The following is a 454,423-nucleotide window of genomic DNA, read 5'->3' as shown; positions in this document are numbered from 1 at the left end:
GCGACAAAAAAGCCAAAAGTAAGCCTGGTAGCTCAGCAAAGAATGCCGATCCCGATATGCAGCGTTTAACCCAGGAAATAGCGGATTTGATTGGTTTGAGCACGGAATTTAAGCTCAAAGGCAAAGGTGGAGAGCTCAGAATTCGCTTTAGCCAATTCGACGAGCTAGATTCTTTGTTAAAAAAGTTGGGCGTTGAGTCATAAATAAGGGCAAAAAATGTCCCCAAATCCTTTGACATATTGCAGTGCACACATTAAACTTTCGGGGCTAAATTGATTCCTCAAAAAAATCAATTTTCCGAGGTAAATGAGTGGGGTGAGCCCGAAGAAGAAGTCATTCGGGTCTACAGCAAGGAAGAAATTGTTGCGTTGCAGCAGAATAATGCAGCAAAGTACCGAGCCCTTTCACCTTGGAAGATAGTGTTGGCCCAAATGTTGATTACAGCTATCAGCATGGTGTTTTGGTCAATTTTTGGGGAGCCGGTAGGGGTAAGCCTTTATACTCAGTCGGCGTTTTTAGGTGGTTTAATTAGCGTCTTGCCTGCAACCCTGTTTTTAATAAGGTTAGAGTTGGCAAAAAAATCGCAAATATTGAATCCAGGAAGATTTTTAGCGGCATTAGTTTCAGGCGAATTTATCAAAATCGTCGTGACCTTAATGTTGTTTATTGGGATTGCGTATTTAGTCCCAGGCGTGCTTTGGGTCCCTTTGCTGGTGACTTATTTGCTTGCCTTGAAGTGTGTTTGGCTGGCGTGGTTGTGGCGCTAAGTAGTGACAATTGAGATTGAAACAAAGGACTAGTTAAGAGATGTCTAGCGAAGTAAACCAAGCCCACGGGGCAGCAGAACAAATGACGCCAACAGCGTACATTTCAGAGCACTTACAAAACCTCAACAACTCAGGTGGACCACAGACGTCCATCATTGATTTCAGCATTATCAATTTAGACACCATTTTTTGGGCATCCCTCATGGGCTTGCTCACTGTATTTATTTTGTTGATTGCAGCGCGTCGCGCAACTCCAGGTGTGCCAGGTCGTTTCCAGTGCTTTGTAGAAATGATTGTTGAAATGGCAGAGACACAATCTAAGAGCATTGTTCATGGTGATCGTTCTTACATTGCCCCACTTGCGCTATTTGTATTCTTTTGGATCATCTTGCTCAACACCTTGGACTTAGTGCCGGTGGATTGGGTGTTGGGTGTAAATCATTTCATTGAAAGTTTTGGCGTGCACGTACCACACCATAAAGTTGTTCCGACAACTGACCTCAATGCAACGATGGGCATGTCTATGTCTGTCTTACTCTTAGTTTTCTTTTATAGCTTCAAAGTAAAAGGTTTTGGCGGCTTCTTGCATGAACTCGTTTCTGCCCCGTTTGGCGCGAAATGGTACTTGGCCCCATTTAATCTTGCTTTGAACATCATCGAATATCTTGCTAAAGGTGTTTCATTGGGAATGCGACTTTTCGGCAACATGTATGCCGGCGAGCTGGTTTTCTTATTGATCGCATTGCTAGGTAGTGTGTGGACATTTAATTTAGATTTATCCCTGTTCGGATTGGTGGGCCATGTTATTGCTGGATCAGCTTGGGCCATCTTCCACATTTTGGTTATTTTGTTGCAAGCCTTTATTTTCATGATGTTGACCTTGGTCTACATCGGGCAAGCGCATAGCCATCACTAAGATTTTTATTTTTAACTTATCTCTTTAACTTCAGGAGTCAGCAACATGCAACAATTTCTCGCAAACATTCAAGGTTTCACAGCAATCGCTATCGGCATCATCATCGGCCTCGGCGCGATCGGTGCTTGTTTAGGTATTGCATTGATGGGCGGCAAGTACATCGAAGCTTGTGCACGTCAACCAGAATTGATGGAGCCACTCCAAACTAAGATGTTCCTTTTGGCTGGTTTGATCGACGCTGCGTTCTTGATCGGCGTTGGTGTTGCAATGTTGTTTGCTTTCGCAAACCCACTGCTCGCAGTTATTAAGTAATTGTTTTGGCGTGGATGACCAAAGGGTCATCCAACTGTTCTCAACAATACTGAAAGGAATATCGTGAATCTGAACGCGACCCTATTCGCGCAAATGATCGTTTTCTTCGTCTTATGGTGGGTTGTTGCACGCTTTGTGTGGCCACCACTTGTTAAGGCGTTAGATGAGCGTTCAAGCAAAATTGCTGATGGTTTAGCTGCTGCCGAGCGCGGTAAAGAAGCACTCGCATTAGCCAGCAATGAAGCTGAGCAAGAATTAACTAAAGCACGCCAAGAAGGTGTTCAACGTGTTGCCGAAGCTGAAAAACGTGCACAAATGTCAGCCGATGAAATTCGCGCTAACGCACAAGCTGAAGCGGCTCGAATCATTTCTCAAGCTAAGCAAGACGCAGATCAACAAGTAACGCGCGCTCGTGAAGTGCTGCGTGCCGAAGTTGCTGTTCTCGCTGTTAAAGGCGCTGAGCAAATTTTGCGTCGCGAGATTGATGCAAAAGCCCACGGCCAATTGCTTGATCAACTAAAGGCAGAACTTTGATATGGCTGATTTAGCCACTATTGCACGTCCTTATGCGGAAGCGCTTTTTCAAAGCGCCAAGCCGGCTGAGCTTGCTGGTTGTTTGGAGCAGTTAAACGAATTGGCACAGCTTGCTGCTTTGCCAGAAGTTGCTGCTTTGTCAAACAATCCAAAAGTGTCCGCTGATGATTTAAGTAAGTTACTTTCTGGCATGGTTAAGACCAAGCTGGATGGCAAGGTTGCCAGCTTTTTAAATCTTGTAAATCAAAACCACCGCTTAGCAGCCGTTCCTGAAATTGCACAGCAATTTGAAGCAATGAAGAACAAGAGCGAAGGCGCAGCAGAAGTAAACATTACTAGCGCATTCCCTTTAGAGGGTTCTGCGTTAAATGATTTGTTGTCAAGTTTGAAGAAGCGCTTTGGGGGTAAAGAATTGCGCCCAACTATTCAAGTTGACCCAACATTGATTGGCGGAGTTCGCATTCAGGTTGGCGACGAAGTAATGGATAGTTCAGTTAAGGCCCAGTTAGCTCAAATGCAAGCAAGTCTTGGCGCATAAGTGATCCCTATTAAGAACATACGAAATAAGACCCAGGAGTAAGTAATGCAACTCAACCCTTCCGAGATCAGCGAGCTGATCAAAAGCCGAATTAGCGAATTGGGCGTTGACTCCCAAGTTCGCAACGAAGGCACTGTTATTTCAGTGACCGACGGTATTTGCCGCGTACATGGCTTGTCAGGCGTTATGCAGGGCGAAATGTTGGAGTTCCCTAACAACACTATCGGCCTCGCATTAAACCTCGAGCGTGATTCTGTTGGTGCCGTAGTGTTGGGTGAGTACACCCACATTAAAGAAGGCGACCCTGTTAAATGTACGGGCCGCATTTTGGAAGTTCCAGTTGGCCCAGAGTTGCTCGGTCGCGTTGTAAACGCGCTCGGTCAACCGATTGATGGCAAAGGCCCAATCAACACTAAGTTAACTGACTTTATTGAAAAAGTTGCTCCTGGCGTTATCGCACGTCAATCTGTTAGCCAGCCAGTACAAACTGGTTTGAAGGCGATTGATGCGATGGTTCCAATTGGCCGTGGTCAGCGTGAGTTGATCATTGGCGACCGCCAAACAGGTAAGACAGCTGTTGCGGTTGACGCGATCATTAACCAAAAAGGCAAGGGCGTTTATTGCGTTTACGTGGCGATCGGTCAAAAAGCTTCTACTATTGCTAACGTTGTTCGCAAGCTCACAGAATTGGGCGCGATGGAGTACACCGTGGTTGTTGCAGCGAGTGCTTCTGAGTCTGCAGCGATGCAGTACCTCTCTGCTTACGCAGGTTGCACCATGGGCGAATACTTCCGTGACCGCGGCGAAGACGCTTTGATTGTTTACGATGACTTGACTAAGCAAGCAGTTGCTTATCGTCAAATCTCTTTGTTGCTCCGCCGCCCACCAGGCCGCGAAGCTTATCCTGGCGATGTGTTCTACCTCCACTCACGCTTGCTCGAGCGCGCTGCTCGTGTAAATGCTGAGTATGTTGAGAAATTCACTAACGGCGCAGTAAAAGGTAAAACTGGTTCTTTGACCGCATTGCCAATTATTGAAACTCAAGCTGGCGACGTTTCTGCATTCGTTCCAACCAACGTAATTTCGATTACTGACGGTCAGATCTTCTTGGAAACTGACTTGTTCAACGCCGGCGTACGTCCTGCGATTAACGCTGGTATTTCTGTTTCCCGCGTTGGTGGTGCTGCACAAACTAAAGTTATTAAGAAATTGTCTGGCGGTATTCGTACCGACTTAGCGCAATATCGTGAATTAGCAGCGTTTGCTCAGTTCGCATCTGATCTTGACGAAGCAACCCGCAAGCAGCTCGAGCGCGGTCGTCGCGTTACTGAATTGTGTAAGCAAGCTCAATACAAGCCACTCCAAGTTTGGGAAATGGCTGCTTCACTCTACGCTGTGAATAACGGCTACTTCGATGACCTCGAAGTGAAGAACGTATTGGCCTTCGAAAAAGGTTTGCAAGATCATTTGAAATCTAAATACGCTGACTTAGTTGCACGTATTGAAGAAACCAAAGACTTGAGCAAAGATGACGAAGCTGCTTTGCGCGCTGCTATTGAGGATTACAAGCGTTCTGCCTCTTTCTAAGAGGGCTCGCATAAATCATGGCAAGCACAAAAGAGATACGATCTAAGATCAAGAGCGTGCAAAACACGCGCAAGATCACGAAGGCAATGGAAATGGTCGCCGCATCCAAGATGCGTCGCGCCCAGGAGCGCATGCGTAATGCGCGCCCATATGCTGAAAAAATTCGTGAGATTGTTGCCAATCTTTCTAAAGCAAATCCTGAGTTCCGCCCTGCTTACATGGCAACTCGTGAAGTGAAGAAGGTTGGCACGATTTTGGTTACGACAGACAAAGGCTTGTGCGGCGGTTTAAATACCAACGTCTTGCGTTTGATTGCTAACCAAGTGCGCGATTTGCAAGAAAACAATATTGAGATTGCGTACACCGCAATTGGTTCAAAAGGCCTGCAATTTTTGAATCGCTCAAAAGCAAAACTCATTTCTCAAACAATTCAAATTGGCGATACGCCGCATTTGGATGTTTTGATTGGTGCGATTACCGCCCAATTGGAGGCGTTTGAGCGTGGCGAGATTGATGCTGTTTATTTGGCATACACCCGCTTTGTAAATGCAATGAAACAAGAGCCTGTTTTAGAAAAACTCTTGCCTTTGGAAGCAGAAGCTTTGACTCCAGAAGAGAAAACAGGCAATTCTTGGGATTACATCTACGAACCTGACGCAGAGTCCATTTTGAATGGCCTGCTTAAGCGTTACGTTGAAGCAATGATTTATCAGGCGGTTGCTGAAAACATGGCTTCTGAGCAGTCTGCACGTATGGTCTCAATGAAGGCCGCTTCAGACAATGCGAAGAACGTAATTGGCGAATTGCAATTGGATTACAACAAGACACGACAAGCTGCTATTACCAAAGAGTTGTCAGAAATTGTTGGCGGAGCGGCTGCGGTTTAAGCGGTCAGCGTTTAGGAATACGAAAGAATTCAGGAATTAAAAGCGGAGAAATGCGATGAGTAACGGAAATATCGTGCAGTGTATCGGTCCAGTGGTGGACATTCAGTTCCCACGCGACAAAATGCCAAACATTTATGATGCATTGACATTAGTTGAAAGCGGCGAAAAATCATTTGCTGAAAAAGGTTTGACCTTTGAAGTTCAGCAACAAATCGGCGACGGCGTAGTGCGCGCGATTGCCATGGGTGCGAGCGATGGCTTGCGTCGTGGCATGGAAGTGAAATCTACAGGCAAGCCAATTTCTGTGCCAGTTGGACCAGCAACTTTGGGCCGCATCATGGACGTTTTGGGTCGCCCAATTGACGACGCAGGTCCGATTGCTACTGAAGAGCGTCGCGCTATTCACCAGCCAGCACCGAAGTTTGACGAGCTCTCCCCTTCTGTTGACTTGCTCGAAACCGGCATTAAGGTTATTGACTTAGTTTGCCCGTTCGCTAAAGGCGGTAAGGTTGGCTTGTTCGGTGGCGCGGGTGTTGGTAAGACCGTGAACATGATGGAATTGATTAACAACATCGCTAAGCAACACTCAGGTTTGTCAGTGTTTGCTGGTGTTGGTGAGCGTACTCGTGAAGGTAATGACTTCTACCACGAGATGAAAGAATCTAACGTTATCGACAAAGTGGCGATGGTGTTTGGTCAGATGAACGAACCTCCAGGCAACCGTTTGCGCGTTGCGTTGACTGGTTTGACAATGGCTGAAGCGTTCCGTGACGAAGGCCGTGACATTTTGTTCTTCGTTGATAACATCTACCGTTACACATTGGCCGGTACCGAAGTTTCTGCTTTGCTCGGTCGTATGCCTTCTGCTGTGGGTTACCAGCCTACTTTGGCTGAAGAGATGGGTAAATTGCAAGAGCGTATTACCTCTACTAAGACTGGTTCTGTAACATCTATTCAGGCCGTTTACGTTCCTGCGGATGACTTGACCGACCCGTCACCAGCTACAACCTTCTTGCACTTAGACTCCACAGTTGTGTTGTCACGCGATATCGCTGCATTGGGTATTTACCCAGCGGTTGATCCATTGGATTCAACCAGCCGTCAGCTCGACCCACAAGTGGTTGGTCAAGAGCACTATGAAGTTGCTCGTGATGTACAGATGACATTGCAACGTTACAAAGAGTTGCGCGACATTATTGCGATTTTGGGTATGGACGAACTGTCACCAGAAGACAAATTGGCTGTATCACGTGCACGTAAGATTCAACGTTTCTTGTCCCAGCCTTTCCACGTTGCTGAAGTGTTTACTGGTTCACCAGGCAAATACGTTCCATTGAAAGAAACTATCCGTGGTTTCAAAATGATCTGCAGCGGCGAATTGGATCACTTGCCTGAGCAAGCGTTCTACATGGTGGGTTCAATTGATGAAGCCATCGAGAAAGCCAAGAAGCTTTAATCTAGGGAAATTATGTCAACCATACGCGTCGATGTAGTAAGTGCTGAGCAGTCTATTTTCAGCGGGGAAGCCAAGTTTGTAGCGCTTCCTGGCGAAAGTGGTGAGCTCGGCATTTTGCGCGGTCACACTCCTTTGATTACACGTATTCGTCCAGGCTCAGTTCGTATTGAAAAAGCTGATGGTGACGAAGAGTTTGTTTTCGTAGCAGGTGGCTATTTAGAGGTTCAGCCAGATCACGTTACTGTATTAGCAGACACTGCTATTCGCGGCCATGATCTTGATGAAGCTAAAGCAATTGAAGCTAAGAAACGTGCCGAAGAAGCGATGCAAAATCGTGGCACTGACTTTGATTTGGCCTTAGCCCAGTCTGAGTTTGCAATGGCGGCTGCGCAGTTGGCTGCAATTGCTCGTTTCCGCCGTAAAAAGTAATAGCCGGTCATCTCCTTGCTGTTAAATGATCGGTTTTTAAAGGCCTGCCTGGGCGAAGCGGTTGATCAAACACCGCTTTGGCTCATGCGCCAAGCTGGCCGCTATCTCCCTGAATACAACGCTACACGCGCTAGAGCCGGAAGTTTTCTAGGGCTCGCTAAAAATCCTGCTTATGCTACTGAAGTAACTCTTCAGCCTTTGGATCGCTATCCATTGGATGCGGCCATTCTGTTTTCCGATATTTTGACCATTCCCGATGCAATGGGGTTGGGTCTGAAATTTACGGCTGGCGAAGGCCCAAGCTTTGAGCACCCGCTTCGCACAGAAGAAGAGGTTAAGAAATTACGTGTAGCTGATATGGATCAGCTCAAATATGTTTTTGATGCTGTCTCTGAAATTCGCAAAGCATTGATTCAGGATGGTAAGCAACGTGTCCCATTGATTGGCTTTTCAGGAAGCCCGTGGACATTGGCTTGCTACATGATTGATGGCTCTAGTGCAGATGATTTCCGTCATGCTAAAACCATGATGTTTAGTCGCCCCGATTTGATGCAGCATATCTTGGATATCAATGCACAATCTGTTGCCGCTTATTTAATTGAGCAAGTAAAGGCAGGCGCGCAAGCACTGATGATCTTTGATACCTGGGGCGGCATGCTGCCAGATGGTTGGTATCAAAAGATGTCTTTGGCGTCTATGCAAAAAGTGATTGCTATGTTGCCACGCGAGCATGAGGGCAGAAAAATTCCTGTGATCATGTTTACTAAAGGTGGCGCAATTTGGCTCAATGACATGGCGCAAGTTGGTGCTGACGTGATTGCAGTCGATTGGACAATGTCACTTAGTCGCGCAAGAAAACAATTGCTCGCTCTGAGCAAGCCGCTGGCATTGCAAGGCAATCTAGATCCGCTAATCCTGTTCGCAGAGCCAAAACAAATCGCAGAACAAGCAAACCTTCTTCTTGAAGATTTGGCGAGCGCACCGGCCCTTAAACCCGGTTTACATCCTTTGGATGGCCATGTGTTTAATTTGGGTCACGGCATTTCTCAGTTCACTCCTCCTGAAAGCGTCACTGCACTGGCTGAAGCCGTCATTAATCGCTCCAGGGCTCTCAGGGTAAAGTCGTAATACTGAGTGATCGCTAACTTGCCGCTAAAATTTTTAGCGAAAGTTATGCACAGTTAAGAGCAAAATTCGAAATTCAGTAAGATTGCGATTAAAGATGAAAATTCACTTTCGAATATCATCGTAACTTATTGATATATATAAGAAATAACTAAAAAGCTTTAAATGGGTGCAAAAACGGAAAGCTGATAAATTAGTTTATAAATCAGAATCCTTGGATGATATCCACAGACTTATCCACAAGCAAAATAAGAAATTAAACGTAATTCATGGCCCCTCCAATTGTTGTTCAGGTCGTCGTTGACAAGCCCCTTGCCCAGGGCTTTGACTACTTGTGGAATGAGGGGTTACTAGGAAGCCCTCCGACCATTGGATCGCTGGTAGAGGTTCCCTTTGGTCGCGGCTCACTTGTTGGAATAGTCATTAAAGTGAGCGCTCACTCTGATTATGAGATCAATAAATTAAAAAGTGTTTCTAGGGTTGCCCCGCTACCCCCTTTAGACCCCGCAGTTCTGCGCTTAATGAACTTTGCAAGCCAGTATTACATCCACGCCCTTGGGGAAACAATTATTCCCACCATTCCGCAGATGTGGAAAAAGCCGGATGACTGGGAAAAAATTCCTAAAAAGTTAGTTGCTGCCGAAGAAAAGCAAAAGAAAAAAACCAAACAAGAAGCTGTTGAGGGATATGTTGATGCAGAACATTTAAATGAAGGACAAAAAATCGCACTTGAAAAATTGCGTACCTGCCCTTCGAATACATTCAACGCAATTCTTTTGCAAGGACAAACTGGCAGTGGAAAGACTGCAGTATTTTTGAATTGGCTCAGTGGAATTTTGGATGAGGAACATGCACAAGTATTGCTTCTGGTTCCTGAAATTAATTTAACGCCACAGTTAGAGCGTAGAGTACGAGCATATTTCCCAGATAAAAAAATGGTTGTACTTCACAGTGGCGTTAGTGAAAAGGTCAGAGGAATTGCATGGCATGAGGCAATGACTGGAAAAGCTCAAATAATTTTGGGCACACGATTAGCAGCATTAGCGCCTATGCCCAACTTGCGCGCTATTGTTGTTGATGAGGAGCATGATTCATCCTATAAGCAGCAAGATGGCATACGTTATTCTGCGCGAGACCTTGCAATTTGGCGCGCCCATGATCTTAAAGTACCAATCTTGTTGGCGTCTGCTACACCATCCCTGGAAACCTGGATGGCTGCAAAGGCAGGCCGCTATGAATATATACGTTTAGATCAGCGCGCCCAAGGAGCCAGCTTGCCGAAAGTGCATTTGATCAATACGCGCGATCCGCAAACACAATTTAGCCCGGGCGATATTGAGAAACCAAAATCTAAGAGCTTAATTACTAAAACGCTTGCTAATGCGGTGAGCCAGAATTTAGAAAAACATCAGCAGAGCTTAATTCTGATCAATCGACGTGGTTATGCGCCGGTACTAAGTTGCAGTGCATGCTCATGGCTATCTAAATGTGAGCAATGTAGTTCACATATGGTGCTTCATAAGGCCGGCGCTTTAGCTAGGAAGTCAGTTTTAAGTTGTCATCACTGCGGCCTAGTTAAGGGCATTCCCAATCATTGCCCTGAATGCGGAAATGCTGATCTAAAGACCTTAGGACAGGGCACACAAAAGATTGAAGACTCTATTGAGGAGATGTGGCCAAGCGCTAGAGTATTGCGTGTTGATACAGATTCAAGCAGAAAGAGTAAGGGCGCCGAAGAGCTCTTTCAGGAAATACACCAGGGTAATGTTGATATTGTTGTCGGTACTCAGATGATCGCCAAAGGGCACGATTATCAAAACATTGGTTTAGTTGCCGTATTAGATGCTGATAGTAGATTGTTTTCACAGGACTTTAGGGCTGCAGAAAGATTGTTTGCTCAATTGGTCCAAGTAGCGGGTCGTGCAGGAAGATCCGGTAAAGACTCGGAAGCGGGCGGTGCAATTTATATTGAAACCCAATTTCCGGAGGCTGCAGTTTTTCAGTATCTACTGCGTCATGACGTAGATGGATTTTTATCCTACACGGCAAATGAAAGAAAAGAGGCTGGCTTGCCTCCATTTGCTTATCAGGCATTAGTGCACGCTGAGGCCAAAAGCCTTGATAAGGCGATTCAGTTTTTGAGTGCCCTGAAAGGTTATTTAAAGTCCAGAGGCCATATAGCCAAAGGGCTCAGAGTCTATGACCCCGTTCCTAAGGCGATGATGCGGGTGGCAGGTTCAGAGCGCGCTCAACTGCTAGTGGAGTCTGATGACCGCAAAAACCTACAAGAAATTTTAGAGACAATGGACCGTTATTTGCGGGAGATTTCTCAGGGGCGCATTAGCAAGGAAGGCCGCATTCGCTGGCTAATTGAGCGCGACCCAATTTCTATCTAATTTTTAGGCTCCGGGGCCTGCGTTATATGTTTCTAAAGTTAAGAGCTTGCTTAAGTCGGAGGCAAGAGTGTCCTCGGATGTGGGTTTGATCTTAAAAAGCCATACACCATAAGGTTTTTCATTTACGAGCTCAGGTGATGCATCTACCTCCTCATTGAGCGCAACAACTTCACCGCTCACTGGAGCATGAATATCGCTCGCTGCTTTTACTGACTCAATGACTGCAATTGCTTCGCCCTGCTTTACTTGTTGACCAAGCTTTGGCGCCTGAAAGAACATGACATCACCAAGAGCCTCTTGGGCGTGGTTGCTAATGCCAACCCAGATTAGGCCATCATCTTCCTGGTCCACCCATTCGTGAGTTTCTGCAAATTTAAAAGTATCTTGGCTGTTCATTGTTTTATCCTTTGAGAGCATTTTATGCCCACTCTCATAAAATGTTTATTCATCAAATTATGAATTTAGCCACTGTACATATATGCCAATCAAATTAGGAATTGTTCCTGTCACCCCTTATGAGCAAAATTGCTCCATTTTGGTTTGCCAAGAGACTGGCGATGCTGCGGTGGTGGATCCTGGCGGAGATATTGAGAAGATCCTCGAAGGCGTTAAGCAGATGGGCGGAAGGGTTAAGAAGATCTTGCTAACCCATGGGCATCTTGATCATTGTGCAGCTGCTAAAGACTTGGCTGATCAGCTGTCCGTGCCTATTGAAGGGCCGCAGGAAGACGAGCGATTTTGGATTGATCAATTACCAGAGCAAACAGTGCGTTTTGGTTTTGGACATGCCAAAGTTTTTGAGCCTGACCGTTGGTTAAATGACGGCGATCATGTAAAAGTTGGCAATGTTGATCTGGAAGTGTTTCATTGTCCGGGACATACTCCAGGTCATGTGATATTTTTTGACAAAGAAGATCGCTTGGCAATTGTTGGCGATGTCTTGTTCGCGGGCTCAATTGGAAGGACTGATTTTCCACGTGGCAACCATGCGGATTTAATTAATGCAATTAAAACTAAATTGTGGCCCTTGGGTGATGATGTGCAGTTTGTGCCGGGCCATGGACCAATGTCGACATTTGGTCAGGAGCGAAAAACGAACCCCTATGTTGGAGATCGCGCTTAAAACTTTTTACTACTAGTGATATTAGGTTTTTGCTGAACCGGTACGATGTGTGCGGTTGTATAAACAGCTTGCGCAGATCCAGCGTTGCTTACGATTGCTTGTCGGAATCCATGTGCCACCCTCAAGTCGTTTTTCACGGCTGCAAGAAGAGCAAAATTTGAGGCTCTGGGAGGTTTCTTGGGTAGCTGCTGGAGTCGAGGTAGTCATGGGCAATCCGGGTAAGGCAAATCTATACAGAAGATCTATTTTACCCGTTTTGTCCCGCTGGGGCTGGGCTGAGCACAACTCGGACTGAATCAGCCGTTTTATTGCCGTCAAAATCCAGCCAAGCCTTATTTTCAAAGTCATAAAGCTTGCACTTGCGCGCAGTATCGAAATACCAGCTCCAAGAGAACTTTTGTACAAAAATACGCTCTGGGAGGATGGTTTCTAGGGTCTGTTGAGCTTCCGGCAGGCGATAAAGCGGCACGCTCATATCCACATGGTGGGCTGTGTGCTCCATGATGTGGTGCATCAATTTGCCCCAAATCCAGTTAAAAGTCAGATGCACAGTGGTCGAAACAAATGGCTGAGCACGTAACCACTCAGATTTTTTGTCGTACCAAGAGACCTTTGGATGAGTGTGATGTACGTAGACCACAAAGCCGATCATGCCGTTCCAAAATAAGAATGGGATCGCGAAACCAGTGATTAAAGCAACCCAAATAGATTGACCAGTTGCAATAGCGCCGGCAATTAAACAAGCAATCCAAACAATTGCAAATGCGGTAACGAGCAAATTATCTTTTAGGAAAATTGGGCGATCACCAGGTTTGTTTTTTGCATTTGGGAAGTACTCGCGCCTCCACCAAATTTCAATTAGGTAGTAGAAAACAGGGCCCCAACCGCTTCGGTATAGGCGCTCGAGAGCCTTACGCCATGCGGGAAGCGCGTCGTATTCTGATTTTGATAAAGGCGCCCAAACAAAGTCAAAGCCCTTCAGATTTGTTTGACCGTGATGCACAACGTTATGGCCAACATCCCACAAGCTATATGGTGTGAGTGAAGGCAAGAAAGCAATGCGACCCAATACTTTATTGAGCTCACGATTGGGGGTGTAGCTTTGGTGACACGCATCATGACCCAAAATAAAGATGCGTCCAGTAACAAAGCCCGCAACGAGACCAAATACAACTTTAAGCAGAACGCTTTCAACAAAAATGGTACCTGCAATACAGCCGAGCCATAGGAGGGCATCGACCACTAGGAGCATGATTGCACGCCCAGTTTCGCCTTGCGCCATGGGAATTAACCAGCTTCGAATGATTTTTCGATGCGGTAATGGCGCCTCTGGCGGCAAAGGGTTAGTTAATGAAGGCTCTGAAAGGGCGGAATTTAGATGTGTAGACACGATAAGAATCAATAAGTTAGGTGCAAATGATAGCGGTTTTCACAATTTTCCGCATGATGTAAGTCAAAAACCCCTCTGTTTTTGGCGCGCCCGGCAGGAATCGAACCTGCGACCCTTGGCTTCGGAGGCCAATACTCTATCCACTGAGCTACGGGCGCCAGTGAAATCTGGTTACCCTCCTATTGTAAGTGCCTATAACCCTACTCTCTAGTTATAATCACGGCAAAACAACCCTAAAACCCGTCAAACGATAAATTCTTATGAGCAACGAGCACGGAAGTCTAATTAAGTCCCCAAAACAACTCATCATCATGGTGTTTGCAAGCTTCTTTGTGCCACTCATCATTATTTTGTTGCTAATGGTTTTTGTGAACAACGGCAAGCGCGGCGACTCTTCTGCAAGTGCTGAACAATTGATTAAGCCAGTAGCGCAGTTGAATTTTAAAGACGCTAGCACCCCTAAAGAGCTTCAAACAGGTGAGCAAGTTTATAAAGCAGTTTGTGCTGCATGCCATGCAAGCGGCGCTGCGGGCGCTCCTAAATTTGGCGATGCCGGCGCATGGGCCTCACGCTTAGGTAAGGGCTATGATGGCTTGTTGACATCAGTCGTCAAAGGAAAAGGCGCTATGCCTGCGCGCGGCGGTGCTGCTCCTGCTGATGTGAGTGACTATGAGCTAGGTCGTGCAGTTGTGTATTTGGCAAACTCTGCCGGTGGGAAATTACCTGAGCCAAAAGCACCTGCTGCAAAATAATTTTTGTTGTGCTTATTTAAAAGCTGGCTATATGCCAGCTTTTTTATTTTTGCCTATTCGCTTTTTGCATCTAAGGCAATTTGGTAAGCCTCTTTTTTTGTGATGCCTAAGGTTTGCGAGAGGACTGCAGCAATTTCTTTGCTACCCATATAAGGACTTAACGCATTAGCCCACAGCAAAAGCGCTGCATGTTTCGGAGCCTCATCACCATTGGCTGGGCGCCCTGCAACGACAATCACAAATTCACCCTTAAGGCTCTCTGCGCCCGCAAGCCAGTCAGCAACATTTTTTGCTTCAAGGGAAACAATCTCTTCAAATTTTTTGGTGAGCTCACGGCAAATTAAAAGCAGACGATTCGGCTCTAAATGATTTGCCAACAACACCAAGGTCTCTTTGATGTGATGTGGAGATTCAAAAAAGATGCTGGCTTTTTTACTGCTAGAAATATCTTTCAAAAAGTTTTCACGATCTCTGGTTTTATTGGGCCAAAAACCTAAAAATTGAAAGCGTCCTTCTGAACCATGCATCACAGATCCCGCCGCTGAGATAGCGCTGGATACTGCACTTGCTCCTGGAACGGGTATGACTCGCAGGCCTGCATTTTGAACTTCATTTACCAACCTTGCCCCGGGGTCTGAAACGCCTGGTGTGCCGGCATCGGAAATATAGGCCCAGCGCTCATTATTAGTGAGGTGCTGGATCACCGTTTGAGCACCACTGATTTCGTTGTGTTCATGCAGCGCCAAACATTTTTTATGAATGCCAAATTGCTGGAGTAACGCAGCGCTATGCCTAGTATCTTCACAGGCAATTCCATCAACTGAATTTAAGACATGTAAGGCGCGCAACGTAATATCGCCCAAATTGCCAATAGGGGTGGCCACCATGTAAAGAGCCCCAGCAGGCAAATCCTGCTGCTTTAAAAAATCCAATGAGCTAAGTTCCATGAATCTGCCCGATAAAAGTTAGGTAATTAACAAGAGAATACGTTGCTTTTGAGATCGGGCGCTTGCTGGTGAAATTGGGGCATCTTTGGCGCATAATATTGCTATGGAAAAAGAGATTAACGAACGTTTGCGCAAGCGCGCATCCCAGCACTTTCTGGACAGCATTGCGGTGAAGCAGGAAGCTGAAAAACTTCTGCCTGAATCGGTTGCTAGAGGCGTAATGACAATGGTTGATTGCTTGCGTTCTGGCGGCAAGGTTATGGCCTGTGGCAATGGTGGCTCGGCTGCCGATGCTCAACATTTTGCGGCAGAGCTTGTTGGCCGCTTTGAGAGAGAGCGCCAAGAGTTGGCTGCGATTGCTTTGACAACCGACACTTCCATTTTGACGGCTATTGGAAATGACTACAGCTACGATGAGATTTTCAGCAAGCAGGTTCGTGGACTCGGTAAAAAAGGTGACATTCTGTTGGGAATTTCAACTTCAGGAAATTCAAAGAATGTGATTAAAGCAATAGAGGCCGCAAAAAAACTAGGAATGAGCGTTATCGCATTTACTGGCAATGGTGGCGGAAAGATTGCTGAATTACTCGATAAGGATGACATTCATTTATGCGCGCCATCAACAAGGACTGCACGCATTCAGGAAACGCATTTGGTTTTACTGCACGCCTTGTGTGATGGCGTAGACCATGTCCTGCTCGACTAAAAGTTATTGCCACTTAAACACAGAAAATATCCCCATGAAAATTTCCTCTATCGCCAAGTTATTGGTTGTGTTGTTAATTGCATCTCAGGTGACAGCATGTGGAGTGCTCGCAGTAGGTGGTGTTGCAGCTGGCGCATCGATAGCAGCAGATCGACGCACGCCAGGCGTACAGGCTATCGATAAAGGTATTGAGCTAGAGGCAGAAAACGCGCTGGCAAAGAAATTCGGAGATAACGCACACATTAATGTCACTTCGTTTAATCAAAAGGTTTTGCTGACTGGAGAAGTTAAGGACGCCGACATTAAGGGTCAGGCAGATGCTTATGTAAAAAGCATGAAGAATGCACGCTCGGTGTTTAATGAATTAATTATTGGACCGAACAGTAGTTACACAGCTCGTGCAAATGATTCTTATCTCGAATCAAAACTCAAAACTCAAATGATCTTCACTGATCAGTTGCCATCGAATTCTATGGCGATAGTTGCTGAAGGAAGCAGCGTTTATCTTATGGGCATCTTGACGCAAAACGAAGCGGATATTGCCAAGAAAGTAGCCAGCAATACAAACGGCGTTAAAGATGTTTATGTTTATTTCGACATTATTTCTCAAGAAGAAAAAGTGCGCCTAGAAAAACAAGGCAAGGCCGATCAAACACAGCCTAGCAGCCCACCAAAATTTCAGTAATTTATTGAAGGCTGTTGATGTTTAAAAAGCGAGTGACTGTAAAAATATTTTGTTTGTTTGCAGCACTCGCTTGCATTATGTCTGTCGCACAAGCTAGTGCTGAAGATGAAAAAGCATTTGCAATTGCAAAACAAAATGCATGCTTAGGCTGTCATGCAATCAATAAAAAAATTGTTGGCCCAAGCTTTCAAGCGATTGCAGAAAAATATAAGGGCGATGCGAATGCTCAAACGTTTTTAAAAAATAAAATTGCTAAAGGCGGATCTGGGTCTTGGGGTGTGGTGCCTATGCCGGCGAACACAAAACTGAATGACGCGGATTTGTCTACATTAACTGGTTGGATATTGCGTGGCGCACCCAACAAAAATTAATGCAGAATTAATTAACGCGCGAGACCAGGCCTACCTAAGAACCACCACCATGCTTGATTGGATTGCTTGAGGTTTTTCTTCAGAACGTAATCCATATCAGCCCACTGTTCGTTTGCAGCTTCTTCCACAATGGTTGCAGGACTTGCGGGTGGCAATTTAAGGCAAGCGTCGGCATCGCCATAGGCGTATTCAACTGTCATTCCAGCCTTTTGTGCCAAATGCATCATCGCCTTATTGTTTGCAAGGCAGTGAACATATAGTGTTTCAATGCGGGTATTGCGTGAATGCACGGCAGAACGCTTCAATAGCGCTGTCCCTAGGCCCTGAGAGCGCCCTTCTGGCAGTACTGATACGCCAAATTCAGCAGCTCGTGGTTGCCCCTTATGCTCTGGCAAATAGGCTAAATGGGCCATGCCAATGAGCTTCAGATCCAAATCAAATACGCCGAAAATAGCATCTTTGTTGAAATCTAAGTGCTCTACATAGTGACGAATGACCTCATCAGGGGTTTGAGTCCCAAAGCGTAAGCGTCTATCTTCATCATTTAGCTGTAGTAAATGATTCAATATCTCTTCTCTGTAGCCCGCATGAAGTTCGCGAACGGGTACAGTCTGCCCGGCCGAATATGGGCTCGCAGGTAAGTGACTATTCGCTAATTTATTGTGCATAGCAATATATTAGCAGGAATTAGAATAATTTTCAGGGTTTTCCCTAATGTGTGGCTTATGCGCAATAAGGGATGAAATTGGTGGTCAAAAATCGACTGAATTCATACCTTGAATTCAAAAAAGCCTAAAAAAATAGAAATTTAAGAAAAAAGTTGAAAATTTTTTTCAAAACTAAGTGCTTGTTTTTATTGAGCTTATTTTTTTAATAGGAAAAAACCCTGCCTTTTTTAAGAAAAAGACTACGAAAGGTGTTGACGACCCAAAATAAGTGCGCTATAGTCTCACCTCTCTGCTGAATGTTATTTGAAATACAAAACAAGTCAGCCCTCTTTAAAAATTAGTCAACCGATAATTGTGGGTACTAAGTGAAAGCATCCAGTCCTTCGGGACAGATGTAAATAAATAGTACTCATAGACAGTAAAAAGATTTGGTTTTATTACCAAGTCAATTTCTTGAATGAGTGCGACGATCCGCAAGGATCACAGGAATTGAACTGAAGAGTTTGATCCTGGCTCAGATTGAACGCTGGCGGCATGCCTTACACATGCAAGTCGAACGGCAGCACGGGTGCTTGCACCTGGTGGCGAGTGGCGAACGGGTGAGTAATACATCGGAACGTACCTTATCGTGGGGGATAACGCAGCGAAAGCTGTGCTAATACCGCATACGCCCTGAGGGGGAAAGCGGGGGATCGAAAGACCTCGCGCGATTAGAGCGGCCGATGCCTGATTAGCTTGTTGGTGGGGTAAAAGCCCACCAAGGCGACGATCAGTAGCTGGTCTGAGAGGACGATCAGCCACACTGGGACTGAGACACGGCCCAGACTCCTACGGGAGGCAGCAGTGGGGAATTTTGGACAATGGGGGAAACCCTGATCCAGCAATGCCGCGTGAGTGAAGAAGGCCTTCGGGTTGTAAAGCTCTTTTGTCAGGGAAGAAACACCGGCTCTAACACAGTCCGGGAATGACGGTACCTGAAGAATAAGCACCGGCTAACTACGTGCCAGCAGCCGCGGTAATACGTAGGGTGCGAGCGTTAATCGGAATTACTGGGCGTAAAGCGTGCGCAGGCGGTTATACAAGACAGGCGTGAAATCCCCGGGCTTAACCTGGGAATGGCGCCTGTGACTGTATAGCTAGAGTGTGTCAGAGGGGGGTAGAATTCCACGTGTAGCAGTGAAATGCGTAGATATGTGGAGGAATACCAATGGCGAAGGCAGCCCCCTGGGATAACACTGACGCTCATGCACGAAAGCGTGGGGAGCAAACAGGATTAGATACCCTGGTAGTCCACGCCCTAAACGATGCTGACTAGTTGTTCGGGATTTACATCCTGAGTAACGTAGCTAACGCGTGAAGTCAGCCGCCTGGGGAGTACGGTCGCAAGATTAAAACTCAAAGGAATTGACGGGGACCCGCACAAGCGGTGGATGATGTGGATTAATTCGATGCAACGCGAAAAACCTTACCTACCCTTGACATGTCACTAACGAAGTAGAGATACATTAGGTGCTCGTAAGAGAAAGTGAACACAGGTGCTGCATGGCTGTCGTCAGCTCGTGTCGTGAGATGTTGGGTTAAGTCCCGCAACGAGCGCAACCCTTGTCTTTAGTTGCTACGCAAGAGCACTCTAAAGAGACTGCCGGTGACAAACCGGAGGAAGGTGGGGATGACGTCAAGTCCTCATGGCCCTTATGGGTAGGGCTTCACACGTCATACAATGGTGCATACAGAGGGTTGCCAACCCGCGAGGGGGAGCTAATCTCAGAAAATGCATCGTAGTCCGGATCGTAGTCTGCAACTCGACTACGTGAAGCTGGAATCGCTAGTAATCGCGGATCAGAATGTCGCGGTGAATACGTTCCCGGGTCTTGTACACACCGCCCGTCATACCATGGGAGTGGGTTTTGCCAGAAGCCGTTAGCCTAACCGCAAGGAGGGCGACTGCCACGGCAGGGTTCATGACTGGGGTAAAGTCGTAACAAGGTAGCCGTATCGGAAGGTGCGGCTGGATCACCTCCTTTCTAGAGAAAAGATGCTGGATCTATAGTGCCCACACTTATCGGTTGACAATAAAAGCCACGGGTCTGTAGCTCAGCTGGTTAGAGCACTGTGTTGATAACGCAGGGGTCGTAGGTTCAAGTCCTACCAGACCCACCACCAGCCAGAAACAAGACTTAGTGGGACGTTGGGGGATTAGCTCAGCTGGGAGAGCACCTGCTTTGCAAGCAGGGGGTCGTCGGTTCGATCCCGTCATCCTCCACCATCATCTAAATGTCAAAACTAAGCGAAGACTTAATCGTTTAGTTTTGCCATTTATGGCTGTTCTTTAAAAATTTGAGTAAGCAAAGTGTCAAATGTTTCTTTGAGAGGACATTTGACAATGTAATAAGGGTAAAGATTGAATCATCAATCAGTAATACAAACGAGTTTTACCAAGTTCTTAACAAAGTACTTACAGTTTAGATTACGGCAAACATGTCAGAAGTAGAAGTAAACCTGTAACAGGTACTAGCAATGGTGCTCGTTATAGGATCAAGTGAATAAGTGCACATGATGGATGCCTTGGCGATTACAGGCGACGAAAGACGTTATAACCTGCGATAAGCCCCGGGGAGCTGGTAAATAAGCTTTGATCCGGGGATTTCTGAATGGGGAAACCCACCACTTTTGTGGTATCCATACCTGAATACATAGGGTATGAGAAGCGAACCTCGTGAACTGAAACATCTAAGTAGCGAGAGGAAAAGACATCAACCGAGATTCCCAGAGTAGTGGCGAGCGAAATGGGAAGAGCCTTCTAGTGATAGCTCAGTAATTAACAGAATGGAATGGAAAGTCCAACAATAAAGGGTGATAGTCCCGTATGTGAAAATTATTGGGTGGTACTAGGCTAGAGACAAGTAGGGCGGGACACGTGAAATCCTGTCTGAATATGGGGGGACCATCCTCCAAGGCTAAATACTCGTAATCGACCGATAGTGAACAAGTACCGTGAGGGAAAGGCGAAAAGAACCCCGGGAGGGGAGTGAAATAGATCCTGAAATTGTGTGCATACAAACAGTAGGAGCCTCGTAAGGGGTGACTGCGTACCTTTTGTATAATGGGTCAGCGACTTACATTCAGTAGCAAGCTTAACCGAATAGGGAAGGCGTAGCGAAAGCGAGTCCGAATAGGGCGCTAGTTGCTGGGTGTAGACCCGAAACCAGTTGATCTATCCATGGCCAGGTTGAAGGTGCGGTAACACGTACTGGAGGACCGAACCCACTAACGTTGAAAAGTTAGGGGATGAGCTGTGGATAGGGGTGAAAGGCTAAACAAAACTGGAAATAGCTGGTTCTCTCCGAAAACTATTTAGGTAGTGCCTCGTGTATCACTGTAGGGGGTAGAGCACTGTCATGGTAGTGGGGTCCATTGCGGATTACTGCGCCATAGCAAACTCCGAATACCTACAAGTGCAAGCACGGGAGACAGACATCGGGTGCTAACGTCCGGTGTCAAGAGGGAAACAACCCAGACCGCCAGCTAAGGTCCCTAATATATGCTAAGTGGGAAACGAAGTGGGAAGGCTAAAACAGTCAGGAGGTTGGCTTAGAAGCAGCCATCCTTTAAAGAAAGCGTAATAGCTCACTGATCGAGTCGTCCTGCGCGGAAGATGTAACGGGGCTAAGCATATAACCGAAGCTGCGGATCACAGTAATGTGATGGTAGGAGAGCGTTCTGTAAGCCTGTGAAGGTGTCTTGTAAAGGATGCTGGAGGTATCAGAAGTGCGAATGCTGACATGAGTAGCGATAAAGGGGGTGAAAAGCCCCCTCGCCGTAAGCCCAAGGTTTCCTGTTCAACGTTCATCGGAACAGGGTGAGTCGGCCCCTAAGGCGAGGCAGAGATGCGTAGCTGATGGGAACAAGGTTAATATTCCTTGACCATTGTTAGATGCGATGGGGGGACGGATCGCGGAAAGTTGTCCGGGTGTTGGAAGTCCCGGTTCTTGCGTTGGAGATGGCTATTAGGTAAATCCGGTAGCGTAATTCAAGGGCGTGAGACGAGCGAATTTATTCGCGAAGCAATTGGAAGTGGTTCCAAGAAAAGCCTCTAAGCTTCAGTCTAACAAGACCGTACCGCAAACCGACACAGGTGGGCGAGATGAGTATTCTAAGGCGCTTGAGAGAACTCAGGAGAAGGAACTCGGCAAATTTGCACCGTAACTTCGGGATAAGGTGCGCCCTTGTAGTTTGACCGTGAACAACGGAAGGACGAAAGGGTTGCAATAAAAAGGTGGCTGCGACTGTTTAATAAAAACACAGCACTCTGCAAACACGAAAGTGGACGTATAGGGTGTGACGCCTGCCCGGTGCTGGAAGATTAAATGATGGGGTGCAAGCTCTTGATTGAAGTCCCAGTAAACGGCGGCCGTAACTATAACGGTCCTAAGGTAGCGAAATTCCTTGTCGGGTAAGTTCCGACCTGCACGAATGGCGTAACGATGGCCACACTGTCTCCTCCTGAGACTCAGCGAAGTTGAAATGTTTGTGATGATGCAATCTACCCGTGGCTAGACGGAAAGACCCCATGAACCTTTACTGTAGCTTTGCATTGGACTTTGAATCGGTCTGTGTAGGATAGGTGGGAGGCGTTGATAACAGGATGCTAGTTCTGTTGGAGCCAACCTTGAAATACCACCCTGATTTATTTGAGGTTCTAACCTTGGCCCGTTATCCGGGTCGGGAACAGTGCATGGTAGGCAGTTTGACTGGGGCGGTCTCCTCCCAAAGTGTAACGGAGGAGTACGAAGGTACGCTTGGTACGGTCGGACATCGTACCTAAAGTGCAATGGCAAAAGCGTGCTTAACTGCGAGACCGACAAGTCGAGCAGGTGCGAAAGCAGGTCATAGTGATCCGGTGGTTCTGTATGGAAGGGCCATCGCTCAACGGATAAAAGGTACTCTGGGGATAACAGGCTGATACCGCCCAAGAGTTCATATCGACGGCGGTGTTTGGCACCTCGATGTCGGCTCATCTCATCCTGGGGCTGTAGCCGGTCCCAAGGGTATGGCTGTTCGCCATTTAAAGAGGTACGTGAGCTGGGTTTAAAACGTCGTGAGACAGTTTGGTCCCTATCTGCCATGGGCGTTGGAGATTTGACGGGGGCTGCTCCTAGTACGAGAGGACCGGAGTGGACGTACCGCTGGTGTACCTGTTGTTTCGCCAGAAGCATCGCAGGGTAGCTATGTACGGAAGAGATAACCGCTGAAAGCATCTAAGCGGGAAACTTGCCTGAAGATGAGATCTCCCGTAGGTTTAACCTACATAAAGGGTCGTTGAAGACCACAACGTTGATAGGTCGGGTGTGGAAGTGCAGTAATGCATTAAGCTAACCGATACTAATTGCCCGTTAGGCTTGATCCTATAACCAGCACTATTGTGTTGGATGTTTGCCAGATTTAATCTGCATCCTTATTACATGCTTACTCAAATAGAGTTGTTGATTTAATCAGCAACTCGACCCTCTACGCCCGGTGACCATAGCGAATTGGAACCACTCCTTCCCATCCCGAACAGGACAGTGAAACGATTCTACGCCGATGATAGTGCGGATTACCCGTGTGAAAGTAGGTAACTGCCGGGCACCAATGCGACGCCCAGACCCTTTTAGGTCTGGGCGTTTTTACTTGTGCAAAGCGTTTAGAGTGATTGACAGAAACTCCATTTGGAGTCAGAATATTGGGTTCGCGGAGGGGTGTCCGAGCGGCTAAAGGAGGCAGACTGTAAATCTGTTGGCTACGCCTACGTAGGTTCGAATCCTACCCCCTCCACCAGATGTGCGGGATTAGTTTAATGGTAAAACAGCAGATTTCCAATCTTCGGTCAAGAGTTCGATTCTCTTATCCCGCTCCAGAATTTGTTGCATTAGATTACGCCCATGTGGCTCAGTGGTAGAGCACTCCCTTGGTAAGGGAGAGGTCGGCAGTTCGATCCTGCCCATGGGCACCATGTTAGGTTTTATTAATTGTGTATTTCGTGTTTGGTTTAAGAGTTAACTAAAGGCAGATTAAAAATGGCAAAAGAAAAATTCGAGCGGACAAAACCGCACGTAAACGTAGGCACCATCGGTCACGTTGACCACGGTAAAACCACATTGACAGCAGCAATCGCAACCGTGCTTTCTAAAGCATTCGGTGGCGAAGCTAAAGCATACGATCAGATCGATGCTGCTCCAGAAGAAAAAGCACGCGGTATTACGATTAATACTGCACACGTTGAGTATGAGACTGCAAATCGTCACTACGCTCACGTGGATTGCCCAGGACATGCTGACTACGTTAAGAACATGATTACTGGTGCTGCTCAGATGGACGGCGCAATTTTAGTTTGCTCTGCTGCTGACGGCCCAATGCCACAAACACGTGAGCACATCCTCTTGGCACGCCAAGTTGGTGTTCCTTACATCGTCGTGTTCTTGAACAAGTGCGACATGGTTGATGACGCTGAATTGCTCGAGTTAGTTGAAATGGAAGTTCGTGAGCTTCTATCTAAGTACAACTTCCCTGGCGATGACACACCAATCATCCAAGGTTCTGCTAAGTTAGCCCTTGAAGGCGACGAAGGCAAATTGGGTAAAGAAGCCATCATGAAATTGGCTGAAGCACTTGACTCATACATCCCAACTCCAGAGCGTGCTGTTGACGGCGCGTTCTTGATGCCAGTAGAAGACGTGTTCTCTATCTCCGGTCGCGGTACTGTTGTTACAGGCCGTATCGAGCGCGGTATCGTTAAAGTTGGCGAAGAGATTGAAATCATCGGTATCAAGCCAACACTCAAGACAACATGTACTGGTGTTGAAATGTTCCGCAAATTGCTCGACCAAGGTCAAGCAGGCGATAACGTTGGTATCTTGTTACGCGGTACAAAACGTGAAGAAGTTGAGCGCGGCCAAGTATTGGCTAAGCCAGGTTCAATCACCCCACATACTCACTTTACAGCCGAGGTTTACATCTTGGGTAAAGACGAAGGTGGCCGTCATACTCCATTCTTTAACAACTATCGTCCACAGTTCTACTTCCGTACTACGGACGTAACTGGTTCAATCGAGTTGCCAAAAGACAAAGAAATGGTGATGCCTGGTGATAACGTAACGATTACCGTAAAACTCATCGCTCCTATCGCGATGGAAGAAGGTTTACGTTTTGCGATCCGTGAAGGTGGCCGTACTGTTGGCGCCGGCGTGGTTGCAAAGATTTTGGCTTAAGTAGTTTTTTATAAAGGGGTGTAGCTCAATTGGCAGAGCGTTGGTCTCCAAAACCAAAGGTTGGGGGTTCGATGCCCTCCGCCCCTGCCACGATTTGAACTGAAAGCAATATGTCTCAACAAACAGCAAGTCAATCTGAAGAAAAAAGCAGCTGGGTCTCTGGACTCGCTGCTTTAATCGTTGTCGCCGCGCTAGTGCTTTACTACACGCTGGTTGACCAGTCTATGTTGGTGCGCTTGGCTGTTTTGTTTGGCGGTATTGCAGCAGCAGTTTTAATTGTGGCGATTTCACCGGATGGGCGTCGTTTTATCGCCTATGCAAAAGATTCTTGGTATGAAGTAAAAAAGGTTGTTTGGCCGACTCGTAAAGAGACTACCCAGATGACTCTAGTCGTATTTGGCTTTGTTCTGATCATGTCCTTGTTTTTGTGGATTGCAGACAAATTGATTGAATGGCTAGTTTTTTCAGTCTTTTTGGGCTGGAAGTGAGTAAAAAATGATTGATTCTGAAGTAGCCTCAAACCCACAAGCAACCGGCAATATGCGCTGGTACGTTATTCATGCTTATTCCGGCATGGAAAAAAGCGTGAAAAAAGGTCTTGAAGAGCGCATTGCGCGTTCTGGCATGCCTGAGAAATTCGGCCGCATTTTGGTTCCATCCGAAGAGGTTGTGGAAATCAAATCCGGCACAAAATCAGTTTCTGAGCGTCGTTTCTTCCCAGGATACGTCCTGATTGAGATGGAAATGACCGACGAGAGCTGGCATTTGGTGAAAAACACACCAAAAGTGACTGGTTTCGTAGGTGGTGTTCGTAACCGCCCAAGCCCGATTTCTACAGCAGAAGTCACCAAAATCATGGATCAAATGCAGGCTGGGGTGGATAAACCTAAGCCTAAGACCCTGTTTGAGGTGGGTGAGATGGTGCGCGTTAAGGAAGGTCCGTTTACAGACTTCAACGGAAATGTTGAGGAAGTGAACTACGAGAAGTCAAGATTGCGCGTTTCTGTTACAATTTTTGGCCGCGGTACCCCAGTTGAGCTGGAGTTCGGCCAGGTAGAAAAGATGTAAAAACAAGGACTTAGTCCAGTTTTGCAGTGCAGCAGTAAAAGAAGTTTTAGATGGTTATTTAGATTTTGTATTTAACCGAGGAGCGGAGCTAGAAAGCCAAAAACTAGCGAAGCGTTTACTCAACAGCGGTCTTTCCTTATGAGGTTAGGCGCGCTTTTAGGAGCAACACATGGCAAAGAAGATCATTGGCTTTATTAAGCTGCAGATCCCTGCAGGTAAAGCAAATCCATCACCTCCCGTAGGTCCAGCATTGGGTCAACGTGGCCTCAACATTATGGAATTCTGTAAGGCGTTTAATGCTCAAACTCAGAGCATGGAACCTGGCCTACCAATTCCAGTCGTGATTACAGCGTTTGCTGATAAGAGCTTCACATTCATCATGAAGACTCCTCCAGCAACCATCATGATTAAGAAGGCTGCGAAGATCGAAAAAGGATCACCACGTCCCCACACCGATAAGGTTGGTTCAATTACTCGTGCTCAAGCGGAAGAAATCGCTAAAGCAAAAATGCCAGATTTAACAGCAGCCGATATGGACGCAGCTGTTAGAACTATCGCTGGTAGCGCCCGTTCCATGGGCATCACTGTGGAAGGTCTCTAATCATGACTAAGTTATCTAAACGCGTAAAAGCAATTCAATCTAAAGTTGATCGCAATAAGTTTTATTCATTAGACGACGCATTGAACCTCGTTAAAGAGTGTGCAACTGCTAAGTTTGATGAGTCTATCGACGTTGCAGTTCAGTTGGGTATTGATGCCAAGAAATCTGACCAAGTTGTGCGTGGCGCAGTAGTGCTCCCAGCTGGTACAGGTAAGCATGTTCGTGTTGCTGTTTTTGCACAAGGCGAGAAGGCTGAACAAGCTAAAGCTGCTGGTGCAGAAATCGTTGGCATGGAAGATCTTGCTGAACAAATTAAAGGCGGCAAAATTGATTTCGATATTTTGATCGCATCCCCAGACACAATGAAAATTGTTGGTACTTTAGGTCAAGTATTGGGCCCACGTGGTTTGATGCCAAATCCAAAAGTTGGAACGGTTACTCCTGACGTTGCTACTGCAGTTAAAAATGCAAAAGCTGGTCAAGTTCAGTTCCGTGTGGACAAAGCTGGCATCGTGCATGCAAGCATTGGCCGCCGTTCATTCGAGCCAACTGCATTGAAATCCAACTTGCTCGCATTGCTTGAGGCTTTGAATAAAGCAAAACCTCCTGCATCTAAAGGCATCTATTTAAAGAAGGTTGCCGTAAGCAGCACCATGGGTGCAGGCGTACGCGTAGACCAAGCATCGTTACAGGCTGCAGCTTAATTAGCTTGTAACAAAAAAGAACTTTGGGTCGACTTCCGCTCTTGAGTGGGAGTCGAACATCAAAGACCGTTGGTGAATTAGTTGCTTGTAAAGAGTTAATTCTTAATCGTTACGAAAGTAATAGCCAGCGCAGATGGCGACCCTGAAAAGATTTTCACAAGAGTCTTTGTGAACAAATGATCAGACGCTGGTGTGTAACCCCAACTGGAAACAGTTGGTTTTTATGGAGTTAAACCGTGCCTTTGAATGTACAAGACAAAAAAGCGATTGTTGCTGATGTCGGCGCTCAATTGGCTGGAGCCCAAACTGTCGTGCTCGCTGAATACCGTGGTATTCCAGTAGAGCAGTTGACAAAGCTACGTGCTAGCGCACGTGACCAAGGTGTATATCTTCGCGTTTTGAAGAACACATTGGCACGCCGTGCTGCACAAGGCACACAGTTTGAGCCTCTTGCTGATTCGATGGTTGGCCCCTTGATTTACGGCATTTCTGCTGATCCGATTGCTTCGGCAAAAGTATTGCAGAACTTTGCTAAGACTCAAGACAAGCTAGTCATTACTGCTGGCTTATATAACGGCAAGTTGTTAGACGTTGCAGGCGTAAAAGCCCTCGCAACAATTCCAAGCCGCGACGAGTTGTTATCTCAGTTGTTAGGTGTGATGTTGGCGCCTGTATCTGCGATGGCTCGCGTATTGGGCGCAGTAGCAGCACAAAAGGCAGCTGGAGCACCCGCTCCCGCAGCAGCACCTGCAGAAGCAGCAGCCCCAGCAGCAGTAGCCGCTGAAGCCGCTCCTGAAGCAGCCGCTGAGCCTGCAGCCGCAGCCCCAGAAGCTGGAACAGAAGCAAACGAAACCCCTGCCGCTGAATAAGCGACAGATTAACTATTTAAGTATTAGGAGCTAAAAATGGCGATTACTAAAGAAGAAATCATTGATGCAGTAGGTAGCATGTCCGTTATGGATTTGAACGACTTGGTTAAAGCGTTCGAAGAGAAGTTTGGTGTTTCAGCTGCAGCGATGGCTGTTGCTGGTCCTGCAGGCGGTGGCGCTGCAGCTGGTGGTGGCGAAGAGCAAACAGAATTCACTGTTAACTTGCTCGAAGCTGGCGCAAACAAGGTTTCAGTAATTAAGGCAGTTCGCGAAATTACTGGTCTTGGCTTGAAAGAAGCTAAGGACTTGGTTGACGGTGCACCGAAGCCAATCAAAGAAGGCGTTGACAAGAAAACTGCTGAAGAAGCTAAGAAGAAGCTTGAAGAAGCTGGCGCTAAAGCAGAACTCAAGTAATACACACACTGCTGGCGCCTCTCACAAAGGGGCGTTAGCCATGTTGGGTTTGACCTCTAGAGGTCAAACCCGATTTCATTTCTGATTGAAATCGGGTTTGCCTTCTGATACGACTGCAGAATGCAAGTTTGGTCGGACACTAGATCGAAACGGTTTAGTGTTGTCCGCCAGTGATTGGTAGTGGCCAATCGCCAAATCTTTGTACAGTCGCTGAATTCGGAGATGAAATGAACTATAGCTTCACCGAACGCAAGCGAGTCCGTAAAAGCTTTGCTAAGCGAGTAAACAACCACCAGGTTCCGTACCTGATCGCAACGCAGCTGGAATCCTACGCTAAATTTTTACAGGCTGATAAGCCGGCAATGTCTCGTCTTACTGAGGGACTTCAAGCTGCCTTTACATCAGCGTTCCCAATTGTGTCTAACAACGGCTATGCACGTATGGAATACGTGTCTTACCAGTTATCACAGCCACCGTTTGACGTTAAAGAATGTCAACAGCGTGGTTACACATACCACTCTGCCTTACGCGCAAAAGTTCGCTTGATTATTTATGATCGCGAAGCGCCTACTAAGGTTAAAGAGGTAAAAGAGAGCGAAGTCTATATGGGTGAAATTCCACTCATGACAGAAAACGGCTCTTTTGTGATTAACGGTACTGAGCGCGTGATCGTTTCTCAGTTGCACCGTTCCCCAGGCGTGTTCTTTGAACACGATAAGGGCAAGACACATAGCTCAGGTAAGTTGCTGTTCTCAGCACGCATCATTCCTTACCGTGGTTCATGGCTCGATTTCGAGTTTGATCCAAAAGATATTCTCTATTTCCGCGTTGACCGCCGTCGTAAGATGCCTGTCACCATTTTGCTCAAAGCAATTGGTTTAAACAACGAACAGATTCTTGCTAACTTCTTTAACTTTGACCATTTCTCATTGACTGCTAATGGCGGCTCAATGGAATTTGTGCCAGAGCGTTTGCGTGGTCAGTTGGCTAGCTTTGATGTGCTCGATAAGAATGGCGTTGTGGTCATTCAAAAAGACAAGCGTATCAATGCAAAGCATATCCGCGAACTCGAAGCTGCAAAAACAAAAACAATCGCTGTACCAGATGACTACTTAATTGGTCGTGTAGTTGCACGCAATATTGTTGATCCAGACTCCGGTGAAATCTTGGCTTACGCTAATGATGAAATCACTGAAGAGTTGTTGGCGACATTGCGCGACGCAGGTATCAAGCAATTAGAAACCATCTACACCAACGATTTAGATTCTGGTGCGTACATTTCACAGACATTGCGTACTGATGAAACTGCGGATCAAATGGCTGCTCGTATTGCCATCTACCGCATGATGCGTCCTGGTGAGCCTCCAACAGAAGATGCTGTTGAAGCCTTGTTCCAGCGCTTGTTCTATAGCGAAGATACATACGATTTGTCACGCGTTGGCCGTATGAAGGTCAACAGTCGTTTGAACCGTCCAGAAATGGAAGGTCCAATGGTTCTGTCAAACGAAGATATTCTGGACACCATTAAATCCCTCGTAGATTTGCGTAACGGTAAAGGCGAAGTGGACGATATCGATCACTTAGGTAATCGTCGTGTACGTTGCGTTGGCGAATTGGCTGAAAACCAATTCCGTGCTGGTTTGTCACGTGTTGAGCGTGCGGTTAAAGAGCGTCTCGGCCAAGCCGAAACAGAAAACCTCATGCCGCATGACTTGATTAACAGCAAGCCAATCTCTTCTGCTATTCGTGAGTTCTTCGGTTCTTCACAGTTGTCCCAGTTTATGGACCAAACCAACCCACTCTCAGAGATCACGCACAAGCGTCGTATTTCTGCATTGGGACCTGGTGGTTTGACCCGCGAGCGCGCAGGCTTCGAAGTGCGCGACGTGCACCCAACCCACTACGGACGTGTTTGCCCGATCGAAACTCCAGAAGGACCAAACATTGGTTTGATCAACTCACTCGCGTTGTTTGCGCGCTTGAATGAGCATGGTTTCTTAGAAACACCTTATCGTAAGGTTGCTAATAGCAAGGTAAGCGATGAAGTGATGTATCTCTCTGCTATTGAAGAGGCGAAATACGTTATTGCTCAGGCGAATGCAACGATCGACAAAAACGGTAAATTAGCTGACGAATTGGTTTCTGCTCGTCAAGCTGGTGAAACCATGATGGTTAGCCCAGAGCGTATCGATTTCATCGACGTTGCTCCTAGCCAGATCGTTTCTGCTGCTGCCTCACTCGTTCCATTCTTAGAGCACGATGATGCGAACCGTGCGTTGATGGGTGCGAACATGCAGCGTCAAGCGGTTCCTTGCTTGCGTCCAGATAAGCCATTGGTTGGTACCGGCTTAGAGCGTATTGTTGCGGTTGACTCCGGCACTGTTGTATTAGCAGCGCGTGGCGGTATTGTTGATTACGTTGATGCGAATCGTGTTGTGATTCGTGTAAACGATGATGAGACTGCAGCTGGTGAAGTTGGTGTGGATATTTATAACCTCATCAAGTACACCCGTTCAAACCAAAACACCAACATCAACCAACGTCCAATCGTGAAGGTTGGCGATCGTGTAGCCCGCGGCGACGTAGTTGCTGACGGTGCATCTACCGATTTAGGTGAATTGGCTTTGGGTCAAAACATGACTGTGGCATTTATGCCATGGAACGGTTACAACTTCGAAGATTCAATCTTGATCTCTGAGAAAGTTGTTGCTGACGACCGCTACACCTCTATTCATATTGAAGAGTTGTCAGTGGTTGCACGTGATACCAAGCTTGGTTCAGAAGAAATTACTCGCGATATCTCTAATTTGGCAGAGTCACAACTCTCCCGTTTAGATGAAAGCGGTATTGTTTACATCGGTGCTGAAGTTGAAGCTGGTGACGTATTGGTTGGTAAGGTAACTCCAAAGGGCGAGACAACTCTCACTCCTGAAGAGAAGCTCCTCCGTGCGATCTTCGGTGAAAAAGCATCTGATGTTAAAGATACTTCTTTGCGCGTTCCATCAGGAATGATCGGTACTGTTATCGATGTTCAAGTCTTCACCCGTGAAGGTATTGAGCGCGATGCCCGTGCACAGTCAATCATTCAAGAAGAATTACAACGCTATCGTTTGGACTTAAACGATCAGTTGCGTATTGTTGAAGGCGATGCCTTCATGCGTTTAGAAAAGCTGTTGATTGGCAAAGTTGCTAATGGTGGTCCTCAGAAATTAGCTAAAGGCACTAAGATCGACAAGGAATACCTTGCTAGCTTAGACAAATACCATTGGTTTGATGTTCGTCCAGCGGATGAAGAAATTGCCTCACAAGTTGAAGCGATCAAATCTTCTATCGAAGCGAAACGTAAACAGTTTGATGAGGCATTTGAAGAGAAGCGTACCAAGCTTACCCAGGGCGATGATTTACAGCCTGGCGTAACAAAGATGGTTAAGGTGTACTTGGCTGTTAAGCGTCGCTTGCAGCCTGGTGACAAGATGGCCGGTCGTCACGGTAACAAAGGTGTGGTTTCTAAAATCGCTCCAGCTGAAGACATGCCATTTATGGCTGACGGACGGCCTGTTGACATCGTCTTGAACCCATTGGGTGTTCCTTCCCGTATGAACGTTGGTCAGATCTTGGAAACCCACTTAGGTTGGGCGGCTCAAGGTATTGGTAAGCGTATCGACGAGATGGTTCGTCAACAAGCTAAACAAGCTGAGTTACGTAAGTTCCTCAAACAGCTTTACAACGAAACAGGCCGCATTGAAGACATCGACAACTTCACTGACGAGCAAATCACAGTATTGGCTGAGAATCTCCGCCAAGGCTTGCCATTTGCAACCCCAGTGTTTGACGGTGCTACAGAAGCTGAAATCGGACGCATGCTCGAGTTGGCTTATCCAGAAGAAGTAGCTACTTCTTTGAAGATGACTCCTTCACGTCAGCAAATGATTTTGTGCGACGGCCGTACTGGCGATCAATTCGAGCGTCCAGTAACTGTTGGCGTAATGCACGTCTTGAAGCTCCACCATTTGGTCGATGACAAGATGCATGCTCGTTCAACCGGACCTTACTCTTTAGTAACGCAACAGCCATTGGGCGGTAAAGCTCAGTTCGGTGGTCAGCGCTTTGGTGAGATGGAAGTCTGGGCCCTCGAAGCATACGGTGCTTCATATGTCTTGCAGGAAATGCTGACAGTGAAGTCCGATGACGTCGCAGGCCGTACCAAGGTTTACGAAAACATCGTCAAGGGCGAGCACACGATTGATGCTGGCATGCCCGAATCCTTCAACGTGCTGGTAAAAGAAATCCGTTCGTTGGGTATTGACATTGACATGGAGCGCAACTGATATGAAAGCATTGCTCGATTTATTTAAGCAAACGCAGGGTGATGAGCAGTTTGATGTCATCAAGATTGGCCTCGCATCTCCTGAGAAAATTCGCTCATGGTCTTTTGGTGAAGTACGCAAACCAGAAACCATCAACTACCGGACTTTTAAGCCCGAGCGTGATGGTTTGTTTTGCGCCAAGATTTTTGGACCAACAAAAGACTACGAGTGCTTATGCGGTAAGTACAAGCGCTTAAAGTTCCGTGGCGTTATCTGCGAGAAGTGCGGTGTTGAAGTTACTCTCGCTAAGGTACGTCGTGAGCGCATGGGCCACATTGAGTTGGCAGCCCCTGTAGCGCACATCTGGTTCTTGAAGTCCCTACCATCCCGTTTGGGTATGGTTCTCGATATGACATTGCGTGATATCGAGCGCGTTCTTTACTTTGAAGCATATGTAGTGGTTGATCCTGGCATGACTCCTGAAGGCGCAATGAAGCGCGGTCAGATCATGTCTGAAGATGAATATATTGCTAAGACTGAAGAGTATGGTGACGGTGCGTTCACTGCCATCATGGGCGCGGAAGGTATTCGTGATCTCTTGCGTTCGATTGATATCGATCGTGAAGTTGAGACCATTCGTGCTGACTTGAAAGCTACTGGTAGCGATGCCAAGATCAAGAAATACGCTAAGCGCTTAAAGGTGCTCGAGGCGTTCCAGACTTCAGGTATTAAGCCTGACTGGATGATCATGGAAGTATTGCCAGTATTGCCGCCTGAATTGCGCCCATTGGTGCCGTTGGATGGCGGTCGCTTTGCTACCTCTGATTTGAACGACCTCTATCGTCGCGTGATCAACCGTAACAACCGTTTGAAGCGTTTGTTAGAGTTGCGCGCACCAGAGATCATCGTTCGCAACGAAAAACGTATGTTGCAAGAAGCGGTTGACTCATTGCTCGACAACGGTCGTCGCGGCAAGGCTATGACTGGCGCTAACAAGCGTCCTCTCAAGTCCTTAGCTGAGATGATTAAAGGTAAGAGCGGTCGTTTCCGTCAAAACTTGTTGGGTAAACGTGTTGACTACTCTGGTCGTTCAGTCATCGTGGTTGGTCCTACATTGAAATTGCATCAGTGCGGCTTACCAAAATTGATGGCCTTGGAATTGTTCAAGCCATTCATTTTTAACAAGCTTGAAACTTTGGGAATTGCAACCACTATCAAGGCTGCGAAGAAAGAAGTTGAGAGCCAGACTCCAATCGTTTGGGACATTCTCGAAGAAGTGATTCGTGAACATCCAATCATGTTGAACCGTGCGCCTACATTGCACCGTCTCGGTATCCAGGCTTTCGAGCCAATGCTGATTGAAGGTAAAGCAATCCAATTGCACCCATTAGTCTGCGCGGCATTTAACGCTGACTTTGACGGTGACCAAATGGCGGTTCACGTTCCTTTGTCGCTCGAAGCGCAAATGGAAGCACGTACATTGATGTTGGCTTCGAACAACGTATTGTTCCCAGCTAACGGCGAGCCATCAATCGTTCCTTCACAGGACGTGGTGTTGGGTCTGTACTACGCTACACGTGACAAGATCAACGGTAAGGGCGAAGGCATGGTTTTCGCTAACATTACTGAAGTAGTGCGTGCATACGAAGCAGGTCAGGTTGAATTGGCTTCACGTGTTGCTGTGCGTATTACTGAGTATGAGATCGTGGACAAGAAGGCAGAAGGCGATGCGCGTTTTGCTGAGAAGACCAAGATCTATCAAACATCAGTTGGCCGTGCAATCTTGTCTGAGATTTTGCCTAAAGGCATGTCTTTCGAGGAAATCAACAAGCCTTTAAAGAAAAAAGAAATCTCACGTTTGATCAACACATCATTCCGTAAGTGCGGTTTGCGTGAAACAGTCATTTTTGCTGACCGTCTCTTGCAGTCTGGTTTCCGTTTGGCAACCAATGCTGGTATCTCTGTTGCGATTGACGATATGTTGATCCCAACATCTAAAGAGCGCATCATCACTGAAGCTTCTGCCAAGGTTAAAGAGTATGACAAGCAGTTCATGTCTGGTCTCGTAACCAATCAAGAGCGTTATAACAACGTGGTTGATATTTGGGGTGCCGCAGGCGACCAAGTTGGTAAAGCGATGATGGATGAGTTGTCACACGTTGACGTACTCGACCGCAACGGTAAGACTGTTCGCCAAGAATCTTTTAACTCCATCTACATGATGGCGGATTCCGGCGCGCGTGGATCTGCAGCGCAGATTCGTCAGTTGGCTGGTATGCGTGGTTTGATGGCTAAGCCTGATGGCTCCATCATTGAAACCCCAATTACTGCGAACTTCCGTGAAGGCTTGAACGTGTTGCAGTACTTCATCTCAACCCACGGTGCTCGTAAAGGTCTGGCAGATACAGCATTGAAGACAGCGAACTCTGGTTACTTGACACGTCGTTTGTGCGACGTTACTCAAGATCTCGTGGTGATCGAAGAGGATTGCGGCGCGACTACTGGCGTAACGATGAAGGCGCTTGTTGAAGGCGGCGAGATTATCGAAGCATTGCGTGACCGTATTTTGGGTCGTGTATGTATCGGTGACATCGTTCACCCTGACACACAAGAAGTGATTGTTCCTAACGATACATTGCTCGATGAAGATCATGTTGATCAAATCGTTGCATTGGGCATCGACGAAGTGAAAGTTCGCACAGTATTGTCTTGCTTAACTCGCTTTGGCTTGTGCGCTAAGTGCTACGGACGTGATCTAGGTCGCGGTGGTTTGGTTAACGTTGGTGAGGCAGTTGGTGTTATCGCTGCTCAGTCGATCGGTGAGCCAGGTACACAGTTGACTATGCGTACCTTCCACATCGGTGGTGCAGCGTCACGCGCTTTAGTTGCAAGCAATATTGAAGCTAAATCAAATGGTGCATTGAAGTTCTCCGGCACGATGCGTGTTGTGAAGAACGCGAAGGGTGAGCAGATCGTAATTTCACGTTCTGGCGAAGCCTTGATCGTTGATGAGAATGGTCGCGAGCGCGAGCGTCATAAAGTTCCTTACGGTGCAACTCTCTTGTTGAAAGAAGATGCAGCAGTCAAGGCTGGCGCAAACTTAGCAACCTGGGATCCATTAACACGTCCGATTATTTCTGAGTACGCTGGTATCGCTCGCTTCGACAACGTCGAAGAAGGTGTAACTGTTGCTAAGCAGGTTGACGAAGTTACCGGTCTTTCCACTTTGGTGGTTATTGACGGTAAGCGTCGTTCAGCAGCAAGCAAAGGCGTCCGCCCAATGATCAACTTGGTTGATGAAAAGGGTAATGAAGTCATGATCGCTGGCACTGATCATCCAGTAAACATTGGTCTCCAGGTAGGCGCTTTGATTACTGTTAAGGATGGTCAGAAAGTTGAAGTCGGTGAGGTATTGGCACGTATTCCAATCGAATCACAGAAGACTCGCGACATTACCGGTGGTTTGCCACGCGTTGCAGAATTGTTCGAAGCACGTTCACCAAAAGATGCAGCGGTATTGGCGAAAGTTACTGGAACAGTTTCCTTCGGTAAAGAAACCAAAGGTAAACAACGTTTGGTGATTACCGATATGGATGGTGAAGCCAATGAATTCTTGATTCCTAAAGAGAAGCAAGTTCTTGTTCACGACGGTCAAGTTGTGAACAAGGGCGAGATGATTGTGGAAGGCCCTGCTGATCCACACGACATCTTGACTCTCAAAGGTATCGAAGAGTTGGCAATCTACATCGTTGACGAAGTTCAAGACGTTTATCGTCTCCAGGGTGTGAAGATCAATGACAAGCACATTGAAGTTATCGTGCGTCAGATGTTGCGTCGTGTTCAGGTAACTGATCCAGGCGACACATCATTCATCACCGGTGAGCAAGTTGAGCGTTCTAAGTTGTATGACGCTAACGATGCAGTGATCGCCCAAGGTAAGCACCCAGCTCAGTTCGATAACGTGTTGCTAGGTATTACCAAGGCATCCTTGTCGACCGACAGCTTCATTTCAGCAGCTTCTTTCCAAGAAACCACCCGTGTATTGACCGAAGCCGCAATTATGGGCAAGACCGATACACTCCGTGGCCTCAAGGAAAACGTCATTATTGGTCGTCTGATCCCTGCTGGTACCGGCTTGTCTTATCGCCGTGCACGCAAGGTCAGAGAGCAATTCGAGCGTGACCGCGCTCAAATGATTGCCGCCGAAGAGGAAGCAATGGCCAATATGCCTGTAGAAATCGAGGCTGAAGTCGTTGCTCCTACTGGGGAGGCTGATCCAAGCTAATTTGGTAATTCTGGCCAGAAATGGCCAGTTTTTTCCCCATTTGGTTGACGGAAAAGGCTGGCCAAGCTAGAATGCTGAGTTCTACTGATTCAGAAGAGGGTCTTTTTGACCTAGAAATTCTCTAAGTCATTGATTTTCTTGAAGAAAGCAACAAAGAAGTACTAACCGAGCTATTTTATGCCAACAATTAATCAATTAATACGCAAGCCAAGATCCAGGCTTATCGTTAAAAGCAAGAGCCCTGCACTGGAAAACAGTCCGCAGCGCCGTGGTGTTTGTACACGTGTGTACACCACTACTCCTAAAAAGCCTAACTCTGCGCTTCGTAAAGTAGCCAAAGTTCGCTTAACCAATGGTTTTGAAGTTATTTCATACATTGGTGGTGAAGGCCATAACCTCCAGGAACACTCAGTAGTGTTGATTCGTGGTGGTCGTGTAAAGGATTTGCCAGGTGTTCGTTACCACATCGTTCGTGGCTCACTTGACTTGCAAGGTGTTAAAGACCGTAAGCAATCACGTTCCAAGTACGGTGCTAAGCGCGCTAAGAAAGCTGCTTAATTTTTTGTAATTAAGCAGTTCGAGTTTTTTTGCAGTAAGTCATTGTTTGTCAGACTTAAAAGACAAGTAAGTGGCTGTTCCGTCTAAGAATTTTCTTGGATAGTAGGACAGCCGGAGCGGGTGATTCATGTGAACACCCCTAACTGAACTGAAGGAGTAGTTATGCCACGTCGTCGTGAAGTTCCCAAACGGGAAATTTTGCCGGATCCAAAATTCGGTAATGTAGAAGTAGCTAAATTCATGAACGTCCTCATGTTGGACGGCAAGAAATCGGTTGCAGAGCGTATCGTTTACGGTGCCTTTGATCACATCGAGAAAAAAGCAAATAAAGAACCACTCGAAATTTTTTCAACAGCCATGGGCAACGTTAAGCCAATGGTTGAGGTTAAGAGCCGTCGTGTTGGTGGCGCCAACTATCAAGTTCCTGTTGAAGTTCGTCCATCACGTCGTTCCGCTTTGGCAATGCGCTGGTTGCGTGAAGCCGCTAAGAAGCGTGGCGAAAAATCTATGGCTCAACGTTTAGCCAACGAATTATTAGAAGCTGCTGAAGGTCGTGGCGGCGCAATGAAGAAGCGTGAAGAAGTTCACCGTATGGCAGAAGCTAACAAAGCTTTCTCACATTTCCGCTTCTAATCAAATAGTAAAGAAAAGGCACCAACAGTGGCACGTAAAACCCCTATCGACAAATACCGCAATATCGGTATTTCTGCGCACATTGACGCAGGTAAGACAACAACTACAGAGCGCGTTTTGTTCTACACCGGCGTTAATCACAAAATCGGTGAAGTACATGATGGCGCTGCAACCATGGACTGGATGGAGCAAGAGCAAGAGCGTGGCATCACGATTACTTCTGCTGCTACTACAACATTCTGGAAGGGCATGGCTGGTAATTTCCCAGAGCACCGTATCAATATTATTGATACCCCAGGACACGTAGACTTCACTATTGAAGTTGAGCGTTCAATGCGCGTTCTCGATGGCGCTTGTATGGTTTACTGTGCGGTAGGTGGTGTACAGCCACAATCTGAAACTGTTTGGCGTCAAGCGAACAAGTATCAAGTTCCACGTTTAGCATTCGTAAACAAGATGGACCGTACTGGTGCGAACTTCTTCAAGGTCTACGACCAAATGAGAACTCGCCTCAAAGCAAATCCTATCTTGATTCAAATTCCAATCGGCGCTGAAGAAAACTTCAAGGGCGTTGTGGATTTGGTAAAGATGAAGGCCATCTATTGGGATGAGGCTTCACAAGGAACTAAATTTACGTACGAAGAGATTCCTGCTGAATTGCAAGCTTCTGCTGAAGAGTGGCGCGAAAAGATGCTCGAAGCTGCTGCTGAAAGCTCAGAAGAGTTGATGGAAAAGTATCTCGGCGGCGAAGGCTTGACCGAAGAAGAAATCAAAGCAGCATTGCGTCAACGTACTATTGCCAATGAAATCGTGCCAATGTTGTGCGGAACAGCTTTCAAAAACAAAGGCGTTCAGGCGATGTTGGATGCCGTAGTTGAATTGTTGCCTTCACCATTGGACGTTCCACCAGTTCCATGTGAGTTGGAAGATGGCACACCTACAACACGTGAAGCATCTGATAACGCGAAGTTCTCAGCGTTGGCATTTAAGATCATGACTGACCCATTCGTTGGCCAGCTCATCTTCTTCCGTGTTTATTCAGGTGTAATGAAATCTGGCGACACAATCTACAACCCAATTAAGGGCAAGAAAGAACGTGTTGGTCGTTTGTTGCAGATGCATGCAAATGAACGTGAAGAAATCAAAGAAGTATTTGCTGGTGATATCGCAGCTGCGGTTGGTCTGAAAGACGCAACTACAGGCGAAACATTGTGTGATCCAGATAGCATCGTTATTTTGGAGCGCATGGTATTCCCAGAGCCAGTGATCTCTCAGGCTGTTGAGCCTAAGACTAAAGCTGACCAAGAAAAAATGGGTCTTGCTTTGAATCGCTTGGCACAAGAAGATCCTTCTTTCCGCGTGAAGACTGATGAAGAATCAGGCCAAACAATTATTTCCGGTATGGGCGAGCTCCACTTGGAAATTTTGGTTGACCGTATGAAGCGTGAATTCGGTGTTGAAGCAACTGTTGGTAAGCCACAAGTTGCGTACCGTGAAACGATTCGTAAGGTTTGCGAAGAGATCGAAGGTAAATTCGTTAAGCAGTCTGGTGGTCGTGGTCAATACGGTCACGTGGTCTTGAAGTTAGAGCCACAAGCCCCAGGCAAAGGTTTTGAATTCGTTGACGCTATTAAGGGCGGTGTAGTTCCACGTGAATATATCCCTGCAGTAGAAAAAGGCATTATCGAAACATTGAACTCCGGTATTTTGGCTGGTTATCCAGTTGTAGATATCAAAGCAACATTGTTCTTCGGTTCATACCATGACGTTGACTCCAATGAAAACGCATTTAAGATGGCGGGTTCTATGGCGTTCAAGGACGGTATGCGCAAAGCATCCCCTGTATTGCTTGAGCCGATGATGGCTGTTGAAGTAGAAACACCAGAAGATTTCATGGGTAACGTAATGGGTGATCTCTCATCCCGTCGCGGTATTTTGCAAGGTATGGATGACATTCCAGGCGGCGGTAAGATCGTTCGCGCTGAAGTGCCGTTGGCAGAGATGTTTGGTTACTCAACTGGCTTGCGCTCGTTGACCCAAGGTCGCGCTACCTACACCATGGAATTTAAGCATTATTCCGAAGCACCTAAGAACGTTGCTGAAGCAGTTATGGCTGCTAAGGCGAAGTAATTTATCCACATTAATTTTGAATATTGACTAGCTAAAGAAGGCAGACAAAAATGGCAAAAGAAAAATTCGAGCGGACAAAACCGCACGTAAACGTAGGCACCATCGGTCACGTTGACCACGGTAAAACCACATTGACAGCAGCAATCGCAACCGTGCTTTCTAAAGCATTCGGTGGCGAAGCTAAAGCATACGATCAGATCGATGCTGCTCCAGAAGAAAAAGCACGCGGTATTACGATTAATACTGCACACGTTGAGTATGAGACTGCAAATCGTCACTACGCTCACGTGGATTGCCCAGGACATGCTGACTACGTTAAGAACATGATTACTGGTGCTGCTCAGATGGACGGCGCAATTTTAGTTTGCTCTGCTGCTGACGGCCCAATGCCACAAACACGTGAGCACATCCTCTTGGCACGCCAAGTTGGTGTTCCTTACATCGTCGTGTTCTTGAACAAGTGCGACATGGTTGATGACGCTGAATTGCTCGAGTTAGTTGAAATGGAAGTTCGTGAGCTTCTATCTAAGTACAACTTCCCTGGCGATGACACACCAATCATCCAAGGTTCTGCTAAGTTAGCCCTTGAAGGCGACGAAGGCAAATTGGGTAAAGAAGCCATCATGAAATTGGCTGAAGCACTTGACTCATACATCCCAACTCCAGAGCGTGCTGTTGACGGCGCGTTCTTGATGCCAGTAGAAGACGTGTTCTCTATCTCCGGTCGCGGTACTGTTGTTACAGGCCGTATCGAGCGCGGTATCGTTAAAGTTGGCGAAGAGATTGAAATCATCGGTATCAAGCCAACACTCAAGACAACATGTACTGGTGTTGAAATGTTCCGCAAATTGCTCGACCAAGGTCAAGCAGGCGATAACGTTGGTATCTTGTTACGCGGTACAAAACGTGAAGAAGTTGAGCGCGGCCAAGTATTGGCTAAGCCAGGTTCAATCACCCCACATACTCACTTTACAGCCGAGGTTTACATCTTGGGTAAAGACGAAGGTGGCCGTCATACTCCATTCTTTAACAACTATCGTCCACAGTTCTACTTCCGTACTACGGACGTAACTGGTTCAATCGAGTTGCCAAAAGACAAAGAAATGGTGATGCCTGGTGATAACGTAACGATTACCGTAAAACTCATCGCTCCTATCGCGATGGAAGAAGGTTTACGTTTTGCGATCCGTGAAGGTGGCCGTACTGTTGGCGCCGGCGTGGTTGCAAAGATTTTGGCTTAAGTTTTACTAGTAACAATTATTTAGCGGTTTGCTAACCGGTGACATCAGTGCTGCTGATGTCACCGAGCTCTTTAGATGTATAACGTGGCAGCACCACAACGCTCTTTGGAATTAATATGCAAAACCAAAAAATTCGTATTCGCCTAAAAGCATTTGATTACCGTTTGATCGACCAGTCTGCAGCTGAAATCGTTGATACAGCTAAGCGTACGGGTGCAGTTGTTAAGGGTCCAGTGCCTTTGCCAACTCGTATCGAGCGCTTTGATATCTTGCGTTCACCACACGTGAACAAGACATCCCGTGATCAGTTAGAGATCCGTACCCATCTCCGTTTGATGGATATCGTTGATCCTACAGAGAAAACTGTAGATGCTTTGATGAAATTAGATCTCCCAGCAGGTGTGGACGTCGAAATTAAGTTGCAGTAATTTGTTGTTTCCAGTCTTTTTGCTTGTCAAGACTGGGTTTTCGGGATAGAATCTAAAGCTTCGCTTAATTATTTGGGCGAAAATCTTAGTTTTATCAGCATTAAAAACGTTGTAAGTTATTGATTTAGAAGTACTTTTACTTGTAAATCACTTAAATTAATTTTGCCGACCAATCGAAGTCGGCGTGGAGCATGAATATGAGCTTAGGCTTAATCGGCCGCAAGGTCGGCATGACCCGTCTATTTACGGACGAAGGGGAAGCGATTCCTGTGACCGTAATCGACGTGAGCGACAACAGAGTCGCTCAAATCAAGACCCAGGCAACTGATGGCTATGACGCTATCCAGTTGGCACATGGCACACGTAGAGCTACTCGCGTTACCAAGGCAATGGCTGGTCACTTCGCTAAAGCAGGAGTGATGGCTGGTAACGGTCTCAACGAATTTCATTTAGACGCAGCAAAAATCGCAGAAATGACACCAGGACAAGTAATTCCTGCAGAAGCTGCTTTTGCTGCTGGTCAAAAAGTGGATGTGCAAGGCGTAACAATCGGTAAGGGTTACGCAGGTACCATTAAGCGTTATCACTTCGCTTCTGGTCGCGCATCACACGGTAACTCTAGATCACACAACGTACCGGGCTCTATCGGTATGGCGCAAGATCCAGGTCGTGTTTTCCCAGGTAAGCGCATGACTGGCCACCTTGGTGACGTTACACGTACCGTACAAAATTTAGTCATCGCACGCATTGATGCAGAACGTAATCTCATCATGGTTAAAGGCGCTATTCCAGGTGCCCCAGGCGGTAAAGTTATTGTTACTCCAGCGGTTAAAACACCGTTGAAGAAGAAATAAGGAGAGCGAATATGGAACTTAAGCTTCTCCAGGACAACGGTACTTTAGGTGCAGGCGTACAAGCTTCACCAGAAGTATTCGAACGCGAATATAACGAAGCATTGGTACACCAAGTTGTAGTGGCTTACCAGGCAAATGCACGTAGCGGCAACCGTGCACAAAAAGACCGTGAGCAAGTTAAGCACACAACTAAGAAGCCTTGGCGTCAAAAAGGTACTGGTCGTGCACGTGCTGGTATGAGCTCTTCCCCGCTGTGGCGTGGAGGTGGTCGTATATTCCCGAATTCTCCAGAAGAGAATTTCAGCCAAAAAGTAAACAAGAAAATGTACCGCGCTGGTATGAGATCAATTTTGTCTCAGTTAGCTCGCGAAGGTCGTTTGAATGTTGTTGATCAATTCAGTCTCGACGCTCCAAAGACTAAAGTTTTAGCTGACAAAGTTAAAGCAATGGGCTTGGATTCAGTCTTGATTATTGTTGATCAGGTTAGCGAGAATTTGTACTTGGCATCACGTAACTTGCATAAAGTTGCTGTATGTGAGCCACAGCACGCTGATCCATTAGCTTTGGTTCAATACAAAAAAGTATTGGTAAGCAAAGCTGCGATCGCAAAAATTGAGGAGTTGCTGAAATGAGCCAAGTCCGTAAAAACGATCACAACCTAATGAGAGTCCTACTTGGACCGGTTATCTCTGAAAAAGCCACTATGGTTGCAGAGAAAAACGAACAAGTAGTTTTCCAAGTAGCTCGCGACGCAAACAAGAGCGATGTAAAACAAGCAGTTGAATTGCTCTTCAAAGTGCAAGTTGACTCAGTTCAAATCGTGAATCAAAAAGGTAAGCCTAAGCGCTATGGCCGTTTTGAAGGTCGTCGTGACCACACTAAGAAGGCCTACGTAAGCTTGAAGCCAGGTCAAGAAATTAACTTTGAAGCGGAGGCGAATTAATCATGCCTTTGATGAAAACAAAACCGACCTCACCAGGTCGTCGCTCAATGGTCAAGGTGGTCAATCCTGACCTCCATAAAGGTAAGCCTTTTGCACCATTGTTAGAGCCACAGTTTCAAAAAGCTGGCCGTAACAATAACGGTCACATCACTACCCGTCATAAAGGTGGTGGTCATAAGCATCACTATCGTGTTGTTGACTTCAAACGCAATGACAAAGATGGCATTCCAGCAAAAGTTGAACGCTTGGAATACGATCCAAACCGCAGTGCAAATATTGCATTGATCGTGTTTGCTGATGGTGAGCGTCGTTATATTCTGGCTGCAAAAGGCATGACTGTTGGTCAGGCGTTGATGAGTGGCTCTGAAGCCCCAATCAAGTCTGGTAACAACTTGCCGATTCGCAATATTCCAGTTGGTAGCACTATTCACTGTGTTGAAATCATGCCTGGCAAAGGTGCTCAAGTAGCACGTTCTGCTGGTGGTTCCGCAGTATTGTTAGCTCGTGAAGGCGTATACGCTCAGGTGCGTTTGCGCTCCGGTGAAGTTCGCCGTGTTCTGATTGATTGCCGCGCCACTATTGGTGAAGTTGGTAATGAAGAGCATAGCTTGCGCGTTATCGGTAAAGCTGGTGCAAATCGCTGGCGTGGTATTCGTCCAACCGTTCGCGGTGTGGCAATGAACCCAGTAGATCACCCACACGGTGGTGGTGAAGGTAGAACTGGCGAAGGCCGTGTACCTGTATCCCCATGGGGCACACCAACCAAAGGTTATCGTACACGTCGCAATAAGCGTACAACTTCGATGATCGTTCAACGTCGTCAAAAACGTTAAGCGACAAGGATAAATAGATATGACACGTTCAGCTAAAAAAGGCCCATTTTGCGAAGCCAGCTTAGTAAATAAAGTTGAAGTCGCACAAGCCAACAAAGACAAAAAACCGATCAAAACTTGGTCACGCCGTTCAACAATCCTCCCAGACTTTATTGGTTTGACGATTGCTGTACATAACGGTCGTCAACACGTTCCGGTATATGTATCAGAAAACATGGTGGGTCATAAGTTAGGCGAATTTGCCTTGACCCGTACTTTCAAAGGTCACGCTGCTGACAAGAAAGTAACGAAGAAGTAAGGGGATGATGATGGAAGTTAAAGCTATTCACAAGGGTGCCCGCATTTCTGCGCAAAAGACTCGTTTGGTCGCTGACCAAATTCGTGGTTTGCCGATTGCCCGCGCATTAAACATTTTGAACTTCAGCCCCAAGAAAGCTGCCTTCATTGTGAAGAAAGTTGTTGAGTCCGCAGTGGCCAACGCTGAACACAATAAAGGTGCTGACATTGATGAGCTCAAGGTTTCAGCAATTATTGTTGATAAAGGCACTTCATTGAAGCGCTTTACCGCACGCGCTAAGGGTCGTGGAAATCAAATTGAAAAACAAACTTGTCACATTAGCGTGACCTTGAGTAACTAAGGAAAGATATGGGACAAAAGATAAACCCAACCGGATTCCGACTCGCGGTAACGAAGAATTGGACATCACGTTGGTATGCAAACAATACTGACTTCGCAAAGATGTTGAAAGAGGACGTTGACGTTCGCATCTATCTGAAGAAGAAGTTGAAAAATGCATCCGTAAGTAAAGTAGTTATCGAGCGTCCTGCAAAGAATGCACGTATTACTATCTATAGCTCACGTCCAGGCGTTGTAATCGGTAAAAAGGGCGAAGATATTGAAGTTCTCCGCCGCGAACTACAAAAGCGTATGGGCGTTCCAGTTCACGTGAACATCGAAGAAATTCGTAAGCCTGAAGTTGACGCGCAATTGATCGCTGACTCTATTACTCAACAGTTAGAGAAGCGCATCATGTTCCGCCGTGCAATGAAGCGTGCAATGCAAAACGCAATGCGTTTAGGCGCACAAGGCATCAAGATCATGTCATCTGGTCGTTTGAATGGTGCTGAAATTGCTCGTCGCGAATGGTACCGTGAAGGTCGCGTTCCACTTCATACATTGAAGGCTGATATTGATTACGCAACTTCAGAAGCGGAAACAACATACGGCATCATCGGTGTAAAAGTTTGGGTATACAAAGGCGACACATTAGGTCGTGGTGCAGAAGCTCAAGTTGCTGCACAAGCTGCTGAACCAGCTGCCGAAGAAAAGAAAACTCGTCGTGCTCCAAGCAAGACAGCTGCTCGTAAACCAGCTGCTGGCACAGACAAGCCATTAGTTGCTGCTAAACCAGCAGTAAAGCGTGTGCGTAAGGTTGAAACACCTGCCGCAGATACGCAGAAGTCAGGAGAGTAAGCATGCTACAACCAAAGCGTCGCAAGTATCGTAAGGAACAAAAAGGCCGTAACACTGGCGTGGCAACACGCGGTAGTTCTGTAGCCTTTGGTGACTTTGGATTGAAGGCCGTTGGCCGTGGTCGTTTGACTGCTCGTCAAATTGAGTCAGCACGTCGTGCAATGACTCGTCACATTAAACGTGGTGGCCGTATTTGGATTCGCATTTTCCCAGATAAGCCAATTTCACAAAAACCTGCTGAAGTACGTATGGGTAACGGTAAAGGTAATCCAGAGTACTACGTAGCTGAAATTCAACCAGGCAAAGTGCTCTACGAGATGGACGGTGTTGATGAGCAATTGGCGCGCGAAGCTTTCAAGCTTGCTGCTGCTAAGTTGCCTTTACAGACCACTTTCGTGATTCGCCACTTAGGTTGATCGGGATAGAGATTATGAAAAATACAGAATTAGCTTCAAAAGATCTGAACGCTTTAAATGCAGAGTTAACCGAGTTGCTTAAGACCGGTTTCAAGCTCCGCATGCAAAAAGGCACTCAGCAACTCACAAATACCAGCCAATTGGGTAAAAATAAGCGCGACATCGCTCGTGTGAAGACTTTTATCGCCCAAAAGACTGCACAGAAATAAGGAAAAAGGGATATGACAGAATTATCTAAACCCTTGCGCCGCACCCTTGTGGGCCGCGTCGTTAGCGACAAAATGCAAAAAACTGTGACGGTGTTGGTTGAGCGTCAAGTTAAGCATCCGGTGATTGGTAAGTACGTTGGCCAGTCTAAAAAGTACCACGCTCATGATGAAGCTGGCACATACAAGATGGGTGATACCGTTGAAATTGCTGAATCTAAGCCAATTTCACGCACTAAATCTTGGGTTGTGACCCGTTTAGTTGAGGCTTCAAAGGGTATTTAAAGAAATATTAGGGATTTTGGCGAAGATTCTTCCCAAATCCCTGTTTTACGTAGTAGAATAGAAGGCTTCTCTGGTTTTATTGGAGAAGCAGTGTTTTTCATTAATTCCGGGTTTTAACTTTCGTTAAAGCCCATAGACGGAACCAAGACTGTTTGCCTTTGGCCAATAAGTTGGGGATTAGAAATGATACAAACCGAAAGTAGATTACAGGTTGCCGATAACACAGGCGCCAGTGAAGTATTGTGCATCAAGGTATTGGGCGGCTCTAAGCGTCGTTACGCCAGTATCGGTGATGTCATTAAAGTGACTGTAAAGTCCGCTGCTCCACGTGGCCGTGTAAAAAAAGGTGACATTTATAACGCCGTAGTAGTGAGAACTGCTAAGGGTGTTCGCCGTCCAGATGGTTCATTGATTAAGTTCGATGGCAACGCTGCGGTATTGCTCAACGCTAAGTTAGAGCCAATTGGCACACGTATCTTCGGACCAGTTACACGCGAATTGCGTACTGAGAAGTTCATGAAGATCGTTTCTCTCGCCCCCGAAGTTATTTAAGAGGCTGATATGAAAAAGATTCGTAAAGGTGATTCCGTAGTTCTGTTGACTGGCCGCGATAAGGGCAAGCAAGGAACTGTTACAGCCGTTCTCGAGAACAAGTTAGTAATCGAAGGCGTAAACATTTATAAAAAGAGCGTTAAGCCAAATCCAGCAGCCGGTGTTACTGGCGGCATGATTGACAAGACGATGCCTGTTCACATTTCTAATGTGGCTGTGGTTGACGGTAACGGCAAACCATCACGTGTTGGTATCAAACTCGTGGACGGTAAAAAGCAACGTTTCCTCAAAACCACTGGCGCAACTTTAAGCGCATAAGGGGCACGGAGAAATTATGAGCACACGTTTTCAAGAGCACTATCAAGCTAAAGTTGTTGCTGATTTGATCGCCAAATTTGGTTACAAGTCAGTAATGGAAGTTCCACGTATCACTAAGGTAACCCTGAACATGGGCTTAGGCGATGCAGTGAACGACAAAAAGATTATCGAAAATGCAGTTGGCGATTTAACTAAAGTTGCAGGCCAAAAGCCAGTCGTAACTAAAGCTAAAAAGGCGATTGCAGGTTTCAAAATTCGTCAAGGCTACCCAATCGGTGCCATGGTGACATTGCGTGGTGCACGCATGTACGAATTCTTGGACCGTTTCGTTACTGTTGCATTGCCACGCGTACGTGACTTCCGCGGTATTTCTGGCAAAGCATTTGACGGCCGTGGTAACTACAACATTGGCGTTAAAGAACAGATTATTTTCCCTGAAATCGAATACGACAAAATTGATGCCCTCCGTGGTCTCAATATCAGTATTACGACGACTGCTAAAACCGACGAAGAAGCAAAAGCTTTGTTGGCAGCATTCAAATTCCCTTTCCGCAATTAAGAGGCTAACGTGGCAAAACTATCCCTGATTGAGCGCGAGAATAAGCGCGCAAAAACTGTAGAGAAGTACGCTGCCAAGCGTGCTGAACTCAAAGCGATCATTGCTGATCAATCACGCAGCGATGAAGAGCGCTATGAAGCTCGCTTGAAGCTACAGGCACTTCCACGTAACGCAAGCCCGATTCGTCAAAGAAATCGTTGTTCATTAACCGGTCGCCCACGTGGCACATTCCGTAAATTCGGTTTGGCTCGTAGCAAGATTCGTGAAATCGCCTTCCGTGGCGAAATCCCCGGTTTAACCAAGGCCAGCTGGTAAGCGGCGAAAGAATTAGGAGAACTCATGAGTATCAGCGATCCAATCGCCGACATGTTGACAAGGATCCGCAATGCGCAAGCAGTGCAGAAACCCGTAGTCTTGATGCCGTCGTCAAAAGTTAAAGTAGCCATCGCAAAAGTTTTGCAAGATGAAGGCTATATCGAAAGTTTCGAAATCAAAGGTGAAGCAGCTAAGCCAGTGCTGCACATTGATCTCAAATACTATGCAGGCCGTCCTGTTATCGAGCGTATCGACCGTGTATCTACACCAAGTCTGCGTATCTATAAAGGCCGTCATGACATTCCAGAAGTAATGAATGGCTTGGGCATTGCAATTATTTCAACCCCTCAAGGCGTAATGACAGACCGTAAAGCACGTGCAACAGGCGTGGGCGGCGAAGTTATTTGCTACGTAGCTTAAGGAGCGAAATATGTCCCGCGTAGGTAAATCACCAATTACAGTTCCTAAAGGCGCTGAAATCAGCATCAACGGTGCAAACATTACTGTTAAAGGTCCTTTGGGCACTTTGACACATAACTTGCATCCTTCTGTTGGTTTGAAACAAGAAGATGGCGTATTGACAGTTGTTTTAAATAACGACTCACCAGAAGCTGGTGCACAGTCAGGTACAGCACGTGCTTTAGTTAACAACATGGTTGTTGGCGTAACTGCTGGCTTTGAGCGCAAGCTCAGCTTAGTAGGCGTTGGTTACCGTGCTGCTGCTCAAGGCGAAACATTGAAGTTGCAGTTAGGTTTCTCACACGACATTATTTACAACCTGCCAAAGGGTGTGAAGGCTGAGACTCCAACTCAAACTGAAATCATTATCAAAGGTTCCAACAAGCAGCAAGTTGGCCAGGTCGCAGCTGAAGTTCGCGCATACCGTTCACCAGAGCCATATAAAGGCAAGGGTGTTCGCTACGTGGATGAGGTTGTGCATCTGAAAGAAACTAAGAAGAAGTAAGCGAGATTAGAAAATGAATAAAGACGAATCCAGACAAAGACGCGCTAGGCAGACTCGTATTCGCATTGCCGAGGCATTGGCAAATCGCTTAACAGTTATCCGTAGCAATACTCATATTTCTGCCCAGGTTTACAGCCCATGCGGAACCAAGGTTGTAGCGGCTGCTTCAACAATGGAAAAAGATTTGCGCCAAGCGATCAAAAACGGCGGCAACGCTGAAGCGGCAAAACAAATCGGCAAGTTAGTTGCTGAGCGTGCTGTGAAGGCAGGCGTTGTTGATGTTGCTTTTGATCGTTCCGGTCATCGTTACCACGGCCGTATTAAGGCCTTAGCTGAAGCTGCGCGTGAAGCCGGCCTGAAGTTCTAATAGGGTTTAGGAAAAAACATGGCAAAAATGCAAACTAAGATGCAAAACGAAGAGCGTGATGATGGTCTTCGCGAGAAGATGATCGCTGTTAATCGTGTAACTAAAGTGGTTAAGGGTGGTCGTATTCTCGGCTTCGCTGCACTCACTGTAGTTGGCGATGGCGATGGCCGCATCGGTATGGGCAAAGGCAAGTCAAAAGAAGTTCCAGTTGCTGTTCAAAAAGCAATGGACGAAGCTCGTCGCAAGATGATCAAGGTTACTTTGCGTAAAGGTACCTTGCAGCACACCGTTACTGGCCAACATGGCGCGTCACGCGTTTTGATTTCTCCAGCTAAAGACGGTACTGGAATTATTGCCGGCGGCCCAATGCGCGCAATTTTCGACGTAATGGGTGTAACTAACGTGGTTGCTAAGTCACTCGGCTCTACAAACCCATATAACTTGGTTCGCGCAACCATTGATGGTTTGAGCAAGATGAGTACTCCTGCTGAGATTGCTGCTAAGCGCGGTAAGTCAGTTGAAGAGATTCTCGGCTAAGACCAAAAGATTAGGAATCTATAAATGACAACATCTAACTCCAAAGTCAAACTGCAATTAGTGCGCAGCTTGATCGGTACACGCGAAAGCCACCGTGCAACTGTACGTGGCTTAGGCCTTGGTCGTATCAATTCAGTTTCTGAATTGGAAGACACTCCAGCTGTTCGCGGCATGATTAATAAAGTTTCTTATCTAGTTAAAGTCATTGGCTAATAACTAGCAAGTAAATAGGCGAAGAATATGCAACTCAACACAATTAAACCTGCAGAAGGCTCTAAGAAAAACCGTCGTCGCGTTGGTCGCGGCATTGGTTCTGGTCTTGGTAAAACTGCTGGCCGTGGTCACAAAGGTCAAAAATCCCGTTCTGGTGGTTTCCACAAGGTTGGATTTGAAGGCGGACAGATGCCTATGTATCGTCGTTTGCCAAAGCGCGGTTTCGTGTCTTTGACACGTCGTCACGTTGGTCAAATTACTTTGAACGACTTAGCAAAAATCAACTTGCCAGAAGTGGACCTCTTGGTATTGAAGGCTCATGGCTTTGCTGGTGAGCAGATCAATGCGATTAAGGTTATCAAGACTGGCGAAATCAAGATTGCTGTAACCCTCAAGGGCATCACAGCAACTGCCGGCGCTAAGGCAGCTATTGAAGCAGCTGGCGGCAAATTGGTTGAATTGGCTTAATAGGTCTTTTAGTAGATATGGCATTAGCACCTACCAATAACGCAAGCACCCCAGCAGCAGGTGGCAAGTTTGGCGAATTACGCCAACGCTTAGTCTTCCTGGTGTTGGCTTTGCTCGTGTTCCGTTTGGGTGCACATATTCCAGTTCCTGGAATCGACCCAGACCAATTGGCACAGTTATTTTCTGGCCAAAAAGACGGTATTTTGGGAATGTTCAATCTATTCTCAGGCGGCGCTTTATCTCGCTTCACTGTTTTTGCCTTGGGAATCATGCCGTATATTTCTGCATCGATCATCATGCAGTTAATGACCATCGTTGTGCCTTCTTTAGAAGCTTTGAAGAAAGAAGGTCAAGCTGGTCAACGTAAGATTACTCAGTACACACGCTACGGCACTGTGCTCTTGGCAACATTCCAAGCATTGGGTATTTCCGTTGCTTTGCAGGCTCAGCCAGGTTTGGTTATCAACCCAGGTTTGATGTTTGAGTTGAACACTGTAGTAACTTTGGTTACCGGCACGATGTTCTTAATGTGGCTTGGTGAGCAAATTACCGAGCGTGGTCTTGGTAACGGTATTTCCATCATTATTTTCGGCGGCATTGTTTCTGGTCTGCCGAATGCATTAGCAAGCTTATTAGAGTTAGTTCGTACTGGCTCAATGAATATTATTTCTGCAATGCTCATCGTTGTGATTTGCGTAGCAGTGACTTATTTTGTAGTGTTTGTAGAGCGCGGCCAGCGCCGTATCTTGGTCAACTACGCTAAGCGTCAAGTTGGTAACAAGATCTACGGTGGCCAATCTTCTTACTTCCCGTTGAAGTTGAATATGGCAGGCGTTATTCCTCCAATTTTTGCTTCATCAATTATTTTGTTCCCTGCAACGATTGCTGGCTGGTTTACTTCAGGCGAGCCAACCAATATGTTCAGCAGAATTATTAAAGACTTGGCTGCTACTTTGGCACCAGGACAACCTGTGTACACAATTTTGTACGCAGCTGCGATCATCTTCTTCTGTTTCTTCTATACCGCATTGGTATTTAACAGCCGCGATACGGCTGAGAACCTAAAGAAGAGTGGTGCTTTTGTTCCGGGTATTCGTCCAGGCGATCAAACAGCGCGTTACATCGACAAGATCTTGGTGCGCTTGACTCTAGCTGGTGCAATTTATATGGTTCTGGTTTGCTTGTTGCCAGAATTCTTGGTGTTGAAGTACAACGTACCGTTCTATTTCGGTGGTACTTCATTGTTAATTATTGTTGTTGTTGCAATGGATTTCATGGCTCAAGTTCAGTCATTCGTTATGCAACAGCAATACGGCTCTTTGATGAAAAAAGCCAACTTTAAGATGGGCGCTTAACTGAATGTCTAAAGACGATGTAATTCAGATGGCGGGAGAAGTTGTAGAGAATTTGCCGAACGCGATGTTTCGCGTGAAGCTTGAAAACGGACATGTGGTTCTAGGGCACATTTCTGGAAAGATGCGGATGCACTATATCCGTATTTTGCCGGGAGACAAGGTGACGGTGGAGATGACTCCTTACGACCTGACGCGCGCCAGAATCATTTTCCGTGCGAAGTAAAGATTAGTAGTACCTATTTTTAAGAGGTGAGTTATGAAAGTTTTAGCATCCGTTAAGTGTATTTGCAGAAATTGCAAGATCATTAAGCGCAAACGCGTTGTGCGCGTGATCTGTTCTTCAGACGCACGTCATAAGCAGCGTCAAGGCTGATCTGGTTAATTAAGAGGAAATCTCATGGCACGTATCGCTGGGGTAAACATCCCAAATCATCAACATACTGTTATCGGTTTAACAGCAATTTTTGGCATTGGCACAACTCGTGCACGCAAAATTTGTGAAACTACAGGTGTTGCAATCGACAAAAAAGTTAAAGACCTTACTGACGGTGACTTGGAAAAGTTGCGTGATGAAGTAGGTAAGTTCATTACTGAAGGTGACCTTCGTCGTGAAGTAACTATGAGCATCAAGCGTTTGATGGACTTAGGTTGCTACCGCGGTGTTCGTCATCGTAAGGGCTTGCCTGTACGTGGTCAACGTACTAAGACTAACGCGCGTACCCGTAAGGGCCCACGTAAGTCTGGCGTGCAACTGAAGAAATAATCAAGAAAGTTTATTGACATGGCAAAACAACAATCCGCTTCCGCCGCTTCACAGCGCGCTCGTAAAAAGGTTAAAAAGAACGTTGCTGACGGTATTGCACACGTTCACGCTTCTTTTAATAACACCATTATTACGATCACTGATCGTCAAGGAAACGCGCTTTCATGGGCAACTTCTGGCGGCCAGGGTTTCAAAGGCTCACGTAAATCAACACCTTTTGCTGCTCAGGTAGCTGCAGAAGTTGCTGGTAAGACAGCCATTGAATGCGGTATCAAGAACTTGGAAGTTCAGATCAAAGGCCCAGGCCCAGGTCGTGAATCAGCAGTACGTGCATTGAACTCATTGGGCATCAAGATCACTGAGATTCAAGACGTAACTCCAGTTCCACACAATGGTTGCCGTCCTCCAAAGCGTCGTCGTATTTAAGCTTGGAAGTTGGCAGTACAACAGTTTCAGTAGTTTTTTATTAAAGCCCACTGTTCGCCTGATTTAAAGGGCGAACTCACCGCCGGTCGCAAGACTGCGGCAAAGAAAGGAAAGCATCGTGGCACGTTACTTAGGGCCTAAGGCCAAATTAGCACGTCGGGAAGGTACCGACTTATTTTTAAAGAGCGCACGTCGCGCCCTGTCAGACAAGTGCAAGTTAGATACTAAGCCTGGTCAACATGGCCGTACATCTGGCTCAAGAACATCTGATTACGGTAATCAATTGCGTGAAAAGCAAAAGGTTAAGCGTATCTATGGCGTATTAGAGCGTCAATTCCGTCGTTACTTCGCAGAAGCTGAGCGTCGTAAGGGCAATACTGGTGAGACATTGCTCCAGTTGCTTGAGTCACGTTTAGACAACGTGGTTTATCGCATGGGCTTTGGGTCAACACGCGCTGAAGCACGTCAGTTGGTTTCTCATTGCGCAATTTTGCTCAATGGTAACCCTGTAAATATTCCATCTATTCAGGTTAAGCCTGGTGATGTAGTTGCTATTCGTGAAAAAGCGAAGAAGCAAGCGCGTATTACAGAATCACTCAATTTGGTTGGGCAAATGGCAGCTGTTACTTGGGTTTCAGTTGACGCAGCCAAGCTCGAGGGAACATTTAAGCAAGTGCCTGACCGTGAAGATATTAGCGGTGAAATTAATGAAAGTTTGATCGTCGAATTGTATTCACGCTAATTAGGCACTCTCAAGGAAAAAATATGCAAACAAATTTGCTCAAGCCAAAGATTATTTCTGTTGAAGCGCTTACCGCCAACCAAGCTAAGGTTGTTATGGAGCCGTTCGAGCGTGGCTATGGCCACACACTCGGAAATGCATTACGTCGTGTACTTTTGTCCTCGATGGTTGGTTATGCGCCAACTGAAGTAGCAATTGCTGGTGTTGTTCATGAGTACTCCACATTGGATGGAGTTCAAGAGGACGTAGTTAACCTTTTGTTGAACCTCAAAGGTATCGTATTTAAGTTGCAGTCACGTGACGAAGTTACTATCAATTTGCGTAAAGAAGGTCCAGGCGTTGTTACTGCAAAAGATATCGATTTGCCACATGATGTAGAAATCATGAACCCTGATCATGTGATCGCTCACTTGTCTGCTGGTGGCAAGTTGGATATGCAGATCAAGGTTGAAAAAGGCCGCGGTTATGTTCCAGGTAACGTACGTCAATACAACGACGAAGCTACTAAGATCATTGGCCGTATCGTGTTGGATGCTTCATTCAGCCCGGTAAGCCGTGTTAGCTATGCTGTTGAATCTGCTCGTGTTGAGCAACGTACTGACCTTGATCGTCTCGTAATGACTATCGAAACAAACGGTGTGTTGTCTCCAGAAGAGGCTATTCGTCAAGCAGCTAGCATTTTGGTTGATCAATTAGTTGTATTCGCAGCTCTTGAGAGCAGCGAAGTTTCTGGTGATTTGGCACCAAGCCGCTCTTCAATGGTTGATCCAATGTTGATGCGTCCAGTAGATGACCTCGAATTGACAGTTCGCTCTGCAAACTGCTTGAAGGCTGAGAACATTTACTACATCGGTGACTTGATTCAACGTACAGAGAATGAATTGTTGAAGACGCCTAATCTAGGTCGTAAATCTTTGAATGAAATCAAAGATGTATTAGCGGCTCGTGGCTTAAGTCTTGGCATGAAACTCGAAAGCTGGCCTCCAGCTAACCTCGAGAAATAATTAGAAAGGAAGCATCATGCGTCACGGAAACGGCTTACGCAAACTAAACAGAACATCATCACATCGCTTGGCGATGCTGCGCAACATGTCCAATTCGCTTTTGGAGCACGAAGTCATTAAAACGACTTTGCCAAAAGCTAAAGAATTGCGCATGGTTGTTGAGCCTTTGATTACCTTGGGTAAAAAAGATAACTTAGCAAACCGTCGCTTAGCATTCAATCGCACACGTGATCGCGATATCGTTGCCAAGCTCTTTACAGAACTCGGCCCACGCTACGCAACACGTCCAGGTGGCTACCTTCGTATTTTGAAGTTTGGCTTCCGTCATGGCGACAATGCACCAATGGCTTTGGTTGAGTTGGTAGATCGCCCAGAAGTTGATGAAACAGCAGTAGTAGCTGAAGAAGCTTAAGTCTCACGGTTACAGTAAAAAGCCAGGCTTCGGTCTGGCTTTTTTCATTTATCAGGTTATAAATACAGAATGTCTGAAAACGCTTCATTCAATCCCAGCAAGCTTTTGGTGGTGCTAACCAGCCTGCCAAGTGCCGAGGTCGCCAAGAGCATGGCTTTTGCATTGGTTGAAAAGAATTTAGCTGCCTGCGTGCAGCTGACTGAGGGCATTCAATCGATCTATCGCTGGGAAGGCAAGATTTGCGAAGAGCAAGAAGTTCTGCTTGCTGCAAAAACTACAGCCAGTAAATGGGTGGAAATTTCTAGTTTCATTCAGAGGCAACATCCCTATGACTTGCCGGAAATATTAGCTTTTTCTCCTGAGCAATATGAAGGGCAGTACGGCAAGTGGGTAGAGTCTGAGGTAAATTCGAAGTCATGAAATTACATTCTTTCTTGGTAAAAATTTTTGCACTCTTACTTTTTATCTCGGCACAAGTATTTGCTGCGCAAGATTTCTTGCCCCCAGAAAAAGCGTTTCGAGTAGAGGCCACTTGGCTAGAAAATTCCAATCAAATTGAACTAGAATTTTTACCTGCCAAAGGCTATTACATTTATCAAGAGTCTTTGAAGTTTCAAGCGGGCTCACAGGCTGGGAAGCTAGATAATATAAGGCCTTCACTGCCAACGGGCATAGAGAAGTTTGATGAAACTTTCCAAAAAAAGCTGCAGGTATACAAAGAGCCTTTCTTGGTTTTTCTAGAGATCAAGTCGTCAGCTGGACAGCCCGTTCATTTGGAGGTTGCCCTTCAAGGTTGTGCTGAGGCTGGTATTTGCTATCCACCCATGACCCTCAAATTTTTACTTGCTGGTCCTGGCGTGAAAGCAGCACCAATTCCAGATGTATTGGATGGCGCCCCTTCATCTAACTTAAAGGCGAACGACGAATTTAGTTTGACGGATTTATGGCGTGAGCGTGACGACGTTAATGCCATCAGTCGCTTTTTAGAAAGCACTTCGACCACTTATTTATTTCTAGCTTTCTTTGTATTGGGCTTGGCATTGGCATTTACGCCTTGCGTACTTCCTATGCTGCCGATCTTGTCGAGCGTTATCTTCGGCACTCAGGGTGGCAAAGCCATCTCCAAGGGTCGTGCAAGCGCTTTAGCGCTTGCATACGTCTTAGGTATGGCGTTGGTATATGCCTTGGCTGGCGTACTCATGGCGGCCCTAGGGGGCAGCGTACAACGCGCCCTGCAAAGCCCATTTGCGCTCGCCACTTTTGCCTTATTGCTATTAGTCCTGTCTGGCAGTCTATTTGGCTTATATGACCTGCGTTTACCCCAATCGTGGCATCAGCATGTTGATAGGCTGGCAGGGCGTCAAAAGGGCGGTAGCGTATTTGGCGCCTTTGCATTGGGCGGTATTTCTACCTTGGTAGCCAGCCCGTGTATCACAGCTCCTTTAGCAGGCGTTTTGGCCTTTATTGCCCAAACCGGTTCTATAAGTTTGGGTGCGGGCTTACTCTTTGTGATGGCACTAGGAATGGGGCTACCGCTGCTATTTATCGCTGTTGAAGCCCGCATTTTGATTCCTTCTACTGGGATCTGGATGGTGTGGTTGCAGCGTACTTTGGGCGTATTGCTGGTTGCTACCGCAGCTTGGATTGCGTCACCATTGCTGCAAACGAATGATGTTGCGGGAAGCGCAAAAACAGTCAACGGTCAAAGCATTCATCAGGTTGGAGAATTGGCTTTTGTAGTGATTCGGTCACCGGCACAGCTTGATGCTCAATTGAGCAAAGCCAAAGAAGAAAAGAAATTAGTGCTCCTCGATTTTTATGCAGACTGGTGTATTAGCTGTAAAGAAATGGAAGTGAATACTTTTGCTAATCCAGAGGTTAGCAAGGAGCTAAAGCAGTTTGTTTTATTGCAGGCTGACGTCACTGCAAATAGCCCTGAGAACCAGGCATTACTTAAGCGCTTTGGATTATTTGGCCCCCCAGGTATTTTGATCTTTGATCAAAATTCTCAAGAGCAAAAAGATCAACGTGTCATTGGTTATATGCCGCCGCAGCGTTTTATTGAACGCTTAAGAAACGTATTGAAAAACTAAAGTAGCTATATAGCCAACAATTAACTATTGAATTACTTAGCTGCTTTAATGAGTCGTGCCGCTTCAAGCGCAAAGTAAGTCAGAACGCCATCTGCACCAGCACGTTTAAATGCAAGTAAAGATTCCATCATGACGGCATCATGATCTAACCAGCCGTTTTGTGCAGCTGCCTTGAGCATGGCATATTCGCCACTCACTTGGTAAGCATAAGTCGGGTAATTAAATTCTTCTCTTACGCGACGAACAATATCCAGATAAGGCATGCCTGGTTTGACCATCACCATATCAGCACCTTCGCTAATATCGAGGGCAACCTCCCGCAAGGCCTCATCCCCATTGGCGCAATCCATTTGATAGGTTTTTTTATCGGCTTTACCAAGGTTCTTTGCAGACCCTACGGCATCTCTAAATGGACCATAAAACGCAGATGCATATTTAGCGGAATACGCCATGATGCGAGTGTGAATAAGTTTCTTTTGTTCAAGCGCTTCACGAATTTTTCCAATTCGGCCATCCATCATGTCTGATGGTGCAACGATGTCGACGCCTGCTTCAGCCTGCGCAACTGCTTGCTGCACCAAGATGGCAGTAGTCTCATCATTGAGAATGCGACCTTGCTCATCGAGTACGCCATCTTGACCATGATTTGTGTATGGATCAAGTGCAACATCAGTCATGATGCCCAAATTTGGGAAACGTTTTTTGAGTTCACGAACGGCTGAGGGAATGAGCCCCTTTGGATTAAAGGCTTCCTTGCCATCTGGCGTCTTTAGTGCTGCATCAATCACTGGGAAGAGTGCGAGTACTGGAATGCCTAAATCAACACACTCTTGTGCGATCGGAAAAAGTAGATCTAAAGAAACGCGATTCACGCCCGGCATTGATGCAACGGCTTCAGATTTCCCTTGCCCTTCTAGCAAAAAGACTGGGTAGATCAAATCATTGGTAGAGACGCTGTTTTCTTGCATGAGGCGACGTGACCAATCATCACGGCGCATACGGCGAGGGCGGTGCCCTGGAAAATTTAGCAATGAGTTAGCTGGTGATTTCATCTTCTTTAGTCTCTGCTTCAAATAACCATTTAATAACAATATTGTCGGCCTCTTCAAGCCCAATACGTTTAGTGCTTGAAAATAATTGTGCCGTAAGTTGCTTGGACTCACCATTGCCATCTGGCAAAGCTGGGTCATATTGTTGTAATTGTTTGCGAACAGCCTCTAGCGCATGCTTACACTCACTTTTGTTGAGTTTGTCGCACTTACTCAGCAAAACATGGATTGGCTTACCGGTAGGTACAAACCACTCAATCATTTGCTCGTCCAGGTCGGTGATACCGCGCCTAGAATCCACAATCAGCACCATGCCCACCAGCTGTTCCCGTTCCTGCAAATAGTCGCTTAGGAGGGCATTCCAGTGGTATTTGGTCTCATGGTTGACGGCCGCGTAGCCATAGCCCGGCAAGTCCACTAAATACGCCAGCAGGTCGTCTTTGGCAAAAAGGCCAAAATAGTTGATATGTTGGGTGCGGCCTGGCGTTTTACTGGCAAAAGCCAGTCTTTTTTGGTTGCAAAGGACGTTTATAGCGCTAGATTTCCCCGCATTTGAGCGCCCCGCAAAAGCCACCTCGCGCAGGGGTGTAGCAGGCAGGCAATGGGTGTCATTGACTGTGGTGGCGAATCGGGCTTGAAAGAGTTTAGACATGTCCAGAAGCTATTGTAAAATCACGCAAAATCATGAAATATCTCATGGTGTTGGGTAAAAGGTTGTAAATGCAGGGCCCAAACACTTTTAGGAATTTTTGCCAAGGTAAACATAATGCGTCAAACCTCTCAAATCTCCAAATTAACTAGCTTACGTGCTGGTTTTGCGGCTCTCTCTATTTTCGCCTTGATTGGCTTTTCTGGCACGGTTTTTGCTGCCGATGCAGCTCCTGCTGCTGAAGCCAAGGCTGCCGTTCCTGGCAAGCCAAAGGTCGATGCAGCAGCTGGCGAAGCTTTGTACTCCAATGGCGACCCTTCTCGCGGCGTTACAGCTTGCCTAACTTGCCACGGACCTAAAGGTCAAAGTGCAGTTGGTACATGGCCTAAGTTATCTGCCCAGCACGCAGCTTACACAGCGAAGCAGTTGAAGAACTTTAAAGAAGGTACACGCGCCAATCCTGTGATGATGGGTATGGCAGCAACCTTAACCGAGCAAGATATGCAAAACATTGGAGCTTATTTAGCTAAGCAGCCATTGTCACAAGGTGTTGCGCAAAATAAAAACACGATTGAATTGGGTCAAAGCATCTATCGTGGCGGTATTGCAGCAAAAGGTGTGCCAGCATGTGCGGCTTGTCATAGCCCAACTGGTGCTGGTATTCCTGCTCAGTACCCACTCTTAGGTGGTCAATGGGCCGATTACACAAATGCACAATTGCTAGCATTCCGTGAAGGTGTTCGTAAAAATAGCAGCCAGATGACTACGATTGCTACTAAGCTTTCTGATCAAGAAATGAAAGCAGTTTCTGATTACATCGCTGGTTTGCATTAAGCAAATTTCTTCAAATAAAAAACCCGCTCATGTAGCGGGTTTTTTATTGCCTAAAACTTTTACATTGCTATCGCATTATTAAGGCTAAGCAATTTTTAGTTCGGTAAAGTTTTTTCAGAGGAAAATAAGTCGGCAGTATTTTCACGCGCACGAATGACGTAAGCATTTTTTCCATCAACCATAATCTCTGCAGGTTTAGGCCGCGTATTGTAGTTGGATGCCATCACAAAACCATAAGCACCAGCAGACAGAATAGCAAGAAGATCGCCTTCTTCTACTGCAAGATGACGATCTCTTCCTAGCCAATCACCAGACTCACAAACTGGACCAACAATGTCGTAAGTCAAAGCTGTTGCTGTTTTCTTTTGGACAGGCACAATGCCGTGATGTGCTTCGTATAAGGCTGGGCGCATTAACTCTGTCATGGCGGCATCGACAATACAGAAGTTCTTTTCAGCGCCTGGCTTTAAGTATTCCACGGTGGTTACTAGTACACCAGCATTACCAACCAATGATCTACCTGGCTCAAGGACAACATCTAAATGCCCAAAGCCTCGTTCAGCTACTCGATTTAATAAGGTGTTCGTAAACTCAGTGATATCTGGCGGAGTTTCATCGCTATAAGAAATTCCGAGGCCACCACCTAGATCAAGATGATGAATAACAATACCTTCTTTTTTCAATTGCGCTACAAGATCCAAAACTTTATCGAGCGCATCCAGGTAAGGAGCGGTAGTAGTGATTTGTGAGCCAATATGACAATCAATGCCAACTACATCAATTTGAGAAAGTTGCGAGGCTTCACGATAAGTTTTTAAAACCTCGTGATAGGCGATACCAAATTTATTGCCCTTTAAGCCGGTAGAGATATAAGGATGAGTCTGTGCATCCACATCTGGATTAACACGCAAAGAAATTGGGGCGCGCAGATTGAGCTCTGTGGCAACCTTATTGATCTTGTGTAGTTCTGCGATAGATTCAACGTTGATGCATTTGACGCCAGCCTTTAAGGCTGCGCCGATTTCAGAGGCAGATTTACCTACACCAGCAAATACCAAGCTTTTTGGGTCTGCGCCGATAGCTAATGCGCGAGCTAACTCGCCGCCGCTGACCAAGTCAAAACCAGAGCCTAGTTTTTTAAAGCAATCGAGCACTGCTAAATTGCTATTGGCTTTCATGGCGTAGTGCACACGCGCACGACGTTTGCCGTTGCTATCAATACATGCCTTGTCATAAGCCTGGTAGGCTTCGGTTAATGCCTTTTTGCTATAGACGTAGAGCGGCGTTCCAAACTCTTTCGCCAAGTCTGAAAGGGGAATTTCTTCGGCATACCAGTTGCCGTTGCGTTCGGTAAAACCGGATAACTGAGGGATTGGAAGTGCTTTACTTGTCATTACTTGGCCGTTGAAGAATTGCTTGGGCTGGCAGGTGTTTGGGGTGGGTAGAGTTTGCCTTTTGGTTCTGGCTCTGAAGGGGCAACGGGAGCTGGCGGTACATTTGGCATGTACAGCTGTCCTCTTACCCCACACCCAACAAGGGATATTAAAAGGCTAAGGCAGAGGGTTCTATTAAGAATCGCTATCATGAATGTCTCTAAAACGAATGATTGAATATAGCATGCAGGACTCCAGTATGAATCCAACTAATTCAGGCGCAGAAACCATTGATGACAAGCAGTTTTATCAGTTGGGGAGCCATTTACTGCATTCTATAGAGCTAGCCTTAGAGGCTGCCGATGATGCATTAGATCTGGATTTAGATGTCGAGCGCCAGGGAGGAAATGTCATCAATGTTCGCTTTAAAGATAAAAGCGTCATTGTGGTGAATACCCAGCCACCTTTACATGAAATTTGGGTAGCGGCAAAATCAGGCGGCTACCACTATCGTTGGGCTGGCGCTATGGCCAAGCCTTTGTGGCTGGACACTAAAACCGGCAAAGAGCTTTTAAGTGATTTGTCTGAGTTTGCTAGCGCTCAAGCTGGCAAAGAAATAAAGATTACCCTAATTTAAGCGGCACCCGTGGCGCTCAAGGTTTCAATTACCTGAGCATCAGCTACGCTTTTAATCTGGGCTTTGCCAATCTTTTCTAAAACAACGTAACGGATTTGGCCGCCCTCAGTTTTTTTGTCAACCTGCATGAGTTCCATATAACGTTCGGCGCCAAACTTTGGAGGTGTGATTGGTAGATTCATCGACTGGATGATTTTGGTGAGACGTTGGACATCGGCTTCGCTGATGTAGTTAAGGCGGCGAGATAAGTCCGCACCCAAGACCATGCCGCAACCAACCGCTTCGCCATGTAGCCATTCGCCATAACCCATGCCTGCTTCAATTGCATGTCCAAAGGTATGGCCAAAGTTTAGGGTTGCACGAATACCACCTTCTCTTTCATCTGCGGAAACCACTGCAGATTTAATTTCGCATGAACGTAGCACTGCATGACCCATTGCTTCTGTGTCGCAAGCTAGCAGAGGCGTTGCGTTGGCTTCAATCCAATCCAAAAATGGTGCGTCAGCGATCGCACCATGCTTCACCACTTCAGCAAGACCTGCTGACAGTTCTCTTGGAGGTAGAGTCTTTAATGTATTGAGATCTGCAATCACTGCCGCCGGCTGATGAAAAGCACCGATCATGTTTTTACCGAGAGGATGATTGATCCCAGTCTTGCCGCCCACCGAAGAATCCACCTGAGCAAGTAAAGTGGTTGGCACTTGAATAAAGCGAATGCCCCGCATGAAGCTGGCCGCAGCAAATCCGGTCATGTCGCCAATAACTCCACCGCCTAAGGCAACCAACATCGTTTGGCGGTCGGCACCAAACTTCAAGAGATCATCAAAAATAAGCTGAAGGTTTTTCCAGTCCTTAAATGACTCGCCATCTGGCAAGACGATCGCTCTAACAGGCTTTCCAAAAGTATTGAGAGTCTTGGTCAGACGCTCGGCATAGAGGGGAGCAACCGTAGTGTTGCTGACGATATAAATCGAAGTTGCTTTTTCGCAGGCGCTAAATAAGTTTGGTTGATCAATCAGGTCTGTACCAATATAGATTGGATAGCTGCGATTTCCAAGATCAACTTCAAGTGTTTTCATCATAGTGCCAGTGTATTTAAGCGGAGAGTTCAAGTTGCATGATTAAGGTGTTAACCAACTGATTAACACTTGGTTTACCAGTTTCAATCACATGGTCAGCAATTTCACGATAGAGAGGATCGCGAATAGCGTACAAGTTCTCTAGTATTTTTTTAGCGTCACCATTTTTAAGAAGTGGGCGACCTTCGCCACCCTTAGTGCGATGCCAGAGTTCAATTGGATTGGCGTGTAAGTAGATAACAGTTCCATGCTCACTTAGTGCTTGGCGATTTTCTGGTAAGAGAATAGCGCCTCCGCCAGTTGCCAAAATGATATCTTTTTCAGAGGTGATTTCGCGAATGGCTTGCGCCTCTCGTTTGCGAAATCCTTCCTCGCCTTCCATTTCAAATATGACGGGAATTTTTACGCCGCAGCGCTCTTCGATGACGTGGTCAGCATCCAGAAATCGGCGCCCTAATTTTTTTGCTAAAACTTTTCCGACGGTCGACTTCCCGGCGCCCATGAGGCCGATCAGAAAGATATTGTTTGTCGAAGAGTTCACCCTTCGATTTTATTAGGGTTTGTCGAGAACGGTCGGAGTTAAAAAGACTAACAATTCAGTTTTGTCTTGTAATTTGGATTTATGACGGAAAAAATGGCCAATTAGCGGTATATCCCCTAATAAAGGGATTTTGACTTCATCTTCTCTTTCGGTAGTTTGGAAGATGCCGCCAATGATCGCTGTTCCACCATTCTCAACGGTGACCTCGGAACTAAGGCTTTTGGTATCAATCGCATAACCCTGCTCTGTTTTCATGCCTACCGTATCTTTATTGATCCCCACTAGCATTGAAATCTTTCCATCTGGATGAATTTTAGGAAGAACTTCGAGTCTTAAATTGGCCTTTCTAAATTGCAATTTGCTGCCATTTTGATTGGAAGTTTGATAGGGGAGTTCAGTGCCTTGCTCAATTGTGGCTTTCACTTGGTCGCCTGTCATGATTCGGGGGTTGGAAAGAATTTTTCCTTGGCCCTCAGATTCTAGGGCGGAAAGCTCTGCCTGAAGAATGCGACTCCCATTTCTGGAGACTAAGGTTGCTGCTATGGCTGCTGGATTAAAGCCGCTTAATCCTGCGCCAGCCAAATCCATGCTGCCTTTTATCTGTTGTTCTGCATTGCCACGTATGCCGTTAGCTTGATACCCTAGCTTGACTCCCAGCTCCTTAGCAAAGCGTTCATCCGCTTCCACAATGCGAGCTTCTATCAGAATCTGCCTGGGGCTATTGATGTGATCTCCACCAAAAGGAAGGGCTGCATCCTCGCGACGAAACTTTTGGAAGGCTTGGATTTCTGCGTGGGGCCCAATCCAGTAAATATCACCATTACGTACGAGTCTCAAACCACGACTGGCAAGAATGGAGTGGAGGGCGGTCTGCCAGGGAGTCTTGTTGAGGTCGACCGAAATCTTCCCCTTGATTGACTCGCTTAATAAAAAATTGGTGTTACCTAATTTTGCTAAAACCTGCAAAAGATCTCTTATTTCAATGTCGGTAAATTGCAGACTAATTGGGCTCAGAAAATGATTTTGTGAGGGCAAGTTTCCGTCCGCTAGTTTTGGTGAAAGCAGCATGAATAAAGCCAGCAAAAAGCAGGCTCTATTGAAGTATTTTTGGAGGGGGTGAATGCAGGGGCTCATTCGTTTGAGAAGGCTTTCAACACTAGAAATTTGCCTTCCGGATGAGAGAAGATTGCGCTGTCATTTTCTATGCTGCTAAGACGCCATTCGCCTAAAGCTTGACCTCCTTTTTCAAAAGCAATATTGCTTTTCCCGGTATTGAAAAATGCCTGATGAGAGCCTCCCATTTGGGCTGCACCCAAGTAGCGCCAGCGGCGTAATTCGGCCTCATAGGAGGGCGTCTTAGGTTTGCTAGAAACCCTGCTTTCAGGCTTTTTATTCATTAATGAGTGAATACTTACTTCTATTTCATCTATTGCTGCATATAAATCATCTTGATCTTGATGAAATTCATCGCGCATTAAGGCCATCTCCTTTTTTAGTTCGGAAATGAGCTTTTGAGATTCCTCTTGAGTGCTTTGAGACGCCTGATTAAGGGTATTAAAGGCAATGGAGACTGCAACAGCTGCCGCTATTAAGACCCCAAGAAAAAGGACAATCAACACTCCCATTTTTTGAACAGAATTTGGGATCTGAAGTTTGTGAAGGGAGTCCACGAAACGAGGGTGATCATTCTGTCCTGAAGCTTTGGAGGGGGCGCCTTGCGGGGATGGTGGCTTACGTATTCCATGAGGGTCTGGGATGGCCGGGTCATCGCCGAGATCGCTCAAAATTTCATCAAATGATTGGCTAGAAATGTGGCGTGCAGGCATGACTCCATTCTTGAGTGTTGAGCCCTGAAAAGCCATCAGCCCAGCTTGAACCCAACGTCAGAAATTAGGCTTTTACTATTCATAAAACAGGGGTTTTGGAGCTTTTAGGGAAATTGACTAAGCACCCTATAATTTGGGCATATGGCCTTACCTCCAAAAGACAAGCCGCCGCTCAATCAGCGTCCTATTCGTCCATCTGATAGACGTCCTCGGCAAACACGAGTTCAGCCTGGCTTGCCGCGCAAGAATTCAAGCAATCCTCTGGTCAAGGCTCTGCTGATCATCGGCGTAGTTTTTGCAGTGGTAATTACCTTATTGATGGGTTACGCATTTTTGGTAGCGAAACCTAATCTCCCAAAAATTTCCGCCCTAACTGATTACAACCCAAAGACCCCTCTGCGCATCTACACGGCAGACAAAGTATTGATTGGTGAGTTTGGTGAAGAGCGTCGCAAGGTAATCCCGTTAAATGAAATTCCTCAAAGCATGCGCAATGCTGTTTTAGCAATTGAGGACGATCGCTTCTATTCTCATGGTGGCGTGGACTATGTTGGAATTTTGCGGGCTGCATTAACCAACTTACGTGGACATCTTTCGCAGGGCGCTTCAACCATCACTATGCAGGTGGCACGTAATTTCTTCCTCAGTAATGAGAAGACCTTTAGCCGAAAAATCTATGAAGTTTTATTAGCCTGGGAAATTGAGTCTCAATTAACCAAAGACAAAATTCTGGAGATTTATATGAACCAGATATTCTTAGGACAACGGGCTTATGGTTTTTCTAGTGCAGCACAGATCTATTTTGGTAAAGAGTTAAAAGACATCACCATTGCTGAGTCAGCCATGTTGGCTGGATTGCCAAAGGCGCCATCAGCCTATAACCCGGTAAGCAACTTCCGCCGGGCCAAGATTCGTCAAGAGTACATTCTCCAGCGTATGCGCGATCTGGGCTACATCACCCCAGAGGAGTACCAAAAAGCGATGATTGAGGAATTGCATATTCGTGGTCTTGGCAATGAGTTTGCAGTACGCGCAGATTTCCCTGCAGAGATGGTGCGTCAATTGCTATTCACACAATATGGTGAGGCAATCTACTCCCAAGGAATTGATGTTTACACCACTATCTTGAAAGCGGATCAAGACGCAGCCTATAAGGCAGTGCGCAAAGGAATTTTTGAATACGACTTGCGTCATGCTTATCGTGGCCCCGAGGGATTTATTGAGTTACCGGAAGATTCTGTCAAGCGCCAACGTGCGATTGATGAAGCGTTACTTGCGTATCCACAGTTGGATGATTTGCAGTCTGGTGTTGTGCTTGATGTGAAGCCGAAGGAAATGCAGGTCATGATTGCTACTGGCGATACCATCACCATTAAAGGCGATGGTATGAAGCTGGCGGCCGCATCTATCACTGATAGCACCCAGCCTAAGAAGCGCTTGCGTCCTGGAGCGGTTGTACGCCTGTTATCTGATGGTGGAGTTTGGAAGTTGGCACAACTGCCACAAGTTGAAGCGGCCTTTGTGTCTATGAATGCAGAGACCGGCGCCATTCTCTCTTTGGTGGGCGGCTTTGATTTTCGGCGCAATCAATTCAACCATGTGACACAAGCCTTGCGTCAGCCAGGCTCGTCATTTAAGCCATTTATTTATGCAGCTGCTATTGAAAAAGGCTTTAGTCCTAGCACGATGGTGAATGATGCACCCCTATCAATTGGCAGCATGGAAACAGGTAGTCAGGCCTGGGAGCCAAAAAACTACGATGGCAAATATGATGGGATGATGCGCTTGCGGAATGCTTTAGCAAAATCCAAAAACTTGGTTTCCGTTCGTATCATTCGTGCTATTGGCCCTTCCTATGCACAGGAATATATTCAGCGTTTTGGTTTTGAACCAGAGAAGCATCCACCTTACTTAACAATGGCTTTAGGGGCGGGTTCAGTAACGCCGTTGCAAATGGCATCTGCTTATAGTGTGTTTGCCAACGGCGGGTATCGAGTGGATCCATTCTTGATTGATAAGATGGTGGACTCTAAAGGCACTGTCATGTTTGAAGCAAAGCCAACTCACGCTCGTGAGGATGCTCCTCGTGTATTGGATGCGCGAACTGCTTTCGTAATGGATAGCATGTTGCAAGAGGTAACCAAGACTGGTACCGCAGCTTCTGCACGCGGTAAGTTGGGGCGCAATGATATTGCGGGTAAGACTGGTACTACCAATGATTCTCATGATGCTTGGTTTGCTGGGTATAACCCGAAAGTAGTTGCTGTTGCATGGATTGGTTTTGATAAGCCAGCCAGCTTAGGTGATCGAGAAACTGGTGGCGGTCTTGCATTGCCAATGTGGATCTCTTATATGAGTACAGCATTAAGAGATATTCCACAGCAGGCACGTGAAGTGCCTAGTGGAGTAACTCAAGTTGATGGCGACTGGTTTATTCCAGAATTCTCAAATAGCGGCGGTGCACGCGAACTGCAGTAGTTCGCTTCTAAGATGGCACGGCAAGCTCGCACTGTAATACCCGGCCAAGCAATGCATGTGATGGTCCGCGGTAATAACCGTGAGACACTTTTTTTTACCGATGAAGATCGGCGCACTTACTTAGAGTGGTTGCGTGAGGCGGCAAGGCAATTTGGTTGCGCAGTTCATGCTTTTGCTTTGATGCCCAATCATGTTCACCTGTTGATGACTCCGCAAAACGAAGACTCACTTGCAAAAACTATGCAATCTTTGGGACGTCGTTATGCGCAGTATTTCAATCAACAGCACCGTCGCTCGGGAACAATTTGGGAGGGAAGGTACCGCTCATCCCTAATTGATCCCGATTATTTTTTGCGTTGCCAGCGTTATATAGAACTCAATCCTGTAAGAGCTGGATTTGAATCTAACCCCCAAAGCTCCACTTGGACTAGTTTTGCAACGCATATTGGAGGCAATGCCGAACCCTGGCTAGTGGATCATCAGCATTTTTGGCGTTTAGGCAATACTCCTTTTGAAAGGCAGATGAGTTGGGCGAACTTTGTTAAGGAGGGGGCGCCCCACTGGGAGGATCGACAAATCACCGAATCTTTAGTACGTTCCAAACCCTGGGTAAGTGATATTTATGCGAAAAAGCTCTTCAAAAATGCCCCAGAGATAGCAACAATACGGCATCGCGGCCGTCCTAGAAAAATAAGCTTAGTAAATTCAACGACTTAGAGAAATAAAAACTCCTCTGAAATCAGTTTAGGGCATTGAATATTATGACTCTGTCCCCATATAAGTAATACATGTTGGCGCGGCAGCAAAATAAATGGGACAGACACATTTTATTTCTATTGCATCGGTATGGGTATTCACCTATATTTGATCCTCCAAAAGTAATTAGGCCTTTGTCGCCCCTCGGAAATACTATGACTACACAATTAAATACAGATCTTCGCCCTATCGCTCAAGGTTTATATGACCCAAGTAATGAGCACGACGCTTGCGGCGTAGGATTCGTTGCACACATTAAAGGCAAGAAATCCCATGAGATCGTTTCTCAGGGTTTGCAGATTCTTGAGAACTTAGATCACCGGGGAGCAGTCGGTGCTGATCCTTTGATGGGTGATGGTGCCGGTATCTTGATTCAGATTCCAGATACTTTATATCGCGAAGAAATGGCTAAGCAAGGTGTGACTTTGCCGCCACTAGGCGAGTATGGCGTTGGCATGATTTTCTTGCCAAAAGAACATGCTTCACGTTTGGCGTGTGAACAAGAATTAGAGCGCACTGTTCGTTTAGAGGGTCAGGTTGTTTTGGGTTGGAGAGATGTTCCGGTGGATGTGAAATTGCCGATGTCTCCAACAGTGCAAATGACAGAGCCATTTATTCGTCAAATTTTTATTGGTCGTGGTCGCGACATCATGACAACCGATGCGCTTGAGCGTAAGTTGTATGTAATTCGTAAGACAGCAAGTCATGCGATTCAAGATTTGCATCTCAAGCATGGCAAGGAATATTTCGTTGCCTCAATGTCTGCTCGCACCATTGTTTATAAGGGTTTGCTGTTGGCGAACCAGGTGGGTGCGTATTACCAAGACTTGCAAGATAAGCGCACTGTATCAGCGTTGGCATTAGTACATCAACGCTTCTCTACTAATACATTCCCTGCTTGGGAATTGGCGCATCCGTATCGCATGATTGCGCATAACGGCGAGATCAATACTGTTAAAGGTAACGTCAACTGGGTGAATGCACGTGAAGGTGCAATTAGCTCACCAGTGCTTGGCGATGACTTGCAAAAACTTTGGCCATTAATTTATCCAGGCCAATCAGACACTGCGTGTTTCGATAACTGTTTAGAGTTGTTGGTAATGTCTGGCTACCCATTGGCTCAAGCCATGATGATGATGATTCCAGAAGCATGGGAACAGCATGCATTGATGGATGACAATCGTCGCGCTTTCTATGAATACCATGCAGCAATGATGGAGCCATGGGATGGTCCTGCAGCAATGGCATTTACCGATGGTCGTCAAATCGGCGCAACTTTAGATCGCAATGGTTTGCGTCCAGCACGTTATTACGTTACCGATGATGACCTTGTCATCATGGGATCTGAGGCTGGTGTATTGCCTATTCCAGAGAGCAAGATCGTTCAAAAATGGCGTTTGCAGCCAGGCAAGATGTTCATGATCGACATGGAGCAAGGTCGCATCATTGATGATGTTGAATTGAAGAATGCGGTTTCCAAGGCTAAGCCATATAAGAGCTGGATTGATGCCGTTCGTGTGAAATTGGACGAAGTTGATGCCAGCAAGGTGGATTTGGTTGATGAGAAAACTACCATTCGTCCAGCGGCTAAGTTATTAGATCGCCAGCAAGCATTTGGTTACACCCAGGAAGATATTAAATTCCTCATGGCTCCGATGGCCATGAATGGTGAGGAGGCTATTGGTTCAATGGGTAACGACAGCCCATTAGCGGTTCTCTCTAATAAGAACAAACCTCTCTATAACTACTTCAAACAATTGTTTGCACAAGTTACTAACCCTCCGATTGACCCAATTCGCGAGAACATGGTGATGTCTTTGGTTTCCTTCATCGGACCTAAACCGAACTTGTTAGACACCAACAATATCAATCCACCAATGCGCTTGGAAGTTAGCCAGCCAATTCTGGATTTTGATGACATTACTAAGATTCGTCACATTGGTCATTACACCAATGGTAAGTTCCGCTCTTACGAATTGGATATTTGCTATCCAGCATCATGGGGTAAGGCTGGTATTGAAGCGCGTTTAGCTTCTTTGTGTGCAGAGGCAGCTGATGCAGTGCGTTCTGGTTACAACATTTTGATCGTGAGCGATCGTCAAGTTGACGAGAAGCACGTCGCGATTCCAGCATTGTTAGCAACCTCAGCAATACATCAGCATTTAGTACAAAAAGGTTTGCGTACTAGCGTTGGTTTGGTGGTGGAAACAGGCAGCGCGCGTGAGACCCATCACTTTGCACTCTTGGCTGGATATGGTGCAGAAGCCGTTCATCCATACCTCGCAATGGAAACTTTGGCAGAGATGGCCAAAGGCTTATCTGGTGATTTGTCTGCAGAAAAAGCAGTGAAGAATTTTGTGAAAGCTATCGGTAAAGGCTTGCAAAAAGTAATGTCCAAAATGGGCATTTCAACTTATATGTCTTACACAGGTTCACAGATTTTTGAAGCGATTGGCTTGAATCACGACATCATTGATCAATACTTCAAAGGCACCCCATCAAACGTTGGTGGTATCGGTGTATTTGAAGTGGCTGAAGAAGCATTGCGTATGCATTCCTCCGCATTTGGTAATGACCCAGTTCTGACCAATATGCTTGATGCCGGTGGTGAGTATGCTTTCCGTATTCGTGGCGAGAACCATATGTGGACTCCTGACACGATTGCGAAGTTGCAGCACTCCACACGTATCGGTGCTGAGAAGGGCTATCAGACCTATAAAGAGTACGCCAACATCATCAATGATCAAACTAAGCGTCAAATGACTTTGCGTGGTTTGTTTGAATTCAAGATTGATCCAGCAAAAGCCATACCGTTGGACGAGGTAGAGTCTGCAAAAGAAATCGTTAAACGTTTTGCAACGGGCGCGATGTCTTTGGGTTCGATCTCTACTGAAGCGCACGCTACTTTAGCAATCGCAATGAACCGTATTGGCGGTAAGTCCAATACTGGTGAAGGCGGCGAAGATCCAAACCGTTATGTGAATGAACTCAAAGGCATTCCAATTAAGAAGGGTGAGTCTTTAGCAAGCATCTTGGGTAGCGACGTAGTTGAGGCTAATATTCCATTGCAAGATGGCGACTCCTTGCGCTCTAAGATTAAGCAAGTTGCTTCTGGTCGTTTTGGTGTAACTACAGAATATTTGCGCTCTGCTGATCAGATTCAGATCAAGATGGCACAAGGCGCTAAGCCTGGTGAAGGCGGTCAATTGCCTGGTGGCAAGGTTTCTGACTACATCGGTAAGTTGCGTTTCTCAGTACCAGGCGTGGGTTTGATTTCTCCTCCTCCTCACCACGATATTTATTCGATTGAAGATATCGCCCAGTTGATTCATGACTTGAAGAACGTCAATCCAAAAGCTGACGTTTCTGTGAAGTTGGTTTCTGAAGTGGGTGTTGGAACTGTTGCGGCTGGTGTTGCGAAAGCTAAAGCGGACCACGTTGTGATCGCTGGTCATGATGGCGGTACTGGCGCATCCCCATTGTCTTCAATCAAGCACGCTGGCTCTCCATGGGAACTCGGCTTAGCTGAAACACAGCAGACATTGGTTCTCAACGGCTTGCGTAGTCGTATTCGTGTTCAGGCTGACGGTCAAATGAAGACTGGTCGCGACGTAGTGATCGGTGCTTTATTAGGCGCGGATGAGTTTGGTTTTGCGACAGCACCATTGGTCGTTGAGGGTTGCATCATGATGCGTAAGTGTCATTTGAATACCTGCCCAGTGGGTGTGGCAACACAAGATCCAGAGTTGCGTAAGAAATTCTCTGGCAAGCCAGAGCACGTTGTGAACTTCTTCTTCTTTATTGCTGAAGAGGCTCGCGAGATCATGGCGCAATTGGGTATTCGTAAGTTTGATGACTTAATTGGTCGCGTTGATTTGTTAGATACCCGCAAAGGTATTGAGAACTGGAAAGTGCATGGCTTGGATTTCAGTAAGATTTTTGCTGAACCACAAGTTGCTGCTGAAGTTCCACGTTATCAGGTACTGACACAAGACCATGGCTTAGCTAGTGCACTCGACAATATTTTGATTGAGAAGAGTGAGCCTGCCTTAGAGCGTGGCGAGAAGGTATCTTTCATTGTTCCTGTTAAGAACGTGAACCGTACAGTTGGCGCAATGCTTTCGGGCGAAGTTGCTCAGCGTTATGGTCATGCAGGTTTGCCTGACGATACTATTCATATTCAGTTGAATGGCACGGCTGGTCAAAGCTTCGCAGCTTTCTTGGCTCGCGGTATCACTTTAGACTTAGTTGGTGACGGCAATGACTACGTTGGTAAAGGCTTATCCGGTGGTCGTGTGATTGTTCGTGCTCCGCATGAGTTCCGTGGCGATACAGCGAAAAACATCATTGTTGGTAATACTGTGCTCTATGGTGCAATTGCCGGCGAAGCATTCTTTAATGGTGTAGCCGGTGAGCGTTTCGCGGTTCGTAACTCTGGTGCTACTACTGTTGTTGAAGGTACTGGCGACCATGGTTGTGAGTACATGACTGGTGGCACAGTAGTCGTATTGGGCGCTACAGGCCGTAACTTCGCAGCAGGTATGAGCGGTGGTATTGCTTATGTTTATGACGAAGATGGTTTGTTCGATAAACGTTGCAATACCAGCATGGCGACTTTGGAAAAAGTGCTGCCTTCTGCTGAGCAGATTGCCAAAATGCCGAAGTCTGAGTGGCACGCCCCTGTCGATGTTAAAGATGGCGGTGAGCGTCTAACAGACGAACAGATCTTGAAGGGTTTGATTGAGCGTCACTTCCGCCACACTGGCTCTGAGCGTGCAAAAGCACTTTTAGCTGACTGGGAAAATGCCCGCGGACGTTTTGTGAAGGTTCTCCCAACTGAGTACAAACGTGCGCTCGGTGAGTTGTGGGAAAAGGCTCAGAACAAAACCGTTGCTGCTTAATCAAATAGATAGACATTAAGAAAAGATACTAAGGATTCGATATGGGTAAGGTCACTGGATTTATGGAGTTTGAGCGCGTTGATGAAACGTACGAAGCGCCGGTTAAACGTCTCCATCACTACAAAGAATTTGTTGCTGCTTTAACTGACGAAGAAGCTAAAGTTCAGGGCGCGCGTTGTATGGATTGCGGTATTCCGTTCTGTAATAACGGCTGCCCAGTGAACAACATCATTCCTGACTTCAATGATTTGGTATTCCACAATGATTGGAAGAATGCATTAGACGTTTTGCAATCAACTAATAACTTCCCAGAATTTACTGGACGCATTTGTCCTGCTCCTTGCGAAGCAGCTTGTACCTTAGGCATTAATAGCACTGCAGTTGGTATTAAGTCTATTGAGCACGCCATTATTGATAAGGGTTGGGAAAGTGGTTGGGTTAAGCCTCAGCCATCCAAGACCAAGACTGGTAAAAAAGTAGCGGTAGTTGGCGGTGGCCCTGCAGGTATGGCAGCTGCTCAGCAATTGGCTCGTGTTGGGCATGACGTGACTGTGTTTGAGAAGAATGACCGTGTTGGCGGCTTACTGCGTTACGGTATCCCTGACTTCAAAATGGAAAAGTGGTTGATTGATCGTCGCGTTGAGCAGATGCAAGCGGAAGGCGTGAAGTTTGAAACTGGTGTTTTTGTAGGTAAAGAAGCGATCGGTGCTGAAGTAAAAAATTACTCCAACAAGACAGTTTCACCAGAGCAGTTGATGAAAGATTTTGATGCGGTGGTGATTACTGGTGGCGCAGAGCAGCCACGTGATTTGCCTGTGCCAGGTCGTGAATTAGCTGGTGTTCACTACGCCCTGGAATTTTTGATTCCACAGAACAAAGAAAATGCTGGCGATTTCAAAAATGAAATTCGTGCAACTGATAAGCATGTTGTAGTTATTGGTGGCGGTGATACAGGCTCTGATTGTGTAGGCACTTCAAATCGCCATGGCGCTACCAAGATTACTCAGTTTGAATTGCTCCCGCAGCCTCCAGAAGAGGAAAACAAGCCTTTGGTATGGCCATATTGGCCAACAAAGTTGCGCACATCCTCTTCCCACGAAGAGGGTTGTGATCGTGACTGGTCAGTAGGAACAAAGCGTTTCGAAGGCAAAAACGGCAAAGTAGAGAAATTAATCGGCGTTCGTTTGGAGTGGAAAGACGGCAAGATGTCAGAAGTGCCAAACTCTGAATTTGAAATCAAGGCAGATTTAGTACTTTTGGCAATGGGCTTTGTGTCCCCAGTTCAACAAGTGCTCAATGCTTTTGGTGTTGAAAAAGATGCGCGTGGTAACGCTAAAGCGACTGTAGATGGTCAAAATGCCTATCAAACAAACGTTCCTAAGGTATTTGCCGCTGGTGATATGCGCCGCGGACAGTCTTTAGTAGTTTGGGCGATTCGTGAAGGCCGTCAATGTGCCCGTTCAGTGGATGAGTATTTAATGGGGTCATCTGTTTTACCTCGATAATATCGAGGATATGAACAGTGGCCAGCCAAACTCTTTGGATGTAAGCAAGCAAGCTGCAGGTGAAGTTGTCGTCTCTATTAAAGACGTCAACTTTTCCTATGCTCCAGGTGAGCGGCAAATTTTGTCGGGACTCAATATGGAGTTTCGACGTGGTCAAGTAGTCGCCGTTATGGGCGGTTCTGGTTGCGGCAAGACCACTATTCTTCGCCTAATCGGCGGTCAATACATGGCTCAATCAGGTCAAGTTTTGTTTGAAGGCCAAGATATTGGCAAGATGAGCGGTGCTGAGTTGATGGCAGCTCGTCGACGAATGGGCATGCTATTTCAGTTTGGCGCTTTATTCACCGACCTCAGTGTTTTTGAAAACGTAGCCTTTCCGTTGCGCGAGCATACCGATTTAAGTGAAGAGCTCTTGCACTCATTGGTGTTGATGAAACTCAATGCCGTTGGTTTGCGTGGCGCACGTGATTTAATGCCTTCTCAAATTTCCGGTGGTATGGCGCGACGTGTTGCGCTTGCTAGGGCGATTGCGCTAGATCCACCACTGATCATGTATGACGAGCCCTTTGCTGGTCTTGATCCTATTTCCCTTGGCATTACGGCGCGCCTGATTCGTGATCTGAATAACGCCCTGGGAGCCACGAGTTTATTGGTTACGCATGATGTTGAAGAAACTTTTGCGATTGCCGATTATGTGTACTTTATTGCGAATGGCCGTATTGGTGCAGAGGGCACTCCCGAGGAGTTAAGTCGTTCAACAGATCCTTTTGTAAGACAATTTTTAGATGCAGCTCCAGATGGTCCAGTGCCTTTCCATTACCCAGGAAAAACTTTGGAAGAAGATTTTGGAGTGAAATCTCTATGAACGCGCTACTCAATCTCTTCGGCGATCTCGGATTTTTTGTTCGTCGTAACTTAAGCAGTCTTGGTTTGGCTGCCCGCATGTTTGTAGCGGTGATCGTGCGCTCAGGATTCTTAATCAAAAGACCGCGCTTGGTGATTGATCAAATTTTGTTTGTTGGCAACCACTCATTCATCATCATTGCAGTCTCAGGATTATTCGTAGGTTTTGTATTGGGTTTGCAGGGCTATTACACCTTAAATCGTTACGGTTCAGAGCAAGCACTTGGCCTTTTAGTTGCCCTCTCATTAACTCGTGAATTAGGCCCGGTGATTACCGCTTTATTGTTTGCAGGTAGAGCAGGCACTTCATTGACTGCAGAAATTGGTTTGATGAAAGCTGGTGAGCAACTAACTGCTATGGAGATGATGGCAGTTGATCCTTTGGGGCGTGTGATTGCACCACGACTCTGGGCAGGCATTATTTCGATGCCAATTCTGGCAACTATCTTTACCGCTGTGGGTGTTCTAGGCGGCTATTTGGTTGGTGTTCCGCTCATTGGCGTCGACTCAGGTGCCTTTTGGTCACAGATGCAGGGTGGCGTAGACCTCTTTTCAGACATTGGTAATGGCTTAATTAAAAGTATGGTGTTTGGTGTAGCGGTGACATTTATTGCCCTTTACCAGGGGTATGAATCAAAGCCGACTCCCGAAGGCGTTTCGCAAGCAACTACCCGTACGGTAGTGATCTCTTCTTTATCGGTTCTAGCATTGGATTTCTTGCTAACCGCGATGATGTTCTCAAATTAGAAAGAATAAACTGGGGCTCTTATGAGAAAAAGTGCAATTGATGTCTGGGTGGGAATCTTTGTTGCCATTGGTTTATTGGCAGCGCTATTTCTTGCTCTCAAAGTTGGCAATATGAATGCAGTGTCATTTGCCCCGACATACAAAATCTCCGCACGCTTTGACAACATCGGCGGCTTAAAGCCTCGTGCACCCGTTAAAAGTGCTGGTGTAGTTGTTGGCAGAATTGCCAATATCACTTTTGATGACAAGACCTATCAAGCAACAGTGGTGATGACCATTGAAGACGCTTATAAGTTTCCAAAAGATTCTTCCGCAAAGATTTTGACTTCTGGTCTATTGGGTGAGCAATACATTGGTCTTGAGGCAGGTGGCTCAGATGATATGTTGACCAACGGCGAGAAGATTTCTCAAACTCAATCAGCGATTGTTTTAGAAAATCTCATTAGTCAATTCCTTTATAACAAAGCAGCAGATAGCGGCCAAGACAAGGGCACAGCAAAATAATGTTGTCGCTTTTGCGAAAACTCAAGACAGCAGCACTGCTTTGCTTGACTGCAGCCATGGTTGGCTGCGCCTCAATTCCTGCTGGTGCTGAGCGCTCCCCTCAGGATCCATGGGAGCCATTTAATCGATCTGTATTTGAGTTTAATGAAGGCTTAGATGCTTATCTTCTAAAGCCGGTAGTTGCAGGCTATCGCTTTGTGTTGCCTGAGTTTGTGCGCGATGGAATTTATAACTTCTTTAGCAACTACAACGATATCTACACTGCACTCTTTAACTTGCTACAAGGCAAGCCGGGCTATGCATTTAACGATTTCATGCGGGTAGTAGTAAATACAACCATGGGCTTGGGTGGATTATTAGATCTGGCAACGCCTGGCGGCTTGGAAAAGCACAAAGAAGATTGGGGTCAAACTTTGGGTGTTTGGGGGGTGCCTTCTGGCCCATATGTTGTTTTACCTTTCTTTGGACCAAGCAATGTACGCGATACCTTTGGTACTGTGGCCGATTTAGAGTCAGACTATCTCTTTAGTTATGTGAAGGATATTGGCTTAAGAAATAGTATTACCGGTTTGCGTGTAGTGAATGCGCGCAACACGTATTACGAAGCGGGTGATTTATTGGATGGTGCCGCAATTGATAAGTACAGCTTTATGCGCGATGCTTATATTCAAAGACGGGCATATCAAATTAATGAGGGTCGTGATGATGAAGAGCCTCTCATGCCGGTTTACGAGAATCCATATCAATAAGGGCTGCATCAGCGCGGTTTGAAATGACTAAAATGAGTCTCAATATAGATAAAGATAGTGGGCGGAAAATATGAAAAGTTTTAAAAAAATTGGCAGTTTCATTTTTACAGGCCTCCTGTTTGCAGTCGGTATTGTTTTTGCTCAGACTCCTGACCAATCAACGCCTCCAGACGCTTTAATTAAGATGGTTGTTACAGATGTAATGGCAAGCGTTAAGGCTGATCCCGATATTCAGAAGGGCAACATTCCGAAGATTGTGGATTTGGTAGAAAAGAAAATTGTTCCCTATACCGATATGCGTCGCACAACAGAAATGGCGATGGGTCCTAATTGGAAAAAAGCAACTCCTGAACAACAGGCACAACTGACTTCGGAGTTTAAGAATTTATTGATTCGCACCTACTCTGGAGCTTTGAGTCAGTTGCGCGACCAGACGGTGCAGTTTAAAGCCTTACGCGCAGCGCCAGAGGACAAAGAAGTGGTTGTGAAAACGGTTGTACTTGGCCGTGGTGACCCAGTGCCTTTGGACTATCGTCTTGAGAAAACAGCCAATGGCTGGAAGGTTTATGACATGAACATTATGGGCGTCTGGTTGGTGGAAGCCTACCGTAACCAGTTTTCTAATCAAATCAGCCAAAACGGTATCGAGGGCTTGGTTAAGTTCTTGCAAGACCGCAATAAACAATTAGCTACTGCTAAACCAAGTAATTAATTGCCAAATAAAGACACTATGCCTTTTCTTCTGCCAAAAATCGTTACGCAAGAAAACGCCTTGCAGTTGCAAAAAGAAGGCTTGTTAAATAGCCTCAGTTTGCAATCGATCGATTGCTCTGCACTAAAAGACTTTGACTCCACTGTATTGACTGTTTTGTTGGCGTGGCAAAAAAAGCTTCTGTCTGAAGGTAAGTCTATTTCGATAGAGCATGCACCAGAGAAGTTAAAAGTCCTAGCTGGTGTTTATGGCATTACTGTGTTGCTAGGTTTGTAATGGCAATGCATCCCGCAATATCTATTCAAAATATATCGAAGCAATACGGAGCACTCCAGGCTTTAGATGATGTTTCTTTAGCTATCGAGCCCGGAGAATTTTTTGGCTTACTGGGCCCTAATGGCGCTGGTAAAACTACTCTCATTTCAATTTTGGCTGGCCTGGTAAGACCTAGCCACGGTCATGCAGCCATTATGGGTGCGGATGTTCAAAAAGGTTTTCGTGAGGCGCGCCGTATGCTGGGTGTTGTTCCTCAAGAGTTGGTCTTTGACCCCTTTTTTACTGTTCGAGAAACTTTGCGCTTTCAGTCGGGCTACTTTGGGATACGCAATAACGATGCATGGATTGACGAGATCATGGCTAACCTTGATCTCACCTCTAAAGCCGATAGCAATATGCGTTCTTTGTCTGGTGGAATGAAGCGTCGAGTGCTTGTGGCCCAAGCATTAGTGCATAGACCACCAGTCATTATTTTGGATGAGCCTACTGCCGGGGTAGACGTTGAGTTACGTCAATCACTCTGGCAGTTTATTAGCAGGCTAAATCAAGATGGCCATACGATTGTTTTGACTACCCATTATTTGGAAGAGGCTGAAGCTCTGTGCCAGCGCATTGCCATGCTCAAGCAAGGCAAGATTGTGGCTTTAGACACCACTGCTAATTTATTAAGCCGCTATGGATCAGTTAAAAAAGATGGTGAAGGCAAGACAGATTTAGAAGAGGTCTTTGTCAATATTATGTCCGGAGGTGCTTTATGAAGCACGGCATAAATAGACCGGCTTTGGAATACGGCAGTGGTTTTCCGACTTTGTTGTTTAAGGAAGTAAAGCGTTTCTATAAGGTCGCATTTCAGACGATTGCTGCACCAGTTCTGACGGCTGTGCTATACCTGATGATCTTTGGGCATGTGCTCGAAGGTAAGGAAATTTATGGCCGACTCAGTTACACAGCCTTTCTGATTCCTGGCCTAGTCATGATGAGTGTCTTGCAAAACGCTTTTGCCAACACATCCTCTTCTCTGATCCAATCTAAGGTCACAGGGAATCTAGTGTTTGTTTTGCTGGCCCCTTTGAGTCACCTTGAGTTCTATGCAGCCTATATCTTGGCTGCAGTCTTCCGCGGTATTGTGGTTGGTCTGGGCGTACTCTTAATTACCTCTTGGTTTGCATTCCCCGCACTCGAATATCCATTATGGATTTTGGTGTTCGCATTTTTAGGTGCAGCAATTTTAGGAAGCTTGGGATTGATAGCCGGCATTTGGGCGGACAAGTACGACCAGTTGGCTGCTTTTCAGAATTTCATCATCATGCCAGCTACGATGTTGTCTGGTGTGTTCTATTCCATTCATTCTTTGCCGCCAGCGTGGCAAGTGGTGTCCCACTTCAACCCCTTCTTTTACATGATTGATGGGTTCCGCTATGGATTTTTTGGGGTTTCTGATAACTCCCCTTGGAGCAGTTTGGCAATCGTGTTTTGTTTCTTTGTGGTGGTATCAGCCATTGCATTGCGCTTGCTCCAAAAGGGCTATAAGCTCCGTTACTAATTGTTAATACCCTGGTTCATTAGGAGAAAAAATGCTACCCACCCCCGAACAGATTGAAGGCTACATCAAGCAAGGTATTCAATGTACCCATATACAGGTTGAGGGTGACGGACAACATTTTTTTGCAACTATTGTGAGTCCGGAGTTTGAGGGCAAGCGCTTAGTGCAGCGCCATCAATTGGTTTACGGTGCTATGGGCGATCGTATGAAAGCAGAAGTTCATGCTTTATCAATCAAGGCTTTTACACCCGAAGAATTTGCTCAGAATTCAGCAGCATAAAAATTACATCACTACACATTAATAACTAAGTTTTTACTGGAATCGTTTCATGGATAAATTACGAATGGTTGGCGGAATTCCTCTCAAAGGAGAGGTAGTGATTGCTGGCGCTAAAAATGCCGCGTTGCCAATTCTGTGTGCTTGTCTATTGACTGATCAGCCAGTTGTTTTGCGCAATGTTCCTGACTTGCAGGATGTGCGTACCATGCTCAAGCTTTTACAAGAGATTGGTGTCACGGTAGATTTCCCAAATGCTAGCGATCGCAGTCATATGGTCTTGAATGCGGCAGTCATCAAAAGCTCCGAAGCTACCTATGAGATGGTGAAGACAATGCGCGCTTCCATCCTGGTGCTTGGACCGCTCTTGGCCAGAATGCATAGCGCTAAAGTGTCATTGCCAGGTGGTTGCGCTATTGGCGCACGTCCGGTGGATCAGCACATCAAAGGCCTGAAGGCAATGGGTGCCAACATCAAAATCAAGAGCGGTTACATTCAAGCTGAAACAAAACCTCAATCTGATCGATTGAAGGGCGCTTCGATCTTGACGGACATGATTACTGTGACCGGTACTGAAAATTTATTGATGGCCGCCACTTTGGCATCAGGAACAACAGTATTAGAGAATGCTGCACGTGAGCCTGAGGTTGGAGATTTGGCAGAATTGCTAGTCAAGATGGGCGCCAAAATTTCTGGCATTGGTAGTGACCGACTGGTTATCGAAGGCGTTGAAAAACTTCATGGTGCAGAGCATTCGGTTATTCCGGATCGTATTGAGGCTGGAACATTCTTATGTGCAGTGGCTGCGACAGGTGGTGAGATCATCGTCAAACATTGCCGTCCAGATACCTTAGATGCGGTGATCGTGAAATTAAAAGAAGCTGGTCTGCAGATGGAGGTTGGTCCAGATTGGATTAAAGCATCGATGCAGAGTCGCCCTAAGGCGGTGAATTTCCGTACCTCTGAGTACCCAGCTTTCCCGACAGATATGCAGGCGCAGCTGATGACGGTAAATGCTATTGCAGATGGCAGCTCAATGATTACTGAAACGATTTTTGAAAATCGTTTTATGCATGTACAAGAACTCAATCGTTTGGGTGCTGACATCGCTATTGAAGGAAATACCGCAATTGCTCAGGGAGTGGAAAAGCTCTCCGGCGCAATTGTGATGGCCACCGACCTTCGTGCTTCTGCTAGCTTAGTGATCGCTGGATTAGCAGCTCAAGGCGAAACCCAGGTAGACCGGATTTACCACTTAGATCGTGGCTACGACCGTATGGAGCAGAAGTTAACCCTCTTGGGCGCCAAGATTGAGCGCGTCAAGTAAGGCTGATGGATAATTAGTCCATGAAATTGACTTTAGCCCTCTCCAAAGGGCGCATCTTCGAGGAAACCGCAGAGATCTTATCCAAGGTCGGTATTGTGCCGCTGGAAGATCCTGAGAAGTCTCGTAAACTCATTATTGAGACTACGAATCCGGATGTCCGCTTAATCATCGTCCGTGCTTCCGACGTCCCCACATATGTGCAATTTGGCGGTGCTGATTTTGGTGTTGCTGGCTTAGACGTATTGATGGAAAAAGGCACCGATGGTTTGTATGTGCCCTATGACTTAGGAATTGCGAAGTGCCGAATGTCTGTTGCTGTACGCGAAGGTTTTGATTACGCCGGCGCAGTGAAGCAGGGCTCTCGTTTAAAAGTCGCAACGAAATATGTCAATTGCGCACGAGAACACTTTGCCAATAAAGGTGTGCACATCGATACGATTCATTTGTACGGCTCAATGGAGCTTGCTCCATTAGTAGGGTTGGCTGACGCTATCGTGGATTTGGTTTCTACTGGCAACACCCTAAAAGCAAACGGTTTAGTTGAGGTTGAGCCAATAGCTGATATCAGTGCTCGTTTGGTAGTAAATCAAGCTTCGTATAAGCGTAAGCGTGCTCAGCTTCAGCCTATTTTTGGGCTGTTGAAGTAATCAGCGGCCAACCAGAAGTCTCATCCATGTCTTCAAATATCAACGTCAAGCGCCTTAATAGTAAAGATGCAGGCTTCAGAGAAATTCTGCTGTCGAGCCTTTCTTTGCCTAGCGCTGATGACGAGGCTATAGATTCTGCAGTCGTCAAGATCTTGGCGGCAGTCAAAGATAAGGGTGATGAAGCGGTTCTTGGTTTTACAAAACAATTCGATCGTTTGAATGTTGCAAGCGTTTCCGAATTAGAAATTCCGCGCAAGGATTTAGAGCAGGCCTACCTCTCTTTATCTGCTGAACAAAAAAGTGCCCTAGACATTGCTGCGCAAAGAGTGCGCGCCTATCACGAGCGGCAAAAGATTGAAGCTGGTTGTCATTCTTGGGAATACGAAGAAAAAGATGGCACGCGTTTAGGTCAAAAAGTGACTCCTCTAGATCGAGTGGGAATTTATGTGCCAGGCGGTAAAGCTGCTTATCCATCCTCGGTGTTGATGAATGCCATCCCCGCAAAAGTAGCGGGCGTTGCTGAAGTCATTATGGTGGTGCCTACCCCCGATGGTGCTCGTAACCCTTTGGTTCTGGCGGCAGCCTTTCTGGCTGGCGTTGATCGTGTCTTTACGATTGGCGGTGCTCAGGCTGTAGGGGCTTTGGCTTACGGAACCAAAATCATTCCTTCAGTCGACAAAATTGTTGGCCCTGGCAATGCTTATGTAGCTGCAGCTAAGCGCAGAGTATTCGGTACTGTCGGTATTGATATGATCGCCGGCCCTTCGGAGATTTTGGTTCTGTGTGACGGATCTACTAACCCTGATTGGGTTGCTATGGATTTATTCTCACAGGCTGAGCATGATGAGCAAGCGCAATCGATCTTGCTGTGTCCAGACGCTGCATATATTGAGAAGGTGCAAGCAAGTATTAATAAGCTTTTGCCAGAAATGCCAAGGGCAAAAGTGATTGAAGCTTCGCTCACAAATCGTGCCTTGTTAATTCAGGTTAAAGATATGGCAGAGGCTTGTGAAATTGCTAATGCAATCGCTGCAGAGCATTTGGAAATTTGTGCTGCTGATCCACGCAAGTGGGCAGATCAAATTCGTCATGCAGGTGCTATCTTCATGGGTAACTACACTAGTGAATCGCTAGGTGATTATTGCGCTGGACCCAATCACGTATTACCAACAGCACGTACCGCGCGCTTCTCTTCTCCATTGGGTGTTTATGACTTCATCAAGCGTTCCAGCATGATTGAAGTGAGTGAAGCTGGTGCTCAAACCTTAGGTGCTGTGGCAAGCACATTGGCTCACGGAGAAGGTTTACAGGCCCATGCCCGTGCAGCTGAGATGCGTCTGAAAAAGTAAGCGCGAAATTAATCTACGCTTACTGCTGAATTAAATAACTTAACTTAGTATTTCTTTTAAAGCGGCAACGAGTTCGCCGCTTTGTTCATCTGTGCCAATCGTAATGCGCAAAAATTCTTCTATGCGCGCAGATTTAAAGTGACGTACGATGATGCCGCGATCACGTAAGGCTTGATAGAGTTTTCCCCCTGCGTGTTTCGGATGGCGAGTAAAAATAAAATTAGCAGTTGAAGGCAACGTTTCAAATCCTAAAGCTTTGAGCTGCTCAACTAACTGAGTGCGAGTCTGAATAACCTTGGCTGAGGATTCTTCAAGATGCGCCTGATCCTCAATAGCTGCAATAGCCCCGGCTTGAGCAAGACGCCCTAATGGGTAAGAGTTAAAACTATTTTTTACTCGCTCTAAGCCTTCGATCAAATCAGGGTGACCAACGGCAAAACCAACACGCAGACCAGCTAAGGCACGTGATTTGGAAAGCGTGTGAACAACTAGAAGATTTTCTGGGCAGGTATTGCCACGTAATAATGGAATACAGGATTCAGTGCCGTAATCAACGTAGGCTTCATCAATGACTACTACGGAGTCTTTGTTGCGAGATAACAAAGCTTCGATTTCAGAGCGAGGAATAGATCTACCGGTTGGCGCATTGGGGTTGGGGAAAATAATCCCACCGTTGGGCATTTTGAAGTCAGCAGTATTGACCTCAAAATTTTCCCCTAAGGGGATCGTTTGGTACTCAATTCCAAAAAGCTTGCAGTAGACCGGATAGAAGCTATAGGTAATATCTGGAAAATGTACCGGCTTACTTTGCTTGAGTAGTCCGGCAAAGACGTGCGCTAAAACCTCATCTGAGCCATTGCCCAGAAAAACTTGTTTTGGGTCCAAGCCGTGCAATTTGGCGATCGCCTGTTTTAGGGCTGCACCTTCTGGGTCGGGATAAAGGCGTAAATCCGCAGTATTTTGACTCTCTATGGCAGCCAGAGCTTTTGGAGATGGTTCATAAGGACTTTCGTTGGTGTTGAGTTTGACCAGCCGCTGCATTTGCGGTTGTTCCCCTGGAACGTAAGGGGTTAGGGTTTTAACAACAGGGCTCCAAAAACGGCTCATGAGGGTTCTCAGGTCAAAAATCAGGATGAAAGTGCTGCAATATCGATATTTATATCTTCTCTAGGAATGATATTATGAGGCTTCAATCAACACTTCGCCTCGCGGCGCAATGAAGCATGCGGCAAGCCGACGTTACCCGAAACACTTCGGAAACCAAAATTCAGATTTCCATCAATTTAGATGGTACCGGTAAGGCTGAGCTAGCCTCCGGAGTTCCTTTCCTCGACCATATGTTGGATCAAATTGCCCGTCACGGCATGATTGACCTCAAAGTGGTTGCCAATGGCGATACCCATATTGATGATCACCACACTGTTGAAGATGTGGGAATTACCTTGGGCCAAGCTTTTGCTAAGGCGGTAGGGGATAAGGCAGGCATTACTCGCTATGGCCATTCTTATGTTCCTCTCGATGAGACTCTCTCCCGCGTTGTGATCGATTTCTCTGGACGCCCTGGTTTGGAATTCAACGTTCCATTTACTCGTGCTCGTGTGGGTGACTTTGATGTAGATCTCAGTATTGAGTTCTTCCGTGGTTTTGTGAATCACGCAGGAGTGACTTTGCATATCGATAACTTGCGTGGCATTAATGCACACCATCAGATTGAAACTGTGTTCAAGGCTTTTGGTCGTGCGTTGCGTATGGCCCTGGCGGTGGATCCACGCGCTTCAGGTTCTATTCCTTCAACCAAAGGCAGCCTCTAATCTAGATCTTCTAGTTGCCCGTTAGATAACAGCAAAGATAGGCTAAATTTTGGCGCAAACCATTGCGATCGTTGATTATGGAATGGGCAATCTCCGTTCTGTATATCAGGCATTTCATCATGTCGCACCCAATGACAATGTACTGATTGCTCATCAGCCTGAAGAGATTCGCTCGGCCGATCGTGTGGTGCTGCCTGGTCAAGGCGCTATGCCTGATTGCATGAAGCACTTGGAAGAGTCAGGTTTATTGGAAGCCTTGCTAGAGGCGGTCAAAAGCAAGCCACTCTTAGGTGTTTGCGTTGGCGAGCAAATGCTATTTGATAGAAGCGCAGAGGTTCGTGCCACTGAGCAATGGACACCATGCCTAGGCTTGATTCCTGGGGAAGTGCGCCGTTTTGATTTGGCAGGCAAGATGCAGCCGGATGGATCTGCTTTTAAAGTACCGCATATGGGCTGGAACCAGGTCCGCCAGGATCAAAAACATCCCCTTTGGTCAGGAATCCCAGATTTGACCAGTTTTTATTTTGTGCATAGCTACTATGTTGTGCCGCAGCGCAAGGAAGACATCGCTGGCTCTACTGAATATGGCGATTGGTTTACTTCTGCGGTTGCGCGAGATAATATTTTTGCAACCCAATTTCATCCAGAAAAAAGTGCAGAATACGGATTAAAGCTTTATCAAAATTTTGTTTCTTGGCAACCTTAATATTTATTACTCTTTGCTATGCTGCTGATTCCCGCAATTGATCTAAAAGACGGCCACTGTGTTCGACTCGAACAAGGTGATATGGATAAAGCCACGGTTTTTTCTGAAGATCCAGGTGCGATGGCTGCACATTGGATTAGCAAAGGCGCGCGTCGCTTGCACTTGGTTGATCTCAATGGCGCATTTGCGGGCAAGTTAAAAAACGAGTCTGCCATTAAATCTATTCTCAAGGCTGTAGGTAATGACATCCCCGTGCAACTTGGTGGCGGTATTCGAGACCTAGAAACCATTGAACGCTTGCTAGATGATGGCATCAGCACTGTCATTATTGGCACTGCAGCAGTGAAAAATCCAGGCTTCGTACAAGATGCTTGCACAGCATTCCCTGGGCATGTCATGGTTGGTTTAGATGCGCGTGATGGCAAAGTGGCAACTGATGGCTGGAGCAAGATTACTGGCCATGAAGTGATTGATCTTGCCAAGAAATTTGAAGACTGGGGTGTTGAGGCCATTATCTACACTGATATTGGGCGCGATGGCATGCTCAAAGGCGTGAACATTGATGCCACTGTGAAGTTGGCCCAAGCTATTCGCATTCCGGTTATCGCTAGTGGCGGCTTATCCAACAATCAAGATATCGATGCACTCTGCAAGGCAGAGGAAGAAGGTGTGATGGGTGTGATTGCTGGCCGCTCTATTTATGCTGGCGATCTAGATCTCGCTGCCGCACAAAAATATGCTGATGAGTTAACACTCAAATATAAAAAGAAAATTATCTAGTGTTAACCAAGCGCATTATTCCTTGTCTCGATGTCACTGCAGGGCGTGTAGTTAAAGGAGTGAACTTTGTCGGTCTGCGCGATGCAGGCGATCCTGTTGAAATTGCTAAGCGTTATGACACGCAGGGTGCGGACGAGTTAACCTTCCTAGATATCACTGCTACATCTGATGGGCGCGATCTGATACTGCACATTATTGAAGATGTGGCATCACAGGTATTTATTCCTTTGACGGTTGGCGGCGGTGTACGCGCAGTCGCCGATGTGCGACGCTTACTCAATGCTGGCGCAGATAAAGTGAGTATGAATTCCTCAGCAGTTGCCAATCCAGATTTAGTCTCTGATGCGGCTGCGTATTACGGCTCTCAATGTATTGTGGTGGCGATTGATGCCAAGCAAACAGAAGCCGGTAATTGGGAGGTGTTCACCCATGGTGGTAGAACAGCTACTGGAATGGATGTTGTGGAATGGGCTAAAGAGGTTGCTAAGCGTGGTGCAGGTGAGATCTTATTAACTAGTATGAATCGCGACGGCAGCAAAGACGGTTTTGATTTGGCTCTTACTGCCGCTGTAAGCGATGCAGTTTCAGTGCCGGTGATTGCTTCTGGTGGTGTTGGTAACTTACAGCATCTAGTCGATGGCATTACCAAAGGCCATGCAGATGCAGTCTTGGCTGCCAGCATTTTTCACTACGGTGAGTACACCGTTGGCCAGGCAAAAGAATATATGGCTGCCCAGGGAATCCCGGTTCGGGTTTAAGTCGAATTTTCACTTTTTAATAAGTTTGACCTATTGCCTGTAAAGTTTAGGTATGAGCAAACCTCAAAGCACACAAAGTACCTTTGCCCCAATTCAAAATCTGCAAGCAGGCGCATGGCTTGATGCGGTGACGTGGAATGAGCAAGGCTTAGTTCCGGTAATTACCCAAGAAGTTGGTAGCAAAGACATTTTGATGATGGCTTGGATGAACCGCGATGCTCTTATGGAAACCTTGCGTTTGGGCGAAGCAGTCTACTGGACTCGTTCCAGGCAGAAGTTGTGGCACAAAGGCGAGGAGTCTGGCCACACTCAAAACGTAAAAGAAATTCGATTAGATTGTGACGGCGACACGATTTTGCTATTAGTTGAGCAAAAGGATGGCATTGCCTGCCATACAGGCGAACACAGCTGCTTCTTTTTGCAGTGGGATTCTGCAAAGGCTGCTTGGGTCGATGAGTCTAAGAATAAAAAGTAATAGCGAAGACCTGCCTACAAAAGACATAAAATGATCCTATGACTAGTTCTGCAAACAAATCTTCTAATCTGGACTCGGCCTTAGCCCATTTGGCTGACGTGGTCGATCAACGTCGTGATGCGTTTAAGGCGGGTCAGGCAGATCCTAAAACTTCCTATACCGCTTTGCTCTTTTCAAAGGGTGACGATGGGATTTTGAAGAAGATTGGCGAAGAGGCGACTGAAGCCGTCATGGCCGCCAAGGATGCACGCAACTCCAATTTATCTCCTGACCAGCAAAAGTTACTAGTTGGTGAAATGGCTGATTTATGGTTTCACTGCTTAATTGCCCTGTCGCAATTTAACCTGCGCCCGGAAGATGTAGTTGCCGAGCTCGATCGTCGCCTGGGAACTTCGGGCATCGAAGAAAAGGCCGCCAGAAAAGCAGCCGATAAAGAATAAATTCGGAATAACTGCGTAATAACCACGGAATAAGCATGTCACACGATCCAAATTGCCTGTTTTGCAAGATTTCCCAAGGTTTAATCCCCTCCCAGAAGGTTTATGAGGACGAGGAAATCTATGCTTTTAAAGACATTAATCCAGCGGCGCCTATCCATTTTTTGATGATTCCTAAAAAACATATACCCATGTTGGAGTCCGCAGAAAGCGTAGATACCCCTTTGCTGGGTAGAATGATGGAATTAGCACCCCGTCTTGCCAAAGAGCAAGGTTGTCGTCCTGGTAAGGATGGCGGCTTTAGATTGATGGTAAACAATGGTGCGGATGGTGGGCAGGAGGTTTATCACTTGCACTTACATGTGATGGGCGGTCCCCGCCCCTGGAAAAAATAATCCAAGGAGATTAAAGATGGGTTCATTTAGCATTTGGCATTGGTTAATTGTGTTGGTGATTGTGATGTTGGTATTTGGTACCAAAAAATTACGCAACATTGGTCAAGACTTGGGTGGTGCTGTTAAGGGTTTTAAGGATGGCATGAAGCCAGGCGATGAACCTAAAGAGCAAATTCAACAAAGTTCTGCAGCAACAGAGAAGACTGTTGATGTCCAGGCAAAAGACGTAAACAAATAAAATATCTGAAGCGCGATAGAAACTCATGCGGCTTTTAAACGACTGGTTAAATGATTGATCTCGGTGTTTCAAAGCTTGCGCTAATTGCTGTGGTTGCTTTGGTCGTAGTTGGGCCCGAGCGTTTGCCAAAAGTTGCTCGCATGGCAGGTAATTTATTTGGGCGTGCACAACGCTACATGGCTGACGTCAAATCTGAAGTCAACCGCCAGATGGAAGTGGAAGAATTTAAAAAGTTTCGAGAAGAAACTACTGCCACTCTGAAAGAAGTAGAAAACAGCATTGGCTCTACCGTTCAAGAGGCGGGCGCCAACTTAAGTGATCAAGCAGATATCTTTGAGACTAGCTTCGATAAGCCACCGCTAGATGAAAAAGAAGTCCTTCGCAAAAGCAAGCGCCAAGGCCGCAATAGCTGGGGCGTACGCCGAGCAGCAAGGCCGGTCTGGTTTAAGCGTTCTGCAGGTATTCGTACTCGTGTGCAATCTGGCGCAGCCAGAATGAAGCGCTTTCATCACAGCGCTGGCAAATAATAGTAATAAGCAAAATAATAAAAATACTTACGCATGACTGAAAATAATTCAACTGAAGACTCGGGATTACAAGAAACATTTCTATCCCACTTATTTGAATTACGTGATCGCGTAATTAAATCGGCACTAGCCATCCTTGTTGTCTTTGTTTCTTTGGTCTATTGGGCGCCCGATATTTTTCATTTGTTTGCACAGCCTTTACTAGAGGCTTTGCCTGCTGGCGGCAAGATGATTGTGACTGACGTCACGGGTTCATTTTTTGTGCCAATGAAAGTCACCATGCTTGTGGCGTTTCTCATTGCATTACCAGTGGTGATGTATCAGTTGTGGGCATTCATTGCGCCGGGTCTTTATCTGCATGAAAGAAAACTCATCCTGCCTTTGGTAGTGAGTAGCTATACCTTGTTCATAATTGGCATGGCCTTCGCTTATTTCCTAGTGTTCCCAACGGTATTTAAGTTCATGGCTAGCTATAACGCTCCCTTGGGTGCGGAGATGTCTACAGACATCGATAACTATTTAAGTTTTGCCATGACAACCTTCTTGGCATTTGGTATCACCTTTGAAGTGCCTGTAGTGGTCGTGGTATTGGTGCGCATGGGTATGGTTCCCCTGGCTAAGTTGAGAGAAATTCGTCCCTATGTGATTGTGGGCGCTTTTGTGATCTCAGCCGTTGTGACGCCACCAGACGTTCTCTCTCAATTGCTACTAGCAGTCCCAATGACCCTACTCTATGAATTAGGGCTTTTGATTGCGCGCTTTTATGTGCCCAAGCCGTCAGATGATGAAGCCGAGGCAGAGGGTTCTGCAGCTTAATTAGTCTCGGTATCGACGGCTTGGTTTTCGAAAGTCGTCTTTAACCAGTCAGTAACGCGATCAAAACGATAACGTCTTTGACGAAGGTTGCCTTCGAGATCTATTTCTGAGCCAGCAAAAGCTTTGCCAGCTGCCAAAAGGGCGCGGCGCTGCTGAATCGTTTCAATCTGAATCAATCTCGGCAATATCTTCGGCAGCTCCCAACGAATATCCACCACTACGCAATGCTCATGTTGCAATTGGCCAACTTCGCACAACAATAATTCTGCTTTGCTGAAATTAAATTGATTCGCAATGATGATGCGATGACAGAGCAGTAGCCAGTCTTCATCGAGCTTGTGCTCAGCATGATGATTGAGTGCTTGCTCAGCATATTGCGCCAACTCAAACCATTCATTCTGTTTAGGATTTGCGCAGCTCTCCAAAATCTTGCTGAGTAAATCCTTTGCTTCTGCTACGCCTTGCTGTTGGGCTTGCCATACCCAGTAAGAAGCTTGTAACCCGCGAACTTTTTCCTCAGACTTTTCACGCTTACGCCATAGATTGGCGCCTTTACGAAGTTGTGCTTGCGGATGACCAAGGTCTGCTGCACGATCAAAGCAGCGATCACTTTCTGCAGCGTTATATCCAGAAAATTGTGGGCGGCGATAAATTTCACCAAGTGCGTACCATGCATCTCGGTCACCATCTTTCGCAGCAAGCTCTAACCAATGCGCTGCTTTTTTAAGAGAGGCATTGGATTTAGTTTCAGCAATCTCAACTCGCTCATCCAGCTGCGCAAGTCGTAAACCCAATGTTAGTTTTGCAATTGTTAAGCCAAGCTCTGCAGCTCGAGTTAAGGCATCTTCATTTTGCTCATCGATCCAAACTTTCCATAAAGAAGAAAGCGCTTCATTCTTTGGTTGAAGTTTGATGAGCAATTCTTTTGCATTCGCTGCAAAAGTAGAGTCACTCTCTGCTAATTCAGTTAAATACTGCTTAGCAATTTTTTGAAGACCACCAAGATCTGATCCAGAAATTTTCTCGACAGAAGTAATTCCACTACTCTTTTTTAACCAATCGAATAACTGAGATTGGATTTCTTGATGTTCTGGATTAACTAATAAATTGACTAGTTGCCATTTGGCCGCAGAAGATTGCTCTAAATCTCCAGTGCCTTCAGCAAGCTTCCAAAATGAATCCCATCCAAAACCAAAAGCAGGTGAATTAAAGGTTTCAACCAGCGGAATGCTGGCAACTTGTGTCAGGACCTTGAAAATTTCAGCGCTACTTGAGATTTGATCTTCAAGTGTCTGATTTGTAATGGAAAAATAGGATTTTTCTAGCCAAATCAGGGCGTTAGCAGGCTGAATAGGGGTTTTAAATGCGCCGGTTAAGTAGGCTTGAGCCAGATTTTGTTGCGCAGAAACATCACCTAAACGGGCTGAACTAAGGATTTTTAAGAATTCACGGCTTGCCATATGACAATTTTGGCATCTAGAGCCCATAAAAGACAGAAAAGAGGGGTCTTGTTGCCGAGATACAACGAAGAAAGCCAAAAAACTACCTTTTGACAAGCAAAAAGAGCTCCTAAATACCCTGACCCCCAGTCTAGCGGGGCAAAAGAAGCAAAATTCGTAGGTCCCAGTTTTATTTGGGCATTACTTTTAATTTTTGGAGATTTAAAGAATGAAAAAATCGCTATTAGCAGTTGCAGCTATCGGTGCATTTGCATCTGCTGCTCAAGCTCAGTCCAGCGTAACCGTATACGGTATCTTGGACGTTGGTTACATCGGTTCTAACGCACGTGAAGGCACAGTTGCATCTGCTGCTGGTCAAAACAACCAAGTGCAAAAGATTCAAAAGTCTGCTTTCGGTCAATCAGCTGAGCAAACTTCACGTTTGGGTTTCAAAGGTACTGAAGACTTAGGCGGCGGCGCTTCTGCTTTCTTTACTGTTGAACTCGGTTTGACACCACAAAACTCTAACTTGTCTGGTGGCACTGCAGAAGATCGCATCCAAAAAACAACTAATGCTTCTGGCTCTACTATTGATAACCGTCAATCATTTGTTGGTTTGAAAAAGAACGGTATCGGCCAATTCGCATTCGGTCGTCAATACACTCCAGTATTTAACACTGGTGCTGCTACATCTCCTGGTCAATACAACAACATCATTGGTGACGTTGTATACCTAGGTTCATCATCTGTATACGGTTCTGGAAGCACAGTTAACGGTAACAACAACGGTTTAGGCTTTACAAACCGCGCTTCTAACTCATTGACAGCTCAGTCTGACAACTTTGCAGGCTTTGTAGTTGGTGGTATGTATTCAATGAACAACCAAAACCAAACTGAGATTGCTACTCCAGGCACAACATCTGCTGCAGCTGGTGGTGGTAACACTAACTATGGTGGTTGGGGCTTGAACGGTAGCTTCACATGGCAGAAATTGTATGTTGGCGTTGCTTACCAGTCATTTAAGACTCAGTACAACACTGGCGTAGTTGGTGGAGCTACTATCACTAACGTTGGTTCAGCAGCTTCAACTACTGGTCAAACTATTCCAGCGAGCGCATTGTTCTCAGCAGCTCAAATCTCTGACAAACAGACTTTGGCTGGTGCAACTTATGACTTCGGTATCTTGAAGGCATACGCACAATGGGTTGGTCGTAAAGTACAAAACGACTACGTAACTTCCGCTACTGTTGGTGCAGGCGAGCAATTAAACCGTAATGCACAGCAAATCGGTGTTCGTAGCTACATCACTCCAACAGTTGAGGCTTGGGCTTCAGTTGGTACAGGTAAAGTTAAGGCTACTTACAATGCTGCAACATCTAACTTCTTCGGTTATCAGTTAGGTTCAAACTACTACCTCAGCAAGCGCACAAACTTGTACGCTATCTACGGTCAGCAACAAACATCTAGCACAAGCGCAAACGCTGGTGCTGGCATGGGTGCTAACCAATACGCTGTTGGCGTACGTCACACTTTCTAATTACTGGCTAGCGTAAGCTAGTTAAGAATTAGTTAGGCATTAAATTAACCCGCTGTGGCAACACAGCGGGTTTTTTCTTTATTGGCTCAATATAAAAAGAGCTTAATTAGGGCGATAGATAAAATTGTGTTCTTGACACGTTTACAGTCGTTCTCTTTGATTGAAGCATTTCAATATTCATCTCAGCGGTAAGATTGGATGAATAGAAGCGCTCAATCATTTCTACTGATGTGCGTGCATTACGCGCAAGTGTTAACAAGTCAATCCCCTTGCCGTATAGAAGTCTAAATGTAATGGCTGTATGCCTTAAGCTATAAAGCGTTCTTGTTTGCCCCTCCTGCCCCTTAGATAGCCCGCTTGATGCCAATATTTTTCTGAAGTGATTGGAGATTAATTGAATAGCTCCTTGCCTATCTTTAGCCTCTGGTAAAAAGAGATAATCATTTGGAGATCCATAGCCCCTAGCTAGTTGATAGCGCTTAAGGCGATCATATATATACTTAGCCGATCTCAATGTGACGATTTGGCCAGTATGGCCCTTTGTTTTTGGGAGATTTAGACGAAGGTAAGTGTTATTTCCTACGATAGTCTCGATATGTTTATGTTGAATCAACTTGATATCTACGGGTCTTACAAACGAGTTGACCATAAACTGAATTAACCAAGTCATTTCCCGGGGTACCGTTTCACGCTTAATATAGGCACCACCAGAAGTGCTTCGATGACTAGTTATGATGTATTGATCGCTGGAGGCAATTGCTCGACTCGTGCTCAAAATTTTTCGATATTCAGTGCATGTAAAGCTTCCCCTGGGAATACTTTTTGCTTTGATCTTTGGGAATAGTGGAACCTTGAGGATGATTTCTTTTTCTAGCGCTAGCACCAAAATTCTACGTAATAGACCCAGATACTGTTTGATGGTTACCGGCTTAATGTCATGCTCATAGAGGTAATTAATAAACCCAGCTATATCTTCATAGCGAATCTCTGCAACATTAAATTTGCCAAAATAGGGCAATAACATTGCCCTTAGTCTGCTTCTAAACATTCCTAGAGTTTGCTTGGTAATGTCACCAGCAATATGTTTTTGAATTTCTCTATCAAGAGCCTTCTCAGCTAGAGTAGAAAATGTCTCAAATGTAGATAGGGGGTGTTTAACTTTTGATATTTTGAATGCTGAGTTTGAAGCCTTGTGATCAAAGGGCTTAAATTTCCCATAGGAGTCATGGGCGCAGTCATCGTTGGCTGCGTGAGAGTTATTAGATGATGGTGTGTAAGTAAAAATCATATTTAGTTATAAATATGATGTGTTTTTACAACTAAGTTACAAATACTAGTATGGGTATTTGTAACAATTATCAACATTAACTATAAGATTGATTCTAAAAAATTTTCATAAAAAAACCACCCCGAAGGGTGGTTTTTAGATCTAATCTAAAACTAGCTTACGCTAGCCAGAAATTAGAAAGTGTGACGTACGCCAACAGCGTATTGGTTAGCACCGGCACCAACGTTTCCAGTAATGGAAGAGCTTGATGTTTGTGTCTGACCGTAGATTGCGTACAAGTTTGTGCGCTTGCTGAGGTAGTAGTTTGAACCCAACTGATAACCAAAGAAGTTAGCAGACTGATTTAGGTATGTTGCTTTTACCTTACCTGTACCAACAGAAGCCCATGACTCGATTGTTGGAGTGATGTAGCTACGAACACCGATCTGCTGTGCAGTACGGTTTAACTGCTCACCAGCACCTTGGGCGGCAACAGTTGGTTGACCAGCGTATGTAGGTGTAGCCGCACCAGGGGTATTGTAATCATTTTGAACTTTACGACCAACCCATTGTGCGTATGCCTTCAAGATACCGAAGTCATAAGTTGCGCCAACCAAAGTTTGCTTGTCAGAGATCTGAGCAGCTGGGAAGAGTTGACCGTTGCCAACAACTTGACCAGAAGTAGCAGCAGGTGAACCCACGTTAGCTACGCTGTAACCAGTATATACACCAGTGCTGTACTGAGTCTTAAATGACTGGTAAGCAACACCAACATACAATTTCTGCCATGTGAAGCTACCGTTCAAGCCCCAGCCACCCCAGTTAGTGTTACCACCGTTACCAGAGTAGTTAGCTTGATTTCCGTTTGCGCCAGGAGCAGATAATTCAGTTTGGTTTTGGTTGTTAGCTGCATACAAACCGCCAACTTGGAAGCCAGCAAATGTGTCTGACTGAAGAGTCAATGCGTTAGAGGCACGGTTTGTGAAGCCGATACCGTTGTTAGTGCCGTTGCCAGTAGCAGTGCCAGTAGCGAATGCGCTACCAGATGTGTAAACCAAGTCACCAACTACGTTGTTGTATTGACCAGGAGATGTAGCAGCACCAGTGTTAAACATAGGAGTGTATTGACGACCGAATGCGAATTGACCAACACCATTCTTTTTAACACCAACAAATGATTGACGGTTATCAATAGCAGAGCCAGAAGCGTTAGTTGTACGTTGTGGACGATCTTCAGCAGTACCACCAGACAATTCTGAGTTTTGTGGTGTCAAACCGAGTTCAACAGTAAAGAAAGCAGAAGCGCCGCCGCCTAAGTCTTCAGTACCTTTGAAACCCAAACGTGAAGTTTGCTCAGCAGATTGACCAAAAGCAGACTTTTGAATCTTCAATGCTTGACCAGAAGCCGCATTAACTGAACCTTCACGTGCGTTAGAGCCGATATAACCGGCGTCGATAATACCGTATACAGTCACGCTGGACTGAGCTTGAGCAGCAGATGCAAATGCACCGATAGCTGCAACTGCTAATAGCGATTTTTTCATTCTTTAAATCTCCAAATATTAAGGAATGAAGATTTAAAGCACTATTTAGTTATTTTAAAAATAACCGTCTTAATAGATTAAATAGGGCCTTGAGCCCAAATAGAAAAATTATTGACCCACTTACATTGGCTGCAAATGTAGCGAGAAGTATGCTCGAATCAACATTTTTGTCGATACCTATGAGATAGCTTGATCTAAATACAGCGCTAATAGTGCTGCTGAGCATAATTAAGTAAAAGAGGTCAATAAAGTTGACATTGAGGAAGTCATTCGTTTTCTTGAGGATTATTTTCCATATTTGGTAGGCAATATAAGGGGCAATAGAGGAGAGCCCCCCCAGACAGATTGCATCCTGAATATCAAATCCTCTTAGGAAGTAACCAGAAAGTAGGTAACCTAGAAAAATCCCCAAAACCCCTACCCATCCAAATAAAATAACCGCTAGCAATCTAAAGCCAGCTAGCAAATAGATGGCGTAAAGAAAGTCATGAATTTGAAATAGCTTCAGAAGGTAAATATTGAGGTAGTCACATAGTATCCAAAGTACAACTATAGAGAAAACAATGGATATTTTTTGGAGTATGTTATTCAATATATATAACCTTTATAACTATTATAGAGGTGGTAAGCGAGCATAAATAGAGAGCTAACCCTTACACTTTTTATATATTTGATATAAAGTGAGAGAAAACAATATATGAGACTAAAAAATTGAAACCTGTAATCATTGCAAACGCCTATTTACGGCTTGTGAGACTGCTTGAAGCGCTTGAAGGGGCATCAGATCTCTTTCGCTTAGATGCCACAGAAAAGAAATTACTGGATTTAGTCGCAATTCACTATCTTGATAACAAGCCTTTGCTTGTTTCAGAGGCGATTTATCTCAGCAAGATTGGATCTCCTGCAACACTACACAGGCGTTTAAGTAACCTGCAAAAGCAGGGCTATATTCGTTATGGCGATGATGTTGATGGTCGCAAGAAGTATTTGGAGTTAACCCCTAAAGCAAGAGACTACTTCGCCGGTCTGGGGAAGTGTGTTGTTAAGGCTGCAAAGTTAGATTAAAAGGAATCTTCTGATGAAATCCACTATTTTTAGGGCGTCTGCCTTCACATTTTTGGCTCTGCTATTTACTAATTCGTTTGCAGCCTCACCCACGTTAGACAAAGTTAAATCCTCTGGCGCTATCACTATGGGTGTCCGTGAGTCTTCTATTCCAATGTCCTATACCACTGGGGATAGTCGCTTTGATGGCTACCATGTGGAAATCTGCCGCATGATTTTGGCTGATATTAAGGATAAGTTGGGGATGGGCACTTTGCGCATTAACTATCAACCAGTTACCTCTCAAAACCGCGTTCCCTTGATGCAAAACGGCACTATTGATATTGAGTGCGGAACCACTACTAACAATACGGCACGAGCAAAAGACGTTGGTTTTGCTAATACTTTGTATGTTGAGGAAGTGCGCATTGCAGTGAAGGCCAATTCTGGAATTAATTCTATTTCTCAATTGGCCGGTAAAAAAGTTGCCACTACAACTGGTACAACTTCAGTGCAACTGTTGCGCAAACATGAAAAAGCCAATGGCGTGAACTTTGATGAAGTATTTGGTAAAGACCATGCCGATAGCTTCTTGCTCTTGGAGTCTGGCCGTGCCGACGCCTTTGTGATGGACGGTTCTATCTTGGCCGGCAATATTGCCAACTCTAAGAATCCTAAGGATTACAAGATTGTTGGTGAGGTCTTGAGTACAGAGCCAATCGCCATCATGGTCCGCAAGGATGATCCTGAGTTTAAGGCTGCTGTGAATGATGCGATTGCCAAGATTGTGAAGAATGGCAATATGCCCAAGCTTTGGAATAAATGGTTCTTGTCTCCCATTCCGCCAAAAAATATTGTGGTGGGTCTCGAGCTATCCCCTGCGACCAAAAATGCATGGGCTAACTTGAATGACAAGCCCGCAGAAGATTATCAAAAGAAATAAACCATGGCATTAGATTTAGGTGTTTTTTGTAAAAGCACCTTAGACGGAGATGTAGTTGATCACTGCATCTCCTCGATATTTGGTCTAGGTCAGAATGCAGACCCCAGTTATCTCGATTGGCTACTCAAGGCCTGGGGCTGGACTTTAGCTGTAGCAGGGCTAGGCCTTGCAATTGCACTGGTTCTAGGCGCTCTCATGGGGACCCTGCGCACATTACCTGAAGACAGTGCTCTCAATAGATGGCTGGTACGGCTTTCCACTGCTTGGGTGGAGCTTTTTCGCAATATTCCAATTCTTGTTCAGGTCTTTCTCTGGTATCACGTTATCCCTGCATTTGTTCTGCCATTAAAAGCACTGCCTTCCTATTGGCTAGTGAGTATCGCCTTAGGATTTTTTACTTCTGCACGGATTGCTGAGCAGGTTAGGGCGGGTATTCAGGCTTTACCTAGCGGACAACGTATGGCTGCTACCGCATTAGGTCTCACCACATTCCAAAGCTATCGTTATGTCATCTTGCCAATGGCGCTGCGTATCGTCATACCGCCATTAACTTCCGAGAGCATGAATTTAATCAAAAATTCTTCGGTTGCATTTGCAGTATCAGTGCCAGAGCTCACTTTATTTGCCATGCAGGCACAAGAAGAGACATCTCATGGAGTCGAAATCTATTTAGCAGTGACTTTGCTGTATGCCTCTTCGGCATTTGCAGTGAATCGTGCCATGGCTTTGATTGAGAAAAGAACGCGCATTCCTGGATTTATTGCCCAATCTAGCGAAGTGGGAGGCGCACACTAAATGTTTGGCCTTGATCTAAGCTTCTATAACTGGGAGTTATTCACTAACTATATTTTGAAGGGTTTACTCTTCAGCATTCAGTTAACAGTCATTGCTACGGTTGGCGGAATTATCGTAGGTACTTTCCTGGCACTCATGCGATTATCGGGTAGGCCTGCATTGGTATATCCCGCTACGTTTTACGTCAATACCATGCGCTCTATTCCGTTGGTGATGGTGATTTTGTGGTTCTTCTTACTCATTCCGATGTTGATTGGCAAACCGATTGGCGCCGATCTCTCCGCAACCATTACCTTTATTGCATTTGAGGCAGCCTTTTTTTCGGAAATTGTGCGCGCCGGAATTCAGTCAGTGCCAAAAGGACAGGCTTATGCTGCCGAAGCATTGGGTATGACTTATGGTCAAAACATGCGTTTTATTGTTCTGCCACAAGCCTTTAGAAACATGATTCCAGTATTTATGACACAAACGATTATTTTGTTTCAGGACACATCGCTAGTGTATGCAATTGGAGCATATGACCTGCTTAAGGGTTTTGAGATTGCCGGAAAAAATTATGGTCGGCCTATTGAGACGTACATCTTGGCTGCGTTCACTTACTTCATTATTTGTTTTTCACTTTCAAAAATTGTGCGCAAGATTCATACCAAGATTGCCATCATTCGCTAACTTATTTCTGAGCTACTAAAAATATCATGATCGAACTTCGCAATGTATCTAAGTGGTACGGATCTTTTCAAGTGCTCACCGACTGCAGTACTTCGATCCAAAAAGGTGAGGTAGTAGTCATTTGTGGGCCATCTGGCTCTGGCAAATCTACATTAATTAAAACGATCAATGCATTAGAGCCATTTCAGCAGGGTGAAATTATTGTTGATGGCGTCCACTTGCATGACCCCAAGACGAATCTTCCTCAGTTGCGTGCCAGGGTGGGTATGGTGTTTCAGCATTTTGAGCTCTTCCCACACTTAAACGTACAAGAGAACTTAACACTTGCTCAAATGAAGGTGCTTGGGCGTACTGCAGATGAAGCGAATGCGCATGGACTTAAATACTTGGATCGCGTCGGATTATTGGCTCAGAAAGATAAGTTTCCTGGTCAGCTATCAGGCGGTCAGCAGCAGCGGGTGGCAATTGCAAGGGCGTTAAGTATGGATCCCATCGTGATGTTATTTGATGAGCCAACCTCTGCCCTAGATCCAGAAATGGTTGGTGAAGTTTTAGACGTCATGGTGAAGCTAGCGCAAGAAGGAATGACCATGTGCTGCGTTACCCATGAGATGGGTTTTGCTAGAAAAGTAAGTCACCGTGTGATCTTTATGGATCAAGGTCGCATTGTCGAAGATTGCAGCAAAGCAGAGTTTTTTGATCGCCCTGAGGCGCGTTCGCCTAGAGCTAAAGAATTCTTATCCAAAATTCTCGCTAACTAAAGTCTGAGTAGGCTCTAGTTGGCTTGTTGTTTCGGTTTGGGGCGTTTGCCCGTCTGGGCCGTTAATTCTAGCTCTTTGCCTTTTCGTAGCACGGTGAGTTTTGCTTGATTGCCTGGGCTAATTTGAGCAATCTGATTGAGGAGCCCACGGACATCCTTAATGGGGTTGCCATTAACTGCGACTAATACATCACCGGGCTTGATGCCAGCACGGGCTGCAGGGCCGCCTTCTAACACGCCCGATAGCAGAACGCCCGAGGTATTGCCAGGCAAGCCCAGAGACTCTGAAAGCTCCTTAGAAAGGTTTTGTGGCTCTACGCCAATCCAGCCTCTGGTCACGCTACCGTTGGCCAAGATGGACTCCATCACTTGTTTGGCTAAATTGATCGGGATTGCAAATCCAATACCCATCGAGCCACCATTGTTGGAGTAGATGGCGGTATTAATGCCGATGAGATTGCCGCGTGTATCTATGAGCGCACCACCTGAGTTACCAGGATTAATGGCCGCATCTGTTTGAATAAAGTTTTCAAAAGTATTGATGCCTACATGATCGCGACCCAATGCAGAAACAATTCCGGAAGTGACCGTTTGACCCACACCAAATGGATTGCCAATCGCTAAAACTACATCACCTACGCGAACAGACTCAACCTTACCAAGGGTGATAGGTGTTGGTAACTGTTTGGCTTCAATCTTTAAGACGGCAATATCGGTTTCTGGATCGCTACCAATCACTTGTGCTTTTACCTTGCGCCCATCAGCTAGTGCCACATCAATGTCATTGGCATCGCTAATGACATGATGATTGGTTAGGATATAGCCTTCTGGGCTCACTAAAACTCCGGATCCTAAGCTAGAGCTAGGCTCTTCTTCAGGAGGTTGATCGCCAAAAAAGAATTTAAATAAAGGATCCCCAGAGTTTGGCCCGCCGCCCTTACGTGCTTTGGGTTTTGCAGAAGCTTTATTGGTAAAAATATTGACTACCGCAGGCATCGAACGTTTAACTGCTTCGTGATATGAGCCAGGATTCAGTTGGCCATCATAGTGGCTTTCTTTAAGCGAAACAGTATCAACCAATGAGCCAACTCGAGATTCAGAAAGCCACTCCGGTTTTAGGGTCGCAACGATAAATAAGGCCGCCAACATGACAGTAATTGCTTGTGCAAATAAGAGCCAATATTTTTGAAGAGTGGAGTTCATGAAGAATTGCTTTACTTTCGTGCCTGTTGTATCAGGAATTGTTCTAGCGATCGTATAGGCTCAAGATCATTAAACAAAATCGCTTTGGATTTCGCAATCTTATCTTTGATTGAGTTCAGTAAGCTTCGATTCTGAATCAACTCTACTGCCAAATCAATATAAGCAGTATCAGATTGACAGATTAATTCCGGCAGACCAATGCGATTGAGGATTGCGCTAGCAAGGCGGCCACGCATTTTGGTGCCTGCTACCGTGATGATGGGCAGATCACAGACAAGGGCTTGCATTGCGGTATTGAAGCCAGAAAATCCAATGGTATCTAAGTAGAGATCTGCCTCACGCATTAATCCGTAAAACTCTTGCTTATTTAAAAAAGGAATGAAGCGTAGATATTGGGTGCTATCAAGCTGCTCATGCGCAAATGCGAGTTGTAATCTTTCCCGCAAAATGGCGGTGAGGTTTTCGTCAAAGTTAAAGAAGACAAGCTGGCATGCGCCCAGTTTTTTGGCAATCTGCACAAAGACATGGTCGTGCGCCGGAGAGTACTTTGATGGTGATCCAGCGCAGAGCAGTATTGGGGTATTTGGATTTATTCCCAGGTTTTGTAAATCGGGCTTAAGTGGCTCAATCACCTCTTGTTCAAAGTAGGTTCCCAAGCTCGGAAGGGCAATAAGCTCCTCGCTGTAGTAGTCATTAGAATTAGCTGACTCCATCAATTGAGATGACAGGTAAAAGTCGATTGTTGGCAGTCCAGTAGTTTCTGGGTGGCCCCAGCTCACGATTTGCGTAGGCGCAAGCCGCAGGCAGCCTAAGGACTTGCTAATAGTGTCCATACCGATTTCTGGATAAAGAATGACATCCAGTTTGTGATCTGCAATAGTCTGTGCGGCAACCATGATGTCGGTTCCGCAGTTCATGTAGCTCGCTACTCTGGACTTCGCTTTTTCAGTTTCTTGATCTCCAACACCATTGGTATTAAAGATATGAAGCTCAAATTGGTTGTCATCAAGATGGTTCACCCATCCCTTGGTAATGGCATGCCACACAGGATGGCTGCAAATAAAGCTACTAATAATCCCAATGCGGATCTTTGGGCTTGCATCTGTGAATTCTTTCTTGGTGCCTAACTTGGCCTGTATAGGCTGGGCCAAGCCAGAACAGATCTCCCCAAATTTTGCCATCAGGGGTCGATTATTTTCGTCTTGATAGGCTAGGTAAAAGGGGTGGCGAGCAAGGAGCTTATCGCTTGGAATAGAGTCGCTTTGTTGATCAAGAGCTCTCTGAAAAAATTCAAGTTGTTGAGTAAATTCATTACGAGAGTCTCCGAGTTCTTCAACGCTTTTGAATACTTTTGGCATTTGAGCAATAGCTAGAGCGATTTGTGTCTCTAAATCGGCCGGATAAATCTCTAGAGATTTAGCGTAATAGGTTTTTGCCAGATCACAATCACCAGTGTCGTAGTAAACCTCGCCCAATAAGAAAAAGGTTTTAGCATTTTCGGGATTGATCTTGAGTGCGTGTTGATAACAATCAATTGCGGCAGTGTATTGCTTGCATTTTTTTAGGCTATTGCCAAAGTTCAAACAAGCATCGAGGTAGCCAGGATGAATTTGTAATGCCTGCTCGAAACATTGAAAGGCATCCTCATAATTCTCTAGTTGTGTAAACGCATTTCCAAGATTATTGAATGCAATAGCAAAGTGGGGATTTGCTGCGATAGCTTTTTCAAAGAGGGCAGTCGCTTTTTCAGCCTGTCCAGACTCCAGAAGGAGCACCCCTTGATTGCTAAGGGCTTCAGCGTAATTGGGTCGTAGGGCAATCGCTTTTTCATAAGCACTATTTGCCTCAGTAATTTTCCCCAAGCCTTTTAAGGCGTTACCCCGATTGTTGTGAGTCTCCGGAATATTTGGAGCACATTCAATGGCTAAATTAAAAAAATGCAATGCGTCGGCATATTCAAAAATTGCGTTATGAACTAAACCTAAATTGCTGAGTGTTGGTGCGCAATGGGGTGCAATCTGATTTGCTTGATTTAAAAAATCAATTGCATTTCGATATTCTTGTTTTTGATAGGCACGAATGCCTAAGAGATTTAATACTTCGGCATTTTTTGGGTTAAGTAAGTAGGCTTCTGAAAAAAGTCTATCCGCTTCCTCAGGCTTTCCTTGTTGAAGCAAGCTCAAACCATTTTGAAAAATGACTTGAGCTTGTTCTTGTTTTTCTTGAGAAATATTTGAGGACAAATTATTTTTTTAGGCTGTCACGAATTTCGCGCAACAACACTACGTCTTCCGGAACTGGAGGTGGTGGTGGCGCATCCATGATACGAATCTTGTTTACTACTTTCACCATTTGAAAGATGACAAAGGCCAAGAGTATGAAATTGATCGAAATGGTGATGAAATTGCCATAGGCAAAAATCGGTACGCCGGCCTTTTTCAGGGCATCAAAGGTTCTAGGAACTCCCTCTGGAATATGCCCAAGAACGATAAAAAGGTTCGTAAAGTCGATATGACCCCCTAAAAGGCTTGAAATAACGGGCATAACGATGTCATTGACCAGGGAATCCACGATTTTCCCAAAAGCCCCCCCAATAATGACGCCAACCGCCAAATCAATCACGTTGCCCTTTACGGCAAAGTCCCGAAATTCCTTTAAAACGCTCATAAATGCCTTCCTTTTAACTAAGATCCAGATTAACCCGAGATTAACCCCATAACTTTCTTGCTTACCCCACTTTTTACTTTAAAATCCTACCTTTAAGCAATTTCCACCCATAAATACCCTTTCTAGGAATTTTGTAAATGAGTGACAAGCCCTGTATGGACAAGGATCGCCGCAACTGGCTGATCGCCACGTCGGCAGTTGGAGGCGTAGGCGCAGCTGCAGCCCTTTACCCTTTTGTGGACAGTTTTGAGCCTTCCGAGCGTGCAAAAGCCGCTGGCGCTGCTGTTGAGATCGATATCGCTGGCATGCAGCCAGACGAGATGAGAATGGTTGAATGGCGCGGTAAACCTGTTTGGGTGGTTCGTCGTACCCCTGAGCAAGTTGCTGAGTTGTCCAAGATTGATGGCGAATTAGCGGATCCGGATTCTTTGCGTGATCCAGCTCAATTCACACCCCCTTATGCTCAGAATCAATGGCGCTCCATTAAGCCTGAGTACCTCGTAGTTGTTGGTATTTGCACTCATTTGGGCTGTTCTCCAACGCCTAAATTCGAGTCAGGTGCACAGCCTTCCTTGCCGAATACTTGGCCAGGTGGCTTCCTTTGCCCATGTCACGGTTCCACTTTCGATATGGCAGGCCGCGTATTTAAAAATAAACCAGCCCCAGATAACCTTGAAGTGCCGCCACACATGTACTTGAGCGACACCAAGATTTTGGTTGGCGAAGATAAGAAGGCCTAAGGAGAGATAAATGGCATTTCACGAAAAAGAAGTTCCTGCAGACGCTTCAGCCGCCGTAAAACTAATGGCATGGGTTGACTCGCGTTTGCCTGTTACAGACGCATTTAAGCGTCATATGAGTGAATATTACGCTCCTAAAAATCTGAATTTTTTCTATATTTTTGGTGCGTTAGCGATCGTTGTTTTAGCAATTCAGATCATTACCGGTATTTTCTTGGTAATGAACTACAAGCCAGATGCAGCTAAAGCATTTGAGTCTGTTGAATACATCATGCGCGAAGTACCATGGGGTTGGTTGATTCGCTATATGCACTCCACCGGCGCTTCTATGTTCTTCGTGGTTGTGTATTTGCACATGTTCCGTGGTTTGATCTACGGCTCATATCGCAAGCCACGTGAACTCATTTGGATTTTCGGTTGCGCAATTTTCTTGTGCTTGATGGGTGAGGCGTTCTTCGGTTACTTGCTCCCATGGGGTCAGATGTCCTACTGGGGTGCTCAAGTTATTGTGAACTTGTTCTCAGCAATTCCATTTATTGGCCCAGACCTGTCTTTATGGTTGCGTGGCGACTACGTGGTGGGTGATGCAACTCTTAACCGCTTCTTTGCATTCCACGTCATTGCCATTCCTTTGGTATTAATTGGTTTGGTTGCTGCTCACATTCTTGCATTGCATGAAGTTGGCTCAAACAATCCTGATGGCGTAGAGATTAAAGAGAACTTGGACGCGAATGGTCATCCTGTTGATGGCATTCCATTCCACCCTTACTACAGTGTTCACGACGTAATGTACCTGGGCGGATTCCTGATGGTATTTGCTTGCATCGTATTCTTTGCTCCGGAGATGGGCGGATACTTCTTGGAAGCGAATAACTTCATTCCGGCAAATCCATTCGTAACGCCGACACACATTGCACCAGTTTGGTATTTCACGCCTTTCTACTCTATGTTGCGTGCAACCACCACTAACTTCTTATTGCCGTTGTGGATCTTCTTAGCCATCATTCTTGGAATGTTTGCTAGAAGCTCAAGCGACAAAAAAGTGAAGGGTGCATGTGCTGCTATTGCAGTTATTTTGGCTGCTGGCTTCTACTTGTTTGACGCTAAGTTCTGGGGTGTTGTGATCATGGGCGGTTCAGTTGTGATCATGTTCTTCTTGCCTTGGCTTGATAAGTCACCAGTGAAATCGATTCGCTATCGTCCACAGTTCCATAAATATATTTATGGTGTGTTCGTTGTGAGTTTCATTATCTTGGGTTACTTAGGTATTGAGCCACCATCACCAGTATTTGAAAAGATTTCTCAGATTTGTACGATTTATTATCTGGGCTTTTTCTTGGCAATGCCTTTCTGGAGCAAGCTTGGTACGTTCAAGCCAGTTCCGACTCGCGTTACTTTTGAATCCCATTAATTCAGATACCAAAGAGAAACTAGGAACTAGCATGAAACGAATTCTGCAAACTTTGATGGGCGTCTGCCAAGCAACAGTATTAGTTGCGGCGCTCAGCTTTGGTATTAATGCCAATGCAAATGAAGGTGGCTTTCCATTGGATAAAGCGCCTGATCGTGTAAGTAGCAATGCATCATTGCAAAATGGCGCAAAGATATTTGTGAACTATTGCTTGAACTGCCACGCAGCTTCTAGCATGCGTTACAACCGCTTACGCGATATTGGCTTGACTGATCAACAGATCAAAGACAACCTCATTTTGACTGATGCCAAAGTGGGTGATTTGATGACCATTTCCATGACACCAAAAGAAGGTAAAGCTTTCTTTGGCAAAACTCCACCAGACTTATCGGTTGAGGCTCGCGCGCGTGGCATTGACTGGCTCTACACCTACTTCCGTACTTTCTATAAGGACGACACCACCCAAACTGGTTGGAATAATTTGGTTTATCCAAACGTGGGTATGCCACATGTCCTCTGGCAGTTACAGGGCGAGCGTGCTGCGAAGTTTGAGGAGCGTAAAGACCCTCATGATCCAAGCAGAATGGAGAAGGTATTTGTAGGCTTTGAACAATTAACCCCAGGCACCATGAAGCCACAGGAGTACGACGACAACATCGCCGACTTAGTTGCTTTCATGTCATGGATGGCTGAGCCAGTTCAGTTGGAGCGCAAACGCCTTGGCGTCATCGTACTCTTGTTCTTGGCAGTCTTTACTCTCCTAGCTTGGCGTTTGAACAAAGCGTATTGGAAAGATATTCATTAATTGAATTGATAGACCCTTCGGGGTCTGTTAGCGACAAGATTTAACGCTGTTGTGCGTTTGTTGTATTGAAGTAGAAATTTAAGGAAATAAATTTATGATGGTGTTGTACTCGGGTACTAACTGCCCATTCTCGCAACGCTGCCGTTTGGTGCTTTTTGAAAAAGGCATGGATTTTGAAATCCGCGATGTTGACTTGTTTAATAAGCCAGAAGACATCTCTGTAATGAATCCTTATGGCCAAGTTCCTATCTTGGTTGAACGCGACTTGATTTTGTATGAATCAAACATCATTAATGAATACATTGATGAGCGTTTTCCTCATCCACAATTGATGCCGCCTGATCCAGTAGCACGCGCACGCGCACGCCTTTTCCTCTTTAATTTTGAGAAAGAGTTATTTGTGCATGTGGCTGCTTTGGAAAATGAAAAAGGTAAGGCGGCTGAGAAGGTTCATGAGAAAGCGCGTTTAGCGATTCGTGATCGCTTGACTCAACTTGCACCTATTTTTGTAAAAAACAAGTACATGTTGGGCGATGAGTTCTCAATGCTAGACGTTGCCATTGCGCCATTGTTGTGGCGTCTTGAGCACTATGGTATCGATCTTTCTCGTAATGCTGCCGCTCTCTTGAAGTACGCTGAGCGTATTTTCAGCAGACCTGCATACATTGAAGCTTTGACTCCTTCTGAGAAGGTAATGCGCCGCTAAGCAGTTCCAGCGGTTCATTATTAGTCGGCATGTCTGACGTCCCAAGCAATAAACCCTATCTAATCCGTGCTCTACATCAGTGGTGCACGGATTTTGGCTTTACGCCATTCATTGCCGTCTTTGTAGATGCTAGGGTGGAAGTGCCGATGGAGTTTGTGAAGAATGATGAGATTGTTCTTAATCTCTCCCTGGAGGCCTGCCACCAGCTGCAGATGGAAAACGACTGGATTAGTTTCCAGGCGCGATTTGGTGGGGTCCCACGGAAGATCCTAGTGCCCGTCAGTCATGTATTGGCAATCTACGCTAGGGAGAATGGACAGGGCATGTCTTTCCCATTTGACCCTGCTCAGGCTCGAGACCTGCATATTGCAGATGCCGCAGATGAGGCCCCAGAAAAGCCCAAAACCACAAGACCAGCCTTGAAGATTGTGAAATAGGCTAAAATATATTCCGTTGCCCCTTTAGCTCATCTGGTAGAGCAACTGATTTGTAATCAGTAGGTGGTCTGTTCGAGTCGGACAAGGGGCACCAAAATTTAAAAGCCTCTAAGTTTCTTAGAGGCTTTTTTCATTCAATCTACTAGACACTCAAATCAATCTTTCTAGTTTCTGGCAAATACAGTAGCGCAAGAATTGCTGCGCACGCAAGGAAGGCTGTTGGATACCAAAGTCCCGCAATATCATTTCCCCATTTCTGATTTAACCAAGTCACAATCAATGGCAGTAAGCCACCTATCCAGCCTGCAGCTAGATTGTGTGGAAGGGTTGCCGCACTATTGCGTGTCCTAGCGGGAAATAGTTCTGCAAGCAGTGCGGTCTGTGGCCCCACTACCAAAGCCAGCGCAAGAGATAAACAGGTGAGTAATAGGCCAATCAACAGAACATTTTCTTGATGACTGAGCTGTAGATATTGCGAGCCCAAATACTGAAGTGCATGAAAGATCGGCAGAATAATTAATGCGCCTAGCAGAAGGCCGCTGACCACGATTGGTTTACGACCCACCTTATCTGATAGCCAGCCAGCAAAAACGGTCAAAGGTAAAAGGCAGAGGGTTGCGTAAAGACTCAGTTGATCAACTATTGCCGGCGCTAATTTAACGGATGTCTTTAAAAAGATCGCTGTGTAAACCTGAACGCAGAAAAAAAGAACGGCGCCTCCAGAAGAGATGCAGAAGAAGAGAAGAAACATTCTTTTGCGAGTATGGGGATCGCGAAAATTAGTGAGCAGAGGATTTGTAGCATTCTGATTGTTTTTGGAAAGCTCTAAAAATACTGGGGTTTCCTCAAGAGCCATGCGCGCTTTAAAGGCAATCATCAGTAATAAGATGGAAACCCAGAATGGTACGCGCCAGCCCCAACTTAGAAATTCTTCTGGTGATAAGTAGCTTCTAAGTAGGGCAATTTGTAGTGTTGAAAATAAAATGCCTAATGGCCCCATTAGCTGTAAAAAGCTTGTCTTAAATCCTCTGTGCTCATTGCCTGCATGTTCTGTAAGGTAGACAGCACTCCCACCAATCTCGCCACCCGCAGAAAGCCCTTGGAGTAAGCGCAGGCTAACCAGCAAGATAGGCGCCCAAATTCCCGCTTGTGCATAGGTAGGCAAAAAGCCTACGCTAACGGTTGCAATACCCATTAAAGCGATAGTGATCATAAATACAGGTTTGCGGCCGATACGATCGCCCATGGAGCCAAATAGCGCTGCTCCAACGGGTCTGACTACCATTCCAACCCCAAAGGTCGCTAAGCTCGCTAAAAGGGCTGTGTTGGGGTCTGTGGAGGGGAAGAATAGCGGTGCAAAAATGACAGCTAGAGTGGCAAAAGTCAAAAAGTCATACCACTCTAAAAAGGTGCCAAAGCAGGCTGCAATTGCTACTTTTTTGTAGGAATGAGAATTTTGTTTTTGCATTAAGTTATTGAATTTATTGAGTTTATTACTAAATACCAATTTATTTATTGCAGAGCAGCAAATACTTCTTGATTTGTCATTTTCATTCAGTTACAGTTTCATGGTGCAGTGCAATATTTAAGGCATCTTAAATCTCCTTAAATGCACTTAATTGACAGTTGTACCACTTAATTTCTGGAGAAATACATGAACCAAGATCAAATCACCGCTAAATTGTCCCAAATTAACAGCAAAGGCCTTGAGGCTACATTTTCTTTAAGCGAAGCTGCTTTGGAAAATGCTCAGAAATTGGCTGAGTTGAACTACGCTGCTTCTAAAGACGCATTGGTAAATACACAAGACAGCATTCAGCAAGTATTGACTGCAAAAGATCCAAAGCAAGTTACTGAAATCTTTACTGCCGATTCTTTGCAAGCTGCTGGCAATCAAGCTGTTGCTTACCAAAAGAAAGTAAGCAAAGTATTGCGTGATAGCAATAAAGAGTTCGTAAATGTTGTTGATGCAAGCATCGACCAATTACAAGATGGCTTCCAAGATTGGATCAACACAGTTGCTGCTAATGCACCTGCAGGTTCTGATACTTTCTTGTCTTCATTCAAAACTGTATACGGTAGTGCATTGCAAGGTTTTGAACAGTTCCGTGCTGCTAGCAAAGAAGCTTTTGCTACTGCAGAGAAAACTGCTGATCAAGCAATCGAAACTGTGCAAGGTCAAATTGCTCAAGTTAAAAAATCTGCTACTCCTGCATCACGTAGCCGCAAAGCTGCTTAATTTAGAGCTTATTCAGAACTAAATTTAGTAGTAAGTCTTAAGAAAAAACCCCGCTTAGTGCAAACTAGGCGGGGTTTTTGTTTATCTAGGTCTTTTAAAAATTCACTAAGACAGATAATGGGAATTATTCAAAGTCCGAAGATGATTCAATTAGTGGCGAAGCCAGGCTCTTACTGGGTTTGACGCCTAGTTCACGAACTTTTTCAGCAGAGCGAATGAGATTACCTTTGCCAGTTTTCAATTTATTAAATGCATCGTGATAGCTGGTTTGCGCTTGATCTAATCGTTGCCCAAGCTTTTCTAAATCATCTACAAAGCCAACAAATTTATCGTATAAATTGCCACACTGTTTTGCGATCTCTAATGCATTGCGGTTTTGATGATCTTGCCGCCAAAGGTGAGCAACGGTTCTGAGTGTTGCCATTAAAGTACTTGGGCAGACCAAAACAATATTCTTGGCTAAAGCTTCTTGATATAAGTTTGGGGCAGTTTTTAATGCCAGTAAGAATGCCGGCTCAATTGGCACAAACATTAAAACAAAGTCCACTGAACCCACTCCATAGAGGGAGCTATAGTTCTTTCCAGAAAGGCCTTGAATGTGTTGGCGCAGAGACTGAATGTGCGCAGCTAACTCTTGCTCGGCTGTTACAGGGTCGGTAGTTTCAGCATGTCTGGCATAGGCTGTAATAGATACTTTGCTATCAACCACCAGGCTTCTACCCTCAGGTAGCTTGATGACAACGTCTGGTTGTAGCCGTGAGCCATCGCTTTGCGTATGGCTATCTTGCACTAGGTACTCTTCGCCCTTGCGTAGGCCGGAGGATTCTAGGATTGATTCCAACACCAACTCACCCCAATTGCCTTGAACCTTGGAGTCACCCTTTAATGCTTGAGTTAAAGAGCGTGTTTCATCTGACATGCGCAGATTGAGATTGGCTAAGCGCTCAATTTCATTTTTCAGGGCATGACGCTCGCGAGCTTCATTGCCATAAGAGTTACTGACTTGCTCTTTAAATTCAGTGAGCTTAGTTTGCAAAGGCTTAAGAAGGGCATCTAAGCTTGCTGCATTTTGTTCGGTAAAGCGCTTGGATTTATCTTCCAAGATTTCATTGGCTAAATTTTTAAACTGATTTGTCAGCGCTTCTTTTGCTTCGTTGAGTGACTCAATTCTGCCTAAGCCCTGTTTACGCTCTGAATCTAACTCTGCCTCAAGACGAATTGCATTTTGCAATGCTTGATCACGTTCGATGCGAAGGTTTTGGGTTAGTGCAATCTCAGTCTGGGCCTGGAGCTCAACGCGAGCAAGGGCGGAACGTAGGTTAAGTGCATAAACTAAAAGGCCTGCACATAATCCTAATGGCAGGCCAAACAGTAGAAGAGAGCTTAAATCAAAACTCACAGCGTCAATAGTCTCTACAAAAAGAGTAATTAAGCTTTAACAAGCTTTTGGAGTTCGCCAGACTGAAACATTTCAGTCATGATGTCAGAACCACCAATAAATTCACCATTGATATAGAGCTGAGGAATGGTTGGCCAGTTTGCATATTCTTTGATGCCCTGACGAATGCCTGCGTCTTCTAAGACGTTTACGGTATGGAGTTTTTCAACGCCACTGGCGCGCAAGATATTGACAGCATTTCCGGAAAAGCCACATTGCGGAAACTGAGCAGTCCCCTTCATGAATAAAACAACAGGGTGGCTAGTAACGATTTCTTTTATTTGAGCTTGAGTGTCCATACATTCTTTCTAATAAATTTCTACTGCAGCGGTCTTATTACTATGACAGTTTTAAAAACAAGGTTTAGTTGATTTTAAGACTTAATGTGAAAAAAGGTTATTTGGCTTTATTTTCTGCCCGAGGCAACGCGGTAATGCCCACCCAAATCCACATGGGTTTGAATATCACGCAACCCTGCTAGCTTCATTAGGGATACGACTGCTTCTGATTGGTCAAAACCATGTTCTACCGCAATCAAGCCATTCAGGTTTAGGTATAGCTGGGCCCCGGAAATAATAGATTCTAGGCAAGTAAGTCCTGTGCCGTGATCAGTGAGGGCTGAAAGTGGCTCAAAACGTAAGTCCCCCTGTTTTAGATGTGAATCTTCCGAGGCAATATACGGTGGATTACTTAAGATGATGTCAAAAGAGGCGCCAGCCTCTAGAGCTTCATACCAGCTACCTTGAAAAAATTGCACACGATCGGCAATCTTTAATTGCTTAGCATTGGCTTTGGCTATCTCTAACGCTTCGATAGATTGATCCGTAGCAGTAACAATAGCTTGAGGGGCATCATTTGCAATCGCCAAGGCAATCGCACCAGAACCTGTGCCGAGATCGAGAATGCTTGTTGGCGTATTCAAGCGCTTAATTTCTTGCAGGCCAATTTCAACGAGAAGTTCTGTCTCTGGGCGCGGAATCAGAACGCCGGGGGCAACATAAAGTTCAATGTTGTGAAAACCTCTTTTACCTATAAGGTAGGCAACTGGCTCACCTTGCAGTCTCTTAGACTCAAGCCTTTTCCAGTCTTCAAGCGCTATGTCATGAAGCTCTAACTCATCACGTGATAGTAGGGCGGAGCGTGGAAGTTGGTAATGCTTTTCTAGAACATGCGCCATAAGCACTTTTGCATCAGCAGATGCAAGTGCTGTATCTCTCAATAGAGCGCGTAGGCTTAAATTTGCACTCACAGTTTCAGTGATCACTGATTGATGACTTAGTTATCACCAAGGGCAGCAAGCAATTCGGCTTGATGCTCGGAGGCAAGGGCGTTGCAAAGATCGTCTATATCGCCATCCATCATGGCATCAATCTTATACAGAGTGAGGTTGATGCGATGGTCGGTAATGCGACCTTGGGGGAAGTTATAAGTTCGGATACGATCGCTGCGGTCACCAGAGCCAATGAGAGATTTGCGGGTTTGCGCTTCGAGTTGATGCTTCTCGCGTTCGCGTGCATCCATGATGCGAGAAACCAATACTTTCATGGCTTGTTCACGATTGCGGTGTTGGCTGCGATCGTCTTGGCACTCCACTACTGTGCCAGTAGGTAAATGGGTGATACGTACCGCAGAGTCAGTTTTATTAATATGCTGTCCACCAGCACCTGAGGCGCGGAAAGTATCGATTCTTAATTCGGCTGGGTTGATCTTGACTGCCTCAAGTTCATCTGCCTCTGGCATTACGGCTACAGTACAAGCAGAGGTGTGAATACGACCTTGGGTTTCTGTTTGCGGAACACGTTGCACGCGATGTCCACCAGATTCAAACTTTAGGCGCGAGTAAACAGCTTGACCCACCAGGCGCAAGACTACTTCTTTATAGCCACCCAAATCAGATTCGGCAGCACTGACTACTTCTACTTTCCAGCCTTGACGTTCAGCAAAGCGCGTGTACATACGCAGAAGATCGCCTGCAAATAGCGCACTCTCATCGCCACCAGTGCCTGCCCGAATTTCTAAGAAAACGTTACGTTCATCATTCTCATCTTTAGGGAGCAAGAGCTTTTGGAGTGTGCCCTCAAGCGCTTCCATCGTCGCTAAAGCCTGCTTCTGCTCTTCATCCGCGAAATCTTTCATTTCCGGATCTTTGCGCATATCTTCTGCTGCTTGAGCATCTGCTTCAGCTTGCTTGTAGAGGCCGAATTGCTCAACTACTGTCGCAATATCAGAATGCTCGCGCGTGAGCTTCCGATAAGCATCCATGTCTTTGGTTGCTTCTTCGGAAGTTAAAAGGGAATTGAGTTCGGCTAAGCGCGTGTCTAGGTGGTCTAGCTTAGCCCGCATGCTGGGCTTCATCTAATGGTCTTCTGGCTTGGAATGCGAGGCGAATAATTTAGGTAACAACTTAATCAAGGCGTCACGCTCAGCGCCATTAGAGTGTTGCAGCGCATGGAGTGAGCCATGCAAAAATTTATTTGTGAGGCCTTGCGCCATCGCATTGAGAACTTCTTGTGGGTCATCACCGCGCATCAAGCGCTTCATTGCGCGCTCAAGCTCAAGCTGCCGCAAGCGTTCACCTTGCTGCTGAATATCCTGAATCAGCGGAACAGAATTGCGACCCTGCATCCAATGCATAAAGTTGCCAACACGGTCTTCGATGATCGCCTCGGCTTGACTTACTGCTGCTTGACGTAAATTGGCGCCAGTTTGAATCATGATCCCTAAGTCATCCACCGTGTATAGATAGATGTCATCTAAGCGAGAGATTTCTGGTTCAAAGTCTCTTGGTACTGCCAAATCAATCATCACCATCGGCTTGTGGCGGCGCTGTTTGAGCGCACTTTCTACCATGCCAAGGCCAATAATTGGAAGAGATGAGGCGGTGCTAGAAACAATAATGTCGAACTCGTGAAGGCGCCCAGGTAGCTCGGAGAGCTTGAAAGATTCAGCCTCTACATCTTGCGCAGAAATAGAGTCTGCTAATTCTTGCCCGCGCTCGATAGTGCGATTGGCGATCGCAACATTTTTAGGTTTACGTGCAACGAAATGTGTTGCGCATAAGGTGATCATGTCACCAGCACCAATAAACAAAATCTTTTGATCTGAAATTTTTTCAAAGATGCGTTCAGACAGTCGCACAGATGCTGCGGCCATTGAAATAGAGTGAGCGCCAATTTCAGTTGAGCCGCGCACTTCCTTGGCTACCGCAAATGTTTTCTGAAAGAGTTGATTGAGGTACGTTCCCAAAACACCAGCATCGTTTGCAGTACGTACTGCGTCTTTCATTTGCCCTAAGATTTGAGTCTCACCAATGACCATCGAGTCTAGACCGCATGCCACTCTGAAGGCGTGTCGAACTGCATCGGATTGTGGCAAAGAGTAAATATGAGGCTCAAGACTGCTAGGCGCAAGTTGTTGAGTTTTTGCTAGCCAATCAAAAGTTGCTTCATGCAAGATGCTTGCAGCATTGTCATCATTCGCAGCGCAATACAACTCGGTACGGTTACAGGTCGACAAAATAGTGGCTTCGGGCAGCCCAGCATGATTCGCGCCAACTAAGTGTTGGCGTAGATCGTGCAACGCTTCTTGAAGAAATTCGGGGTCAAAGGCGACCTTTTCCCGAATGGCGACCGGCGCTGTGTGATGATTGATGCCGAGTGTCAACAACTTCATAATGGCGATTATAGATTTGATGGCAGCATTAATGGGGGTATCAATGGGGTTTTTAGCTTTTCTGGTGATTGGGGGTATTTCTGGGGTCTCGGCCTGGATTTTTTATCCCGGACCCTCACAGGGCTTAAGGCCTGGGAAGATCCTTCTAGCCTTCTTGCTTGGCGTTACTGCAGCTGCTGGCAGCTCGTTTTTAGGGCAATACTGGGGATTTTTTCAGTCTGGGCAAATACTGGAGTGGGCCAGCGCTATTTTTGCCTCTTGTGCAGTAGCTTGTTTATTTACCGCTTTAGCTAAATAAGTCATTTTGAACACCTTCCACCCAACGGATGGGTGAGCTTTTGTGTTCCATAAGCCACTGATTAGTTCTGCTGAAGTGATTGCAGCTTGCTTTGGCGCCGGGCTCTAAAAAGGGCTTATCCGTTTTATAAACCCCCAAGCCTGATGGATGTGAGGATTGCAAAACTAATTGGTCTTGGCCGCCTTCGATCAAGGGCAGTTTGGATTGTGCGTGACCACCCCAGAGCATCCAAACTAAATGCGGCTTAGATTTAGAGAGCGCATTGATTAAATGATCAATCAAACTTTTCCACCCTAAATGGGTGTGACTGCCTGCTTCACCCAACTTAACGCTCAAGGCAGTATTGAGGAGAAGAACCCCCTGCTTGGCCCAGCCATACAGATCACCGCTGGGTAACTGACCAAAACCTTCTAGTGCAAGTGCTTTGCTGATGTTGCGAAGCGAACTGGGGAATTCTCGAGAGTTGATTGCAATTTCCGCGGGAATAGAAAATGCAAGTCCCTGGGCTAATCCTGGAGAGTGATAGGGGTCTTGACCCAAAATCACCACCTTAACGGAATCCACTGGAGTGAGTTTGAGGGCTTTAAAAAAGTTTTGTGGTTCTGGTCGAACGGCATCCAGATCTGAATTCAAAACAGTCTGCAAATTCTTTTCTAGCGATTGCCAATCTGCCGACTCAAAATAGTTTCCTAGTAGTGCACGCCAATCGCTAGGAATATCATCTTTTGAAAATAGTGCCTTCAATTTTGATCAGACATCTTTCTTTGGCGATAGTTCATATTGTTGGGGTATTTGGGTAGATTTCAGTGAGACCATACGCTCATGCTCAAGATCATCGCGATAAAAGGTGATGCGTGTTTGAGTGTTTTCAGAAAGACTACCTAAAACTCTATCCCAGCGCGCGCTGGTGACGCGTTGCCCATCAAGGCTAGCCAGGAGATCTCCTGCAGATAAGCCTGCTGCCTGGGCAATGCCGCCATCAAGTACATGAGTCACTTTTAGCCAGCCATTGGAATCTATGTGCCGCATTCCAAATTTCAACTTGAGTTTTTCTAGAGTTGATTGGTGTTTTGGTTTTACGGTAATGAGGTTTGATCCAATCCATTTTTGTAGTGGAATATCTTCAATGCCAAAAATGTAACGTGCTTTTATATCTGCCCAAATTTTGCTGAAACCTTCACCCAGTAATTCCGCTAACAAATTATCCAGCTCATCTTCTGCGAGGCCGTCTAGGGTGATGCCATGCTTACGCCACATGAGACGCATTAAATCATCTAGGGAAAGCTTGTTTTTAGAGAATGCGCGGATTTGCAAATCAAGACCAAGTGCCAGTAATGCGCCTTTACCGTAGTAGCTAACAACTGCATTAGGCGTGTTTTCATCTGCCTGGTAATACTTTGTCCAGGCGTCAAATGAGCTATCAGCAAGGCTTTGCTTTTGACGACCTGGGCCGCGCAAGATGCTATTCCAGTTGTCTGCAACGAGTCTTAGATAGGTTGTTAGGTCAATTCGTTTGCTGCGCAATAGTTGAAGGTCATCGTAATAACTGGTGAATCCCTCAAATATCCAGAGCAAGCGAGTGTGATTTCTCTTTGCGAGGTCGTAAGGTTGAAAAGCCTTTGGTTGAATACGTTTAACTAACCACGCGTGAAAATATTCATGACTGCACAGACCTAGAAATTCTCTGTAAGCAGACTCTTCAAAGGCAATATTTTCCTGGGGGATTTGATCGCGTCGGCAAAGTAATGCAGTGCTATTGCGATGTTCAAGACCGCCATAGCCATTCAGTACGGCATTAACTAAAAAGAGATATTCCCCAAATGGGGCGCGCTTGGTTTTGGGTTCAAATAGCTCAATAGTGCTACTGCAAATTGCTTGCAGATCATCTGCAAGGCGCTTGGAATCAATAATGTGATTGCACCCTTGGATAGCCATGCGATGGGATACGCCATGTGATTTCCAGTGCACTAGTTGAAACTCACCCATAGCAACAGGGTGATCAAGTAAATCATCATAATTTTTTGCGAGATAAAAACCAAATCCACGCTCATCAGTCTTTGCTGCTCTTAAAGTCGTTTGCACTGTCCAATGGTCAGCAAAAGCAGCCTCAGGCGCAGTGACGGCAAGAGAGCAAGGAACATGCTCTTGGCCTTTGACTGCAAGACATAGGCTGGTTGCATTGAAGAAGGCGCGCTCGGTATCGAGATAGGCCGCACGAACTGATGAATCAAATGCGTAAACAGTAGTCAGAATCTCAATAGGACCATCAGCTGGTGGCAAGCGCCAATGGTCATTATCAATCCGCTCTACCGCAAGTTTCTTTCTAGTGCCTGTCCCTGAGAATGCCTCAAGAGACTCTACATGTTTACTGAAATCTCGAATTAAATAACTACCCGGAATCCAAGCGGGCATTTGCAGGATCTGGCCGTTAGCGTCAGGATTGGCAATATGCAGCTTGATGCGAAAGCGATGACCATGGAGATCAGCCGGCCAGACCGTGTATTGGATTGCAGGTAAGTCGGCTTGATTCATCATAGTTATTTCAGTGAATTAAATTTCTTTTCAATGTCGGTAATTTGAACGGCACCAGGGAAGCGGCTTCCATCTGTAAAAAATAAAGTTGGTGTGCCTGTGACCCCATAGGTCTTTGCAAATGCCATATTTTTATCTAATGGTGTGCTGCAATCACTCTTTCCGCTTGGAGCGACGCCGTTAACCATCCAATCCATATAGGCCTTATAGGGATCAGCAGAACACCAAATTTGCTTTGATTTCTGTGCGGAGTCTGGCGATAGTATTGGAATCAGATAGGTATAGATGGTGACGTTGTCTAGTTGCTGTAGTGATTTTTCTAAGCGCTTACAGTAGCCGCAGTTGGGGTCAGAAAAAACAGCAAGCTGACGACTGCCGTTGCCGCGAACATTTTTGATGGCGTTAGCAGGGGTTAAATCACTCCATTTAATGCGATTTAAATCTGCCTGCCTTTGCTCGGTAACATTTTTACCAGTTGCAAGCTCAATGATTTCACCTTGAATCAAATATTTTCCAGAGCTATCCGTATAAAAAATATCATTGCCAACCAATACTTCATAGAGACCTGACACTGGTGCTGGTGAAACACTTTTCACCTTAGCGTTGGCGCCCAACTTCTTTTGAAGCTCAGTTTTTATTTGTTGTTCTGGTTGCGCATGAGCTGCTCCAGCACAAAGCAGTGCTGCACTCATAAAGGCAATCGCAGATAAGAATTTATTCAAAATCAATTTCTCCCAAAGCGCGTTCAATGAGGCGCTGTTTTATAAAATGGCTTTTGTTCACAAGACCTAGACCCCAGTTGCGGAGTTGTCGTTCTGTATTGCTGCTTGCAGAAAATAATTTCTTGAGTTTATCGGTAACCCACAACAGGGCGCTGGTGTCGCCTTGACGTTGTCGCTCATAGCGACGGAGTAATACGATGTCGCTTGGTGAGCGAAAGGATTCACGTTTACCCAAAATATTCAATAAGACAGCAACATCACGCAAGCCTAAATTAAGGCCTTGCCCCGCTAGTGGGTGCATCACGTGGGCTGCATCCCCAATTAGCACAACCTTTGGAGATGTTTCTGGTCCGATAAATCGTTTAGCTCGAATTTTTCGCAAAGGGTAAGCCGCTGGTATGGAGTTCAGACTGAGCTCGCCCAACTGTTTAAGAATGACACCATTCGCAATAGATGCAAATTGATCTAACCATTGCGCTTGATCGAGTTTTAATAACTCAGCTGCATGCTCTGTCGAGGTAGACCAAACCATCGAGACTTGTTTGCCTGGTAAGGGCAACATGGCAACGATATCGCCACCTGGCAAGAACCACTGAAAGGCAGTTTCTAGATGGGGATAGGCGCATAACCAATTAGCTACCACCGCGCTTTGAGAATAACTTTCTTCACTGGCACTGATTCCAAGCTCATTGCGAATAGGGGAGTTAGCACCATCAGCTGCAATCACAAGTTGTGCGCGAATACTGCCGCCATTTTTTAAATGCAAAGTACTTCCATCTGCATCTACATGAATTTTTTCTACAACATCACTGATACGCTCTAGTTTATTTTGAAAGCGAGATGCTTGATCAAGAGTGTGCTCAATTAAGTTGGACTCCCCAATCCAGGCAAGCTGAGGTGTTCCTGCTTCAAATGCCGAAAGGTGGAGTTGGTCATTTTTTTCGCCTCGATCACCATAAATGCGCATATCCCGGACTGGCTGCAGGCGACTGTGATCGATTGCGTCCCAAATTTGTAGATGGGCCAGCAATTTTTGAGTGCTTGGAGAAAAAGCATAGATTCGTTGTCCCCATTGGGTGCCTTGTGGGCTAGCAACGATTTGCCCTAAATCAGGAGCTATTTCAATAGTTTGCAGGCCCAATTGGGCTAGGCCGAGGGCGCAAGCCTTACCAGCAATGCCTCCGCCAACTACAACAACGTCTGCTGTACGCATTTGGGAGGGGTGGCCTGAGGATTTGGACAGGGAATTTAAGTGAACTTCTGACATAACTCGATGATATCGAAACCAGCCCCTTTACAATAACGTCATGTCTTTGAAATGTGGCATCGTCGGCCTGCCTAACGTCGGCAAATCTACCCTCTTTAATGCGCTTACCAAGGCTGGGATCGCAGCGGAAAACTATCCTTTCTGCACGATTGAGCCTAATGTGGGCGTTGTTGAGGTTCCTGACCCCCGTTTAGCCGCTTTGGCTGAGATCGTGAAGCCCGAGCGCATCCTGCCCGCAGCAGTCGAATTTGTCGATATTGCTGGTTTGGTAGCTGGCGCCTCAAAAGGTGAAGGTCTTGGCAATCAGTTTTTGGCCAATATCCGTGAAACAGACGCCATTACCCATGTGGTGCGGTGTTTCGAGGATCCAAACGTGATTCACGTTGCCGGAAAAATTGACCCCATCGCTGATATTGGTGTGATTGATACCGAGTTGGCGCTATCTGATTTGGCAACTGTAGAGAAAACTCTCAATCGTTCAAGTAAGGCAGCAAAGTCAGGTAATGACAAAGAAGCTGCTGCTTTAGTTGCTGTGCTGACTAAAGTTCAAACCCATCTAGATTCTGCTTTACCAGTGCGTAGCCTGAACTTAAGTGACGATGAAAAGTTGCTTATCAAGCCTTTGTGCTTAATTACGGCTAAGCCTGCGATGTATGTTGCGAATGTGAAAGAAGATGGCTTCTCAAACAATCCACACCTCGACGCTGTTAAACAACATGCTGCAAAAGAAAATGCGCCGGTCGTAGCGGTTTGTGCGGCAATTGAAGCAGAAATTGCTGACTTGGATGAAGCTGACAAGATTGAGTTCCTAGCTGATCTGGGGATGGAAGAGCCGGGCTTGGATCGCGTGATTCGTGCAGGTTATTCATTGCTCGGTTTGCAAACCTATTTCACCGCTGGTGTTAAAGAAGTTCGTGCCTGGACTATTCATCAGGGTGATACAGCGCCACAAGCTGCTGGTGTGATTCATACGGATTTTGAGCGCGGGTTTATTCGTGCCCAAACTATTTCTTATGATGACTTTGTTCAGTTCAAAGGTGAGGCGGGTGCCAAGGAAGCAGGCAAGATGCGCGCTGAAGGTAAGGAATACGTTGTGAAGGATGGAGACGTATTGAACTTCTTGTTTAACGTCTAAGAAGTTCTATTCCAGCCAAATAAAAAAGCCCTGAAAAGGGCTTTTTGCTTATGTGGCCGAATAGGCTGAGTTACTGATTAAACAGCTTTAACGGCCTTTTCTAAGCATTTAGAGATTTCTTCATAGCGCTTCAAGGCCATCTTAGTCGGCAAAACCTCTTTTTTACGACCATCCGCATTGGCCGCCATTTTGATGTAACCCATAGCACTCAGATTTTTCAGGCGACCATGTAATGTGGCCTGCGAGCCTAGGTCAGCAATGGAAATTAAATCGCCAACCAAAATAGCTTGCTTGGCATGCGCACAAGCAACAATCTTATCCAGCAGGCTTTCTTCTACGCAGTCCAGTTTCTTCCCTGGATTAATGCGATCAATAGCATCAATCAGATTAAGAAACTTGATGTAGGGCGAAGTTTTGAGAGTTGGCATTTGCGCTTGTGATTATTTGTTATTAGCTTTTGAGCTAACATGAGTGTATTCCCTAATCTTACTTTTAGCAATTGACCGACATCAATTAAAAGAATTAATCCATACTGAGTGCAATGTCTAAATTATTCACAATTTCTTCAGAGTGGTTTATTGGATGCGTCATTAGTGCGATGGCGTACACATTTCTTTTTTATTTCAATGGTTGGTTAACGAATAGCTTGGTATTTGGTTTGGGAGTCAATTGGATTTATCTTCCCGCTGGCTTGCGTTTATTTCTGACTTTGATTTTTGGTTTGCCTGGCGCCCTTGGAATTGCAGTCGCCTCTTTCCTCATTAGCTATTACGGTGACTTCCCGCATGAGTTAACGCTGTGCGTTGGCATCGGACTAATCTCCGGATTTGCTCCGTATTTAGCTCGATTTTTTGTATTTAGTAATCTACGACTTGAATCAGATCTAAGTAATCTCAATTTCCCAAAACTAATTGCCTGTATTTTGATGTATTCCCTGTTTTCAGCAGGCTTGCATCAATGGTGGTTTTCCACTATGACGCTGGAAGACGCTGGTAGCATCAATCACTTTGTCGTGATGTTTATAGGTGATGTATTAGGTTCTTTGCTACTAATCTCTTTGGTCAAATACTGCTTAGACCTCTTGAGAAAAGTTAGGCAAACAGCTCACTAAGAGCGGTGCCTGGGTCGGCGGCACGCATAAAGGCTTCACCCACCAAGAAGGCATTTACTTGATGTTCGCGCATGAGCTCAACATCGGCGCGACCCAATATCCCAGACTCTGTTACCAATGTTTTGCTACTCGGAACCATAGATAGCAGAGAGAGCGTAGTTTGCAGGGTTACCTCAAAAGTCTTGAGGTTTCGATTATTAATTCCAAGTAGCGGAGTTTTAAGTTCTAACGCTTGCTCCAACTCGGGAGCATTGTGTACCTCGACCAATACATCTAAACCTAGCTCATGCGCGCAGGCTTCCAACTCTTTCATTTGATTGAGCTCTAAGCAAGCTACGATTAATAGAATTGCATCTGCACCAATCGCGCGGGCTTCATAAACTTGATATGGATCTATGGTGAAGTCCTTGCGCAAAACGGGAATACTGCAAGCGGCACGAGCTTGCTGGAGGTAGTCGTTGCAGCCTTGAAAATAATCCACATCTGTCAGAACTGACAAACAAGCGGCGCCATGTTTTTCATAGGACTTGGCAATATCTGCTGGCACAAAGTTCTCGCGCAAGATTCCTTTGCTTGGGCTCGCCCTCTTAATTTCAGTGATCACACCAGCTTTACCAGCTGCAATTTTTCTCTCTATAGACTGGATAAAGCCTCTAGGCTTTAGAAATGCATCTAGATTATTCGCTTCAGCTTGCTCACGTTGATTGGCAAGTGACACTTTATTGAGGCAGTTGGCAACTTCAATCTTTTTGGTTGCAACAATTTTGTCGAGGATATCGCTCATGAATAGTGATTTATTTAGATTGTGTTGCTGCTACGAATGCGTCTAGCTTCTGACGTGCAGCACCTGATGCAATAGCGGCTTTAGCAAGTTCAACACCGCTAGCAATGTCTTTTGCCACGCCCGCAACGTAAAGCGTTGCACCTGCATTGAGGCAAACAATATCGCTTGCTGCGCCTGGCTTGCCATCGAGAACCTCAAGAACAATCTTCTTGGACTCTTCGGCATTTCCTACTTTGAAGCCATTGGTTGGGGCTGTATTTAGGCCAAAGTCTTTTGGATGAATTTCATATTCACGCACCACGCCATCTTTGAGCTCTCCAACCAGGGTGGGTCCCTCTAAAGAAATTTCATCAAGACCATCGCGTCCATAAACCACTAGTGCGTGCTCCATTCCTAATGCTTGCAATACGCGTGCCTGAATGCCTACGAGATCCGGGTGAAACACACCCATCAAGATACGCTTGGCATCTGCAGGGTTGGTGAGAGGGCCCAAGATATTAAAAATAGTTCGTACGCCGAGTGGCTTGCGAATAGGAACAACATTCTTCATTGCTGGATGATGGTTTGGGGCAAACATAAAGCCTGCGCCTACCGTTGAGATGCATTTGGCTACTTGATCGGCGGACAGAGCAAGATTAACGCCAAGCGCTTCTAAAACATCAGCGCTACCGGACTTGCTGCTCACACTACGGTTGCCGTGTTTAGCAATCTTTGCTCCTGCACCTGCTGCAACAAACATCGCTGCAGTCGAGATATTGAATGTGTGCGCGCCATCGCCGCCTGTGCCAACTACATCAACTAGGTGATTGCGGTCATCCACTTTTACAGAGGTTGCAAACTCACGCATGACTTGTGCAGCAGCAGCGATTTCACCAACGGTTTCTTTTTTGGTGCGCAGTGCAACCAATAATCCAGCAACCAACTCTGGCGACATCTCACCGCTCATGATGAGGCGCATCATGGCAGTCATCTCATCATGAAATAGTTCGCGGTGTTCAATGCAGCGTTGTAAGGCTTCTTGCGGAGTGATTGGCATAGCGCTGTAATTAAGGTTGCTTATTTGTTTTGTAAAAAATTCTTGAGCAGGGCATGGCCATGCTCAGAAAGAATTGACTCTGGATGAAACTGCACACCTTCAACCGCAAGCTCCTTGTGGCGTACACCCATAATCTCCCCATCGGACGATGTTGCGGTTACTTCTAACATCGCAGGCAGGGAACTTTTCTCGATAGCGAGAGAGTGATAACGAGTCACCTTAAATGGATCGGGTAAATTTTTAAATACACCCACACCAGTGTGATGAATGCTATCGGTCTTACCGTGCATCACCTTTTGGGCGCGAATGACTTTACCGCCAAACGCTTCACCAATCGCTTGATGACCTAAGCAAACTCCAAGAATCGGAATTTCTCCGGCATAGCGCTTGATAGTTTCAACTGAGATGCCTGCTTCAGCTGGGCTACATGGCCCAGGTGAGATGCAGATGCGTGCAGGATTGAGCTTAGCAATATCCTCAACCGTAATTTCATCATTGCGAAATACTTTTACTTCTTCACCCAGTTCCGCAAAATACTGAACAAGGTTATAGGTAAACGAATCATAGTTATCAATCATTAGGAGCATCAAGTCCTCCTTGTACTAAATCTGCTGCAGTCAATACTGCACGTGCTTTTGCTTCCGTTTCTTTCCACTCGGCAGTTGGGTCAGAGTCGGCTACGACACCAGCGCCTGCCTGAGAGTGCAGCATGCCATCGCGGATAACGCCCGTACGAATAGCAATGGCTACATCCATATCTCCGGAGAAGGATAGATAGCCAACCGCACCACCGTATACGCCGCGCTTCACGATTTCCATCTCATCAATGATTTCCATTGCCCGAATTTTTGGTGCCCCTGACAAGGTGCCTGCTGGGAAGGTGGCTCGCAATACATCCATATTGCTCATATTGTCTAAAAGATCGCCTTCTACAGAGCTCACAATATGTTGAACATGTGAGTACTTCTCGATCGACATAGAGTCAGTCACCTTCACTGAACCTGTTTTGGCGATACGTCCCACGTCATTGCGAGCTAAATCAATCAGCATGACGTGTTCTGCGATTTCTTTAGGATCTGCCAAGAGCTCTTTGGCAAGGCGCTCATCTTCCTCGGGGTTTGCTCCGCGAGGGCGTGTGCCAGCCAGCGGACGTATGGTCACAATCTTCTCGGCAGCACGTTTTTCTTGGCGCACCAAGATTTCGGGAGATGATCCAACGATTTGCATATCCCCAAAGTCGTAGAAATACATATATGGGGATGGATTGAGTGAGCGTAGGGCTCTATAGAGTGCTAATGGTGAATCTGTAAAGGGTTTGCTAATACGCTGACCAATGACAACCTGCATGCAATCACCGGCCAAAATATATTCTTTAGTTTTAAGGACTGCATTTTCAAAATCGGCAGCCTTAAATTTACGAATGAGTTCTGTTTTGGTGCTTGGTAAAGATGCTGGCATATTTGCTGGCTTGCCAAGACAAGTCATTAATTCTTTTAAGCGTCCCTGAGCTTTTTCAAAGCTATCAGTAATGCTTGGATCTGCATAAACGATGAAGTAAATTTTTCCAGCAACGTTATCAATCACTGCTAACTCTTCTGTCAACATGAGTTGAATATCAGGCACCCCTAATTCATCCGGAAGTTGATGCTTAGCTAGGCGTGACTCAATGTAACGCACTGTGTCATAACCAAAGTAACCTGCTAAGCCACCACAAAAACGTGGCATATCGGCTTGTAGTGCAACCTTAAAGCGTTTGAAATAAGTATCTACAAAGTCGAGTGGATTGTCGGTATTACTTTCAACAACTTTTCCATCTGTAACCACTTCATTGATCGGCGCAGTAGGCGTGCCAACAGTTCTGACGATTGTCTTGGCAGGCAGGCCAATAAAGGAGAAGCGGCCGAAGCGTTCACCACCTAAAACAGACTCCAATAGGTAGGTATTTTTCTTGCCAAACGCTTGGCTGAGTTTGACGTAAAGCGACAATGGAGTTTCAAGATCTGCCAATACCTCCTTAATGAGAGGAATGCGATTGAAACCCTGTTTTGCTAGGGCATTAAATTCTTCGCGTTGCATTAGGATATTCCTGACTTTCCTAATTCAGTGCGCATTGCATCAATCACTTGTGCATAATTTTCTTTACCGTAAATTGCTGAGCCTGCCACAAATGTATCGGCACCCGCTTTCGCTACTTCGGCAATATTGTCGACCTTAATGCCGCCATCCACCTCAAGACGAATGTGTCGGCCAGTCTCTGCTTGGTAGCGATCGAGGCGCGCACGAACTTGAGAAATTTTATTGAGAGTGCTTGGTATAAATGATTGACCACCGAATCCTGGATTAACTGACATCAGCAATACCAGGTCAATGAGTTCCAATGTGTGATCAAGATGATCTAGTGGGGTTGCTGGATTAAACACAAGACCTGCTTGGCAACCTTGATCACGAATGAGATTCAGTGTGCGATTAACATGCGGACTTGCTTCGGGATGAAAGCTAATGAGATTGGCACCCGCTTTAGCAAAGTCAGGAACAATGCGATCCACTGGTTCAATCATTAAGTGAACATCGATCACAGCTGGCTTGCCATCTTTGGTTACATGCGGACGAATAGCCTCACAAACCAAGGGGCCAATAGTCAGATTAGGCACATAGTGGTTATCCATCACATCAAAGTGAATCCAATCAGCGCCCGCCACTAAAACGTCTTGTACTTCCTTGCCCAGACAGGCGAAGTCAGCAGACAAAATCGATGGGGCAATAACAAATTGACTATTTGAGGATGATTTTTGGCTTTCCATCCCTAGATTCTAGCTTGCAGTTGACCTTAGGATGGAGCAGAATTCGACCATGAATCCCCACGAAATCAGCATTACGGTCAAAGCCCAGTATCTTCCTGAGCAATCTGACCCGGATAACCGCCAATTTGCCTTTGCTTATACCGTCACCATACGAAATACGGGTACGGCCAGCATTCAGCTAATTGCACGCCATTGGTTTATTACTGATGGGGATAACGATGTCCAGGAGGTCCGGGGATTGGGGGTTGTAGGCCAACAGCCACTTTTGCGCTCGGGGGAGCATTTTGAATACACCAGTTGGGCTACTTTGCCCACCCCTGCGGGGACCATGCGTGGGGAGTATTTCTGCGTAACTGAGGAGGCTCAGTTCTTTCAGGCCCCCATTCCTGAGTTCGCCCTAGTCATGCCGCGTACCTTGCACTAGCTTAGGGCAAGGACGCAGAAGGGCTATTTTTTGCCTTTGCCCGTCCAGAGAACAATAAACAACAAAAGTCCTAAGGCAACGGCACCTTCAAAGACAAACAGTAGCATTGGGTATTCATCGAGTAAATTGGCGATCATGATTTCTAAATTTAAATATGTTTCATTAAGTGTATTCGCAATCCTAGTTGCCAGCTTGGTTGCTGGATGTTCCACTCCCCCTACTCGTGGTACGGGATATCGCTCGAGCAGCTCCGGTGCCTCGCCATCAAGCTACAGCTCTTCCATTGCAAGTTTTAGCGCTGTCTCCTGGCAGGCTTTGCCGGGGTGGCAGGAGGATGATCTATCTCAAGCTTGGCCCGCTTGGTTAAAAAGCTGTGATGCTTTACGCAAGAAAAATAGTGAAGTCAATTGGCGTCAAGTGTGTGCTCAAGCAAGCAATGTTTCGGGTCGAGATACGCAAGCAGTTCGAAAATATTTCGAAAGTAATTTTCAAGTTTATGAAATTCGCACTAGCTCTGGAAACGATACAGGCTTAATTACTGGGTATTACGAGCCGGTCATGAATGGCTCACTTACTCGCACTAGTACATACAACGTACCTCTTTATAGCTATCCAAGCGCTTGGCGTAAATCAAAGCCGAATCCAGGTCCAACGCGTGCAGAGCTCATGAGTTCAGGAGTGCTCAATGGATCTGAAATCGCATGGGTGCAAGATCCTGTGGCAGCAGCCTCCATGCAAATCCAAGGCTCTGGAAAAATTCGTCTTGAAGATGGTCGAATCTTACGTCTTGGCTTTGCTGGAACCAACGATCAACCATTTAAGTCATTCGCACAGTGGTTGTTAGATCGCAAAGAAATTACGCGAAGCGAAGCAACGATGCAAGGTATTTCGCAGTGGGCTAAACGTAATCCTGATCGAGTTAATGAAATGCTCAATGCCAACCCACGTTTTGTTTTCTTTAAAGAGTTACCGGGCAATGTGTCAGCAGATCTGGGCCCCAACGGTGCCTTAGGCGTTCCGCTCACTAGTGAGCGTAGCATTGCTGTGGATCTGCAGGCTTTGCCTTTGGGCGCACCTGTCTTTTTGGCCACCACTAAGCCGCTAAGCAATCAACCCTTGCAAAAGCTAGTAATGGCGCAGGATACTGGTAAAGCGATTGTCGGCGGCGTGAGAGCAGACTACTATTGGGGATCAGGAGAATCTGCTGGAGAGATGGCGGGCCGCATGAAACAAAACGGCAGGATGTGGCTGCTGCTTCCACGTTAATTCATTTTTATTGCTGAAAGAAATACATGAGCTACAAAACAATTTTGACTGAAGTGGACGGTAAAGTTGCCACGATCACTTTGAATCGGCCTGAAGTATTAAATGCCTTGAATGACCAATTGATGGAGGAGCTTGGCGCTGCGCTATTGGCTTTTGATGCAGATGACAATATTGGCTGCATGATTGTCACTGGCAGCGAGAAGGCGTTTGCGGCTGGAGCAGATATCGCATCCATGGCGAAGTATGGATTGAAAGATGTTTATCGCGGCGACTTTATTACCCGCAATTGGGAAGAGATTAAAAAAGTCCGTAAACCTGTAATAGCTGCCGTCTCAGGCTATGCGCTGGGCGGTGGTTGTGAGCTCGCCATGATGTGCGACACCATTATGGCTGCGGATAACGCGAAGTTTGCTCAACCAGAAGTGAAGCTAGGCATCATTCCTGGGGCTGGCGGTACACAACGTTTACCGCGTGCAGTATCGAAAGCAAAAGCCATGGATTTAGCTCTGACAGGCCGCATGATGGATGCTGCCGAAGCTGAGCGGTCAGGTTTGGTCGCCAGAATTTTCCCGCAAGCAGAATTATTGAAAGAGGTAAAAGCGATTGCTAAAGGAATTGCTGATATGCCTTTATTAACTGCAATGATGGTGAAAGAAAGCATTAACACTGCCTACGAGACTACATTGTCTGAGGGCATTCATTTTGAGCGCCGTCTCTTTCATGCGTGTTTTGCTACAAATGATCAGAAAGAAGGCATGGCCGCGTTTATGGAAAAACGCCCAGCCAAATTTACTAATTCTTAAGTAAATAAATTCAAAAAAGAATTTAGTTTTTTTCCAGGAAGCGTTGAGCTAGTTTGACCCAATAGCTCACGCCTACTGGGATCAAGGAATCATTAAAGTCGTATGAGGGATTGTGTAGGTGGCAAGGACCCATGCCATGACCTACAGAGCGATGATCGCCATCGCCATTACCAAGGAAAACATAACAACCTGGCTTTTCCAGCAACATAAATGCAAAGTCTTCTGCGCCCATCGTCGGATCGATTGAGGCATTCACATTTTGCTTGCCAACTAATTCACTCATTACCTCGGTGGCAAATTCCACTTCATTGGCATGATTAATGAGGGGTGGGTAATTTCTAGCAAATGTAATTTCTGCTTGGCAATCGAAAGCACTCGCAACACTGTGTGCGATTTCTCGAAGGCGCTGCTCAATGAGGTCCAAGACGTCCAACGTGAATGTACGCACTGTGCCACCAATGAATGCGCTATCCGGAATGACATTGCTTGTTTCACCGGCATGAAATTGCGTAATGGATAAAACCGCGGCATCTACAGGGCGTTTATTGCGAGTAATGATGCTTTGCAATGCAAGAACCACCTGCGCACCCGTAAATACTGGATCTGCGCTGTTATGTGGAAGAGCGGCGTGACCACCTTTTCCTGTAATGGTGATTTCGAAAGTATTGCTAGAGGCCATCATGGGGCCAGGTGTTACGCCAAAATGACCTTCCGCTAGGCCCGGCCAGTTGTGTAAACCAAATACAGCATCACATGGAAACTCTTTGAAGAGTCCATCTTTGATCATTTCATTTGCGCCCGCACCACCTTCTTCCGCAGGCTGGAAAATAAAGATCACCGTACCTTTGAAGTCACGATGATTTGATAGATATTGTGCGGCACCAAGAAGCATGGCAGTGTGACCATCGTGACCACAAGCGTGCATTTTTCCTGGATTTTTTGATGCATGTGCAAAGTTGTTGTGCTCTTGCAATGGCAGCGCATCCATATCAGCACGAAGACCAATCATCTTGCCTGGGCCTAAGTCGCCATCCAAGCGGCCCACTACTCCAGTTTTTCCCATACCACGGTAAACGGTGATTCCCCAGCTAGAAAGTGCCTCTGCAACTAAATTGGCCGTGCGATTTTCTTCGAAACGCAATTCAGGGTGTGCATGAATATTGCGTCGAATTTCTTGAATCGCTTCTGCGGATTCGGTAATTTCTGGAAGTAAATGCATCCCTTCATCTTATCCGAAAGTCATTTAATATGCCGTTAGAAGGTAATTAATACTGATTATTGATTGGGTAATTGCATGTGCTTTGCAGCAAAACGCAAAGCATCAATTGAATAAGGGCTATCAGTAGCTTTTTGTAAGTCTTTTGGCAATGATGGGATCAGGCCTAGAAATGGAGCTGCAATTCTGGCTTGCAAGGTCTGTAGATTTTCTTGCAGAAGCGGCATTTCCTCCGCAAGGGAGTTGGCTATCCATCCTGCAACATTTAAATTACGCGCTTTGATTGCCTCATACGTTAGTAGGCTGTGATTAAGGCAACCTAACTTCATACCCACTACAAAGATGATTGGCAAATCAATCTTCTTTGCAAACCCACTTAAATCTTCATCTTTATTTAAAGGTATTAGTAGGCCGCCAGCACCCTCAACCACAACGCAATCTGCATACTGTTGAATATTCTGAAAAGCATCGGTCATCACGCCTATTTCAAGTTTTAACCCTTGCTGCTCTGCCACTAAGTGAGGAGCTACTGGTTGATCTAGTACATAAGGGCATAAGCTTAATTCGTTATGGCCAAGGTTAGACGCAATGCGTAGCGTTTCTAAATCTTCGTTGAGAGTTATGCCGTTTTCATCTTTGTAGGTGCCGGCGACAACAGGTTTAAAGCCAATGGCGTTTATTTGTTGCTCGCGCAATTTCACAATGAGCGCGCCGCTTACCAAGGTTTTCCCAACTTCGGTATCAGTTCCTGTAACAAAGAATCCAGCAGACTTACTCATGGGGCGCCTTTTGGATTGCTGTCTGCTCAATAGTCTTTAGGGTGGCGATTAGCTGACGTAAATCTGTTTCACTATGATTTGCCGAGAAGGTAATCCTCAATCGCGCACTTCCAATGGGTACGGTCGGTGGACGAATGGCTGGAATCCAATAACCTGCCTCATCTAGTAACTTGGCGGCCAGCAAGGCATTGGCATTACTGCCCAAAATAACAGGCTGAATAGCTGTGCAAGAGGACACCTTTTCCCATTGAGCAAAATGCATTTCATCCTGCCAAATGCGAATAAGTTTGTTCAGTTGGGCACGGCGATTGTTACCTTCATCCCCCTCAATGATGTCTAAGCTCTTGGAGAGTGTGTGCGCTATTGCTGGTGGGGTAGCAGTACTGTAAATAAAGGGGCGACCTTTTTGGATAAGCCATTCAATCAAGGTTGCATGAGCACAAACAAAAGCACCGCTGACGCCAGCGGCCTTTCCAAGGGTGCCGATATACACAATGCGATCTGAGCAGATATTTTCTTGCTCCAATATGCCGTGACCGTGCTTGCCTAAAACCCCAAAGCCATGCGCATCATCGACCAACAGCAATGCATCGTATTGCTCTGCAATTTCTAACAATCGCTTAACGGGAGCAAGATCGCCATCCATGCTAAAGACGCCATCGGTGACGATCATCTTGAGGGTACTCTTATCAGTCTTTAGTAATTCACCTAATGTATTGATGTCTTCATGATCAAACAAGTGAACCTGTGCATTAGTTTGCGCACTTGCTAGTCGAACACCGTCAATTAAAGACGCATGATTTAGCCTTGCTGAATAAATGCTGACGGATCCTTGTGGCGCAAGTCTTGCAAAGGCTGTAATGGCTGTCAAATTAGCAAGGTAGCCGGTACTAAAAAAGAGTGCGCGTGCATCTGGAATATGTTGCCTCTGAAAATCCGCCAACTTCCTTTCAAGAATCTCATGAGCAATGCTATGGCCACTGATGAGATGAGAGGCGCCGCTACCAACGCCATACTGCGCGGCACCTTCAGCAAGGGCTTGAACTAGGTCGGGGTGATTTGCCAGGCCCAGATAGTCATTGCTGCAGAAAGCTTTTAATTCACGTCCATTAACCAGCGCTTTGGTATCGCATGGAGATTCAGTTGCTCTGAGTTTTCGCTTGAGTAGCTGCAAATCCAAATCTGCAATTTGCTCTTGCGCTAAATGAAGGGCATTAAATGCGTTTGTCATGCCAATGTCTTCTCTAGAGCAAGCTGCACTGCTTTACCTAATTGCATCGTTTCTTCGGATGACAAAATATAGGGAGGCATTACATAAATCGTATTGCCAATAGGCCTTATTAATACAGCTGCTTCTAAGCTATTAGCAAACATAGTGCGTGCAAAAGTTTTGGGATCTTTGAGGCAATTGTTTTTTACGTCAAATGCCAAAATCATTCCCTGTTGGCGCCAATGCTCAATTCGGGGATCGGTCTTTGCCCAGGTAAAAGCGTTCGCCAATTCTTGTGAGCGCTCAATATTTTTTTCTAATACGTTTTCTGATTCAAAAATCTCAAGGCAGGCCAAAGCAGCAGCGCATGCTAGCGGATTGCCGGTGTATGAGTGGGAGTGTAAAAACCCTTGCGACGTTTGGTCGCCATAAAACGCTTGGTAAATCTGATCGGTAGCAAGACACAGTGATAGTGGCAAATAGCCGCCGCTAATGCCTTTGGAGAGCGTTAAGAAATCTGGCCAGATGCCAGCATGCTCACAGGCGAAGAATTTACCGCTCCGCCCGCAGCCAACGGCAATCTCATCTGCAATCAGATGTACGTCATAGCGATTGCATAGCTCTCTGACTAGGCGAAGATACTCAGGAGAGTGCATCGCCATTTGTCCGGCGCATTGCACTAAGGGTTCGACAATAAAGGCAGCTATATGTTGATGCTCTTTTATAAATAACTCTTCAAGTTTTTTAGCTGCATGCTTTGCCACCTCTTCCGCGCTCTCACCAACTTTTGCTTTGCGCGCATCGGGAGAGGTGACTGTGTAGACATCTTGCAGCAGTGATCCGTACGCTTCTCTGAAAATGGCTACGTCAGTTACCGCTAAGGCGCCTAGTGTTTCCCCGTGATAACCATTCTCTACACAAACAAACTTTTTCTTTTGCGGTTTGTCATGGAGCTGCCAAAAGTGATGACTCATCTTGAGTGCAATTTCCACAGCAGATGCGCCATCAGATGCATAGAAGACATGACCTAAATGATGTTTGGTGAGTGCCGAAAGTTTTTCGGACAATTCCACCACTGGTAGATGTGTAAATCCAGCGAGCATTACATGCTCAATTTTTTCTAGTTGCTCAGTGATTGCTTGATTAATGCGTGGATTGGAGTGACCAAATAAATTGGTCCACCAAGAACTAATGGCATCGAGTAGGGCATTTCCGTTTTCGTCGTACAGCCAAGCGCCCTTACCTTTGGTAATCGCAACTAACGGAAAGGACTCATGCTGTTTCATCTGGGTGCATGGGTGCCAAACGGCTGCTAGGCTGCGATCAACGAGTGCGGCTTGATTTAAATCAGAAATAACCTTCATGTTTGATATTTGACCACTAGTTTTCCCAATTTCAGGCCTGTATCTGTTATGTTTATGGCTTGAATCTACCTAATTTCTGGAATTTGCCCATGCAGGACACTCAAACTGTTGAAAAACCTCTAACCCAGTTCAAATCGAAGGCTGAATTGCATCATGGTGCAAATGCAGAGATTTCGGCGCCTGGAGAGTGGTCAGTGGCTCAAATTGAGGCTTTATTTGCACTTCCATTTAATGAATTGATGCTGAAGGCCCAAGAGACTCACAAGGCTTATTTCCCTGAGGGTGATGTGGAATTGGCCACCTTGTTGTCAATCAAGACAGGTGGTTGTCCTGAGGACTGCGGCTATTGCCCGCAAGCAGCACGATATGACACCGATGTTAAGGCCGAGAAGTTAATGGGCTTGGAAGAGGTTTTAGAGGCCGCTAAAGCAGCCAAAGCAGCTGGTTCTAACCGTTTCTGTATGGGTGCTGCTTGGCGTGAACCCAAGGATCGCGATATTGAAAAAGTGACCGCCATGATCAAGGGCGTAAAGGCCTTAGGTCTTGAAACCTGCGCCACCTTGGGTATGTTGGAGGCCGATCAAGCTCAGGCTCTCCAAGAGGCTGGCCTGGACTTTTATAACCATAATTTAGATACCAGCGAAGATTTTTACCGCTCCGTGATTTCTACTCGTGGTTACCAGGATCGTTTGGATACGATTTCCAATGTTCGCGCTGCTGGTATGTCAGTTTGCTGCGGCGGAATCGTTGGCATGGGTGAATCTAGGGAGCAGCGAGCAGCTTTTCTGGCACGCTTAGCCAATTTGAGCCCATACCCAGAATCAGTGCCCATCAATCATTTGGTGCCAGTTGCCGGTACGCCATTGGCAGATCAAAAGCCCTTAGATCCGCTTGAGTTTGTGCGAACCATTGCTGTTGCTAGGATCACAATGCCTAAAGCCCGTGTGCGTCTGTCAGCCGGCCGCCAGGAGCTTGGCAGAGCCGTACAGGCAATGTGTTTCTTGGCTGGCGCCAATTCGATTTTCTATGGTGAGCAACTACTTACTACCGGAAATCCTGAGGCCGAACAAGACCGCGCACTCTTGGCAGAGTTGGGTCTGAAGACCAAGCAAAGCAGCAAAGCAGAGGTTTTAATCTAAGTTTTGTCGCGAATGTCCCCGATAGATCGCTTCATCCTCGAGTTTGACACCGCCCTTAGGTCGGTAGTGGGCGGCGCTAATGCTCAAAGACCCACGCCAGGGTCAGATTTTGCAAATCACTCAGTACTGGACGCTGCCGAACGAAAGCATGCTGCTGGTCTCATGCGTGTAAATCATGTTGGTGAGGTTTGTGCGCAAGCGCTGTATCAATCACAAAAATTAGTTGCTCGAAATTCAGATATTCAAGAGATGTTGGATCACTCTGGTCGCGAAGAAATGGATCACCTTGCTTGGTGTGAAACTCGCTTACAAGAGCTTGGATCACATACTAGTTATCTCAATCCACTTTGGTATGCAGGATCCTTTGCGATCGGCTTGGCAGCAGGCTTAGCGGGCGATAAGTGGAGTTTAGGATTTGTTGCTGAAACAGAAAAACAAGTTGAGGATCACTTAGAAAGTCACCTCGAAAAATTGCCAAAAGATGATCAGCGTTCACGTGCAATTGTTGATCAAATGCGCATTGATGAAATTGCACATGGACAAGCTGCAAAAAATGCAGGGGGTGCAAATTTGCCAGAACCTGTTCAGAAAATAATGCAGGCAATGTCTAAGGTAATGACCGCTACTGCTTACAAAATTTAAAACTGAAATACGATTAATTACTAAAAATTAATTTCTGATTAATTTGGATATATTTTTTTAAGATTACTGTTTATAAATACAGTATATTTTGGGATTATCTAGCCCAATAGCTAAGATCTATTCTTAAGTATATTTTCCAAGCCATTGTTTCAAGTAGCTATTTTACTAACACCATTTTCTGAACACACGACGCTAAGTGTTTGTAAACACTAGAGAAATTCCTAAAAAAACTCCTAAAAACACTTGACCCTCTTAGTGCGATCCTCTAAAGTGGGAGGAAGTGTGAAAAAGTGGGGTAAATGGTGTTTCAAGGTGCGTCAGCTCTCAATTTAGATGCAAAAGGCCGCATGTCTGTGCCGGCAAAGCATCGTGACGCCTTGTTGGTGCAGGGCGAGGGCCGAATCACGCTCACAAAACACCCTGATGGCTGCCTACTTCTCTTCCCTAGACCTGAGTGGGAAACCTTTAGAGCAAGAGTTGCACAACTTCCGATGGATGCTCATTGGTGGCGTCGTATCTTCTTGGGTAACGCAGCCGAAATGGATTTGGATAGCGCTGGTCGTGTATTGGTCAGCCCAGAATTACGTTCAGCGGCCGGAATAGAAAAAGAAGTGATTTTGCTTGGCATGGGAAGTCACTTGGAATTGTGGGATGCAGCAACATACGCCGCAAAAGAACAGGCTGCGATTGCGCAAGGCATGCCTGAAGCACTCAAGCAATTTAATTTTTGATGACAGGGTGCTATGAACATATCTCATCGCCCAGTATTACTGGCCGAGGCGGTGACGGCGCTAGTTGGTGGCCCACTGATTCAAAATCAAAATTCGGAAAAGCAGATTCTGGTAATCGATGGAACCTTTGGGCGCGGTGGTCATACTCAAGCGCTTCTCAAAGAATTGAATCCATCGGCACGCATGATTTCTTTCGACAAGGATTTGGATGCGATCGCAGTAGCACAACAAATCAACGATCCGCGCTTGAAAATCGTGCACGACAGTTTTGCGCAGATGGATCAGTACGCGGAAGCAGAGTCGGTCGATGGAATTTTGTTGGACTTGGGTATCAGCTCACCACAGGTGGACGAAGCGCATCGGGGATTTTCTTTTCGACGAGAAGGCCCGCTCGATATGCGCATGAATACCGATCACGGTTTAACAGCAGCAGAGTGGTTGGAGCAAGCATCACCGGAGGAAATCACACACGTGATTAAGATTTACGGAGAAGAGCGCTTTGCATATCAGATCGCTAAAGCCATTGTGGCAAAGCGTGAAGAAGGTTTGCCTCCAAAAACTACAACAGAATTAGCAAGTCTAGTTGCCAGCGTCGTACGCACACGTGAAGCAGGTCAAGATCCGGCAACTAGAACATTTCAAGCTTTGCGTATTTTTATAAATCGCGAGCTGGAAGATTTGGAGCTCGGTTTAAAAGCGGCATTGAAATTGTTGAAGCCTGGCGCAAGACTGGCAGTGATCAGTTTTCACTCCCTTGAAGATCGCATCGTGAAGCAGTTTATGCAAGCGCATGCAAAAGTAGAGATTCCTCGTGGCTTGCCAGTGCGCGAGAAAGATTTACCACAAAGCGCTCTTGAAATTATTGGTCGCATCAAGCCTAGCGATGCAGAGGTGTCTGAAAATCCTCGCGCACGCTCAGCAATTATGCGTGTGGCTGAAAAGCGTATTGGGGCAGCTGCATGAATCGTGCAACATTGACCTTACTCGCTCTGCTATTGATATGCGCTCTATCTCTGGTCGCGGCGCAGCAGCGTGCGCGTAAGTTATTTATTCTGCAGGAACGTGCGCAGATTGAAGAGCGTAAGTTAAATCAAGAATGGTTACGTCTTGAGTATGAGCAACGTAATCTTTCGAAGTCTGCACGTATTCGTGATGTTGCACGCAATCAATTACGCATGTCGCCAATTTCTCCTGAGCGTACTTTGTATCTGAGGGAGGCTAAATGAGGCCGGTCGGTTTTTCTACTACGCCAAATTTAGTGCTGCGTCTGCCAATGTGGCGGTCGCGTTTAATGCTATTCCTCTTGTTCTTTGTTTTCATGATGCTATTACTGCGCGCATTTTGGATTCAGGGCCCAGGCAATGCATTCTATGAGGCAAAAGGTGTGCGAGGCACTCAGCGCGAGCTAGAGTTGCCTGCAAGCCGTGGAAAAATTTTGGATCGCAATGGTCAAGTTATTGCAACTAGTCTGGAGGCAAAATCAGTTATTGCCTATAACGACACAGTGCCAGATGATTTGGCCGCTGATAAGGTGCAAAAGCTAGCAAGTCTTTTGCAAATTAGCGAAGCAGAACTGCGTAAAAAATTAAAAGAAGAGCGCAAGCAAATCTTCTTAAAACGCCAAGTTGATCCAGCAGTTGCGCAGCAAATTAAGCAATTAGAAATTCCGGGTATTGGTTTAAATAATGAATATCGTCGCTTCTATCCAGAGGGCGAGGCGATGGCCCATGTGGTTGGCTTTACCAATGTGAATGACAAGGGTCAGGAGGGTATGGAGCTCTCTCGTGAGAAGGAGCTTGCCGGCCATCCTGGTCAAAGACGTGTGGTGGTTGACCGCTTAGGCCGTGTTGTTGAGGATGTTGCGATTCTGCAGTTGCCACAAAACGGAAAAGATTTAAATCTATCTATTGATAGCAAGATTCAGTTCTTAGCCTATAACGCTGTAAAAGATGCGGTTGAAAAGCATCACGCTAAAGCAGGTGGCGCCGTGGTACTGGATACGCAAACCGGTGAGATTTTGGCTCTAGCAAATTACCCGAGCTACAACCCAAATGATCGACGTGTGTTAACTGGTGAGCAATTACGTAATCGCGTACTAACAGATACCTTTGAGCCTGGCTCAACAATGAAGCCATTAACAATTGCAATTGCATTGGAAAAGGGTGCGGTTAAGCCTGATACCAATATGGTGATTGGCGCTAAATATTTAATTGGACCAAAGCCAATTACCGATACGCATCCTTATGGAAATTTAACAGTCTCTCAAATTATTCAAAAGTCTAGCAATATTGGTACTGCAAAAATTGCAATGAACAATCTTTCCGCTGAAGAAATGTGGGATTTTTATACGGCAGTTGGATTTGGCCAAGTACCAAAAATTGGCTTCCCTGGAGCCGTTGCTGGAACGGTTCACCCATTTAAAAAATGGATGCCTACTGATCAGGCGCGTATTGCATTTGGTTACGGTATCTCAGCTTCGTTATTTCAGGTGGCTCGTGCTTACACAGTTTTTGCCCGTGATGGTGAATTGGTTCCGCTGACAATTGAGCGTAGTCCAGAATTTAAGCCGGGTACAAAAGTTCTCTCTCCCAAAACTGCAATTGAAATGCGCGCCATGATGGAGTCGGTTACTGAGCCTGGAGGCACCGCTATTAAGGCGCAGGCTGAAGGTTTCCGTGTAGGTGGTAAGACAGGAACGGCACATAAGTTAGTTGGCAAAGGGTACGGCAATAAATATCGCGCCTACTTTGCTGGTCTCGCTCCAATTAGTGCGCCACGTATTGTTGTTGCAGTCATGATTGATGAGCCTACCGGCGGAAGTCACTACGGTGGTGATGTCGCAGCACCGGTTTTTTCGACCATTGTGAGTGAAACGCTACATACTCTAAATGTTTTACCGGACAACAAAGTCAAGCAAATGGTATTGCAGGATAAGAGTCCACAAGAGATTCAGTCTGTAAATGCTCAAGCTCAGCATGTGGTTTTGAAACGATGAGGGTGGACTTGAAAATAGACACCAATCACTTGATTGACCACTTACATACACTAGCGAATTCCTCCGCAAAAGTGTGTGCGGATAGTCGCCAGATTCAGTCTGGCGATATCTTTTTTGCTTATCCGGTAGGTCACGGCAATGCATTGCGCGATGGACGTCAATTTATTCATGCCGCCTTAGAAAATGGTGCGGCAGCTGTAGTGTTTGACCCTGCGGGTATGGACAATCAATTTATAGATCACCCTCAATGCTTCGCAGTTGAAAATCTTGCTGCAGAGGTCGGCCAATTGTGCTCTCAGTGGTACGGGAACCCCAGTAAAGAATTGAGCATTATTGGTGTTACTGGCACCAATGGAAAAACAAGTATTACGCAGTGGCTTGCTCAGGCTTTAGATGCTAGCAATCATCGCACTGCGGTTTTGGGAACTTTGGGCACTGGATTCCCTGGCGCTTTGGTTCAAACTGGCTATACAACTCCAGATGCTCCAAAGTTACAAACTCAGTTAGCAGAGCTGCGCGGTGCAGGGGCAAAACAAGTTGCCATGGAGGTCTCTTCACATGCATTGCATCAGGATCGAATCTCTGGCACCGAGTTAAATTGTGCGGTTTTCACTAATCTCACGCAAGATCATTTGGATTACCACGGCAGTATGGCTGAGTACGCTGAGGCGAAAGCGAAGTTATTTAAGCAAACTGGGCTGCAGCATGCAGTGATCAATTTGGATGATGCTTTTGGTCGTGAATTGGCTATGAATTTATTGGCTCAAGCGGACTTAAAAGTATGGGCATATGCGTTGTCGCCATTAGCGTTTGAGGGATTTGAAAAATTTGGCGACCGATTGCAGCATATTTTTGCCAAAGAGACTGTGTTGAGTGGTGCGGGTTACGATTCCACTTTTGTTTATGACAAAGCAGGAAGTGCTCAATTGCACATCCCATTATTGGGTGAATTTAATTTAAGCAATGCGCTTGCAGTGTGGACGGTATTGCTTACACAAGGCATGAGTTGTGAGCTTGCCGCGCAAAAAGTAAGTCAATTAAATCCGGTACTTGGACGCATGGAATTAATCCAGCTTAGTAAGCCACAAAAAATAGAGGGTTTATTGGCAGTTGTTGATTACGCTCATACGCCAGATGCTTTAGAAAAAACTTTGCAGGCTTTACGGCCTATTGCGGACCAGCGTGGCGGAAACATTTGGTGTGTCTTTGGCTGCGGTGGCGACAGGGATGCTGGAAAGCGATCACTGATGGGTGCTGTTGCAGGGCGTTACGCCGATCAAATTTTAATTACTAGCGACAACCCACGCTCTGAAGATCCGCAAGCCATCATGCAGATGATTCGTGCAGGTCTAAAGGCTGATGCAACAAATGTTCAGATGATTGCTGATCGTGCAGCTGCCATTATGGCGGCCGTTCGCCATGCAAATCCTCATGATATTGTTTTGGTCGCTGGCAAGGGTCATGAAACTACACAAGAAATCAATGGCAAGAAATTTGATTTTTCTGATCAGGAACATATTCGCCTAGCTGCCGGAGGTGGAATCTAATGTCCATTATGACAACGCTTGTGCAAGCGCAGGCCATGCTACCTGGAAGCAGGCTAATTAATACTTCCGTAGAAGCTGCTCAGGAATTATCTATTTCTCGAGTAGGTACTGATAGTCGTCAGATAGAGCGTAATGAATTATTTGTAGCGTTGGTTGGTGAACGCTTTGATGCACATGATTTTTTATCCGATGTTGCGAAGGCGGGCGCAGGTGCTGCGCTAATTAGTAGTCAAGATAAATGCCCGGCCGACTTGCCAGCAATTTGCGTTTCGAATACACGCGTTGGTTTGGGAAATTTAGCTAAGGCATGGCGCACCAATCATCCAATTCCTTTGGCTTTAGTTACCGGTAGCAATGGTAAGACCACTGTTAAGGAAATGATTGCTTCCATTTTCAAGGCTGCAGTTGGTGAGCAACATACCTTGGTGACAAAAGGTAACTTGAATAACGATATTGGTTTGCCATTAACACTTTTGAAATTGCGTTCCACCGATCGCCTTGCTGTTATTGAGCTTGGAATGAATCATCCAGGTGAGACGGCACAGTTGGCGGCAATTGCGCAAGCCAATATTGCGTTAATTAATAACGCCCAGCGTGAGCATCAGGAGTTTATGGCGACAGTAGCCGCTGTGGCTGAAGAGCACTCCGATGCCCTTCGCGCTTTACCAAGTGATGGCGTTGCAGTATTCCCAGCAGATTCTGAGTTTTCAAATGTTTGGCACCAGGCCGCCGCTGGTCGCAAAGTCATTGATTTTGTTCTGTTATCTGCACAGACCAAGGTATCGGCTGCAGTGACTGGAAGTCTACTAAGCAATGGGTTGGTAAAGATTGAAACAGAACAAGGCAGCATCGAGGTTCAGTTGAATACCTTGGGTAGCCATAATGTTCGCAATGCTCTAGCAGCAAGTGCGGTAGGAATTGCTGCTGGTGTAAGTCTTGAAAAAATTAAGCAGGGTCTCGAATCCTTTTCGCCAGTCAATGGACGTATGCAAGCTAAGGTGATTGATTCAAACCGAACCCTTATTGATGATAGCTATAACGCTAATCCTGATTCTGTAAGAGCGGCTATTGATGCTTTAAAACAATCGGGTAATTTATCTTGGCTGATTTTGGGTGATATGGGTGAAGTTGGTAATCAAGGTCCAGAGTTTCATCGGGAAGTTGGCGCATATGCTGCTGAACAAGGAGTTGCCAAACTTTTTGCCTTGGGTGAGCAATGCCAATTCGCACTCCAAGGATTTAATGAGGTTGATAAAGGTGTTGCAACTTCAGCTCAGGCAAAACATTTTGCGGATATAGACAGTCTGATTGCGCAATTAAGAGATGCGCTTCATACCCAGTCCAGTGGCAGCAATCAGCATTTAAATATTTTGGTTAAAGGTTCACGGTTTATGCGCATGGAGCGTGTAGTGCAGGCCTTGTTAGAGGAGGCTAAAACATGCTCTTAATGTTGGCACAATGGTTGCAGGATGACTTCGGATTTTTCCGAGTATTTAACTACATCACTTTTAGAGCAGTGATGGCAACAGTGACTGCATTGTTAATCGGTTTGGCTGCGGGACCTTGGGTTATTCGCAAACTAACTGCGTTAAAGATGGGTCAAGCAGTCAGAACAGACGGACCTCAAACACATTTAGTGAAATCAGGAACCCCAACAATGGGTGGCGTCTTGATTTTGATTGGCATCTTTATTTCATGCATGTTGTGGGCAGATCTTAGCAATCGCTTTATTTGGATTGTGATGATTGTTACCTTTGGTTTTGGCTTAGTAGGTTGGGTAGATGATTACCGTAAAGTAGTTTACAAAGACCCTAAAGGCATGGCGTCGAGAGAAAAATTCTTTTGGCAAACCTTAATTGGTTTATTTGCCGCAATCTATCTCGCGTTCTCTGTTTCTGAAGTAAACAACCTCAAGGTATTGCAATTATTTTATGAGTGGCTCAGAAGCGGGTTCGCTTTAGACCTTCCTGCCAAAACGGATTTGCTCATACCTTTTATGAAAGAGGTTAGCTACCCATTAGGAATTATGGGTTTCATTATTTTGAGTTACCTTGTAATAGTTGGCAGCAGCAATGCAGTGAATTTAACGGACGGTCTTGATGGTTTGGTCATCATGCCAGTCATTCTGGTGGGTGCTGCATTGGGTGCTTTTGCTTATGTAATGGGTAATGCGATTTATGCAAAGTATCTACTCTTTCCCTATATTCCTGGCGCTGGTGAGTTGATGATTTTCTGTGGCGCAATGGGCGGTGCTGGATTAGCTTTCCTTTGGTACAACACCCATCCTGCCCAGGTTTTTATGGGTGACGTAGGTGCGCTGGCTTTAGGTGGTGCACTTGGCACCATTGCTGTCATTGTTCGCCAAGAAATTGTCTTATTTGTGATGGGCGGTATTTTTGTTGCTGAAACTGTCTCAGTCATGTTGCAAGTTTTTTGGTTCAAGGTAACCAAAAAACATTTTGGCGAGGGTCGTCGTATTTTCCGAATGGCACCATTGCATCATCATTTTGAATTGGGTGGCTGGAAAGAAACACAAGTAGTTGTTCGATTCTGGATCATCACGATTCTTTTGGTCTTAATTGGCTTATCTAGCTTGAAGTTACGGTGATCCAAAAGTAATCATGTTGATTTTAGAAAATACCTTCGCCAATTCAGCCTTCATGAGTGATGAAGGCTATCAAGCACCAAGCCGATTCCTCATTTTGGGTTTGGGTGAATCTGGTGTCGCCATGGCTAAGTGGTGCTTGCGTAATGGTGCAGAGGTACGCCTCGCTGACACTCGTGAACAATCATCATTTAATGAGCGTCAGAATGCTTGGTTGCAAGAACTTCGCATTGCCGGATTAAAAGACACTTGTTTTGGACCTTTGAGCGACGACTTGCTCAAAGGGATTGATGTGATTGGTATCAGCCCAGGGCTTTCTCCGGTGCAAGATCCAACATATTCTTTCTTGGTAAAAGCTGAAGAAGCTGAAATCGATGTGTGGAGCGAAATAGAATTTTTTGCTCGCGCGATTTCTGCTTTAAGTCGCATGGCGCAGACACAAGAGTCTAGCTATGAGACTGCGGTATTGGCGATCACTGGCACCAATGGCAAAACAACGACCACTGCACTAACAGGTCAACTCTGTGAGCGTGCCGGCAAGAAAGTGGCTGTCGCCGGAAACATTAGCCCAGCTGCCTTGGAAAAATTAATGAGTAGCTTAGACTTGGCAGATCAGATTGTAGATATGCCTGATGTTTGGGTGCTGGAGTTATCCAGTTTCCAACTGGTCTATACCCATACCTTAAATGCAACTGCAGCAACTGTATTGAATATTACCCAAGACCATTTGGATTGGCATGGTGATATGCAGGCTTATGCAGATGCTAAGTCAAGAATATTTGGCGCCGATACAGTGTGCATCCTAAATCGTGATGACTCTCTTGTAATGGGCTTACTTTCAGAAGAACAAAAAGCAGAGAAGTCTATAGTTACTTTTGGCTCTAATCGTCCAGATGAGCAAGGTGCTTTTGGTATTGAGCATGACTTGCGTGCTGGTGGTATTGATTGGCTAGTGTGGGCTGAAGTAGATGAGGATGTGGAGCCTAAGCCAAAACGTCGTCGTAAGGCTACGGTTGTTGAGGATGATGAGCTATTGCGATTGAAGCGCCTCATCCCAGCTGATGCATTAAGAATACGTGGTCGTCACAACGCCCTAAACGCATTGGCTGCGCTTGCTTTAGCACGCGCTGCCAATTTACCAATGAACTTGCTATTGCATGGTTTGCGCGATTACCATGGCGAGCCTCATCGAGTACAAAGCATTGCGATCGTTAAAGACGTTGAGTATGTGGATGATAGTAAAGGCACTAATGTGGGTGCTACTGTTGCCGCATTAAATGGCTTGGGTAATAACGAATTAGGTAAACGTATTTGGCTAATTGCTGGTGGTGATGGTAAGGGGCAAGATTTCAGCCCACTTCGTGAACCAGCTTTGCGCTTCATAAAGGGCGCCTTCGTAATTGGCAAAGATGGTGTTGCTATTGGCGAAGCATTAGGCGCTGGAATACCTGTCACTAATTGTGGTGACTTAGTGTCTGCAGTGCAAGCTGCTGCGGCACAGGCTATATCTGGAGATTTGGTGTTGTTATCGCCTGCTTGCGCTAGCTTGGATCAGTTCCGTGACTATAAAGAACGTGCTCAGGTATTTGCCGCAGAAGTCGAAGAGTTGGGTATGCGCTTTGAAGGAGTCCAGGCATGAACTTAAAAGAGAAATTCTTTCCTGAAAACCGCCTTGGGCTAAATCGTTTTTGGAATTTTTCTAGAGGTGGAATCGATAACTTCCGTACTGGCTTGCGAGATGCTGTATCTGGCGTAGAGCAAACTCGTTCACGCATGATGGAATATGACCAGTTACTTGTTTGGGCAATTTTGTCCCTCATGTTGATTGGTTTAGTGATGGTGTATTCAGCTTCCATTACTTTGGCTGATGGACCTAAGTACGCAAACTACAGTAGTAACTTCTTCTTAATTCGCCACATGATTTCTTTGGTGATAGCTATTGGAGTGGGAATTTGGGCTTTCAAGATTCCTACAAAGGTATGGGATCGTTATTCACCAGTCATTTTTGGATTTACCGTTTTATTGCTTATTGCGGTGCTGATTCCGGGTGTCGGCAAAGGTGTGAATGGCGCTAAGCGTTGGATTCCTCTGGGTTTAATGAACTTCCAGCCTTCTGAGTTAATGAAATTTGCCGCGGTGATCTTTGCGGCTAGCTATACCGTTCAACGCCAAGAGTATCTCCATTCATTTGTTAAGGGCATGCTACCTATGGGGATTGCCGTTGCGCTGGTTGGCGGCTTATTAATGGCTGAGCCGGATATGGGCGCTTTTGTAGTGGTTGCCTTGATTGCATTTGGCATCCTCTTTTTAGGCGGCATTAACGCTAAGTTATTTGGTGGCTTAATTCTGGTCGGTTTGATGAGTGGTGCAACCATGATTGCGCTTTCTCCATTTCGTCGTGGACGTATGTTGGCGTTTATGGATCCATGGCAAGTAGATAACGCTGCTAATAAGGGATATCAATTAACCCATTCACTCATGGCTTTTGGACGTGGTGAGTGGTTTGGTACAGGTCTTGGCGGTAGCGTAGAAAAATTACATTACTTGCCTGAAGCTCATACCGATTTCATCATGGCGGTGATTGGTGAGGAACTAGGATTTGTTGGTGTAGTCGTCATGATCTTCTTGTTCTATTGGATCGTACGCCGCGCATTCTTAATTGGGCGCACCGCGTTGCAACTAGACCGTAGCTTCGCAGGACTTGCTGCTAAGGGTGTGGCCATTTGGATTGGTTGGCAGGCCTTTATTAATATGGGCGTGAACCTTGGATTGTTACCAACCAAAGGCTTGACTTTGCCATTGGTAAGTTATGGTGGCTCCGGTATTTTGATGAATGCTGTTGCGATGGCAATGCTGTTGCGCATTGATTTTGAAAATCGCATTCTGATGCGTGGAGGGAAGCTTTGACAAAACCCTCAATTCTTGTGATGGCTGGTGGTACTGGTGGGCATATTTTCCCAGGCCTGGCTGTCGCTGAATATCTACGGATTTGCGGCTGGAATGTCTCTTGGTTGGGAAATCAAGCGGGCATGGAGTATCGCCTCGTGAAGTCTTGTGACTTTCCATTTGAGGCAGTTGATTTTGGCGGCTTGCGTGGCAAAGGCTTGAAGACCAAGATCATGTTGCCCATTAATCTGATGCGTGCATGCTTTCAGAGTTGGAAGATTATGCGTCGTGTTAAGCCGAATGTTGTTTTAGGTATGGGCGGTTACATCACTTTCCCAGGTGGCTTAGTAACTAAATTATTGAAGCGCCCACTGGTCTTGCATGAAGCAAACTCTGTAGCTGGTAGCGCCAATATTGCACTAAGCAAAATCGCCATGCGAACTTTGACTGGATTCCCTAATACGATGGCAAATGCTGAGTGGGTTGGTAATCCAATTCGTGAAGAATTTGATCATATGCTCGCGCCAGCGGAGCGTTATGAACAGCGTCAAGGACCACTCTCAATCCTTGTGGTGGGTGGTAGCTTGGGGGCTGCAGCCTTGAATGAAAACATCCCAGCTGCTTTGGCATTGATTCCAGTGGAGTCACGTCCAAAGGTGATTCATCAAGCTGGTGATAAACACTTGGGAGATTTGCAAAAACGATACGCTGATTTAGGTGTTGTTGCAGATATTCGCCCTTTTATAGATGACATGCCAGCCGCATATTCGCAGGCGGATTTGGTAATTTGTCGTTCCGGTGCCATGACAGTTTCCGAAATAGCTGCTTGCGGAGTTGCCTCATGCCTTATCCCTTTTCCGTTTGCGATTGACGATCATCAAACTGCTAATGCGCAGTTTCTGTCAAATGCAGATGCGGCAGTTTTATTGCCGCAGCCATTACTGAATCCGCAAGATTTAGCGATGATGATTCAAAACCTAAATCGCAAAGAACTAAAAGAAATGGCGCTGAGAGCACATGCTTTAGCAAAACCACATGCAACTCAGCGAGTGGCTGAAGTGTGTGCAGATTGTGCGGGGGTAGGTAAATGAAGCATATCGTTCAGCAAATTCACTTTATTGGTATCGGTGGCGCTGGTATGAGCGGCATTGCTGAAGTGCTTTTGAACTTGGGCTACCAGGTTTCGGGATCAGATCTTGCTGAGGGTGCTGTTACTAAGCGCCTGAAGGAATTAGGAGCTGTGATTTATATTGGGCATGATCCTAAAAATATTGGCACTGCTGAGGCAGTAGTGATTTCAACAGCAGTTGCTGGAAATAATCCTGAAGTCTTAGCTGCGCGAGCAGCAAAGATCCCGGTTATTCAGCGTGCTGTGATGTTGGGTGAGTTAATGCGCCTAAAGCAGGGCATTGCGATTGCTGGTACCCATGGAAAAACAACGACTACTAGTTTGGTCGCATCAGTATTGGCTGAGGGTGGTCTAGATCCTACGTTTGTGATTGGCGGAAAGCTCAATTCTGCAAACGCCAATGCGCGTTTAGGGCGTGGAGATTTTATTGTTGTAGAAGCTGATGAATCTGATGCTTCTTTCTTGCAATTATTCCCAGCAATGGAAGTCGTCACCAATATCGATGCAGATCACATGGATACCTATCAGCACGATATGGCTCGCTTAAAGCAAGCATTTGTGCAGTTTATTCAGCGTATGCCGTTTTATGGTGTGGCAGTGCTTTGTGTTGATGATGCCAATGTGCGCGACATCATTCCATTTGTATCTCAGCCAATATTGCGATACGGCTTATCCGAAGATGCCGATATCCGTGCGAGCAATGTTCGCGCTGACGGTACTCGCATGCATTTCACGGTTGATCGCCGCACTGTGCGTAGACACGGTAATAAGCCTGGCCCGCTGAATGTCACTCTTAATTTGCCAGGATTACATAACGTACGCAATGCTCTAGCTGCTATTGGTATCGCAACAGAGTTGGGCGTGGGTGATGAAGCAATCACAAAAGCGCTCTCTGAATTTAGTGGTGTAGGTCGTCGTTTCCAGCGTTATGGAGATATTCCGCTAGCATCAGGCGGCAGTTTTACCTTGATTGATGATTATGGTCATCATCCGGTAGAGATGGCAGCAACCTTGGCTGCTGCTCGTGGCGCTTATCCAGATCGCCGTTTAGTGCTGGCATTCCAACCGCATCGCTTTACTAGAACACGTGATTGTTTTGGTGAGTTTGTACAAGTTCTTAGAAACTTTGATGCATTGGTATTGACTGATGTCTACCCAGCAGGTGAGGCCAAAATTCCAGGTGCAGATGGCAAGAGCTTGATGAAGGCCGCTATCGCAGAAGAGAAGAATTCAAAAGCTTTATTAAATTCAGCTGCAGTTGCTTACGCTACAAATATTGCAGAGATGCCAGAAAAATTGAGTCAAGTTTTAAAAGATGGGGATGTATTAATTACGATGGGTGCAGGATCAATTTCTGCTTTGCCGCATACGTTAGCGGAGGCAAAGCATGTCTAAGGTGGGTGCTAACTTGAGCTCCTGGGGTGATCGCGTCAAGGCTAGCTTGGCGGGTATGGACGTTAAGTCATTTGGTCGCGTCGGCATATTGCTTGGGGGCAAATCAGGTGAGAGAGAAATTTCTCTTATGTCAGGTAATGGCGTATTGGAAGCCTTGCGTTCGAAAGGCGTAGATGCGCACGCCTTTGATACTGGTTTGCGTTGCCCCACTGAGCTGGCTCAAGAAAAGTTTGATCGAATCTTTATTTCACTGCATGGTCGCTTTGGCGAGGATGGCACGATTCAAGGTCTACTTGAATTACTAGACTTGCCTTACACCGGCAGCGGGGTTTTAGCATCTGCTTTGGCAATCGACAAGATCGTCACTAAGCAAGTCTGGATTAGCAGTGGACTCGCAACACCTGAGTATGAGGAGTTGACTGCAACAAGTGATTGGAATGCTGTAGTCCAGCACTTGGGCTTGCCGTTAATTGTGAAGCCTGCGCATGAGGGATCTTCCTTGGGTCTAACCAAGGTGAAATCAGTGGATGAGCTGCCAGCCGCTTACAAGCTTGCTGCTGGCTTAGATAAAAAAGTGATTGCAGAGACCTGCATCGTAGGCGATGAATTAACTTGCCCATTGGTTGGCTACGGTAAAACTGCCGAAGCGTTGCCGGTGATCAAAATTATTCCACCGCAAGCTAATTACGATTTTCATAATAAGTATTTCTCTGATGAAACTCAGTATCTATGTCCAACAGGACTTGCACCAGAGGTGAATGCTGCCGTTCAAGAATTAGCCTTGGCGGCATATAAAGCCTTGGGTTGTCGCACCTGGGGTCGTGCGGATGTGATGCTAGATCAAAAAACTGGCAAACCATATTTGCTGGAAATGAATACTTCTCCAGGCATGACTTCTCATTCATTAGTGCCAATGGCTGCTAAGGCTGCAGGGATTGAGTATGCCGATTTAGTGCTTTGGTTATTAAGTCAAACTTTGCAGCAAAAAGAGGGCGCTCATGCATGAGTAACTTCATGGACCGCTTCGGTGAAATTTTCTCTATGTTGATGGCTCCACTTTGGAACCACTCAGATCGCATGGAGAAGCTGAGTCGTCTCTTGATGCGCTGCTTCATAGTGATGCTAGTAATTGGTATTTTAGTTTGGCTTAGTCAGCGTCCAGTATTTGCCTTGAAGCAAATACAAATTGAACCCGTCGCCGGTCAAACCCTAAAGCACATCAAGAAGCCTATTGTGAAACAGCAGGTTCTAGAAACAGTACAGGGTAATTTCTTTAGCGTTCGCCTAGAAGATGTAAAGCGTGGCTTTGAAAGTATGCCTTGGGTTCGACATGCCAATGTGCGTCGAGTCTGGCCAAATGGATTGGTCGTCAGTATTGAAGAGCAGAAACCTTTTGGAACATGGGGTGGTGCTGAAAGTCACACTTTAATGAACACCCATGGGGAACTATTTGCTGGGCGTGTGTCTGAGGTAGGTGACGACATCCGTCTAGTCGACTTCTCTGGCCCTGCAGATTCCGGTAAAGAGGTGATGAGTCTTTATGAAAAAGCAAACAATTGGTTTAAGCCATGGGGTGCAGAAGTAACGAGTCTTGCTTTAACGGAACGCTACGCATGGAACGTCAGACTATCAAATGGCATGAGAGTCGAGTTTGGGCGCGATGAAGAAAGCTCCGATAAAAATTTAACTGAAGAGCGTGTAGCGAGATTATTTAAATATTGGCCCCAAGTACAAGAGAAGTGGGCTAATCGAATTGATGCAATTGATTTGCGATATGCAAATGGTTTTGCGGTTCATCTTGCCTCTGCAAGTTTGAAAAAGAATGATGTAGATGGCAAAAAAAGCGAGCTGAAGCAATGAGGAATGGCAATGAGTAAAGACAATCGTGATGTGTTGGTTGGGTTAGATATTGGTACATCCAAGGTTGTTGCCTTGGTTGCTGAATTAGCTCCCGATGGTCAATTTAATGTAGTTGGTGTTGGTCAAACAGCCTCTAAAGGATTGAAGAAGGGTGTTGTGGTCAATATTGAAGCGACAGTTCAATCAATTCAAAAGGCGCTTGAAGAAGCTGAGGTGATGGCCGATCGCCAGATTGTTCAGGTATTCACGGGCATTGCTGGTAATCATATTGTGAGTTTTAACTCGAGCGGCATGGTGGCAATACGCGACAAAGAAGTTGGCGCTGGTGATGTGGAGCGCGTGCTCGAGACTGCCAAGGCTATCAACATCCCAACCGATCAGCAGATTTTGCACATCCTTGTTCAGGAATTCATTATTGATGGACAGGAAGATGTGCGCGAGCCGATTGGTATGAGCGGTCTTCGTTTAGAGGTGAAGGTACACATTGTTACTGGCGCTGTAAGTGCAGCACAGAATATTGTGAAGTGCGTACGTCGCTGTGGTCTTGAGGTAAACGATTTGATTTTGCAACCTTTGGCCTCAAGTTTGGCGGTGCTCACTGAAGATGAGAAAGAGTTGGGTGTGGTGTTGGTGGATATCGGTGGCGGAACTACTGATATTGCAATTTACTGCCAAGGTTCTATTCGTCATACAGCTGTAATTCCAATTGCAGGTGATCAAATTACTAATGACATTGCAATGGCCTTGCGTACACCAACAATCGATGCGGAAGATTTGAAGATCGCACATGGTATTGCTCGTCAAGATATGGCAGATCCCACTGCGATGATTGATGTTCCTGGTGTGGGCGATCGTGAACCGCGTCCGATGTCTAAGCAAGCTTTAGCGGCAGTGATTGAGCCACGTGTTGAAGAGTTGTTTACGCTCGTGCGAGGTGTAGTTCGTGACTCCGGTTACGAAGACATGGTTTCTTCAGGAATTGTTTTAACAGGTGGAACTGCGCTCATGCCTGGCATGGTGGAGTTGGCTGAACAGGTCTTTTTAAGGCCGGCCCGAATTGGCACGCCTGAGTACCGTGGCCATTTACATGAAGTGTTGCGTAGTCCCAGATATGCCACCAGCATTGGTTTGCTGATGGAAGGTCAAGCGCAGTTATTGCGCGGCCGTCGTGTTTCTCAATCAGGCGCGTTGCAAGGAGTTATCTCGCGCATGAAGGAATGGTTCGCAGGAAATTTTTAAGTTTTTTTCGTCGTCGTCAATGTAGTAAGTTTTTTACCTAGGAGGGTATATGGAATTTGAAATGTTAGATCAAGAAACAGCTGGCAAGACCATTATTAAAGTGGTTGGAGTCGGTGGCGCTGGTGGTAATGCTGTCCAGCACATGATCCGTCGTGGTGTTAACGGCGTAGAGTTCATTTGCATGAACACCGATGCTGGCGCTTTACAGCGTTCCGAGGCATCTGTGAATTTGCAACTGGGCTCTAGCGGATTGGGTGCAGGGGCTAAACCAGAAATCGGTGCAGCATCTGCTGAAGAAGCGCGTGCACGTATTGCAGATACTTTGCAGGGCGCACACATGGTATTTATCACTGCCGGTATGGGTGGCGGTACTGGAACTGGCGCAGCTCCAATCGTTGCTCAAGTGGCTAAAGAAATGGGCATCCTCACTGTTGGCGTGATTAGTAAGCCATTTGATTTCGAGGGTGTAAAGCGTTTGAAGGTTGCCGAGAACGGCGCTGCGGAGCTCGAGTCATATGTAGATTCACTCATTGTTGTACTCAACGAAAAACTCTTTGAGGTGATGGGCGAAGATGCTGAGTTCGATAAAGCATTTGCTTGTGCTGATGACGTGTTGCATAACGCAGTTTCAGGTATTGCAGAGATCATTAATGTTCAAGGTTTGATTAACGTTGACTTTGAAGACGTTAAGACAGTAATGGGTGAGCAGGGCAAAGCCATGATGGGAACAGCAACAGTTTCTGGTATGGATCGTGCGCGCCTAGCTGCCGAAGCTGCGGTTGCATCACCATTGTTAGAGGGTGTAGATCTATCAGGTGCACGTGGCGTATTGGTCAACATCACTGCTAGCCGTTCATTGAAGTTGTCTGAGACTCGTGAAGTTATGGCTGCGATTCGTGGTTACGCTGCAGATGACGCAACGGTTATCTTCGGTACCGTATATGACGAGAGCTTAGGTGATGCCTTACGTGTGACTGTAGTTGCTACTGGCTTGAATAATCCTCAAGCTCGTAAAAATAACCAGCCTGAAGTAGTTTGGAGACAAGCTACTGGTACTCATGATGCAATGCCAACAATGGCTGATCTCAATAGCTTTGCCCCTGCAAGCCCATCCGCTGCAATGAGTAAGGTAAGCATGGATTCCGCATTGGGAACTAGCGCAGGCTTGGCAATGACTGGTGTTGGTAGTGCTCCAGAAATGGCAGCTCAGCCAGCAAGCTCTGGTGTTGATTACAGTCAATATGACTTACCACGCGTTTTTCGTAGCTCTCGTGAAGCGACTCCTGCGCCTACATTAGGTGCAGATAGTTCTCCACAGGCTAAATCCATGTTGGACAAAGGGGCTGATTACTATGAAATCCCAGCCTTTTTGCGTAAGCAAGCAGATTAATTGACTGCTTAATACAATAGGTAATTGCGAAATGCCAGCGCGGCGCCCCTCCGGACGACGAATCCCGCGCTTGCGTTGGCATACTTACTAACAATTATTTATTGGAGATGTCATGATTGCTGTTGGACAAAAATTACCAAACGCTACTCTTTATGAATTTATGAATGAAGAGACTGAAGGCTGCTCCTTAGGGCCAAATGCATTTGAAGTTGAGAAATTAGCGGCTGGTAAAAAGATCGTACTCTTCGCACTGCCAGGCGCTTTTACGCCAACTTGTTCGGCTAAGCATGTGCCCGGATATGTTGAGCACTTTGATGCGATCAAAGCGAAGGGTGTTGATGAGATTTGGTGCGTTTCTGTAAATGATCCATTCGTAATGGGTGCATGGGGGCGTGATCAAAAGGTTGGCAAAAAAATTCGCATGTTAGGTGACGGCAGTGCTGAGTTCACCAAAAAACTTGGTTTGGAATTGGATTTAACTGCTCGCGGATTTGGTGTGCGCTCCGATCGTTATGCCATGATTATTGAAGATGGTGTTGTGAAGTCACTTGATCGCGAAGCGCCTGGCAAGTTTGAAGTAAGCGACGCAGCTTCTATTTTGAAAAAGCTGTAATTAGAATTTACTAACGAAAATCCCCTGAATTTAGATAGCCACATATGATGAAGCAACGCACAATTGCCACTCCGGTAAAAACCGTGGGGATTGGCTTGCATTCTGGCCGCAAGGTGACAATTTCTATTAAGCCTGCGCCAGTAAATTCAGGGGTTCAGTTCGTACGAATAGATACACCAGAACAGTCGGTTGTGCCTGCAACTGCTTTAGCTGTATGCGATACAAGACTGGCCTCTGTTATTCAGAAAGATGGCGTACGTGTTTCAACTGTAGAGCATTTACTGTCCGCTTGTGCCGGACTAGGCTTAGATAACTTATTCATTGAACTTGATGGTGAAGAAGTTCCCATCATGGATGGCAGCGCTGCTTCATTTTTGTTTTTAATTGAATCAGCGGGTATTGCCGAGCAAGAGGCGTCACGTCAATTTGTCGTTATTAAAAAACCAGTCGAAGTTCGTGAAGGTGACAAGCTTGCACGATTAGAACCATTCTTTGGATTTAAGTTGGACTTTACGATTGACTTTAAACATCCAGCCGTAGATAAAACTGGACAACGTTTTGTAGTGGATTTTGCTGAACACGCTTATCGCAGTGAAATTGGTCGCGCACGCACTTTTGGTTTTGCTCACGAAGTGGAAGCATTGCGCGAAATGGGTTTAGCGCGTGGCGGCAGTTTAGATAACGCGATTGTTTTAGATGAGCACCGCATTCTGAATAACGAAGAACTTCGTTACGAAGATGAGTTTGTACGTCACAAAATCTTAGATGCAATTGGTGATCTCTACCTCATTGGTCATCCAATTGTGGGCGCTTATGTTGCTGAGAAGTCAGGTCATGCTCTTAATAACGCACTTTTGCGTAAGCTTTTGGAAGATCCAAGCTCTTACGAAATCAGCTCCTTTGCTGAAAATAAGGCCCCTGAAGCCTATTCCCAAGAAAGCCAACCCCTCTTTTTCTAAGGGAGCTCGAAGCAGTCTTTAAGCTTACTTGGGCTTGTTTTTGAGTAGTTTCTCGATAGAGGAGCGCAGGCCTGAATCTGGCCCTAATTTCTCTAAAAGAGACTCCCACGACTTTTTAGCCACTTCATTTAATCCTTTTGGCTTTTCCCGTTCGGCTGGTCTGGCTTTTACTTCCCAGGCTGGCGGGGCTGGTTTAACCCGAACCATTATTGCGCTACAGACTAAGCCAGAATTAGCTAACTCTTTGATTAGACTGGGTAAAACCTGTTGTAAGCGGCTGGCAATGCTAGCGCTGCTCACTAGTAAAAAAAGCTCATCTTTTGACCCGGAGCGCCATCCAGCTTCAATTTTTGAGCTGAGGTGGCCTAAATCTAGGGTTGTTAGTGCTGAGTGGATCCGCCCCTTCAGTTTTGCCAGATCCTCTGTTTTGGCCAAAATCCCCCCAAGCCCATCGGATTCTCGCAGGTAATCCATCCAGTCATGGGCTGTGTGCTTACGGGACGATTTAGGGGTGAAGTTCATAAAAAATGGGGTTGCGGGTGATAAACTCAAGGACTTAATTTTCTTCAATATCCCATGGTAATCGGTCTTCTTAAAACCCTGGTCGGCAGTCGTAACGACCGCCTCTTAAAACAGTATCGCAAAGTCGTTGCCAAGGTTGGCGCTTTTGAGGCTAGCCTGCAATCTTTGGATGATTCTGCACTGGCCGCAAAAACTGCTGAATTCAAATCTCGCCTAGCTTCCGGTGAGTCATTGGATGATATTGCAGCAGAAGCATTTGCTGTTGTTCGCGAAGCTAGCGCCCGTGTCATGAAGATGCGCCACTTTGATGCTCAGATGCTTGGCGGCTTAGCCTTGCATCACGGCAAAATTGCGGAGATGGGTACTGGTGAAGGAAAAACCTTAACTGCTACTCTGCCAGTCTATTTGAATGCACTAACCGGTAAAGGTGTGCATGTCGTAACAGTCAATGATTATTTGGCGCAGCGTGATGCCGAATGGATGGCCAAGCTTTATAACTTCTTAGGTATGAAGGTGGGTGTGAATTTATCCCAGATGGATCACACTACCAAGCAAGAAGCTTATGCTGCAGATATTACCTACGGCACAAATAACGAATTTGGTTTTGACTACTTGCGTGACAACATGGTTCAGGATTTGGGCCAGCGTGTTCAGCGTGGTTTAGCTTATGCAATTGTTGACGAAGTTGATTCTATTCTGATTGATGAGGCTCGCACGCCGTTAATCATCTCCGGTCAGGCAGAAGATCACACCGATCTTTACATCAAGATTAATGCTCTGCCATCGCATTTAGAGCGTCAAATTGGCGAAGAGAAGGCCGATGGTACTGGCGTTGAGAAGCCAGGCGACTACTGGGTGGATGAGAAATCCCAGCAGGTTTATCTGACGGAGCAAGGGCACGATAAAGCTGAGGCTGTATTAGTTCAGTTGGGCGCGCTCAATGATGGCGATTCTCTCTATGCGCCACAAAATATTACTTTGATGCATCACGTATACGCAGCCCTGCGTGCACATTCTTTGTATCACCGTGATCAACATTATGTTGTTCAAAATGGTGAGGTGATCATTGTTGATGAATTCACGGGTCGCTTGATGCAGGGACGTCGTTGGTCTGATGGATTGCATCAAGCCGTAGAAGCTAAAGAGGGTGTACAGATTCAAAATGAGAATCAAACTTTAGCTACGATCACTTTCCAAAATTATTTCCGCATGTACGGTAAGTTGGCTGGTATGACTGGTACCGCCGATACTGAGGCTTACGAATTTAAAGAAATTTACAACTTAGAAACAGTTGTGATTCCTCCAAACCGTATCAGCCAAAGAAAAGATAAGCAAGACCAAATCTATAAGTCTTCTCGTGAACGCTATGATGCGGTCATTAAGGATATTCAAGATTGTTATGAGCGTGGTCAGCCAGTACTAGTTGGTACTACCTCAATTGAAAACTCTGAGTTGATCGCACAACTGCTAGATCAACGTAAGTTGCCACACCAGGTATTGAACGCAAAGCAACATGCTCGCGAAGCAGAAATTATTGCTCAAGCAGGGCGACCAAAAATGATCACGATTGCCACCAATATGGCTGGTCGTGGTACAGACATTGTGTTGGGTGGCAACGTAGGAAAGCAATCTTCCTTGATCGAGGCAGATAGTTCACTTACCGATGCTGAAAAAGGATCCAAGATTAAGCAATTGCAGGATGAGTGGCAAAGTATTCATGATGCGGTTCTTGCGTCAGGTGGATTGCACATTATCGGTACCGAGCGCCATGAGAGCCGTCGTATTGATAATCAGTTAAGAGGCCGCTCAGGTCGTCAGGGTGATCCAGGCTCCTCCCGTTTCTATCTTTCATTAGATGATGCGCTGCTTCGTATCTTTGCAGGCGATCGTTTACGTGCTGTAATGGATCGACTGAAGATGCCAGACGGCGAGCCGATTGAAGCTGGCATGGTGACTCGTTCCATTGAGTCAGCGCAGCGCAAAGTTGAAGGCCGTAACTTTGATATTCGTAAACAGTTGCTCGAATATGACAACGTTGCCAATGATCAACGTAAAGAAACCTATCGCCTCAGAAACGAAGTGCTTGAAAGCAGTGATATTGGCGAGCTAATTGCGAATTTGCGTGAAGATGTATTGCGTTCAGTTTGTTCAGTTTATGTACCGCTGGAGTCTATGGAAGAGCAGTGGGATCTCACCGGGCTAGAGAATGTGCTGGCTAGCGAGTGGGGGCTTACGATTGATCTTAAGGGCTGGGTTGAGGCTGCCGATAGCGTAGATGATTCCGAAATTGTTGAGCGTGTATTGCAGGCTGCTAAAGAAGCTTACGATGCAAAAGTAGACCTCTCCGGACGAGAATCTTTTGCTAGTTTTGAGCGTTCAGTTCTGTTATATAGCTTGGATAGTCATTGGCGTGAGCACTTGGCTGCTTTAGACCATTTGCGTCAAGGTATTCATTTGCGCGGATACGCCCAAAAAGATCCTAAGCAAGAATATCGTCGTGAGGCTTTTGAGTTGTATGGTGAATTGCTCAACGTGATCAAGAATGATGTTGTTAAAAGCATCATGACAGTTCAGATTCGTAGCGCAAGCGAGTTAGATCAAGCCTCTGAATCGATGAATGATGATTTGGCTAAGCTGTCCGATGTTCAGTATCAGCACGCTGATCCAGAAAAGGAAGTTGCAGGATCAACCGGTGATGGTGGTGCTGCAGTCGACATTCAGCCTGCCCCTATTCGCACCGGACCAAAGGTGGGGCGTAATGATCCTTGTACCTGCGGTAGCGGCAAAAAATACAAGAACTGCTGCGGCGCATTAGCTTAGAGTATTAATCTTCATTTGGAAGTACTAAAAAAGCTCAGATCAATCTGAGCTTTTTTCTTGGTGGAATCCCTAGTGATTGGAGCCCCCTAGAGTCCTATAGATCTGTCATGATTAATGAGTTCTGAATGATCAGCTTTATTTCCATTTTTCAAATTTAAGCAAGGGGGCATCATGGCCGTTTCATTTACTCTCAATGGCAAAGCTATCAGCTTCGATGGTGATCCTGAAACTCCAATTTTGTGGGTCTTGAGAGACCATCTTGATGTTACAAGCCCAAAATATGGCTGTGGTGCGGGGCTTTGTGGCGCATGTACTGTGCATCTTGATGGCGCTGCTATCCGTTCTTGCTCTACCCCGATCTCTGTTGCAGCAGGTAAGACATTGACTACGCTAGAAGGTTTGTCGGCCAAGGTTGGAAAAGCCCTCCAAGATGCTTGGATTGAATTTGATGTGCCTCAGTGTGGTTACTGTCAGACTGGGCAAATGATGTCTGCCGCAGATTTATTAGCAAAGAAAAAACAACCTAGCAGCGATGATATTAAGAATGCGATGAGCGGCAATATATGTCGTTGCGGAACTTATTCTCGTATTGAAAAAGCGGTGAAACGCGCTGCAGATAAATTGGCTTAAAGGATAAAGATCAAATGAAAAATCAATCTTTAAAAAATAGTAGCCGTCGTCAATTTATTCAGCAAAGTTCTGCTTTGACTGGTGCATTAGTCATTGGTATGCACCTCCCCCTAACAAGCCATGCCGCTTCAGGAGATGCTGGTAAACCTGCTTTAGCAAACGCCTGGGTACAAATTACCCCCAATAATCAAATTACTTTAATTTGTGCACGTTCAGAAATGGGGCAGGACGTATATACCTCGTTACCGGCTTTGTTAGCTGAGGAATTAAATTTACCCCTTTCCATGGTTAGGGTTGAGATCGCTGGGGTAGCTCCTGTTTACATTAATGCGATGTTGGGTGGTCAAATAACGGGTGGTTCAACCTCAGTACGCGAAGCTTTTGATAAGTTAAGAACTGCTGGCGCAGCTACTCGTATGGTTTTAGTGCAGGCTGCGGCTCAACGTTGGAATGTTGCGGCCACAGACTGCAAAGCCATGAATGGCAAGGTGACGCATTCAAGTGGAAAGTCGGCTACCTATGGTGAGTTGGCTGCTGATGCAGCTAAGTTAACGCTCCCAGAAAAACCAGCCCTAAAATCACCGGTGAATTTCATGGTGATCGGCAAAGAAACGATGCGTCGTTTGGATACGCCAAGCAAAGTTGCTGGTAAAGCGGTTTATGGAATTGACGTAAAAATTCCAGGAATGGCAATCGCATCTTTAGCTCAGTGCCCTGTTATTGGCGGCACACCAACAGCATTTGATGCATCAGCTGCAATGAAAGTATCTGGAGTAATTAAAGTTGTTCAGATTTCTGATGGCGTTGCAGTATTGGCTAAGGATTTTTATGCGGCTCGTAAGGGTAGGGATGCTCTGAAAATCACGTGGAATGAGGGGGCAAATGCCAATCTGAGTACTGCATTGGTTCGCAAAAGTCTTGAGGCAAGTTTATCTAAAAAAGGCGCGGTGATTAAGACAGCGGGTGACCCCAATGCTGCCGTTGCAAATGGCAAGCCTCTAAGCGCCCAATATTTTTTACCGTATTTAGCACACTCCACAATGGAGCCGGTGAATTGCTCCGCAGATGTATCAAATGGAAAGTGCAGAATCATTGGACCAATTCAGTTTCAACAGGGTGGTCAGGCGGTTGCTGCCGCAGCAGCAGGTGTTAAGCCTGAAGACGTCACTATTGAAACTACTTTCTTGGGTGGTGGATTTGGTCGTAAGCTAGAGCTGGACTTTATTCGTCAGGCCGCAGAGATTTCTAAGGCCGCTGGAATGCCAGTGAAGATGCTTTGGACAAAAGAGGATGACATTACTCATGACTTCTATCGCCCAATGAGTATTCATAAGGTAGATGGTGTCTTGGGTGCCGATGGTCAATTGGCTTCCTTGAAGGCCAAGATGGTGTCCCAGTCAGTAACAGCTCGTGCGTTCCCAGGATTTGTAAAAGATGGTTTTGATCCCTTCATGGTTGAGGGGTCAAATAACTTAACCTATGACATTCCCAATCTTGAGATGACCAACGTGATCGAGGGAACGGGTATTCGGGTTGGTTACTGGCGTTCCGTAAGCAATGCGCTCAACGCTTTTGCTGTTGAGAGTTTTATAGATGAAGCAGCTAAGGCTGCTGGCAAGGATCCCGTTGCTTATCGCATGGCTGCCTTAAACAAGCATCCTCGAGCTAAAGCAGTTCTCGAGATGGCTGTTAAAAAGTCAGGTTATGTAGCGGGCAGCAAGCGCTTTGGTGTTGCCCAGATGGAGTGCTATGACACTTATTCAGCTTGTATTCTTGAGCTTGATTCTGCGACCAAAGATACCAAGGTTAAGAAAATTACCTTTGTATCTGACTGTGGAATTACGGTGCATCCGGACCAAGCTAGAGCTCAGCTCACTGGTGGCGTGATTTACGGTTTAAGTGCGGCCTTGAGCAATGAAATCACCATTGAAAATGGTCGTGTTCAGCAAAATAACTTCAATAACTATCCCAGCTTGCGTCAAAACCAGGTTCCGGTGATTGAGGTCCATTTGGTACCTAGCCAGGAGAAGCCGGGCGGTTTGGGTGAGGTTGGTGTTCCTTTGGTTGCTCCCGCTTTAGTCAATGCGATTGCTGCTGCAACAGGCAAGCGGATACGGGAGCTTCCAGTTAAGGCTTAGTTTGGGTGTTCGTAGGATACAGATCAAAGCGCGCCTAAATCAGGCGCGCTTTGTTTTTAAGCCTCATCTACAATTATCGGACTATGACAGTTAATCTACCCCTCCCCCAAAAAGCCGAGCTCAAGCCTGTTAAAGGTTTTCAGATGGGCATCGCTGAAGCCGGAATTAAGAAGGCAAATCGCAAAGACCTTCTGGTGATGACTTTAGTCCCCGGATCCCAAGTAGCGGGTGTTTTTACCTTAAATCGTTTTTGTGCTGCCCCTGTGCAAGTTTGCCGTGAGCATTTGGCTCAAGAGGGTCGTAATGGCGAGATCAGGGCTTTGGTAGTCAATACTGGCAATGCTAACGCTGGAACAGGTGAGTCGGGCATGAAGCATGCCTTAGAAACCTGCGCAGCCTTGGCAAAAGATCTGAAGATTAATCCTGAGCAAATTTTGCCTTTTTCAACGGGTGTAATTCTTGAGCCCCTGCCGATTGAAAAAATTATCACCGCCTTGCCAAAAGCGGTAGCCAATTTAGGCGAGGACAACTGGCTTGATGCGGCTGAAGCCATCATGACCACCGATACACAACCCAAAGCTACATCAGTCACCGTAGAGACGCCTGTTGGCGCAGTTACCATTACAGGCATCTGCAAGGGTGCAGGAATGATTCATCCTAATATGGCGACGATGCTTGGATTTATTGCAACTGATGCAGGATTTGCACCAGGCCTGCTAGGTAATCTCACGCGTGAAGTTGCAGACCTTTCTTTTAATGCTATTACGATTGATGGTGATACATCGACCAATGACTCATTCATCATTATGGCTACAGGTCAGTCAGCAATACAGATTCAATCTGCGAATGATCCTAGCTACACAATTTTGAAAGATGCGTTAATTTCATTGGCTCGTAAGCTGGCGCAAATGATTGTGCGTGATGGTGAGGGTGCCACTAAATTTATGACTATTGAAGTGGTCGGCGGCAAAACTTCCGAAGAGTGCCGCTTGGTTGCTAAAGCGGTGTCCCATTCACCTTTGGTTAAAACAGCCTTCTTTGCCAGCGATCCTAATTTAGGCCGCATCCTTGCTGCGATTGGCTACGCAGGAATTGCTGACTTAGACGTGAACCGTGTGCAAATGTGGCTTGGCGATGTTTGGGTTGCAAAAGATGGTGGACGCAATCCCGATTACCAAGAGGCGGATGGTCAAAGGGTAATGCAGGCTCCAGAAATTACTGTCAAGATTGATTTGGGTCGTGGCACAGCTACACAAACTATGTGGACATGTGATTTATCTCATGACTACGTATCGATTAATGCAGACTACCGCTCATAAAAGACTACCTGAAATATGAATGAAAAATTAGATCGTCTTTTAGATCACCTCGATACTTTTTTGCCTAAGCCTTTAACTGAAGAGCAGTGGAAATCCTCAACTGCATTTAGATGGCGTCGTCGCGATAGTATTTTTGGCAGCATTGGATTTTTGCAGCCAGTAAAGCATGTATCCGATATCACCTTCGAGGACTTGCAAAATATTGATCGCCAACGCGATTCCATTCGCGATAATACAAAAAACTTTATTCAGAAGAAGCCGGCCAACAATATTCTGTTGACTGGTGCGAGAGGGACTGGAAAGTCTTCTCTCATTAAGGCAAGCTTGCATGAGTTTGCTAGCCAGGGTCTACGCCTCGTTGAGGTTGAAAAAGAGCATTTGGCAGATTTGGCTGACATTACTGAGCTCTTAGCAGAGCGTCCAGAGCGCTTCATTATTTTTTGCGATGACCTTTCTTTTGAGGATGGGGAATCCGGCTACAAGGCCATGAAATCGGCCTTAGATGGCTCTGTTTCTGCCCAGGTCGACAATATTTTGATTTATGCCACCTCTAACCGCCGTCATTTATTGCCAGAATATATGAAGGATAACGAGAGTTATGTTCATAACGATGATGGTGAAATTCATCCTGGTGAAGTCGTAGAAGAAAAGATTTCTTTATCAGAGCGTTTTGGTCTTTGGTTGTCTTTTTATCCACCTAAACAAGATGAGTATTTAGCAATCGTAGCCCATTGGTTGCAGCACTTTGGTTTGAGTGCTAAGGAGATTGAAGCAGCTCGCGCTGAAGCCTTGGTATGGGCGTTAGAACGTGGCTCACGTTCAGGACGCGTTGCTTGGCAATTTGCTAAACACTGGGCTGGCGCAAAAGCTTAGGCGAATTTTTTTCATGACTGAAACCCAGCGTCCCATTACCGAAGTCGCCGCAGGCATATTGCTTGATACAGAAGGTCGCTATCTTCTGGGGCAGAGACCGGAAGGTAAGCCATACGCTGGATATTGGGAAGTACCAGGTGGAAAAATCGAAAAAGGGGAGTCCGTTTTCGAGGCGCTTAAGCGTGAACTTCAGGAAGAGCTTGGTATTGAGATTGAATCAAGTGAAGAGCTTACTGTACTGGAGCATGATTACCCACATGCTTATGTGCGTCTGCATGTCAGCATTATTCGCGATTGGAAAGGTACACCCAAGGGCTGTGAAAACCAATCCTTGTCTTGGGAATTATTATCTGCAGAAAAACCCGGTGTAGAGCCTTTATTACCTGCGGCGTGGCCTATGCTTGAAAGGCTTAGAACCCTTTTATCTTAAAGCTGGCAGAGCGTCAGCTTGAATGGCACATCCGCATTTACGAGCTGCGCTTTTTTATCGCGCTCTGACTTTAAGAAGCGTACAGAAAGTAGATATTTATTCGCGCTGATCTCAGAAAATAAAGCATCATCCTCAACAGCAATGCGCATTAATTGATATACCTTGCCAGACGGAGCTTGCTGAAAAGATCCATTGTGCGCAACTACATCCTTAGCTTCACCTGATTGGCGAAGTAATCGTAAAAATAATTGACATGCTTCTTGCCATGGCAAGAGGGGCCCAATATATTTTTCAAGTAGTTCGCGACGCTCAGTGGTAGGACTATTTTTCCAGGCATGATAGCTAGGCAAATCAATAGGACTTGTGCCGCCCGGAATATTTAGACGAGTACGAATCGCATTTAGCCATTCACTTTCAGTAATAGCTGAATTAGGTCTACCGGCAGATTGATTGATACTAGATGCAACAGCATCAATTTCAGAAAGGGTTTGTGAGAGCGCTTCTTGGTCTACTTTTTGTGAGGACTTCAATCCGTTGAGCGCATATTTTTGGCGCTCAAATTCTTTAAGCAGTAAAGACTTGATATCGCCACGTGCGCCAATATCTCCAAGATCAAACAAAATTGAAATGGCATTGTGGTGCAACTCGGGGTCATCTGAGCGAACAAAGTGATTAAAGCGGGCGAACAAATACTCCAGCCGAAGCATGCTTCGAACTAATTCATTGAAAGGGTATTCGTAGACAATCACAAGCCCATATTCTATGACGAACTGGTGTGATCTTTCTGAATCTGCAAGATTTTTTGGTGCAAGCTCAAGACTTCTGCTTTTAGATGGTCTAAGGTGCCTTGGTTTTTGATCACCATATCAGCGCAGGCAAGTCTTTCTGCTCTGCTTGCTTGGGCTTTAAGGATTTTTTCCACCTCACTTCGGGGTAATTTGCTGCGGTGCATCACCCGTTCAATTTGAGTCTCTTCCGGGCAGTCCACTACCACTAAGTAATCTAGCAGGGGCCTCCAGTTGCCTGACTCAATTAACAGCGGGACTACAAAAACAAGGTAAGGAGCCTTTTCCTGAAGTAATTGCTCGGCCTGTTTAATCGTTTCTTGCCGAATTAAGGGGTGGGTAATATCCTCCAGGGATTTCCTGGCCTGAGGGTCTGCAAAAACTAGGCTGCGCATTTTGCTTCTATCTAGCGCTCCGCTGGGGTCAATAAATTCCGCACCAAACTGCTTTTGAATTAAAGGAATGGCTGCACCGCCTGGGGCGGTAATCTGGTGGGCAATCAGATCAGTGTCCACTATGCCCGCTCCTAACTTGGCCAACTCATCGCTAACTGCCGTTTTGCCTGAGCCAATGCCGCCTGTCAGGCCAATAAGGGGCAATTGTCCTTTTAATGTGCCTAGGCTAGCTTGCTCAGCAGGAGGGTTTGTAGGGTCTGTGGCCATAACAACTCAATGATGCCAGCAATAGCAAGAAAAGGGCCAAATGGAAAAGCGGCGCGATGATTTTGCTGATTCCAAAACAGCCAAATAACGCCGCCAATCAGTCCAGTCAAGGAAGCCATGAGAAGAATGCCGGGTAATGGCTGCCAGCCAAGCCAGGCCCCTAAGGCCGCCAAGAGTTTTGCATCTCCCATGCCTATGCCATTCTGTTTTTTGAGTGCGCGATAGAGTGAATTTAATAGCCAAAGACCTGTATAGCCAAGAGTGGCGCCAATGATTGAATCTTGAAAAGAGGCAAAACCTTGATTTGAAAGGCCATTGAATAATAGGCCCGTGAAGATGAGCGGCAGGGTGATGATGTCGGGCAGCCTGAAGGTGCGTAAATCAAAGTATGCCAAATACAGTAAGACCAATATTAGGAATATTTGGATCCACTCTGAAAAAGCAAGATTACCCATTAAACAATTTGCCCTAGGTTAAAGATGGGGAGATACAAGATGATGACTAGGCTTCCAATGATGAGTCCAACAACAATAATCAATAAAGGCTCCAAACTATGGCTGAGAGTATTTAGGCGATTGCTTAATTGGTTGCTTAATACAGTTGCGCGCCTCTGTAGCATATCAGCGAGCGCGCCACTTTCCGAGGCAATTCTTAAGAGTTGCAGTGTCTCTAGGTCAAATAGTGAATGTCGTGGATCGGCCTTAACTATCGCATCCCCAAGAGACCAGCCGCGAGTCAAGTGCTTGAATATTTCGGCACTGAAATCATGGCTCAGCCAATGGTTAGACGATTGGGCAGTCACTCTAAGTGCATCTGGCAGAGGTAATCCAGAATTCAGTAGGTGGCCTAATGTGCGACACCAATAAGTCAGCGTAGCTAATCTGAGTAGCTGTCCAATCAAGGGTATGCAGAAGCTGAGTCGATCGCATTGCTTTTGTAGTTTTGGAAGTTTGACCCATGCAAAACTAAAGAGGCTAACTAGACTGATTAGTGCTATCGCCATCTCAATATAAAACGCCTCAAACCAGGCGGATAGATCAATCAATGCCTTTGTTGGGGCTGGTAACTCTGCTTGAAAGTGGGCAAAAACATCCTTAAAGACTGGCACGACCCAAATCATCATCACAATTACTAGTAGACAAGAGCTTGTCAGGGTGATGATGGGGTAGCTCATTGCCTGTTGAATTTTTCGACGCAATTCAATTTGGGCATCAAGTTGTGCACAGATTGTTTTAAGTGCTAGATTGAAGTCGCCCGTGCGCTCGCTAACCCGAATCAAATTAATGAACTCCATAGAAAATAGATTTCGTTGGCTGCGTAGACATTGAGAAAAACTTTCTCCATTTTTAAGTTGCGCATAGATGCTACGAATCCAGGGGAGCCACGACTTAGGCGCGGTGGAATAAATGAGCGCAATTGCATTGAGGAGTGGTAGGCCGGACTCCAAGAGCGTTAGGAGTTGGTCAGAGAAATGTAATTGATCTTGCTTGCTTAGTGCCATGCACCAACTTCTAATTCTAGATTTGCTTTAGTAATTAATCCTGCTTGTACATGGACTAATCCAGCCTCCCGCATAGAGGTAAATTGAAGGGATGGATCGAAGAGTTTGGATTGATTGAGTACTTCATGAACTCCGATGCGCCCAAAGTAGCCGCTACCTCCGCAGGTTAAGCATTGGGCTTTTTCGATCGATGTGCAATGAAGGCATTGACGGCAGGCCATCCTGACCAAGCGCTGTGAACTCCCTATTAATAGACAAGACTCAAGAGATTCTTGATCAATTCCGAGGTGTTGAAGTCGTGGGATTGCGCCACGTGCATTACGGGTATGCAAGGTGCTCAAAACAAGATGCCCTGTTTGTGCTGCCTGAATTGCCAATTGTGCTGTGGCGGCATCTCGGATTTCTCCAATCATGATGACATCAGGATCTTGTCGCAGCAATGCGCGAATAATGATTGGAAAGTCTAGCCCCGCCCGCGGGTGATAGGCAACCTGATTGACTCCTGCCAAGCGAATTTCAATCGGATCTTCTATCGAGCAAAGATTGCGATGAGATTGGTTGAGATGTCTTAGACAGCTATACAGAGTGCGAGTCTTGCCGCTCCCCGTTGGTCCTGTCACGATGATTAGCCCATTGGGCTGGGCAAGTGCTTGTTGGAATACGCGCAATTGGTCTGGCAAAAGACCAATTTCCCCAAGATCAAGATCTTCAATGCAGCTTGGCAGTATTCGAATAACACCTTTTTCTCCATGAAGGGTTGGCAGAATGGAGACACGACAATCCCTATCTGGCTTAGAAAAATTATGACCAATACAAAGACGCCCGTCTTGCGGAAGACGTTTCTCTGCAAGATCTAGACGAGCGAGAACTTTAATGCGTGCAATGAGACGTTCATGTAGATCAATGGGGTAGTGAGAGTGAACCCTTAGTAAACCATCCACTCGAAATCGAATGAGAGTCGCTTGAGCTCCAGCCTCAATATGAATATCGCTCGCTCTAGTATCAAGGGCTTGAGCGGTAATTTCATACCAAGTGCGAATGATAAGTGAGTCATCTTTAGTAACACTCAATCTTGCTCTTGGTCTTGGGAGGGGCGATAGAGTTTTACTGTTTTCACGCCATGCTCATCAAACTGTACGATTTCCATGACGATACCGGCAATGCGAATGCTGACATCATGATCCGGGATTGCCTCCAGTTTTTCAAGAATGAGGCCATTTAATGTACGCGGCCCATCCAATGGAAGATTGAGATTCAGCAGGCGATTAAGGTCTCTTAACGAGGCGCTACCACTTGCTAGATAGGTGCCATCAACAAGCCAACGAGGGTCGGTTGAAAGATTGGAGAAGGAGGTAGTGAACTCACCAATGAGCTCTTCGACAATATCCTCAAAGGTCACTAGACCCAGCACTTCACCATACTCATTTACAACCAAGCTTAAGCGCTGTTGATTGTCTTGGAAAAACTGCATTTGTTGCAAGACTGGTGTGCCGCTCGGAATAAAGTAGGGCTCATTTAGTAGAACTCTAAAATCCTCATGCTTTAAATCAGTATCGCCCAACAATGACAAGGCTTTTTTGACTGAGAGGATGCCGACAATTCGCTCAGAGTCTTGATCGCATACCGGTAATTTATTGTGATAGCAAGTTTCTAATTGTTGGACTACCTCATCAATGGGTCTTGATAGGTCTAAAACTTCAATCTTCGATCTAGGTGTCATCACATCATCAACAGTGATGTTTTCTAGATTGAATAAGTTGAGCAAAATATTGCGATGATGGTTGGAAACAAAGCGGTTTGATTCCAAAACAAGACTACGCAGCTCTTCCTTGCTCATGGCTCTGCTATCTGAGGATGATTGCAGGCCAGAGACTTTCATTAGGCCGGAGACAAAGCTATTAATAAACCAAAGCAAAGGTTTGAGTAAATATGTCAGCGGCAAAATAAGCCAGCCAACATTGGATGCAATTTTTTCTGGAAATGCTGCCCCAATAACTTTGGGAGTAATTTCACTAAAAATAATAATAAGTAGCGCAACTACTAAAGTGGCAATTGAGAGTACGAGACCGCTGTCGCCAAAAATATGCAGAGCAATGCCGGTTACTAGGATGGGTAAAACAGTGTTGATGAGATTGTTGGAGATAAGTAGTACGGATAGCAGTGAATCAATCCGCTTTAAGAGTCTTTCGGCCAGCGCTGCCCCTGCATTGCCGCTATTAGCCATTGCACGGAGGCGATGACGATTTGAGGAAAGCATGCTGGTTTCTGCCATCGAGAAGAAGCCAGAAAGTGCCAGTAAAAATAGGACTAGAGCAACTTGGCCGTAAAACGGCCAATCGTCAAAAAAAGTGTCCATGTGGTCTGCCTAAAAAAAGTAAGGATGAGTCAATATAGCAAAGTGGCATATGGCAAGCTATAGCCACAGCGTAAAGAGTGGTCAGCTAACCTGTTTAATTATGTGAGAATGAATCCCTATGACTGCCTGTTCAAACCCATTCGCCGCGAATAGTTCAAGTTACTGTGTGATTGCAGCACCTTTTGGCCGCCTCGGAATTTTGACTGAATTGGTGGAGGGAAGTTTAATGTTGTCGAAAATTGACTACTTGCCAGCTAGCAAAGCATTAATAGCGCCAAAAAATGCACTAGCAAAAGAGGTGGAGCGTCAGTGCAAGGAGTACTTTAAAGACCCTACTTGGCAATTTGATTTACCTATCAAACCTGCGGGTACTGAACATCAAAAAAAGGTATGGGCCAGTATTCAAGATATACCGGCTGGCAGAACAAAAACTTATGGTGAGGTAGCTAAGAAGATTAAGAGTGGGCCACGGGCAGTTGGTACTGCCTGTGGCGCAAATCCTTACCCCTTAATTGCACCTTGCCATAGAGTTGTTTCTGCTCAAGGAATTGGGGGGTTTATGAAAGAGAACTCTCCGGGTTTGTATCGCCAAATTAAGCTCTGGCTTTTAAAGCACGAAGGCGCTTTGTAGGTCTTATTTAATTAAGGCTCTACTGTTGAGGTAGAAAAAAGCCTTCATCAGAATATCGCTTTTAACAGCGATTTTTGTAAATCCATAAAACTGCATTACGGCGCTTTTGGTAAGTTTGACCTCATCTTTGGTATTAAAGTCTGTGCGCTTAGCAATTTTTGTAAGTGTCATTACCGCTAAACCAAAAGCTAAAAAGCAAAAGCGCCTCATGCCTAATTCTTGTTTAGGAATAAGCAGGATGTACTGCAGAGAGTCTTGCAGTTTTTGATAGGCAATGTTTAAAAGCTCTGCCTGACTTACATTGATTGGCTTCCATGAAACTCCGCGCGCCTTATCCTCCGGCGAGTCTTTGAGAATATTCGTCATTTGGAGTGCTTGTCCAAATGCAATGGCTAAACTTTCATGCCCGACGAGCTCTCTTTCAAAAGCGCGAGAGTGATTACTGAATATGGTGGTAAGTAGCTCACCAACTACGCCAGCGACCACATAGCAATATTTCTCAAACTCCGCGAGGTCTTGAAGGCCGGCTTGATTCTGTTTGCCATGAAAGAAGGACATTCCCTCTGACATGATAGAAACGCAGCGACTGACGGCCTGCTGGTCATTGCTAGAACAGGTATGCAGTATTCGTAAAACTGTTGGGGTATTCGCAATCAAATCAAGCTCATCTGAATTGCTGTAATTTTTTAATGCTTCAAGACAGGGCTCAACAAAACTTTCAACAGGTGTCTTTTCAAGTACGGCATCTAAAAAAAGCGCCGAGAGTGACTGTTTGGTCTGGGCGTTTAATTCTGCCGCATCCTCAATAGTGTCAACAATGCGGCAAAGTAGATAAGTATTGCCAACTACCTTTTCGATACTTGGTGGCAGGAGCGGTATGGTGAGGGCAAAAGTGCGCGATACAGAGCTTAGGATGGCTTTTTGGTATGCCAGATCAGCGGAGGGGTTGGATGTTGGGGTTTGCTTTGGCGATCTCACTCTTGAATTATGTCAGACCGGCGTCTTTCGTGGAGCGCTCCAAATGACTACTTTTTGCTAACTATCAAAAGTGACATGGCCATATAATTTCATCAAATTTCAGAAGGAGCATGTAGGCGTGCTAATTTGGTTCGTCATTATTTACTGGGTAGTCTCGGTGGGAATTGGTTTGTGGGCTGCCCTGCGAGTCAAAAATACTGCTGACTTTGCTGCGGCTGGCCATAGCCTTCCTCTGCCGATCGTTACTGCAACGGTATTTGCTACCTGGTTTGGATCTGAAACTGTTCTAGGAATTCCCGCCACTTTTCTGAAAGAGGGTTTGGGAGGTGTGGTTTCTGATCCCTTTGGATCCTCTCTTTGTTTGATTTTGGTTGGTCTCTTTTTTGCGCGACATCTCTATAACCGTCGCATGCTCACCATTGGTGATTTCTTTCGCGAGAAATATGGTCGTACGGTAGAGGTTTTAGTAACTCTCTGTATTGTGGTTTCCTACTTGGGCTGGGTGGCTGCGCAAATTAAAGCGTTGGGCCTCGTATTTAATGTCGTGTCTGAGGGCAGTATTTCTCAGACGGGCGGCATGTTGATTGGGGCTGGTAGTGTGCTGATTTACACCTTGTTCGGTGGAATGTGGTCAGTTGCTATTACTGACTTTATTCAAATGATCATCATTGTGATTGGCATGCTCTATATCGGTGGAGAAATGACCTCACAGACTGGTGGCATTGGCGTAGTCATTGAGCATGCAGCCGCAGCCGGTCAATTTAGCAACTTCTGGCCAGATATGAACTTGGCTTCTATCTTAGGTTTTGTTGCCGCTTTGTGCACCATGATGTTGGGCTCTATACCCCAACAAGACGTATTCCAGCGGATTACCTCATCTAAGAACGTCAATATTGCTGTTCAGGCCGCTTTATTGGGTGGTGTGCTGTATTTTATTTTTGCTTTTGTGCCGATGTACTTGGCTTACTCGGCAATCTTAATTAGCCCGGATTTGGTGAAGCAGTATCTATCTACTGATCCACAAATGATTTTGCCAAAGCTGATTCTGAATCATGCGCCATTAATTGCGCAGGTAATGTTCTTTGGAGCGCTCTTATCAGCCATTAAGAGTTGTGCGAGTGCCACCTTATTGGCTCCATCAGTCACATTTGCTGAAAACATTGTGCGAGGTTTTTTTAAGCATTTATCCGACCAGGACTTGCTGAAAGTCATGCGCATTACCGTGCTTTGTTTTGCGGTAGTAGTGACATTCTTCGCGATTAACTCAAACCTTTCCATCTTCAAGATGGTGGAGAACGCCTATAAGGTGACGTTGGTAGCTGCATTCGTTCCCCTGGCGTTTGGCGTGTATTGGTCAAGAGCGAATTCTTTAGGTGGCCTGTTATCAGTTGTTGCCGGACTAACCGTCTGGATTAGCTGCGAGACTTTAGCGCCTGATGCCATCATGCCCCCTCAATTAGCTGGGCTTGTTGCCAGTATTGCGGGCATGCTTTTGGGTAGCCTAGTGCCAAGAGACCAATTAAAGGCTGTTTAAGCTATAGGTTGCTTAAAAATTAAGCAAATACAATTGCTGCAGCGCAAAAACCCAATTAGAATAAAAGTAATTAAAAATTTTTAGTTCTTATGGAGTTCCTATGAAAATCTGTGTGATCGGTGGGGGTGGCGCTATTGGTGGCTACTTAGCTGTGATGTTGGCGCGAGCGGGTAATGATGTAACCGTTGTTGCTCGTGGCGCAACTTTAGCCGCAATTAAGGAGCGTGGTCTTGCGCTCATTATGGATGACCAACCAGAACCTTTGGTTGCTCAAGTAAAGGCAGTAGAAAAAATTCGTGATGCCGAAACTCCGGATGTAGTCATTCTGGCAGTGAAGGCGCATCAAGTAGAACCAATCATTGATGACTTAGCAGCGATCATGGGCCCAGAAACTATTTTGATTCCAATGCAAAACGGAATTCCTTGGTGGTATTTCCAAAAGTTGGGTGGCGAGTACCAAGATCACTCCGTTGAAACGGTGGATGCTGGTGGCGTTGCTAAGAATGCGATTAACCCAAACAACATTATTGGTTGTGTGGTGTATCCAGCAACCTTTACTCAAGCGCCTGGCGTCATTCGTCACGTGGAAGGCAACCGCTTCCCATTGGGCGAGCTAGACGGGAAGACTACTGAGCGTATTCAGAAGATGTCCGAGATGATGGGTGCAGCTGGATTTAAGTCACCTATCTTGGATGATATTCGTTCAGAGATCTGGCTCAAGCTTTGGGGCAATATGACTTTCAATCCAATCAGCTCACTGACCCATGGTACTTTGGAAGGCATCTGCCAATACCCATTGACCAAAGAGTTGGCGCGTAACATGATGGCCGAAGCCCAGACTATTGCTGAGAAGTTGGGCGTTACTTTCCGTGTTGATATTGAGCGTCGTATTGCGGGCGCTGAAAAAGTTGGTAAGCACAAAACCTCAATGTTGCAAGACCTAGAGGCTGGTCGCAGCTTGGAGATTGATGCTTTATTAGGTTCAGTGATTGAGCTTGGCAAAATCACACAAACTCCAACCCCTTGCTTAAATACCGTATTCGCTTTGACGAAGTACCTGGATGAAAACGTCCAAGCCTCTAAAGGCAGCTTGGCGTTGCCTTCAGTATCAGGCTATTAAAAAGTAAAGTTACTGCAAATAAAAAACCCTTGCTACTCAACATAGCAAGGGTTTTTGCTTTTCGAGACTCTAAATTACTCGAATCGATTATCAAGTTGTCCAACACCATCAATAATGATGCTGACATTGCTGCCGGGCTTCATTGAGCCAACGCCTACGGAAGTGCCGCAAGCAATAATGTCGCCAGCTTCGAGTGGTACGTCTTGAGAGATCAGGCTGACCAATTTTGCAGGCGAGAAAATCATATCTGCAATAGGGTAGTTTTGACGCTCTTGATCATTTAGGATTGTCTTAATGGTGAGTTTGCTTGGATCTACGTCAGTAGCAATGTAAGGGCCAAATACACCAAAGGTATTGAAGCTCTTTGCACGTGTCCATTGCGCATAACCAGGATCGCGATTCAAAATTTCAATTGCAGTTACATCATTAATACAGGTGTAACCAAAAATCGCTTTTGCAGCTTCTGTCTCGTTCACTTCATGACAGCGTTTGCCAATCACAATGCCAAGCTCGCCCTCATAAACTACTTTGCCTGAATAGGATTTAGGTGTGCGAATCACTTGGTTTGCTGCTAAGAATGAGTTATTCCCTTTGAGGAAGTACAAAGGCTCTGCTGGCACCGCATGTTCAAGCTTGGTGACTAAGGCATGGAAGTTATCCACCATGGCAACCATTTTTGAAGGGGTGCATGGGATATCGATAGTGACATCAGCTAATTTGATGGTTTCACCGGTAGCCTTGGGTCCATTGAATAAATCACCTTCGTACCCGGCGATTTGGTCGCCCTGAACCTGTCCTAAACCACTTTTTCCTTGGTATTGAAATCTAAGCCACTGAGCCATAATAAGTTCCTATGAAGTTAAATATTTGATATGCAATATCTTACAGGGATGAATTGATGCCTAAAACTTCTGAGCTTGAATTTGCACCAGAACAGGATCAGCCGGTTCGCTATATGGAGCGAACCCGAAGTTACTACTTGGGTTTGGGTTACGAAAATCCTTATGTTTGGGCTCACTACATTGATGTGCCGTTTCGCCCCCTCAGAAAGCCGCTTGCCCAGTCTGTATTGGGCCTTATTACTACGGCCGTTCCGTATGACTCTGACAAAGGTCCACAAGGTCAGGGCGCCCCTTACAACTCAACAGCTAAGTTTTATCAGCCGTACCAGCAATCTATCGAAGGAGAAATTGATTTACGGATTGCTCATGTTGGCATTGATCGCAAGAACGCCAATATGGAAGATATCAATTGCTGGTTTCCGCTGGAAGCTGCTAACAGGGCGGCCGCAACAGGAAAAGTGGGCGCGCTTTCACCAAATTTTTATGGTTTACCTACTAATCGTAGTCAGCGCCATACATTGGAAATAGATGCTCCACGTATTTTGGAAATGCTTCAGGCGGACGGAGTAGATGTAGCGGTATTGATTCCAAATTGCCCGATCTGTCATCAGAGCCAAAGTTTATTGGCGCGGTATTTAGAGGCCGCAGGAATTTCTACTGTAGTGATGGGTGCTGCAAAAGATATTGTTGAATATTGCGGCGTGCCACGATTGTTGTTTAGTGACTTTCCTTTGGGTAATGCTGCAGCAAAGCCGCATGACATTGCTTCGCAGGATCTCAATTTTCAATTAGCTTTGCGTCTTCTGGAGTCTGCTCCTGCACCACGCACAACCATTCAGTCACCATTGAGATGGTCTGATGATTCGTCTTGGAAAATGGATTACTCCAATCTAGATAGACTATCTTCGCAGGAGATTGCACGATTACGTGAAGAGGCTGAGCAGACACGCATTACAGCGCGCGAACTCAGGGTTAAGACCTTAGGGACTTAGGTTTGTCTTGTGAGTGAGTATGCGCAGAGTGCCTCTAGCGCCTGACTGGCTGGGTTTTCAGGGAAGTCCTTGAGATAAGACAGCGCCAGATCTGCTTCGCGTTTAGCTGCTGCTTGTGTGTAATCTAGGGCCCCAGAGTTTTGTACTGCAGTCAGAATTTGTGCAAAAACATCATCGGGTAAATCTTGGTTTTGCTCAATTGCTGCACGTACTAAAAGTTGCTCTTCATGGCTGCCATTTTCTAGCAAGTAAATGAGTGGCAAAGTTGGCTTTCCTTCGCGCAAATCGTCACCAGCATTTTTTCCCATTTGTGCAGCATTAGCGGTGTAATCAAGAAGATCATCCATTAACTGAAAAGCAGTGCCGATGTGACGTCCAAATGCAGCAGCTTGTTCGCGTTGTGTATCGGCAGCATTGGCAAGAATGGCGCCTAACTCGGTAGAGGCTTCGAATAACTTAGCTGTTTTATAGCGAATAACTTGTAGGTAGCTGGCCTCGTCCACTTCCGGATCATTCATGTTCAGGAGTTGCAGAACTTCGCCTTCAGCAATCGTATTGGTTGCGTCTGACAGGATTTGCATCACCCTTAGATCATTCGGGCCGACCATCATTTGGAATGCTCGGGAATACAAAAAATCACCAACTAAAACACTGGCGGCATTGCCAAAAGCAGCATTAGCAGTCTCGCGCCCCCTCCTGAGGGTGGATTCATCTACTACGTCGTCATGCAGGAGGGTAGCTGTATGGATGAACTCAACAACGGCGGACATCTCCAAAATATGGGGTGTTTCTTTGCCGTTAGCTAGGGATTTGGCCACCAACATCAAAAGCGCGGGCCTTACCCGTTTGCCGCCTGCCTGGATGATATAGGTCGAAATTTGGTCAATTAAGGCCACTTTTGATGCCAAACGCTGACGGATAACCTCATCTAAGGCCTTGAAATCTAAGGCGATTGGGGCCAGGATTTGGCTTAAGTCATTGGTTTTGACAGTGCTAGGCATGCAAGATATAATAATGGGCTTAGCTGGTCCAGGGTGGATTAGCTTAAATGTAGATATTAATTGAGGTTTCAAACCATGTACGCGGTCATAAAAACCGGTGGCAAACAGTATAAAGTTGCTGCAGGCGAAAAATTGAAAATAGAACAGATACCAGCGGAAATCGGCAGCGAAATCACTCTTGACCAAGTCCTCGCCGTTGGCGAAGGCGCTTCACTGAAATTAGGTGATCCATTGGTTAATGGTGCAGCTGTGATGGCCACTGTCGTCTCCCAGGGACGTCACGATAAAGTGACAATCTTTAAGATGCGCCGTCGCAAGCATTATCAAAAGCACCAAGGCCATCGTCAGAATTTCACTGAAATTTTGATCAACACGATTAAAGCCTAATTCAGGTAGGAGAAAGATATGGCACAGAAAAAAGGCGGCGGCTCAACACGAAATGGTCGCGACTCAGAATCGAAACGCTTAGGCGTTAAGGTATTTGGCGGCGAGCACATTAATGCTGGCAGCATCATCATTCGTCAACGTGGCACACGTGTTCATCCAGGTGCAAACGTTGGTATTGGTAAAGATCACACTTTGTTTGCCTTAATTGACGGACAAGTGGAATTCGGCGTTAAGGGTGCTTTGAAGAAGGCCCAAGTTTCAGTCCTGCCTCGTTCATAAGGCGCCTGACTGAGACTCGTTTGATTCAGATTTATTCCGAATTTAACTCTTAGGAACAGGCCTCGCTAAGCGAGGCCTTTTTTATTCATGAAATTTATAGACGAAGCACGTATTGAAGTAATTGCCGGGCAAGGTGGTGCCGGAAGTGCCTCTATGCGCCGTGAAAAGTTCATTGAATTCGGTGGTCCGGATGGTGGCGACGGCGGTAAAGGTGGCAGTGTTTGGGCTACAGCAGATCGCAATATCAATACTTTGATCGATTACCGCTACGCAAAAACACACACTGCAAAAAATGGCGAGCCTGGACGTGGTGCCGATTGTTATGGTCGCGCTGGCGATGACATTGAGCTGCGCATGCCTGTTGGAACCATTATTTCTGACTACGAAACTGGCGAACCAATTGCCGACTTAACTACGCATGGCGAACGTCTTTGCTTAGCACAGGGCGGCGTTGGTGGTTGGGGCAATATTCACTTTAAGAGCAGTACGAATAGAGCGCCGCGCCAAAAGACCAATGGCAAGCCTGGCGAACGTCGTAAGTTAAAACTAGAGCTCAAGGTGTTGGCTGACGTTGGTTTGCTTGGCATGCCTAATGCGGGTAAATCAACATTGATTACTGCTGTTTCAAATGCGCGTCCAAAGATTGCGGATTATCCATTTACGACCCTGCATCCAAATTTGGGTGTGGTGCGTGTGGGTGCTGAGCGAAGTTTTGTGATTGCCGATATTCCTGGTTTGATTGAAGGTGCGGCCGAAGGCGCTGGCTTGGGCCATCGCTTCTTGCGTCACTTGCAACGCACTGGTGTGCTGCTTCACTTGGTCGATATCGCTCCCTTTGATGCGAATGTAGATCCGGTAGCTGATGCCGTAGCGATTGTGAATGAGTTACGTAAGTATGACGAAGCTTTGGTTGAGAAACCACGTTGGCTAGTGCTAAACAAAGTCGATATGATTCCCGAAGAGGATCGCAAAAAGGTTGTTGCTGACTTTGTGAAAAAGTTTAAGTGGAAAGGTCCCGTATTTGAGATTTCTGCTCTGACCGGCATGGGCTGCGACAAGCTTTGCTACTCTTTGCAAGATTATCTAGACTCTGTGCGCCGTGATCGTGATGATGCTGATGAGCGTGCTCAAGATCCTCGCTATAAAGACCAGCTAGAAGATAAAAAACCAGATTAAATATCCCATTGACTCTTTGCTATGAATGCTAAAAAAACTCAACGGATTGTTGTCAAAGTAGGCTCTAGTCTTGTCACCAATAATGGTGAAGGTTTAGATCATGCTGCGATTGCTATGTGGGCCGAGCAAATGGCGGGTCTATTAAAGGCTGGTCATGAAGTATTGATGGTGAGTTCAGGTGCAATTGCTGAGGGTATGCAACGTTTGGGATGGACCAAGCGCCCACAAGAAATCCATCAGCTACAGGCAGCTGCTGCAGTTGGCCAGATGGGTTTAGTGCAGGTCTATGAGAGTTGTTTTGCGCGCTTCAATTTGCGTAGCGCTCAGATTTTATTGACTAATGCGGATTTGGCTGATGCGGAGCGTAATGCTAATGCTAGAGCTACTCTAGATACGCTGTTGAAATTGGGCGTTGTTCCAATCATTAATGAGAATGACACCGTAGTCACCGATGAAATTAAGTTTGGTGACAATGACAGTCTTGCTGCATTAGTAACCAATTTAATTCATGCAGATCTCTTGGTTATTTTGACCGATCAAGGTGGTTTGTTTACTGCAGACCCACGTCAAAATCCTAATGCCACATTGTTAGCAGATGCTATTGCTGGCGATCCTACCTTAGAAAAAATGGCTGGTGGTGCAGCAAGCGAACTAAGTAAGGGTGGAATGCTCACGAAGGTATTAGCCGCCAAGATTGCCGTGAAGACTGGTGCAGCAACAGTAATTGCTTCTGGGCGCGAACCCAATGTCCTTACTCGTCTAATGGCTGGTGAGAAGATTGGCACTCGTCTGAGCGCCAAGTAATCTCTCAAAACTTCTTTTACTGAATTCCGTTTGAATTGGTTGGCTTCTGCCCACCAATAAAACCATTTGGATTGAGCGAACTCTGGATATTCTTAATATTTTTTTCTTGAGAGTTAAAGTTACAAAAAGCACCCTGAGCTAAAGAAGCTTGGTAGCGATTCGGAATGTCGCTCTGGATGTTTTTCCAACTACCAAGAGGATTTTCTTTCCATCCAGTGCTTTCATAGGTGCCATAGAGCCGCCACTGAAATGAATCACAGCGAACACCTTCATATTGAGCCTGTTGCCCACCGCTTGGATTGGTAATCACAACGATGTAGCGTGTGACGCCGTCAGCACCAATCAGGATTGAATCTGTATCTACTGCAAACTTGAAAACTGTGCGTTGAGAGACGTAGAAGGGCACCAATGTTTTTTGGTTTGGTGGATTTAAGGGCATAGCAGTCGTACCCTCTTTAAAGACCATCGGCGCGAATGGATCAAGACCGCTTTGTAGTGGATCTCCAGCGCAGGCTGCCAAGCATGCGGCTAAGACGAGGCAGTTGAGGTAGATAGCAATTCTGGAGAATGTATTTTTCATTTCGGTTTATCTGATTTTTCTGAAGGTTTAGATTCATCTTCGTGTCCAGCATAAAAAGACTGGATCATATCCAGTGGAGTGCCCCAAGCCAGTTGCTGCATACGCATGCCTCTGGAAAGATAGCGTGCTAGTTCTGATAAGGCTAATTGATAGACTTCACGCTTGAAGCCAATAACAGCATCTAATTGAATCCAAAATGGGACCCAGCGCCAAGCATCAAACTCAGGATGCTCAGAGGCACGGAGTTGAATATCGCTATCTAAACCTACTAGACGCAAGAGAAACCAGATCTGTTTTTGTCCGCGATAGGCGGCACGGTGGACGCGGGTGGAGTTTTGGCGGCGCAGGTATTCCTCAGGGACGTCGTAACGAAGCCAATCCCTGGTACGTCCAATAATTTGGACATGCTCCGGCAGTAAGCCAACCTCCTCATGCAATTCGCGGTACATAGCCTGTTCAGGGCTTTCACCATGCTGAATCCCACCCTGTGGGAATTGCCACGAATGCTGCCCAACGCGTTTTCCCCAGAAAACCTCGTTACGGCTGTTGAGGAGGACAATGCCGACATTCGGGCGATACCCTTCACGGTCAAGCATGATCGTGCCTCAAATCCTTTAAAATCAACGATTTGATTATATCCATACATGAAAGCCTCACAATCATTTCTCGCCACGCTAAAAGAAGCCCCCTCTGACGCCGAGGTGGTTTCGCACAAGCTCATGGTGCGCGCAGGATTAATTCGCAAGCTCAGCGCAGGCGTCTACAACTATTTACCGCTGGGTTTGAAGGTGATTCGCAAGGTAGAAAACATCATTCGCGAAGAAATGAATCGTGCTGGCGCCATTGAATTGCTGATGCCAATGATTCAGCCTGCTGAACTGTGGCAAGAGACTGGTCGCTGGGAAAAGATGGGTCCGGAGTTACTCCGCATCAAAGATCGCCACGATCGGGATTTCTTAATCCAGCCAACTTCCGAAGAAGTGATTACGGATTTGGCTCGCAATGAGATTAAGAGTTACAAGCAATTGCCGGTCAACTTTTATCAAATCCAAACGAAGTTCCGCGATGAGCGTCGCCCTCGTTTTGGCATCATGCGTGGTCGAGAGTTCAGCATGAAAGATGCTTACTCATTCGATCGTGATGTTGAGGGCCTCAAGAAGTCTTATCAAATCATGTTTGATGCTTACACTCGGATCTTTAAGCGTATGGGTCTCCAGTTCCGTGCGGTAACTGCTGACAACGGCGCTATTGGTGGCTCTGGCAGTCAAGAGTTCCATGTGATTGCTGATACCGGTGAAGACGCTATTGTTTACTGTCCTGATTCTGATTACGCCGCTAATTTAGAGGCAGCGGAATCGCTGGCTTTGATAGCTAGTCGAGCTGCAGCTTCTGCTGCTATGAGCAAAGTTCCAACGCCTGATAAAACCAATTGCGTTGATGTAGCTAAGTTCTTAAATATTCCGCTTGAGTCCACTGTGAAGTCCTTGCTATTTGCTGCTGATCAAGAAAATGGACCGGCCAAACTATTTATGTTGTTAGTCCGCGGTGATCATGAGCTTAACGAAGTAAAAGCCAGCAAGATTCCCGGAATGGCTGAATCTCGTTTTGCTACAGAAGCAGAAATTAAACAAGCTTGTAATGCGCCTGCGGGCTACTTAGGTCCTATTGGTGTGAGTGCTGATGTGACTGTTGTTGCTGATCGTACTGTTGCCAATATGGCGGATTTTGTTTGCGGCGCTAATGAGGCTGGTCACCATATAACTGGTGTGAACTGGGGCCGTGACTTACCGGAGCCTTTGGTTTTAGATATTCGTAATGCAATTATTGGCGATCCTTCTCCGGATGGCAAAGGTGTTGTTGATATTTGCCGTGGCATTGAAGTGGGCCATGTATTTCAATTGGGTACGCGTTATTCAGAAGCTATGGGTTGCACTTACTTGGATCAACAGGGCAAAGCTCAGCCGATGGTGATGGGTTGTTACGGCATCGGTGTGACGCGTTTGCTTGGCGCTGCGATTGAACAAGGGCATGATGAGAAGGGCATTATTTGGCCAATCTCGATGGCTCCATTTGAAGTGGTGATTTGCCCAATGGGTTACGAAAAGTCAGAAGCAGTAAAAGCTGCGTGCGATCAATTGCATGATGAGTTGTTGGCTGCAGGTATCGATGTGATTTTGGATGATCGTAACGAGCGTCCGGGCGCGATGTTTGCTGACTGGGAGTTAATCGGAGCACCGTTCCGTGTAGTCATTGGCGATCGTGGTTTAGCAGATTCTCAAGTGGAATTCAAAGGTCGCACTGATACCGAATCTCAAAACATCCCGCTGGCTGAAATTAAGGCGAAAGTTATTGCTGCAGTTCAAGCCGCTAAAGAATCAATCGTTTAAGTACTCTAGAGTTGGTTATTTCTTAAAGAGTCCGCCAATACCCTTGGCGGCTCCTTTTGCAGCCATAGCGGCCATGGTGCGCGCCATTTTTCCACCCTTGAATTGCTTCATCATGGTTTGCATTTGCTCGAATTGAGCAAGCAGGCGATTGACCTCTTGCACTTCCACACCAGAGCCTGCAGCAATACGACGCTTGCGACTAGCTTTGAGTAATTCAGGTTTTCTGCGCTCTTGAGGTGTCATGCTGTCAATAATTCCACGCATGCGCGTGGTTTGTTTGTCGGCATTGCTTAAATTAGTTTTGGAAGCAGCTTGCGCCACTTGGCTTGGTAGCTTATCCATCAGGCTAGCCATGCCGCCCATCTTTTGCATCTGCATGAGTTGATCGCGGAAATCCTCAAGATCAAAACCACCCTTAGAAATCTTGCTCGCTAATTTTTCTGCTTTAGCAACATCGACATGTTGCTGAGCTTGTTCAACCAAGGCAAGGATATCTCCCATACCCAGAATACGATTAGCCATGCGCTCAGCATCAAACGCCTCAAGCCCGTCCATCTTCTCGGCAACACCGATAAATTTGAGAGGCACACCGGTTACTTGGCGAACTGAGAGGGCTGCACCACCACGAGAGTCGCCATCTAACTTCGTCAAGATGACGCCGGTTAATGGGAGCGCCTCATGGAAGGCTTTAGCGGTATTCACAGCATCTTGGCCGAGCATCGCATCGACTACGAATAGGGTCTCAATTGGATTGAGGCTGGCATGCAAAGTTTTGATTTCTTGCATGAGTGCTTCATCAATACCCAGGCGACCCGCGGTATCCACCAAAACAACATCAAAGTAGTGGCGACGAGCCCAGTCTAGAGCGGCAAGAGCGATATCATTCGGTTTTTGACTTATATCGCTTGGGAAAAACTCAGCACCCACTTGTTTGGTAACAGTTTCTAATTGCTCAATCGCTGCTGGGCGATATACGTCGCATGAAACTGTTAATACTTTCTTTTTCTTTTTCTCTTGCAACCATTTTGCTAGTTTGCCAACAGAGGTCGTTTTACCTGCACCCTGTAAACCAGCCATCAAGATCACGGCAGGTGGCTGAGTTGCTAAATTGAGTTCACCACTTTGATTGGTATCGCCCATCATCACCTGGGCAAGTTCACGTTGCACTACGCCAACAAGAGCTTGTCCTGGACTTAGGCTTCCAACCACTTCCTCGCCAAGGGCTTTAAATTTAATTTGCTCAAGCAAAGACTTCACTACTGGAAGCGCTACGTCAGCCTCTAAAAGGGCTAAACGGATTTCCCGCAGCATTTCTGCAGTATTGGCTTCAGTGAGGCGGGCTTGACCCCGCATTGTTTTAACAACGCGAGATAGACGGTCGGTGAGGTTTTCTAGCATTTATCGATTAGACTTTCCAGATGGATATTTTAGGTTACTCAAGTTACGGATGGCTTCCTTCCGCACTTTATTTAGTGCTTTTGCTGGTTTTAAGCTTCAAAGCCAAGAGCGGCGTGGAGTCTAGGTTCTCAACAGCCATGGTGCAGACTGCTATTTTTGTAATTTTGGTGATTCACGGGGTGCAGCTTCACGATTCTGTCTTCACTCCGGAAGGCTTTGTATTCGGTTTTGCGCAAGATTTATCCTTAATTGCATGGGTTGGCCTAGCCTTTTATTGGTTCCAATCTTGGTTTTTGCCCATCTCCAGCCTGCGTTGGATGGCTTTAATGTTTGCGCTGATTTGCGCATTCCTTCCTAATTTATTTCCCGGAGTCTTAATTTCACCTAAGGCGGTTTCAGACCCCTGGTTCAAAGGTCACTTTGTTGTGGCGACGGTTGCAGTGGGCTTGTTGAGTTTGGCAGCTATGCACGCCATGCTCATGAGCGTGCAAGATCGTGCCCTGCATCGTCAGTTAGCCATTATTCCCAATGGAAGGCTAGCTCATTGGTTGGAGGATCTTCCGCCCTTAATGACGATGGAAAGTCTCCTATTCAACTTGCTCTACGTTGGTTTTGCACTTCTAAGTTTGACGGTCTTCTCCGGTTTGCTCTTTTCTCAAACTCTGTTTGGTAAACCGTTGGTGTTTGATCACAAAACAATTTTTGCTTTGGTCTCATGGGTTTTGTTTGCAGGATTGCTGTTAGCTCGCTGGCGAGTAGGTTTGCGCGGAAGGGCTGCAATTCGTTGGGTATTAAGTGCTTACACAGCTTTACTGCTTGCTTATGTAGGTAGCCGCTTTGTGCTTGAAGTCATTTTGCAGAGAGCGTAATTCTTGTTTAAGTGGCTTTTATTAATTGCGGGCGCTGGCCTTGTTTATCTTTGGATTAAAGGTAAAAAGCAGGCTAAGCTCAACGCTGAAAATTCTGCCAAACCCAGTAAAGATAAGCCCAAGAAGGCTGTAGATCCTGAGGTCATGGTGCAGTGTCAATATTGCAAAGTGCATCTTCCGCAACCAGAAGCAATTGCTTATGACGATCGTTTCTACTGCTCAAAAGGGCATCTGCATGCCCTTGATTCCGAAGGTTGGATTGGTAATGCACATTGGCATCTTTCGCCTAACCAAGATATCAGGCCTGAGAATATTCAACCCGATCTTGCGGTAATTCATCACATTAGTCTGCCACCTGGCGAATTTAGAAAGCAGGATTCCAGTAGATATATCGTGGATTTTTTTCAAAACAAGCTAGACCCAAATCAGCATCCCTATTTTGAGGAGATTGCTGATCAAAAAGTATCAAGCCATTTCTTGATAACACGCTCTGGATCGTTAATGCAGTTTGTATCTACTCACAAGAAAGCTTGGCATGCTGGAGTCTCTGATTTTCTTGGTAGGGAAAAGTGCAATGACTTTTCTATTGGCATTGAGCTAGAGGGTGATGGCGACACACCATTTGAGTCTGTCCAATACCAAGCCCTAGCAAATCTCATTGAAAAATTGACAAGCACATACCCAGATTTGCAATTTGCTGGACACAGCGATATTGCCCCTGAGCGCAAAACAGATCCTGGAATATATTTTGATTGGAAAAAGTTCCAAAAAGAGACAGGAATTTCTGCCAAAAAACTGCCCTTCGGTTTGGATTCTCGATAAGCAAGTTTTGTATGTGAGCGTACGCTTACTTTTACAGCCTTTGTCTAAAAAGGGCCAAAAAATCCGCACCAAAATGACCCCAAAATAAGTGGAAAACTTAGTAAAAGTACTAGTAAATATTTGTAATAAATAGCTTACCAAATACTAAATATTTCCCTATACTTAGTGCCTAATGCACTTCAAGACACTAGATGTAGTGTTTGAATCCAGCAATACCCCATTGTTTTTTAACGATTTTTTGTCCAAATAACTATATATAGACGCAGGAGCAACATGACATACGCTAATCCACAGACAGCAGACCAATCCGCTGGAGCGAATAACCCAGGAATGAGTCCTGCAGGGGCAATGAATCAAGCCCCTTCCGCCGGCTTTGTGGCTGGTGGTGTTGGTGGCACTCAGGCAACACAATTGTCTGATTACAAAATCATTCGCCGCAACGGTTCCGTTGTTGCTTTTGAACCATCCAAAATTGCCATTGCTGTAACTAAAGCTTTTTTAGCGGTTAATGGCGGCCAAGGCGCTGCATCTGCACGCGTTCGTGAGCAAGTTGAGCAACTGACGCATTCAGTTGTGCGCGCATTATTGCGTAGCCGTCCAAACGGTGGCACTTTCCACATTGAAGATATTCAAGACCAGGTTGAGTTGGCTTTGATGCGCAGTGGCGAGCACAACGTTGCTCGTGCATATGTTCTCTATCGTGAAAAGCGCAACCAAGAACGTGCTGCTCAGCAAGAAGTTTCACAAGAAGCACAAACCGCTAATCAGGCCGGTGAGTCTGGCATCAAAGTTAGCGATAACGGTGTTGAGAAGTGGCTGGATATGGCCGCTTTGCGCACAGTGATTGAAGCTGCTTGTGAGGGCCTGGGAACACATATTGATGCAACCCCAATCATCACTGAAACCATTAAGAATTTGTATGACGGCGTACCAATGGCTCAGGTGTATGACTCCGCGATCTTGGCATCCCGCACATTGATTGAAAAAGATCCTGCATACAGCCAAGTAACTGCGCGCATTTTGATGCACGTGATTCGTAAAGAAATCTTGGGCAAAGAAGTATTGCAAGGTGACATGCAGGCTGAGTACAGCACCTATTTTGCTAAGTACATCAACGAAGGCATTTCTGCTGAATTGTTAGATCCACGCATGCGTGAGTTTGATTTGCCACGCCTGGCTGCAGCCTTGAATGCTAGCCGTGATTTGCAATTTAACTATCTCGGCTTGCAGACTTTGTATGACCGCTATTTCTTGCACATTGAAGACCGTCGCATTGAGATGCCACAGGCTTTCTTCATGCGCGTAGCAATGGGCTTATCCCTTAATGAATTGGACCGTGAGCGCCGTGCGATCGAGTTTTATGAAATCCTCTCTACATTTGATTTCATGTCCAGCACACCAACATTATTCAATTCAGCTACAACACGTCCACAGCTCTCTAGCTGCTACTTGACTACTGTAGATGATGACCTTGATGGCATTTACGAAGCATTGAAAGAAAACGCATTGTTGTCTAAGTTTGCCGGTGGTTTGGGTAACGACTGGACTAACGTTCGTGCGTTGGGAAGTCATATCAAAGGTACTAACGGTAAATCACAAGGTGTTGTGCCATTCTTGAAAGTGGTTAATGACACCGCTGTTGCTGTTAACCAAGGCGGTAAGCGTAAGGGTGCGGTTTGCGCCTACTTGGAAACATGGCACTTAGATATCGAAGAGTTCTTGGAGTTGCGTAAGAACACAGGCGACGATCGTCGTCGTACACATGATATGAATACCTCTAACTGGATTCCTGACTTGTTCATGAAGCGCGTTATGGAAGGTGGCGATTGGACTTTGTTCTCTCCATCCAATACTCCTGATTTGCATGACAAGTTTGGCAAAGCTTTTGAAGAGGCTTATGTTGCTTATGAGCAAAAAGCTGATCGTGGTGATTTGAAGCCATTCCGCCGTATTCCAGCGCAGCAATTGTGGCGCAAGATGCTCGGTATGTTGTTTGAAACTGGTCACCCATGGATCACATTTAAAGATCCTTGCAACATTCGTAGCCCACAGCAGCACATTGGCGTAGTTCACTCATCTAACCTCTGTACTGAGATCACTCTTAATACAAACGAGACTGAGATTGCGGTTTGTAACTTGGGTTCTGTGAACTTAACCGCTCACATGACAACTGATGCTAACGGCAAGATGATTTTGGATCACGAGAAGCTCCAAAGAACAGTTCGCACTGCAATGCGTATGTTGGACAACGTGATTGATATCAACTACTACGCAGTAGCTAAAGCTCGCAACTCCAACTTGAAGCATCGCCCAGTTGGTATGGGCATCATGGGCTTCCAGGATTGCTTGCATATGCAACGTATTCCTTATGCTAGTGATGAGGCTGTGAAGTTTGCTGATTCTTCCATGGAAGCGGTTTGCTACTACGCTTATCAGGCATCCAATGAATTGGCTGAAGAGCGTGGCGTTTACAGTACATACAAAGGTTCATTGTGGGATCGCGGCATCCTCCCACAGGATTCAGTAGCGATGTTGGCAGCTGAGCGTGGTGGCTATGTGGAAGTAGACAGCTCTTCCACTATGGACTGGAGTGGTTTACGTGCACGTATCAAGCAACACGGCATGCGCAACTCAAACTGCGTAGCGATTGCGCCAACAGCAACGATTTCCAACATTATTGGTGTTTCCGCTTGTATCGAGCCTACATTCCAGAACTTGTTCGTGAAATCTAACCTTTCTGGCGAATTCACAGTGGTAAACGAGTACTTGGTGCGTGATTTAAAAGATCGCGGCCTCTGGGATGAAGTCATGATTGCCGATTTGAAGTACTTTGACGGTACTTTATCTAAGATCGATCGCATTCCACAAGATTTGCGTGATTTATACGCAACAGCCTTTGAAGTTGAGCCAACCTGGTTGGTTGAGGCAGCTTCTCGTCGTCAAAAGTGGATTGACCAAGCACAGTCATTGAATATTTACATGGCCGGCGCTTCTGGCAAGAAATTGGATGACACCTACAAGTTGGCTTGGTTGCGCGGCTTGAAGACGACTTATTACCTCCGCACAATGGCTGCTACTCACGTTGAGAAATCAACCGTTGCTAGCGGTCAGTTGAACTCTGTTTCTAGTGGCGGCGGCGTAAATGGTACTGATGCAGCTGCAGCTGCTGCTGGTGGCGGTGTTGAGGCGGACGGTCCGGTTTGCACAATGCGCCCAGGCGACGCTGGTTTCGAAGAATGTGAAGCATGCCAATAAGCCATTCGCTTATTGGTCATAAATAGAAGAATTAGGAGAGAGTTATGTTGAATTGGGAAGAGGAAGTTGCTCCAGCACTAGCGAAAGCTAGTATTGCACCGCAGCCGGTTGCAGTGGAGCCACAACGTCCACAGCCAGATCAAGTGGCAATGGCACCACAAGCTGCAGCACCTGCGCAAGTGGCGGCCGCTAATTTATCTGGCGGCGCAGCTTTGCGTGTAAATGCCGCGGATAAGCGCGTGATTAATGCTAAGACTGACGTAAATCAGCTGGTTCCATTTAAGTACAAATGGGCTTGGGAGAAGTATTTGGCAGGTTGTGCAAACCACTGGATGCCACAAGAGATCAATATGAACCGCGATATCGCGCTTTGGAAAGATCCAAATGGCCTGACAGAAGATGAGCGCCGCATTATTAAACGCAATCTGGGTTTCTTCACAACAGCCGATTCTTTGGCTGCAAACAATATTGTTTTGGGTACTTATCGCCACATTACCGCTCCAGAATGCCGCCAATACCTATTGCGCCAGGCTTTTGAGGAGGCGATTCACACTCATGCGTACCAATATATTGTGGAATCTTTAGGCTTAGATCAGTCTGAAATCTTCAATGCGTACAACGAGATTGAGTCAATTCGCGCTAAAGACCAGTTCTTAATTCCCTTTATCGACGTATTAACAGATCCAAATTTCAAGACTGGCACATTAGAAAACGATCAAAAATTACTTCGTTCGCTGATTGTTTTTGCTTGCGTAATGGAAGGTTTGTTCTTTTATGTTGGTTTTACGCAAATACTTGCGATGGGTCGTCAAAACAAAATGACGGGTGCTGCTGAGCAGTATCAATACATCCTTCGCGACGAGTCAATGCACTGTAATTTCGGTATCGATTTAATTAACCAAATCAAGCTGGAGAACCCGCAGTTATGGACTTCCGCGTTCAAAGACGAGATCAAATCCATCTTCGAAAAAGCGGTCGAATTAGAGTACCGTTATGCCGAAGATACGATGCCTCGCGGAGTGCTCGGATTGAACGCTCCGATGTTCAAAGGGTACCTAAGATACATTTGTAATCGCAGATGTTTGCAAATAGGACTTGACGCGATGTTCCCAAATGAAGAGAATCCATTTCCATGGATGTCAGAAATGATTGATCTGAAAAAAGAACGAAACTTTTTTGAGACACGCGTTATTGAGTATCAAACCGGTGGTGCGCTTAGTTGGGAATAGTAGGACTGAAGTAAAGCGCACAACTGGCTAAATAGGAGATTAGACGGTTGGATAGTTTTAGAAGTCAGCAAAACCAGACTCAAATCCGAAAACCCTTGCTCAAGGGTGCCTGGGCTATTCTCTCTATTTTTTCCAGCACATTTAAGAAGCCGTTGTCCTTCGGGGCCACGGCTTTTTTTCCAAGATTCATTAGCGTGCAGCACTTAGTATCAAGCCGCGCGCCGATGAATGGCTCGCTCGTCAGATCCAAAAGGTTGCAAAACCAGGCGGAAATGAGTGGTCGGGTCTTCTTAATGTAGTTTGTACTAATCCTCACGTGAAGGAGCATTACTATGGCAACTGCCAAGAAAAAACCTGCTGCAAAGAAACCAGCTGCGAAGAAAAAAGTAGCTGCTAAGAAGCCTGCTGCTAAAAAAGTAGCTGCTAAGAAGAAACCAGCTGCGAAGAAAAAAGTAGCTGCTAAGAAGCCTGCTGCTAAAAAAGTAGCTAAAAAGCGTCCTGCTGCTAAAAAAGCTGCTGCTAAAAAGCCAGCTGCTAAAAAAGTAGCTAAAAAGAAGCCTGCTGCTAAGAAAAAAGCTGCTGCTAAGAAGCCTGCTGCTAAAAAAGCTGCAAAAAAGGTTGCTAAAAAGCGCGTAGCAAAAAAAAAGTAAGTAAGCCTGCTGCGAAGAAAGCGGGCTCTGCTGTAAAAAAGCCCGCGGCTAAGAAAGCTGCACCAGCGACTAGTGCGTTGAATCCTGCCGCTGCTTGGCCCTTCCCAACTGGCACACGTCCTTAAACAGACGGGTGTTACTAGAAGGGGTCTCTCACGAGACCCCTTTTTTTATTTCCTCAATCCGGATGACTCAAGCTTGAGTCAAAGAATGCTTAGAAGCTAAAGCCAAACGCCGCTTTAAATTGGCTTGCAATCTGATCTTTGCTCAATTGGTGATTTTGTGGTCCTTGATGGGTAATTTTGATTGAACCCATGAGGCTAGCTAGGCGACCAGTCGTCTCCCAGTCCATACCGTTTTCCAAACCAAAGAGTAGGCCGCCGCGGAATGCATCACCGCAACCAGTTGGGTCAACCACTTTTGCTGCCGGTACAGGCGGAATAGCAATGCATTTGCCATCAACATAGATGTCGGCCCCTTCGGCGCCTTTGGTAACAATCAGCGCCTTGACTCGCTCAGCCACTTTTGCCAAGCTCAATCCTGTTCTTTGCGAAAGCATTTCTCCCTCATAGTCATTAACGGCCAGGTAGCTGGCGATGTCGACTAGTTCAAGCAACTCTGGGCCGTTGAACATCGGCAAGCCTTGGCCTGGATCAAAGATGAATGGAATATTGGCATCGGCCAATTGGTGGCAGTGCTCCCACATGCCTTGGCGACCATCGGGGGCGACAATTCCTAATTTAGCTGCGCCCTTAGCATTTTTGCTGCGCTCGGCAACAACCGCAGAAACTTGGTTTAGGTGTGACTCACCCATTGCGCCCGGGTGGAAGGCGGTAATTTGATTATTCGCCTGATCAGTGGTGATCATGGCTTGGGCGGTAAACGCTTTTTCGATCTGGCGAATATGGCTCGCATCAATCTTGAGTTGCTCAAGGCGGTTCATGTACGGTATCGCATCGCCACCAACGGTAGCCATGATGATGGGGTCGCCACCCAAAAGATTAAGGTTGTAGGCAATATTGCCTGCGCAACCACCAAATTCGCGACGCATGGTTGGAACCAAAAAGGCTACGTTCAGGATATGAATCTGCTCAGGCAGGATTTGATCGGCAAATTTGCCTTCAAAGTTCATGATGGTGTCGTAGGCGATAGAGCCACAGATCAAGCTAGCCATAAATTACTTTCTTTAGAAAAATAAGGGGATAAATGCGTTATTGATGAATGGATTTAGGGGTAGAGCACCCGCACGCGATAACCCGCAGCGTTTGGTGGCAGTGAAATAGCTAATTCAATCTGCAAAAGCTCGCCAGAAGGCACACCCTTTTTTAAAAAATCAGGGTGAGTGTCTTGCCAAGTTTTGGGAAGCCATTCTTGTGGGGTGAATTGCAATGATTTGATTTCAGATTCTTCTGCATCAGTCAAAGTAATTTCTAAATTTGGCGGTAAAACGGTAATAGCAAGACGATTTTGTATCTCAACTTGCAACATAGATTGATTTGTGACGCTTTTAAGCCCTTCTCGCGCGTTTTCTGGTGAAAGTGTGGCTGAAGTTATTTTCCAAGCGGCAAAATCGCTTACAGCGCGATCTAGACATCCCAGTGTGCGACAAAGTTTTGCATCCACACGCTGTAAAACAGAAAATGAATTCACGAAAAAAGAATTTGATGTGCCATCAACGCGTGGTGCAAGTGCTGGGAGCAATGAATTTCTTGAGAGATGCTCTCCAAAAACCAGTAAGAGCAGCAATAAGCCAGCGTAAAGGACTAATTTAAGACTTTTTTTTTGAGCAGGTGTAGCAAAAGCAGTATTGGCAGCACTTTGCTTATCTTGGTTGAGGGTGCCATGCAAGCAAACCCAGCCTTCGCTCTCTTTCCAGACTGAAAGCGTTAACCATTGGCTGTAAGTAGCAATCACTTCCTCTGCTTGGCGGGCAAGTACACCCGATAAAACAATGCGTCCGCCCAATTTCATCTTATTTACCAGAGCAGGAGCAAGCACTTGCAGTGGATTGGCCAAAATATTGGCCATGACAATGTCGTATTTGGTTTCTGCAGCAAGTTCGATTGCGCCTTCGTTTGGCAGAACAAAGCGAATAGTGGTGTGATTGATTTCTGCATTGCTACGTGCGGCAACCATAGCTTGAGGATCGATATCAGTACCAATAACGGGATTGCAGCCTAGTTTGGCTGCGGCAATAGCCAAAATTCCTGATCCACAACCGTAATCCAAAAGGCTCTGGTTCTGAAGATTGTTTTGTTGCTCAAGCCATAGAAGGCATAAATGGGTTGTTGGGTGACTTCCTGTACCAAATGCAAGCCCTGGATCAACAGCTAGACAGATTGCATTTGGATCGGTTGGCGCATCGTGCCATGAAGGTACCACCCAAATGCGCTCACCAATTTGAATGGGTGCAAATTGACTTTGAGTTAGTCGAACCCAGTCTTGTTCTTCAACGGTCTTTTCTTGGGGAGGCGCTAAGTTAAAGCCTGCTTCTTTTAAGGAAGTAAGCAGCTCCGGGATAAATTCCGCGCTGCCAGAAGCATCAATCTCAGGATTAAATAGAGCGGTTACTGCAGATCGATCCCAGGCTTGTACTTCTGGGGAAAGCCCTGGCTCTCCGTAGAGAGGATTTTCGTCGTATCCACCAGCAGCATCATCCTCAACGGTGACTGATAGGGCGCCCAAGTCCAAAAGCGCATCACCTAAAGGCTCTGCGGTTTCGGCAGCTACCGTGAATACCAGCTCACGATAAGACATGGGACGCTCGCATGAATTAGGACTTGCCGCGACTTGCAGCTTGCTCTTCTAAGCGATGCTCCAAGTAGTGAATGCTGGTGCCGCCTTCAATGAAGTTGGGGTCTAACATCAATTCACGATGGAGTGGCACGTTGGTCGTAATGCCATCAATCACCATTTCGGAGAGTGCAATCTGCATACGGCGAATAGCTTGCTCACGGGTATTGCCGTAAGAAATCAATTTACCAATCATAGAGTCGTAATTGGATGGCACTACATAACCGCTGTATGCATGTGAGTCAACGCGAATACCAGGACCACCTGGCATATGGAATGAACCAATCTTGCCTGGACTTGGAGTGAACTTGAATGGATCTTCGGCATTTAAGCGGCACTCAATGGCATGTCCGCGGAAAACAATGTCTTTCTGGCGGTAACTGAGTTTGAGGCCAGCAGCAATGCGAATCTGTTCTTGAACAATATCCACACCAGTAATCATTTCAGTAACTGGATGTTCTACCTGAACACGGGTATTCATCTCGATAAAGAAGAATTCACCGTTTTCATAGAGGAATTCAAATGTACCGGCGCCGCGGTAGCCAATCTTGCGACAAGCTTCTGCACAACGCTCACCAATTTTGGCAATTAAACGACGATCAATGCCAGGGGCTGGAGCTTCTTCAATCACCTTTTGGTGGCGACGCTGCATAGAACAATCACGCTCACCTAACCAAATAGCATTGCCATGGGTGTCGGCCAGAATCTGAATCTCTACGTGACGAGGTTTCTCTAAAAACTTCTCCATATAGACTTCTGGGTTACCAAAAGCGCGTCCAGCTTCTTCACGCGTCATATTGACGGCGTTAATGAGGTGGGCCTCAGTGTGCACTACGCGCATACCGCGACCACCACCACCACCAGCTGCTTTAATGATGACGGGATAACCAACCTTTTTAGCGGTCGCAACAATCTCTTTTGGATTATCAGGAAGAGCGCCTTCAGAGCCAGGAACACAAGGCACGCCTGCTTTAATCATGGCGCGTTTAGCAGAAACCTTGTCACCCATTAAGCGAATGGATGCTGCTGTAGGCCCAATAAATGCAAAACCCGATTTTTCTACGCGCTCTGCGAAGTCAGCATTTTCAGAAAGGAATCCATAGCCAGGATGGATCGCTTCAGCGTCAGTTACTTCTGCTGCAGAAATAATCGCGGGCATATTGAGGTAGCTAAGTGGAGATGGTGCTGGCCCGATGCATACAGCTTCATCGGCGAGCCTCACATATTTCGCCTCTTTATCTGCGGTCGAATACACCACAACAGTTTTAATTCCCAACTCGCGGCATGCGCGTTGGATGCGGAGAGCAATTTCTCCCCGATTGGCAATCAGAATCTTATCGAACATGTCGGCTCTGAGTTAAGTAACGGTGAATTGGAATAGATCTAAGTCGATCTATTAGGCGATGATGAAAAGAGGCTGGTCAAACTCAACACCCTGACCGTTTTCACAGAGGATTTCTTTAACTACACCAGCATGCTCAGATTCAATTTCGTTGAGTAGCTTCATCGCTTCAATGATGCAAAGGGTTTGGCCTACTTTGACGGTATCACCAATGTTGACAAAGTTTGGCGATTCAGGATTTGGTGCGCGGTAGAAAGTACCAACCATTGGAGACTTCGCAACAAAACCAGTTTCAGCAGCAGGCGCCTCAACAGCTGCTGCTGGGGCGGGTGCGCTGGCAGCTGGTGCAGCTTGCATTGCTTGTACGGACGCCGGATTGGCGTAAACCACCTGGCCCGCTGGGGCTGGAGATCCAGCATTGACAATGCGAACGCGATCTTCACCTTCATTTACTTCCAGCTCAGAAATACCTGACTCAGAGACTAAGTCGATCAAGGTTTTTAGTTTTCTCAGATCCATGCGAGTGCTTCCTCTCTTGTAATTCTTTAAATAGATTTACTTCTTTAAACGTGTAATCGCTGCTTGCAACGCTAATTCATAGCCAATGGCGCCAAGCCCACAAATAACCCCCGTCGCAATATCAGACAGGTAGGAGTGCTTGCGGAATTCTTCACGCTGGTGAATATTGGATAAATGAACTTCAGTAAATGGAATGGCTACACCAGCCAATACATCGCGTAGGGCAACGCTGGTGTGAGTAAAGGCGCCTGGATTGATGATGATGAAATCAACACCATCTTGTTTGGCCTTCTGAATGCGGTCGATTAACTCACCTTCATGATTGCTTTGATAGGTGGCGAGATCAACGGATTGCGCTTTAGCCAGTTCGCCCAGCTTTTGGTGAATGTCTTCTAAGGTTGTCTTGCCGTAAACATCGGGTTCACGGGTGCCTAATAGATTTAGGTTTGGGCCTTGAATTACGAGAATTGAAGCTTTTTTCGACATAGATCCCTATTTTTAGAGGCAGTTAAGCGTTAATTGACGATCTGGACTTGAGTCCTACATACAACTTCATGCTTTATTGCTTATGAGGGAAAGTATACCTTTATAAAGGCGGTAAAAGACCAAAAAGTAGACTCAAAACTAGGAGATTTTGAAACTTTTAAGCGCAGTTATTGAAAAATACGGAGTTTATTGCCTAAAATTTAGGCGAATTAGCTTTAAGCTCTTAACTTTAAAAATCACTAAAAATACTTATAAAGCGGATTTAATCGCATTTCTGAGCTCATCTTCGCTTATCTTACCCAATTTGCTATAACTAGATTTTCCTTTGGCATTAATGATGATGGTGTAGGGGAGGGCGCCTTGGGAATTTCCCATTTGCTTAGAAAGATTGCTACCCTGCAATCCACCAATCATGATTGGATAGCTAACCGGGGTTTTTTCGAGGAATTCACGAATATTAGAGGGTGAATCGATGCCGATACCGACAAATAAGACATTTTGTTGCAAAAACTCTTGTTGAAGCTTGTCTAAAGTGGGCATTTCTTCAACGCATGGGGGGCACCAGGAAGCCCAAAAGTTCACTACCAGGACTTTTCCTTGCCATTCTTGGGTGTTGGCTGCTTTTCCGTCTGGGGTTTGCCAAGGATTTTCAAGAAACGCTTTTACGGCTGGGTCGCTAGCCAAGCCAGTTTTGTAAATCCATTGCGAAGTCAGTACGCCTGAAACTAGCGCTAAAAGGCTAATTGCGACGATGATGATCCATTGTCTGCGGTTCATTACAACTCCTTCGCTAAAATTCATTAATGCATATACATATCTTGGGCATTTGCGGTACCTTCATGGGCGGCATTGCCGCAATCGCCAGACAAGCTGGACACCGCGTTACTGGCTGCGATGCCAACGTGTATCCACCAATGAGTACGCAGCTTGAGGCTCAAGGCATCGAACTGATTGAGGGATTTTCGCCCGATCAATTATCTCAGTTTGAGACCATGCCTGATTTATTTGTAATTGGCAATGTGGTTTCTCGTGGCAATCCTTTGATGGAGGCAATTCTTAATCAAGGCTTGCCCTATATTTCTGGTCCGCAATGGTTGGGCGAACAAGTTTTATATGGAAGACATGTTCTAGCGGTTGCTGGCACGCATGGAAAAACCACAACTTCAGCCATGCTGACTTGGATTTTGGAATTCAACGGTTATAAGCCGGGATACCTTATTGGTGGCGTGCCTTTGAATTTCACAGTATCTGCGCGCTTGGGTGAGGGTAAATATTTTGTGATTGAGGCTGATGAATACGACACTGCATTTTTCGACAAACGCAGTAAGTTTGTTCACTATCGACCTCGCACTGCTTTATTAAATAATTTGGAATTTGATCATGCTGATATCTTCGCTGATCTTGCGGCAATTGAAACCCAATTTCATCATTTAGTACGTACCGTTCCGGGTGATGGTTTATTGGTGGTGAATGGCGAAGAGCCAGCACTAGTAAGCGTGATTACTCGTGGTGCTTGGTCTCCTGTAGAGCGCTTTGGTCAAGAGCTTGCAAATGAATGGTCCTTAATCTCACAAGAGAATGATGGCTTTATTGTGCGCAAATCTGGCAAGGAAGTAGCCGCAGTGAAGTGGGCTCTTGATTCGGGTGTCATGGGTCGACACAATCAATTCAATGCTCTTGCTGCGATTGCCTCTGCCAACCACATCGGCATCTCGCCGGCAGACTCTGCGCGCGCCTTGGCAGAGTTCAAGAATGTGAAGCGTCGTTTAGAAACCATTGGCGTTGCAAATGACATTACGGTTTACGACGATTTTGCGCATCACCCAACCGCAATCACTACTACCGTTGATGGTTTGCGTCGTCGCGTTGGTAAAGCGCGCATCTTAGCTGTACTGGAGCCACGTTCAAACACAATGAAGCTTGGCGTGATGAAGGCTCAGCTTCCTGGAAGTCTTGAGGCAGCAGACAAAGTATTTGCATATGGCGCAAACTCAGGAAAAGAATCATTAGGCTGGGATTTAACTGAAGTCTTATCGCCACTAAATCAACAAGAGCAGGGTAAAGCGCATGCTTTTGATGATCTTGAGGTATTGGTGAAAGCGGTTGCCCAAGAAGCAAACCCGGGCGACCATATTTTGGTGATGAGCAATGGTGGATTTGGTGGTGTCCATCAAAAACTATTAAAAGCTATTTCGGCAAAGTAACAAAATACAGAAAGCAAAAAATGGGCGATAGATTAAAAGATAAAGTAGCCATCATCACCGGTGCCGCTAAGGGTATTGGTTTTGCTACAGCCCAGCGTTTTGCGCAAGAGGGTGCCAAGGTCATCATCACCGATATCAACCAAGAGGCTATCAACGGCGCTGCTGCACAAGTGTTGAATGCAGAGGGTTATTCCATGAATGTTACTGACCGCGCCAGCATTCAGGCGGTAGTTGACCAGGTAATGCAAAAACACGGTCGTATTGATATCTTGATTAACAACGCTGGCATCACTCAAGATGCGCGCTTAATTAAGATGACTGAAGCTCAGTTTGATACGGTGATTGATGTCAATTTAAAGGGCGTTTTTAATTGCACTCAACTGATCGTCCCGCATATGCTCGAAGCCGGCTCTGGTGCTGTAGTCAATGCATCTAGCGTTGTAGGTTTATACGGTAATTTTGGTCAAACCAATTATTCGGCGACTAAATTTGGCGTTATTGGCTTTACTAAGACATGGGCACGCGAACTTGGTCCCAAGGGAATCCGAGTGAATGCGGTATGTCCTGGCTTTATTGCAACAGAGATGGTCAAAGCCATGCCAGAAAATATTTTGCAAGATATCGAAAGACGCAGCTGGCTTGGCCGTTTAGGCACTCCTACTGAAATGGCTAACGTTTACTTGTTCTTGGCTAGCGATGAAGCGAGCTATGTCAATGGAGTGGCATTAGAGGCCAGCGGCGGGATCTCGCTCTAAGCATGAATCTTTTATATGAAGAAGGTGGCGATATCAAGGTCGCCACAGTGCAGTCTGCATCAGGCGCTGGGGATGCAGAGTCTTGGCAGGCAACCAGTCTTTCTGGAAAAAAGATTAAGCTCAAAGCTAAAGAGGTTTGGTTGCGCTTTGAAAAGCCAGATGCGCAGGCCGCTATGGATGAGGCCGGCACTCTGACTGCCGATATTGATTTGCAGTTGCTTTGGGATTGCGCGCCAGATGATGAGTTTGGCTTGGTGGATGTTGCACAGGAGTACTTTGGCTCGCAAGTAAGTGTTCCGCAGCAAGTCGCGTTAGCGATTGCTTTACAAGGTGCCCCAGTATTTTTTCGTCGCAAAGGTCGTGGTCGTTTTCAGCGCGCTCCGCTTGAGCAATTGCAGGCAGGCTTAGCGGCTCTAGAGCGTAAGCAGAAAGAACTTGAGCAGCAATCGGTATGGCAACAAGAATTGGTTTCTGGCACCTTTCCTGAAACACTTAAGTCATCTGCCAAACAATTACTCTTCTCTCCGGATAAAAATACATCGGCATACAAAGCTTTAATATCTGCCTGCACAGAGACTGGCGAATCTCCAGCGCAACTCATGATCCGTTGTGGCGCAATTGATTCACCATTGGCTTATCACCAGGGATTGTTTCTGAAGGCGCACTTTCCGAATGGTGCCGATCACAACCCAGCTGTTGGGGTTGATCAAGCGGCATATGCATCCGCTATTGCTGAGCTTCCAATCGCCCAAGTGCACGCATTCTCTATTGACGATTCCGGCACTACGGAGATTGATGATGCTCTATCAGTCACGCCAATTGAGGGCGGGCATCGGATAGGTATTCATATTGCTGCTCCAGGTTTGGCCATTTCAAAAGATGATCCCTTGGATCAAGTTGCGCGTAATCGTATGTCTACGGCGTACTTCCCTGGCGACAAAATTACGATGTTGCCTGATTCAGTCATTGAGCAATTCTCCTTAGATGAAGGCATGCCAAGACCCGCCTTATCGATCTATGTTGATATTGATTCTCAGGGGGTCGTCAATCGAGCGACTTTGCAGATGCGTGCAGAGATGGTGCCTATGGCAGCCAATTTACGCTTGGAAGATATTGAGCATCTTGTGAGCGAAGAAAGTTTGCTTGATGAGGGTGCTAACTATCCTTATCGCAAAGAGTTAGCCATTTTGTGGCAAGCCGCTAAACATCTTCATGCGGGTCGCCAAGAAAAGCGCGTGGCAAATGGCTTACGTGCCGAGCAACTTGGGCTTGTGGATCCCAATGCTCTTGCAAGGGACTTTCACTTCCAGATTCAGGAGGTGGATGGGGTTCAGCGCGTTGATATCTTGCCGCGTCAGCGTGGCTCCATTTTGGACACCATTGTTGCGGAGTGGATGATCTTCTGTAACAGCGCATCTGGTCAGCTTCTTGCCGACCACGGTCTTCCAGGATTATTTAGAACTCAGAAGGGCTGGGGCCCACTGCGCACTCGCATGCAAACCACTCCAGGACCGCATGAAGGCTTAGGCCTGGACTATTACGCTTGGTGTACCTCTCCCTTGCGTCGATATTCCGACCTGGTCAATCAATGGCAATTGATTGCGCTTGCAAAGCATGGCGTGACTGCCAAAATGGTTGCACCGTTTCCGCCACGCGATGCTACGCTGATGGGCATTGCTGCTGACTTTGAGTCTTGCTATCAAGCGTATGGAGAGTTCCAAGACCGCCTAGAAAAATATTGGTGTTTACGTTGGATCACGCAAGATGGTGAATCAAAGACTGTGTATGTCCGTCATTTGAAAGAAGGCATGTCTCGAGTGGAGTTAGTGCCATTGCACTTGCCAATTCCAGAGTTGGCAACCCATCCCCGTATGACTCGTGCAGAAGTAGTGATTGCCGATGTAGATTTATTGCAACTTAGCGCAGGTGTTCGAGTTCTAGAAGTTGAAGCAAAGATGGAGGCTCCTGAAAAGGAATCGGCTGACCAGGCTATAGAGTTGGAGCTAGAGCCAGAGCCATCAGGCAAACCTGAAGAAGATGCTAGCCCAGCTTAAATCTCTTGAGATTCCATGTCCTGAGCAACTGGCCAAGGTCTTGCATTGCCTTGGCCGCACATGGAATCGCTATCCGTTTCGTTTTGCCTTATGTGCCTCCATTCTGATTCATCTTGTGTTCTTATCATTTCGCTGGGGTGTTGGGGAAATTCAGAATCGCAGGCTAAATACGCCCTTAAGTGTTGTTTTAGTTAACGCTAGCAATAAAACACCTCCTCAAAAAGCGAGCAAATTAGCTCAAGCCGATTTACAGGGTGGCGGTAAAACAGAGAATCAAGATGCTACTGCACTGCATCGCGCTAGATTGGGCGCAGAAGCAAGACTTGAGGTTTTAGAGAAGCAGCAAAAGCAAATGCTCGCAAAGCTAGATGAGCAGCGCAATCGCTCTGGTGGTCGTAAAAGCGGCGATGAGCAAAAAATTACACCGCAACTCAATTCTTTAGAAGCTGAGTTAGCAAAGCGGCTCCAGTCTGATGGCAGAGAGCCAAGGCGTAAGGTGCTGACGGGTGCTAATACAAAAGCAGTGAGCTTTGCACACTATTACGATGCCATGCGCCAAAAAATTGAGGCTTATGGCAGCGCATTTTTCCCAAGAGCAAATGGCCGTCCCTTATATGGCAGTTTGGTGATTGTGGTGAGTGTGGATAACCAAGGAAGAATCACCACGAACGCCCAGGGTAAAGATGGGCTTTCTATTGGCCGCAGTTCTGGCAATCCTGAGTTGGATCGTCAGGCCCTTGCCATCGTTAGGGCTTCAGCCCCCTTTGGTCCTTTTCCTTCGGAAATGCGCAATCAAATTGATGTATTGGATTGGATCTCCACTTTCGATTTCGCGCGCGATGGAATAGATCGTCTAGAGCTACGTCATTAAAGCAATTTAACTAACTTTATAAATTCGCTTATTCTGTAGTCATTATGAGTTCCACGAATGCCGCCTCTTTGCACACAGACCCAAGCCTTTTTGCTGGCGTGGATGTTTATGCTGTGTCTGGTAATCCGATTGCGCACAGTAAATCTCCAGCAATTCATCAACGTTTTGCGGAGCAAGCAAAGCAGCGTATGCACTATGGGCGTCTTCAGCCTGAGGTAGGTGCATTTGCGCAAGTAGCTAAAGCATTTTTTGCTGCAGGTGGCAAAGGTATGAATGTCACGGTACCTTTTAAGTTGGATGCTCAAAATCTGGCTGACGTATTAACACCCCGTGCGCAATTGGCGGGCGCCGTTAATACTTTGTGGAAAACTGAGGGCAAAATTTTTGGTGACAACACCGATGGTGCTGGTCTCGTGCGTGATCTTTTGGCGCAAGGTATTGCACTCCATAGTGCTCGTATTTTGCTGATTGGTGCTGGCGGAGCTGCGCGTGGCGTGATTGGCCCGCTATTGGAGCAAGCCCCCAAATCACTCATTATTGCTAATCGCTCGAACGCTAAAGCGGATGAATTGGTCAAACTCTTTGCTGATCTAGCGGCATCTAAAGAAGTTGCACTCGAGTCCAGGACTTTGGCTGGTCTGGAGGATCCTGCAAAAACGCAGTACCCATTTGATTTGGTAATCAATGCCACCGCCGCTGGTCTGACGGATGAATCACCTTTGAGTTCGCAGGCGGTGAGCAATATTTTTGTGCCCAGCTCTTTTGCTTATGACATGGTCTATGGCAAAACTACCGCTTTCATGCAGCAAGCCCTTCAACGGGGTGCACGGGTTAGTGATGGCCTTGGAATGTTGGTTGAGCAAGCGGCTGATGCATTCTTGCTATGGCGTGGTGCGCAGTTGGCAAGTTCTATTGATCCTCGTGCAGTGTTGTCAGAGCTACGTAGCTGATTTTTTCTGATGCGCTGGCTTCTCTATCCAGTGAAATGTTTGCTAGCAGGATTTGTGGCGATGCAAATATTCTTTGCTCTACAGATTGCCTTATGGATAGGCTTGGATCCGAGTAGTACCGCATTCCAGCGGGCTGAGCGTTGGCGCTTATGTTCATGGCATTGGAGTTGCTCCATGCAATCTCAATGGGTGCCATACGACAAGATCTCCAATAATCTCAAGCGTGCAGTTCTGGTCAGTGAAGACGATATCTTCTTTCAGCACAGTGGCGTGCGGATAGAGGATATGCAAAAAGCTTGGCAAAAGAATCAACAGCAAAATCAGCAAAAAACTCAAGCAGGCAATAAATCAAAAACAGCTTTGCGAGGTGGTTCAACCATTACGCAGCAGTTAGCAAAAAATTTATTTCTTTCCTCGGAGCAAAACTATTTGCGCAAAGGGCAAGAGCTCATCATCACTGGGCTTTTGGAGTTAACTCTTTCAAAACAGAGGCTGTATGAGATTTATCTCAATTCGGTGGAGTGGGGTGAGGGCATTTTTGGGGTTGGAGCTGCGTCCCAGCACTATTACGCTACCAGCCCGGCTTCACTGGACCGAGACCAGGCTGCCGCACTAGCCTCGGCGTTACCTGCACCCAAGTGTTTTGATAGACAACAGTACTGCCGTCGAGGAAGTATTAATTACTCCGCTCGCCAAGAATTTATCTTGGAAGGCATGGATCGGGTTGCATTAGCGCCTTACCCAAAAAAGTAAGAGCGCTTAGCAATTTCTTAGTTATTTATTTGCTGCAGCTCTGAGGGCATCACGCGTGCTCAGGGCAACTGCTCTGGCGGCTTCTGCAAAATCACTTCCGGAGCTCGCGTACAGAATAGCTCTGGAGGAGTTAATGATCATCCCAGTTCCCGGCTTGCCTATGATTTTTCCAGCACTGACGGTAGCATCAATGTCACCACCTTGAGCGCCAATACCCGGAATTAGCAAAGGCATCTCGCCAACAATGGCGCGTACTTTGGCGATTTCCTCTGGGAAGGTCGCGCCAACTACCAGGCTAATCTGGCCTGAGCCATTCCACTGTTGGGCGGCAAGTTTGGCTACATGTAGATACAGGGGTTCGCCATTAGGAGCGATATTCAAAAACTGCAAATCCGATCCGCCTGGGTTGGATGTGCGGCACAAAACAATCACCCCTTTGCCTGCATGCTTGAGGTAGGGCTCAATGGTGTCAAAACCCATATAGGGGTTCACAGTTACTGCATCAGCCCCATAGCGATCAAAAGCTTCTAAGGCATAGTGGTCTGCCGTGCTGCCAATATCCCCTCGCTTGGAATCCAGAATTACGGGGATATGGGGGTATTTGTCTTTGAGATGCTTAATAAGTTTTTCTAATTGGGCTTCTGCCCTTTGGGAGGCAAAGTAGGCAAACTGGGGCTTGAAGGCGCAGACCAAATCAGCGGTTGCATCGGCAATCTCACGGCAGAACTCGTAGATCCCCTCGGGTTTCCCTTGCAGGGTTGTGGGTAAGCGCTTTGGGTCCGGGTCAAAACCAACGCACAGCATGCTGCCTTGGAAAGCCCATGCGGACTGGAGTTGCTGGTTAAAGGTATTTGAGCGAGAGTTCATTGGATTTGGCTTATTTTAGTGAAACTGTCATGTTGTATAGGATAAACTAGCGCACATTCCTTAGGAGTTCACCATGATCAACTTGTTCGTCCTGCAAAATGGCCGCCTCTCTCAAGAGCAAGTCGAAGATCGCAATGAATTGTTGCAATATGCCAATCCTATCTGGATTGACGTGGTTGATCCAGAAGAAGAGGAATTAATCTGGATTAAAGAGGCGTTTGGCGTACTCTTGCCCGAGCTAGATGACTTGGGCGACTTGGAAGCTTCTGCACGTTACTTCGAAGCAGATGATGGTCACCTCCACATTCGTACTGATTTCTTATTGGATGAGGAAGAAACTTCTCGTAACGTTCGAGTCGCTTTCGTTCTTACCAAGCAAGTATTGTTCTCGATTCATGATGAAGATTTACCAGTGTTCCGCTTAGTTCGCTTGCGTGCGCGTTTACGTCCTGGATCGGTGAGTAATGCAAAAGACGTATTGCTAGATTTGTATTCAACTGATGCCGAGTACTCTGCGGATGCTTTGGAAGAGGTTTATGAAAACCTCGAACAAGCAGGTAAACGAGTCTTGCAAGACGATATCAATGATGCAGATGCAGAACAAGTTCTCGAGACAATTGCAAAAGAGGAAGATACCAACGGACGTATTCGTCGTAATGTGATGGATACCCGCAGAGCCTTATCTTTCCTTATGCGCAGCAAGTTGCTCTCTGATGAACAGCAAGAGGAGGCGCGTCAAATTTTGCGCGACATTGATTCACTCGAAAATCATACTGCTTTCTTATTCGACAAGATTAACTTCTTGATGGATGCTACCGTCGGTTTCATTAATTTGAACCAATCCAAAATTATCAAGATCTTCTCGGTGGTATCCGTAGCTTTAATGCCGCCAACCTTACTTGCCAGTATCTGGGGCATGAACTACAAACATATGCCGGAATTAGATGCGACTTGGGGTTACCCAATGGCAATTGGTGCGATGTTGGTTTCTGCACTTATCCCACTTTGGTACTTCCATAGCAAAGGCTGGATGAAGTAATCAGCAGTTTGTAGTTTTTTAACTTCTCAGTAAGGCGATTAACTCAGCAAGCGCAAACACGGTTGCTTGCTCTCTCACCTTTTGACGATCGCCGTCAAAGCGCATGGTTTTGGTCAGGATTTGATTTGCGGTAGCCCAGCCAAACCAAACAGTTCCAACCGGTTTTTCTTCTGACCCACCGGTTGGTCCAGCCACCCCAGTTATGGAGATCGCCACATTGCTCCCCGAGTTGATCCTGGCACCCTCGGCCATTGCCTTTGCTACGGCCTCACTGACTGCCCCATGGGTCTCAATGATTCCCGCTGGAACCCCAAGACATTCTGTTTTAGCTTCATTGCTATAGGTAATGTAGCCACGTTCAAACCATTCACTTGATCCTGATAGCTCGGTTAAGGTGGCGCAGACTAGGCCGCCAGTACAAGACTCAGCGAGTGATACCGTCCAATTTCTGGAAAGCAAAATCTCAGCCAATGTTTTAGTGAGGTCCGCTGTTTTCATTGATGATCGTTATTTAATTAGAAACTGCAACAAGGCAATGATGAGGAGTGTGCAAAAGGCAGCCGCAAGATCATCAATCACAATGCCAAAACCGCGCCAAATAATTTGTAATAAAGAAGAGCGCTTGGAATGATCGGTTGCCATATCTTTAAAGTGGCGGTCAATTATTCCAATTGGACCTGGCTTCATCGCATCAAAATAACGGAACAGCCCAAATGCAATTGCTTGCATCCAAATATTGGTTGGCATGATGAAGATCAGAACTAACCAAAAGGCAACAATTTCATCCCAAACAATTCCACCAAAATCTTTTTTACCAAGCTCTTCGCTAACATGGCCACAGATCCAGCAGCCAAGCACTATGCCACCACCAATAGTCCAGAGAAAATCTTCAGTGCTGAGAAAGTATTCACCGACCAGAAAGGCTGCCCAGGCCCAGAGCGTGCCGGCAGTGCCTGGTGCTACGGGGCTGAGACCGCTACCAAAGCCAAATGCAATGGTCCGACTAGCGGTTTGAAATACCCACTTAAAAGTTGGCTTCACTTCAACAGAATTCTGAGGATTCGTCATGATGCAAAGTGATCAAATGATTTTAAAAATGGGGCAGCTTCTGCATCACTCAAAAGAATGCCAGACTCATCTAGTAAATATACTTTTGCTTCAACATCATTTTTAAGAACTGTTTTGCCAATGATGGTGAGAGGCAATCCAATTGATTTGCTAATCGCTTCGATTTTGTCGCGTTGACTTTCTGGGGCAGTAAAGCAAATCTCGTAGTCATCTCCACCGCATGCAGAAAATTGTTTTTGAATTTGCATGCCTTGCTTTTGTAGAGTTGCAGATTTTGGCAGCTTGCCTAACTGAATTTCAGCATCGACTTGTGACTGTTTCAAAATGTGACGTAAGTCGCCAAGAAGACCATCGGATACATCTAGGGCGGAGCTCGCAATATTTCTAAGTTGCACACCCAATTCAGTTCTCGGTGTGGGGTTGTGCATGCGGTGTTCTATTTGTTGCAAATCCTCAGCGGGGAGATTAATTTCATGACGCAGTGCAGCAAGAGTAAGTCTGGCATCACCAACGGTTCCTGAAATCCAAATGTCATCACCCGGCATTGCCCCTGATCTACGAATGGCTTCTCCGGTAGGGATTGCGCCAAAAGCAGTGATTGAAAGCGTCAGTGGTCCTGCTGTGGTGTCGCCTCCTATGAGGGGGCATGAATACTCTGCCGCCATAGCAAAAAGACCCTTTGAAAATGCCTCTAACCATGCGTTATCAACGGTTGGAAGGGCAATTGCCAGTGTAAATCCAATGGGTCTTGCACCCATGGCTGCTAAGTCTGAAAGGTTGACTGCTAGGGCTTTGCGGCCTAATAGCTCGGGATTGGCGCCAGCAAAAAAATGCCTACCTTCAACCAGCATGTCGCTAGTGATGGCAACTTCTTCATCCGCCCCGGGCTTAATTAGGGCGCAATCATCGCCAATTCCAAGGGTAATGGCTTGATCTGCATTGGTACGCAAAGAATTCGCACCCGTTTTAAAAAAACGTTCAATGAGGTCGAATTCCCCAGGGGGTGTGGAATGAGAAGACATGCTTCATTTTATGGCGGTTATGTAGTGAGCGCCCGAGAGGAATAGAATTAAGCTCTTAACTGTCTTAGATAAAACAAAGATAAGACGAAATTTAGCGAGCTAGTGAATGAGCAAAGAAAACAATAAAGAGCAACAAATTGCAGCCTTAAGAGAGGCAGCCCTCCAGTACCACGAGTTTCCTACTCCGGGCAAAATTGAAATTGCCCCCACAAAGCAACTAACCAATCAACGAGATCTAGCCCTGGCGTATACGCCAGGTGTTGCTGCTCCTTGTGAAGAAATTGTTAAAGATCCTGCGAATGCTTTTAAGTACACAGCACGTGGAAATTTAGTTGGCGTCATCACAAACGGTACTGCCGTTTTAGGTTTGGGAAATATTGGGCCATTGGCAAGTAAGCCGGTGATGGAAGGTAAAGCAGTTCTTTTTAAGAAATTTGCTGGCATTGATGTTTTCGATATCGAAGTTAATGAAAACGATCCAGATAAGTTGGTAGAAATTATTGCGGCATTAGAGCCAACATTCGGTGGCATTAATTTAGAAGACATTAAAGCGCCTGATTGTTTTGTAGTTGAGCGCAAGTTGCAAGCGCGTATGAAGATTCCGGTCTTCCATGATGACCAGCACGGTACTGCAATTGTGGTTGCAGCCGCCATCCTCAATGGTTTGAAGGTAGTTGGCAAAAAAGTTGAAGAGGTAAAACTGGTCACTTCTGGAGCGGGCGCCGCAGCATTAGCTTGTTTAGATCTGTTGGTTGATCTTGGTATTCAGCGCAAAAATATTTGGGTAACAGACTTAGCTGGTGTTGCTTACAAAGGTCGTAAAGAGTTGATGGATCCAGAGAAGGAACCATTCTGCCAAGACACAGATTTACGCACACTCGATCAAGCAATTGAAGGCGCGGATATTTTCTTAGGCCTTTCTGCTGGTGGTGTGCTGAAGCAAGATATGGTGAAGAAGATGGCGCCTAAGCCATTGGTTTATGCCTTAGCAAATCCAACCCCAGAAATCTTGCCTGAAGAAGTGAAAGCAGTTCGTCCAGACGCGGTGATGGCAACAGGACGCACTGATTACCCGAACCAAGTTAATAACGTTTTGTGTTTCCCGTTTATCTTCCGTGGCGCATTGGATGTAGGCGCAACCACTATTACTCGTGGCATGGAAGTCGCAGCAGTCAAGGCTGTGGCGGAGTTGGCTCAAGCAGAGCAGAGTGAGGTTGTAGCGTCGGTTTACGGTATTGAAAACCTTTCCTTTGGTCCGGAGTATTTAATTCCTAAGCCATTTGATCCGCGTTTGATTACTGTGATTGCTCCAGCTGTTGCTAAAGCTGCAATGGATGATGGCGTTGCTTCACGTCCGATTAAAGATTTCGATGCATACCGCAATCAGTTGCAACAATTTGTGTACCACTCTGGTACTTTGATGAAGCCGCTCTTTAGCATTGCTAAACGCGTGCCTGCAAATCAAAAACGCATTGTGTTTGCTGAAGGTGAAGATGAGCGTGTATTGCGTGCAGTGCAAATCATCATCGACGAACATTTGGCAACACCAATCCTGATTGGTCGTCCAGCTGTGATTGAGCATCGAATTGTGAAGTTTGGCCTTCGTATGAAGGCGGGCGATGACTTTGAGGTTGTTAATCCAGAGAATGATCCGCGCTACCGTGACTTCTGGCAAACCTACCTTGGCCTTACAGAACGTAAGGGTGTGACAGAATCTTTTGCCAAGTTAGAGATGCGTCGTCGCAATAGCTTGATCGGATCCATCATGATTATCAAAGGCATGGCCGATGGCATGATTTGTGGAACGGTTGGTAATTCCGCAACTCATCTTAAGTATGTGGATGAAGTGGTTGGTCGTGAGGCTGGTGCCAATGTATATGGTGCGATGTCTGGTCTGATCCTGCCCGGTCGCCAAGTATTTTTAGTTGATACCCATATCAACATCGACCCATCTGCCTGCGAATTAGCCGAGCTAACTTTGATGGCTGCAAGTGAGATGCGTAAGTTAGGTCTCGTACCTAAAGTAGCGCTGCTTTCACATTCCAATTTTGGTTCAAGCAACGCACCATCTGCAATCAAAATGCGCGAAGTATTGGCGTTGATTCAGAAAGCAGATCCAACCCTAGAGGTGGACGGTGAAATGCATGGCGATAGTGCTTTGGATGAAACCATTCGTGCGGGCGCGGTAACATCTTCTCCATTAAAGGGTGATGCCAACCTCTTAGTTCTGCCAAATATTGATGCAGCAAACATTTCTTATAACTTGCTAAAAACAGCAGCGGGTAACGGCATTGCAATTGGCCCATTGTTATTAGGTGTTGCTAAGCCAATTCATATTCTGACCCCAGCAGCGACAGTTCGTCGTATTGTGAATGTGACAACTTTGGCAGTTGTTGAGGCCGCAAGCAACGCAAGAGGCATTTCTTAAGACCCTTGAATTATGTAAGTTAGCGATAACTTACATAATTTATTTCTATATAAATCAGTGTGTTACATAAAATGCACTGTATTTGGGCTTGATTTGATGGCGTGTTACGGGTAACCTAGCACCCATCATGAATAATCGCTCTGAAAACAGCAATACAGCCAGCTTCGAAGAACAGAGCCGTGCTGAAAGTTGGGATAGCAATGATCGACTTGAAACCGAATCATCCGCTGCCAACATTTATGCTGAAGGCGGTTTATCTCGTTTACAAACCTATGCAGCAAATCAAGTTTCGGGGAAAAAAGTGACAGCTTCTTGGCGTGCCGCTTTGGCCGTTCGCGATGCCGGACCGCCGGCTATGTTGCGCAGTGTGCGCCCAAATATTGTGCAATCGATTCGTGCTTTCCGTACCCCTGATTTGCAGGAAGCCGCAACAGAATTGGGTCAACACTTCATTTATGCCAATTGCGCCAATGCAATGACTAAGGGCGAGGTTTTGGAATCCATTGCGATTGCTTATTCGTTTACTAAGCAGCAGGCAAAAAACTACGATCCTTTGTTAGATGCTTTGACCACTACGGTTGATAAGTCTGGCCCACAGCCTGGCTTTGTTGTGGTGCTTGAAGGCTTGCCTTGCACTCAGAAGTTTGACAAAGAAGCGCGCGAAACACTTTTAGATGTTTTCCGTGATGCAGTTGATTTCTGGGCTGAGCGCCGCACTCCATACCGCGTTTTCTATTCTTTCGCTTAATAGCAAAAGCCTTAGAAGCTCCATAAATCGCCTCTACTTGAGGCGATTTTGCATTTCAGGATTCCATACGCTGTGGACGGCTGTAATGGCCACCACGCCAGCCGTTTCCGTTCTCAGCACGCGCTCACCCAGGGATACCAGTTGATAGCCTGCAGCCTCTGCCTGAGCCTCTTCTTCGGGGGAGTGACCACCTTCAGGACCAATCATTAAGACAATATCTTGAGGTTCATGTTCTAGAAGTACTGAATACATGCTATTTGTTGCATCAGGACTAAGAAGTAACTTGAGGGCAGGTTTTGGAATTGCCTTTAAGTAAGCCTCAAAAGTTTGAATGGGCTCCAGACTGGCAAAGACAGTGCGATCGCATTGTTCGCAGGCTGCTTGAATGATGCCTTCCCAATGGGCAAGCCGTTTTTGGGCGCGCTCAGCATCACTTGAACGAGTCAGCTTGAGAATAGAGCGCTCACATTGCATCGGAGCAATATTTTGGGCGCCAGTCTCAACCGCTTTTTCAACAATCCAGTCCATTTTGTCGCCACCAGCTAGTCCCTGGGCCAGGGTAATGGCGTAAGGGGTCTCGCGATGGGTATCTTTGCGGATGTCGGTTAGCTGAACTTGACCTGTTTTTCCGCTCAAAGAGAGGAGCTCTCCCTTGGCAACTTGGCCTTTTCCATCAAATACTGGGAAGAATTCCCCGGCCTGAATGCGTCGAACACGCAAATGGTGGGCAACCTCGGGTGTGAGGGTCGTTGGCTTTTGGGATTCCCATGGTCCGGGAAGATAAAATTGAGGCATTACTGAAATATAGCCAATTTATTTTCCTCGAGACCACTTTTACGATGTCAAACCTTCAAATTCGCATGGCCAATGCCATTCGCGCTTTATCCATGGATGCAGTACAGCAGGCAAATTCAGGTCACCCTGGTATGCCGATGGGTATGGCAGATATTGCTGTAGGTCTTTGGAACGAACATTTAAAACACAATCCAACCGATCCGCATTGGATGGATCGCGATCGTTTTGTTTTATCAAATGGTCACGGCTCCATGTTGTTGTATTCACTCTTACATCTTTCTGGTTACGACTTGCCGATTGAAGAGTTGAAAAATTTCCGTCAATTGCATAGCAAGACACCGGGGCATCCTGAATATGGAATCACTCCCGGAGTAGAAACAACTACTGGTCCACTTGGTCAAGGAATTTCGAATGCGGTTGGTATGGCATTGGCCGAGAAATTACTTGCTGAAGAATTTAATCGTCCTGGTCATAACATTGTTGATCACTACACCTATGTATTTTTAGGTGACGGTTGTTTGATGGAAGGTATTAGCCATGAGGTTTGTTCTTTAGCTGGCACACTCAAGCTGAATAAGTTAATTGCATTGTGGGATGACAACGGCATCTCGATCGATGGCAAAGTGGTTTCTTGGTTTAACGAAGATACGCCCAAGCGCTTTGAGGCTTATGGTTGGAATGTCATTCGCGATGTGGATGGGCATGATGCAGAAGCGGTTTCTGCGGCCATTGCTAAGGCTAAAAAGAGCGATAAGCCGACACTCATTTGCTGCAAGACCGCCATTGGTCAAGGCTCACCTAATATGGCTGGTAGCGATAAGGTGCACGGCTCACCATTAGGTGCTGCTGAAATTGCAGCTACTCGCGTTGCTTTGAACTGGCCTTATGCCCCGTTTGAAATTCCGAAAGATATTTATGCTGCATGGGATTTTAAAAAACGTGGTCAAGCAGCTGAGCATGAGTGGAATAAAGAATTCCAGAAATATAAAAATAAATTTCCAGAACTCGCTTCTGAATTACAGCGCCGCATGGAAGGTGAATTGTCAAAAGACTTTTCATCTACATTAAATGCGTATTTAAAAACTTGCCAAACTAAGGCTGAGACTATTGCAACTCGTAAAGCAAGTCAGAATGCAATTGAAGCTCTAGCGCCAGCGTTACCAGAATTTATGGGCGGCTCTGCTGACTTAACAGGTTCTAACTTAACCAATTGGTCTACATGCAAGCCTGTGCGTGGCGATCAGTGGGGTAATCACATTAATTACGGTGTGCGCGAATTTGGTATGAGCGCCATCATGAACGGTATCGCTCTGCATGGTGGCTACATTCCATTTGGTGGCACCTTCTTAACTTTCTCAGATTACAGCCGTAACGCTTTGCGTATGGCTGCCTTGATGAAGTTGCGTAGTATTTTTGTCTTTACGCATGACTCAATCGGTTTGGGCGAGGACGGACCAACTCACCAGTCTGTGGAGCACGTAGCCAGCTTACGCCTCATTCCAAATTTGATGGTTTGGCGTCCTTGTGACACCACTGAGAGTGCGGTAGCCTGGGGTGCAGCAATTGAGCGCAAGAATGGTCCTAGCGCATTGATCTTTAGCCGTCAGAATTGCCCATTTGTCTCCCGCACCCCTGCACAAATCAAAGAAATTTCTCGCGGTGGTTATGTGTTGCGTGATCCATCTGGCAAGATTGATGCAGTGATTATGGCTACTGGCTCTGAAATTGCTCTCGCTTTACAAACAGCGCAACAATTAGAAAAAGAAGGTTTGGGAGTTCGCGTTGTTTCGATACCTTCAACCACCGTGTTTGATCAACAAGATGCCGCGTACAAAGCAAAAGTATTACCAGCCAATATTCCACGTATTGCAGTTGAAGCGGGCGTAAGTGATTTCTGGTGGAAGTATGGTTGTGCAGCGGTGCATGGTGTTGATACCTTTGGTGAGTCTGCGCCTGCCCCGCAACTCTACGAATACTTTGGCCTGACTGCTGATCAGATTGCGAAGACTGTTAAACAATGCATCGCAAAGAAGTAATTTAAATACGCAATAAATTCAATATTAGTAAGGGGAAGTAAATGACAATTCGTGTCGCAATTAATGGTTATGGGCGTATTGGCCGCATGGTATTGCGTGCCTTATATGAAGATCAAGTCAACGGCAAACCACGCCGCGATATCAAGATTGTTGCAATTAATGCGATGGGTGATATTGCCATTAATGCTCATTTGACTCAATACGATTCAGCTCACGGCCGCTTCCCAGCTGAGGTCTCTGTAGATGGTGATTGCATGGTGGTAAATGGCGATCGTATCAAGATGTTCTGTACACGCAATCCTGCAGAAACTCCTTGGGGTGAATTGGGTGTGGATTTAGTTTTAGAGTGCACGGGTAAGTTCACCTCTAAAGAAAAAGCCATGATTCATATTGAGCAGGGCGCGAAGAAAGTATTGATTTCTGCTCCGGGTGAAAAAGATGTTGATGCAACGATTGTCTATGGCGTAAACCAAAACGTACTCAAGCCAAGTGATGTGGTTGTATCGAATGCAAGCTGCACAACAAACTGTTTAGCTCCACTAGTGAAGCCTCTCCTAGAAAAGATTGGCATTGAGTCTGGTTTGATGACAACGATTCATGCATTTACAAATGATCAAGTTTTGACTGATGTGTATCACAAGGATATGCGTCGTGCGCGTTCTGCTGTAACCAGCATGATCCCAACGAAGACTGGTGCTGCTAAGGCAGTAGGTTTGGTTCTGCCAGCTTTGGCAGGTCGCTTTGATGGTTTCGCAATGCGCGTGCCGGTGATTAACGTTTCAGTAGTGGATCTTACTTTCGCTGCAAGTCGCGCTACTAGCGTTGATGAAGTGAACTCTATTCTCAAGGCGGCTAGCGAAGGCGAGCTCAAAGGTATTTTGGGCTTTAATACCTTGCCATTGGTTTCAATCGACTTTAACCATGATCCACGTCCAAGTATTTACGACGCTTCCCAAACTCGCGTTTCTGCAGATGGCAAATTGGTTAAGGTATTGGCTTGGTATGACAACGAGTGGGGTTATTCAGTCCAAATGCTCAATGCCGCTGAAGCATTAATGGCTGTAAAGTAATAAAAACAGCCAAGAGTGGTTAAAAGTAGTTAAAAAACGCTTAAATCTTCTTTTTAAGCTTAATTATGTGAAAAAAGACCTCAAATCGAGGTCTTTTTTGCTTTTGAGGGGCTAAAACAACCTATTTTGCTTGTTTATTGCGGCAATTTTTCTTCTGACATTGGCCATACATGGCTAAGGAGTGCTCTTGGAGCTTAAATCCGAGGTTTTTAGCGATATCACGTTGCCTTTTTTCAATGGCTTCGTCTACAAATTCCTCGACATGGCCACAATCAATGCAGACCAAGTGGTCATGATGCTGCCCTTCATTGAGCTCATAGATAGCCCTGCTATCCCCTTTGCTGGATTCAAAATGGCTGCGCAGGAGTAGGCCGGCTTGTTCAAACTGGGTGAGAACCCGATAAACAGTGGCCAAACCGATCTCTTTGTCTTCTTTGGCTAGGGCCATAAAAACATCTTCAGCGCTAAAGTGGGTACCACCGTTTTGATGGAAAAAATCCAGAATTTTCATCCGCGGCCCAGTTGCTTTCAGGCCAATATCACGTAAATTTTCAGGGGTAGGGATTTGGGTCATATATATGGCATTGGGAGCTAAAATCAATGTCTTAATGATACGGCCAGCCATGCAAAATTGCCTTGAACTTTTTACCCGCTTTTTGAACCCAGTTTTAAAGGGTGTTTATTCCCCTGTTCGATTGGGAGTTGTGGCGCTCACCCTTTTTGGGCTCATGGGGGTGGTTGGCTGCACTTCTGCGGTTGACAATACTCAGCGCGCTTGGATGAACAAGATCTTTAGGCCTTATGTTCCCGATGTCGTGCAAGGTAACTTTATTTCTAGCGAGCAGTATTCAAAGCTACAGCTTGGCATGAGTCGCGAGCAGGTGCGTCAAATTTTAGGTACACCATTGTTAGCAAGTTACTTTCACGCAAACCGTTGGGATTATATTTTTGAATTTAAACGCTCTGGTCAACCTATTGGCAAAGAGCGTCATGTCACCGTGTTTTTTGATGGTGACAAGGTGGTGAAGTTTGAGGGTGATGCATTGCCTACTGAAGTCGAGTTGGTTGCAGAGATCGATAACTACGCCAAAACAAAGCGTTCATTCTGGGATGTGGTTACTGGATCCAATAAGCCTCCAGTTACTCCACCATTACAGAGCCCTGAATTATTGGTTCCAAGTAAGACTGATAACTTGGCTGCTGGAGCGGCAATACCTCCGGCCCCAAAGAGTAGTTCATTTTGGGACTTTTTTGGCTCCTCAAAGAATGATCCAGCTGCACAGTCTCCTCAGTTGGGGCCTGGCACTTTAAATGATGTGCCAAAGGCGGCAGATTCTAAGTAATAGAAATCACTTTTGTACTGATGCCAAGATTACTGTTTTGGCTCACTTGAATAAGAAGCGAAGAAACACATGATGAAGATTGCAATTGCAGGCGCAACAGGCCGTATGGGTAAGATGTTGATTGAGGCTGTCCTCAACACAACAGATGCGCAGTTGGTTGGCGCACTTGAGCATACCGCATGCCCACAACTGGGCGAAGATGCTGGCGCATTCTTGGGTAAAAAGACTGGTGTGCTGATTTCCGCTGATGTGGCTCAGGTATTGGCCGATGCCCAATTCTTGATCGACTTCACTAGGCCGGAAGGCACCATGGCTCATTTGGCTGTGGCTGAAAAGACCGGTACCAAAATGATTATCGGCACTACTGGTCTCACTACCGATCAAATTGCGAACTTGAAAAAAGCTTCGTCAAAACTAGCGATTGTGTTTGCGCCAAATATGAGTGTGGGTGTGAACGCTACATTTAAGCTCCTTGAGATTGCAGCCAAGATGCTCAATCAAGGATATGACATTGAAATTATTGAAGCGCATCATAAGCATAAGGTAGATGCGCCTTCGGGCACAGCACTCAAGATGGGTGAAGTGATTGCGGATGCGTTGGGTGAAAAATTAGATGACGTTGCGGTGTATGCTCGTGAAGGCCATACCGGCGAACGCAAAGAGGGTTCGATTGGTTTTGCAACTATTCGTGGTGGCGATATCGTAGGTGACCACACCGTGCTATTTGCTGGCGACGGTGAGCGTATTGAAATTAGTCACAAGTCTTCAAGCCGTCAGTCTTACGCGCAAGGATCATTGCGCGCTGCCCGTTTCTTACAAGGCCAAAGTAATGGTTTGTTTGATATGCAAGATGTTCTAGGCTTGCGCAAATAATTAGTTAATTAATTAAAGATAGAAGAAAAGAGTTGTCGCAGAATGAGTAAGGATTACGACTACCGCAGTATTGAAGCCGCAGCGCAAGCTGATTGGGAAAGTGCGCAAGTCTATCAAGTAGCAGAGAACGCGGTTGATGCACAAGGCAAAAAAAAGCCCAAGTACTACGCTTGTTCTATGTTGCCTTATCCATCTGGCAAGCTCCACATGGGTCATGTACGCAACTACACCATTAATGATGTGATGGCACGTCAACTCCGCATGCAGGGCTACAACGTCTTGATGCCTATGGGTTGGGATGCGTTTGGTATGCCCGCTGAAAATGCAGCGATTCAGAATAAAGTACCTCCAGCAAAATGGACCTACGACAACATTGCTTATATGAAAAAGCAAATGGCTGCGATGGGTTTAGCAATTGATTGGTCACGTGAAGTTGCAACTTGTAGTCCTGATTACTATCGTTGGAACCAGTGGCTCTTCTTGAAGATGCTGGAAAAAGGTATTGCCTATCGTAAAACTCAGGTAGTCAATTGGGACCCGATTGATCAAACTGTTTTAGCAAATGAACAGGTGATTGATGGGCGCGGTTGGCGTTCTGGCGCTTTAGTTGAGAAGCGTGAAATTCCCGGTTATTACTTCAATATCACCGCATACGCTGAACCTTTGCTCTCTGGCTTAGAGGGTTTGGGTTGGCCAGAGCGCGTGAAGACAATGCAACAAAACTGGATTGGTAAAAGTCGCGGGGTGCGGTTTGCGTTTAAACATGAAATCGCTGATGACCATGGTAACTTTATTCAAGACGGCTTGCTGTATGTATTTACTACGCGTGCAGACACCATCATGGGTGTTACCTTTTGCGCAGTGGCGGCAGAGCACCCACTAGCCACTAAGGCGGCTGCCAATAATCCAGCACTTGCTACATTTATTGAGAAGTGCAAAACGGGCAGCGTGATTGAGGCTGACTTGGCTACTCAAGAAAAAGAAGGAATGTTTACTGGCTTGTATGTCACGCATCCTTTGACGCATGAGCCTGTGCCCGTCTGGGTTGGTAACTACGTTTTGATGTCTTATGGTGATGGCGCAGTCATGGGTGTGCCTGCACATGATGAGCGCGACTTTGCATTTGCACTGAAGTATGAGTTGCCGATTAAGCAAGTGATTGCACTCAAAGGCGAGTCACCGATGTTTAATACTACGCATTGGGAAGACTGGTATGCCCAAAAAGATGACGTGGTTTGTTTTAATAGCGCGCAGTTTGATGGCTTATCCCACGATGAGGCAGTAAGTGCAGTTGCTAAAGAATTAGAAAAGCTCGGCATTGGTGAAATCAAGACGACCTATCGCTTACGTGATTGGGGTATTTCTCGCCAGCGTTATTGGGGTACGCCGATTCCGATTATTCATTGTGGCGATGAGAGCAATCTTGGTTGTGGCGCAGTCCCGGTGCCTGAAGCGGATTTGCCGGTGGTATTGCCTGAAGATTGCGTGCCAGATGGTAGCGGCAATCCTCTCAATAAACGTGCTGACTTTTTGGATGTGAAGTGTCCGAAGTGTGGCAAGCCTGCGCGTCGCGAAACTGACACTATGGATACCTTTGTTGATTCTTCTTGGTATTTCATGCGCTATACCGGTCCCAATGCGAAGACTATGGTTGATGAGCGCAATGAGTATTGGATGCCAATGGATCAATACATTGGTGGTATTGAACATGCAATTTTGCATCTGCTTTATGCGCGCTTCTGGACCAAGGTCATGCGTGATCTCAATCTCATTACCTTTGATGAGCCATTCCAGAATCTCTTAACGCAAGGCATGGTGCTTAATGAGACCTATTACTCTGAAGATGCCTCTGGCAAAAAGACTTGGCTCAATCCACTAGATGTGGAATTGGATCTTGATGAAAAAGGTCGCCCTAAGGGTGCTAAGTTGATTGGCGATACTTCTAATACACCAGTTGTAGTTGGGGGTGTTGAGAAGATGTCTAAGAGCAAGAACAATGGTGTTGACCCACAGGCTTTGATTGATGAATATGGTGCTGATACAGCCCGCTTGTTTGTCATGTTTGCTGCTCCTCCTGAGCAACAGCTGGAATGGTCTGGGGCAGGCGTAGACGGTGCCTCTCGTTTCTTGCGCCGAGTATGGATGTATTCCAGCAGTCAAGCGAGCGCTTTGCGTGACGCGTCTGATTCATTGCCAGGCAACTTAAATGATGCTGAAAAAGAATTGCGTCGCGAAGTGCACACCATTTTGAAGCAGGCTAATTTTGACTATCAACGTCGTCAGTACAACACCGTTGTGTCTGCTGCTATGAAAATGCTCAATGTGCTTGAACCTATTAAGTTGGACCAAGACTCTAAGATCAGCACTCCTGTATTGCGTGAATGTCTGAGTATTTTGTTGCGTGTTCTTTACCCGGTAGTTCCTCATTTGACGCATGTACTCTGGACAGATTTGGGCTATGTAAAAACTTTTGGACCATTGCTAGATGCTCCGTGGCCCTCTGTAGATGAAGCCGCTTTGATTCAAACGGAAATTACTTTGATGTTGCAGATTAATGGCAAGCTGCGTGGCGATATTAAGGTGCCTGCAGATGCCAATAAAGAGCAAATTGAACTTTTGGCTTTACAAAGTGAGTCTGCACAAAAAGCATTAAATGGTGGCGCACCCAAGAAGGTTATTGTGGTCCCAGGCCGCCTTGTGAATATTGTTGCTTAAATAGAAGATAAAGACATGAGCGTAAACTCCCTGCGCCGCACAATGCTAGGTTTGATTGCTACCGCCCCCTTGAGCGGCTTGATTGCTTGTGGCTATCGTTTGCGCGGCATGGTGGATTTACCTTTCAAGGTCATTGCCATTACTGGCAGCCCTTCGCCACCATTGCGGGCAGATTTGCAGACTGCGATTTTGACAGGGACTGATGCCAAGGTGGCTCTCAATCCCAAGGATGCAGACCTTATCTTAGAAATTACCAACGATGTAAATGGGCGTGAGATCTTGGCATATAACTCCAATGGTCAAGTGTCAGCATATCGCCTCAATATTCGTGTTGGCTTTAGAGCATTTGATATGGCAGGTGCTGAAGTGGTTCCAGAGGCAGAGATTTATATGACTCGGGATATGGACTTTAGTGTTTCAACAGTCTTGGCAACCGATGTTCAAATTCAACAATTTTTGTCGCTTATGCGTCGAGATTTAGCAATTCAGATTTTGCGACGTGTAGCTGCCACTGCTAAATCACCGCGAGCAAGAGCGTTTTAATCAGACGTAGCGCGCATGATTAAAGTTGATTCCCTTCACGCGCATCTCAAGTCCTTGAGCTCGGGCGCCGCTATGTTGCCGCTATATGTCTTTAGTGGTGATGAGCCTTTGCTAATGATGGAGGCGATGGACCAACTGAGGTCTGCAGCAAAGAAGCAGAACTTTACTGAGCGTGAGGTGTTGCTGCAGGAGCGTGGATTTGATTGGAGTGCCCTGTTAAGTGCAGGCCAGACCATGTCCTTGTTTGGCGATAAGCGATGGGTAGAGTTACGCATCCCGACTGGCAAGCCTGGGCGCGATGGAGCAGACGCGCTCAAACAGTTTGCGGCTCAAATTGCTACGCAGTCAGTGGGTTCTGAAGGTCCTGATACCGTGGTTTGTATCGTTTTGCCTCGCTTGGATGGCAAGACTAAAACCTCAGCATGGTTCAGCGCTTTGGATGATGCAGGTATGGCAATTCAGATTGATTCATTGGATCGCAGTCACTTGCCGCAGTGGATTGCAGGACGTCTTAAGCGACAAGATCAAGAAGTTGAGGCAGGTCCAGAAGGTCAGCGAGCACTTCAGTTTATTGCTGATCAGGTGGAGGGCAATTTAATTGCCGCCCATCAAGAAATTCTGAAATTAGGTTTGTTGTATCCCACTGGGAAATTGACTGAAGAGCAAATTCGCTCTTCTATTCTGAAGGTGGCACGCTATAACGTCTTTGAGTTAACCGAAGCTATGCTCGCTGGGGATTTGGCAAGGCTGAATCGCATGTTGGATGGTCTCAAAGGCGAGGGCGAGCCGCTGGTATTGATTCTGTGGAGCGTAACCGAAGAGCTTCGGATACTATCTAAACTGAAGGCGGCGAGTGATGCAGGGGAGTCTGTACAGAATCTCATGCGCGCCAACCGCATTTGGGGAAATAAAGAGCGTTTATACCCGGCGGCATTGAGAAGAGTGCAACCTCTAAAGCTGAGAAGAGCGATGCAGGTTGCCGCAGGATTGGATCGTCAGGTAAAAGGTCTGCATGCTGCAGATTTGCCAGCAGACCCTTGGGATGGCTTACGCTTAGTAGGAAATTTATTGCGTTAAGAAGTGAGCAAAGAGTAAGTGAAGAGTAATCAGAGAGCAATCAGAGAATAAAAATGAGTTCAGCAATTCAAAAAATGATGCAAGACATTGGCATGCGAGCACGAGCTGCATCGCGTGCAATGGCGCGTGCATCTAGCGAGCAAAAAAATCAAGCTTTATTGCATATTGCAAAGGCAGTTCGTCAAAAGTCAGCTGAGATTCAGAAGATCAATCAAATTGATGTTGAGCGTGCTAAAGCAAATGGCCAAGACGCTGCTTTTATTGATCGCTTAACCATGACCCCAAAAACTATTGAGACGATGGCCTTGGGTTTAGAGCAAATTGTTTCTTTAGAAGATCCTATTGGGAAAATTACTCCATTAAAGAAGCAGGCATCAGGCATTGAGTTGGGCCAGATGCGTGTGCCGCTTGGAGTGATAGGTATTATTTATGAGTCTCGTCCTAATGTAACCATTGATGCCGCTGCATTGTGCTTAAAGTCAGGCAATGCTGTGATTTTGCGTGGTGGCTCTGAGGCAATTGATTCCAATACTTTGCTGGCTCAGATTATTCAAGAGGGCCTGTCTGCTGCAGGCTTACCTAAAGATGCGGTGCAGGTGGTAACAACGACGGATCGCAGTGCTGTCGGTGAAATGATTACGATGACTCAATACATCGATGTCATAGTGCCACGAGGCGGAAAAAGTTTAATTGCGCGCTTGATGGCTGAGGCACGTGTTCCAATGATCAAGCACTTAGATGGTATTTGCCACACCTATATTGATGCCGATGCTGATGTAGCAATGGCTGTAAAGGTGTGTGATAACGCTAAGACCCAACGCTATGCACCCTGTAATGCAATGGAAACTTTGCTCGTAAATCAAGAGATTGCTAATACAGTATTGCCAACGCTGTGCAAGATTTATCAAGATAAAGGCGTAGAGCTGAGAGTTGATTCATTGACTCGTAAAACACTTGAGGCCAATGGTTTTCAGAATTTAGTCGATGCCAAGGAAGAAGATTGGCAAACCGAATATTTAGCCCCAATTCTGTCAATTAAGACGGTGGCTAATATTGATGAGGCCATGAACCATATTGAGCAATATGGCAGCAAGCACACTGATGCCATTATTACGAACAATAAAGCGCAAGCAGATCGCTTCTTGCGCGAGGTAGACAGTGCCAGCGTAATGGTGAACGCCAGCACTCGTTTTGCCGATGGCTTTGAGTACGGCTTGGGCGCTGAGATCGGCATTTCGAATGACAAGCTGCATGCCCGCGGCCCAGTTGGTCTTGATGGACTGACCTCCTTAAAGTATGTAGTCATGGGCCATGGCGAGATTCGTACCTAATTTAATAGCGCAAAGTAAATACACTACATATGAGTAATTCCTACCTTTGGGTTAAAACTTTTCACATCGTATTTATTACTTCGTGGTTTGCTGGCTTGTTTTATCTGCCCAGAATCTATGTGAATTTGGCTGAAGAGAAAAACGCTGAGGCTTATGCTCGCCTGCTAGGTATGGCTGACCGCCTATTTCGGTTCATGACGATCCTGGCGGTGCCAGCAGTCTTATTGGGTATAACGCTGTGGCTTTATTTCGGTATTGGTCGTGGTGATACATGGATGCACGCTAAATTATTTTTTGTGATTCTGGTGCTTGGATATCACCACGCTTGTTTAAGCTTGCTCAAAAAGTTCCGCATTGGTACGAATAAGCGATCTGGTGTTTGGTTTCGGTGGTTTAACGAAGTGCCAGTAATTTTGCTGATCATTATTGTTGCTTTGGTTTTATTTAAGCCTTAAGTCCAACCAATCAGTATTATTTTATTTTTAATAGCCCCATTTAAAGATTGTTAGCCCCATGAGATTTTTTGTTGTGTGTCCAGGCGGTTTAGAAGTGCCGCTTGCCCAGGAGCTAGCAGAGATTGCTGGACGCCCTGAATGTAAGGCTTTAGGTGCTTGGGTAATTGACCCAACGCCAACCAGCCCAACTGGTGGTGTAGGTCTGGCTGGGCCCCTATCTGCAGCAATGGCCCTGAATTTGCATTCTCGTATTGGGAGTCGAGTTTTATTGCAAATGGCGCAAGCTCCTTACAGGCAAGAAGAAGATTTATATAAGTTGGCCAGTGGTTTAGCTTGGGAAGAATGGTTTACGTCTAAGCAAACATTACGCGTTGATGTCACTGCTCATCGCTCCCCGCTTAAGAGTTTGAATTTTGCTACCCTCAAAATTAAAGATGCAATTGTTGATCGCTTACGTGATGTAACGGGAGATCGGCCGAGCATTGATACTGCCTTTCCGGATGTGCGCGTGCAGGCGCATTTAACAGCAACCCAAGTCACTATTTACTTGGATACTTCTGGTGAGGCGTTATTTAAGCGTGGTTGGCGTGATGAAAAAGGGGATGCACCCCTTAAAGAAAATCTAGCCGCCGGAATCTTGTCGTTCACTGCCTGGAAGCCTGGTCAAACTTTATTTGATCCGATGTGCGGTAGTGGCACATTTTTGATTGAAGCTGCTCAGATGGCCTTATCTATTCCGCCTGGTGCTATACGTGCAGGCATGTATGGCGATGATGCTAAGCCAAGCAGACTGGCTTATCGTCCGTTGGTTACTTCGGCGCATGGTTTTGGTTTTCAGCGACTCAAACCCTTTAAAGAAGCTGCTGAGCAAAAGCGTTGGGTTGATTTAAAGGAAGCTGCTCTTGCGAAAATGCTAGAAATGCGCAAGCACTATTCTAGTGTTGATGCCTTAAAAATTAGTGGCGGTGATATTAATGAAAAGTTAGTTTCCATGTTTAAGGGTAACTGGCAAAGAGCGCAATTGCCGGACCAGCCGGTAGTGCGTCAAATTGATGCTTTAGCTGCTAAGCCGCCAGGAAGTGTTCATGAGGGCGTGATGTTATTGAATCCTCCTTACGGTGAGCGATTGGTAATCAAGGGCGGCCGCGGTCAGGATCGGGTATCTGATCGTGATGCGCAGGATACCTATGCAGATGAACCGGATAACCGTTTTGAGCTGAACCTAGAGACGGGTCGTCAAAGTGCCAAGCGTTCTAGTCGTGAATCATTGAAAAAGCTGCAAGCCCAAGAAGAGCAGGATCCTAAGTTTGTGGAGTTTTTGCGTCAGTTTGGCCAGCATCTAAAAGATGACTTTGGCGGATGGAATATATTTGTGCTGACTGCAGATATGGCGCTTCCAGGCCAGTTGCGTATTAAAGAATCTAAGCGCACCCCCTTGTTTAATGGTCCTCTTGAGTGTCGTTTATTCAAGTTTGAGATGCATGCGAAGCGTCCAGCTTAAGTAGCTATAAAACCTTAAAATAAGACAAGAAGCATAGTAAACAAAAGATAGACCAAAGAACATCAGAGAGCAAAGCAATGGAATTTAAAACATACATGTGTTTAATTTGCGGTTGGGTTTACGACGAAGCCGCTGGTCTGCCGGAGGAAGGTATTGCGCCAGGAACACTATGGAAAGATGTGCCAATGAACTGGACTTGTCCAGAGTGTGGCGCTCGCAAAGAAGACTTTGAAATGATGGCAATTTAATTAGAAATAACCATGGCAAACGTAGATCAAAACGAAGCGCTATTTGAGCGTGCACAAAAAACCATTCCTGGAGGAGTCAATTCCCCAGTGAGGGCTTTCCGTCAAGTTGGCGGAACACCTCGTTTTGTTGCTAAAGCCAAAGGCCCTTACTTTTGGGATGCCAACGATAAGCGTTATATCGATTTAATTATGTCTTGGGGCCCGATGATCGTGGGTCACGCAAATCCCGAAGTGGTAGCTGCAGTTCAGAAAGCTGCTGAAACTAGTTTTAGCTATGGCGCACCTACCGAAGGTGAAATTGAATTAGCTGAACGCATTTGCGCCTTAATGCCAAGCGTTGAGCAGGTGCGCATGGTGTCTAGTGGCACAGAGGCGACGATGAGTGCCCTGCGCCTAGCTCGTGGCTACACTGGCCGTGATTTGATTATCAAGTTTGAAGGTTGCTATCACGGTCATGCTGATAGTCTTTTGGTAAAGGCTGGTTCCGGTCTATTAACTTTTGCTGACTCTACACAAAATGCACCATCTTCTGGTGGTGTGCCACAGGATTTGGTCAAACATACTTTGGTATTGCCGTACAACGATGTTGCTGCGATTGAGGAAGTATTTAAAAAGCAGGGCGATCAAATTGCTGCAGTCATCATCGAGCCAATCGCTGGCAACATGAATTTAATCAAGCCTTCTAAAGAATTTTTAACGGCGATTCGTAGTTTGACTAGCAAGCATGGTGCTGTATTGATTTACGACGAAGTTATGACCGGCTTTAGAGTGGCTCTAGGTGGCGCTCAGTCTTTGCAAGGTGTTACTCCAGATCTCACATGTCTAGGCAAGGTCATGGGTGGCGGTATGCCGATGGCGGCTTTTGGCGGCAAGAAAGAAATCATGTCCAAGCTTGCACCTTTGGGCAATGTGTATCAGGCTGGCACCCTCTCTGGCAACCCGGTTGCTGTAGCTGCAGGCCTAAAGACTCTCGAGATTATTTCGCGAGAAGGTTTCTATGAGTGCTTGACTGGCCAGACAGAAAAATTAATGGCCGGTTTAAAAGCAGCTGCCGATAGAAACAATATCCCCTTTGCTGTAGATAGCGAGGGCGGGATGTTTGGCTTTTACTTTACTAATGAAGTTCCCACCTCATTTGAGGCGGTGACTAAATCTAATATTGATGCCTTTAAGAAATTCTTCCACTTAATGTTGGATGAAGGGGTGTACTTAGCACCATCTGCATACGAGGCAGGTTTCACATCCATTGCACATGACAATGCTGTACTCGATGAAATTATTGCTGCAGCTGAGAATTCTTTTAAAAAGCTTTAAGCCTTTAAAAATTTATCTTTGCAATGATTTACATCCTGAGTGGGTGGTCATAGCCATTCACTTGAATGATGCCTAATTTCTGATTGTCTTTATTGGAGTCTGCAATCTCCAGTGCGGTGAGTTTTCCGCCCCAGACGCAGCCGGTATCTAGACCAATGACATTGTGTTTGCGCATTAAGCCTAGTGTGGACCAGTGTCCAAAGTAAATTAAGGTGTTAGCAGTCTTTCTCTTGGGCGCCATAAACCAAGGTGTGTAGCCTTTTGGCCCATCTTCTAAACCTTCTTTACTTTCAAACTCCATTTGACCGGTGGGGCTACAAAATCGCATGCGGGTTAAGGCATTAGTGATGACTCGCAAGCGTTCATACCCCTTTAGGGAGTTGCTCCATTTGGTGGGGGTGTTGCCGTACATATTGGCTAGAAAAGTTTTGTAAGACTTACTGCGTAATGCCTTCTCTACTTCTTGAGCGCATTCAATAGTTTGTTGTAAGTCCCATTGGGGTAGCACCCCTGCATGAACAGTGAGGACTTTGCCATTACTCAATGCCATGGGGCGATTTCGTATCCAGTCAATAAGCTCTACCCGATCAGGGGCATGCAAAATGGGCTCAACAGTATCTAGCCCTTTCGTTTTGCGAAGGCCAGCATCAATTGCAAGCAGGTGCAAATCATGATTACCCAGGATGCACTCAGCACGACCAGATTCTTGTAAAGTTTTTAAATGTCGTAATGCGCCTAATGAATCAGGCCCGCGATTGACTAAGTCCCCCAGAAAAATCATTTTGGATTTTGGAGGAAGCTTTTTGACTAAGGCTTTTAACGAAGGTGCGCAGCCTTGGACATCACCTACGGCATAGATCTTGCTCATACCTAATCTTAAAGCGGAAATGAAGGCTAATGGATTTTGTTAAGCGATTTTTTTCACAACGCTGTAGCGCACTAAAGTCTTCTTACGCGCTTCATCATGATCTACAACAGGTAATGGGTAATCCCTTCCCAGGCTGATCCCCGCGGCCTCTAGCTCGATATGGCCAGCCTTCCACGGGGCGTGAATTGACTTCTTAGAGAGCTTTTCTAATTGCGGTAGATAGCGTTTGATGAACTTACCCTCTGGATCAAACTTTTCTGATTGGGTAATTGGATTAAAGATTCGGAAATACGGCTGGGCATCGCAGCCTGACGAAGAAGCCCATTGCCAGCCACCATTATTGGAGGAGAGTTCAAAGTCATTGAGATGTTCAGCAAAATAAGCTTCACCCCAGCGCCAATCTATTCCCAAATCTTTAGTTAGAAAGCTTGCTACAACCATACGCAAGCGATTATGCATATAGCCACTTTGGTTAAGTTGATGCATTGCTGCATCTACTAGGGGGTAACCAGTTTTACCTTCACACCAGGCGGCAAATAACTTCTTGGCAGTGGCACCACTCTCCCACGCAATATTATCGTAGTCGGGTTTAAAAGATGCGCCCTTAGCAAGACGAGGATGATTAGCCAGAATCATGAAGTAAAAATCACGCCAGATTAATTCGCTTAACCAAATAGTGGCACCCATGCTTCCCGCTAGCATGCGTCGATGAGCTTCGCGCACTAAACCTCGAATGGATAACATGCCAAAACGTAAGTGGGTGGAGAGATAACTCACACCCTTAATCGCGGGAAAGTCTCTGCCAACTTGGTATTGATCTATGCGATGAAGAAAGTCTTCTAAAAAGGCTTGACCACCTTCAGAGCCAGGCGGTAGGTAGCTTTCAATGCCAGTGGGGCAAAAACCCATAGACTCTAAGGATGGAAATGGTGCGGATAATTTTTTGGGAATTCCTGCAAGCTGCCCTGGTTTCGGGTTGCATTCGTAAGCAGAGAGATCTTTTTCTTGAAGTGTCTTGAGCCAATTATTTTTATAGGGCGTAAAAATAGAAAAGACGGTATTGGAATTGGTCAAAATTTCCTTTTTCTCAAAGATCACCTGATCTTTAAAAGTCTCAAACCCAATACCTTGTTTTTCTAACTGAACCCTGACAGTTTCATCGCGCTCAATTGCTGAAGGCTCATAGTCATGATTGGTAAATACTGTATTTACGCCGAGTTCTTTGGCAATTTCGGGAATGCATTGAGTTGGTTGGCCGAAGCGGACAATCAGTCCTCCACCTTGTTTACGTAGTTCATCATCAATTTGTTTTAAGCCTTGCCAAATGAAATCAACCCTGCGGTCATGTTTAAGGCCATTGGCATCAAGCTCACCTTTCAACAAGGGTTTCAGAATATCGGTGTCAAAAATGAAAGTGAGCCAAACTTGCCCACCCTCTTTGAGTGCGTAATGGAGAGCTGCATTGTCATACAGGCGGAGATCGCGGCGGAGCCAAACTAGTGCTTTTTGCATAGCCCCTATATTAGGGCTTATTCAACTTAAATGCAGACGGCAGGGTAGGGTAGTCGGGTTAAGATCTTAGGCAATGATGGATACGATCTTTTTTATTCTCTCGAAAGTAGTGCAATTTTGCATTGAGCCACTCAATTGGGTGATCGCCTTTGTCTTAATGGGCCTCCTTTTCTTGTCCCTACGCAAACCTCATCTTTGTAAGCGTTTTTTAGTACTGGCGGTCTTCGATCTTCTGCTAGTGGGCTGGTTACCTGCCTCAGAGTTGCCGTTGAGAGCTATTGAAAATCTGATTCCTAAGGCGGCTTTACCAAATGATCTCAATAATGAGATTGGGGGCATCATTATTTTAGGTGGTGCAATCTCTGGCGAACAGATCGCAGTGGATCGGGGGGAGATATCCATTCATTCTTCAGCAGAGCGCGTTACCAAGGGTTTTGAGTTTGTTCGTAAGCATCCCAATCTTCCTTATATCTTTAGCGGTGCCTCTGGGCGTATTACTCCGAGAGGCATATCCGAGGCGGATGCTTTTAAACAGTTGGTTCAGGAACAGGGTCTAAATGAAGCCCAGGCTCATTATGAAAATCAATCTCGTAACACCTATGAGAATGTGCTTTATATGAAGCCGATGATCCAAGAACTCGGGGCAAAGGATAACGCTGGACAATTAAAGCCTTGGCTACTAATCACCTCAGCCAGCCATATGTATCGATCGGTCAAAATCTTTAAAAAACAAGATTTACCTGTATTGCCTTTACCGGTGGATTACCAAACGGCTAATCGCCTGCAGTGGACTGAGTTCAACTTGGTAGATGGCGCACAAAACTGGCATGATGTAGTGCACGAGGCGGTAGGCCTGCTGGCTTACTGGATTACGGGAAAAATCTAGATCTTCGGTAAAATAGTGGCCATGACTTCTGCTAAAAAAGCACCCTCTGCTTCAGATATAGCGCCTTCGCCAGAGTCATCAATTTCTTTTTCTGCCGACCATCTTGCTAATCAGTTTTTAATTGCTATGCCAGGGATGGTTGACCCTAATTTTGCCGGCTCGGTAATTTATCTTTTTGAGCATACTGAGAGAGGTGCTATGGGGCTGGTGGTTAATAGGCCAACTGAGGTTAACTTAAGCACTCTGTTTGACAAAATCGATCTGAAGTTGGAGATTGCTCCTTTATTGGATCAGCCAGTTTATTTTGGTGGACCTGTTCAGGTAGAGCGTGGTTTTGTTTTGCATGAATCCAATCCCAAACTTTCTTACAGCTCCTCATTAATTATTCCAGGCGGTTTAACCATGACTACCTCTAAAGATGTATTGGAGGAGGTGGCCAACGGTAAAGGGCCTGCACAGTTTTTAATGACTCTGGGTTATGCGGGTTGGGGTGCGGGACAGCTCGAAGAAGAGATTACCCTTAATGGTTGGATTAATGTTCCATTGAACCGCGAGCAAATGATGGAAATTATCTTTAATACTCCCTCAAGCCAGCGCTATCAAAAGGCGATGAATCATTTAGGTTTTGATCCCTCTGACCTTTCTGGAGAGGCAGGGCATGCATAAGCCCGCTGCATCTAGTGCACCTATTACGGTGATGGCATTTGACTATGGGACTAGACGTGTAGGTGTTGCAGTTGGCAATTCAGTAACAAAGGCAGGCGAACCTTTGAAGACCATTGCAGCAGTCAATAGCGATGCCTTATTTAAGGATATAGAGATGCTTCTGGCAGATTGGCGGCCTGATCAATTGGTGGTTGGCCGACCAACACATCCAGATGGCAAACCCCATGAGATGACCGCCAAAGCCACGCGTTTTGGCAATCAATTACATGGCCGCTTTCGTTTGCCAGTAGCCTGGGTGGATGAGCGCTACTCCTCCGTGGTTTTAGAGGGCGATCTCCAGATGCGGGACAATCTAGATGCTCACTCGGCAGCCCTTATTTTGGAGCAGTATTTTGCAGAAGTCGGCTCTAGGGCTGCCGAATAAAAATGCAGTTTATATATAGCGGTGATTAAAGAATGAATGCAGAACAGTTATACGAAAAATTACTAGCAAAGCTTCGTGGGTTGAAGCAGGCGGAGTCTTTTGAATTGGTCGGACTTGCAATGGGTGGAGCCTGGATTGCTGAGCGCTTAGCGAAAGACTTAGGTTTGCCGCACTTCGGCGTCATTAATGTGGCTTTTCATCGTGACGACTATGCGGAAAAAGGTATGACTGCACTTCGGACGGCTAGCACCATGACGACCCACCTACCATTTGATGTCAACGGTGCCACAGTGATTTTGATTGATGATGTTCTGTTAACTGGTAGAACTGTTAGAGCCGCCCTAAATGAGTTGTTTGATTTTGGTAGACCAGCACAGGTGGAGTTAATGGTCTTGGCTGATCGTGGTAACCGAGAGCTTCCTGTGTGCGCCAATTTTGTTGGTGAAGAGGTAAGTGTTCCAGATCACCAAATTCTGGTTTTAGAAAAAGATACAGCTGGGAAGTTCAGTTTCGTACTAGAGGAGCGTGAGTGATGAGTTCGATATATCAGCCAGTGAATCAATTTAATGCTGCCGGAGAGCTTACACATCTTTTAACCCTAGAAGGACTTCCTAAAGAACAAATTGTTCATATTCTGGATACGGCCCAGCAGTTTGTCAGCGTTACCGATCCATCACGTGAGGTTAAGAAGGTTCCATTGTTAAGGGGTAAAAGTGTATTTAATCTCTTCTTCGAGAACTCTACTCGCACTAGAACAACTTTTGAGATCGCTGCCAAGCGTTTATCGGCAGACGTCATTAATTTAGATATTTCTACATCATCAACTGCAAAAGGAGAAAGCCTCCTCGATACCATTGATAACTTGGTTGCGATGCAGGCAGATATTTTTGTTGTTCGTCATAGCGTATCTAGAGCGCCAATTGAAATTGCTAACCACGTACCAGCACATGTGCATGTGGTGAATGCTGGCGATGGTAGTCATCAGCATCCTACCCAAGGTTTACTGGATATGTATACGATGCGCCACTTCAAGCAAAGCTTCAAAGGTTTAAAAGTGGCAATTGTGGGTGATATTGTTCACAGTCGTGTAGCAAAGTCGAATATTCATGCTTTAACCACTTTGGGTTGCGAAGACATCCGTGCTATTGGCCCAGAAAGCTTATTACCAAGTGATTTGGATATGTTGGGTGTTAAGGTCTTCCACAGCATGGAAGAGGGTTTAAAAGATGTTGATGTTGTGATGACCCTGCGTATTCAGAAAGAGCGCATGGAGGCTGGTCAAGTTCCCGAGGGAGATGCATTTTTTAAACAGTACGGCTTAACACCGGCTCGCTTAGCTCTCGCCAAGTCTGATGCCATCGTGATGCATCCGGGCCCCATGAATCGTGGTGTAGAGATCGACTCAGCGGTGGCTGATGGCCCGCAATCGGTCATCTTGAATCAAGTGACCTTTGGTATTGCAGTGCGTATGGCAGTGATGTCAATTGTGGCTGGAAATTAATTTAGTAATTTCCGCCGCAATTTGCTCATCAAAATTCACATGACTATCTAGTATTAACTCATCTTGAGCGGCAGCAGCAGAGTGCTCTAGATTGTTGCTAATGACTACATTGAAATCACAGAGCGTTGATAGGCCAAACATTTGAGCCCAAGAATTATTCCGATAAGGGTTTATTTCTAAGACTTTAACGTCGTCGTTTAAAAAAAGCAGGTTAAATACGCCAGCACCTACCATGTAGGTAAAGGTCTGAGCATTTGCCAGCGTCTGAAGATAGTCTTTGAAACTGAGTTTAGATAAGAAGATCTGATCAATATGGTTTGCCTTTAAAAATTCCTGGTCGATATTGAGTAGATTCTTGCGGCTGAGCTCGTTTCTGCCATAGATCAGGTTTTTATTTCGTATCTCAGAAATACCGTGTTTTGCAAAACAGATTGTTTTAATCTCTCGGCAAATTTCTTGAAAGTCGGGATAGATTTTTAAATCTCTACCTTCAGGAGTGACGACTAGCCTGGAAAATGCATAAGCCTTGTCATAATCTAAAAAAACTAAATCTTTAGGGTCAATGATAGATTCTAGAAATTCTCTTTGGAATGAATTGCCTTTAATGGAGACGCAGACCCGTTTTTTATTTTTTCTCCACTCAAGATAAAAGGGGAAGAAAACGTCATGGAAAAAATGGGCAATGTTGTCTGTGTGAATAATTAATAAATAAAATTCTTCACCTTCTAGATTTTCGACCTCTAAATCAATAGGTAATAGTGACCAACGTCTAACATAATGAACGCGATCATTTTTTACTGAAATTGGATTCTTGCTATAGAGCTGATCTTTGAAGAGGATATAGCTCGCGCTCCCGGTAAACTTAAATAGCCATTTCTGAAAGAAGTCTTTAATTTTGTGCATGCACTTTAATATTTAATGTGTAAGGGGAAGCCTACTATAATTCTAGCTACTAATGTGATTTTAAGCGGTGATATAAGGGTGCTGATTGAAGGCTAAATCTATTACGCAACAGAAAAACTGGCTTCTTCTATCTCATGCGTTCAACATGGATGGTAGGGCAGCTAGTTTGACCATTACCGATAAGATCCCTTATTTCTTAGAGGCCGGTGTTAAGCCGATTGTTTTTAGCGCCATTACTGGCTTAAAAGATGAGCGTTTCCCTCATAAGCAGTTTTTAGCCTGGGGCCCAGCAGCCTTTAGGTTTGATTTTCGACATTGGATCGCCAATCAATATGGGCGCGGGTTTATTTACAAGCTCCTGACACGCACCGTTTCTATACTCCTGGCCCCATTTATCGGTATTGAAAAACTCCTCCTGGGGTATTCGAGCCAGTGGTCCTGGGCCTTGCCTGCATTTGTGCGCGGTTACCTCTTGATTCGCAGTGGTAAGGTGGATGTGATCTATTCCATTGGTAGTGCTTGGTCAGCACATTTAGCTGGAGTTTGGTTAAAGCGTGCCACTGGCCTGCCTTTGATTTCGGAGGTACATGATCCCTTGGTGATTCGTAAGAATCCCAACGACCAGGGATTTGAGAAACCCAAAAATCGAGATGCGCGCTTTCGGCACTATTTAGAAAGTCAGCTCTGCAAGTATTCAGACTATGTCTGGTGGTTTACTGATGGAGCGCTCCATTACGCCAAAGTCAGAAATTCGAATTTAAATACTCCTGGTAATGCTAGAGGGTTTGTAGTGATGCCTGGCGCCAATCCTCCGGGTGAAATGCAGGGGACGTCTCAGCATCAATATGGTGAATATTTAAATTTATGTCACTTTGGTTCATTGGCAAATGACAGATCGCTCTCGATTGTTTTGCGGGCAGCGCATACGCTGTTTCAGAAGTATCCTGACGCTAGAAATCATCTACGAGTTCACGCCTATGGCGCACCCTTGGATTCTTTATCTGTGGCGGCTATTAATCAGTATGGTTTTTCTGATGTTTTATTAGCGCACGGTCGCTTAGAGCGTGATCCGGTCAGTGGTAAATCAGGGCGCGAGCGAGTTGCACAAAAGATGCAAGAAGCTGATGCATTGATTTTGCTCCACGGTAATGATGAATGGTGCGCAGAGTACATTCCTTCGAAGTTTTACGACTACCTTTGGTCTGGCAGACCTATTTGGGGCATTACCCACCGCAATCCACAATTAGATCAAATGCTATTGGATCGAAAGTCCTATTTAAGCGCTGATGGGGATGAGGAGGGGATTGCTATGGCCCTCGAAAGAATTTGGTTAGATTGGCAGCAAAAACTGCTTCTGCAGCCTATTTGGCAGCCAATTGGCGTTGATCAGGCAGTTAGCAGTATTCTTTCGCATATTGCTCAAGAAAAGGTTGTCTCTTGAAAGACATTGTTCTTTACTGTAAGTCCTATCGCAAAGATTTCTTGCGACTTAAGCGCCTACTGCAGTCCATATCTCAATATAACTGCGATTGCATTCCGTTTTATATTTCCACCCCTCAAGCTGATCATGATTTATTAGTTCAGCTAATTGGTAGCGAAGGCTATCAATGGGTTTCGGATGAGTCAATTATTCAGGCGAACACAAGCGTACCAGCGGGAATCGAGAAAGATAAATCGGGGAGCTTGACTCAGCAAATTATTAAATCAGAATTCTGGCGTCTGGAATTGTGCGAGAACTATGTTTGTTTGGATTCTGATTGCCTATTTATTAAAAACTTTTATCAGTCTGATTTCTTGGCTGATGATGGCAATCCCTACACGGTCATTTACCAAAACAAAGAATATTTCCAGTTGGCAGTTGATCGCGGCTTTGCCAAGGCACCACTTCAGTTAATCGCTGAGGGCGATAGGGTGAAGCAGTTGTTTGGGCGTCTTGGGCCTAATTACTATTGCCCTTGCCCGCCATTTATTTGGTCGGCCAAAGTATGGAACTCCCTTGATGAGAGTTATCTCAAGCCTAAGGGGCTTACCTTCTGGGATATTTGCACTCCAGAGCATCCGGAGACCTTGCTGTATCTAGAAGCCTTATTAAATTTCAAGGCCATCCCATTGCATCCTATAGAGCAACTCTTTCGGATTTATTACTATGATTGGCACTTTTTCTTGTTGCGCAGAAGCGGTGAGACGCTAGATAAGCTCAAGCAAAATTATTTAGGTGTAATTTATCAGTCAAGCTGGGATCTCAGTTTGGACTACGGTGCGAGCCAAAAATCTCTTGCATCCAGAGCGCTGAAAAAGTTGAAACGATTCGGCCGTTACTTACAAAGCTTTATTTAATGAATCAGCAGCCATTAATTAGCGTACTGATGCCCGCGTATAACTCAGAGTTATACATCGCTGAGGCAATTGAGAGCATCCTCAATCAAAGTCATCAAAATATTGAGCTAATTATTTTTGATGATGGCTCCTCTGACAATACGCGGCAAGTGATCCAGAGTTTTGACGATCCTCGTATTGTGAAGATACTTTCAGATCAGAATTACGGAGTGGTTAGAGCGCGTAATGACATGATTGATAGGGCTAGCGGCCAATATATTGCATTGATGGATGCCGATGATATTGCCGATCGTACCCGTCTTGAAAAGCAATTGCGTAGTTTAGAAGCTGGGGAATGTGATCTTTGCGGTAGTGCGCAATGGGTTCTAGACGAAGCTTCGGGCAAGATTAAGAAATCTAAAGATAAATTTACCGATGCCGATTTACGTTCGCTACTTTCTGTATATTGCGGGCTCTGTAATTCTGCCATGATGGGTAAGGCTGAAATATTTAAGCGTTTTAAATATGACACTACCATTTTGACCTCAGAAGATTACTACCTATGGGTGGTGATGGCTGCTGCTGGCTATCGATTTTTAAATCTCAAAGAGCGTTTGATTACTTACCGCCGCTATCCAGCTCAAACAAGCTCAGTGCATTTGGATAAGTTCCGCATCACCACAATTGAAGTGCAGAAAAAGTACCTGGAGCTATTGGGGATCTCTTTGGATTTTTACCCACGCCAGTTGCCATGGACCAAGAGAGTATCCGTGGGCGCAGGTTTATTGCGAGCCTTGAATCAACGCTTTAAAGGAATTTCTCTGCAAGCAAATTGTGAGATTTATGCCCGCTTTCAGTTTCGAAGAAACGGATTCTGGACTCCGCTAACGCGCCTCGAGCGCTTATTGGTGGGGCTTTGGGCAACCCTCTTGGTGAGGTAGCTTAGAGTAATTGCTCTAAATGTTTGGTAATTTCCTCTTGATTGAGCTCTGATTGCAAGCTCGATACTTCTAGCAGTTGATTGGCTCCTCTATAGGAGTGCCACATCTTCGGCATGATCTTTGTCTGTTTACTCAGCATGCCAGCCAAATGACTCATGCCACTCTTAGAGCCAATGAGGATATCAGCGTTTAATAAGTGATGGAATGTGCCTTTGAAGTCACTATCAATATGTTCATGAACTACATGTGGCGTATTTTCAAAATATGATTTCCAGGAAAACGGTGTACCCCTTTCTGAGTGGTATTTACCGTCATTGCCTTCGCTGAAAATATGAATAGCGATATCTTTTTGGGTATTGCGAATGATCGTATTGAGGATTTCTAAATACCAAGCATCAGGCAGCATTCTGGAAGAAAGATCTGAAAACTGACGGCCTGGTAACAGATCTCCGCGACGTATATGGACGGCAATATTCAGTTTATTTGGATTAAATGTGAGTGATATAGGGTGTTGCTTACGCGCTTCGGAATAGGCATTGAGAAACCAATCTCTAGTAGAGGCGTATTCATAGTCGCCAAAGCGGTTATTACTGATTTTGAAGGCGATATTAGGCTCAGGATGGCTTTGAATGAAATCATCTACCGACTTGTAAATGAGCTCATCATTTTGCTCATTCGATGGGATATGGATTTCAAAAGCAGGTAGCTCTATTAGATTTATTTCTCCACGCCGAATTCTTTGCTCAACGTCTTCACGGCTAGCAAGTAGAGTTTTAGGGTCAAGCATTTCATTGAGGTCGTTCCCAATATTGTGCGTTTCATTGGTGTGTCGTCCTCGCAGTCTTCGTAGACTCTGCTTGAACTTCCATCGTAATGATTGCTCATGAGACTTAGCAAGCTGGGTCTCTGAGTAAGCAAACTGAAGATGATTACGATCAGCGATTTTAAGGGCGCGGTTTAGGATGCCCATCGAGTGACCGATGCCAGCGTCGGGATTGTCGTAATCGAGAATGTAACGGTTACGCATGATTCAGATCTTTGAGAATCTTGCTGATAATTGTTGAGACATAGCTGGTTGTGTCAAACTCTATTGCCTTTGAGCTTGATAGGAAGTCGCGAATACTCTCTTGGTATTTTGTGTATTCAGTCTCATCAATATTCATCAAAAAACGATGAACTTCAGCGGTGTTCTTAAAGTCTCTTCTGTCTATAAAGCAGGTGCTTGGAATATGCTGGCTGATCGTGCTGGCGCCCCAATAGACCGGAACACAGCCACCAAAAAAACAATCAAATATTTTTTCGCTAATGTAATCAGGTAAATTAGCTACGTTCTCATAGCAGTAGGCAAATTTCGTTTGGCGATAGATCAATTCTTTATCGGGCACTTCACCGGCGTAACTCGGAAAAGGTTTGTATGCAAAGAGCTGACTTGCCAGGCGCTTCATTCGCCGAGCTACTTTCTCGACAGGAGTAAAAGCGGGTTCTGGCTTGCCCCAACCTAAACCATATAAGGAAAAATATTCAGGAGCATTGGTTTCATACCATCGGATTACTTCTAGACGTTCGCGATAGAGATCGTTTTCTAGACCCTTCGGAAATGCTTTATTAGCATTAATAATGCAAGAAAAAATGGGTCTCTCGGAAAACGAGGGTGTAGGTAGACTTCTGATCTGATTGGGGATGAAGACGTGGCTGACATTTGGTAGGTTTGCAAAGTCAGTATTCCAGGTAAATACCCCGTTGAACTGGCTTAAATATGACCTATCTTTATTCAGTGGGCAAATATGGGGGTTTTCTGTGGCAATCAGGTATTTTGGCTCGGAAATTTGGTCTAGAGCTTGGCCATCGTGCAAAATACTAAAAGCAATTTCACGACCTTCATTGACGTCTGGATTGTTTAATTCAATACCGTGCTTCAGAAACTCTGATCTCAGTAATCTATTGGTAAAGGTGGGGTTGTAGGTATGATGTCTATCGACTTCCTCAAAAGAGGCATTTTTTACCCTATCAGGTTGATAGTAATTGGCAAATAACATTTTTATATGACTCTAATTAAGTTTCGAAAACCTGCTCGTAAGGCAATTGCCGACTCCAAAATTTTGCTGGCTGGCCCGATTAGGAATGTGGCGCATACGATTCAAAATGAGGTTGAAACCTTAGTTGCAAGTCTTGGTAACTTCAAGGAAATACATTGCTTTGTAGTTGAGAGCGATTCTAGTGATGATACCCCGAAAAAATTAGAAGAACTACAGGGCGTTATTAAAAACTTCTCATTTGTTAGTGTGGGTAATTTAAGCAATCAATATCCAAGGCGTACAGACCGAATTGCCTTGTGTAGAAATCTGATTATTGATGCAGTAGCTTCAAAGTCAGAATATGCTGACATTGATTACATTGCCATGGCCGATTTGGATGGTATGAATGCTCTAGTCACTCCTGCAAAAATTGCCCAATGCTGGGAGGTAGAGGAGCCCTGGGATGTTATTACTGCAAATCAACTAGGTGAGTATTACGACATTTGGGGTTTGAGTCACCCTTATTGGAATCCAATGGATTGCTGGGAGCAAAAGCATCGATTGGAAAATATTCTGGGTAATGACATGGCTCAAAATATTGCGGTGACATGTAAACAGTCGCCCATTGATCCAAGAGCAGATTTGATCGAAGTTGATTCTGCTTTTGGTGGCTTAGGTATCTATACGCGCGAATCATTTTTAGCCGGTAGATACGCGGGTACTGATGATCAAGCGGATGGTATTGATGTCGCTGACCACATTCCATTTCATCGTGATTTGCGTCAAAAGGGCTATCGGATTTTCATTAACCCAGCCTTGATTAATTGCGATAAGACGCCTGGTGGCACGGTGGAGCAGGTTCCTTTGCCGAAGGCGAGGGGCGGATTAAAATTGGTACAGAAACTAGGGATTCTGCTCTTTGGCAAGAAACGCTTTAATAAGTACCTGCAATTAATGCAAACACCTTAGTTGATTTATTGCATAGTTACTTAGTTCAATTCGCACTCACTTATTTAATAGATTAAAAATGATATTAGTTACTGGCGGCGCAGGCTTTATTGGTGGCAACTTTGTTTTGGACTGGCTCAAGAATCCAGCAAGTGAAGGTGTGATTAATTTAGATAAGCTGACTTATGCGGGTAACCTTGCCACGCTAGATTCTTTAAAAAATGATCCTCGCCATATTTTTGTTCATGGCGATATTGGTGATAAAGAGTTAGTCACCAGGCTGTTAAAGGCGCATCAGCCTAGAGCTATTGTGAACTTCGCCGCTGAGAGTCATGTGGATCGGTCTATTCATGGGCCAGCAGAATTCGTAACAACTAATATTGTGGGTACCTTTAATTTATTAGAGTGTGCGCGTGAATATTGGAATGGTCTGGATGCAGCTGGCAAAGAGCATTTCCGCTTCCATCATGTGTCTACTGACGAGGTGTATGGCTCTCTATCTTTGACGGATCCTGCCTTTACAGAAACGAATTCTTACGAGCCTAATAGTCCTTACTCGGCATCTAAAGCGGCTTCTGATCATTTGGTGCGCGCATGGTTCCATACCTATGGATTCCCGGTGGTGACAACCAATTGCTCTAATAACTACGGCCCTTATCACTTTCCCGAGAAATTGATCCCGTTAGTGATATTGAATGCCCTCAATAGCAAGCCATTACCTATCTATGGCGATGGCCAGCAAATTCGTGATTGGTTGTATGTTGGCGATCACTGTTCTGCTATTCGGGAGGTGTTGGCCAAAGGTAAATTAGGTGAGACTTACAACATTGGCGGCTGGAATGAAAAAGCCAATATTGATGTGGTGAAGACGATCTGTCGGATTTTGGATGAACTCAAACCTCGTGCTGATGGCAAGTCTTATGTTGAGCAAATTACATTTGTAAAAGATCGACCAGGTCATGATCGTCGCTATGCGATCGATGCCAGCAAGGTGGAGCGTGAGCTTGGCTGGCGTCCAGCAGAAACCTTTGATACAGGTATACGCAAAACAGTGCAGTGGTATTTAGATAATCCGGTTTGGATTGATGGTGTAGTGAGTGGCTCATATCGTGACTGGCTACAAAAGCAGTACAACTAAATCTGCTAACTCTTTATTTATATAAGCACTCAACACTCAGTGAATATTTTAGTTTTCGGAAAAGATGGGCAGCTCGGAAAGGCTTTCAAAGCACTTTTTGACTCCCAAACTATTCCTAAAAATATAGCCATTCAATACGTAGGTCGTACTGAGTGCGATTTAAGTGATGCAAATGCTCTCAGCACGCTTCTTCTCAAAGATAGGCCTGACCTCATCATCAACGCCTCTGCCTATACGGCGGTAGATAAGGCCGAAAATGATATGGAGATGGCATTTGCCATCAATGCCCGCGCACCAGAGTTGATGGCCCAATACGCTGCTGAACATGGCGCAACTTTTTTGCATTACTCGACTGATTATGTATTTGATGGCAGCAAGAATGGTTGGTATGTCGAGAGTGATGAGCGCAATCCTTTAGGTGTATATGGCAAAAGTAAGGCTGCTGGTGAGATTGCAGTAGAGGAAGCATTTGCAAATACAGCTTCTGGCCAATTTGCTATTTTTCGAACTAGCTGGGTCTATGGTGCTGGCGGTAATTTCATACGCACGATGTTACGTTTAGCAAAAGAACGTGATGAATTAAAAGTCGTTCATGATCAGCAGGGTGTTCCAACGAGTGCGGATTGGCTTGCCAAAATAAGTCTAGCGTTAGTGCTTGACCCTCAATGCCAAATCAAACCATTTGCATCGGGCATCTATCACGCAATACCTGCTGGTGAAACGACATGGCATGGCCTAGCTTGTATAGCGGTTCAGGCAGCCCTAGATGCCGGCATAGCCCTCAAAGCCAAACCCGAGTCCATTAAGCCCATTCTGGCAGCTGAATACCCGCTTCCAGCTCCTAGGCCCTCCAATTCTCGTATGGCTAACACTAAATTACAGTTGGCCCTTGCAGACGGCCTTTCTGACACTTCAAACTCTTATAATCAAACTCAAAATGAGCCAAATTTCCCAGCTTGGGAAGACATGGTTCAGCAATATGTAGCTCAGTTGGCTAAAGAAGGTTTGATTTAAGGCCTTTAGCAGTGCAGCTTGGGTTCGCTCAAATAAGGTGAAGTTCACAATGACAGTAAATCGCAAGGGCATTATTTTGGCTGGTGGATCAGGCACTCGCCTTTATCCAGTGACACAGGCCGTATCTAAGCAATTAATGCCTGTTTATGACAAGCCAATGGTTTACTACCCATTAAGCACTCTGATGCTTGCTGGTATTCGTGACATTCTCTTAATTTCTACGCCGCACGATACGCCGCGCTTCTCAGAGCTTTTGGGCGATGGTTCGCAGTGGGGTCTCAATATTGAATATTGTGTGCAGCCTTCGCCTGATGGTTTGGCGCAAGCATTTACTCTAGGTAAAAACTTTGTTGGTAATAATCCAAGTGCCTTAGTTCTTGGTGACAATATTTTTTACGGTCATGAATTGGTTGATCAGCTCAATAGTGCGCATGATCGTAGTGTTGGTGCAACGGTGTTTGCTTATCACGTCAATGATCCGGAGCGTTATGGTGTAGTGGAGTTTGATAAGGATTACAAAGCGCTCTCTATTGAAGAGAAGCCGTTAAAGCCCAGAAGTAGTTATGCGGTGACGGGTTTGTATTTTTATGACAACCAAGTCTGCGACATTGCTGCTGCAATTAAGCCTAGCGCTCGTGGCGAACTCGAGATTACCGATGTGAATCGCGCTTATCTAGAAAAGAATGAGTTGAATGTTGAAATTATGGGCCGTGGTTTTGCCTGGCTTGATACCGGTACGCATGATTCCTTATTGGATGCTGCCGGCTTTATTGCGACCTTGCAAAAGCGCCAAGGCTTGATGGTAGCCTGTCCGGAGGAGATTGCTTATCGCCAAGGATGGATTACTGCTGAGACGGTGCAAAAGGTTGCTTCTCAGTTGAGTAAGAATAGCTATGGGCAATATCTAACGAAGATTTTGAATGAGCTCAATAGCTCTGCTCAGCCAATTTCTCTTTCCGCTAAAAAGCCAGGAAAGTAAACATGTCATCCAAGTTACAAATTACCTCTACAGCCATTCACGATGTATTGATCGTGGAACCAAAAGTATTTGGTGATGAGCGCGGCTGGTTCACCGAATCATTTAATGCGCTAGATTTTGCTGATGCTACTGGTTTGGATGTGCAGTTTGTTCAAGACAATCATTCTTTCTCACGTCAATGGACATTGCGTGGCCTGCATTATCAGCTTGAACAAACGCAGGGTAAATTAGTGCGAGTAGTAGCCGGTAGCGTATTTGATGTAGTGGTAGATATACGTAAAGATTCGCCAACATATGGCAAATGGGTTGGGGTTGAGTTAAGTGCTCAAAACCACAGGCAGATGTGGATACCAGCAAAGCTTGCGCACGGATTTTTAGTGCTCTCAGAAGCAGCAGAGTTTCTATACAAAACTACTGACTACTATCACCCGCAAAGCGAGGCCTGCCTTGCTTGGAATGATCCTACAGTCGGTATCAAGTGGCCCTTGCCTACTGGTATTCAGCCCAATATGAATGCCAAAGATACCGCTGGTTTTTCATGGGATGCTGCGCCTAAGTTCTAATCCCCTGTGTTGGCTGCAAAAGATAAGATAATGCTCCTATGAGCGATTTATCGACCCCTTCTCAACAAACCAAGATTCTCTTGGTCAAACTGTCATCTTTGGGAGATGTTCTTCACAACCTTCCGATTGTGTGGGATTTGCGGGCGCGCTTACCAAATGCCCAAATTGATTGGGTGGTTGAAGAGGGTTATGTCCATCTCCTAACACCACTGCTTTCCAAAGATGGTTTCCAGGGTATTGATCGCATCATTCCTTTTGGTTTGCGTCGGTGGAAAAAGAATCTTCTTAAGTTATCTACCTGGAAAGAGTTTTTTGCATTTAAGAAAACTCTACAAGAAATATCTTATGACATCATTATTGAAACTCAGGGCTTACTGAAGTCGGCCATTGTTTGCGCATTAGCCAAAAAGACTCCAAATGCAGTAATAGCGGGTTTGGCTAATGCAACCGAGTTTTCTGGATATGAGCCGATAGCGAGATCTTTTTACAGCCAGTCTGTACAAGTGCCAATTCAATGTCATGCTGTTGATCGTTCACGTTGGGTAATGTGCTCAGCCTTAGATTGGCCATTGCTAGAGCGTACAAGCGCTCCCCAGTTTTATCCTGACCAATACATTCAATCTTTGCAGTTGCCTGGCAAGCCTATCACCCAGGAGCTAGTAGCCCCTTATGTGTTGTGTTTTCATTCCACCGCGAGAGAAGCCAAGCGCTGGCCTAATAGCCATTGGGTAGCTTTAGGAAAAACATTGGCTGCTCAAGGTTATCAAGTCGTTTTACCTTGGGGTAATTTAGCAGAGCAAGCGGTGAGCAAAGAAATTGCTGCGCAGATCCCGAATGCATTAGTACCCCCAGCATTTTCTATAGAAGATGCTTTTGCGGTTATTGCTGGTGCTGCATTAACGGTAGGGGTCGATACTGGCCTCACGCACTTAGCTGCAGTGCTGAACAAGCCGACTGTGGAAATTTATTGTGATTCACCGCTGTGGAAAACAGAGGGGTATTGGTCTAGCAATATTCGCAATGTGGGAGATATTCAAAAACCACCATCAGTAGAGCAAGTGCTACAGGCTGCTACTGAATTACTCTCGTAATTCTGATTGCTTCTTAGCGTAGTAAAGCATTAATAGAAACTAAGTCTTCATCGGTTAAAGCGGCAGCGTGTGCTTTTAACTTGATCGCGTTCAGAATTGTGCTGTAGCGGGCCTGTTGCAATAAAGAACGCGTATTAATTAATGAATCAAGCGCAATCAACACATCAATATTGATTAAGGTGCCCACCTGAAAACCAAGTTTGCTGGATTCTAGGGCGGAAGACGTTGAGCGCTCAGCAGCCTCATATGCTTTAACACTTGCTAAACCACCATAAAAGCCTGTAAAAGCAGCGCGTGTATTTTGGGCGGCTGTGCGACGATAGTTATCGTAGTTTGCTTTTGCTGCATCCAATAGAGCGGCATTTTGACGAATGACTGAGCTGTTGTATCCACCTGATACCAGTGGAATAACCATTTGCAGTGCCACAGTATTGTTATATACGTTGGTATTGTTAGGTGTGTAGTTATTTGGAGTGCCGTTTGAGGTGTTGTATCCAGAAGTGCCTACGAAATTCACGGTTGGGTAATTTAAAGCCTGTGCACCGCGATAAGTACTCTCAGCAAGATTGACAGAGAGTTGTCCTGCTAAAACGTTAAAGTTTGCAGCCTCTGCTTGATTGATCCAATCATCGAGCGTTTGACCTGGTGGCAATTGAGGGTTGACGCTATCAGCTATGGGATTGCCTTTGGCATCCTTAGATTTGCTCCGCGGATCTTTTAATACGCCCTCAATCTTGGCATCTTTTACTAAGGGTTTTAATGCACCTACGGGGCGGCCAACAATCTGTTCGAGGGCGCCACGCTTCACGATGAGGTCTGCCTGAGCAGCGATCTCTTGTGAGGTTGCTAAATCCATCGCTGCTTGTGCAGTATTGACATCCACAATAGTTGCCAAGCCTGCATCGAATTTTGCTTGAGCAACTTCGAGCTGTTGTTTGATTAAATCTTTTTTATTCTTATAGAGTGCTACGTTATCTTGGCTTGTTAGTGCATCAAAATAAGCTTGAGACACACGCAAAATCAAATCTTGTTGCGCTGAGAAAAAGCGCATATCCGCTAACTTAGTATTGAGATCTCCTTGCTTGAATAACTCAAGCGCACCTACGTTAAATACAGGCTGCGTCAAGGTGACCGTATAACTTTTTTGATCAAAGACTCTTGAATTACCAGCGTTATTAGAAACCACAGTGCTACCAGCACCGTGTTGGTAGTAACGCGTGCCGCCTGGTGTGGCATTAGCCTGAGGCATCAGCAATGCAAATCCTTGCCAGTACAACTCTTTGCTTGCTTGGTAATTAAAGCGTGCTGCAGTGAGCACTGGGTCGCTAAAAGCAGCTTCTTGATAAAGCTGAAGTAGATCGCTGAGTTGCCCTTTGTTATCAGCAGCTCTATTTCCGTTCAAATTAGACGGAGCCACAACCGGTGGTAATGCTGGTTTGGTCGGGAGTGGCGCTATTTGTGGCGGCTGATCTAATCCTATGAGGGTTGAGGCGCTCATTGGAGTGGGTAGTGCAGGTTTTGCAGCGGCATTGGGACTTTGAGCCATTGCGCTGCCAGACCATGCATTCCAGCCCAGCGCTTGACTTAGGATCAAACCAAAGGCGGTAAGTCTAGAAAGTCTAAAGCGGCTTAGGGTCATGTAATTCGGGTACTTTTCTGTGTGCCATGCAGTTTAAGGCTAATTTATTCAAATTGCATATTTAGACACTATTTTGCCAAAACCCCAAGATTGGCTCTGTATACCTATAAAATTTGGCCTATGGATCTAATTTTGTTATTAAAAGCAGTCATTCTGGGAGTGGTAGAGGGGTTAACGGAGTTTTTACCGATCTCTAGTACGGGACACCTCATTTTGGTGGGCGACTTGCTGGACTTTAATGATGAGCGAGGCAAAGCTTTTGAGGTCATTATTCAGTTTGGCGCCATTCTGGCAGTTTGCTGGGAGTTCCGAGAAAAGCTACTGAAGGTTGCCACCTCCTTTTCTGGCAGCCCTGAGTCTCGTCGCTTTGTGCTTAATTTATTGATTGCCTCTGTTCCAGCTATGGGTTTGGCCTTCTTGTTTGGTAAGTACATTAAGGCGGTATTGTTTGCTCCTATTCCTGTAGCAAGTGCATTTATCGTGGGCGCACTAATTATTTTTTGGGCTGAACGTCGGCAGCAAAAAATGGCGGTTACTGAAAGTCATATCAAATCAGTGGATGACCTAACTGTCTTTGATGCACTTAAGGTTGGCATAGCGCAATGTGCTGCATTAATACCGGGAACATCGCGTTCTGGTGCGACGATTATTGGCGGCATGTTATTTGGTCTTCCTCGTGCTGTAGCTACCGATTTTTCTTTCTTTTTGGCTATTCCAGTGATTGGTGGCGCTACAGCTTATGAGTTACTCAAGCTCTGGAAAGCGCCAGTATCATTTTCTGGCGAGTTCTCGATAGCAATTGCAGTAGGCTTTGTATCTGCATTTATTTCAGCCTTTGTCTGTGTTCGCTGGTTGATTCATTATGTGGCGCATCATAATTTCATTCCCTTTGCGTGGTATCGAATCGCTTTTGGATTATTGGTCTTATTTACTTCATATACTGGCTTGATTGCTTGGTCACATTAATCTCACGAATACCCTTTATCAAAGTTAACAAATAATATGGACGCATCAATAGACGCAATTACTAATAATATTCAGCTGGCATTAGCTCCTGTATTTTTATTGACTGCCGTTGCCACTTTAATTAATGCCATTTCTGGACGTCTGGCAAGATCTGTTGATCGTATGCGTGAGATTCGGCAAGCAATTGACAAAGGTTTGGTTAAAGATGCGGTACTGTTACGGCATATGAATAAAGAGGCTAATGAAGCCAAAATTCGTGGTCGTCTTTGCACTGCCGCTATCTTTTTTGATGTACTTAGCGGAGTGTTTATTTCATTGACTGTGCTGGAGTTGTTTTTCTTTCAGGCGGGCGCAGTGCGATCCCTGCAGACTACCTATGTAATTTGGACATTTGTCCTGGGACTCATTTTTTTTATGACTTCCTTATCAATTGTATTGACTGAAGTTGTCTATGCCTACCGGTCGGCCGGTTGGAATAATCCTAAATTAGATTTATAGCCGATTCGATAAAATACTACTTTCTATAAAAGACTAACTATGAACAAAATCCTCATCACTGGCGGCGCAGGTTTTTTAGGCTCACACCTGACCGAGAAGCTCCTCAAAGAAGGTAATGATGTGTTGGTGGTGGATAACTACTTCACAGGTACCAAAGAGAACTTAGCGCATCTATTGCCTAATCCACGCTTAGAGCTCATGCGTCACGATGTGACCTTTCCGCTGTATGTAGAGACAGATCAGATCTATAACCTCGCTTGCCCAGCCTCCCCTGTGCATTATCAGTACGATCCGGTGCAAACTACCAAGACCAGCGTACATGGCGCTATCAATATGCTGGGCCTGGCCAAAAGAACTCGGGCGCGCATCTTGCAAGCCTCTACGAGTGAAGTTTATGGCGACCCAGAAGTGCATCCACAGCCAGAAGAATATTGGGGTAAGGTCAATCCGATTGGCATTCGTTCTTGCTACGATGAAGGCAAGCGTTGTGCTGAAACCCTCTTTTTTGACTACAACCGTCAACACAATTTAGATATTAAGGTCGTGCGTATTTTTAATACCTACGGTCCCAGAATGCATCCCAATGATGGTCGTGTAGTGAGTAACTTCATTGTCCAGGCATTGCAAGGTAAAGACATCACGATTTATGGTGATGGCCAGCAAACCAGAAGCTTTTGCTATGTCGATGACTTAATTGACGCCATGGTCAAAATGATGAACTCAGAAAAAGGCTTTACTGGCCCAGTCAATATTGGCAACCCAGGTGAGTTCACCATGCTGCAATTGGCTGAAGCGGTTCTCAAGCTCTCTGGCAGTAAATCGAAGATCATTCATCAACCATTGCCGTCAGATGATCCAAAACAACGCCAACCGAATATCGAATTAGCTAAAGCAAAACTAGGCTGGCAGCCAAAGGTGAATTTGGAAGATGGCCTCAAAGAGACCATTGCTTACTTTAAGAAGGTAGTAGGGTAAGTCGTTGAGCAAGGTGGATAGCGCTGCTCCAGAAAAGCATTTTGACCGCATTCGTTCATTTGTATTAAGGGCGGGTAGGACAACTGCTGGACAGCAGCGCGCTATCGAAGAGTTGGGCCCTCAGTTTTTACTTTCCTTTAAAGAAGCCCCCCTCGATTTAGTGAGTGCTTTTGGCGGCTCTACCAAGCCTAAAATTTTGGAAATTGGTTTTGGCATGGGGGAGACTACTGCCAAAATCGCAGCACTTCGCTCAGATGATGATTTCTTGGGAATTGAAGTCCATCCACCAGGGGTGGGAGCTTTATTGAAGCTCATTGGTGAAAATCAACTCACTAATTTGCGAGTGATTCGTCATGATGCGGTTGAAGTCCTTGAAAAAATGATCGCTCCCAATAGTTTGGATGGCATTCATATTTATTTTGCGGATCCTTGGCATAAAAAGCGTCATCACAAGCGTCGTTTGATACAGGCGGAGTTTGTGCGTTTATTGGTTTCTCGTTTAAAGCCTGGCGCTTACTTACATCTAGCAACAGATTGGCATAACTATGCCGAACAGATGCTGTTGGTATTGAATGCAGAGGCTGCTCTACAAAATACTTCAAATGAATTAGTGAAGGTGCAGACTTTTGATGTCTCCGATATTGCCAAAGCAGATGAAACTCCAAATGAATTCAAACCTACGTTAGAGCAATTAAATGCTCAGCATGCTGGATATGTGCAAAGACCAGCTTATCGTCCTGTGACGAAGTTTGAAAACCGTGGCATCAAGCTAGGCCACGGTGTATGGGATTTGGTCTACAAGAAAAAATAAGCCAACTCAATTCCGGGAATATTGAATTGACTGTTAATGCTGGGTGTTTATAAACCCACGCAGACGTATTTCATCTCTAAATACTCGTCCATGCCGTAAACACTGCCTTCACGGCCCAGGCCTGATTGTTTGATGCCACCAAAAGGCGCTACTTCATTAGAGATCAGGCCCGTGTTTACACCCACCATGCCGTATTCCAGGGCTTCAGCTACTTTCCAGACGCGACCAATATCTCGGCTATAGAAATAAGAGGCCAAACCAAATTGACTGCTATTGGCAAGCTTGATGACTTCCTCATCGCTCTCAAAAGGAATGATGGGTGCGATCGGGCCAAAGGTTTCTTCATAGGTAATGAGCATTTGGCTATTCACATTGGATAGGATGGTTGGCTCATAGAAATTTTTGCCTTCAACGGATGGCTTGCCGCCAGTCACCAGCGTGGCTCCTTTGCTCAAGGCATCGGCTACATGCTTTTTCACTTTTTCGAGTGCAGCAGTTTCAATCAGTGGCCCCTGGGTAATGCCGGCCTGCATACCATTACCCACCTTAATGATTTCTAGTGCTTTAGCAAACTTTTCCACAAAAGCATCTTGTACTTTTTTGTGTACATAAAAGCGATTGGCGCATACACAAGTTTGACCCGAGTTTCTAAATTTGGAAGCCATGGCGCCACTGACGGCAGCATCAATGTCGGCATCTTCAAACACAATAAATGGTGCGTGTCCGCCCAGCTCTAGTGCTAGTTTCTTTACTGTTGGGGCACATTGCTCCATGAGGATGCGACCCACTTCTGTAGAACCTGTGAAAGAAAGGTGACGCACTGTAGGTGATGCACATAGCGTTTTGCCAATAGCGATCGATTGATCGGCATCAGCAGTGACAATGTTAATGACGCCATCTGGAATCCCTGCGCGCTTACCAAGCTCCGCCAAAGCTAATGCAGATAATGGCGTCAGTTCAGCAGGCTTAATCACAATCGTGCAACCGGCGGCCATTGCTGGAGCAATCTTACGGGTGATCATGGCAATCGGAAAATTCCATGGCGTGATCGCCACGCAAACCCCGATAGGTTGCTTGAGAACCATCAAGCGCTTATCGCTCCAGGTGGTGCTCAAAATAGACCCTTCAACCCGTTTTGCTTCTTCCGCAAACCACTCTACAAAAGAGGCGCCGTAAACTACTTCACCCGCTGCTTCGGCTAGAGGTTTGCCTTGTTCAAGCGTCATGAGTGTTGCCAAATCTTGAGTGTTCGCAATAATAAGATCAAACCACTTGCGCATAATGGATGCACGTTCTTTAGCAAGCTTGTTGCGCCACTCTGGTAGAGCCTTTTCTGCAGCAGCAATCGCATTCTCAGCATCTGCAGTTTCTAGGTTCGTGACATTGGCAATCATTTCATCGGTAGCAGGATTGTTGACCGCAAAGGTCTTTTTAGAGCTAACCCAATTGCCATTAATAAAGGCTTCTTCTTTAAAAAGGCTTGAGTCTTTTAATTGAGTGCGAATATCTATTTTTTGCATGATGTCTGACCTTGGTATGTATGCAAATCATTTTATCCCCTTATAAATAAAAAAGCCTCCAGGCGTAAAGGCCTGGAGGCTAATGTACTGATTGGTAGATTATTGAGTTGGCGGTATTAGCCTGCCTGTATCTCCACACTCCGCAGTTTTTGGGCCAGGAGGTCTAGTACGCCATTGACATATTTGTGACCATCGGTACCGCCAAAGGTTTTGGCAAGCTCAACCGCTTCGTTAATGGCGACTTTGTAGGGTACGGAAAGGTCAGCGGCCAGCTCATAGGCGCCAATGAGTAATGCGGCATGCTCAACTGGGGAGAGCTCATTAATAGGGCGATCCAACGCCGGGGTAATGATGGCCTCTAGCTCATCTGTTTTAGCTAAAACACCATCAAAGATGCCTTGGAAGAGATCAAGTTGGCAACGACGAAACGCAGGATCCTCGGATAGCTGTTTGGCGATGGCTGCTCCATTCGGAATGCTGCCAGCACGGCGCATAACAAGACTTTGATATACGCCTTGCAGGGCATATTCACGAGCACGACGTCTTGGAGTTAAGGAGCGCTTGGCTGGTGCCTTGGCATCCTTAGCAGCTACTAAGTTTTCTGGATTAGGAATAGATTTAGACATGTGTTTGCTTATTCATCGCTCGAGTTTATTTCGATATCAATATCGGGCGTCAGCGCTAGCGCTAAATTAGCCATTTCAACAACGGCTTGAGCACACTCGGCACCTTTTACTTCTACACGAGCATGTGCTTGTTCATCGGTATCGCAAGTTAATACGCCATTAGCGATCGGTAATCCTGAATCAATGGAGATACGTGTTATTCCGGCTGCAGATTCGTTGGACACCAATTCAAAGTGATAAGTCTCGCCACGAATGACTGCACCAAGCGCAACTAAACCATCAAACTCACCAGTTTCTGCGAGCTTCTGCAAAGCAAATGGAATCTCTAATGCACCGGGTACCGTGACAAGTTTGATATCGGATTGATTGACACCTAAGGAAATCAGTTCATTAATGCAAGCGTTCGTTAGTGCTACGCAATGATCTTCATTAAAGCGCGCTTGTACAACGCCAATACGCAGATCTTGACCATTTAAATCGGCTTCTAAAACGCCTACAAAATCGTTGGTGGAGTCAGTCATAGTGTTTTCTAGATTAAAGGTTTAAATGGTGTGTAACCGGTTACTTCAAGCTTATAGCCGGAGAGACTTGGTACAGGGCTTGGATTGGCTAGTAAACGCATTTTTCCAACGCCAATGTCTTTAAGAATTTGCGCCCCAATACCGTAGCTTCTGAAATCGGTTTTACGTGCTAGAGGTTTTTGCTCAGCATCATGCGGCCGATTGAGTTTTTGAAATTGGGCCAACCAATCGCTGTCGCTAGGGGCAGCAACGCCTGAAGCATTTAATAAAACTGCAACACCAGCAGACGAGGATGCAATTTCTTGAAGAGCTTTAGCTAAAGGCCAAGAGTGAGTACTGACCTGAGAGTCTAGAAAATCTAAAACTGTCACAGGCTCATGTACGCGCACTAAAGTTTCTTGAGCTTCAGAAGGTTTTCCATGAACAAGTGCAATATGAATGCATGAGCTAGGAGTATCGCGATAAATGATGCCCTGAAATTTGCCCCATGGAGTCTCAAATTCTCGAGTTCCTTCCCGTACCACAATGCTTTCATGCTGACTGCGATATTGAATGAGATCAGCAATACTGCCAATCTTGAGTTGATGTTCTTTAGCAAATTCAAGCAGGTCTGGAAGACGAGCCATGCTGCCATCGTCTTTCATGATTTCGCAAATCACCGAAGTAGGTGAGCAACCCGCCATGGCTGCCAAATCACAACCTGCTTCTGTATGTCCTGAGCGAATCAATACACCACCAGGTTGTGCCATCAAGGGAAAAATATGACCAGGTTGAACTAAATCGCTGGGCTTGGCATTTGGTGCTACCGCAGTTTTAATCGTAAGCGCACGATCTGCTGCAGAAATGCCGGTTGTTACGCCGGTAGCGGCTTCAATCGAGACGGTGAAATTGGTTCCCATCGAGGTGCCGTTATCTCTAACCATCAAAGGCAGATTGAGTTGTTGGCAACGCTCACGAGTGAGGGTAAGGCAAATCAGGCCACGACCATGCTTAGCCATGAAATTAACAGCTTCTGCTGTCACATGATCTGCGGCCAGCACCAAATCCCCCTCGTTCTCACGATCTTCTTCGTCGACAAGGATCACCATTTTGCCGGCGCGCAGGTCGGCAATGATTTCTTCGGTGGAGGCTAGGGTATTTGGCATAGCCCTCTATTTTAAGCTCAGGATAGGGTTGCTGTGAGGTCTCACACCAATATCCTGACTTTCTGACGGCAAGAGCCCTGCAAGACTGTTTTATCCGGCCTATGACCCTTAGAAAATGAGCGATGACCATTCAAGACGGCGACCGCTTTATTAAAAGGCTGAAGCAGGGAAATGGCTTTATCTTGCTCGAGGTCTTGGTGGCAATGAGCTTAATCATGGGCTCTTGGATGGCTGCCACTCACGCCTACCAGAAATTAACCCTTGTTCTGCAGCAACAAGAACGCAAAAGATCGCAATTGAGAAGGGAATTCGATATATATGAAATTGAGAGCATAAAGAATGACGCTACTAGAGTGTCTAGTCGGAATCACCCTTTGCGCTCTTCTGCTAAACCCGTTACTAAAAGCAAGCGCTCACTTGGCAGCTAAGCAGGCGGAGTATGAAAAAACCCAATTATTAATCTCCGAAGCAGAGCGTGCATTGGAGTTGATGGGTAGAGCCATTCGGATGGCGGGTTATCAAAATATAAAAACCTATAACCCATCTAAAAAAGTCGATGGTTCAAAGCAGTTTATACAAGTCAATAAAAAAGTAGGACATCGAGGATCGGATTCATTCAGTGTCCAGCATGCCTTATCCGATGGCGTGGATTTTGATTGCATTGGCAATGCTCTAACTAAGGATCGAACCAGAAAAGATTTCGCGCATCAAGGCTTTGTAGTGGAGCGACAAGCAGGCATTGCTAAAGGTGCCAAGGTTAATGGCGGATCCCTCATTTGCCAGTCACTTGATCGTCAGGGTAGATTGCAAAATACCACGTTGATGAATGGCATTCATCATCTGCTTATTGAGGAGATTCAGAGCCCTCAGGCCAGTGGCATTGAGAGTCAAAGGGTGTATAGGCTGAGGCTGCAAATGACAGATGGAGCTTTGCTTCAGATTCACTTGGAGAGAACTTTTGCCACCAGGAACTTGCCGTGATTTTGGCTTGGGTTATTTCATTGTTGTTGCTTTGCTCATCTCTCATTACTTACATCGAGAGACTGGGTGCGTTGCGCATGATTGAGGTGGCTGCGATCGATATATCGCAGAAGCAATTTATCGCCGCAGAAAAAGCAGTGCAAGAATGTGAGAAACACATCACCACACTTTCATCATTACATAGCAATCTGTGCGTCATTCAGTCGGTTGGAAATCATCGCTGGCTAATATCTAGCAAAGAAAAACCAGGTATTCAGATTGGCGTTCTCATCGATGAAAAAACAAGCGCTGTTACCCGCATCAATTGGCGTCAAGTTTTTGAATAAAAATTTCTTTAGCCAAAGTGGGTCTACCTTATTGGAGTTAATGGCAGTTGTATTGATTATTGCCATTACTGCTGCGATGAGTATGCCGCTATTGCAAGAACAGATTGCTGCTCGTGAAATTGATGCCATTGCAAGACGGTTTATTTCCCATGCCCATTTCGCTCGTCAACAAGCTTTGCACATAGGGCAGTCTGTCCAGCTAATACCCCTTAAAGGCGGCCCCTGGGAGGAGGGTTGGGTTGTGCAAAGTGGGTGCCCGACCAAGCAGGCAGAATCCAGTTGCCAGCCTAAGCGCTGGTTTTCTCAGGGAAGTATTGAGCCTGTTTACTTTAAGGGTGGGGGTAGGCAATTTACCGATCCACATTCTGGCAAGAGAGGGATTCTATTTAATGCCGCGGGGGCGGCGAAGACCGGGCAAGGCGGGTTTGTAGCTAATCGCTTGATATTGGGTCACCAAAGAGTTCCTCACCTAGAGAGGCAAATGATTCTGGGTAGCGGAGGGCGCTGGCGTATCTGCGACCCTTCCAGAGATTCAAAGCGCTGCCATTGAATGGTTTAATAGACCCTATGTACAGCGCAGTTGACCACCAATGGATGAGTGAGGCTCTAGCCCAAGCTCAAAAAGCCCTTTATCTTTCAAACCCTAATCCCCGGGTGGGGTGTGTCATTGCTCGAGATGGCAAATTGATAGGAAGTGGTTTTACGCAAGCGGTTGGTAAGGCACATGCAGAAGTTCAGGCTTTGGCTAATGCAAAGACTTTAGGTAACGATGTCGCTGGCTCAACAATCTATGTCACCTTGGAGCCTTGCAGTCACACTGGCAGAACGCCTCCTTGTGTTGATGCCCTCATTGCCGCTAAACCAGCCAAAGTGATTGTGGCTATGTCTGACCCCAACCCTCTGGTGGCGGGTAAGGGTTTGGAAAAATTAAGAGCAGCTGGTATTGAAGTTCAATGTGGTTTGCTAGAGTCAGAAGCGCAAGCACTCAATCGCGGTTTTATTTCTAGAATGACCCGTGGCTTGCCATGGGTACGCATGAAGATTGCTGCTAGTTTAGATGGTAAGACCGCATTGCCCGATGGTCAAAGCCAATGGATTACTGGTCCGCTTGCTAGGGCCGACGGCCATCACTGGCGTGCGCAAGCATGCGCCATCGTGACCGGCGTAGGTACCGTGAAAGAGGATGATCCTAGTCTGAATGTGCGAGATGTGGATACTCTAAGACAGCCAGTGCGCATCATTATTGATTCCAAATTAGAAACACCGCCTGCCGCTAAGATTTTGCAAAATCCAGATCAATCTGGCGTCATCATTGTTTGTGCCAGCTTTGATAGTGCTGAGATGCAAGCAAAAGCCAAGTCATTTGAAGGGCGTGGCATTGAGGTGATTGCGATGGCAAATGCATTTGGTAAAGTTGACCTCCCAACATTGTTTTCTTATCTCGCCAAAGAACGCGAGATGAATGAGATTCATATTGAATCTGGTTTTAAGCTCAATGGTTCCATGCTCAGAGAAGATTGTGTTGATGAGTTATTGCTCTACTACGCACCATTTTTAATGGGTGAGGGTATCGGCATGGCTAATGTAGGTTTGATGAATTCTTTAAACGATCGCCAGAGTTGGCAGATTATTGATCAAGCCCTTTTTGGTCCCGACCTGCGCTTACGTCTAATTAAGAACTAAAATCACCTTATGTTTACAGGAATCATTACGGCCGTCGGTCAAATTAAAAGTGCTCAAGCTAAGGGAGATGGCCTCCATCTCGTTGTAGAGGTGCCGGATGGATATTTGGATGATGTTGCCTTGGGCGATAGCATTGCGATTCAGGGTGCTTGCATGACAGCCACCCAATTAACAAAAAACTCATTTGCCTTAGACATCTCTCGCGAGTCCCTGAATAAAACGGTGGGCTTAGATAAGGTGGGTCAAGTCAATTTGGAGAAAGCGCTGCGCTTGAATGATCGTCTAGGCGGTCATTTAGTCAGTGGTCACGTAGATGGCGTTGGCAAAGTGGCTCACTTTTCTCAGGTGGCTAACGATGCCTATGGATCTTGGCTGCTTCAGATCGAGGCGCCTAAAGCGCTTGCACCGTTTCTGGCATATAAGGGCTCTATTGTTGTAAATGGTGTGTCACTTACAGTGAATAAGACCGAAGATAGCCTCACTGCTTGCATTGTCGATATCAACATCATCCCTCACACCCTAGAAAACACTACTCTAGGAAAGCTTGCGCAAGGAGATGCAGTAAATTTAGAGATAGATCTAATTGCACGCTATGTGGCGCGCATGCTCGAGACGCAAACAAAATAAGTTTTAGCTATTTTCTGTTATCAGCTTTTCGATATACCGCATCTTGATCACGCTTACCTACGGCAATTACTAGAACAATAAGCTTGTGATCAATCACTTCGTATACTAATCTGTAGCCAACGGCTCGGAGTTTAATTTTATAGAAATTGTCTAAATCGCCATGTAGCTTAGCGGAAGCTACTCTCGGATTAATTAGGCGTTTATGTAATTGTTTTTTAAATTGTTCTTTTATTGAGTTATCTAATTTTTGCCATTCCTTTAATGCAAGTGCATGAAACTCAAGATTAAAGCTCCTCAAGTTTCACTTTCACAGTTTTTCCGCCCTTGCGAGCCTGTATGGTTTTGATAAGTGATACATCATCAATTAAATCAAGTAATGCCTCGTATGCTTTAGCAGACAAAAGATAGGCTTCAGGTTTGTTGTGGTTTAAGACTGCCACAGGAAGGTCTCCTGCAATCTCCATGATCTTGCTTGGATTGCGTCTTAAATCGGTCATGCTGACCGTGGTTTTAGCGTGAATTGTCTGTGTGAGGCTCATATAAAATACCCATAATTTAGTGCATTATTATGTGCTTTTTTACAAATGTCAAACACAAAAAAATAGGGCCTTATGGCCCCATGGGTTTGTTTATTTAAATATGGTTCATCTGTAGCGGGTTGGGTCAGGTAGGTTTGCCTGCTGAAAGCCTGCTTGCCTTAGACGGCAAGATTCACATTCACCACAAGCTTCGCCTAAGTCATTTGCTTGATAGCAAGATACTGTTTGCGAGTAGTCAACACCCAAGGTGTTGCCCAACTGAATGATCTGCGCTTTAGTAAGACTAATGATTGGTGCGTGCACCCGAAAGCGATTCTCATCATTAATAGCTTCTACACCTGCTTTGGTTGCTAGGTTGGCCATATGTTCAAAAGACTTGACGTACTCTGGTCTGCAATCTGGATAGCCTGAGTAATCAACAGCATTAGCGCCATAGAAAACATCTAGACCGCCTAATGACTCTGCCCAGCCTAAAGCAAGCGATAGCAAGATCGTATTGCGTGCAGGCACATAAGTGACTGGGATCTCTTGATCTTTGCCTGGGGTAATGGGGACTGCGATAGAAGAATCCGTTAAAGCAGATCCGCCAAAACGGGTGAGATCTAAATTCACCACCTCATGACGAGCAACACCAATTTGTTTGGCAATATGCTTCGCTGCCGCTAGTTCTGAGGAGTGGCGCTGCCCATAGCCCACGGAGAGGGCGTAAGGTGTATAGCCTAAATCTTTGGCCAGGGCGAGAACAGTCGTAGAGTCTAAGCCACCAGAAAACAAGATGACTGCGGGGGCGCCAGGTTTGCGAGGTGCCAGTGATGCAAATGCAGCGGACAGCTTAGACATAAAGAATGAAGTACTTACTTTGTTCCAGCGATGGCCTGCTGTGCATCTTTAGCAGCATCAGTATCTGGATATTTAGCAATGATGTCGCTAAATGTTTTTTTAGCAGCAGCTTTGTTGCCGCTTTCTAATTGAGCATTACCTAAGGTCACCATTGCTGCTGGAATGCGCGGGTGATTTGGATATTTCTTAATCAGGCTTTGTAGTTGGTTAATGGCGCCAGCATATTCTTTATTTGCATATTTACTATTGCCACTCCAGTAGAGGGCAAGTGGTAAGTAAGGGCTTTTTGGATACTTTGCGGTGAATGCAGCAAAGCTATCATCAGCCTTTTTTAGATTGCCTGCTTGAAACGCTTTAAGGGCATCGTCATACGCTTTTTTCTCACCAGGTTGAACTGTGCCACTCACGCCTTCAATGGTGACAGTGCGTGGCTCAAAATTGCCTAAGCGAGTATCGAGATCTTGGTAGTAAGTTTTCTGGCTGGTGTTAATGTCTTCGCCTTGTTTCTCAAGCTCTTCTACCTTGCCGCGTAGCTCTGCGTTTTCTGTTTTGAGTTTGTCTATTTGACCCTGCAACTCAAGCTGGGTGGTGGCAAGAGACTTACGCAAATCTAGAATGGCCTTACGGGCTTCATCATCTGAGAAGAGGGCCCAAGCGCTATTGGATGCGCTTAAACAAAGCAGGGCAGCACTTAAACAAAACGCTCGTGAGAGCGTTTGTTTTACTGAGTGAGAAAGCGTCATCATTAGTTCGTGATGTAAACAATATCAGCGCGGCGGTTTTGTGCCCATGCTGCTTCGTTATCGCCTTCAGCCTTTGGCTTTTCTTTACCAAAGCTTACTGCTTCCATTTGATCATCGGACACACCCATTAAGTTGAGTGATTTGCGTACAGCATCAGAACGACGTTGACCTAGTGCCAAGTTGTATTCCGCAGTGCCACGATCATCAGTATTGCCCTGAATGATGACTTTTTGTTTTGGGTTGGCTTTCAAATAGCTTGCATGGGCAGACAACATCTTTTGATATTTAGTCTGAACGGTGTACTCGTCAAAGCCAAAGTAAACGCTCTTGTCAAAGAGTGGGCTATTAGGATCGTTCCATGGTTGTGAGCCAAATTTTCCACTGCCACCGCTGCCATTCGCGCCATCGGTGTCATCCAATTTAACGCTAGAACATGCGGCCATCAAAAATGCGGTGGCGCCGATGAGAGCAAAAGTCGCTGCGCGACGTGCGATAGAAATCTTCATGGTTCTTCCTTTTTCCTACAAGCTGAATCTATAAATGAGCTAATACTCAATATTATGCCCCCAAGAGCATCAAAAGTGACTATTTCAGCCCTTAAAAAGGGCTTGCTTATGTAGGGTTGGATCCGGTTTTAGTCCATGAATGGACCCCAGGACGGCTGACGAACATCAGATCCTGGAATGCTGAGCACCTGCTTTGAATTGCCATCCACTGAGACGGCAGCTAAAACACGCTTGCCACCGACTTTAGTGGAGTAGAGAACATAACGACCATTTGCAGCGAAGGAGGGAGATTCATCACTAGAGCCATCAGTCAACGCTTGAGAATCGCCAGTAGCTAAGTTCAGAATGTAGAGACGATATGCGCCACCTACATTAGCAATGTAGGCTAAATATTTACCATCTGGAGAAATGCGCGGTGAAGTGACGAAGCCTTGTTTGAAGGTAACGCGTTTAGCGCCCTCAACTTGTTCGCCTTCAGCACTCATGCGATAAATCTGCGGATTTCCACCACGGTCACTCGTGAAGTAAATGTAACGACCGTCAGCGGAATATTGCGGCTCGGTATCAATCGTGTTTCCGCGAGTAAGGCGGTGCAATCCAGTTCCATCAGCATTGATGCCATAGATCTGAGTATTGCCATCTTTAGATAAAGAGATAGCCAATTTCTTACCATCGGGTGACCAAGCTGGTGCGCTGTTATTTCCCTTTTGATTGGAAAGAGAAATGCGACGACCGGTAGCAAGTTCGTGAACATAAATGACTGGCTTACGATCTTCAAAAGAAACGTAAGCTACTTTCTTACCATCCGGTGACCAAGAAGGCGAGATGATTGGTTCGCCACTATTCATGGCATTGCGAATATTCTGGCCATCAGCGTCTGAGATGACAAGGCGATAGCGCTTGCCATCCTTAATGACATAGGACAAACGAGTAGAAAACACGCCACGCTCACCCAGTAATTTAAAGACAATGTCATCAGCAATTTTGTGAGCAACCGCACGCAAATTATCTGTGCTGGAATTGAGATTGAGACCGCCTAAACTGAGGCTTTTACGAATATCAAATAATTTGTAGTGAATCTCAAATTGACCATTGCCAGTTTGCACAACTGAACCCACAGCTAATGCATCGGCGCCACGTGCTGCCCACGATTTGTAATTCGGAGTGCCTTCATCGCTTTCAACAGCGTTGCCATTTTCAGTATTTTTAAAGTAACCGCTGCGTGCCAAGTCTTGGCGAATGATGTCAGTAATACTGATGGGTAATTTATTCTCGTCTTTAAAGCGCATCACCGCGATCGGATAAAGCGATTGACCTACGCCAGTGATTTCAATATTCATCTGGGCGAATGCTGGAGTTGCCATGCTGATTAGCAACGCCACAATGACTGCGCCATAAGAAATCATTTTGGATTTCAATCTCGTTACCAAATGCAGCATGCTTTAGTCCTTGGGTTTAAAGGTCAGTTTTACTTCGCGTTGCGGAATTTTGCCATTGTCGTCTTTTGGCAGACTTTCTGCGCGAGAAAGAGCGAGAAGCACTGCGCGGTCCCAGCCGGCGTTACCGCTCGAGCTTTGGATACTGGTGCTCAAGATGGCCCCATCTGGCGCAAGGCTTACCAGAATCACTGCAGCAGGATTGCCACTAATGGACTCTGGGTTAAACACAATTAAAGGCTTCACTTTTTTGATAACTTTATCGGTCCAACCTGGTGGAGCATTGCCACCGCCACCTACGCCGCTACCAACGGTACCGCCACTACCACCCTCTGCACCCGCTGCAGCACGTAAACGAGCCAATTGATCGGCGCGTGCTTTTTCTGCGGCGGCATTCGCTTTGGTTTCTGCAGGAGATTGTGCTTTGGGGGCTTCAGCCTTCTTTGGTTTTTCTGGCTCTTTTTCTTTCACCTTCTCTTTTGGTGGAGGAGGCTTCACTGTTTTTGGTGTTTCTTTTACTTCTTTTTTAGGAGGCTCTTTTTCCACCTTCTTTTTCTTGATGGCAATATCCGCAGCCTCTTCTTTTACTTCTGTTTTGAGTTCAGGCTCGGGAGGCATTTGAACTTGTGGTGCGGAGTCCCAGAGCTCCACTTCAACACCGGAAGAGCTGCTGTTATTCCAGCTGATTCCTACCATTAAAAAAGCAAGCAAACCTAGGTGCGCTATTAAAGAAAAAGTAAATGCGCGCTTAGTACTTTCTTCTTTTGTAAAACGTCCTCGCTTGAAAGGCGAGAGGGAGGGTTGAAAAGTAGGAGCGCTATTCATGGGCGATTAAAGCAAGCCTCTAAGCCTTATTGGGTCTTGACCGCAAGGCCGACACGCTTCACGCCATTCTCTTTGAGCTTGGACATGACTTCCATCACTGTTTCATATTTAATGGATTTGTCAGCAGCAATCACAATTGGCTGGTCTGCAGATTTTTCTGCTTGTGATCTCGCAAAAGCGCCGAGTTCAAATTTATTGAGAGTTTGTGTGGGGTCGCCATCTTTTTTCACGATGACATTTTCATTAGCATCGATAGTTAAAAAGACGGGTGGTAAAGATTGCACTTTGGCGCCACCAACGGTTGGCAGATTGACAACACCTGGATTGACCATCGGTGCGGTCACCATGAAGATCACGAGCAATACCAACATCACATCGATATACGGAACGACGTTAATGTCGGACATCGCTCGACGTTTATTTTTACGTAATGAAGATCCGGCCATAATTTTTTCGCTTATTGGTTTACTTATCAGTTCAATCAGCGTGCAGCAGTTTGACGCTGCAAGATGTTGGTGAACTCTTCAATAAAAGTTTCAAAGCGAATAGAGAGGCGGTCTACATCTGTTGCTGCGCGGTTATAGGCAACCACTGCTGGAATTGCAGCAAACAAACCAATCGCAGTTGCTACGAGTGCTTCCGCAATACCTGGGGCAACTGCCGCTAAGGTTGCGTTTTGGACGTTCGCTAAACCACGGAAGGCATGCATGATCCCCCAAACAGTGCCAAAAAGACCGATATAAGGGGAGACTGAGCCAACGGATGCCAGGAAGGGCAGATTGGCCTCTAGGAGGTCCATTTCGCGTTGGTAAGTGGCTTTCATGGCCCGGCGGGCAGCGTCAATCTCACGGCCCTTGGTGAACTCCTGCATACCGGCCTCAAAGATGTGCTCCAGGACGGCATCGCTGCGGGTATTGCGCTGGGCGGCCTCCAGGAGGGTGTTCAGGTCGCCACCGGACCAGAAATCCCGCTCAAAGCGCTCCGTATCTAGCCTAACCCCTCTTAAAACCGCCGTTTTCTTAAAAATGATGGTCCAAGAGGCTATGGACATGCTGAGTAATAACAACATTACCAACTGTACTAATAGGCTGGCATTGAGGACTAGGGAGAGGAATGAGAGGTCTTGTGTAGAGGTCATGGTGGATTTTGTATGATGTAGGTTGATTTTACTAAGTTAATCAACTCAGCAATCGAACTTCATCAGGATTATCACCATGTTTGACCGTCAAAACACTTTAGCCAAAACCGATCCCCAATTATGGGAAGCTATTCAGAATGAAAATAAGCGTCAAGAGGACCATATTGAGCTGATTGCATCTGAGAACTACACCTCACCAGCGGTCATGGCAGCTCAAGGCTCCCAATTGACCAATAAGTACGCTGAAGGTTATCCGGGTAAGCGTTATTACGGCGGTTGTGAATTCGTGGACGTTGCTGAGCAATTGGCGATTGATCGCGTCAAAACTTTGTTTGGTGCTGAAGCAGCAAACGTTCAACCCCATTGCGGTGCATCTGCTAACCAAGCAGTATTTTTAGCGTTCTTAAAGCCGGGTGATACGTTTATGGGCATGAGTCTTGCTGAAGGTGGTCACTTGACCCACGGTATGGCACTGAACATGAGTGGTAAATGGTTTAACCCAATCGCCTATGGCCTCGATAAAAATGAAGAAATTGATTACGAGCAAATGGAGCGTTTAGCTCGTGAGCACAAACCAAAATTGATTATTGCTGGCGCCTCTGCTTACTCGAAGAAAATTGATTTTGAGCGCATCGGTAAATTAGCTAAAGAAGTGGGCGCGATTTTTATGGTTGATATGGCTCACTATGCTGGTTTGATTGCTGCTGGTGTTTATCCAAACCCAGTGCCTCATGCAGACATCGTTACCTCAACCACTCACAAGAGTTTGCGTGGTCCCCGTGGCGGCATCATCTTGATGAAGGCTGAGCACGAGAAGGCTATTAACTCCGCGGTATTCCCAGGCTTACAGGGTGGCCCTTTGATGCATGTGATTGCCGGTAAGGCAGCAGCATTTAAAGAGGCGCAAGAGCCTAGCTTTATCGATTATCAAAAGCAAGTTATTGCGAATGCGAAAGCTTTGGCTGAAACATTAATTGCTCGTGGCTTACGAATCGTTTCTGGCGGAACTGATTCTCATGTGATGTTGGTTGATCTACGCGCTAAGAAAATGACCGGTAAAGAAGCGGAGCGTGTCTTGGGTGAAGCGCATATTACGTGCAACAAAAACGGTATTCCAAATGATCCTGAAAAACCAATGGTGACTAGCGGTATTCGTTTGGGTTCACCTGCGATGACTACACGTGGCTTTAAAGAAGCAGAAGCAAGACAAGTAGGAAACTTTATTGCCGATGTTTTGGATAACCCAAATGATCCAGAGAACATTGCTAAAGTGCGCGCTCAGGTTTCTGAGTTAACTAAGCGCTTCCCAGTCTACGGTTAAGCAACCAACCAAACAAAGAAGAGTTCATTGCGCTGCCCTTTCTGCCATAACGACGATACTCAGGTGTTAGACACTCGGGTATCGGACGAGGGCGATACTATTCGCCGTCGCCGCCGTTGCGCTAAATGTGACAAGCGATTTACGACCTATGAGCGCGTTGAACTCGCGCTACCAGCGATAGTGAAGAAAAATGGCAGTCGTGTGGAATATAGCCATGACAAGTTGGCAAGTTCACTGAAGCTGGCTTTGCGTAAGCGCCCAGTGTCTTCTGACTCTGTTGATGAATCGATTGCTCGAATAGAAGAAAAACTCCTCAGCCTTGGCGAAAAAGAGATTCCTAGTGAGCGAGTGGGCGAGCTGGTGATGCGTGAGCTCAAGCGCTTAGATAAGGTGGCTTATATTCGCTTTGCTTCCGTATATCGAAGCTTTGCCGACATTGAGTCATTTGAGAGCGCTCTCAAAGAGCTGAAGTAGGCGAACCTTTATAAAACAACTTCCAATCCTTTTCTCTCAATGAGGGATAGCAGTTTAAGGGAGGGGCCGCTAGGACTTTTATCTCCAGCTTCCCATTTTTGAATGGTTGATAAGCTAGTATTTAAAGTTAACGCAAATACGGCTTGACTTAAATGTGTTTTGGCACGAAGACGCTTGATACGCGTGGGCGTCATTGGCTTTACATCCAAGTTCTGCAGGGCCTCGAATTCATCCATACTTTTTCTTGTAATGAGTCCAGACCGATGAAGACCAGCCACGGTTTCTCGCATTTCTTCAATAATGCGACTACTCTTATTTTTTGTGATCATGCTCTACCTCCCTTAATTCGTTGCTCTTAATCGCAACATCAATTTCGCTATCTGTTAGATTCAATAATCTTTTTGATACTTCCTGTAAATAGACTAGCTCATCCCTACTTACATTAGACTTTTCATTTTTAGCAAATCCATAGATAAAAAACCAGCGCTTCATTAATTGAGTTGCTACGATTACTCTAGCGCCAGATCTTTTTCCTATGCCGATCAACCCGATACGTTTTTTGTACGTATTAAAGCCAAGATCAGCATCAATAAGCCCTCGCTCCATTTCGTCAATTGCACGCAGTAAATCGCAGTCTTGAATCTTGCATTTCCCCATCCATTTTGTAAAAGTTTTTGTTTTAAGAGCAAGCTTTTTTGTCATGCAAAACTATACCACTTAGTGGCATAGTTAAATATTACCTTATAAGTTGAGAATGGAAAAGGGTAATGCGAAAAAAGAAGCGCTAATTTATAAAATCCGTATTAGAGTGGGTGCGAAGTTAATTGCTGAGCATCAAAAAGACAAGCTAGTCCACGATTTGAAACTGTGGCAAAAGTGCCATGGAGGGCGCTCTCAAGGAAATAAGGTTAAGAAGTTGCTTCTAGCCCTGGAGGATTAAATGAATAGTGCTAAAAAGACCAAAATAAAAGATTTAAAAAATTCGATGTTGTTGACTATCTGAAGACCGAAAAAGATATTGCTGCTTATCTTTCCGCTGTTTTAGAGGATGGTGATCCCGCTTTGTTTGTTGCCGCTATTGGCGATATTGCCAGAGCTAAAGGGATGACAGAGATTGCTAAGAAGAGTGGCGTTACGCGGGAGTCTCTGTATAGAGCTTTAAAAGTAGAGGCTAGACCACGATTTGAGACTGTGACGCGAGTGGTACAGGCACTAGGCATGAAACTGAGTGTTCATGCTTAATCAGAATTAGATCGTCTTTGCTTTCTCGGCGCACATCATCTTGATGACGCCATCAATATCGGTAGGCTTTTTCCAGCCCAAAGTCTTGATAGCTTTTTCTGGGTTTCCTACGCTGGCAACAATTTCATTTGGCCGGAAGAAGCTCTTCTCAATTTCTACGTACTTCTGCCAATCTAAATCAAAATATTCAAATGATTTAGCGACAAAATATTTCAGCGATTCTTTTCTACCAGTAGCAATGACAAAATCATCTGGTTTGTCTAATTGCATCATGAGCCACATGGCTTCTACGTATTCTGGAGCCCAACCCCAGTCACGAGAAATATCCAAGTTACCGAGTTGCAATTTATCTAATTGACCTGCTTTGATTTTGGCTGCACCAGCAATGATCTTTTGGGTAACAAAACGCTCAGGGCGCAGTGGGGATTCATGGTTGAACAAGATTCCGGTACAGGCATAGAGGCCATAAGACTCGCGATAGCTATTGATTAACCACTTCGCAGTAGATTTGGCTACGGCGTAAGGGCTGCGTGGTGCAAAGGGTGTTTGTTCGTTGGCGGGTGTATCGCCAGTATCACCAAAACATTCGCTTGAGCCGGCATTGTAAAAACGCACTGGCTTACTTAGGAGACGGATCACCTCCAAAATATTGAGCGTGCCAATCGCAATACTCTCGATGGCTTCAACAGGCTGATCAAAGGAGAGTCCTACTGAGGTTTGTCCAGCAAGATTGTAGATTTCATCAGGATCAGCAGTCTGAATCGCATTAAAAACACTTCTGAAGTCGTTGATCGAAACAGAGAGGAGTTTGACCTGCGAGCGAATACCTAAGGCATTTAGATTATTAAAGGAAGAGGCCATCACATCACGTGATGAACCCGTTACTTCATATCCTTTGGATAAGAGGTGCTTGGCTAAGTAAGCACCGTCTTGCCCGGTAATGCCAATAATTAAAGCTTTTTTGACGGCCAATTTACGTGCTTACTTTAATGCCGCAAAAATAGAGGCAGTGATGTCCTCAACGTTGCCTGTGCCACTGACTTTGCGATAGGCAGGCGCTTTTACTTTGTCGGCAGAGTTGGCTTGCGCAGCCCATGAGGAGTAGTACTCAACCAATGGGCGAGTCTGATCGTCATAAACCTGCAAACGTTTGCGAACGGTTTCTTCTTTGTCGTCATCACGTTGAATCAGGTCTTCACCGGTGACATCATCTTTGCCAGCCACTTTTGGTGGGTTGTATTTGATGTGATAAGTGCGACCAGAAGCGGGATGAACACGACGGCCACCCATGCGATCGATGATGGCATCAAATGGCACATCGATTTCTAAAACGTAATCGATCGGCACGCCGGCATCTTTCATGGCTTGTGCTTGTGGGATCGTTCTTGGGAAACCATCAAACAAATAACCTTTGCTGCAATCAGGTTGAGTAAGACGATCTTTTACGAGTCCAATGATGATGTCGTCAGAAACTAAACCGCCGGCATCCATAATTTTTTTAGCAGCAACACCCAGTTCTGTTCCCGCTTTCACAGCAGCGCGCAACATGTCGCCTGTGGAGATTTGTGGAATAGCGAACTTTTCGCAAATAAACTGAGCTTGTGTGCCTTTTCCAGCACCTGGTGCACCGAGCAGAATCAACCGCATTGTTTTCCCCTTAGAAGAGCTGTCATTGTCCCGTATTTTGTTGGGCTCATTAATGAGTAATCCCTAGGATTATCCCCGAGAAGGGCGGCAATGACCCCTGAAAAGCGATTTTTCTAGGAATTGCCCAGTAATTGTTGGATGCGCTTGAGGTCCTCGGGGGTATCAACCCCTGCCGGAGGTGCCTCAGGGGCAATATGAACGGCAATCCGATAGCCATTCCAGAGGGCGCGTAGCTGCTCCAAGGCTTCTGCTTGTTCTGGAGGGGCCGGCTCCAAGCGGCTATAAGCCTGCAAGAAGTCGGCTCTATAGCCGTAGATGCCAAGGTGCCGTAAATGCTCAGTGGATTGAAGGGCTTGAGCATCCCTCACAAAAGGAATGGGTGCTCTTGAGAAGTACAGTGCTTCACCTGAACGATTTAAGACAACCTTCACCACATTCGGATTATGAATTTCTGCAGCTTCTGTAATCGGTACTGCCACGGTGGAGATGGCGCAACGTGCATTTTCAGCTAAGGTGCTCGCAACTTGGTTGATCAACTCTGGTGGAATCAGCGGTTCATCACCTTGCACGTTCACGATCAGTGCATCGTTTGGAAGTTTTAAGAGTTGCGCAACTTCTGCAATGCGGTCCGTACCAGTTGGATGATTCTCGCTAGTGAGCAAACAATCGATACGATGCTCGTCACAAGCCGCCTGAATCTCGGGTGAGTCAGTAGCCACCACAACACTTTGCGCCAGAGATAGCTTAGCGCGCTCCGCCACTCGAATCACCATGGGTTTACCACCAATATCTGCCAGTGGTTTACGAGGCAGGCGAGTAGATCCCAGTCTAGCTGGAATCACTACTAAAAAATCAGGCGCTTTGGAGGATGCAGTCATTGATTGAAAAATCTCAATGATTAAGCTAATTCGTCACTACTAAGAGTGCGCGCTTCGTCTACCAACATGACTGGCACATCATCACGTATAGGGTAAGCCAACCGATCTGCTTTACAAATCAATTCACCTTTACCGGCATCAAATTGGAGCTGGCTTTTGCAAAGAGGGCAAACCAAAATATCGAGCAGTCGTTTATCCATGATTTTGTAGTGAGGTCTATGTAGGTGAGTCTAAATAAGTGAAGTTACAGTGTAGTGCTATCTAGTTGTAGTCAACAAGTCTGGACAAGCGGCCTAGATTAAAGGTTGTAGCGATAAGGGTCCGGTCTTTGCAAGATGGATTGGAGCCATTCGGCTAGATTGTCAGGCAAAGAGAGTGAGAGTGGCACTACCCAAATACGCTCATCATTAATAGCTGCGCATTTCACAGCATCTTTTTCTGTAATGAGAATGCATTGAGCATTGATCTTTTCAAAAAACTCGGGGGTGTAGCTTGCATGATCAGGCAGGGGAATGCATTTTCCTGCAATACCTTGGCTAAGAAGATCATCAAAAAAGCGCTGTGGATTACCTAGCGCTGCAACAGCAGTAATCTTATTGGGTAAATAGCTATCCGCAATTTGAGAAAGTGTTTGATGATTATTTGGGTTAATGAGTTGATAAGCGGCGCCCAAATGACCTAATAGAGAGAATGCTCTACGCCCCTGAAAATATTCTTCTTGCTGGCCGATTTTGTGGGCACTATCTTTTGCGGTCAATAAAGTCGCATCCCGTTCACGGGTGGCGGGCTCGCGCAATGGGCCTGCTGGCAATAAGAAGCGATTGCCTTCTCCGCGGCCATCATGTACCACGAACTCGATATCGCGACCACCTTCACGGGCAGGCCAACGATCTAATCCAGTATGTTGCAGACCATCATCACTAATGATGACGTTCACATTGGGGGATTGCTTTAGTAAAGCGCGAATACTTTGTTGACGTTTTGGAAATACCCAAATCGGAAATTGGTTATGCGTACGCTTGGCAATGAGGACAGGTTCATCACCAACTAATGCAGGGTCAGAATCACTCTTTACCTGCAATGGAGCAAGTTGCGAAGAAGAACCATAGCCTCTACTAATAATTCCAGGATTCCAGCCTAACTGCTGCAAGCGTTCTGCGAGTGCAATCACGATCGGTGTCTTACCTGTACCGCCAACACGAATGTTTCCCACAATGATGACGGGAATAGGTGCCGGTTTCTGTTTAATGAGGCCGGTGTCTAAGACTAGCTTACGAGCACGTAGTATCAATCCATAAAGCCAAGAGAGTGGCCACAAGATCAAACTCGTGGGACCACGTCGTTCCCAGAACTTGGGGGCTTTACGGAAAAAAGAAAAGGACATTAAAAATAGGATTCTGAGATCGTGGTCTTATAACTTCGAATGTATAGCTTATTTCTTGGTTTGACTACTAAACACAATATTAGAGAGATTGGCATCACGCGCCGCTTCAAGAGCGCTCATCACAGCTTGATGCGGTGCTCTGGCATCTGCATCAATATTGACTTGTAAGTTGCTTGCGGACTCTTTCTTGCTATCTGCTTGCCCACTTAATTGGATTAATGCGCTGCTCAGTTGAGAACGATCAGTCACTTTGCCATTAATCGCAAAGCGACCATCGCGGCTAACAGCTATATGGATCTGCTTTACCTCTGCCTGGCTCTCGCTGCCATTCGCAGTGGGTAATGTAATCGCGAGTTCTTGATAGCGCGTGAAGGTGGTGGAAATCATCAAAAAGATCAACACTACTAACAACACATCAATAAATGGAATGAGATTAATCTCAGGCTCTACTGGTGCAGCTGTGCCCCCTAGAGAAAATCTTCTCTTTGCATGGGCATGTGTTTCTAGCCAACTCATTTAGCGTTATCGGTTGGATACAGTTTTTTAAAGATTTGGCGCGTGAACTCTTCGCATTCACGTTGACGCTGATTTGCCATGGAGCGTAAACCACGCCAAGCTGCTAATGCAGGAATCGCAATCAATAATCCGAAGGCCGTGTTGTACAAAGCCACTGAAATTCCGTGAGCCAATTGCTGAGGACTACCTGCTGCACCATTAATGGCGCCTTGACTGCCGAAAATTTCAATCATGCCTACTACGGTGCCAAACAAGCCAAGCAGTGGCGCAATAGTGGCAATCGTAGCGAGCGCGCCAAGATAACGATCTAATTTGAGCCAAGTGCTTTGGGCTGTCGCTTGAAGTTCCTCGAGAGCACTCTCGGCACTACTGCCACTGAGCTTCTCTTTGAGGGTGCAAGCTAATAATGGGCTGGCTGGTGAAAGTTGGGCTAACTCGGCAACCTGCAAGTCACTGACTGCAGAGCCCCCTTTGGAGCCAAGCATTTGATTGGTAAGGGTAAAAGCAGTTTCGAGGCAGTTTTTGGGAAAAATATGGATTTGCCGTAGATACCAGCAGCGCTCTAGGGCAATCGCTAAGCCCAAAATAGAAATAATGAGGAGGGGCCAAATAGGCCAGCCAGCGGATAGTAAGATGGAGTACATAAGCTCAGTACTTTAGCTGAATTAAAAAGCCTCTTTCGGAAAGCTTGCCTGTGGATAACTCTGTGCAAAACTTTTTTGGATTTGTGCTGTAAGTCCTTGATTGATGGTGGGCGTATCAATAAATGGATGAATATTGATTTTCTAAGCTTGATTAATCTTGATATAAATCAAGAGCTTATAATTGTGGTGTTGGATTTATGAGACGTTTTGGGTCAGTAATTACTTACTTATGAGCATTAAACCTAGGGTGTATTGGGGTCTGTGGATATTTATTGGCCCATAAGCCTGATGGATGCGGGATTAAAGAGAAAAAATGTCTGAAATATCAAGGGAAATTCTGAGTGTTGGCGATCTAAGCCGCGCCATTGCTGCCTCTTTGGAGGATCGTTTTGATACGGTCTGGGTAAGCGGGGAGATTTCCAACTTCAAGGCTTATGACAGCGGGCACTGGTATTTCTCATTAAAGGATGAAGAAGGCCAAATACGCTGTGTGATGTTCCGAGGGCGTAATGGCCAGGTCGGATTTATGCCGCAATCCGGTGACTTGGTTGAGGTGAGCGCCAATCTGGGGATGTATGTGCCCCGTGGAGATATCCAACTCACCATTCAGACACTGCGCCGCGCAGGAATGGGTGGTTTATATGAAGCCTTCTTAAAGCTCAAAGCCAAACTTGCTAAAGAGGGTTTATTTGATGAGGAGCGTAAACACGAGATTCCAACGCATCCTAGATCGATAGGCATCATCACATCACCACAAGCAGCCGCATTAAAAGATGTTTTAAGTACGCTAGCAAGAAGAGCGCCACATATTCCGATTGTGATTTATCCAACCCTAGTGCAAGGACCAGATGCCCCTGCCGGAATTATTTCTGCCCTCAAAGCGGCTGAAAAAGAAAATGCAGTTGATGTCATTTTGTTGGTGCGCGGTGGCGGCAGTATTGAAGATCTCTGGGCATTTAATGATGAGCAGCTGGCTTATGCGATTGCGCAATCACCAATACCTGTAGTCAGTGGTGTTGGGCATGAAACCGATTTAACAATTGCTGACTTTGTATCTGACTTGCGCGCACCTACACCCACTGGCGCCGCAGAATTAGCTGCGCCACGCAAAGATCAAATGCTGCAAGAGTTAGACGCCATCATGCAAGCCTTGTTACAGCGCATCAACCAACGCGTAGAACGTGAAGCGCAGACCTTAGATCAACTGGCGCTAAGACTGAGTCACGCGCCGCCTAATCCAGATCGCATGCGCGAGCAAATACAGGGCTGGCAGCAACGCCTTAATCAAGCTTGGTTAGTACGTATGGAAAGTTGGAAGCGCAATCAAACACACTATCAGTCTCAGCTGGAGATGCTCAATCCACAGAGAACCCTAGAGCGTGGATATGCAGTGATCTTGAGTAAAGAAAAAGATCAACTCCACGCGGTGCGAAATCCGGACGAGCTTAAAACAAAGCAAAATTTTCAAATAAGGTTGGCTGAGGGTCGAGCGGATGTGCTATTCGAAGAAATTGTTAGCAAAGAGTCATAATGCAGGCTTGACAAAGCGTACGCTTTTGCGTACCATAACCTCAGGAGGCCATTATGACAACAATTACTGCAAGCGAAGCTAGAGCAGGTCTTTATCGCTTAATTGATCAAGCAGCAGAGTCCCATAAGCCAGTGACGATTTCTGGGAAGCGGGCTAATGCTGTCCTGATATCAGAGGAGGATTGGAGCGCAATTCAAGAGACCTTATATCTTATGGCAGTACCCGGAATGCGCGAGTCCATTAAGGATGCTATGGCAGAACCTCTTGCCAAGAGCAAGAGGGTATTAAAGTGGTGACTTGGAATTTAGTTTTTTCCAAGTACGCTTTAAAAGACGCTAAAAAATTATCCGCTGCTGGATTAAATGATAAGACACAAGCATTGCTGGAAGTATTGGCAATTGATCCCCTGCAAAATCCACCGCCCTACGAAAAATTAGTGGGAGACCTCAAGGGGGCATACTCCCGGCGCATTAATATTCAACATCGCTTGGTGTACGAAGTTTTTCGTAAAGAGAGAACTGTTCGTGTATTAAGAATGTGGACTCACTACGATTAAAGCCCTAAAAAATATTGGGCTCTATCTGTAAGGTCACACCAAATTTATCGTGTACTTTATCCCGAATACATTTAGCAAGACCAAGAATATCCTCAGCGGTGCCACCGCCATGGTTGACGAGTACTAGGGCTTGGTTTTCATAAACACCAACGGCACCCATGCGTTGACCTTTAAAACCACATTGATCAATGAGCCAGCCAGCAGCGAGTTTGCGCTTGCCTGGTAAGTCTGCATAAGAAACTAAATCTGCGTAGGTTTTAAGAAGCGTTTCGTACTGCTCATTCGGAATTACCGGGTTCTGAAAGAAGCTACCCGCATTACCGATGACTTTCGGATCGGGAAGTTTGTGAGTGCGGATCTTGCAAACGGCTAGGAAGATCTCTTCCGGACTAGGGTTGGCATCAAGCGGAAACTGTTTAGCTAGATCCGTATAATGAATACGCGCCTGCCAAATTTTTGGCATTTTAAAAACAACCTTTGTCACGATAAAGCGGCCGGGATTTTGCTTGAAGTAACTATCGCGATAGGCAAAGCGGCATGCCTCTTTTGGGAGAGTGACAAAGGCATGGTCTTTGGCATCAAAGGCTTCCATACGATCGATGTATTCGCCGATCTCAACGCCGTACGCACCGATGTTTTGTATGGGCGCGGCGCCAACAGTACCCGGTATCAGGGCCAGGTTCTCAAAGCCGGGCATGCCATTTTCTAAAGTCCACGCAACGAGTTCGTGCCAAACCACTCCGGCACCGACTGACAGAAACGTAGCTTCGTCATCGCTGGAGAGGATTTCTTGACCCAGAATGTCAATTAGCAGGGTGGCGCCAGGCAGTACGCTCGGTAATATGACATTACTCCCACCGCCCAATACTCTCCAAGACAGCTTTTGCTCCGCAATCTCAGACATCACTGCCGGAATTTGCTCTGGAGAGTGGATTTCATAGGCGAGCTCGGCTACAGCATCAAGGCCAAAGGTATTGCGGTGCTTGAGCCCTAAATTAGGAGTCAATTTTGCGGGGTTGGACGCATTGTGAGTACGGTTCATGGCGCAATCTTATATGTATCCAATCTATTGAAAATGAAATGATTGGTCATTTTGGCCGAATCCCAAGATCTACGATTGATTCCTCGAAGACTGCTTTTGGAAAATAACGCATTGCACGTTCATCAATAGGGAGGCTTGGCAAATACGCTCGTACTAAGTTCATCACCATTAATGCTTGATTGAGATCACGTTGTTTTTTTACGGGCTCTCGATTGATTTGATGTGAGAGCCATGCTTTATGAATGGCAAATGCTCTTGGGTCTGGGACAGGCATGATCGCTGAAGTCCCATTAGCCGCAATGACAACTTGCTCTAATCGAGGAGCATTCGCTAGCCATTCTAGATTTGGTACTTCCATGATCTCGAGATCACCCTGAGCGAATAATTCAGGCTTGGGTGCTAACATTCCTTTGTCCTGACCAATCAGGTCAACCATAAAGCCATCCTTGTTGATAGCTCTAAATCCTTCTGCTGTTGAAATTTCAAAAGTTCTATCAACCTTCTTGAGTAAACCCAGTAAACCTTCGCCATCCAGTTTTTTTGCTAGCAAAGATACTTGCTTTCGTACATCAAAGAGCAGATCAATATCACCAGAGGCCAATAGTTCCATTTTGAGCTCTACAGCAGCCATTGACTCATAGGCAAAGATTGCATGAGTGCCAACAACTCGTAATTCAGACAGAGCTTGAGCTTGATCAAGTCTGAGCAAAATTTCACCAATAATGCTGGGCATGCGACCTAGGCGAACCGCCCGATTTAGCTTTCGTTGAGAATCAAGTTTGACTTTAAGACTCTGATATTTTTCATGAGCTAATGCCTTGCCTTCTTCAAACTGTCGGAAAATTTGCTCAGTTTCGGGGGTGCGCGGCCCAAGTGATTTGCTGTTGCCTGAGGCGCTAGTGAGTCGTAGTAGGTAATCCTTGCCATTCACATTTTTCCAACGCATGCCGTATTTATAATCATGATGGCGCCAGAGAACTTCGCGCCAGGCCCGATAAATCTGGTCTGATTCCACTAAAAATAGGCGTTGCTGGTCCGATAAAGGCTTCATTTTTTACCTGTAAAAATCTATTTTTTAAATTTACAGGTAAAATCTCAAACAATCAAGCATTATTAGCTAAAAATATGATGTGTCGTTTAGGGACAGTGTTGAACGACAATTCAGTTAATCTTCAAAAAAATGTAAAGGATTTGATATGCCATCATTTGACGTTGTTTGTGAGCCGGACATGGTTGAGCTCAAAAATGCGATTGAGCAATCGAATAAAGAAATCAGCAATCGTTTCGACTTTAAGGGCTCTGATAGCCGTGTAGAGCAAAAAGACGAAGCTTTAATTTTGTTTGGTGATGATGACTTTAAGTTGGGTCAAGTGCGTGATGTGCTCGTTGGCAAAATGGCCAAACGGAATGTGGACGTGCGTTATCTCAAAGATGACAAAACTGAAACGATCGGTGGAGACAAGCGCAAGCAAACAATGAAGATTCAAAAGGGTATTACTTCAGAGTTGGCTAAAAAAGTAGTGCGCATCATTAAAGACAGCAAGCTCAAAGTGCAAGCAAGCATTCAGGGTGATGCCGTGCGCGTTACAGGCGCTAAGCGAGATGACTTACAAGAAACGGTGGCTTTGCTCAAGAAAGAAGTAACCGAAGCGCCATTGGGCTTTAATAATTTCCGTGACTAATGTTGCGCCAGCAATAGCTCCAGCAAGCCAAGAAGCCATAGAGCGCTTCTGCGATGCTTGCTGGCTAGAAGACGGCCTTGCTCAAAACAGCCTAGCCGCATACCGTAGAGACTTATTGCTATTAGCGCAGTGGCTTTATAAGGAGTCTGGTGGCGATCTTTATGGTGTTACCGAAAAAGATCTCACTGCTTATATTGCTTATCGCAGAGCGGATAAAGCCACCACTGCGAATCGACGCTTAACGGTTTTCAAGCGCTTCTACCGTCACGCCCTACGCATCAATTTAGTGAAGAACGATCCTTGTATGGGATTGCGCGCTGCCAAGCAAGCGCAGCGCTTTCCAAAGACATTGAGTGAAGATCAGGTTACCGCCTTGTTAAATGCGCCAGATATTGAAACACCATTGGGTTTGCGTGATCGCACGATGCTCGAGCTCATGTATGCCAGTGGATTGCGCGTCTCCGAAATCGTTTCTTTAAAAACAGTAGCCCTTGGATTAAATGAAGGCGTAGTACGAGTAGTGAATGGTAAAGGCGGTAAAGAGCGCTTAGTACCTTTTGGTGGTGAAGCAGGGCAGTGGCTCAGAAAGTATCTTGCCGAAGCCCGTACCCCATTGCTCGAGGGCAAAACATCGGATGCTGTTTTTGTCGGTCGTCATACGGGCACTGGTTTAACCCGGCAGGCATTTTGGGCGCTGATTAAGCGTTATGCCACAGTAGCCAATATCTCTGTAGCGCTTTCACCTCACACCCTGCGTCATGCTTTTGCAACCCATTTACTCAATCATGGGGCGGATTTAAGGGTAGTGCAGCTCCTTTTGGGGCATGCTGATATCTCTACCACCCAGATTTATACCCATGTGGCCAGGGAAAGACTCAAATCCATTCATCAGCAGCATCATCCGCGTGGTTCTTAAATGAGCGTCTGCAATGCAGGAATACATCAATCACTACTATGGATCAGAGTTGTTGATGAAGTAAATTTGTGATCTCTTGTAAAGAATTGAGTGACACTGACATGAACTGCAACTGGTAACCTAAGATGCTAGCCAACTTAAGCAGGATAACTAAAGTAATCTTCTAAAAGCCATAGTCTTAATAAACCCAGTATTGTTGGCTGGTGTAACGCCTTGCTATGGGTCAATGCTAGGGCCGACATATCAAGAATTTACGAATAGCCTTAACTCATTTACTGCTTGGAAGAGCTGTAGTGCGTGTACCAATAACTTTGACTACAGCTAAGTCGATTGGATGGGTTTGTAAGTTCGTAAATTTCTCTTTCATATTCGTACCTATAGGTATGAATTACTGTACCAATTTGATGCCTATAGGTATCAAATGGTTATAAAAGGAGGGCTTAGGTTAAATGACGACCAGTTAAGTTAAAGGCGGCTTTCCGGTCCGCTAATTAATGAAGATTGCGCAGCCACTCCCTTGTTTTAGGGTTGACATTGACAGATTTATTTGATATCTTAAAGATATCTATATCACAGGACGTAGTGTTATGAAATCAGCTAGTGCCCAAATTGCATTTCGCTATAGAGCGCAAGACAGCGCCACTGGTGTGACACGATCCACCGCCAAGCGTTTAGCGGAGACCTTAGGTGTTGATGAAACTCAGGTGATTCATTTGGCCTTGCATGAGCTAGCAAATAAGTTTCTTCCTCAATATGCAGCTGATGATGGTGCGCTAAGTAAGGCTCAAATTCAGCAAATTAAGAAAGTTGCTCCTAAAGCTAGAAAAGGTATTGTTCGTAGCAGTCTTTTTGAATCAGCTTAATGCGTTGGTGGCTCGAGCCGGTAGCCGGTGAAATTGTCTGGTGTCACTTCCCAGATAACATCCAACCAAAACCTAAAGCAAGACCTGCATTGATACTATCTTGCTTAGAGAGTGATGACGGTAATTTTTTTGCAAATGTTGCCTACGGTACAAGTAAAAAAGTGGATCGTTTATATAAAGGTGAGTTTTTGATCGCGAAACATCAAAATCCCGTTGCTTATGATGTCGCAGGATTGAGTTATGACACAAAATTTGATTTAGGCAATGCGATCGAATTGCCATTCAATGATCGATATTTTGCGGTTCCACCGCATGCCCCATTTGGACACACGCCAAAAATGGGCATATTGCACCCCAGCATGGTCAAAGCTGCTAGTGCGGCATTTAAAGCGATTCGCGCTAAGTAGAAATCAATAAGTGTTTAAGATAGCGATATGGAATTGACCCTCGATCTATTGCTCATCCCAATTGCCTATTTCATTGGCTCCGTTTCTTTTGCGGTAGTGGTGAGCAAGTGCATGCGCTTGCCCGATCCTCACTCTTATGGTTCTGGTAATCCAGGCGCCACGAATGTACTGCGTACAGGTAATAAATTAGCCGCAGTATTGACCTTGATTGGTGATGCTCTTAAAGGTTATTTTGCTGTCATGCTCGCGCGTGTATTGCTAGGTGATGAGTCACTCACATCCACTTTAAATTCTTGGTTGCTCTGTGGGGTGGTTATCGCTGTTTTTCTGGGGCACCTCTTTCCAATATTTCATGGGTTTAAAGGTGGTAAAGGTGTTGCCACTGCCTGCGGCATTTTGTTTGGCATCAATTGGATCTTGGGCTTAGCTACACTGAGTACTTGGATTATTGTGGCAATGTTTATGCGCTACTCATCATTAGCAGCTTTGGCTGCCGCAATCTTTGGCCCTATCTATTTTGTTTTCTTGTTCGGCCTTCAGCCAATGGGTATTGCGCTACTGATAGTTTGCCTCTTATTGATTTGGCGTCACCGTAGCAATATCCAAAATTTAATGAATGGCACCGAAAGTCGTATTGGTTCCAAAAAGACTCCAAACTAAAGACCCCAAAGTAAAGACCTCAACCATGACAATTGCTTACGCCTGTGTTCTCTTTATGGGTCTCCTGCCTTATGTGGCTGCTGGTATCGCTAAAAAAGGTTTTGAGGGTTATGACAATGCCCTACCAAGACAATGGCTTGCTAAACAAACTGGCTTTAGGGCTAGAGCGAATGCCGCACAAGCCAATCTATTTGAGTCATTGCCGCTCTTTTTTACTGCAGTCATCATTGCTTCAATTGCCAATGCACCGCAAGCCAGAATTGATCTACTAGCGCTAGGTTTTGTAGCTGCACGGATTGCCTACTTGATTTGCTATGTTGCCAACTGGTCAACGACACGATCCATTGTTTGGACTTTGGGAATCATCTGTGTAGTGAGCTTATTTTTCCAGATTTAAGTAGTACGCACACAACCACCGATAGCCTAACAACTAAAACTTCACCATTATTAAAAACGGAGACAGATTCATTCTTATGCCAACTAAAAAACCAGCCGCAGTTAAAAAGCTGACGATCAAAAAAGCAGGTGCCACAAAAAAGAAGGCATCAACAAAGACCACCTCATCAAAAGATGATGTAGGTTTACCTTTATCTGTAGTGATTCGTCGCCGTATTGAGGCGCAAAAAGCACGCTTTCATGCAAATGACAATATCGCTGCTTTTATTCAACCAGGAGAGCTTGAGGGCTTGGTAGATGAAGTTGCGGAAAAGATGCAGGCCGTCTTAGAAAGTCTAGTGATTGATACTGAAAATGATCACAACACTAAAAATACCAGCCGTCGTGTCGCCAAAATGTATGTGCAGGAAGTATTTAACGGTCGATATGTAGAGCAACCAACACTGACGAAGTTCCCTAACGTGAGCCGCTTAAATGAGCTCATGATTATTGGTCCAATCACCGTGCGTAGCGCATGCTCCCACCATTTGTGCCCAATCATGGGCCGTATTTGGATTGGGGTGTTGCCAAGTAAGGAATCTGCACTGATCGGTCTTTCTAAGTATTCGCGCCTGACCGAATGGGTCATGTGCCGTCCGCAAATTCAGGAAGAGGCGGTTGTGGAGTTGGCAGATATGCTTGAGAAAAAGATCAAGCCCATTGGTGTTGCAGTCGTAATGGATGCCGATCACTTCTGTATGCAGTGGCGTGGCGTAAAAGATCGTGATTCCAAGATGATTAATAGCGTGATGCGTGGAGCCTTTTTAAAGGATTCTAATTTGCGTCGTGAGTTCTTGGCCCTGATTGATCGTAAGTAATTTCATGAAAAAGCTTTTTATTCTTGTCTTGCTGGGGGTGGTGCTAACAGGTTGCTCTAACACTCCTAGGCGACAAGACTATCAAGCATTTATGGATGAGGAAGTAGAGTCCCCATTCTTTAAGGTACCCGCAGTAAATCAAAAAGACTTTGCAGACCGTACCTGGATCTTATTGGCTGAGTCTAAGACTAAGTTGTGGTTCTATGATCCTTATACGCTGACTGAGGATGAAGAAGGGGTTGTTGCCTTTGATGCATTCTTCTCGCCAAGAGAGCAAAATAATTTGCAGTTATTTAATGCCACCATTGTGGGGCCTTACCGGCAAAAGATAGATTGCTTTGGTAATCATCAGTGGTCAGAAACGCTATACACAAAGAACTTGGTACCCAAAGACCCCAACGCAGTTGATATCAAACCAGTCAATGGTTCTGGCTGGGTCAAAATTAAAGGACGCACTGCAATGGCCTATGTGCGAACTCGGGTATGCGGTAGAAAGTTCATTGATGATCAAAACATTAATTACTTTTTATTCCAAACCAATCCCATATCTTTAGTGCAAGCACGCAAAGAAGTGATTCGAGATACTGCGCAAAAAAATACCCCAAGCAACAATCCTCTTGAAGCGCCACCACTCGCGTCTATAGAGGTGCCTTCAGAAAAGACTCCAGTGTTTTATGAGGTGGTTAATAACGAGGTTGCTGTTATTGATGTAAAGAATGATGTCCGCCAAATGAGGCTCAGTTCCTATTTGATGGAAAAAGATTTTCCGAAACAAGCTGACTATTTATTCACGGCAAATTGCCAAAGCAATACTTACAGCTTGCTTGTTCAAGGGGCTAGTGAAAAATCTGGTGGAGTAAATGTTGTAAAGGAAAACATTGGCGCCAAAGAATCATTGGGTGCAGTAGCATTTAACCGTGCCTGCGATAAACATGGCGCTTATATGCAACTCATTAATCGAGGCGCAAGATAGCAATGAAGCAATTTCGCTTGCTCGCAGCTTTCGTAACTATTTTTTTAGCAATGGGTTTACTTGGATGCACGAGCATGCCAACCGTCAATCAAGATCCCGCAAAAAACAATAAGGCTACTTACAACAAAGATCTAAAAGAGTGCCAAGAGGATTACCCGGAGGTTGGATCCGGCGTTCACGTTCGACAATGGATAGGCTGTATGAATCTCAAGGGTTGGAAGTAAACACGCTTTGCGAGAGTACAAAGTTTTCTGAGAACAATTCTCATCTATATTTCTATATAAATCATTGACTTACGTGGTGGCTAGCAGCATTAAATCTTCTCCACTATGATCAACTCTAGTTTTAAAAGGTCTTCTTATTTGAGATTGCACTTTTAAATTATTCGCTGTTTTACTTTTTGGAGAACCCATGAAAAATAGTCGTCGCCAATTTATGATTTTGTCTGCTGCTGGTGCCTGCACTTTGGCATTGAACGGTAAAGTTCAAGCTCAAGCAATGGTTGCTGAAACAGATCCACAAGCTGCTGCATTGGGTTACAAGGCTGATGCCTCCAAGGTAGATAAAGCGAAATATGCTAAATATGCTGCTGGTCAACAATGTGACAACTGCGCCTTGTATCAAGGTAAAGCAGGTTCTGCGGCTGGTGGTTGCTCATTGTTTGCTGGTAAGCAAGTTGCTGGCAAGGGCTGGTGCTCTGCTTACGCTAAGAAAGCTTAAGTTAAAGACATTCGCTTTTTTCGACTCGCGTCGAATAAAACAGACTGCTTCGGCAGTCTTTTTTATTTTCCAGACATGAATTTTTTCAGGAGCTTATGATTGTGAGTGACATTCAAAATACTGAAGCCCTAGGCTGATTTCTCATTTTTAAGATTGTATGAAGCATTCCTTTAAATACCTTGTGAAGCATTACTCCTTTTATTTGGGTGGCGATCAGCCGCTAGTTAATTGGTTGGAGCGATTGCGTTCAGTGTTTGGGGCTTTTATAGGTCTTGGTCTGGTACTCACCATTGCAAAATTTTTAGGTGAGCTCAATGCCATTGATGAGTGGTTGATGGCGTCCTTAGGGGCGAGTGCTTTACTGGTCTTTGCTTTACCAGGCAGTCCGATGGCGCAACCTTGGGCTGTGATTGCAGGCAATACTTTGTCTGCTTTGGTGGGAATTACCTGTGCGCATTGGGTTTCATCCCCATTGTTGGCGCTGCCGCTGGCCGCATCTTTATCCATTCTGGGTATGTTTATTTTGCGCTGTTTGCATCCGCCGGCAGCTGCGGTCGCGATGATTGCGGTACTAGGGCATGTGCTGCATTACCGTTATGCCTTCTTCCCCGTGCTGATTGATTCGGTGCTCTTGGTAGTGGCTGGGGCAATCTATAGTAATTTGACTGGTAAAACCTACCCCAATAAGCCTAATAAGTAGGCCTAAAGAATCTAAAAAGACTTAATTGTCTTTAAATATAAATTAATTAGGCCTATTTTTCTTTATCTACTGCTAATTATTAATAACTTCAATTTATTTCACTTTAGTTGCTGCGATTGAAGCGATGCAGTCTTTAATGCCGTAATTGTGATATTTGCCCGCATTTTCCTTTTTAAGCGATTGGGCGCACTCAATGACGGAATTGCGAACATTGATTTTTGGGGTATTTGCTGCTGTCATGCTGTCTCCTCAGATTGGTAGGGTTGAAGTAATTGTGGATATGCTTCCTGAAGCTTTAAATAGCTTTCTTGTAAAAGTGAATTATAAAAATCTTTGTGCCAGACTTCAAAGCCATGAAGCCCCATGGGCAATACCCCAGTTTGCTCCATCCAGTAGGCGGGCTCCATTTCGAGGGCGAACTTGGCGGCGATCAGGGGCGGGCAAGCCTTAAAAGAAGGGTCAATTGAGCCCCAATAGCCAAAAAAAGCATCTTCCATAAAGAAGGTTTTGCTAATGTGATCCTCTTTGCGGGCCAGTAAATCCTGGGTTTTGGCGATATTGCGCAAAGAAAGGCCACCATTTCCCACGTAAAAGCGCTTGGTATTGATCTGAATGGGCCAGCGATTGCATAAAAACCGATATTGCGGGAAGCCCTTGATCCACGGGGCCCCATAGTAGGCATAGCCCAGGTTGCAAAATTCTTCAATTTGGTTGCTGAGCAAGAAAGTATCTAGCTGGGCTATGAGCAAATAGTCGTATTGATCAGCAAATGGGGTGTAAAAAGCGGGGCTAATCACCAAGTCGTTATAGCTTTGTACGCTGACAAAGTGCTCGGGTGCATAACGCTGGACACAAAGCTCTGGCCAGAGGGTCAGGTACTCAGTCAGATCTAGGTTTTCTGGGCATACCAGGGCAACGTTTTCAACCCCCAAAAGGCGCAATTGCAACAGGGAGCGCGCCTCAGATAGCGAAAGATCTGGTTTATAAATCGGCACCGTAGTCACATAGCGCTGGGGGGAGGGGGTGGGCATGTTTAAAGAGTGTAAAAACGCTTAAATTCGGTCAGTCAGATAGGCTTTGGGCCTTACAATGGCAGTTATTTTGTTAAAAAACATAATCAGTGAGTGATATTACGCCAGCCTCTTCATCGTCTCAGATAATTCCCGTTATTTTGTGTGGCGGCTCGGGCACTCGTCTCTGGCCATTATCTAGAGCAGGCTTTCCCAAGCAGTTTTTGGTTCTATCTGGCGATGGCTCAAATCAAAGTCTTTTTCAGCAGGCAATCAGTCGAATCCATTCAGTAAGTGGCAAGAATGTCACTCTGGGCAAAACAGTCATTGTGACCAATGAGGAGCACCGTTTTTTAGCGCTCGATCAATTACGTGAACTCAAGAGTAAGCATGCAGCGCTCTCAGCCGCCTTGCTCTTAGAGCCTGTTGGTAGAAACACCGCACCAGCTTTAACCCTAGCTGCTTTGTACGCACAAGATCAGTCAGTAAATGCTAACGGTGATTCTTCCAATACTGCTGATCCTATTTTGGTTGTCACTCCTGCAGATCAAACCGTAACTAACCCAGCTGCATTCACTCAAGCTTTGGCGAAAAGTATCGAGATTGCGCAAACTGGTGCAATTGCTATTCTGGGTATTACGCCTAATGCTCCAGAAACGGGTTATGGCTACATCAAAGTACAAAGCCAGGCTAATTCTGAAAATGGATATACAGTTGAGCGCTTTGTAGAAAAACCAAATGAAGTCACTGCAAAGCAATACTTGGCAGAAGGCGGTTATTTCTGGAATGGCGGTATGTTCGTTCTTAAGGCCAGTGTTTGGTTAGCTGCCCTCAAAGAGTATCGCCCTGATATTTTGGCCGCCACTCAAAGTGCTTGGCAAGCTAAGGCTACAGATGCTGCTGGTGAAGCAGAATTTATTCGCCCTGAAAAAGAATTATTTAAAGCGATTCCAAGTGAATCGATTGACTATGCAGTCATTGAAAAATGCCCCGGCTCCTCATATCCCATCAAGATGGTCGAGTTAGATGCAGGTTGGAATGATCTTGGTGCATGGGATGCAGTTTGGCAGGTAGGTAAGCAAGATACACAAGGTAATGTTACTACTGGCGATACCTTGGTGAGTAATTCGAAGAATTCATTAATCCACGCAAGCAGTCGTTTGGTGAGCGCTGTTGGGGTTGAGAATCTGATCATTGTTGAAACAGCCGATGCAGTCTTGGTTGCCGATCGAAAGAATAGCCAAGACGTTAAAAATATTGTGGGACAACTCGAAGCGCAAAAGCGTGAAGAGAAAAACCTGCATCGCAAAGTCTCCCGCCCATGGGGCTGGTATGACAGCGTGGATGAAGGTGAGCGCTTTAAGGTCAAACGTATTCAGGTAAAGCCTGGTGCGAGCTTATCTTTGCAGATGCATCACCATCGCGCTGAACACTGGATTGTGGTGAAGGGTACTGCCGAGATTACCAATGGCGATCAAGTCATCCTGCTTTCTGAAAATCAAAGCACCTATATTCCGCAAGGACAAACACATCGTTTAGCCAATCCTGGCAAAACCCCTTTAGAAATTATTGAGGTGCAGTCAGGCAGCTATCTAGGTGAAGACGATATCGTCCGCTTTGAAGATACCTACGGTAGAAGTTAATTTAATCATCAACATTTAGTCAATATTTACTAAGCATAGAAGAGTCAATTATGAGTAAGCAAAAAGTAGCCCTAATCACTGGAATCACAGGTCAAGATGGTTCTTATCTAGCCGAGTTTTTATTAGAAAAAGGCTATATCGTTCACGGTATCAAACGCCGTGCCTCTTCTTTCAATACTGAGCGTATTGATCATATTTACCAAGATCCACATATTAATCACCCAGACTTGATTCTCCATTACGGTGATTTGACTGACACTAGTAACCTGGTGCGCATCATTAAAGAGTGTCAGCCTGATGAGATTTATAACTTGGGTGCGCAATCCCATGTGGCGGTTTCTTTTGAGTCTCCAGAGTACACGGCTGATGTCGATGCGATGGGTCCTTTACGTATGCTCGAGGCAATCCGCATTTTAGGCTTGGAAAAGAAGACTCGTTTTTATCAAGCCTCTACCTCTGAGCTGTATGGCCTAGTGCAAGAGATTCCACAAAAAGAAACGACACCTTTCTATCCGCGCAGCCCATACGCAGTAGCAAAAATGTATGCCTACTGGATCACTGTGAACTATCGTGAAGCGTATGGTATCTATGCCTGTAATGGTATTTTGTTTAACCACGAATCAAAGCGCCGTGGTGAGACATTCGTAACACGTAAGGTGACTCGTGGCTTAGCTAATATCGCTCAAGGCCTTGAGAAATGTCTGTACATGGGTAATATCGATGCCCTACGTGACTGGGGTCATGCAAAAGACTATGTTCGTATGCAGTGGTTGATGTTGCAACAAGATAAACCAGAAGATTTTGTGATTGCGACCGGCGTGCAGTTCACTGTCCGTGAATTCATCATCCGCAGTGCTAAGCAACTAGGCATTACCTTGAAATTTGAAGGCTCTGCTGAAAATGAGAAAGCCATTGTGGCCTCAATTGAAGGCGATAAGGCCCCTGCGCTCAAAGTGGGTGATGTCATCGTGCAGATTGATCCACGTTACTACCGTCCTACCGAAGTTGAAACGCTGTTGGGCGATCCAACTAAAGCCAAAGAAAAGTTAGGCTGGGTTCCAGAAATCACTCTTGATCAAATGATTGTGGAGATGGTAGCCAATGATCTAGACCAAGCAAAACAGCATGCTCTATTACAAAAGCATGGTTACTCAGTATCGGTTGGTAAAGAAAACTAAAAAGAAGACTCAACAAAAGAAGATCAATACGTGCCAACAGATTTAAATCAAAAAATATACGTAGCTGGCCATCGCGGTATGGTGGGTTCTGCCATTGTGCGCAACCTGCAAGCCAAGGGTTATAAAAATATTATTACTCGCACTCATGCTGAATTAGACCTTACTAATCAGCAGGCAGTAAAAACGTTTTTTGAAACAGAAAAGCCAGATCAGGTCTATTTAGCTGCAGCTAAGGTTGGCGGTATTCATGCGAACAATACTTTTCCGGCAGAGTTCATTTATGACAACTTGATGGTGCAGAACAATGTGATCCATCAAGCTTTCGTCAATGGCGTAAAAAAGCTTCTGTTCTTGGGTTCAAGCTGTATCTACCCACGCTTAGCACCACAGCCTATGGGCGAAGATGCACTTCTTACTGGCAAGCTAGAGCCAACAAACGAGCCCTATGCCATTGCCAAGATTGCTGGCATCAAAATGTGTGAGAGCTATAACCGTCAGTATGGCAAATCACATGGTGTTGACTACCGCTCGGTCATGCCTACCAATTTATATGGTCCGGGTGATAACTATCATCCAGAGAATAGCCACGTTATTCCCGCTCTCATTAGGCGTTTTCATGAGGCTAAGCTTGCTAATGCACCAGAAGTAGTGATTTGGGGTACAGGCACGCCAAGAAGAGAATTTCTCTATGTCGATGATATGGCCGCTGCCTCAGTCTTTGTCATGGAGTTAGATAAGACTGCTTATGATGCGCAAGTTGAGCCTATGCAAAGTCACATTAATGTAGGCTTTGGATCGGACGTCACGATTGCGGATTTGGCCAATGCGGTTGCAACGGCGACTGGCTACCAGGGAAAAATTGCTTTTGATACTTCAAAGCCTGATGGTGCGCCTCGCAAGTGGATGAGTTCAGAGTTGCTGAACAAATTAGGCTGGAAGCCGCAAGTGCAGCTAGAACAAGGCCTTAAGAATGCGTATGCGCAAATGTTGGAGCAACCCGAGTTTTCAGCAAGCTAACTTAGATATAGATGAGACTGGCCTTTAACAGTGCTTCAGTAAAGCAAGACTATCTTGGTAGTGGGTTAATTTTTCTCAACGTTATATTGCTGTCTATTTGGGCCATTAAAGACACAATTGCTCTGCGTAATATCGTCTTAGTCCTGGGTGCTATTGCCTCCATCATTTATATTGCCAATGATTGGCGCTTCGGTAACCTAAAGAAGCAACTGCGGTCAGTTCACACTTTGCCATTAATCCTTGCTGGATTGCTTTTCGCTTGGGTATTTATTCATTTCTTTTGCTTTTCGCAAGATCCCATAAGTCAGCTTCAGGAGCTCAAGAGTACGTGGTTGCGAGTACTTTTGGGTTCAATTCTGGCTTGGGGCACGGGCTTAGTCATTTTGCGCAAGCGCATGTGCATTAATTATTTATGGCTTGGAATCCTGCTTGGAATCCTGGCTGTCTATACGCAATACATTCCAAAGGCGTTGGCAAAAAATGCGTTATTTGTTCCTGACTACCATGGCTATTTATTTGAGGGCAAGATTAATGGTGTCTTAGTTGGCACCTTACTGATTGCGGGTTTAACAGGTACGGCACTAGATCTGTATAGACAACATCAACTAAGTACCCATAAATGGGTAATGGCATTTTGGCTTTTAGGTGTTGTTGTAGTCATGTACTCTTACGTCTTCATATATGATACTCGTAATGGTTTTGGTTTAGCGGCCATTTTGTTTGCCGCCATTATTTTGAGTGGGATGTTGTGGGTTATCAAACGCATCATCACTAAAGGTGCCACCAAAGAATTGGCATTCATGATCATGTTTATTGTGGGGCTAGCAATCCTAGCTTCGATATTTACTTATCACCAGATTCAACGTAACACTGGTTGGCTCACACTGGTTGAGGATGCCAAGATTGCGGTTCAGGTAGATAAGTATCCACAGTGGCAACGCTCTAATATTGGTGGTGAAGTGCCGCAAACAGAGTCTGGCAGAGTTGTAGTGGGCAATACTTATGAGCGTGTGGCTTGGGCAGTTGTAGGAGTAAGGTTGATTGGTCAGCACCCTCTGGGTACAGGTGTTCTATACACCCCATTTAATAAACTACTGCAAATAGATTATCCGGGTGCCACCCCCTATGCGACACACAGTGGCTGGATTGATTTGACCTTATCGCTTGGTATTCCTGCCTTATTACTCATGTGGGGAATCTTGGCAAGTGTCTTCTACTTGGGCGCTAAATCTGACGGTTCATTTGCTATTACTGTGCCCATCATGGCCGGAATGATTTTTTTACTTTATCTCGTTGGCGAGCTCAATGGTAAGCACGCGGTAGAAATCCTATTTTATTGGTTTGCGATCCTAACTGCACTGCAATTGCCTCAAATATCGAAGACAAATCACTCAAGCATTCATCACACGGTATAGCATCATTATGAATATTCTCTTAACGGGTGGTTTGGGTTTTATTGGCAGTCATACCGCAACGGTATTGGCTGCTGAAGGACATGAGGTAGTGATTATTGATAACTTATGTAATAGTCAACGGCAGACCTTAGATAGCCTAGAGAGCATTACCGGTAAAGAATTGCCTTTTTATGAAGGTGATGTTCGTGATGCACCTCTACTCAAAGAGATTTTGCAAAAGCATCATATTGAGTGTGTGATTCATTTTGCGGGATTGAAATCTGTTGCTGAATCCGGTACCGATCCACTGAAATACTTTGACAATAATGTTGGTGGATCGATTGTGCTCATTGAGGCTATGCAGGCCACCAATGTCAAGAAGCTCATCTTTAGCTCAAGCGCTACTGTTTATGGTGAGCCCCAATACCTGCCTTACGATGAAGATCATCCTTTGGCTCCTATGAATGTCTATGGTAGAACCAAGCTGCAAGTGGAAGAGATTCTGCAAGACTTATCGAAGTCAGATCTTGATTGGTCGATTGTTTGCTTGCGCTACTTCAATCCTATTGGTGCCCATGAATCAGGTTTGATTGGTGAATTGCCTCAAGGCATTCCTAATAACCTCATGCCTTATATCTGCCAAGTAGTCTCCGGTAAGCTGCCGCATCTGAATGTCTTTGGCGACGATTACGATACAAAAGATGGCACTGGAGAGCGTGACTACATCCATGTGATGGATTTAGCAGATGGACATGCTGCCGCCTTGGAGTTTGTTGATAAACATAAGGGTTGGGAAGCTGTTAATCTAGGTACCGGTATTGCGTATAGTGTGTATGACTTGGTTAGTGCTTTTGAGAAATCTTCAAATCAAACTATTCCTAAGGTAGTGAAAGAACGCAGAATTGGCGATCTACCTATCTACTACGCTAAGGCAGATAAAGCATTGGTTATGTTGGGTTGGAAGGCTAAGCGTGATTTGCAATCAATGTGTGATAGTTCTTGGAAGTATCAAGAGCAACTCTTAAAGTTAGCAAAATAACTTTACCAGCATGCATAAGCGCATTATTCAAAGCTCGTTTTTCTTATTGGCAGACCGCGGCTTTCGGTTAGTCATTAGCTTTGTATTAGGAGTATTGATTGCCCGCTTTTATGGGCCAGAAGAGTTTGGTCAGTTAAATTATGTCTTAGCTACCGCAAGTGTTTTTGGTAGCCTATCTTCTTTAGGGCTTGATGATATTGTGCCGCGGGATATGGCGGCGTTAAATCAGGAAGGCCTTTCTCGTGACGATATTGAAAAAACGGCCTTCATTCTCAGGTTATTTGGCGGTGTGGCTGCCTATATCTTGGTGCTTGGCCTCACGTTTTATGAGTCGGGCGCTTCACGCTTATTCGTAATCGCCTCTTTATTGGCCCTATATCTCCCTATACAGGCGGGTGATGTCTACGAGTATCGGTTGCGGGTAGAAGATGAGTTTTCTAAGATTGCCTTAAGTAGGAGTCTGGCAGCTTTTTTGGCCAATGTCCTCAAGGCGCTTGTCTTAATAGTGGCATTGCCTATTAGCTATATTGCAATGGCCATGACCAGTGAATTTTTGCTGACCACCACTTTCTTCAAGTTGTGCCTAAAGAAAAAAGGGTTCTTACCAGGCTCCTTTCGCTCGGAATATGCCAAAAGCTTATTGCTTCGATCGTGGAAAATTATCTTTGCGGGTCTTCTCATTACGTTTCAAGCTCGGGTGGAGTATTTCTTAATAGAGCAATTTCTCGGGTGGCAAGAGGTAGGCCAGTATTCGGCGGCACTCAAGATTTTCGAAATTATTGATGTGGTCTGTGTCATTCTTGTTACGGTATTGATGCCGAAATTGGCTGCAATGATTAATTCTGAGAATGATATGGTTTATAGAAGGCGCACCTATTTGATTGGCTTTTCTATCTATTGCCTATTGATACCAGTCATGATTGTTTTGACAATTATTTTTCCATATTTATATGGTACACAGTATGCTGAAGCAGCAGCAGTGTTGCCTTGGCTATTTTTAAGGCCGCTTTTTGGAATGCTAGGCTCTGTTCGTAATATGTTTATTGTGCTAGAAGGTAATTATTGGTATCCAGCCTTATCAGCATTGTGCAGTCTTATTGTTAGCGTGATTACTGGCTACAGCTTAATTCCGGAATATGGCTTATATGGTGCTATTGCTTCCAGTATGCTGGGCTTGTTTACTTTAACCGTACTGACAGATCTGGCGTTTTATAGAAAGAACTCATTTGCAGTATTCACTTGTTTTTATGAGTTTTTCTATTTTAAGAGGCTCATTATGCAAGGTCGCCGAGGCTCGCTATGAAAGTGCTCCTTTATTGGCACGACATTTATTTGCCGTATTCGGATTATTTAATCCGAGGATTCGCTGCTAATTCAGCGATTAGTCAACTTTGTATTGTTGGGCCTGATGAGTATGAGGCTGATGCAATCTACTCTGGATCCGAATGTGATCAATCTTATCCAGAAAAAGTCATTTTTAAAAAGATCAAAACATACTCCTTTAGAAAAAAGTGGGGCCCAATCTCAGAATTTAATAAATGCATCCAAGAATTTAAGCCTGATTGCATCATTGTCCTGGACGAAGCCTTTTCAGTGAATGTCTTGAACGCTGCCATTGCTAATTATTTGGCTAAAAACAAAGCAACTGTGCTGTTTTATGGTTTTGAAAATATCAAACAAACACCACCATTGCAGTTTCTTGTAAGCAATTTTTCTCTAAAGAACCTATGGGTGTTTTTGCGAAAAACCATACGCTATTTTCTTGCAGATGCTTTGTTGCAGCCGGTGCGCTCTAGATTGGTGGCGGGTGGACTAGTCTGCTACCAGGAGGGTGTGGATGTAGTGCGGCAGTTTGGCTGGGTACCTAAAGTCAATATTGCTTGGTGGGGCATAGATCTCAAACCCTTTTTAAAGCTAAGTAGGCTAGACCTTTCTGCCTTAGAAAATTTTAGTGACAAAACTGATGATGCCCAAAAGACGATTGGATATGTAGGCCGCTTTATTGAGGAAAAGGGTGTTTTAGATCTGGTGGACGCACTTGCCTTGTTGGGTGAAAAATATCGCCTGGTTCTTGTTGGCGGAGGGCCTTTAGAGCCTCAGTTAAAAGAGCATATTCAGGGGCTATCGCTGCAAAATAGAGTGGACATCATCCCCCCAAAAGCGCGTGATGAGTTAGCCAAGCTCTACGCAAGTTTTGATGTGCTCGTTTTACCTTCCAGAACAGGCTATTTTTGGAAGGAGCAGTACGGTAGAGTGCTAGTTGAGTCAATGGCTTGTGGTGTTCCGGTAGTCGGCAGTCAGTCCGGAGCGATTCCAGTAGTGATTGGCGATCCATCGCGTTGCTTTGCCGAAGGGAGTGCCGTACAGATGGCTGAAGTAATCCAGTCAACGATTACTGCCTTTCAGTCTGACGATGCCACAGATAAACGTATTGCACTGATTGAGCGAGCAAAGTTAGGTGGAATTGATCAGTTTGTGAATGCTTTCCTTGGACTGCATCATGATTTTAGTGCTCATCAATATTTAGACAGGTAAGAAGCTTTAAATGAAATCGCTCTTTCCTTACCACCGTCGCAATCCATTGGCTATTGCTGCATTACTTCTGTGCGATTTGTACTATTGGTTTTATGCAAGTCTATTTAGGCGCAACTTTGTTTTGCCTCAGACTCTGAGTCGCATTTTGTTGGTTAATCCCGCGCATTTAGGCGATGTGGTTATCAGCACTGCAATCTTGAGGGAATTAAAAGAGCAATTTCCAAATTGCACTATTGATTTCTTGGTGGGTGATTGGGCTGCTCCGTTAGTTAAGGATCATCCAGGTATCGACAAATCATTTTTTATTAGCCATTGGCATGCTAATCGAAGCAATCAAACACTGTCTGAGCAAAAGAATCTATATCAACTTCAGGTAACTCGGGTAATGAGTGAATTGAGTGATCACGAATACGATGCTATTTTCTTTTTGAATTCCTATGAGCCTTCATTAATTAATCTATTTAAGAGGTTCTCATGCCCTTTAGTTGGCGTTGTTAGTGCAGGGGGCGGCCCCTTACTGAGTTTTATTGTTGATAGTTCTGCGATCCATGAGGTGCAAATTCAAGCGAGCTTGTTTAAGCCATGGCTGGGTGAGGTGAAAAATTTAAGTCAATATCAAGCTTGGCTCAAACCCCCTATGGCTTTGGATAAATTGACAGAACAGATTGGGATCGCCAAACCCTACATCGTCATTCATCCGGGCTCTGGTAATCCCGCCAAAGAATGGCCCTTGGAGAGCTGGATTGAAGTCATTCATGCTCTGGCTCAATCAGATCTAGGAATTGTAATTACCGGTCATGGCGAGCGTGAGAAAAAACAGGCAGATTTGTTAAAAGGAAATCGTTGCATTAATTTAGTGGGCTTACTAAATTTTGAGCAATTTACCGCTGTGATAGCAGGTGCGAATACTGTTTTGTGCGTTGATTCAGTGGCAGGTCATATAGCGGGTGCTTACGATAAGAATACGGTCATTATTGGTAACGGCTTAAGTAATATTGAGCGTTGGCATCCCTTGAGTAAAAGGAGTCATTTACTTGTAAAAAAGATGGCTTGTTCTCCATGTCACAGCCATCCTTGTGCGCAAAGAACTTGTATTACAAGTATTACCCCAAAAATGCTAGCTGATCAGCTTCCTGAGATATTTAGCTAATCATGAAAAGTATCACCATCATTAAATTGGGCGCTATTGGCGATGTGATTCAGGCTGCCGCTGCCGTGGATCAATATAGAAAGTTAAATCCAAGAGTAGCCATTGATTGGGTAGTTGGTAAGCAGTTAGAGCCACTGCTGATCAGTATGAATGTGGCTGACCGTGTCATTGCCATTGAGGATCAATCCATATTGCACGGCAAGCCGGTAGCAAGGCTACAGTCTTTACTAAAGGCTTTTATTCAAATATTTAGGCAGATTTCGCATTCCAATCAACTCTATATAGCTCATAGTAATTGGCAATATTGTGTTTTTGCAATTCCATTGCTCTTAAAAAATCCAATACTTTTATTTGGTGGCATAAAACGTTTTTTCCCAGAATTAACAAAATTTCGCGTTAGTGAATATTTCCACTTTATATCGCAAAGTTCAATGACGGGCCGACAAGGTAATGCGGCACTGCAAAATCTGGGCATAAATGCACTTAGCTCCAAAGAACGTCATAAGTTTATTTCTGAACCCTCAAGAAAGTATGTGGCACTTGTGCCGGGGGGCAGTAGAAATATGATGCGCGATGATTTTTTACGTCGCTGGCCAACTGAAAGCTATGTTGAGTTGGCAGGCAAATTCATTGCCAACGGGTATGAAGTGGTATTGGTGGGTGGTAAGGGCGATGTTTGGGTTAAGTCTTATTTCTCAGAGATTCGAGTCAGGGATTTGATTGGCGAGACTAGCATTAATGACGTCATTGAGATTTTTTCTAAAGTGAATTTGGTTATTAGTCACGATACAGGCCCCCTACATTTAGCCACCATGACCCCAACCCCTTTAATTGCCATATTTGGCCCAACCCCAGCTTCTGCCGTAGTTTCTGCTGAAAGACAATCTTTGGCGGTATTCAAAGCTGCTGCTGATGTGGTTTGTTCGCCCTGTTATGACGGTGTTAGCTATGCCCCATGTCAAGATCCAATTTGTATGCGTTCAACTACTGTAGATGCGGTGTTTAAAAAAGCAATGATAGCTTTGAGCGAGGATACTCTTGGAGCGCAATAATCAACTGCTAAAGAGTTTGGACTTTTGGATAGGTATTCCGCTGCTGTATTGTCTATCTCTATTAAAGAGAAAGACAGTTAATAAGCCACAAGAGATTAAATGTATTGGCATTTTTGCTTTTGCCGCCATTGGCGATTCAATCTTGTCTTCCTGTTTATTGCCGTCCTTGAGGACTCAATACCCCCAAGCGAAAATGATCGTTTTTGCCTCATCAGCTAATGCTGCCATTTATCCTATTTTGTCTGAATACGATGAGTTAGTGGTCTTGCCTGTCACTAAGCCGCTCAATGCATTCAGTCTGCTAAGGAAATACTCATTAGATGTATTGATTGATACTTCCCAATGGCCAAAGTTAAGCGCTCTTTACAGTCTATTTATTAAAGCCAGATTTAAGATTGGCTTTAAGACACGGGGCCAATTTCGTCATTTCGGATATGACGAGGTAGTAGAGCATTCAAATGCTATTCATGAGTTAGAGAACTTTCGTTGCTTATTAAAGCCATTGCAAATCCCTTGCCAAGGAAATCCATCATTTAATCTAGAAAAGATTGCTAGCCAAAACTTGGGTTCTATTGATCTAGAGCAGCACCAGCCCTATATAGTTTTTCATCCCTGGGCTAGCGGTACCAGGTCGGATTTGCGTCAGTGGCCTATCGATTTGTGGGTTAAGTTAGCTATAAGCTTGGTGGAAGATGGCTGGAGTATCTTAATTTCCGGATCTCCTCAGAACCATGCTGATGCAGTTGAACTTGCAAATGCCATTGGGGCCGAGAATAAGGTTGATGTGCTAGCTGGGAAGCTAACTTTACCTGAGGTAGCTAAAGCTCTTCTAGGTGCTAGCGCTGTAATTTCCGTAAATACGGGAATAGCGCATTTAGCTGATCACTTGAAGGTTCCAACTATTGCTCTTAACGGGCCAACAAATTCAGCCAGATGGGGTGTTACGAATTCAGTCTCGAAAAATATTGATGTTCCAAAAGAGCATGGAGGCGGCTTTTTGAATCTCGGATTTGAATATCCCAGCAATCCTCAGTACAGCATGAATCAAATTACTGTACAAGCAGTTCAAGCAGCACTCAAACAACTCACTACAAAATAATCTACTGTGAATAGATTTGGACTTACTTAGAGCTATAAAACAATTGGTTTATTTTGGGATTTGCTATAGGCTGGGGAGGTGAAGTAGCGAGACCATGATCCCGGCATCTCAGGGATCGCATGCCCGTTGTAATCAATGCCTGCTTGGTTTAACTGTAGATCAGGATTTTGCAAAAGTGCCTTACGAATCACTCTTGTAAGCATTCCGGTTGCGGTAAAGCTTAAAATTGCATCCTTAGGATTCTCAAAAATCTTATCTTTAAAGTAGGGATAGAAGTTGCAGATTTCTTCAATCATCATATTGGTGACAGGATGGTTTTTTGCAAAACCAAAAGACCATTGCATGGCTAGTTTGGTAGGGTGCTGGACTCTATCCATAGTGGCTTGTTCGGGCAATATGATGCAGTTATTTTGCTCGTACGAGATCAGGCAATCAGACTCAGGTTTTAATAAACTCCTTAAAGGAACTGCACAACCTTTGTTGATATCAAAATAAAATCCGCCTCGCTCATTCAATATGCAAACTCTAAAAATATCTGCCTTGGATGGGCCAAACTGAGAATTTTGATAAATATGAAAGATGGGGTGATCGCCCCAAAACTCTTCCATATAAGCTTGAATTTTTTGATTATCAAAAAGGTGAAAATTCAGATCAGGATTTAGTTTTCTAAAGTTAATAATATTTTTGTAAAGTGTTTTTCCAAACTGACGATTAACCCAAGTTTGATAAACATTAGGTGGTATGTGGGCATGATTAAAGGGTTGTGTGGCAACCTGGTCATCTAACCATTGATAAGGTTTTTCTAAAACCAACTGGGCTCTTCTAATGGATTTTTTAAGCTGATTAATAAGTAGATTGGGCATGCCAGTGATTTCGTGAATAGTTTAGTTAAATTACCGAGTAGAATTATTTTTAGGTAGGAGCGGTTCTATTGCGGTCATTAGAATGATTTTGAGATCAAGCGATAATGACCAATTCTCAATATAGTAAAGATCATACTCAATTCGCTTATTGAGATCTGTATCTCCTCGCAATCCATGAATTTGCGCCCAGCCGGTAATGCCTGCTTTAACTAAATGCTTCTTGGCATAGTTGGGGATCTCCCGAGAAAACTGTTCAATGAATTCTACGCGCTCAGGGCGAGGGCCCACTATAGACATTTCGCCTCGCAACACATTAATAAACTGAGGGAGTTCGTCTAAGTTCATGCGACGCATCCATCTAGAAAAAGGATGTGCTGTCTTTGCTTCTGAATTACCCCAGCGCACACCATTTTTTTCTACATCTGCAGGCATGGATCGAAATTTCAGCATCTTGAATGGACGGCCATTAAGACCTACTCGCTCCTGCTTGTAAAAGACGGGTCCTCGTGATGTCATCTTTACGCTAATGGCTAAGACCAGCAGTAAAGGGCTTAATAAAATGAGGATAAGGAGTGAAATTACAAAGTCTTCAATATTTTTAACCAGTAATGCTTCACCAGAAAACGGAGAAGCATTGAGATTGAGCATATTCACACCAAGCACTTCTGTGGAGCCATGATTGATTAGGCGCAAAGTAAATAGGTCTGGCGCATATTTAATGCTAGCTGAGCTAAAGCGCAATTGATGAATAAGTTCAGGAAGCTTACTTGCTTCACTGATGGGTAGGGCAATCCAGATTTCGTCCAGTAGCTGACTAGATATGCCCTCTAATGTAGATTTTGCGTCAATATGAGGGATCAAACAAGCCAACTCAAACTCTATATAAGGAGTTTGGCGGACCTTTTCAATTAATTGCTCAGCAACTACACCAGCCCCGATAATTGCCACTTTCTTTTTGGTGTGAGAATGTCTTTGTAGCTGCTCTAACACCAGTTGAAGAGCGATGTTACAGATTATTAGGAAGAATAATGCAAGCCCTACCCAAAGTGCCAGCCAAATCCTGGAGAGAAGATTGCCGCTTTGTGTAAAAATAATTAATAGTGAAATTGTCATGAAGGTGATGACCCAAAACTTGCCTACTCTAGTGATGGCTTGTGTGGGTGAAAATGAGTCCCCCTGAATGGCTGGCTTCGAAGAAATGAGTAAATAAACTAAGCAGGCGCCAAAAATAAAAATATTATATGAATCATTGGGTATTACCAGATTCCAAAAGCGCAGGTGTAAGGCAGCAAAACCAGAGAAAAAAATAATCCCCGCATCAATTAATCGATTGATATAGGGGGTTAGAGAATTTGTTATTCGCATAGCTCCTTTCAGGATAAAAAGCTTACAAGGATAATAATGGGTAGCAGATAACTCATCCCAATATCCAATTATGTATCAATTCCATACGAATATAGAGAAGAATGGCAAGACTTAGAGTGGCAACTAGAGTGTATTTATTCGGTTTTAAATTTCCGGCTAGAAAAATTAAGGGGGAAACATAAAAATCAAAAAGTCTAGTTTGAGCTATATGAATAGGAGCAAAAATCCAAGCAAGAAATACTGCTAAAAGAATACTTGCCAATGAAAATCGCTGTAGAAAATTAATCATCGGCGACATCTTATCTGCATACAAGATAAAGATCAGGTATGCAATTATCAAAAGATATGCATCGGGAAATTTTTTTTCCTGGGAAAATATTCCACTGTGATACTGGTCCAAGTAAAGCTGAGATTCAGTTTTAGCAAGGAAGCTAAGTTGATTTGCCGATGGTGTCCAGCCCAAGTAGATGCAAGCCAGCGCAAGGATGATTAATGCTGTTAAGAGGTTTTTGAATTTTGAAGCGAAAGAAAATGGAATGATGCCGATAGAAAAAATGCCCTGTGAATGAAAAAAATAATTCGAAAGAAATATCCCAGACCCTAAAATTTTTTGACCTAGGACTAGAAAATAAAAGGCTATAAAAAAAAGAGTAATGGCAGAACCAGCGCGAAGCAATGTGAAATCAAAATAAATATAGGTTAGCGGTATAAAAAGAGTAAATGCAAGTAATTTTCTGGTACATAATTTGTCTATTATGTAAAGTTGCATGAATGTACCAAATGCGCTAATTACCAGTAATGCAGTTGGGTTTGGTATGAGTGACTTTAAAATCCCAGCCAAGAGATACCAACCCCAATCTCTAGAAAAATGCTGTAGCTTTAAGCATTCCGATATCGGGCAGATACTTTTCGATATATCAATATATGCTAAATCATCCCGCCCAAGCCCAAGTGGGCGTAATGCGGTAAATCCTATAAGGGCTATACCCATGGCCCAGTAAATACGTTTTTCGAGAGTAGAATTAGGGTATAGGCTTAAGTAAGCCGTCAAACATGTCAGCGTGATAAAAAAGCTAAAAAAGACCCAAGAATAAAATTCATTAAAATCTGTTAATGCATCAATTAGGGTAGTAAAAAACATATATTTGAACAATAAAGGTTAAATATCTATTTTAAAGGTTAAAGCGTAATTTTTTATGGGGTAAGACAATTTCCCGTTAGTATTTCTAATCACTTTTAGATTAATTTAAAAATGATAAAATATAAATTATTTTTTTGATTCGATTTAGTATCCATCTTAACGATTAATTGCCATAAAAAGTAAATCATCTATATTTACCGTTTATGTTGAGTCGGAATTAAAGTGTGCACTATTTTTTTATAACAGTATTTTATTTGTAAGCTCTGACTACTTGTAAGATAGTATTTGGCGCCTTACAAGGCAATGGTCTCTCATTGGGTTATCTTTTATCATCGCATGATGAAGATTCTGGTCTAAATATTAAGTGATGTACTCTTACATCACAATAAAAAACAATCAAGACCAAGACTGTTAAATGAATATTTAGTAATATTTTGCAAAGTTTTTTAAGATGGGTTGGTTTAGTAATTTTGGAGACATTTCGTTTGAATATACTTCTAACGGGCGGTTTAGGTTATGTAGGAAGCCATGTTGCGGTTGTCTTGACAGAGGCGGGTCATCAAGTCACTATTTTAGATAATTTATCCAATTGCAAGCATGCTGTTTTGGATCGTCTAACTAAAATTTTGGGTAAGGAGCCTACATTTATCAAGGGCGATGTTCGTGAGACTTCCCTGGTTGAATCAATTTTAAAAACCCACTCAATAGATTCTGTAGTTCATTTCGCTGGTCTAAAGTCTGTTGGGGAATCAGTTTTAGATCCAATGCTTTATTACAATAACAATTTAATTGGGGCAATCTCTGTTCTCAAGGCAATGCAGCTATGCAGAGTCAAAAAATTTGTTTTTAGTTCGAGCGCAACAGTTTATGGGTCTCCACAATATTTGCCGATCGACGAAATGCATCCACTAAACCCTGAAAGTCCTTATGGGAAAACTAAATTACAGATTGAGTTAATCCTGAGGGATCTAGTGGCATCTGATTCTGGCTGGAAAGTAGTTGCTTTGCGATACTTCAATCCCGTTGGCGCGCATGATTCTGGATTAATTGGTGAGGAGCCCAACGGCACTCCCAATAACTTAATGCCGTATATCTCCCAGGTAGCAATAGGAGCCTTGAAAAGACTTAAAATATTTGGGAGCGACTACGAAACACTTGATGGAACTGGTATTCGTGATTATATTCACGTAATGGATTTAGCGGAGGGTCATCAAGCGGCATTGGAGTACCTGTCGGAGCCGTCGGAGCCGCTATCAATTATTAATTTAGGCACAGGATATGGTTGCAGCGTCTTAGATCTGCTTAAGTTATATGAGATAGCCTCATCGAGACGCATTCCTTTTGAGGTAACTGAAAGGAGACCTGGCGATATTGCTTCCTGTTACGCAAATGCTGATAAGGCTTTTAAAAGGATGGGCTGGAAGAGCAAGCGCTCCCTAAAAAATATGTGCGAAGATTCTTGGAAATGGCAAATGTCACAAGCTCTGAAAAAATGATACTTAAAGGATTTATTGCTGAGACTCTTGATTGCTCTAGAGATATGAGTGGCTTGATATGCTGTTAAAATTTTTGCAATTATTATTTAATTTTGGATTATTGGCATTTGTGTTGTAGGAAGGCCTGACACTGCATTGTTTCGGATTTCTCAGAAGCATCCAATTTGCATAGGTTTCATATTCTGAGAAACAAGCGTGCGAACTCAGAGAGCGAGTTTTAGCAATAGCCTCATGCCATGGAACCTGATGGATAGACTCCAACTCTGCAAACATCCTTAAAACATTCTTCTTATTAAATATCATCATGTGTGCCACTCTGGACCAAAGTGCGGGGGGTCTTTCATTAAATAAAAGATTAAAAGCTGCAAAATATGGGGGCCACCATTCTTCGACTCCAAAAAAAATAAATCTATCCCTGTGATCAAAAAATGATATAGGTTTTATGAAGTATGTATCAGCATCAATCACAATATAGTTCTCAGATTCGGATTGAATAGACCATCCTAATTTAAGAAATTGTTGAAAAAGCCATCCTGATCGATTGGGTAAGGCGCTCTCAAGGGGGTAAGGATAGTGATCGATACTAAAATCGACTACATCAATCTCGTCAATAAAAATGACTCTATGATCTTTAATAAGGGTTCGTATATGGGCGACATTGTTTGAAATGATGAAAATATTGTTTATCTTAATATTTTTGATTAGATTGAGACTATTGATTGATCTATTAAGTGCGCCAGAATCCTTTTGATGAACCACGTAAACAATATCGATATTTTTAGGAGTTATATACGGAAAGTTTAGCCCTATTTTTAAGGATTTTGCGAGTTTAAGCATTAAAAAGTGAGTATATTTCCAAGGCCCGCGCTGCTGTAACATTTTGACCTGGGAGTTCAGTTTTTTAATCATGGTTTTAAAGACATTGGGGTTTGACAAATAATTAACACTAGATGTGTTAATTATAATTCTTAAAATTGAGATTTTGACTCAATTATCCGGTTAAAATGTCTTTAATCCATGAGATAGAATGATTCCAAATGCTTTCGGTTATTATCCCGACTTATAACAGTGCTGAGACCCTTTTGGAGTCATACAAATCCGTTTTAAAAAGTGGCGTAAAGGATCAAGAGATTATTTTTGTGGATGATGGCTCAACAGATGAAACTCATCAAATAATTTCTCGCATTAAGTCGACAAATTCCAATGTTATTTTTCTAAAGAACCCTTTAAATCTTGGTGGCGGTGCGACTCGTAATAAAGGGGTGGAGCAGGCGAAAAATCCCTTTATCTTTATTTTAGATAGCGATGATATTCTTCTGCCAGGTGCTTTGGGTGAGGCGGTAGAGGATCTTAAGCTTACTCAGGCTGATGGGGTCGCGACTTCGCAATCAGTATTTTTTTCGGATGCTGTAGCTAAGCCAATCAATATTATTAAATATAAGAGTGGGTATTCTACTTTTGAGAATTTAGTATCACATACCCCAAACCCTGTAATAGGCAATTTACTTTTTACCAAGCAGGCTTTTCTTGATGTTGGTGGATATCCTAGTCATCATAGTTTTGATACCCAAGGTTTCGGTTTTAGACTTCTTCAAAACAATAAGAAAATATATGTTGGTAGAACATTCATTTATTATCAAAGATTACCATTTAAACCCTCATATTACGCCAGAGAAGCAAGAGCTGGAAATGTGAATAGGAATTGGTTTTATATTTTTAATGAATGCCTCTACAAATTTTCGCCAAAAGTAAGGAATTTAATTCTTGAATTTCCTTATTCAGATCCTCTTTTATTAGCAAAAGGACACAATCTTTTTAATGTATTGGCGGACCAGGCGAGTGACATAGGCTTTTATTGCAAGGACTCTATGGGCTTGGACGAGGATGAAGCATATATCAAATACGCTAATACAGGTGATTGCACTATGAATGCCTGGTGTGCTTCTTATGAAATAAAAAATGGACATTATGAGGCTGCATTTGATCGGCTGAAGCAGGATGAGTATTGCTCGCATCGAATTAGATTGATGTATCCCATGCTTGCAAAGATATTTGGAAATAATTTTTCTTTGTGTGATATTGAAGATCTGTCATATTTCTTCAGTAAAGAAAAGAGTCGCTCTTGGCGGTTTAATTTCTTGAGGCAAAAATTTATAAATAGACTAAAGATTAGTAGGTATATGGGATGACTAATATTGAAAAATGCAGAATTATAGAGCTGCCAAAAATTTCTGATGCAAGAGGTAATTTGACATTTATAGAGGCCAATAAGCAGGTTCCGTTTCAGATTCAGCGTGTTTACTATTTATATGATGTACCGAATGGTGCGGAACGGGGTGGCCACGCTCATCTTGAGCTAGAGCAGTTAATAATTGCTTCTTCAGGTAGCTTTGATGTAGTCATTGGTGATGGTGAGAGGCAAAAGCGAATTCATTTAAACAGACCATCTTTCGGACTCTATATCTGCCCGTATATTTGGAGAGAATTGGATAATTTTTCATCGGACTCCGTATGTACTGTATTAGCCTCGAGGTTCTATGATGAAAAAGATTACCTCCGGGAGTATGAAGATTATTTATCACTAAGGTTCTCTAAATGAATATTCCATTTTTAGATTTACGTGCTGCATATACTGAGCTCAAGTCTGAGATAGATGTTGCTGTAAAGCGAGTTTTAGATTCAGGGTATTACATTCTTGGACCAGAGTTAGAGTCATTTGAATCCGATTTTTCCTCCTACTGTAATGCTAAATTTTGCATAGGGGTTGGAAATGGTTTAGATGCTATCTATATTGCGTTAAAGGCTCTTGGCGTCGGCGTTGGGGATGAGGTGCTGGTCCCATCCAATACTTATATTGCAACGTGGTTAGCGGTAAGTCAGTGTGGCGCAATTCCGGTTCCAGTGGAGCCAGATATGGATACTTACAATATAGATCCTTCTTTATTTTCAAAGGTAATTACAAAAAATACCAAAGCAATTATCGCTGTCCATTTGTATGGTCAACCAGCCTCATTGGATCAAATAATAAAATTTGCAAAAGAATTCAATCTTAAAGTTATTGAAGATGCTGCACAAGCTCATGGTGCTAGTTATAAAGGAAAAAAATAGGTGCACATTCCGATATGGTTACTTGGAGCTTTTATCCAGGGAAAAACCTTGGGGCGTTTGGTGATGGTGGAGCCATTACAACAAATGATGAGCAGCTTGCTAAAAAGGCTTCAATTATTAGAAATTATGGTTCCGAACGCAAATATGTTAACGACGTCATAGGCTTAAATAGTAGGTTAGACCCAATCCAAGCCGCGATTTTGAGCGTAAAGCTCTCTAAACTAGATGAATGGAATCAGCGTCGTACTAATATTGCTAATTTTTACAATGACACTTTTTCTGCAGCAGGACTAAGTATTCCAAAGCAGGCTGTAGGTTCTGTATCATCTTGGCATTTATATGTAATGCGACAAAAAAATAGAGATAAGATTGTCAAGGATATGAATGAGTTGGGGATTAATGTTTTAATTCACTATCCAATTCCACCTCACCTTCAACGCGCTTATGCATCAGCAGAGCATGTGCGCGGTAAGTTTCCAATTGCAGAAACCCTTGCAAGTGAGTTATTCAGTCTACCTATAGGACCACATCTTTCCAGTGAAGATGCAAAAAGAGTTGCTGAATCTGTTTTGCAAGTAATTGCATAAGTTTGAGTTAAATGACATCAAAAAAAATAGGCCTCAGAGAGATAGTCCTTTCTGTGTGGGAATTGTTGGATCATAGAGAGCGAAAGCTTGCCCAGATATTCATTGCGATGAGCATTTTAGCCACTCTCTTAGAAATGTTAAGTCTTGGAATAGTTGTTCCCCTGCTATATGCTTTTTCAGCATCTGCACAGTCACAAAATACCGGCTTATTCGGAATTTTTATGAGTCTTTCTTTTATAAGGGATCTAACTTTATTTCATACATTATTGTTGCTAGTAATCCTTTTTTCCCTTAAAAATATTTTTCTTCTTTTTTTGGCAAGATTTCAAGCAAAGTATGTATTTGGTATTGAGGAGGCATTATCGAATCGCATATATCAAATTTATCTCTATCAGCCGTATTCATTTTTTTTGCAACATAATTCCGCTCAGCTTCTAAGAAATATAATGCGCGAACCAAGTCAATTTGCTCATAATTCACTCTCACCTCTTTGTTCATTGGTTACAGAATTTTTCATATCCGTTGGCATTGTTTCTTTATTAATCCTTGTTAATCCCCTGGGCACCATTACCTCCTTAGCTCTATTTGGAGTTGTTGGATACTTTTTCTACGTATTTGCACATCAGAGAATTTCTTTGTGGGGCAGGGATCATCAGTTTCACGAGGGGAGGAGACTGCAAAACTTACAAGAGGGTTTTGGTTCTATCAAGGAAATTCTGATAGGGGCGCTTCAGGATAAATTTACTGCAGCGTATGCTGAACACATGCGTGCAGGTTCGCTAGCCGGAATAAATCAACAGTCAATACAGTCGGCCCCAAGACTTTTTATTGAATTATTTGCAGTGGTGGTACTTTCTATCTCGATATGGTTTTTTAGTCATTTAGATCCCGCTATGTTGTTACCAATTATCGGTCTTTATGCTGCGTCTGCATTTCGTCTTATGCCCGGCATTAACAGAATTATTAATTCGCTTCAGTCCTTGCGTTACTCAGCATCAACAGTGCAATTATTAAAAAAAGAATTAACTTTAGATGTAAAAACACATATTCGAAAGGGTGCTCCAATCCATTTTAAAAAAAATATTAATTTAGAAAAAATATCATTTAGCTTTAATAAAAATGCAAGAATTTTATTTAATGATGCAAACGTAATTATCAAAAAAGGTGATGTCGTATTTTTATCGGGTCCAAGTGGGTCGGGAAAAACAACTTTAGTAGATATTATTTGCGGATTGCAACAACCTACAAGTGGGCGCGTTCTAGTTGATGGTGCAGACATTTCGGGCGATATAGCTAGCTGGCAAAAGCACATTGCATACGTACACCAAACCACCTTTCTTTTGGACGGAACAATTAAGGAAAATATAATTTTTAGCACCTCTAAAGAGGCAATTGATGAGGATCGCTTAAGGGAGGTATGCAGAATTTCCGGGGTGAATGAAATAGTCCACTCCCTACCTGGCGGTATTGATACACGAGTTGGCGAGCGCGGTAGCAATCTTTCTGGTGGCCAGCGTCAAAGAATTGGTCTTGCAAGAGCTCTATATCGAGGAGGTGATTTATTAATATTGGATGAGGCAACAAATGCTTTAGATGCAAAACTTGAAGCAGAAATTGTCCGCAATATCCTTGGATTTACATCTGGCATGACTAAAATTTGGATCACACATAATGTAAATTTATTGAACAATACTCAAAACATATATGTGGGAGATGGATCTATTAGAAAGATATAATAAGGGAATAGAATGATTATGAAATTAATATGAAAAAAATATTATTAGTTGGAACAAGTTTTAGTGCAGCCCCCTTGGCTGAATGCTTAATAAAAATGGGTTATAGTTTACATACTTGCGGAAATCAAGCGCAAGATCCATGCGTTAGCTGGGCTGGCGAACATCATTGTTTCGATTACTCAAATCCAGATCTTTTATTGGAATTGGTTAAAAAAGAAAATTACTCTGCAATCCTTCCGACATGCAATGACGATTCCTATCTTTCAGTTATTAAGGTTGCTGAGATTTTGGGTTTACCTGGTTTTGACAGTGTAGAAACTACTCTAATATTGCATGATAAATTCAAGTTCAGATCCTTTGCGTCCTCTCACAGCATCCCTGTCCCAAAAATTTGGGATTACGGATCAGGTAGTGAAACTCCTAATGCTTCAGACTATCCGCTTTTGGTAAAGCCTGTAGATAGCTTCAGTGGAAAAGGGATTACAAAATTATTGAATAAAGACGGTTTGCACGAAGCAATTCACATTGCTAAATTACACTCACGTTCCAAGAGTTATGTAATTGAAAGTTTTTTAAATGGGTCACTACACAGTCATTCAGCTTTTATAAAAAAAACTAAGATTGAACGTGAATTTTTTGTAGACGAATTTTGCACTGTTTATCCCTATCAGGTCAATTCTTCAAATTGTCCTTCAAGTCTAGATAATCAAGTTCGAATTCTGATTCGTCAATATATTGAGAATCTATCGACCTTGCTAGGTTTGGCTGATGGACTTCTGCATACCCAGTTTATTGTTTCAGACGGTAAGCCTTATTTGGTAGAGTGTATGCGCAGATGTCCGGGTGACCTTTTTTATCACCTCGTTAGTTTTTCAACTGAAAATGCATACATATCAAATTATTTGAGACCATTTCTGGGAAAACCATATGTTTTTTTGAGTGATGATAAACAGATTCCATGGGCACGTCACACTATTTCAATGCCAGATGATGCTGTAGTTTATGGCTACTCAGTTGAGGGTGGTGCTGAGGAAACGAGGTTTTTCCAACTCAGTGAGTCTGGGAGTCTGATCAAGAAAGCGCCCTATGGAAAGGTTGCTATATTCCTTACACGCTACCAATCTCTTGAGCAGTTGTATACAAATACAAAAATTTTGGCTAATAAAGTCAGTCTTTATACTAATCGGAGTTCCCTTTTATGATTTCAGTGCAGAAAATAATTTCTCGGAAGATTATGAGGGTTGCGATTATTGGGGGAGGCATTAATTCCGCCGTAGGTAGAGCGCATGTTGCAGCATTGAAGATAGATGGCTTCTTTAAAATCGTAGCCGGTTCATTTAGCCGCAATAATGAAGTTAATATGAGTTCAGCCGTTGAGTACGGGGTCGATATCTCCAGAGTTTATTCGGATCACAAGCAATTGATCTCTAGTGAGTTGGGCAAGATTGATGCAATTATTGTCCTTACCCCGACATCATTGCATACAATACCTGTTTTAGATGCATTAAATGCAGGCATTCCCGTGATTTGTGAAAAGACATTAACTGCCAATATTAAAGATACTCAATTGGTGAGTGACACGTTAATTTCTAATAAAGGATTTTTAGCTGTAACATATAACTATTCGGGATATCCAGCAGTTAGGGAATTGCGGGAGCTTATTAACTCTGGTCAAATTGGTGAGGTTCTTCATTTTGCAGTCGAAATGCCGCAAGAAGGATATTTACGAACTAATCTGGATGGAAAACGGCTGCAACCTCAGAATTGGCGTCAAGCGGACGAGCAGATACCTGTTATTTATCTCGATTTAGGTTCACACCTTTATCAACTATCTTCATATATTCTTGGCGTCCGTCCAAGATCCGTGTTTGCCACAGAGCAATCCTGCGGTTTTTATCCTGTTGTTGACTCGGTATCTGCTTTGGTTAAGTATGAGCGCGGCATTATTGGTAACTTCATGTTTGGAAAGACAATGATTGGCTATCGTAATGGTCTGAAAATTAGAATATTTGGTACTAAAGCAGCTCTGGAGTGGACGCAGTCTGATCCAGAGTGTATAAAGTTTTCTTATGCTGATGGAAGAATTGAGTTGCGCGATCGTGGTGTCGGAGGTTCAGAGCTTTCATCTTCAAGGTATGCTCGTTTTAAAGCAGGACATCCTGCTGGTTACATAGAGGCATTTGCAAATCTATATGTGGATATTTATCATGCCCTAATTGACTATGATGAAAGGGGTGCATGGAGCTCAACCGAGGTTTTTGGCTCTGAGCATTCTCTCGAGGGGCTAAAGTTTATTCAATCGATGCATCAATCAGCTAATAGTGCTTCAGTAATCGAGATTGGTTGAGAGAGTCCTGGTGTTAAGTGCTTAAATTTTTTCATTCGCATTCTTAAATATTATCTAAATTTAAAGTGAGGCCTAGTAATGGGTTTTAATGCTGCAGTTGTAGAAAAAAAGCTTGATTGGTCTTCATCTGCAATAAAATTTTGCGATGATTTCTTGCAATCAAGTTTGCCTAAGTACATTCTTGGCTGCAACATATATGCTAAGAGTGTTGCAGAACATATTGATATAGATGGATTTATTGATGATTATTCAAGTAACTTAAAGTTTCTTGGTAAGCCGGTTGTTAAATCATCCTTGGTTCCACAAAATTCACTAGTACTTAATGTGGCGGGTGGTCGACCGCTATCTGCACGTACAAGACTAAATGCGTTGGGCTTACAAAACCTCGATTATTTTGCATTTTCTAAAATTGCGCCATTGCCTTTGAGGGAGCTGCGATTTAACGAAGGTTTTGAGCGAGAATTTCTCGAAAACAATAATAAATACCAATGGATATATAACTTATTGAAGGATGAAGAATCGCGGGATGTATTCGCTAGGCTTGTGAAATTTAGATTTGACCACGATATTTCACACTTAGAAGGATTTACTCAGCGTGAAGATATTCAATATTTTGAAAATTTTCTATGCTTGAATGAGGACCATGAATTATTTCTTGATGTTGGGGGATACGATGGGTATACAACCCAAGAGTTTATAAAGCTCTGCCCTCAATTTGACTCAATTCATATTTTTGAGCCAGATAAAAAAAATTATGATTCTTGTTTAGCTGCGCTATCACAATATAAGAATGTTAATTTTCATTTATTAGGACTTTCAAATCAAAAACAAACTCTAAGATTTAATATGATGGGGTCTTCATCCAGCGTGAGCCAGGATGGCTCGGTCATCATTAATGTGGATCGTCTTGATGACATCCTTAAGGTTCGCCCCACGTTTATTAAGATCGATATTGAGGGTGCCGAGTTGGCTGCAATTGAGGGCGGACGCAATACTATTTTGAATGGTCACCCTAAAATGGCAATATCGATTTATCATAATCCAGGCGACTTTTGGAGAATTCCCGAATTAATTCTGAGTATTCGAGATGATTATGATGTCTATATTCGGCACTATACAGAATCTATCTACGAAACAGTAATGTTTTTCTTACCCCGCAAAGTCTCTACTTAGTAAAGTTAAAATATGCTGCTAAAACCATCCATGATCACTTGATTTAGAAAGACGCATCGTAAAGAGTGAAATGAAAAATATTAAACATAGTATTGTTATAGTTTCATTCAATCAAGAGAAATATATAGTAAATGCAATCAAATCTATTTTTGATCAGCAACTTGAGCCATATGAATTAATAGTTTTAGATGATTGCTCGACCGACGGAACTGCTAAGGTTGCACATGAATTAATTGAGAGCTATAACCCTTCGTTTAAGTGTCGAGTAATTATTAACGAGCGAAACTTGGGTATACCAAAAAATATGAAGAAAGCCGCTGAAGTTTCTTCTGGAAACGTTTTTAGTTTGCTCGCCGCTGACGATATTTTTCTACCAAATGCTACCCGTTGCGTTAAGAATGCGATTCAGAAAGCCGGATTAGATCCTGATCATGATGTGTTCGTATGCTTTTCACCCTCACTCAATATGGATGCTGATGGAAAAAATCAGGTATTAGCTAACTACAAGATATATCGACAATCACCTTTCCAAACCATGATTCGGAAATGTGCCCCATTTGGAAAGATTGGATTTTCAAGATCTTCTATTATTAATGTGGACTACCCCGATGATATTGGTATTTGGGCTGATTGGGCCTGGGATATAAGTATCTGCAACCAAGCTAATTCCTATTACGTAATAAATGAAATTTGCTACATACATTATGCAAAGATTGGCGTCTCCTCAAAAACTGCAAATGCGGAGATTGATGACTCCTATCTGAAGGTTACTATTTATCTGATGAATAAATACAAAAATTCTCTTTCATTTTTTGATCGAATTTATTTGGAGGGCGAGAGGGCTTATCTCTCCTGGAAAATTAATCGAGGATTTCTGACCTTGGTTAAAAGCATATTATTTACCCTTGTAAATATATTTAATTCAGGTAGTTTAAGCTCAAGTAAATCCTTAGCCTCAAGATTTTTGCACTCAAATCTAATAAATGCATTTCGAAAATCTAAAGAGATTTTGAAATTATTGATATAAAAATGAAACCCTTACCATGCCCAATACTGGTTATTTTTTTTAATAGACCTGATATTTTTTACAGGCAGCTTGCCGCACTTAGAAGTTTCCAGCCCCCCATTATTTTTTTTGCGGCAGATGGAGCTAGAAATTTTGATGAGGAGGATGTTGAGAAATTAAGATTTTGCAAACAAATGATTTCTCAGTTGGTTGATTGGGACTGTACCCTTGACTTCTTTTACGCTAAAAAAAATCTTGGATGTGATTTATTTGTTCCAACTGCAATTAATTGGTTTTTCTCAAAAAATCAATCTGGAATTATTCTTGAAGATGACTGTTTAATCTCCAGAGAATTCTATGAATATTCATCATATTTACTTCATAAATATCGAGATGATCATCGCATCATGAATATTTCAGCTGCAAATTTTCAGACCAAAAAGTGGGGAGACGGAGATTATTATTTTTCTAGATATCCAGCCAATTGGGGGTGGGCAACTTGGAGTAGGGCTTGGAAGCACTTTGACCAAGAGTTAAATGATTTGGATCGGTTTGTTGCTTCAGGTGGGGGCTTTTATAAAATTAAATTAAGTGCTCAAGAGAGGACCTATTGGCTTAAGTTTTTTAAAGGACTTAGGAGGGGTGTTTATACATTCTGGGATGCAAAGTGGTTATATGCAATTTGGAGAGTAGATGGACTTTCGTTGTCCCCAAATGTCAATTTATCTACGAATATTGGTTATGGTGAGCAAGCAACTCATACTAAGAATCGTATGGATACGCACGCACTTCCGATACATTCATTGGGGAGTACAGTAATAGATCCATCTTGTCGATCTATCCAAGCTGAAGCAGATTATTATCTTTATGATAATTTTTATAAGCCAACTATTGGAGGCTTAATAAAATCAGCCATTAATAAACTAAGAAAATTCTTATTGTGAAAATTTTGACCATCACTGCAAGTGATAATTCAATCGGTGGAGCGTCTAGGGTAGCGATGGATATTCATCGTGGGCTACTAGAGCGTGGGCACGAGTCTGTTGTTTTTTCTGGAAAGTCTGAGATTAGTAGTGACAATCCTATGGTTAAACAGATTGAGCGTCCGTTGTGGTCTAAAGCCCTTTCTTGGTTATTATCAAATGATGTTGATTTTTTCCAAACTGATTATTTATTGCAAACCCCCGAATTTTTAGCGGCAGACCTGATTCATTGTCACAATCTTCATGGTTGGTATTTCAGTCTAAAAACATTAAAAAAAATGTCTCAGATTAAGCCTGTTTTATGGACGTTGCATGATATGTGGGCCATCACACCGCATTCTGCACATACATCTTCGGATGTTATAAAAAATGGTATTTACCAAATCTCAGATAAAAGGCTGTACCCAACAACAATCTGGAATAATGATTATTATCTTTCGTGGCGAAAATCTAGTTTGTATAAGGAGATGAATATTTCCTTAGCAAGCCCATCGCATTGGTTGCTTGGTAAGTTAAGGACTTCTTCTCTCTCTCCAAAGGAGGCCTTCCATGTACCTAATGGGATTGATTTTAATAAATTTAAGATTGGCCCTAAGGCGGATCTAAGAAAGAAATTTAAATTTTCACATGCGCCATTGATATTATTTATTGGTGCAAATGCTGAGACTAACTATTACAAAGGATATGAGGATTTTTGTTGGCTTGCTGCATCAGACCTGGGGTTAGGGTTTCAATATGTATGTTTAGGGTCAAAGAATGATGGATTTAGGATGGGTATTCATCATTTGAAAGCATCTTCGGATAAAGCATATCTTGCGGAAATTCTGTCTTGCGCTGATGTCTTGGTATGTACATCTAAATATGAGAACTTTCCACTTGTAATTTTGGAGGCGATGGCGTGCGGTACGTCTGTATTAACGTATGACATTGGAGGGTGTTCTGAGGCTATTGTAGATGCGCCCAATTGCGTATCGATTATGCCTGGGAATCGTAAGCTATTGATTGAATCACTTCATAACATTATTAGTGAAGCTCGTATCAGGGGTGATGGACTTCGTAATGAGCTGAGGAATTATGCGCAAGAGCGATTTAGTCTTGGTAAGATGATCGATAAGTATATTGATGTCTATCAGGCGATCCTTTCAAAAAGGAGGGTATCTTGATATTAGTTAGACTTAATGGCGGGCTTGGCAATCAAATGTTTCAATATGCTACCGGATTCATGCTTGCATTTAAAAATGATGATGTCTTAAAGCTAGACATTTCTGGTTATCAAAATATAGAAAATAGACGACAAATTTATCGGAATCTAGATATTAAAGATTTTACAATAACAGCAGCTATTGCGAGCCCTCAGGAGGTTAGCCAAGCCAAAAATCCACTGGGATCTCTATCTAAGATCTTGCGACTATTAGAGCAAAAAATATTCAAAAGATACTATATAGATTGGCATCCTGAGATTTTAAAAAAAGTTGGTAATATTTATTTGGATGGTTACTTTCAGAGTGAAAAATATTTTATAGGTAATGAAAATTTAATTCGTGCTGAATTTTCGCTTAAGTCGGATTTGTATAAAAATATTCTTCCGTTAATTGATGATATAAAAAATAAGCCTGTATCTGTTAGTCTTCATGTGCGAAGGGGTGATTATGTTGAGGATCCACGAGCTAGGAGGCAGCATTTAGTCTGCGATATTAGCTATTATGAGCGTGCAGTTTCCGAAATGCAAAAAAAATATCCAAATTTGCATTTATATATTTTTTCCGATGATCCCCAGTGGGTTCGCAATAGCCTTAGCTTCAATGCCGACGTTACTTATATATCGGCAAATGAGAATATGCGAATAGATCTTAAGCCCTCTCAAGAGATGGTATTGATGTCGAAATGTGATCACCATATTATTTCTAATAGCTCTTTTAGCTGGTGGGGCGCTTATTTAAATAAGGCAGAAAATAAAACTATATTAGCACCAGATATCTGGAATAGAGGGCCGGTACCACAGATTAATATCCTGCCTGAGGGGTGGATAAAGTTCCCAGTTGTTAGTCATGATCTCTGATGTATGCCACGCCCCGATTAGTGTAATTATCCCCTGCTACAGGGCTAGCTCTACATTGCAAAGGGCGGTCCAGTCAATTCTCGATCAAACTCAATTACCAATGGAGTTGATTATGGTTGATGATGCCAGTCCAGATAATGGTAAGACGAAATTTATAATCTCAACCCTAGAGAAGATGATTTATCGAAGAAATTTGGGTATTTCAGTCAAGGCTATTTTTTTAAATAGTAATATTGGTCCTGGTGGTGCGCGAAATATAGGATGGGCTAGGGCAACCCAACCGTGGATTGCTTTTTTGGATGCTGATGATGCTTGGGCGGTAAATAAAATTGCATTGCAATACGGCCTACTTAAAAAGATAGAGGGTATTGACTTGATCGCGCATCAAAGCATCTTAATTCCTGAAATAAATTTTTTGCCACGGCAATCATTGGTGAAAAATTGTCGCTTGAAAAGAATCAGTCTATCTCAGATGCTGATTTCTAACTCAATTCCAACACGTTCTGTCATATTAAGAAAAGATATCCCTTACCGATTTCCCAATGGACATTTTTCTGAAGATTTTTCTCTCTGGTTATCTATTATCTCTGCGGGTTATGATGTGCGAATCATGGATTGCCCTCTTGCCTATACTTTCAGACCAGAGTTTAGTGGAGATGGTTATAGTAGCCAGCTATGGAGGCAGCAAAAAAGAGAGTTATTCACTCTTTACGATCTTCGTCGTAGGGGCGGTATTAATTTTTATGTATTAACTATTGTATGCATTTGGTCAATAATAAAATTTTTTCGTCGTATTATAACAAGAGGCTTTTTTAAAACTATCGCTAGTGCCAGAAAAAATTTATTTAATGAATGAAGCTATGACCAATAGAAAATCTATTTGCATAGTATCTGCTTCGCCGCTTAGCATTTATTTTTTTCTTATCCCCCATATTTCAGAACTTTCAAAAAAATTTGATGTAACTCTTGTATTTGATCCTAGAAATGACATCTATATAAGTGGTGTGGATTTAGGGGCAAAAGTAATTCCAGTGAGAATGGCTCGAAAGCTTAGCCCTATTAAGGATTTAGTTTCTCTTTGGGATTTATGTAAAGTGTTTAGGACATGTAAGTTTGATCTTTTGATCTCCACCTCCCCCAAGGCTGGCTTACTATCTATGATCGCTTCATGTTTTAGCGCGCCCACCATTAGATTACATATTTTTCAAGGGGAATTTTGGGCCTCTAAGCGAGGAATCTTCAGATTAATTTTAAAAATAGCAGATTCACTAACAGCCCTACTTGCAAATAAATTATTAGCCGTAAGTTTTTCAGAAAAATTATTTTTAGCTGCTCAGGGTATTGCCCCGATAGGAAAAATCGATGTTATTAGTTATGGCTCTATAGGTGGGGTAGACGTCGAAAGATATCAATATCAAGACTTATCTAGATTTAACATCAGAAAATCTTTAAATATTCCTATTGATGCTACTGTAGCCTTATTTATGGGGCGCATTGTTATGGATAAAGGAGTATTTGAGCTGGTTGAAGCATTTATAAAATGTTTTAAGGAATGCCCAAATCTCTATCTCGTAATTGTGGGTCCTGATGAAGATGGATTGGTGTCAAGGTTATTTTCTGCTCACGACTCTAGTTTCAATCGTCTTAGGGTGGAAGGTTTTACTGCCAATCCAGAACAATATATGTCTGCAGCAGATTTTTTGTGTTTACCGAGTTATAGAGAGGGATTCCCAGTTTCAATATTAGAGGCTTCCGCCATTGGAATTCCATCAATTGGAACTAATATTTATGGAATATGTGACGCCATAGATAATGGAGTAACTGGATTATTGGTTGAGTCTAAAAATATCCAAGCACTTTCCAGGGCAATTACTTTTTTTTATAAAAATCCTAAAAAGCGTAAGGCGTATGGAGAAGCAGCTCGACAAAGGGTTTTAAGAGACTTTCGTCAAGAGTATGTTGTGCAGGCATACATAAACTACTTTTCGAGAGCATTGAAATTAGGCCCCAACAGGACCTTCTTTAGTGTGATGAAAAGAATTTTTGACTTAATACTCAGCGCACTTGGTTTAATTATTTTATTTATTCCAATGCTCATAATTGCCATATTGGTAACCATGACCTCTCCTGGCTCAGCCATATATTGGTCTGATCGAGTTGGCAAGGATGGAGAAATTTTTAAGATGGCAAAATTTAGATCTATGCGACTAAATACACCAGCAATAGCAACAGATTTGATGAGAAATCCAGATTTTTTTATAACACCAATTGGAAAATTTTTACGAAAATCAAGCCTAGATGAATTACCTCAGCTATGGAATATTCTTTTGGGTGATATGAGTTTTGTCGGACCTAGGCCAGCTCTATACAACCAGTACGAATTAATTCAAAAGCGCTACGAAGTTGGTATTGATTCTTTGAGACCGGGTCTTACAGGTTGGGCGCAAGTGAATGGTAGGGATGAAATTCCAGTTGAAGATAAGGTTCATTATGACTGTCAGTACTTGCAACAGCAATCGTTATTATTGGATTTGAAAATATTATTACTTACTGTGGGTAAAGTTTTTCGTAGTGATGGAGTGGCGCACTAATGGTGAGAGGTGGAGTCAATGTAGCCCTAGGTTTGCCGCGTTGGCTCAAGCGATTAATTGCCTTGACCCTAGATATTGGGCTATGCTTTTTAACTACATGGTTCGCATTCTATTTGCGACTAGGTGTATGGGTGAGTCCTCTTCAAGATAAGGCATCCTTGGATATATTGGCCAGGCCTGACATTGCTATGGGTCTATCAGTTATCCTATCTATACCGCTCTTTGTTTCATTTGGACTTTATCGTGCTATCTTTAGATATTCAGGATGGTCAGCCTTGCTTGCAATTGCTCGCACCATTGGAATCTACGGCATTCTTTATGCTGGCGTCTTTACTATAATTGGTATTCAAGGCGTACCTCGAACCATCGGTTTAATTCAACCAATTCTGCTCTTAATTGCTGTTGGCTCCTCAAGGGCCCTTGTTAGTCATTGGTTTGGTAAAGTTTACAGAGAGCAATTGGCGCTTGGAGAGCTTCCTAAAGTTTTAATTTATGGTGCTGGTAGCGCTGGAAGAGAGTTAGCTGCGGCAATTCGCAATAGTAAAAAAATGCAAGTCGTTGGATTTATTGACGACGATAAAATGTTGCAGGGTAGTAATTTAAATAATTTAACAATTTATGCTTCCGAGAATTTAAGCTATGTTGTAGAAAGGCTTGGAATTAGCGATATTCTATTGGCTATGCCATCGATCGGGCGCTCTAAACGTGCTAAGCTGATCTCAGGGATTTCGAAATTAGGAGTTACTATCAGGACATTGCCTAGCGTCCAGGATTTGGCTAGCGGAAAAATTTTAGTCTCTGATATACATGACTTGGATATCGAGGATTTATTGGGTCGAGACCCTGTAAACCCTGATATTAATTTGTTATCAAAAAATGTAACCGGAAAAGTGGTGTTGGTTACAGGGGCGGGAGGGTCAATTGGAAGTGAATTGTGTCGTCAAATCTTTGATTTGAAACCAAAGCAGCTAATTCTTGTAGACCAAAGTGAATATTCTCTATATGCTATTGAGCAAGAGCTTTTATCGTTGGCTGGTGATATTGGTATTTATGGGGCGCCAGTAAAAGCATTCTTAGCGCCTATAACAAGTGAGCGAGCCGTTAGAGTTATTCTTGAAGGCTTTCATCCGCATATCATTTTTCATGCGGCAGCATATAAGCATGTACCACTTGTTGAGAAAAACCCAGTTGAAGGTATTTTAAACAATGTATATGGAACTCTCAACCTTGCATGTCTAGCAAGCAAGTATAGCGTTCCAAATTTTGTACTCATCAGTACCGATAAGGCTGTGCGGCCAACCAATATTATGGGAGCAAGCAAGCGTCTTGCGGAGATTATTTTGCAAGCCCTAGCAAATGATTTCTCATCAAGTTCCAATACCATTTTTTCAATGGTGCGTTTTGGGAACGTTCTCAATTCTTCTGGATCTGTTGTGCCACTTTTCCGTAAGCAAATTCAAAATGGTGGTCCAATTACCTTAACACATCCAGAGGTCACTCGCTTTTTCATGATGATTCCAGAGGCCGCCCAATTAGTGATTCAGGCAAGCTCGATGGCCAAGGGGGGTGATGTATTTGTATTGGACATGGGGGATCCGGTAAAAATTTATGATTTAGCAAAAAAGATGATCCAATTATCTGGCCTCGAATTGCGAGATGAAAAAAATCCAAATGGCGATATTGAGATTGTTATAACCGGCTTGCGCCCCGCAGAAAAACTTTATGAGGAGCTATTGATTGGAAACGATCCAAAGTTGACAATTCATCCGCGCATCTTAAGAGCTCATGAGGGATATGTAGAGCTTGAGATGGTCTTTAAGTACTTGCTGGAATTAGAAAAAATATTGAAAGATGGCTCTGAAAACGAGATAAAATATTCAATATTCGGGTTTATTGAAAATAATACTGTCCCTCCAAACGATAAATAAATTTCAATAATATATCGATTTATCGTTTATGGTAGAGAAATGTTAACTATAGTTAACTAGTCCTGTTAAACTAAATCAAATTTATTAAAAAAGAGGTTTTGTGAAAATAAACGATTTACGGATTGCTGAAATACTAATTAAATCAAATCTTAAAATAAGATACAAAAGAACCATTCTAGGGTTATTCTGGTCGTTATTAAACCCATTGCTATCCGTCTCATTTATTTCTGTAATCTGGGCGGTTCTGCTTGGGCAATCTTATTCCTCGTATTTCTTGCAGTTATTCCCAGCCTATTTATCTTGGCAGTTGTTTTCAAATTTACTCTCTGGAGCAGCGGGATCAATGACGGGTAATGAGGGTTTGATAAAAAAAGTGCCAATCAATTTAGAGATATTTCTTTTAGTTAACCTCGGCAACCATATGATTGATTTTTTGCTTTCAATTACCATGCTAAGTATTTTGATGATAATTGGGTCACGATTTTCATCCCCACTCCCTGATTTGGGGTTTTTTATTTCACTCATAAGTTTAATTATTTTCGCATATAGTGGTGGAATGATATTGTCGGTATTAAATGTATATTTCAGAGATGTAGGATATTTATTGGGGGTTATATTGCAAATACTTTTTTTTATGACCCCAGTACTTTACTCCAAAAATATGATAGCTGGCAAACAAGCAGTTGCAGATATTATTGTTAGCCTTAATCCATTAAGCTACATGATTGGATCTATTCGAGAGGGATACGCCGGAAAAACTGAAGAATATAGCCTTATTTTTTTAGTACTTTTTGGGAGCATCATATTCTATTTTATGGCTAAGGCTATATTAAATACTAACCGAAACAAAATACCTCTTTATCTATAAAATGTCAACTGTAAATTTCGATAACGTTTCTCTAAAATTTAATAAACCTACAAATAAGAAAAATACAATTAAAGAAGGTATTATTAAATTTATATTAAATTTTGGAAAAAATTACTATAAATACGATACACACGATGTATTAAGAGATATTAATTTTAAAATTATTGATGGTGATCGTGTGGTAATTATTGGGCAGAATGGTGCAGGTAAAAGTACTCTTTTACGATTAATAACAGGAATATACAAGCCCACAAGTGGTGAGGTGAAAATTGAGGGTTCAATAACCTCATTAATTGAAGTTGGAGCGGGAATGAATCCGGAATTAACTGGGCGAGAGAATATAATATTATCTGGGCTAATTTCAGGATTTAATTCAAAAGAGTTGCGTGCACGCGAACAGGAAATTATAGACTTTGCTGATATTGGTGATTTTATTGATGTTCCAATGAAATATTATTCAACTGGAATGTGCTATAGACTCTCTTTTTCTTTGGCACTATTGGTCAGGCCTGATATTCTAGTTGTGGATGAATTATTCGCTGGTGGCGACTTAAACTTTATCGAAAAGTCCACAAAAAGAGTTGAAGAGTTGAAAAATGATTCCTCAATATTTATTAGTGTTACTCATGATCTGAACTATGCTAAAACTTTTTTTAATAAAATAATTTATATTAAAAATAACAAAATAGTATATTTTGGAGACGATATTGCTGGATGTTTATTAAAGTATCAAAATGAATCTTTACATTGAGAAAGCGAAGGTTTTTTACCGTAAAAATTTTGCTAAATATTTTATTTTTAGAATAATAAGAAATTTAATAAAAAATGACTTTGATGCAATTATTATAGAGCTAAGAAATAAATCACCGGTGTACTTTCTTGATTTATACCCTAAATTCTTCAAACACTCATTCCATAAAAAAATTAGCTTCAGTGACTTTATAAGTGTTAATAAAATATCGGCGCAGGTTTTATTCGACGAATATCAATACAATCCACGACCTTTTACTTCTATTCCGGAGAGGTATCAAAATGAATATAACATCTCATTTGATGAGTTAACCTTCCCTCAAGTGCTTACTTTTGAGATTCAAAATTGTTTTTTGTTAGGCGGCGCAGATTTAATTTTTACTGATTCTGAGTGTATTCACTCAAATTTTATCAATTGGAACAGAGAGGAGCTGTACCCAGTCTCTAATGCAATTATCTGGGACTCTGGAAAAGGAATTTTAGTCCGTAACCGTTCGAAATCTTTGGAAATTGATAGCGCTATTCATCTTATTAATGGTTTGAATGGCAATTATGCCCACTTTTTACTGGAAACATTGCCAAAATTAAGTGGATTAATCTGTATGGGGGTATATAAAAACCAGCCAATTTTGATAGATGAAGGTTTGCATGAAAATATTTATGAGGCAATTCAGTTGCTGACGGGGTTTTCTGGACGCATAATAAAGGTCGCAAAAGGCGAAATGGTTATTTGTAAAAAATTAGTTGTTTTTACACCGACCGCAAGAATTATTTATAACCACAAAAATATTAACCTATCCGATCCACTAGTTTTTTCTGATAGTTTTTATAATCTTAATGCAATTAAGTCTATGTCTAAACATGTGCTTAATGTCATTGCTACTACCAATACGATATCCACTTTGGGCCAAAAAAAAATATTTTTCTGCAGGGGTGAAAATCAAGGGCGAAAAGTTCATAATCATCGGTTACTAATTCAAATTTTTAAAGATAAGGGATTTGAAGTATATAATCCCAACGACTTATCATTTAAAGAGCAAATTCATATTTTAAGTGGATGTAATTTCTTTGTAACTCAAACTGGTGCTGCTTTAAGTTCACTAATCTTTCTTAAGCCAAAAACTAAAATACTTACATTTGCGGGTTGGCCGGGAAATGCTGGAAATTGCCATTTTTTTATTAATCTTCGGGATGATCTTGCCGGCGATATTAACTTTGTAATGTTTGAGCCCGACCCTAATTCTCAGTCACTTGTCCATAAGGATTTTTTTGTGGATATTCAATTTATGGATAATTTATTGGACTCTTATTAATTTTAATACCGTTGATATTTTTAATTAAATATATAATAAGGCAAGGGGGTAGGGACTTTCAAAAATATATTTCTATTCGCCTTATCAATGCTACAACATTGGGTGTATTGATACTAATCTAGAATAAATTATTTGTTCTTTAAATTCAGGAATCGAAGATTTTTCTAAATTAAGTCTAGACTATAATAGTTTTCCTATGGCTCTTAATCAAATTATAGCATTTCGTCTATTTGATATATAAATTAAATTCTCTAAATCACCAGATCTAATATTTTGAAAATTACTAATATTTTTTTAACCTAAATAGGATTCAATTGAAAGAAAACCAGATTTTAGAGTAAATAAAATACTATCCTACTATTGATTTATTAATATCTTATTAGTCAATTTATAGATTTTTTTATGAGCTATCTTTACGGCACCAAACTCAAGAACAAATACTCAAAGAAGATAATCAGGTGCACAACACCCTGTAATAGAGTGGTCCTGCCTATGGCTAGCGTTAATGCCCCAATAAAGAAGGTCAGGTACATCAGCGTCATATTGAGATCGCTAATACCAAGGCTTAAAGGCAGGTTGAAGAAAATAGCAATCGCTGCAATTGTTGGGATTGAAAGCCCAATACTGGCTAGCGCTGAACCTAGCGCCAGGTTAAGGCTGCTTTGAAGGCGGTTTGCCTTGGCGGCTCTCACTGCTGCAAAACCTTCGGGAAGAAGAACCAGCATCGCAATGGCAATACCAACAATTGTCTTGGGTGCTCCCGCAGCTTTAACTCCCGCTTCAATCACTGGACTTAATAGCTCTGCAAGACCTACAACCACAATCAACGACAGAATGAGCAACGCAACGCTGACAGCTGTTTTGAGATTGCTAGGTTTTTGCGCATGAAAGTTAATATCTGTTTTCTTATCTTCTGCTTTGGGTAGGTAGTAGTCGCGATGGCTGACTGTTTGAAAGAATAAAAAAGCTGCATAGAGTGCAAAAGAGGCAATCCCTGCAAACGCCAGTTGGCTTTTAGTAAAGTCAGGACCTGGTGTGCTGGTGGTCACAATGGGCATCACCAGAATGAATGTGGCTAATGCGGTGAGTACTGCTAGGGCAGAGTTGGTGCCTTCATTACGAAAAGACATTTCATGATGGTGAAGACCGCCAATAAAGATGCACAAACCAATCACGCCATTAATCACGATCATTACGGTCGCAAAGACGGCATCTCTAGCAATAAATTGCGAGCCATCGTGGCCTGAGAGCATCATCGAGATGATTAAAGAGACTTCAATGATGGTGACACTAATGGCTAGAATAAGAGCACCATAAGGCTCACCCGTTTTATGAGCAACTACCTCGGCATGGTGCACGGCTGAAAGTACGCCGCCAATCAGGGCTGCTGCCATGAGGGCAATGAACCAAGTTTGGCTGCTAAGCTCGCTAAGTAAAGTTGTCATAGGTGCTATAGAAATAAATTATGTATTGAATAAATAATCTTGATACTGTCCACTCATCAAAATAAACGGATATCTTGAAAAGCAATTAATATGACTCAATTATCTAATGATTAATCTGTTTTATAGCGATTTCTGAAGAATTCATCAAAATGAAAGCAATCATCCTCTTTGGCCATGGTGCCCGTGACGTGCGTTGGCGCGAGCCATTTGATCGCCTGGCAGAGCTATGGCGCTCTCAGAATGCCACCGTTCCTGTAGGGCTCGCTTTTCTAGAAATGATGCAACCTTCTCTAGAAGAGGCTGTTGGTGCCCTGAGTCTTGCTGGCGCCACTCAAATCACCGTTGTGCCGGTCTTTTTTGGCCAAGGTGGTCACTTGCGTAATGATTTCCCGGTGCTGCTAGATGCGTGTAAGGCTAAATTTCCAGCAATTGCTTTAAGCGCGACGCCGGCTGTTGGCGAGGATTTGGCTGTCTTGCAGGCTATTGTTGATTTCGGGGCTAGAGCCCTTTAAATTTTCACTGGAATGACTTAAGGCTGCGCCGATCATAATTAGTGCAGGCGAGCTGCTATCAAACCAATCATCTGCTTTACCGTCCGCCAACTCTTGAAGGGTGCTACTCCATAGTCTTTCTTTTGGGGTGGAAACTGCTTCCAAAATATGTACCGGTGTAGTGGCTTGGTGAGGTTGATTTTGCTTAATCAATTGCCTTGCAATCTGCGCCGCATCTTTGCGTCCCATGTAATACACCAAAGTATCCGCGTTAGGATTGGTGATGGGGTTGATTATTGGGTTGATGGTTTGGTTATTGCCCGGCTGACTCTCATCGACTTTCGATTGATTAGTATTTTCTGTGCCTTGCGCTAAGGTAATAAAGGCGACGCTTCTACTGACTCCGCGGAGAGTTAAGGATTGCTGCAGGCTAGCAGCTCCCGCTAGTGCGGCGGTAATGCCAGGTACAACCTCTACCTCAATGCCTGCTTGTTTGAGGGCAGTGATTTCTTCATCAGCGCGACCAAAGAGCATAGGATCACCACCCTTAAGACGCACAATCACTTGATGCTTTTGGGCAGCATCCACTAAGCGCTTATTGATGAAATGTTGCGCAGAAGAGAGCTTGCCACAGCGTTTACCAACAGCGACATGTTCTGCTTGTGGGCATAGCGATAACATCTCAGGGTCAACTAATGCGTCATGAAAAACGATATCTGCTTTGGCTAATAACTTGGCACCACGCACAGTAATGAGATCGACTGCACCAGGGCCAGCGCCAACTAAATATACTTTACCGAGACTTGAAGAATTGTTTTTCATGAGGATAGATTTATGCGCTTAGTTCGTTGCTAGTAAGCTTCTCTTGTTGCGCCAGCTGTTCTGGGTGGTAACGGAGAACAAATCAAATTGCTTGAGTGCAATATCTAAGTTCTGATCTGGACGCAATGCAAAACTATCAAAACCAACCCGAGCACCTTGCAAGAGTTGATCGATAAGCACATCACCAATCGCCCGAATCTCACCAGTCCATTGGAAGCGATCTCGCAAGAGGGCGGCGGTACTAAAACTTCTACCATCTCTAAAGATTGGGAAGTGTGCTGCCACTAAAGGCCACACGGCTTTACCTTGCTCAATTAGATCGGCGTGTTTCAAAATATCGTCATCGGCAGCAAACCAGACACCAATTTGACCAGCTTTAGCTTTAGATTGAATATCTATTTCCTTGTGGTGCTGTATCCACCAAGCAAAAGGCACCAATACATTATGAGGACCATGCTCTAAATCTGGCAGGCCACCTTCATCTTGGCTGCCATTCCAGATTTGCCATTCATTTGAGGCCAGTGTTGGCTTCCCACCTTTTGGAAAGTGCAAAATCTGCTCGTGGGCAGCAATGATGTTGGTATTTGCTTCTGCTTGACTCATGATGTCACTCCAGTGGCGGTGTTACTTTCTGCCTCTGCATTGCTTTTCTTGGCATACTCTTTTTTATTTTTATAAGCGGCTTCCTTGAAAGGCGTTACACCAATACGGCGATAGCTAGCAATAAAGGATTCATCCTCAGTGCGCTCTTTGATGTAGGTATTGATGATGTTGGTAATCACATCCGGAATCTCATCGGCATAGAAAGAGGGGCCAATTACCTTGCCAATAGCAGCATTGTTGCCTTGCTCTCCGCCCAGAGTGATTTGATACCACTCTTCACCATCTTTATCGACGCCGAGTACGCCGATATTGCCAACGTGGTGGTGGCCACAAGAATTAATGCATCCAGAAATATTTAAGCTGATATCACCTAAATCAAATAAGTAGTCCAGGTCATCAAAGCGTTCTTGAATGGCTTTGGCAATAGGCAGGGACTTGGCATTAGCCAGGGAGCAAAAATCACCGCCAGGACACGCGATGATGTCAGTCAGCAAACCCACGTTTGGTAAAGCTACCTTTTGTTTTTTGGCTTCTTGCCAGAGCTCATACAGCTTAGCTTGCTCTACATCGGCTAGTACCAAGTTTTGTTCATGGGTAGCACGTAATTCACCAAAACTGTATTGATCTGCAAGATCGGCAATCGCTAGCATCTGTGCAGTAGTGGCATCTCCAGGGGCAACCGTGCCATGAGGTTTGAGTGACAAAATCACGCTAGCGTAACCAGGCACCTGATGTGGTTTGACGTTACGCTTTAACCATTTTGCAAAGGCAGTTTGCGTGGCTTGGTCAGCATCACTTGCTATTGCAATCACTTGCTCTGTTGTCAAAGCAGGTAAAGCTTTATATGCAGGCTTAGTGAAATGCTTGGCAACACGATTCCACTCCGCTTGAGTAAAGTTGTCATCACCATTTTTGATGTGAAGCCATTCACCTTCAACTTGACGGGCAAATTCTTCTGGGCCTAAGGCCTTTACTAAGATCTTGATGCGAGCCTTATAGAGATTGTCTCTGCGGCCAAAGCGGTTGTATACGCGCAGCAATGCAGTGAGGTAGCTTGGGAGTAGTTGCCATGGCAAGTCCTGCTTGATGAGGGATCCCAAAATAGGGGTGCGACCCATGCCGCCACCTGCGTAAATATCGGCAGTGAGTTCACCATTATTGATATTAGGATTTTTCTTGAGCTCAATACCGACGTCATGGCAAAGCAATACCGTGCGATCTTCTTTGGCGCCATTGACTGCAAACTTAAACTTGCGTGGCAAGTGTGCAAACTCTGGGTGCAGTGTTGACCATTGACGCAAGAGTTCGCAAATCGGACGAGTATCTACATATTCATCTGCGGCTACACCTGCAAAGGCATCACTTGTAATGTTGCGAATACAGTTGCCTGAAGTTTGAATGGCATGCATCTCCACTTTGGCAAGCTCAGCCAAAATATCTGGAGTGTCTTCTAAGGTGACCCAGTTGTACTGAATATTCTGGCGCGTAGTGAAGTGACCATAGCCACGATCATATTTTTCAGAAATGAGTGCCAGTGTGCGCAGTTGTTTGGCGCTAAATAAGCCATAAGGAATGGCAACACGCAGCATGTATGCATGGCGTTGGTGGTACAGGCCATTTTGTAGGCGCAATGGGCGGAATTCTTCTTCGGCCAGGCTGCCGTCCAAACGGCGGGCAACCTGATCACGAAATTGGGCAACCCGTTGATCTACAAGGGTTTGATCGATAGCATCATATTTATACATAGGTATGAATTGTCAGGGGTTTTCAATATTCCTCAAAATACTGAAAAATTGATCCTATATAACTTAAATGCATATAGATTATTTAGGTTTTCCAGGCTATTTATCCTGCTCCTGTTCAGATGTGTAATTTAAGCCAAGAAAAAAGCCCCTTTTGGGGCTTTTGATTTATGCGACTTTTGCTAGTTTTTGTGTTGCGGCCCTTTTCTTTTCGGCTTTTTGTCGCTCAAGCTGTTCTTGAGCAATCATTTTGTATTCCCCCTCTACAAAGCGCTTTAACGCCTCACGCATTAGTGGCTGATAACCCATTTCATATTTCACGCCTAAAAGCTTAAGCGCATCAATTAAATCCTTATTTAATCGAATCGAAATCATTTGCAATCCAAGGGCCTCATCCATTTCAGAGGCAACCTTGCTAGAAGCAACGACTGCGTGATCTAGGCTTTGACCAAGCTCACCGTTCTCCCACGCCTCTGGAGTGTCTGCAATTTCAGTTGCAACTTGTTTGGTGCTCATTTGTATCCTCATTTTAAATAAATTTAGCGATTACTTAGCGTTTTTGTATATACTTAATTCTACTTCATTTGGTGGATATGCCGTTCTTAAGTACACATTACCAGCCTTGAAAACGCAAACTACCTTTAGTTTTACGCACTGGTGATTTTCTGCTATAAACCAATAGGTTGGCGGGTTTGTCTTATTGTGGGCCCTATCATCCTCAATGTACCTGTTATCAATATGATTAAAGAAGCACTCCTCTACATCCACTCTTCTTATTTGATGCTTATCCCAAATATGAGCCAAAACCTGCTCGCTAATTATTAAATTTTTCATTCGTAGCCTAATGAATTTGTATATACAAAATTAATTTTAATTCAATAATTAGAGCAATACAAATTTTTCTAAGAATTTAACTGCAGTTAGTCAAAAAGACATCAGTATTTCCACTTAGGCACCCAAAAACCCTGTTTTGCTGGTTTTTATTGCTTGCTTTTTCATAAAGCCCCAGCATTACCCCCCCCTTTTTTTTTTGCATGGTCTCTTTAGGGTGTTTGCTGTCCTCCAGAGCTGCTCAAGTGGATTTCTAGCTTTAAATGGCTGCGAATACAGCAAAAATAAACGGCTACACAAAATGTAATGTTTATTGGATTTCTAGATAAAAAATTAGGCGGGTAATAGCCTTCTAAGCCATATTTTATATAGGACGAAGCCTGGGGCTAAAAACCGCGACAACCATAACCACAATCTGAGGTTGCTTTTGTGTATCCTCACTAATTATTAGAACTTTTGACACCTAAGTCGTTTTTGAAAGATACCCCCAACAGCACCCATATCTTGGCTTACAGGCCAGATATTGATGGATTGAGAGCCTTGGCAGTTTTGCTGGTGCTCATTTATCACGCCTTCCCCAAGTGGGCTCATGGCGGTTTTATTGGTGTCGATATCTTTTTTGTCATTTCAGGATTCTTGATCACTTCTATCATTTTGAAGGGACTCTCCACCAATACATTTAGTTTTGTTTGGTTCTACTGCAAACGCATCATTCGGATCTTTCCGGCGTTGCTATTGATATTGGCAAGTTCGATTCTGCTGGGCTGGTTTTTTCTCTTCCCATCTGAATTGCAAATCCTAGGAAAGCATCTCATTTCAGCAGTGGGGTTTTTCTCTAACTTTACTTATCTGAGTGAGGCTGGTTATTTTGATAGTCGTGCTGTTGAGAAACCACTCTTGCATTTGTGGTCCCTAGCGATTGAAGAGCAGTTTTATATCATTTGGCCTTTCATTCTATGGCTGGGATATAAGTGCAAGCTGCGCATTGCCTTGCTCATTGTGGTGTTGTGGGTAATCTCATTTGCGCTCAATATTGATTATGCTCATCACTCGCCAGTATTAGATTTCTACTCACCTCAATCGCGTTTTTGGGAGTTGCTGACCGGTGCGTTTATTGCAAACCTAGCTTTAAGTCAAAACGGTGCGGGGCGCATTCCACTTCCTAGCTGGGTAAGCTATTCGCTGCCACAAATAGTCTCCATCTTGGGCTTTGCGATGCTCGTTGTTGGCGTGACGGTGACCTATGCGCATAGCCGCTTTCCAGCTTGGCTAGCGCTATTACCCGTGTTGGGCGCAACACTATTGATTGCTGCGGGTCCACGCGCTTGGATTAACCAATACTTCTTGGCTAGCCGTCCGATGGTGGCATTGGGCTTAATTAGCTACCCACTATATCTATGGCATTGGATCTTGCTCTCATACGCTCAGATCTGGGGTCCGGTATTTGTTGTGCAAAGATTGGTGCTGGTTGCTTTGTCAGTACTTCTTGCTTGGCTCACGTATCTGTTCATTGAGAAACCGCTGCGCAATAACGACTCCGTCAAACAGAAAGCATTGGTATTGCTTTTAGGTATGGCTATCGTTTTAGCTTGTGCCTTAGTATTCAGTAAAAATGGCTTTGAACAAAGACCGCTCAATCAAATCACTCAATTTGAGTTTTCTGGTGAAGATGGTGGTAATGGTGGATTTCAGGAAGATGGTTGTGGACTATCTGACCCGAGCCTCAATCATTTCTTTGCCAGCTGTTTGCAAGATCGGCGTGAGCCTGCGCAGTTTGCATTGATTGGAGATAGTCACGCGACATCACTCTGGCCTGGCTTGATTCGTACCTCAGCGCCGCCATATCGCTGGCTCACTATCAATGGACCTGGCGGCCCCCAGAATATGAGGCCTTATCTCTCCAATGTTCGACAGAATGTGTCCGCTAAAGACTCCGTATATACCGATAAAGCGGTTGAGCAGCTGATTGCCAATCCCAATATCAAAGTGGTACTCCTTACGTTCTCAAGCAACAGTCTTTTGCCTTCAATGGCTGATGCCAATGAATACGATCAAGCTGAGGCTTATAAAGGTCTAGATAGTGTTGTCACTAAACTCATTACTAATCATAAGAAAATAGTGCTACTGGTAGACAACCCCCACTTAGCATCTCCGCAAGATTGCTTTCATCGCAAAGTAGGTATTTCTGCACTGGATAACTTTAATCAGATTGAGCCAGCCTGTGAAATGCCGATTGATCAATATCTAGCATTTACAGCAAAGTACCGCGCAGTCCTAAATAAGCTTGCCTTGGCCCACCCAACTGCAGTGTATGTATTTGATGCAACACCATATCTTTGCTCCAAAGAACAAGGTGTATGTTCATATCAAAAAGAGGGCAGAAGAATGTACTCATACGGAGCCCATGTGTCTGACTATGCTGCAGGCAAAGTAGGTGAGCCGCTCAATCAATATCTTACCGGCATCGTTAGTAGGAAATAAATAAACCAGTATTAGTTTTGCTATAGATTGAATGAATGTGCAGAGTTCGTAACATGCAAGATCGTCATTGGTGGCTTGTAAAAATTGATTACCTCAGCCCCATCATTTGAATAGGGTTTTCCTATTCTTTAAAATAAACGCAGTCACTGAACATGACTGCGTTTTTTATTGCCTAGCAATTTCCCAATCTCACTAAGGAGCTCGACATGATGTAACTAATTAATAAAAGTATGAGGAGTTTTTCATGTCGAGAACTTATAGACGCAAAAATCAACAACATGAATATGCTTGGGTCTTGAAGGACTGGAAGGCATTTTATAGTGGCGAACCTACTATTCGTCATAGCCCTAAATCTGTAGCTGGTCGAAAAGCAATTGCGATCTTTCATTCAGATACACAAGTCACTATGGGTGGCTCTGCGCCCCGTTGGTATCGGAATGCGTTTGAGCATCGTCGCAGGACGAGAAATAACCGAGTCATGAGGCTTTGGTTGATGGGTTTGGCGGACCCTATTTTTGAGGCGCGCCACAGGCATGATGCCAACTGGTCATGGTGGTAGTGTCTGGGAGGTGGTTATTTAAATATGTTTCTAATAATTTACAAAAAATAATTAATGTATATAATAAGAAACATTATGAAAAATCTCCTGGACAAAAAAGCTACTCAGAACCCACCTTCTCTTCTGCGTTTGGGTGGCCAAATAACGGCTAGAAGAAAGGTTTTGGGGATTCGCGCTCAGGTTTGTGCTGAAGTAGTAGGCATTTCAAGAGTGACATTGCATCGCATTGAAAAGGGGGAGCCAAGTGTCAGCATGGGCGCTTATTTGCAGGTTTGTGAGGCACTCGGTTTGCATTTAGCTTTGATGCCTTTGGGCTCCCTTCAGGGTGAGGCTACTAAAGATCATATTCAGAATTCTGAAATGCCTCATATTCGGATTAAAGACTTTCCGCAACTAAAAGCATTAGCGTGGCAACTAAAAGATGACGAGTATTTAACTGATGCCGAAGCGGTATCAATTTATGAGCGCAACAAGCGCTTCTTGGATTTGGATAGCCTACAAAGACATGAGCGAGCGTTAATACAAAGACTGGTGGATACAAGAGGCATGGAGCAATTACTTGTTTAAAAGAAAACACCATCAGGTTATTGCCGATATTCTTCGGCAGCTCAATGGAGATCTGCTGAGAGATCATCGTTGTTATTTTGGTGGCGGCACAGCAATTGCTTTGTCGCAAGATGAATATCGCGAGTCTGTTGACATTGACTTTCTGATCTCCGATAAAGAGCATTATCGAGAGTTGCGGAATTTGCTAACGGATTCCCAGGGTATTTATGCGATTGCCAAAAATGGAGCCAAATTAATCTTGGCCAGAGATATTAAGGCCGATCAGTACGGCATTCGCTCGGCCATTCAATCTGGAGACGTGCGGGTGAAATTTGAGATCGTCTTGGAGGGGAGGATTGCTTTTGAGAATCCGGACCCCCATGATCAAATCGAAGGCATTACTACGCTAACAAGAATGGATTTACTTGCTAGTAAATTATTAGCCAATTCCGATCGATGGAATGATGAGGCAGTTTTTAGTAGAGATCTTATTGATTTGGTAATGCTTAACCCAGGAAAAGCAGAGTTAAAAAATGCCCTTGAGAAGTCATTTGATGCATACGGAAATAGTATTCATAAAGACCTTCAGAAGGCCATAGATGAACTGCTATCTCGTGAGGGGAAGCTGGAAAAATCAATCAAAAATTTGCAGATATATTTACCTAAAGCACTGTTGTGGCAAAAGCTGAAAGATTTGAAGTCAAGCCACCTTGCCTACCTAGAGAAGCAGGGCGGCTAACTTTTAGGGCATCAAAGCCCGTTTTCGCGATAGTGCCTATACAGGTTGGCGATGGAAGCAAAGCCTAGCACCACAATTAAGACTGCAAATAAGTATTCAGTCGTGAGGTAGGTATAAACGCCCATTTGTACCAAGATAGTTGCCACAATAAATGCAGCTATCGATCCAAAGACTACTAACTTAAAGTTCGGAACAAAAGCCCCTAAGGTAATAGCGATAAAGACAATATAGAGATCAGATACCAGTTGATCGGCCGTTACAAATATGCCATTAGTCAGTTCTGGGTTGATGAACTTTCCTAAAACTACGATGACCAAGATAGAAGCCAAGATGGCAAAGTTAAGCTTTGCTTTTAGAAGGATGGTTTTAAATTGATCAGTCATGGTTTTATGAAGCGCTACCGTTAAATACGAGGCTGATGCCAATCCATAAAATAACAAAAGCAACTAAGACAGTTGAGCCAATTTTTTTGAGAAAGTATTCCAAGCTATCCATGTAGACCTCATCACCTCTACCGAAATAATGGTCAAAGCGCTTCCAAAATAGACGGCCCACAACTAGCGGCAATAGTATTGCGACAATTCCTAAAATAACGGTAAGCGTGTTATCCATATTGATTTGTAATCCCTCTTACTCAATTTAAAAGTAAAGACCTCTATCTTGGGTGATTTAGGTCATTTGGCTAGTTATCAGCCGGAAAGTCATACAGGATACAGGGGTTGTCGACCAAGATCGAATTTCTGAGGTTTTCATCCTGCACCCAATCCCCAAGGAGGTCGCACAAGTCTGCATCATGTGGCATTTGCTTCTTTACCATGACATGCGGCCAGTCGCTCCCCCAAATTAAGCGGCTCGGATTTGCCTTAATGACAGCATCGGAGAATGGGCGCATATCAAAGTATGGGAGATTGCCGTCGCAGATGCGATAAGGGCCAGTCATTTTGACCCATGCACGCTCGTGTTGAATTAAATCTAGGAGCCCCTGAAATCCTTTATCAGTAACGCCGTGTTTGGCGTGAGAGTAGCCAAAGTGACCAAATACCAGATCCACTGGAAAATCTTCAAAGGTTTTGGCAAGGTTAGGATATTCGTTCACATGCATCAATAACTCTAAGTGCCAACCAAACGCTTGAATACGTTTTGCGAGATTGCGTAATTGCTCAATGGGTAGACCAGCGGATTGATCAGCAAGATCAACAATATTGCAACGAAGCCCTCTGACACCGGCCGCATGCAATTGGGCGAGTTCATCATCGCTCACAGCTTTAGGATCATTTGAAATTACTGCCACTCCACGAAACTGTTGTGGGTGCATTTTCAGGGCAGCTAACATGGCACTATTGTCTGTGCCGTACACGCTAGGTTGAACTAGAACAGCGCGACTGATTCCCAACATCTGTAATAGTGCTTGGTAGCTTTCTAGTGTGGCATCTGGTGGCGTATAGATACGCTCCTCTGCATAGAGGTATTGGTTGGCTGGTCCACACACATGGGCGTGGCAATCTACAGCCCCCGCCGGAAATACAATTTTAGGAGATCGAATTTCAGGGTCTGGGGCTTGGCACAGTGGCGCCGTCTTATTGGGGTTCAATCGCAGCTTCCTTGGCGATCTTTTGATACTTGCCCATCTCTTCACGAACAAACTTTGCAAACTCTGCTGGATTCATTGGGGTTGCCTTAATACCTTTTGTTTCGTAGGCAGTTTTGACTTCGGGATCTTGCATTGCCTGATTAATATCTTGATTAATCTTTTTCACGATGGCTGGTGGTGTAGCGGCTGGCGCCCACACCCCAAACCACAAACCAATCTCAAAGTTAGCATAACCCTGTTCTGCAACGCTAGGAATATCTGGAACTGCTGCATTACGAGTTTTACTAGTAACTCCAAGGGCGCGTACTTTGCCGCCCTTCAGTTGGCCAATCGCGGTATCTAATGGAGCCATGTAAAAAGCAGTGCGTCCGGACATGGTGTCAGCAATAGCCTCAGGCGATCCTTTGTAAGGAACATGAATGAGTTTGATGCCCATGATTTGATTAAAGTATTCGGCCGCAAGATGGGTCGAGCTACCAACGCCTGCTGAAGCGAAAGTGATTTCATTGGGTTTGGATTTGGCGGCAATCACTAAATCACGAATCGATTGATAGGGGCTATCTGCCGCAGTAATCATGACATAAGGGGTTTGGCCCAAAATAGCGACATCTACCAAACTCTTGAGGGGGTCGTAGGGAAGCTTTTTATAAATAGCAGGATTAGCTGCATAAGAGGCAGATTGCACCAATAAGGTATATCCATCAGGCTCAGCGTTTACAACTACACCCGTACCAATAAGGCCGCCAGCGCCAGGGCGATTCTCAATAATGACTGATTGCTTCCAGGTCTCCGAAAGGCTTTTAGCCACTACGCGTCCTGCGATATCGGCACCTGAGCCAGTGGTTAAGGGAACTACCATCTTGACTGTGCGATTAGGGTAGTTTTGCGCATAGCTCAGGCTTACTCCACAAGCAAGGCCTACCGCGAGGATGCATCTACCAAATGTAGAGGTAGAAATCTCATGAATGAGTGAGGCGAACATCTTGTCTCCTTAGTATTTTTATAGTTTCGTTAGATAATCTAACATGGTCTGAAGATTTGATAAATAGAGATCAATAGAGATTAATAAAGATAGCGAGAACTAAAGATAGGGTGGAGATCAATGAGTCAAATGCAGGATTTAAAAGTAATTAAAGTGAATGGCATTGATATTGCCTACCGTTTTGATGGCCCTGAAGATGGCCCTGTTTTATTAGTGGCAAATAGTTTGATGGCCAATGGCAGCATGTGGGATGGCAACGTACCCGCTTTAGCCGATCGCTATCGTGTTCTCCGTTACGACAAAAGAGGACATGGAGGTTCTGGTCTTAGTGAGGGTCCATACACTATCGCTCAATTAGCAGATGATGCAATTGGGCTATTGGATGCGCTTGGCATTCAGAAGGCTCACTTTATGGGTTTATCGATTGGCGGTATGATCGGCCAACAATTGGGCGCACGCTTTCCTGACCGCATTTTGTCTCTAACACTCTGCAACACCGCTTCAGAAATGCCGCCACGTAGCTTATGGGAAGACCGTTTTCAAATTGCTCGCACTCAAGGTATCGCTGGCTTAGTTGATGGCACGATTCAACGTTGGTTTACCGCCCCCTTTATTCAGCGCGCTCCACAAGAAATTGAAAAAGTGCGTCAAATGATCCTAGGGACGAATGTTGCTGGTTATATGGCGTGCGGCAGTGCGGTACGAGATATGGCACAAAGTACAATGTTATTGAAGATTAAGACTCCCACCTTGGTGTTATCAGGACGCTCTGATCCAGCCTGTACTGTTGACCAAGGCATAGTTTTGCACCGCCTAATAGATCACTCCAAAATGGTGATCTTAGAAGAAGCGGCGCACTTATCCAATATTGAGCAGCCAGAAGTATTTAATAAAACAGTACGTCAATTTATTGATTCGGTTGACAATACTTTGTAAGCTAGCCTAGTTGTTTCATTTTTAGTAGCGCCTATTTAAAACAGAAAGTACCTTTATGACCGAACTATCCAATGCTCAAATTCAAGAGCTCCGCACAAAAGTATTAGGCGCAGCCGCCAAGGTTCCAGGTGCCTTAATTGGTCTGGGCATTTTATTCATCGTGCTGGGTATGATTGGTATTGCTGGTCAAACACTGTTTTCATTTGTCACAGTGAATATCTTGGGTATCTTTTTGTTTGCTGGTGGCATCTTGCAAGGCGCTCATGCTCTCAAATCACATGGCTGGAAAAGCGTAGGTGTACAGCTTGTACTAGCGGCACTTTATATTGCTGCAGCACTCTTTACTTGGGCTTTCCCAATTCCTGCCCTTGAAGCAATTACTCTCTGGTTGGCGGCAATCTTTTTTGTAACGGGTGCCTTGCGTTTAATCTCTGCATTTCAGCATCGTCACTTCCGCGAATGGTTCTGGTTGGTACTCTCTTCAGCGCTTTCTATCTTAATGGGCGTACTCATCATGAATGGCTATCCTGAGTCTAGTCTTTGGCTTCCTGGCATGTTGATTGCAATTGAGCTCTTATTGCAAGGCTGGTCATTGTTGTTTATGGGCTTAGCAGCACGCTCACTCATTAAATAAATTAATAGCAAATTAGTCGATATGGATTTATAGAGTAGAAACATAGGATAAAAAGTCTGCATCATGGCAATGAAAAAAACCGATCTCTATAAGAACTTGGCTTTGAAAACTGCGCAGGGAATGAAGAACGCTGCTAAGTCTCCTAAGCCAGGCACCGCTGAAGCCGCAGCAAAGTCTAAAAAAGAGCTAGCGGGTGCAAATCCCTTGCTAGCTTCTTTGATGGGCAAATCCAAGTCAAAGTAATTTTTGAAGAAAGCAGCCCCGCTTTTTCTGATTGATTCTTTCAAGGTCTTTGCGGCCTTATTAATCATCCTGCATCATCTTTCTAGTTATGGGCAAATTGCAGAGGATGCGCGTCGCGTCCTTCCGGGCCTCATGACTTGGCTGTTTGAGTACGGCCGTTATGCAGTACAAATCTTTTTGGTGATGGCGGGCTATCTTGCGGCTCAGTCTTTAAGTCGATATGCCAATATTCAATTTAGCGCCAATGGTTTACTCAAGCTGATATTAAATCGCTATCTTCGTTTATTTGCGCCATATGCTGCTGCACTTATTTTTACTATTGTGTGCGCCTACATTGCGCGCCTCTGGGTCAATGATGAATTTGTCGGTCAATCAGAAACCCTTGCGCAATTTTTGGCACACCTCTTTTTTATCCAAGGAATCTTGGGCTTAGATTCCATTTCTGCTGGTGCTTGGTATATCGCAATCGATTGGCAGCTGTATTCAGTGCTAGCAATCTTGTTTGTCTCTTTTCCGAGATATCAGGCGTTAATTTGGTTAATCAGTGTATTGGCTGTGAGCTCTCTATTGTTTTTCAATCGCTCTGGTGACTATGAAGCTTATTTTATTTACTTCATTGGATCTTATGGCTTAGGTGTTTTAGCATATTTAGCGAGCCGCTTTGAGGACTTGGGAATCCAGCGCTTAGCGAAGGTAGTATTGATTTTGATTGGCTTGATTATTGCAGCCGCTTCGTTTCAGCAGGTATGGCTTAGAAACATTCTCGCTTGGTTGATAGCGCTTGCTTTGTACTTATGGGGCGACGCTCAATATCCTAAAGATATTGCACAGAGGATTGTTGGTAAGGTAATAGCTTGGGGAAGTCAGCGTTCGTATTGCGCTTTTTTAATTCACTTCGCCTTCATCTTACTGGCAAACACGCTTTACATTGCATCCGGTTTACATGCTCACGAAAGTGGCGCATTGGCTATTGCATTGATGTTGGGGGTTGTAACAACCAGCGCGATTGCAGCTAACTATGTTTATCGTTGGATAGAAGTTCCAGCGAACAAGCTGAAGGTCTAAAGCAAGCTAAGCTTAGAGACCCATATCTTTGAGAACGCGGAAGATCTCACGATAAGCTTTAGGTGGTTTGTTTTGCTCTTTCTCTTTACGCGCATTTCGAATCAAGGTGCGCATATTCTGAATATCCATATCGGGATATTGCTCAATCATTTTGGTAAATGCTTCGTCGTTCGCAATTAATCTATCGCGATAGCTTTCTAGAAAATGTAGCTTGGCAGTTTCCGCCTTGCTAACACCTTGTATAGCATCTAGACGTTTCTGAATAGCATCTAACTCTTCTGCATCCAAGAAGCGCATGAGTTTGCCAAGATATTGTTTGTGACGACGTATTGCCTCAAAACTTTTAATCTTGTTGGTTTCCGCAATAGCGGCTTTGATGGCCTCATCCAAAGGAATCGTTTTCAAAGCATCGCTACTGAGGGCTGCCAAAACCTCGGCCAGCTTTTGGCGCTCAGTCATTTGGCGCTTTAACTCTGACTTGCTTGGCCCTTCCTCGGCGTCAACCACCTTTGGAGTGCGATTCTTCTCATTAATATGCATATTGCTATTTTAGACGGGTATTGAACTTTACCTATTCTTTGTTTATTTTTTGTTTTAGTAGCTTCAGATCGGCACTGGAAAACAATTGGCTTCTGCCAATGATTGAAGACGGCTTTAATTTTCCGGTCTGAACGTATCTACGCAAAGTGGGAATAGAGATTTCTAAAAACTCTGCCGCCTCTTCTGATGAAAAGGTTGCATTTCTTAGGTGCCCAAATACCTGCTCATGCGTATAGTCGGTCTCTTGGAAAGCATTTATAGCAATTAAAGAGAAAAATTTAATACGTTCTTTTGAAGACATTTTTTGCACGTGAGCAAACAGATCCTCTGCGGTCATGTATTGAGTCATATATAGCCCTCACTTTCTGTATTGAAGCGGCTGAAGATTGTCATTTGAATCGAATAGATCTTTTTAGTTGCGTATAAAAATTTTCATGAGGTCCGATTTGGCAAAATTCAATCCAAGTTATTTCAACCACTCCTGAAAAATGATCAAATTGATAAGCCATTAAATATTCCTGCCCATTAAAGCGAAATTTATAAACAAAAACCCCCTGTAGATCCCCCAACTTTTGTTGGCCTATTCTAGGGTTATTACAAACCTCATCTACCCTAATTTCAATTTCCAACTGCAAAGGCTTGGAAGCCTTTTTTACAAATTGGGCAAACGCTTTTTTAAAGGTAGTTCTCATGATCTAATATTAGATCAAATTTGATTCTATAACAAATCAACAAAAATACCAAGAAATACCTGAATTTTTGTATTGGTAAATAATGGCGTTGGAATATTGCAATCAACATAAAGCTATGACTCAAACAAACACTTACGACTACATCATCATCGGAGCGGGTAGTGCTGGCTGCATGTTGGCTAAGCGTTTGACCGAAAACCCCAACAAGAAAGTCCTGCTGATTGAAGCTGGCAAAAATGACAACTACATCTGGATTCATATTCCGGTTGGATATTTATATTGCATAGATAACCCAAGAGCAGATTGGCGCTTTAAGACGGCTAGCGAAAAGGGTTTAAACGGCAGATCTTTGTTGTATCCGCGCGGTCGTGTTCTGGGCGGGTGCTCTTCTATTAACGGCATGATCTACATGCGTGGCCAAGCAGGTGATTACGAGTCTTGGGTACAAGCAACTGGCGATGACTCTTGGTCATGGGAAAACGCACTCAAGCGTTATATGTCATTCGAGGATTACCACAGTGCTGCTAATCAATGGCACGGCAAAGGTGGTGAGTGGACGGTTTCCAAGCAACGCTTGCGTTGGCCCATCATGGATCGATTTAAGGATGCTGCAGTAGAGGCGGGCATTCCAGCATCTGATGACTTCAATCGTGGTGATAACTTTGGCGTAGGTTACTTCGATGTGAGTCAACGCGCTGGTTGGCGTTTAAATACTTCTAAAGCCTTTTTAAGAGATGCTGCAAAGCGCGGTAATCTCACGGTATTGACTGAAGCAGTAGTGAACAAACTCAAGATTGATCCTGTAACTAAAAATTGTTACGGTGTTGAGTACATTAAGAATGGTCAAGCGCATGAAGCCTTATGTGCCATTGAGCATGGTGGTGAAGTATTACTAAGCGGCGGGGCTATTGGTAGCGTACAAATATTGGAACGCTCTGGAATTGGTGCCGCATCACACCTTAAACAATTAGGTATTCCAGTGATTGCTGATCTTCCAGGTGTTGGCGAGAATCTACAAGACCATTTGCAATTACGTATGGTTTACAAAGTCAATGGCATTAAGACCTTAAACACTAAAGCCAACACACTCTGGGGCAAGATGATGATTGGCTTGGAGTATGTATTGAAGCGCTCTGGCCCCATGTCGATGGCACCATCACAGCTGGGCGCGTTTGCTTATAGTTCGCCTGAGCAAAAGAGCGCGAATGTGGAGTATCACGTGCAACCCTTGTCCTTGGAAAAGTTTGGCGAAGACTTGCATTCATTTAATGCATTCACTGCCAGCGTTTGTAATTTACGTCCTACTTCACGCGGTAGTGTCCACATCAACTCAGTTGATCCAGAGGCACCGCCAGTCATTAGCCCCAATTATTTGTCGACAGATGAAGATCGCAAAGTAGCGGCAGAATCATTGCGCTTAACTCGTAAGATTGTTGAACAGTCTGCGCTCGCACCATACGCACCAGAAGAATATAAGCCCGGCGCACAGTATCAAACCGATGCAGAGTTAGTAAAGGCTGCAGGGGATATTGGTACTACGATCTTTCATCCAGTGGGTACTTGTAAGATGGGCCGCGCAGATGATCCGATGGCCGTACTGGACTCTCAGCTACGTGTGAGAGGGATTCATCATCTACGGGTAGTTGATGCTTCAGCGATGCCAACTATTACCTCAGGCAATACTGCTGCACCGACCATGATGATTGCAGAGCGTGTAGCAGAATTACTCACGCGTGAATAACATTCCACAAAAAAGCCACTCATTGCCAGCGAGTCATTTATTGCTGGCACTAGCCATAGTGGCCGTATGGGGTACTAATTTTGTGGTGATTAAGTTATCCCTAAATGCTTTTCCGCCATTCTTATTTGCCGCACTTCGTTACACCTTTGCTTTTTTACCTTTGGCACTTTTCTTTCCTATGCCCAAAGTCTCATGGATCAATCTCTGTGTTTATGGGTTGGCTGTGGGCGTAGGACAGTTCGGGATTTTGTATTTCGCGATCGATGGCCGCATCTCTCCTGGCCTTGCTTCATTAGTAATTCAGACACAAGTATTTTTTACTATCGGCTTTGCGATGTTCTTTGCTAAAGAGCGTTTGCGAACTTATCAAATAATGGCGTTGCTGGTTGCCATCGTAGGTTTGGTAGTTATTGCACTGCACACTGATGCCAACACGACTTTCCTCGGGCTTGCCTTGGTTGTATTCGCTGGTCTCTCCTGGGGGGTGGCTAATACTGTTAGCCGTAGGGCGGGTTCTATCAATATGCTGGCTTATGTGGTTTGGGCCAGTGGATTTGCTATTCCACCCTTATTTGTCGTGTCCTATTTATTTGAGGGTGGGTGGAGCCACATCAGTAGTTCATTAACCTCTGCTCCAGTAGGGGCTTGGGCCGGGGTTCTATGGCAATCCTGGGCCAATACCCTCTTTGGCTATGCAGCTTGGGCTTGGCTACTCTCTAAGCATCCTGCGGCGGTAGTGGCGCCTGCACCTTTGCTGGTGCCTATTTTTGGTATGGGTGCTGCTGCTTATTTCTTGGCCGAACCATTGCCCCCATGGAAGATCGAGGCGGCGGGGTTAGTGATCGCTGGCTTGATAGTGAATTTATTTTGGCCAAGCATTGCACTCAAACTCAAGCGGCATTTTTCATAAAAAATTGACTCTCTAGGGGCTAATGTAAAACCCTAATAGATACCTCTTTTTTTGCCATTGTATTAACAGTAAGATTACTGTTCGTTTGTGTTTTACCCATAAAAAAGTATTTATTCATTAGCAATTTTTAGTCATGGAGACTTTATGAACATTCGTCGTCACATTTTTGCAGTAGCAGCTACTGCGATGCTTGCAACCGGTGCTTACGCTGCCGATATCAAACTTGGTGTATCAGGACCATTCACTGGCGGCTCTGCCTCTATGGGTGTAAGTATGCGTGATGGTGTGCGTCTTGCTGCGAAAGAGATTAATGCTGCTGGTGGTATCAACGGCAACAAAATCGTTTTGGTTGAGCGCGATGATGAAGCAAAAAATGAGCGTGGCGTGCAAATTGCACAAGAGTTGATTAACAACGAAAAAGTAGTTGCTACTCTTGGTTACATCAATACTGGTGTTGCATTGGCTTCCCAGCGCTTCTACCAAGATGCCAAGATTCCAGTAATGAATAACGTTGCTACTGGTTCTATCTTGACTAAGCAATTCCCTAACGCACCAGAAAACTATGTTTTCCGTAATGCTGCTCCTGACAATATTCAAGCACCATTGATCGCTAAAGAGGCGGTTGAAAAGCGTGGCTTGAAGAAAGTCGCAATTTTGGCTGACTCTACAAACTACGGCCAGTTGGGTCGTGAGGACTTAGAGAAAGCATTGAAAGGCTATGGCGTAACACCGGTAGCGGTTGAGAAATTCAACATTGGTGACGTTGACATGACTTCACAATTGCTCAAAGCAAAAAATGCTGGTGCTGATGTGATTTTGACTTACGCAATCGGACCAGAGTTGGCACAAATTGCTAACGGTATGGCGAAGTTGGGTTGGAAGAAGCCAATGATTGGTTCATGGACATTGTCTATGGCTAGCTTTATTGATACAGCTGGTAAGAATGGTAACGGCGCAACAATGCCACAAACTTACATTCAGACTCCATCTACAACAGCTAAGCGTAAAGCTTTCCAAGCAGCTTACTTGGCCGAGTTCAAGCCAAAGAACAACAACATTGCATCTCCAGTTTCTGCAGCACAAGGATATGACTCTGTTTACCTCTTGGCAGCCGCTATTAAGCAAGCAAACAGCACAGAAGGACCAAAGATTGTTGCAGCATTGCAAGATCTGAAGGCTCCAGTTGACGGTGTTGTTATTACTTACAACAAGCCATTCTCTGCAACTGATCACGACGCTATTAAGATGAAAGACGTAGTGATGGGTGTAGTTGAAAACGGTCGCGTTGAATTCTTGAATGCTGAGGACGCAACTCCTAAGAAGAAGTAATTCAACTTAGTAAAGCGGGCAAAAATAACTTTATTTTGCACTGCAGCAATTGTTAAAACAAAGCGCCGCCCAAAAAGCGGCGTTTTGCTTACAATGTCGGATTCGTTAATAAAACAGTTTTAAGTATCTTTTAGGCCAACAATAATGGACATGCTTGCACAAATCCTCTCAAGCGGTATCGCGGTGGGGATGATCTATGCGGTAATCGCTTTCGGTTTCCAGCTCACTTTTGCCACATCAGGCACTTTGAACTTCGGTCAAGGTGAAGCGCTGATGTTGGGTGCTCTCGTAGGTTTAACCTGCGTTGACACTTTTGGCATGAACTACTGGGTAATGATTCCGGTCGTTTGCTTATTCGGCATGATTCAGGGTAGCTTCGTTGAGTTAATCGGCGTACGTCCTGCGATCAAAATTAAATCCGAGTTTGGTTGGATTATGTCCACCATTGCTCTCGGTATTATTTTCAAAAACGTTGCAGAAAACATTTGGGGTCGCGATGCATTGCCATTCCCATCACCATTGCCAATGGAGCCAATGAGCTTCTTGGGCGCAAGTATTCTGCCAATGGAAATTTTGGTGGTGGTTGGCGCGTTGGTCATGATGTTGTTAGTAGAATTTTTTAACCGTAAAACAATTTACGGTAAGGCGGTTGTAGCAACAGCAAACGACCGTGACGCTGCAGGCCTGATGGGTATTAATACCAGCGTCGTGATTACCTTCTCATATGCGCTTTCTTCTTTGACCGCAGCGTTTGCTGGTGTGTTGATTGCGCCGTTGACGCTGACTGGCGCAACCATGGGTGGCGCATTAGGTTTGAAAGCTTTCGCGGTAGCGATTATTGGCGGCTTGTCCAGTGGTATGGGCATTATTGTGGGCGGCTTGATTCTCGGAATTGTTGAGACTGCAACCGGTTTCTATATCTCCACTGGCTACAAAGACGTTCCAGGTTTGATCTTATTGTTGCTTGTACTCGCGTACAAACCATCTGGTCTCTTTGGTAAATCTGCAATTAAGAAAGTTTAATGATGAAGAAGTCTCTAATACCGCTATTAATTGCGATTGCGGCACTCTTTTGTTTGCCGTTGTTTGTCCATAACCCTTATTACATTCACTTAGTTGAAACCATTCTCATCTATACCATCTTGTTATATGGTTTAGACATCGTGGTGGGTTATGTTGGTCAGGTTTCCTTGGGCCACGCAGCTCTGTTTGGTATCGGTTCATACACCGCTGGTGTTTTGTACTTCCACTTTGGCTGGACAATTTGGGGAACGCTACCTGCATCTATCATCGTGACCTCGATCTTCGGCGGTATCTTGGCATTGCCAGCCCTGAAGGTAATTGGACCGTATTTGGCGATGGTGACCTTGGCTTTCGGAACCATTGCACAGATTCTGATTAATGAAATGACTTGGTTGACTGAAGGCCCATTGGGCATCAAGATTCCAAAGCCTGATTTAATGGGCGTGCCAATGACCAAGGCAGAGTACTTCTGGATGGTTGGCATCATTTTGATTCTTTCCATGATTGTTGTAGATCGCTTTGTAAAGTCACAAATTGGTCGCGCCTTTGAAGCTTTGCGTGATAGCCCGATTGCCTGTGACTGTATGGGCGTTTCCGTATATCGCTTTAAGGTGATCGCATTTGTGATCAGCGCTGCTTTTGCAGGTTTGGCTGGTTGCTTGTACGCCTACTCTGAGCAATATATTTCACCAAATACTTACAACAACGAACTTGCTGTTTTGTTCTTGCTCGGCATCATTATGGGTGGACGTAAGTCTCGCCTCGGTGCTTTGATTGGCGCAGCCATCATTGTGTTGTTACCTAAGCTCTTGGACGATATCAGCCTGTTCCGAATCGTTGCCTCGATCATTGCAGTTGTAGTGCTAATTGGTGCCGGCATGGCTTTGTCCAAGAAGACAACTACTCCGCGTCGCGTTGCTGTACCTATCGCTGGCGTAGTAGGCTTGGCCGCATTCTCATTCTGGCTCAATACGATTTCCGACTGGCGCTTGAGTATTTTCGGCTTCATGATTTTGTTGGTGGTGTACTACTTGCAAAACGGTATTGTTGGTTTCGCGAAGAGCTTCTATCAATCGATCGTTGGCAAAGCAAAAACTACACGTGGTGGTGATGCTGAAGTGGTTGATGACTCTATCAGCTTCATTAGTAATGTATCTAACGCGAATGCTGGTGCTGAGCTCTTGAAGGTTGACTCTGTATTAATGCAGTTCGGCGGCTTGAAGGCATTGAATAATGTTGATCTGAGCATCAAGCGCGGGACTATTCATGGCTTGATCGGTCCTAACGGTTCCGGTAAGAGCACGATGATGAACGTGTTGACAGGTATCTATGTACCTACAGCTGGTAACGTGATGTACGCTGGCGAAAGCGTTGTTGGTAAGACATCTTCCGACATCGCCTTATCTGGTATTGCACGTACCTTCCAAAACGTTCAGCTTTTCGGTGAAATGACTGCCATCCAAAATATTTTGGTTGGCTTGCATCACACCTTCAAGTCGAACATGGTGGAGATTGCATTGAATCTGCCACGCTACAAGCGTGAAGAAGCTGAGGCCCATGCTCGTGCAATGGCGCTTCTCAAGTTCGTTGGTCTAGATGATTTGGCTAATGAAGAAGCGCGCAACTTGCCTTACGGTAAGCAGCGTTTGCTCGAGATTGCCCGTGCCTTGGCATTGGATCCTGAGTTGCTTTTGTTGGATGAGCCAGCAGCAGGCTTGACAGCTCCTGACATTAAAGAACTCTTGCGCATTATTCGTAAGATCCGCGATAGCGGTATTACCTTCATCCTGATTGAGCATCACATGGATGTGGTGATGTCAGTTTGCGATACCGTTTCTGTATTGGACTTCGGTCAGAAGATTGCAGAAGGTAAACCAGCTGAAGTTCAGGCAGACGAGAAGGTGATTCATGCCTACTTGGGTACTTAATCACTAGAACATATTGAATCGGTAAATACCATGTTATCTATTAAGAATCTTGAAGCAGGCTACGGCAAAGTCAAAGTCCTCCATGGCATCAATATTGATGTTCCTAAAGGTCAAGTTATCACTTTGATTGGCTCAAACGGCGCCGGCAAAACAACAACCATGCGTGCTATCACTGGCATGATCAAGCCAACAGCTGGTGAGGTCACTCTAGGCGGTGAAAAAATTGATGGTTACGACTCTCATAAAATCGCTCGCCTGGGTTTGGCACACAGCCCTGAAGGTCGTCGCGTATTTACAACCATGTCAGTAACTGACAACTTATTGTTGGGCGCATTTCCACGCTTTACAGGTAGCCGTCCAAAAGGCGACATCAAGAATGACTTGGAAAAGTCACTCGAAATGTTCCCTCGCCTAAAAGAGCGTCGTAATCAATTGGCCGGAACGCTATCTGGTGGCGAACAGCAAATGTTGGCTATGGCTCGTGCCGTGATGCTCAATCCAGAGATTATTCTCTTGGACGAGCCATCAATGGGTCTGGCACCAATTTTGGTTGAGGAAGTATTTAAGATCATCTCTAACTTGAAGTCACAAGGTGTGACCATGTTGTTGGTTGAGCAGTTCGCTGCAGCAGCCTTGAATGTAGCTGACTACGGTTATGTGTTGGAGAATGGCAAGATTGCTACTCATGGACCTGCTGCAAAGCTCAAGGATGATCCTGCTGTGAAAGCAGCTTACTTGGGTGGCGCTGGTGGTCACTAAGTAGTCATTCAAGCTACTGGTATTAAAAAAGCCCTTAGCAATAAGGGCTTTTTCTTTTTAGCTAGCTAAGAGCTTTACTGCTTCCCGTATCAGCAGGGCGCGATAACCCATATAAATGGCAACTAAGGTAAATCCAAATAAAAAGAGCTTAGGTATCAATGCACCTTCAGCTACCAATTCACTATTAAGTAAGCTAATCGCTACGGCAAAAAAGAAGAGTGCCCCCAGTCCGAGGATGATCCAATTTTCATTGCTGCTGACTTGTTGAGTTTGGTTGTTGTAGGCGAGAACCTGAAGAGCTTCACCTTTTTGATAACCCGCTACTGCGATTTGATCGCCATCAGCAATCTGCATCGGCGATGAAAACTTGGCTTCAATTACCTTATCACCCAAATTAAATTTAGAGATAAAAAAGCGCTTGTAGTAGACCGAGGAATGGTCGTGGGTTGGCTTTTCAGGATTTACGTATTCGAGCAACTCATTATTGAGATTGCTAACCGTGCCAGAAATCGAACTAATAGAGCTTGATAGCAAAGAGCTTGGTTTATTGATGGACATCAGCAGAACTCCCAGAAGACTGATAGTGAGTATATAGAGAAGGGGTCGGAGGGGTTTTCTCATAAGGCGTTAACGCCCTTGATAGTAAGACTGATTGCAACGCCAAAGGTGAGTATGGCAAAGATTTGCTGGAGTCTTGGCCCGCTTAATTTTTTACCTAGTGCTCTTCCAATCAGAAGGCCACATAGAGCCCCTAAAGAAAAGGGTGCTGCAAGCGATAAATCCAAATTGCCTGAGACTGCAGAAAAGACTACGCCACCGCCAGAGATAATGGCAAGCACGCCCAGCGAGGTTGCAACAATCGATTGCACTTGCAAGTCTGTATAGCGTTTCAATGCCGGGACAATGACAAAGCCGCCACCAACTCCCAATAGTCCCGACAGAAAGCCAGCCCAACTTCCGGAGAGCATTAATGACCTAGCGCAGGGAATATTCCAACTCAATTTACCTACTTCTGGATTCAGTAGGCATGGGGGTGGCTTACGCTTTTTCCTGGGGAGTTTAAGAATTTCTCTTCTCGCCTGAAGTAGTAAACGGGTAGAGACAAAAAATAGCGTGGCACTAAAAAGAATTAGTAGCGGTGCGTTGGGAACTCGTTGTGCCACCCAAAGACCTAATGGCGAGAGGAGAAGTCCAAATGCGGCCATAAAGCCTGCAGCGCGATAACGCAAAATTTTATTTTTTAATCCCAGTAGTGCGCCCACACCTGCAGATAGAGCAATGGCTGAGAGCGAGACTGGCGCTGCTTCGGCTACCGGTAGATGTAGGACAAAAACCAGCAGAGGAACAGACAGTATGCCGCCTCCTGCGCCGGTAAGACCCATTAGTAAACCTACGATAAGGCCTAGGGCGGGGCTGATAAAGATCGAGTAGTCCATTGCAATTAATTTTATATTAAGATAATATATAAATATATATATCAATTACTCTTTTAGAGCGGTAATTAGGATATTTTTAGGAAAGTCTGCCGTGAACCCAAAATTGAGTGCTGACGTTAAGGCGTTTTTTGATCCAGAAACCTGGACTTTTACCTATGTGGTTTATGCGGGCAAGAAAAGTCCCTGCGTAGTCATAGATTCCGTATTGAACTATGACCCTAAGTCAGGCATAACCTCCACTGAGTCTGCTGATGAAGTGATTGGCTTTATTCAAAGCGAGCAATTACAGCTAACTTGGGTACTTGAAACTCATGCACATGCCGATCACTTAACTGCGGCACCTTATATTCAAAGTAAATTGGGTGGCAAGATTGTCATTGGCGATCATATTACTAATGTGCAAAAGGTATTTAAGGGTGTCTTTAATCTTGATGAGCAATTTTCTATTGATGGATCTCAGTTTGACTACTTATTAAAAGACGGTGAATCTTTGCAATTTGGTGATCTCTCCTTAAAAGCCTTATATGTGCCTGGCCATACACCTGCTTGCATGGCTTATGAAATTGGGGATGCATTATTTGTTGGGGACACCCTCTTCATGCCTGATGTTGGTACGGCGCGCTGCGACTTTCCGGGCGGTAGCGCTCAGACTTTATATCGGTCTATTCAGAAAGTATTGGCTTATCCTGACGAGACAAAGCTATACATGTGTCATGACTACCCGCCAACAGATCGTCCTGAAGCCTATTGCACAACGGTAGGTGAGGAGAAGAAATCCAATATCCACGTGCACGATGGAATCAGCGAGGAAGAATTTGTGCAAATGCGCAGTAAGCGCGATGCGACTCTAGATATGCCTACTCTGATATTGCCATCCATTCAAGTCAATATACGTGCAGGTCATCTGCCTGAGCCAGAAGCTAATGGCAAATCCTATTTAAAAATTCCTTTAAACGCTCTCTAATATGACTATTACAAAATCCGAGCTCAAGAAAATGCAGGCGTCGGCCGCTGATGCTTGCAAGTTAATGAAAGTCTTATCAAATAGCGACCGCATGATGCTCTTATGTGAAATTGGCCAAGGTGAAAAGTGTGTGAGCGAGCTAGAAGCCGCTTTAGATCTACATCAGCCTACGCTATCACAGCAATTAACTGTGCTTCGTACAGAAAAGTTGGTAAAGACACGCAGAGAAGGTAAGCAGATTTACTATTCTCTAGCTAGTGAAGTAGCTGTAGCAGTCATGAGTCTGCTCTATAAGCACTATTGCAAGAAGTAAGTTCTTTAGCTGTGTGGGTTGGTGCTACGCAGTTTTTGAAATGCGTGCAGCAAAAAAATAACAAAGAAGAGTAAGCCAGTCATCCAGTGGGTATCGATCGTAATGTCGCGAACCTCTTCGGGGCCGTAATATAGCAGCGCACTTGTAACTAGCAGTACTGCTAAAAAGCTTAATTGACTAAAGCCACTCCAGCGCTTCCTATTGGACTTGTAGCCCGCTTTGATATGAAACGGTAGCGCCGATCCAAGAGCCAAGATTGCCAGCATAGCGGCGATGCCATGGGCAGCTAGGATGCTATGAGTGCCAAGAGTGGTTCGCTGTATCTGAAATTGATGACCTAGTAGATACATAAGGCCTGTAATAGAGCAGGTCATCATCCCAACAATCACAAACTTTCTTTGCCAGTTCGGCATTTTTCCAAGGCGGCTCATGCGGCAATTCTCAAAGCTTGTGCTGAAAACCGTGTGAAACAGGGGTGATACTCATTATTGGATAAGGCTAGAACTTTGGTGAGAGCGTCTGCATAGACACACTCTTTAGCAAGAACTGAGAATGAGCCTAAAACCTCAGCGTGTACTTCAGAAAGATGCTGGGCCAGGGGATTAATGATGTGGCTTAACTGTTGATCTCTTTTTGCGAAGTAAAGACTGCTAGTTGCAATAGCGCCATCTTTCAAGGAGCCAATCTCAATCAGCTTTTCAGGAAACTCTGGATTGCGGATCTGAATTGGTAATGCGGTTTTGCCAAAGACCCGTAAGTCACCACCAGCATTGACGGAGCCCGATGTTAATCCCTCAGAGATTAATACTCTCACTGCCATATCAACCGCAAACCCTTTAGCAATGCCGCCAAGGTCCAGACACACTGGTCGATCTGATTTGATGAGGTCAGGCGCCAAAAACTGTATATCTTCAATACCGCCAAGCTCATGGTTTGTGAAAGTGATGTGTCGCGGTAATAAGCCTGCAGCAACGAGGCGATGGCCAATGCCGCAATTGAATAGACCATCTGAAGCCAAATAAACTTCTTTAGCAATCTTGATTACTTGGGCTGTCCACGGATGAACTTCAACGGCTTCCTTGTGGGCAAGTTGATTGATGAGGCTGAGTTCACTCTCGGGATTATGAAACCCCATGAGGTCGTGGACTTTCTGAATTGCAGTAAACGCGTTTTCAATCGCCTCCAATCCATCTTCATTCTCTCGAATAGAGATTTCAACAAAAGTCCCTAGCAGGGGTTTGCAACGAATCATTTTGCTTTGATAGTTTGGGTTTGGGCGCTTGGCGAAGAGGTGTTCTTAAGAGCTAGCTCATATAAAACGGCAACTCGCTTCACACCATCAGTGAGGTGCTTGCAAGAGAGGGTGGCTCCCCCAATATTTTGAATGTCCTGATTGAGCTTAATAGGGTCATTCGCAGTCTTGCCAATAAATTGCTTACGCCATTGCGCCTCAGACACTTCATAGCCATAAGACTCTACATACTCCAGTATTTCGATGCCGGAGATGCTGCCATTGGGATTGATGGCAACTGCATAGGTAATCATCTCGTGCTTGCCAACCACTTCATCAATGACAAGCCAACTACCGTCAGATGCTCTCCAGATGCGATCTCCTTGAAAAGGGTGACGAATGCTAGATGCCACGCGCATCTTTTCTTGCAGGTCATCGGTAATGATGATGGGCGTCTTTGAGAGCGCCTTATTAGGAAGGAGAATCTTCTGTGCCTGTTCTACAGAAATATAAATTTTTGCATGGGCAATGATGGGTGCACTCATCATTGCTATGCCAATTGCAGCTAACGGGTAAGGTTTCCAAATCATGATTTCTTTTATGCGGTAAGTAATTCGTTTGCTTCATTACAAAGCGCCTGGATTTCTGGGTTAACGCCTTGAAGAGTGGATAGTTTTTCAAACATCATTACCGCTCTTTGCCTAGCTGTTTGGCATTGCGTAGCTTGAAATTTGACCAAGTGAGTGAGGGCTGCAACTAATAGATTCTGGATTTCCATAAGTTCTTTCTTTTAATTAAGGGGGAAGCCAACTTTGACGATGAATTCATTTACTGAGTGGCTATCCCAGACTCGTGCGTTAGAGCATTCAGCAGTGCCATCGCCCATGCATGTATTGCCTTTTAATTGATAGCGCCATGCGCCGGTGATCCACCAGTCTTTAGCTGCATAGTGAACGTTTGGCCCTACAAATGTTGCCTTTTGAACTTGGTTTTGGAGGTTGTAGCTAGAGTAGTCATTATGGAAGCGCGCTTCTACACCTGCAGACCATTTGGGGGCGAAGCGATAGCTGGCGCCAACCAAGAAATCCAGCATTGATTCTGGTACGTTGCCATTCCCAACAAATTTTAATTGTTCATTAGCAACTACAACGTTTCCAGCAACAACTAAACGATCGTCAATAAAGTTGGATTGCAATAAGAGTCTTGCTTCAATTTCGTTTTTATTTCTACCAAGTGTGGGTTCTAAATAAAGACCCACCCCAACTGGTGAGGTGACGGGATTGGTGATGCGGTATATCGCCTCTAATGATCCACCCTCAACACCACTTTTACGAAATGGCGCAGCAGGGTTGTGACCTTCAGGAACGGGTTGTCCACCAGTGCAGGTGGCTGCGTCACCGCAGGCCTCGGGATTAGTGTAATTTTGATTCGCATTAACGTAATAGGCGTTTAAGTAACCGGCAATTTGAAAATCATTGGTAACACCATACTCAAGCTCTGTTCTTGAGAGCCATGCATTGTATGAACCACTTGCCTGTTGTTTATTTAATTGCAGGCGCTGCTCAAACTCAATACTCCCCTTTGGCTGTAGATCAAGCGTATAAATCCAGCCAAATGTCCCCTCTCCTGCATGGGCGAGTGAAAAATGGATGGCAGCGGCTATAAAACAGGTAAAGGCGAGTAGTTTTTTGAGGTTGAATTTCATCTTTTTAGTAGTTTGGTTATTAATCTAAATGAGAACGGTTCTCAATATAACACTAAATGAGAATGATTCTCAACTAAATAAATGACCACGATCTCAAAAATGGTGAAATCCATAAGCTCATTCTTGTTTGCTTGTAAGATTTCTCTAGATGAACGCTGAGTCCCTAGAAAAACTGGTTTTGATGAAGATGCCTTTTGGTAAGTACGCAGGGCGTGCTTTGGCAGACTTGCCGGGGAATTATTTAGCTTGGTTTGCGCGCGAAGGTTTCCCTAAGAGCGAGTTGGGTCAATTGCTAGAGTTGATGCATACCTTGGATCACAATGGTTTACGTGGACTGTTGGCGCCAATCCAGCGGGCCCATGGTCTTGCGGCTAAATCCAAATTACTTTGAGCGAATAATGAGGGTGACGCGATTGCGTTCGTAGGTCACTGTTGCAGATTCTGGTGGACTGCTTTGCATCAAGCTTACCTTGAGATTGGTCTGAGATTCAATTTGTAAGACGATTTGTTTCGCGAGACTCTCATTACGGTCATATTGAACTTGAATACTCTCCACCTTACCCGCCTTGATGTTCTCAATGACTCCATTGAGCTTGCTTGAAGAATATGCATCAAAAAATACTGGATACCAGCCACCAATCAATGGCTTCAGGCCCTGTTTTTTCAAGGGTTCCGCAGTTATAGCACCCAGCTTGATCGCATCATCAATTCCGGGTATTTGAAAATCAATCCCCGTTTTTTGTACCAACTCTTGATAGCTAATGGGGGGAGTCATGTTGGCTTCATTGGTGTTCTCAATCCAGTAAGCCCATGCAGTATTTTTGCTGGGGTCATAAACCAGCTTGAAAAGATGGCTCGGAATTGTCACGCGACTTCTGCCAATGCTTCCAGCATTGCCGGTGGAGCCAGTAAATACATAAATATCGCCAGCAGCTCTTTTAACGTAGGCTCGTGTAGGCTCCTCAACATTCTTCGCCCAGATGCCCTGATTATTTTGTCTTGCCTGGGGCATCATGTTTGCCAATGAGAATGATTGGGCCATTGAACGTTCATTGCTCATATCGCCTGCAGGTGCATTATGGCCACGGTCATAGCCGCTACCACGGTAGTCTGAGAGTAGGGCCCGCTCAGAGAATGGCAATCTGGCCTCTTCATAAAACTGATTGCTTCTGCGTGGGTGCGGGGTAGAAAATTGCTCCTTGTTGAGTTTCTCTACCGTGTAGATGGGTTTCTTATCTTGAGGTGAGTAATAAATCGCAAAGCTGTCGAAGCAGAGGTCTCGTCCAGCTTGAGTGCTTACCGGTATTTGCTGGCGAGGAAAGAGATCCTTGCAGTCTTCAAAGGCTGCAAAAGCATGTAATGAGGTAGAGAGGAGGGCCGCAAGGGTCAGTAGGCTACGCAGAAACTTCATGGGTTCTAAGTGTAGGACCTCTCCTTGCGGCGATGCCAAATTTTTATCTAGAACTAGCTCCATAGCTAATAAGAAATCTCGACATTGCAGTCCAATTTCTTTGTCTTAAGTGCCGCGTATCGCCCTATCTGCTTTAGTAGATGGCGCGTTGCAGTAGGCCCTGATTGCCTACTACCCCTAGAAAAATGGAGTCATGAAAACACTAGATGTATGGTTTTTGGGCTTCACAATTTGTGGAAAAACGTAAAAAAGTCTCTCTTAGATGGTTTTTTTATAGAGTGAAATTAGCGCCTCCTAACTTTTATAAGTTATTGATTTTATTAGCTTATATATGATTTTTAGGGTGCATATCCGGGAACTCCCGGATTTCTAGATCAATAAGTTATGGCTTCTTACTTCTTTATTCTTGACTTGATATAAGAATCTTCTTAGGATGACCCATGTTTTTAAGATATTGCAATGCAGCATAAAACGGTAGTACGGTTTTTATGAGGTCTTGCAAACAATGAATGAGTAAATGTTTATCTAACAATTTGAGCGATATGCAAAATCCGCAGCCAAGCATGTTGGTTGCCAAAGAGTTGCTAGCGCATGCCATGGCTCCGGTCTATCGAGTCATTAATGGCCTACTCGTTGTTACTGTATTTATGGTGGTTGGTCTTTGGCTTTCAGGCAACGGTACTAACGCTGGTGCTTTCGACCTAGCGCGTATTCTGGTTCCGGATGAAGCCCGTCACATGGTTTGGAGCAATGGCTTTGGCATGCTCAACCAATATAAAGACGCTAATGAATTGGCTGCTGCCCCTGCTGCAGATACTGAAATCGCGGCAGTGATCTATAACAAATCCAAATTGTCAGCCACTACTGGTTTGGCAAGTGCCAAGCAACAAACGGTCGCTCTGTTGATGCCTTCTGTAGCGCAAATGCAGGTGAAATCGATTTCTCATTTGTCTGATCGCATTCCAAGTTCAAAGATTGATCCTCAGGCTTTAGATAGCAACCTTATGGGTTCCCTGCAGAACCAACGGGCGGTGGCAGATTTCTTTGAGAAGAAATATAGTCTCGATCGCTCGAAGATTGAAGAGTATGTTTCTAATACGATCTTGATTGCTAAAGAAGTCAACATTGATCCAGTCCTTTTGTTGGCAGTGATTTCTGTGGAATCCAACTTCAACCCAAATACAAAGAGTCATGCTGGTGCTGAAGGTTTGATGCAGGTAATGACTTCGGTGCATAAAGATAAGTATGCAATTTTTGGCGGCACCTCTGAGGCTGTTAAGCCAGAGGTCAACATTCGTGTTGGCGCCTATATCCTGAAGTATCTGATTGCTACAGCTGGTTCATTGCGCAATGGCTTGAAGTACTACGTAGGCGCTGCCAACGCTGAGGATGACGGTGGTTACGCTGACAAGGTTATGGCGGAAAGAAATCGCCTCATTAGCTTGTGCCAAAACCGCTCAACGAATCGCTTAACCTTGAATGGCAAAGACATCCGCTCTTAAGATGTCAGAATTACAAAATATAAAAAGCCACCCTCGGGTGGCTTTTGCTTTACTGCCTACTCAGATCTCTTAGTTAACGCCGTGTAATTCCACATCAAATACGAGAGTCGCATTTGGAGGAATAACGCCGCCAGCACCACGAGGACCATAACCCATCTCAGAAGGAATGATCAAAGTACGTTTGCCACCAATTTTCATCCCCGCTACGCCTTCATCCCAGCCCTTAATGACATGCCCAGCACCCAAAGGGAAGCTAAAGAGTTGACCGCGATCTAATGAGCTATCAAACTTTTGACCTTTGTGATCAGCAGCCTTTTCGTCGTATAGCCAGCCGGTGTAATGTACGTCCACATGATTACCTGCTGCAGCTTCTTTGCCTTCGCCAACAACGGTATCGATTTTTTTAAGTTCACTCATGATGTTTTCCTATTTCACGCAAATTGACTGGCTAGTATATTCTGAGCTTTATAAATTCTGATGGCACGCTAACTTTAGTTAAAACGTATGACAAATTATTGGGTAAATTCCGCATATAAGACCCTGGCAATCAGCCCCGATCGCCAGTTGCTGGTTACAGACGACTTTTTGCGTACATATATGGCGAGGCCTGAGCTCGCGCTAGTGCCGGAATCTTGCCCCGCTGAACGGACCTTGCATCAGCGTTTGACGGATAACCCTCGCGCTGAAGTGGTTGAAGCAGATATTGCTGCAATGGCTGATGAGGATATTCAGGAGAACTATCGTGTCTGGTTGCGTTATCGGGCGCGCCTATTGTCAGCTAGCTCTCTAGAGGCCTTTTATATGAGCCTCTTCAAAGGCGAGGGAGTGGATGTCCCGCCTTTATTTATTTCTCTGCTAGCCCAAATTTTTATCAGGCATATTTTGGGCGATGAAGCGCATCCACTGGAGGTGCGCATGGGGGAGCTCTTTTTCAGAAATCAGAAAATTACTGTCATTGAAGATGGCATCGTGATGGGCGCCGACGAGGAAGTAGTCGCTCGCAATGCCCAGGCTGGCGATACGGGCGACATCATGGATTTGTTAAAGGGTAAGTCGATGACCATGAGGTCCGCAGATCTAGACGTGCTCCATGAAGACAATGCGGATGAGTATTGGTCGCGTAATGAAGATTTTGATTTGGCAGTGCAGCTCAATTTTGGGCACGAGCCTATTAATCGTTTTTGCCGTGTTTTAGAAAAATGGGTCAAGCATTTTTTGGGTGCCAGCGTTCGCATAACACCTATGCAGCAAATTAGCGATCCCAAATGGTCATGGCATGTTGGCTTGGATGCGGCTGCAACTGAAATTCTGAATAAGCTTTACAACAAAGAGTTAGTTGAGGCGGATGAGCTGCAAAAAGTCATTTGCTTATTCCGACTGGACTTTATTGACGAAGCTGCTGTAGCTAAGACTCAAGCAGGTAAGCCGGTCTATATGGCTATCGCCATGAATGATCAGCAGCAGCTCAAGCTAAAACCTCAAAATCTACTATTTAACTTGCCGCTGGCAAAAACTTCCTAAGCTGGAGTCTGTGACTTTTTACGCTGCTGAGCAAGCCAGTAAAGCGCAAGACCGGTAATCACGACAGGAGCCAGTGATCCCCAATTCAGAATGCTCCACCCATGAGAGGTGACGAGGGCGCCTGAACCAAAAGAGGTGAAAGCCATGGTGCCAAAGACAAAAAAGTTAATTGCCGCTTGAGCTTTGTCTCGTTCGTTAGGCTGATAGGCAGTCATTGCCAAGGATGTAGCGCCAGTAAATAAAAAGTTCCAGCCGACACCTAGTAAAAATAAAGCAATAAAAAATTGATGCAGGTCAGTACCGGTAAGCGCAATGGCGATACAGACGAAGTTCAGTAACACTCCGACACCCATAATCTTTAATGTCCCAAATCTCTGAATGAGGGAGCCCGTAAAAAATCCGGGTGCAAACATTCCAATCACATGCCACTCTAGAACCAAAGCAGTGTCCGAGAAAGGTAATCCACAGATCTGCATCGCTAAGGGCGTAGCCGCCATTAATAGATTCATCACGCCATAACCTAAAGCTGCACCAATGATGGCAACCACAAATACAGGCTGCTGAAGAATTACGCTTAAGGGGCGACCATCAGAGAGTGAGTGTTGAGTCTTTAACTCTTGAGGGAAGTGAATGAACTGCATCACAAAGATACCAATGAAGCCGGCGATAGAGAGGGTCAGGTAAGCGCCCAGAAAGGCGGTATCAAATAGGTCTCGCGTCCATGAAGCAAGATTGGGTCCAATGACGGCGCCAAGAATGCCGCCGGCAAGCACCCAAGAAACGGCTTTGTCACGTTGCTTTAAATCCGTTAGTTCTGCTGCAGCAAAGCGATAAAGTTGACCATTGGCGCTGTAGTAGCCCGCAATAAAGGTGCCCACAACCAAAAGCCAAAAGTTTTTGCTCACAGCAGCATAGGCACATAAAAGAGCGGACAGCATAGCCACCAGTAGGCCTAATTGAAAGGAAATCTTGCGCCCAAAATAGTTTTGGGATTTGGCTACGATGGAGGTAGAAAAGGCGCCTCCAACTACATAGCCCATCACTGGTAAGGTAGCCATCCAACTGACGGGTGCCAGACTGAGACCCACTAGGCCATTGATGGCGATAAAAGTGACGTTATTCGTCAGAAATAGGCCCTGACAAATGATCAGCAGCACCAGGTTTCTATTGAGTAAGGGATGTTTGCTGGTCATGGCCTGCAGTTTACGGTGAATTTGTCTTATCTGTTGGCTCGGTGGATTCCCTTAAATTGGCCTTTATCGAGCATTTTCAGGGTCAAAACCACCATTTTGGCCACGTCCAATGATTTAAAATGGAGGACTCGCCTCGTTGGCAATCAGTGCGCTAAAAGCGACTTGCAAAATGGGGATTTGAGGGCGACAGGGTAAAAACCTGACTCTGTAATTTTTTCAATATTGAGGAAACATTCATGGCTTCAGAGAAATCAAAGATTATTTATACGCTGACAGATGAAGCGCCGCTTTTGGCGACTTGTGCATTTCTGCCAATTATTCGTACTTTTACGGCACCTGCTGGCGTAGAGATTGTGAAGAGTGACATTTCTGTTGCTGCTCGTATCTTGGCTGAGTTTTCTGATTGCCTTACTCCTGAGCAACAAGTTCCTGATAACTTGGGTGCACTCGGCAAAATGACTTTGTTGCCTGACACGAACATCATTAAGTTGCCAAACATTAGCGCTTCAGTTCCTCAGTTACTCGCAGCCATTAAAGAGTTGCAAGCTAAAGGCTATAAGATCCCTAATTTCCCTGAAGATCCAAAAACGGACGAAGAAAAATCCATCCGCACTCGCTATTCCAAATGCTTGGGTAGTTCAGTTAACCCAGTATTGCGCGAAGGTAACTCAGACCGCCGTGCGCCACCCGCTGTAAAGCGCTACGCACGTAAAAACCCACACTCCATGGGTGAGTGGAGCCAAGCTTCACGTACACACGTATCTCATATGCATGGCGGTGACTTCTACTCTAGCGAGAAGTCCATGACCATGACTAAAGCTTGCGATGTGAAGATGGATTTGGTAACCAAGAGCGGTAAGACCATTGTCCTCAAGCCAAAAGTCTCCTTATTGGCTGGCGAAATCATCGACAGCATGTACATGAGCAAAAAAGCGCTTTGCGAGTTCTATGATAAAGAGATCGAAGATGCTTACAAAACCGGCATGATGTTGTCCTTGCACGTTAAGGCCACCATGATGAAGGTTTCACATCCGATCGTATTCGGTCACGCGGTGAAGATTTTCTACAAAGATGCTTTCGCTAAACACGCTAAGTTGTTTGAAGAGTTGGGTGTGAATGCTAATAACGGCATGAGCAGCTTGTACGAAAAGATTAAAACTTTGCCAGAATCTAAGCGTGAAGAAATCATTCAAGACTTGCATGCATGCCACGAACATCGTCCAGCATTGGCAATGGTTGACTCTGCTAAAGGCATTACCAACCTGCACTCTCCAAGCGACGTGATCGTGGATGCTTCTATGCCTGCCATGATTCGTGTTGGCGGCAAGATGTGGGGCGCAGATGGTCGTTTGCATGACACCAAGGCTGTTATCCCAGAAAGTACCTTTGCTCGTATCTATCAAGAAATGATTAATTTCTGTAAGACGCACGGTAACTTTGATCCAAAAACCATGGGCACAGTACCAAACGTAGGTTTGATGGCTCAACAAGCTGAAGAGTACGGTTCACACGACAAGACTTTTGAAATTCCAGAAGCTGGTGTAGCGCGTATCGTTGCTGATGACGGCACTGTATTGCTCGAGCAAAATGTAGAAGAGGGTGATATCTGGCGTATGTGTCAGGTTAAAGATGCTCCAATTCGTGACTGGGTCAAGTTGGCTGTTAATCGTGCACGTCTATCTAATACCCCAGCAGTATTCTGGCTTGATGAATACCGTCCACACGAAGCTGAGTTGATCAAGAAGGTCAATACTTACCTTAAGGATTACGATCTCACAGGCGTTGATATTCAGATCATGTCCCAGACTCGTGCAATGCGTTACACCTTGGAGCGTGTGATTCGTGGCAAGGACACTATTTCTGTAACAGGCAATATTTTGCGTGACTATCTCACCGACTTATTCCCGATTATGGAATTGGGTACTAGTGCAAAGATGTTGTCTATCGTGCCTTTGATGGCTGGTGGCGGCTTGTTTGAAACTGGTGCAGGCGGTTCTGCTCCAAAGCACGTTCAACAGTTGGTAGAAGAAAACCACTTACGTTGGGATTCACTTGGCGAGTTCTTGGCTTTGGCGGTATCTCTTGAAGATATCGGCGATAAGACGGGTAACAACAAAGTCAAAATCTTGGCGCGTACCTTGGATGAGGCGACTGGCAAATTGTTGGATAACAATAAGTCACCTTCACCACGCACTGGTGAGTTGGATAACCGTGGTAGCCAGTTCTACTTGGCAATGTACTGGGCTGAGGCTTTGGCCGCTCAAACTGAAGATAAAGAATTGCAGGCTTTCTTTGCACCTTTGGCTAAATCATTGATTGAGAATGAGCAAAAGATTGCAGATGAGCTTAAGGCTGTTCAAGGTAAGCCAGCAGACATCGGCGGTTACTTTGTAGCGGATCCTGAGAAGTGTAAGGCTGTAATGCGCCCAAGCCCAACTTTCAATGCAGCCCTCAAGGCGGCAAGAAGTTAATAGGTAGAAGCGCTAAGTATCTATTTTTTTAAATTAGTTTTAATATTTAAAGGCAAACCTTCGGGTTTGCCTTTTTTTATTTAAAAATTCTTGTTGATCATTTTTGAGCGATGCCAAAACCAAAAGACCTGGTTGAATTGAGTTATCTGAGCGAAGCAGTCTCGGATATGTCTTTTCTTGGTCTAATGCGTTTGCTAGAGTCAGCTCGCGCTTTTAATCAGACAAATGGTATTACCGGGATCCTCTTGTATGACAACCAGCAGTTTGGTCAAATAATTGAGGGTGAGCGCTCTAGTGTAATGAAAGCTTGGAAGCGCATTCAGGAAGATAAGCGTCATCATCGAGTTGAGCTCTTAGAAATTCGTGAAATTTCAGAACCTAGTTACCCGGATTGGTTGCTACGCTTCTATGGTGGCGAAACACTCACTCGAGACTATCCAGCTCTTGCTGAAATGGTTGGTGGCATGGATAAGCACAGCCTTGCCTTAATGAACAAAATGCGTACTAGCCAGACTTAAGCAAGAAATACTTATCGGTAGCAAAATAGAAGCATTACATTCCTAAGGGGTGCGGTATGCGTTTTATCGATAAGACTATTCTTGCGAGTGACATTACTCCACAAGCTGTTTTTGAAAACCGCAGAAATCTCATTAAGACTGCGGCCGCAGGCGGGTTTGGCATGGCCTTGGCCCCTTGGTTTTCAAGGCAGGCGCTTGCAGCATCCTCAGATAAGCTGGCAGCAACGCTGAACCCAGCGTTTGCCGACAAAGAAGGCCTCACTCCATATAAGTTTGTCACTGGCTACAACAACTTTTATGAATTTGGTACGGACAAGGAGGATCCTGCAGCTCATGCTGGAAGTTTGCAAACTCGCCCTTGGACAATCTCAATAGAGGGATTGGTAAAAAAGCCTGTTACTTTGGATATTGATGCGCTGCTGAAGTTGGCGCCAATAGAAGAGCGCATTTATCGGATGCGCTGTGTTGAAGGTTGGTCTATGGTCATCCCTTGGGATGGCTATTCGCTCTCTAAGTTGATTAATAAAGTAGAGCCGCTGGGATCAGCTAAGTATGTCGAGTTTGTTTCATTGGCTGATCGCAAGCAAATGCCAGGAATTAAAAGCAATATTATTGAATGGCCTTATCGTGAAGGATTGCGTATGGACGAGGCCATGAACCCCTTAACGCTACTGACCTTGGGTTTATATGGTGAGGTTCTGCCGAAGCAGAACGGTGCTCCGGTCCGTATTGTCGTGCCCTGGAAGTATGGGTTTAAAAGCGCTAAGTCAATTGTCAAAATTCGCTTTACTGAAGAAATGCCCAGGACTAGCTGGAGTCAGTTTGACGCTAGAGAGTACGGCTTTTACTCCAACGTCAATCCCCAAGTGGATCATCCGCGCTGGAGCCAGGCAACCGAGCGTCGCATTGGCGATCCCAAAGGGATGTTTGCTCCCAAGATTAAAACCCAAATGTTTAATGGCTATGGGGAGCAGGTAGCCAGCATGTATAACGGCATGGACCTGAAGAAGTACTATTAGTAATGAACAAAATTTACTCAGCATTATTTAGCGCCAGTATTTTTTTCACCAGCCTTTCTGCTTATAGTCAGGCGTCTGATGTCGCGGTAAAGACAATTCCATCTCTGGATGTGTCACGCTATTTGGGCACCTGGTATGAGATTGCAAAGTATCCAAACTGGTTCCAGAAGAAATGCGTGAGTAATACCAAAGCGGTTTATTCAGCCAGGGGCGACGGTACTCTTAAGGTCTTGAATAGCTGCAAAACTGCTGAAGGTGAGGTTTCAGAAGCAGAAGGTACTGCTCGCCAAATAGGGGCAAAAGACTCGCCTAAATTGGAGGTACGTTTTGCTCCAGCGTGGCTATCATTCATTCCATTGGTTTGGGGTGATTATTGGGTGATTGATCTAGATCCTCAGTATCAAGTGGCGGTAGTGAGTGATCCACGCCGTGAATACCTCTGGATTCTGTCGAGAACACCGCAATTAGATAAAAAAGTCTATGACGAAACGCTGCAGCGCATACAGGCTCAGCAGTTTGATGTGCGTAAGCTTGAGTTAACAGTTCAAGCTAGCTCCCCAAAGAATTAAAGTATGACAGTGCATTTATTGCCACCTGGAATTGAAGTTTTTGAGAGAGGGTGGCTCTCCGCGAATAATATTTTCCACTACGGCCAGGATGATGTCTCCTTGGTGGACTCAGGTTATTGTGCTCACCAAAAAATGACCTTGAATTTAGTGAGCGGTGCCATAAAAAAACATGGCTTAAGTACGCTAAATAAGTTGGTGAATACGCATCTTCACTCCGATCATTGCGGTGGAAATGCTGCTTTAGCAGAGGCATTTCATAGTGAGATATATATTCCAGTGGCTGAAGACATGGCAGTCAAAAATTGGGATAGCGCTTTATTAAGTTATGACAACTTAGGGCAAGAATGCCCGCAGTTTTCTCATCATCATGTATTGGTTCCAGGCGAGGAAATTGTGTTGGGAAGATATCTTTGGAAGATATTGGCTGCGCCAGGTCATGATCCTCATTCCATCATGCTGTATCAAGCTGATCATCGGATTTTGATTTCTGCTGACGCCCTATGGGAAGAGGGTTTCGGGGTGATCTTTCCTGAGCTCTGGGGGGAGGCTGGGTTTGAGGAGGTGGCGCAAACCTTAGATCTCATTGAGACTCTGCCGATCGATTTGGTAATTCCGGGTCATGGCGCGCCTTTCTCCGATGTTGCTAAGTCTCTGGCTACAGCAAGATCAAGACTAGATTATTTGGCATCTGACCCGGATCGAAATGCACGTCATGGCGCTAAAGTCTTGCTGAAATATCGTCTATTAGAGTGGCGTAGTCGCGAGATGCAGCAAGTGAATGATTGGATTACTAATACGCCGGCACTGATCAGCGCAGCAAAAATACTCAATATGAGTATGGATGAATTTACTCAGTGGCTGCCTAGGTCTTTAATTAAATCAGGTGCCGCAAAATTAGAAGGCGAAACTTTAATTGATCTTGCTTGATTCTTTTTAAAAAGTAAGCGCAACTTTTCCGTACACTGTCCAGTTATAGAGTTGGTAGGTTTGCACTACTTGTTTTGCGCCGCCAATAGCAAATAAAAGATTTTTATTGATTCGTTGAGTCACCATGGCATCAATTGGCACAAACCAGCCACCACCTGCTGCGTTATAGACCGCCCCGTTCTCATCCCAAAAACGAATTTGGGTGTTGGGTCCTAAATTCAGGCCAACTGTTGGGTATAGTTCAAGACGGCTTGCTAATGGTGGTGGGGCAACGCCGGAGGGTGCCTTTGTATTAAATCCGATCATATAGCGCGCTAATGGCGAGATATCTGCCAGAAGATTTTGGCTGCTGCTAGCGGGTGTGAATGAGGTGCTTAGTTGAGGGCCTGCTAGCCATTGACCTGTGTTACTTAGTGGTGCTACTACTCGTGCCCCCACATTGCCAAACCAGCCAGCCTTACCACCCCATATCGTGACCATTGCATTGTTTGCAGAATACGTGCCAGTGGATTGCGCGGGGAGTAGAGGGCCGTATGTGGCTGTATAAGCTGTATCGAGTCTTAGCGTGCCATGCCAATCGCCGATATTGAGAGGGTTGTAGTAACGTAACTTCAGTGTGTCGGCATAGTTCTGCGAGCCGTCGTATTCATGGTAGCCCCAGAATTCCAAGGTGCGGTCTTGAGATCTAACCTGAGACGCATTAACGAGTCCTAGAATAGGCGCAGAAGTTTGCTCAGCTGCGCACACTAAAGCATTGGAAGTGCATAGCAATAAAAAAGTCAGCGCGCGAAGATATGTCATGTGAGGCTGTTAAGTTCTAAGGCTTCCAGCGATAAAATTTGGGGAAGACACGCAGCACCACTGGACCATTAAAGTCCCAGGATTTACAGGTGCCCAAGTAAAGTGGCGGCTTTTCTCCAGTGGGATCGAAAAATGCTCCCGGGATAGATTGATAGGCTGCGGTGGCAAGGCTGGTGAGCAGTTCGCGTAAATGAGTGCAGCCCTTAATGCCACCAAGATGCGTATCAATCGTCTTCCGCCAACCCTTACCTATCTGAGCGCCAATGAGTGAGTCCATTGGTGGAATGACAGCAGTGCACTCCGCGTGCGGATGGCCATCCATGACCGCTTCAATATCTTTAATCACAAATTCTTTATCAAGCGTGACACGTACCCACATGTCATGAAAAGCCTCACCAGGTTGCCAGACTTTTGCGCTGGTTTGAAAGGAATTGGTTTTGAAATCCTTGAGATGTCCTTCGATATCCCATAAGCCATCCTCTCTTGCGTACCCTTGGAAAGTAATTTCGCGAGTGTGTAATAGGGAACGAGGTTTTGGGGTCGATAACATGGGCAATTGCCTTATGTGATGGCGTGAATATCTAATGATAATGAATTGGTGAATGAACTGACCGACTCAATGCAGTCTTGCTCTGTAGTATCCTTTGCAGCATATGGCAAAACCTATTTCTCTTGAAAAAATTCTCTTTAGCCAAGGCTTTGGTACCCGTCGCTACTGTAGCGATTTGGTCTATGCCGAGCTGGTAAAGGTGAATGGCATATTGGCCGAAGATCCAGAAGAAAGAATTGCTACCGAGAATCTCATTCTCAATGTAGAGGGTAGGGATTGGGAGTATCACGAGAAGGCATATCTAGCGTTTAATAAGCCAGCTAATTATGAGTGCTCACATAAAACAACGCATCACCCCAGTGTGTATAGCTTGCTACCAGCTCCTTTTGTCGAAAGAGGTTTGCAATGCGTAGGGCGCCTTGACTATGACACTACTGGCTTGCTCTTAATCTCTGATGATGGCCAATTTATTCACAAGATGACCACACCGAAGAAAAATATTGGCAAGGTATATCAAATCACTACGCCAGAGCCCATCACTCAGAAGCAAATCGATCACTTGTTAAATGGGGTTGTATTGGATGATGATCCAAAACCCTGCTTTGCGACTGCGTGCAAACAAATCTCAGAACATGTTTTAGCAATGACCATTGTTGAGGGGCGCTATCACCAGGTAAAGCGTATGATGGCCGCAGTTGGCAATCATGTTGCCCTATTGCACCGTACTGAAATCGGCGCCTATCAGATGCCAGTTGATCTTGCGGAGGGTGAATGGCGTTGGCTTTATCCAGAAGATTTAAAGCAGCTTTCACAAAGTGTTGCCAGTTAAAGGAGTCTGTCTTGATAGTCGATAGCCTTGATATACAGAAAGAAATTCCTCTTTGGGCCCTGGGAGATGGCGAGAAGGTAATTCAGCGTGAGTTTGTCTTCGAAAACTTTAAACAGGCTTTTGAATTTATGACGCTAAGTGCCGAGTACGCAGAAGAAATTGATCATCATCCTGATTGGTCAAATTCTTGGAACAAGGTTTCGGTATCTCTATCCACTCATTCAGTCGGTGCGCTGACCAAGTTAGATATTCAGTTGGCAAAAGCAATGGATGCCTTTGCCTCCCAAGTAAACTCTAAAAATTAGTGCTCGTCGCCTTCGTGTTCTTCCTCGTTCATGCTCATGAGGATAGTGGCCAGTAAGCCATAGACTACCTCGGTAGAGATCATGCCATCTTCATCGAGCTCATCAATTAAGTCATTTAGACGATCCTCAGTGGGCTCGTTGAGCAAGGTCATTGCACACTCGCACCCATAGTCAAAGTCTTCATCGTTCTGGGTTTGGTTGTCTTCAGTCATATTTATCCTTAATTGAACACTTAGGATAGCAAATTACCGTCTAAATCGATAGGTCTAAATAGTTCTCCATTATTCAAGCTGTTATTGCCTTAGATTAACGGCTGAGTGCATCTGCTGGTTTTTAGCTTGGCTTGGTTTAAAGTGTTGTTTATGCAGTTCTTAAAGCCAGCCATATTCAGTTTCTGCTTGGTGCCACTGACCCGTCTGGTTTGGCTTGGCGCTAATGATGACTTGGGTGCCAATCCCATTGAATTCATCACCCGCTCAACTGGTACCTGGGCACTGGTCTTTCTTTGTATTACGCTGGCAATGACGCCTTTGCGCCTGTTAACAGGCTGGACCATCTGGATTAAGCTGCGTCGAATGTTGGGATTATTTTGTTTCTTTTATGCCTGCATTCATTTTTCTATTTGGTTTTGGTTAGATCAAAATCTAGACATTCAATCGATGTGGAGTGATGTTGTAAAGCGCCCATTTATTACGATGGGCTTTCTGACGCTGGTGCTTCTTACTCCCTTAGCCATTACATCCAACCAGTGGTCCGTACGTCAACTAGGAAGGCGCTGGTCTTTATTGCACAAGCTGGTCTACATCATTGCATGTACTGCAATAGCCCATTATTGGTGGCACAAGGCTGGTAAAAATGATTTGGATACTGTCTCAATCTATGGAGCAGTCATTTTGGCATTGCTTGCTTGTCGCCTGCCAATGGTAAAAAGCTTTCTGCAAAGACTCAGAAATTAAGCGATCCGAGAACTTAAAACTCAGTCGTATAACGAATGGCAAGGCGCCGTGTTTCTACAAAGCCATTCTTAATTTCTGTGTCACGTCCGTATTGCAGGCTAATTCTGCCAAAGGGGTAGTAGGCTAGGGCACTTAATAAAAAACGTTGAGTGTTGACGACATTATTTTGATAAGTATTGCCAATTGTTGTGGCGCCACCAGCCACATAAAAGTAAGCAGCACCCAGTGTGTAAGTTTGATTGATTTTATAAATTGGGCCCAACTGAGTAGTTGTTAAGGGCTTCTGATTTAAAGAGGTATTGTTTGCAGATAAGCAGGCTGCAGCACATTGGTTATTGCCTCCAAACCACATGGTGTCAACTGCGACCATGCCATCTAAATTGCCAATAATAGGTTGTTGATAGCCCATCTGTATGTCTGATCTATAGCGGTTCTCACCTACATTAAAAGCCTGTTGACTGTTATAAGCACCGGTTGGCGCTGTTAGATAACCAGCTACGCCAAAATATCTTCTTTTCTCTCTATCTGCGTACGGCCAAATGGCTGTTGCAAAAGTAAGGTCACCAATTCCGGTGCTTGCAGGTGAAGATGCTAGAGACCCAGCTGGCTTAATGGTGCCGTAAGGCAGCTGTAGATAAGAGATAGCGGGTAAATTAGTAATGGAGTAGCTGGTACTGAGACGGGCAACTGCGCTTTGAATGCCAATATCAGGACTACCAAATGGTCTGCTAGAAACAGCTGAACCATTTCTGTAGTAAGTGCCACCCTCTGCATTGATGTAGCTGATCATCGCATGACTTTTGCCTGGTAGTGGCGCAACAATATCGTTAGGCTGCAAATCAATAGCTAAGCAAATCGAAGCGGGCATCAATAGGATGCTTGCGATGATGCGGTATAAATTCATCGGAGTATTGTAATTAATATAAAAACAAGATGCATGTAGTTACCATACAATGGGCCGTATGAATACATACGCCCTTCGGCTAGCACCCTGCATGATATTGATGAGTATTGTGGCTTGTACTCAAGCACCTCCTCTACCTCCTGGGTCCACAACGTATGCCCCGTATAGTTCTCAGCAGATTAAAGAGTTTAATAGTCAGACCCTTTCCCCAGTAGAGGGGCCGTTTGGTCCGGTGGATCCAAGAGCAGAAGATCTTCGCCTATCTAAAGAGCGTGCATTGGATTCAAAATTCTATAACCAGCCTAAGGGCGAAGAGGAGGCTGAAGCGCTAGAAATGCAATCGGCCGACCCCTATCAAGCGACGAAGCCCGTTTTAACTTTCTAGGCAAGTACAAGCTCTGGGATTGACTCCAATTGAAGTAGTGCTTTCGCCTCTTCTGGCGTGGCGTTGAGCCATGCATTAAAAAGTTCAGGACGTAACGGAACCACAGTGCGTTTTTCATCTTCAGGTTTGTGCATGTGCTTCATTACCGGATGACTACTGGCATCAATTGTGAGCATAGAGAACGAAACAATCAGTTCGCCTGTTTCCGGTTCGGTCCAGGTGTCCCAGATTGAGGCAATCGCCATTGGTTCGTTGTTTGCCTGTTTGATGGCAGTCCGTATTGCTTTGCCAGATTCATAGCAAGGTTCATAAAAAGCATCTGCCAAAGCTAATGCGTAATGCCGTTTTATCCATGCGCTTTTATAAGATGGTTTTTCAGCTACGGTTTCAGCTCTGGCGTTGTAAGTCTTTCTTCCAAAAGTTTCCTCTTTAGCCCAGGATGGTAGTAAGCCAAATCGAGCCAGGCCTGTTGCAGTTCTGCCAGTATTGTGGCTTTTGAGGATGATGGGTCCAGGGTAAGTTGGAAACACATCGTGAGCGGGGGATGTCGGCAAATCTAGGTCAAAATGGGTTTTAACCCAAGCTGCATTAACCGTCGTGAGGTATTGAACACACATAGAACCATTTTACTGTGGCTTATTGTGATTAAGCCCATACCAGCTGGTACTATTGAGGTTAAATTTTAGAAAGATCTCCTCTTATGAAGCCTTTTACCTCAGCATTGAATCCAATGATCGTGCGCCTTATTGCTGCTGGTATCTTTGCTAGTACTTTTGTTGGTAGCTCGTTTGCCCAGCAGAGTGGTTTACCAATTAATGTTGCAGCATCTGTTAATGGTGCCATCATCACTAATGATATGGTCGAGCAAGGAATTAGAGCCGCTATATCTCAGGGTCAAAAAGAATCACCTCAGTTGCGTAGCGCGGTGATTGAGAAGTTTGTTGAGGTATTGCTACTTTCTCAACAAGCAGAAAAAGATGGTTTAGCCAATTCAGAAAAGGCCAATACCCAGCTAGCGATGATTCGCCAAAATTATTTAGCCGATCTTGAGTTATCTACTTATATGGCTCAAAATCCAATCACCGATGCGGATGTTCAGGCTGAATACAACCGTGAAATTGCATCCTTAGGCCCTCAAGGGATGATTGTGGAATATAAGGTCAGCGACATCGCAGTGGCGACCGAAGCTGATGCACAAGCTGCTTTGGCGCGCATCAAAAAGGGAGAATCATTTGATAAGGTTGCCAAGAGCGTTTCCTTGGCCCCAAACAAAGTACAAGGCGGGGCTGTAGGTTGGATCCAGGCTGGTCAAGTGACTCCTCAGTTGTCATCCGTGCTTGTAACTCTCTCAAAGGGGCAGGTTTCTCCAGCGCCCATCCAGATGCAGCAGGGCTGGTACTTGATGAAGTTAGAAGACAAGAAGTCAAGCAAGCCACCTTCATTTGAACAGTCAAAGCCAGCTATTCGTGCTGGTATGGTTCAAAGAAAGCAGTTTGAGTTTTTAAGTCAGCTCGCAAAAGATGCAAAGATTATTGTTCAGCAATAAGAATTTTCGTTGAAGAAAAAAGGGCCCCGCGGGGCCCTTTTTATTTGCGCTCCAAGGTGATGAAGCTAAAGGTAATGTCACCTTCGGATCCAGGAGTTCGCTCTACCTCATTCCAGTCGGATGCATTAGGCACTTCAAAGAAGGTATCGCCACCTTCAATATCTAAGTCGATTTCAGTGATATAAAGACGATCAGCCTTATCAAAAGCCTGGGTAAAGAGTTGTTCGCCACCAATAACAAAGACCCGGGAGAATTCGCTCAGACTCTTCAAGGCTTCATCCAAAGATCCAACAAGCTCACCACCGGTTAATGGGTAGTTTGCATTGCGACTCACTACGATATTGCGACGACCGGGAAGTGGGCGACCAATCGATTCCCAGGTCTTACGACCCATGATGACAGGATGACCCATCGTTACACGTTTGAAGAATTGCAAATCCGCAGAGATCTTCCAAGGCATTTGATTGTCGCGACCAATCACGTGATTACGTGAGCGTGCAACAATCATGGAAATGGCAGGCTGAGTCATATGCTTAATTCTTAAATGGCTACAGGAGCTTTAATGTGGGGATGAGATTCATATCCTACGATTTCAAAGTCCTCGAACTCATAATCAAAAATAGAATCAGGCTTGCGCAAAATATTGAGCTTAGGCAACTGGAAGAAATCTCTAGATAACTGAAGCTCTACCTGCTCTAAATGGTTGCTGTATAGATGGCAATCGCCGCCAGTCCAAATAAAGTCACCCACCTCTAGATTGCATTGTTGCGCCATCATGTGAGTGAGTAGGGCGTAGCTAGCGATATTAAATGGCACACCCAAAAAAATATCCGCGCTGCGTTGGTAGAGTTGGCATGAGAGCTTGCCATCCGCTACATAAAACTGAAAGAAGGCATGGCAGGGCGCTAAAGCCATGCGGGGAATATCGGCAACGTTCCATGCAGAAACAATAATGCGACGTGAGTCCGGATTCTTTTTAATGGTCTCCACCACTTCGGAGATTTGATCGATATGCTGACCATTTGGTGCAGGCCATGAACGCCACTGATAACCATAGATTGGGCCGAGATCACCATCGGGTGCTGCCCATTCATTCCAAATGGAAACGCCACGCTCCTTAAGCCAATTATTGTTCGTGCTTCCTTTGAGGAACCAGAGCAATTCATAAATAATCGATTTGAGATGCAGTTTTTTGGTGGTCACCATCGGAAAGCCATCTGCCAAATTAAAGCGCATTTGGTGCCCGAATACGGAGACTGTGCCAGTTCCGGTTCTATCGGACTTTTGAACCCCCTTGGCGAGGACTTCCTTCATGAGATCGTGATATTGACGCATATGTATCAGCTAAATGTAGTTATATGTAGACGAATTATGGATAGCTTACTCGAATGTAGGCGACTTCACTCCCAGGGCTTTGTGGAGCTTGGGAGAGGTGGTCGTATATTGGAGTGGAATCTGCTTTTCTGGGTTTAGGTACTCTGCTGCTGCAAATGCAGCTAGGGCGGCCTCATGGAATCCAGACAGAATCAGTTTCTTCTTACCTGGATAGACATTAATGTCGCCAACAGCATAAATGCCAGGGATGCTGGTTTGAAATTTACTGGTATCCACACAAATTTGTTTACGATCGATATTGAGGCCCCAATCTGCGATGGGCCCTAATTTAGGGGAGAGGCCAAAAAATACCAAAAGATCGTCGAGCGGTATCTGCTTGGCCTCACCGTCAATATCGGTAAAGGTAATTTCTGCAAGTCGATCATCTTGCGCTTCATAAGCAGTCACTTGTCCGATGAGTAATTGCATTTGGCCGCTCGCGCAAAGTTCACGCATCTTTGCAATCGATTTGGGAGCAGCCTTAAATTCATCGCGACGGTGAATTAATGTCACGCTAGCCGCAATTTCAGAAAAATGTATTGCCCAATCTAGTGCCGCATCGCCACCCCCGCAAATCACAATTCTTTTGCCTGCAAACTGCTCGGGACTTTTAACGTGATAAAAAAGTTGCTTGCCTATAAAGCGGTCTATCCCCTCTAGGTTCAAGAGGCGAGGCTGGAAAGCACCAACGCCAGCGGCAATAAATACAGTCTTGCTGAGGAAGTGGTTATCTAGTGAGGTACTAATGAGAAAGCGTCCATCAGCCTGTTGCTCTAGCTTGGCGACTTCTTGACCAAGATGAAATTGTGCATTAAAGGGCTCAATTTGCTTTAGCAAATTATTCGTGAGCTCGCGTCCAGTGCAAACTGGAATGGCAGGGATATCGTAGATAGGTTTATCTGGATATAGCTCTATACATTGACCGCCCACTTCTGGCAGCGAATCAATCACATGTGCTTTGATTTCTAAAAGACCTAACTCAAATACCTGGAAGAGGCCCACAGGACCGGCGCCAATGATGACAGCATCCGTTTGTGTGGGCGAGTTTGACACGAATGCTTTTGCTCGAAAATTACTTTACTAGCTGATCGAGTTTGCTCTTAACGTCTTTCCATTCTTCAGCATCTGGAAGAGCTGCTTTGGACTTGGTAATAGAGGTCCAAGAAGGAGAGAGTTCAGCATTGAGTTTGATGAATGCTTGTTGATCACCAGGTACATCATCCTCAGCATAAATAGCGTTTACTGGGCACTCTGGAACACAAACCGCGCAATCGATGCACTCATCCGGATCGATCACTAAAAAATTAGGACCTTCGCGAAAGCAGTCAACTGGGCAAACATCAACACAGTCGGTGTATTTGCAGCGGATACAAGATTCGGTAACAACGTAAGTCATGGCGATTTTGTTTCAAGAGCCCCAAAAAGCTGGGTGCTAGGTTATAAAACCTCAATTTTAGCCGAAGTAGCCTATTTTTCAGGCTAAAGGGTTAATTTACTTGAGGTAAAGTTTCCCATATGAATACACAGTCCAATAGCCAGATAAACATGCAAAAACCCAAAATTCTAGTGGCAAGAGCCATTTTTCCCGAGGCTTTAGCCAAGTTGGAAGAGTCATTTGAGGTACGGTCAAACCAAGAGGATCGAATTTTTAGTCCAGAAGAGTTGCAAAAAGAACTCTCGGGAGTTGTAGGGGCTTTGGTTGCAGGCAGCGAAAGAATAGACGCAAATGCACTAGCGCATGCCAAAGATTTGAAGATCGTAGCCAATATCTCGGTGGGATATAACAATTTTGATGTACCAGCGATTACTGCCGCGGGTGTCATGGCGACGAATACTCCTGATGTGTTGACGGATACAACTGCTGACTTTGGGTTTGCATTGCTGATGGCAACTGCAAGACGTATTACTGAATCAGAGCATTGGGTGCGCGCTGGTCATTGGGATAAGTGGTCGATTGTGAATAATCCCCTTGGTATGGATTTACATCACAGTACGGTTGGCATTATTGGTATGGGTCGCATCGGTCAAGGCATTGCCAAGCGTGCATTAGGCTTTGGGATGAATGTGATCTATCACAATCGTAGTCATCTATCCGATGCTGATGAAAAAGCCTGCGGCGCTAAATACGTTTCTAAAGAAGAATTGCTGCGCACTGCAGATCATGTTGTCTTGGTATTGCCCTATAGCGCTGAAAGTCACCATACCATTGGTGCCAAGGAAATCGCTCTCATGAAGCCGACTGCAACCCTGATAAACATTGCCCGTGGCGGTATCGTGGATGATGCAGCGCTTGCACAAGCTCTCAATGAAAAACGCATTTTTGCAGCTGGTCTAGATGTGTTTGAGGGCGAACCTAAAGTACATCCTGAGTTATTAAAGCTCAGTAATGTCGTGCTCGCTCCACACATTGCTAGTGCAACAGAAAAAACACGCAGAGCGATGGTTGATCTGGCGGTAGATAACTTACGCGCTGCGTTAGATGGTAAAAAACCACCCAGCTTGATTAATGCGGAAGTTTATAAAGCTTAGTTAAATTGGATTAACTAATTAGTAAAACTAAGTAGTAAAAATAAAGCCGAGTAAGAACTCGGCTTTATTGATTAGAGTGTAGCTCCGAAGATTAACTCATTTATTCTGCGTCGATTTCTTCTGGTAGCTCGCGCATTGCTAATTCAATACCACCGAACTTACCTGCAACCCAGTTATAGACTTTGCATGCGATCCACAGCAATCCAAAGCCTAATAAAGCATTGAGAATCAGAGCTGACAGCACAGTAAATCCAGGGATGGCGCCATCACGAATGAAGGCAACAAACAATGCCAACAAAACGATTGGAACGGAGAAGCAGAGGTAAACCAAAACTAAGGTTTTGGCGGTATGCATTGGGTCGAGGAAGACTAGTTCTTTTTTGGTGAGTTTCATGATGACGCAATCTTAAAGCAGTCCATCAAAAAGCGCTATATCTACCCAGTCTCCAGCGGCAACATTTCCCTGTTCGTGACCTAGGATGACAAAGCAATTTGCCTCACTCATGGATCGCAAGATCCCAGCACCTTGGCTGCCAGTTAATCTGACTGTTGGCTTGCCATCAGCACTGCGTCCCAAGATGGCGCGTTGAAACTCAGTGCGACCAGGCTTTTTCCGAATGGGGGCCTCAGCGACAGCCTGAGTTAGCGGCGGCTGTGTTTGATTCGCGCCATTGAGTTGCAAGAGGGCGGCACGAACAAATTGATAGAAAGTCACCATGACCGCGACCGGGTTTCCAGGTAAGCCAAAGAAGAGGGTTTTACGAGCTGGTGATTTTCCAGCGACTGGCTTGAGTACACCAAATGCCATTGGCCGTCCTGGACGCATGGCGATTTTCCAGAAGCCCACATCACCTAACTCTTGCATGATTTGCTTTGTGAAATCCGCCTCACCAACAGAAACGCCGCCAGAAGAAATTAAGACATCTGCTTTATTGGCGGCCTCAATAAAGGCTTGTTTCAAAGATGCGGGATCATCGCGCACAATGCCGCAGTCAATGATTTCTAGATTTAGGCGATTCAGCAAACCTGTGAGGCTGTAGCGATTGCTATCGTAAATGCTGCCAGCATCCAATGCTTGACCTAAAGATCGCAGTTCATCTCCGGAAGATAGAATAGCTACCTTCAGTTTTCGTTTTACTTGGAGCGTTGCAATGCCTAATGAAGCTGCGAGTCCTAAATCAGATGGGCGGAGCAAGCGACCCGCAGCAATAGCAGCCTTGCCTTGTTGAAGATCTTCGCCGCGTAAGCGTCTATTCTCACCAAGCTTTAGTTGATCTTGCTTAAATTCAATGTTGAGCTCATCTTTTGCAGTGGTGAACTCTTGTGGAATTACTGTATCGCAGCCAGCAGGCATCACTGCACCCGTCATGATCTTCAGGCATTCACCAGGGCCAACTTTGCCCTCATAAGGCTTACCTGCAAAGGCAGTGCCCACGATGCGCAATGAGACTGATGGATTGCTTGTATTAAGACATTTGCCGTCAAATGCAAAACCATCCATTGCTGAGTTATCTGCAGCAGGAACATCAATTGGCGATAGAAGGTCGACCGCTAGAATGCGGTCAATAGCTTGATCTAATGAGACAGTTTCAATATCAGCAGGATCATTAATGGCCCTGGACTCTTGAATGAGGTCATCAACTAGTGCCGCAATTGCTTTGCGAGCATCATCAACATGTAGTGATGAAGTCAAAAGAATAGGTTGATTTGGGGAGTGACTCATGCAGACACTCCTTCAAGTTTTTTGAGTTCTTCAGGCGTATTGACGTTGGCAAATACTTGAGAGTCATCAAAAATCACCGTGCTACTACGCAACTCTTTAAACCAACGATCGATTTTGAGATCACCTTTTTGTAGAAATTGATCCAATGAGTCTTTTAAGTTACTGCGCATCAAGCAAAAAACCGGTTGCGCCCAAACCTTACCATCCGCTTCTTTACTAGAGGCGTAAACCAATTGAAAGTGACCACGCTCCATCTCGGCAGCTAATTGCTCAGCGAGATTGTTGGGGAGTAATGGTGAGTCGCACGGTGATATCAGAAGGTAGGGTGTCTTACACGCCTTCAAGCCCACTGAGAATCCAGCCAAGGGGCCCGAAAAATCAGGCGTCTCATCCATGATGACTGGGTAGCCATAAGCCGCGTACTTTGTGATGCTGCGGTTGGCATTAATCACAATAGTTTGTACCTGAGGCTTGAGCTTTGCGATGGCTGACTCGATGAGTGGTTTGCCGTGAAATGGAATTAGACCTTTATCAATACCACCCATGCGTTGCGCACGTCCGCCAGCAAGGATTAGTCCAGTAATATCTTTAGTCGAAATCATTAACCACCAATATAAGACATTTCAACTTTGCGACCGCCTGTTGCTAGCTTTGCGGTATTGGACCCTCTAATCTCAGAGTAGTGATCCTCACGGGTTGCCCAGGTATTCATCACCGCGTTGGCAATTTCTAAATCGGATTTACCAGAGCGCAATAACGTTTTGAAATCAAAACCTTCATTAGCGAAGAGACAGAGATACATTTGCCCATTAGTGGAGATGCGCGCTCTAGAGCATTCATGACAGAAGGTCTGTGTGACGCTAGAGATCACTCCAATCTCGCCTGAGCCATCGACATAGCGCCAGCGCTGAGCAACTTCGCCAGCGTAGTTGGCCTCAATAGGCTCAAGTGGAAAGACCTCATTAATTCTGGCAATGACTTCTTTAGAGGGCAGTACTTGCTCCATGTTCCAGCCATTAGAGCTGCCTACATCCATAAACTCAATAAAGCGCAGAATGACGCCGCTGCCTTTAAAGTGTTTTGCCATCGCAACGATCTCATGATCATTGGTGCCTTTTTTCACCACCATATTAACTTTGATGTTCTGAAAGCCAACCTCTTGGGCTGCGGCAATTCCATCGAGTACATCAGCCACCGGAAAATCGACATCATTCATTTTCTTGAAGATGGCATCATCTAAGCCATCGAGGCTGACAGTTAATCTGTGCAGGCCAGCCGCTTTTAACGCCGCAGCTTTTTTACGCAAGATGCTACCGTTAGTAGTGAGGGTAAGGTCTAGTGGCTTGCCATTGGATGCTGGAATTTTTGCCAACATCTCGATGAGCACTTCTAAGTTTTTACGAAGCAAGGGCTCACCACCAGTTAGTCGAATTTTTTCAACACCCAAGGTGGAAAAGATAGAAGTGAGTCTGGCGATTTCTTCGAAGCTCAGTAATTCTTTGTGAGCAAGATATGGATAGTTTTGATCAAAAACTTCTTTAGGCATGCAATAGGTGCAGCGGAAGTTGCAACGATCAGTAACGGATATGCGTAGATCTCTTAAGGTGCGCCCACGAGTATCTTTGGTATGGCCATGAGGCGTGACAAGCTGCGCGCCAATAGAGGGCGTCAGGCCTTTGCCTTCGTCAAGTCGGATGGGGATTACTTTTTCAACCATGTTCGCAATTATGGCTGTGAAACGGGGTTTCTGCCAAACCGCCAAATATCCTTTTGGGATAAATGGCAGTCTGGAGAAAAAGCTTTAGATGGCTTAAACCGTTTTTTCTTGGCCGCCGGTTTCAACTAAAACCATTGGGCCTTCAGGAAGCTGAGCAGCAGGCTTAGGTGCTCTGCCTAAGTTATGTGCCACAGGCTCTGCCTGAATCTGATTTTGAGCTTCAGCGTGCTTTGATGAGTCTGTAGCAACCCAGATCATGCCGGCGGATTGCACAACGCTATGCAACGGAGTTTCCTCAAGCGCCTGGAAGGCAACCTTCGGAAGTTCTGGAGCAGGCTTACTAATGACTTCTACTGCAGCAGCTACTGCTGCAACAGGCGCTGCGGCTTGGGTAGCTGGGGCTGACGCAGGTGCAGTGTTTTGTGCAGGGCGATTGGATTGACGTGGAGCACGTGGTGCGCGCTCTTGTCTTTCTTGTTTCTCCGCAGCAGGCTTTGCATTTCCAAAGCTATTAGCAAGGTTCTGAATCGGCATGCTTGCAGATGCGCCAGCCATTCCTACTGGAGGGCCCGCAAAAGGACTTGCTGAAGCGGCTGTTGCTGGTGCAGCGGCATCGTTACCACCTTCAGTGCGTTCGCCACGCTCACGCTGACCGCGGCCACGACCACGACGATTGCGGCCACGACCACGACGCTCTTCACCATCTGCGCCTGTAGTAGCTTCGCTACCTGGAGCAGCTTCTGTTGCAGGTGTTACTGGTGCAGCATTAGCTTGATTGCGATTACCTTCTTGACGTTCTGGCTTAGGACCGTTTTGATTGCGATTGCCGTTACGGTTGTTGCGGTTGCGGTTGTTGTTAGCGCCCTCTGCTGGCGTACCTTCCGCTGCATTTGCTGCTGGACGCTCAGTGCGCTCACCACGACGGTTACGACCGCGATTGCGATCACCACCGTTGCCGTTGCGACCTTGGTTACGGCCGCGATTATTACTTGGGGCTGGTTTTTCTTCAACCGCTGGAGAAGAGCCAAAGAGACTCTTAATAAATCCAAAGAAGCCACCAGAGCTCTCTGCTTTTACTGTTTCAGTGCGAGCAGGGCGTGGTTGGCTAATTGGCGCAGGTTGTGTTGGCGTAATGCCTTTAACTGCAGCCTCAGGACGCACTTTGACATCAGCATCTTTCTTGCTAACGGTTGTGTCTGTCTCGAGTTCGCGAGCGGCTTCTTCAGCCATTACATAACTTGCTTTTTGATCGTCAAGACGTGGGTCGTCATGACGTAAACGCTCCAGTTTGTAATGTGGTGTTTCTAAATGCTTGTTTGGAACCATCAAGACGTTTACTTTGAAGCGAGTCTCAATCTTGATCACTTCAGCACGTTTTTCATTCAATAGGAATGCAGCTACTTCGACTGGTACTTGAGTATGAATCGCTGCTGTGTTTTCCTTCATTGCTTCTTCTTGGATGATGCGCAGAACTTGCAATGCAGAAGATTCAGTGTCACGAATGTGGCCAGTGCCGTTACAACGTGGGCAGGTTACATGGCTACCTTCAGATAATGCTGGACGCAAACGTTGGCGTGACATTTCCATCAAGCCAAACTTGGAGATCTTGCCCATTTGAACGCGGGCGCGGTCATGACGCAGAGCATCGCGCAGGCGATTCTCAACATCCTTCTGAGCCTTGCTTGATTCCATATCGATGAAGTCGATGACGATTAAGCCACCCAAGTCACGTAAACGAGCTTGACGGGCGATTTCATCGGCAGCTTCTAAGTTGGTGCGGGTTGCAGTCTCTTCAATATCAGAGCCGCGAGTTGCGCGTGCTGAGTTGACGTCCACTGAAACCAAAGCTTCAGTGTGGTCAATCACGATTGCGCCGCCTGATGGCAATGGCACAGTGCGTGAGTACGCAGTTTCAATTTGATGCTCAATTTGGAAACGTGAGAACAAAGGCACATCATCTTGATAGCGCTTCACGCGTGGCAAGTTGTCTGGCATTACAACAGACATAAATGCAGCGGCTTGTTCGTAGATGTCATCGGTATCGATGAGGATCTCGCCGATATCTGGTTGGAAGTAATCGCGAATTGCACGAATCACCAAGCTAGATTCGAGGTAGATCAATAGTGGCGCTGAGTTGCCTTTAGCAGCTTCATCAATCGCTTTCCACAATTGCATGAGGTAACTTAAGTCCCACTGCAATTCAGTAGCATCGCGACCAATACCTGCGGTACGAGCGATGATGCTCATACCATCAGCTACTTCTAATTGAGACATGGCTTCACGGAGTTCTTGACGGTCTTCACCTTCAATACGGCGGGATACGCCACCTCCACGTGGGTTGTTTGGCATCAATACCAAATAACGGCCTGCCAAGGAGATAAAGGAGGTGAGGGCGGCGCCTTTTTGGCCGCGCTCTTCTTTTTCTACTTGAACAATGATTTCTTGACCTTCGCGCAGAGCATCCTTAATGGAAGCATTGCGGACGTCGATGCCCTCTTTAAAGTAACTGCGGGCAACTTCCTTGAATGGCAAGAAGCCATGACGTTCTTCGCCGTAATTGACAAAGCAGGCCTCAAGGGAAGGTTCAATACGGGTAATGACACCTTTGTAGATATTGCCTTTGCGTTGTTCACGACCGGCAGCTTCGATATCGATATCAATGAGTTTTTGACCATCAACGATGGCAACTCGCAACTCTTCTTGTTGAGTTGCATTAAACAACATGCGTTTCATAACACTCTCCTATGGGGGAGGGTGACCTTGCGCGCTGCGTTAGGGGACAAGTTAAATACCACTTAGGACTGAGCCTAAGGCGGTTTATGAGTGTGGATCATGCAAATCTAAGCACTTTTTGCTTAGTTCACCCAGTTAACGGTTGGTTAAATCGGTGCCACACTTGACGATCGCCGCAGAGACCTCCTTTAGGTCATCAATGCAGGCGCGCGCCTGAAAACTGTCTTCTAATCGCGGGTCGCGGCATACGGCACACCAACCCTGCGCCTCATTGCAACGGGGGAGGGGCAACCCCGGGAGTCTTTTAAAGGGCGACTCCAAGCTCCACGATTCAAACCTGACTTCAGGTTGGTCTCGGGCCAATAAATTGGCTAGAGCGTTGATTATACGGCACAAGTTGCGTGACAATGGGGTATTGTTGAGTCCCTTGTCGTCCCCCGCCGGGGTCACAAGACAGATAAATCATGAAATCTGAACCCATTTCCAAGCCTTCCAAGGTAAAAACGTCCGCTCCCGCAGCAGTCCACCTCCAGACAATTGGTCCGGAAGAGGCTGGCCAGCGCTTGGATAACTATTTGCTACGTTGGGCTAAAGGGGTGCCAAAAAGCCACGTTTACCGAATTATTCGATCTGGCGAGGTCCGGGTTAATAAAAAGCGGGCCGAACCAACCACCCGACTGGTTGAGGGTGATGTGGTGCGCCTCCCCCCGGTTCGCATTGCCGAACCAGCCCAAATGGCAGCAGTTAATTCCGCTCAAACTAAATCTCGCGCACATGGCTATTCGGACAAAATGCCGATTCTGTTTGAGGATGAAGCTCTATTAATAGTGAACAAGCCGGCCGGTTTGGCTGTGCATGGTGGTTCAGGTATTGCTCTGGGTGTCATTGAAACCTTGCGCATCACTCGCCCCGAGCTGAAGTTTCTGGAATTAGTACATCGTTTAGACCGAGATACCTCAGGCGTTTTGCTGCTGGCTAAAAAGCGTAGCGCTTTGGTTGAGCTCCATCGTCAAATCCGTGAAGGTCAAACCGATAAGCGTTATTACTTGCTTGCACATGGTGAAATCGTGCAGGGCGCCCAAACCATGCAGCTCAAATATCCGCTGCACAAATATCTTCTGCCGAACGGGGAGCGCCGTGTGCGAGTTGACCCAGATGGCTTGCCAAGTCACACCGCTTTGCGAGTGACCAAGGCACTCAAGCGTGAAGGTGCTGCCATTACGCTTGCAGAGGCTCAGCTCAAGACGGGGCGCACTCATCAGATTCGTGTGCACTTGCAAAAATTAGGATACGCAATTTTGGGTGATGATAAGTATGGTTTTGAGGATTTAGATAAAGCGATTAAATCTAAGCGCCTTTATTTGCATGCCCATCTAGCTGGCTTTACGCACCCACGCACTGGCGAAAAGATGCGCATTGAATCGCCATTGCCCCCAGAATTTACCGCCATGATGAAAACCTTTGAGTAATAAAAATTAGCATGCCTCAAACAAGTAAATCTAATCGACCTTATGACCTGATTGTTTGGGATTGGGATGGAACTATTATGGATTCCACGCCAACGATCGTCCATTGCATTCAGCAAGCTTGTCGTGATTTGGGTTTTAAGGCGCCAGACGATACCCTGGCAAGTTCAGTAATTGGTTTGGGAATCCAGGATTCGTTGAGAAGAGCGGTGCCTTGGATTGAGCCGATTCATTTTCCAAAGCTAACTGAACGTTTTCGATATCACTACCTAGCCAAAGATCATGAGCTCGATTTGTTCGTTGGCATTCGTGAGCTTTTAGAAGAATTGCATTCCCAACAATATTTGTTGGGTGTTGCTACAGGTAAATCTCGTGTAGGTTTAGATCGTTCACTAAAGCACCATCAGATTGGCCATCTCTTTCATGAGACTCGTACAGCCGATGAGTCATTCTCCAAGCCTCATCCAGGAATGTTATTGGAATTATCGGATGTCACCCAGGTGCCAACACGCCGTATGCTTATGATTGGCGACACCACGCACGACTTGGACATGGCTGCTAATGCTGGTGTAGATGCTGTAGCTGTTACTTATGGCGCCCACCCCCCAAGCACTCTTAAAGAATCGCCATCATTAGTTCATGTTGATGATGTTGCGCAGCTTTCTCAATGGCTTAAAAATAACCTGCAACACTAAGGAAGTAAAAAGATGGAAAACAATCCAAACCCAAATTGGGAGCGCCAAGCTCTAGAGCACCTCTTGTTGGAAAATTTAAAAGAGACTCGTAAAGCGCGTCGTTGGAAGGCTGTATTGCGAGTTCTGACTTTGTTAGTGATCGTGGGTGTCTTGCTATCGATATTTGATTTTCATCTTCCCGGCAAGGGAATGGGAGTTGAAAAACATACCGCACTAGTAACTCTTGAAGGAGAAATCTCCTCGAGTTCAATGGCCAATGCAATGGATGTCAATTCATCTTTATTGGCGGCATTTGAGAATGAAGGCAGCGCCGGTGTTGTATTGCGTATTAATAGTCCTGGCGGATCCCCGGTGCAGGCCGGCATGATTAATGACGAGATTCATCGTCTGCGTAAGCTTTATCCCAAAAAACCTTTTTATGTAGTGGTAGAAGATATCTGCGCATCGGGCGGCTACTACGTTGCTGTAGCAGCAGATCAAATCTTGGTAGATAAAGCGAGCTTGGTAGGCTCCATTGGCGTGATCATGGAAGGCTTTGGTTTTACAGGCTTAATGGATAAGTTAGGTGTGACTCGCCGCATGATTACTTCTGGCTCCAATAAAGGCATGCTAGATCCATTTAGCAAAGAGGATCCAAAGCAAGTGGAAATGGTCAGAACCATGATTGATGAAATTCATCAGCAATTTATTGCGGTAGTTAAAGAAGGGCGAGGCGACCGTTTAAAAGAGGTTCCAGATTTATTTTCTGGACGTATTTGGAATGGCGAGCAAGCTGTAAAGATCGGCCTGGCCGATGGTTACGGTACTGTTGATACAGTTGCGCGCGATATCTTTAAGGCGCCCGATATTCTGGACTACACCATGAAAGAAAACTTTGCTGAGCGTGTTGCTAAGCGCTTTGGTGCAGAAGCTGGAGCCGCTGCTGGCAAGGCTTTGGTTAAGTCGCCTGATCTTAAGTAGATAAAGCAAAAAGCAAAACTAAAGCGTTAAAGACTTAGGCCAATAGTAGAAATACTGTTGGCCTATTTTGTAGCGAGGCACATGCAGCTTCATTCGGATAGCGTTTGCGCCAGTCTGCAATTGATAAAGTGACAATCATTTCTGATGGAAGACTCAGGTCTACACCAAGACACAACAAGCTTTGAGGCGCCAGTGAATTGTTGCATGCCATCAACATCGCAGTATTGCGATAAGGCGTCTCAATCCAAATTTGAGTTTGTTGTAATTTGCGAGATTCAATTTCTAGCTGTTTCAGTTTTGCTGTGCGCTCATGGACGTCATGAGGTAGATATCCTTGAAATGCAAAGCGCTGACCATTTAGTCCACTAGCCATGAGCCCTAGCAAAATTGAGCTTGGCCCAACCAATGGCTTTACTTGTGCGCCCAGCTTATGTGCCGCTAGAACCAACTCCGCGCCAGGGTCAGCCACGCCAGGTACTCCTGCTTCTGACATGAGGCCCATATCGTTTCCGGCAAGTAGAGGCTTGAGAAGGTCAGCAGGTTTTACTGAGTCGCCATACTTTGCGTTACGCGCCGCACCTCGCCATTCGCTCATCTGCATTTCTTGAATGGTGCATGCTAATGGTGAAACAGAATCAATTGCTTTTAATAGGGCGCGTGCTGTTTTGGCATCTTCGACAATCCAATGTTTGAGCTTGGCTGATTGTGTAATCGTTTCCGCAGGAAGCACCCAAGGTAGTTGTTCAGCACGGCCATCATCACCCAAGGTGTTTGGAACTAAATACAGAGTGCCGAGTTTGCTCATAAATAACTTCTTTTATTTTTATTGCTTAGTTTTTTGATGGAATTGCAAAGCCTGCATCGCGCAGTAGACCTGTTAATGCAATCAGAGGAAGGCCAATAAGTGCAGTGGGATCATCGCTCTTAATGGATTCCAGCAGGCTAATGCCGAGACCTTCAGACTTGGCGCTACCAGCGCAATCATAAGGTTCTTCAGCCAGTAAGTAGGCCTCTAAGACGTTGTCTGGAAGTTTGCGAAAGGTAACTTCGGTAGGAACACATAAAGTAGTTTGGGTGTCGCCCTTCATCAGACATAGAGCGGTTTGGAAAATCACTGTTTGACCGCGCATGAGTTGTAATTGCGCTAACGCTCGTTCGAAATTACCTGGCTTACCAATTGCTGCGCCACAAAGATCTGCAACTTGATCAGATCCAATCACCCAAGCATCGGGATGTTCTTTGGCAACCGCAGCTGCCTTTGCATGTGCGAGACGCATTGCTAAATCGAGTGTGCTCTCGCCAGTGAGGGGTGTTTCATCTACTTTTGGTGAAATGACTTCAAAAGGAATGCGCAGACGCTCTAATAGTTCGCGTCGATATTTGGAGGTAGACCCCAAAATCAAGGGTGGGTTTTGGAAACTACTCATCGTGTTCTGTGCTTTCTAGTGCTGCTTCATTTAGACTGATGCTATGAATCGTAATCAAGTTTTACCTCAAGTCGAACTATCTTCCGAGCCTAGCGCTTTAAAGAGGGTAGATTTTTGTGCCCCCCAATCCTATAAGGGTGCTGGATTTTTAAGCATCCAAGATCTGCCAAGGGTGGCTGAGGAGGCTTCAACCATTAACCCAGGCGATGGGTTTGACTGGTCAGTTCAAACGCATTTTGAGGATTCTCCCGGCAGTGAGCCACATCAAATCCTTGAATTAGGGCTAAAAGGTCGTCTGCACCTAGTTTGCCAGCGCTGTTTGCAGGATTGCGCGGTGGATATGGAAGAAAAGCGGCGCTTTGTCCTTGTGGCCACTGATGAAGAGGCTGACGCCTATCCCTTGGAGGATGAAGAGCAAGAGCCTTTGGTGGTAAATCAGCATTTCAACCTCTTGGAAACCATTGAGGATGAGGTTTTGCTGTCTTTACCCCTGATTCCCAAGCATCCAGAAGGCTTTTGTGAGCCGCATGCCTCTACTTTCGGAGATGAGGGCGATGAAGCGGTGTCAGATGAGCGTGAAAATCCCTTTAACATATTGAAAAATATGAAGAAAAACTGAAATCAGTGCTTATATTTCAGTTGTTGTTTTGGACACCTTTTGTCAACAAATCAAGCATTTAGGTGCTTTTCCATGCTAGAATGTCGCCTTGCTTAGGAGTTCAATATGGCCGTTCAACAAAACAAAAAATCACCTTCCAAACGTGGCATGCATCGTGCGCACGACTTTTTGACCGCACCTGCTACGGCTGTTGAAGCCACAACTGGTGAGGCTCATTTGCGCCACCACATTTCACCTAACGGCTACTATCGTGGTCGTAAAGTTGTTAAAACTAAAAACGACTAATTTTTTAGTCTAAACAGATAGAAGCGGCTCCAGTAAAAGCCGCTTTTTTCTTGGATAAATCACTTGCAGCAATCAATGAGTTTATGAGCGTTACTCTAGCTATTGATGCCATGGGCGGAGATCATGGAGTCGTCGTGACGGTTCCAGCTGCCTGCGATTTTCTAGAAAAACATGCAGATGTGAAGATTGCCTTGGTAGGCGATCCCGATTTAATTAAGCAGGTCTTGAGTAAATCTCCTAAAGCTCCGATGGAGCGAATTCAAATTATTCCCGCTAGTGAAGTTGTCTTGATGGATGATCCTATCGAGGTTGCTTTGCGTCGCAAAAAAGATTCTTCCATGCGTGTTGCTATTGAGCAAGTTAAAGAGGGTGCTGCTGATGCAGTCATCTCTTCTGGCAATACTGGTGCACTCATGGCAATTTCTCGCTACATCTTAAAAACCCTTGAGGGCGTTGATCGCCCTGCAATTGCTACTGCTATTCCCAATGAATTAGGGGGTGGCACGACTATGCTAGATTTGGGCGCGAACGCAGACTGCGAGCCAATGCACTTAGTTCAGTTTGCTCAAATGGCAAACGTGATGGTGCAGGTGGTTGACGGCAAACAAAATCCTTCAATTGGTCTTCTTAATATTGGTGAAGAAGTCATTAAAGGCAATGAAGTTGTTAAGCAAACTAGTGAATTGCTGCGTCAAACATCCTTAAACTTTTATGGCAATGTAGAAGGTAATGACATCTTTAAAGGCACAACAGATATTGTTGTGTGTGATGGCTTTGTGGGCAACGTTGTATTAAAAGCTAGCGAAGGCTTGGCTAAGATGATGAGCGGAATGATTCGGCAAGAATTTAATCGCTCATTGATGACTAAGATCATGGCTGTTTGCGCAATGGTTCCTTTGCTTAGAGTGCGTAAGCGCGTTGACCATCGCCGTTATAACGGTGCAGTATTGTTGGGTTTGCGCGGTTGCGTCATTAAGAGTCACGGTTCTGCTGATCGTTTTGCATTTGGCTTTGCTCTTGATCGTGCTTATGAGGCAGCCAAGAATCGTATGGTGGAGCGTATTGCTGCAGCCTTTGTAGTGGAGACAAAAGTATGAGTATCTTTGCAAGAGTAGCTGGCACTGGAAGCTATCTTCCGGAACTGCGCCTAACTAATCAAGACTTGGTAGAGCGCCTTGCCAAAACTGGCTTAGAGACAAGTGATGAGTGGATTAAGACGCGTAGCGGTATTTCTGCACGTCACTTTGCGGCTGAGAATGAGCTCACAAGTGATCTAGCGGTAAAGGCTGCAGAAGCTGCGCTCAGCAGCGCTGGAATCACCTCCGAAGATTTAGATCTCATTATTTTGGCTACTTCTACACCTGATCATTTGGGCGGCTTTCCAAGTACTGCTTGTGTAGTTCAAGATAAATTAGGTGCGCATACTTCTTGTGCAGCATTCGATGTGCAGGCGGTTTGTGCTGGCTTTACTTATGCGCTTGCCATTGCAGATGCGTTTATTCGTTCTGGCACATATAAGAAAGTTTTGGTGATTGGTGCTGAAACCTTCTCACGTATTTTGAATTTTCAAGATCGCGGTACTTGTGTCTTGTTTGGCGATGGCGCCGGAGCAGTTGTGCTCGAGGCTTCCAAAGAGGCCGGCATTCTTTCTACGGCATTGCATGCTGATGGTAGTCAGCGCGATATCTTGTGTGTTCCTGGTCGCGCTGGTAATGGTGAAGTGCATGGCTCACCATTTATGACGATGGATGGTCAAGCAGTATTTAAGTTGGCCGTGAAAGTTTTAGAGCAAGTAGCTCATGAAGCATTGGAGAAAGCCAACCTCAAGCCTGAGCAGATTGACTGGCTAGTTCCACATCAAGCAAACATCCGCATCATGGAAGGCACAGCCAAAAAGATGGGCATGTCCATGGATAAGGTAATTGTGACTGTGCATGAACATGGCAATACTTCCGCCGCATCGATTCCATTGGCATTAGATGCTGGTGTGCGTTCCGGACAAATTAAGCGTGGCCAACATCTTTTATTAGAAGGCGTTGGTGGTGGCTTTGCTTGGGGCGCGGTAGCCATTAAATACTAAGAAGAATTCACTTTTATTTATCTATCTCTTTAATTTCTTTCATTAGCGAATTAATCACATGACATTTGCATTCGTATTCCCCGGTCAAGGTTCTCAATCTGTTGGCATGCTCAACTCAATTACTCAGCGTCCAGAAGTGCGTGCAACATTGCAAGAGGCATCCGATGCCTTGGGTGAAGATGTAACGAAACTTATTGCCGAAGGCCCTGCTGAAGCATTGTCTTTGACAACAAATACTCAGCCTGTGATGCTGACTGCTGGCGTTGCCTTTTATCGCGCCTGGTTAGCTGCTGGTGGCGCTGCCCCTAAGGTTATGGCGGGACATAGTCTTGGTGAGTATTCTGCTTTAGTTGCATCCGGCGTAATCTCATTTAAAGATGCTGTGCCTTTAGTGCGTTTTCGTGCTGAAGCGATGCAAAGCGCCGTTCCAGTTGGTACTGGCGGCATGGCTGCTATTTTGGGTTTAGATGATGCGACCGTGATTAAGGTTTGTGCTGAGGCAAGCGCTGCTTCGGGCGGTGTTGTTGAAGCAGTGAATTTCAATGCGCCCGGACAAGTGGTGATTGCTGGTGCAAGCGACGCTGTTACCAAAGCATGTGAGTTATTAAAAGCAGCCGGCGCAAAACGTGCCTTACCTTTGCCAGTATCTGCGCCATTTCACTCTTCTTTATTGCAGCCAGCTTCAGAAAAGCTCCAAGGCTACTTAGCAAATATCGAATTTAAAGCGCCAAGCATTCCCGTTATCAATAACGTGGATGTTGAAATCTTGAATGATCCGATTGCCATTAAAGACGCTTTGGTGCGTCAGGCAGCTAAGCCTGTGCGTTGGCAAGAAACAATTCAAGCGATGGCAGGCCAAGGCATCACTCAGGTAGTGGAGTGTGGTCCAGGCAAGGTATTGGCAGGCCTGACTAAGCGCATTAATGATCAAGTCACTGGCGTGCCAGTGTTTGATGAAGCTAGCTTGACTGAAGTTCTCGCAAGCCTTAAATAAAATCCAGATTACAGAAATACATAAAACAGCGGAAGACAAATATGAATCTCGACTTAAGTGGACAAATTGCCTTAGTAACTGGTGCCTCACGCGGTATTGGTCAAGCAATTGCAGATGAGTTAGTAAAGTGCGGCGCCAAAGTAATTGGCACAGCCACTTCGGAGAGCGGTGCTAAAGCTATTGATGAGCGTTTAAAAGCTTCCGGCGGTGCTGGCAAAGTATTAAATGTCACCGCACCAAATGCTTGCGAAGAAATGATTGATTTGATCGTCAAAGAGTATGGCGGTATCAATATCTTGGTAAATAACGCTGGCATTACACGTGATAATTTGGCGATGCGCATGAAGTCCGAGGAGTGGACGGATGTGATTGATACCAACTTAAGTTCAGTATTCCGTCTTTCTCAGGCTGTATTGCGTCCTATGATGAAGGCACGTGCCGGGCGCATCATCAATATCACCTCCATCGTCGGTCATATGGGCAATGCGGGTCAGGCAAACTATGCGGCTGCAAAAGCAGGTGTTTCTGGCATGACTCGCGCTTTAGCTCGCGAAATCGGTAGCCGTAATATCACCGTGAATTGCGTGGCCCCTGGATTTATTGATACGGATATGACCCGCGCTTTGAGCGAAGAGCAGCAAAATGCCCTAAAAGTGAACATTCCATTGGCTAGATTAGGTAGTCCTGAGGATGTGGCTCAGGCAGTGGCATTTTTGGCCTCTCCAGCAGCTGGCTACATTACGGGTAATACCCTACACGTCAATGGCGGACTATATTTAGCCTAACGGCAAAGCGAGGATTTGGTCATTTTTAGGCGAATTTGCTAATTCGGTCTGCCAAACTGATAAAATCCTTTTCATCGTTTTTACAACCCCTGGGGAAATTAATGGACAACATCGAACAACGCGTTAAGAAAATCGTCGCTGAGCAATTAGGCGTCGCAGAAGCAGAGATCAAAAATGAATCTTCTTTTGTGAACGACTTGGGCGCTGACTCTCTTGACACTGTTGAGCTGGTTATGGCTTTGGAAGATGAATTCGGCATCGAAATTCCTGATGAGGAAGCTGAGAAGATCACCACAGTTCAGCTCGCGATCGACTTTGCTAAATCAAAAGCTCAGGGTTAATTCCCTAGCCTAGGTATTACTGTGTCAGCATCAAATGGCCGACGCCGGGTAGTAGTCACCGGCCTTGGTCTCATCTCACCTGTTGGTAATTCGGTTGATGTAGCTTGGTCTAATTTGCTCGCGGGCAAATCAGGCATCGCTACCATCACCAAGTTTGACCACACTCCGCTTAGCGTTCATTTCGCTGGAGAGGTGAAAGATTTCAATGTCGAAGAATATGTTTCTGCCAAAGAGGCGCGTCATATGGATACCTTTATCCATTACGGTATCGCTGCTGGTACGCAAGCTATTCGTGACAGTGGTTTAGAGATCACCGAGCAAAACGCCGAGCGCGTAGGCGTGATGGTTGGCTCCGGTATCGGCGGCCTGCCAATGATTGAGGAGACAGGTGCAGAGCTTTTGGCTCGCGGCCCTCGTCGTATCTCACCCTTCTTTGTTCCAGGCTCGATCATCAATATGATTTCTGGTCACCTCAGTATTTTGTTTGGTCTTAAAGGTCCAAACGTAGCTGCGGTCACTGCTTGTACAACCGGTTTGCATAGCATCGGTTTAGCTGCGCGTTTAATTCAATACGGCGACGCTGATGTGATGGTTGCTGGCGGTGCTGAATCCACAATTTCTGCATTGGGTGTTGGTGGCTTTGCTTCTGCAAGAGCACTTTCAACACGCAATGATGATCCTGCAACTGCATCACGTCCTTGGGATAAAGACCGCGATGGTTTTGTTCTCGGCGAAGGTGCTGGTGTAGTGGTACTCGAAGAATACGAACACGCTAAAGCACGTGGTGCAAAAATTTATTGCGAGTTACTCGGCTTTGGTATGAGTGGTGATGCGTACCATATGACCGCACCAAATATGGATGGCCCACGTCGTTGCATGGTGAATGCAATGCGCGATGCCAAGCTCAACCCAGATCAGATTCAATACTTAAATGCTCACGGAACTTCTACACCGCTAGGTGACAAGAATGAAACCGAGGCCATTAAGGCTGCCTTAGGTGATCATGCCAAAAAGGCGTTAATTAATTCCACCAAGTCGATGACCGGCCACCTTTTGGGCGGCGCTGGCGGCTTGGAGTCTGTATTTACGATCCTGGCACTCCATAACCAGAAATCGCCACCTACTATCAATATCTTCAATCAAGACCCAGAGTGTGACTTGGACTACTGCGCCAACACCGCTAGGGATGTGAAGATAGACCATGCAGTCAAAAACAATTTTGGCTTTGGGGGTACTAACGGTACCTTGATTTTTGGCAAACTGACCTAATATTCTTAGTATCTCCATTGTTGGTCTTTACCAAGTAGGTCTATAGCATTATGAAAAAGTTCTTAATTGCGCTCATGGCTATCTTTAGCTTTGGGCAAGTTGCATTTATTCCATCAGCTTCTGCGCAAAATCCTCGAGTCACCATTCCTGACTTTGCAGATTTGGTTGAACGCGCCAGTCCTGCAGTGGTGAATATTCGTACGACTGAAAAAGTGGTGGTGCAACAGGCTCAAGGTGGCATACCTGGAATGCCTGAAGATCAAGCTGAATTCTTCCGTCGTTTCTTTGGTGTACCTATTCCTGGAATTCCAAATAGCCCTAAGCAAGCGCAACCAAATTCCGGTAAACCGCAAGAAGCAGATCGTGGCGTGGGCTCTGGTTTCATTATTGAATCCAACGGATTGATTTTGACAAATGCTCACGTAGTCGAGGGCGCTACAACCATCTACGTAACCCTAACCGACAAGCGTGAGTTCAAGGCAAAGTTACTTGGTATGGATAAACGTACTGATGTTGCTGTTGTCAAAATTGATGCTCGTGATTTGCCTAAGTTGCCTTTGGGCGATTCATCAAGAGTGCGTGTGGGTGAATGGGTTTTAGCGATTGGCTCCCCGTTTGGTCTTGAGAATACGGTCACTGCAGGAATTGTGTCTGCGAAGAGTCGTGATACTGGCGACTACTTGCCATTTATCCAAACAGACGTTGCGGTTAACCCAGGAAACTCTGGCGGACCCCTCTTAAATACAGCTGGTCAAGTAATCGGCATCAACTCACAAATCTTCAGTCGCTCTGGTGGCTACATGGGAATTTCATTTGCGATTCCGATTGATGAAGCGATGCGCGTTGCAGATCAATTGCGTACCAATGGCAAGATGACGCGCGGTCGTATTGGCGTTGCTTTAGGTGAGATGACCAAAGATGTAGCGGAGAGTTTAGGTTTAGGCAAACCTCGCGGTGCATACGTTCGCAATGTTGAGCCAGGCGGCCCAGCTGCTACCGGTGGAATCGAGTCTGGTGATGTGATCCTGAGTTTCAACGGGCGCGATATTGCTAAATCAACTGACTTGCCAAGAGTGGTGGGTGAAACTAAACCGGGTACTTCAGTGCCGGTGCAAGTTTGGCGCAAGGGTGGTGCCCGTGATTTAACGGTGACCGTAACTGATGCCGAATCTACTCAGACAGCAAGTAAAAAGTCGGATGCCCCGGCTGCAAATGGCAATAGCGCAAATGCTCTTGGGGTTGCTGTAAGTGAGCTTTCCGATAGCAAAAAGAAGGATTTGAATATCAAGGGCGGGGTTGAGGTCACTGGTTTGGGGGACGGCCCTTTGGCTAGGGCCGGAATTCGTCCTGGAGATGTCATTATTAGGGTTGCTGATGCCGATATCACGGGCGTTAAGCAGTTTGAGGCTCTGGTTAAGGGTCTTGATGCTAACAAGGCCGTCCCGGTCTTTATACGCCGTGCTGATAGCACTTTGGTGGTCCCTGTAAAGCCAAAATAACCCTATTTTGGGCTTAGAAATGGGGTTTGGCGCCTTTTGGGCGCCACCCATTACAATCACTTCAAGACGACTTTTTGCAGCGCATCATTGTGGTGCGTTCTGACAAGGCGTTTTTTGAATGACCTATTAAGACGCTATGGATTTAATCCGCAATTTTTCTATCATCGCCCATATCGATCACGGCAAATCGACGCTTGCTGATCGCATTATTCAACTGTGTGGCGGTCTTTCTGATCGCGAAATGGAAGCCCAGGTGCTTGACTCAATGGATATTGAGCGTGAGCGTGGTATCACGATTAAGGCGCAAACCGCTGCTTTAAATTACAAAGCCAAAGACGGCAAGATCTACAACATCAATCTGATTGATACCCCAGGCCACGTCGATTTCTCCTATGAGGTTAGTCGTTCTTTATCTGCCTGTGAGGGGGCTTTGCTCGTGGTTGATGCAAGCCAAGGTGTTGAGGCGCAAACAGTTGCTAACTGTTACATGGCTCTTGAGTTGGGTGTTGAGGTTGTTCCGGTTCTTAATAAGATTGATTTGCCGCAGGCTGATCCTGAACGCGCCAAAAAAGAAATTGAAGATGTGATTGGTATTGATGCATCAGAAGCGGTTACCTGCTCAGCTAAAACAGGTATGGGTGTAGTGGATGTGATCGAAGAAATGATCGCGAGAGTACCTCCGCCAAAAGGTAATGCAGCAGATCCATTGCAGGCTTTAATTATTGACTCTTGGTTTGATAACTATGTAGGTGTTGTCATGCTGGTGCGCGTTGTGAACGGCACTTTAAAACCAAAAGAAAAAATTACTTTAATGGCTAATGGTTCCAGTCATTTAGTTGAGCATGTGGGGGTGTTTAGTCCTAAGTCTGTAGATCGTCCAGAGTTGTCTGCTGGTCAAGTAGGCTTTGTGATTGCTGGTATTAAAGAATTAAAGGCTGCTAAGGTTGGTGACACTGTCACACATTCCCCTGGACAACAAGGTCGCGTTCCTGCATCTGAGCCATTGCCTGGATTTAAAGAAGTTAAACCGCAAGTGTTCGCGGGTTTATATCCAGTTGAATCGAGTGAATACGATCAGCTACGCGAGTCTTTAGAAAAGCTACAGCTCAACGATGCTTCGCTCTTGTATGAGCCAGAGGTGTCACAAGCGCTTGGATTTGGTTTCCGTTGCGGCTTCTTAGGTTTGTTGCACATGGAGATTGTGCAGGAGCGTTTAGAGCGTCAGTATGGGATGAATCTCATCACTACCGCTCCAACGGTGGTGTATCAGGTAGAGCAATCGGATGGCTCTATTATTTCTGTAGATAATCCATCGAAGATGCCTGAGGCCAGCAAGATTAATACGATTCTTGAGCCTATCGTGACAGTCAATTTATACATGCCCCAAGAGTATGTGGGCTCCATTATTGCCTTGTGCGTTGGTAAGCGCGGTATTCAGATGGATATGAATTACCTAGGTCGCCAGGTCAAACTCACTTATGAACTACCAATGGCAGAGATTGTTTTAGACTTCTTTGACAAGATGAAATCCATCTCACGAGGCTACGCCTCAATGGACTATGAGTTCAAAGAATATCGTCCGGCTGATGTGGTGAAGGTTGACATCCTGATTAATAGCGAGCGGGTTGATGCGCTTTCTGTCATTGTTCACCGTAGTAATAGTCAGCATCGTGGTCGCGAAGTGGTTGCGAAGATGCGTGGCATTATTCCCCGACAAATGTTTGATGTGGCTATTCAGGCGGCGATTGGTAGCAATATTGTTGCACGCGAAAACGTTAAAGCTTTGCGTAAGAATGTTTTGGCCAAGTGTTATGGCGGCGACATCTCTCGTAAGCGTAAGTTATTAGAGAAGCAAAAAGAAGGTAAGAAGCGTATGAAGCAGGTAGGCAATGTGGAGATTCCACAGGAAGCGTTCTTAGCTATTTTGCAGGTAGAAGATTAATGAACTTTGCCCTAGTCCTTTTTATCCTGGTGATTCTTTCTGGTATCGCCTGGGTTGCTGATAAATTGCACTTTGCTCCGCAAAGACGCTTGGCAGGCAACGACCGCATGCCTTTATGGCTGGAATACACCGCAGGCTTCTTCCCAGTCATTTGCGCAGTATTTGTATTGCGCTCATTCATTGCTGAGCCTTTCAAGATTCCCTCGGGCTCAATGATTCCGACATTACAAATTGGCGATTTCATTTTGGTAAATAAATTTACCTATGGAATTCGTCTACCTGTGCTCAATCAAAAAGTAGTGGATATAGGCACACCAAAACGTGGTGATGTGGTGGTGTTTCGTTATCCACGTGACGAGTCAGTGGATTACATTAAGCGTGTAGTTGCACTACCGGGTGATGAAATCACTTATGAAAATAAACGTCTGACTATTAATGGTCAGCCATTGCAATATAGCGGTGGTGAGCCTTATCTCGATCCAGAGAATATGCGCTATGCCAAACGTTTCACGGAAGCCTTCCCAGCAGACTTGGGTGGCAATCGTCATGACATCTTGAATGATCCAGATCGTCCAGCCACGGTATTTCCGACTGAGCGTTTTCCGGGTTCTGAATTCTGTCAATATCAACAGTCAGGTATGACTTGTAAGGTACCGGCAGGTCATTACTTCGCCATGGGTGATAACCGTGATAACAGCGCAGACTCTCGTTATTGGGGCTTTGTGCCAGATAAAAACATTGTGGGTAAAGCCTTCTTTGTTTGGCTTAATCTCGGCAATCTTGGTCGCATAGGCGGATTCGAGTAAATATCATGAATGCGCGCGCCGTTATCGAAACTGGACCGCTGCAAGAGCGCCTCGGCTACACCTTCAAGAAGCCTGAGTTACTGAACCAGGCTTTAACTCATCGCAGTCATAGCAAGAAAAATAACGAGCGTTTGGAATTTCTGGGCGACTCTATTCTCAATTGCGTAGTAGCAGAGATGCTTTATGAGCGCTATTCCGATTTGGATGAAGGTGATTTATCTCGCGTGCGTGCGAATTTGGTAAAGCAGCAAGCCTTATATGAAATCGCCCAAACCCTTTCCTTGTCAGACTACTTGCGATTAGGTGAGGGTGAGTTGAAGAGCGGTGGATTTCGTCGCCCCTCAATTCTGGCTGATACCTTGGAGGCAGTTACTGGCGCCATCTTTATGGACGGTGGGTTTGAATCAGCCAAGGCAAGCTTACGCAAACTGTACTCCATCATCTTGGAGCACGTTGATCCAAAAACTTTAGGTAAAGACGATAAAACACTTTTGCAAGAATGTTTGCAGAGCTATCAGTTGCCTTTGCCGGCTTATAACGTTACAGGTACTACTGGAGCCGCGCATAACCAGCAATTTGAGGTGGAATGCTTAATTCCTAGCCATAAGGTGGCTGTAAAAGGTGAGGGAGCTTCACGTCGCGCTGCTGAGCAGGCTGCTGCTAAATTGGCTTTAATAGCCATGCTCAAAGCTTTGCCGCAAGAGTCTCGTAAACCCAAGAAAACTCGGTCAGCCAAAAAGAAAGCAGCAAAAAAAGAAGTGACCGAAGAGCAGTTCAATCTTAAGCTGAAGGGCTAATCGTGTTTAGATGCGGCACCATCGCCATTGTTGGGCGTCCTAATATGGGTAAATCAACCTTGCTCAACGCCTTGGTTGGTCAGAAGATCAGTATTACTTCTCGTAAAGCGCAAACTACGCGTCATCGTATTTTGGGAATCCAGAATCGCGAAGAGGCTCAGTTCATTTTTATCGATACGCCAGGTTTTCAGACGCGTTTGATGAATACGCTCAATAAAGCGTTGAACCGCACAGTAACTACTGCATTACAGGATGTGAATGTGGCTTGCTTTGTGGTTGAGGCTGGCTACTTCGGTGAAGATGACAAAAAAGTTTTGAAGTTACTTCCAGATGACTTGCCGGTTGTACTGGTACTCAATAAGTTGGACTTATTTAATAGTCGCTTCCAGACGCCATCAGAGCGCGATCAGGCCTTGTTGAACTTCATTAAAGACATGGCTCACCCTTGGTGTGAATTGGGCGGTCACGAAGACCAAAAATGCGAGTTTGCCGAAATCGTACCGATGAGTGCGAAGAGTCCTGGCGACATCGAAAGATTGCTGGACGTGCTTGAGGGTTATTTACCTGAGGCGCCAGCCGTTTACGATGGCGATACCATCACTGATCGCAGTGAACGATTCTTGGCTGCTGAGATTTTGCGTGAAAAAGTATTCCGTTTTACTGGCGAGGAGTTGCCATACACGAGCACAGTGGTGATCGATCAATTTAAGATGGATGGCAAGATGCGTCGCATTGCAGCAACTATCTTAGTAGATCGCGATAGTCATAAGGCGATGATCATTGGTCAAAAAGGCGAACGCCTTAAGAAGATTTCTACAGATGCCCGCATCGATATGGAGAAACTCTTTGATGGAAAAGTCTTTTTAGAGACTTGGGTGAAGGTCAAGCGTGGCTGGGCCGATGATCGTGCCGAACTGCGGGCGCAAGGGCTGGAATAAATTCAATGGCCTCGATTCGTGTTGCTGACGAGCCTGCGTTTGTATTGCACAGCATCCCCTATAAAGAGACTAGCTTAATCCTGGATGTTTTTACACGGCAATATGGTCGAATGGCCTTAATTGCTAAAGGTGCTAAACGCCCGCATTCAACACTGAGGCCTGTCTTGCAGCGCTTTCAGCCATTGTTAGTTTCTTGGAGCGGTAAATCTGAGCTGCGCACCTTAACGAAGTCGGAGTGGGTGGGCGGTATGCCTTCTTTGGTTGGCGATGCCTTGCTCTGCGGCTTCTATTTGAATGAATTGCTTGTAAAGTTTTTGGCGCGTGAGGATGACTACGAAAAACTTTATGACCGCTACGCAGAAACGATTAACGCTTTATCCAATTTAGAGTTCGAGTCTAAGGGCTTAGAAGAAATCCTACGTCCCTTTGAGTTATCACTCTTGCAAGAGACTGGTTATGCCGCAGCATTAGATCGCTGCGTTGAAACCAATGAAGCACCTTTGGCTCATGAGCAATATGTTTATCAGCCCGAGCGCGGTGTTCGTCCCGTCCAGGTTGATGATCCGGGGCACTGGCCGGTTCTGACTGGAAAATCATTATTGGCGATTGCTATCGGTGATTTTTCCGATCCAGAAACACTTTCAGAAAGTAAGCAGTTAATGCGCTTTCTATTGGGCTTGCATTTGCAGGATCAAGTTCTCACTACGCGTCAAATTTTGATTGATCTGAAGAAAATCTAGTAATCTACAGAAATGAGCAGCCACCCAAGCCTTGAACTAGGCATCAATATTGACCACGTCGCTACTTTGCGTAATGCACGAGGTACTATCTACCCCGATCCATTAAGGGCAGCAGCTTTGGCTGAGGAGGCTGGCGCAGATCTCATTACATTGCACTTGCGTGAAGATCGTCGCCACATTAAAGATGCTGATTTACTGGCTTTGCGACCGCTTATTAAAACCCGTATGAATCTTGAATGCGCAGTCACTCCTGAGATGATTGACATCGCTTGCCAAGTAAAGCCGCATGATGTCTGCTTAGTCCCAGAAAAGCGTGAAGAAGTGACAACTGAAGGCGGCTTGGATGTCTTGGGGCATTTTGATGCAGTAAAGACTGCCACTAAAAAACTCGTTGATGCTGGTATTCGAGTCTCTCTATTTATTGATCCCGAAGAGCAGCAAATTCAGGCAGCAAAAGATGTGGGTGCGACTGTTGTTGAATTACATACGGGGCGTTATGCGGACTTATCTGGTCCTGAGCAGGCGAAAGAATTGGGGCGTATTCGTAAGGCTGCAATTTTTGGAAAAGGCATCGGGTTGAGAGTCAATGCCGGTCATGGTTTGCATGAGGGTAATGTAAAGCCTATTGCTGCTATTGCGGAATTATCCGAACTCAATATTGGTCACGCTATTGTTGCTGAAGCCCTGTTCAAAGGTTGGCAAAAAGCAATTATTGATATGAAAACCTTGATGGCGCAGGGTAGAGCGCTCTCTTAAAAATAATCAGTAGCTATAAACTAAAAAATGATCATCGGTATCGGCACAGACATTCTGCAGATTGAGCGCTTACAGGCTGCTTACGATCGTACCAAAGGTCGTTTAGCCGAAAAAATCCTGGGACCAGATGAGATGTTGGTTTTTAAACATCGCCTCGCCAGAAATCACAAGCGGGGCATTGCTTTCCTGGCTACACGTTTTGCCGCCAAAGAAGCCTTTTCAAAAGCAATTGGACTTGGCATGAGAATGCCGATGACTTGGCGTTCGCTCCAAACTTTAAATGAGCCTAGCGGTAAACCGGTGACGAGCTATTTAGGTGCTTTGGCGCAATTTATGCAAGAAAAAAATTGGGAAGCTCACGTGACCGTGAGTGATGAACAAGATATGGCAATTGCGCATGTAATTGTTACTCAAAAATAAGAGGAAGAGATGAGTAAGTCAAAGATGGCCCCAGGCCCAATCACCCTAGATGTAGTTGGTTTGGAATTAAATGCTGAAGATCGTCGACGCATTTTGCATCCACTGACCGGGGGTGTCATTTTGTTTGGCCGTAACTTTGCCAATCGTCAGCAGCTCACAAAACTCGCCGCTGCTATTAAAAAATTGCGTCCTGATGTATTGATTTCGATTGACCATGAGGGTGGTCGAGTGCAGCGCGCTAAGACTGATGGCTTTACTCATTTGCCTGCAATGCGCAAACTAGGTGAGTTGTGGGGTGTAAAAAGTAAGTCCACTCATCCTGCAGAATCTGCTGCGATTGCCATGGCAGCAGCCACTGCCTGTGGTTATGTGCTGGCAGCTGAATTACGTGCCTGTGGTGTAGATTTCAGCTTCACTCCAGTTCTAGATTTGGATTTTGGTCGAAGCGGCGTGATCGGCGATCGGTCTTTTAGTCGTGATCCACAAATTGTTTTTGCTCTAGCGAAAAGTTTGAACGAAGGTTTGCGTCTTGCGGGGATGGCTAACTGTGGCAAGCACTTTCCAGGCCATGGTTGGGCTGAGGCTGATTCACATGTGGCCATTCCGGTTGATGAGCGCAGTCTGAAAGAGATCTTGAATGATGACGCTAAGCCTTATGAGTGGCTTGATCTCAGCTTGGCTTCAGTGATGCCGGCACATGTGATTTATCCGAAAGTGGATAAGAACCCAGCAGGCTTTTCTAAAGTCTGGCTCCACTCTATCTTGCGTCAAGAATTGGGCTTTGAGGGTGTGATCTTTAGTGATGATCTTTCGATGGAAGGCGCGAGCGTTGCTGGGTCGGTGGTTAAGGGTGCTGAAATGGCGTTAGATGCCGGTTGCGACGCGGTACTTATCTGCAATCGCCCAGATCTTGCTGATCAACTGCTTTCCAAGCTCAAAGTTTCAAAAACCAAGCAAGCAGAATCTGCAACACGCTTAAATCGTCTGATGCCATTAGCACCTGCGCCGACATGGGGCGAACTGCAAAATGAGGCTCAGTACCAGCATGCTAAAGGTTTACTTGCGCAGTTAGGCTTGATTGCTGAGTAAGTTAAATTATTTGTAGAAATAAAAAAGCCCGGCATGCCGGGCTTTTTACATGGTAGCGAGCTAATTACAAATTAGTTAGCGCGGCTACGGTATTCACCAGTACGGGTATCGATTTCAATTTTGTCGCCAGTGTTGCAGAACAATGGAACTTGCAATTCATAGCCAGTAGCCAATTTTGCATTCTTCAATACTTTGCCAGAGCTGGTATCGCCTTTAACCGCTGGTTCTGTGTAAATGATTTCACGAACCAATGAGTTTGGCATTGCCACTGAAAGAGCTTTACCTTCGTAGAAAACCACTTCACATGGCATGCTTTCTTCGAGGTAATTCAATGCGTCACCCATGAACTCTGCTTCAACTTCATATTGGTTGTAATCGCCATCCATAAATACATACATTGGATCTGCGAAGTAAGAGTATGTGCACTCTTTTTTGTCGAGGATCACAACATCAAATTTGTCATCAGCTTTGTAAACGCCTTCATTCGGCGCGCCAGTTAACAAGTTTTTAAATTTCATTTTCACAACAGAGGAGTTGCGGCCAGAGCGGCTATATTCGGCCTTTAAAACGACCTGGGCATCAGTGCCGATCATTACTACGTTACCAACGCGGAGTTCTTGTGCTGTTTTCATCTTGCTATTCCTGGGGGCAGAGCTATTTTTCTGCGGTTTTTATCAAAAACAAGATTGTAACCGCCCGCAAGCCTTTATTGCTTGGGATTAGGCGACAAAGCGGATTAAACGTGCTGGCAAGCCGCCATCCGCTTGTTTTTCAAGTAAATGGGCGCGCCAGCGCTTAGCATGAGCATCCCAGCCCCCTAGTTTGCTCAACCACTCACTTGGCATTGCCCAAGTCATTGCTGCGATGGTGGCTAGCCTTAATTCTTGGCTAGCCTCCTCGAGATAGAGGTCCAGAAAAGCGGCTAATTTCACTTCATGAGCACGATCTTCTTGTGGGTAAATATGCCAAATAAATGGTTTGCCTGCTAACTGGGCTCGCACAAAAGAATCCTCTCCACGAACAATGTTGAAATCACACTGTGACAGCACCCAATCGTATTCATCCTGAGAAACGAATGGTATGGATATCAACTGAAGATTGGCGGTCGGCGAGATAGGTTGTTCGCCATATAGGTTGAGTTGCTCCGCATGACCATGGGCCAGCAAGATATCAATCTCTTCACCAAGGCGACCTAAGTCCTCTAGCCATTTTTTGAGTGGTGCTCCTGGGTAGCAAAAAATACTGATTCGTTTTGCTCCAGGTCGTAATTGAGACCAGGCAACTTTTAGATCTTTGGGGATTTCATTGTCGGTGAGATGGCCTTCTGCTGGAATAGGATCAAGCAATAGTCCGCCAACTTCTTCTTGAAATCCGGGAAAGAAAAAATATTTTGGGATGCCGTGTGATTGTGGTGATGCTTTACCGTGGAACTCAGTCACCCAGGGTTCTGCGCTAAGGTATTCCAAGTTAAGGATGATGGGCTTAATAGGGGCAATAAACAGGCCAGCAAGATAGCGCTCTGGTAAGTCGCAGCCAAATGCTTCAACCACTACGTCAGGTGTTTGTATTGGATGTCTGGCATTGGTATGGCTAGCTTCCCATGGTTGCATATCAATTTTTTGCTTAATGGCTGGATCTACGCCTGAAGCGAGTAAATTAAGGGTTGGCAGATCATCGCAAAAAATACGCACCTCTTGCCCATGAATGCTTGCTAAGCTTCGGGCTAGACGCCAGCAAACACCAGCATCACCATAGTTATCGACGATTTGACAGAAAATATCCCAACGCATGAGTAATTCGCTTTTTGAAACCCTTCAGCAGGATGTTAAACGGCTACCCGGATTGCCGGGGGTATATCGCTTCTTTGATGAGGCGGGGCATATTTTGTATGTAGGCAAAGCTCGCAACCTTAAAAAGCGTGTCTCAAGTTATTTTCAGCGCACACAGCTGTCACCGCGCATTGAGCTGATGGTGGGCAAAATTACCCGCTATGAGACAACGGTAACACGGACCGAAACTGAAGCCCTCATTCTAGAGAACAATCTCATTAAAGAGTTGGCACCCCCATTCAACATCTTGTTTCGTGATGATAAGTCCTACCCATATGTGATGCTAACGGGCCACCAGTTCCCTAGATTGGCCTCATATCGCGGAAAAGTGGACAAGCGCAATCATTACTTTGGGCCATTCCCCAATAGCTGGGCAGTGCGTAATAGTGTGCAGATTCTGCAGAAGGTATTTCGTTTGAGGACTTGCGAGGATTCAGTATTTAAGAACCGCAGTCGTCCTTGTCTCTTGCATCAGATTCATCGCTGCAGTGCTCCATGTGTGGGCCGTCTCAGTGTTGAGCAATACGGCCAAGACGTTGCACAAGCGACACGTTTTTTAGAAGGCGATCACAGTCGTGTTTTATCTGAGCTTGAAAAAGAAATGCACAAACATAGCGAAGCGATGGAATTTGAAATGGCCGCCGTCTTGCGTGACCGCATTGCTGACTTATCCAGCGTGTTGCAGCAGCAATCTATGGATGTGGTAGCGGAGGGTGAGGGTGATGTAGACATCATCGCTGTTGCGCAAATGGAAGGCATGGTTTGTGTGAACCTAGCCATGGTCCGTGGGGGTCGCCATTTAGGTGACCGGGCTTATTTTCCGAAGGGTCTACGCACTACTTCTGGCGAGTTGCCATCACCTGCAGAAATATTGGAAGCCTTTATTGCACAGCATTATTTAGAAGAGAATTCGAGCGAGATAACAACTAATTTAATTCCGCCAGTATTGGTTTTAAATCACGCCTTGCAAGCAAGAAGTGATGATCTTGGAGAGTTAAATGACTCACCACCAGAAGATTTGCATGAATTACTCAACGCACAAGCTGGTCGAAAAATTACTTTCTTGCATCAACCTCAGGGTCAAAGACGCCATTGGCTGGCAATGGCTGAAGGTAATGCCAAGATTGCACTAACAAAACGTTTGGTTGAAACAGGTGGCCAGTTAGCAAGGGCGCGTGCCTTAGCAGATTTATTAAGTCTTGAATTGGAAAGTCTTGAGCAGTTGCGTATTGAATGTTTTGATATTAGTCACACCTCTGGTGAAGCAACGCAAGCATCATGCGTTGTCTATGCTAAGAATGCAATGCAGTCGAGTGAATACCGACGTTTCAATATTAATGACATTACGCCGGGCGATGATTACGCAGCGATGCATCAAGTGTTACAAAGACGCTATGCTAATTTCCAGGAGCTGCCAGTCGAAAAAATTCCGCAGGTGATCTTGATTGACGGCGGTAAAGGTCAGGTGGAGATGGCGCGCCAAGTCTTGTCTGAATTTGGTATGGACGTAAGTTTAATTGTTGGCGTTGCTAAAGGCGAGGGTCGCAAGGTTGGTCTTGAGACACTCATTTTTGCTGATGGGCGTGAGCCTTTGGAGCTGGGTATTGATAGCGCAGCATTGTTATTGGTGGCGCAGATACGGGATGAAGCACACCGCTTTGCCATTACTGGCATGCGCGCCAAACGCGCCAAAGCAAGAACAATCTCTCGCCTTGAAGAAATTGAGGGTATTGGCGCCAAGCGCCGCCAAAAGTTACTCGCTCGTTTTGGCGGCCTAAAGGGGGTTGCTAACGCCAGCATTGAGGAGATAGCCAGTGTTGAAGGTGTTTCTTTAACGCTAGCCGAACAAATATATCGCCAGCTTCACTAGGAGCGACATCACTTGGTTTATGCTTAACAAATGCCCTTCAATTTACCAATAGCCCTAACCTGGTTGCGTGTTGCAGCAATCCCGCTGTTGGTGGCAATCTTTTATCTCCCCAATTCTTGGCTTACCCCATTTGAAAAGAATTTGTTTGCAGCAATCATTTTTATTTTTGCTGCCATTACCGATTGGTTGGATGGTTTTTTAGCCCGTCGTTTAAAACAAGAATCTGCATTTGGCCAGTTTCTGGATCCTGTGGCTGATAAGTTAATTGTTGCTGCTGCACTATTGGTTTTGCTCAATATGGATCGCGTGCAAGTTTGGGTGGCCCTCATCATTATTGGCCGAGAAATTACTATTTCTGCCTTGAGAGAATGGATGGCGCTGCTAGGAGCTGGAAAAAGTGTGGCAGTTCACATGGTTGGAAAGCTCAAAACGACCGCTCAACTCATAGCCATTCCATTTTTATTGCTCAACGACACCTTATTTGGTTGGCTCAATTGCGCACAATTGGGTACCTGGTTAATTTGGATTGCATCTTTTTTAACGCTTTGGTCGATGTTCTATTACATGAAAAAGGCTTTGCCTCAGTTGGTCGGAAAAATCGACTAATTCTTCAAAAGCCCAGCCAGTTAGGGCTTTCAAGGTAGTTTCAATCATCTATTTTTTAGGCTTTACAAGGAATAATGCTTTCTTCGCGATTGTTTGTTAAACTGTCGCCCTGTTATGCGGGAATAGCTCAGCTGGTAGAGCGATACCTTGCCAAGGTATAGGTCGGGAGTTCGAACCTCCTTTCCCGCTCCAAGTTCGATGGGAAGCCCTAAAAAGCTTCCCATTTTTGATTCAAGTGTTTGGCGCGTTGGCCGAGTGGTTAGGCAGGAGCCTGCAAAGCTTCGTACGGGGGTTCGATTCCCTCACGCGCCTCCAGTAATTTATCTTGACGAATTAGGTGCATCACCTAAAATGCTTTTAACTATTGCAAGTAAAAAGCATCAACCACCTTAATCAAATAAAACACACATGATCACAATTCACACTCTCAAAGTTAGCGCCCTAGCATTATTCATGGCTGCGATCTTAGGTGCATGCGCTAGCTCAGGCGACTCTCCCTCTGGCTCCCCGCAAGAGGTTCAAGAGGTTCAGACTCAGTTGCTGGGTGATATGCCTTTGCCACAGGGCGCACGCCTTTCTGGTGGTGACTCCATCATTATTGGGCGCGGCAATGAATGGGTTGGTAGAGCGGTAGTGAATGCACTTCAGGGTGCAACTGATGTATACGCTTTCTTCCAATCAGAATATCCAAAAGGTGGCTGGGCAACTGTTACCGCTGTGAAAGCTAAAACTAGTATTTTAGTTTTTACAAAAGGCGATAGAACTGCAACTGTTGAGATTGTTGAAGGATCTCTTGGTGGTCCAAAGTCGGTCATTATTGTGACTTCTTCTCCGAAGAATGCAAACGTAGTTGCTCCAACGCGTAAGTAACTTCAGTTCGCAATTCGATTTGTTAATCGAGCTCAATAAAAAAGGCCTCTAAAAGAGGCCTTTTGCTTTGGAGCCATAGGCTTAGAGCCCTTCAGCCCTGATTAAGCCGACCGCTTGACCTTCAACCGCAAAGTTGGGTTGACGATCATCTACCAAAATATTTTTGAAGTCTGGATTTTCTGCTTGAAGTTCAATGACTAGGCCATTTGCAGCTTTCTTTTGTTGCCAACGTTTTACTGTCACTTCATCATCAAGTCGAGCAACTACGATATCGCCATTGCGTACTTCGGTTGTTTTTCTAACGGCCAGATAATCGCCATCTAAGATTCCGGCGTCGCGCATACTCATACCTTTTACCTTTAATAAGTAATCAGCACCTTTGCTAAATAAACTTGGATCAATCGGAACATGTTTCTCAATATGCTCAACAGCCATGATTGGTGATCCAGCAGCAACTCTACCGATTAATGGCAGAGTGAGTTGCTGTAATGCGCCGGATGGTAAAGAAAGCTGACGATATTTGTTGCTGTTGTGTGTTTGATTGAATCGTTGTGGAATGCGAATGCCGCGTGAAGTCCCCGGCGTTAATTCGATATAACCTTTTTTAGCTAGAGCACGAAGATGTTCTTCCGCCGCATTGGCAGAAGCAAATCCCAGTTGCGTAGCAATCTCTGCACGAGTTGGCGGAAGACCGCTCTCATCGATGGCTTTAGTAATCAACTCCAAAATCTCATTCTGACGTGGAGTGAGTTTGGGGAGGGCAGTCAGCTCCTCCGGAAAATCGACTGTGTTTATGTCCATACTGGGATTGTATACAGCTGTTTTTGATAGATCAAGCGATTTAGTGGGGATAATAGGGGTATGAGCACAATTGAAAATCTTTCAGAAAATTCACCTCACATCCTAGTCTTGGGTATGGGCGGCACAATTGCTGGTTTGGCGTCCAATCCTGCCGATAAGCCCCTGCAATATGAGGCGGGCCAAGTAGAGGTAGCTTCTTTACTGGCTCATGTTCGATCTGCTATCCCCGAAGGCATTAGCCTGGTTTCAAAGCAGGTTGCCAACATTAATAGCCGTAACCTCACAGAGTCGTTATTGACGCTTTTGGGTGAGGTTGTGAGAGAGGCTCTTGCTAATTCCATGGTTCAAGGCGTAGTAGTCACTCACGGAACTGACACGATTGAAGAAACAGGCATCTTTTTGCAGATGACTTGTGGCAAATATGCTCAAAATTTAGGCAAAAGAGTTATTTTGACTGGCGCTATGTTGCCGGCCAACGCACCTAAGGCTGATGGCCCATCAAATCTTTTGGATGCGATTCGTTGGGCATCCACTCCAATAGACAATTGCCCTGGCGGCATCTATGCGGTTATGGATGGCAGGGGCTGTCTCGCTATGGATCTCTCGAAAAGGCACGGCAGCGCTCTTAATGCACCGATTCAGACCTCTCCTAGCAGCTCGGTTGGACTCATTAATCCCTCTTGGCTTTCAGGAGTAAAGGCGGTTGAGGAGCTCTGGACTGAGGATTTGCCGATTCCTAAGGAGAGTGAATGGCCTTGGGTGGAGATATTGACCAGTCATGCAGGGGCGCGCTCAGAAACCATTACCCATTGGCTGAACTCCAAGGTGAAGGGTTTAGTCCTTGCCGGTACTGGTATGGGTGGATTTCATGATGCTTGGCGCGACTCCTTGGTGGCTGCGGTAAAACATGGCATCGCCTTGGTTAGAACCACCAGAACAGGGGCCGGGGAAACCTTGCCCGATCTTCCTGAGAAGGATATTGCCGGATGCTTGGCTTCGGGGAGTCTTTCTGCACCCAGAGCCAGAATTGCCCTTCAGTTGTCCCTAAATGCCGAGAAACAGGCCCAAGCAGCGGGTAAATCCCTGACTTGGCAGGATTTTTTTGCTAGAATAGTGGTCTTGCCTGTAATTCGGTAAGCGCTGCAAAGCGGCTGTAAAAGTGTTGTAAGCAGTACCTACAATTTGTTACTACCTTGTCACACTGGCGCTGAGTTCACAACCATCAGAACTTAGCAAGACGCCCAGGTGACTTAATCCTTAAGGAGTGTTTGATGCGTCATTATGAAATCGTCTTTATCGTCCATCCGGACCAAAGCGAGCAAGTGCCAGCGATGATCGATCGTTACAAAGCTACATTAGCGGCTGCGGGCGGCAAAATTCATCGTATGGAAGACTGGGGTCGTCGTCAGATGGCTTACATGATCGACAAGCTTGCTAAAGCCCATTACGTTTGCATGAACATTGAGTGCGACCAGAAAACTCTGGAAGAGCTCGAGCATGCGTTCAAATTTAACGATGCAGTTTTGCGTCACCTCATCATCAAGACTAAGAAAGCTGAAACAGAGCCTTCAATCATGATGAAAGAAGTGCAGCGTGAAGAAGCGCGTAAATCTGCTCAATCTGACGCTCCTGTAGCGGCAGCCTAAGTTAGAAATTTGAAGAGGAATACACAGACTAGAAAACGTATCAGAGAAGCGGAGCGGCGTTGAATCATTTCACCCTCACTGCGATCTTGGTATCTAAAGACGCGATTCGATTTACACCTGCAGGAATACCGGTGATGCATTGCCAGCTAGAACATAGCGGCCAAGCAAACGAGGTAGGAGTGGCAAGGAAAATTCAGATGAACGTTGAAGCCATCACAATCGGTCCGATACAAAAGGATCTAGAGCGAATGGATTTAGGAACTGAGGCAGTGTTTGAAGGATTCTTAGCACCCAAGACTCTACGTAATCAAAGACTTGTTTTCCATATTACCCATATTCAATTGAAAAATTAAAGAGGAAATCATCATGGCGTTTGGAAAGAAACCCGATTTCAAAAAGAAACCAGCTCAGAACCCATTGTTCAAGCGTAAGCGTTATTGCCGTTTCACTGTTGCTGGCGTAGAACAGATTGACTACAAAGATGTAGATACATTGAAGGACTTCATTGGCGAAAACGCCAAGATCACTCCTGCTCGTTTGACAGGCACTAAAGCTAAATATCAGCGTCAGTTAGACACTGCTATCAAGCGTGCTCGTTACTTGGCTTTATTGCCATTCTCTGATCAACATAAGAAATAATTGGGAGCCCTCAATGCAAATCATTCTTTTAGAAAAAGTAACAAACCTGGGCAACCTCGGCGACATCGTTCGCGTTAAAGACGGTTTCGCTCGTAACTTCTTAATCCCACAACGTAAAGCTCGTCGTGCAACTGAAGCGGCGATTGCTGACTTTGCAGTTCGTCGTGCTGAGTTGGAAAAATTAGCTGCTGAGAAATTAGCTGCTGCTGAAGCGGTTGGCATCAAGCTCAAAGACATGGTTCTCGAAATCGGTCAAAAAGCGGGTGTTGACGGTCGTTTGTTTGGTTCTGTAACCAATCACGACATCGCTGATGCTTTGAAAGCTAAAGGTTTCACAATTGAGAAGTCTTCAGTTCGCATGCCTACTGGCCCATTGAAAATGGTTGGTGATCACCCTGTAGCGGTTGCTGTTCATACCGACGTAGTTGCAGATATCACTATTCGTGTAGTTGGCGAGCAAGCTTAAGTTTTAACTCTGTAAACTAGCCTCATGGCTGAATCCCGTTCACGTTCCGTTACGCTGAATCCCGGCATGATGGGTTCTGGGGATGCAGTCGTGCAGGCTTTAAAAGTCCCGCCGCATTCAGTAGAAGCCGAGCAATCACTGCTCGGCGGTCTACTTATCGATAACTCCTCTTGGGATAACCTTGGTGGAGTATTAAACGATAAAGATTTCTATCGCCCTGAACACGCTTTGATCTACAAGGTCATTGCACGTTTGGTTGGTGACAATCATCCTGCTGACGTGATCACTGTCTATGATGCAGTGAAGTCTGAGCAGGGTGGTGACCTCGTCAGTATTGACTATCTCAATTCATTAGCGCAAAACACGCCGAGCGCAGCCAACATTAAAGGCTACGCTGACATTGTTCGTGACCGCAGTATTCTGCGTCGCTTAATTGAGGTTTCAGACAGCATTGTTAATTCTGCATTCGTTCCAGAGGGACGTACTGTTAGAACACTGTTGGATGAAGCCGAGTCACGCATTCTGCAAATTGGTGAAGAGGGTAGCCGCAAAGCGGATTACCTCGAGATTGAGCCTCTACTCAAGGCTGTTGTAGCCCGCATTGATGAGCTCTATAACCGCCAAGGCGGTAGCGACATTACTGGCATTGCAACTGGTTTCTTAGATTTAGATAAGCAAACTAGTGGCTTACAAAAAGGCGACCTCGTGATTGTTGCTGGTCGTCCTTCCATGGGTAAAACAGCTTTTGCATTGAACATCGCTGAGAACGTTGCGCTTGCTGAAGGATTGCCAGTCGTTGTGTTTTCAATGGAGATGTCGGGTGAACAATTAGCTGCCCGTTTACTCGGTTCAGTTGGGCGCGTAGATCAAGGTCGTATGCGTACTGGCAAGTTGCAGGATGATGAGTGGCCACGCGTTACTGATGCAATTGCGCGTTTAAGCAATACTCAAATTTTGATTGATGAGACGGGTTCTTTATCAAGTCTAGAGTTGCGTGCACGTGCTCGTCGAATTGCCAGAAACTTTGGTGGCACGCTTGGTTTAGTTGTGATTGATTACTTGCAGTTGATGAGCGGCTCTGGATCTGAAAACCGTGCAACCGAGATTTCTGAAATCTCTCGATCTCTCAAATCTCTCGCGAAAGAATTGCAGTGTCCAGTAGTGGCGCTCTCCCAGTTGAATCGTGGTCTTGAGCAACGTCCTAATAAGCGTCCAATCATGTCAGACTTGCGTGAATCTGGCGCTATCGAACAAGATGCTGACTTAATTATGTTCATCTATCGTGATGAGGTTTATCACCCAGACACCACGACAGATAAAGGTGTTGCAGAGATCATTATTGGTAAGCAGCGTAACGGTCCAATCGGTACAGTGCGCTTAAGCTGGCAAGGTCCGTATACCAAGTTTGATAACTTGGCGATGGGCTCTATCGGTTACTCTTCTGGTGGTTACGAGCCGTTCTAGGCAAAGAAATAATCAAAAAACTAAATAGAAAAGCAAATAGATAAATAAAAAGCCTCACATTGTGAGGCTTTTTTAATGCATTGAATAATCAGATTAATTCAGAAATCTTATTTGCCGCCCATACATTTTTTAATGGAAGCGTCTTTAGCTGCGCCATACAGTGGCTTACCGTCTTTGCTGACTGCTTTAGCTTCGCAATCATTTGGTTTTGCATCGCCCATACATTTCTTAATAGAGGCGTCTTTAGCTGCGCCATACAGTGGCTTGCCATCTTTGCTCACTGCCTTAGCTTCGCAAGCAGCTTGATCTGCAAATGCATAAGTAGGAAGCGCAAAACTCAGTGCAATACTTAAAGCGACGATGATTCTTTTCATTTTTACTCTCCTGGGTGGTGAAAAACCATAAAAATCATTATTTCTGATAAACCTTTTGCCAGATATTAGCTATTGGGTTAATAGATAGTATTTTCATGAGAAATTATCATTAACCATATAAATAATACGGCTTTTGCCACCTCACAGCACTTTTTTCATTCAAGACCAATACGATGACCTATCAGTCTCTTTGCATCCATATTTTTCGGGCTCTATCTTCGATTGCAATCGCAATCATGTTTTCATCAACCGCCTTTGCTGTTGGTAGTTGCGATAACTACACGCCAGATACAAACGGATCTGTGGTTGTCTGTGCAGCTTCAGGAACAACATCTGCGGGTGTAATCTCTAGCCAGGGCTCAACAACCGTTGGAAATAACGTCAGCGTTACTGTAAATTCCGGAGCATCACTGGTGATCAATGGTTCGACGATTGGATTGGGTAGCGGTGCGAACGTCACCAATAATGGCAATCTTAATACTAGCCAGTTCTACTATGGTTATGGCATCTCTTCAGGCGCAAATGGAAGAAATCAGTCTGGCGGTAGCGCCATTTTAAATAATGGGACCATCTATACGGGCGGCACTAATGCAGCCGGTATTTACGTTAGTGCTACCAACGCAAGTTCTACTACTAATACGATCTCTAATATATATACATCCTCGAGTCCTGGCTCAGGAGCTATTCAGACTGCGGGTGCTGGCGCTGCTGGCATTAGGTTAATTTCTGGCGCTGCAAATTCAAGTGTCATTAACTCTATTAACAATAGCGGCACCATAATAACTACAGGAGCTGCCGCTTATGGTATTCATACTTCAGGTGTTGGATCTGTCACGATAGAGAATACGGGAACAATTACCGCTTCAGGCGCCAATTCATTTGGAATCTATAACACCGGCAATATCCTCAATCTCACCAACTCTCAGGGCGGCTCAAATCCTTTGACTTACTCTGGTGTTTTGCCTGTCAACTACAACGCGATTGTTGCGAGTCCAACCAATTTCGGTAAATTGGATATCAGCGGCGGAACAGTAACGGGGGTGATGAACTTTAATATTGCAAGCAACTCTACGCTCGCTTACAACACTACTTATGCAACTGTATTAAATGGCTTCAAGATCAATAACCTTGGTAATTCATACGGAACATTTACCTCGGGTGGTAATTCTTATGTCTGGGCATTAGTGCATCGCGTTGGTGGTCCAGCAAACCAAACTGATTTGGTGATTAAACCTCTTCCACAGGCTGTGACTCCTACGGCAGCGCCTGCAACACTTCTTTCTGAGCTCAAAGCTACTTTGGCAGCGGAGTCTTATATTATTGCGCCTACTAATTTTGATACCCAGACCGCTTTAGCATCTTTCGGAACTTCATTGCAGGGCTTATTTGCGATGCAGTCTGCCGGGGTCATTAATGGTATGACTTATGACTGCCCATTATTTGGTAATCGCAATATCTGCGTTTCTGCTGGCGGTCGCTATACCAATGTGAGTGGCTATCCTGATAACACTACTAGCGCCTTAGTGATTGGTGCTTACCGCTTTTCAGAAAATTTACGTATTGGTGGTTATTTGGATCAAAGCCTTTCTCAAAGCACCCCTGGTGGCGTTGCGCAACTGAGCAATGGCACCCCAATGGTGGGTGTGTTCGGTGTGTGGAATCAAAATACCGATGGTACTGGCCTAGAGGCAAAGCTCGCTGCTGGTTATGCGAGTAAAAATGCCACACTGACACGACCTGTTGTTGGCGTTTCAGAGCCAGGCTCAGGATCTACTGCATTAACTTCACAGGGCGCTCTTGGGGTTCTCAAATATGGCTTTGGTTTAGGAAACAAAACCGTCGTCTCCCCGTATGCAGGTATGCGCTATGTATTGGGTGGCATGAATGGATATGCTGAGGCGCAATCATCAACAGTATCTAGTCCGCTTACCTACAATTCAATCAGTAACTACACAACTACTACGCTTGCAGGATTAATTGGTGCTCATAAGTTAAATGAAAAAACTAATATTGTTGTAAGTGCTGGTGCTGAAAAAGATGTTAACGCGAGTGTTGGTAATCTCATCACCTCCGGAAATGGTGAATTCAATATCGCCATGAATAATAATTACCGCACAGTCCGCCCTACTGCAAGTCTGGGTGTTTTTTATGATCTGAGTGCAAGAGAGCGGCTTGGCCTAAACGGCATTTATCGTCAAGAGGCTTACCAGGCGGTTACTTCGACGACTGTTATGGCAACTTATACAGTCGGTCTTTAATGGATTACTGAGGCACCATTCTGCGTGCTTCAGTAAACTTCGCCGCCCAATAGGGTGAAGTAATGTAGTCAAGGCGTACTGTGCCGCCAGCGCTTGGAGCATGCACAAATCTACCTTGGCCCACATAGATCCCCGCATGAGAATATCTTTCGCCAGTGGTATTAAAGAACACCAGGTCGCCTGGTGCTGGAGGTTGCCCCTCAATACCTCTTCCTTTGCTACTCATTAGCTGGATAGTGCGTGGAAGCTTGATGCCAGCCGCTTTGCTATAAACATAAACAATCAGCCCGCTGCAATCAAAGCCGCCCTTAGGCGTATTGCCGCCATATCGATAAGGCACATCTACCAAGCCTACCGCAGCAATTGAGATATCTTCAGTTCCAACACTGGTGTCTTGCTTAAATTGCGCAACCTTTGAGGTGCTGGACTTTGTACTGAATGTGCTGCATCCGTCTAGGATGAGTAAGCTGCAAATAAAAATGCCGCACCCAATAAGAGTGCGGCATGAGGATGTTTGCTTAGAGTGCGTCTGCAGCATGATCCGCAAGACGGGAGCGCTCACCTCGAGCCAGAGTCACGTGACCACCATGACGCCAACCCTTGAAGCGATCAACTACGTAAGTTAAGCCGGAGGAGCCCTCGGTTAAGTATGGAGTGTCGATCTGAGCGATGTTTCCTAAGCAAACAATTTTGGTTCCTGGGCCTGCCCGAGTAACTAAAGTTTTCATTTGCTTTGGAGTTAAGTTTTGTGCTTCATCAATAATGACGAACTTGCTGACAAATGTTCTGCCGCGCATAAAGTTCATACTTTTTACTTTGATGCGTGAGCGAATTAATTCCTGAGTGGCAGCACGACCCCATTCGCCAGCACCATCATCATTGCGTTGCAGAACTTCGAGGTTGTCATCAAATGCACCCATCCAAGGCTGCATCTTTTCTTCTTCAGTGCCTGGTAGGAAGCCAATGTCTTCACCAACAGGTACAGTAGCGCGGGTGATGATGATCTCGTTGTAACGCTTGCTATCGAGAACCTGCTCTAGGCCGGCCGCTAATGCCAGTAAGGTCTTGCCGGTTCCCGCTTGTCCTAGCAGGGTTACAAAGTCCACATCTGGGTTCATCAGCAGATTCATGGCAAAGTTTTGCTCGCGGTTGCGGGCAGTAACACTCCATACATTGTTCTTCTGATGAGAGAAGTCTCGCAATGTCTGCAGAAGGGCAGTTTTGCCATTAATTTCTTTTACTTGGGCATAAAACGGTGTTGAGCCATCCGGATTTTCTTGATAAACAAATTGGTTTACCAGCATGCTATTCACAGAGGGTCCAGTCACTCGGTAGAACATCGTGCCTGATTTAGAATCAGCCCAGCTTTCCATGTCCTTACCATGCTTAGGCCAAAAATCTGCTGGCAATGCCATGACGCCGGCATACATCAAGTCGCGATCTTCTAAAACCTGGTCATTGAAATAATCTTCAGCAGGCAATCCTAATGCGCGCGCCTTGATGCGCATGTTGATGTCTTTGGATACCAACACTACTTCTTGGCCCTTGCGAGTTTTTTGCAACTCGCTCACTACTGCCAAAATCAAGTTATCGCCTTTGCCTTCAGGAAGGCCTTCGGGTAATGCTTGTGTAGCAAGTTTTGTTTGGAAGAAGAGACGACCAGTAACATCTTGATTGCCTAGCTTATTGAGCGGAATGCCTTCATCTAGGGTGCCGCTTGTGCCGGCAATAAGTTGGTCCAGAGATCTGCTGACAGTACGGGCATTGCGTGCTACCTCAGTCATTCCCTTTTTATGGTTATCCAACTCTTCTAGAGTTGTCATTGGTAAATACAGATCGTGCTCTGAAAAGCGGAATAGGGAGCTCGGATCATGCATAAGTACATTGGTATCCAAAACAAATAGGCTTGGAGGTCCTGTACGAATGACGCGTTTTGGTTTTGCGGGTGCAGGAGTTTTGTTCTCGCTTCGAATTGGGCTTCGGTCCAGTTTGATTTTTTCGAGAGCCACTTCTGCCTCAGTTAAATCTTCTTCTACATCATTGGTCCAATCAACTGCTTCTACTACCACCGGTTTTGCTGGGGCAGGGCGCTTCTTTAAGTCGGGAGTATCTTTGCGACTGAGCTTCACTTGATCAGCAATTTGAGTGGGGATTGGGGGCAGTGGCATGGACTCTCCTAAAAGAAAAAACCGCCAAGCGGAGTGCATTGACGGTTTATTACGAAACTGGTTACCGCGAGGACTGAAAAACTGAGGGGGTTACTCTCCGTACCTGATCTGAGATATTCAGGTTTCTGATTCAAACGGATTGTCAGACTTTCCCGTCGTTTACGGTGCATATGAATCACTTTACCCCAAATTTTGGGGTTTGCAAGCACCTCAGAACAAATTGTTGTAAAAATTATTTGGTGGCTTGGGCTGCTTGTAATACCTCTGTCACATGACCTGGAACTTTAAGTCCACGCCACTCTTTCACCAGATTCCCGGAGGAGTCAAATAAGAAGGTGCTGCGCTCTACGCCACGGACTTGTTTGCCATACATATTCTTCATTTTCATTACACCAAAGATCTGACAAAGCTTTTCTTCGGTATCGGCAACTAGCTCAAATGGAAGCTCTAACTTGCTGCGGAAGTTGTCGTGTGACTTGAGGCTATCTCGGGAAACCCCTACCACCAGAGTATTGGCCTTAGTGAATGCTTCAATATTGTCTCTAAATTCCCCGGACTCGGCTGTGCAGCCAGGAGTCATATCTTTAGGGTAGAAATAAAGAACTAGCTTTTTGCCTTTTGCGGATGCAGGTGAAAATGTCAATCCAGAGGTTGCTGGAATTGCGCACTGCGGCATAGGTTTACCGATAGCTACTGTCATGATGATCTTTCGTTGGTTGTCTCTAATGCTTATTGAATTATTAGTTATTTTGAATGATTAATTCGCCACTACGGTTAGGTATTTCACCCCATGTAAGCGGTAATACAGCTATTTTATCGAGTTGTTTGGTGGCTTCCCAGGATTTATGAAGCTCGCCCATCGTGACGAGATCGTGACCTTGATTTAGCCATCCAGCTAATAGCTGCTCAAATGCGGGTAATAACTTTTGACCTTCTAGCTCAGCGTGTAGCGTGAACACTTGGTCGTTGGGATTGCTTTGAGTAATCTCTAAAAGCTTTTTGACTGCACCAAACTCATCAGTACCATCGATGCCAATCAGCTCATCAAAAGTAGGGAGTGTTGTTGGGTATTGAACATGTCTTGCTTTGCCAGAAGGTAGCTCAAGGCGATAGGGTACAAGATTGGGTTCGGCTCTACCATCAGAAGAGTAAGCAATCCCCCATTGATCGAGCTGTTCAAAGGCTGCCGAATTCATTTGCCATCCAGCGGCGCCATAAGTTACTGGTGCATGACCAAAAATCTCCACAAATCGATCCCAGCTTTTTTGCATCATGGACTTTGTCCATTGCGTATCTTGAGTACGAACTGCATCTTGCCAGGTAACGTGATCCCAGGTGTGAATGCCAGTCTCATGACCCGCTTGATCAATGGCGCGCATTTCTGCTGCAGCCTTCTTGCCGATGTCTGGTCCCGGGAGTAGAACACCATAGAGCAATGTCTTAATGCCGTAGTGCTCTACAACAGAAGTTCGACTCACTTTTTTCAGAAAGCCTGGGCGGAAAACGCGCTTTAAGGCCCAACCGGTGTGATCGGGACCAAGGCTAAAGAGAAAGGTCGCCTTAAGTCCAAAGCGCTCCAGGGTACGAGCTAGATTCGGTACGCCTTCTTTAGTGCCACGTAAAGTATCAACATCAACCTTGAGAGCAATCTTAGCCATGAAGCTTGAGGTTTACTTTCTCTTATTCTTTATCTACTAAGGTGCGCGCTTTTTCTACATCTTCACGATAAGCTTCAAAAATATTCTTGAGCGCATCGGACATAGTGGTGGTTGGTTTCCAACCCAGTTCGCTCATCGTGTTATCAATCGCTGGCACACGATTTTGAACGTCTTGATAGCCTTCGCCATAGTAGGCGCCAGAAGTGGTTTCTACAATCTTCACTTCATTTGCAGTCTTCGCATATTCAGGAATGCTGCGAGCAATTTCTAACATCTGATTTGCTAGTTCGCGAATAGAGTGATTATTTTTTGGATTGCCGATGTTGTAGATCTTGCCGTTAGCAACACCATCTTTGTTGTCGATGATGCGCATTAAGGCATCGATACCATCATCAACATAAGTAAAGGCACGTTTCTGCGCGCCACCATCAACCACGTTGATAGATTCGCCGCGAACAATGTGACCCAAGAACTGAGTCACTACGCGGGAAGAGCCTTCTTTTGGTGTGTAGATACTATCGAGACCAGGGCCAATCCAGTTAAATGGACGGAATAGGGTAAAGCGGAGACCTTCCATGCCGTAGCCCCAAATCACGCGATCCATCAATTGTTTAGAGCAAGCATAGATCCAGCGTGGCTTATTGATTGGGCCGTAAACCATATTGGATTTAGCGGGATCAAATTCGCCATCCTCGCACATTCCATACACTTCAGATGTGGATGGAAATACCAAATGCTTTTTGTATTTCACTGCAGAGCGCACGATTGGAAGGTTTGCTTCAAAATCGAGCTCAAACACTTTGAGTGGCTGCTGAACATAAGTTGCTGGTGTGGCAATAGCAACCAAAGGCAAGATGACATCGCATTTACGAATGTGATACTCAACCCATTCTTTATTGATGGTGATATCACCTTCAAAGAAGTGCATACGCGGATGATTAATTAAGTCACCAAGGCGATCATTTTGCATATCCATGCCATAGACATCCCAATCGGTTGTCTCGAGAATGCGCTTGGAAAGGTGGTGACCAATAAAACCGTTAACACCAAGAATGAGTACTTTTTTCATCTTTACTGCCTCGTTTTAATCTAATTTATTTGCTTGCTGGCAACCATTCCAAGATTTCTACTGCTTGGCGATTGCCGCAAATGCCGAATACCCGATTATCAACCACTTGGATGCCGCAAACCCCAAGATCGAGATTGGCTGGAAATGGCCCATTTAGGCTGGTGCGGGCAACAATCATGACTTTGCCCTCATGGTTTGTAAAGGCGCCCGGATAGGGTGGGGCAACGGCCCTAACCAGGTCGTGTACTTGTTTGGCAGTCTGATTCCAGTGAATTTGGCCATCTGCGGGCTTTCTGCCGCCAAAATAGCTGCCTTTTTGGAGTTCGTTAGGCTTGCGAGGAACGATTCCCTTTATAAGGCTCGGTAGAGCTTGTTCAATAACAGTCACTGCGGCCTGGCTGACTTTGCCAAATACGTCGGTCGCGGTTTCGTCTGGGTCGATGTTGACGGCTGCTTGTCCAACAATATCCCCAGCGTCTGGCTTTGCTTCCATCACGTGCAAGGTTGCGCCGGTTTCGGTTTCGCCATGCAGGATGGCCCAATTCACTGGTGCACGCCCACGATATTTTGGTAGAAGTGAGCCATGCATATTAAGTGCAGCAATTTTTGCGCACTTCAATATCTGCTCCGGAATCATGAAGCGATAGTAGAAAGAAAAAATATAATCCGGTGCAAGCGCCTGAAGCTTTGGAATGAGGTCTACCAATTCATTTGTATTGGGTGTGATGTAAGGAATATTTCTCTCAGCACACAGCTTGGCTACACTCCCGAACCAAACATTTTCATTGGGATCATCTTGATGGGTGACTACGAGGTCAACTTGTATGCCGGCACCAAGAAGTGCCTTTAGGCAATTAACGCCTACATCGTGATAAGCAAAGACGACTGCGTGCAATTATTTTTTCTCTAAAACAGTCTGCACAACATAACGTGGACGTTTGCGAATTTGCTGATAAATACGACCAATGTATTCACCCAAAAGACCAAGCCCAAAGAGCATGACACCAATGAGGAAGAAGGTCAGCGCGAAGAGGGTAAATACCCCCTCAACCTCTGCGCCTAAAACGAAGCGACGTACTAGTAGGTAAGCGAAAAGGCTGCCAGCAGCAAGGGATAAAAGCATACCGAGGATCGAAAAGATCTGCAATGGCATGATTGAGAAGCCGGTGACAAGATCAAAGTTCAGACGAATGAGTTGATACAGGGTGTATTTAGATTCACCAGCAAACCGCTCCTCATGCTTAACAGAGATCTCAACTGGGTTGGCAGAGAAGGTGTAAGCCAGGGCCGGAATAAAAGTATTGCTCTCGTCGCATTGGCGAACAAGATCAACAATGCGACGGCTATAGCCACGCAACATGCAGCCTTGATCAGTCATTGTGATGCGGGTTATATTTTCACGCAATCGATTCATGGCGCGTGAAGCGAACTTTCTGAAGAGGCTGTCCTGGCGATCGGCGCGTATCGTGCCGACGTAATCATGACCTTTTAAAAGTTGCTCAGTGAGTGCATCAATCTCTTCCGGTGGATTTTGTAAGTCGGCATCTAGGGTGATGATGTATTCGCCTTTGGCGTATTCAAAGCCAGCCATGATCGCCATATGTTGACCAAAGTTGCTATGAAATAAAACTGCGCGAGTGACATCGGGACGCAATTCCACCTGCTTAGAAAGAATTCCGGCGGAGCGATCTTTGCTGCCATCGTTTACAAAAACGATTTCGTAAGTAATGTTGCGTTTAGCGGCCAGCGTATCTAGCGCCGGGTAGAGGCGATCAAAGAGAGCTTGGAGACCATCTTCCTCGTTGTAGACGGGAATAACAATGCTGAGTGTTGGGTTGGCAACTAAATTGGCAGTCATGCAGCAATTTTGCCTGATTCTCAGGGCTCAACCCCAATAACGCTAGTTTTTGCGGTATTTCTGCAAAATTCCGACTAATCCCTTGGCTATACGGCCAATATCTTCATCTGCCATTGCGGGGAATAAAGGAAGTGTGAGGATGGATTTGCCAATCCGTTCTGCGATTGGTGTGTCAGAGGTTTTATAACCTTGGTTTTTATACAGAGTAAAACCTGTAATAGCAGGGTAATGAACGCCAGTGCCAATGCCCAGATCTTTTAGCTCAGTCATGACTTGGGCGCGATCTGTATTTAGCTGATCTAGCGGCAAAACTACTTGGAACATGTGCCAGTTACTTTCAGTAAAGTTTTCAACTGGAAGCTCTAATTTCAAACTTTCCAATCCAGCAGATTTCAATTCAGCGCGAATGACATCAAAGTATTGTTGAGCAAGCGCAGCACGACGCGCTTGATATGAAGGCAGCTGCTTGAGTTGTTCAAGACCAATTGCTGCATTCACATCGGTCAAATTATCTTTGCCACCCAATACATCGACGTCCATGCCGTCCATGCCTTGACGGGTTAATCCCTGAAGACGGAATTTCTCGGCAAGCTTTGCTTCATCTGCATTATTGAGAACAAGGCAACCACCTTCAACAGTGGTGAGATTCTTGTTGGCCTGAAAGCTAAAGCTGACTAAGTCACCAAAGCTACCAATCCTTTTGCCTTGCCATTGGGAGCCAAAGGCTTGTGCAGCATCTTCGATTACGCGCAGATTGTGTTGTTTGGCCAATGCATAGAGCTGATCCATATCAACAGGTAGGCCAGCTAAATAGACGGGCATGATTGCTCGTGTCTTTGGTGTGATTGCAGCCGAAACTTTATTGAGATCAATATTGCGTGTGACCGGATCAATATCTACAAACACCGGTTTGGCGCCTACGCTCAAAATGACGTTTGATGTTGCCACCCAAGAGATGGGCGTCGTGATGACCTCGTCACCTTCTCCAATGCCTGCGACCTGGAGCGCAATCTTCATCGTTGCAGTGCCATTAGCAAAACAGCGTACCGGGCGTCCGCCAAAGTAGTTGCTTAAAGTTGCTTCAAACTCTGCCAACTTGGGTCCTGATGTCACCCAGCCGGAACGCAATACTTCCGAAACAGCATCAATCGTTTCTTGATTGAAGCTAGGGCGCGTAAAGGGGATAAATGGTTGATTAGAGTCTGACATGATGTCTTATATTACTTTAATGGCCTAATGCGAAGCTTCTGGGTGTTTCACAATGACTCTACGAGAATCGCGATCAACTTCTTGCATTGGAAAATTCTGAGCCTTCAGTGCTTCAAATTGCTCTGGAACCATGAGGGCATAGGCAGTTTGATCTTCTTTCCAGTGAGTAATAAATGCATCCAGGGTTGGCATCCATAGATCGGGTTCTTGCTTGACGCCAAACTCGAGTTCATCAGGAGCTTCAACCATGATCATCGTTCTGCCCAAATAAAACGGCACAGTGTGGTCTAAAAGACGAACAGAATAAAAATTCACCTTTTCAGGAATAGATGCTTTCACTCGTTCTACGAGATCAATGCCAGAGACGGCGCGACCTAATGTTTCATGACCTGTGCCTGCGATGATGGCGCAGAGAAAAAATCCGCAAGCAAAACTCACGATACTTTGAATGCCATTTCGCTTGCTTTGCCATGCTGCATATGCGCTAAAAATGATTAGTGCTGTTAATGCAGCAATAACCCAATAGGTGTATTGCGCATAAGTCTCAATCTCATCAGGTCTTGCTTGCTTACCAATAGCATCCAAAAAGAAAAACCCAATGCATCCCAAAATGGAGAAGCCTATTGTTTGTAATTTCCAGGGCAACGCCATCGTATTGGTATGGCCGAGCAAGCGATCCAATCGATTGCCGATGATTAAAGCAAGCGCGGGAAATACGGGGATGATGTAGCCGGGCAATTTGGATCGTGAGACGCTAAAGAACGCAAAAATCACCACAAACCAGCAGACCAATAACCAGCCAGCAGAAAACTCGCGGCGGCGCTCGCTCCAAGCCTGTGCAACAGCTCCGGGAATTTGAAGCGCCCAAGGCAGTAGGCCAATCAGCAGCAGTGGCACAAAGTAATAAATAGGACCTGTTCTGCTGTGAGCGTCCTGTGTGAAGCGTTGTAGATGCTCATGAATAAAGAAGAATTCTAAAAATTCAGGATTGCGCTGCGCCACCAAAGTAAACCAAGGCGCAGTGATTGCTAAGAACAAAATAGTTCCGCTAAATAAACGGAGTCGAGTCCAGATCTTCCAATCCCAAGTGCTAATGGAGTAAGCAATAAATACCATCGCCGGAATTGCAGCGCCAATAACACCTTTGGATAAGGTGGCTAGTGCCATGAAGGCCCAACATGCCCACATCCAATTTCGACAACTACTTTTATTGTGTGAGGTTTGTGCAAGCAATAGACTGCATAGTGCGGCTACTAAAAAAGCAGACAAGCCCATATCAAGTGAATTGAAGTGACCGCTGATGACCCACATCGGACTTGAGGCCAACACAACGGCGGCCAACCATCCTGCTCGAGCGTTATAAATTCGAGCGCCGGTAAATCCAATTAAGAGAATGGTGAGAAAGCCAGTGAGCGCAGTCCAAAATCTTGCTTGCCAATCGCCGATACCAAACACTTGAAATGCTGCTGCAGTAGCCCACGCTTGTAATGGTGGTTTTTCAAAATACTTGTAACCGTTATAGCGGGGTGTTATCCAGTCGCCGGTTACGAGCATCTCTCGGGCGATCTCAGCATAGCGTCCTTCATCCGATGGAATGAGGTGTCGATAGTTGAGAGTTCCAAACCACAGCAAGCCATAAATGATGGCCAACAGCAAAATCTTGCCTGGATGCAGGGCCGAGGACTGCCGAATTTGGCCAAATTGCATTAAACGGGCTCCACAATCAGCGCCAAAAGGACCTGACGTCCTTCCCCCACCAGGATGTTGTATGTCCTGCAAGCAGCCTGAGAATCCATGATTTCAAAGCCAATTTTGGCGGAAATCAGGGCTTTTACGAGTTCTGGTTTAGGAAAGCGTTGACGTTTGCCCGTACCAATTAGGATTAATTCTGGTTTTAAATCAACGAGTTGCGAGAAGTGATGGGCTTCCAAGTCCTCAAATGACTGGGCTGCCCACTCTGCGATGGCGCCATCCGAGCTTAGGACAACAGCATGGGCGTAAGGAGTCTTATTGATCTCTACGTAACCATCGCCGTAGCCAGTGATCGTATTCGCTCCGGAATAGGGGTCAGATTGAAGCTTCAAGTGGACTCTCTGTCATAATTATGTGGATTATAGCTAGCTGTTTTTTCTCATATTTCAAGAACTTACCCTTTAATTTATTGTGAAACCAATTCGAAAGTCCCAAAAGCTCGATAACGTCTGTTATGACATACGTGGGCCGGTGCTCGAGCTTGCTCAGCGCATGGAGGAAGAGGGTCACAAAATCATCAAATTAAACATCGGAAACGTAGGGGTTTTCGGTTTTGATCCTCCTGAAGAGATTCAGTTGGACATGATTCGTAATTTAAGCAATGCCTCAGCCTATTCCGATTCCAAAGGAATCTTTTCGGCTCGTAAGGCAATCATGCAGTATTGCCAAGAAAAAGGCATTCAAGGCGTAACTCTGGATGATGTTTATACCGGCAATGGTGTTTCTGAACTCATCGTGTTATCGATGAATGCACTCTTAAATGATGGCGATGAAGTTTTGGTGCCGACACCAGATTACCCCTTGTGGACTGCTGCTGTGAGTTTGTCGAGTGGTACACCTGTGCACTATCTCTGCGATGAGTCCAAAGATTGGGAGCCAGACTTAAACGATTTGCGTAAAAAAATTACCCCTCGCACTAAAGCGATTGTCGTAATTAACCCAAATAATCCAACTGGCGCAATCTACTCAAAAGAAGTCTTGATGGAGATGATCCAGATTGCTCGCGAGCACGGTTTAATTTTATTTGCCGATGAGATCTACGACAAAATGTTGTACGACGGCGAGAAGCATATTTCTCTAGCGTCTTTGTCGACCGATGTAGTCACCATTACCTTTAACGGCCTTTCTAAGAATTACCGTTCATGCGGCTATCGTGCCGGCTGGATGATTGTCTCCGGCGATAAAGAGATGGTGCGCGATTACATTGAAGGTTTAAACATGCTGGCCTCGATGCGTTTGTGTGCAAACGTACCGGGACAATATGCGATACAAACCGCATTAGGCGGTTATCAGAGTATTAATGACTTGGTGGGTGAAGGCGGTCGTCTTGCGAAGCAGCGTGATCTCGCCTGGAAACTGATTACTGATATTCCAGGTGTCACTTGTGTGAAACCTAAGTCAGCCTTGTATTTATTTCCAAAGTTAGACCCAGAGGTTTATCCAATTGAAGATGATCAACAATTTGTTGCTGATCTTTTAAAAGAAGAAAAAGTATTGTTAGTGCAGGGCTCTGGTTTTAACTGGGGTAAACCTGATCACTTCCGCGTAGTGTTCTTGCCTCACGAAGATGTGCTCAAGGAGGCCATTGGCCGTCTTGCACGTTTTCTGGAGCGTTATCGTAATAAGCACAGCCGTAAGGCTTCTTCAACTGCAGCAAAGGCATCATGAAACCGATTCAAGTAGGTCTTTTAGGTATTGGCACTGTTGGTGGTGGCGTATTCACTGTTCTCGAACGTAACCAGGATGAGATTACTCGACGCGCTGGTCGTGGCATTCGTATTAATACTGTTGCCGACCTCAATGTAGAACGTGCCAAAGAATTGGTGAAGGATCGTGCGCAAGTTGTAAACGATGCTCGTGCTGTTATTAATAACCCAGAGATCGACATTGTTGTTGAGTTGATTGGTGGCTATGGCATTGCCAAGGACTTGGTTCTTGAGGCAATTGCTGCTGGTAAGCACGTGGTAACAGCTAACAAGGCTTTGATTGCTGTGCACGGTAATGAGATTTTTAAAGCAGCGCATGCCAAGGGTGTGATGGTTGCGTTTGAAGCTGCTGTTGCGGGCGGTATTCCGATTATTAAAGCGTTGCGTGAGGGCTTAACAGCGAACCGTATTGAATGGATTGCCGGCATCATTAATGGCACAACGAATTTCATCTTGTCCGAGATGCGTGACAAAGGCTTGGATTTCGGTACTGTTTTAAAAGAAGCGCAACGTTTGGGTTATGCCGAAGCTGATCCTACTTTTGACATTGAAGGTGTTGATGCTGCGCATAAAGCAACCATCATGAGCGCAATTGCATTTGGCATTCCAATGCAGTTTGAAAAAGCGCACATTGAGGGCATCACTAAATTAGACGCAATTGATATTAAGTACGCTGAGCAATTGGGATATCGCATCAAGTTGCTTGGTATTGCCAAGAAGACTTCGACTGGTGTTGAGTTGCGTGTGCACCCGACACTGATTCCATCTAAACGTTTGATTGCCAACGTTGAAGGCGCCATGAATGCGGTGCAGGTATTTGGCGACGCCGTTGGAACAACTTTGTATTACGGTAAGGGCGCAGGCTCTGAGCCAACGGCATCGGCTGTAATTGCAGACTTAGTAGATATCACCCGTTTGCTCAGCGCTGAAGCTGAGCATCGCGTTCCATACTTGGCATTCCAGCCGGATGCAGTACATGACACACCAGTATTGCCAATTGGCGAGATCACCACTAGTTACTATCTGCGCTTGCGTGTAGCTGATCAAGCTGGCGTATTGGCAGATATCACCAAAATTTTGGCTTCACATGGTGTTTCAATCGATGCTCTCTTGCAAAAGGAGGCTGATGAAGGTGAAAGTCAAACTGATTTGGTTGCCTTGACTCACGAAACCAAAGAAAAGAACATGCTTGCTGCAATTAAAGAGATTCAAGCTCTTAAAACTGTTGCCGGTGAAGTGGTGAAGATCCGTTTAGAAAATCTGTCTTAAGTAAAACTCAGCAAAATACATGCGTTACCAATCTACTCGCGGCAATAGTCCGCAACAATCCTTCTTAGAAATTTTGTTGGGTGGGTTGGCGCCTGATGGTGGCTTGTATTTGCCCGTTCAATATCCAAAAGTCACTGCAGCGCAGCTGGATTCATGGCGCGGTTTGTCTTATGCCGATTTGGCTTTTGAAGTTTTAAGTCTATATTGCGACGATATTCCTGCGGCTGATTTGCGCGTACTTTTGCGTAAAACTTATACCGAGCAGGTTTACTGCAATGGTCGTCCGCAGGACAACGCTAAAGACATTACCCCGATACATTGGTTAGGTGAAGAGCATGGAACTCGTATTGGCCTTTTAAGTCTCTCAAATGGGCCTACTTTGGCCTTCAAGGACATGGCTATGCAGTTGCTTGGCAATCTCTTTGAATACGCTCTCAAGAAAAAAGGTCAACATCTCAATATTTTGGGTGCAACTTCTGGTGATACTGGTAGTGCCGCTGAATATGCAATGCGCGGTAAAGAGGGCGTGAAGGTGTTTATGCTTTCACCTCGCGGCAAGATGAGTGCTTTTCAATCTGCGCAAATGTACTCCTTACAAGATCCGAATATTTTTAACTTAGCAGTGGCTGGTGTCTTTGATGACTGCCAAGATATTGTGAAGGCAGTAAGCAATGATCACGCTTTCAAAGCAAAGAATCAGATTGGTACAGTGAACTCTATTAACTGGGGTCGTGTAGTGGCTCAGGTGGTCTATTACTTCCAAGGTTACCTACTGGCAACTAAATCCAGCTCAGAGAAAGTCTCATTCACTGTGCCTTCGGGCAACTTTGGCAACATTTGTGCGGGTCATATTGCTCGCATGATGGGTTTGCCTATTGAGCATTTGATTGCCGCTACTAACGAGAATGATGTACTCGATGAGTTCTTCCGTACTGGCGTCTATCGTGCACGCAAGTCAGCTGAAACTTTACATACCTCCAGCCCATCCATGGATATTTCAAAAGCAAGCAACTTTGAGCGTTTTGTTTTTGATTTTATGGAGCGAGATGGCAAAGCTACAGCTGCTATGTTCAAGCAGGTTGATGAAGCGGGCGGCTTTGATATCTCCAAAGATGCAGTCTTTAAGGTGCTTGGTAAGTATGGCTTTCAATCAGGTCGTAGCACTCATGAGAATCGCCTAGAAACTATTCGTGACATTGATAAGCGCTACGGTGTAATGATTGATACACATACTGCTGATGGCGTGAAAGTGGCTCGTGAGCATTTGCAAGCAGGTATTCCAATGATCGTGCTCGAGACGGCGCTCCCAATTAAGTTTGAAGAAACCATTGAGATTGCTTTAGGTCGTCCTGCGGAATGTCCACCAGCTTTTAAAGACATTAAGTCTAAGCCGCAGCGTGTTGAGAATATTGATGCAGATGTGAATCAAGTTAAAGATTTCATTACAACGCATCTGGGTTAATTTTTAGCCCACAACAATTGAAGCAATAAAAATCATCCCATGACTAAGCCACCCATGTTGACAGCGCAGCAGGCATTAGACCATTTGCTCTCAAATGCAATGACAGTAACTGAGAGTGAGAAGGTAAGCACGCAAGCGGCATTGGGAAGAGTTCTGGCCGATGATGTAAAGAGCTTGGTAGATGTGCCGCCACTGGATAACACCTCAATGGATGGCTATGCGGTTCGATGTGCAGATACGGCAACACCCGGACAAACATTAAAAATTGCTCAGCGTATTCCAGCCGGTTCTATTGGAACCCAGTTGGAATCTGGTACTGCCGCCAGAATTTTCACAGGCGCTCCTGTTCCCCCTGGTGCCGATGCCGTTGTAATGCAAGAAGATTGCACGGTTGGGGATCAGCCTGATCAAGTCACTATTAATGTTGCTCCTACTTCCGGTCAATGGATTCGTCGTAGCGGCGAAGATTTAACAACTGGCAAGACTTGCTTGACTGCGGGCACATTCTTGCGCCCTCAAGAGTTAGGTGTTGCCGCTTCCGCTGGCTTAACGCATCTCAATGTAAAACGCAGGGTAAGGGTCGCGGCATTTTTTACGGGTGATGAATTGGCACTTCCGGGAGAGCCATTAAAACCTGGTGGCATCTACAACTCCAATCGCGATACCTTGCTAGCTTGTCTGAAGTCTTTGGGTTGTGATGCTACGGATTTAGGTATTGTTCCTGATCGATTGGATGCAACGCGAGAGGCGCTGCGCAAGGCCAGTAAAAATCATGATTTGATTATTACCTCTGGCGGCGTATCGGTTGGCGAGGAAGATCATATTAAGCCTGCGGTAACAGCCGAGGGGCGATTGGATCTTTGGCAAATTGCCATCAAACCGGGTAAGCCGCTAGCATTTGGTGCGGTACGTAAATCCAGTGAGCCTAAAGACGGTGAAGCCTGGTTTATTGGGTTGCCTGGCAATCCAGTTTCTAGCTTTGTCACCTTCTTGTTATTTGTTCGCCCATTCATTTTGAAGTTACAGGGGCGTGAAGCTAAACTTCCTCAATCGTATTTAATGCGTGCGGACTTTGATTGGCTGAAAGCTGATCGTCGCAATGAGTTCTTGCGCGTTAAGATTAATGATCAAGGTGGTCTTGATTTATACCCAAATCAAAGTTCAGGCGTACTCACCAGCGCCTCTTGGGGTGATGGCCTAGTTGATTGCCCGCCAAATCAGCCAATCAAGTCTGGCGAGTTGGTGAAATACATTCCTTTTGATGCGCTCCTCAAATAATCGGTTTACGATTAGTTCATGAAACTCGAATTACGATTCTTCGCCTCATTGCGTGAGGCTCTTGGCATCTCGCAAGAGAGCATTACGATTCCAGCAACAGTTAAAACGATAGCTGAGCTCAGGGCGCATCTTATTGAGCGTGGCAACCCTTGGTCTGAAGTATTGGCTGAAGGTAAGGTATTGCGCTGTGCTCTTAATCAACACATGGTTGATGCAAATACCGTTCTTCAGGATGGGGCTGAAGTAGCTTTCTTTCCTCCGGTAACCGGCGGCTAGTATGTCCAATTCATCTATTCGTATTCAGGAAAACGATTTCGACCTTAGCGCTGAAATTGCGGCGCTCAGAAAAGGAGACCCACGTGTTGGCGCGGTAGTCTCTTTTTTAGGAGCTGTCCGGGATATGAATGATGGCAGCCCAGTAAAAGGCATGACGCTTGAGCACTACCCTGGGATGACTGAAAAGTCTCTGCAAGAAATCCTTGATCAAGCTAAAGCACGTTGGGATATTTATCAAACGCTAGTGATACATCGAGTTGGACCACTGTTGCCCGAGGATCAAATTGTTCTGGTAGCCGTAAGCAGTGCGCACAGGGGTGAGGCTTTCGCTGCCTGCGAGTTCATCATGGACTACCTAAAAACAGCGGCTCCATTTTGGAAGAAAGAAGATACCCCTGAAGGGGCTCGTTGGGTAGATGCTCGCGTGACTGACGAGGCTGCAATGGCCCGCTGGAATAAAACCTAAGCCATATTCCATATTTCGCAAGAGAGATTCAAATGAAAAAATTAGTTGCCTTGTTATTGACTGCTATTGCTACTGGCGTATGTGCTGCAGAGAAGCCTGTTGTTAAGGTTGAAACAGGTGGCTTGCAAGGTGTGATTGAGTACAACATGCAGGCGTTTAAAAATATTCCATATGCAGCCCCTCCTGTGGGTGACTTGCGCTGGCGCCCTCCGCAACCAGCGCTTGCTTGGAATGGCACACGTGATGCTAGTAAGTTTGGTGGTGCCTGTCCGCAGCAATATATTAAAAATCTTAACGATGGTCTTGGGCTACCAGGTAGCGAGGATTGTTTAAAGCTCAACGTTTTTACACCCTCTAAACCTAATAAGAATTTGCCGGTCATGGTTTGGTTCCATGGTGGCGGTTTAATCGTAGATGGTGCTAAAGATCCGCAGTTCACCCCAATCAATTTGGTGAAGAATGGTGTCATCGTTGTTACGGTTGACTACCGTCTTGGATCATTGGGCTTTTTTGCTTCAAAAGAGTTGATTGAGGAAGCAAAAGCTAAGGGTGAGCCAGTAGGTAATTACGGCACCATGGATCAAATTGCCTCTTTAAAATGGGTCAAAAAGAATATTGAAGTATTTGGGGGAGATCCCAATAACGTAACAATCTTTGGTCAATCAGCTGGCGGTAGAAGTGTGACCTGGTTAATGGTTTCTGATGCAGCCAAGGGGTTGTTCCACAAGGCGATTGCCCAAAGTGCGCAACAAAGTCCTTTAAGGGGAATGACTGAAAAGCGTTTTGGCTTAACACCAGAGGTGGATATAGGCGCTAAATTTATGGCTGCACTTGGCGCGAAATCGTTAGCCGAATTACGTAAGTTGCCAGTTCAGAAGTTGGTTCTGGATGGCAACTCTTACTATGCTGGTGAGTTTGGCGGTCCTTTTGTTGACGGTCAGATTTTGAAGGGCGACCCCATTCCTTTATTTGCCGCTGGTAAGCAGGCGAAAGTGCCTTTCATGATCGGCACAAACTCATTTGATAGCGATTTCATGTTGCCTGGTGAGCCTGCCTTAGATGTCTTTTTGAAGAATGTGCGCGAAGACCCAAAGATTATTGAGCAGCTTTATGCCAATGTAAAAGATAAATGTATTTTGAATTCTTTTGTAATCCAGGATCTGATGTATCGCGCCAGTACCAAATTATTGGCAAATAGCATGAATGGTATTGCCCCGGGTTACGCCTATTACTTTGATTACCTAACTCAGAATATCCGAGCCGCTTTACCGGGCGCACCTCATACTTACGAGATACCTTATGTCTTTGGTAGTTTGGGATTAGTAACCCAAGCTCCTAAGCAGGCCTTATCTGGTGTGAATCAATGCGATCGAATTGAAAAAGATATTGCTGGGTTCAAGAAAACACATGTCTGGCCAAAAGATTGGTTTCCGATTGCGGATAAAAATAGCTCTCAGGATCAAGCAATGTCCGAGAGGTTATCTGCCAGCTGGGCGGCTTTTGCCAAAACCGGTAATCCAAATGTGAGTGGTCAGGCAAATTGGCCTACATACAATCTGAATGAAGACGTTATGAGAAATTTTTCACCTGGTTCAGAAACGATTACAGGATTATTTAAAGATCGGGTGGCTTATCAAGCTCTGCACTTAAGAGAAATCTATGCATTAGAACGCGTAAAAGACGCCTTCTAATGTTCAGTCAACAGCAAATTAACCACCCTCATGGGTGGTTTTTGTTTTTAAAGAATGCCAACTTTTCAGAGCGGGGAAGTTGCTTTAATTTGATCTCCGCCTTTGAGGCTTCAGATCGATCCGGGTGCTCTTGTGTAGCTAAAAGGACAACTGGTCTGCGAGCTCTTGTATAGCGAGCGCCTTGCCCTGAGTTGTGAGCTTCTAGCCGATGTTCTAGACGGTTTGTAATGCCGGCATAGTACGTGCCGTCAGAGCATTCTAGTAGGTAAACAAGCCAGGTCAAAATGGGTCAAATTAGGGTTAAAAAGGGCTCAAATACCCTTGAAATTGGCGATATTGCCCTTATATTCTATAGATAGATATATGGAGTGCATAAATGAGAATAGATAAATTAACAACTAAGTTTCAAGAGGCCTTAAGTGAGGCCCAAAGTATCACTTTAGCTAAAGACAACCAATATATTGAGCCAGCCCATGTGTTGTTGGCAATGTTGCGTGATTCTGATGGTGGTGCAAAGAGTTTGCTAACAAGAGCGGGCGTCAATGTGGCCGGCCTCGAAAAGGGTGTAGAAAAGATTATTGGCAACCTTCCTGAAGTGCAGGGCACTAGCGGGGAAGTCCAGGTTGGTCGTGATCTCAGTAATTGGTTGAACTTATGTGAAAAAGAGGCCAACAAACGTAATGATCAATTCATTGCGGGTGAACTGTTTTTACTGGTTGTAGCAGATGACAAAGGCGAGCTCGGCAAGGTTGCTCGCGAGAATGGCTTAAATCGTAAATCGTTAGAGGCGGCTATTGATTTAGTGCGCGGAGGAGAATCAGTGAATAGTGCAGATGCTGAAGGTCAACGTGAGGCCTTAAAAAAATACACAGTCGATTTAACTGAGCGTGCTCGTATGGGTAAGCTCGATCCAGTCATTGGTCGTGATGATGAGATTCGTCGCACCATTCAGATCTTGCAGCGTCGCGGTAAAAATAACCCTGTGCTGATTGGTGAACCAGGCGTAGGTAAGACCGCGATCGTAGAAGGTTTGGCCCAACGTATTGTTAATGGCGAAGTCCCAGAGACCTTAAAGAACAAACGCGTTTTAGTTCTGGATATGGCTTTGTTATTGGCTGGTGCGAAATATCGTGGTGAATTTGAAGAGCGTCTGAAGGCAGTGCTCAGTGACGTTGCTAAAGATGAGGGTCAAACCATTATCTTTATCGATGAGATTCATACGATGGTTGGCGCTGGTAAAGGTGATGGCGCAATGGATGCTGGCAACATGCTTAAGCCAGCCTTGGCGCGCGGCGAATTGCATTGCATTGGCGCAACAACCCTAGATGAATATCGCAAATATATTGAAAAAGATCCTGCGTTAGAGCGTCGCTTTCAAAAAGTGATGGTGGAAGAACCTAGTGTTGAAGCAACCATCGCTATCTTGCGTGGTCTGCAAGAGCGTTATGAGCTCCATCACGGTATTGAAATCACTGATCCAGCAATTGTGGCTGCTGCCGAGTTGTCGCATCGCTACATTACTGATCGTTTCTTGCCAGATAAGGCGATTGATCTGATTGATGAAGCTGGTTCACGCATTCGGATGGAAATTGATTCTAAGCCGGAGGTAATGGATAAGCTCGAGCGCCGGCTCATTCAGTTAAAGATTGAGCGTGAAGCAGTTAAGAAGGAAAAGGACGAAGCTTCCCAAAAACGTTTAGGCCTTATTGAGGAAGAGATTAAGCGTCTTGGCGCCGAATATGCTGACCTTGAAGAAATCTGGAAAGCAGAGAAGGGGGCCGTATTAGGCGCCGCCAATCTGAAGGAAGAGATTGAGAAGGTTAAGGCCGATATTGCTAAGTTACAACGTGATGGCAAGTTAGAGCAGGTTGCTGAGTTGCAGTATGGAAAATTGCCAGAACTCGAAGCTAAGCTTAAATCTGCTGCGGCTGCTGAAGCGAAGGGCGACAAAGATGGTGTAGTGAAAAATAAATTACTACGCACCCAAGTTGGCGCAGAAGAAATTGCCGAAGTGGTTTCTCGTGCGACAGGTATTCCGGTATCGAAGATGATGCAAGGTGAGCGCGATAAATTACTCAAGATGGAAGAGCTTTTGCACAAACGCGTGGTTGGTCAGGAAGAAGCTATTCGTGCAGTGTCGGATGCGATCCGTCGTTCACGTGCCGGCTTGGCAGAAGAGAATCGTCCTTATGGCTCGTTCTTATTCCTTGGGCCTACTGGTGTTGGTAAGACTGAGTTATGCAAAGCGCTAGCCGGTTTCCTTTTTGATAGTGAAGATCACCTCATTCGTATTGATATGAGTGAGTTCATGGAGAAGCATAGTGTTGCGCGTTTAATTGGCGCGCCTCCAGGCTATGTTGGCTATGAAGAGGGTGGCTATTTAACAGAGCAGGTGCGTCGTCATCCATATAGTGTGATCTTGTTCGATGAAATTGAAAAAGCACATCCAGATGTGTTTAACGTGCTCTTGCAAGTGTTGGACGATGGTCGTTTAACTGACGGTCAAGGCCGTACAGTGGACTTTAAAAATACGGTCATTGTGATGACCAGTAATATTGGATCGCATTTGATTCAGTCAATGACAGACAAGAAACAATCTGAAATCAAAGAAGCGGTATTTGAGGAATTGAAAAATCATTTCCGTCCTGAGTTCTTGAATCGTATTGATGAGATTGTTGTATTCCACGGCTTAGACAAAGGCAATATTGCCAATATCGCGAAGATATTGCTCAAAAACTTGTCGGATCGTCTGGCAAAAGTGGATATGCAGCTTGAGGTTAGTGATGCAGCTCTCAATAAAATTGCGGAAGTAGGTTTTGATCCCGTCTTTGGAGCAAGACCTCTGAAGCGGGCCATCCAGCAGCATATTGAGAATCCTGTTTCCAAGATGATCTTGGAAGGCAAGTTCGGTCCTAAAGACGTAGTCCCTGTGGACGTTGATAAGGCGGGCGAATTTAGCTTTTCTCGTCAAGTCCATTAAGCAGTAAAAAAGTATTTCAGCAGGAAAATTCCTGCGCCAGTAAACTCGGTACATGACTGTTGCGCTTAGCAGGCGTGCCAGTGATGTCCGGGTTATTGGTCTCATTAGCCTAGCTCACGGCAGCTCCCACTTCTTTCATTTGGTACTCCCTCCCATGTTCCCATGGTTGAAGGATGCTTTTGCATTGAGTTATGCCGAGCTCGGTTTACTCATGTCAGTTTTCTTTGTGGTGTCTTGTATTGCTCAAGCTTCCTCTGGTTTTCTAGTGGACCGTATTGGCGCAAGGCCAGTATTATTTGGTGGTATTGGATTGTTGATTCTGGCGGCGTTTGTGTATTCACAAAGTAATGGTTATGCCATGCTCTTGATGGGAGCAGTTATTGCTGGTTGCGGTAACGGTATTTTTCATCCCGTTGATTACACACTTATTAATCACAAGGTGTCGCCCCCTAATCTACCGTACGCCTATTCAATGCATGGAGTCACGGGTTACTTAGGTTGGGCGGCAGCGCCAGCATTCATGGTGGCCATCGCTCAATTGAGTGATTGGCGTGTTGCATTCCTATGCGCAGCCTTGCTGGAAGCTTGTATCTTGGCGGTTCTGTGGGTCAATCGAAGCTATCTTCTAGATAACGTCAAAGAACGTCATGACGATACTCACGCAAGTAATCAAGCCGCTAATCCTGGGGTTGTGCAAGAGAGTGCATTCGCATTTCTGAAGTTAACTGCGGTATGGTTATGTTGGATTTTCTTTTTCTTCAGCATGGCTTCTACTTCAAGCCTGCAATCTTTTGCGCCTAGTGCGTTATTTTCAATTTATCAAGTGCCATTAGATGTCGGAAGTTATTACATCACCTTATTAGCGCTTGGTAGTGCTGGCGGTGTTTTGTTCGGTGGATATTTAGCTGCAAAGTTGAAAGCGCCTGAGCGTATCGTGACATCCTGTTTGTCTGTAACGATAGTAATGTGCTTATTACTAGGCACTGGATTTATTCCGGCTGGCCTTATTCCAATCTTATTTTTTGGCTTAGGCTTTGGCTATGGTGTTGTTGCTCCTTCACGAGATCTATTGGTGAAGACGGTAACTCCAAAAGGCGTTGCTGGACGCGTTTACGGAATCGTTTATTCGGGAATTGATTTGGGTGCTGCGGTAGGGCCTTTTATCTTTGGCTTCTTTATGGATGCCGGCCTTCCAAATGCATTATTCCTGGGTATTGTTGCCTTCCAGCTCATGATTATTCCAACGGTATTTAAGGTGTCTGCCGGTATTGCGCCAAAAACCGCTTAGTTGAGCTCTAATAATTTCATAATATGAAATGTCATTACGCTGCGTAAAATGCAGTGCAATCAGCAGCCCTGTAATTTATTCCAAGCAGTGGGTATGCATTCCACATAGTAAAAATATATCATTAAGTTATTGAATTTAAATAACTAAATATTTTTAAAAATATTCCATATTTAGCTTGCTTGCTTTTTTGAACTGTCTAAACTCTTATATAAGACATAAGACTTGAACTGGTCTTAAGAGTTCTCAAATTTTGAAGTACTTGTTTAACTTAGGGAGAAAAACATGGCAGATCGCAAAGCGGAAATCGCAGCTCTACAAAAAGACTGGGATACCAATCCACGCTGGAAAGGTATTACACGTGGCTATACAGCTGAGGACGTAATTCGTCTTCGCGGCTCATTGAAGATTGAGCACACTTTAGCTAAGCATGGCGCTGAGCGTCTTTGGGAGTTGGTAAACAATGAAGCTTACGTTAACTGTTTAGGTGCCTTGACTGGTGGTCAAGCAATGCAACAAGTTAAAGCTGGCGTACAAGCAATTTACTTATCTGGTTGGCAGGTTGCTGCTGACGGTAACTCTTATGCTGCAATGTATCCAGACCAATCTTTATATCCAGTAGATTCAGTTCCTAAGATGGTTGAGCGTATCAATAACTCATTCCAACGTGCTGATGAAATTCAAACAGCTAAAGGCATTAATAAAGGTGATGCAGGTTATATCGAGTATTTCGCTCCAATCGTTGCTGATGCTGAAGCCGGTTTCGGTGGTGTATTGAATGCATTCGAATTAAGCAAAGCATTGATCAAGCAAGGTGCTGCTGGTGTTCACTTCGAAGACCAATTGTCTTCTGTTAAGAAGTGCGGTCACTTGGGTGGCAAGGTATTGTTGCCGACAACAGAATCTGTACAAAAATTGATCTCTGCACGTTTAGCTGCTGACGTTATGGGTGTTCCAACTATCATCTTGGCTCGTACAGATGCTGAAGCTGCTGACTTATTGACCTCTGACTACGACGCAAATGACAAGCCATTTTTGACAGGTGAGCGCACAGCTGAAGGCTTCTACAAGACACGTAAGGGCTTGGATCAGGCAATCTCACGTGGTTTGGCTTACGCTGCTTATGCTGATATGGTTTGGTGTGAAACTGGTACTCCTGATCTCGAATTTGCTCGTCAGTTCGCCGAAGCAATTCGTGCGAAGTTCCCAGGCAAGATGTTGGCTTACAACTGCTCACCATCTTTCAACTGGAAGAAGAACTTAGATGACGCAACAATTGCTAAGTTCCAACGTGAATTAGGTGCAATGGGCTACAAGTATCAATTCATCACATTGGCTGGTATTCACTCTATGTGGTACAACATGTTCGATTTGGCACAAGACTACATGCAGCGTGGTATGACTGCATACATCGAGAAGGTACAAGAGCCAGAATTTGCTGCTCGTGATCGTGGCTACACATTCGTTTCACACCAGCAAGAAGTTGGCACTGGTTACTTCGACGATGTAACTACTGTTATTCAAGGTGGTAAGTCTTCTGTAACAGCATTGACTGGTTCTACTGAAGAAGAGCAGTTCCATTAAGAATCCCTAAGTAGTACGTAGTAAGCGGCGCAGTAATAATGCGCCAATACTGCCGCGGCACCTAAATGACCTCACAAGGGTGACTTAGGTGCCGTTTTCGTTTACATTCCTCCCATGACTAATTGTGTACTTTGTAAAGACGAGCTCAAAGCCGAAGAGGATCAACTTATTTGGCGTGGAGATGACTGTCGAGTCATTCTCGTCAACGACCCCGATCTACCTGGTTTCTGCAGGGTGATCTGGAATCGACATGTGGCGGAGATGACTGATCTCAGTTATGGCGAGCGCGATCACATCATGACCTTGGTTTTTGCGGTTGAGGAAGCTATTCGTCACGTAATGCATCCCGATAAGATCAATATCGCAGCCCTAGGCAATATGGTTCCGCATATTCATTGGCACGTTATCCCCAGATTTAAAGACGATGCTTTCTTCCCGGGGTCGGCTTGGTCTAAAAGGACTCAAGAAACGCAAGCATCTACATTAGAAGCCAGAAGAATAAAAGCTCAAGAATTGCCGGCAGTTATAAGGGCTGCTAACGCAAATTTGGCATAAGCACCTTATTGTTTTAATGAAAAAAATTCTATTTGTATTTCTAATATGCTTTAAAGCATCCACCATCTACGCTAGTGAGGTCTGGTCTGGTTATGCAACTGTTCCAGCGGGAATGGGGTGGCCTGACTACACTATGCATATTAAGTTAATACTTGATGATTCAGCTGGGGATTCAGGGCGCTATGAGGGCAGAGTTGAATTAACGGGGCAAATGAAATGTCGAAGTGAAGTAGACCTTTTATTTTTAACGATAAATAATAGAAATATTGAAGTAAGAAGTAAGCCTTTGCCTACTCCAGGATGTGGTTACTTTTACTTTAAAGGTAGTGTGGTGGATGGGGAATGGATTGGGAAAATGCCTTGGAATGGCAGACAAAACGAATTGATTTTTAAAAAACACTAAATTATTTTTTTTAAAGCCTCTAGATATTTCTCGGGATTAAGCGCTTGACCTTCGCGCTGCGCCTCCCACATCACTTGCCCAAGGCATTCCATCATGGCATGCTGCGCTTCATGCATGGAGCCTAACTTTTGCGATAGCTTTTCTGCAATCTCTTTGATACCAGGTGGCTGATTGATAGAGATTTGCTCGCTAATCGATAAATGCATCGACAAATGCAGGAATGGATTGGTTTCTCCGCGCTCTGGTGTGTAGTCCTGTCCTAGAGCGCCTTCAGGGTCGGCAAGGAGGTCGTGGTATTCGGGATGTTCTACCATCCAATCGCTTGCGAGTATTTCCATTGGATCAAGAATCTGATTCTCAGTTTTCTTTTTCCAGGTATCGCAGAAAAATCGACGAACTTCTTCACGGGTTGGATTAAATATCGCCACGAACTTTTCCTTTGCCAGTTTTTTGTTTAAAGCTGCATAGGGGTTCTACTATGCATTGTGCGCAATCAGGATTACGCGCCTTGCAGGTATATCTACCATGCAAAATGAGCCAATGGTGAGCATCGTGTAGATACTCTTTTGGCACACGTTTGAGCAATTGCTCTTCTACCTTGACGACATCTTTACCAGGCGCAAGACCTGTGCGATTAGAAACTCTGAAGATGTGAGTATCAACAGCAATAGTAGGTTGTCCAAAGGCGGTATTGAGAATAACGTTTGCAGTTTTTCTGCCAACACCAGGCAGCGCTTCTAGATCTTCGCGGGTCTGAGGTACTTCACCCCCATGCTTTTCCAAGAGCAGTCGACAGGTCTCCTGAATATGCTTGCCCTTGGAATTGAATAGACCAATATGCTGGATATAGGGCCTAACACCTTCTTCGCCAAGATCTAAAAGGGCTTGAGGAGTATTTGCAACCTTATAGAGCTTACGTGTCCCCTTGTTAACCGATACATCGGTCGCTTGAGCGGATAGTAGTACCGCAATTAATAGCTCAAAGGGCGAGCTATATTCCAGCTCAGTTTCTGGTTTGGGGTTATTCGCTTTGAGCTGCTCAAAAAAAGCGCGACGCTTTTCTAGATTCATCATTTCATTTCTTGTGCACGTGCGATAGCTGCTGCAATGATGGCGCGTTTGCGTTCTTGTTCTTTTAATTCTTCTTCAGATTGAGGTGATTCACTGTTTACAGACTGTAATTTAGCTGCTGCCTTTTTGGCGAGTCGATCATCATTATCTTTTTGTTCTCGATCTAGACGTGTTTCACGGTCGTGATAGCGCTTGCGAGAAACATCTGCAAGCTCTTGTGTCCATGCATCCCAGCCGGTTTTATCTCCTGTGATATTAATCATGCTGATGCAATCTACCGGACATGGTGGAATGCAGAGGTCGCAGCCTGTGCACCACTCGGTCAGCACAACATGCATTTGCTTAGAGGCGCCAACGATCGCATCAACAGGACATGCCTGAATGCAGAGCGTGCAGCCAATACACTTCTGTGGATCAATGAATGCTACTGGGCGGGGCCGCTCAAGGCCGCATTCTGGATCAATAGTGGGGTGAAGATCAAAAGCATCTTGTGGGTAAATTGGTATCAAAACCTTGCTCAGGCGTTCAATACCCTCTACGCCGCCGGGAGGGCAGCGGTTCGGTAAGGCTTCGCCACTGGCCATGGCTTCTGCATATCCGCGGCAATCTGGGTACCCACACTTAGTGCATTGCGTTTGCGGAAGAATATCCTCAAGTTGATCAACGAGGTTACTAGCTTGGCTCATAGAAATTGCTGACAGTGATCTTATTAAAATTAAAGGCTCCGTAGAGCCCTTAATTTATGCAGACTTGGTAGTCCGTGTAGCGGTTTTCTTCGTATTCTGATGTTCGCGAATGAAGGTCTTAATCTTTGGATAAACCTTCTCACGCCAACGACGTCCAGCAAAGATGCCGTAGTGTCCTGCGCCAGCAACTTCATAGTGGTCTTTATTCTCTTTTGGAATGCCTGCACATAAAGCGTGGGCTGAACGTGTTTGACCACTTCCAGAGATGTCATCCAACTCACCTTCAACGGTTAGAAGTGCAGTCTTTTTAATATCCTGTGGTTTCACGAGTTCGCCAGCTACTTCCCATGTGCCATTTGGCAATGAATAGTCTTGGAAAACAGTCTTGATAGTGTCTAAGTAGAACTTAGAGTCCAAATCCAATACGGCGTTGTACTCGTCGTAGAAGCGAATATGTGATTCAGCATCCTGCTCGTCGCCGCGTACCAAGTTTTGGAAGTAGTCCCAATGAGACTGCAAATGGTTTTGCGGATTCATGGCGATAAAGCCCGTGTGCTGCAAGAAACCTGGGTATACACGACGACCAGCGCCTGGATAGTTAGGTGGCACGTTATAAATCACGTGACTTTCAAACCACTCGTAAGACTTTTGGTCTGCCAAGTTATTTACTGCAGTTGGTGATTTGCGTGCATCAATTGGACCACCCATCATGATCATCGATGCTGGAGTTGCTTCGCCAGCTGATGCCATCAAGGAGATTGCACCTAAAGTTGGAACTGTTGGCTGGCAAACGGAAATCACATGTAAATCTTTTGCGCCAATGGTGCGAATGAATTCTTGTACGTAATGAACGTAGTCATCAAGACCAAATTCACCATCTTCAACGGGAACCAAGCGTGCATCAATCCAATCGGTGATGTAAACCTTGTGATCTTGCAGGAGTGTGCGCACAGTGTCACGCAACAATGTGGAGTGATGTCCGGATAACGGAGCAACAATTAATACGACTGGATCTTCTTTAAGTTTCTTAATGACTTCGACATCATCAGAGAAGCGCTTGAAGCGCACTAAGTTGCAAAATGGTTTTGCAATCGCAGTTCTTTCATGGATGGCAACTTCTTTGCCATGCGCCATTACTGAACGAATACCAAATTCTGGCTTCTTGTAGTTTTTGCCTAGGCGGTAGAGGAGTTCATAGCTAGCTGCTAAACGGTCAGATCCTGGAACTTTAGAGGCAGGATTAGAAGCGTTAATAAAAGCTTCTGAAGCAGCTCTTGCCCATGAACTAACTGGTTGAAGTAGGGCTTTTTGAAATTCGTGTAACTGATATAGCATGGTGCCTCCGGTAATTCAGGATATCCGCTTGTTACGCTAAGACGCGGGCGATTGCTTTAGCCACTTTATCAATATTTTTAGTATTGAGGGCTGCCACACAAATGCGTCCAGTAGAGAGGGCATAAATGCCATCTTCTTTCTGTAAGCGCTCAACTTGCTCGGCTGTTAAGCCTGAGTAAGAAAACATTCCACGTTGCTTCTCGATAAAAGCAAAATCTTGCTTCACACCGGCAGCAGCGAGTTTTTCAACGAGACCGTGACGCATCGCTTTAATGCGATCACGCATTTCTGCCAACTCATCTTCCCAGAGCTTGCGCAGTTCTGGTGAATTCAAAACAGCAGCAGCAATTGCCGCGCCGTGAGTTGGAGGGTTCGAATAGTTGGTGCGAATTACACGCTTCAATTGTGAAAGCACGCGAGTAGATTCATCTTTACTTTGTGTCACGATAGACAATGCGCCAACACGCTCGCCATAGAGTGAGAATGACTTAGAGAATGAACTCGAAACAAAGAAAGACATTCCTGATTCAGCGAAGAGACGAACTGCAACACCGTCTTGCTCAATCCCAGCCGCAAAGCCTTGGTAAGCCATATCCAAGAAAGGAATCAAACCCTTGTTTTTGCAGATATCGATTACTTGACGCCATTGCGCTTCAGTGATGTCTGCACCAGTTGGGTTGTGGCAGCAAGCATGCAACAACACGGTAGTGTTCTTTGGGAATGACTCTAAAGATTTCACCATGCCGTCAAAATCAACACCACGTGTTTTGCCATCGAAGTAGGTGTACTCAACTACTTCAAAGCCAGCAGATTCAAAAATGCCGCGATGGTTTTCCCAAGTAGGATTGCTAATCGCGCAAGGTGCATTTAAGTTGAGACGTTTAATAAAGTCAGCGCCAACGCGCAAAGCGCCAGTGCCGCCCAAACATTCGGCGGTTACAACGCGTCCATCTTTAATGAGCGCAGAGTCAGCGCCAAACAATAAGTTTTGCACTGCGCTGTTGTATGGGTTTGGTCCCTCGATAGGGATGTAACTGCGCGGTGAGTGCTTTGCAACAATTGCCTCTTCAGCTTTAATCACTGCTTTTAAAAGTGGAACCTTGCCTTCATCTGTGTAATACACGCCAACGCCTAAGTTCACCTTGTCGGCGCGTTGGTCTGCAACGTAGGCTTCTGTGAGGCCAAAAATAGGATCTTTAGGGGCTAATTGAACTGAGGCAAACAGGGTCATTTGGGCTTGAAATTGAAGGTTATAGGGTGGTTTTGTTCGTAATTGACGTTAAATTCAGTTTAATTGTCGGTTTTTGAGGCCAGAATCAACTATTTCCTAAGAAAAACGGCAAAATCATTGTTTGTACAAAATTCGCTGTGAAGAAATCTCACAGATGAAATGATAGCCGAGATGCCCCCTAAGTTACCCAAAATTGCTCCAAATTCCGAAGTAAAAACGGTAAATAAAAGCCCGGCGGCAGATCCATTGGGCGAGGCTGGCCACGACCTTGATCCAGCTAAGTTTGTGACCTTCCCAGACTCCCCTTATCAGCTCTATCAGCCATTTGCACCTGCTGGAGACCAGCCCCAGGCTATTGATGCCCTAGTGGAGGGCATAGAGGATGGATTGACCTTTCAGACGCTTTTAGGGGTTACGGGGTCCGGAAAGACCTTCACGATGGCCAATGTCATCGCCAGAACAGGTCGTCCAGCCATCATTTTTGCCCCAAATAAGACCCTAGCCGCCCAGCTCTACAGCGAATTTAGGGAGTTTTTCCCCAAAAACGCGGTTGAGTACTTTGTTAGTTATTACGACTACTACCAACCAGAAGCCTATGTTCCTCAGCGCGACTTGTTTATTGAAAAAGACTCTTCGATCAATGAACACATCGAGCAGATGCGTTTGTCGGCAACCAAGAGTCTTTTAGAGCGTCGTGATGTCATCATCGTTGCCACTGTTTCTGCAATCTACGGTATCGGCAATCCGGGCGACTATCACAGCATGGTGATGACATTGCGCCCTGGCGATAAGATGAGTCAGCGCGATATTTTGATGCGACTCATTGCTATGCAGTATGACCGCAATGAATTAGATTTCAAGCGCGGTGTATTTAGAGTGCGTGGCGACACGATTGATATTTTTCCTGCCGAACATAATGAGTTGGCAGTGCGCGTTGAGTTGTTTGATGATGTTATCGAAAGTTTGCAGTTCTTCGATCCTCTCACTGGAAAAATTCGTCAGAAGATTCCACGCTTTACGGTTTACCCAAGTTCGCACTACGTTACTCCGCGCGACACTGTTCTGAAAGCCATCGAAACAATCAAAACAGAATTGCGCACTCGCTTAGATGAGTTCGTTAAAGATGGTAAGTTGGTTGAAGCGCAGCGTCTTGAACAGCGCACCCGTTTTGATTTAGAAATGCTCAATGAATTGGGTTTTTGTAAAGGGATCGAGAACTACTCGCGCCACCTCTCTGGCGCCGCTCCTGGCGAAGCTCCGCCTACGCTGGTGGACTACCTACCTAATGATGCTTTGATGTTCCTTGATGAAAGCCACGTCTTAATTGGACAGCTCAATGCGATGTACAACGGCGATAAATCGCGTAAACATACCTTGGTGGAATTTGGTTTCCGTTTACCTTCTGCGATGGATAACCGTCCACTCAAATTTACTGAGTTTGAAACGAAGATGCGTCAAACCGTTTTTGTTTCTGCAACGCCTGCTGATTACGAGAACACTCATCAAGGTCAGGTCGTTGAACAAGTAGCTAGACCAACTGGATTGGTCGATCCAGAAATCGAGGTCTTACCAGCAAGTACACAGGTGGATGATTTGTTGGATCAAATTCATGAGCGCGTCAAAGTGGGTGAGCGCGTATTAGTTACTGTATTGACTAAGCGTATGGCGGAACAATTAACTGACTACCTATCCGATAACGGCGTGAAGGTGCGATACGTACACTCGGATATTGATACGGTCGAGCGCGTAGAAATTTTGCGTGACTTGCGTTTAGGTGTCTTCGATGTGTTAGTTGGTATCAACTTATTGCGCGAAGGTTTGGATATTCCGGAGGTCTCATTAGTTGCTATTTTGGATGCCGATAAAGAAGGTTTCTTGCGTTCAGAGCGCAGCTTGATCCAGACGATTGGCCGAGCCGCTCGAAACGTCCGAGGCAAAGCGATCCTGTACGCCGATAAGATTACGGATTCCATGAAACGCGCCATGGGGGAGACTGAAAGGCGCCGTACCAAGCAGATTGCCTTTAATAAGCTTCATGGCATTGAGCCTAAAGGTGTTCAAAAGCGCATTAAGGACATTATTGACGGGGTCTACGACGTCAAAGAGAAGCGTCAGGAGATGCAGGTTGAGCAGGAGCGGGCTCGCTATGAGGATATGGGCGAGAAGGACCTGGCTGCTGAGATTAAGCGCCTAGAGAAGCAAATGAACGCTGAAGCTAAGAATTTGGAGTTTGAGAAGGCTGCTAGCACTCGAGATAGGCTCACTAAGGTCAAAGAAATGGCCTTTGGGGCTAGATCCAGGGACTCTGTCTGAGGATTGCTCCCTTAATTCCTGGCTTGTAAGAGGGATTTTTGGGATAATTCCCGAGCAGATTGCTAGGGATTATGTTAAAGTTGAGTGGAATGGTCGGGTATTACCCGCCCGACTGTGAGCTGTCCATAACAATCCATTACCAAGGTGACATATGAGACTTACAACTAAAGGTCGTTTTGCAGTAACCGCAATGATTGATTTAGCCCTGCGTGAAACGCATGGTCCTGTAACTTTGGCCGGAATTAGCCAAAGACAAAAAATATCCCTTTCTTACCTCGAGCAATTGTTCGGCAAATTACGCCGTTTCAATATCGTGGAAAGTACTCGCGGTCCTGGAGGTGGTTACACCTTAGCGCGACCATCTTCCGAGGTGAGCGTTGCAGACATTATTGTTGCTGTTGATGAACCTCTCGATGCCACTCAATGCGGCGGCAAAGGTAATTGTCATAGCGATGAAGAAAATCATGGTCGTTGTATGACTCATGATCTTTGGAGCAATCTCAATTCCAAGATGGTTGAGTACCTCAGTTCAGTGAGCCTAAAAGATTTAGTCCAACAACAAGAAGGCCGCGGCGTTGTGATTCAAGATATGCGCCAAAAGAAAATCAAAGTTGAAAGTGCGAAAGCAGATAAGCCGACTCCAGCACTTGCAGCCAAAAAAGATGTTGCTCCTAAATTACCGCTAGTGAATTCCGTATTCAACTTGGCGCGACAAAGTTAATAACAGCATTACCTATAGATAAATAAACCATGAACGCACCAAAAGACCTTCCAAAACAACCGGTTCCTATGTTTAGCCCTAAACACTTCCCGGTGTATATGGACTATTCAGCTACTACGCCGATTGATCCGCTGGTTGTCGACAAAATGTTGCCTTATCTGCGCGAGCAGTTTGGTAATGCTGCTTCACGCAGCCATGCATATGGCTGGGCTGCAGAAGAGGCTGTTGAGTGGGCGCGTTCAGAAGTTGCTCTTTTAGTGCATGCTGATCCAAGGGAAATCGTGTTCACCAGTGGTGCCACTGAAAGTATTAATTTGGCATTAAAAGGTGCGGCGCATTTTTACAAAGATCGCGGTAACCACATCATCACAGTAAAGACTGAGCACAAGGCTACTTTAGATACTTGTCGCGAATTAGAGCGCGAAGGTTTTGAAGTGACTTACTTGGATGTATTGCCGAATGGTTTGATTGATTTTGCACAGCTCGAAGCGGCGATGAAGCCTGGCACAATTTTGGCTTCAGTAATGTACGTCAACAATGAAATTGGAGTGGTACAAGATATTCCTGCGATTGGTGAATTGTGCCGTTCACGCGGTGTTATTTTTCATGTGGACGCAGCGCAAGCAACCGGCAAAGTAGAAATTGATTTAGAAAAGACCAAAGTAGATCTAATGAGTTTTTCTGCTCATAAGACTTATGGCCCTAAAGGGATCGGCGCCTTGTTTGTTCGCCGTAAACCCCGTATTCGTATTGAGGCGCAGATTCATGGTGGTGGTCATGAGCGCGGTATGCGTTCCGGCACTTTGGCTGTTCACCAGATTGTCGGCATGGGCGAGGCATTCCGCATTGCCCGTATCGATATGGCCTCAGAAAATAAGCGTATTCGCGCCTTACGCGATCGCTTATTAAATGGCCTGAAGGATATTGAAGAGGTTTATGTCAATGGTGACATGGACAATCGAGTACCTCATAACCTGAACATTAGCTTTAACTATGTTGAGGGTGAGTCTATGTTGATGGCCCTGAAAGATTTGGCTATTTCATCTGGTTCAGCATGTACTTCAGCTTCTTTGGAGCCTTCTTATGTATTAAGAGCTCTTGGCCGTAATGATGAATTAGCACATAGCTCGATTCGCTTTACCTTGGGCCGCTTTACTACTGAAGAAGAAGTGGATTTCACTATTAAGTTAGTGAAGGAAAAAATTGCCAAGTTACGCGAGCTATCACCACTGTGGGAAATGTACAAAGATGGAATCGATCTGAGCACGATTCAATGGGCTGCACACTAAAAGAAATATAAAGATAAAGAAATTAAAGAGGAAATACCATGGCATATAGCGAAAAGGTCATCGACCACTACGAAAATCCCCGTAACGTTGGTTCATTCGAAAAGGGTGACGACAGTGTAGGTACCGGTATGGTTGGCGCACCTGCATGTGGTGACGTGATGAAGCTACAGATTCGCGTGAACGACCAAGGCGTGATTGAAGATGCCAAGTTCAAGACTTATGGCTGTGGTTCTGCGATTGCTTCATCTTCATTGGTAACGGAGTGGGTTAAAGGCAAGACTTTGGATCAAGCGCTTGAGATTAAAAACTCATTGATCGCTGAAGAGTTGGCATTGCCTCCAGTGAAAATTCACTGCTCAATTCTGGCTGAAGACGCGATCAAAGCAGCGGTAGCCGATTACAAAGAAAAGCATCCAGCGAAATAAGCAGGCATAACTATGGCAATCACCTTAACCGACAAAGCAGCTGCACACGTTAACCGCAATTTAGAAAAGCGCGGAAAAGGTTGTGGCTTGCGCTTGGGTGTTCGTACAACAGGCTGCTCTGGCTTGGCATATCAACTCGAGTATGTTGATGAGCCCGCTGCTGAGGACCAAGTATTTGAGTCCAATGGTATTAAGGTATTTGTAGATCCAAAAAGTCTGGCTTACTTAGATGGTACAGAGTTAGATTTTGTACGTGAGGGTTTGAACGAAGGCTTTAAGTTTCAAAATCCAAACGTAAAAGACGAGTGTGGTTGTGGCGAATCCTTCCGCGTCTGACGATTACTTTCGCTTCTTTGGATTAAATCAGCAATTCAAAATCGATTTGCCTGCTCTAGATCAGGCGTATCTAGCGATTCAGAGAGAAGTACATCCTGATCGCCATGCTCGTGGCAGTGATGCAGATCAGCGCTTAGCGATGCAAATGGCAACCTTGGCTAATACCGCCTTTCAGACCCTTAAGAATCCCATTCAACGCGGCTTATATATTTGCCAGCTTCATGGGGTTGATGCCAAGCTAGAAACTAATACCGCCATGCCCGCTGCTTTTCTCATGAAACAAATGGAGTGGCGTGAGAGTTTGGATGAGCAAGAAGAAGATTTGCCTGCGCTTGAAGCCTTGATGGCAGAAGTCGAGGAATCTCAAGATGAGACCCTTGCTGAAATTACCCAGGCAATCGACGGCGCCAAGAATTATCAGCGCGCAGCAGAGCTACTTCGAGGCCTACTCTTTATTGATAAGTTTGCGGTTGAGCTTGATGACACTATTGCAGCCTTAATCTAGGCGCACACAAGCTACACTCTATCTCCTATGGCCTTATTACAAATCTCAGAACCCGGTAAATCGCTAGCGCCACATCAGCGCCGTATTGCTGTTGGTATTGATTTGGGGACCACTAATTCTTTGGTGGCAATTGTGCGTGATGCTTTGCCAAAGGTGTTGCCAGATTCCCAGGGGCGCGAGCTGCTTCCATCTGTTATTCGTTACTTGCCTAATGGTAGGACTCAAGCAGGATTTGAAGCGCTTGAAAGTGTTGTGCTTGATCCAAAGAATACGATTGTTTCAGTGAAACGTTTTATGGGCAGAGGCTTGCTTGATGTGGAGCATATTGAAAGTGCACCATATGATTTCGTTGATCAACCTGGAATGCTCAAGCTAAGAACAGTAGCTGGCGATAAAAGTCCAATTGAAGTCTCTGCAGAAATCCTGGCGCGCTTGCGTCAGTTGGCGGAAGACTCTGTTAATGATGAAATCGTTGGTGCTGTAATTACAGTCCCCGCATACTTTGATGATGCACAGCGTCAGGCAACGAAAGATGCTGCTAAATTAGCTGGCATTGAGGTTCTCCGTTTATTGAATGAACCAACTGCCGCTGCAATTGCCTATGGCTTGGATAATGCCTCGGAGGGTGTTTACGCCGTCTACGATTTGGGCGGCGGCACCTTTGATATCTCGATACTACGTATGAGTAGAGGTGTCTTTGAGGTGCTCTCTACTGGGGGTGACTCCGCTCTAGGCGGTGATGACTTTGATCATCGCTTGTATTGCTGGGTCATTGAGCAAGCGAAGCTACCGCCGCTATCTATTTATGACCATCGCACACTTTTGCAGGCCTGTAAGCATGCAAAAGAACAACTCAGCCACAACCCGTTAGCACGCGTTCATGAGACGCTTGCCGATGGTACTGTAGTAAATGTTGGGGTGAGTCAGGCTCAATTCTTTGAGATTACTCAGAATTTAGTGGCTAAGACTTTGATGGCTTGTAAAAAAGCTTTGCGTGATGCTGGCCTCAAAGCTGAGGACGTTAAAGGCGTGGTGATGGTTGGTGGCTCAACTCGCATGCCGAATGTGCAACGTGCTGTCGGTGAGCTATTTGGCACGCAGCCATTAAATAATTTAAATCCTGATCAAGTTGTTGCATTAGGTGCGGCGATGCAGGCAGACCTGCTGGCTGGTAATCAGAGTAAAGATGATGAGTGGCTTTTATTGGATGTCATCCCGCTTTCTCTTGGTGTTGAAACCATGGGTGGCCTGGTAGAAAAGATTATTCCTCGCAATACACCGATCCCAGTTGCTAGAGCACAAGATTTCACGACCTTTAAAGATGGCCAGACTGCTTTGGCTATTCAGGTGGTACAGGGCGAGCGTGAGTTGGCGCAAGACTGCCGCTCTTTAGGTAGGTTTGAGCTGCGTGGCATACCAGCTATGGCTGCAGGAGCTGCGCGCATTCGAGTAACTTTTCAGGTAGATGCAGATGGCCTTTTATCTGTGAGCGCAACTGAGCAAGGCTCTGGCGTTAAGGCATCGATTGATATTAAACCCTCTTATGGCTTAACTGATGCAGAGATTACGCGCATGCTGCAGGACGGTTTTGCATCTGCTAAAGAAGATTTACTCTCTAGATCCTTGCGTGAAGAGCAGGTCAATGCACAGCGCTTATTAGATGCAGTACAAACAGCTCTCGATAGCGATCGCAATCTTTTGAACACAGAAGAGCAAGCAGTTATTGATCAAGAGATGGCAGCATTACAAAAGATTTTGAATGAAGAAACTGATAGTGCAGTAGTTCGTAAGGCGGTGGATCACGCTGCTAAGGCAACCGATGACTTTGCACAAAAACGCATGAACGCCAGCATTCAAAAGGCTCTCTCTGGCAAGAATGTTGCTGAGATTTAAACAATGAATTCCCGATAAAACATAAGCAGAACAGAATCATGACCCAAATCGTTGTCTTACCGCATAGTGAGTATTGCCCTGAAGGCGCAGTTGTTGAAGTTGCTCCAGGGACGTCGATTTGTGAGGCTTTATTAGAGAATGACATTCCAATTGAACATGCCTGCGATATGGTTTGTGCCTGCACTACCTGCCATGTAATCGTCAAAGAAGGCTTTCAAAGTCTGAATCCTCCAGATGAAAACGAAGAAGATATGCTGGATCGTGCCTGGGGTTTAAATCCTCAGTCTCGCCTGTCTTGCCAGGCTATTGTGGCAAAGCAGGATTTGGTGATTGAAATCCCTAAATATTCAATCAATCACGCTAAAGAGAATCATTAATGCACCAAAATGAAGCATTGATGCCTCGAAACATGCATTAAATAAAATGGTGGGGTTTCTAGAGGATTAATATGAATTCGTAGTTCATTCTTTAGGTAGTACCTCCAAAAAAATCTTTTAAGCCATCCTGCGGGGTGGCTTTTTCTTTTCCTATTTGCCAAATAATATGTTAAATTACATAATGTAAATATACATATTGTTAGTGAATGTCATTTCCAGCACCATTCAAAAGGAGAACCAAATGAAATGTAACGTTGGTGGTATCGATCGCGTTTTGCGTATCGCTGTAGGTTTAGTGTTGATTGGCCTGGCAGTAAGCAATGTGGTTGGTGTATGGGGATGGATTGGTGTTGTCCCTCTCGCAACAGGATTGTTTAGATTCTGTCCTTTATATCCAATCCTGGGTATTAATTCATGTGGCGCTGGATCAGATTGCAGTGGTGGTGGTTGCTGCAAGTAAAGAGCGCAGACATAGTGCTGATAAGCTCTAGCAAACAAAAAAGCCTCGCATTGCGAGGCTTTTTTGTTTGACATATCGGTTGCAATGAGAAAACTTTTATTGAGTAGGAATATTTCTTGCCTTAATAACTTTTTCCCAGTTTGCAGATTCTGTCTGAATTTTGGCATCTACATCTTTGCTCTTCATCATCATCGGTGTTAGACCATTTGTATCAAGATTAGCAAGTAGGGATGGGGCCTTGAAAGATTTTTCAGTGGCTATATAAATCTTATCAATGATTGACTGTGGTGTGCCTGTTGGAACTGCTAAAGCAAACCAGCCGGTATTTTCAAATCCAGGAATCGCTGATTCGGAAACAGTGGGAACATTAGGCAACTGTTTTAATCGCTTGCTACTGGTAACGGCTAGCGCTTTTACTTGGCCAGCTTTAGCGAATCCACCAGTTGCTGGGAAGTTACCTGCCATAAAGTCAATTTGGCCCGCTATCAAATCGTTGAGTGCAGGATTCTCGCCTTTATAGGGTACGTGTGTTGCCTGAATTCCTGCTGCATAAATAAAGTTTTCATTAGCCATATGTATCTGGCTACCGATGCCTGCAGAGCCAAAATTTAGTTCTTTGGTTTTCGCTAAGGCGATCAGTTCGGGAAGTGTATTTACTGGAAGCTTGGGATTTACAGCAATGACCATCGGTACTGTTGCAATAGTGGTGATATACGTTAAATCTTTTGCGTAATTGATCGATGCCTTTTTATAAATAAAGGGATTCACTGTCATCATGCTGCCGGAGGCTAGGAGAATGGTGTAGCCATCAGCTGGAGATTTGGCCACTAGTTCAGCCCCAATATTTCCGCCCGCTCCTCCACGATTTTCAACAATCACGTTTTGCCCAAGATTCTTGCTAAGCTCTTGGGAAAGGATTCTGCCTAAGATGTCTGCGCTTCCGCCTGCAGCAAATGGAACGATCATCTTGATGGGTTTATCGGGCCATGATTGTGCAGATAGATTTGTAGAGCTCAATATGCCAAGTGCATAACAAAGCATGGCAGCCCATTTTTTCTGTTTAATAAAAGTACTCTTGAAAAGTGACATAGTATTTTTCTCCGATTGCTTTGTTATAAGTATTTTTTGTTTGTAAAAGATGGTGCTTTGAATTCACTCGCCCAGTTTTTTAAGGTGCTGGCAATATTATTAGGATCCTCATCCCAGCTAAGGCGGTGCTGAAAGGCTGGACGCAGCTCAGAACCAATTCCGCAGCCCCATAACTGAAGATTGGGTTGTTGCTCGCACCAAGCAATGGCTTGTAGAAGGTGATTCTTTAGAAACTCCTCTCCATTTGCTTCAATGGTTGCTCGATCCATTGGGCAGCCATCGGAAAATAGAATCAGGGTATTGTTGCCGTGTTGATTATTGCCGCTACTCTGTAATCGTTCAGTCGCCCATATGAGTGCTTCACCATCAACACTCTCTGCGTAAATCTCAGGACGCAATAGGGCGGCAATCCCTGCTCGAGATCTTCTCCAGTTCGTATCAAAGTCTTTAAAAATCCAGTGGGCTCGTTCATTGAGGCGGCCGGGATTTGGAGGCTGTCCATTTTTACGCCATTCTTTAAAAGGTCTTCCACCTTGCCATGAGCTGGTGCTGTAACCAAGAACCTCTGTTTTGATACCTGCTTGCTCTAGTATTCTTACTAAAGAGTCTACGCAGGCTGCAATTTTGACGCGCTGCTCCTTCATGGATCCAGAGCAATCAATCAGCAGCGTTGTTTTCGCATTTACCTTGCTGGTAGCTGTAAGCTGTTTATATAAGGCTGGCTGTAGCGGTGAAGTGGCGGCACGTGTGAGGTAGCGACGATCTAGAAATCCTTCCGCCTCGGTGGTTTGCCAGCGCTTTGGTAATTGGCTGGAAAAGATTTGCTGATAGATTCGAATGAGTTTGGCCCAAGGTATATTTTGTTTGGCAATTTCTTGATTTAGTTGATCTTGATAGGTAGCCAATTGAGCGGACCGAATTTTTTTCTTAGCCTCAGATTCACTGTCATAGCTTGAGTTATATACATAATATTTTTCGAGTGACTTTTTGAGTAAAAGACGCTGCTCGCTCGAGTGATTTGCTGGGCTTTTGAAATCAGCCGCTACTTTTCCAGCATGAGGAGGGACCCATTCAATTTTGAGATGAGTAGCACTTTGATTTTTGCGTTTAGTGCGAATGCTGGGGTTATTGCGATACTCGTCAGCAATTAATCCAGAGACTAAGTTAATGACTTCGTGAGCTACTTGTCCATATGCTGCTTGGTTATTGCGACTTGCTTTTAGCTTGACTAACAGTGGACCCATGTCTTGAGCTATGCCTGCTCTGGTAGCCTCAACAATATCTTGCATTAGCTGTGGTATTGCTTGGCTATTGAGCTTCATCCACACGGTAGAAAAAATAGTAATTAGTAGCAGGCCAATACTGCCTTCAACACCACCGCTGGCAATAAATTGCTGCATCCAAGCGATAAATTGTGTTTGAGTATTCTTACGGCATCCTTTGAGCTCATCTGGGCAGTTACTTTCTACCCGGATTTGCTCCAATACCTCAAATATCAGAGATTCAATCATGCCTTCTGGGGTAAGCGCAGCATGTAAGGTTGCATCTGAATGACGTAGACGTAATGCGATGCCATCCAATACGCCGCGTGGATAAGCCCATGATGCTTTTAGATTTTCAAGGCTGAGGTGCGGAGCGATTGACTCTAGTGGAGCTGCATTATGAATGAATTGCCAATCTCGAATTTGCGCACTTTTTTCCCTGGACAATGATCTAATCATTGCCCCATATTGTTGCTGTTGCTCGAAGTCTTGATGGGTTTGGGTTTGCAAGGTAGAAGTAAATACGCCTGGTTTATTTGTTATTTAAATCCAGCTCGCTGGCGAAGCATCGTTGGTAATATTCCGCCACCAATTTTTTTTCTTCTGACTCGCATTTATTTAAAAATGCCAGAGAGAATGCAATCTGCAAGTCTTTAAAGATGCGCCAGTTTTCGCCCCAGGTAATTAGCGTTCTAGTTGACATTAATGTAGAAATATCGCCCGCGGCAAAACCACTTCTCGTAAGGTTAGCCAGGCTAATCATTGCCTTTGCCTGAGTGTCAGAAAGTTCTGGAACTTTAGCCATCAAAATCTTCTGCTCTTCCTGTGGCTCTAGATAATTCAATGCTGCAACGATGTCCCAGCGATCCATTTGACCGTGATTTAGTAATTGAGTGCCTTGATATAAGCCATTCCAATTACCAAGACCAACAGTATTGCTAGTGGCAAAGATTCGAAATGCAGGATTAGGATTTATTACTCTATTTTGATCAAGTAAAGTGAGTCGACCTTCGCGCTCCAACATTCTCTGAATAACAAACATCACATCTGGTTGGCCTGCGTCGTATTCATCGAGAATGAGTGCGACAGGGCGCTGCAAACTCCAGGGAATTAAACCTTCCTGAAATCGAGTGATCTGTTTGCCATCTTCTAGGGTGATGACATCTTTGCCGATGAGATCCATGCGGGTAATTTGCCCGTCTAGATTAATTCGTAAGCAGGGCCAATTTAATCTAGCGGCTACTTGCTCTATATGGGTGGATTTACCGGTGCCATGCATTCCTTGCAGCATGACTCTGCGATTGAATGCAAAGCCCGCCAGTATGGCTAGTGTTGCTTCAGGGTTGAGTTGATAGCTTGGATCAACCGCAGGTACAAGCTCACTAGCTTGATTAAATGCAGGGATCTCAAAGTCCGCAAAGCCACGGCATTCTGGGAAGGCGGTATGCAGGGAAACCCGTTTTTCAGGCTGTAAACCCATTAAATCAATAGAAGAGGTGCTTTCAGCCATTTCCTTGCCTTTAAAAGTCTTAATATGTTGTCAAATATATTCCAGATTGGGGTTTATATGCTTGACTTTAGTAAAAATACGCTATTATTATTCATATTGTAGAACAAAATGTTCCGTTTAATTGAATACCTAGGAGAGCTTTATGTCTAAGTCTGGCGCTAATTTGCCTACCGGCCCACAAAAAATGACCCCTTCCGAAGCATTTGTGGAGACCATGGTCGCCAATAAGGTGAAGGATATCTTTGGAATCATGGGTTCAGCCTTTATGGATGCAATGGATATTTTTGCTCCAGCAGGTATTCGTTTGATTCCGGTTGTTCATGAGCAGGGTGCTGCACATATGGCCGATGGCTATGCGCGTGTCAGCGGAAGTCATGGTGTTGTGATTGGGCAAAATGGTCCTGGCATTAGTAACTGTGTCACAGCAATTGCTGCTGCTTACTGGGCACATAGCCCTGTCGTGATCATTACGCCTGAAACAGGAACAATGGGCATGGGCTTAGGTGGTTTCCAAGAAGCCAATCAATTACCAATGTTCGAAGAGTTCACAAAGTATCAGGGTCACGTGAACAATCCTAAGCGTATGGCCGAATTTACTGGCCGCTGCTTTGATCGCGCTCTATCAGAGATGGGTCCAACTCAGCTAAATATTCCACGTGATTATTTCTATGGCGAGATTGAAGTTGAGATTCCACAACCTAATCGTCTTGATCGCGGCCCTGGTGGCGAGAAGAGTTTGGATGAAGCGGCAGAGCTCTTGGCTAACGCTAAGTTCCCAGTCATTATTTCTGGTGGTGGCGTAGTGATGGGTGATGCGGTTGAGGAATGCAAGGCATTTGCTGAGCGCCTTGGTGCTCCAGTAGTGAATAGCTATTTACATAATGACTCTTTCCCAGCCAGCCATCCATTATGGTGTGGCCCCCTTGGATATCAAGGCTCCAAAGCTGCAATGAAGTTGATGGCGCAGGCTGACGTGGTGGTTGCATTGGGTTCACGCCTTGGACCATTTGGCACATTGCCTCAGCATGGTATGGACTACTGGCCAAAAAATGCCAAGATCATTCAGATCGATGCCGACAATAAGATGCTTGGCTTGGTGAAGAAAATTTCCGTAGGTATTTGCGGTGATGCGAAAGCTGCTGCAGTTGCATTAACTAAGCGCTTGGATGGTAAGAAGTTAGCTTGCGATGCAACTAAAGCAGAACGCGCTAAAACAATTGCCGCAGAAAAAGCTGCATGGGAAAAAGAGTTGGATGAGTGGACTCATGAAAAAGATCCATTCAGCTTAGACATGATTGAAGAGCAGAAAAAAGAAGTGACACCAACAGGCGGTCATTACTTGCACCCACGTCAAGTGCTACGTGAGCTTGAGAAGGCTATGCCTGCTGATGTAATGGTATCTACGGACATCGGTAACATTAACTCCGTTGCCAATAGCTACCTCCGTTTTGAGAAGCCACGCAGTTTCTTTGCCCCAATGAGTTTTGGTAACTGCGGTTATGCATTGCCAACGATTATTGGCGCCAAAGCAGCGGCGCCAAATCGTCCAGCGATTGCCTATGCTGGTGATGGTGCATGGGCAATGAGTATGGTTGAGATTTTGACTGCCGTTCGTCACGACATCCCTGTTACAGCGGTTGTGTTCCATAATCGTCAGTGGGGCG

General features: G+C 45.2%; 477 protein-coding genes, 10 tRNA genes, 3 rRNA genes and 6 pseudogenes (2 of these 496 running past the window's edge). 331 read left to right on the top strand and 165 right to left on the bottom strand.

What is annotated here, in order from left to right:
* The 12 genes from ICN19_RS04670 to priA form a co-directional block, all read left to right on the top strand.
* A protein-coding gene (locus tag ICN19_RS04670; RefSeq protein ID WP_216245929.1) for a ParB/RepB/Spo0J family partition protein crosses the window boundary here: on the top strand, positions 1-203 show its 3' portion. Its footprint begins 688 nt before the window's first position; 203 of the gene's 891 nt are visible here — the last part of the coding sequence; its start codon lies beyond the left edge, outside the window; the stop codon is at positions 201-203.
* Between the two features lie 69 nt (positions 204-272).
* Positions 273-767 carry an ATP synthase subunit I gene (locus tag ICN19_RS04665; protein WP_216245928.1) on the top strand — a complete coding sequence of 165 codons (495 nt, stop codon included), beginning with the start codon at positions 273-275 and terminating at the stop codon, positions 765-767.
* 40 nt (positions 768-807) lie between these two features.
* Positions 808-1,683: a F0F1 ATP synthase subunit A gene (gene atpB, locus ICN19_RS04660; protein ID WP_216245927.1), complete on the top strand. Its 876-nt coding sequence runs from the start codon at positions 808-810 to the stop codon at positions 1,681-1,683.
* A 45-nt stretch (positions 1,684-1,728) separates the two neighbouring features.
* Entirely contained in the window at positions 1,729-1,995 is a 267-nt protein-coding gene (atpE, locus tag ICN19_RS04655; protein WP_012357116.1) for a F0F1 ATP synthase subunit C, read from the top strand.
* Between the two features lie 63 nt (positions 1,996-2,058).
* Entirely contained in the window at positions 2,059-2,529 is a 471-nt protein-coding gene (locus ICN19_RS04650; protein WP_068320057.1) for a F0F1 ATP synthase subunit B, read from the top strand.
* Position 2,530: 1 nt separating this feature from the next.
* Positions 2,531-3,067 carry a F0F1 ATP synthase subunit delta gene (locus ICN19_RS04645; protein ID WP_068320059.1) on the top strand — a complete coding sequence of 179 codons (537 nt, stop codon included), beginning with the start codon at positions 2,531-2,533 and terminating at the stop codon, positions 3,065-3,067.
* Between the two features lie 45 nt (positions 3,068-3,112).
* Complete coding sequence (gene atpA / locus ICN19_RS04640; RefSeq protein WP_215348165.1) at positions 3,113-4,654, top strand: F0F1 ATP synthase subunit alpha; 1,542 nt, start codon at positions 3,113-3,115, stop codon at positions 4,652-4,654.
* Between the two features lie 17 nt (positions 4,655-4,671).
* Positions 4,672-5,541 carry a F0F1 ATP synthase subunit gamma gene (atpG, locus tag ICN19_RS04635; protein ID WP_216231073.1) on the top strand — a complete coding sequence of 290 codons (870 nt, stop codon included), beginning with the start codon at positions 4,672-4,674 and terminating at the stop codon, positions 5,539-5,541.
* A 55-nt stretch (positions 5,542-5,596) separates the two neighbouring features.
* A complete protein-coding gene (gene atpD / locus ICN19_RS04630) occupies positions 5,597-6,997 on the top strand; it encodes a F0F1 ATP synthase subunit beta (RefSeq protein ID WP_011901874.1) in 1,401 nt (466 codons plus the stop codon).
* A 12-nt stretch (positions 6,998-7,009) separates the two neighbouring features.
* On the top strand, positions 7,010-7,426 hold the full coding sequence (locus ICN19_RS04625) for a F0F1 ATP synthase subunit epsilon (RefSeq protein ID WP_068320066.1): 417 nt from the start codon (positions 7,010-7,012) through the stop codon (positions 7,424-7,426).
* A 9-nt stretch (positions 7,427-7,435) separates the two neighbouring features.
* The gene (gene hemE, locus ICN19_RS04620; protein ID WP_216246046.1) at positions 7,436-8,554 is read left to right on the top strand and encodes a uroporphyrinogen decarboxylase; all 1,119 of its coding nucleotides are present in this window, start codon (positions 7,436-7,438) and stop codon (positions 8,552-8,554) included.
* Between the two features lie 266 nt (positions 8,555-8,820).
* Positions 8,821-10,947, top strand: coding sequence for a primosomal protein N' (gene priA, locus ICN19_RS04615; protein WP_216245926.1), 2,127 nt, complete (start codon positions 8,821-8,823; stop codon positions 10,945-10,947).
* 3 nt (positions 10,948-10,950) lie between these two features.
* Here priA and gcvH read toward each other — a convergent pair whose 3' ends face one another.
* A complete protein-coding gene (gcvH, locus tag ICN19_RS04610; RefSeq protein ID WP_255536927.1) occupies positions 10,951-11,343 on the bottom strand; it encodes a glycine cleavage system protein GcvH in 393 nt (130 codons plus the stop codon).
* Positions 11,344-11,425: 82 nt separating this feature from the next.
* On the opposite strand from gcvH, the gene ICN19_RS04605 reads away from it, so the two are divergent.
* Positions 11,426-12,070 (top strand): MBL fold metallo-hydrolase, encoded by a 645-nt coding sequence (locus ICN19_RS04605; protein ID WP_216860611.1) that lies wholly within the window; start codon positions 11,426-11,428, stop codon positions 12,068-12,070.
* Between the two features lie 21 nt (positions 12,071-12,091).
* Here ICN19_RS04605 and ICN19_RS04600 read toward each other — a convergent pair whose 3' ends face one another.
* From ICN19_RS04600 to ICN19_RS04590, 3 genes are all read right to left on the bottom strand, one after another.
* Entirely contained in the window at positions 12,092-12,277 is a 186-nt protein-coding gene (locus ICN19_RS04600; protein ID WP_041396810.1) for a hypothetical protein, read from the bottom strand.
* A gap of 40 nt (positions 12,278-12,317) precedes the next feature.
* On the bottom strand, positions 12,318-13,469 hold the full coding sequence (locus ICN19_RS04595; protein WP_370625143.1) for a fatty acid desaturase: 1,152 nt from the start codon (positions 13,467-13,469) through the stop codon (positions 12,318-12,320).
* Between the two features lie 73 nt (positions 13,470-13,542).
* Positions 13,543-13,618: transfer RNA gene (locus tag ICN19_RS04590), tRNA-Arg, on the bottom strand.
* A 102-nt stretch (positions 13,619-13,720) separates the two neighbouring features.
* On the opposite strand from ICN19_RS04590, the gene ICN19_RS04585 reads away from it, so the two are divergent.
* Positions 13,721-14,212 (top strand): cytochrome c5 family protein, encoded by a 492-nt coding sequence (locus tag ICN19_RS04585; protein ID WP_216245924.1) that lies wholly within the window; start codon positions 13,721-13,723, stop codon positions 14,210-14,212.
* Between the two features lie 53 nt (positions 14,213-14,265).
* Here ICN19_RS04585 and rsmI read toward each other — a convergent pair whose 3' ends face one another.
* A complete protein-coding gene (rsmI, locus tag ICN19_RS04580; protein WP_216245923.1) occupies positions 14,266-15,159 on the bottom strand; it encodes a 16S rRNA (cytidine(1402)-2'-O)-methyltransferase in 894 nt (297 codons plus the stop codon).
* Positions 15,160-15,262: 103 nt separating this feature from the next.
* Between rsmI and ICN19_RS04575 the strand changes: the two genes are divergently transcribed.
* From ICN19_RS04575 to ICN19_RS04565, 3 genes are all read left to right on the top strand, one after another.
* The gene (locus ICN19_RS04575; RefSeq protein ID WP_216245922.1) at positions 15,263-15,865 is read left to right on the top strand and encodes a phosphoheptose isomerase; all 603 of its coding nucleotides are present in this window, start codon (positions 15,263-15,265) and stop codon (positions 15,863-15,865) included.
* A 34-nt stretch (positions 15,866-15,899) separates the two neighbouring features.
* Complete coding sequence (locus tag ICN19_RS04570) at positions 15,900-16,550, top strand: BON domain-containing protein (RefSeq protein WP_216245921.1); 651 nt, start codon at positions 15,900-15,902, stop codon at positions 16,548-16,550.
* A gap of 77 nt (positions 16,551-16,627) precedes the next feature.
* A complete protein-coding gene (locus ICN19_RS04565) occupies positions 16,628-16,921 on the top strand; it encodes a c-type cytochrome (protein ID WP_216245920.1) in 294 nt (97 codons plus the stop codon).
* Between the two features lie 11 nt (positions 16,922-16,932).
* Here the strand turns inward: ICN19_RS04565 and ICN19_RS04560 are convergent, their stop codons facing one another.
* On the bottom strand, positions 16,933-17,589 hold the full coding sequence (locus ICN19_RS04560; RefSeq protein ID WP_216245919.1) for a GNAT family N-acetyltransferase: 657 nt from the start codon (positions 17,587-17,589) through the stop codon (positions 16,933-16,935).
* Positions 17,590-18,080: 491 nt separating this feature from the next.
* On the opposite strand from ICN19_RS04560, the gene ICN19_RS04555 reads away from it, so the two are divergent.
* The 53 genes and pseudogenes from ICN19_RS04555 to dsbD all read left to right on the top strand — a co-directional run bounded on the left by ICN19_RS04555 (position 18,081) and on the right by dsbD (position 58,173).
* Positions 18,081-19,613, top strand: a 16S ribosomal RNA gene (locus ICN19_RS04555).
* Between the two features lie 59 nt (positions 19,614-19,672).
* Positions 19,673-19,749: transfer RNA gene (locus ICN19_RS04550), tRNA-Ile, on the top strand.
* 30 nt (positions 19,750-19,779) lie between these two features.
* A tRNA-Ala gene (locus ICN19_RS04545) sits at positions 19,780-19,855 on the top strand.
* A 267-nt stretch (positions 19,856-20,122) separates the two neighbouring features.
* Positions 20,123-22,996: ribosomal RNA gene (locus tag ICN19_RS04540) — 23S ribosomal RNA — on the top strand.
* A 106-nt stretch (positions 22,997-23,102) separates the two neighbouring features.
* Positions 23,103-23,216: ribosomal RNA gene (gene rrf, locus ICN19_RS04535) — 5S ribosomal RNA — on the top strand.
* Together the 16S, 23S and 5S rRNA genes with 5 tRNA genes alongside form the textbook arrangement of a ribosomal RNA operon.
* Positions 23,217-23,321: 105 nt before the next feature.
* Positions 23,322-23,406 (top strand) — tRNA-Tyr (locus ICN19_RS04530).
* 5 nt (positions 23,407-23,411) lie between these two features.
* Positions 23,412-23,485, top strand: a tRNA-Gly gene (locus tag ICN19_RS04525).
* A gap of 21 nt (positions 23,486-23,506) precedes the next feature.
* A tRNA-Thr gene (locus tag ICN19_RS04520) sits at positions 23,507-23,581 on the top strand.
* 64 nt (positions 23,582-23,645) lie between these two features.
* Positions 23,646-24,836 (top strand): elongation factor Tu, encoded by a 1,191-nt coding sequence (tuf, locus tag ICN19_RS04515; protein WP_215348176.1) that lies wholly within the window; start codon positions 23,646-23,648, stop codon positions 24,834-24,836.
* A 14-nt stretch (positions 24,837-24,850) separates the two neighbouring features.
* A tRNA-Trp gene (locus tag ICN19_RS04510) sits at positions 24,851-24,926 on the top strand.
* Positions 24,927-24,946: 20 nt separating this feature from the next.
* On the top strand, positions 24,947-25,324 hold the full coding sequence (secE, locus tag ICN19_RS04505; protein ID WP_216245918.1) for a preprotein translocase subunit SecE: 378 nt from the start codon (positions 24,947-24,949) through the stop codon (positions 25,322-25,324).
* A gap of 7 nt (positions 25,325-25,331) precedes the next feature.
* Positions 25,332-25,904 (top strand): transcription termination/antitermination protein NusG, encoded by a 573-nt coding sequence (gene nusG, locus ICN19_RS04500; protein ID WP_216245917.1) that lies wholly within the window; start codon positions 25,332-25,334, stop codon positions 25,902-25,904.
* 169 nt (positions 25,905-26,073) lie between these two features.
* Positions 26,074-26,505 (top strand): 50S ribosomal protein L11, encoded by a 432-nt coding sequence (gene rplK, locus ICN19_RS04495; RefSeq protein ID WP_068320088.1) that lies wholly within the window; start codon positions 26,074-26,076, stop codon positions 26,503-26,505.
* A gap of 2 nt (positions 26,506-26,507) precedes the next feature.
* Positions 26,508-27,209 (top strand): 50S ribosomal protein L1, encoded by a 702-nt coding sequence (rplA, locus tag ICN19_RS04490; RefSeq protein WP_215348179.1) that lies wholly within the window; start codon positions 26,508-26,510, stop codon positions 27,207-27,209.
* A 236-nt stretch (positions 27,210-27,445) separates the two neighbouring features.
* Positions 27,446-27,961 (top strand): annotated as a pseudogene (gene rplJ / locus ICN19_RS04485) (50S ribosomal protein L10); the annotation flags it as partial.
* Positions 27,962-28,114: 153 nt separating this feature from the next.
* Complete coding sequence (gene rplL / locus ICN19_RS04480; protein WP_216139832.1) at positions 28,115-28,492, top strand: 50S ribosomal protein L7/L12; 378 nt, start codon at positions 28,115-28,117, stop codon at positions 28,490-28,492.
* 227 nt (positions 28,493-28,719) lie between these two features.
* Complete coding sequence (gene rpoB, locus ICN19_RS04475) at positions 28,720-32,820, top strand: DNA-directed RNA polymerase subunit beta (RefSeq protein WP_216245916.1); 4,101 nt, start codon at positions 28,720-28,722, stop codon at positions 32,818-32,820.
* 1 nt (position 32,821) lies between these two features.
* On the top strand, positions 32,822-37,084 hold the full coding sequence (gene rpoC / locus ICN19_RS04470; protein WP_216245915.1) for a DNA-directed RNA polymerase subunit beta': 4,263 nt from the start codon (positions 32,822-32,824) through the stop codon (positions 37,082-37,084).
* A 177-nt stretch (positions 37,085-37,261) separates the two neighbouring features.
* Positions 37,262-37,642 (top strand): 30S ribosomal protein S12, encoded by a 381-nt coding sequence (gene rpsL / locus ICN19_RS04465; RefSeq protein WP_011901896.1) that lies wholly within the window; start codon positions 37,262-37,264, stop codon positions 37,640-37,642.
* Between the two features lie 162 nt (positions 37,643-37,804).
* Entirely contained in the window at positions 37,805-38,275 is a 471-nt protein-coding gene (rpsG, locus tag ICN19_RS04460; RefSeq protein ID WP_068320103.1) for a 30S ribosomal protein S7, read from the top strand.
* 27 nt (positions 38,276-38,302) lie between these two features.
* Positions 38,303-40,405: an elongation factor G gene (gene fusA / locus ICN19_RS04455; protein ID WP_216245914.1), complete on the top strand. Its 2,103-nt coding sequence runs from the start codon at positions 38,303-38,305 to the stop codon at positions 40,403-40,405.
* A gap of 50 nt (positions 40,406-40,455) precedes the next feature.
* On the top strand, positions 40,456-41,646 hold the full coding sequence (gene tuf / locus ICN19_RS04450) for an elongation factor Tu (RefSeq protein WP_215348176.1): 1,191 nt from the start codon (positions 40,456-40,458) through the stop codon (positions 41,644-41,646).
* A 116-nt stretch (positions 41,647-41,762) separates the two neighbouring features.
* Complete coding sequence (rpsJ, locus tag ICN19_RS04445; RefSeq protein WP_011901899.1) at positions 41,763-42,074, top strand: 30S ribosomal protein S10; 312 nt, start codon at positions 41,763-41,765, stop codon at positions 42,072-42,074.
* Positions 42,075-42,271: 197 nt separating this feature from the next.
* Positions 42,272-42,928 (top strand): 50S ribosomal protein L3, encoded by a 657-nt coding sequence (rplC, locus tag ICN19_RS04440; RefSeq protein WP_216246043.1) that lies wholly within the window; start codon positions 42,272-42,274, stop codon positions 42,926-42,928.
* Between the two features lie 11 nt (positions 42,929-42,939).
* Positions 42,940-43,560 (top strand): 50S ribosomal protein L4, encoded by a 621-nt coding sequence (rplD, locus tag ICN19_RS04435; protein ID WP_011901901.1) that lies wholly within the window; start codon positions 42,940-42,942, stop codon positions 43,558-43,560.
* Positions 43,557-43,871: a 50S ribosomal protein L23 gene (gene rplW, locus ICN19_RS04430; RefSeq protein WP_068320111.1), complete on the top strand. Its 315-nt coding sequence runs from the start codon at positions 43,557-43,559 to the stop codon at positions 43,869-43,871. The genes rplD and rplW overlap by 4 nt, the downstream gene beginning before the upstream one ends.
* Before the next feature lie 2 nt (positions 43,872-43,873).
* Positions 43,874-44,704 carry a 50S ribosomal protein L2 gene (gene rplB / locus ICN19_RS04425; RefSeq protein WP_068320114.1) on the top strand — a complete coding sequence of 277 codons (831 nt, stop codon included), beginning with the start codon at positions 43,874-43,876 and terminating at the stop codon, positions 44,702-44,704.
* Positions 44,705-44,723: 19 nt separating this feature from the next.
* Positions 44,724-45,002, top strand: coding sequence for a 30S ribosomal protein S19 (gene rpsS, locus ICN19_RS04420; RefSeq protein ID WP_046329379.1), 279 nt, complete (start codon positions 44,724-44,726; stop codon positions 45,000-45,002).
* A gap of 7 nt (positions 45,003-45,009) precedes the next feature.
* A complete protein-coding gene (gene rplV, locus ICN19_RS04415) occupies positions 45,010-45,342 on the top strand; it encodes a 50S ribosomal protein L22 (protein ID WP_198929325.1) in 333 nt (110 codons plus the stop codon).
* A gap of 8 nt (positions 45,343-45,350) precedes the next feature.
* Positions 45,351-46,178 carry a 30S ribosomal protein S3 gene (rpsC, locus tag ICN19_RS04410; protein WP_068320116.1) on the top strand — a complete coding sequence of 276 codons (828 nt, stop codon included), beginning with the start codon at positions 45,351-45,353 and terminating at the stop codon, positions 46,176-46,178.
* A gap of 2 nt (positions 46,179-46,180) precedes the next feature.
* Positions 46,181-46,594 carry a 50S ribosomal protein L16 gene (gene rplP, locus ICN19_RS04405; protein WP_011901907.1) on the top strand — a complete coding sequence of 138 codons (414 nt, stop codon included), beginning with the start codon at positions 46,181-46,183 and terminating at the stop codon, positions 46,592-46,594.
* A gap of 14 nt (positions 46,595-46,608) precedes the next feature.
* The gene (rpmC, locus tag ICN19_RS04400) at positions 46,609-46,803 is read left to right on the top strand and encodes a 50S ribosomal protein L29 (protein ID WP_068320118.1); all 195 of its coding nucleotides are present in this window, start codon (positions 46,609-46,611) and stop codon (positions 46,801-46,803) included.
* Between the two features lie 12 nt (positions 46,804-46,815).
* A complete protein-coding gene (gene rpsQ, locus ICN19_RS04395) occupies positions 46,816-47,085 on the top strand; it encodes a 30S ribosomal protein S17 (RefSeq protein WP_011901909.1) in 270 nt (89 codons plus the stop codon).
* A gap of 183 nt (positions 47,086-47,268) precedes the next feature.
* Positions 47,269-47,637 (top strand): 50S ribosomal protein L14, encoded by a 369-nt coding sequence (gene rplN / locus ICN19_RS04390; RefSeq protein WP_015420241.1) that lies wholly within the window; start codon positions 47,269-47,271, stop codon positions 47,635-47,637.
* A 9-nt stretch (positions 47,638-47,646) separates the two neighbouring features.
* The gene (rplX, locus tag ICN19_RS04385; protein WP_011901911.1) at positions 47,647-47,955 is read left to right on the top strand and encodes a 50S ribosomal protein L24; all 309 of its coding nucleotides are present in this window, start codon (positions 47,647-47,649) and stop codon (positions 47,953-47,955) included.
* A gap of 16 nt (positions 47,956-47,971) precedes the next feature.
* The gene (gene rplE, locus ICN19_RS04380) at positions 47,972-48,514 is read left to right on the top strand and encodes a 50S ribosomal protein L5 (RefSeq protein WP_046329383.1); all 543 of its coding nucleotides are present in this window, start codon (positions 47,972-47,974) and stop codon (positions 48,512-48,514) included.
* A 9-nt stretch (positions 48,515-48,523) separates the two neighbouring features.
* On the top strand, positions 48,524-48,829 hold the full coding sequence (gene rpsN, locus ICN19_RS04375) for a 30S ribosomal protein S14 (RefSeq protein WP_071464445.1): 306 nt from the start codon (positions 48,524-48,526) through the stop codon (positions 48,827-48,829).
* Positions 48,830-48,853: 24 nt separating this feature from the next.
* Positions 48,854-49,249 carry a 30S ribosomal protein S8 gene (gene rpsH, locus ICN19_RS04370; protein WP_011901914.1) on the top strand — a complete coding sequence of 132 codons (396 nt, stop codon included), beginning with the start codon at positions 48,854-48,856 and terminating at the stop codon, positions 49,247-49,249.
* A gap of 10 nt (positions 49,250-49,259) precedes the next feature.
* Entirely contained in the window at positions 49,260-49,793 is a 534-nt protein-coding gene (gene rplF, locus ICN19_RS04365; RefSeq protein WP_215360614.1) for a 50S ribosomal protein L6, read from the top strand.
* 13 nt (positions 49,794-49,806) lie between these two features.
* On the top strand, positions 49,807-50,160 hold the full coding sequence (gene rplR / locus ICN19_RS04360; protein ID WP_215360615.1) for a 50S ribosomal protein L18: 354 nt from the start codon (positions 49,807-49,809) through the stop codon (positions 50,158-50,160).
* A gap of 18 nt (positions 50,161-50,178) precedes the next feature.
* Positions 50,179-50,697: a 30S ribosomal protein S5 gene (gene rpsE, locus ICN19_RS04355; RefSeq protein WP_011901917.1), complete on the top strand. Its 519-nt coding sequence runs from the start codon at positions 50,179-50,181 to the stop codon at positions 50,695-50,697.
* A gap of 24 nt (positions 50,698-50,721) precedes the next feature.
* Positions 50,722-50,910 (top strand): 50S ribosomal protein L30, encoded by a 189-nt coding sequence (rpmD, locus tag ICN19_RS04350; RefSeq protein ID WP_015420249.1) that lies wholly within the window; start codon positions 50,722-50,724, stop codon positions 50,908-50,910.
* Between the two features lie 27 nt (positions 50,911-50,937).
* Entirely contained in the window at positions 50,938-51,378 is a 441-nt protein-coding gene (gene rplO, locus ICN19_RS04345; protein ID WP_216245913.1) for a 50S ribosomal protein L15, read from the top strand.
* Positions 51,379-51,395: 17 nt separating this feature from the next.
* Positions 51,396-52,733 (top strand): preprotein translocase subunit SecY, encoded by a 1,338-nt coding sequence (gene secY, locus ICN19_RS04340; RefSeq protein WP_216213241.1) that lies wholly within the window; start codon positions 51,396-51,398, stop codon positions 52,731-52,733.
* Between the two features lie 4 nt (positions 52,734-52,737).
* Positions 52,738-52,956 carry a translation initiation factor IF-1 gene (gene infA / locus ICN19_RS04335; RefSeq protein ID WP_068320132.1) on the top strand — a complete coding sequence of 73 codons (219 nt, stop codon included), beginning with the start codon at positions 52,738-52,740 and terminating at the stop codon, positions 52,954-52,956.
* A 33-nt stretch (positions 52,957-52,989) separates the two neighbouring features.
* Entirely contained in the window at positions 52,990-53,106 is a 117-nt protein-coding gene (gene rpmJ, locus ICN19_RS04330) for a 50S ribosomal protein L36 (protein ID WP_012357167.1), read from the top strand.
* A 24-nt stretch (positions 53,107-53,130) separates the two neighbouring features.
* The gene (gene rpsM, locus ICN19_RS04325; RefSeq protein WP_015420253.1) at positions 53,131-53,496 is read left to right on the top strand and encodes a 30S ribosomal protein S13; all 366 of its coding nucleotides are present in this window, start codon (positions 53,131-53,133) and stop codon (positions 53,494-53,496) included.
* A gap of 18 nt (positions 53,497-53,514) precedes the next feature.
* A complete protein-coding gene (rpsK, locus tag ICN19_RS04320; protein WP_015420254.1) occupies positions 53,515-53,922 on the top strand; it encodes a 30S ribosomal protein S11 in 408 nt (135 codons plus the stop codon).
* A gap of 118 nt (positions 53,923-54,040) precedes the next feature.
* On the top strand, positions 54,041-54,664 hold the full coding sequence (gene rpsD, locus ICN19_RS04315; RefSeq protein ID WP_068320135.1) for a 30S ribosomal protein S4: 624 nt from the start codon (positions 54,041-54,043) through the stop codon (positions 54,662-54,664).
* 23 nt (positions 54,665-54,687) lie between these two features.
* Positions 54,688-55,668, top strand: a complete 981-nt coding sequence (gene rpoA, locus ICN19_RS04310) for a DNA-directed RNA polymerase subunit alpha (RefSeq protein WP_068320137.1) — start codon at positions 54,688-54,690, stop codon at positions 55,666-55,668.
* A 16-nt stretch (positions 55,669-55,684) separates the two neighbouring features.
* A complete protein-coding gene (gene rplQ / locus ICN19_RS04305; RefSeq protein WP_068320139.1) occupies positions 55,685-56,080 on the top strand; it encodes a 50S ribosomal protein L17 in 396 nt (131 codons plus the stop codon).
* A gap of 69 nt (positions 56,081-56,149) precedes the next feature.
* A complete protein-coding gene (cutA, locus tag ICN19_RS04300; RefSeq protein ID WP_216245912.1) occupies positions 56,150-56,500 on the top strand; it encodes a divalent-cation tolerance protein CutA in 351 nt (116 codons plus the stop codon).
* Positions 56,497-58,173 (top strand): protein-disulfide reductase DsbD, encoded by a 1,677-nt coding sequence (dsbD, locus tag ICN19_RS04295; RefSeq protein ID WP_216245911.1) that lies wholly within the window; start codon positions 56,497-56,499, stop codon positions 58,171-58,173. Before cutA ends, dsbD begins: the two co-directional genes overlap by 4 nt.
* A gap of 32 nt (positions 58,174-58,205) precedes the next feature.
* On the opposite strand, the gene hemB is transcribed toward dsbD, so the two are convergent.
* Together hemB and yihA are read right to left on the bottom strand one after the other, a co-directional pair.
* The gene (gene hemB, locus ICN19_RS04290) at positions 58,206-59,225 is read right to left on the bottom strand and encodes a porphobilinogen synthase (RefSeq protein WP_216245910.1); all 1,020 of its coding nucleotides are present in this window, start codon (positions 59,223-59,225) and stop codon (positions 58,206-58,208) included.
* On the bottom strand, positions 59,209-59,874 hold the full coding sequence (gene yihA / locus ICN19_RS04285; RefSeq protein WP_216245909.1) for a ribosome biogenesis GTP-binding protein YihA/YsxC: 666 nt from the start codon (positions 59,872-59,874) through the stop codon (positions 59,209-59,211). Before yihA ends, hemB begins: the two co-directional genes overlap by 17 nt.
* A gap of 114 nt (positions 59,875-59,988) precedes the next feature.
* On the opposite strand from yihA, the gene ICN19_RS04280 reads away from it, so the two are divergent.
* Positions 59,989-60,705: a cytochrome c gene (locus ICN19_RS04280; RefSeq protein WP_216245908.1), complete on the top strand. Its 717-nt coding sequence runs from the start codon at positions 59,989-59,991 to the stop codon at positions 60,703-60,705.
* Between the two features lie 95 nt (positions 60,706-60,800).
* Here the strand turns inward: ICN19_RS04280 and lysA are convergent, their stop codons facing one another.
* Both lysA and ICN19_RS10155 read right to left on the bottom strand, forming a co-directional pair.
* The gene (gene lysA, locus ICN19_RS04275; RefSeq protein ID WP_216245907.1) at positions 60,801-62,099 is read right to left on the bottom strand and encodes a diaminopimelate decarboxylase; all 1,299 of its coding nucleotides are present in this window, start codon (positions 62,097-62,099) and stop codon (positions 60,801-60,803) included.
* Complete coding sequence (locus ICN19_RS10155; protein ID WP_223146576.1) at positions 62,099-62,290, bottom strand: lipoprotein; 192 nt, start codon at positions 62,288-62,290, stop codon at positions 62,099-62,101. Before ICN19_RS10155 ends, lysA begins: the two co-directional genes overlap by 1 nt.
* A gap of 2 nt (positions 62,291-62,292) precedes the next feature.
* Between ICN19_RS10155 and cyaY the strand changes: the two genes are divergently transcribed.
* Complete coding sequence (gene cyaY / locus ICN19_RS04270) at positions 62,293-62,715, top strand: iron donor protein CyaY (RefSeq protein ID WP_255536926.1); 423 nt, start codon at positions 62,293-62,295, stop codon at positions 62,713-62,715.
* On the opposite strand, the gene aroB is transcribed toward cyaY, so the two are convergent.
* The 4 genes from aroB to ICN19_RS04250 all read right to left on the bottom strand — a co-directional run bounded on the left by aroB (position 62,712) and on the right by ICN19_RS04250 (position 66,197).
* Positions 62,712-63,794, bottom strand: a complete 1,083-nt coding sequence (aroB, locus tag ICN19_RS04265; RefSeq protein ID WP_255536950.1) for a 3-dehydroquinate synthase — start codon at positions 63,792-63,794, stop codon at positions 62,712-62,714. The two genes, cyaY and aroB, sit on opposite strands and share 4 nt — an antisense overlap.
* A gap of 16 nt (positions 63,795-63,810) precedes the next feature.
* Entirely contained in the window at positions 63,811-64,335 is a 525-nt protein-coding gene (locus tag ICN19_RS04260) for a shikimate kinase (RefSeq protein WP_216245905.1), read from the bottom strand.
* Between the two features lie 12 nt (positions 64,336-64,347).
* Positions 64,348-65,370 (bottom strand): secretin and TonB N-terminal domain-containing protein, encoded by a 1,023-nt coding sequence (locus ICN19_RS04255; RefSeq protein WP_255536925.1) that lies wholly within the window; start codon positions 65,368-65,370, stop codon positions 64,348-64,350.
* A 95-nt stretch (positions 65,371-65,465) separates the two neighbouring features.
* On the bottom strand, positions 65,466-66,197 hold the full coding sequence (locus ICN19_RS04250; protein ID WP_216245903.1) for a hypothetical protein: 732 nt from the start codon (positions 66,195-66,197) through the stop codon (positions 65,466-65,468).
* A 105-nt stretch (positions 66,198-66,302) separates the two neighbouring features.
* Between ICN19_RS04250 and ICN19_RS04245 the strand changes: the two genes are divergently transcribed.
* The 16 genes and pseudogenes from ICN19_RS04245 to hisD all read left to right on the top strand — a co-directional run bounded on the left by ICN19_RS04245 (position 66,303) and on the right by hisD (position 84,835).
* Positions 66,303-68,639 (top strand): penicillin-binding protein 1A, encoded by a 2,337-nt coding sequence (locus tag ICN19_RS04245; RefSeq protein WP_216245902.1) that lies wholly within the window; start codon positions 66,303-66,305, stop codon positions 68,637-68,639.
* A 12-nt stretch (positions 68,640-68,651) separates the two neighbouring features.
* Positions 68,652-69,356: a transposase gene (locus tag ICN19_RS04240; RefSeq protein ID WP_216245901.1), complete on the top strand. Its 705-nt coding sequence runs from the start codon at positions 68,652-68,654 to the stop codon at positions 69,354-69,356.
* Between the two features lie 194 nt (positions 69,357-69,550).
* On the top strand, positions 69,551-74,296 hold the full coding sequence (locus ICN19_RS04235) for a glutamate synthase-related protein (protein ID WP_216245900.1): 4,746 nt from the start codon (positions 69,551-69,553) through the stop codon (positions 74,294-74,296).
* A gap of 41 nt (positions 74,297-74,337) precedes the next feature.
* Positions 74,338-75,801, top strand: a complete 1,464-nt coding sequence (locus ICN19_RS04230; protein ID WP_216213278.1) for a glutamate synthase subunit beta — start codon at positions 74,338-74,340, stop codon at positions 75,799-75,801.
* Between the two features lie 10 nt (positions 75,802-75,811).
* The gene (locus tag ICN19_RS04225; RefSeq protein ID WP_216245899.1) at positions 75,812-76,666 is read left to right on the top strand and encodes an ABC transporter ATP-binding protein; all 855 of its coding nucleotides are present in this window, start codon (positions 75,812-75,814) and stop codon (positions 76,664-76,666) included.
* Complete coding sequence (gene mlaE / locus ICN19_RS04220) at positions 76,663-77,451, top strand: lipid asymmetry maintenance ABC transporter permease subunit MlaE (protein ID WP_216245898.1); 789 nt, start codon at positions 76,663-76,665, stop codon at positions 77,449-77,451. The genes ICN19_RS04225 and mlaE overlap by 4 nt, the downstream gene beginning before the upstream one ends.
* 21 nt (positions 77,452-77,472) lie before the next feature.
* Positions 77,473-77,955, top strand: a complete 483-nt coding sequence (gene mlaD, locus ICN19_RS04215) for an outer membrane lipid asymmetry maintenance protein MlaD (protein ID WP_216245897.1) — start codon at positions 77,473-77,475, stop codon at positions 77,953-77,955.
* The gene (locus ICN19_RS04210) at positions 77,955-78,704 is read left to right on the top strand and encodes a VacJ family lipoprotein (RefSeq protein ID WP_216245896.1); all 750 of its coding nucleotides are present in this window, start codon (positions 77,955-77,957) and stop codon (positions 78,702-78,704) included. Before mlaD ends, ICN19_RS04210 begins: the two co-directional genes overlap by 1 nt.
* A gap of 70 nt (positions 78,705-78,774) precedes the next feature.
* Complete coding sequence (locus ICN19_RS04205; protein ID WP_216245895.1) at positions 78,775-79,416, top strand: phospholipid-binding protein MlaC; 642 nt, start codon at positions 78,775-78,777, stop codon at positions 79,414-79,416.
* Positions 79,417-79,434: 18 nt separating this feature from the next.
* Entirely contained in the window at positions 79,435-79,692 is a 258-nt protein-coding gene (locus ICN19_RS04200; protein ID WP_216245894.1) for a lipid asymmetry maintenance protein MlaB, read from the top strand.
* 5 nt (positions 79,693-79,697) lie between these two features.
* Positions 79,698-80,381: pseudogene (locus ICN19_RS04195) on the top strand (ABC transporter ATP-binding protein); the annotation flags it as partial.
* A 65-nt stretch (positions 80,382-80,446) separates the two neighbouring features.
* A complete protein-coding gene (locus tag ICN19_RS04190; protein ID WP_216245893.1) occupies positions 80,447-81,235 on the top strand; it encodes an ABC transporter permease in 789 nt (262 codons plus the stop codon).
* A gap of 31 nt (positions 81,236-81,266) precedes the next feature.
* A complete protein-coding gene (locus tag ICN19_RS04185; RefSeq protein ID WP_068320176.1) occupies positions 81,267-81,515 on the top strand; it encodes a BolA family protein in 249 nt (82 codons plus the stop codon).
* Between the two features lie 49 nt (positions 81,516-81,564).
* A complete protein-coding gene (gene murA / locus ICN19_RS04180; RefSeq protein WP_216245892.1) occupies positions 81,565-82,839 on the top strand; it encodes a UDP-N-acetylglucosamine 1-carboxyvinyltransferase in 1,275 nt (424 codons plus the stop codon).
* Positions 82,840-82,859: 20 nt separating this feature from the next.
* Positions 82,860-83,486: an ATP phosphoribosyltransferase gene (hisG, locus tag ICN19_RS04175; protein ID WP_216245891.1), complete on the top strand. Its 627-nt coding sequence runs from the start codon at positions 82,860-82,862 to the stop codon at positions 83,484-83,486.
* Between the two features lie 26 nt (positions 83,487-83,512).
* Positions 83,513-84,835: a histidinol dehydrogenase gene (gene hisD, locus ICN19_RS04170; RefSeq protein ID WP_216245890.1), complete on the top strand. Its 1,323-nt coding sequence runs from the start codon at positions 83,513-83,515 to the stop codon at positions 84,833-84,835.
* A 39-nt stretch (positions 84,836-84,874) separates the two neighbouring features.
* On the opposite strand, the gene hisC is transcribed toward hisD, so the two are convergent.
* Entirely contained in the window at positions 84,875-85,942 is a 1,068-nt protein-coding gene (gene hisC, locus ICN19_RS04165) for a histidinol-phosphate transaminase (protein WP_216245889.1), read from the bottom strand.
* A 116-nt stretch (positions 85,943-86,058) separates the two neighbouring features.
* On the opposite strand from hisC, the gene hisB reads away from it, so the two are divergent.
* The 10 genes from hisB to tatC are packed head-to-tail and all read left to right on the top strand — an operon-like array spanning position 86,059 to position 91,778.
* A complete protein-coding gene (hisB, locus tag ICN19_RS04160; protein WP_215323729.1) occupies positions 86,059-86,646 on the top strand; it encodes an imidazoleglycerol-phosphate dehydratase HisB in 588 nt (195 codons plus the stop codon).
* A 49-nt stretch (positions 86,647-86,695) separates the two neighbouring features.
* A complete protein-coding gene (gene hisH, locus ICN19_RS04155) occupies positions 86,696-87,352 on the top strand; it encodes an imidazole glycerol phosphate synthase subunit HisH (RefSeq protein WP_216245888.1) in 657 nt (218 codons plus the stop codon).
* 18 nt (positions 87,353-87,370) lie between these two features.
* The gene (hisA, locus tag ICN19_RS04150) at positions 87,371-88,132 is read left to right on the top strand and encodes a 1-(5-phosphoribosyl)-5-[(5-phosphoribosylamino)methylideneamino]imidazole-4-carboxamide isomerase (RefSeq protein WP_216245887.1); all 762 of its coding nucleotides are present in this window, start codon (positions 87,371-87,373) and stop codon (positions 88,130-88,132) included.
* Positions 88,132-88,890, top strand: a complete 759-nt coding sequence (gene hisF / locus ICN19_RS04145; RefSeq protein WP_216245886.1) for an imidazole glycerol phosphate synthase subunit HisF — start codon at positions 88,132-88,134, stop codon at positions 88,888-88,890. The genes hisA and hisF overlap by 1 nt, the downstream gene beginning before the upstream one ends.
* Positions 88,891-88,942: 52 nt before the next feature.
* Entirely contained in the window at positions 88,943-89,365 is a 423-nt protein-coding gene (gene hisI, locus ICN19_RS04140; RefSeq protein ID WP_370625132.1) for a phosphoribosyl-AMP cyclohydrolase, read from the top strand.
* A gap of 38 nt (positions 89,366-89,403) precedes the next feature.
* The gene (locus ICN19_RS04135; protein ID WP_216245885.1) at positions 89,404-89,805 is read left to right on the top strand and encodes a phosphoribosyl-ATP diphosphatase; all 402 of its coding nucleotides are present in this window, start codon (positions 89,404-89,406) and stop codon (positions 89,803-89,805) included.
* A gap of 35 nt (positions 89,806-89,840) precedes the next feature.
* Complete coding sequence (locus ICN19_RS04130) at positions 89,841-90,197, top strand: histidine triad nucleotide-binding protein (protein ID WP_215348218.1); 357 nt, start codon at positions 89,841-89,843, stop codon at positions 90,195-90,197.
* A gap of 16 nt (positions 90,198-90,213) precedes the next feature.
* Positions 90,214-90,435, top strand: coding sequence for a Sec-independent protein translocase subunit TatA (tatA, locus tag ICN19_RS04125; protein ID WP_216245884.1), 222 nt, complete (start codon positions 90,214-90,216; stop codon positions 90,433-90,435).
* A gap of 50 nt (positions 90,436-90,485) precedes the next feature.
* Positions 90,486-90,962 carry a Sec-independent protein translocase protein TatB gene (gene tatB / locus ICN19_RS04120; protein ID WP_216245883.1) on the top strand — a complete coding sequence of 159 codons (477 nt, stop codon included), beginning with the start codon at positions 90,486-90,488 and terminating at the stop codon, positions 90,960-90,962.
* Between the two features lie 33 nt (positions 90,963-90,995).
* Positions 90,996-91,778 (top strand): twin-arginine translocase subunit TatC, encoded by a 783-nt coding sequence (gene tatC, locus ICN19_RS04115; protein ID WP_216245882.1) that lies wholly within the window; start codon positions 90,996-90,998, stop codon positions 91,776-91,778.
* Here the strand turns inward: tatC and ICN19_RS04110 are convergent.
* Entirely contained in the window at positions 91,775-93,238 is a 1,464-nt protein-coding gene (locus tag ICN19_RS04110; RefSeq protein WP_216245881.1) for a tetratricopeptide repeat protein, read from the bottom strand. The genes tatC and ICN19_RS04110 overlap by 4 nt on opposite strands.
* 208 nt (positions 93,239-93,446) lie before the next feature.
* On the opposite strand from ICN19_RS04110, the gene ICN19_RS04105 reads away from it, so the two are divergent.
* Positions 93,447-94,754 (top strand): porin, encoded by a 1,308-nt coding sequence (locus ICN19_RS04105; RefSeq protein ID WP_216245880.1) that lies wholly within the window; start codon positions 93,447-93,449, stop codon positions 94,752-94,754.
* 106 nt (positions 94,755-94,860) lie between these two features.
* Here the strand turns inward: ICN19_RS04105 and ICN19_RS04100 are convergent, their stop codons facing one another.
* The 3 genes from ICN19_RS04100 to ICN19_RS04090 form a co-directional block, all read right to left on the bottom strand.
* The gene (locus tag ICN19_RS04100; protein WP_216245879.1) at positions 94,861-96,042 is read right to left on the bottom strand and encodes a phage integrase SAM-like domain-containing protein; all 1,182 of its coding nucleotides are present in this window, start codon (positions 96,040-96,042) and stop codon (positions 94,861-94,863) included.
* Between the two features lie 173 nt (positions 96,043-96,215).
* Positions 96,216-97,565 (bottom strand): porin, encoded by a 1,350-nt coding sequence (locus ICN19_RS04095; RefSeq protein ID WP_216245878.1) that lies wholly within the window; start codon positions 97,563-97,565, stop codon positions 96,216-96,218.
* 49 nt (positions 97,566-97,614) lie between these two features.
* A complete protein-coding gene (locus ICN19_RS04090) occupies positions 97,615-98,157 on the bottom strand; it encodes a hypothetical protein (protein ID WP_216245877.1) in 543 nt (180 codons plus the stop codon).
* A 119-nt stretch (positions 98,158-98,276) separates the two neighbouring features.
* Between ICN19_RS04090 and ICN19_RS04085 the strand changes: the two genes are divergently transcribed.
* Genes ICN19_RS04085 through ICN19_RS04065 form a run of 5 tightly spaced genes read left to right on the top strand, consistent with a single transcriptional unit; the run spans position 98,277 to position 101,777 of the window.
* Positions 98,277-98,630, top strand: a complete 354-nt coding sequence (locus ICN19_RS04085) for a winged helix-turn-helix domain-containing protein (protein WP_216245876.1) — start codon at positions 98,277-98,279, stop codon at positions 98,628-98,630.
* A gap of 13 nt (positions 98,631-98,643) precedes the next feature.
* The gene (locus ICN19_RS04080; RefSeq protein WP_216245875.1) at positions 98,644-99,552 is read left to right on the top strand and encodes an amino acid ABC transporter substrate-binding protein; all 909 of its coding nucleotides are present in this window, start codon (positions 98,644-98,646) and stop codon (positions 99,550-99,552) included.
* Between the two features lie 3 nt (positions 99,553-99,555).
* Entirely contained in the window at positions 99,556-100,347 is a 792-nt protein-coding gene (locus tag ICN19_RS04075) for an amino acid ABC transporter permease (protein ID WP_216245874.1), read from the top strand.
* Positions 100,348-101,016, top strand: coding sequence for an amino acid ABC transporter permease (locus ICN19_RS04070; RefSeq protein WP_216245873.1), 669 nt, complete (start codon positions 100,348-100,350; stop codon positions 101,014-101,016).
* A 26-nt stretch (positions 101,017-101,042) separates the two neighbouring features.
* Positions 101,043-101,777: an amino acid ABC transporter ATP-binding protein gene (locus ICN19_RS04065; RefSeq protein ID WP_216245872.1), complete on the top strand. Its 735-nt coding sequence runs from the start codon at positions 101,043-101,045 to the stop codon at positions 101,775-101,777.
* Positions 101,778-101,791: 14 nt separating this feature from the next.
* Here the strand turns inward: ICN19_RS04065 and ICN19_RS04060 are convergent, their stop codons facing one another.
* From ICN19_RS04060 to mscL, 3 genes are read right to left on the bottom strand one after another with little or no spacing between them, the layout of a single operon-like run.
* Positions 101,792-102,979 (bottom strand): Do family serine endopeptidase, encoded by a 1,188-nt coding sequence (locus ICN19_RS04060; protein ID WP_216245871.1) that lies wholly within the window; start codon positions 102,977-102,979, stop codon positions 101,792-101,794.
* Positions 102,980-102,990: 11 nt separating this feature from the next.
* Positions 102,991-105,222 carry a glycosyltransferase family 41 protein gene (locus tag ICN19_RS04055; RefSeq protein ID WP_216245870.1) on the bottom strand — a complete coding sequence of 744 codons (2,232 nt, stop codon included), beginning with the start codon at positions 105,220-105,222 and terminating at the stop codon, positions 102,991-102,993.
* A 1-nt stretch (position 105,223) separates the two neighbouring features.
* On the bottom strand, positions 105,224-105,646 hold the full coding sequence (mscL, locus tag ICN19_RS04050) for a large conductance mechanosensitive channel protein MscL (protein WP_216245869.1): 423 nt from the start codon (positions 105,644-105,646) through the stop codon (positions 105,224-105,226).
* Between the two features lie 137 nt (positions 105,647-105,783).
* On the opposite strand from mscL, the gene petA reads away from it, so the two are divergent.
* The 6 genes from petA to ICN19_RS04020 all read left to right on the top strand — a co-directional run bounded on the left by petA (position 105,784) and on the right by ICN19_RS04020 (position 109,839).
* Entirely contained in the window at positions 105,784-106,386 is a 603-nt protein-coding gene (gene petA / locus ICN19_RS04045) for a ubiquinol-cytochrome c reductase iron-sulfur subunit (RefSeq protein ID WP_215348231.1), read from the top strand.
* A gap of 10 nt (positions 106,387-106,396) precedes the next feature.
* Complete coding sequence (locus tag ICN19_RS04040; protein ID WP_216245868.1) at positions 106,397-107,797, top strand: cytochrome bc complex cytochrome b subunit; 1,401 nt, start codon at positions 106,397-106,399, stop codon at positions 107,795-107,797.
* Positions 107,798-107,828: 31 nt separating this feature from the next.
* The gene (locus ICN19_RS04035; protein WP_370625130.1) at positions 107,829-108,602 is read left to right on the top strand and encodes a cytochrome c1; all 774 of its coding nucleotides are present in this window, start codon (positions 107,829-107,831) and stop codon (positions 108,600-108,602) included.
* Between the two features lie 94 nt (positions 108,603-108,696).
* Entirely contained in the window at positions 108,697-109,308 is a 612-nt protein-coding gene (locus ICN19_RS04030) for a glutathione S-transferase N-terminal domain-containing protein (RefSeq protein ID WP_068320223.1), read from the top strand.
* 29 nt (positions 109,309-109,337) lie between these two features.
* On the top strand, positions 109,338-109,745 hold the full coding sequence (locus tag ICN19_RS04025) for a ClpXP protease specificity-enhancing factor (RefSeq protein WP_216245867.1): 408 nt from the start codon (positions 109,338-109,340) through the stop codon (positions 109,743-109,745).
* Positions 109,746-109,763: 18 nt separating this feature from the next.
* Positions 109,764-109,839, top strand: a tRNA-Thr gene (locus ICN19_RS04020).
* A 48-nt stretch (positions 109,840-109,887) separates the two neighbouring features.
* Here the strand turns inward: ICN19_RS04020 and ICN19_RS04015 are convergent.
* Positions 109,888-111,213, bottom strand: coding sequence for an MFS transporter (locus tag ICN19_RS04015; RefSeq protein ID WP_216245866.1), 1,326 nt, complete (start codon positions 111,211-111,213; stop codon positions 109,888-109,890).
* Positions 111,214-111,399: 186 nt separating this feature from the next.
* Between ICN19_RS04015 and ICN19_RS04010 the strand changes: the two genes are divergently transcribed.
* Positions 111,400-111,984, top strand: a complete 585-nt coding sequence (locus tag ICN19_RS04010) for a phasin family protein (protein WP_216213367.1) — start codon at positions 111,400-111,402, stop codon at positions 111,982-111,984.
* 124 nt (positions 111,985-112,108) lie between these two features.
* On the opposite strand, the gene ICN19_RS04005 is transcribed toward ICN19_RS04010, so the two are convergent.
* From ICN19_RS04005 to hemA, 5 genes are all read right to left on the bottom strand, one after another.
* Positions 112,109-113,383 (bottom strand): DNA recombination protein RmuC, encoded by a 1,275-nt coding sequence (locus ICN19_RS04005; RefSeq protein ID WP_216245865.1) that lies wholly within the window; start codon positions 113,381-113,383, stop codon positions 112,109-112,111.
* Between the two features lie 29 nt (positions 113,384-113,412).
* Positions 113,413-113,721, bottom strand: coding sequence for a Grx4 family monothiol glutaredoxin (gene grxD, locus ICN19_RS04000; protein ID WP_068320233.1), 309 nt, complete (start codon positions 113,719-113,721; stop codon positions 113,413-113,415).
* Between the two features lie 107 nt (positions 113,722-113,828).
* Positions 113,829-114,686 carry a peptide chain release factor N(5)-glutamine methyltransferase gene (gene prmC / locus ICN19_RS03995; protein WP_370625128.1) on the bottom strand — a complete coding sequence of 286 codons (858 nt, stop codon included), beginning with the start codon at positions 114,684-114,686 and terminating at the stop codon, positions 113,829-113,831.
* An 11-nt stretch (positions 114,687-114,697) separates the two neighbouring features.
* Positions 114,698-115,777: a peptide chain release factor 1 gene (prfA, locus tag ICN19_RS03990; RefSeq protein ID WP_068320237.1), complete on the bottom strand. Its 1,080-nt coding sequence runs from the start codon at positions 115,775-115,777 to the stop codon at positions 114,698-114,700.
* On the bottom strand, positions 115,778-117,094 hold the full coding sequence (gene hemA, locus ICN19_RS03985) for a glutamyl-tRNA reductase (RefSeq protein ID WP_216245864.1): 1,317 nt from the start codon (positions 117,092-117,094) through the stop codon (positions 115,778-115,780).
* Between the two features lies 1 nt (position 117,095).
* On the opposite strand from hemA, the gene ICN19_RS03980 reads away from it, so the two are divergent.
* The gene (locus ICN19_RS03980) at positions 117,096-117,392 is read left to right on the top strand and encodes a hypothetical protein (RefSeq protein WP_255536924.1); all 297 of its coding nucleotides are present in this window, start codon (positions 117,096-117,098) and stop codon (positions 117,390-117,392) included.
* On the opposite strand, the gene ICN19_RS03975 is transcribed toward ICN19_RS03980, so the two are convergent.
* From ICN19_RS03975 to ICN19_RS03960, 4 genes are read right to left on the bottom strand one after another with little or no spacing between them, the layout of a single operon-like run.
* The gene (locus ICN19_RS03975; protein WP_216245863.1) at positions 117,381-118,136 is read right to left on the bottom strand and encodes a uracil-DNA glycosylase; all 756 of its coding nucleotides are present in this window, start codon (positions 118,134-118,136) and stop codon (positions 117,381-117,383) included. The two genes, ICN19_RS03980 and ICN19_RS03975, sit on opposite strands and share 12 nt — an antisense overlap.
* Before the next feature lie 6 nt (positions 118,137-118,142).
* The gene (locus ICN19_RS03970; protein ID WP_255536923.1) at positions 118,143-119,927 is read right to left on the bottom strand and encodes a M61 family metallopeptidase; all 1,785 of its coding nucleotides are present in this window, start codon (positions 119,925-119,927) and stop codon (positions 118,143-118,145) included.
* A gap of 2 nt (positions 119,928-119,929) precedes the next feature.
* Complete coding sequence (locus ICN19_RS03965; RefSeq protein ID WP_216245862.1) at positions 119,930-120,646, bottom strand: DsbC family protein; 717 nt, start codon at positions 120,644-120,646, stop codon at positions 119,930-119,932.
* Positions 120,639-121,913: an FAD-dependent monooxygenase gene (locus ICN19_RS03960; protein WP_216245861.1), complete on the bottom strand. Its 1,275-nt coding sequence runs from the start codon at positions 121,911-121,913 to the stop codon at positions 120,639-120,641. The genes ICN19_RS03965 and ICN19_RS03960 overlap by 8 nt, the downstream gene beginning before the upstream one ends.
* Before the next feature lie 40 nt (positions 121,914-121,953).
* Here ICN19_RS03960 and ychF point away from each other — a divergent pair, with 40 nt between their 5' ends.
* Positions 121,954-123,048 (top strand): redox-regulated ATPase YchF, encoded by a 1,095-nt coding sequence (gene ychF / locus ICN19_RS03955; RefSeq protein ID WP_216245860.1) that lies wholly within the window; start codon positions 121,954-121,956, stop codon positions 123,046-123,048.
* Positions 123,049-123,125: 77 nt separating this feature from the next.
* On the opposite strand, the gene ICN19_RS03950 is transcribed toward ychF, so the two are convergent.
* Positions 123,126-123,476 (bottom strand): hypothetical protein, encoded by a 351-nt coding sequence (locus ICN19_RS03950; protein WP_216245859.1) that lies wholly within the window; start codon positions 123,474-123,476, stop codon positions 123,126-123,128.
* A gap of 113 nt (positions 123,477-123,589) precedes the next feature.
* On the opposite strand from ICN19_RS03950, the gene ICN19_RS03945 reads away from it, so the two are divergent.
* Positions 123,590-124,159, top strand: coding sequence for a hypothetical protein (locus tag ICN19_RS03945; protein WP_216245858.1), 570 nt, complete (start codon positions 123,590-123,592; stop codon positions 124,157-124,159).
* Here ICN19_RS03945 and trpC read toward each other — a convergent pair.
* Genes trpC through rpe form a run of 5 tightly spaced genes read right to left on the bottom strand, consistent with a single transcriptional unit; the run spans position 124,140 to position 128,780 of the window.
* Entirely contained in the window at positions 124,140-124,943 is an 804-nt protein-coding gene (trpC, locus tag ICN19_RS03940; RefSeq protein ID WP_216245857.1) for an indole-3-glycerol phosphate synthase TrpC, read from the bottom strand. The genes ICN19_RS03945 and trpC overlap by 20 nt on opposite strands.
* 10 nt (positions 124,944-124,953) lie before the next feature.
* Positions 124,954-125,979: an anthranilate phosphoribosyltransferase gene (gene trpD, locus ICN19_RS03935; RefSeq protein WP_216245856.1), complete on the bottom strand. Its 1,026-nt coding sequence runs from the start codon at positions 125,977-125,979 to the stop codon at positions 124,954-124,956.
* Between the two features lie 20 nt (positions 125,980-125,999).
* A complete protein-coding gene (locus ICN19_RS03930) occupies positions 126,000-126,566 on the bottom strand; it encodes an aminodeoxychorismate/anthranilate synthase component II (RefSeq protein WP_216245855.1) in 567 nt (188 codons plus the stop codon).
* On the bottom strand, positions 126,550-128,055 hold the full coding sequence (trpE, locus tag ICN19_RS03925) for an anthranilate synthase component I (RefSeq protein WP_216245854.1): 1,506 nt from the start codon (positions 128,053-128,055) through the stop codon (positions 126,550-126,552). Before trpE ends, ICN19_RS03930 begins: the two co-directional genes overlap by 17 nt.
* Positions 128,055-128,780: a ribulose-phosphate 3-epimerase gene (rpe, locus tag ICN19_RS03920; RefSeq protein WP_216245853.1), complete on the bottom strand. Its 726-nt coding sequence runs from the start codon at positions 128,778-128,780 to the stop codon at positions 128,055-128,057. The genes trpE and rpe overlap by 1 nt, the downstream gene beginning before the upstream one ends.
* A 49-nt stretch (positions 128,781-128,829) precedes the next feature.
* Here rpe and apaG point away from each other — a divergent pair, with 49 nt between their 5' ends.
* From apaG to ICN19_RS03905, 3 genes are all read left to right on the top strand, one after another.
* Positions 128,830-129,204, top strand: a complete 375-nt coding sequence (gene apaG / locus ICN19_RS03915; protein WP_068320265.1) for a Co2+/Mg2+ efflux protein ApaG — start codon at positions 128,830-128,832, stop codon at positions 129,202-129,204.
* Between the two features lie 135 nt (positions 129,205-129,339).
* Positions 129,340-130,470 carry a murein transglycosylase A gene (locus tag ICN19_RS03910; protein WP_216245852.1) on the top strand — a complete coding sequence of 377 codons (1,131 nt, stop codon included), beginning with the start codon at positions 129,340-129,342 and terminating at the stop codon, positions 130,468-130,470.
* A 26-nt stretch (positions 130,471-130,496) separates the two neighbouring features.
* Positions 130,497-131,273, top strand: a complete 777-nt coding sequence (locus ICN19_RS03905) for an enoyl-CoA hydratase (protein ID WP_216245851.1) — start codon at positions 130,497-130,499, stop codon at positions 131,271-131,273.
* 22 nt (positions 131,274-131,295) lie between these two features.
* Here the strand turns inward: ICN19_RS03905 and ICN19_RS03900 are convergent, their stop codons facing one another.
* The 4 genes from ICN19_RS03900 to bioA are packed head-to-tail and all read right to left on the bottom strand — an operon-like array spanning position 131,296 to position 135,842.
* Positions 131,296-132,492 (bottom strand): M20 aminoacylase family protein, encoded by a 1,197-nt coding sequence (locus ICN19_RS03900; protein ID WP_216245850.1) that lies wholly within the window; start codon positions 132,490-132,492, stop codon positions 131,296-131,298.
* Positions 132,493-132,548: 56 nt separating this feature from the next.
* Positions 132,549-133,268: a dethiobiotin synthase gene (gene bioD, locus ICN19_RS03895; RefSeq protein WP_216245849.1), complete on the bottom strand. Its 720-nt coding sequence runs from the start codon at positions 133,266-133,268 to the stop codon at positions 132,549-132,551.
* Positions 133,261-134,499, bottom strand: coding sequence for an 8-amino-7-oxononanoate synthase (locus ICN19_RS03890; RefSeq protein ID WP_216245848.1), 1,239 nt, complete (start codon positions 134,497-134,499; stop codon positions 133,261-133,263). Before ICN19_RS03890 ends, bioD begins: the two co-directional genes overlap by 8 nt.
* On the bottom strand, positions 134,496-135,842 hold the full coding sequence (gene bioA, locus ICN19_RS03885; protein WP_216245847.1) for an adenosylmethionine--8-amino-7-oxononanoate transaminase: 1,347 nt from the start codon (positions 135,840-135,842) through the stop codon (positions 134,496-134,498). Before bioA ends, ICN19_RS03890 begins: the two co-directional genes overlap by 4 nt.
* An 89-nt stretch (positions 135,843-135,931) precedes the next feature.
* On the opposite strand from bioA, the gene bioB reads away from it, so the two are divergent.
* The 19 genes from bioB (at position 135,932) to lpxC (ending at position 156,972) form a co-directional block, all read left to right on the top strand.
* Positions 135,932-136,981 (top strand): biotin synthase BioB, encoded by a 1,050-nt coding sequence (bioB, locus tag ICN19_RS03880; RefSeq protein ID WP_216245846.1) that lies wholly within the window; start codon positions 135,932-135,934, stop codon positions 136,979-136,981.
* Positions 136,982-136,993: 12 nt separating this feature from the next.
* Entirely contained in the window at positions 136,994-137,623 is a 630-nt protein-coding gene (gene coq7, locus ICN19_RS03875) for a 2-polyprenyl-3-methyl-6-methoxy-1,4-benzoquinone monooxygenase (RefSeq protein ID WP_216245845.1), read from the top strand.
* A 302-nt stretch (positions 137,624-137,925) separates the two neighbouring features.
* Complete coding sequence (gene mraZ / locus ICN19_RS03870) at positions 137,926-138,354, top strand: division/cell wall cluster transcriptional repressor MraZ (protein ID WP_216246036.1); 429 nt, start codon at positions 137,926-137,928, stop codon at positions 138,352-138,354.
* 12 nt (positions 138,355-138,366) lie between these two features.
* Complete coding sequence (gene rsmH / locus ICN19_RS03865; RefSeq protein ID WP_216245844.1) at positions 138,367-139,317, top strand: 16S rRNA (cytosine(1402)-N(4))-methyltransferase RsmH; 951 nt, start codon at positions 138,367-138,369, stop codon at positions 139,315-139,317.
* Entirely contained in the window at positions 139,314-139,580 is a 267-nt protein-coding gene (gene ftsL, locus ICN19_RS03860; protein ID WP_068320283.1) for a cell division protein FtsL, read from the top strand. The genes rsmH and ftsL overlap by 4 nt, the downstream gene beginning before the upstream one ends.
* A complete protein-coding gene (locus tag ICN19_RS03855) occupies positions 139,577-141,349 on the top strand; it encodes a penicillin-binding protein 2 (RefSeq protein ID WP_216245843.1) in 1,773 nt (590 codons plus the stop codon). Before ftsL ends, ICN19_RS03855 begins: the two co-directional genes overlap by 4 nt.
* Positions 141,346-142,896, top strand: coding sequence for a UDP-N-acetylmuramoyl-L-alanyl-D-glutamate--2,6-diaminopimelate ligase (locus ICN19_RS03850; protein ID WP_216245842.1), 1,551 nt, complete (start codon positions 141,346-141,348; stop codon positions 142,894-142,896). Before ICN19_RS03855 ends, ICN19_RS03850 begins: the two co-directional genes overlap by 4 nt.
* Positions 142,896-144,344, top strand: coding sequence for a UDP-N-acetylmuramoyl-tripeptide--D-alanyl-D-alanine ligase (gene murF, locus ICN19_RS03845; RefSeq protein ID WP_216245841.1), 1,449 nt, complete (start codon positions 142,896-142,898; stop codon positions 144,342-144,344). The genes ICN19_RS03850 and murF overlap by 1 nt, the downstream gene beginning before the upstream one ends.
* The gene (mraY, locus tag ICN19_RS03840; protein ID WP_216245840.1) at positions 144,335-145,504 is read left to right on the top strand and encodes a phospho-N-acetylmuramoyl-pentapeptide-transferase; all 1,170 of its coding nucleotides are present in this window, start codon (positions 144,335-144,337) and stop codon (positions 145,502-145,504) included. Before murF ends, mraY begins: the two co-directional genes overlap by 10 nt.
* 52 nt (positions 145,505-145,556) lie before the next feature.
* Positions 145,557-147,140, top strand: coding sequence for a UDP-N-acetylmuramoyl-L-alanine--D-glutamate ligase (murD, locus tag ICN19_RS03835; protein ID WP_216246035.1), 1,584 nt, complete (start codon positions 145,557-145,559; stop codon positions 147,138-147,140).
* On the top strand, positions 147,137-148,408 hold the full coding sequence (gene ftsW, locus ICN19_RS03830; RefSeq protein WP_216245839.1) for a putative lipid II flippase FtsW: 1,272 nt from the start codon (positions 147,137-147,139) through the stop codon (positions 148,406-148,408). The genes murD and ftsW overlap by 4 nt, the downstream gene beginning before the upstream one ends.
* Before the next feature lie 20 nt (positions 148,409-148,428).
* Positions 148,429-149,478, top strand: a complete 1,050-nt coding sequence (murG, locus tag ICN19_RS03825; protein WP_216246034.1) for an undecaprenyldiphospho-muramoylpentapeptide beta-N-acetylglucosaminyltransferase — start codon at positions 148,429-148,431, stop codon at positions 149,476-149,478.
* Complete coding sequence (murC, locus tag ICN19_RS03820; protein ID WP_216245838.1) at positions 149,475-150,911, top strand: UDP-N-acetylmuramate--L-alanine ligase; 1,437 nt, start codon at positions 149,475-149,477, stop codon at positions 150,909-150,911. Before murG ends, murC begins: the two co-directional genes overlap by 4 nt.
* 55 nt (positions 150,912-150,966) lie before the next feature.
* Complete coding sequence (locus tag ICN19_RS03815) at positions 150,967-151,917, top strand: D-alanine--D-alanine ligase (protein WP_216246033.1); 951 nt, start codon at positions 150,967-150,969, stop codon at positions 151,915-151,917.
* A complete protein-coding gene (locus tag ICN19_RS03810) occupies positions 151,914-152,771 on the top strand; it encodes a cell division protein FtsQ/DivIB (RefSeq protein ID WP_216245837.1) in 858 nt (285 codons plus the stop codon). Before ICN19_RS03815 ends, ICN19_RS03810 begins: the two co-directional genes overlap by 4 nt.
* A 9-nt stretch (positions 152,772-152,780) precedes the next feature.
* Positions 152,781-154,010: a cell division protein FtsA gene (gene ftsA, locus ICN19_RS03805; RefSeq protein ID WP_216213451.1), complete on the top strand. Its 1,230-nt coding sequence runs from the start codon at positions 152,781-152,783 to the stop codon at positions 154,008-154,010.
* A gap of 49 nt (positions 154,011-154,059) precedes the next feature.
* A complete protein-coding gene (gene ftsZ, locus ICN19_RS03800; RefSeq protein ID WP_216245836.1) occupies positions 154,060-155,400 on the top strand; it encodes a cell division protein FtsZ in 1,341 nt (446 codons plus the stop codon).
* 112 nt (positions 155,401-155,512) lie between these two features.
* On the top strand, positions 155,513-156,013 hold the full coding sequence (locus ICN19_RS03795) for a peroxiredoxin (protein ID WP_068320303.1): 501 nt from the start codon (positions 155,513-155,515) through the stop codon (positions 156,011-156,013).
* 44 nt (positions 156,014-156,057) lie between these two features.
* Positions 156,058-156,972: a UDP-3-O-acyl-N-acetylglucosamine deacetylase gene (gene lpxC / locus ICN19_RS03790; protein ID WP_216245835.1), complete on the top strand. Its 915-nt coding sequence runs from the start codon at positions 156,058-156,060 to the stop codon at positions 156,970-156,972.
* Positions 156,973-156,996: 24 nt separating this feature from the next.
* On the opposite strand, the gene ICN19_RS03785 is transcribed toward lpxC, so the two are convergent.
* Positions 156,997-157,524 carry a hypothetical protein gene (locus ICN19_RS03785; protein WP_255536921.1) on the bottom strand — a complete coding sequence of 176 codons (528 nt, stop codon included), beginning with the start codon at positions 157,522-157,524 and terminating at the stop codon, positions 156,997-156,999.
* Between the two features lie 24 nt (positions 157,525-157,548).
* Here ICN19_RS03785 and secA point away from each other — a divergent pair, with 24 nt between their 5' ends.
* The 6 genes from secA (at position 157,549) to ICN19_RS03755 (ending at position 165,704) form a co-directional block, all read left to right on the top strand.
* Positions 157,549-160,314, top strand: a complete 2,766-nt coding sequence (secA, locus tag ICN19_RS03780) for a preprotein translocase subunit SecA (protein ID WP_216245834.1) — start codon at positions 157,549-157,551, stop codon at positions 160,312-160,314.
* 171 nt (positions 160,315-160,485) lie between these two features.
* Positions 160,486-160,944 carry a (2Fe-2S)-binding protein gene (locus ICN19_RS03775; protein ID WP_216245833.1) on the top strand — a complete coding sequence of 153 codons (459 nt, stop codon included), beginning with the start codon at positions 160,486-160,488 and terminating at the stop codon, positions 160,942-160,944.
* A 14-nt stretch (positions 160,945-160,958) separates the two neighbouring features.
* Positions 160,959-163,082: a molybdopterin cofactor-binding domain-containing protein gene (locus ICN19_RS03770; protein WP_216245832.1), complete on the top strand. Its 2,124-nt coding sequence runs from the start codon at positions 160,959-160,961 to the stop codon at positions 163,080-163,082.
* A gap of 83 nt (positions 163,083-163,165) precedes the next feature.
* Positions 163,166-164,401, top strand: a complete 1,236-nt coding sequence (argJ, locus tag ICN19_RS03765) for a bifunctional glutamate N-acetyltransferase/amino-acid acetyltransferase ArgJ (RefSeq protein ID WP_216245831.1) — start codon at positions 163,166-163,168, stop codon at positions 164,399-164,401.
* A 15-nt stretch (positions 164,402-164,416) separates the two neighbouring features.
* On the top strand, positions 164,417-165,274 hold the full coding sequence (locus ICN19_RS03760) for an ATP-binding protein (protein ID WP_216245830.1): 858 nt from the start codon (positions 164,417-164,419) through the stop codon (positions 165,272-165,274).
* A gap of 13 nt (positions 165,275-165,287) precedes the next feature.
* On the top strand, positions 165,288-165,704 hold the full coding sequence (locus tag ICN19_RS03755; RefSeq protein WP_216245829.1) for an NUDIX domain-containing protein: 417 nt from the start codon (positions 165,288-165,290) through the stop codon (positions 165,702-165,704).
* Here the strand turns inward: ICN19_RS03755 and zapD are convergent.
* From zapD to ICN19_RS03725, 6 genes are read right to left on the bottom strand one after another with little or no spacing between them, the layout of a single operon-like run.
* Positions 165,701-166,453: a cell division protein ZapD gene (zapD, locus tag ICN19_RS03750; protein WP_216245828.1), complete on the bottom strand. Its 753-nt coding sequence runs from the start codon at positions 166,451-166,453 to the stop codon at positions 165,701-165,703. The two genes, ICN19_RS03755 and zapD, sit on opposite strands and share 4 nt — an antisense overlap.
* 11 nt (positions 166,454-166,464) lie before the next feature.
* Positions 166,465-167,073: a dephospho-CoA kinase gene (gene coaE / locus ICN19_RS03745; RefSeq protein ID WP_370625142.1), complete on the bottom strand. Its 609-nt coding sequence runs from the start codon at positions 167,071-167,073 to the stop codon at positions 166,465-166,467.
* Positions 167,074-167,105: 32 nt separating this feature from the next.
* Complete coding sequence (locus tag ICN19_RS03740) at positions 167,106-167,606, bottom strand: A24 family peptidase (protein ID WP_216245827.1); 501 nt, start codon at positions 167,604-167,606, stop codon at positions 167,106-167,108.
* Entirely contained in the window at positions 167,606-168,652 is a 1,047-nt protein-coding gene (locus tag ICN19_RS03735) for a type II secretion system F family protein (protein WP_216245826.1), read from the bottom strand. The genes ICN19_RS03740 and ICN19_RS03735 overlap by 1 nt, the downstream gene beginning before the upstream one ends.
* Complete coding sequence (locus ICN19_RS03730) at positions 168,643-169,722, bottom strand: GspE/PulE family protein (protein WP_216245825.1); 1,080 nt, start codon at positions 169,720-169,722, stop codon at positions 168,643-168,645. The genes ICN19_RS03735 and ICN19_RS03730 overlap by 10 nt, the downstream gene beginning before the upstream one ends.
* Positions 169,719-171,008: an HlyC/CorC family transporter gene (locus ICN19_RS03725; RefSeq protein WP_216245824.1), complete on the bottom strand. Its 1,290-nt coding sequence runs from the start codon at positions 171,006-171,008 to the stop codon at positions 169,719-169,721. Before ICN19_RS03725 ends, ICN19_RS03730 begins: the two co-directional genes overlap by 4 nt.
* 226 nt (positions 171,009-171,234) lie before the next feature.
* Between ICN19_RS03725 and ICN19_RS03720 the strand changes: the two genes are divergently transcribed.
* Positions 171,235-171,639 carry a methylated-DNA--[protein]-cysteine S-methyltransferase gene (locus tag ICN19_RS03720; RefSeq protein ID WP_255536920.1) on the top strand — a complete coding sequence of 135 codons (405 nt, stop codon included), beginning with the start codon at positions 171,235-171,237 and terminating at the stop codon, positions 171,637-171,639.
* A gap of 3 nt (positions 171,640-171,642) precedes the next feature.
* Here the strand turns inward: ICN19_RS03720 and ICN19_RS03715 are convergent, their stop codons facing one another.
* The gene (locus ICN19_RS03715; protein WP_216245822.1) at positions 171,643-172,617 is read right to left on the bottom strand and encodes a squalene/phytoene synthase family protein; all 975 of its coding nucleotides are present in this window, start codon (positions 172,615-172,617) and stop codon (positions 171,643-171,645) included.
* Between the two features lie 118 nt (positions 172,618-172,735).
* On the opposite strand from ICN19_RS03715, the gene ICN19_RS03710 reads away from it, so the two are divergent.
* The gene (locus tag ICN19_RS03710; protein ID WP_216245821.1) at positions 172,736-174,151 is read left to right on the top strand and encodes a sodium:solute symporter family protein; all 1,416 of its coding nucleotides are present in this window, start codon (positions 172,736-172,738) and stop codon (positions 174,149-174,151) included.
* 100 nt (positions 174,152-174,251) lie between these two features.
* Positions 174,252-175,271: a 2-dehydropantoate 2-reductase gene (locus ICN19_RS03705; RefSeq protein ID WP_216231209.1), complete on the top strand. Its 1,020-nt coding sequence runs from the start codon at positions 174,252-174,254 to the stop codon at positions 175,269-175,271.
* A 74-nt stretch (positions 175,272-175,345) separates the two neighbouring features.
* Here the strand turns inward: ICN19_RS03705 and ICN19_RS03700 are convergent, their stop codons facing one another.
* Positions 175,346-176,113 (bottom strand): fumarylacetoacetate hydrolase family protein, encoded by a 768-nt coding sequence (locus tag ICN19_RS03700; protein WP_216245820.1) that lies wholly within the window; start codon positions 176,111-176,113, stop codon positions 175,346-175,348.
* A gap of 56 nt (positions 176,114-176,169) precedes the next feature.
* On the opposite strand from ICN19_RS03700, the gene ICN19_RS03695 reads away from it, so the two are divergent.
* Positions 176,170-177,105 carry a hypothetical protein gene (locus ICN19_RS03695; protein WP_216245819.1) on the top strand — a complete coding sequence of 312 codons (936 nt, stop codon included), beginning with the start codon at positions 176,170-176,172 and terminating at the stop codon, positions 177,103-177,105.
* On the opposite strand, the gene ICN19_RS03690 is transcribed toward ICN19_RS03695, so the two are convergent.
* A complete protein-coding gene (locus ICN19_RS03690; RefSeq protein WP_216245818.1) occupies positions 177,102-178,106 on the bottom strand; it encodes a polyprenyl synthetase family protein in 1,005 nt (334 codons plus the stop codon). The two genes, ICN19_RS03695 and ICN19_RS03690, sit on opposite strands and share 4 nt — an antisense overlap.
* 75 nt (positions 178,107-178,181) lie before the next feature.
* Between ICN19_RS03690 and rplU the strand changes: the two genes are divergently transcribed.
* From rplU to proB, 4 genes and pseudogenes are all read left to right on the top strand, one after another.
* A complete protein-coding gene (gene rplU / locus ICN19_RS03685) occupies positions 178,182-178,493 on the top strand; it encodes a 50S ribosomal protein L21 (protein ID WP_011902040.1) in 312 nt (103 codons plus the stop codon).
* A gap of 18 nt (positions 178,494-178,511) precedes the next feature.
* Positions 178,512-178,772 carry a 50S ribosomal protein L27 gene (gene rpmA, locus ICN19_RS03680; protein ID WP_011902041.1) on the top strand — a complete coding sequence of 87 codons (261 nt, stop codon included), beginning with the start codon at positions 178,512-178,514 and terminating at the stop codon, positions 178,770-178,772.
* 87 nt (positions 178,773-178,859) lie between these two features.
* Positions 178,860-179,948, top strand: a complete 1,089-nt coding sequence (gene obgE, locus ICN19_RS03675) for a GTPase ObgE (protein ID WP_216231213.1) — start codon at positions 178,860-178,862, stop codon at positions 179,946-179,948.
* A 21-nt stretch (positions 179,949-179,969) separates the two neighbouring features.
* Positions 179,970-180,749 (top strand): annotated as a pseudogene (gene proB, locus ICN19_RS03670) (glutamate 5-kinase); the annotation flags it as partial.
* A gap of 19 nt (positions 180,750-180,768) precedes the next feature.
* On the opposite strand, the gene ICN19_RS03665 reads toward proB, so the two are convergent.
* Both ICN19_RS03665 and ICN19_RS03660 read right to left on the bottom strand, forming a co-directional pair.
* Complete coding sequence (locus tag ICN19_RS03665; RefSeq protein ID WP_216245816.1) at positions 180,769-181,332, bottom strand: CNP1-like family protein; 564 nt, start codon at positions 181,330-181,332, stop codon at positions 180,769-180,771.
* Positions 181,329-181,928 carry an RNA pyrophosphohydrolase gene (locus ICN19_RS03660; protein ID WP_216245815.1) on the bottom strand — a complete coding sequence of 200 codons (600 nt, stop codon included), beginning with the start codon at positions 181,926-181,928 and terminating at the stop codon, positions 181,329-181,331. Before ICN19_RS03660 ends, ICN19_RS03665 begins: the two co-directional genes overlap by 4 nt.
* A gap of 48 nt (positions 181,929-181,976) precedes the next feature.
* Here ICN19_RS03660 and ICN19_RS03655 point away from each other — a divergent pair, with 48 nt between their 5' ends.
* Positions 181,977-183,719: a proline--tRNA ligase gene (locus ICN19_RS03655; RefSeq protein WP_216245814.1), complete on the top strand. Its 1,743-nt coding sequence runs from the start codon at positions 181,977-181,979 to the stop codon at positions 183,717-183,719.
* A 15-nt stretch (positions 183,720-183,734) separates the two neighbouring features.
* Here the strand turns inward: ICN19_RS03655 and ffh are convergent, their stop codons facing one another.
* Positions 183,735-185,117, bottom strand: a complete 1,383-nt coding sequence (gene ffh, locus ICN19_RS03650; RefSeq protein ID WP_216245813.1) for a signal recognition particle protein — start codon at positions 185,115-185,117, stop codon at positions 183,735-183,737.
* Between the two features lie 20 nt (positions 185,118-185,137).
* Between ffh and ICN19_RS03645 the strand changes: the two genes are divergently transcribed.
* From ICN19_RS03645 to ICN19_RS03625, 5 genes are all read left to right on the top strand, one after another.
* Positions 185,138-185,986 carry an inner membrane protein YpjD gene (locus ICN19_RS03645; RefSeq protein WP_216245812.1) on the top strand — a complete coding sequence of 283 codons (849 nt, stop codon included), beginning with the start codon at positions 185,138-185,140 and terminating at the stop codon, positions 185,984-185,986.
* Between the two features lie 3 nt (positions 185,987-185,989).
* Complete coding sequence (gene ampD / locus ICN19_RS03640) at positions 185,990-186,808, top strand: 1,6-anhydro-N-acetylmuramyl-L-alanine amidase AmpD (protein ID WP_255536919.1); 819 nt, start codon at positions 185,990-185,992, stop codon at positions 186,806-186,808.
* Positions 186,809-187,138: 330 nt separating this feature from the next.
* Complete coding sequence (locus ICN19_RS03635; RefSeq protein ID WP_370625141.1) at positions 187,139-190,063, top strand: ribonucleoside-diphosphate reductase subunit alpha; 2,925 nt, start codon at positions 187,139-187,141, stop codon at positions 190,061-190,063.
* Positions 190,064-190,107: 44 nt separating this feature from the next.
* Positions 190,108-191,292, top strand: a complete 1,185-nt coding sequence (locus ICN19_RS03630; protein WP_216245810.1) for a ribonucleotide-diphosphate reductase subunit beta — start codon at positions 190,108-190,110, stop codon at positions 191,290-191,292.
* 332 nt (positions 191,293-191,624) lie between these two features.
* Positions 191,625-191,942, top strand: a complete 318-nt coding sequence (locus tag ICN19_RS03625; protein ID WP_304608694.1) for a hypothetical protein — start codon at positions 191,625-191,627, stop codon at positions 191,940-191,942.
* Positions 191,943-192,156: 214 nt separating this feature from the next.
* Here ICN19_RS03625 and ICN19_RS03620 read toward each other — a convergent pair whose 3' ends face one another.
* The 7 genes and pseudogenes from ICN19_RS03620 to ICN19_RS03595 form a co-directional block, all read right to left on the bottom strand.
* On the bottom strand, positions 192,157-193,116 hold the full coding sequence (locus ICN19_RS03620; protein WP_216245809.1) for a carbohydrate kinase family protein: 960 nt from the start codon (positions 193,114-193,116) through the stop codon (positions 192,157-192,159).
* A gap of 53 nt (positions 193,117-193,169) precedes the next feature.
* Positions 193,170-193,688 carry a DUF3426 domain-containing protein gene (locus tag ICN19_RS10195; protein ID WP_255536947.1) on the bottom strand — a complete coding sequence of 173 codons (519 nt, stop codon included), beginning with the start codon at positions 193,686-193,688 and terminating at the stop codon, positions 193,170-193,172.
* 75 nt (positions 193,689-193,763) lie between these two features.
* Positions 193,764-194,699 (bottom strand): annotated as a pseudogene (prmA, locus tag ICN19_RS10190) (50S ribosomal protein L11 methyltransferase); the annotation flags it as partial.
* A gap of 16 nt (positions 194,700-194,715) precedes the next feature.
* Positions 194,716-196,080, bottom strand: a complete 1,365-nt coding sequence (gene accC / locus ICN19_RS03610) for an acetyl-CoA carboxylase biotin carboxylase subunit (protein ID WP_216213539.1) — start codon at positions 196,078-196,080, stop codon at positions 194,716-194,718.
* A 51-nt stretch (positions 196,081-196,131) separates the two neighbouring features.
* The gene (gene accB, locus ICN19_RS03605) at positions 196,132-196,596 is read right to left on the bottom strand and encodes an acetyl-CoA carboxylase biotin carboxyl carrier protein (protein ID WP_216245807.1); all 465 of its coding nucleotides are present in this window, start codon (positions 196,594-196,596) and stop codon (positions 196,132-196,134) included.
* 36 nt (positions 196,597-196,632) lie between these two features.
* The gene (aroQ, locus tag ICN19_RS03600) at positions 196,633-197,082 is read right to left on the bottom strand and encodes a type II 3-dehydroquinate dehydratase (protein WP_216245806.1); all 450 of its coding nucleotides are present in this window, start codon (positions 197,080-197,082) and stop codon (positions 196,633-196,635) included.
* A 249-nt stretch (positions 197,083-197,331) separates the two neighbouring features.
* Complete coding sequence (locus tag ICN19_RS03595) at positions 197,332-197,859, bottom strand: TlpA disulfide reductase family protein (protein ID WP_216245805.1); 528 nt, start codon at positions 197,857-197,859, stop codon at positions 197,332-197,334.
* 26 nt (positions 197,860-197,885) lie between these two features.
* Between ICN19_RS03595 and mpl the strand changes: the two genes are divergently transcribed.
* From mpl to mtgA, 6 genes are read left to right on the top strand one after another with little or no spacing between them, the layout of a single operon-like run.
* Positions 197,886-199,286, top strand: a complete 1,401-nt coding sequence (gene mpl, locus ICN19_RS03590) for a UDP-N-acetylmuramate:L-alanyl-gamma-D-glutamyl-meso-diaminopimelate ligase (protein ID WP_216245804.1) — start codon at positions 197,886-197,888, stop codon at positions 199,284-199,286.
* Positions 199,287-199,306: 20 nt separating this feature from the next.
* Positions 199,307-200,041, top strand: coding sequence for a 3-oxoacyl-ACP reductase FabG (gene fabG, locus ICN19_RS03585; protein WP_216245803.1), 735 nt, complete (start codon positions 199,307-199,309; stop codon positions 200,039-200,041).
* Positions 200,042-200,043: 2 nt separating this feature from the next.
* Positions 200,044-202,095, top strand: coding sequence for a ribonuclease catalytic domain-containing protein (locus tag ICN19_RS03580; protein ID WP_216245802.1), 2,052 nt, complete (start codon positions 200,044-200,046; stop codon positions 202,093-202,095).
* Positions 202,079-202,966 carry an energy transducer TonB gene (locus ICN19_RS03575; RefSeq protein ID WP_216245801.1) on the top strand — a complete coding sequence of 296 codons (888 nt, stop codon included), beginning with the start codon at positions 202,079-202,081 and terminating at the stop codon, positions 202,964-202,966. Before ICN19_RS03580 ends, ICN19_RS03575 begins: the two co-directional genes overlap by 17 nt.
* 44 nt (positions 202,967-203,010) lie before the next feature.
* Positions 203,011-203,916: a shikimate dehydrogenase gene (gene aroE / locus ICN19_RS03570; protein WP_216245800.1), complete on the top strand. Its 906-nt coding sequence runs from the start codon at positions 203,011-203,013 to the stop codon at positions 203,914-203,916.
* 9 nt (positions 203,917-203,925) lie between these two features.
* Positions 203,926-204,669 carry a monofunctional biosynthetic peptidoglycan transglycosylase gene (gene mtgA, locus ICN19_RS03565; RefSeq protein ID WP_216245799.1) on the top strand — a complete coding sequence of 248 codons (744 nt, stop codon included), beginning with the start codon at positions 203,926-203,928 and terminating at the stop codon, positions 204,667-204,669.
* Positions 204,670-204,690: 21 nt separating this feature from the next.
* Here mtgA and pyrF read toward each other — a convergent pair whose 3' ends face one another.
* Entirely contained in the window at positions 204,691-205,536 is an 846-nt protein-coding gene (gene pyrF / locus ICN19_RS03560; protein WP_216245798.1) for an orotidine-5'-phosphate decarboxylase, read from the bottom strand.
* Positions 205,537-205,609: 73 nt separating this feature from the next.
* Between pyrF and corA the strand changes: the two genes are divergently transcribed.
* Positions 205,610-206,575, top strand: coding sequence for a magnesium/cobalt transporter CorA (corA, locus tag ICN19_RS03555; protein ID WP_216245797.1), 966 nt, complete (start codon positions 205,610-205,612; stop codon positions 206,573-206,575).
* A gap of 18 nt (positions 206,576-206,593) precedes the next feature.
* On the opposite strand, the gene ICN19_RS03550 is transcribed toward corA, so the two are convergent.
* The 3 genes from ICN19_RS03550 to thiL are packed head-to-tail and all read right to left on the bottom strand — an operon-like array spanning position 206,594 to position 208,665.
* Positions 206,594-207,073: a CinA family protein gene (locus ICN19_RS03550; protein WP_216245796.1), complete on the bottom strand. Its 480-nt coding sequence runs from the start codon at positions 207,071-207,073 to the stop codon at positions 206,594-206,596.
* 9 nt (positions 207,074-207,082) lie between these two features.
* Positions 207,083-207,643: a phosphatidylglycerophosphatase A gene (locus ICN19_RS03545; protein ID WP_216245795.1), complete on the bottom strand. Its 561-nt coding sequence runs from the start codon at positions 207,641-207,643 to the stop codon at positions 207,083-207,085.
* On the bottom strand, positions 207,640-208,665 hold the full coding sequence (gene thiL / locus ICN19_RS03540; RefSeq protein ID WP_216245794.1) for a thiamine-phosphate kinase: 1,026 nt from the start codon (positions 208,663-208,665) through the stop codon (positions 207,640-207,642). The genes ICN19_RS03545 and thiL overlap by 4 nt, the downstream gene beginning before the upstream one ends.
* A 106-nt stretch (positions 208,666-208,771) precedes the next feature.
* Between thiL and ICN19_RS03535 the strand changes: the two genes are divergently transcribed.
* On the top strand, positions 208,772-211,093 hold the full coding sequence (locus ICN19_RS03535) for an NADP-dependent malic enzyme (protein ID WP_216245793.1): 2,322 nt from the start codon (positions 208,772-208,774) through the stop codon (positions 211,091-211,093).
* Between the two features lie 127 nt (positions 211,094-211,220).
* Positions 211,221-211,841: a barstar family protein gene (locus tag ICN19_RS03530; protein ID WP_216245792.1), complete on the top strand. Its 621-nt coding sequence runs from the start codon at positions 211,221-211,223 to the stop codon at positions 211,839-211,841.
* A 33-nt stretch (positions 211,842-211,874) separates the two neighbouring features.
* On the opposite strand, the gene ICN19_RS03525 is transcribed toward ICN19_RS03530, so the two are convergent.
* Positions 211,875-212,636 (bottom strand): 16S rRNA (uracil(1498)-N(3))-methyltransferase, encoded by a 762-nt coding sequence (locus tag ICN19_RS03525; protein WP_216245791.1) that lies wholly within the window; start codon positions 212,634-212,636, stop codon positions 211,875-211,877.
* Positions 212,637-212,680: 44 nt separating this feature from the next.
* Between ICN19_RS03525 and tkt the strand changes: the two genes are divergently transcribed.
* Together tkt and gap are read left to right on the top strand one after the other, a co-directional pair.
* The gene (tkt, locus tag ICN19_RS03520) at positions 212,681-214,672 is read left to right on the top strand and encodes a transketolase (RefSeq protein ID WP_216245790.1); all 1,992 of its coding nucleotides are present in this window, start codon (positions 212,681-212,683) and stop codon (positions 214,670-214,672) included.
* Positions 214,673-214,713: 41 nt separating this feature from the next.
* The gene (gene gap, locus ICN19_RS03515) at positions 214,714-215,742 is read left to right on the top strand and encodes a type I glyceraldehyde-3-phosphate dehydrogenase (RefSeq protein WP_068320409.1); all 1,029 of its coding nucleotides are present in this window, start codon (positions 214,714-214,716) and stop codon (positions 215,740-215,742) included.
* A 121-nt stretch (positions 215,743-215,863) separates the two neighbouring features.
* On the opposite strand, the gene fur is transcribed toward gap, so the two are convergent.
* Positions 215,864-216,307 carry a ferric iron uptake transcriptional regulator gene (gene fur, locus ICN19_RS03510; protein ID WP_167345985.1) on the bottom strand — a complete coding sequence of 148 codons (444 nt, stop codon included), beginning with the start codon at positions 216,305-216,307 and terminating at the stop codon, positions 215,864-215,866.
* A gap of 139 nt (positions 216,308-216,446) precedes the next feature.
* Here fur and ICN19_RS03505 point away from each other — a divergent pair, with 139 nt between their 5' ends.
* The 10 genes from ICN19_RS03505 to hemL all read left to right on the top strand — a co-directional run bounded on the left by ICN19_RS03505 (position 216,447) and on the right by hemL (position 227,142).
* Entirely contained in the window at positions 216,447-217,085 is a 639-nt protein-coding gene (locus ICN19_RS03505; RefSeq protein ID WP_370625125.1) for an outer membrane protein assembly factor BamE, read from the top strand.
* A 72-nt stretch (positions 217,086-217,157) separates the two neighbouring features.
* A complete protein-coding gene (dapB, locus tag ICN19_RS03500; RefSeq protein WP_216246029.1) occupies positions 217,158-217,958 on the top strand; it encodes a 4-hydroxy-tetrahydrodipicolinate reductase in 801 nt (266 codons plus the stop codon).
* A gap of 42 nt (positions 217,959-218,000) precedes the next feature.
* Positions 218,001-220,673 (top strand): leucine--tRNA ligase, encoded by a 2,673-nt coding sequence (gene leuS, locus ICN19_RS03495; RefSeq protein ID WP_216245788.1) that lies wholly within the window; start codon positions 218,001-218,003, stop codon positions 220,671-220,673.
* Positions 220,674-220,688: 15 nt separating this feature from the next.
* Entirely contained in the window at positions 220,689-221,216 is a 528-nt protein-coding gene (lptE, locus tag ICN19_RS03490; protein WP_216245787.1) for an LPS assembly lipoprotein LptE, read from the top strand.
* Positions 221,217-221,231: 15 nt separating this feature from the next.
* On the top strand, positions 221,232-222,293 hold the full coding sequence (gene holA / locus ICN19_RS03485; RefSeq protein WP_216245786.1) for a DNA polymerase III subunit delta: 1,062 nt from the start codon (positions 221,232-221,234) through the stop codon (positions 222,291-222,293).
* Between the two features lie 53 nt (positions 222,294-222,346).
* Positions 222,347-223,624 carry a glutamate-5-semialdehyde dehydrogenase gene (locus tag ICN19_RS03480; RefSeq protein WP_216245785.1) on the top strand — a complete coding sequence of 426 codons (1,278 nt, stop codon included), beginning with the start codon at positions 222,347-222,349 and terminating at the stop codon, positions 223,622-223,624.
* Between the two features lie 29 nt (positions 223,625-223,653).
* A complete protein-coding gene (locus tag ICN19_RS03475; RefSeq protein ID WP_216245784.1) occupies positions 223,654-224,079 on the top strand; it encodes a CopD family protein in 426 nt (141 codons plus the stop codon).
* Positions 224,080-224,137: 58 nt separating this feature from the next.
* Complete coding sequence (locus tag ICN19_RS03470; protein WP_216245783.1) at positions 224,138-225,580, top strand: class I SAM-dependent RNA methyltransferase; 1,443 nt, start codon at positions 224,138-224,140, stop codon at positions 225,578-225,580.
* Between the two features lie 77 nt (positions 225,581-225,657).
* Positions 225,658-225,828: a rubredoxin gene (locus tag ICN19_RS03465; RefSeq protein WP_011902084.1), complete on the top strand. Its 171-nt coding sequence runs from the start codon at positions 225,658-225,660 to the stop codon at positions 225,826-225,828.
* Between the two features lie 12 nt (positions 225,829-225,840).
* A complete protein-coding gene (hemL, locus tag ICN19_RS03460; protein WP_216245782.1) occupies positions 225,841-227,142 on the top strand; it encodes a glutamate-1-semialdehyde 2,1-aminomutase in 1,302 nt (433 codons plus the stop codon).
* A 28-nt stretch (positions 227,143-227,170) separates the two neighbouring features.
* Here hemL and ICN19_RS03455 read toward each other — a convergent pair whose 3' ends face one another.
* A complete protein-coding gene (locus ICN19_RS03455; protein ID WP_216245781.1) occupies positions 227,171-228,010 on the bottom strand; it encodes a symmetrical bis(5'-nucleosyl)-tetraphosphatase in 840 nt (279 codons plus the stop codon).
* A gap of 39 nt (positions 228,011-228,049) precedes the next feature.
* Positions 228,050-229,522: a deoxyribodipyrimidine photo-lyase gene (locus ICN19_RS03450; protein WP_216245780.1), complete on the bottom strand. Its 1,473-nt coding sequence runs from the start codon at positions 229,520-229,522 to the stop codon at positions 228,050-228,052.
* Positions 229,523-229,595: 73 nt separating this feature from the next.
* On the opposite strand from ICN19_RS03450, the gene ICN19_RS03445 reads away from it, so the two are divergent.
* The 5 genes from ICN19_RS03445 to ICN19_RS03425 all read left to right on the top strand — a co-directional run bounded on the left by ICN19_RS03445 (position 229,596) and on the right by ICN19_RS03425 (position 232,999).
* Entirely contained in the window at positions 229,596-230,408 is an 813-nt protein-coding gene (locus ICN19_RS03445; RefSeq protein ID WP_255536917.1) for a YdcF family protein, read from the top strand.
* Between the two features lie 126 nt (positions 230,409-230,534).
* Positions 230,535-231,074, top strand: a complete 540-nt coding sequence (locus ICN19_RS03440; RefSeq protein ID WP_255536946.1) for a YqgE/AlgH family protein — start codon at positions 230,535-230,537, stop codon at positions 231,072-231,074.
* Positions 231,067-231,498 carry a Holliday junction resolvase RuvX gene (gene ruvX, locus ICN19_RS03435; RefSeq protein WP_216245778.1) on the top strand — a complete coding sequence of 144 codons (432 nt, stop codon included), beginning with the start codon at positions 231,067-231,069 and terminating at the stop codon, positions 231,496-231,498. The genes ICN19_RS03440 and ruvX overlap by 8 nt, the downstream gene beginning before the upstream one ends.
* A 32-nt stretch (positions 231,499-231,530) precedes the next feature.
* On the top strand, positions 231,531-232,031 hold the full coding sequence (gene pyrR, locus ICN19_RS03430) for a bifunctional pyr operon transcriptional regulator/uracil phosphoribosyltransferase PyrR (protein WP_216245777.1): 501 nt from the start codon (positions 231,531-231,533) through the stop codon (positions 232,029-232,031).
* Entirely contained in the window at positions 232,031-232,999 is a 969-nt protein-coding gene (locus tag ICN19_RS03425) for an aspartate carbamoyltransferase catalytic subunit (RefSeq protein WP_068320440.1), read from the top strand. The genes pyrR and ICN19_RS03425 overlap by 1 nt, the downstream gene beginning before the upstream one ends.
* On the opposite strand, the gene ICN19_RS03420 is transcribed toward ICN19_RS03425, so the two are convergent.
* Positions 232,979-233,902 (bottom strand): glycosyltransferase 61 family protein, encoded by a 924-nt coding sequence (locus ICN19_RS03420; protein WP_216245776.1) that lies wholly within the window; start codon positions 233,900-233,902, stop codon positions 232,979-232,981. The two genes, ICN19_RS03425 and ICN19_RS03420, sit on opposite strands and share 21 nt — an antisense overlap.
* An 85-nt stretch (positions 233,903-233,987) precedes the next feature.
* On the opposite strand from ICN19_RS03420, the gene ICN19_RS03415 reads away from it, so the two are divergent.
* The 3 genes from ICN19_RS03415 to ICN19_RS03405 are packed head-to-tail and all read left to right on the top strand — an operon-like array spanning position 233,988 to position 237,159.
* On the top strand, positions 233,988-235,343 hold the full coding sequence (locus tag ICN19_RS03415) for a hypothetical protein (RefSeq protein WP_255536916.1): 1,356 nt from the start codon (positions 233,988-233,990) through the stop codon (positions 235,341-235,343).
* Positions 235,340-236,239 carry a DUF6492 family protein gene (locus ICN19_RS03410; RefSeq protein WP_216245775.1) on the top strand — a complete coding sequence of 300 codons (900 nt, stop codon included), beginning with the start codon at positions 235,340-235,342 and terminating at the stop codon, positions 236,237-236,239. Before ICN19_RS03415 ends, ICN19_RS03410 begins: the two co-directional genes overlap by 4 nt.
* Positions 236,239-237,159, top strand: a complete 921-nt coding sequence (locus ICN19_RS03405; protein WP_216245774.1) for a glycosyltransferase — start codon at positions 236,239-236,241, stop codon at positions 237,157-237,159. Before ICN19_RS03410 ends, ICN19_RS03405 begins: the two co-directional genes overlap by 1 nt.
* 1 nt (position 237,160) lies before the next feature.
* Here the strand turns inward: ICN19_RS03405 and ICN19_RS03400 are convergent, their stop codons facing one another.
* Both ICN19_RS03400 and ICN19_RS03395 read right to left on the bottom strand, forming a co-directional pair.
* Entirely contained in the window at positions 237,161-238,186 is a 1,026-nt protein-coding gene (locus tag ICN19_RS03400) for a hypothetical protein (protein ID WP_216245773.1), read from the bottom strand.
* Entirely contained in the window at positions 238,179-239,195 is a 1,017-nt protein-coding gene (locus ICN19_RS03395; protein ID WP_216245772.1) for a glycosyltransferase family 10 domain-containing protein, read from the bottom strand. The genes ICN19_RS03400 and ICN19_RS03395 overlap by 8 nt, the downstream gene beginning before the upstream one ends.
* A gap of 6 nt (positions 239,196-239,201) precedes the next feature.
* Between ICN19_RS03395 and ICN19_RS03390 the strand changes: the two genes are divergently transcribed.
* The 6 genes from ICN19_RS03390 to waaC are packed head-to-tail and all read left to right on the top strand — an operon-like array spanning position 239,202 to position 244,907.
* Positions 239,202-240,143, top strand: coding sequence for a glycosyltransferase (locus ICN19_RS03390; protein ID WP_216245771.1), 942 nt, complete (start codon positions 239,202-239,204; stop codon positions 240,141-240,143).
* Positions 240,144-240,201: 58 nt separating this feature from the next.
* Complete coding sequence (gene rfbB, locus ICN19_RS03385; protein WP_216245770.1) at positions 240,202-241,260, top strand: dTDP-glucose 4,6-dehydratase; 1,059 nt, start codon at positions 240,202-240,204, stop codon at positions 241,258-241,260.
* A gap of 39 nt (positions 241,261-241,299) precedes the next feature.
* The gene (gene rfbD / locus ICN19_RS03380; protein WP_216245769.1) at positions 241,300-242,274 is read left to right on the top strand and encodes a dTDP-4-dehydrorhamnose reductase; all 975 of its coding nucleotides are present in this window, start codon (positions 241,300-241,302) and stop codon (positions 242,272-242,274) included.
* Between the two features lie 49 nt (positions 242,275-242,323).
* Entirely contained in the window at positions 242,324-243,253 is a 930-nt protein-coding gene (gene rfbA, locus ICN19_RS03375; RefSeq protein WP_216245768.1) for a glucose-1-phosphate thymidylyltransferase RfbA, read from the top strand.
* Between the two features lie 2 nt (positions 243,254-243,255).
* Positions 243,256-243,816 carry a dTDP-4-dehydrorhamnose 3,5-epimerase gene (gene rfbC / locus ICN19_RS03370; protein ID WP_216245767.1) on the top strand — a complete coding sequence of 187 codons (561 nt, stop codon included), beginning with the start codon at positions 243,256-243,258 and terminating at the stop codon, positions 243,814-243,816.
* A 38-nt stretch (positions 243,817-243,854) separates the two neighbouring features.
* On the top strand, positions 243,855-244,907 hold the full coding sequence (waaC, locus tag ICN19_RS03365; RefSeq protein WP_216245766.1) for a lipopolysaccharide heptosyltransferase I: 1,053 nt from the start codon (positions 243,855-243,857) through the stop codon (positions 244,905-244,907).
* A gap of 13 nt (positions 244,908-244,920) precedes the next feature.
* Here waaC and ICN19_RS03360 read toward each other — a convergent pair whose 3' ends face one another.
* Positions 244,921-246,546, bottom strand: a complete 1,626-nt coding sequence (locus ICN19_RS03360) for a TolC family protein (protein ID WP_216245765.1) — start codon at positions 246,544-246,546, stop codon at positions 244,921-244,923.
* Between the two features lie 120 nt (positions 246,547-246,666).
* Here ICN19_RS03360 and ICN19_RS03355 point away from each other — a divergent pair, with 120 nt between their 5' ends.
* The 4 genes from ICN19_RS03355 to trmB are packed head-to-tail and all read left to right on the top strand — an operon-like array spanning position 246,667 to position 249,796.
* Positions 246,667-247,512: an undecaprenyl-diphosphate phosphatase gene (locus tag ICN19_RS03355; RefSeq protein WP_216245764.1), complete on the top strand. Its 846-nt coding sequence runs from the start codon at positions 246,667-246,669 to the stop codon at positions 247,510-247,512.
* Between the two features lie 36 nt (positions 247,513-247,548).
* Positions 247,549-248,010, top strand: a complete 462-nt coding sequence (locus ICN19_RS03350) for a DUF2721 domain-containing protein (RefSeq protein WP_216245763.1) — start codon at positions 247,549-247,551, stop codon at positions 248,008-248,010.
* A 39-nt stretch (positions 248,011-248,049) separates the two neighbouring features.
* A complete protein-coding gene (locus ICN19_RS03345) occupies positions 248,050-248,985 on the top strand; it encodes a UDP-glucuronic acid decarboxylase family protein (RefSeq protein WP_068320470.1) in 936 nt (311 codons plus the stop codon).
* Positions 248,986-248,989: 4 nt separating this feature from the next.
* Positions 248,990-249,796 carry a tRNA (guanosine(46)-N7)-methyltransferase TrmB gene (gene trmB / locus ICN19_RS03340; protein ID WP_216245762.1) on the top strand — a complete coding sequence of 269 codons (807 nt, stop codon included), beginning with the start codon at positions 248,990-248,992 and terminating at the stop codon, positions 249,794-249,796.
* A 47-nt stretch (positions 249,797-249,843) separates the two neighbouring features.
* Here the strand turns inward: trmB and ICN19_RS03335 are convergent, their stop codons facing one another.
* The 4 genes from ICN19_RS03335 to ribBA form a co-directional block, all read right to left on the bottom strand.
* Positions 249,844-251,316, bottom strand: a complete 1,473-nt coding sequence (locus tag ICN19_RS03335) for an NAD-dependent succinate-semialdehyde dehydrogenase (RefSeq protein ID WP_216245761.1) — start codon at positions 251,314-251,316, stop codon at positions 249,844-249,846.
* Positions 251,317-251,432: 116 nt separating this feature from the next.
* Entirely contained in the window at positions 251,433-251,942 is a 510-nt protein-coding gene (gene nusB, locus ICN19_RS03330; RefSeq protein WP_216245760.1) for a transcription antitermination factor NusB, read from the bottom strand.
* An 8-nt stretch (positions 251,943-251,950) separates the two neighbouring features.
* Entirely contained in the window at positions 251,951-252,463 is a 513-nt protein-coding gene (ribH, locus tag ICN19_RS03325; protein ID WP_216245759.1) for a 6,7-dimethyl-8-ribityllumazine synthase, read from the bottom strand.
* A gap of 8 nt (positions 252,464-252,471) precedes the next feature.
* Positions 252,472-253,608 (bottom strand): bifunctional 3,4-dihydroxy-2-butanone-4-phosphate synthase/GTP cyclohydrolase II, encoded by a 1,137-nt coding sequence (gene ribBA / locus ICN19_RS03320; protein WP_216245758.1) that lies wholly within the window; start codon positions 253,606-253,608, stop codon positions 252,472-252,474.
* A gap of 122 nt (positions 253,609-253,730) precedes the next feature.
* On the opposite strand from ribBA, the gene ICN19_RS03315 reads away from it, so the two are divergent.
* From ICN19_RS03315 to ICN19_RS03290, 6 genes are read left to right on the top strand one after another with little or no spacing between them, the layout of a single operon-like run.
* Positions 253,731-254,036, top strand: coding sequence for a hypothetical protein (locus ICN19_RS03315; RefSeq protein ID WP_216245757.1), 306 nt, complete (start codon positions 253,731-253,733; stop codon positions 254,034-254,036).
* Entirely contained in the window at positions 254,026-254,589 is a 564-nt protein-coding gene (locus ICN19_RS03310; RefSeq protein WP_216245756.1) for a hypothetical protein, read from the top strand. Before ICN19_RS03315 ends, ICN19_RS03310 begins: the two co-directional genes overlap by 11 nt.
* On the top strand, positions 254,586-254,915 hold the full coding sequence (locus ICN19_RS03305) for a hypothetical protein (protein ID WP_216245755.1): 330 nt from the start codon (positions 254,586-254,588) through the stop codon (positions 254,913-254,915). Before ICN19_RS03310 ends, ICN19_RS03305 begins: the two co-directional genes overlap by 4 nt.
* Positions 254,916-254,955: 40 nt before the next feature.
* Positions 254,956-255,465 (top strand): Tfp pilus assembly protein FimT/FimU, encoded by a 510-nt coding sequence (locus tag ICN19_RS03300; RefSeq protein WP_216245754.1) that lies wholly within the window; start codon positions 254,956-254,958, stop codon positions 255,463-255,465.
* A gap of 17 nt (positions 255,466-255,482) precedes the next feature.
* Entirely contained in the window at positions 255,483-256,598 is a 1,116-nt protein-coding gene (gene ribD, locus ICN19_RS03295) for a bifunctional diaminohydroxyphosphoribosylaminopyrimidine deaminase/5-amino-6-(5-phosphoribosylamino)uracil reductase RibD (protein WP_216245753.1), read from the top strand.
* 9 nt (positions 256,599-256,607) lie between these two features.
* Positions 256,608-257,225 (top strand): riboflavin synthase, encoded by a 618-nt coding sequence (locus ICN19_RS03290; protein ID WP_216245752.1) that lies wholly within the window; start codon positions 256,608-256,610, stop codon positions 257,223-257,225.
* A 7-nt stretch (positions 257,226-257,232) separates the two neighbouring features.
* Here ICN19_RS03290 and ICN19_RS03285 read toward each other — a convergent pair whose 3' ends face one another.
* The 9 genes from ICN19_RS03285 to tolQ form a co-directional block, all read right to left on the bottom strand.
* Complete coding sequence (locus tag ICN19_RS03285) at positions 257,233-257,523, bottom strand: type II toxin-antitoxin system RelE/ParE family toxin (protein WP_216245751.1); 291 nt, start codon at positions 257,521-257,523, stop codon at positions 257,233-257,235.
* Positions 257,510-257,764, bottom strand: coding sequence for a type II toxin-antitoxin system prevent-host-death family antitoxin (locus tag ICN19_RS03280; RefSeq protein WP_215362623.1), 255 nt, complete (start codon positions 257,762-257,764; stop codon positions 257,510-257,512). Before ICN19_RS03280 ends, ICN19_RS03285 begins: the two co-directional genes overlap by 14 nt.
* Positions 257,765-257,869: 105 nt before the next feature.
* A complete protein-coding gene (queC, locus tag ICN19_RS03275) occupies positions 257,870-258,604 on the bottom strand; it encodes a 7-cyano-7-deazaguanine synthase QueC (protein ID WP_216245750.1) in 735 nt (244 codons plus the stop codon).
* Between the two features lie 14 nt (positions 258,605-258,618).
* Positions 258,619-259,350, bottom strand: a complete 732-nt coding sequence (ybgF, locus tag ICN19_RS03270) for a tol-pal system protein YbgF (protein ID WP_216245749.1) — start codon at positions 259,348-259,350, stop codon at positions 258,619-258,621.
* Positions 259,350-259,853: a peptidoglycan-associated lipoprotein Pal gene (gene pal, locus ICN19_RS03265; protein WP_068320501.1), complete on the bottom strand. Its 504-nt coding sequence runs from the start codon at positions 259,851-259,853 to the stop codon at positions 259,350-259,352. The genes ybgF and pal overlap by 1 nt, the downstream gene beginning before the upstream one ends.
* Before the next feature lie 128 nt (positions 259,854-259,981).
* Entirely contained in the window at positions 259,982-261,292 is a 1,311-nt protein-coding gene (tolB, locus tag ICN19_RS03260) for a Tol-Pal system beta propeller repeat protein TolB (protein WP_216245748.1), read from the bottom strand.
* Between the two features lie 3 nt (positions 261,293-261,295).
* Positions 261,296-262,114, bottom strand: a complete 819-nt coding sequence (tolA, locus tag ICN19_RS03255; protein WP_216245747.1) for a cell envelope integrity protein TolA — start codon at positions 262,112-262,114, stop codon at positions 261,296-261,298.
* A 26-nt stretch (positions 262,115-262,140) separates the two neighbouring features.
* Positions 262,141-262,560, bottom strand: a complete 420-nt coding sequence (gene tolR, locus ICN19_RS03250; protein WP_068320508.1) for a protein TolR — start codon at positions 262,558-262,560, stop codon at positions 262,141-262,143.
* A gap of 35 nt (positions 262,561-262,595) precedes the next feature.
* On the bottom strand, positions 262,596-263,252 hold the full coding sequence (tolQ, locus tag ICN19_RS03245; RefSeq protein ID WP_068320510.1) for a protein TolQ: 657 nt from the start codon (positions 263,250-263,252) through the stop codon (positions 262,596-262,598).
* A gap of 76 nt (positions 263,253-263,328) precedes the next feature.
* On the opposite strand from tolQ, the gene glyA reads away from it, so the two are divergent.
* Together glyA and nrdR are read left to right on the top strand one after the other, a co-directional pair.
* Positions 263,329-264,573: a serine hydroxymethyltransferase gene (glyA, locus tag ICN19_RS03240; RefSeq protein WP_216245746.1), complete on the top strand. Its 1,245-nt coding sequence runs from the start codon at positions 263,329-263,331 to the stop codon at positions 264,571-264,573.
* A 27-nt stretch (positions 264,574-264,600) separates the two neighbouring features.
* Entirely contained in the window at positions 264,601-265,047 is a 447-nt protein-coding gene (gene nrdR, locus ICN19_RS03235) for a transcriptional regulator NrdR (RefSeq protein WP_068320514.1), read from the top strand.
* 8 nt (positions 265,048-265,055) lie between these two features.
* On the opposite strand, the gene ICN19_RS03230 is transcribed toward nrdR, so the two are convergent.
* Entirely contained in the window at positions 265,056-265,376 is a 321-nt protein-coding gene (locus ICN19_RS03230; protein WP_216245745.1) for a DNA-binding transcriptional regulator, read from the bottom strand.
* On the bottom strand, positions 265,360-265,749 hold the full coding sequence (locus tag ICN19_RS03225) for a type II toxin-antitoxin system RelE/ParE family toxin (protein ID WP_216245744.1): 390 nt from the start codon (positions 265,747-265,749) through the stop codon (positions 265,360-265,362). Before ICN19_RS03225 ends, ICN19_RS03230 begins: the two co-directional genes overlap by 17 nt.
* A gap of 297 nt (positions 265,750-266,046) precedes the next feature.
* Here ICN19_RS03225 and ICN19_RS03220 point away from each other — a divergent pair, with 297 nt between their 5' ends.
* Positions 266,047-266,289: an addiction module antidote protein gene (locus tag ICN19_RS03220; protein ID WP_216246026.1), complete on the top strand. Its 243-nt coding sequence runs from the start codon at positions 266,047-266,049 to the stop codon at positions 266,287-266,289.
* A gap of 6 nt (positions 266,290-266,295) precedes the next feature.
* Here ICN19_RS03220 and ICN19_RS03215 read toward each other — a convergent pair whose 3' ends face one another.
* The 7 genes from ICN19_RS03215 to ICN19_RS03185 form a co-directional block, all read right to left on the bottom strand.
* Positions 266,296-267,261 carry a GDP-mannose 4,6-dehydratase gene (locus ICN19_RS03215; protein ID WP_216245743.1) on the bottom strand — a complete coding sequence of 322 codons (966 nt, stop codon included), beginning with the start codon at positions 267,259-267,261 and terminating at the stop codon, positions 266,296-266,298.
* 9 nt (positions 267,262-267,270) lie between these two features.
* Positions 267,271-267,936 carry an adenylate kinase gene (gene adk, locus ICN19_RS03210; RefSeq protein ID WP_216245742.1) on the bottom strand — a complete coding sequence of 222 codons (666 nt, stop codon included), beginning with the start codon at positions 267,934-267,936 and terminating at the stop codon, positions 267,271-267,273.
* Between the two features lie 113 nt (positions 267,937-268,049).
* Positions 268,050-268,814, bottom strand: coding sequence for a 3-deoxy-manno-octulosonate cytidylyltransferase (kdsB, locus tag ICN19_RS03205; RefSeq protein WP_216245741.1), 765 nt, complete (start codon positions 268,812-268,814; stop codon positions 268,050-268,052).
* A gap of 20 nt (positions 268,815-268,834) precedes the next feature.
* Entirely contained in the window at positions 268,835-269,014 is a 180-nt protein-coding gene (locus ICN19_RS03200) for a Trm112 family protein (RefSeq protein ID WP_216245740.1), read from the bottom strand.
* 98 nt (positions 269,015-269,112) lie between these two features.
* A complete protein-coding gene (gene lpxK / locus ICN19_RS03195; protein ID WP_216245739.1) occupies positions 269,113-270,198 on the bottom strand; it encodes a tetraacyldisaccharide 4'-kinase in 1,086 nt (361 codons plus the stop codon).
* A gap of 48 nt (positions 270,199-270,246) precedes the next feature.
* The gene (locus tag ICN19_RS03190) at positions 270,247-270,714 is read right to left on the bottom strand and encodes a biopolymer transporter ExbD (protein WP_216245738.1); all 468 of its coding nucleotides are present in this window, start codon (positions 270,712-270,714) and stop codon (positions 270,247-270,249) included.
* Positions 270,711-271,358 carry a MotA/TolQ/ExbB proton channel family protein gene (locus ICN19_RS03185; protein WP_216245737.1) on the bottom strand — a complete coding sequence of 216 codons (648 nt, stop codon included), beginning with the start codon at positions 271,356-271,358 and terminating at the stop codon, positions 270,711-270,713. Before ICN19_RS03185 ends, ICN19_RS03190 begins: the two co-directional genes overlap by 4 nt.
* A gap of 313 nt (positions 271,359-271,671) precedes the next feature.
* Here ICN19_RS03185 and xseA point away from each other — a divergent pair, with 313 nt between their 5' ends.
* The 3 genes from xseA to ICN19_RS03170 are packed head-to-tail and all read left to right on the top strand — an operon-like array spanning position 271,672 to position 273,445.
* Entirely contained in the window at positions 271,672-272,889 is a 1,218-nt protein-coding gene (gene xseA, locus ICN19_RS03180; RefSeq protein ID WP_216245736.1) for an exodeoxyribonuclease VII large subunit, read from the top strand.
* 53 nt (positions 272,890-272,942) lie between these two features.
* The gene (locus tag ICN19_RS03175) at positions 272,943-273,185 is read left to right on the top strand and encodes a type II toxin-antitoxin system Phd/YefM family antitoxin (protein ID WP_216245735.1); all 243 of its coding nucleotides are present in this window, start codon (positions 272,943-272,945) and stop codon (positions 273,183-273,185) included.
* The gene (locus ICN19_RS03170) at positions 273,182-273,445 is read left to right on the top strand and encodes a Txe/YoeB family addiction module toxin (protein ID WP_216245734.1); all 264 of its coding nucleotides are present in this window, start codon (positions 273,182-273,184) and stop codon (positions 273,443-273,445) included. The genes ICN19_RS03175 and ICN19_RS03170 overlap by 4 nt, the downstream gene beginning before the upstream one ends.
* Positions 273,446-273,449: 4 nt before the next feature.
* Here ICN19_RS03170 and murB read toward each other — a convergent pair whose 3' ends face one another.
* Positions 273,450-274,487: a UDP-N-acetylmuramate dehydrogenase gene (gene murB, locus ICN19_RS03165; protein WP_216245733.1), complete on the bottom strand. Its 1,038-nt coding sequence runs from the start codon at positions 274,485-274,487 to the stop codon at positions 273,450-273,452.
* A gap of 46 nt (positions 274,488-274,533) precedes the next feature.
* Positions 274,534-275,538, bottom strand: coding sequence for a GSU2403 family nucleotidyltransferase fold protein (locus ICN19_RS03160; protein ID WP_216245732.1), 1,005 nt, complete (start codon positions 275,536-275,538; stop codon positions 274,534-274,536).
* A 145-nt stretch (positions 275,539-275,683) separates the two neighbouring features.
* Between ICN19_RS03160 and ICN19_RS03155 the strand changes: the two genes are divergently transcribed.
* From ICN19_RS03155 to ICN19_RS03105, 11 genes are all read left to right on the top strand, one after another.
* On the top strand, positions 275,684-276,169 hold the full coding sequence (locus tag ICN19_RS03155) for a YajQ family cyclic di-GMP-binding protein (protein ID WP_216245731.1): 486 nt from the start codon (positions 275,684-275,686) through the stop codon (positions 276,167-276,169).
* Positions 276,162-277,085, top strand: coding sequence for a site-specific tyrosine recombinase XerD (xerD, locus tag ICN19_RS03150; RefSeq protein WP_216245730.1), 924 nt, complete (start codon positions 276,162-276,164; stop codon positions 277,083-277,085). The genes ICN19_RS03155 and xerD overlap by 8 nt, the downstream gene beginning before the upstream one ends.
* Positions 277,086-277,672: 587 nt before the next feature.
* On the top strand, positions 277,673-277,948 hold the full coding sequence (locus tag ICN19_RS03145) for a hypothetical protein (protein ID WP_216245729.1): 276 nt from the start codon (positions 277,673-277,675) through the stop codon (positions 277,946-277,948).
* On the top strand, positions 277,948-278,355 hold the full coding sequence (locus ICN19_RS03140) for a type II toxin-antitoxin system PemK/MazF family toxin (protein ID WP_216245728.1): 408 nt from the start codon (positions 277,948-277,950) through the stop codon (positions 278,353-278,355). The genes ICN19_RS03145 and ICN19_RS03140 overlap by 1 nt, the downstream gene beginning before the upstream one ends.
* 27 nt (positions 278,356-278,382) lie before the next feature.
* Positions 278,383-279,015 carry a glycerol-3-phosphate 1-O-acyltransferase PlsY gene (gene plsY / locus ICN19_RS03135; RefSeq protein WP_216245727.1) on the top strand — a complete coding sequence of 211 codons (633 nt, stop codon included), beginning with the start codon at positions 278,383-278,385 and terminating at the stop codon, positions 279,013-279,015.
* Between the two features lie 25 nt (positions 279,016-279,040).
* Positions 279,041-279,412 (top strand): MAPEG family protein, encoded by a 372-nt coding sequence (locus ICN19_RS03130; RefSeq protein WP_216246025.1) that lies wholly within the window; start codon positions 279,041-279,043, stop codon positions 279,410-279,412.
* A 76-nt stretch (positions 279,413-279,488) separates the two neighbouring features.
* Entirely contained in the window at positions 279,489-280,268 is a 780-nt protein-coding gene (folE, locus tag ICN19_RS03125) for a GTP cyclohydrolase I (protein ID WP_255536915.1), read from the top strand.
* 4 nt (positions 280,269-280,272) lie between these two features.
* Positions 280,273-281,241 carry a hypothetical protein gene (locus ICN19_RS03120; protein WP_216245725.1) on the top strand — a complete coding sequence of 323 codons (969 nt, stop codon included), beginning with the start codon at positions 280,273-280,275 and terminating at the stop codon, positions 281,239-281,241.
* 2 nt (positions 281,242-281,243) lie between these two features.
* Positions 281,244-281,465 (top strand): hypothetical protein, encoded by a 222-nt coding sequence (locus tag ICN19_RS03115; RefSeq protein ID WP_216245723.1) that lies wholly within the window; start codon positions 281,244-281,246, stop codon positions 281,463-281,465.
* A 187-nt stretch (positions 281,466-281,652) separates the two neighbouring features.
* Positions 281,653-281,961 carry a high-potential iron-sulfur protein gene (locus tag ICN19_RS03110; RefSeq protein ID WP_215392080.1) on the top strand — a complete coding sequence of 103 codons (309 nt, stop codon included), beginning with the start codon at positions 281,653-281,655 and terminating at the stop codon, positions 281,959-281,961.
* Positions 281,962-282,118: 157 nt separating this feature from the next.
* On the top strand, positions 282,119-282,661 hold the full coding sequence (locus ICN19_RS03105) for an HPP family protein (RefSeq protein WP_216245722.1): 543 nt from the start codon (positions 282,119-282,121) through the stop codon (positions 282,659-282,661).
* Positions 282,662-282,754: 93 nt separating this feature from the next.
* Here the strand turns inward: ICN19_RS03105 and ICN19_RS03100 are convergent, their stop codons facing one another.
* Positions 282,755-282,901: a hypothetical protein gene (locus ICN19_RS03100; protein ID WP_216245719.1), complete on the bottom strand. Its 147-nt coding sequence runs from the start codon at positions 282,899-282,901 to the stop codon at positions 282,755-282,757.
* On the bottom strand, positions 282,898-283,692 hold the full coding sequence (locus tag ICN19_RS03095; RefSeq protein WP_216245718.1) for a DUF5672 family protein: 795 nt from the start codon (positions 283,690-283,692) through the stop codon (positions 282,898-282,900). The genes ICN19_RS03100 and ICN19_RS03095 overlap by 4 nt, the downstream gene beginning before the upstream one ends.
* An 89-nt stretch (positions 283,693-283,781) precedes the next feature.
* On the opposite strand from ICN19_RS03095, the gene ICN19_RS03090 reads away from it, so the two are divergent.
* From ICN19_RS03090 to ICN19_RS03045, 10 genes are read left to right on the top strand one after another with little or no spacing between them, the layout of a single operon-like run.
* Positions 283,782-285,314, top strand: coding sequence for a mannose-1-phosphate guanylyltransferase/mannose-6-phosphate isomerase (locus ICN19_RS03090; protein WP_370625118.1), 1,533 nt, complete (start codon positions 283,782-283,784; stop codon positions 285,312-285,314).
* Positions 285,315-285,364: 50 nt separating this feature from the next.
* The gene (gmd, locus tag ICN19_RS03085; protein WP_216245716.1) at positions 285,365-286,492 is read left to right on the top strand and encodes a GDP-mannose 4,6-dehydratase; all 1,128 of its coding nucleotides are present in this window, start codon (positions 285,365-285,367) and stop codon (positions 286,490-286,492) included.
* Positions 286,493-286,522: 30 nt separating this feature from the next.
* On the top strand, positions 286,523-287,509 hold the full coding sequence (locus ICN19_RS03080; RefSeq protein WP_216245714.1) for an NAD-dependent epimerase/dehydratase family protein: 987 nt from the start codon (positions 286,523-286,525) through the stop codon (positions 287,507-287,509).
* Between the two features lie 11 nt (positions 287,510-287,520).
* On the top strand, positions 287,521-288,924 hold the full coding sequence (locus ICN19_RS03075) for a hypothetical protein (protein WP_216245712.1): 1,404 nt from the start codon (positions 287,521-287,523) through the stop codon (positions 288,922-288,924).
* A 7-nt stretch (positions 288,925-288,931) separates the two neighbouring features.
* Positions 288,932-289,942 carry a UDP-glucose 4-epimerase GalE gene (galE, locus tag ICN19_RS03070; protein ID WP_216245710.1) on the top strand — a complete coding sequence of 337 codons (1,011 nt, stop codon included), beginning with the start codon at positions 288,932-288,934 and terminating at the stop codon, positions 289,940-289,942.
* Between the two features lie 10 nt (positions 289,943-289,952).
* Complete coding sequence (locus tag ICN19_RS03065) at positions 289,953-291,245, top strand: oligosaccharide flippase family protein (RefSeq protein WP_255536914.1); 1,293 nt, start codon at positions 289,953-289,955, stop codon at positions 291,243-291,245.
* Entirely contained in the window at positions 291,242-292,477 is a 1,236-nt protein-coding gene (locus tag ICN19_RS03060; protein ID WP_216245707.1) for a glycosyltransferase, read from the top strand. The genes ICN19_RS03065 and ICN19_RS03060 overlap by 4 nt, the downstream gene beginning before the upstream one ends.
* Before the next feature lie 10 nt (positions 292,478-292,487).
* The gene (locus ICN19_RS03055; protein ID WP_216245704.1) at positions 292,488-293,627 is read left to right on the top strand and encodes a glycosyltransferase family 9 protein; all 1,140 of its coding nucleotides are present in this window, start codon (positions 292,488-292,490) and stop codon (positions 293,625-293,627) included.
* 2 nt (positions 293,628-293,629) lie between these two features.
* Positions 293,630-294,679: a glycosyltransferase family 9 protein gene (locus ICN19_RS03050; protein ID WP_216245702.1), complete on the top strand. Its 1,050-nt coding sequence runs from the start codon at positions 293,630-293,632 to the stop codon at positions 294,677-294,679.
* Positions 294,666-295,778, top strand: a complete 1,113-nt coding sequence (locus ICN19_RS03045) for a glycosyltransferase family 9 protein (protein ID WP_216245701.1) — start codon at positions 294,666-294,668, stop codon at positions 295,776-295,778. Before ICN19_RS03050 ends, ICN19_RS03045 begins: the two co-directional genes overlap by 14 nt.
* 32 nt (positions 295,779-295,810) lie before the next feature.
* On the opposite strand, the gene ICN19_RS03040 is transcribed toward ICN19_RS03045, so the two are convergent.
* The 3 genes from ICN19_RS03040 to ICN19_RS03030 are packed head-to-tail and all read right to left on the bottom strand — an operon-like array spanning position 295,811 to position 299,147.
* On the bottom strand, positions 295,811-296,641 hold the full coding sequence (locus ICN19_RS03040; RefSeq protein WP_216245699.1) for a glycosyltransferase family 32 protein: 831 nt from the start codon (positions 296,639-296,641) through the stop codon (positions 295,811-295,813).
* A gap of 30 nt (positions 296,642-296,671) precedes the next feature.
* A complete protein-coding gene (locus ICN19_RS03035; RefSeq protein ID WP_216245697.1) occupies positions 296,672-298,006 on the bottom strand; it encodes an exopolysaccharide biosynthesis polyprenyl glycosylphosphotransferase in 1,335 nt (444 codons plus the stop codon).
* A gap of 52 nt (positions 298,007-298,058) precedes the next feature.
* Positions 298,059-299,147, bottom strand: coding sequence for an EpsG family protein (locus ICN19_RS03030; protein WP_216245694.1), 1,089 nt, complete (start codon positions 299,145-299,147; stop codon positions 298,059-298,061).
* Between the two features lie 434 nt (positions 299,148-299,581).
* Here ICN19_RS03030 and galE (ICN19_RS03025) point away from each other — a divergent pair, with 434 nt between their 5' ends.
* Positions 299,582-300,643: a UDP-glucose 4-epimerase GalE gene (galE, locus tag ICN19_RS03025; protein WP_370625117.1), complete on the top strand. Its 1,062-nt coding sequence runs from the start codon at positions 299,582-299,584 to the stop codon at positions 300,641-300,643.
* 36 nt (positions 300,644-300,679) lie between these two features.
* On the opposite strand, the gene ICN19_RS03020 is transcribed toward galE (ICN19_RS03025), so the two are convergent.
* A complete protein-coding gene (locus ICN19_RS03020) occupies positions 300,680-301,552 on the bottom strand; it encodes a DUF6492 family protein (RefSeq protein WP_216245693.1) in 873 nt (290 codons plus the stop codon).
* Between the two features lie 128 nt (positions 301,553-301,680).
* On the opposite strand from ICN19_RS03020, the gene ICN19_RS03015 reads away from it, so the two are divergent.
* From ICN19_RS03015 to ICN19_RS02935, 17 genes and pseudogenes are all read left to right on the top strand, one after another.
* Positions 301,681-302,832, top strand: a complete 1,152-nt coding sequence (locus ICN19_RS03015; RefSeq protein WP_216245692.1) for a glycosyltransferase family 2 protein — start codon at positions 301,681-301,683, stop codon at positions 302,830-302,832.
* Positions 302,829-303,242, top strand: coding sequence for an FdtA/QdtA family cupin domain-containing protein (locus ICN19_RS03010; RefSeq protein ID WP_216245690.1), 414 nt, complete (start codon positions 302,829-302,831; stop codon positions 303,240-303,242). Before ICN19_RS03015 ends, ICN19_RS03010 begins: the two co-directional genes overlap by 4 nt.
* Positions 303,239-304,338 (top strand): annotated as a pseudogene (locus tag ICN19_RS03005) (DegT/DnrJ/EryC1/StrS family aminotransferase). Before ICN19_RS03010 ends, ICN19_RS03005 begins: the two are co-directional and overlap by 4 nt.
* Positions 304,339-304,349: 11 nt before the next feature.
* Positions 304,350-306,074, top strand: a complete 1,725-nt coding sequence (locus ICN19_RS03000; protein WP_216245688.1) for an ABC transporter ATP-binding protein — start codon at positions 304,350-304,352, stop codon at positions 306,072-306,074.
* Positions 306,075-306,103: 29 nt separating this feature from the next.
* Entirely contained in the window at positions 306,104-307,276 is a 1,173-nt protein-coding gene (locus tag ICN19_RS02995; RefSeq protein ID WP_216245686.1) for an acetyl-CoA carboxylase biotin carboxylase subunit family protein, read from the top strand.
* Positions 307,273-308,421, top strand: a complete 1,149-nt coding sequence (locus ICN19_RS02990) for a Gfo/Idh/MocA family protein (protein ID WP_216245684.1) — start codon at positions 307,273-307,275, stop codon at positions 308,419-308,421. The genes ICN19_RS02995 and ICN19_RS02990 overlap by 4 nt, the downstream gene beginning before the upstream one ends.
* 78 nt (positions 308,422-308,499) lie before the next feature.
* Complete coding sequence (locus tag ICN19_RS02985; RefSeq protein ID WP_216245683.1) at positions 308,500-309,594, top strand: FkbM family methyltransferase; 1,095 nt, start codon at positions 308,500-308,502, stop codon at positions 309,592-309,594.
* 70 nt (positions 309,595-309,664) lie between these two features.
* Entirely contained in the window at positions 309,665-310,621 is a 957-nt protein-coding gene (locus ICN19_RS02980) for a glycosyltransferase family 2 protein (RefSeq protein ID WP_216245680.1), read from the top strand.
* Between the two features lie 2 nt (positions 310,622-310,623).
* On the top strand, positions 310,624-311,544 hold the full coding sequence (locus ICN19_RS02975; RefSeq protein ID WP_216245678.1) for a hypothetical protein: 921 nt from the start codon (positions 310,624-310,626) through the stop codon (positions 311,542-311,544).
* The gene (locus ICN19_RS02970; RefSeq protein WP_216245676.1) at positions 311,541-312,746 is read left to right on the top strand and encodes a glycosyltransferase; all 1,206 of its coding nucleotides are present in this window, start codon (positions 311,541-311,543) and stop codon (positions 312,744-312,746) included. Before ICN19_RS02975 ends, ICN19_RS02970 begins: the two co-directional genes overlap by 4 nt.
* Positions 312,743-313,642 (top strand): alpha-1,2-fucosyltransferase, encoded by a 900-nt coding sequence (locus ICN19_RS02965; protein WP_216245674.1) that lies wholly within the window; start codon positions 312,743-312,745, stop codon positions 313,640-313,642. The genes ICN19_RS02970 and ICN19_RS02965 overlap by 4 nt, the downstream gene beginning before the upstream one ends.
* Positions 313,632-314,498 (top strand): glycosyltransferase family 2 protein, encoded by an 867-nt coding sequence (locus ICN19_RS02960; protein ID WP_216245672.1) that lies wholly within the window; start codon positions 313,632-313,634, stop codon positions 314,496-314,498. Before ICN19_RS02965 ends, ICN19_RS02960 begins: the two co-directional genes overlap by 11 nt.
* Positions 314,491-316,233 (top strand): sugar transferase, encoded by a 1,743-nt coding sequence (locus ICN19_RS10260; protein WP_216245670.1) that lies wholly within the window; start codon positions 314,491-314,493, stop codon positions 316,231-316,233. The genes ICN19_RS02960 and ICN19_RS10260 overlap by 8 nt, the downstream gene beginning before the upstream one ends.
* A 131-nt stretch (positions 316,234-316,364) precedes the next feature.
* On the top strand, positions 316,365-318,161 hold the full coding sequence (locus ICN19_RS02950) for a polysaccharide biosynthesis protein (protein ID WP_370625116.1): 1,797 nt from the start codon (positions 316,365-316,367) through the stop codon (positions 318,159-318,161).
* A gap of 100 nt (positions 318,162-318,261) precedes the next feature.
* Entirely contained in the window at positions 318,262-319,029 is a 768-nt protein-coding gene (locus ICN19_RS02945; RefSeq protein ID WP_216245667.1) for an ABC transporter permease, read from the top strand.
* 1 nt (position 319,030) lies between these two features.
* A complete protein-coding gene (locus ICN19_RS02940) occupies positions 319,031-319,780 on the top strand; it encodes an ABC transporter ATP-binding protein (RefSeq protein WP_216245665.1) in 750 nt (249 codons plus the stop codon).
* A complete protein-coding gene (locus ICN19_RS02935; RefSeq protein ID WP_216245663.1) occupies positions 319,764-321,092 on the top strand; it encodes a DUF563 domain-containing protein in 1,329 nt (442 codons plus the stop codon). Before ICN19_RS02940 ends, ICN19_RS02935 begins: the two co-directional genes overlap by 17 nt.
* A 413-nt stretch (positions 321,093-321,505) precedes the next feature.
* Here the strand turns inward: ICN19_RS02935 and ICN19_RS02930 are convergent, their stop codons facing one another.
* Positions 321,506-322,537 (bottom strand): calcium:proton antiporter, encoded by a 1,032-nt coding sequence (locus tag ICN19_RS02930; RefSeq protein ID WP_216245662.1) that lies wholly within the window; start codon positions 322,535-322,537, stop codon positions 321,506-321,508.
* Between the two features lie 143 nt (positions 322,538-322,680).
* Between ICN19_RS02930 and ICN19_RS02925 the strand changes: the two genes are divergently transcribed.
* Positions 322,681-323,049 carry a sirohydrochlorin chelatase gene (locus tag ICN19_RS02925; protein WP_370625140.1) on the top strand — a complete coding sequence of 123 codons (369 nt, stop codon included), beginning with the start codon at positions 322,681-322,683 and terminating at the stop codon, positions 323,047-323,049.
* Here ICN19_RS02925 and cobA read toward each other — a convergent pair.
* The 4 genes from cobA to ICN19_RS02905 all read right to left on the bottom strand — a co-directional run bounded on the left by cobA (position 322,972) and on the right by ICN19_RS02905 (position 326,711).
* The gene (cobA, locus tag ICN19_RS02920) at positions 322,972-323,850 is read right to left on the bottom strand and encodes a uroporphyrinogen-III C-methyltransferase (RefSeq protein ID WP_216245658.1); all 879 of its coding nucleotides are present in this window, start codon (positions 323,848-323,850) and stop codon (positions 322,972-322,974) included. The genes ICN19_RS02925 and cobA overlap by 78 nt on opposite strands.
* A gap of 18 nt (positions 323,851-323,868) precedes the next feature.
* The gene (locus tag ICN19_RS02915; protein ID WP_216245656.1) at positions 323,869-324,453 is read right to left on the bottom strand and encodes a DUF934 domain-containing protein; all 585 of its coding nucleotides are present in this window, start codon (positions 324,451-324,453) and stop codon (positions 323,869-323,871) included.
* Positions 324,450-326,198 (bottom strand): nitrite/sulfite reductase, encoded by a 1,749-nt coding sequence (locus ICN19_RS02910; RefSeq protein WP_216245655.1) that lies wholly within the window; start codon positions 326,196-326,198, stop codon positions 324,450-324,452. Before ICN19_RS02910 ends, ICN19_RS02915 begins: the two co-directional genes overlap by 4 nt.
* Before the next feature lie 165 nt (positions 326,199-326,363).
* Positions 326,364-326,711 carry a hypothetical protein gene (locus tag ICN19_RS02905; RefSeq protein ID WP_068320591.1) on the bottom strand — a complete coding sequence of 116 codons (348 nt, stop codon included), beginning with the start codon at positions 326,709-326,711 and terminating at the stop codon, positions 326,364-326,366.
* A gap of 771 nt (positions 326,712-327,482) precedes the next feature.
* On the opposite strand from ICN19_RS02905, the gene ICN19_RS02900 reads away from it, so the two are divergent.
* The 4 genes from ICN19_RS02900 to ICN19_RS02885 all read left to right on the top strand — a co-directional run bounded on the left by ICN19_RS02900 (position 327,483) and on the right by ICN19_RS02885 (position 331,351).
* The gene (locus ICN19_RS02900; protein ID WP_216245654.1) at positions 327,483-329,507 is read left to right on the top strand and encodes an acyltransferase family protein; all 2,025 of its coding nucleotides are present in this window, start codon (positions 327,483-327,485) and stop codon (positions 329,505-329,507) included.
* Positions 329,508-329,751: 244 nt separating this feature from the next.
* On the top strand, positions 329,752-330,066 hold the full coding sequence (locus ICN19_RS02895) for a hypothetical protein (RefSeq protein ID WP_216245650.1): 315 nt from the start codon (positions 329,752-329,754) through the stop codon (positions 330,064-330,066).
* Between the two features lie 75 nt (positions 330,067-330,141).
* Complete coding sequence (locus tag ICN19_RS02890) at positions 330,142-330,633, top strand: helix-turn-helix domain-containing protein (protein WP_216245648.1); 492 nt, start codon at positions 330,142-330,144, stop codon at positions 330,631-330,633.
* The gene (locus ICN19_RS02885) at positions 330,626-331,351 is read left to right on the top strand and encodes a nucleotidyl transferase AbiEii/AbiGii toxin family protein (RefSeq protein WP_216245646.1); all 726 of its coding nucleotides are present in this window, start codon (positions 330,626-330,628) and stop codon (positions 331,349-331,351) included. The genes ICN19_RS02890 and ICN19_RS02885 overlap by 8 nt, the downstream gene beginning before the upstream one ends.
* An 11-nt stretch (positions 331,352-331,362) precedes the next feature.
* Here ICN19_RS02885 and ICN19_RS02880 read toward each other — a convergent pair whose 3' ends face one another.
* The 4 genes from ICN19_RS02880 to ICN19_RS02865 form a co-directional block, all read right to left on the bottom strand.
* Entirely contained in the window at positions 331,363-331,734 is a 372-nt protein-coding gene (locus ICN19_RS02880; RefSeq protein ID WP_216245644.1) for a hypothetical protein, read from the bottom strand.
* A 4-nt stretch (positions 331,735-331,738) separates the two neighbouring features.
* Positions 331,739-331,963, bottom strand: a complete 225-nt coding sequence (locus tag ICN19_RS02875) for a hypothetical protein (protein ID WP_216245642.1) — start codon at positions 331,961-331,963, stop codon at positions 331,739-331,741.
* A 70-nt stretch (positions 331,964-332,033) separates the two neighbouring features.
* Positions 332,034-332,942, bottom strand: a complete 909-nt coding sequence (locus ICN19_RS02870; RefSeq protein WP_216245640.1) for an amidohydrolase — start codon at positions 332,940-332,942, stop codon at positions 332,034-332,036.
* Positions 332,929-333,924 carry a tripartite tricarboxylate transporter substrate binding protein gene (locus tag ICN19_RS02865; RefSeq protein ID WP_216245637.1) on the bottom strand — a complete coding sequence of 332 codons (996 nt, stop codon included), beginning with the start codon at positions 333,922-333,924 and terminating at the stop codon, positions 332,929-332,931. Before ICN19_RS02865 ends, ICN19_RS02870 begins: the two co-directional genes overlap by 14 nt.
* Positions 333,925-334,044: 120 nt before the next feature.
* Between ICN19_RS02865 and pcaD the strand changes: the two genes are divergently transcribed.
* From pcaD to ICN19_RS02845, 4 genes are all read left to right on the top strand, one after another.
* Positions 334,045-334,860 carry a 3-oxoadipate enol-lactonase gene (pcaD, locus tag ICN19_RS02860; protein WP_216245635.1) on the top strand — a complete coding sequence of 272 codons (816 nt, stop codon included), beginning with the start codon at positions 334,045-334,047 and terminating at the stop codon, positions 334,858-334,860.
* Between the two features lie 55 nt (positions 334,861-334,915).
* A complete protein-coding gene (locus ICN19_RS02855; protein WP_216245632.1) occupies positions 334,916-335,494 on the top strand; it encodes an HdeD family acid-resistance protein in 579 nt (192 codons plus the stop codon).
* A 63-nt stretch (positions 335,495-335,557) separates the two neighbouring features.
* Positions 335,558-335,737, top strand: a complete 180-nt coding sequence (locus tag ICN19_RS02850) for a hypothetical protein (RefSeq protein WP_216245630.1) — start codon at positions 335,558-335,560, stop codon at positions 335,735-335,737.
* Between the two features lie 3 nt (positions 335,738-335,740).
* Complete coding sequence (locus ICN19_RS02845) at positions 335,741-336,802, top strand: acyltransferase (RefSeq protein WP_216245628.1); 1,062 nt, start codon at positions 335,741-335,743, stop codon at positions 336,800-336,802.
* Positions 336,803-336,814: 12 nt separating this feature from the next.
* On the opposite strand, the gene yjgA is transcribed toward ICN19_RS02845, so the two are convergent.
* From yjgA to ICN19_RS02830, 3 genes are read right to left on the bottom strand one after another with little or no spacing between them, the layout of a single operon-like run.
* Positions 336,815-337,342 carry a ribosome biogenesis factor YjgA gene (gene yjgA / locus ICN19_RS02840; protein WP_216245626.1) on the bottom strand — a complete coding sequence of 176 codons (528 nt, stop codon included), beginning with the start codon at positions 337,340-337,342 and terminating at the stop codon, positions 336,815-336,817.
* Positions 337,343-337,373: 31 nt separating this feature from the next.
* Positions 337,374-337,691: a helix-turn-helix domain-containing protein gene (locus ICN19_RS02835; protein ID WP_216245624.1), complete on the bottom strand. Its 318-nt coding sequence runs from the start codon at positions 337,689-337,691 to the stop codon at positions 337,374-337,376.
* Between the two features lie 40 nt (positions 337,692-337,731).
* Positions 337,732-338,034, bottom strand: a complete 303-nt coding sequence (locus tag ICN19_RS02830; protein WP_216245622.1) for a type II toxin-antitoxin system RelE/ParE family toxin — start codon at positions 338,032-338,034, stop codon at positions 337,732-337,734.
* A gap of 115 nt (positions 338,035-338,149) precedes the next feature.
* On the opposite strand from ICN19_RS02830, the gene ICN19_RS02825 reads away from it, so the two are divergent.
* From ICN19_RS02825 to ICN19_RS02800, 6 genes are all read left to right on the top strand, one after another.
* Positions 338,150-339,775: a GMC family oxidoreductase gene (locus ICN19_RS02825; protein WP_216245621.1), complete on the top strand. Its 1,626-nt coding sequence runs from the start codon at positions 338,150-338,152 to the stop codon at positions 339,773-339,775.
* A gap of 22 nt (positions 339,776-339,797) precedes the next feature.
* Entirely contained in the window at positions 339,798-340,685 is an 888-nt protein-coding gene (locus tag ICN19_RS02820) for an EamA family transporter (protein ID WP_216246021.1), read from the top strand.
* Between the two features lie 144 nt (positions 340,686-340,829).
* A complete protein-coding gene (locus ICN19_RS02815; protein WP_216245620.1) occupies positions 340,830-342,014 on the top strand; it encodes an ABC transporter substrate-binding protein in 1,185 nt (394 codons plus the stop codon).
* Between the two features lie 144 nt (positions 342,015-342,158).
* Positions 342,159-343,037 carry a branched-chain amino acid ABC transporter permease gene (locus tag ICN19_RS02810; RefSeq protein ID WP_216245619.1) on the top strand — a complete coding sequence of 293 codons (879 nt, stop codon included), beginning with the start codon at positions 342,159-342,161 and terminating at the stop codon, positions 343,035-343,037.
* Positions 343,037-344,965: an ATP-binding cassette domain-containing protein gene (locus tag ICN19_RS02805; protein ID WP_216245618.1), complete on the top strand. Its 1,929-nt coding sequence runs from the start codon at positions 343,037-343,039 to the stop codon at positions 344,963-344,965. The genes ICN19_RS02810 and ICN19_RS02805 overlap by 1 nt, the downstream gene beginning before the upstream one ends.
* Before the next feature lie 30 nt (positions 344,966-344,995).
* Positions 344,996-345,724, top strand: coding sequence for an ABC transporter ATP-binding protein (locus ICN19_RS02800; RefSeq protein WP_215348454.1), 729 nt, complete (start codon positions 344,996-344,998; stop codon positions 345,722-345,724).
* A 57-nt stretch (positions 345,725-345,781) separates the two neighbouring features.
* Here the strand turns inward: ICN19_RS02800 and ICN19_RS02795 are convergent, their stop codons facing one another.
* Complete coding sequence (locus ICN19_RS02795) at positions 345,782-346,282, bottom strand: hypothetical protein (protein ID WP_216245617.1); 501 nt, start codon at positions 346,280-346,282, stop codon at positions 345,782-345,784.
* A gap of 59 nt (positions 346,283-346,341) precedes the next feature.
* A complete protein-coding gene (locus ICN19_RS02790) occupies positions 346,342-347,160 on the bottom strand; it encodes a sulfite exporter TauE/SafE family protein (protein WP_216245616.1) in 819 nt (272 codons plus the stop codon).
* Between the two features lie 103 nt (positions 347,161-347,263).
* Between ICN19_RS02790 and ICN19_RS02785 the strand changes: the two genes are divergently transcribed.
* Together ICN19_RS02785 and ICN19_RS02780 are read left to right on the top strand one after the other, a co-directional pair.
* Positions 347,264-348,124, top strand: coding sequence for an MBL fold metallo-hydrolase (locus ICN19_RS02785; RefSeq protein WP_216246020.1), 861 nt, complete (start codon positions 347,264-347,266; stop codon positions 348,122-348,124).
* Position 348,125: 1 nt separating this feature from the next.
* Positions 348,126-348,437, top strand: coding sequence for a metalloregulator ArsR/SmtB family transcription factor (locus tag ICN19_RS02780; RefSeq protein WP_216245614.1), 312 nt, complete (start codon positions 348,126-348,128; stop codon positions 348,435-348,437).
* A gap of 5 nt (positions 348,438-348,442) precedes the next feature.
* On the opposite strand, the gene ICN19_RS02775 is transcribed toward ICN19_RS02780, so the two are convergent.
* Genes ICN19_RS02775 through ICN19_RS02755 form a run of 5 tightly spaced genes read right to left on the bottom strand, consistent with a single transcriptional unit; the run spans position 348,443 to position 351,373 of the window.
* Positions 348,443-348,868 carry a hypothetical protein gene (locus tag ICN19_RS02775; protein WP_216245612.1) on the bottom strand — a complete coding sequence of 142 codons (426 nt, stop codon included), beginning with the start codon at positions 348,866-348,868 and terminating at the stop codon, positions 348,443-348,445.
* Positions 348,865-349,689 (bottom strand): FAD:protein FMN transferase, encoded by an 825-nt coding sequence (locus tag ICN19_RS02770; protein WP_216245610.1) that lies wholly within the window; start codon positions 349,687-349,689, stop codon positions 348,865-348,867. The genes ICN19_RS02775 and ICN19_RS02770 overlap by 4 nt, the downstream gene beginning before the upstream one ends.
* Positions 349,686-350,258: an FMN-binding protein gene (locus tag ICN19_RS02765; RefSeq protein ID WP_255536913.1), complete on the bottom strand. Its 573-nt coding sequence runs from the start codon at positions 350,256-350,258 to the stop codon at positions 349,686-349,688. The genes ICN19_RS02770 and ICN19_RS02765 overlap by 4 nt, the downstream gene beginning before the upstream one ends.
* 8 nt (positions 350,259-350,266) lie before the next feature.
* Positions 350,267-350,446 (bottom strand): hypothetical protein, encoded by a 180-nt coding sequence (locus ICN19_RS02760; protein ID WP_216245609.1) that lies wholly within the window; start codon positions 350,444-350,446, stop codon positions 350,267-350,269.
* A gap of 12 nt (positions 350,447-350,458) precedes the next feature.
* A complete protein-coding gene (locus tag ICN19_RS02755; protein ID WP_216245607.1) occupies positions 350,459-351,373 on the bottom strand; it encodes a DUF6662 family protein in 915 nt (304 codons plus the stop codon).
* A 148-nt stretch (positions 351,374-351,521) separates the two neighbouring features.
* On the opposite strand from ICN19_RS02755, the gene ICN19_RS02750 reads away from it, so the two are divergent.
* On the top strand, positions 351,522-351,764 hold the full coding sequence (locus ICN19_RS02750) for a DUF3820 family protein (protein ID WP_216213938.1): 243 nt from the start codon (positions 351,522-351,524) through the stop codon (positions 351,762-351,764).
* Here the strand turns inward: ICN19_RS02750 and ICN19_RS02745 are convergent.
* The gene (locus ICN19_RS02745; RefSeq protein WP_216245606.1) at positions 351,756-352,784 is read right to left on the bottom strand and encodes a DNA/RNA non-specific endonuclease; all 1,029 of its coding nucleotides are present in this window, start codon (positions 352,782-352,784) and stop codon (positions 351,756-351,758) included. The genes ICN19_RS02750 and ICN19_RS02745 overlap by 9 nt on opposite strands.
* A gap of 542 nt (positions 352,785-353,326) precedes the next feature.
* Between ICN19_RS02745 and ICN19_RS02740 the strand changes: the two genes are divergently transcribed.
* Complete coding sequence (locus ICN19_RS02740) at positions 353,327-354,286, top strand: transglycosylase SLT domain-containing protein (RefSeq protein WP_255536942.1); 960 nt, start codon at positions 353,327-353,329, stop codon at positions 354,284-354,286.
* A gap of 69 nt (positions 354,287-354,355) precedes the next feature.
* Here ICN19_RS02740 and ICN19_RS02735 read toward each other — a convergent pair whose 3' ends face one another.
* Positions 354,356-354,703, bottom strand: a complete 348-nt coding sequence (locus tag ICN19_RS02735; protein ID WP_072583173.1) for an FKBP-type peptidyl-prolyl cis-trans isomerase — start codon at positions 354,701-354,703, stop codon at positions 354,356-354,358.
* Between the two features lie 87 nt (positions 354,704-354,790).
* Here ICN19_RS02735 and ICN19_RS02730 point away from each other — a divergent pair, with 87 nt between their 5' ends.
* A complete protein-coding gene (locus ICN19_RS02730; protein WP_216245601.1) occupies positions 354,791-355,807 on the top strand; it encodes a DUF6352 family protein in 1,017 nt (338 codons plus the stop codon).
* Here ICN19_RS02730 and ICN19_RS02725 read toward each other — a convergent pair.
* A complete protein-coding gene (locus tag ICN19_RS02725; protein WP_216245599.1) occupies positions 355,804-357,000 on the bottom strand; it encodes an MFS transporter in 1,197 nt (398 codons plus the stop codon). The genes ICN19_RS02730 and ICN19_RS02725 overlap by 4 nt on opposite strands.
* Positions 357,001-357,236: 236 nt before the next feature.
* On the opposite strand from ICN19_RS02725, the gene ICN19_RS02720 reads away from it, so the two are divergent.
* From ICN19_RS02720 to ICN19_RS02700, 5 genes are all read left to right on the top strand, one after another.
* Positions 357,237-359,471, top strand: coding sequence for an NADP-dependent isocitrate dehydrogenase (locus ICN19_RS02720; RefSeq protein ID WP_216245597.1), 2,235 nt, complete (start codon positions 357,237-357,239; stop codon positions 359,469-359,471).
* Between the two features lie 110 nt (positions 359,472-359,581).
* On the top strand, positions 359,582-359,989 hold the full coding sequence (locus tag ICN19_RS02715) for a BLUF domain-containing protein (protein WP_216245595.1): 408 nt from the start codon (positions 359,582-359,584) through the stop codon (positions 359,987-359,989).
* Positions 359,990-360,045: 56 nt separating this feature from the next.
* Positions 360,046-361,008, top strand: a complete 963-nt coding sequence (msrP, locus tag ICN19_RS02710) for a protein-methionine-sulfoxide reductase catalytic subunit MsrP (RefSeq protein ID WP_216245593.1) — start codon at positions 360,046-360,048, stop codon at positions 361,006-361,008.
* A 2-nt stretch (positions 361,009-361,010) separates the two neighbouring features.
* Positions 361,011-361,577 (top strand): lipocalin family protein, encoded by a 567-nt coding sequence (locus ICN19_RS02705; RefSeq protein WP_216245584.1) that lies wholly within the window; start codon positions 361,011-361,013, stop codon positions 361,575-361,577.
* A 3-nt stretch (positions 361,578-361,580) separates the two neighbouring features.
* Entirely contained in the window at positions 361,581-362,504 is a 924-nt protein-coding gene (locus ICN19_RS02700) for an MBL fold metallo-hydrolase (RefSeq protein ID WP_216245581.1), read from the top strand.
* A 6-nt stretch (positions 362,505-362,510) separates the two neighbouring features.
* Here ICN19_RS02700 and ICN19_RS02695 read toward each other — a convergent pair whose 3' ends face one another.
* A complete protein-coding gene (locus tag ICN19_RS02695) occupies positions 362,511-363,305 on the bottom strand; it encodes a hypothetical protein (RefSeq protein WP_255536912.1) in 795 nt (264 codons plus the stop codon).
* A 16-nt stretch (positions 363,306-363,321) separates the two neighbouring features.
* Positions 363,322-363,855 (bottom strand): DUF2889 domain-containing protein, encoded by a 534-nt coding sequence (locus tag ICN19_RS02690; protein ID WP_216245579.1) that lies wholly within the window; start codon positions 363,853-363,855, stop codon positions 363,322-363,324.
* A 103-nt stretch (positions 363,856-363,958) separates the two neighbouring features.
* On the opposite strand from ICN19_RS02690, the gene ICN19_RS02685 reads away from it, so the two are divergent.
* The gene (locus ICN19_RS02685) at positions 363,959-364,684 is read left to right on the top strand and encodes a pseudouridine synthase (protein ID WP_216245577.1); all 726 of its coding nucleotides are present in this window, start codon (positions 363,959-363,961) and stop codon (positions 364,682-364,684) included.
* Positions 364,685-364,695: 11 nt separating this feature from the next.
* Positions 364,696-364,989, top strand: coding sequence for a 4a-hydroxytetrahydrobiopterin dehydratase (locus ICN19_RS02680; protein ID WP_216245574.1), 294 nt, complete (start codon positions 364,696-364,698; stop codon positions 364,987-364,989).
* Here the strand turns inward: ICN19_RS02680 and ICN19_RS02675 are convergent.
* Positions 364,986-365,201, bottom strand: a complete 216-nt coding sequence (locus tag ICN19_RS02675) for a hypothetical protein (RefSeq protein ID WP_216245572.1) — start codon at positions 365,199-365,201, stop codon at positions 364,986-364,988. The two genes, ICN19_RS02680 and ICN19_RS02675, sit on opposite strands and share 4 nt — an antisense overlap.
* 105 nt (positions 365,202-365,306) lie before the next feature.
* Here ICN19_RS02675 and msrQ point away from each other — a divergent pair, with 105 nt between their 5' ends.
* Positions 365,307-365,945: a protein-methionine-sulfoxide reductase heme-binding subunit MsrQ gene (gene msrQ / locus ICN19_RS02670; protein ID WP_370625113.1), complete on the top strand. Its 639-nt coding sequence runs from the start codon at positions 365,307-365,309 to the stop codon at positions 365,943-365,945.
* A 13-nt stretch (positions 365,946-365,958) separates the two neighbouring features.
* Here the strand turns inward: msrQ and ICN19_RS02665 are convergent, their stop codons facing one another.
* Positions 365,959-366,849 (bottom strand): transporter, encoded by an 891-nt coding sequence (locus ICN19_RS02665; RefSeq protein ID WP_216245569.1) that lies wholly within the window; start codon positions 366,847-366,849, stop codon positions 365,959-365,961.
* Positions 366,850-366,940: 91 nt separating this feature from the next.
* Here ICN19_RS02665 and ICN19_RS02660 point away from each other — a divergent pair, with 91 nt between their 5' ends.
* Entirely contained in the window at positions 366,941-367,234 is a 294-nt protein-coding gene (locus ICN19_RS02660) for a hypothetical protein (protein ID WP_255536911.1), read from the top strand.
* Here the strand turns inward: ICN19_RS02660 and ICN19_RS02655 are convergent.
* A complete protein-coding gene (locus tag ICN19_RS02655) occupies positions 367,231-367,851 on the bottom strand; it encodes an SOS response-associated peptidase (RefSeq protein WP_216245567.1) in 621 nt (206 codons plus the stop codon). The two genes, ICN19_RS02660 and ICN19_RS02655, sit on opposite strands and share 4 nt — an antisense overlap.
* Before the next feature lie 83 nt (positions 367,852-367,934).
* Here ICN19_RS02655 and ICN19_RS02650 point away from each other — a divergent pair, with 83 nt between their 5' ends.
* The gene (locus tag ICN19_RS02650; protein ID WP_255536910.1) at positions 367,935-368,780 is read left to right on the top strand and encodes a peptidylprolyl isomerase; all 846 of its coding nucleotides are present in this window, start codon (positions 367,935-367,937) and stop codon (positions 368,778-368,780) included.
* A 40-nt stretch (positions 368,781-368,820) separates the two neighbouring features.
* Here ICN19_RS02650 and ICN19_RS02645 read toward each other — a convergent pair whose 3' ends face one another.
* Genes ICN19_RS02645 through fdxA form a run of 4 tightly spaced genes read right to left on the bottom strand, consistent with a single transcriptional unit; the run spans position 368,821 to position 371,550 of the window.
* The gene (locus ICN19_RS02645) at positions 368,821-369,309 is read right to left on the bottom strand and encodes a dihydrofolate reductase (RefSeq protein ID WP_216245565.1); all 489 of its coding nucleotides are present in this window, start codon (positions 369,307-369,309) and stop codon (positions 368,821-368,823) included.
* Positions 369,310-369,320: 11 nt separating this feature from the next.
* Positions 369,321-370,115, bottom strand: a complete 795-nt coding sequence (locus tag ICN19_RS02640; protein WP_216245561.1) for a thymidylate synthase — start codon at positions 370,113-370,115, stop codon at positions 369,321-369,323.
* A 45-nt stretch (positions 370,116-370,160) separates the two neighbouring features.
* A complete protein-coding gene (locus tag ICN19_RS02635) occupies positions 370,161-371,207 on the bottom strand; it encodes an FAD-dependent oxidoreductase (RefSeq protein ID WP_216245559.1) in 1,047 nt (348 codons plus the stop codon).
* A gap of 19 nt (positions 371,208-371,226) precedes the next feature.
* The gene (fdxA, locus tag ICN19_RS02630) at positions 371,227-371,550 is read right to left on the bottom strand and encodes a ferredoxin FdxA (protein ID WP_216218763.1); all 324 of its coding nucleotides are present in this window, start codon (positions 371,548-371,550) and stop codon (positions 371,227-371,229) included.
* A 149-nt stretch (positions 371,551-371,699) separates the two neighbouring features.
* On the opposite strand from fdxA, the gene ICN19_RS02625 reads away from it, so the two are divergent.
* A complete protein-coding gene (locus tag ICN19_RS02625; RefSeq protein WP_216246014.1) occupies positions 371,700-372,683 on the top strand; it encodes a D-glycerate dehydrogenase in 984 nt (327 codons plus the stop codon).
* 100 nt (positions 372,684-372,783) lie between these two features.
* On the opposite strand, the gene ICN19_RS02620 is transcribed toward ICN19_RS02625, so the two are convergent.
* From ICN19_RS02620 to ICN19_RS02600, 5 genes are all read right to left on the bottom strand, one after another.
* A complete protein-coding gene (locus ICN19_RS02620) occupies positions 372,784-373,077 on the bottom strand; it encodes a hypothetical protein (protein ID WP_215400911.1) in 294 nt (97 codons plus the stop codon).
* A gap of 12 nt (positions 373,078-373,089) precedes the next feature.
* On the bottom strand, positions 373,090-374,406 hold the full coding sequence (glp, locus tag ICN19_RS02615; RefSeq protein WP_216245557.1) for a gephyrin-like molybdotransferase Glp: 1,317 nt from the start codon (positions 374,404-374,406) through the stop codon (positions 373,090-373,092).
* The gene (gene mobA, locus ICN19_RS02610) at positions 374,403-375,008 is read right to left on the bottom strand and encodes a molybdenum cofactor guanylyltransferase MobA (RefSeq protein WP_216245554.1); all 606 of its coding nucleotides are present in this window, start codon (positions 375,006-375,008) and stop codon (positions 374,403-374,405) included. Before mobA ends, glp (ICN19_RS02615) begins: the two co-directional genes overlap by 4 nt.
* The gene (gene moaA, locus ICN19_RS02605) at positions 375,008-376,123 is read right to left on the bottom strand and encodes a GTP 3',8-cyclase MoaA (protein ID WP_216245553.1); all 1,116 of its coding nucleotides are present in this window, start codon (positions 376,121-376,123) and stop codon (positions 375,008-375,010) included. The genes mobA and moaA overlap by 1 nt, the downstream gene beginning before the upstream one ends.
* 93 nt (positions 376,124-376,216) lie before the next feature.
* Positions 376,217-378,856, bottom strand: coding sequence for an Rne/Rng family ribonuclease (locus ICN19_RS02600; RefSeq protein ID WP_216245551.1), 2,640 nt, complete (start codon positions 378,854-378,856; stop codon positions 376,217-376,219).
* 464 nt (positions 378,857-379,320) lie between these two features.
* Here ICN19_RS02600 and ICN19_RS02595 point away from each other — a divergent pair, with 464 nt between their 5' ends.
* From ICN19_RS02595 to ICN19_RS02585, 3 genes are read left to right on the top strand one after another with little or no spacing between them, the layout of a single operon-like run.
* Complete coding sequence (locus ICN19_RS02595; protein ID WP_216245541.1) at positions 379,321-380,325, top strand: RluA family pseudouridine synthase; 1,005 nt, start codon at positions 379,321-379,323, stop codon at positions 380,323-380,325.
* Between the two features lie 11 nt (positions 380,326-380,336).
* On the top strand, positions 380,337-381,017 hold the full coding sequence (locus ICN19_RS02590) for an HAD-IA family hydrolase (RefSeq protein ID WP_216245538.1): 681 nt from the start codon (positions 380,337-380,339) through the stop codon (positions 381,015-381,017).
* Positions 381,018-381,029: 12 nt separating this feature from the next.
* Positions 381,030-381,977: a S49 family peptidase gene (locus ICN19_RS02585; protein WP_216245536.1), complete on the top strand. Its 948-nt coding sequence runs from the start codon at positions 381,030-381,032 to the stop codon at positions 381,975-381,977.
* Positions 381,978-382,011: 34 nt separating this feature from the next.
* Here ICN19_RS02585 and ICN19_RS02580 read toward each other — a convergent pair whose 3' ends face one another.
* Both ICN19_RS02580 and ICN19_RS02575 read right to left on the bottom strand, forming a co-directional pair.
* Positions 382,012-382,782, bottom strand: coding sequence for an SAM-dependent methyltransferase (locus ICN19_RS02580; RefSeq protein ID WP_216245534.1), 771 nt, complete (start codon positions 382,780-382,782; stop codon positions 382,012-382,014).
* A gap of 25 nt (positions 382,783-382,807) precedes the next feature.
* On the bottom strand, positions 382,808-383,404 hold the full coding sequence (locus ICN19_RS02575) for a Maf family nucleotide pyrophosphatase (RefSeq protein ID WP_216245532.1): 597 nt from the start codon (positions 383,402-383,404) through the stop codon (positions 382,808-382,810).
* Positions 383,405-383,447: 43 nt separating this feature from the next.
* Here ICN19_RS02575 and ICN19_RS02570 point away from each other — a divergent pair, with 43 nt between their 5' ends.
* From ICN19_RS02570 to nagZ, 17 genes are all read left to right on the top strand, one after another.
* Positions 383,448-384,023, top strand: coding sequence for a DUF177 domain-containing protein (locus ICN19_RS02570; protein ID WP_216245530.1), 576 nt, complete (start codon positions 383,448-383,450; stop codon positions 384,021-384,023).
* A 105-nt stretch (positions 384,024-384,128) separates the two neighbouring features.
* The gene (rpmF, locus tag ICN19_RS02565; RefSeq protein WP_011902241.1) at positions 384,129-384,308 is read left to right on the top strand and encodes a 50S ribosomal protein L32; all 180 of its coding nucleotides are present in this window, start codon (positions 384,129-384,131) and stop codon (positions 384,306-384,308) included.
* 83 nt (positions 384,309-384,391) lie between these two features.
* Positions 384,392-385,405 carry a phosphate acyltransferase PlsX gene (gene plsX / locus ICN19_RS02560; protein WP_216245528.1) on the top strand — a complete coding sequence of 338 codons (1,014 nt, stop codon included), beginning with the start codon at positions 384,392-384,394 and terminating at the stop codon, positions 385,403-385,405.
* Entirely contained in the window at positions 385,402-386,388 is a 987-nt protein-coding gene (locus ICN19_RS02555) for a beta-ketoacyl-ACP synthase III (protein WP_216860608.1), read from the top strand. Before plsX ends, ICN19_RS02555 begins: the two co-directional genes overlap by 4 nt.
* Positions 386,389-386,446: 58 nt before the next feature.
* Entirely contained in the window at positions 386,447-387,382 is a 936-nt protein-coding gene (fabD, locus tag ICN19_RS02550; RefSeq protein WP_216245525.1) for an ACP S-malonyltransferase, read from the top strand.
* Between the two features lie 41 nt (positions 387,383-387,423).
* Positions 387,424-388,167, top strand: a complete 744-nt coding sequence (gene fabG / locus ICN19_RS02545) for a 3-oxoacyl-ACP reductase FabG (RefSeq protein ID WP_216245523.1) — start codon at positions 387,424-387,426, stop codon at positions 388,165-388,167.
* A gap of 101 nt (positions 388,168-388,268) precedes the next feature.
* Positions 388,269-388,508 (top strand): acyl carrier protein, encoded by a 240-nt coding sequence (gene acpP / locus ICN19_RS02540; protein WP_062311190.1) that lies wholly within the window; start codon positions 388,269-388,271, stop codon positions 388,506-388,508.
* Positions 388,509-388,529: 21 nt separating this feature from the next.
* Positions 388,530-389,777, top strand: coding sequence for a beta-ketoacyl-ACP synthase II (gene fabF, locus ICN19_RS02535; protein ID WP_215384711.1), 1,248 nt, complete (start codon positions 388,530-388,532; stop codon positions 389,775-389,777).
* Between the two features lie 50 nt (positions 389,778-389,827).
* Positions 389,828-391,276, top strand: a complete 1,449-nt coding sequence (locus tag ICN19_RS02530; protein WP_255536909.1) for a DegQ family serine endoprotease — start codon at positions 389,828-389,830, stop codon at positions 391,274-391,276.
* Between the two features lie 136 nt (positions 391,277-391,412).
* The gene (lepA, locus tag ICN19_RS02525) at positions 391,413-393,218 is read left to right on the top strand and encodes a translation elongation factor 4 (RefSeq protein WP_216245516.1); all 1,806 of its coding nucleotides are present in this window, start codon (positions 391,413-391,415) and stop codon (positions 393,216-393,218) included.
* Entirely contained in the window at positions 393,218-394,024 is an 807-nt protein-coding gene (gene lepB, locus ICN19_RS02520) for a signal peptidase I (protein WP_216245511.1), read from the top strand. The genes lepA and lepB overlap by 1 nt, the downstream gene beginning before the upstream one ends.
* Before the next feature lie 5 nt (positions 394,025-394,029).
* Positions 394,030-394,821 (top strand): ribonuclease III, encoded by a 792-nt coding sequence (gene rnc / locus ICN19_RS02515; RefSeq protein ID WP_216245509.1) that lies wholly within the window; start codon positions 394,030-394,032, stop codon positions 394,819-394,821.
* A 2-nt stretch (positions 394,822-394,823) separates the two neighbouring features.
* Positions 394,824-395,759 (top strand): GTPase Era, encoded by a 936-nt coding sequence (gene era, locus ICN19_RS02510; RefSeq protein ID WP_216245502.1) that lies wholly within the window; start codon positions 394,824-394,826, stop codon positions 395,757-395,759.
* Positions 395,760-395,764: 5 nt separating this feature from the next.
* Positions 395,765-396,499, top strand: coding sequence for a DNA repair protein RecO (recO, locus tag ICN19_RS02505; RefSeq protein ID WP_216245500.1), 735 nt, complete (start codon positions 395,765-395,767; stop codon positions 396,497-396,499).
* 12 nt (positions 396,500-396,511) lie between these two features.
* Positions 396,512-397,255, top strand: a complete 744-nt coding sequence (gene pdxJ / locus ICN19_RS02500; RefSeq protein WP_216245498.1) for a pyridoxine 5'-phosphate synthase — start codon at positions 396,512-396,514, stop codon at positions 397,253-397,255.
* Between the two features lie 27 nt (positions 397,256-397,282).
* Positions 397,283-397,675, top strand: a complete 393-nt coding sequence (acpS, locus tag ICN19_RS02495; protein ID WP_216245489.1) for a holo-ACP synthase — start codon at positions 397,283-397,285, stop codon at positions 397,673-397,675.
* A gap of 9 nt (positions 397,676-397,684) precedes the next feature.
* Positions 397,685-398,764 carry a beta-N-acetylhexosaminidase gene (gene nagZ / locus ICN19_RS02490; RefSeq protein ID WP_216245487.1) on the top strand — a complete coding sequence of 360 codons (1,080 nt, stop codon included), beginning with the start codon at positions 397,685-397,687 and terminating at the stop codon, positions 398,762-398,764.
* Between the two features lie 71 nt (positions 398,765-398,835).
* Here the strand turns inward: nagZ and efp are convergent, their stop codons facing one another.
* Together efp and earP are read right to left on the bottom strand one after the other, a co-directional pair.
* Positions 398,836-399,396 carry an elongation factor P gene (gene efp, locus ICN19_RS02485; protein ID WP_012357464.1) on the bottom strand — a complete coding sequence of 187 codons (561 nt, stop codon included), beginning with the start codon at positions 399,394-399,396 and terminating at the stop codon, positions 398,836-398,838.
* Between the two features lie 87 nt (positions 399,397-399,483).
* Entirely contained in the window at positions 399,484-400,554 is a 1,071-nt protein-coding gene (gene earP, locus ICN19_RS02480) for an elongation factor P maturation arginine rhamnosyltransferase EarP (protein ID WP_216245486.1), read from the bottom strand.
* Here earP and uvrC point away from each other — a divergent pair.
* From uvrC to ICN19_RS02455, 5 genes are all read left to right on the top strand, one after another.
* Positions 400,553-402,463: an excinuclease ABC subunit UvrC gene (gene uvrC, locus ICN19_RS02475; protein WP_216245484.1), complete on the top strand. Its 1,911-nt coding sequence runs from the start codon at positions 400,553-400,555 to the stop codon at positions 402,461-402,463. The two genes, earP and uvrC, sit on opposite strands and share 2 nt — an antisense overlap.
* Before the next feature lie 30 nt (positions 402,464-402,493).
* Complete coding sequence (gene pgsA, locus ICN19_RS02470; protein ID WP_216245482.1) at positions 402,494-403,069, top strand: CDP-diacylglycerol--glycerol-3-phosphate 3-phosphatidyltransferase; 576 nt, start codon at positions 402,494-402,496, stop codon at positions 403,067-403,069.
* Between the two features lie 116 nt (positions 403,070-403,185).
* Positions 403,186-403,261 (top strand) — tRNA-Gly (locus tag ICN19_RS02465).
* A 49-nt stretch (positions 403,262-403,310) separates the two neighbouring features.
* Positions 403,311-403,384: transfer RNA gene (locus ICN19_RS02460), tRNA-Cys, on the top strand.
* Between the two features lie 93 nt (positions 403,385-403,477).
* On the top strand, positions 403,478-403,939 hold the full coding sequence (locus ICN19_RS02455) for a hypothetical protein (RefSeq protein ID WP_216245481.1): 462 nt from the start codon (positions 403,478-403,480) through the stop codon (positions 403,937-403,939).
* Positions 403,940-404,020: 81 nt separating this feature from the next.
* On the opposite strand, the gene lexA is transcribed toward ICN19_RS02455, so the two are convergent.
* Complete coding sequence (gene lexA / locus ICN19_RS02450) at positions 404,021-404,740, bottom strand: transcriptional repressor LexA (RefSeq protein ID WP_216245479.1); 720 nt, start codon at positions 404,738-404,740, stop codon at positions 404,021-404,023.
* Positions 404,741-404,800: 60 nt separating this feature from the next.
* On the opposite strand from lexA, the gene ICN19_RS02445 reads away from it, so the two are divergent.
* The 6 genes from ICN19_RS02445 to dnaB all read left to right on the top strand — a co-directional run bounded on the left by ICN19_RS02445 (position 404,801) and on the right by dnaB (position 408,955).
* A complete protein-coding gene (locus ICN19_RS02445) occupies positions 404,801-405,877 on the top strand; it encodes an asparaginase (protein WP_216245478.1) in 1,077 nt (358 codons plus the stop codon).
* Positions 405,878-406,011: 134 nt separating this feature from the next.
* The gene (gene rpsF / locus ICN19_RS02440; protein WP_068322189.1) at positions 406,012-406,386 is read left to right on the top strand and encodes a 30S ribosomal protein S6; all 375 of its coding nucleotides are present in this window, start codon (positions 406,012-406,014) and stop codon (positions 406,384-406,386) included.
* 59 nt (positions 406,387-406,445) lie between these two features.
* A complete protein-coding gene (gene priB / locus ICN19_RS02435; RefSeq protein WP_072583120.1) occupies positions 406,446-406,739 on the top strand; it encodes a primosomal replication protein N in 294 nt (97 codons plus the stop codon).
* Between the two features lie 13 nt (positions 406,740-406,752).
* On the top strand, positions 406,753-407,025 hold the full coding sequence (gene rpsR / locus ICN19_RS02430) for a 30S ribosomal protein S18 (RefSeq protein ID WP_011902267.1): 273 nt from the start codon (positions 406,753-406,755) through the stop codon (positions 407,023-407,025).
* A 13-nt stretch (positions 407,026-407,038) separates the two neighbouring features.
* The gene (gene rplI, locus ICN19_RS02425) at positions 407,039-407,491 is read left to right on the top strand and encodes a 50S ribosomal protein L9 (RefSeq protein WP_216214027.1); all 453 of its coding nucleotides are present in this window, start codon (positions 407,039-407,041) and stop codon (positions 407,489-407,491) included.
* Positions 407,492-407,557: 66 nt separating this feature from the next.
* A complete protein-coding gene (gene dnaB / locus ICN19_RS02420; protein ID WP_216246011.1) occupies positions 407,558-408,955 on the top strand; it encodes a replicative DNA helicase in 1,398 nt (465 codons plus the stop codon).
* A 107-nt stretch (positions 408,956-409,062) separates the two neighbouring features.
* Here the strand turns inward: dnaB and ICN19_RS02415 are convergent, their stop codons facing one another.
* Positions 409,063-409,329 (bottom strand): hypothetical protein, encoded by a 267-nt coding sequence (locus tag ICN19_RS02415; protein ID WP_216245469.1) that lies wholly within the window; start codon positions 409,327-409,329, stop codon positions 409,063-409,065.
* 236 nt (positions 409,330-409,565) lie between these two features.
* On the opposite strand from ICN19_RS02415, the gene ICN19_RS02410 reads away from it, so the two are divergent.
* Complete coding sequence (locus tag ICN19_RS02410; protein ID WP_216245467.1) at positions 409,566-411,587, top strand: autotransporter domain-containing protein; 2,022 nt, start codon at positions 409,566-409,568, stop codon at positions 411,585-411,587.
* Positions 411,588-411,597: 10 nt separating this feature from the next.
* Here ICN19_RS02410 and ICN19_RS02405 read toward each other — a convergent pair.
* From ICN19_RS02405 to ICN19_RS02360, 10 genes and pseudogenes are all read right to left on the bottom strand, one after another.
* Positions 411,598-411,981, bottom strand: a pseudogene (locus ICN19_RS02405) (C40 family peptidase); the annotation flags it as partial.
* A 124-nt stretch (positions 411,982-412,105) separates the two neighbouring features.
* Entirely contained in the window at positions 412,106-413,755 is a 1,650-nt protein-coding gene (locus ICN19_RS02400; protein ID WP_216245463.1) for a PhoH family protein, read from the bottom strand.
* A 232-nt stretch (positions 413,756-413,987) separates the two neighbouring features.
* Entirely contained in the window at positions 413,988-414,455 is a 468-nt protein-coding gene (locus tag ICN19_RS02395) for a peroxiredoxin (RefSeq protein WP_216245461.1), read from the bottom strand.
* Positions 414,456-414,495: 40 nt separating this feature from the next.
* Positions 414,496-415,413 carry a polysaccharide deacetylase family protein gene (locus tag ICN19_RS02390; RefSeq protein ID WP_216245459.1) on the bottom strand — a complete coding sequence of 306 codons (918 nt, stop codon included), beginning with the start codon at positions 415,411-415,413 and terminating at the stop codon, positions 414,496-414,498.
* A gap of 22 nt (positions 415,414-415,435) precedes the next feature.
* On the bottom strand, positions 415,436-416,482 hold the full coding sequence (locus ICN19_RS02385) for a bifunctional UDP-4-keto-pentose/UDP-xylose synthase (protein WP_216245449.1): 1,047 nt from the start codon (positions 416,480-416,482) through the stop codon (positions 415,436-415,438).
* Positions 416,483-416,507: 25 nt separating this feature from the next.
* Entirely contained in the window at positions 416,508-417,377 is an 870-nt protein-coding gene (locus ICN19_RS02380; RefSeq protein WP_216245448.1) for a formyltransferase, read from the bottom strand.
* Positions 417,378-418,340 (bottom strand): glycosyltransferase, encoded by a 963-nt coding sequence (locus tag ICN19_RS02375; protein WP_216245446.1) that lies wholly within the window; start codon positions 418,338-418,340, stop codon positions 417,378-417,380.
* 42 nt (positions 418,341-418,382) lie between these two features.
* On the bottom strand, positions 418,383-419,549 hold the full coding sequence (locus tag ICN19_RS02370; RefSeq protein WP_216245444.1) for a DegT/DnrJ/EryC1/StrS aminotransferase family protein: 1,167 nt from the start codon (positions 419,547-419,549) through the stop codon (positions 418,383-418,385).
* A 24-nt stretch (positions 419,550-419,573) separates the two neighbouring features.
* Complete coding sequence (locus ICN19_RS02365) at positions 419,574-421,256, bottom strand: glycosyltransferase family 39 protein (RefSeq protein WP_216245442.1); 1,683 nt, start codon at positions 421,254-421,256, stop codon at positions 419,574-419,576.
* Positions 421,256-421,633 carry an Mth938-like domain-containing protein gene (locus ICN19_RS02360; protein WP_216245440.1) on the bottom strand — a complete coding sequence of 126 codons (378 nt, stop codon included), beginning with the start codon at positions 421,631-421,633 and terminating at the stop codon, positions 421,256-421,258. Before ICN19_RS02360 ends, ICN19_RS02365 begins: the two co-directional genes overlap by 1 nt.
* 79 nt (positions 421,634-421,712) lie before the next feature.
* On the opposite strand from ICN19_RS02360, the gene ICN19_RS02355 reads away from it, so the two are divergent.
* The 7 genes from ICN19_RS02355 to ICN19_RS02325 are packed head-to-tail and all read left to right on the top strand — an operon-like array spanning position 421,713 to position 429,449.
* The gene (locus ICN19_RS02355; protein WP_216245438.1) at positions 421,713-422,969 is read left to right on the top strand and encodes an aminotransferase class I/II-fold pyridoxal phosphate-dependent enzyme; all 1,257 of its coding nucleotides are present in this window, start codon (positions 421,713-421,715) and stop codon (positions 422,967-422,969) included.
* On the top strand, positions 422,966-424,276 hold the full coding sequence (locus ICN19_RS02350) for a homoserine dehydrogenase (RefSeq protein WP_216245436.1): 1,311 nt from the start codon (positions 422,966-422,968) through the stop codon (positions 424,274-424,276). The genes ICN19_RS02355 and ICN19_RS02350 overlap by 4 nt, the downstream gene beginning before the upstream one ends.
* Positions 424,277-424,295: 19 nt before the next feature.
* On the top strand, positions 424,296-425,738 hold the full coding sequence (gene thrC, locus ICN19_RS02345; protein ID WP_216245435.1) for a threonine synthase: 1,443 nt from the start codon (positions 424,296-424,298) through the stop codon (positions 425,736-425,738).
* 54 nt (positions 425,739-425,792) lie between these two features.
* Entirely contained in the window at positions 425,793-427,016 is a 1,224-nt protein-coding gene (gene glp, locus ICN19_RS02340; RefSeq protein WP_216246010.1) for a gephyrin-like molybdotransferase Glp, read from the top strand.
* 18 nt (positions 427,017-427,034) lie between these two features.
* Entirely contained in the window at positions 427,035-427,292 is a 258-nt protein-coding gene (moaD, locus tag ICN19_RS02335) for a molybdopterin converting factor subunit 1 (RefSeq protein WP_216245432.1), read from the top strand.
* Between the two features lies 1 nt (position 427,293).
* Positions 427,294-427,758, top strand: a complete 465-nt coding sequence (gene moaE / locus ICN19_RS02330; protein ID WP_216245430.1) for a molybdopterin synthase catalytic subunit MoaE — start codon at positions 427,294-427,296, stop codon at positions 427,756-427,758.
* A 32-nt stretch (positions 427,759-427,790) separates the two neighbouring features.
* Positions 427,791-429,449: a carboxylesterase/lipase family protein gene (locus ICN19_RS02325; RefSeq protein ID WP_216245429.1), complete on the top strand. Its 1,659-nt coding sequence runs from the start codon at positions 427,791-427,793 to the stop codon at positions 429,447-429,449.
* A gap of 28 nt (positions 429,450-429,477) precedes the next feature.
* Here the strand turns inward: ICN19_RS02325 and ICN19_RS02320 are convergent, their stop codons facing one another.
* Entirely contained in the window at positions 429,478-429,732 is a 255-nt protein-coding gene (locus ICN19_RS02320; protein WP_068322262.1) for a GIY-YIG nuclease family protein, read from the bottom strand.
* 93 nt (positions 429,733-429,825) lie between these two features.
* Between ICN19_RS02320 and clpB the strand changes: the two genes are divergently transcribed.
* The 5 genes from clpB (at position 429,826) to ICN19_RS02295 (ending at position 436,256) form a co-directional block, all read left to right on the top strand.
* A complete protein-coding gene (clpB, locus tag ICN19_RS02315; RefSeq protein WP_216245428.1) occupies positions 429,826-432,429 on the top strand; it encodes an ATP-dependent chaperone ClpB in 2,604 nt (867 codons plus the stop codon).
* 52 nt (positions 432,430-432,481) lie between these two features.
* Positions 432,482-433,717 (top strand): MFS transporter, encoded by a 1,236-nt coding sequence (locus ICN19_RS02310; RefSeq protein ID WP_216245424.1) that lies wholly within the window; start codon positions 432,482-432,484, stop codon positions 433,715-433,717.
* A gap of 282 nt (positions 433,718-433,999) precedes the next feature.
* The gene (gene aceA / locus ICN19_RS02305) at positions 434,000-435,298 is read left to right on the top strand and encodes an isocitrate lyase (protein WP_215348597.1); all 1,299 of its coding nucleotides are present in this window, start codon (positions 434,000-434,002) and stop codon (positions 435,296-435,298) included.
* Between the two features lie 114 nt (positions 435,299-435,412).
* Positions 435,413-435,853, top strand: a complete 441-nt coding sequence (locus tag ICN19_RS02300; protein WP_216245422.1) for an HIT family protein — start codon at positions 435,413-435,415, stop codon at positions 435,851-435,853.
* A 16-nt stretch (positions 435,854-435,869) separates the two neighbouring features.
* On the top strand, positions 435,870-436,256 hold the full coding sequence (locus ICN19_RS02295; protein ID WP_216245419.1) for a hypothetical protein: 387 nt from the start codon (positions 435,870-435,872) through the stop codon (positions 436,254-436,256).
* Here ICN19_RS02295 and ICN19_RS02290 read toward each other — a convergent pair.
* From ICN19_RS02290 to ICN19_RS02270, 5 genes are read right to left on the bottom strand one after another with little or no spacing between them, the layout of a single operon-like run.
* A complete protein-coding gene (locus ICN19_RS02290; protein WP_216246009.1) occupies positions 436,253-436,678 on the bottom strand; it encodes a DUF1841 family protein in 426 nt (141 codons plus the stop codon). The genes ICN19_RS02295 and ICN19_RS02290 overlap by 4 nt on opposite strands.
* Positions 436,671-437,327: an endonuclease III gene (nth, locus tag ICN19_RS02285; protein WP_216246008.1), complete on the bottom strand. Its 657-nt coding sequence runs from the start codon at positions 437,325-437,327 to the stop codon at positions 436,671-436,673. The genes ICN19_RS02290 and nth overlap by 8 nt, the downstream gene beginning before the upstream one ends.
* Entirely contained in the window at positions 437,327-438,013 is a 687-nt protein-coding gene (gene rsxB, locus ICN19_RS02280) for an electron transport complex subunit RsxB (RefSeq protein ID WP_216245417.1), read from the bottom strand. The genes nth and rsxB overlap by 1 nt, the downstream gene beginning before the upstream one ends.
* A 54-nt stretch (positions 438,014-438,067) precedes the next feature.
* The gene (locus tag ICN19_RS02275; protein WP_216214094.1) at positions 438,068-439,348 is read right to left on the bottom strand and encodes a polyhydroxyalkanoate depolymerase; all 1,281 of its coding nucleotides are present in this window, start codon (positions 439,346-439,348) and stop codon (positions 438,068-438,070) included.
* Positions 439,349-439,379: 31 nt separating this feature from the next.
* Complete coding sequence (locus ICN19_RS02270) at positions 439,380-440,579, bottom strand: amino acid aminotransferase (RefSeq protein ID WP_216187935.1); 1,200 nt, start codon at positions 440,577-440,579, stop codon at positions 439,380-439,382.
* 171 nt (positions 440,580-440,750) lie between these two features.
* On the opposite strand from ICN19_RS02270, the gene uvrB reads away from it, so the two are divergent.
* The 9 genes from uvrB to ICN19_RS02225 all read left to right on the top strand — a co-directional run bounded on the left by uvrB (position 440,751) and on the right by ICN19_RS02225 (position 448,898).
* The gene (gene uvrB, locus ICN19_RS02265) at positions 440,751-442,892 is read left to right on the top strand and encodes an excinuclease ABC subunit UvrB (RefSeq protein ID WP_370625110.1); all 2,142 of its coding nucleotides are present in this window, start codon (positions 440,751-440,753) and stop codon (positions 442,890-442,892) included.
* A gap of 151 nt (positions 442,893-443,043) precedes the next feature.
* Positions 443,044-443,613, top strand: a complete 570-nt coding sequence (locus ICN19_RS02260; RefSeq protein WP_216245416.1) for a Fe-S cluster assembly transcription factor — start codon at positions 443,044-443,046, stop codon at positions 443,611-443,613.
* Between the two features lie 29 nt (positions 443,614-443,642).
* Positions 443,643-444,902: an IscS subfamily cysteine desulfurase gene (locus tag ICN19_RS02255; protein WP_370625109.1), complete on the top strand. Its 1,260-nt coding sequence runs from the start codon at positions 443,643-443,645 to the stop codon at positions 444,900-444,902.
* A gap of 38 nt (positions 444,903-444,940) precedes the next feature.
* Positions 444,941-445,327, top strand: coding sequence for a Fe-S cluster assembly scaffold IscU (gene iscU / locus ICN19_RS02250; RefSeq protein ID WP_068322308.1), 387 nt, complete (start codon positions 444,941-444,943; stop codon positions 445,325-445,327).
* A gap of 12 nt (positions 445,328-445,339) precedes the next feature.
* Entirely contained in the window at positions 445,340-445,663 is a 324-nt protein-coding gene (gene iscA, locus ICN19_RS02245) for an iron-sulfur cluster assembly protein IscA (RefSeq protein ID WP_012357505.1), read from the top strand.
* A complete protein-coding gene (hscB, locus tag ICN19_RS02240; RefSeq protein WP_216245414.1) occupies positions 445,641-446,168 on the top strand; it encodes a Fe-S protein assembly co-chaperone HscB in 528 nt (175 codons plus the stop codon). The genes iscA and hscB overlap by 23 nt, the downstream gene beginning before the upstream one ends.
* Positions 446,169-446,195: 27 nt before the next feature.
* On the top strand, positions 446,196-448,061 hold the full coding sequence (hscA, locus tag ICN19_RS02235) for a Fe-S protein assembly chaperone HscA (RefSeq protein ID WP_216245412.1): 1,866 nt from the start codon (positions 446,196-446,198) through the stop codon (positions 448,059-448,061).
* Positions 448,062-448,099: 38 nt separating this feature from the next.
* Complete coding sequence (fdx, locus tag ICN19_RS02230; RefSeq protein WP_215348652.1) at positions 448,100-448,438, top strand: ISC system 2Fe-2S type ferredoxin; 339 nt, start codon at positions 448,100-448,102, stop codon at positions 448,436-448,438.
* Between the two features lie 241 nt (positions 448,439-448,679).
* Complete coding sequence (locus ICN19_RS02225; RefSeq protein WP_216245410.1) at positions 448,680-448,898, top strand: DUF2892 domain-containing protein; 219 nt, start codon at positions 448,680-448,682, stop codon at positions 448,896-448,898.
* A 96-nt stretch (positions 448,899-448,994) separates the two neighbouring features.
* On the opposite strand, the gene ICN19_RS02220 is transcribed toward ICN19_RS02225, so the two are convergent.
* The 3 genes from ICN19_RS02220 to ICN19_RS02210 form a co-directional block, all read right to left on the bottom strand.
* Positions 448,995-449,987 carry a tripartite tricarboxylate transporter substrate binding protein gene (locus ICN19_RS02220; protein WP_216245408.1) on the bottom strand — a complete coding sequence of 331 codons (993 nt, stop codon included), beginning with the start codon at positions 449,985-449,987 and terminating at the stop codon, positions 448,995-448,997.
* 23 nt (positions 449,988-450,010) lie between these two features.
* The gene (locus ICN19_RS02215; RefSeq protein WP_216245406.1) at positions 450,011-451,708 is read right to left on the bottom strand and encodes a hypothetical protein; all 1,698 of its coding nucleotides are present in this window, start codon (positions 451,706-451,708) and stop codon (positions 450,011-450,013) included.
* Positions 451,709-451,781: 73 nt separating this feature from the next.
* Positions 451,782-452,759: an AAA family ATPase gene (locus tag ICN19_RS02210; RefSeq protein WP_255536907.1), complete on the bottom strand. Its 978-nt coding sequence runs from the start codon at positions 452,757-452,759 to the stop codon at positions 451,782-451,784.
* Positions 452,760-452,901: 142 nt separating this feature from the next.
* Between ICN19_RS02210 and xsc the strand changes: the two genes are divergently transcribed.
* A protein-coding gene (xsc, locus tag ICN19_RS02205; protein ID WP_216245404.1) for a sulfoacetaldehyde acetyltransferase crosses the window boundary here: on the top strand, positions 452,902-454,423 show its 5' portion. Its footprint extends 287 nt past the window's final position; 1,522 of the gene's 1,809 nt are visible here — the first part of the coding sequence; its start codon is at positions 452,902-452,904; its stop codon lies off the right edge, out of view.

Source organism: Polynucleobacter sp. AP-Capit-er-40B-B4 (assembly GCF_018882245.1).
In the GTDB taxonomy this organism is placed as follows: Bacteria; Pseudomonadota; Gammaproteobacteria; order Burkholderiales; family Burkholderiaceae; genus Polynucleobacter.
The sequence above is the reverse complement of the archived record's forward strand: the minus strand, read 5'-3'. Positions and strand labels throughout refer to the sequence as shown.

Excerpts from the sequence above, each read along its gene's own strand:
- ICN19_RS02810 (WP_216245619.1), top strand. The coding sequence starts at position 342,159 with ATGGACATGCTTGCACAAATCCTCTCAAGCGGTATCGCGGTGGGGATG.
- ICN19_RS02375 (WP_216245446.1), bottom strand. The coding sequence starts at position 418,340 with ATGACTGCCAATTTAGTTGCCAACCCAACACTCAGCATTGTTATTCCC.
- ICN19_RS03390 (WP_216245771.1), top strand. The coding sequence starts at position 239,202 with ATGACTCTAATTAAGTTTCGAAAACCTGCTCGTAAGGCAATTGCCGAC.
- aceA (WP_215348597.1), top strand. The coding sequence starts at position 434,000 with ATGGCAGATCGCAAAGCGGAAATCGCAGCTCTACAAAAAGACTGGGAT.
- ybgF (WP_216245749.1), bottom strand. The coding sequence starts at position 259,350 with ATGATGACGCTTTCTCACTCAGTAAAACAAACGCTCTCACGAGCGTTT.
- ICN19_RS02875 (WP_216245642.1), bottom strand. The coding sequence starts at position 331,963 with ATGGATAACACGCTTACCGTTATTTTAGGAATTGTCGCAATACTATTG.
- gcvH (WP_255536927.1), bottom strand. The coding sequence starts at position 11,343 with ATGAACAGCCAAGATACTTTTAAATTTGCAGAAACTCACGAATGGGTG.
- ICN19_RS03175 (WP_216245735.1), top strand. The coding sequence starts at position 272,943 with ATGACAACAATTACTGCAAGCGAAGCTAGAGCAGGTCTTTATCGCTTA.
- mtgA (WP_216245799.1), top strand. The coding sequence starts at position 203,926 with ATGCGCTGGCTTCTCTATCCAGTGAAATGTTTGCTAGCAGGATTTGTG.
- ICN19_RS03300 (WP_216245754.1), top strand. The coding sequence starts at position 254,956 with ATGGCAGTTGTATTGATTATTGCCATTACTGCTGCGATGAGTATGCCG.
- ICN19_RS02445 (WP_216245478.1), top strand. The coding sequence starts at position 404,801 with ATGAGCACAATTGAAAATCTTTCAGAAAATTCACCTCACATCCTAGTC.
- rplL (WP_216139832.1), top strand. The coding sequence starts at position 28,115 with ATGGCGATTACTAAAGAAGAAATCATTGATGCAGTAGGTAGCATGTCC.
- ICN19_RS03725 (WP_216245824.1), bottom strand. The coding sequence starts at position 171,008 with ATGGACACTTTTTTTGACGATTGGCCGTTTTACGGCCAAGTTGCTCTA.
- ICN19_RS02350 (WP_216245436.1), top strand. The coding sequence starts at position 422,966 with ATGAAACCGATTCAAGTAGGTCTTTTAGGTATTGGCACTGTTGGTGGT.
- ICN19_RS03580 (WP_216245802.1), top strand. The coding sequence starts at position 200,044 with ATGAATCTTTTATATGAAGAAGGTGGCGATATCAAGGTCGCCACAGTG.
- rplB (WP_068320114.1), top strand. The coding sequence starts at position 43,874 with ATGCCTTTGATGAAAACAAAACCGACCTCACCAGGTCGTCGCTCAATG.
- pcaD (WP_216245635.1), top strand. The coding sequence starts at position 334,045 with ATGAGTCAAATGCAGGATTTAAAAGTAATTAAAGTGAATGGCATTGAT.
- ICN19_RS02585 (WP_216245536.1), top strand. The coding sequence starts at position 381,030 with ATGGAAAACAATCCAAACCCAAATTGGGAGCGCCAAGCTCTAGAGCAC.
- ICN19_RS03890 (WP_216245848.1), bottom strand. The coding sequence starts at position 134,499 with ATGACAAACGCATTTAATGCCCTTCATTTAGCGCAAGAGCAAATTGCA.
- rplW (WP_068320111.1), top strand. The coding sequence starts at position 43,557 with ATGAGCCAAGTCCGTAAAAACGATCACAACCTAATGAGAGTCCTACTT.
- ICN19_RS04645 (WP_068320059.1), top strand. The coding sequence starts at position 2,531 with ATGGCTGATTTAGCCACTATTGCACGTCCTTATGCGGAAGCGCTTTTT.
- ICN19_RS03445 (WP_255536917.1), top strand. The coding sequence starts at position 229,596 with ATGATGGATACGATCTTTTTTATTCTCTCGAAAGTAGTGCAATTTTGC.
- ICN19_RS02390 (WP_216245459.1), bottom strand. The coding sequence starts at position 415,413 with ATGGCTAAGATTGCTCTCAAGGTTGATGTTGATACTTTACGTGGCACT.
- pyrR (WP_216245777.1), top strand. The coding sequence starts at position 231,531 with ATGAATGCAGAACAGTTATACGAAAAATTACTAGCAAAGCTTCGTGGG.
- ICN19_RS04030 (WP_068320223.1), top strand. The coding sequence starts at position 108,697 with ATGATGGTGTTGTACTCGGGTACTAACTGCCCATTCTCGCAACGCTGC.
- ICN19_RS03230 (WP_216245745.1), bottom strand. The coding sequence starts at position 265,376 with ATGATCACAAAAAATAAGAGTAGTCGCATTATTGAAGAAATGCGAGAA.
- ICN19_RS02555 (WP_216860608.1), top strand. The coding sequence starts at position 385,402 with ATGAGTATCTTTGCAAGAGTAGCTGGCACTGGAAGCTATCTTCCGGAA.
- ICN19_RS02590 (WP_216245538.1), top strand. The coding sequence starts at position 380,337 with ATGCCTCAAACAAGTAAATCTAATCGACCTTATGACCTGATTGTTTGG.
- ICN19_RS03050 (WP_216245702.1), top strand. The coding sequence starts at position 293,630 with ATGAAAAGTATCACCATCATTAAATTGGGCGCTATTGGCGATGTGATT.
- rplF (WP_215360614.1), top strand. The coding sequence starts at position 49,260 with ATGTCCCGCGTAGGTAAATCACCAATTACAGTTCCTAAAGGCGCTGAA.
- ICN19_RS10260 (WP_216245670.1), top strand. The coding sequence starts at position 314,491 with ATGAATGAAGCTATGACCAATAGAAAATCTATTTGCATAGTATCTGCT.
- ICN19_RS02300 (WP_216245422.1), top strand. The coding sequence starts at position 435,413 with ATGACTAATTGTGTACTTTGTAAAGACGAGCTCAAAGCCGAAGAGGAT.
- hisG (WP_216245891.1), top strand. The coding sequence starts at position 82,860 with ATGAAATTGACTTTAGCCCTCTCCAAAGGGCGCATCTTCGAGGAAACC.
- ICN19_RS04565 (WP_216245920.1), top strand. The coding sequence starts at position 16,628 with ATGTCTGTCGCACAAGCTAGTGCTGAAGATGAAAAAGCATTTGCAATT.
- rnc (WP_216245509.1), top strand. The coding sequence starts at position 394,030 with ATGAATGCGCGCGCCGTTATCGAAACTGGACCGCTGCAAGAGCGCCTC.
- ICN19_RS03855 (WP_216245843.1), top strand. The coding sequence starts at position 139,577 with ATGAGGCCGGTCGGTTTTTCTACTACGCCAAATTTAGTGCTGCGTCTG.
- ICN19_RS02665 (WP_216245569.1), bottom strand. The coding sequence starts at position 366,849 with ATGAATTTATACCGCATCATCGCAAGCATCCTATTGATGCCCGCTTCG.
- dapB (WP_216246029.1), top strand. The coding sequence starts at position 217,158 with ATGAAGATTGCAATTGCAGGCGCAACAGGCCGTATGGGTAAGATGTTG.
- rpoB (WP_216245916.1), top strand. The coding sequence starts at position 28,720 with ATGAACTATAGCTTCACCGAACGCAAGCGAGTCCGTAAAAGCTTTGCT.
- ICN19_RS03115 (WP_216245723.1), top strand. The coding sequence starts at position 281,244 with ATGAAGCAATTTCGCTTGCTCGCAGCTTTCGTAACTATTTTTTTAGCA.
- murA (WP_216245892.1), top strand. The coding sequence starts at position 81,565 with ATGGATAAATTACGAATGGTTGGCGGAATTCCTCTCAAAGGAGAGGTA.
- coq7 (WP_216245845.1), top strand. The coding sequence starts at position 136,994 with ATGTCCCCGATAGATCGCTTCATCCTCGAGTTTGACACCGCCCTTAGG.
- ICN19_RS02370 (WP_216245444.1), bottom strand. The coding sequence starts at position 419,549 with ATGTCAGACTCTAATCAACCATTTATCCCCTTTACGCGCCCTAGCTTC.
- rpmJ (WP_012357167.1), top strand. The coding sequence starts at position 52,990 with ATGAAAGTTTTAGCATCCGTTAAGTGTATTTGCAGAAATTGCAAGATC.
- ICN19_RS02705 (WP_216245584.1), top strand. The coding sequence starts at position 361,011 with ATGAACAAAATTTACTCAGCATTATTTAGCGCCAGTATTTTTTTCACC.
- ICN19_RS03120 (WP_216245725.1), top strand. The coding sequence starts at position 280,273 with ATGAAAAAGCTTTTTATTCTTGTCTTGCTGGGGGTGGTGCTAACAGGT.
- corA (WP_216245797.1), top strand. The coding sequence starts at position 205,610 with ATGATCAACTTGTTCGTCCTGCAAAATGGCCGCCTCTCTCAAGAGCAA.
- ICN19_RS03930 (WP_216245855.1), bottom strand. The coding sequence starts at position 126,566 with ATGCTCCTAATGATTGATAACTATGATTCGTTTACCTATAACCTTGTT.
- ICN19_RS02410 (WP_216245467.1), top strand. The coding sequence starts at position 409,566 with ATGTTTTCATCAACCGCCTTTGCTGTTGGTAGTTGCGATAACTACACG.
- ICN19_RS04560 (WP_216245919.1), bottom strand. The coding sequence starts at position 17,589 with ATGCACAATAAATTAGCGAATAGTCACTTACCTGCGAGCCCATATTCG.
- ICN19_RS02700 (WP_216245581.1), top strand. The coding sequence starts at position 361,581 with ATGACAGTGCATTTATTGCCACCTGGAATTGAAGTTTTTGAGAGAGGG.
- ICN19_RS03075 (WP_216245712.1), top strand. The coding sequence starts at position 287,521 with ATGAGACTGGCCTTTAACAGTGCTTCAGTAAAGCAAGACTATCTTGGT.
- ICN19_RS03655 (WP_216245814.1), top strand. The coding sequence starts at position 181,977 with ATGAAAGCCTCACAATCATTTCTCGCCACGCTAAAAGAAGCCCCCTCT.
- ICN19_RS02780 (WP_216245614.1), top strand. The coding sequence starts at position 348,126 with ATGACTATTACAAAATCCGAGCTCAAGAAAATGCAGGCGTCGGCCGCT.
- rpmD (WP_015420249.1), top strand. The coding sequence starts at position 50,722 with ATGACAACATCTAACTCCAAAGTCAAACTGCAATTAGTGCGCAGCTTG.
- ICN19_RS02735 (WP_072583173.1), bottom strand. The coding sequence starts at position 354,703 with ATGAGTGAACTTAAAAAAATCGATACCGTTGTTGGCGAAGGCAAAGAA.
- ICN19_RS03155 (WP_216245731.1), top strand. The coding sequence starts at position 275,684 with ATGCCATCATTTGACGTTGTTTGTGAGCCGGACATGGTTGAGCTCAAA.
- cyaY (WP_255536926.1), top strand. The coding sequence starts at position 62,293 with ATGTCTCTAAAACGAATGATTGAATATAGCATGCAGGACTCCAGTATG.
- ICN19_RS03755 (WP_216245829.1), top strand. The coding sequence starts at position 165,288 with ATGACTGAAACCCAGCGTCCCATTACCGAAGTCGCCGCAGGCATATTG.
- ICN19_RS03550 (WP_216245796.1), bottom strand. The coding sequence starts at position 207,073 with ATGAAAACAGCGGACCTCACTAAAACATTGGCTGAGATTTTGCTTTCC.
- moaE (WP_216245430.1), top strand. The coding sequence starts at position 427,294 with ATGTCCAATTCATCTATTCGTATTCAGGAAAACGATTTCGACCTTAGC.
- ICN19_RS02880 (WP_216245644.1), bottom strand. The coding sequence starts at position 331,734 with ATGACTGATCAATTTAAAACCATCCTTCTAAAAGCAAAGCTTAACTTT.
- ICN19_RS04065 (WP_216245872.1), top strand. The coding sequence starts at position 101,043 with ATGATCGAACTTCGCAATGTATCTAAGTGGTACGGATCTTTTCAAGTG.
- ICN19_RS03055 (WP_216245704.1), top strand. The coding sequence starts at position 292,488 with ATGAAATCGCTCTTTCCTTACCACCGTCGCAATCCATTGGCTATTGCT.
- cobA (WP_216245658.1), bottom strand. The coding sequence starts at position 323,850 with ATGAAAAACAATTCTTCAAGTCTCGGTAAAGTATATTTAGTTGGCGCT.
- acpP (WP_062311190.1), top strand. The coding sequence starts at position 388,269 with ATGGACAACATCGAACAACGCGTTAAGAAAATCGTCGCTGAGCAATTA.
- ICN19_RS02415 (WP_216245469.1), bottom strand. The coding sequence starts at position 409,329 with ATGAAAAGAATCATCGTCGCTTTAAGTATTGCACTGAGTTTTGCGCTT.
- rpe (WP_216245853.1), bottom strand. The coding sequence starts at position 128,780 with ATGGAAAGCCAAAAATCATCCTCAAATAGTCAATTTGTTATTGCCCCA.
- ICN19_RS02725 (WP_216245599.1), bottom strand. The coding sequence starts at position 357,000 with ATGACCAGCAAACATCCCTTACTCAATAGAAACCTGGTGCTGCTGATC.
- ICN19_RS03480 (WP_216245785.1), top strand. The coding sequence starts at position 222,347 with ATGAGTTCAGCAATTCAAAAAATGATGCAAGACATTGGCATGCGAGCA.
- ICN19_RS03030 (WP_216245694.1), bottom strand. The coding sequence starts at position 299,147 with ATGTTTTTTACTACCCTAATTGATGCATTAACAGATTTTAATGAATTT.
- xseA (WP_216245736.1), top strand. The coding sequence starts at position 271,672 with ATGTCTGAAATATCAAGGGAAATTCTGAGTGTTGGCGATCTAAGCCGC.
- ICN19_RS03015 (WP_216245692.1), top strand. The coding sequence starts at position 301,681 with ATGCTTTCGGTTATTATCCCGACTTATAACAGTGCTGAGACCCTTTTG.
- tolQ (WP_068320510.1), bottom strand. The coding sequence starts at position 263,252 with ATGACCTCTACACAAGACCTCTCATTCCTCTCCCTAGTCCTCAATGCC.
- rpsS (WP_046329379.1), top strand. The coding sequence starts at position 44,724 with ATGACACGTTCAGCTAAAAAAGGCCCATTTTGCGAAGCCAGCTTAGTA.
- ICN19_RS03420 (WP_216245776.1), bottom strand. The coding sequence starts at position 233,902 with ATGCACAAAATTAAAGACTTCTTTCAGAAATGGCTATTTAAGTTTACC.
- ICN19_RS02620 (WP_215400911.1), bottom strand. The coding sequence starts at position 373,077 with ATGAAACTCACCAAAAAAGAACTAGTCTTCCTCGACCCAATGCATACC.
- ICN19_RS03200 (WP_216245740.1), bottom strand. The coding sequence starts at position 269,014 with ATGGATAAACGACTGCTCGATATTTTGGTTTGCCCTCTTTGCAAAAGC.
- rplC (WP_216246043.1), top strand. The coding sequence starts at position 42,272 with ATGAGCTTAGGCTTAATCGGCCGCAAGGTCGGCATGACCCGTCTATTT.
- hisC (WP_216245889.1), bottom strand. The coding sequence starts at position 85,942 with ATGAGCCGTTTTTGGAGCCCTGTTGTTAAAACCCTAACCCCTTACGTT.
- secA (WP_216245834.1), top strand. The coding sequence starts at position 157,549 with ATGGTAATCGGTCTTCTTAAAACCCTGGTCGGCAGTCGTAACGACCGC.
- ftsW (WP_216245839.1), top strand. The coding sequence starts at position 147,137 with ATGAACTTAAAAGAGAAATTCTTTCCTGAAAACCGCCTTGGGCTAAAT.
- ICN19_RS02865 (WP_216245637.1), bottom strand. The coding sequence starts at position 333,924 with ATGTTCGCCTCACTCATTCATGAGATTTCTACCTCTACATTTGGTAGA.
- priA (WP_216245926.1), top strand. The coding sequence starts at position 8,821 with ATGGCCCCTCCAATTGTTGTTCAGGTCGTCGTTGACAAGCCCCTTGCC.
- pdxJ (WP_216245498.1), top strand. The coding sequence starts at position 396,512 with ATGAGCAGCCACCCAAGCCTTGAACTAGGCATCAATATTGACCACGTC.
- rplU (WP_011902040.1), top strand. The coding sequence starts at position 178,182 with ATGTACGCGGTCATAAAAACCGGTGGCAAACAGTATAAAGTTGCTGCA.
- glyA (WP_216245746.1), top strand. The coding sequence starts at position 263,329 with ATGTTTGACCGTCAAAACACTTTAGCCAAAACCGATCCCCAATTATGG.
- ICN19_RS02890 (WP_216245648.1), top strand. The coding sequence starts at position 330,142 with ATGAAAAATCTCCTGGACAAAAAAGCTACTCAGAACCCACCTTCTCTT.
- rpsH (WP_011901914.1), top strand. The coding sequence starts at position 48,854 with ATGAGTATCAGCGATCCAATCGCCGACATGTTGACAAGGATCCGCAAT.
- ICN19_RS03705 (WP_216231209.1), top strand. The coding sequence starts at position 174,252 with ATGAAAATCTGTGTGATCGGTGGGGGTGGCGCTATTGGTGGCTACTTA.
- hisD (WP_216245890.1), top strand. The coding sequence starts at position 83,513 with ATGTCTTCAAATATCAACGTCAAGCGCCTTAATAGTAAAGATGCAGGC.
- ICN19_RS02975 (WP_216245678.1), top strand. The coding sequence starts at position 310,624 with ATGAAACCCTTACCATGCCCAATACTGGTTATTTTTTTTAATAGACCT.
- lpxK (WP_216245739.1), bottom strand. The coding sequence starts at position 270,198 with ATGTCCTTTTCTTTTTTCCGTAAAGCCCCCAAGTTCTGGGAACGACGT.
- ICN19_RS02855 (WP_216245632.1), top strand. The coding sequence starts at position 334,916 with ATGACCGAACTATCCAATGCTCAAATTCAAGAGCTCCGCACAAAAGTA.
- ICN19_RS03405 (WP_216245774.1), top strand. The coding sequence starts at position 236,239 with ATGAATCAGCAGCCATTAATTAGCGTACTGATGCCCGCGTATAACTCA.
- ftsZ (WP_216245836.1), top strand. The coding sequence starts at position 154,060 with ATGGAATTTGAAATGTTAGATCAAGAAACAGCTGGCAAGACCATTATT.
- rpsR (WP_011902267.1), top strand. The coding sequence starts at position 406,753 with ATGGCGTTTGGAAAGAAACCCGATTTCAAAAAGAAACCAGCTCAGAAC.
- ICN19_RS02645 (WP_216245565.1), bottom strand. The coding sequence starts at position 369,309 with ATGACTCAGCCTGCCATTTCCATGATTGTTGCACGCTCACGTAATCAC.
- ICN19_RS03595 (WP_216245805.1), bottom strand. The coding sequence starts at position 197,859 with ATGAACCGCAGACAATGGATCATCATCGTCGCAATTAGCCTTTTAGCG.
- ICN19_RS03665 (WP_216245816.1), bottom strand. The coding sequence starts at position 181,332 with ATGAAAAATACATTCTCCAGAATTGCTATCTACCTCAACTGCCTCGTC.
- rfbC (WP_216245767.1), top strand. The coding sequence starts at position 243,256 with ATGTCATCCAAGTTACAAATTACCTCTACAGCCATTCACGATGTATTG.
- atpA (WP_215348165.1), top strand. The coding sequence starts at position 3,113 with ATGCAACTCAACCCTTCCGAGATCAGCGAGCTGATCAAAAGCCGAATT.
- ICN19_RS02655 (WP_216245567.1), bottom strand. The coding sequence starts at position 367,851 with ATGTGTGTTCAATACCTCACGACGGTTAATGCAGCTTGGGTTAAAACC.
- rfbB (WP_216245770.1), top strand. The coding sequence starts at position 240,202 with ATGATATTAGTTACTGGCGGCGCAGGCTTTATTGGTGGCAACTTTGTT.
- apaG (WP_068320265.1), top strand. The coding sequence starts at position 128,830 with ATGAATCCCCACGAAATCAGCATTACGGTCAAAGCCCAGTATCTTCCT.
- ICN19_RS03020 (WP_216245693.1), bottom strand. The coding sequence starts at position 301,552 with ATGATTAAAAAACTGAACTCCCAGGTCAAAATGTTACAGCAGCGCGGG.
- ICN19_RS03465 (WP_011902084.1), top strand. The coding sequence starts at position 225,658 with ATGGAATTTAAAACATACATGTGTTTAATTTGCGGTTGGGTTTACGAC.
- lepA (WP_216245516.1), top strand. The coding sequence starts at position 391,413 with ATGGATTTAATCCGCAATTTTTCTATCATCGCCCATATCGATCACGGC.
- ICN19_RS02935 (WP_216245663.1), top strand. The coding sequence starts at position 319,764 with ATGAATCTTTACATTGAGAAAGCGAAGGTTTTTTACCGTAAAAATTTT.
- rpsC (WP_068320116.1), top strand. The coding sequence starts at position 45,351 with ATGGGACAAAAGATAAACCCAACCGGATTCCGACTCGCGGTAACGAAG.
- ICN19_RS02575 (WP_216245532.1), bottom strand. The coding sequence starts at position 383,404 with ATGAGTAGTTTCCAAAACCCACCCTTGATTTTGGGGTCTACCTCCAAA.
- ICN19_RS04210 (WP_216245896.1), top strand. The coding sequence starts at position 77,955 with ATGTTGTCGCTTTTGCGAAAACTCAAGACAGCAGCACTGCTTTGCTTG.
- kdsB (WP_216245741.1), bottom strand. The coding sequence starts at position 268,814 with ATGACTGCATCCTCCAAAGCGCCTGATTTTTTAGTAGTGATTCCAGCT.
- ICN19_RS02270 (WP_216187935.1), bottom strand. The coding sequence starts at position 440,579 with ATGACCCTGTTTGCCTCAGTTCAATTAGCCCCTAAAGATCCTATTTTT.
- rplK (WP_068320088.1), top strand. The coding sequence starts at position 26,074 with ATGGCAAAGAAGATCATTGGCTTTATTAAGCTGCAGATCCCTGCAGGT.
- ICN19_RS10155 (WP_223146576.1), bottom strand. The coding sequence starts at position 62,290 with ATGATAGCGATTCTTAATAGAACCCTCTGCCTTAGCCTTTTAATATCC.
- ICN19_RS03525 (WP_216245791.1), bottom strand. The coding sequence starts at position 212,636 with ATGCCTCAATTTTATCTTCCCGGACCATGGGAATCCCAAAAGCCAACG.
- ICN19_RS02995 (WP_216245686.1), top strand. The coding sequence starts at position 306,104 with ATGAAAAAAATATTATTAGTTGGAACAAGTTTTAGTGCAGCCCCCTTG.
- ICN19_RS02530 (WP_255536909.1), top strand. The coding sequence starts at position 389,828 with ATGAAAAAGTTCTTAATTGCGCTCATGGCTATCTTTAGCTTTGGGCAA.
- recO (WP_216245500.1), top strand. The coding sequence starts at position 395,765 with ATGGCCTCGATTCGTGTTGCTGACGAGCCTGCGTTTGTATTGCACAGC.
- earP (WP_216245486.1), bottom strand. The coding sequence starts at position 400,554 with ATGCGTTGGGATATTTTCTGTCAAATCGTCGATAACTATGGTGATGCT.
- lexA (WP_216245479.1), bottom strand. The coding sequence starts at position 404,740 with ATGGACATAAACACAGTCGATTTTCCGGAGGAGCTGACTGCCCTCCCC.
- ICN19_RS02720 (WP_216245597.1), top strand. The coding sequence starts at position 357,237 with ATGGCTTCAGAGAAATCAAAGATTATTTATACGCTGACAGATGAAGCG.
- ICN19_RS04185 (WP_068320176.1), top strand. The coding sequence starts at position 81,267 with ATGCTACCCACCCCCGAACAGATTGAAGGCTACATCAAGCAAGGTATT.
- ICN19_RS02895 (WP_216245650.1), top strand. The coding sequence starts at position 329,752 with ATGTCGAGAACTTATAGACGCAAAAATCAACAACATGAATATGCTTGG.
- rpsF (WP_068322189.1), top strand. The coding sequence starts at position 406,012 with ATGCGTCATTATGAAATCGTCTTTATCGTCCATCCGGACCAAAGCGAG.
- ICN19_RS03010 (WP_216245690.1), top strand. The coding sequence starts at position 302,829 with ATGACTAATATTGAAAAATGCAGAATTATAGAGCTGCCAAAAATTTCT.
- ICN19_RS03360 (WP_216245765.1), bottom strand. The coding sequence starts at position 246,546 with ATGACCCTAAGCCGCTTTAGACTTTCTAGACTTACCGCCTTTGGTTTG.
- fdx (WP_215348652.1), top strand. The coding sequence starts at position 448,100 with ATGACCCAAATCGTTGTCTTACCGCATAGTGAGTATTGCCCTGAAGGC.
- rplV (WP_198929325.1), top strand. The coding sequence starts at position 45,010 with ATGATGGAAGTTAAAGCTATTCACAAGGGTGCCCGCATTTCTGCGCAA.
- rpmF (WP_011902241.1), top strand. The coding sequence starts at position 384,129 with ATGGCCGTTCAACAAAACAAAAAATCACCTTCCAAACGTGGCATGCAT.
- rplX (WP_011901911.1), top strand. The coding sequence starts at position 47,647 with ATGAAAAAGATTCGTAAAGGTGATTCCGTAGTTCTGTTGACTGGCCGC.
- ICN19_RS04110 (WP_216245881.1), bottom strand. The coding sequence starts at position 93,238 with ATGGCAAGCCGTGAATTCTTAAAAATCCTTAGTTCAGCCCGTTTAGGT.
- gap (WP_068320409.1), top strand. The coding sequence starts at position 214,714 with ATGACAATTCGTGTCGCAATTAATGGTTATGGGCGTATTGGCCGCATG.
- ICN19_RS04240 (WP_216245901.1), top strand. The coding sequence starts at position 68,652 with ATGGCACGGCAAGCTCGCACTGTAATACCCGGCCAAGCAATGCATGTG.
- ICN19_RS03130 (WP_216246025.1), top strand. The coding sequence starts at position 279,041 with ATGACAATTGCTTACGCCTGTGTTCTCTTTATGGGTCTCCTGCCTTAT.
- ICN19_RS02275 (WP_216214094.1), bottom strand. The coding sequence starts at position 439,348 with ATGCTATATCAGTTACACGAATTTCAAAAAGCCCTACTTCAACCAGTT.
- ICN19_RS02980 (WP_216245680.1), top strand. The coding sequence starts at position 309,665 with ATGAAAAATATTAAACATAGTATTGTTATAGTTTCATTCAATCAAGAG.
- trpC (WP_216245857.1), bottom strand. The coding sequence starts at position 124,943 with ATGAGCGATATCCTCGACAAAATTGTTGCAACCAAAAAGATTGAAGTT.
- ICN19_RS03530 (WP_216245792.1), top strand. The coding sequence starts at position 211,221 with ATGAATAATCGCTCTGAAAACAGCAATACAGCCAGCTTCGAAGAACAG.
- rplN (WP_015420241.1), top strand. The coding sequence starts at position 47,269 with ATGATACAAACCGAAAGTAGATTACAGGTTGCCGATAACACAGGCGCC.
- hisA (WP_216245887.1), top strand. The coding sequence starts at position 87,371 with ATGCTGCTGATTCCCGCAATTGATCTAAAAGACGGCCACTGTGTTCGA.
- ICN19_RS04575 (WP_216245922.1), top strand. The coding sequence starts at position 15,263 with ATGGAAAAAGAGATTAACGAACGTTTGCGCAAGCGCGCATCCCAGCAC.
- grxD (WP_068320233.1), bottom strand. The coding sequence starts at position 113,721 with ATGGACACTCAAGCTCAAATAAAAGAAATCGTTACTAGCCACCCTGTT.
- thrC (WP_216245435.1), top strand. The coding sequence starts at position 424,296 with ATGCGTTACCAATCTACTCGCGGCAATAGTCCGCAACAATCCTTCTTA.
- ICN19_RS04060 (WP_216245871.1), bottom strand. The coding sequence starts at position 102,979 with ATGAACTCCACTCTTCAAAAATATTGGCTCTTATTTGCACAAGCAATT.
- ICN19_RS02660 (WP_255536911.1), top strand. The coding sequence starts at position 366,941 with ATGATATTGATGAGTATTGTGGCTTGTACTCAAGCACCTCCTCTACCT.
- yihA (WP_216245909.1), bottom strand. The coding sequence starts at position 59,874 with ATGTCTAAACTCTTTCAAGCCCGATTCGCCACCACAGTCAATGACACC.
- mraY (WP_216245840.1), top strand. The coding sequence starts at position 144,335 with ATGCTCTTAATGTTGGCACAATGGTTGCAGGATGACTTCGGATTTTTC.
- ICN19_RS02910 (WP_216245655.1), bottom strand. The coding sequence starts at position 326,198 with ATGTATAAATATGATGCTATCGATCAAACCCTTGTAGATCAACGGGTT.
- ICN19_RS03355 (WP_216245764.1), top strand. The coding sequence starts at position 246,667 with ATGGATCTAATTTTGTTATTAAAAGCAGTCATTCTGGGAGTGGTAGAG.
- ICN19_RS02730 (WP_216245601.1), top strand. The coding sequence starts at position 354,791 with ATGACAAATTATTGGGTAAATTCCGCATATAAGACCCTGGCAATCAGC.
- ICN19_RS03660 (WP_216245815.1), bottom strand. The coding sequence starts at position 181,928 with ATGCTTGACCGTGAAGGGTATCGCCCGAATGTCGGCATTGTCCTCCTC.
- ICN19_RS02985 (WP_216245683.1), top strand. The coding sequence starts at position 308,500 with ATGGGTTTTAATGCTGCAGTTGTAGAAAAAAAGCTTGATTGGTCTTCA.
- waaC (WP_216245766.1), top strand. The coding sequence starts at position 243,855 with ATGAGCGATTTATCGACCCCTTCTCAACAAACCAAGATTCTCTTGGTC.
- cutA (WP_216245912.1), top strand. The coding sequence starts at position 56,150 with ATGTCTGAAAACGCTTCATTCAATCCCAGCAAGCTTTTGGTGGTGCTA.
- ICN19_RS04080 (WP_216245875.1), top strand. The coding sequence starts at position 98,644 with ATGAAATCCACTATTTTTAGGGCGTCTGCCTTCACATTTTTGGCTCTG.
- rsxB (WP_216245417.1), bottom strand. The coding sequence starts at position 438,013 with ATGAGCCAAGCTAGTAACCTCGTTGATCAACTTGAGGATATTCTTCCG.
- dsbD (WP_216245911.1), top strand. The coding sequence starts at position 56,497 with ATGAAATTACATTCTTTCTTGGTAAAAATTTTTGCACTCTTACTTTTT.
- fdxA (WP_216218763.1), bottom strand. The coding sequence starts at position 371,550 with ATGACTTACGTTGTTACCGAATCTTGTATCCGCTGCAAATACACCGAC.
- iscU (WP_068322308.1), top strand. The coding sequence starts at position 444,941 with ATGGCATATAGCGAAAAGGTCATCGACCACTACGAAAATCCCCGTAAC.
- argJ (WP_216245831.1), top strand. The coding sequence starts at position 163,166 with ATGACAGTTAATCTACCCCTCCCCCAAAAAGCCGAGCTCAAGCCTGTT.
- ICN19_RS04010 (WP_216213367.1), top strand. The coding sequence starts at position 111,400 with ATGAACCAAGATCAAATCACCGCTAAATTGTCCCAAATTAACAGCAAA.
- acpS (WP_216245489.1), top strand. The coding sequence starts at position 397,283 with ATGATCATCGGTATCGGCACAGACATTCTGCAGATTGAGCGCTTACAG.
- trpD (WP_216245856.1), bottom strand. The coding sequence starts at position 125,979 with ATGCCAATCACTCCGCAAGAAGCCTTACAACGCTGCATTGAACACCGC.
- ICN19_RS03950 (WP_216245859.1), bottom strand. The coding sequence starts at position 123,476 with ATGCCAACTCTCAAAACTTCGCCCTACATCAAGTTTCTTAATCTGATT.
- iscA (WP_012357505.1), top strand. The coding sequence starts at position 445,340 with ATGGCAATCACCTTAACCGACAAAGCAGCTGCACACGTTAACCGCAAT.
- ICN19_RS03040 (WP_216245699.1), bottom strand. The coding sequence starts at position 296,641 with ATGCCCAATCTACTTATTAATCAGCTTAAAAAATCCATTAGAAGAGCC.
- bioD (WP_216245849.1), bottom strand. The coding sequence starts at position 133,268 with ATGAGTAAGTCTGCTGGATTCTTTGTTACAGGAACTGATACCGAAGTT.
- murF (WP_216245841.1), top strand. The coding sequence starts at position 142,896 with ATGTCCATTATGACAACGCTTGTGCAAGCGCAGGCCATGCTACCTGGA.
- plsX (WP_216245528.1), top strand. The coding sequence starts at position 384,392 with ATGAGCGTTACTCTAGCTATTGATGCCATGGGCGGAGATCATGGAGTC.
- ICN19_RS03695 (WP_216245819.1), top strand. The coding sequence starts at position 176,170 with ATGCCTAAAACTTCTGAGCTTGAATTTGCACCAGAACAGGATCAGCCG.
- plsY (WP_216245727.1), top strand. The coding sequence starts at position 278,383 with ATGGAATTGACCCTCGATCTATTGCTCATCCCAATTGCCTATTTCATT.
- ICN19_RS04235 (WP_216245900.1), top strand. The coding sequence starts at position 69,551 with ATGACTACACAATTAAATACAGATCTTCGCCCTATCGCTCAAGGTTTA.
- hisI (WP_370625132.1), top strand. The coding sequence starts at position 88,943 with ATGAGCAAACCTCAAAGCACACAAAGTACCTTTGCCCCAATTCAAAAT.
- ICN19_RS03720 (WP_255536920.1), top strand. The coding sequence starts at position 171,235 with ATGTTGTCGAAAATTGACTACTTGCCAGCTAGCAAAGCATTAATAGCG.
- ICN19_RS04585 (WP_216245924.1), top strand. The coding sequence starts at position 13,721 with ATGAGCAACGAGCACGGAAGTCTAATTAAGTCCCCAAAACAACTCATC.
- ICN19_RS02815 (WP_216245620.1), top strand. The coding sequence starts at position 340,830 with ATGAACATTCGTCGTCACATTTTTGCAGTAGCAGCTACTGCGATGCTT.
- ICN19_RS04625 (WP_068320066.1), top strand. The coding sequence starts at position 7,010 with ATGTCAACCATACGCGTCGATGTAGTAAGTGCTGAGCAGTCTATTTTC.
- ICN19_RS03350 (WP_216245763.1), top strand. The coding sequence starts at position 247,549 with ATGGACGCATCAATAGACGCAATTACTAATAATATTCAGCTGGCATTA.
- ICN19_RS03400 (WP_216245773.1), bottom strand. The coding sequence starts at position 238,186 with ATGCGTAACCGTTACATTCTCGATTACGACAATCCCGACGCTGGCATC.
- ICN19_RS03535 (WP_216245793.1), top strand. The coding sequence starts at position 208,772 with ATGAGCAAAGAAAACAATAAAGAGCAACAAATTGCAGCCTTAAGAGAG.
- ICN19_RS04105 (WP_216245880.1), top strand. The coding sequence starts at position 93,447 with ATGAAAAAATCGCTATTAGCAGTTGCAGCTATCGGTGCATTTGCATCT.
- ICN19_RS02755 (WP_216245607.1), bottom strand. The coding sequence starts at position 351,373 with ATGAAATTCAACCTCAAAAAACTACTCGCCTTTACCTGTTTTATAGCC.
- ICN19_RS03225 (WP_216245744.1), bottom strand. The coding sequence starts at position 265,749 with ATGACAAAAAAGCTTGCTCTTAAAACAAAAACTTTTACAAAATGGATG.
- ICN19_RS03440 (WP_255536946.1), top strand. The coding sequence starts at position 230,535 with ATGCCAGGGATGGTTGACCCTAATTTTGCCGGCTCGGTAATTTATCTT.
- murD (WP_216246035.1), top strand. The coding sequence starts at position 145,557 with ATGAGTGATGAAGGCTATCAAGCACCAAGCCGATTCCTCATTTTGGGT.
- fabG (WP_216245803.1), top strand. The coding sequence starts at position 199,307 with ATGGGCGATAGATTAAAAGATAAAGTAGCCATCATCACCGGTGCCGCT.
- mobA (WP_216245554.1), bottom strand. The coding sequence starts at position 375,008 with ATGATTTCGACTAAAGATATTACTGGACTAATCCTTGCTGGCGGACGT.
- ICN19_RS04015 (WP_216245866.1), bottom strand. The coding sequence starts at position 111,213 with ATGCAAAAACAAAATTCTCATTCCTACAAAAAAGTAGCAATTGCAGCC.
- ICN19_RS02960 (WP_216245672.1), top strand. The coding sequence starts at position 313,632 with ATGATCTCTGATGTATGCCACGCCCCGATTAGTGTAATTATCCCCTGC.
- ICN19_RS03470 (WP_216245783.1), top strand. The coding sequence starts at position 224,138 with ATGAGATTTTTTGTTGTGTGTCCAGGCGGTTTAGAAGTGCCGCTTGCC.
- moaD (WP_216245432.1), top strand. The coding sequence starts at position 427,035 with ATGAAACTCGAATTACGATTCTTCGCCTCATTGCGTGAGGCTCTTGGC.
- ICN19_RS03645 (WP_216245812.1), top strand. The coding sequence starts at position 185,138 with ATGGATATTTTAGGTTACTCAAGTTACGGATGGCTTCCTTCCGCACTT.
- ribD (WP_216245753.1), top strand. The coding sequence starts at position 255,483 with ATGTACAGCGCAGTTGACCACCAATGGATGAGTGAGGCTCTAGCCCAA.
- ICN19_RS04070 (WP_216245873.1), top strand. The coding sequence starts at position 100,348 with ATGTTTGGCCTTGATCTAAGCTTCTATAACTGGGAGTTATTCACTAAC.
- ICN19_RS04040 (WP_216245868.1), top strand. The coding sequence starts at position 106,397 with ATGGCATTTCACGAAAAAGAAGTTCCTGCAGACGCTTCAGCCGCCGTA.
- glp (WP_216246010.1), top strand. The coding sequence starts at position 425,793 with ATGTTGACAGCGCAGCAGGCATTAGACCATTTGCTCTCAAATGCAATG.
- rpsG (WP_068320103.1), top strand. The coding sequence starts at position 37,805 with ATGCCACGTCGTCGTGAAGTTCCCAAACGGGAAATTTTGCCGGATCCA.
- glp (WP_216245557.1), bottom strand. The coding sequence starts at position 374,406 with ATGAGTCACTCCCCAAATCAACCTATTCTTTTGACTTCATCACTACAT.
- hscA (WP_216245412.1), top strand. The coding sequence starts at position 446,196 with ATGGCCTTATTACAAATCTCAGAACCCGGTAAATCGCTAGCGCCACAT.
- ICN19_RS02675 (WP_216245572.1), bottom strand. The coding sequence starts at position 365,201 with ATGACTGAAGACAACCAAACCCAGAACGATGAAGACTTTGACTATGGG.
- ftsA (WP_216213451.1), top strand. The coding sequence starts at position 152,781 with ATGAGTAAAGACAATCGTGATGTGTTGGTTGGGTTAGATATTGGTACA.
- ICN19_RS02210 (WP_255536907.1), bottom strand. The coding sequence starts at position 452,759 with ATGGCTGAAAGCACCTCTTCTATTGATTTAATGGGTTTACAGCCTGAA.
- ICN19_RS02850 (WP_216245630.1), top strand. The coding sequence starts at position 335,558 with ATGGCAATGAAAAAAACCGATCTCTATAAGAACTTGGCTTTGAAAACT.
- obgE (WP_216231213.1), top strand. The coding sequence starts at position 178,860 with ATGAAATTTATAGACGAAGCACGTATTGAAGTAATTGCCGGGCAAGGT.
- leuS (WP_216245788.1), top strand. The coding sequence starts at position 218,001 with ATGAGTAAGGATTACGACTACCGCAGTATTGAAGCCGCAGCGCAAGCT.
- ffh (WP_216245813.1), bottom strand. The coding sequence starts at position 185,117 with ATGCTAGAAAACCTCACCGACCGTCTATCTCGCGTTGTTAAAACAATG.
- ICN19_RS03160 (WP_216245732.1), bottom strand. The coding sequence starts at position 275,538 with ATGAAGCCTTTATCGGACCAGCAACGCCTATTTTTAGTGGAATCAGAC.
- rpsM (WP_015420253.1), top strand. The coding sequence starts at position 53,131 with ATGGCACGTATCGCTGGGGTAAACATCCCAAATCATCAACATACTGTT.
- ICN19_RS02715 (WP_216245595.1), top strand. The coding sequence starts at position 359,582 with ATGCCAAAACCAAAAGACCTGGTTGAATTGAGTTATCTGAGCGAAGCA.
- atpB (WP_216245927.1), top strand. The coding sequence starts at position 808 with ATGTCTAGCGAAGTAAACCAAGCCCACGGGGCAGCAGAACAAATGACG.
- ICN19_RS04075 (WP_216245874.1), top strand. The coding sequence starts at position 99,556 with ATGGCATTAGATTTAGGTGTTTTTTGTAAAAGCACCTTAGACGGAGAT.
- ICN19_RS04095 (WP_216245878.1), bottom strand. The coding sequence starts at position 97,565 with ATGAAAAAATCGCTATTAGCAGTTGCAGCTATCGGTGCATTTGCATCT.
- accB (WP_216245807.1), bottom strand. The coding sequence starts at position 196,596 with ATGGATCTGAGAAAACTAAAAACCTTGATCGACTTAGTCTCTGAGTCA.
- ICN19_RS03620 (WP_216245809.1), bottom strand. The coding sequence starts at position 193,116 with ATGGCTAGCTTGATCTGTGGCTCTATCGCCTACGACACCATCATGAAC.
- rpsJ (WP_011901899.1), top strand. The coding sequence starts at position 41,763 with ATGCAAAACCAAAAAATTCGTATTCGCCTAAAAGCATTTGATTACCGT.
- atpG (WP_216231073.1), top strand. The coding sequence starts at position 4,672 with ATGGCAAGCACAAAAGAGATACGATCTAAGATCAAGAGCGTGCAAAAC.
- murG (WP_216246034.1), top strand. The coding sequence starts at position 148,429 with ATGGCTGGTGGTACTGGTGGGCATATTTTCCCAGGCCTGGCTGTCGCT.
- ICN19_RS02800 (WP_215348454.1), top strand. The coding sequence starts at position 344,996 with ATGTTATCTATTAAGAATCTTGAAGCAGGCTACGGCAAAGTCAAAGTC.
- rplQ (WP_068320139.1), top strand. The coding sequence starts at position 55,685 with ATGCGTCACGGAAACGGCTTACGCAAACTAAACAGAACATCATCACAT.
- nth (WP_216246008.1), bottom strand. The coding sequence starts at position 437,327 with ATGAATCTAGAAAAGCGTCGCGCTTTTTTTGAGCAGCTCAAAGCGAAT.
- ICN19_RS03700 (WP_216245820.1), bottom strand. The coding sequence starts at position 176,113 with ATGGCTCAGTGGCTTAGATTTCAATACCAAGGAAAAAGTGGTTTAGGA.
- ICN19_RS04230 (WP_216213278.1), top strand. The coding sequence starts at position 74,338 with ATGGGTAAGGTCACTGGATTTATGGAGTTTGAGCGCGTTGATGAAACG.
- ICN19_RS03905 (WP_216245851.1), top strand. The coding sequence starts at position 130,497 with ATGAGCTACAAAACAATTTTGACTGAAGTGGACGGTAAAGTTGCCACG.
- ICN19_RS04200 (WP_216245894.1), top strand. The coding sequence starts at position 79,435 with ATGCCTTTTCTTCTGCCAAAAATCGTTACGCAAGAAAACGCCTTGCAG.
- ICN19_RS03740 (WP_216245827.1), bottom strand. The coding sequence starts at position 167,606 with ATGGGTAATCTTGCTTTTTCAGAGTGGATCCAAATATTCCTAATATTG.
- pal (WP_068320501.1), bottom strand. The coding sequence starts at position 259,853 with ATGAAGATTTCTATCGCACGTCGCGCAGCGACTTTTGCTCTCATCGGC.
- ICN19_RS03760 (WP_216245830.1), top strand. The coding sequence starts at position 164,417 with ATGAATGAAAAATTAGATCGTCTTTTAGATCACCTCGATACTTTTTTG.
- ICN19_RS04225 (WP_216245899.1), top strand. The coding sequence starts at position 75,812 with ATGAACAGTGGCCAGCCAAACTCTTTGGATGTAAGCAAGCAAGCTGCA.
- ICN19_RS04570 (WP_216245921.1), top strand. The coding sequence starts at position 15,900 with ATGAAAATTTCCTCTATCGCCAAGTTATTGGTTGTGTTGTTAATTGCA.
- ICN19_RS03280 (WP_215362623.1), bottom strand. The coding sequence starts at position 257,764 with ATGAGCCTCACACAGACAATTCACGCTAAAACCACGGTCAGCATGACC.
- nusG (WP_216245917.1), top strand. The coding sequence starts at position 25,332 with ATGATTGATTCTGAAGTAGCCTCAAACCCACAAGCAACCGGCAATATG.
- ICN19_RS03065 (WP_255536914.1), top strand. The coding sequence starts at position 289,953 with ATGCATAAGCGCATTATTCAAAGCTCGTTTTTCTTATTGGCAGACCGC.
- bioB (WP_216245846.1), top strand. The coding sequence starts at position 135,932 with ATGCAGGACACTCAAACTGTTGAAAAACCTCTAACCCAGTTCAAATCG.
- efp (WP_012357464.1), bottom strand. The coding sequence starts at position 399,396 with ATGAAAACAGCACAAGAACTCCGCGTTGGTAACGTAGTAATGATCGGC.
- ICN19_RS02220 (WP_216245408.1), bottom strand. The coding sequence starts at position 449,987 with ATGTCACTTTTCAAGAGTACTTTTATTAAACAGAAAAAATGGGCTGCC.
- aroB (WP_255536950.1), bottom strand. The coding sequence starts at position 63,794 with ATGAAAACACTTGAAGTTGATCTTGGAAATCGCAGCTATCCAATCTAT.
- ICN19_RS02595 (WP_216245541.1), top strand. The coding sequence starts at position 379,321 with ATGAAATCTGAACCCATTTCCAAGCCTTCCAAGGTAAAAACGTCCGCT.
- ychF (WP_216245860.1), top strand. The coding sequence starts at position 121,954 with ATGTCTTTGAAATGTGGCATCGTCGGCCTGCCTAACGTCGGCAAATCT.
- ICN19_RS02600 (WP_216245551.1), bottom strand. The coding sequence starts at position 378,856 with ATGAAACGCATGTTGTTTAATGCAACTCAACAAGAAGAGTTGCGAGTT.
- clpB (WP_216245428.1), top strand. The coding sequence starts at position 429,826 with ATGAGAATAGATAAATTAACAACTAAGTTTCAAGAGGCCTTAAGTGAG.
- hemL (WP_216245782.1), top strand. The coding sequence starts at position 225,841 with ATGGCAAACGTAGATCAAAACGAAGCGCTATTTGAGCGTGCACAAAAA.
- rpsQ (WP_011901909.1), top strand. The coding sequence starts at position 46,816 with ATGACAGAATTATCTAAACCCTTGCGCCGCACCCTTGTGGGCCGCGTC.
- petA (WP_215348231.1), top strand. The coding sequence starts at position 105,784 with ATGAGTGACAAGCCCTGTATGGACAAGGATCGCCGCAACTGGCTGATC.
- ICN19_RS03815 (WP_216246033.1), top strand. The coding sequence starts at position 150,967 with ATGGACGTTAAGTCATTTGGTCGCGTCGGCATATTGCTTGGGGGCAAA.
- ICN19_RS03910 (WP_216245852.1), top strand. The coding sequence starts at position 129,340 with ATGATTTCTAAATTTAAATATGTTTCATTAAGTGTATTCGCAATCCTA.
- ICN19_RS02770 (WP_216245610.1), bottom strand. The coding sequence starts at position 349,689 with ATGATTCGTTGCAAACCCCTGCTAGGGACTTTTGTTGAAATCTCTATT.
- yjgA (WP_216245626.1), bottom strand. The coding sequence starts at position 337,342 with ATGCATATTAATGAGAAGAATCGCACTCCAAAGGTGGTTGACGCCGAG.
- ICN19_RS02625 (WP_216246014.1), top strand. The coding sequence starts at position 371,700 with ATGCAAAAACCCAAAATTCTAGTGGCAAGAGCCATTTTTCCCGAGGCT.
- rpsL (WP_011901896.1), top strand. The coding sequence starts at position 37,262 with ATGCCAACAATTAATCAATTAATACGCAAGCCAAGATCCAGGCTTATC.
- ICN19_RS04605 (WP_216860611.1), top strand. The coding sequence starts at position 11,426 with ATGCCAATCAAATTAGGAATTGTTCCTGTCACCCCTTATGAGCAAAAT.
- ICN19_RS02640 (WP_216245561.1), bottom strand. The coding sequence starts at position 370,115 with ATGCGTCAATATCACGATCTCATGAAGGAAGTCCTCGCCAAGGGGGTT.
- infA (WP_068320132.1), top strand. The coding sequence starts at position 52,738 with ATGTCTAAAGACGATGTAATTCAGATGGCGGGAGAAGTTGTAGAGAAT.
- ICN19_RS02260 (WP_216245416.1), top strand. The coding sequence starts at position 443,044 with ATGAGACTTACAACTAAAGGTCGTTTTGCAGTAACCGCAATGATTGAT.
- tatB (WP_216245883.1), top strand. The coding sequence starts at position 90,486 with ATGATTGATCTCGGTGTTTCAAAGCTTGCGCTAATTGCTGTGGTTGCT.
- rfbA (WP_216245768.1), top strand. The coding sequence starts at position 242,324 with ATGACAGTAAATCGCAAGGGCATTATTTTGGCTGGTGGATCAGGCACT.
- ICN19_RS03455 (WP_216245781.1), bottom strand. The coding sequence starts at position 228,010 with ATGAGCAAGATCTATGCCGTAGGTGATGTCCAAGGCTGCGCACCTTCG.
- ICN19_RS02805 (WP_216245618.1), top strand. The coding sequence starts at position 343,037 with ATGATGAAGAAGTCTCTAATACCGCTATTAATTGCGATTGCGGCACTC.
- tkt (WP_216245790.1), top strand. The coding sequence starts at position 212,681 with ATGTCAAACCTTCAAATTCGCATGGCCAATGCCATTCGCGCTTTATCC.
- pyrF (WP_216245798.1), bottom strand. The coding sequence starts at position 205,536 with ATGAACTCTCGCTCAAATACCTTTAACCAGCAACTCCAGTCCGCATGG.
- ICN19_RS02685 (WP_216245577.1), top strand. The coding sequence starts at position 363,959 with ATGGCAAAACCTATTTCTCTTGAAAAAATTCTCTTTAGCCAAGGCTTT.
- dnaB (WP_216246011.1), top strand. The coding sequence starts at position 407,558 with ATGATGGGTTCTGGGGATGCAGTCGTGCAGGCTTTAAAAGTCCCGCCG.
- ICN19_RS04190 (WP_216245893.1), top strand. The coding sequence starts at position 80,447 with ATGAAGCACGGCATAAATAGACCGGCTTTGGAATACGGCAGTGGTTTT.
- rsmH (WP_216245844.1), top strand. The coding sequence starts at position 138,367 with ATGAACATATCTCATCGCCCAGTATTACTGGCCGAGGCGGTGACGGCG.
- mlaD (WP_216245897.1), top strand. The coding sequence starts at position 77,473 with ATGAGAAAAAGTGCAATTGATGTCTGGGTGGGAATCTTTGTTGCCATT.
- tolB (WP_216245748.1), bottom strand. The coding sequence starts at position 261,292 with ATGCTGCATTTGGTAACGAGATTGAAATCCAAAATGATTTCTTATGGC.
- nagZ (WP_216245487.1), top strand. The coding sequence starts at position 397,685 with ATGAGTAAGTCAAAGATGGCCCCAGGCCCAATCACCCTAGATGTAGTT.
- ICN19_RS02385 (WP_216245449.1), bottom strand. The coding sequence starts at position 416,482 with ATGAAAAAAGTACTCATTCTTGGTGTTAACGGTTTTATTGGTCACCAC.
- rplI (WP_216214027.1), top strand. The coding sequence starts at position 407,039 with ATGCAAATCATTCTTTTAGAAAAAGTAACAAACCTGGGCAACCTCGGC.
- ICN19_RS03625 (WP_304608694.1), top strand. The coding sequence starts at position 191,625 with ATGGCAACTGCCAAGAAAAAACCTGCTGCAAAGAAACCAGCTGCGAAG.
- ICN19_RS03575 (WP_216245801.1), top strand. The coding sequence starts at position 202,079 with ATGCTAGCCCAGCTTAAATCTCTTGAGATTCCATGTCCTGAGCAACTG.
- ICN19_RS03545 (WP_216245795.1), bottom strand. The coding sequence starts at position 207,643 with ATGACGAATCCTCAGAATTCTGTTGAAGTGAAGCCAACTTTTAAGTGG.
- rsmI (WP_216245923.1), bottom strand. The coding sequence starts at position 15,159 with ATGGAACTTAGCTCATTGGATTTTTTAAAGCAGCAGGATTTGCCTGCT.
- ICN19_RS02795 (WP_216245617.1), bottom strand. The coding sequence starts at position 346,282 with ATGTCCATCAATAAACCAAGCTCTTTGCTATCAAGCTCTATTAGTTCG.
- galE (WP_216245710.1), top strand. The coding sequence starts at position 288,932 with ATGAATATTCTCTTAACGGGTGGTTTGGGTTTTATTGGCAGTCATACC.
- ICN19_RS04600 (WP_041396810.1), bottom strand. The coding sequence starts at position 12,277 with ATGACTACCTCGACTCCAGCAGCTACCCAAGAAACCTCCCAGAGCCTC.
- ICN19_RS04250 (WP_216245903.1), bottom strand. The coding sequence starts at position 66,197 with ATGGCTTTTCAGGGCTCAACACTCAAGAATGGAGTCATGCCTGCACGC.
- ICN19_RS02365 (WP_216245442.1), bottom strand. The coding sequence starts at position 421,256 with ATGCAATTTGGCCAAATTCGGCAGTCCTCGGCCCTGCATCCAGGCAAG.
- uvrB (WP_370625110.1), top strand. The coding sequence starts at position 440,751 with ATGCCCCCTAAGTTACCCAAAATTGCTCCAAATTCCGAAGTAAAAACG.
- ICN19_RS03690 (WP_216245818.1), bottom strand. The coding sequence starts at position 178,106 with ATGCCTAGCACTGTCAAAACCAATGACTTAAGCCAAATCCTGGCCCCA.
- holA (WP_216245786.1), top strand. The coding sequence starts at position 221,232 with ATGATTAAAGTTGATTCCCTTCACGCGCATCTCAAGTCCTTGAGCTCG.
- ICN19_RS02760 (WP_216245609.1), bottom strand. The coding sequence starts at position 350,446 with ATGGAAATCCAGAATCTATTAGTTGCAGCCCTCACTCACTTGGTCAAA.
- ICN19_RS03190 (WP_216245738.1), bottom strand. The coding sequence starts at position 270,714 with ATGAGTTGGCTAGAAACACATGCCCATGCAAAGAGAAGATTTTCTCTA.
- ICN19_RS03425 (WP_068320440.1), top strand. The coding sequence starts at position 232,031 with ATGAGTTCGATATATCAGCCAGTGAATCAATTTAATGCTGCCGGAGAG.
- thiL (WP_216245794.1), bottom strand. The coding sequence starts at position 208,665 with ATGTCTTCTCATTCCACACCCCCTGGGGAATTCGACCTCATTGAACGT.
- nusB (WP_216245760.1), bottom strand. The coding sequence starts at position 251,942 with ATGTCTAAATCTATTCCTAATCCAGAAAACTTAGTAGCTGCTAAGGAT.
- ICN19_RS03775 (WP_216245833.1), top strand. The coding sequence starts at position 160,486 with ATGGCCGTTTCATTTACTCTCAATGGCAAAGCTATCAGCTTCGATGGT.
- adk (WP_216245742.1), bottom strand. The coding sequence starts at position 267,936 with ATGCGGTTGATTCTGCTCGGTGCACCAGGTGCTGGAAAAGGCACACAA.
- ICN19_RS03315 (WP_216245757.1), top strand. The coding sequence starts at position 253,731 with ATGACCATTCAAGACGGCGACCGCTTTATTAAAAGGCTGAAGCAGGGA.
- lepB (WP_216245511.1), top strand. The coding sequence starts at position 393,218 with ATGAACTTTGCCCTAGTCCTTTTTATCCTGGTGATTCTTTCTGGTATC.
- ICN19_RS02295 (WP_216245419.1), top strand. The coding sequence starts at position 435,870 with ATGAAAAAAATTCTATTTGTATTTCTAATATGCTTTAAAGCATCCACC.
- accC (WP_216213539.1), bottom strand. The coding sequence starts at position 196,080 with ATGTTCGATAAGATTCTGATTGCCAATCGGGGAGAAATTGCTCTCCGC.
- tatC (WP_216245882.1), top strand. The coding sequence starts at position 90,996 with ATGACTGAAAATAATTCAACTGAAGACTCGGGATTACAAGAAACATTT.
- ICN19_RS02825 (WP_216245621.1), top strand. The coding sequence starts at position 338,150 with ATGACTCAAACAAACACTTACGACTACATCATCATCGGAGCGGGTAGT.
- ICN19_RS02570 (WP_216245530.1), top strand. The coding sequence starts at position 383,448 with ATGAATCGTAATCAAGTTTTACCTCAAGTCGAACTATCTTCCGAGCCT.
- ICN19_RS02835 (WP_216245624.1), bottom strand. The coding sequence starts at position 337,691 with ATGACTCAATACATGACCGCAGAGGATCTGTTTGCTCACGTGCAAAAA.
- rpoC (WP_216245915.1), top strand. The coding sequence starts at position 32,822 with ATGAAAGCATTGCTCGATTTATTTAAGCAAACGCAGGGTGATGAGCAG.
- ICN19_RS03100 (WP_216245719.1), bottom strand. The coding sequence starts at position 282,901 with ATGACAGCAGCAAATACCCCAAAAATCAATGTTCGCAATTCCGTCATT.
- ICN19_RS03185 (WP_216245737.1), bottom strand. The coding sequence starts at position 271,358 with ATGTACTCCATCTTACTATCCGCTGGCTGGCCTATTTGGCCCCTCCTC.
- atpD (WP_011901874.1), top strand. The coding sequence starts at position 5,597 with ATGAGTAACGGAAATATCGTGCAGTGTATCGGTCCAGTGGTGGACATT.
- ribBA (WP_216245758.1), bottom strand. The coding sequence starts at position 253,608 with ATGCCAAATACCCTAGCCTCCACCGAAGAAATCATTGCCGACCTGCGC.
- ICN19_RS02255 (WP_370625109.1), top strand. The coding sequence starts at position 443,643 with ATGAACGCACCAAAAGACCTTCCAAAACAACCGGTTCCTATGTTTAGC.
- ICN19_RS03970 (WP_255536923.1), bottom strand. The coding sequence starts at position 119,927 with ATGATGAATCAAGCCGACTTACCTGCAATCCAATACACGGTCTGGCCG.
- ICN19_RS02905 (WP_068320591.1), bottom strand. The coding sequence starts at position 326,711 with ATGAGCACCAAACAAGTTGCAACTGAAATTGCAGACACTCCAGAGGCG.
- ICN19_RS03770 (WP_216245832.1), top strand. The coding sequence starts at position 160,959 with ATGAAAAATCAATCTTTAAAAAATAGTAGCCGTCGTCAATTTATTCAG.
- ICN19_RS02400 (WP_216245463.1), bottom strand. The coding sequence starts at position 413,755 with ATGCCACTGCCCCCAATCCCCACTCAAATTGCTGATCAAGTGAAGCTC.
- ICN19_RS03635 (WP_370625141.1), top strand. The coding sequence starts at position 187,139 with ATGAGTCCTGCAGGGGCAATGAATCAAGCCCCTTCCGCCGGCTTTGTG.
- ICN19_RS03110 (WP_215392080.1), top strand. The coding sequence starts at position 281,653 with ATGAAAAATAGTCGTCGCCAATTTATGATTTTGTCTGCTGCTGGTGCC.
- ICN19_RS02695 (WP_255536912.1), bottom strand. The coding sequence starts at position 363,305 with ATGACATATCTTCGCGCGCTGACTTTTTTATTGCTATGCACTTCCAAT.
- ICN19_RS03105 (WP_216245722.1), top strand. The coding sequence starts at position 282,119 with ATGAAGCATTCCTTTAAATACCTTGTGAAGCATTACTCCTTTTATTTG.
- rplE (WP_046329383.1), top strand. The coding sequence starts at position 47,972 with ATGAGCACACGTTTTCAAGAGCACTATCAAGCTAAAGTTGTTGCTGAT.
- aroE (WP_216245800.1), top strand. The coding sequence starts at position 203,011 with ATGAGTTCCACGAATGCCGCCTCTTTGCACACAGACCCAAGCCTTTTT.
- rpmA (WP_011902041.1), top strand. The coding sequence starts at position 178,512 with ATGGCACAGAAAAAAGGCGGCGGCTCAACACGAAATGGTCGCGACTCA.
- ICN19_RS02580 (WP_216245534.1), bottom strand. The coding sequence starts at position 382,782 with ATGAGCAAACTCGGCACTCTGTATTTAGTTCCAAACACCTTGGGTGAT.
- hemA (WP_216245864.1), bottom strand. The coding sequence starts at position 117,094 with ATGAAGTTGTTGACACTCGGCATCAATCATCACACAGCGCCGGTCGCC.
- rplP (WP_011901907.1), top strand. The coding sequence starts at position 46,181 with ATGCTACAACCAAAGCGTCGCAAGTATCGTAAGGAACAAAAAGGCCGT.
- ICN19_RS02455 (WP_216245481.1), top strand. The coding sequence starts at position 403,478 with ATGATCACAATTCACACTCTCAAAGTTAGCGCCCTAGCATTATTCATG.
- ICN19_RS02915 (WP_216245656.1), bottom strand. The coding sequence starts at position 324,453 with ATGAGTCAAGCAGAAGCAAATACCAACATCATTGCTGCCCACGAGCAG.
- ICN19_RS02790 (WP_216245616.1), bottom strand. The coding sequence starts at position 347,160 with ATGGACTACTCGATCTTTATCAGCCCCGCCCTAGGCCTTATCGTAGGT.
- ICN19_RS02650 (WP_255536910.1), top strand. The coding sequence starts at position 367,935 with ATGAAGCCTTTTACCTCAGCATTGAATCCAATGATCGTGCGCCTTATT.
- ICN19_RS02690 (WP_216245579.1), bottom strand. The coding sequence starts at position 363,855 with ATGTTATCGACCCCAAAACCTCGTTCCCTATTACACACTCGCGAAATT.
- ICN19_RS03960 (WP_216245861.1), bottom strand. The coding sequence starts at position 121,913 with ATGTCAGAAGTTCACTTAAATTCCCTGTCCAAATCCTCAGGCCACCCC.
- ICN19_RS02215 (WP_216245406.1), bottom strand. The coding sequence starts at position 451,708 with ATGATTAGATCATTGTCCAGGGAAAAAAGTGCGCAAATTCGAGATTGG.
- ICN19_RS04100 (WP_216245879.1), bottom strand. The coding sequence starts at position 96,042 with ATGATTTTTACTTACACACCATCATCTAATAACTCTCACGCAGCCAAC.
- secE (WP_216245918.1), top strand. The coding sequence starts at position 24,947 with ATGTCTCAACAAACAGCAAGTCAATCTGAAGAAAAAAGCAGCTGGGTC.
- ICN19_RS03735 (WP_216245826.1), bottom strand. The coding sequence starts at position 168,652 with ATGGCACTAAGCAAGCAAGATCAATTACATTTCTCTGACCAACTCCTA.
- ICN19_RS04035 (WP_370625130.1), top strand. The coding sequence starts at position 107,829 with ATGAAACGAATTCTGCAAACTTTGATGGGCGTCTGCCAAGCAACAGTA.
- ICN19_RS03810 (WP_216245837.1), top strand. The coding sequence starts at position 151,914 with ATGAGTAACTTCATGGACCGCTTCGGTGAAATTTTCTCTATGTTGATG.
- ftsL (WP_068320283.1), top strand. The coding sequence starts at position 139,314 with ATGAATCGTGCAACATTGACCTTACTCGCTCTGCTATTGATATGCGCT.
- hemB (WP_216245910.1), bottom strand. The coding sequence starts at position 59,225 with ATGAAATCACCAGCTAACTCATTGCTAAATTTTCCAGGGCACCGCCCT.
- ICN19_RS02225 (WP_216245410.1), top strand. The coding sequence starts at position 448,680 with ATGAAATGTAACGTTGGTGGTATCGATCGCGTTTTGCGTATCGCTGTA.
- ICN19_RS02325 (WP_216245429.1), top strand. The coding sequence starts at position 427,791 with ATGAAAAAATTAGTTGCCTTGTTATTGACTGCTATTGCTACTGGCGTA.
- ICN19_RS02745 (WP_216245606.1), bottom strand. The coding sequence starts at position 352,784 with ATGAAGTTTCTGCGTAGCCTACTGACCCTTGCGGCCCTCCTCTCTACC.
- ICN19_RS03345 (WP_068320470.1), top strand. The coding sequence starts at position 248,050 with ATGAACAAAATCCTCATCACTGGCGGCGCAGGTTTTTTAGGCTCACAC.
- bioA (WP_216245847.1), bottom strand. The coding sequence starts at position 135,842 with ATGAAGGTTATTTCTGATTTAAATCAAGCCGCACTCGTTGATCGCAGC.
- ICN19_RS02395 (WP_216245461.1), bottom strand. The coding sequence starts at position 414,455 with ATGACAGTAGCTATCGGTAAACCTATGCCGCAGTGCGCAATTCCAGCA.
- ruvX (WP_216245778.1), top strand. The coding sequence starts at position 231,067 with ATGCATAAGCCCGCTGCATCTAGTGCACCTATTACGGTGATGGCATTT.
- ICN19_RS03450 (WP_216245780.1), bottom strand. The coding sequence starts at position 229,522 with ATGCAAAAAGCACTAGTTTGGCTCCGCCGCGATCTCCGCCTGTATGAC.
- ICN19_RS02775 (WP_216245612.1), bottom strand. The coding sequence starts at position 348,868 with ATGAGCCGCCTTGGAAAAATGCCGAACTGGCAAAGAAAGTTTGTGATT.
- rpmC (WP_068320118.1), top strand. The coding sequence starts at position 46,609 with ATGAAAAATACAGAATTAGCTTCAAAAGATCTGAACGCTTTAAATGCA.
- ICN19_RS04130 (WP_215348218.1), top strand. The coding sequence starts at position 89,841 with ATGTCACACGATCCAAATTGCCTGTTTTGCAAGATTTCCCAAGGTTTA.
- ICN19_RS04280 (WP_216245908.1), top strand. The coding sequence starts at position 59,989 with ATGCGTCAAACCTCTCAAATCTCCAAATTAACTAGCTTACGTGCTGGT.
- ICN19_RS04245 (WP_216245902.1), top strand. The coding sequence starts at position 66,303 with ATGGCCTTACCTCCAAAAGACAAGCCGCCGCTCAATCAGCGTCCTATT.
- ICN19_RS03035 (WP_216245697.1), bottom strand. The coding sequence starts at position 298,006 with ATGCGAATAACAAATTCTCTAACCCCCTATATCAATCGATTAATTGAT.
- tuf (WP_215348176.1), top strand. The coding sequence starts at position 23,646 with ATGGCAAAAGAAAAATTCGAGCGGACAAAACCGCACGTAAACGTAGGC.
- ICN19_RS02930 (WP_216245662.1), bottom strand. The coding sequence starts at position 322,537 with ATGACAACTTTACTTAGCGAGCTTAGCAGCCAAACTTGGTTCATTGCC.
- secY (WP_216213241.1), top strand. The coding sequence starts at position 51,396 with ATGGCATTAGCACCTACCAATAACGCAAGCACCCCAGCAGCAGGTGGC.
- ribH (WP_216245759.1), bottom strand. The coding sequence starts at position 252,463 with ATGACTGACTCCACCAACGATTTTGTAGGCGTTTTAGAAGCCGATTTA.
- ICN19_RS03145 (WP_216245729.1), top strand. The coding sequence starts at position 277,673 with ATGAAATCAGCTAGTGCCCAAATTGCATTTCGCTATAGAGCGCAAGAC.
- aroQ (WP_216245806.1), bottom strand. The coding sequence starts at position 197,082 with ATGTCGAAAAAAGCTTCAATTCTCGTAATTCAAGGCCCAAACCTAAAT.
- ICN19_RS03335 (WP_216245761.1), bottom strand. The coding sequence starts at position 251,316 with ATGCAAAAAATAGATATTCGCACTCAATTAAAAGACTCAAGCCTTTTT.
- lpxC (WP_216245835.1), top strand. The coding sequence starts at position 156,058 with ATGATGAAGCAACGCACAATTGCCACTCCGGTAAAAACCGTGGGGATT.
- ICN19_RS02740 (WP_255536942.1), top strand. The coding sequence starts at position 353,327 with ATGCAAAATCCGCAGCCAAGCATGTTGGTTGCCAAAGAGTTGCTAGCG.
- ICN19_RS03140 (WP_216245728.1), top strand. The coding sequence starts at position 277,948 with ATGCGTTGGTGGCTCGAGCCGGTAGCCGGTGAAATTGTCTGGTGTCAC.
- ICN19_RS03795 (WP_068320303.1), top strand. The coding sequence starts at position 155,513 with ATGATTGCTGTTGGACAAAAATTACCAAACGCTACTCTTTATGAATTT.
- mscL (WP_216245869.1), bottom strand. The coding sequence starts at position 105,646 with ATGAGCGTTTTAAAGGAATTTCGGGACTTTGCCGTAAAGGGCAACGTG.
- folE (WP_255536915.1), top strand. The coding sequence starts at position 279,489 with ATGCCAACTAAAAAACCAGCCGCAGTTAAAAAGCTGACGATCAAAAAA.
- ICN19_RS03290 (WP_216245752.1), top strand. The coding sequence starts at position 256,608 with ATGTTTACAGGAATCATTACGGCCGTCGGTCAAATTAAAAGTGCTCAA.
- ICN19_RS03060 (WP_216245707.1), top strand. The coding sequence starts at position 291,242 with ATGAAAGTGCTCCTTTATTGGCACGACATTTATTTGCCGTATTCGGAT.
- ICN19_RS03095 (WP_216245718.1), bottom strand. The coding sequence starts at position 283,692 with ATGCCCACCCCCTCCCCCCAGCGCTATGTGACTACGGTGCCGATTTAT.
- trpE (WP_216245854.1), bottom strand. The coding sequence starts at position 128,055 with ATGCAACGCGAAGAATTTAATGCCCTAGCAAAACAGGGTTTCAATCGC.
- ICN19_RS04025 (WP_216245867.1), top strand. The coding sequence starts at position 109,338 with ATGTCTGACGTCCCAAGCAATAAACCCTATCTAATCCGTGCTCTACAT.
- ICN19_RS03900 (WP_216245850.1), bottom strand. The coding sequence starts at position 132,492 with ATGCATTTACTTCCAGAAATTACCGAATCCGCAGAAGCGATTCAAGAA.
- mlaE (WP_216245898.1), top strand. The coding sequence starts at position 76,663 with ATGAACGCGCTACTCAATCTCTTCGGCGATCTCGGATTTTTTGTTCGT.
- rpoA (WP_068320137.1), top strand. The coding sequence starts at position 54,688 with ATGCAAACAAATTTGCTCAAGCCAAAGATTATTTCTGTTGAAGCGCTT.
- tatA (WP_216245884.1), top strand. The coding sequence starts at position 90,214 with ATGGGTTCATTTAGCATTTGGCATTGGTTAATTGTGTTGGTGATTGTG.
- ICN19_RS02765 (WP_255536913.1), bottom strand. The coding sequence starts at position 350,258 with ATGATTTGGAAACCTTACCCGTTAGCTGCAATTGGCATAGCAATGATG.
- tuf (WP_215348176.1), top strand. The coding sequence starts at position 40,456 with ATGGCAAAAGAAAAATTCGAGCGGACAAAACCGCACGTAAACGTAGGC.
- gmd (WP_216245716.1), top strand. The coding sequence starts at position 285,365 with ATGAGTAAGCAAAAAGTAGCCCTAATCACTGGAATCACAGGTCAAGAT.
- rplO (WP_216245913.1), top strand. The coding sequence starts at position 50,938 with ATGCAACTCAACACAATTAAACCTGCAGAAGGCTCTAAGAAAAACCGT.
- ICN19_RS03850 (WP_216245842.1), top strand. The coding sequence starts at position 141,346 with ATGAGGGTGGACTTGAAAATAGACACCAATCACTTGATTGACCACTTA.
- uvrC (WP_216245484.1), top strand. The coding sequence starts at position 400,553 with ATGAGTAATTCGCTTTTTGAAACCCTTCAGCAGGATGTTAAACGGCTA.
- pgsA (WP_216245482.1), top strand. The coding sequence starts at position 402,494 with ATGCCCTTCAATTTACCAATAGCCCTAACCTGGTTGCGTGTTGCAGCA.
- lysA (WP_216245907.1), bottom strand. The coding sequence starts at position 62,099 with ATGACAAGTAAAGCACTTCCAATCCCTCAGTTATCCGGTTTTACCGAA.
- tolA (WP_216245747.1), bottom strand. The coding sequence starts at position 262,114 with ATGAATAGCGCTCCTACTTTTCAACCCTCCCTCTCGCCTTTCAAGCGA.
- lptE (WP_216245787.1), top strand. The coding sequence starts at position 220,689 with ATGAGCGTAAACTCCCTGCGCCGCACAATGCTAGGTTTGATTGCTACC.
- rpsK (WP_015420254.1), top strand. The coding sequence starts at position 53,515 with ATGGCAAAACAACAATCCGCTTCCGCCGCTTCACAGCGCGCTCGTAAA.
- atpE (WP_012357116.1), top strand. The coding sequence starts at position 1,729 with ATGCAACAATTTCTCGCAAACATTCAAGGTTTCACAGCAATCGCTATC.
- rplD (WP_011901901.1), top strand. The coding sequence starts at position 42,940 with ATGGAACTTAAGCTTCTCCAGGACAACGGTACTTTAGGTGCAGGCGTA.
- rpsE (WP_011901917.1), top strand. The coding sequence starts at position 50,179 with ATGGCAAAAATGCAAACTAAGATGCAAAACGAAGAGCGTGATGATGGT.
- rplR (WP_215360615.1), top strand. The coding sequence starts at position 49,807 with ATGAATAAAGACGAATCCAGACAAAGACGCGCTAGGCAGACTCGTATT.
- ICN19_RS03630 (WP_216245810.1), top strand. The coding sequence starts at position 190,108 with ATGTTGAATTGGGAAGAGGAAGTTGCTCCAGCACTAGCGAAAGCTAGT.
- ICN19_RS03945 (WP_216245858.1), top strand. The coding sequence starts at position 123,590 with ATGTCTAAATTATTCACAATTTCTTCAGAGTGGTTTATTGGATGCGTC.
- hisB (WP_215323729.1), top strand. The coding sequence starts at position 86,059 with ATGCGGCAAGCCGACGTTACCCGAAACACTTCGGAAACCAAAATTCAG.
- msrP (WP_216245593.1), top strand. The coding sequence starts at position 360,046 with ATGCGTTTTATCGATAAGACTATTCTTGCGAGTGACATTACTCCACAA.
- ICN19_RS04205 (WP_216245895.1), top strand. The coding sequence starts at position 78,775 with ATGAAAAGTTTTAAAAAAATTGGCAGTTTCATTTTTACAGGCCTCCTG.
- murB (WP_216245733.1), bottom strand. The coding sequence starts at position 274,487 with ATGAACCGTACTCACAATGCGTCCAACCCCGCAAAATTGACTCCTAAT.
- prfA (WP_068320237.1), bottom strand. The coding sequence starts at position 115,777 with ATGAAGCCCAGCATGCGGGCTAAGCTAGACCACCTAGACACGCGCTTA.
- fabG (WP_216245523.1), top strand. The coding sequence starts at position 387,424 with ATGAATCTCGACTTAAGTGGACAAATTGCCTTAGTAACTGGTGCCTCA.
- tolR (WP_068320508.1), bottom strand. The coding sequence starts at position 262,560 with ATGGCCGGATCTTCATTACGTAAAAATAAACGTCGAGCGATGTCCGAC.
- ICN19_RS02750 (WP_216213938.1), top strand. The coding sequence starts at position 351,522 with ATGAACGCTGAGTCCCTAGAAAAACTGGTTTTGATGAAGATGCCTTTT.
- ICN19_RS02830 (WP_216245622.1), bottom strand. The coding sequence starts at position 338,034 with ATGAGAACTACCTTTAAAAAAGCGTTTGCCCAATTTGTAAAAAAGGCT.
- rplA (WP_215348179.1), top strand. The coding sequence starts at position 26,508 with ATGACTAAGTTATCTAAACGCGTAAAAGCAATTCAATCTAAAGTTGAT.
- fabD (WP_216245525.1), top strand. The coding sequence starts at position 386,447 with ATGACATTTGCATTCGTATTCCCCGGTCAAGGTTCTCAATCTGTTGGC.
- ICN19_RS02310 (WP_216245424.1), top strand. The coding sequence starts at position 432,482 with ATGACTGTTGCGCTTAGCAGGCGTGCCAGTGATGTCCGGGTTATTGGT.
- ICN19_RS03475 (WP_216245784.1), top strand. The coding sequence starts at position 223,654 with ATGAGTAATTCCTACCTTTGGGTTAAAACTTTTCACATCGTATTTATT.
- murC (WP_216245838.1), top strand. The coding sequence starts at position 149,475 with ATGAAGCATATCGTTCAGCAAATTCACTTTATTGGTATCGGTGGCGCT.
- moaA (WP_216245553.1), bottom strand. The coding sequence starts at position 376,123 with ATGGTTGAAAAAGTAATCCCCATCCGACTTGACGAAGGCAAAGGCCTG.
- ICN19_RS02990 (WP_216245684.1), top strand. The coding sequence starts at position 307,273 with ATGATTTCAGTGCAGAAAATAATTTCTCGGAAGATTATGAGGGTTGCG.
- ICN19_RS03000 (WP_216245688.1), top strand. The coding sequence starts at position 304,350 with ATGACATCAAAAAAAATAGGCCTCAGAGAGATAGTCCTTTCTGTGTGG.
- queC (WP_216245750.1), bottom strand. The coding sequence starts at position 258,604 with ATGTCTAAGCTGTCCGCTGCATTTGCATCACTGGCACCTCGCAAACCT.
- mpl (WP_216245804.1), top strand. The coding sequence starts at position 197,886 with ATGCATATACATATCTTGGGCATTTGCGGTACCTTCATGGGCGGCATT.
- ICN19_RS04135 (WP_216245885.1), top strand. The coding sequence starts at position 89,404 with ATGACTAGTTCTGCAAACAAATCTTCTAATCTGGACTCGGCCTTAGCC.
- ICN19_RS02940 (WP_216245665.1), top strand. The coding sequence starts at position 319,031 with ATGTCAACTGTAAATTTCGATAACGTTTCTCTAAAATTTAATAAACCT.
- ICN19_RS03395 (WP_216245772.1), bottom strand. The coding sequence starts at position 239,195 with ATGTTATTTGCCAATTACTATCAACCTGATAGGGTAAAAAATGCCTCT.
- ICN19_RS03980 (WP_255536924.1), top strand. The coding sequence starts at position 117,096 with ATGGCGATTATAGATTTGATGGCAGCATTAATGGGGGTATCAATGGGG.